The organism is Enterobacter cloacae complex sp. 397G4 (assembly GCF_050031515.1).
GTDB classification, from domain to species: Bacteria; Pseudomonadota; Gammaproteobacteria; order Enterobacterales; family Enterobacteriaceae; genus Enterobacter; species Enterobacter hormaechei_C.
In genome coordinates this window covers 1-459895 of the sequence record NZ_JBLGWE010000001.1, presented here as the reverse complement: position 1 = coordinate 459895, position 459895 = coordinate 1, and the positions used below count along the sequence as shown (strand labels likewise).

418 protein-coding genes, 12 tRNA genes, 6 rRNA genes, 5 pseudogenes, 1 riboswitch and 1 other annotated feature (1 of these 443 cut by a window edge) are annotated in these 459895 nt (G+C 55.2%); of the genes and pseudogenes, 202 read left to right on the top strand and 239 right to left on the bottom strand.

Going from position 1 to position 459895, the window contains the following annotated elements; translation table 11 throughout:
• A protein-coding gene (mscM, locus tag ACQG1Y_RS02205; protein ID WP_045344776.1) for a miniconductance mechanosensitive channel MscM crosses the window boundary here: on the top strand, positions 1 to 1748 show its 3' portion. It extends 1576 nt beyond the left edge of the window; the window shows 1748 of its 3324 coding nt (coding positions 1577-3324); its start codon lies off the left edge, out of view; the stop codon is at positions 1746 to 1748.
• A gap of 36 nt (positions 1749 to 1784) precedes the next feature.
• On the opposite strand, the gene yjeM is transcribed toward mscM, so the two are convergent.
• Together yjeM and epmA are read right to left on the bottom strand one after the other, a co-directional pair.
• Complete coding sequence (gene yjeM / locus ACQG1Y_RS02200) at positions 1785 to 3284, bottom strand: glutamate/gamma-aminobutyrate family transporter YjeM (RefSeq protein ID WP_015572460.1); 1500 nt, start codon at positions 3282 to 3284, stop codon at positions 1785 to 1787.
• 177 nt (positions 3285 to 3461) lie between these two features.
• Positions 3462 to 4439: an elongation factor P--(R)-beta-lysine ligase gene (gene epmA / locus ACQG1Y_RS02195; RefSeq protein WP_015572459.1), complete on the bottom strand. Its 978-nt coding sequence runs from the start codon at positions 4437 to 4439 to the stop codon at positions 3462 to 3464.
• A gap of 310 nt (positions 4440 to 4749) precedes the next feature.
• On the opposite strand from epmA, the gene frdA reads away from it, so the two are divergent.
• From frdA to frdD, 4 genes are read left to right on the top strand one after another with little or no spacing between them, the layout of a single operon-like run.
• Positions 4750 to 6540: a fumarate reductase (quinol) flavoprotein subunit gene (gene frdA, locus ACQG1Y_RS02190; protein ID WP_128772048.1), complete on the top strand. Its 1791-nt coding sequence runs from the start codon at positions 4750 to 4752 to the stop codon at positions 6538 to 6540.
• Positions 6533 to 7267: a fumarate reductase iron-sulfur protein gene (gene frdB, locus ACQG1Y_RS02185; RefSeq protein ID WP_006810403.1), complete on the top strand. Its 735-nt coding sequence runs from the start codon at positions 6533 to 6535 to the stop codon at positions 7265 to 7267. The genes frdA and frdB overlap by 8 nt, the downstream gene beginning before the upstream one ends.
• Positions 7268 to 7277: 10 nt before the next feature.
• Positions 7278 to 7673, top strand: a complete 396-nt coding sequence (gene frdC, locus ACQG1Y_RS02180; protein WP_017383964.1) for a fumarate reductase subunit FrdC — start codon at positions 7278 to 7280, stop codon at positions 7671 to 7673.
• 10 nt (positions 7674 to 7683) lie between these two features.
• A complete protein-coding gene (frdD, locus tag ACQG1Y_RS02175) occupies positions 7684 to 8043 on the top strand; it encodes a fumarate reductase subunit FrdD (RefSeq protein WP_000609653.1) in 360 nt (119 codons plus the stop codon).
• Between the two features lie 29 nt (positions 8044 to 8072).
• On the opposite strand, the gene ampR is transcribed toward frdD, so the two are convergent.
• The gene (gene ampR / locus ACQG1Y_RS02170) at positions 8073 to 8948 is read right to left on the bottom strand and encodes a LysR family transcriptional regulator AmpR (protein WP_128772049.1); all 876 of its coding nucleotides are present in this window, start codon (positions 8946 to 8948) and stop codon (positions 8073 to 8075) included.
• Positions 8949 to 9081: 133 nt separating this feature from the next.
• Here ampR and ACQG1Y_RS02165 point away from each other — a divergent pair, with 133 nt between their 5' ends.
• Together ACQG1Y_RS02165 and ACQG1Y_RS02160 are read left to right on the top strand one after the other, a co-directional pair.
• Positions 9082 to 10227 carry a cephalosporin-hydrolyzing class C beta-lactamase ACT-17 gene (locus tag ACQG1Y_RS02165; RefSeq protein WP_017694683.1) on the top strand — a complete coding sequence of 382 codons (1146 nt, stop codon included), beginning with the start codon at positions 9082 to 9084 and terminating at the stop codon, positions 10225 to 10227.
• A 158-nt stretch (positions 10228 to 10385) separates the two neighbouring features.
• A complete protein-coding gene (locus tag ACQG1Y_RS02160; RefSeq protein WP_077580151.1) occupies positions 10386 to 10916 on the top strand; it encodes a lipocalin family protein in 531 nt (176 codons plus the stop codon).
• Here the strand turns inward: ACQG1Y_RS02160 and sugE are convergent.
• On the bottom strand, positions 10913 to 11230 hold the full coding sequence (gene sugE, locus ACQG1Y_RS02155) for a quaternary ammonium compound efflux SMR transporter SugE (protein ID WP_015572453.1): 318 nt from the start codon (positions 11228 to 11230) through the stop codon (positions 10913 to 10915). The genes ACQG1Y_RS02160 and sugE overlap by 4 nt on opposite strands.
• A gap of 262 nt (positions 11231 to 11492) precedes the next feature.
• Here sugE and ACQG1Y_RS02150 point away from each other — a divergent pair, with 262 nt between their 5' ends.
• Positions 11493 to 12092 (top strand): helix-turn-helix transcriptional regulator, encoded by a 600-nt coding sequence (locus ACQG1Y_RS02150; RefSeq protein WP_015572452.1) that lies wholly within the window; start codon positions 11493 to 11495, stop codon positions 12090 to 12092.
• Positions 12093 to 12129: 37 nt separating this feature from the next.
• Here the strand turns inward: ACQG1Y_RS02150 and ecnB are convergent, their stop codons facing one another.
• The 3 genes from ecnB to efp form a co-directional block, all read right to left on the bottom strand.
• Positions 12130 to 12276 carry a lipoprotein toxin entericidin B gene (gene ecnB, locus ACQG1Y_RS02145; RefSeq protein ID WP_003855942.1) on the bottom strand — a complete coding sequence of 49 codons (147 nt, stop codon included), beginning with the start codon at positions 12274 to 12276 and terminating at the stop codon, positions 12130 to 12132.
• Positions 12277 to 12384: 108 nt separating this feature from the next.
• Positions 12385 to 12516 carry an entericidin A/B family lipoprotein gene (locus ACQG1Y_RS02140; RefSeq protein WP_015572451.1) on the bottom strand — a complete coding sequence of 44 codons (132 nt, stop codon included), beginning with the start codon at positions 12514 to 12516 and terminating at the stop codon, positions 12385 to 12387.
• Positions 12517 to 12573: 57 nt separating this feature from the next.
• On the bottom strand, positions 12574 to 13140 hold the full coding sequence (gene efp / locus ACQG1Y_RS02135; protein ID WP_003855940.1) for an elongation factor P: 567 nt from the start codon (positions 13138 to 13140) through the stop codon (positions 12574 to 12576).
• A gap of 40 nt (positions 13141 to 13180) precedes the next feature.
• On the opposite strand from efp, the gene epmB reads away from it, so the two are divergent.
• Positions 13181 to 14209 (top strand): EF-P beta-lysylation protein EpmB, encoded by a 1029-nt coding sequence (gene epmB / locus ACQG1Y_RS02130; protein WP_023295789.1) that lies wholly within the window; start codon positions 13181 to 13183, stop codon positions 14207 to 14209.
• Positions 14210 to 14274: 65 nt separating this feature from the next.
• Here the strand turns inward: epmB and ACQG1Y_RS02125 are convergent, their stop codons facing one another.
• Positions 14275 to 14628, bottom strand: a complete 354-nt coding sequence (locus tag ACQG1Y_RS02125) for a DUF4156 domain-containing protein (RefSeq protein ID WP_003855938.1) — start codon at positions 14626 to 14628, stop codon at positions 14275 to 14277.
• Positions 14629 to 14861: 233 nt separating this feature from the next.
• On the opposite strand from ACQG1Y_RS02125, the gene ACQG1Y_RS02120 reads away from it, so the two are divergent.
• From ACQG1Y_RS02120 to iadA, 3 genes are read left to right on the top strand one after another with little or no spacing between them, the layout of a single operon-like run.
• On the top strand, positions 14862 to 15509 hold the full coding sequence (locus ACQG1Y_RS02120) for a nucleoside recognition domain-containing protein (RefSeq protein WP_017694685.1): 648 nt from the start codon (positions 14862 to 14864) through the stop codon (positions 15507 to 15509).
• Positions 15506 to 15967 (top strand): YjiG family protein, encoded by a 462-nt coding sequence (locus tag ACQG1Y_RS02115; protein ID WP_015572448.1) that lies wholly within the window; start codon positions 15506 to 15508, stop codon positions 15965 to 15967. Before ACQG1Y_RS02120 ends, ACQG1Y_RS02115 begins: the two co-directional genes overlap by 4 nt.
• A 10-nt stretch (positions 15968 to 15977) precedes the next feature.
• A complete protein-coding gene (iadA, locus tag ACQG1Y_RS02110) occupies positions 15978 to 17141 on the top strand; it encodes a beta-aspartyl-peptidase (protein WP_368740778.1) in 1164 nt (387 codons plus the stop codon).
• A gap of 65 nt (positions 17142 to 17206) precedes the next feature.
• Here the strand turns inward: iadA and groL are convergent, their stop codons facing one another.
• Positions 17207 to 18853 carry a chaperonin GroEL gene (groL, locus tag ACQG1Y_RS02105; protein ID WP_015572446.1) on the bottom strand — a complete coding sequence of 549 codons (1647 nt, stop codon included), beginning with the start codon at positions 18851 to 18853 and terminating at the stop codon, positions 17207 to 17209.
• A gap of 39 nt (positions 18854 to 18892) precedes the next feature.
• On the bottom strand, positions 18893 to 19186 hold the full coding sequence (locus ACQG1Y_RS02100; protein WP_003855929.1) for a co-chaperone GroES: 294 nt from the start codon (positions 19184 to 19186) through the stop codon (positions 18893 to 18895).
• 178 nt (positions 19187 to 19364) lie between these two features.
• Between ACQG1Y_RS02100 and yjeH the strand changes: the two genes are divergently transcribed.
• Positions 19365 to 20612 carry an L-methionine/branched-chain amino acid transporter gene (gene yjeH, locus ACQG1Y_RS02095; protein ID WP_032104117.1) on the top strand — a complete coding sequence of 416 codons (1248 nt, stop codon included), beginning with the start codon at positions 19365 to 19367 and terminating at the stop codon, positions 20610 to 20612.
• A gap of 23 nt (positions 20613 to 20635) precedes the next feature.
• On the opposite strand, the gene ACQG1Y_RS02090 is transcribed toward yjeH, so the two are convergent.
• Complete coding sequence (locus tag ACQG1Y_RS02090) at positions 20636 to 21100, bottom strand: FxsA family protein (protein WP_003855925.1); 465 nt, start codon at positions 21098 to 21100, stop codon at positions 20636 to 20638.
• 335 nt (positions 21101 to 21435) lie between these two features.
• Between ACQG1Y_RS02090 and aspA the strand changes: the two genes are divergently transcribed.
• The 5 genes from aspA (at position 21436) to ACQG1Y_RS02065 (ending at position 27031) form a co-directional block, all read left to right on the top strand.
• Complete coding sequence (gene aspA, locus ACQG1Y_RS02085; protein ID WP_003855923.1) at positions 21436 to 22872, top strand: aspartate ammonia-lyase; 1437 nt, start codon at positions 21436 to 21438, stop codon at positions 22870 to 22872.
• Between the two features lie 116 nt (positions 22873 to 22988).
• Positions 22989 to 24290 (top strand): anaerobic C4-dicarboxylate transporter, encoded by a 1302-nt coding sequence (locus tag ACQG1Y_RS02080; RefSeq protein WP_003855921.1) that lies wholly within the window; start codon positions 22989 to 22991, stop codon positions 24288 to 24290.
• 113 nt (positions 24291 to 24403) lie between these two features.
• Positions 24404 to 24727, top strand: a complete 324-nt coding sequence (gene cutA / locus ACQG1Y_RS02075) for a divalent cation tolerance protein CutA (protein WP_003855908.1) — start codon at positions 24404 to 24406, stop codon at positions 24725 to 24727.
• Complete coding sequence (locus tag ACQG1Y_RS02070) at positions 24703 to 26406, top strand: protein-disulfide reductase DsbD (protein WP_426736621.1); 1704 nt, start codon at positions 24703 to 24705, stop codon at positions 26404 to 26406. The genes cutA and ACQG1Y_RS02070 overlap by 25 nt, the downstream gene beginning before the upstream one ends.
• A 49-nt stretch (positions 26407 to 26455) precedes the next feature.
• Positions 26456 to 27031, top strand: a complete 576-nt coding sequence (locus ACQG1Y_RS02065; protein WP_017383972.1) for a transcriptional regulator — start codon at positions 26456 to 26458, stop codon at positions 27029 to 27031.
• Here ACQG1Y_RS02065 and ACQG1Y_RS02060 read toward each other — a convergent pair.
• Both ACQG1Y_RS02060 and ACQG1Y_RS02055 read right to left on the bottom strand, forming a co-directional pair.
• The gene (locus ACQG1Y_RS02060) at positions 27028 to 27618 is read right to left on the bottom strand and encodes a LysE family translocator (protein WP_048220423.1); all 591 of its coding nucleotides are present in this window, start codon (positions 27616 to 27618) and stop codon (positions 27028 to 27030) included. The genes ACQG1Y_RS02065 and ACQG1Y_RS02060 overlap by 4 nt on opposite strands.
• Positions 27619 to 27655: 37 nt before the next feature.
• Positions 27656 to 28501: an AraC family transcriptional regulator gene (locus tag ACQG1Y_RS02055; RefSeq protein WP_368740776.1), complete on the bottom strand. Its 846-nt coding sequence runs from the start codon at positions 28499 to 28501 to the stop codon at positions 27656 to 27658.
• Positions 28502 to 28670: 169 nt separating this feature from the next.
• On the opposite strand from ACQG1Y_RS02055, the gene ACQG1Y_RS02050 reads away from it, so the two are divergent.
• Positions 28671 to 28746, top strand: a tRNA-Phe gene (locus tag ACQG1Y_RS02050).
• 657 nt (positions 28747 to 29403) lie between these two features.
• Positions 29404 to 30384 (top strand): annotated as a pseudogene (locus ACQG1Y_RS02045) (IS5-like element IS5 family transposase).
• Between the two features lie 305 nt (positions 30385 to 30689).
• Here ACQG1Y_RS02045 and ACQG1Y_RS02040 read toward each other — a convergent pair.
• Genes ACQG1Y_RS02040 through ACQG1Y_RS02030 form a run of 3 tightly spaced genes read right to left on the bottom strand, consistent with a single transcriptional unit; the run spans position 30690 to position 33344 of the window.
• Positions 30690 to 32063: an ArnT family glycosyltransferase gene (locus ACQG1Y_RS02040; protein WP_071993644.1), complete on the bottom strand. Its 1374-nt coding sequence runs from the start codon at positions 32061 to 32063 to the stop codon at positions 30690 to 30692.
• Positions 32064 to 32073: 10 nt separating this feature from the next.
• On the bottom strand, positions 32074 to 33021 hold the full coding sequence (locus tag ACQG1Y_RS02035; RefSeq protein ID WP_032626190.1) for a glycosyltransferase family 2 protein: 948 nt from the start codon (positions 33019 to 33021) through the stop codon (positions 32074 to 32076).
• Positions 33021 to 33344 (bottom strand): GtrA family protein, encoded by a 324-nt coding sequence (locus ACQG1Y_RS02030; RefSeq protein ID WP_230852482.1) that lies wholly within the window; start codon positions 33342 to 33344, stop codon positions 33021 to 33023. The genes ACQG1Y_RS02035 and ACQG1Y_RS02030 overlap by 1 nt, the downstream gene beginning before the upstream one ends.
• 192 nt (positions 33345 to 33536) lie before the next feature.
• Between ACQG1Y_RS02030 and ACQG1Y_RS02025 the strand changes: the two genes are divergently transcribed.
• Positions 33537 to 34234, top strand: a protein-coding gene (locus ACQG1Y_RS02025) for an IS1-like element IS1A family transposase (protein ID WP_103215986.1) whose coding sequence is annotated in 2 segments (ribosomal slippage) — positions 33537 to 33786 and positions 33786 to 34234 — 699 coding nt in all. Because the reading frame shifts where the segments join, the coding sequence is not laid out codon by codon here.
• Positions 34235 to 35071: 837 nt separating this feature from the next.
• Here the strand turns inward: ACQG1Y_RS02025 and ACQG1Y_RS02020 are convergent.
• Entirely contained in the window at positions 35072 to 36490 is a 1419-nt protein-coding gene (locus ACQG1Y_RS02020; RefSeq protein ID WP_039260992.1) for a hypothetical protein, read from the bottom strand.
• Positions 36491 to 37030: 540 nt separating this feature from the next.
• Here ACQG1Y_RS02020 and ACQG1Y_RS02015 point away from each other — a divergent pair.
• The gene (locus ACQG1Y_RS02015) at positions 37031 to 38215 is read left to right on the top strand and encodes a tyrosine-type recombinase/integrase (protein WP_017382944.1); all 1185 of its coding nucleotides are present in this window, start codon (positions 37031 to 37033) and stop codon (positions 38213 to 38215) included.
• Positions 38216 to 38269: 54 nt separating this feature from the next.
• Here ACQG1Y_RS02015 and ACQG1Y_RS02010 read toward each other — a convergent pair whose 3' ends face one another.
• The 3 genes from ACQG1Y_RS02010 to ACQG1Y_RS02000 all read right to left on the bottom strand — a co-directional run bounded on the left by ACQG1Y_RS02010 (position 38270) and on the right by ACQG1Y_RS02000 (position 41997).
• On the bottom strand, positions 38270 to 38626 hold the full coding sequence (locus tag ACQG1Y_RS02010; RefSeq protein WP_017382945.1) for an Arm DNA-binding domain-containing protein: 357 nt from the start codon (positions 38624 to 38626) through the stop codon (positions 38270 to 38272).
• 49 nt (positions 38627 to 38675) lie between these two features.
• Positions 38676 to 40589: a DUF927 domain-containing protein gene (locus ACQG1Y_RS02005; protein ID WP_426736616.1), complete on the bottom strand. Its 1914-nt coding sequence runs from the start codon at positions 40587 to 40589 to the stop codon at positions 38676 to 38678.
• An 85-nt stretch (positions 40590 to 40674) separates the two neighbouring features.
• Positions 40675 to 41997, bottom strand: coding sequence for a tyrosine-type recombinase/integrase (locus tag ACQG1Y_RS02000; protein ID WP_414234798.1), 1323 nt, complete (start codon positions 41995 to 41997; stop codon positions 40675 to 40677).
• Positions 41998 to 42516: 519 nt separating this feature from the next.
• Here ACQG1Y_RS02000 and ACQG1Y_RS01995 point away from each other — a divergent pair.
• The 15 genes from ACQG1Y_RS01995 to ACQG1Y_RS01925 all read left to right on the top strand — a co-directional run bounded on the left by ACQG1Y_RS01995 (position 42517) and on the right by ACQG1Y_RS01925 (position 56817).
• Positions 42517 to 42870, top strand: a complete 354-nt coding sequence (locus ACQG1Y_RS01995; RefSeq protein WP_414234799.1) for a hypothetical protein — start codon at positions 42517 to 42519, stop codon at positions 42868 to 42870.
• Complete coding sequence (locus ACQG1Y_RS01990; RefSeq protein ID WP_414234800.1) at positions 42863 to 43294, top strand: hypothetical protein; 432 nt, start codon at positions 42863 to 42865, stop codon at positions 43292 to 43294. The genes ACQG1Y_RS01995 and ACQG1Y_RS01990 overlap by 8 nt, the downstream gene beginning before the upstream one ends.
• Positions 43295 to 43341: 47 nt before the next feature.
• Positions 43342 to 43770: a DUF2787 family protein gene (locus ACQG1Y_RS01985; RefSeq protein ID WP_414234801.1), complete on the top strand. Its 429-nt coding sequence runs from the start codon at positions 43342 to 43344 to the stop codon at positions 43768 to 43770.
• Positions 43771 to 43827: 57 nt separating this feature from the next.
• Positions 43828 to 44292 carry a lecithin retinol acyltransferase family protein gene (locus ACQG1Y_RS01980; protein WP_000286078.1) on the top strand — a complete coding sequence of 155 codons (465 nt, stop codon included), beginning with the start codon at positions 43828 to 43830 and terminating at the stop codon, positions 44290 to 44292.
• Positions 44271 to 44510 (top strand): DeoR family transcriptional regulator, encoded by a 240-nt coding sequence (locus ACQG1Y_RS01975; protein WP_000113424.1) that lies wholly within the window; start codon positions 44271 to 44273, stop codon positions 44508 to 44510. The genes ACQG1Y_RS01980 and ACQG1Y_RS01975 overlap by 22 nt, the downstream gene beginning before the upstream one ends.
• 74 nt (positions 44511 to 44584) lie before the next feature.
• Complete coding sequence (locus tag ACQG1Y_RS01970) at positions 44585 to 44971, top strand: hypothetical protein (RefSeq protein ID WP_223349776.1); 387 nt, start codon at positions 44585 to 44587, stop codon at positions 44969 to 44971.
• Between the two features lie 143 nt (positions 44972 to 45114).
• On the top strand, positions 45115 to 45864 hold the full coding sequence (locus ACQG1Y_RS01965; protein ID WP_029403631.1) for a DUF3944 domain-containing protein: 750 nt from the start codon (positions 45115 to 45117) through the stop codon (positions 45862 to 45864).
• 102 nt (positions 45865 to 45966) lie between these two features.
• Positions 45967 to 46680: a helix-turn-helix transcriptional regulator gene (locus tag ACQG1Y_RS01960; RefSeq protein WP_023205801.1), complete on the top strand. Its 714-nt coding sequence runs from the start codon at positions 45967 to 45969 to the stop codon at positions 46678 to 46680.
• A gap of 58 nt (positions 46681 to 46738) precedes the next feature.
• On the top strand, positions 46739 to 47050 hold the full coding sequence (locus ACQG1Y_RS01955) for a hypothetical protein (RefSeq protein WP_023337782.1): 312 nt from the start codon (positions 46739 to 46741) through the stop codon (positions 47048 to 47050).
• A 70-nt stretch (positions 47051 to 47120) separates the two neighbouring features.
• The gene (locus ACQG1Y_RS01950) at positions 47121 to 48989 is read left to right on the top strand and encodes a DUF262 domain-containing protein (protein ID WP_426736611.1); all 1869 of its coding nucleotides are present in this window, start codon (positions 47121 to 47123) and stop codon (positions 48987 to 48989) included.
• Between the two features lie 189 nt (positions 48990 to 49178).
• Positions 49179 to 50735, top strand: coding sequence for a type I restriction-modification system subunit M (locus tag ACQG1Y_RS01945; RefSeq protein ID WP_426736609.1), 1557 nt, complete (start codon positions 49179 to 49181; stop codon positions 50733 to 50735).
• Positions 50732 to 51967, top strand: a complete 1236-nt coding sequence (locus tag ACQG1Y_RS01940) for a restriction endonuclease subunit S (protein ID WP_414234804.1) — start codon at positions 50732 to 50734, stop codon at positions 51965 to 51967. Before ACQG1Y_RS01945 ends, ACQG1Y_RS01940 begins: the two co-directional genes overlap by 4 nt.
• A 116-nt stretch (positions 51968 to 52083) precedes the next feature.
• Positions 52084 to 55200 carry an HsdR family type I site-specific deoxyribonuclease gene (locus tag ACQG1Y_RS01935; protein ID WP_414234805.1) on the top strand — a complete coding sequence of 1039 codons (3117 nt, stop codon included), beginning with the start codon at positions 52084 to 52086 and terminating at the stop codon, positions 55198 to 55200.
• A 221-nt stretch (positions 55201 to 55421) separates the two neighbouring features.
• Complete coding sequence (locus ACQG1Y_RS01930; RefSeq protein ID WP_414234806.1) at positions 55422 to 55760, top strand: 5-fold beta-flower protein; 339 nt, start codon at positions 55422 to 55424, stop codon at positions 55758 to 55760.
• Between the two features lie 439 nt (positions 55761 to 56199).
• Complete coding sequence (locus tag ACQG1Y_RS01925; protein WP_032104127.1) at positions 56200 to 56817, top strand: DUF2238 domain-containing protein; 618 nt, start codon at positions 56200 to 56202, stop codon at positions 56815 to 56817.
• A gap of 107 nt (positions 56818 to 56924) precedes the next feature.
• Here ACQG1Y_RS01925 and rrf (ACQG1Y_RS01920) read toward each other — a convergent pair.
• From rrf (ACQG1Y_RS01920) to ACQG1Y_RS01905, 4 genes are all read right to left on the bottom strand, one after another.
• Positions 56925 to 57040, bottom strand: a 5S ribosomal RNA gene (gene rrf / locus ACQG1Y_RS01920).
• 192 nt (positions 57041 to 57232) lie between these two features.
• Positions 57233 to 60137: ribosomal RNA gene (locus ACQG1Y_RS01915) — 23S ribosomal RNA — on the bottom strand.
• 192 nt (positions 60138 to 60329) lie between these two features.
• Positions 60330 to 60405, bottom strand: a tRNA-Glu gene (locus ACQG1Y_RS01910).
• Between the two features lie 84 nt (positions 60406 to 60489).
• Positions 60490 to 62031, bottom strand: a 16S ribosomal RNA gene (locus tag ACQG1Y_RS01905).
• Together the 16S, 23S and 5S rRNA genes with 1 tRNA gene alongside form the textbook arrangement of a ribosomal RNA operon.
• Positions 62032 to 62516: 485 nt before the next feature.
• Between ACQG1Y_RS01905 and ACQG1Y_RS01900 the strand changes: the two genes are divergently transcribed.
• A complete protein-coding gene (locus ACQG1Y_RS01900; RefSeq protein ID WP_045141418.1) occupies positions 62517 to 63470 on the top strand; it encodes a nickel/cobalt transporter in 954 nt (317 codons plus the stop codon).
• Between the two features lie 33 nt (positions 63471 to 63503).
• On the opposite strand, the gene proP is transcribed toward ACQG1Y_RS01900, so the two are convergent.
• Positions 63504 to 65006 carry a glycine betaine/L-proline transporter ProP gene (gene proP, locus ACQG1Y_RS01895; RefSeq protein ID WP_015570231.1) on the bottom strand — a complete coding sequence of 501 codons (1503 nt, stop codon included), beginning with the start codon at positions 65004 to 65006 and terminating at the stop codon, positions 63504 to 63506.
• A 646-nt stretch (positions 65007 to 65652) separates the two neighbouring features.
• Between proP and kdgT the strand changes: the two genes are divergently transcribed.
• The gene (gene kdgT, locus ACQG1Y_RS01890) at positions 65653 to 66645 is read left to right on the top strand and encodes a 2-keto-3-deoxygluconate transporter (RefSeq protein ID WP_126766347.1); all 993 of its coding nucleotides are present in this window, start codon (positions 65653 to 65655) and stop codon (positions 66643 to 66645) included.
• Between the two features lie 33 nt (positions 66646 to 66678).
• On the opposite strand, the gene ACQG1Y_RS01885 is transcribed toward kdgT, so the two are convergent.
• Both ACQG1Y_RS01885 and crfC read right to left on the bottom strand, forming a co-directional pair.
• The gene (locus tag ACQG1Y_RS01885; RefSeq protein ID WP_023295782.1) at positions 66679 to 67557 is read right to left on the bottom strand and encodes a diguanylate cyclase regulator RdcB family protein; all 879 of its coding nucleotides are present in this window, start codon (positions 67555 to 67557) and stop codon (positions 66679 to 66681) included.
• On the bottom strand, positions 67554 to 69908 hold the full coding sequence (gene crfC / locus ACQG1Y_RS01880) for a clamp-binding protein CrfC (RefSeq protein WP_414234815.1): 2355 nt from the start codon (positions 69906 to 69908) through the stop codon (positions 67554 to 67556). The genes ACQG1Y_RS01885 and crfC overlap by 4 nt, the downstream gene beginning before the upstream one ends.
• A 591-nt stretch (positions 69909 to 70499) precedes the next feature.
• Here crfC and ACQG1Y_RS01875 point away from each other — a divergent pair.
• The 16 genes from ACQG1Y_RS01875 to phnP all read left to right on the top strand — a co-directional run bounded on the left by ACQG1Y_RS01875 (position 70500) and on the right by phnP (position 82454).
• Positions 70500 to 70835, top strand: coding sequence for a zinc ribbon domain-containing protein YjdM (locus ACQG1Y_RS01875; RefSeq protein WP_003860206.1), 336 nt, complete (start codon positions 70500 to 70502; stop codon positions 70833 to 70835).
• 80 nt (positions 70836 to 70915) lie between these two features.
• On the top strand, positions 70916 to 71353 hold the full coding sequence (gene yjdN, locus ACQG1Y_RS01870; RefSeq protein WP_045327679.1) for a VOC family metalloprotein YjdN: 438 nt from the start codon (positions 70916 to 70918) through the stop codon (positions 71351 to 71353).
• Between the two features lie 136 nt (positions 71354 to 71489).
• Positions 71490 to 72278 carry a phosphonate ABC transporter ATP-binding protein gene (gene phnC, locus ACQG1Y_RS01865; RefSeq protein WP_368740775.1) on the top strand — a complete coding sequence of 263 codons (789 nt, stop codon included), beginning with the start codon at positions 71490 to 71492 and terminating at the stop codon, positions 72276 to 72278.
• A 23-nt stretch (positions 72279 to 72301) separates the two neighbouring features.
• A complete protein-coding gene (gene phnD, locus ACQG1Y_RS01860; protein ID WP_032104778.1) occupies positions 72302 to 73318 on the top strand; it encodes a phosphonate ABC transporter substrate-binding protein in 1017 nt (338 codons plus the stop codon).
• A gap of 158 nt (positions 73319 to 73476) precedes the next feature.
• Positions 73477 to 74256: a phosphonate ABC transporter, permease protein PhnE gene (phnE, locus tag ACQG1Y_RS01855; RefSeq protein WP_032620758.1), complete on the top strand. Its 780-nt coding sequence runs from the start codon at positions 73477 to 73479 to the stop codon at positions 74254 to 74256.
• 20 nt (positions 74257 to 74276) lie between these two features.
• On the top strand, positions 74277 to 75002 hold the full coding sequence (gene phnF, locus ACQG1Y_RS01850; protein WP_006810434.1) for a phosphonate metabolism transcriptional regulator PhnF: 726 nt from the start codon (positions 74277 to 74279) through the stop codon (positions 75000 to 75002).
• Positions 75003 to 75455 carry a phosphonate C-P lyase system protein PhnG gene (phnG, locus tag ACQG1Y_RS01845; protein WP_032668800.1) on the top strand — a complete coding sequence of 151 codons (453 nt, stop codon included), beginning with the start codon at positions 75003 to 75005 and terminating at the stop codon, positions 75453 to 75455.
• Complete coding sequence (gene phnH, locus ACQG1Y_RS01840; protein ID WP_003860219.1) at positions 75452 to 76036, top strand: phosphonate C-P lyase system protein PhnH; 585 nt, start codon at positions 75452 to 75454, stop codon at positions 76034 to 76036. The genes phnG and phnH overlap by 4 nt, the downstream gene beginning before the upstream one ends.
• Positions 76036 to 77100: a carbon-phosphorus lyase complex subunit PhnI gene (locus tag ACQG1Y_RS01835; RefSeq protein WP_032646905.1), complete on the top strand. Its 1065-nt coding sequence runs from the start codon at positions 76036 to 76038 to the stop codon at positions 77098 to 77100. The genes phnH and ACQG1Y_RS01835 overlap by 1 nt, the downstream gene beginning before the upstream one ends.
• On the top strand, positions 77093 to 77938 hold the full coding sequence (phnJ, locus tag ACQG1Y_RS01830) for an alpha-D-ribose 1-methylphosphonate 5-phosphate C-P-lyase PhnJ (protein WP_023302939.1): 846 nt from the start codon (positions 77093 to 77095) through the stop codon (positions 77936 to 77938). The genes ACQG1Y_RS01835 and phnJ overlap by 8 nt, the downstream gene beginning before the upstream one ends.
• Entirely contained in the window at positions 77935 to 78690 is a 756-nt protein-coding gene (gene phnK, locus ACQG1Y_RS01825) for a phosphonate C-P lyase system protein PhnK (RefSeq protein ID WP_368740774.1), read from the top strand. Before phnJ ends, phnK begins: the two co-directional genes overlap by 4 nt.
• Positions 78691 to 78897: 207 nt before the next feature.
• Entirely contained in the window at positions 78898 to 79578 is a 681-nt protein-coding gene (gene phnL, locus ACQG1Y_RS01820; RefSeq protein ID WP_040118264.1) for a phosphonate C-P lyase system protein PhnL, read from the top strand.
• The gene (gene phnM, locus ACQG1Y_RS01815; protein ID WP_047637881.1) at positions 79575 to 80711 is read left to right on the top strand and encodes an alpha-D-ribose 1-methylphosphonate 5-triphosphate diphosphatase; all 1137 of its coding nucleotides are present in this window, start codon (positions 79575 to 79577) and stop codon (positions 80709 to 80711) included. The genes phnL and phnM overlap by 4 nt, the downstream gene beginning before the upstream one ends.
• Positions 80708 to 81259: a ribose 1,5-bisphosphokinase gene (gene phnN / locus ACQG1Y_RS01810; RefSeq protein ID WP_032104477.1), complete on the top strand. Its 552-nt coding sequence runs from the start codon at positions 80708 to 80710 to the stop codon at positions 81257 to 81259. Before phnM ends, phnN begins: the two co-directional genes overlap by 4 nt.
• Complete coding sequence (gene phnO, locus ACQG1Y_RS01805) at positions 81252 to 81686, top strand: aminoalkylphosphonate N-acetyltransferase (protein ID WP_015570217.1); 435 nt, start codon at positions 81252 to 81254, stop codon at positions 81684 to 81686. Before phnN ends, phnO begins: the two co-directional genes overlap by 8 nt.
• A 9-nt stretch (positions 81687 to 81695) precedes the next feature.
• Positions 81696 to 82454 carry a phosphonate metabolism protein PhnP gene (gene phnP, locus ACQG1Y_RS01800; RefSeq protein ID WP_252065054.1) on the top strand — a complete coding sequence of 253 codons (759 nt, stop codon included), beginning with the start codon at positions 81696 to 81698 and terminating at the stop codon, positions 82452 to 82454.
• A 58-nt stretch (positions 82455 to 82512) separates the two neighbouring features.
• Here phnP and yjdP read toward each other — a convergent pair whose 3' ends face one another.
• Together yjdP and rpiB are read right to left on the bottom strand one after the other, a co-directional pair.
• On the bottom strand, positions 82513 to 82833 hold the full coding sequence (yjdP, locus tag ACQG1Y_RS01795) for a DDRRRQL repeat protein YjdP (protein ID WP_006810445.1): 321 nt from the start codon (positions 82831 to 82833) through the stop codon (positions 82513 to 82515).
• Between the two features lie 69 nt (positions 82834 to 82902).
• Positions 82903 to 83352 carry a bifunctional allose-6-phosphate isomerase/ribose-5-phosphate isomerase RpiB gene (gene rpiB, locus ACQG1Y_RS01790; RefSeq protein WP_023295775.1) on the bottom strand — a complete coding sequence of 150 codons (450 nt, stop codon included), beginning with the start codon at positions 83350 to 83352 and terminating at the stop codon, positions 82903 to 82905.
• Positions 83353 to 83703: 351 nt separating this feature from the next.
• Between rpiB and ACQG1Y_RS01785 the strand changes: the two genes are divergently transcribed.
• From ACQG1Y_RS01785 to alsK, 6 genes are all read left to right on the top strand, one after another.
• A complete protein-coding gene (locus ACQG1Y_RS01785) occupies positions 83704 to 84594 on the top strand; it encodes a MurR/RpiR family transcriptional regulator (protein WP_015570213.1) in 891 nt (296 codons plus the stop codon).
• A gap of 64 nt (positions 84595 to 84658) precedes the next feature.
• The gene (gene alsB / locus ACQG1Y_RS01780; protein WP_368740773.1) at positions 84659 to 85594 is read left to right on the top strand and encodes a D-allose transporter substrate-binding protein; all 936 of its coding nucleotides are present in this window, start codon (positions 84659 to 84661) and stop codon (positions 85592 to 85594) included.
• 76 nt (positions 85595 to 85670) lie between these two features.
• Positions 85671 to 87203, top strand: coding sequence for a D-allose ABC transporter ATP-binding protein AlsA (alsA, locus tag ACQG1Y_RS01775; RefSeq protein WP_040117097.1), 1533 nt, complete (start codon positions 85671 to 85673; stop codon positions 87201 to 87203).
• A complete protein-coding gene (alsC, locus tag ACQG1Y_RS01770) occupies positions 87182 to 88162 on the top strand; it encodes a D-allose ABC transporter permease (protein WP_017382644.1) in 981 nt (326 codons plus the stop codon). The genes alsA and alsC overlap by 22 nt, the downstream gene beginning before the upstream one ends.
• A 10-nt stretch (positions 88163 to 88172) precedes the next feature.
• A complete protein-coding gene (gene alsE / locus ACQG1Y_RS01765) occupies positions 88173 to 88868 on the top strand; it encodes a D-allulose 6-phosphate 3-epimerase (protein WP_015570210.1) in 696 nt (231 codons plus the stop codon).
• A complete protein-coding gene (gene alsK / locus ACQG1Y_RS01760) occupies positions 88852 to 89796 on the top strand; it encodes an allose kinase (RefSeq protein ID WP_026094412.1) in 945 nt (314 codons plus the stop codon). The genes alsE and alsK overlap by 17 nt, the downstream gene beginning before the upstream one ends.
• On the opposite strand, the gene ACQG1Y_RS01755 is transcribed toward alsK, so the two are convergent.
• Positions 89729 to 92026 carry an ATP-binding protein gene (locus ACQG1Y_RS01755; protein WP_058688827.1) on the bottom strand — a complete coding sequence of 766 codons (2298 nt, stop codon included), beginning with the start codon at positions 92024 to 92026 and terminating at the stop codon, positions 89729 to 89731. The genes alsK and ACQG1Y_RS01755 overlap by 68 nt on opposite strands.
• Positions 92027 to 92207: 181 nt before the next feature.
• On the opposite strand from ACQG1Y_RS01755, the gene ACQG1Y_RS01750 reads away from it, so the two are divergent.
• The 6 genes from ACQG1Y_RS01750 to ACQG1Y_RS01725 all read left to right on the top strand — a co-directional run bounded on the left by ACQG1Y_RS01750 (position 92208) and on the right by ACQG1Y_RS01725 (position 98388).
• Entirely contained in the window at positions 92208 to 93722 is a 1515-nt protein-coding gene (locus ACQG1Y_RS01750) for a sugar ABC transporter ATP-binding protein (RefSeq protein ID WP_023295773.1), read from the top strand.
• A 2-nt stretch (positions 93723 to 93724) separates the two neighbouring features.
• Positions 93725 to 94720, top strand: coding sequence for an ABC transporter permease subunit (locus tag ACQG1Y_RS01745; protein ID WP_003860239.1), 996 nt, complete (start codon positions 93725 to 93727; stop codon positions 94718 to 94720).
• A 28-nt stretch (positions 94721 to 94748) separates the two neighbouring features.
• A complete protein-coding gene (locus ACQG1Y_RS01740; protein WP_047354128.1) occupies positions 94749 to 95690 on the top strand; it encodes an ABC transporter substrate-binding protein in 942 nt (313 codons plus the stop codon).
• A gap of 121 nt (positions 95691 to 95811) precedes the next feature.
• Positions 95812 to 96498, top strand: a complete 687-nt coding sequence (locus ACQG1Y_RS01735; RefSeq protein WP_023302932.1) for a D-lyxose/D-mannose family sugar isomerase — start codon at positions 95812 to 95814, stop codon at positions 96496 to 96498.
• Between the two features lie 10 nt (positions 96499 to 96508).
• Complete coding sequence (locus ACQG1Y_RS01730) at positions 96509 to 97369, top strand: ketose 1,6-bisphosphate aldolase (protein WP_047740967.1); 861 nt, start codon at positions 96509 to 96511, stop codon at positions 97367 to 97369.
• Entirely contained in the window at positions 97369 to 98388 is a 1020-nt protein-coding gene (locus tag ACQG1Y_RS01725; protein WP_023295771.1) for a carbohydrate kinase family protein, read from the top strand. The genes ACQG1Y_RS01730 and ACQG1Y_RS01725 overlap by 1 nt, the downstream gene beginning before the upstream one ends.
• Here the strand turns inward: ACQG1Y_RS01725 and ACQG1Y_RS01720 are convergent.
• Positions 98370 to 99101, bottom strand: coding sequence for a response regulator (locus tag ACQG1Y_RS01720; protein WP_032104458.1), 732 nt, complete (start codon positions 99099 to 99101; stop codon positions 98370 to 98372). The genes ACQG1Y_RS01725 and ACQG1Y_RS01720 overlap by 19 nt on opposite strands.
• 256 nt (positions 99102 to 99357) lie before the next feature.
• Here ACQG1Y_RS01720 and fdhF point away from each other — a divergent pair, with 256 nt between their 5' ends.
• From fdhF to ACQG1Y_RS01705, 3 genes are all read left to right on the top strand, one after another.
• A complete protein-coding gene (fdhF, locus tag ACQG1Y_RS01715; RefSeq protein WP_080024796.1) occupies positions 99358 to 101505 on the top strand; it encodes a formate dehydrogenase subunit alpha in 2148 nt (715 codons plus the stop codon).
• A gap of 322 nt (positions 101506 to 101827) precedes the next feature.
• Positions 101828 to 101980: a Hok/Gef family protein gene (locus ACQG1Y_RS01710; protein ID WP_042719158.1), complete on the top strand. Its 153-nt coding sequence runs from the start codon at positions 101828 to 101830 to the stop codon at positions 101978 to 101980.
• Between the two features lie 121 nt (positions 101981 to 102101).
• Complete coding sequence (locus tag ACQG1Y_RS01705) at positions 102102 to 102776, top strand: tetratricopeptide repeat protein (protein WP_015570200.1); 675 nt, start codon at positions 102102 to 102104, stop codon at positions 102774 to 102776.
• Between the two features lie 80 nt (positions 102777 to 102856).
• On the opposite strand, the gene gltP is transcribed toward ACQG1Y_RS01705, so the two are convergent.
• The gene (gltP, locus tag ACQG1Y_RS01700; RefSeq protein ID WP_015570199.1) at positions 102857 to 104170 is read right to left on the bottom strand and encodes a glutamate/aspartate:proton symporter GltP; all 1314 of its coding nucleotides are present in this window, start codon (positions 104168 to 104170) and stop codon (positions 102857 to 102859) included.
• Between the two features lie 423 nt (positions 104171 to 104593).
• On the opposite strand from gltP, the gene acs reads away from it, so the two are divergent.
• The 3 genes from acs (at position 104594) to actP (ending at position 108641) form a co-directional block, all read left to right on the top strand.
• Positions 104594 to 106552, top strand: coding sequence for an acetate--CoA ligase (gene acs, locus ACQG1Y_RS01695; RefSeq protein WP_045907627.1), 1959 nt, complete (start codon positions 104594 to 104596; stop codon positions 106550 to 106552).
• A gap of 128 nt (positions 106553 to 106680) precedes the next feature.
• Positions 106681 to 106995 (top strand): DUF485 domain-containing protein, encoded by a 315-nt coding sequence (locus ACQG1Y_RS01690; RefSeq protein WP_017382635.1) that lies wholly within the window; start codon positions 106681 to 106683, stop codon positions 106993 to 106995.
• Complete coding sequence (gene actP / locus ACQG1Y_RS01685; RefSeq protein WP_017382634.1) at positions 106992 to 108641, top strand: cation/acetate symporter ActP; 1650 nt, start codon at positions 106992 to 106994, stop codon at positions 108639 to 108641. The genes ACQG1Y_RS01690 and actP overlap by 4 nt, the downstream gene beginning before the upstream one ends.
• Positions 108642 to 108674: 33 nt before the next feature.
• Here actP and ACQG1Y_RS01680 read toward each other — a convergent pair whose 3' ends face one another.
• Both ACQG1Y_RS01680 and ACQG1Y_RS01675 read right to left on the bottom strand, forming a co-directional pair.
• Complete coding sequence (locus ACQG1Y_RS01680; RefSeq protein ID WP_015570195.1) at positions 108675 to 109364, bottom strand: LrgB family protein; 690 nt, start codon at positions 109362 to 109364, stop codon at positions 108675 to 108677.
• Positions 109357 to 109767: a CidA/LrgA family protein gene (locus tag ACQG1Y_RS01675; RefSeq protein ID WP_032668810.1), complete on the bottom strand. Its 411-nt coding sequence runs from the start codon at positions 109765 to 109767 to the stop codon at positions 109357 to 109359. The genes ACQG1Y_RS01680 and ACQG1Y_RS01675 overlap by 8 nt, the downstream gene beginning before the upstream one ends.
• Before the next feature lie 102 nt (positions 109768 to 109869).
• Between ACQG1Y_RS01675 and ACQG1Y_RS01670 the strand changes: the two genes are divergently transcribed.
• A complete protein-coding gene (locus ACQG1Y_RS01670) occupies positions 109870 to 110757 on the top strand; it encodes a LysR family transcriptional regulator (protein WP_047734698.1) in 888 nt (295 codons plus the stop codon).
• Positions 110758 to 110832: 75 nt separating this feature from the next.
• Here ACQG1Y_RS01670 and ACQG1Y_RS01665 read toward each other — a convergent pair whose 3' ends face one another.
• The 4 genes from ACQG1Y_RS01665 to soxR form a co-directional block, all read right to left on the bottom strand.
• Positions 110833 to 112479: a Na+/H+ antiporter gene (locus tag ACQG1Y_RS01665; RefSeq protein ID WP_003860270.1), complete on the bottom strand. Its 1647-nt coding sequence runs from the start codon at positions 112477 to 112479 to the stop codon at positions 110833 to 110835.
• Positions 112480 to 112631: 152 nt separating this feature from the next.
• Positions 112632 to 113981: a guanine/hypoxanthine transporter GhxP gene (gene ghxP / locus ACQG1Y_RS01660; RefSeq protein ID WP_006810466.1), complete on the bottom strand. Its 1350-nt coding sequence runs from the start codon at positions 113979 to 113981 to the stop codon at positions 112632 to 112634.
• Between the two features lie 297 nt (positions 113982 to 114278).
• The gene (locus tag ACQG1Y_RS01655; protein ID WP_017694715.1) at positions 114279 to 114950 is read right to left on the bottom strand and encodes a glutathione S-transferase family protein; all 672 of its coding nucleotides are present in this window, start codon (positions 114948 to 114950) and stop codon (positions 114279 to 114281) included.
• 356 nt (positions 114951 to 115306) lie between these two features.
• On the bottom strand, positions 115307 to 115765 hold the full coding sequence (soxR, locus tag ACQG1Y_RS01650) for a redox-sensitive transcriptional activator SoxR (RefSeq protein ID WP_003860275.1): 459 nt from the start codon (positions 115763 to 115765) through the stop codon (positions 115307 to 115309).
• Positions 115766 to 115863: 98 nt separating this feature from the next.
• Between soxR and soxS the strand changes: the two genes are divergently transcribed.
• Positions 115864 to 116190 (top strand): superoxide response transcriptional regulator SoxS, encoded by a 327-nt coding sequence (gene soxS, locus ACQG1Y_RS01645; RefSeq protein WP_003860277.1) that lies wholly within the window; start codon positions 115864 to 115866, stop codon positions 116188 to 116190.
• A gap of 6 nt (positions 116191 to 116196) precedes the next feature.
• On the opposite strand, the gene ACQG1Y_RS01640 is transcribed toward soxS, so the two are convergent.
• Both ACQG1Y_RS01640 and ACQG1Y_RS01635 read right to left on the bottom strand, forming a co-directional pair.
• Positions 116197 to 117762: an EAL domain-containing protein gene (locus ACQG1Y_RS01640; RefSeq protein WP_015570189.1), complete on the bottom strand. Its 1566-nt coding sequence runs from the start codon at positions 117760 to 117762 to the stop codon at positions 116197 to 116199.
• 265 nt (positions 117763 to 118027) lie between these two features.
• Positions 118028 to 119428 carry a diguanylate cyclase gene (locus ACQG1Y_RS01635; RefSeq protein WP_368740772.1) on the bottom strand — a complete coding sequence of 467 codons (1401 nt, stop codon included), beginning with the start codon at positions 119426 to 119428 and terminating at the stop codon, positions 118028 to 118030.
• A gap of 443 nt (positions 119429 to 119871) precedes the next feature.
• On the opposite strand from ACQG1Y_RS01635, the gene ACQG1Y_RS01630 reads away from it, so the two are divergent.
• Positions 119872 to 120153: a YjcB family protein gene (locus ACQG1Y_RS01630; protein WP_003860282.1), complete on the top strand. Its 282-nt coding sequence runs from the start codon at positions 119872 to 119874 to the stop codon at positions 120151 to 120153.
• 61 nt (positions 120154 to 120214) lie between these two features.
• Here ACQG1Y_RS01630 and ssb1 read toward each other — a convergent pair whose 3' ends face one another.
• Positions 120215 to 120745, bottom strand: a complete 531-nt coding sequence (gene ssb1 / locus ACQG1Y_RS01625; protein WP_006177466.1) for a single-stranded DNA-binding protein SSB1 — start codon at positions 120743 to 120745, stop codon at positions 120215 to 120217.
• Between the two features lie 251 nt (positions 120746 to 120996).
• On the opposite strand from ssb1, the gene uvrA reads away from it, so the two are divergent.
• Entirely contained in the window at positions 120997 to 123819 is a 2823-nt protein-coding gene (gene uvrA, locus ACQG1Y_RS01620; protein WP_015570187.1) for an excinuclease ABC subunit UvrA, read from the top strand.
• A 3-nt stretch (positions 123820 to 123822) separates the two neighbouring features.
• Here uvrA and ACQG1Y_RS01615 read toward each other — a convergent pair whose 3' ends face one another.
• The 6 genes from ACQG1Y_RS01615 to dnaB all read right to left on the bottom strand — a co-directional run bounded on the left by ACQG1Y_RS01615 (position 123823) and on the right by dnaB (position 129501).
• On the bottom strand, positions 123823 to 124176 hold the full coding sequence (locus ACQG1Y_RS01615) for an MmcQ/YjbR family DNA-binding protein (protein ID WP_017382628.1): 354 nt from the start codon (positions 124174 to 124176) through the stop codon (positions 123823 to 123825).
• A 2-nt stretch (positions 124177 to 124178) separates the two neighbouring features.
• Complete coding sequence (locus tag ACQG1Y_RS01610; RefSeq protein WP_017382627.1) at positions 124179 to 124595, bottom strand: secondary thiamine-phosphate synthase enzyme YjbQ; 417 nt, start codon at positions 124593 to 124595, stop codon at positions 124179 to 124181.
• Between the two features lie 112 nt (positions 124596 to 124707).
• A complete protein-coding gene (gene aphA, locus ACQG1Y_RS01605) occupies positions 124708 to 125421 on the bottom strand; it encodes an acid phosphatase AphA (protein WP_368740771.1) in 714 nt (237 codons plus the stop codon).
• Between the two features lie 268 nt (positions 125422 to 125689).
• Complete coding sequence (gene tyrB / locus ACQG1Y_RS01600; RefSeq protein WP_017382625.1) at positions 125690 to 126883, bottom strand: aromatic amino acid transaminase; 1194 nt, start codon at positions 126881 to 126883, stop codon at positions 125690 to 125692.
• Between the two features lie 109 nt (positions 126884 to 126992).
• Positions 126993 to 128072, bottom strand: a complete 1080-nt coding sequence (gene alr / locus ACQG1Y_RS01595; RefSeq protein ID WP_063135424.1) for an alanine racemase — start codon at positions 128070 to 128072, stop codon at positions 126993 to 126995.
• Positions 128073 to 128088: 16 nt separating this feature from the next.
• Positions 128089 to 129501, bottom strand: a complete 1413-nt coding sequence (gene dnaB, locus ACQG1Y_RS01590) for a replicative DNA helicase (RefSeq protein WP_003860298.1) — start codon at positions 129499 to 129501, stop codon at positions 128089 to 128091.
• A gap of 60 nt (positions 129502 to 129561) precedes the next feature.
• On the opposite strand from dnaB, the gene ACQG1Y_RS01585 reads away from it, so the two are divergent.
• Complete coding sequence (locus ACQG1Y_RS01585; RefSeq protein WP_003860300.1) at positions 129562 to 130545, top strand: quinone oxidoreductase; 984 nt, start codon at positions 129562 to 129564, stop codon at positions 130543 to 130545.
• Between the two features lie 185 nt (positions 130546 to 130730).
• On the opposite strand, the gene pspG is transcribed toward ACQG1Y_RS01585, so the two are convergent.
• From pspG to ACQG1Y_RS01565, 4 genes are all read right to left on the bottom strand, one after another.
• Positions 130731 to 130973 (bottom strand): envelope stress response protein PspG, encoded by a 243-nt coding sequence (gene pspG / locus ACQG1Y_RS01580; RefSeq protein WP_017382623.1) that lies wholly within the window; start codon positions 130971 to 130973, stop codon positions 130731 to 130733.
• Positions 130974 to 131109: 136 nt separating this feature from the next.
• Positions 131110 to 132105, bottom strand: coding sequence for a tRNA dihydrouridine(20/20a) synthase DusA (gene dusA / locus ACQG1Y_RS01575; RefSeq protein ID WP_023295762.1), 996 nt, complete (start codon positions 132103 to 132105; stop codon positions 131110 to 131112).
• Positions 132106 to 132187: 82 nt separating this feature from the next.
• Positions 132188 to 133474, bottom strand: a complete 1287-nt coding sequence (traF, locus tag ACQG1Y_RS01570; RefSeq protein ID WP_176601513.1) for a conjugal transfer protein TraF — start codon at positions 133472 to 133474, stop codon at positions 132188 to 132190.
• Positions 133475 to 133666: 192 nt separating this feature from the next.
• Complete coding sequence (locus ACQG1Y_RS01565; RefSeq protein ID WP_017382621.1) at positions 133667 to 134155, bottom strand: cupin domain-containing protein; 489 nt, start codon at positions 134153 to 134155, stop codon at positions 133667 to 133669.
• 117 nt (positions 134156 to 134272) lie between these two features.
• On the opposite strand from ACQG1Y_RS01565, the gene zur reads away from it, so the two are divergent.
• Positions 134273 to 134785, top strand: coding sequence for a zinc uptake transcriptional repressor Zur (gene zur / locus ACQG1Y_RS01560; protein ID WP_006810484.1), 513 nt, complete (start codon positions 134273 to 134275; stop codon positions 134783 to 134785).
• Positions 134786 to 134832: 47 nt separating this feature from the next.
• Here the strand turns inward: zur and ACQG1Y_RS01555 are convergent.
• From ACQG1Y_RS01555 to ACQG1Y_RS01540, 4 genes and pseudogenes are all read right to left on the bottom strand, one after another.
• Positions 134833 to 135042 (bottom strand): annotated as a pseudogene (locus ACQG1Y_RS01555) (CsbD family protein).
• A gap of 119 nt (positions 135043 to 135161) precedes the next feature.
• A complete protein-coding gene (gene dinF / locus ACQG1Y_RS01550) occupies positions 135162 to 136499 on the bottom strand; it encodes an MATE family efflux transporter DinF (RefSeq protein WP_023302925.1) in 1338 nt (445 codons plus the stop codon).
• Positions 136500 to 136562: 63 nt separating this feature from the next.
• Positions 136563 to 137171: a transcriptional repressor LexA gene (gene lexA / locus ACQG1Y_RS01545; protein ID WP_003860318.1), complete on the bottom strand. Its 609-nt coding sequence runs from the start codon at positions 137169 to 137171 to the stop codon at positions 136563 to 136565.
• A gap of 108 nt (positions 137172 to 137279) precedes the next feature.
• A complete protein-coding gene (locus tag ACQG1Y_RS01540; protein WP_045327704.1) occupies positions 137280 to 137648 on the bottom strand; it encodes a diacylglycerol kinase in 369 nt (122 codons plus the stop codon).
• Positions 137649 to 137802: 154 nt separating this feature from the next.
• On the opposite strand from ACQG1Y_RS01540, the gene plsB reads away from it, so the two are divergent.
• Positions 137803 to 140223 (top strand): glycerol-3-phosphate 1-O-acyltransferase PlsB, encoded by a 2421-nt coding sequence (plsB, locus tag ACQG1Y_RS01535; RefSeq protein ID WP_003860322.1) that lies wholly within the window; start codon positions 137803 to 137805, stop codon positions 140221 to 140223.
• A 92-nt stretch (positions 140224 to 140315) separates the two neighbouring features.
• Here plsB and ubiA read toward each other — a convergent pair whose 3' ends face one another.
• The 5 genes from ubiA to malK all read right to left on the bottom strand — a co-directional run bounded on the left by ubiA (position 140316) and on the right by malK (position 145377).
• Positions 140316 to 141182, bottom strand: a complete 867-nt coding sequence (gene ubiA / locus ACQG1Y_RS01530) for a 4-hydroxybenzoate octaprenyltransferase (protein ID WP_015570176.1) — start codon at positions 141180 to 141182, stop codon at positions 140316 to 140318.
• Positions 141183 to 141194: 12 nt separating this feature from the next.
• Positions 141195 to 141692: a chorismate lyase gene (gene ubiC, locus ACQG1Y_RS01525; protein ID WP_045907634.1), complete on the bottom strand. Its 498-nt coding sequence runs from the start codon at positions 141690 to 141692 to the stop codon at positions 141195 to 141197.
• A 172-nt stretch (positions 141693 to 141864) separates the two neighbouring features.
• On the bottom strand, positions 141865 to 142803 hold the full coding sequence (gene malM, locus ACQG1Y_RS01520) for a maltose operon protein MalM (protein WP_414234812.1): 939 nt from the start codon (positions 142801 to 142803) through the stop codon (positions 141865 to 141867).
• Between the two features lie 114 nt (positions 142804 to 142917).
• Positions 142918 to 144225, bottom strand: coding sequence for a maltoporin (locus ACQG1Y_RS01515; RefSeq protein ID WP_026094413.1), 1308 nt, complete (start codon positions 144223 to 144225; stop codon positions 142918 to 142920).
• Positions 144226 to 144267: 42 nt separating this feature from the next.
• Entirely contained in the window at positions 144268 to 145377 is a 1110-nt protein-coding gene (gene malK, locus ACQG1Y_RS01510; protein WP_003860329.1) for a maltose/maltodextrin ABC transporter ATP-binding protein MalK, read from the bottom strand.
• Positions 145378 to 145748: 371 nt separating this feature from the next.
• Here malK and malE point away from each other — a divergent pair, with 371 nt between their 5' ends.
• The 3 genes from malE to malG all read left to right on the top strand — a co-directional run bounded on the left by malE (position 145749) and on the right by malG (position 149510).
• Positions 145749 to 146939: a maltose/maltodextrin ABC transporter substrate-binding protein MalE gene (malE, locus tag ACQG1Y_RS01505; RefSeq protein ID WP_017382618.1), complete on the top strand. Its 1191-nt coding sequence runs from the start codon at positions 145749 to 145751 to the stop codon at positions 146937 to 146939.
• Between the two features lie 121 nt (positions 146940 to 147060).
• Positions 147061 to 148605, top strand: coding sequence for a maltose ABC transporter permease MalF (malF, locus tag ACQG1Y_RS01500; protein ID WP_017694723.1), 1545 nt, complete (start codon positions 147061 to 147063; stop codon positions 148603 to 148605).
• 14 nt (positions 148606 to 148619) lie between these two features.
• Positions 148620 to 149510 carry a maltose ABC transporter permease MalG gene (malG, locus tag ACQG1Y_RS01495; protein WP_003860332.1) on the top strand — a complete coding sequence of 297 codons (891 nt, stop codon included), beginning with the start codon at positions 148620 to 148622 and terminating at the stop codon, positions 149508 to 149510.
• A gap of 97 nt (positions 149511 to 149607) precedes the next feature.
• Here malG and psiE read toward each other — a convergent pair whose 3' ends face one another.
• The 6 genes from psiE to pgi all read right to left on the bottom strand — a co-directional run bounded on the left by psiE (position 149608) and on the right by pgi (position 155987).
• Complete coding sequence (gene psiE, locus ACQG1Y_RS01490; protein ID WP_000202963.1) at positions 149608 to 150018, bottom strand: phosphate-starvation-inducible protein PsiE; 411 nt, start codon at positions 150016 to 150018, stop codon at positions 149608 to 149610.
• A gap of 178 nt (positions 150019 to 150196) precedes the next feature.
• On the bottom strand, positions 150197 to 152293 hold the full coding sequence (locus ACQG1Y_RS01485; RefSeq protein WP_032103673.1) for a YjbH domain-containing protein: 2097 nt from the start codon (positions 152291 to 152293) through the stop codon (positions 150197 to 150199).
• Positions 152293 to 153030 carry a capsule biosynthesis GfcC D2 domain-containing protein gene (locus ACQG1Y_RS01480; RefSeq protein WP_015570167.1) on the bottom strand — a complete coding sequence of 246 codons (738 nt, stop codon included), beginning with the start codon at positions 153028 to 153030 and terminating at the stop codon, positions 152293 to 152295. Before ACQG1Y_RS01480 ends, ACQG1Y_RS01485 begins: the two co-directional genes overlap by 1 nt.
• Positions 153027 to 153665 carry a YjbF family lipoprotein gene (locus ACQG1Y_RS01475; protein WP_368740770.1) on the bottom strand — a complete coding sequence of 213 codons (639 nt, stop codon included), beginning with the start codon at positions 153663 to 153665 and terminating at the stop codon, positions 153027 to 153029. Before ACQG1Y_RS01475 ends, ACQG1Y_RS01480 begins: the two co-directional genes overlap by 4 nt.
• A 63-nt stretch (positions 153666 to 153728) precedes the next feature.
• On the bottom strand, positions 153729 to 153971 hold the full coding sequence (yjbE, locus tag ACQG1Y_RS01470; RefSeq protein ID WP_003860341.1) for an exopolysaccharide production protein YjbE: 243 nt from the start codon (positions 153969 to 153971) through the stop codon (positions 153729 to 153731).
• Positions 153972 to 154337: 366 nt separating this feature from the next.
• Entirely contained in the window at positions 154338 to 155987 is a 1650-nt protein-coding gene (gene pgi, locus ACQG1Y_RS01465; protein WP_165731023.1) for a glucose-6-phosphate isomerase, read from the bottom strand.
• Positions 155988 to 156361: 374 nt separating this feature from the next.
• Between pgi and lysC the strand changes: the two genes are divergently transcribed.
• From lysC to ACQG1Y_RS01450, 3 genes are all read left to right on the top strand, one after another.
• A complete protein-coding gene (gene lysC / locus ACQG1Y_RS01460) occupies positions 156362 to 157711 on the top strand; it encodes a lysine-sensitive aspartokinase 3 (RefSeq protein WP_006810501.1) in 1350 nt (449 codons plus the stop codon).
• 93 nt (positions 157712 to 157804) lie between these two features.
• A complete protein-coding gene (panS, locus tag ACQG1Y_RS01455; RefSeq protein WP_015570166.1) occupies positions 157805 to 158749 on the top strand; it encodes a ketopantoate/pantoate/pantothenate transporter PanS in 945 nt (314 codons plus the stop codon).
• 50 nt (positions 158750 to 158799) lie between these two features.
• Positions 158800 to 159072, top strand: a complete 273-nt coding sequence (locus tag ACQG1Y_RS01450) for a DUF3811 domain-containing protein (protein ID WP_032668823.1) — start codon at positions 158800 to 158802, stop codon at positions 159070 to 159072.
• Here the strand turns inward: ACQG1Y_RS01450 and rluF are convergent, their stop codons facing one another.
• Positions 159073 to 159945, bottom strand: a complete 873-nt coding sequence (rluF, locus tag ACQG1Y_RS01445; protein ID WP_003860347.1) for a 23S rRNA pseudouridine(2604) synthase RluF — start codon at positions 159943 to 159945, stop codon at positions 159073 to 159075.
• A 197-nt stretch (positions 159946 to 160142) separates the two neighbouring features.
• Between rluF and ACQG1Y_RS01440 the strand changes: the two genes are divergently transcribed.
• Together ACQG1Y_RS01440 and ACQG1Y_RS01435 are read left to right on the top strand one after the other, a co-directional pair.
• Positions 160143 to 160445, top strand: a complete 303-nt coding sequence (locus ACQG1Y_RS01440; protein WP_023315213.1) for a type II toxin-antitoxin system RelE/ParE family toxin — start codon at positions 160143 to 160145, stop codon at positions 160443 to 160445.
• Between the two features lie 6 nt (positions 160446 to 160451).
• Positions 160452 to 160739 (top strand): addiction module antidote protein, encoded by a 288-nt coding sequence (locus ACQG1Y_RS01435; protein WP_032672198.1) that lies wholly within the window; start codon positions 160452 to 160454, stop codon positions 160737 to 160739.
• On the opposite strand, the gene ACQG1Y_RS01430 is transcribed toward ACQG1Y_RS01435, so the two are convergent.
• A complete protein-coding gene (locus tag ACQG1Y_RS01430) occupies positions 160736 to 162367 on the bottom strand; it encodes a Na/Pi cotransporter family protein (protein WP_003860350.1) in 1632 nt (543 codons plus the stop codon). The genes ACQG1Y_RS01435 and ACQG1Y_RS01430 overlap by 4 nt on opposite strands.
• A gap of 116 nt (positions 162368 to 162483) precedes the next feature.
• On the bottom strand, positions 162484 to 166167 hold the full coding sequence (gene metH / locus ACQG1Y_RS01425) for a methionine synthase (protein ID WP_368740769.1): 3684 nt from the start codon (positions 166165 to 166167) through the stop codon (positions 162484 to 162486).
• Positions 166168 to 166360: 193 nt separating this feature from the next.
• Here metH and iclR point away from each other — a divergent pair, with 193 nt between their 5' ends.
• Entirely contained in the window at positions 166361 to 167188 is an 828-nt protein-coding gene (gene iclR / locus ACQG1Y_RS01420) for a glyoxylate bypass operon transcriptional repressor IclR (protein WP_003860353.1), read from the top strand.
• Positions 167189 to 167211: 23 nt separating this feature from the next.
• Here the strand turns inward: iclR and aceK are convergent, their stop codons facing one another.
• The 7 genes from aceK to ACQG1Y_RS01385 all read right to left on the bottom strand — a co-directional run bounded on the left by aceK (position 167212) and on the right by ACQG1Y_RS01385 (position 178200).
• Complete coding sequence (gene aceK / locus ACQG1Y_RS01415; RefSeq protein ID WP_047056486.1) at positions 167212 to 168963, bottom strand: bifunctional isocitrate dehydrogenase kinase/phosphatase; 1752 nt, start codon at positions 168961 to 168963, stop codon at positions 167212 to 167214.
• A gap of 51 nt (positions 168964 to 169014) precedes the next feature.
• On the bottom strand, positions 169015 to 170319 hold the full coding sequence (gene aceA, locus ACQG1Y_RS01410) for an isocitrate lyase (protein ID WP_023295753.1): 1305 nt from the start codon (positions 170317 to 170319) through the stop codon (positions 169015 to 169017).
• 31 nt (positions 170320 to 170350) lie between these two features.
• Positions 170351 to 171952, bottom strand: coding sequence for a malate synthase A (aceB, locus tag ACQG1Y_RS01405; protein ID WP_032646862.1), 1602 nt, complete (start codon positions 171950 to 171952; stop codon positions 170351 to 170353).
• Between the two features lie 270 nt (positions 171953 to 172222).
• Complete coding sequence (gene metA / locus ACQG1Y_RS01400) at positions 172223 to 173152, bottom strand: homoserine O-acetyltransferase MetA (protein ID WP_017382604.1); 930 nt, start codon at positions 173150 to 173152, stop codon at positions 172223 to 172225.
• A 218-nt stretch (positions 173153 to 173370) separates the two neighbouring features.
• A 5S ribosomal RNA gene (gene rrf, locus ACQG1Y_RS01395) occupies positions 173371 to 173486 on the bottom strand.
• Positions 173487 to 173555: 69 nt separating this feature from the next.
• Positions 173556 to 176460: ribosomal RNA gene (locus tag ACQG1Y_RS01390) — 23S ribosomal RNA — on the bottom strand.
• A 198-nt stretch (positions 176461 to 176658) separates the two neighbouring features.
• Positions 176659 to 178200: ribosomal RNA gene (locus ACQG1Y_RS01385) — 16S ribosomal RNA — on the bottom strand.
• A gap of 563 nt (positions 178201 to 178763) precedes the next feature.
• Here ACQG1Y_RS01385 and purH point away from each other — a divergent pair.
• The gene (gene purH, locus ACQG1Y_RS01380) at positions 178764 to 180353 is read left to right on the top strand and encodes a bifunctional phosphoribosylaminoimidazolecarboxamide formyltransferase/IMP cyclohydrolase (RefSeq protein WP_023295751.1); all 1590 of its coding nucleotides are present in this window, start codon (positions 178764 to 178766) and stop codon (positions 180351 to 180353) included.
• A gap of 15 nt (positions 180354 to 180368) precedes the next feature.
• Entirely contained in the window at positions 180369 to 181661 is a 1293-nt protein-coding gene (purD, locus tag ACQG1Y_RS01375) for a phosphoribosylamine--glycine ligase (protein WP_015569963.1), read from the top strand.
• A 48-nt stretch (positions 181662 to 181709) separates the two neighbouring features.
• Here the strand turns inward: purD and ACQG1Y_RS01370 are convergent, their stop codons facing one another.
• The 6 genes from ACQG1Y_RS01370 to nudC all read right to left on the bottom strand — a co-directional run bounded on the left by ACQG1Y_RS01370 (position 181710) and on the right by nudC (position 186062).
• Positions 181710 to 182402 (bottom strand): DUF1481 domain-containing protein, encoded by a 693-nt coding sequence (locus ACQG1Y_RS01370; protein WP_017384076.1) that lies wholly within the window; start codon positions 182400 to 182402, stop codon positions 181710 to 181712.
• Between the two features lie 11 nt (positions 182403 to 182413).
• Positions 182414 to 182686, bottom strand: a complete 273-nt coding sequence (gene hupA / locus ACQG1Y_RS01365; protein WP_002445246.1) for a nucleoid-associated protein HU-alpha — start codon at positions 182684 to 182686, stop codon at positions 182414 to 182416.
• A 186-nt stretch (positions 182687 to 182872) separates the two neighbouring features.
• Positions 182873 to 183463: a YjaG family protein gene (locus ACQG1Y_RS01360; protein ID WP_003862310.1), complete on the bottom strand. Its 591-nt coding sequence runs from the start codon at positions 183461 to 183463 to the stop codon at positions 182873 to 182875.
• Positions 183464 to 183504: 41 nt separating this feature from the next.
• Positions 183505 to 184176, bottom strand: a complete 672-nt coding sequence (gene nfi / locus ACQG1Y_RS01355; RefSeq protein WP_003862312.1) for a deoxyribonuclease V — start codon at positions 184174 to 184176, stop codon at positions 183505 to 183507.
• Between the two features lie 9 nt (positions 184177 to 184185).
• A complete protein-coding gene (gene hemE, locus ACQG1Y_RS01350; protein ID WP_022650209.1) occupies positions 184186 to 185250 on the bottom strand; it encodes a uroporphyrinogen decarboxylase in 1065 nt (354 codons plus the stop codon).
• Positions 185251 to 185288: 38 nt separating this feature from the next.
• Complete coding sequence (gene nudC, locus ACQG1Y_RS01345) at positions 185289 to 186062, bottom strand: NAD(+) diphosphatase (protein WP_015569966.1); 774 nt, start codon at positions 186060 to 186062, stop codon at positions 185289 to 185291.
• A gap of 95 nt (positions 186063 to 186157) precedes the next feature.
• Between nudC and ACQG1Y_RS01340 the strand changes: the two genes are divergently transcribed.
• The 10 genes from ACQG1Y_RS01340 (at position 186158) to ACQG1Y_RS01295 (ending at position 194943) form a co-directional block, all read left to right on the top strand.
• Positions 186158 to 186655, top strand: coding sequence for an Rsd/AlgQ family anti-sigma factor (locus tag ACQG1Y_RS01340; RefSeq protein ID WP_017384077.1), 498 nt, complete (start codon positions 186158 to 186160; stop codon positions 186653 to 186655).
• Positions 186656 to 186709: 54 nt separating this feature from the next.
• A riboswitch (TPP riboswitch) is annotated at positions 186710 to 186819 on the top strand.
• Positions 186820 to 186898: 79 nt separating this feature from the next.
• Positions 186899 to 188794 carry a phosphomethylpyrimidine synthase ThiC gene (thiC, locus tag ACQG1Y_RS01335; protein WP_368740916.1) on the top strand — a complete coding sequence of 632 codons (1896 nt, stop codon included), beginning with the start codon at positions 186899 to 186901 and terminating at the stop codon, positions 188792 to 188794.
• Positions 188794 to 189435: a thiamine phosphate synthase gene (gene thiE / locus ACQG1Y_RS01330; protein ID WP_045348337.1), complete on the top strand. Its 642-nt coding sequence runs from the start codon at positions 188794 to 188796 to the stop codon at positions 189433 to 189435. Before thiC ends, thiE begins: the two co-directional genes overlap by 1 nt.
• A complete protein-coding gene (gene thiF / locus ACQG1Y_RS01325) occupies positions 189422 to 190177 on the top strand; it encodes a thiazole biosynthesis adenylyltransferase ThiF (RefSeq protein WP_023302918.1) in 756 nt (251 codons plus the stop codon). The genes thiE and thiF overlap by 14 nt, the downstream gene beginning before the upstream one ends.
• A complete protein-coding gene (gene thiS, locus ACQG1Y_RS01320; RefSeq protein ID WP_015569971.1) occupies positions 190161 to 190361 on the top strand; it encodes a sulfur carrier protein ThiS in 201 nt (66 codons plus the stop codon). The genes thiF and thiS overlap by 17 nt, the downstream gene beginning before the upstream one ends.
• A 1-nt stretch (position 190362) precedes the next feature.
• Positions 190363 to 191130: a thiazole synthase gene (thiG, locus tag ACQG1Y_RS01315; protein WP_023302917.1), complete on the top strand. Its 768-nt coding sequence runs from the start codon at positions 190363 to 190365 to the stop codon at positions 191128 to 191130.
• A complete protein-coding gene (gene thiH, locus ACQG1Y_RS01310; RefSeq protein ID WP_015569973.1) occupies positions 191130 to 192257 on the top strand; it encodes a 2-iminoacetate synthase ThiH in 1128 nt (375 codons plus the stop codon). Before thiG ends, thiH begins: the two co-directional genes overlap by 1 nt.
• Positions 192258 to 192595: 338 nt before the next feature.
• A complete protein-coding gene (locus tag ACQG1Y_RS01305) occupies positions 192596 to 194137 on the top strand; it encodes a sensor domain-containing diguanylate cyclase (protein WP_414234760.1) in 1542 nt (513 codons plus the stop codon).
• 180 nt (positions 194138 to 194317) lie between these two features.
• Positions 194318 to 194626 (top strand): PTS sugar transporter subunit IIB, encoded by a 309-nt coding sequence (locus ACQG1Y_RS01300; protein WP_010425948.1) that lies wholly within the window; start codon positions 194318 to 194320, stop codon positions 194624 to 194626.
• On the top strand, positions 194626 to 194943 hold the full coding sequence (locus ACQG1Y_RS01295; RefSeq protein WP_003862327.1) for a PTS lactose/cellobiose transporter subunit IIA: 318 nt from the start codon (positions 194626 to 194628) through the stop codon (positions 194941 to 194943). The genes ACQG1Y_RS01300 and ACQG1Y_RS01295 overlap by 1 nt, the downstream gene beginning before the upstream one ends.
• Before the next feature lie 115 nt (positions 194944 to 195058).
• On the opposite strand, the gene rpoC is transcribed toward ACQG1Y_RS01295, so the two are convergent.
• The 13 genes from rpoC to ACQG1Y_RS01230 form a co-directional block, all read right to left on the bottom strand.
• The gene (rpoC, locus tag ACQG1Y_RS01290) at positions 195059 to 199282 is read right to left on the bottom strand and encodes a DNA-directed RNA polymerase subunit beta' (RefSeq protein ID WP_017384083.1); all 4224 of its coding nucleotides are present in this window, start codon (positions 199280 to 199282) and stop codon (positions 195059 to 195061) included.
• Between the two features lie 76 nt (positions 199283 to 199358).
• Positions 199359 to 203387: a DNA-directed RNA polymerase subunit beta gene (gene rpoB, locus ACQG1Y_RS01285; protein ID WP_015569976.1), complete on the bottom strand. Its 4029-nt coding sequence runs from the start codon at positions 203385 to 203387 to the stop codon at positions 199359 to 199361.
• Positions 203388 to 203706: 319 nt separating this feature from the next.
• Complete coding sequence (gene rplL / locus ACQG1Y_RS01280; protein WP_002445276.1) at positions 203707 to 204072, bottom strand: 50S ribosomal protein L7/L12; 366 nt, start codon at positions 204070 to 204072, stop codon at positions 203707 to 203709.
• 66 nt (positions 204073 to 204138) lie between these two features.
• The gene (rplJ, locus tag ACQG1Y_RS01275; protein WP_003862338.1) at positions 204139 to 204636 is read right to left on the bottom strand and encodes a 50S ribosomal protein L10; all 498 of its coding nucleotides are present in this window, start codon (positions 204634 to 204636) and stop codon (positions 204139 to 204141) included.
• Positions 204637 to 204925: 289 nt separating this feature from the next.
• On the bottom strand, positions 204926 to 205630 hold the full coding sequence (rplA, locus tag ACQG1Y_RS01270; protein WP_006810530.1) for a 50S ribosomal protein L1: 705 nt from the start codon (positions 205628 to 205630) through the stop codon (positions 204926 to 204928).
• 3 nt (positions 205631 to 205633) lie between these two features.
• Complete coding sequence (rplK, locus tag ACQG1Y_RS01265) at positions 205634 to 206062, bottom strand: 50S ribosomal protein L11 (protein WP_003862340.1); 429 nt, start codon at positions 206060 to 206062, stop codon at positions 205634 to 205636.
• A 156-nt stretch (positions 206063 to 206218) separates the two neighbouring features.
• Complete coding sequence (nusG, locus tag ACQG1Y_RS01260) at positions 206219 to 206764, bottom strand: transcription termination/antitermination protein NusG (RefSeq protein ID WP_003862341.1); 546 nt, start codon at positions 206762 to 206764, stop codon at positions 206219 to 206221.
• Position 206765: 1 nt separating this feature from the next.
• Complete coding sequence (gene secE / locus ACQG1Y_RS01255; RefSeq protein WP_003862342.1) at positions 206766 to 207149, bottom strand: preprotein translocase subunit SecE; 384 nt, start codon at positions 207147 to 207149, stop codon at positions 206766 to 206768.
• A gap of 227 nt (positions 207150 to 207376) precedes the next feature.
• Positions 207377 to 208561: an elongation factor Tu gene (gene tuf / locus ACQG1Y_RS01250; protein WP_014885484.1), complete on the bottom strand. Its 1185-nt coding sequence runs from the start codon at positions 208559 to 208561 to the stop codon at positions 207377 to 207379.
• Between the two features lie 118 nt (positions 208562 to 208679).
• Positions 208680 to 208755: transfer RNA gene (locus tag ACQG1Y_RS01245), tRNA-Thr, on the bottom strand.
• A gap of 6 nt (positions 208756 to 208761) precedes the next feature.
• Positions 208762 to 208836, bottom strand: a tRNA-Gly gene (locus ACQG1Y_RS01240).
• A gap of 116 nt (positions 208837 to 208952) precedes the next feature.
• Positions 208953 to 209037 (bottom strand) — tRNA-Tyr (locus ACQG1Y_RS01235).
• 8 nt (positions 209038 to 209045) lie between these two features.
• Positions 209046 to 209121 (bottom strand) — tRNA-Thr (locus tag ACQG1Y_RS01230).
• A gap of 317 nt (positions 209122 to 209438) precedes the next feature.
• On the opposite strand from ACQG1Y_RS01230, the gene coaA reads away from it, so the two are divergent.
• The gene (coaA, locus tag ACQG1Y_RS01225; protein WP_015569977.1) at positions 209439 to 210389 is read left to right on the top strand and encodes a type I pantothenate kinase; all 951 of its coding nucleotides are present in this window, start codon (positions 209439 to 209441) and stop codon (positions 210387 to 210389) included.
• A gap of 42 nt (positions 210390 to 210431) precedes the next feature.
• On the opposite strand, the gene dppF is transcribed toward coaA, so the two are convergent.
• The 9 genes from dppF to ACQG1Y_RS01180 form a co-directional block, all read right to left on the bottom strand.
• Positions 210432 to 211445 (bottom strand): dipeptide ABC transporter ATP-binding subunit DppF, encoded by a 1014-nt coding sequence (gene dppF / locus ACQG1Y_RS01220; protein ID WP_017383568.1) that lies wholly within the window; start codon positions 211443 to 211445, stop codon positions 210432 to 210434.
• A complete protein-coding gene (gene dppD / locus ACQG1Y_RS01215; RefSeq protein WP_033486942.1) occupies positions 211442 to 212425 on the bottom strand; it encodes a dipeptide ABC transporter ATP-binding protein in 984 nt (327 codons plus the stop codon). The genes dppF and dppD overlap by 4 nt, the downstream gene beginning before the upstream one ends.
• Before the next feature lie 10 nt (positions 212426 to 212435).
• A complete protein-coding gene (dppC, locus tag ACQG1Y_RS01210) occupies positions 212436 to 213338 on the bottom strand; it encodes a dipeptide ABC transporter permease DppC (RefSeq protein WP_017383569.1) in 903 nt (300 codons plus the stop codon).
• A 9-nt stretch (positions 213339 to 213347) separates the two neighbouring features.
• Complete coding sequence (gene dppB / locus ACQG1Y_RS01205) at positions 213348 to 214367, bottom strand: dipeptide ABC transporter permease DppB (protein ID WP_006810536.1); 1020 nt, start codon at positions 214365 to 214367, stop codon at positions 213348 to 213350.
• Positions 214368 to 214528: 161 nt separating this feature from the next.
• Positions 214529 to 216136: a dipeptide ABC transporter periplasmic-binding protein DppA gene (gene dppA, locus ACQG1Y_RS01200; RefSeq protein WP_006177809.1), complete on the bottom strand. Its 1608-nt coding sequence runs from the start codon at positions 216134 to 216136 to the stop codon at positions 214529 to 214531.
• 621 nt (positions 216137 to 216757) lie between these two features.
• Positions 216758 to 216834, bottom strand: a tRNA-Pro gene (locus ACQG1Y_RS01195).
• A 91-nt stretch (positions 216835 to 216925) separates the two neighbouring features.
• Positions 216926 to 218620, bottom strand: a complete 1695-nt coding sequence (gene eptB / locus ACQG1Y_RS01190; protein WP_017383570.1) for a kdo(2)-lipid A phosphoethanolamine 7''-transferase — start codon at positions 218618 to 218620, stop codon at positions 216926 to 216928.
• Positions 218621 to 218859: 239 nt separating this feature from the next.
• A complete protein-coding gene (locus ACQG1Y_RS01185) occupies positions 218860 to 220062 on the bottom strand; it encodes an L-lactate MFS transporter (protein WP_015569982.1) in 1203 nt (400 codons plus the stop codon).
• A gap of 238 nt (positions 220063 to 220300) precedes the next feature.
• Positions 220301 to 220843, bottom strand: coding sequence for a hypothetical protein (locus tag ACQG1Y_RS01180; RefSeq protein WP_015569983.1), 543 nt, complete (start codon positions 220841 to 220843; stop codon positions 220301 to 220303).
• Between the two features lie 160 nt (positions 220844 to 221003).
• Here ACQG1Y_RS01180 and tag point away from each other — a divergent pair, with 160 nt between their 5' ends.
• Positions 221004 to 221585 carry a DNA-3-methyladenine glycosylase I gene (tag, locus tag ACQG1Y_RS01175; RefSeq protein ID WP_058688728.1) on the top strand — a complete coding sequence of 194 codons (582 nt, stop codon included), beginning with the start codon at positions 221004 to 221006 and terminating at the stop codon, positions 221583 to 221585.
• Entirely contained in the window at positions 221563 to 222003 is a 441-nt protein-coding gene (locus ACQG1Y_RS01170) for an N-acetyltransferase (RefSeq protein WP_032652174.1), read from the top strand. The genes tag and ACQG1Y_RS01170 overlap by 23 nt, the downstream gene beginning before the upstream one ends.
• Here the strand turns inward: ACQG1Y_RS01170 and ACQG1Y_RS01165 are convergent.
• On the bottom strand, positions 221972 to 224341 hold the full coding sequence (locus tag ACQG1Y_RS01165) for a molybdopterin guanine dinucleotide-containing S/N-oxide reductase (protein WP_044488942.1): 2370 nt from the start codon (positions 224339 to 224341) through the stop codon (positions 221972 to 221974). The two genes, ACQG1Y_RS01170 and ACQG1Y_RS01165, sit on opposite strands and share 32 nt — an antisense overlap.
• A gap of 122 nt (positions 224342 to 224463) precedes the next feature.
• On the opposite strand from ACQG1Y_RS01165, the gene ACQG1Y_RS01160 reads away from it, so the two are divergent.
• From ACQG1Y_RS01160 to ghrB, 6 genes are all read left to right on the top strand, one after another.
• The gene (locus tag ACQG1Y_RS01160; protein WP_015569987.1) at positions 224464 to 225126 is read left to right on the top strand and encodes an OmpA family lipoprotein; all 663 of its coding nucleotides are present in this window, start codon (positions 224464 to 224466) and stop codon (positions 225124 to 225126) included.
• 179 nt (positions 225127 to 225305) lie between these two features.
• Positions 225306 to 226322: a LacI family DNA-binding transcriptional regulator gene (locus ACQG1Y_RS01155; protein ID WP_015569988.1), complete on the top strand. Its 1017-nt coding sequence runs from the start codon at positions 225306 to 225308 to the stop codon at positions 226320 to 226322.
• 102 nt (positions 226323 to 226424) lie between these two features.
• Positions 226425 to 227174 carry a sugar phosphate isomerase/epimerase family protein gene (locus tag ACQG1Y_RS01150; protein ID WP_033486944.1) on the top strand — a complete coding sequence of 250 codons (750 nt, stop codon included), beginning with the start codon at positions 226425 to 226427 and terminating at the stop codon, positions 227172 to 227174.
• A gap of 3 nt (positions 227175 to 227177) precedes the next feature.
• Positions 227178 to 228116, top strand: coding sequence for a sugar kinase (locus ACQG1Y_RS01145; protein WP_032668836.1), 939 nt, complete (start codon positions 227178 to 227180; stop codon positions 228114 to 228116).
• Between the two features lie 117 nt (positions 228117 to 228233).
• On the top strand, positions 228234 to 229514 hold the full coding sequence (locus ACQG1Y_RS01140; protein WP_001089079.1) for an MFS transporter: 1281 nt from the start codon (positions 228234 to 228236) through the stop codon (positions 229512 to 229514).
• Positions 229515 to 229541: 27 nt separating this feature from the next.
• The gene (gene ghrB / locus ACQG1Y_RS01135) at positions 229542 to 230516 is read left to right on the top strand and encodes a glyoxylate/hydroxypyruvate reductase GhrB (protein ID WP_252064983.1); all 975 of its coding nucleotides are present in this window, start codon (positions 229542 to 229544) and stop codon (positions 230514 to 230516) included.
• Positions 230517 to 230574: 58 nt separating this feature from the next.
• On the opposite strand, the gene cspE is transcribed toward ghrB, so the two are convergent.
• Complete coding sequence (gene cspE, locus ACQG1Y_RS01130) at positions 230575 to 230787, bottom strand: transcription antiterminator/RNA stability regulator CspE (RefSeq protein ID WP_003860775.1); 213 nt, start codon at positions 230785 to 230787, stop codon at positions 230575 to 230577.
• 244 nt (positions 230788 to 231031) lie between these two features.
• Positions 231032 to 231742: a DUF3053 domain-containing protein gene (locus tag ACQG1Y_RS01125; RefSeq protein WP_017383576.1), complete on the bottom strand. Its 711-nt coding sequence runs from the start codon at positions 231740 to 231742 to the stop codon at positions 231032 to 231034.
• A gap of 330 nt (positions 231743 to 232072) precedes the next feature.
• Between ACQG1Y_RS01125 and ACQG1Y_RS01120 the strand changes: the two genes are divergently transcribed.
• Positions 232073 to 232360, top strand: coding sequence for an HTH-type transcriptional regulator (locus ACQG1Y_RS01120; protein ID WP_003860776.1), 288 nt, complete (start codon positions 232073 to 232075; stop codon positions 232358 to 232360).
• Positions 232361 to 232398: 38 nt separating this feature from the next.
• Here ACQG1Y_RS01120 and ACQG1Y_RS01115 read toward each other — a convergent pair whose 3' ends face one another.
• The 3 genes from ACQG1Y_RS01115 to ubiD all read right to left on the bottom strand — a co-directional run bounded on the left by ACQG1Y_RS01115 (position 232399) and on the right by ubiD (position 236472).
• Positions 232399 to 234018 carry an ABC-F family ATP-binding cassette domain-containing protein gene (locus tag ACQG1Y_RS01115; RefSeq protein WP_368740459.1) on the bottom strand — a complete coding sequence of 540 codons (1620 nt, stop codon included), beginning with the start codon at positions 234016 to 234018 and terminating at the stop codon, positions 232399 to 232401.
• Between the two features lie 216 nt (positions 234019 to 234234).
• Entirely contained in the window at positions 234235 to 234936 is a 702-nt protein-coding gene (fre, locus tag ACQG1Y_RS01110) for an NAD(P)H-flavin reductase (RefSeq protein ID WP_003860778.1), read from the bottom strand.
• A 39-nt stretch (positions 234937 to 234975) separates the two neighbouring features.
• Entirely contained in the window at positions 234976 to 236472 is a 1497-nt protein-coding gene (gene ubiD, locus ACQG1Y_RS01105; protein ID WP_023295742.1) for a 4-hydroxy-3-polyprenylbenzoate decarboxylase, read from the bottom strand.
• 169 nt (positions 236473 to 236641) lie between these two features.
• Here ubiD and rfaH point away from each other — a divergent pair, with 169 nt between their 5' ends.
• On the top strand, positions 236642 to 237133 hold the full coding sequence (rfaH, locus tag ACQG1Y_RS01100; protein WP_003860779.1) for a transcription/translation regulatory transformer protein RfaH: 492 nt from the start codon (positions 236642 to 236644) through the stop codon (positions 237131 to 237133).
• Here the strand turns inward: rfaH and tatD are convergent.
• From tatD to udp, 9 genes are all read right to left on the bottom strand, one after another.
• A complete protein-coding gene (gene tatD, locus ACQG1Y_RS01095; protein WP_017694739.1) occupies positions 237130 to 237912 on the bottom strand; it encodes a 3'-5' ssDNA/RNA exonuclease TatD in 783 nt (260 codons plus the stop codon). The genes rfaH and tatD overlap by 4 nt on opposite strands.
• A gap of 41 nt (positions 237913 to 237953) precedes the next feature.
• Positions 237954 to 238724, bottom strand: coding sequence for a Sec-independent protein translocase subunit TatC (tatC, locus tag ACQG1Y_RS01090; RefSeq protein ID WP_015569997.1), 771 nt, complete (start codon positions 238722 to 238724; stop codon positions 237954 to 237956).
• A gap of 2 nt (positions 238725 to 238726) precedes the next feature.
• Positions 238727 to 239269, bottom strand: a complete 543-nt coding sequence (gene tatB / locus ACQG1Y_RS01085; protein ID WP_003860783.1) for a Sec-independent protein translocase protein TatB — start codon at positions 239267 to 239269, stop codon at positions 238727 to 238729.
• A 3-nt stretch (positions 239270 to 239272) separates the two neighbouring features.
• Positions 239273 to 239527 carry a Sec-independent protein translocase subunit TatA gene (gene tatA / locus ACQG1Y_RS01080; protein WP_003860787.1) on the bottom strand — a complete coding sequence of 85 codons (255 nt, stop codon included), beginning with the start codon at positions 239525 to 239527 and terminating at the stop codon, positions 239273 to 239275.
• Positions 239528 to 239603: 76 nt separating this feature from the next.
• Entirely contained in the window at positions 239604 to 241244 is a 1641-nt protein-coding gene (gene ubiB, locus ACQG1Y_RS01075; RefSeq protein ID WP_017694740.1) for a ubiquinone biosynthesis regulatory protein kinase UbiB, read from the bottom strand.
• Positions 241241 to 241846, bottom strand: coding sequence for a ubiquinone biosynthesis protein UbiJ (ubiJ, locus tag ACQG1Y_RS01070; protein WP_023295740.1), 606 nt, complete (start codon positions 241844 to 241846; stop codon positions 241241 to 241243). Before ubiJ ends, ubiB begins: the two co-directional genes overlap by 4 nt.
• A gap of 13 nt (positions 241847 to 241859) precedes the next feature.
• A complete protein-coding gene (ubiE, locus tag ACQG1Y_RS01065) occupies positions 241860 to 242615 on the bottom strand; it encodes a bifunctional demethylmenaquinone methyltransferase/2-methoxy-6-polyprenyl-1,4-benzoquinol methylase UbiE (RefSeq protein WP_003860790.1) in 756 nt (251 codons plus the stop codon).
• Positions 242616 to 242681: 66 nt separating this feature from the next.
• The gene (gene rmuC, locus ACQG1Y_RS01060; protein ID WP_368740458.1) at positions 242682 to 244139 is read right to left on the bottom strand and encodes a DNA recombination protein RmuC; all 1458 of its coding nucleotides are present in this window, start codon (positions 244137 to 244139) and stop codon (positions 242682 to 242684) included.
• A 138-nt stretch (positions 244140 to 244277) separates the two neighbouring features.
• A complete protein-coding gene (gene udp, locus ACQG1Y_RS01055) occupies positions 244278 to 245039 on the bottom strand; it encodes a uridine phosphorylase (RefSeq protein ID WP_003860792.1) in 762 nt (253 codons plus the stop codon).
• 259 nt (positions 245040 to 245298) lie between these two features.
• On the opposite strand from udp, the gene ACQG1Y_RS01050 reads away from it, so the two are divergent.
• Positions 245299 to 246105 (top strand): dienelactone hydrolase family protein, encoded by an 807-nt coding sequence (locus ACQG1Y_RS01050; protein ID WP_003860793.1) that lies wholly within the window; start codon positions 245299 to 245301, stop codon positions 246103 to 246105.
• Between the two features lie 47 nt (positions 246106 to 246152).
• On the opposite strand, the gene metE is transcribed toward ACQG1Y_RS01050, so the two are convergent.
• Positions 246153 to 248414, bottom strand: a complete 2262-nt coding sequence (gene metE, locus ACQG1Y_RS01045; RefSeq protein ID WP_032672136.1) for a 5-methyltetrahydropteroyltriglutamate--homocysteine S-methyltransferase — start codon at positions 248412 to 248414, stop codon at positions 246153 to 246155.
• Between the two features lie 116 nt (positions 248415 to 248530).
• Between metE and metR the strand changes: the two genes are divergently transcribed.
• Complete coding sequence (metR, locus tag ACQG1Y_RS01040; protein ID WP_015570000.1) at positions 248531 to 249484, top strand: HTH-type transcriptional regulator MetR; 954 nt, start codon at positions 248531 to 248533, stop codon at positions 249482 to 249484.
• On the opposite strand, the gene ACQG1Y_RS01035 is transcribed toward metR, so the two are convergent.
• The 3 genes from ACQG1Y_RS01035 to pldB form a co-directional block, all read right to left on the bottom strand.
• Positions 249372 to 250271, bottom strand: coding sequence for a carboxylate/amino acid/amine transporter (locus ACQG1Y_RS01035; protein WP_023295736.1), 900 nt, complete (start codon positions 250269 to 250271; stop codon positions 249372 to 249374). The two genes, metR and ACQG1Y_RS01035, sit on opposite strands and share 113 nt — an antisense overlap.
• Before the next feature lie 82 nt (positions 250272 to 250353).
• Complete coding sequence (gene yigL / locus ACQG1Y_RS01030; protein WP_015570001.1) at positions 250354 to 251154, bottom strand: sugar/pyridoxal phosphate phosphatase YigL; 801 nt, start codon at positions 251152 to 251154, stop codon at positions 250354 to 250356.
• Between the two features lie 31 nt (positions 251155 to 251185).
• On the bottom strand, positions 251186 to 252178 hold the full coding sequence (pldB, locus tag ACQG1Y_RS01025; RefSeq protein WP_015570002.1) for a lysophospholipase L2: 993 nt from the start codon (positions 252176 to 252178) through the stop codon (positions 251186 to 251188).
• A gap of 111 nt (positions 252179 to 252289) precedes the next feature.
• On the opposite strand from pldB, the gene rhtB reads away from it, so the two are divergent.
• Complete coding sequence (rhtB, locus tag ACQG1Y_RS01020) at positions 252290 to 252910, top strand: homoserine/homoserine lactone efflux protein (RefSeq protein ID WP_006812363.1); 621 nt, start codon at positions 252290 to 252292, stop codon at positions 252908 to 252910.
• On the opposite strand, the gene rhtC is transcribed toward rhtB, so the two are convergent.
• The 3 genes from rhtC to pldA all read right to left on the bottom strand — a co-directional run bounded on the left by rhtC (position 252907) and on the right by pldA (position 256378).
• Positions 252907 to 253527 (bottom strand): threonine export protein RhtC, encoded by a 621-nt coding sequence (gene rhtC, locus ACQG1Y_RS01015; RefSeq protein ID WP_006179256.1) that lies wholly within the window; start codon positions 253525 to 253527, stop codon positions 252907 to 252909. The two genes, rhtB and rhtC, sit on opposite strands and share 4 nt — an antisense overlap.
• Positions 253528 to 253588: 61 nt before the next feature.
• Positions 253589 to 255418 carry an ATP-dependent DNA helicase RecQ gene (gene recQ, locus ACQG1Y_RS01010; RefSeq protein WP_032620661.1) on the bottom strand — a complete coding sequence of 610 codons (1830 nt, stop codon included), beginning with the start codon at positions 255416 to 255418 and terminating at the stop codon, positions 253589 to 253591.
• A 90-nt stretch (positions 255419 to 255508) separates the two neighbouring features.
• Positions 255509 to 256378: a phospholipase A gene (pldA, locus tag ACQG1Y_RS01005; RefSeq protein WP_003860803.1), complete on the bottom strand. Its 870-nt coding sequence runs from the start codon at positions 256376 to 256378 to the stop codon at positions 255509 to 255511.
• A 160-nt stretch (positions 256379 to 256538) separates the two neighbouring features.
• Here pldA and yigI point away from each other — a divergent pair, with 160 nt between their 5' ends.
• Together yigI and rarD are read left to right on the top strand one after the other, a co-directional pair.
• On the top strand, positions 256539 to 257006 hold the full coding sequence (gene yigI / locus ACQG1Y_RS01000) for an acyl-CoA thioesterase YigI (protein ID WP_006812366.1): 468 nt from the start codon (positions 256539 to 256541) through the stop codon (positions 257004 to 257006).
• 51 nt (positions 257007 to 257057) lie between these two features.
• On the top strand, positions 257058 to 257954 hold the full coding sequence (gene rarD / locus ACQG1Y_RS00995; protein WP_032672140.1) for an EamA family transporter RarD: 897 nt from the start codon (positions 257058 to 257060) through the stop codon (positions 257952 to 257954).
• A gap of 136 nt (positions 257955 to 258090) precedes the next feature.
• On the opposite strand, the gene corA is transcribed toward rarD, so the two are convergent.
• The 8 genes from corA to lptM form a co-directional block, all read right to left on the bottom strand.
• Complete coding sequence (gene corA / locus ACQG1Y_RS00990; RefSeq protein WP_003860807.1) at positions 258091 to 259041, bottom strand: magnesium/cobalt transporter CorA; 951 nt, start codon at positions 259039 to 259041, stop codon at positions 258091 to 258093.
• A gap of 150 nt (positions 259042 to 259191) precedes the next feature.
• Complete coding sequence (ysgD, locus tag ACQG1Y_RS00985; protein ID WP_212743980.1) at positions 259192 to 259248, bottom strand: YsgD/CorL family protein; 57 nt, start codon at positions 259246 to 259248, stop codon at positions 259192 to 259194.
• A gap of 149 nt (positions 259249 to 259397) precedes the next feature.
• Positions 259398 to 261560 carry a DNA helicase II gene (gene uvrD, locus ACQG1Y_RS00980; protein WP_017383586.1) on the bottom strand — a complete coding sequence of 721 codons (2163 nt, stop codon included), beginning with the start codon at positions 261558 to 261560 and terminating at the stop codon, positions 259398 to 259400.
• Positions 261561 to 261639: 79 nt separating this feature from the next.
• The gene (gene yigB / locus ACQG1Y_RS00975; protein ID WP_126765769.1) at positions 261640 to 262356 is read right to left on the bottom strand and encodes a 5-amino-6-(5-phospho-D-ribitylamino)uracil phosphatase YigB; all 717 of its coding nucleotides are present in this window, start codon (positions 262354 to 262356) and stop codon (positions 261640 to 261642) included.
• Positions 262356 to 263258, bottom strand: coding sequence for a tyrosine recombinase XerC (xerC, locus tag ACQG1Y_RS00970; RefSeq protein WP_017383588.1), 903 nt, complete (start codon positions 263256 to 263258; stop codon positions 262356 to 262358). The genes yigB and xerC overlap by 1 nt, the downstream gene beginning before the upstream one ends.
• Positions 263255 to 263962 carry a DUF484 domain-containing protein gene (locus ACQG1Y_RS00965; protein WP_045348417.1) on the bottom strand — a complete coding sequence of 236 codons (708 nt, stop codon included), beginning with the start codon at positions 263960 to 263962 and terminating at the stop codon, positions 263255 to 263257. The genes xerC and ACQG1Y_RS00965 overlap by 4 nt, the downstream gene beginning before the upstream one ends.
• Positions 263959 to 264783, bottom strand: a complete 825-nt coding sequence (dapF, locus tag ACQG1Y_RS00960) for a diaminopimelate epimerase (RefSeq protein ID WP_023295730.1) — start codon at positions 264781 to 264783, stop codon at positions 263959 to 263961. Before dapF ends, ACQG1Y_RS00965 begins: the two co-directional genes overlap by 4 nt.
• A 35-nt stretch (positions 264784 to 264818) precedes the next feature.
• Entirely contained in the window at positions 264819 to 265022 is a 204-nt protein-coding gene (gene lptM, locus ACQG1Y_RS00955; RefSeq protein WP_003860815.1) for an LPS translocon maturation chaperone LptM, read from the bottom strand.
• A gap of 135 nt (positions 265023 to 265157) precedes the next feature.
• Between lptM and cyaY the strand changes: the two genes are divergently transcribed.
• Positions 265158 to 265478: an iron donor protein CyaY gene (cyaY, locus tag ACQG1Y_RS00950; protein WP_003860816.1), complete on the top strand. Its 321-nt coding sequence runs from the start codon at positions 265158 to 265160 to the stop codon at positions 265476 to 265478.
• 278 nt (positions 265479 to 265756) lie between these two features.
• On the opposite strand, the gene cyaA is transcribed toward cyaY, so the two are convergent.
• The gene (cyaA, locus tag ACQG1Y_RS00945; RefSeq protein WP_017383591.1) at positions 265757 to 268300 is read right to left on the bottom strand and encodes a class I adenylate cyclase; all 2544 of its coding nucleotides are present in this window, start codon (positions 268298 to 268300) and stop codon (positions 265757 to 265759) included.
• A 350-nt stretch (positions 268301 to 268650) separates the two neighbouring features.
• Here cyaA and hemC point away from each other — a divergent pair, with 350 nt between their 5' ends.
• Genes hemC through hemY form a run of 4 tightly spaced genes read left to right on the top strand, consistent with a single transcriptional unit; the run spans position 268651 to position 272745 of the window.
• The gene (gene hemC / locus ACQG1Y_RS00940; protein ID WP_017383592.1) at positions 268651 to 269592 is read left to right on the top strand and encodes a hydroxymethylbilane synthase; all 942 of its coding nucleotides are present in this window, start codon (positions 268651 to 268653) and stop codon (positions 269590 to 269592) included.
• A complete protein-coding gene (gene hemD / locus ACQG1Y_RS00935) occupies positions 269589 to 270329 on the top strand; it encodes a uroporphyrinogen-III synthase (RefSeq protein WP_017383593.1) in 741 nt (246 codons plus the stop codon). The genes hemC and hemD overlap by 4 nt, the downstream gene beginning before the upstream one ends.
• A gap of 20 nt (positions 270330 to 270349) precedes the next feature.
• Positions 270350 to 271543: a uroporphyrinogen-III C-methyltransferase gene (hemX, locus tag ACQG1Y_RS00930; protein WP_015570012.1), complete on the top strand. Its 1194-nt coding sequence runs from the start codon at positions 270350 to 270352 to the stop codon at positions 271541 to 271543.
• 2 nt (positions 271544 to 271545) lie between these two features.
• Positions 271546 to 272745, top strand: a complete 1200-nt coding sequence (gene hemY / locus ACQG1Y_RS00925) for a protoheme IX biogenesis protein HemY (protein ID WP_062938372.1) — start codon at positions 271546 to 271548, stop codon at positions 272743 to 272745.
• 537 nt (positions 272746 to 273282) lie between these two features.
• Here hemY and ACQG1Y_RS00920 read toward each other — a convergent pair.
• The 17 genes from ACQG1Y_RS00920 to trxA all read right to left on the bottom strand — a co-directional run bounded on the left by ACQG1Y_RS00920 (position 273283) and on the right by trxA (position 288436).
• Positions 273283 to 273359, bottom strand: a tRNA-Pro gene (locus tag ACQG1Y_RS00920).
• Between the two features lie 44 nt (positions 273360 to 273403).
• Positions 273404 to 273490, bottom strand: a tRNA-Leu gene (locus ACQG1Y_RS00915).
• A 21-nt stretch (positions 273491 to 273511) separates the two neighbouring features.
• Positions 273512 to 273587: transfer RNA gene (locus ACQG1Y_RS00910), tRNA-His, on the bottom strand.
• 67 nt (positions 273588 to 273654) lie between these two features.
• A tRNA-Arg gene (locus ACQG1Y_RS00905) sits at positions 273655 to 273731 on the bottom strand.
• A 102-nt stretch (positions 273732 to 273833) separates the two neighbouring features.
• Positions 273834 to 275219 (bottom strand): bifunctional threonine/serine APC transporter ThrP, encoded by a 1386-nt coding sequence (gene thrP / locus ACQG1Y_RS00900; protein WP_017693946.1) that lies wholly within the window; start codon positions 275217 to 275219, stop codon positions 273834 to 273836.
• A gap of 197 nt (positions 275220 to 275416) precedes the next feature.
• Positions 275417 to 276157, bottom strand: a complete 741-nt coding sequence (wecG, locus tag ACQG1Y_RS00895) for a lipopolysaccharide N-acetylmannosaminouronosyltransferase (protein WP_045349549.1) — start codon at positions 276155 to 276157, stop codon at positions 275417 to 275419.
• 12 nt (positions 276158 to 276169) lie between these two features.
• The gene (wzyE, locus tag ACQG1Y_RS00890) at positions 276170 to 277522 is read right to left on the bottom strand and encodes an ECA oligosaccharide polymerase (protein WP_017693948.1); all 1353 of its coding nucleotides are present in this window, start codon (positions 277520 to 277522) and stop codon (positions 276170 to 276172) included.
• The gene (locus ACQG1Y_RS00885) at positions 277519 to 278598 is read right to left on the bottom strand and encodes a TDP-N-acetylfucosamine:lipid II N-acetylfucosaminyltransferase (RefSeq protein ID WP_017383596.1); all 1080 of its coding nucleotides are present in this window, start codon (positions 278596 to 278598) and stop codon (positions 277519 to 277521) included. The genes wzyE and ACQG1Y_RS00885 overlap by 4 nt, the downstream gene beginning before the upstream one ends.
• The gene (wzxE, locus tag ACQG1Y_RS00880) at positions 278595 to 279845 is read right to left on the bottom strand and encodes a lipid III flippase WzxE (protein WP_047726380.1); all 1251 of its coding nucleotides are present in this window, start codon (positions 279843 to 279845) and stop codon (positions 278595 to 278597) included. Before wzxE ends, ACQG1Y_RS00885 begins: the two co-directional genes overlap by 4 nt.
• Before the next feature lies 1 nt (position 279846).
• Positions 279847 to 280977, bottom strand: coding sequence for a dTDP-4-amino-4,6-dideoxygalactose transaminase (rffA, locus tag ACQG1Y_RS00875; protein WP_015570019.1), 1131 nt, complete (start codon positions 280975 to 280977; stop codon positions 279847 to 279849).
• Positions 280978 to 280981: 4 nt separating this feature from the next.
• Positions 280982 to 281659: a dTDP-4-amino-4,6-dideoxy-D-galactose acyltransferase gene (gene rffC / locus ACQG1Y_RS00870; protein WP_045348422.1), complete on the bottom strand. Its 678-nt coding sequence runs from the start codon at positions 281657 to 281659 to the stop codon at positions 280982 to 280984.
• Positions 281656 to 282918 (bottom strand): UDP-N-acetyl-D-mannosamine dehydrogenase, encoded by a 1263-nt coding sequence (wecC, locus tag ACQG1Y_RS00865; protein WP_047741065.1) that lies wholly within the window; start codon positions 282916 to 282918, stop codon positions 281656 to 281658. Before wecC ends, rffC begins: the two co-directional genes overlap by 4 nt.
• A complete protein-coding gene (gene wecB, locus ACQG1Y_RS00860; protein ID WP_006812390.1) occupies positions 282915 to 284045 on the bottom strand; it encodes a non-hydrolyzing UDP-N-acetylglucosamine 2-epimerase in 1131 nt (376 codons plus the stop codon). Before wecB ends, wecC begins: the two co-directional genes overlap by 4 nt.
• Positions 284046 to 284101: 56 nt before the next feature.
• A complete protein-coding gene (wzzE, locus tag ACQG1Y_RS00855; protein ID WP_017693953.1) occupies positions 284102 to 285148 on the bottom strand; it encodes an ECA polysaccharide chain length modulation protein in 1047 nt (348 codons plus the stop codon).
• 13 nt (positions 285149 to 285161) lie between these two features.
• Positions 285162 to 286283, bottom strand: coding sequence for a UDP-N-acetylglucosamine--undecaprenyl-phosphate N-acetylglucosaminephosphotransferase (gene wecA / locus ACQG1Y_RS00850; RefSeq protein ID WP_045324788.1), 1122 nt, complete (start codon positions 286281 to 286283; stop codon positions 285162 to 285164).
• Positions 286284 to 286505: 222 nt separating this feature from the next.
• Positions 286506 to 287765, bottom strand: a complete 1260-nt coding sequence (rho, locus tag ACQG1Y_RS00845) for a transcription termination factor Rho (protein ID WP_001054528.1) — start codon at positions 287763 to 287765, stop codon at positions 286506 to 286508.
• Between the two features lie 341 nt (positions 287766 to 288106).
• Positions 288107 to 288436, bottom strand: coding sequence for a thioredoxin TrxA (gene trxA, locus ACQG1Y_RS00840; protein ID WP_006812392.1), 330 nt, complete (start codon positions 288434 to 288436; stop codon positions 288107 to 288109).
• Positions 288437 to 288580: 144 nt separating this feature from the next.
• Here trxA and rhlB point away from each other — a divergent pair, with 144 nt between their 5' ends.
• Both rhlB and gppA read left to right on the top strand, forming a co-directional pair.
• The gene (rhlB, locus tag ACQG1Y_RS00835; protein WP_006812393.1) at positions 288581 to 289849 is read left to right on the top strand and encodes an ATP-dependent RNA helicase RhlB; all 1269 of its coding nucleotides are present in this window, start codon (positions 288581 to 288583) and stop codon (positions 289847 to 289849) included.
• A gap of 5 nt (positions 289850 to 289854) precedes the next feature.
• On the top strand, positions 289855 to 291339 hold the full coding sequence (gene gppA, locus ACQG1Y_RS00830; protein ID WP_017383602.1) for a guanosine-5'-triphosphate,3'-diphosphate diphosphatase: 1485 nt from the start codon (positions 289855 to 289857) through the stop codon (positions 291337 to 291339).
• A gap of 51 nt (positions 291340 to 291390) precedes the next feature.
• On the opposite strand, the gene rep is transcribed toward gppA, so the two are convergent.
• A complete protein-coding gene (gene rep / locus ACQG1Y_RS00825) occupies positions 291391 to 293415 on the bottom strand; it encodes a DNA helicase Rep (RefSeq protein ID WP_015570023.1) in 2025 nt (674 codons plus the stop codon).
• Between the two features lie 85 nt (positions 293416 to 293500).
• On the opposite strand from rep, the gene ppiC reads away from it, so the two are divergent.
• The gene (gene ppiC / locus ACQG1Y_RS00820; RefSeq protein ID WP_006812396.1) at positions 293501 to 293782 is read left to right on the top strand and encodes a peptidylprolyl isomerase PpiC; all 282 of its coding nucleotides are present in this window, start codon (positions 293501 to 293503) and stop codon (positions 293780 to 293782) included.
• A 54-nt stretch (positions 293783 to 293836) separates the two neighbouring features.
• Here ppiC and cysE read toward each other — a convergent pair whose 3' ends face one another.
• The 5 genes from cysE to ACQG1Y_RS00795 all read right to left on the bottom strand — a co-directional run bounded on the left by cysE (position 293837) and on the right by ACQG1Y_RS00795 (position 296946).
• The gene (cysE, locus tag ACQG1Y_RS00815) at positions 293837 to 294658 is read right to left on the bottom strand and encodes a serine O-acetyltransferase (RefSeq protein ID WP_022646641.1); all 822 of its coding nucleotides are present in this window, start codon (positions 294656 to 294658) and stop codon (positions 293837 to 293839) included.
• Positions 294659 to 294733: 75 nt separating this feature from the next.
• Positions 294734 to 295753, bottom strand: a complete 1020-nt coding sequence (gene gpsA, locus ACQG1Y_RS00810; RefSeq protein WP_006812398.1) for an NAD(P)H-dependent glycerol-3-phosphate dehydrogenase — start codon at positions 295751 to 295753, stop codon at positions 294734 to 294736.
• Positions 295753 to 296220 carry a protein-export chaperone SecB gene (secB, locus tag ACQG1Y_RS00805; RefSeq protein ID WP_014168079.1) on the bottom strand — a complete coding sequence of 156 codons (468 nt, stop codon included), beginning with the start codon at positions 296218 to 296220 and terminating at the stop codon, positions 295753 to 295755. The genes gpsA and secB overlap by 1 nt, the downstream gene beginning before the upstream one ends.
• A 31-nt stretch (positions 296221 to 296251) precedes the next feature.
• Complete coding sequence (grxC, locus tag ACQG1Y_RS00800; protein ID WP_003860837.1) at positions 296252 to 296503, bottom strand: glutaredoxin 3; 252 nt, start codon at positions 296501 to 296503, stop codon at positions 296252 to 296254.
• A gap of 11 nt (positions 296504 to 296514) precedes the next feature.
• Positions 296515 to 296946, bottom strand: coding sequence for a rhodanese-like domain-containing protein (locus ACQG1Y_RS00795; protein ID WP_017383604.1), 432 nt, complete (start codon positions 296944 to 296946; stop codon positions 296515 to 296517).
• A 248-nt stretch (positions 296947 to 297194) separates the two neighbouring features.
• Here ACQG1Y_RS00795 and gpmM point away from each other — a divergent pair, with 248 nt between their 5' ends.
• Genes gpmM through ACQG1Y_RS00780 form a run of 3 tightly spaced genes read left to right on the top strand, consistent with a single transcriptional unit; the run spans position 297195 to position 300968 of the window.
• Entirely contained in the window at positions 297195 to 298739 is a 1545-nt protein-coding gene (gene gpmM / locus ACQG1Y_RS00790; protein WP_032646785.1) for a 2,3-bisphosphoglycerate-independent phosphoglycerate mutase, read from the top strand.
• A 33-nt stretch (positions 298740 to 298772) separates the two neighbouring features.
• Complete coding sequence (envC, locus tag ACQG1Y_RS00785; protein ID WP_026094345.1) at positions 298773 to 300032, top strand: murein hydrolase activator EnvC; 1260 nt, start codon at positions 298773 to 298775, stop codon at positions 300030 to 300032.
• 3 nt (positions 300033 to 300035) lie between these two features.
• Complete coding sequence (locus tag ACQG1Y_RS00780; RefSeq protein ID WP_017693955.1) at positions 300036 to 300968, top strand: divergent polysaccharide deacetylase family protein; 933 nt, start codon at positions 300036 to 300038, stop codon at positions 300966 to 300968.
• Between the two features lie 11 nt (positions 300969 to 300979).
• On the opposite strand, the gene ACQG1Y_RS00775 is transcribed toward ACQG1Y_RS00780, so the two are convergent.
• Positions 300980 to 301780: a glycosyltransferase family 2 protein gene (locus ACQG1Y_RS00775; protein WP_047637970.1), complete on the bottom strand. Its 801-nt coding sequence runs from the start codon at positions 301778 to 301780 to the stop codon at positions 300980 to 300982.
• A 206-nt stretch (positions 301781 to 301986) separates the two neighbouring features.
• Between ACQG1Y_RS00775 and ACQG1Y_RS00770 the strand changes: the two genes are divergently transcribed.
• Entirely contained in the window at positions 301987 to 303192 is a 1206-nt protein-coding gene (locus tag ACQG1Y_RS00770) for a glycosyltransferase (RefSeq protein ID WP_368740457.1), read from the top strand.
• A gap of 15 nt (positions 303193 to 303207) precedes the next feature.
• A complete protein-coding gene (locus ACQG1Y_RS00765) occupies positions 303208 to 304122 on the top strand; it encodes a hypothetical protein (protein ID WP_015570028.1) in 915 nt (304 codons plus the stop codon).
• A gap of 26 nt (positions 304123 to 304148) precedes the next feature.
• Here the strand turns inward: ACQG1Y_RS00765 and tdh are convergent, their stop codons facing one another.
• The gene (gene tdh, locus ACQG1Y_RS00760; RefSeq protein WP_017383610.1) at positions 304149 to 305177 is read right to left on the bottom strand and encodes an L-threonine 3-dehydrogenase; all 1029 of its coding nucleotides are present in this window, start codon (positions 305175 to 305177) and stop codon (positions 304149 to 304151) included.
• 9 nt (positions 305178 to 305186) lie between these two features.
• Complete coding sequence (kbl, locus tag ACQG1Y_RS00755) at positions 305187 to 306383, bottom strand: glycine C-acetyltransferase (protein ID WP_219378366.1); 1197 nt, start codon at positions 306381 to 306383, stop codon at positions 305187 to 305189.
• Between the two features lie 213 nt (positions 306384 to 306596).
• Here kbl and rfaD point away from each other — a divergent pair, with 213 nt between their 5' ends.
• Genes rfaD through ACQG1Y_RS00725 form a run of 6 tightly spaced genes read left to right on the top strand, consistent with a single transcriptional unit; the run spans position 306597 to position 312782 of the window.
• On the top strand, positions 306597 to 307529 hold the full coding sequence (rfaD, locus tag ACQG1Y_RS00750; RefSeq protein WP_003860858.1) for an ADP-glyceromanno-heptose 6-epimerase: 933 nt from the start codon (positions 306597 to 306599) through the stop codon (positions 307527 to 307529).
• Between the two features lie 2 nt (positions 307530 to 307531).
• Positions 307532 to 308578: an ADP-heptose--LPS heptosyltransferase RfaF gene (gene rfaF, locus ACQG1Y_RS00745; RefSeq protein WP_015570031.1), complete on the top strand. Its 1047-nt coding sequence runs from the start codon at positions 307532 to 307534 to the stop codon at positions 308576 to 308578.
• 3 nt (positions 308579 to 308581) lie between these two features.
• Entirely contained in the window at positions 308582 to 309565 is a 984-nt protein-coding gene (gene rfaC, locus ACQG1Y_RS00740; protein ID WP_045142435.1) for a lipopolysaccharide heptosyltransferase RfaC, read from the top strand.
• A gap of 3 nt (positions 309566 to 309568) precedes the next feature.
• Entirely contained in the window at positions 309569 to 310678 is a 1110-nt protein-coding gene (locus ACQG1Y_RS00735; RefSeq protein ID WP_017693958.1) for a glycosyltransferase family 9 protein, read from the top strand.
• 5 nt (positions 310679 to 310683) lie between these two features.
• A complete protein-coding gene (locus ACQG1Y_RS00730) occupies positions 310684 to 311583 on the top strand; it encodes a glycosyltransferase family 2 protein (protein ID WP_047364928.1) in 900 nt (299 codons plus the stop codon).
• The gene (locus ACQG1Y_RS00725) at positions 311571 to 312782 is read left to right on the top strand and encodes an O-antigen ligase family protein (protein ID WP_426736554.1); all 1212 of its coding nucleotides are present in this window, start codon (positions 311571 to 311573) and stop codon (positions 312780 to 312782) included. The genes ACQG1Y_RS00730 and ACQG1Y_RS00725 overlap by 13 nt, the downstream gene beginning before the upstream one ends.
• Positions 312783 to 312808: 26 nt before the next feature.
• Here ACQG1Y_RS00725 and ACQG1Y_RS00720 read toward each other — a convergent pair whose 3' ends face one another.
• Positions 312809 to 313762 (bottom strand): polysaccharide deacetylase family protein, encoded by a 954-nt coding sequence (locus ACQG1Y_RS00720; protein WP_023302886.1) that lies wholly within the window; start codon positions 313760 to 313762, stop codon positions 312809 to 312811.
• Between the two features lie 150 nt (positions 313763 to 313912).
• Between ACQG1Y_RS00720 and rfaQ the strand changes: the two genes are divergently transcribed.
• The 7 genes from rfaQ (at position 313913) to coaD (ending at position 320805) form a co-directional block, all read left to right on the top strand.
• Positions 313913 to 314983 carry a putative lipopolysaccharide heptosyltransferase III gene (gene rfaQ, locus ACQG1Y_RS00715; protein ID WP_426736552.1) on the top strand — a complete coding sequence of 357 codons (1071 nt, stop codon included), beginning with the start codon at positions 313913 to 313915 and terminating at the stop codon, positions 314981 to 314983.
• On the top strand, positions 314980 to 316107 hold the full coding sequence (locus ACQG1Y_RS00710; RefSeq protein WP_063135313.1) for a glycosyltransferase family 4 protein: 1128 nt from the start codon (positions 314980 to 314982) through the stop codon (positions 316105 to 316107). The genes rfaQ and ACQG1Y_RS00710 overlap by 4 nt, the downstream gene beginning before the upstream one ends.
• Before the next feature lie 2 nt (positions 316108 to 316109).
• Complete coding sequence (locus tag ACQG1Y_RS00705; RefSeq protein WP_062933122.1) at positions 316110 to 317210, top strand: glycosyltransferase; 1101 nt, start codon at positions 316110 to 316112, stop codon at positions 317208 to 317210.
• 11 nt (positions 317211 to 317221) lie between these two features.
• Positions 317222 to 318211, top strand: coding sequence for a glycosyltransferase (locus ACQG1Y_RS00700; protein ID WP_368740456.1), 990 nt, complete (start codon positions 317222 to 317224; stop codon positions 318209 to 318211).
• A 66-nt stretch (positions 318212 to 318277) separates the two neighbouring features.
• Entirely contained in the window at positions 318278 to 319552 is a 1275-nt protein-coding gene (gene waaA, locus ACQG1Y_RS00695; protein ID WP_003860874.1) for a lipid IV(A) 3-deoxy-D-manno-octulosonic acid transferase, read from the top strand.
• Entirely contained in the window at positions 319552 to 320322 is a 771-nt protein-coding gene (locus tag ACQG1Y_RS00690; RefSeq protein ID WP_017693965.1) for a glycosyltransferase family 2 protein, read from the top strand. Before waaA ends, ACQG1Y_RS00690 begins: the two co-directional genes overlap by 1 nt.
• Before the next feature lie 3 nt (positions 320323 to 320325).
• Complete coding sequence (coaD, locus tag ACQG1Y_RS00685; protein ID WP_015570040.1) at positions 320326 to 320805, top strand: pantetheine-phosphate adenylyltransferase; 480 nt, start codon at positions 320326 to 320328, stop codon at positions 320803 to 320805.
• A 2-nt stretch (positions 320806 to 320807) separates the two neighbouring features.
• Here the strand turns inward: coaD and mutM are convergent, their stop codons facing one another.
• From mutM to radC, 4 genes are all read right to left on the bottom strand, one after another.
• A complete protein-coding gene (gene mutM / locus ACQG1Y_RS00680) occupies positions 320808 to 321617 on the bottom strand; it encodes a bifunctional DNA-formamidopyrimidine glycosylase/DNA-(apurinic or apyrimidinic site) lyase (RefSeq protein WP_003860879.1) in 810 nt (269 codons plus the stop codon).
• A 72-nt stretch (positions 321618 to 321689) separates the two neighbouring features.
• A complete protein-coding gene (gene rpmG, locus ACQG1Y_RS00675; RefSeq protein ID WP_003024094.1) occupies positions 321690 to 321857 on the bottom strand; it encodes a 50S ribosomal protein L33 in 168 nt (55 codons plus the stop codon).
• A gap of 22 nt (positions 321858 to 321879) precedes the next feature.
• A complete protein-coding gene (gene rpmB, locus ACQG1Y_RS00670; protein WP_002436699.1) occupies positions 321880 to 322116 on the bottom strand; it encodes a 50S ribosomal protein L28 in 237 nt (78 codons plus the stop codon).
• A 217-nt stretch (positions 322117 to 322333) separates the two neighbouring features.
• Entirely contained in the window at positions 322334 to 322999 is a 666-nt protein-coding gene (radC, locus tag ACQG1Y_RS00665; protein WP_006812419.1) for a RadC family protein, read from the bottom strand.
• A gap of 173 nt (positions 323000 to 323172) precedes the next feature.
• Between radC and coaBC the strand changes: the two genes are divergently transcribed.
• From coaBC to slmA, 3 genes are all read left to right on the top strand, one after another.
• Positions 323173 to 324384 carry a bifunctional phosphopantothenoylcysteine decarboxylase/phosphopantothenate--cysteine ligase CoaBC gene (gene coaBC / locus ACQG1Y_RS00660; RefSeq protein ID WP_168728665.1) on the top strand — a complete coding sequence of 404 codons (1212 nt, stop codon included), beginning with the start codon at positions 323173 to 323175 and terminating at the stop codon, positions 324382 to 324384.
• Positions 324362 to 324820, top strand: a complete 459-nt coding sequence (gene dut / locus ACQG1Y_RS00655) for a dUTP diphosphatase (RefSeq protein WP_015570042.1) — start codon at positions 324362 to 324364, stop codon at positions 324818 to 324820. Before coaBC ends, dut begins: the two co-directional genes overlap by 23 nt.
• A gap of 121 nt (positions 324821 to 324941) precedes the next feature.
• Positions 324942 to 325538 (top strand): nucleoid occlusion factor SlmA, encoded by a 597-nt coding sequence (slmA, locus tag ACQG1Y_RS00650; RefSeq protein ID WP_003860901.1) that lies wholly within the window; start codon positions 324942 to 324944, stop codon positions 325536 to 325538.
• Positions 325539 to 325620: 82 nt separating this feature from the next.
• Here the strand turns inward: slmA and pyrE are convergent, their stop codons facing one another.
• Positions 325621 to 326262, bottom strand: a complete 642-nt coding sequence (gene pyrE, locus ACQG1Y_RS00645; RefSeq protein WP_015570043.1) for an orotate phosphoribosyltransferase — start codon at positions 326260 to 326262, stop codon at positions 325621 to 325623.
• Between the two features lie 66 nt (positions 326263 to 326328).
• Positions 326329 to 327045 (bottom strand): ribonuclease PH, encoded by a 717-nt coding sequence (rph, locus tag ACQG1Y_RS00640; protein ID WP_015570044.1) that lies wholly within the window; start codon positions 327043 to 327045, stop codon positions 326329 to 326331.
• A 125-nt stretch (positions 327046 to 327170) separates the two neighbouring features.
• Between rph and ACQG1Y_RS00635 the strand changes: the two genes are divergently transcribed.
• On the top strand, positions 327171 to 328034 hold the full coding sequence (locus ACQG1Y_RS00635) for a YicC/YloC family endoribonuclease (RefSeq protein WP_003860907.1): 864 nt from the start codon (positions 327171 to 327173) through the stop codon (positions 328032 to 328034).
• 208 nt (positions 328035 to 328242) lie between these two features.
• The gene (locus ACQG1Y_RS00630; protein WP_015570045.1) at positions 328243 to 328860 is read left to right on the top strand and encodes a trimeric intracellular cation channel family protein; all 618 of its coding nucleotides are present in this window, start codon (positions 328243 to 328245) and stop codon (positions 328858 to 328860) included.
• A gap of 26 nt (positions 328861 to 328886) precedes the next feature.
• Here ACQG1Y_RS00630 and etk read toward each other — a convergent pair whose 3' ends face one another.
• The 8 genes from etk to ligB all read right to left on the bottom strand — a co-directional run bounded on the left by etk (position 328887) and on the right by ligB (position 338953).
• Positions 328887 to 331064: a tyrosine-protein kinase gene (gene etk, locus ACQG1Y_RS00625; protein WP_058688710.1), complete on the bottom strand. Its 2178-nt coding sequence runs from the start codon at positions 331062 to 331064 to the stop codon at positions 328887 to 328889.
• A 22-nt stretch (positions 331065 to 331086) separates the two neighbouring features.
• Complete coding sequence (locus tag ACQG1Y_RS00620; protein WP_015570047.1) at positions 331087 to 331530, bottom strand: protein-tyrosine-phosphatase; 444 nt, start codon at positions 331528 to 331530, stop codon at positions 331087 to 331089.
• On the bottom strand, positions 331518 to 332651 hold the full coding sequence (locus ACQG1Y_RS00615) for a polysaccharide export protein (protein ID WP_426736547.1): 1134 nt from the start codon (positions 332649 to 332651) through the stop codon (positions 331518 to 331520). Before ACQG1Y_RS00615 ends, ACQG1Y_RS00620 begins: the two co-directional genes overlap by 13 nt.
• A 43-nt stretch (positions 332652 to 332694) precedes the next feature.
• Positions 332695 to 334788: a YjbH domain-containing protein gene (locus ACQG1Y_RS00610; RefSeq protein WP_080338051.1), complete on the bottom strand. Its 2094-nt coding sequence runs from the start codon at positions 334786 to 334788 to the stop codon at positions 332695 to 332697.
• The gene (locus tag ACQG1Y_RS00605) at positions 334788 to 335525 is read right to left on the bottom strand and encodes a capsule biosynthesis GfcC family protein (RefSeq protein ID WP_368740455.1); all 738 of its coding nucleotides are present in this window, start codon (positions 335523 to 335525) and stop codon (positions 334788 to 334790) included. The genes ACQG1Y_RS00610 and ACQG1Y_RS00605 overlap by 1 nt, the downstream gene beginning before the upstream one ends.
• The gene (locus ACQG1Y_RS00600) at positions 335522 to 336166 is read right to left on the bottom strand and encodes a YjbF family lipoprotein (protein ID WP_047638000.1); all 645 of its coding nucleotides are present in this window, start codon (positions 336164 to 336166) and stop codon (positions 335522 to 335524) included. The genes ACQG1Y_RS00605 and ACQG1Y_RS00600 overlap by 4 nt, the downstream gene beginning before the upstream one ends.
• A 115-nt stretch (positions 336167 to 336281) precedes the next feature.
• Entirely contained in the window at positions 336282 to 336578 is a 297-nt protein-coding gene (locus tag ACQG1Y_RS00595; protein ID WP_017383628.1) for a hypothetical protein, read from the bottom strand.
• 704 nt (positions 336579 to 337282) lie between these two features.
• Positions 337283 to 338953 (bottom strand): NAD-dependent DNA ligase LigB, encoded by a 1671-nt coding sequence (ligB, locus tag ACQG1Y_RS00590; RefSeq protein ID WP_063135320.1) that lies wholly within the window; start codon positions 338951 to 338953, stop codon positions 337283 to 337285.
• Positions 338954 to 339203: 250 nt separating this feature from the next.
• Between ligB and gmk the strand changes: the two genes are divergently transcribed.
• The 5 genes from gmk to recG are packed head-to-tail and all read left to right on the top strand — an operon-like array spanning position 339204 to position 345070.
• Positions 339204 to 339827 carry a guanylate kinase gene (gene gmk, locus ACQG1Y_RS00585; RefSeq protein WP_006177710.1) on the top strand — a complete coding sequence of 208 codons (624 nt, stop codon included), beginning with the start codon at positions 339204 to 339206 and terminating at the stop codon, positions 339825 to 339827.
• Positions 339828 to 339881: 54 nt separating this feature from the next.
• Entirely contained in the window at positions 339882 to 340157 is a 276-nt protein-coding gene (rpoZ, locus tag ACQG1Y_RS00580) for a DNA-directed RNA polymerase subunit omega (protein ID WP_000135058.1), read from the top strand.
• Positions 340158 to 340176: 19 nt separating this feature from the next.
• A complete protein-coding gene (gene spoT / locus ACQG1Y_RS00575; RefSeq protein ID WP_003860921.1) occupies positions 340177 to 342291 on the top strand; it encodes a bifunctional GTP diphosphokinase/guanosine-3',5'-bis pyrophosphate 3'-pyrophosphohydrolase in 2115 nt (704 codons plus the stop codon).
• A gap of 4 nt (positions 342292 to 342295) precedes the next feature.
• Positions 342296 to 342985, top strand: a complete 690-nt coding sequence (gene trmH / locus ACQG1Y_RS00570) for a tRNA (guanosine(18)-2'-O)-methyltransferase TrmH (RefSeq protein WP_003860922.1) — start codon at positions 342296 to 342298, stop codon at positions 342983 to 342985.
• A gap of 3 nt (positions 342986 to 342988) precedes the next feature.
• On the top strand, positions 342989 to 345070 hold the full coding sequence (gene recG, locus ACQG1Y_RS00565; RefSeq protein WP_033486998.1) for an ATP-dependent DNA helicase RecG: 2082 nt from the start codon (positions 342989 to 342991) through the stop codon (positions 345068 to 345070).
• Positions 345071 to 345073: 3 nt separating this feature from the next.
• Here recG and gltS read toward each other — a convergent pair whose 3' ends face one another.
• A complete protein-coding gene (gene gltS / locus ACQG1Y_RS00560; protein WP_006812438.1) occupies positions 345074 to 346276 on the bottom strand; it encodes a sodium/glutamate symporter in 1203 nt (400 codons plus the stop codon).
• 225 nt (positions 346277 to 346501) lie between these two features.
• Between gltS and xanP the strand changes: the two genes are divergently transcribed.
• Together xanP and ACQG1Y_RS00550 are read left to right on the top strand one after the other, a co-directional pair.
• Entirely contained in the window at positions 346502 to 347893 is a 1392-nt protein-coding gene (gene xanP, locus ACQG1Y_RS00555) for a xanthine/proton symporter XanP (protein ID WP_015570053.1), read from the top strand.
• Positions 347894 to 348011: 118 nt separating this feature from the next.
• Positions 348012 to 349706: an AsmA family protein gene (locus tag ACQG1Y_RS00550; protein ID WP_063135322.1), complete on the top strand. Its 1695-nt coding sequence runs from the start codon at positions 348012 to 348014 to the stop codon at positions 349704 to 349706.
• 128 nt (positions 349707 to 349834) lie between these two features.
• Here ACQG1Y_RS00550 and yicI read toward each other — a convergent pair whose 3' ends face one another.
• Entirely contained in the window at positions 349835 to 352153 is a 2319-nt protein-coding gene (yicI, locus tag ACQG1Y_RS00545) for an alpha-xylosidase (RefSeq protein WP_032104029.1), read from the bottom strand.
• A gap of 12 nt (positions 352154 to 352165) precedes the next feature.
• A complete protein-coding gene (locus tag ACQG1Y_RS00540) occupies positions 352166 to 353557 on the bottom strand; it encodes a glycoside-pentoside-hexuronide family transporter (protein ID WP_368740454.1) in 1392 nt (463 codons plus the stop codon).
• A gap of 287 nt (positions 353558 to 353844) precedes the next feature.
• Here ACQG1Y_RS00540 and ACQG1Y_RS00535 point away from each other — a divergent pair.
• Positions 353845 to 353939 (top strand) — tRNA-Sec (locus ACQG1Y_RS00535).
• Between the two features lie 80 nt (positions 353940 to 354019).
• Entirely contained in the window at positions 354020 to 354646 is a 627-nt protein-coding gene (locus ACQG1Y_RS00530) for a DUF6680 family protein (RefSeq protein ID WP_050595187.1), read from the top strand.
• Between the two features lie 5 nt (positions 354647 to 354651).
• Here the strand turns inward: ACQG1Y_RS00530 and ACQG1Y_RS00525 are convergent, their stop codons facing one another.
• Positions 354652 to 354843 (bottom strand): toxin-antitoxin system HicB family antitoxin, encoded by a 192-nt coding sequence (locus ACQG1Y_RS00525; RefSeq protein WP_368740453.1) that lies wholly within the window; start codon positions 354841 to 354843, stop codon positions 354652 to 354654.
• A gap of 124 nt (positions 354844 to 354967) precedes the next feature.
• Here ACQG1Y_RS00525 and ACQG1Y_RS00520 point away from each other — a divergent pair, with 124 nt between their 5' ends.
• From ACQG1Y_RS00520 to ACQG1Y_RS00500, 5 genes are all read left to right on the top strand, one after another.
• Positions 354968 to 355309, top strand: coding sequence for a SymE family type I addiction module toxin (locus ACQG1Y_RS00520; protein WP_006812446.1), 342 nt, complete (start codon positions 354968 to 354970; stop codon positions 355307 to 355309).
• A gap of 58 nt (positions 355310 to 355367) precedes the next feature.
• Positions 355368 to 356396 carry a virulence RhuM family protein gene (locus tag ACQG1Y_RS00515; RefSeq protein WP_071963934.1) on the top strand — a complete coding sequence of 343 codons (1029 nt, stop codon included), beginning with the start codon at positions 355368 to 355370 and terminating at the stop codon, positions 356394 to 356396.
• A gap of 263 nt (positions 356397 to 356659) precedes the next feature.
• Positions 356660 to 357145: a type VI secretion system tube protein TssD gene (gene tssD / locus ACQG1Y_RS00510; RefSeq protein WP_032652094.1), complete on the top strand. Its 486-nt coding sequence runs from the start codon at positions 356660 to 356662 to the stop codon at positions 357143 to 357145.
• 9 nt (positions 357146 to 357154) lie between these two features.
• The gene (locus tag ACQG1Y_RS00505; protein ID WP_071963931.1) at positions 357155 to 357520 is read left to right on the top strand and encodes a tlde1 domain-containing protein; all 366 of its coding nucleotides are present in this window, start codon (positions 357155 to 357157) and stop codon (positions 357518 to 357520) included.
• On the top strand, positions 357517 to 358104 hold the full coding sequence (locus ACQG1Y_RS00500) for a hypothetical protein (protein ID WP_229224468.1): 588 nt from the start codon (positions 357517 to 357519) through the stop codon (positions 358102 to 358104). Before ACQG1Y_RS00505 ends, ACQG1Y_RS00500 begins: the two co-directional genes overlap by 4 nt.
• Before the next feature lie 32 nt (positions 358105 to 358136).
• Here the strand turns inward: ACQG1Y_RS00500 and ACQG1Y_RS00495 are convergent, their stop codons facing one another.
• The 4 genes from ACQG1Y_RS00495 to ACQG1Y_RS00480 all read right to left on the bottom strand — a co-directional run bounded on the left by ACQG1Y_RS00495 (position 358137) and on the right by ACQG1Y_RS00480 (position 361022).
• Positions 358137 to 358580, bottom strand: coding sequence for a GNAT family N-acetyltransferase (locus ACQG1Y_RS00495; protein ID WP_017383639.1), 444 nt, complete (start codon positions 358578 to 358580; stop codon positions 358137 to 358139).
• 48 nt (positions 358581 to 358628) lie between these two features.
• The gene (locus ACQG1Y_RS00490) at positions 358629 to 359399 is read right to left on the bottom strand and encodes a GlxA family transcriptional regulator (protein WP_223230145.1); all 771 of its coding nucleotides are present in this window, start codon (positions 359397 to 359399) and stop codon (positions 358629 to 358631) included.
• A gap of 353 nt (positions 359400 to 359752) precedes the next feature.
• Positions 359753 to 360232, bottom strand: a complete 480-nt coding sequence (locus tag ACQG1Y_RS00485) for a hypothetical protein (protein WP_017383641.1) — start codon at positions 360230 to 360232, stop codon at positions 359753 to 359755.
• Between the two features lies 1 nt (position 360233).
• A complete protein-coding gene (locus ACQG1Y_RS00480; protein WP_032668878.1) occupies positions 360234 to 361022 on the bottom strand; it encodes a winged helix-turn-helix domain-containing protein in 789 nt (262 codons plus the stop codon).
• A gap of 834 nt (positions 361023 to 361856) precedes the next feature.
• Here ACQG1Y_RS00480 and ACQG1Y_RS00475 point away from each other — a divergent pair.
• The 6 genes and pseudogenes from ACQG1Y_RS00475 to ACQG1Y_RS00450 all read left to right on the top strand — a co-directional run bounded on the left by ACQG1Y_RS00475 (position 361857) and on the right by ACQG1Y_RS00450 (position 367891).
• On the top strand, positions 361857 to 362459 hold the full coding sequence (locus ACQG1Y_RS00475) for a helix-turn-helix domain-containing protein (RefSeq protein ID WP_015570068.1): 603 nt from the start codon (positions 361857 to 361859) through the stop codon (positions 362457 to 362459).
• Positions 362460 to 362511: 52 nt separating this feature from the next.
• Positions 362512 to 363096 carry a fimbrial protein gene (locus ACQG1Y_RS00470; RefSeq protein WP_015570069.1) on the top strand — a complete coding sequence of 195 codons (585 nt, stop codon included), beginning with the start codon at positions 362512 to 362514 and terminating at the stop codon, positions 363094 to 363096.
• A gap of 53 nt (positions 363097 to 363149) precedes the next feature.
• Positions 363150 to 363827, top strand: coding sequence for a fimbrial biogenesis chaperone (locus ACQG1Y_RS00465; protein ID WP_032104018.1), 678 nt, complete (start codon positions 363150 to 363152; stop codon positions 363825 to 363827).
• A gap of 23 nt (positions 363828 to 363850) precedes the next feature.
• Positions 363851 to 366375 (top strand): annotated as a pseudogene (locus ACQG1Y_RS00460) (fimbria/pilus outer membrane usher protein).
• Entirely contained in the window at positions 366366 to 366884 is a 519-nt protein-coding gene (locus ACQG1Y_RS00455; RefSeq protein ID WP_047726340.1) for a fimbrial protein, read from the top strand. Before ACQG1Y_RS00460 ends, ACQG1Y_RS00455 begins: the two are co-directional and overlap by 10 nt.
• Positions 366884 to 367891 carry a fimbrial protein gene (locus tag ACQG1Y_RS00450; RefSeq protein WP_017383645.1) on the top strand — a complete coding sequence of 336 codons (1008 nt, stop codon included), beginning with the start codon at positions 366884 to 366886 and terminating at the stop codon, positions 367889 to 367891. Before ACQG1Y_RS00455 ends, ACQG1Y_RS00450 begins: the two co-directional genes overlap by 1 nt.
• A 1-nt stretch (position 367892) precedes the next feature.
• Here ACQG1Y_RS00450 and ACQG1Y_RS00445 read toward each other — a convergent pair whose 3' ends face one another.
• A complete protein-coding gene (locus ACQG1Y_RS00445) occupies positions 367893 to 368417 on the bottom strand; it encodes a lipocalin family protein (RefSeq protein WP_015570073.1) in 525 nt (174 codons plus the stop codon).
• A gap of 117 nt (positions 368418 to 368534) precedes the next feature.
• Between ACQG1Y_RS00445 and ACQG1Y_RS00440 the strand changes: the two genes are divergently transcribed.
• The 5 genes from ACQG1Y_RS00440 (at position 368535) to ACQG1Y_RS00420 (ending at position 373057) form a co-directional block, all read left to right on the top strand.
• Positions 368535 to 369260, top strand: coding sequence for a MerR family transcriptional regulator (locus ACQG1Y_RS00440; RefSeq protein ID WP_062939078.1), 726 nt, complete (start codon positions 368535 to 368537; stop codon positions 369258 to 369260).
• A 99-nt stretch (positions 369261 to 369359) separates the two neighbouring features.
• Positions 369360 to 369770 (top strand): hydroxyisourate hydrolase, encoded by a 411-nt coding sequence (gene uraH, locus ACQG1Y_RS00435; RefSeq protein ID WP_045141760.1) that lies wholly within the window; start codon positions 369360 to 369362, stop codon positions 369768 to 369770.
• A gap of 102 nt (positions 369771 to 369872) precedes the next feature.
• Positions 369873 to 370832 (top strand): YbgA family protein, encoded by a 960-nt coding sequence (locus ACQG1Y_RS00430; protein WP_032646730.1) that lies wholly within the window; start codon positions 369873 to 369875, stop codon positions 370830 to 370832.
• A 146-nt stretch (positions 370833 to 370978) separates the two neighbouring features.
• Positions 370979 to 372067: an AAA family ATPase gene (locus ACQG1Y_RS00425; RefSeq protein WP_033487005.1), complete on the top strand. Its 1089-nt coding sequence runs from the start codon at positions 370979 to 370981 to the stop codon at positions 372065 to 372067.
• Between the two features lie 186 nt (positions 372068 to 372253).
• Positions 372254 to 373057, top strand: a complete 804-nt coding sequence (locus tag ACQG1Y_RS00420) for a DUF4225 domain-containing protein (protein WP_368740450.1) — start codon at positions 372254 to 372256, stop codon at positions 373055 to 373057.
• On the opposite strand, the gene ACQG1Y_RS00415 is transcribed toward ACQG1Y_RS00420, so the two are convergent.
• The 15 genes from ACQG1Y_RS00415 to ACQG1Y_RS00345 all read right to left on the bottom strand — a co-directional run bounded on the left by ACQG1Y_RS00415 (position 373035) and on the right by ACQG1Y_RS00345 (position 387724).
• On the bottom strand, positions 373035 to 373364 hold the full coding sequence (locus tag ACQG1Y_RS00415) for a hypothetical protein (RefSeq protein WP_033487007.1): 330 nt from the start codon (positions 373362 to 373364) through the stop codon (positions 373035 to 373037). The two genes, ACQG1Y_RS00420 and ACQG1Y_RS00415, sit on opposite strands and share 23 nt — an antisense overlap.
• 122 nt (positions 373365 to 373486) lie before the next feature.
• Complete coding sequence (locus tag ACQG1Y_RS00410) at positions 373487 to 374473, bottom strand: GlxA family transcriptional regulator (protein ID WP_033487008.1); 987 nt, start codon at positions 374471 to 374473, stop codon at positions 373487 to 373489.
• A gap of 25 nt (positions 374474 to 374498) precedes the next feature.
• Positions 374499 to 375278 (bottom strand): MBL fold metallo-hydrolase, encoded by a 780-nt coding sequence (locus ACQG1Y_RS00405; RefSeq protein WP_058685445.1) that lies wholly within the window; start codon positions 375276 to 375278, stop codon positions 374499 to 374501.
• 89 nt (positions 375279 to 375367) lie between these two features.
• Positions 375368 to 376618 carry an HlyD family secretion protein gene (locus tag ACQG1Y_RS00400; protein WP_017693988.1) on the bottom strand — a complete coding sequence of 417 codons (1251 nt, stop codon included), beginning with the start codon at positions 376616 to 376618 and terminating at the stop codon, positions 375368 to 375370.
• Positions 376619 to 376624: 6 nt separating this feature from the next.
• A complete protein-coding gene (locus ACQG1Y_RS00395) occupies positions 376625 to 377374 on the bottom strand; it encodes a hypothetical protein (RefSeq protein WP_033487009.1) in 750 nt (249 codons plus the stop codon).
• Complete coding sequence (locus tag ACQG1Y_RS00390; protein WP_033487010.1) at positions 377371 to 379467, bottom strand: peptidase domain-containing ABC transporter; 2097 nt, start codon at positions 379465 to 379467, stop codon at positions 377371 to 377373. The genes ACQG1Y_RS00395 and ACQG1Y_RS00390 overlap by 4 nt, the downstream gene beginning before the upstream one ends.
• 67 nt (positions 379468 to 379534) lie before the next feature.
• Entirely contained in the window at positions 379535 to 379720 is a 186-nt protein-coding gene (locus ACQG1Y_RS00385; RefSeq protein WP_001196016.1) for a hypothetical protein, read from the bottom strand.
• Between the two features lie 23 nt (positions 379721 to 379743).
• The gene (locus tag ACQG1Y_RS00380; RefSeq protein ID WP_013094846.1) at positions 379744 to 379938 is read right to left on the bottom strand and encodes a hypothetical protein; all 195 of its coding nucleotides are present in this window, start codon (positions 379936 to 379938) and stop codon (positions 379744 to 379746) included.
• Between the two features lie 73 nt (positions 379939 to 380011).
• Complete coding sequence (locus ACQG1Y_RS00375) at positions 380012 to 380665, bottom strand: hypothetical protein (RefSeq protein WP_006812468.1); 654 nt, start codon at positions 380663 to 380665, stop codon at positions 380012 to 380014.
• 6 nt (positions 380666 to 380671) lie between these two features.
• Complete coding sequence (locus ACQG1Y_RS00370) at positions 380672 to 382270, bottom strand: receptor (protein ID WP_426736534.1); 1599 nt, start codon at positions 382268 to 382270, stop codon at positions 380672 to 380674.
• Positions 382248 to 384842, bottom strand: coding sequence for a CS1-pili formation C-terminal domain-containing protein (locus ACQG1Y_RS00365; protein ID WP_040117024.1), 2595 nt, complete (start codon positions 384840 to 384842; stop codon positions 382248 to 382250). Before ACQG1Y_RS00365 ends, ACQG1Y_RS00370 begins: the two co-directional genes overlap by 23 nt.
• Positions 384843 to 384848: 6 nt before the next feature.
• Positions 384849 to 385526: a pilus assembly protein gene (locus ACQG1Y_RS00360; RefSeq protein ID WP_015570085.1), complete on the bottom strand. Its 678-nt coding sequence runs from the start codon at positions 385524 to 385526 to the stop codon at positions 384849 to 384851.
• Between the two features lie 45 nt (positions 385527 to 385571).
• On the bottom strand, positions 385572 to 386195 hold the full coding sequence (locus ACQG1Y_RS00355) for a common pilus major fimbrillin subunit EcpA (RefSeq protein WP_003860995.1): 624 nt from the start codon (positions 386193 to 386195) through the stop codon (positions 385572 to 385574).
• 227 nt (positions 386196 to 386422) lie between these two features.
• Positions 386423 to 386893, bottom strand: coding sequence for a hypothetical protein (locus tag ACQG1Y_RS00350; RefSeq protein ID WP_017383656.1), 471 nt, complete (start codon positions 386891 to 386893; stop codon positions 386423 to 386425).
• 18 nt (positions 386894 to 386911) lie between these two features.
• Positions 386912 to 387724, bottom strand: a complete 813-nt coding sequence (locus tag ACQG1Y_RS00345; RefSeq protein WP_015570087.1) for a winged helix-turn-helix domain-containing protein — start codon at positions 387722 to 387724, stop codon at positions 386912 to 386914.
• A gap of 374 nt (positions 387725 to 388098) precedes the next feature.
• On the opposite strand from ACQG1Y_RS00345, the gene ACQG1Y_RS00340 reads away from it, so the two are divergent.
• The 4 genes and pseudogenes from ACQG1Y_RS00340 (at position 388099) to ACQG1Y_RS00325 (ending at position 393016) form a co-directional block, all read left to right on the top strand.
• Entirely contained in the window at positions 388099 to 388683 is a 585-nt protein-coding gene (locus tag ACQG1Y_RS00340; RefSeq protein ID WP_017383657.1) for a fimbrial protein, read from the top strand.
• A 52-nt stretch (positions 388684 to 388735) separates the two neighbouring features.
• Complete coding sequence (locus ACQG1Y_RS00335) at positions 388736 to 389428, top strand: fimbrial biogenesis chaperone (RefSeq protein ID WP_015570089.1); 693 nt, start codon at positions 388736 to 388738, stop codon at positions 389426 to 389428.
• A 15-nt stretch (positions 389429 to 389443) separates the two neighbouring features.
• A pseudogene (locus ACQG1Y_RS00330) lies at positions 389444 to 391936 on the top strand (fimbria/pilus outer membrane usher protein).
• A gap of 15 nt (positions 391937 to 391951) precedes the next feature.
• Positions 391952 to 393016, top strand: coding sequence for a fimbrial protein (locus ACQG1Y_RS00325; protein ID WP_032103777.1), 1065 nt, complete (start codon positions 391952 to 391954; stop codon positions 393014 to 393016).
• 6 nt (positions 393017 to 393022) lie between these two features.
• On the opposite strand, the gene ACQG1Y_RS00320 is transcribed toward ACQG1Y_RS00325, so the two are convergent.
• A complete protein-coding gene (locus ACQG1Y_RS00320; protein WP_015570092.1) occupies positions 393023 to 393658 on the bottom strand; it encodes a LuxR C-terminal-related transcriptional regulator in 636 nt (211 codons plus the stop codon).
• 569 nt (positions 393659 to 394227) lie between these two features.
• Between ACQG1Y_RS00320 and ACQG1Y_RS00315 the strand changes: the two genes are divergently transcribed.
• On the top strand, positions 394228 to 394848 hold the full coding sequence (locus ACQG1Y_RS00315; RefSeq protein WP_015570093.1) for a LuxR C-terminal-related transcriptional regulator: 621 nt from the start codon (positions 394228 to 394230) through the stop codon (positions 394846 to 394848).
• Positions 394849 to 394923: 75 nt separating this feature from the next.
• Positions 394924 to 395604, top strand: coding sequence for an EAL domain-containing protein (locus ACQG1Y_RS00310; protein ID WP_015570094.1), 681 nt, complete (start codon positions 394924 to 394926; stop codon positions 395602 to 395604).
• A 33-nt stretch (positions 395605 to 395637) separates the two neighbouring features.
• On the opposite strand, the gene nlpA is transcribed toward ACQG1Y_RS00310, so the two are convergent.
• Positions 395638 to 396438, bottom strand: coding sequence for a lipoprotein NlpA (nlpA, locus tag ACQG1Y_RS00305; RefSeq protein WP_020480549.1), 801 nt, complete (start codon positions 396436 to 396438; stop codon positions 395638 to 395640).
• A gap of 229 nt (positions 396439 to 396667) precedes the next feature.
• Positions 396668 to 398167, bottom strand: a complete 1500-nt coding sequence (locus ACQG1Y_RS00300) for an MDR family MFS transporter (protein WP_015570095.1) — start codon at positions 398165 to 398167, stop codon at positions 396668 to 396670.
• A gap of 78 nt (positions 398168 to 398245) precedes the next feature.
• Here ACQG1Y_RS00300 and ACQG1Y_RS00295 point away from each other — a divergent pair, with 78 nt between their 5' ends.
• Positions 398246 to 398893 carry a TetR/AcrR family transcriptional regulator gene (locus ACQG1Y_RS00295; RefSeq protein WP_017383663.1) on the top strand — a complete coding sequence of 216 codons (648 nt, stop codon included), beginning with the start codon at positions 398246 to 398248 and terminating at the stop codon, positions 398891 to 398893.
• Here the strand turns inward: ACQG1Y_RS00295 and ACQG1Y_RS00290 are convergent.
• On the bottom strand, positions 398890 to 399309 hold the full coding sequence (locus ACQG1Y_RS00290) for a GNAT family N-acetyltransferase (RefSeq protein ID WP_032646705.1): 420 nt from the start codon (positions 399307 to 399309) through the stop codon (positions 398890 to 398892). The genes ACQG1Y_RS00295 and ACQG1Y_RS00290 overlap by 4 nt on opposite strands.
• A 185-nt stretch (positions 399310 to 399494) precedes the next feature.
• Here ACQG1Y_RS00290 and ACQG1Y_RS00285 point away from each other — a divergent pair, with 185 nt between their 5' ends.
• The 6 genes from ACQG1Y_RS00285 (at position 399495) to ACQG1Y_RS00260 (ending at position 407393) form a co-directional block, all read left to right on the top strand.
• Positions 399495 to 400064 (top strand): TetR/AcrR family transcriptional regulator, encoded by a 570-nt coding sequence (locus tag ACQG1Y_RS00285; protein ID WP_032620543.1) that lies wholly within the window; start codon positions 399495 to 399497, stop codon positions 400062 to 400064.
• 147 nt (positions 400065 to 400211) lie between these two features.
• A complete protein-coding gene (locus ACQG1Y_RS00280; protein ID WP_017383665.1) occupies positions 400212 to 401333 on the top strand; it encodes an efflux RND transporter periplasmic adaptor subunit in 1122 nt (373 codons plus the stop codon).
• The gene (locus tag ACQG1Y_RS00275) at positions 401333 to 404443 is read left to right on the top strand and encodes an efflux RND transporter permease subunit (RefSeq protein ID WP_017383666.1); all 3111 of its coding nucleotides are present in this window, start codon (positions 401333 to 401335) and stop codon (positions 404441 to 404443) included. Before ACQG1Y_RS00280 ends, ACQG1Y_RS00275 begins: the two co-directional genes overlap by 1 nt.
• Positions 404443 to 405807: an efflux transporter outer membrane subunit gene (locus ACQG1Y_RS00270; protein WP_058688747.1), complete on the top strand. Its 1365-nt coding sequence runs from the start codon at positions 404443 to 404445 to the stop codon at positions 405805 to 405807. The genes ACQG1Y_RS00275 and ACQG1Y_RS00270 overlap by 1 nt, the downstream gene beginning before the upstream one ends.
• A gap of 49 nt (positions 405808 to 405856) precedes the next feature.
• Positions 405857 to 407014: a multidrug effflux MFS transporter gene (locus ACQG1Y_RS00265; RefSeq protein ID WP_058688748.1), complete on the top strand. Its 1158-nt coding sequence runs from the start codon at positions 405857 to 405859 to the stop codon at positions 407012 to 407014.
• A gap of 82 nt (positions 407015 to 407096) precedes the next feature.
• Positions 407097 to 407393, top strand: coding sequence for a YicS family protein (locus tag ACQG1Y_RS00260; protein WP_003861030.1), 297 nt, complete (start codon positions 407097 to 407099; stop codon positions 407391 to 407393).
• Between the two features lie 48 nt (positions 407394 to 407441).
• Here ACQG1Y_RS00260 and ACQG1Y_RS00255 read toward each other — a convergent pair whose 3' ends face one another.
• Positions 407442 to 408392 (bottom strand): LacI family DNA-binding transcriptional regulator, encoded by a 951-nt coding sequence (locus ACQG1Y_RS00255; protein ID WP_003861033.1) that lies wholly within the window; start codon positions 408390 to 408392, stop codon positions 407442 to 407444.
• 293 nt (positions 408393 to 408685) lie between these two features.
• Here ACQG1Y_RS00255 and ACQG1Y_RS00250 point away from each other — a divergent pair, with 293 nt between their 5' ends.
• From ACQG1Y_RS00250 to ACQG1Y_RS00225, 6 genes are all read left to right on the top strand, one after another.
• On the top strand, positions 408686 to 409000 hold the full coding sequence (locus ACQG1Y_RS00250) for a PTS sugar transporter subunit IIB (RefSeq protein ID WP_032668892.1): 315 nt from the start codon (positions 408686 to 408688) through the stop codon (positions 408998 to 409000).
• Between the two features lie 11 nt (positions 409001 to 409011).
• Complete coding sequence (locus ACQG1Y_RS00245) at positions 409012 to 410337, top strand: PTS sugar transporter subunit IIC (RefSeq protein WP_023302832.1); 1326 nt, start codon at positions 409012 to 409014, stop codon at positions 410335 to 410337.
• 17 nt (positions 410338 to 410354) lie between these two features.
• A complete protein-coding gene (locus tag ACQG1Y_RS00240) occupies positions 410355 to 411731 on the top strand; it encodes a glycoside hydrolase family 1 protein (protein ID WP_058688749.1) in 1377 nt (458 codons plus the stop codon).
• A gap of 5 nt (positions 411732 to 411736) precedes the next feature.
• Positions 411737 to 412039 carry a PTS lactose/cellobiose transporter subunit IIA gene (locus ACQG1Y_RS00235; protein WP_014168006.1) on the top strand — a complete coding sequence of 101 codons (303 nt, stop codon included), beginning with the start codon at positions 411737 to 411739 and terminating at the stop codon, positions 412037 to 412039.
• A gap of 136 nt (positions 412040 to 412175) precedes the next feature.
• Positions 412176 to 413555: a carbohydrate porin gene (locus tag ACQG1Y_RS00230; RefSeq protein ID WP_086524143.1), complete on the top strand. Its 1380-nt coding sequence runs from the start codon at positions 412176 to 412178 to the stop codon at positions 413553 to 413555.
• A 147-nt stretch (positions 413556 to 413702) separates the two neighbouring features.
• Positions 413703 to 414608: an EamA family transporter gene (locus ACQG1Y_RS00225; RefSeq protein ID WP_032103766.1), complete on the top strand. Its 906-nt coding sequence runs from the start codon at positions 413703 to 413705 to the stop codon at positions 414606 to 414608.
• A 48-nt stretch (positions 414609 to 414656) separates the two neighbouring features.
• On the opposite strand, the gene nepI is transcribed toward ACQG1Y_RS00225, so the two are convergent.
• From nepI to ACQG1Y_RS00210, 3 genes are all read right to left on the bottom strand, one after another.
• Entirely contained in the window at positions 414657 to 415847 is a 1191-nt protein-coding gene (gene nepI / locus ACQG1Y_RS00220) for a purine ribonucleoside efflux pump NepI (protein ID WP_015570108.1), read from the bottom strand.
• A gap of 128 nt (positions 415848 to 415975) precedes the next feature.
• Positions 415976 to 416494 carry an SRPBCC domain-containing protein gene (locus ACQG1Y_RS00215; protein WP_047741035.1) on the bottom strand — a complete coding sequence of 173 codons (519 nt, stop codon included), beginning with the start codon at positions 416492 to 416494 and terminating at the stop codon, positions 415976 to 415978.
• Positions 416495 to 416591: 97 nt separating this feature from the next.
• Positions 416592 to 417044 (bottom strand): DUF1198 domain-containing protein, encoded by a 453-nt coding sequence (locus ACQG1Y_RS00210; protein ID WP_414234757.1) that lies wholly within the window; start codon positions 417042 to 417044, stop codon positions 416592 to 416594.
• 99 nt (positions 417045 to 417143) lie between these two features.
• Between ACQG1Y_RS00210 and ACQG1Y_RS00205 the strand changes: the two genes are divergently transcribed.
• Positions 417144 to 418046, top strand: coding sequence for a LysR family transcriptional regulator (locus tag ACQG1Y_RS00205; protein WP_058688751.1), 903 nt, complete (start codon positions 417144 to 417146; stop codon positions 418044 to 418046).
• Here the strand turns inward: ACQG1Y_RS00205 and ACQG1Y_RS00200 are convergent.
• The 10 genes from ACQG1Y_RS00200 to ACQG1Y_RS00155 form a co-directional block, all read right to left on the bottom strand.
• Positions 418034 to 419038, bottom strand: coding sequence for an alpha/beta fold hydrolase (locus ACQG1Y_RS00200; RefSeq protein WP_045338707.1), 1005 nt, complete (start codon positions 419036 to 419038; stop codon positions 418034 to 418036). The two genes, ACQG1Y_RS00205 and ACQG1Y_RS00200, sit on opposite strands and share 13 nt — an antisense overlap.
• Before the next feature lie 169 nt (positions 419039 to 419207).
• Complete coding sequence (gene uhpT / locus ACQG1Y_RS00195; protein WP_032668898.1) at positions 419208 to 420599, bottom strand: hexose-6-phosphate:phosphate antiporter; 1392 nt, start codon at positions 420597 to 420599, stop codon at positions 419208 to 419210.
• 132 nt (positions 420600 to 420731) lie between these two features.
• Entirely contained in the window at positions 420732 to 422042 is a 1311-nt protein-coding gene (locus tag ACQG1Y_RS00190; RefSeq protein WP_058688752.1) for an MFS transporter, read from the bottom strand.
• Positions 422035 to 423540, bottom strand: a complete 1506-nt coding sequence (gene uhpB, locus ACQG1Y_RS00185) for a signal transduction histidine-protein kinase/phosphatase UhpB (RefSeq protein WP_426736523.1) — start codon at positions 423538 to 423540, stop codon at positions 422035 to 422037. Before uhpB ends, ACQG1Y_RS00190 begins: the two co-directional genes overlap by 8 nt.
• Positions 423537 to 424130, bottom strand: a complete 594-nt coding sequence (uhpA, locus tag ACQG1Y_RS00180) for a transcriptional regulator UhpA (protein WP_003861054.1) — start codon at positions 424128 to 424130, stop codon at positions 423537 to 423539. Before uhpA ends, uhpB begins: the two co-directional genes overlap by 4 nt.
• Positions 424131 to 424255: 125 nt before the next feature.
• On the bottom strand, positions 424256 to 424543 hold the full coding sequence (gene ilvN / locus ACQG1Y_RS00175) for an acetolactate synthase small subunit (RefSeq protein WP_015570113.1): 288 nt from the start codon (positions 424541 to 424543) through the stop codon (positions 424256 to 424258).
• A gap of 3 nt (positions 424544 to 424546) precedes the next feature.
• On the bottom strand, positions 424547 to 426235 hold the full coding sequence (ilvB, locus tag ACQG1Y_RS00170) for an acetolactate synthase large subunit (protein WP_015570114.1): 1689 nt from the start codon (positions 426233 to 426235) through the stop codon (positions 424547 to 424549).
• Between the two features lie 106 nt (positions 426236 to 426341).
• A complete protein-coding gene (gene ivbL, locus ACQG1Y_RS00165; protein ID WP_057979964.1) occupies positions 426342 to 426440 on the bottom strand; it encodes an ilvB operon leader peptide IvbL in 99 nt (32 codons plus the stop codon).
• A gap of 107 nt (positions 426441 to 426547) precedes the next feature.
• Complete coding sequence (locus tag ACQG1Y_RS00160; protein ID WP_045339525.1) at positions 426548 to 427027, bottom strand: Hcp family type VI secretion system effector; 480 nt, start codon at positions 427025 to 427027, stop codon at positions 426548 to 426550.
• Between the two features lie 195 nt (positions 427028 to 427222).
• Positions 427223 to 427936 carry a hypothetical protein gene (locus ACQG1Y_RS00155; RefSeq protein ID WP_058688754.1) on the bottom strand — a complete coding sequence of 238 codons (714 nt, stop codon included), beginning with the start codon at positions 427934 to 427936 and terminating at the stop codon, positions 427223 to 427225.
• A gap of 726 nt (positions 427937 to 428662) precedes the next feature.
• Here ACQG1Y_RS00155 and tisB point away from each other — a divergent pair.
• From tisB to emrD, 4 genes are all read left to right on the top strand, one after another.
• Complete coding sequence (gene tisB, locus ACQG1Y_RS00150; RefSeq protein WP_017383683.1) at positions 428663 to 428752, top strand: type I toxin-antitoxin system toxin TisB; 90 nt, start codon at positions 428663 to 428665, stop codon at positions 428750 to 428752.
• A gap of 64 nt (positions 428753 to 428816) precedes the next feature.
• On the top strand, positions 428817 to 429263 hold the full coding sequence (locus ACQG1Y_RS00145) for a GNAT family N-acetyltransferase (RefSeq protein ID WP_003861064.1): 447 nt from the start codon (positions 428817 to 428819) through the stop codon (positions 429261 to 429263).
• Positions 429264 to 429325: 62 nt separating this feature from the next.
• Positions 429326 to 430159 carry a DMT family transporter gene (locus tag ACQG1Y_RS00140; protein WP_015570117.1) on the top strand — a complete coding sequence of 278 codons (834 nt, stop codon included), beginning with the start codon at positions 429326 to 429328 and terminating at the stop codon, positions 430157 to 430159.
• A 175-nt stretch (positions 430160 to 430334) separates the two neighbouring features.
• Positions 430335 to 431519 (top strand): multidrug efflux MFS transporter EmrD, encoded by a 1185-nt coding sequence (gene emrD, locus ACQG1Y_RS00135; protein ID WP_015570118.1) that lies wholly within the window; start codon positions 430335 to 430337, stop codon positions 431517 to 431519.
• Here emrD and ACQG1Y_RS00130 read toward each other — a convergent pair.
• Both ACQG1Y_RS00130 and dsdC read right to left on the bottom strand, forming a co-directional pair.
• Positions 431425 to 432510 (bottom strand): annotated as a pseudogene (locus ACQG1Y_RS00130) (cellulase family glycosylhydrolase); the annotation flags it as partial. The gene emrD and the pseudogene ACQG1Y_RS00130 sit on opposite strands and share 95 nt — an antisense overlap.
• 84 nt (positions 432511 to 432594) lie before the next feature.
• Positions 432595 to 433521 carry a DNA-binding transcriptional regulator DsdC gene (gene dsdC, locus ACQG1Y_RS00125; RefSeq protein ID WP_023302824.1) on the bottom strand — a complete coding sequence of 309 codons (927 nt, stop codon included), beginning with the start codon at positions 433519 to 433521 and terminating at the stop codon, positions 432595 to 432597.
• Positions 433522 to 433725: 204 nt separating this feature from the next.
• Between dsdC and dsdX the strand changes: the two genes are divergently transcribed.
• Both dsdX and dsdA read left to right on the top strand, forming a co-directional pair.
• Positions 433726 to 435063, top strand: coding sequence for a D-serine transporter DsdX (gene dsdX / locus ACQG1Y_RS00120; RefSeq protein ID WP_058688755.1), 1338 nt, complete (start codon positions 433726 to 433728; stop codon positions 435061 to 435063).
• A 17-nt stretch (positions 435064 to 435080) separates the two neighbouring features.
• Positions 435081 to 436367, top strand: a complete 1287-nt coding sequence (dsdA, locus tag ACQG1Y_RS00115; protein WP_058688756.1) for a D-serine ammonia-lyase — start codon at positions 435081 to 435083, stop codon at positions 436365 to 436367.
• A gap of 82 nt (positions 436368 to 436449) precedes the next feature.
• Here the strand turns inward: dsdA and ACQG1Y_RS00110 are convergent, their stop codons facing one another.
• The 4 genes from ACQG1Y_RS00110 to ACQG1Y_RS00095 form a co-directional block, all read right to left on the bottom strand.
• Positions 436450 to 436797 (bottom strand): DUF202 domain-containing protein, encoded by a 348-nt coding sequence (locus ACQG1Y_RS00110; protein WP_058688757.1) that lies wholly within the window; start codon positions 436795 to 436797, stop codon positions 436450 to 436452.
• A complete protein-coding gene (locus tag ACQG1Y_RS00105; protein WP_003861080.1) occupies positions 436787 to 437134 on the bottom strand; it encodes a YidH family protein in 348 nt (115 codons plus the stop codon). The genes ACQG1Y_RS00110 and ACQG1Y_RS00105 overlap by 11 nt, the downstream gene beginning before the upstream one ends.
• A gap of 92 nt (positions 437135 to 437226) precedes the next feature.
• Positions 437227 to 438549 (bottom strand): 6-phospho-alpha-glucosidase, encoded by a 1323-nt coding sequence (locus ACQG1Y_RS00100; RefSeq protein ID WP_015570123.1) that lies wholly within the window; start codon positions 438547 to 438549, stop codon positions 437227 to 437229.
• A complete protein-coding gene (locus ACQG1Y_RS00095; protein WP_015570124.1) occupies positions 438546 to 440168 on the bottom strand; it encodes an alpha-glucoside-specific PTS transporter subunit IIBC in 1623 nt (540 codons plus the stop codon). Before ACQG1Y_RS00095 ends, ACQG1Y_RS00100 begins: the two co-directional genes overlap by 4 nt.
• A gap of 222 nt (positions 440169 to 440390) precedes the next feature.
• Here ACQG1Y_RS00095 and ACQG1Y_RS00090 point away from each other — a divergent pair, with 222 nt between their 5' ends.
• Positions 440391 to 441137, top strand: coding sequence for a GntR family transcriptional regulator (locus tag ACQG1Y_RS00090; RefSeq protein ID WP_017383690.1), 747 nt, complete (start codon positions 440391 to 440393; stop codon positions 441135 to 441137).
• Here the strand turns inward: ACQG1Y_RS00090 and ACQG1Y_RS00085 are convergent.
• From ACQG1Y_RS00085 to ibpA, 3 genes are all read right to left on the bottom strand, one after another.
• Positions 441105 to 442766: a putative transporter gene (locus ACQG1Y_RS00085; protein ID WP_032668919.1), complete on the bottom strand. Its 1662-nt coding sequence runs from the start codon at positions 442764 to 442766 to the stop codon at positions 441105 to 441107. The two genes, ACQG1Y_RS00090 and ACQG1Y_RS00085, sit on opposite strands and share 33 nt — an antisense overlap.
• A gap of 191 nt (positions 442767 to 442957) precedes the next feature.
• Positions 442958 to 443386 (bottom strand): small heat shock chaperone IbpB, encoded by a 429-nt coding sequence (gene ibpB / locus ACQG1Y_RS00080; protein ID WP_017383692.1) that lies wholly within the window; start codon positions 443384 to 443386, stop codon positions 442958 to 442960.
• 136 nt (positions 443387 to 443522) lie between these two features.
• Positions 443523 to 443933, bottom strand: coding sequence for a small heat shock chaperone IbpA (gene ibpA, locus ACQG1Y_RS00075; protein ID WP_006177605.1), 411 nt, complete (start codon positions 443931 to 443933; stop codon positions 443523 to 443525).
• Positions 443927 to 444001 (bottom strand) — a sequence feature (ROSE (Repression Of Heat Shock gene Expression) occurs in the 5'-region of heat shock genes and acts as an RNA thermometer to modulate expression.). (Overlaps the previous gene by 7 nt.)
• A 247-nt stretch (positions 444002 to 444248) precedes the next feature.
• Here ibpA and ACQG1Y_RS00070 point away from each other — a divergent pair.
• Positions 444249 to 444581 carry a YceK/YidQ family lipoprotein gene (locus tag ACQG1Y_RS00070; RefSeq protein WP_063138687.1) on the top strand — a complete coding sequence of 111 codons (333 nt, stop codon included), beginning with the start codon at positions 444249 to 444251 and terminating at the stop codon, positions 444579 to 444581.
• Here the strand turns inward: ACQG1Y_RS00070 and ACQG1Y_RS00065 are convergent.
• The 8 genes from ACQG1Y_RS00065 to ACQG1Y_RS00030 all read right to left on the bottom strand — a co-directional run bounded on the left by ACQG1Y_RS00065 (position 444578) and on the right by ACQG1Y_RS00030 (position 452803).
• On the bottom strand, positions 444578 to 445807 hold the full coding sequence (locus ACQG1Y_RS00065; protein ID WP_368740448.1) for a DUF3748 domain-containing protein: 1230 nt from the start codon (positions 445805 to 445807) through the stop codon (positions 444578 to 444580). The two genes, ACQG1Y_RS00070 and ACQG1Y_RS00065, sit on opposite strands and share 4 nt — an antisense overlap.
• Positions 445808 to 445858: 51 nt before the next feature.
• Positions 445859 to 447196, bottom strand: coding sequence for an MFS transporter (locus ACQG1Y_RS00060; RefSeq protein WP_015570129.1), 1338 nt, complete (start codon positions 447194 to 447196; stop codon positions 445859 to 445861).
• Positions 447197 to 447313: 117 nt separating this feature from the next.
• Entirely contained in the window at positions 447314 to 448462 is a 1149-nt protein-coding gene (gene dgoD / locus ACQG1Y_RS00055; protein WP_017694024.1) for a galactonate dehydratase, read from the bottom strand.
• A complete protein-coding gene (locus tag ACQG1Y_RS00050) occupies positions 448459 to 449076 on the bottom strand; it encodes a 2-dehydro-3-deoxy-6-phosphogalactonate aldolase (protein WP_023295663.1) in 618 nt (205 codons plus the stop codon). The genes dgoD and ACQG1Y_RS00050 overlap by 4 nt, the downstream gene beginning before the upstream one ends.
• The gene (locus ACQG1Y_RS00045; RefSeq protein ID WP_058688758.1) at positions 449060 to 449938 is read right to left on the bottom strand and encodes a 2-dehydro-3-deoxygalactonokinase; all 879 of its coding nucleotides are present in this window, start codon (positions 449936 to 449938) and stop codon (positions 449060 to 449062) included. Before ACQG1Y_RS00045 ends, ACQG1Y_RS00050 begins: the two co-directional genes overlap by 17 nt.
• On the bottom strand, positions 449935 to 450624 hold the full coding sequence (gene dgoR / locus ACQG1Y_RS00040) for a D-galactonate utilization transcriptional regulator DgoR (RefSeq protein ID WP_003861109.1): 690 nt from the start codon (positions 450622 to 450624) through the stop codon (positions 449935 to 449937). Before dgoR ends, ACQG1Y_RS00045 begins: the two co-directional genes overlap by 4 nt.
• 226 nt (positions 450625 to 450850) lie before the next feature.
• Positions 450851 to 451663: a sugar-phosphatase gene (yidA, locus tag ACQG1Y_RS00035; RefSeq protein WP_058688759.1), complete on the bottom strand. Its 813-nt coding sequence runs from the start codon at positions 451661 to 451663 to the stop codon at positions 450851 to 450853.
• 114 nt (positions 451664 to 451777) lie between these two features.
• Positions 451778 to 452803, bottom strand: coding sequence for an NAD(P)-dependent alcohol dehydrogenase (locus ACQG1Y_RS00030; protein WP_368740447.1), 1026 nt, complete (start codon positions 452801 to 452803; stop codon positions 451778 to 451780).
• 114 nt (positions 452804 to 452917) lie between these two features.
• Between ACQG1Y_RS00030 and ACQG1Y_RS00025 the strand changes: the two genes are divergently transcribed.
• Positions 452918 to 453853, top strand: coding sequence for a LysR family transcriptional regulator (locus ACQG1Y_RS00025; RefSeq protein ID WP_058688761.1), 936 nt, complete (start codon positions 452918 to 452920; stop codon positions 453851 to 453853).
• A 29-nt stretch (positions 453854 to 453882) separates the two neighbouring features.
• Here the strand turns inward: ACQG1Y_RS00025 and gyrB are convergent, their stop codons facing one another.
• The 4 genes from gyrB to dnaA form a co-directional block, all read right to left on the bottom strand.
• A complete protein-coding gene (gyrB, locus tag ACQG1Y_RS00020) occupies positions 453883 to 456294 on the bottom strand; it encodes a DNA topoisomerase (ATP-hydrolyzing) subunit B (RefSeq protein ID WP_006808766.1) in 2412 nt (803 codons plus the stop codon).
• Between the two features lie 28 nt (positions 456295 to 456322).
• On the bottom strand, positions 456323 to 457396 hold the full coding sequence (gene recF / locus ACQG1Y_RS00015; RefSeq protein WP_000060091.1) for a DNA replication/repair protein RecF: 1074 nt from the start codon (positions 457394 to 457396) through the stop codon (positions 456323 to 456325).
• Positions 457396 to 458496, bottom strand: coding sequence for a DNA polymerase III subunit beta (gene dnaN / locus ACQG1Y_RS00010; RefSeq protein WP_003861122.1), 1101 nt, complete (start codon positions 458494 to 458496; stop codon positions 457396 to 457398). Before dnaN ends, recF begins: the two co-directional genes overlap by 1 nt.
• Positions 458497 to 458500: 4 nt before the next feature.
• On the bottom strand, positions 458501 to 459895 hold a 1395-nt coding region (gene dnaA, locus ACQG1Y_RS00005), incomplete at its 5' end, for a chromosomal replication initiator protein DnaA (RefSeq protein ID WP_228332823.1).

Genomic DNA, 459895 nt, shown 5'->3' with positions numbered 1-459895 from the left:
TTCTGGTCGCGTCTCCGCTGCCGGTGCTGTGGATGACGCTCGGATACGGCCTGCGTGAAGCCTGGCCCTACCCGCTTGCCGTCGCGATTGGCGATGGCGTGACCGCCACCGTTCCGCTGCTGTGGGTGGTGATGATTTGCGCCACGTTTGCGCGGCCAAATGGTCTGTTCATCGCTCACTTTGGCTGGCCGCGTAATCGCGTTGCGCGGGCGATGCGTTACTACCTGATGAGTATCGGGCTGATTGTGCCGCTGATTATGGCGTTGATCATGTTCGATAATCTCAATGACCGTGAGTTCTCCGGCTCGCTGGGACGGTTGTGCTTTATGCTGATCTGCGGGGCGTTAGCGGTAGTGACGCTCAGCCTGAAACGCGCCGGGATCCCGCTCTATCTCGACAAGACCGGCAGCGGCGATAACATGTTTAACCGTCTGCTGTGGAACCTGCTGCTCAGCGCGCCGCTGGCGGCGATGCTGGCGGCAGCGGTCGGTTATCTCGCCACGGCGCAGGCGCTGCTCGCCCGACTGGAAACGTCGGTGGCTATCTGGTTCCTGCTGCTGGTGGTCTACCATGTTATTCGCCGCGGCATGCTGATTCAGCGTCGTCGTCTGGCGTTTGACCGTGCCAAACACCGTCGCGCAGAAATTCTGGCCCAGCGCGCGCGGGGTGAGGAAGAGCCGAACCACGTCAACAGCACCGAAGGGACCACAGACGCCGATGACGTCGAACTGGATCTGGATGCGATCAGTACCCAGTCCCTGCGGCTGGTACGCTCAATTCTGATGCTGGTTGCCCTGCTGTCGGTGATCTTCCTGTGGTCGGAAATCCACTCCGCGTTTGGCTTCCTGGAGAACATCTCTTTATGGGATGTGACGTCCACGGTGCAGGGGGTCGAAAGTCTGGAGCCCATCACCTTAGGGGCCGTGCTGATTGCGATTCTGGTGCTGATCATCACCACGCAGCTGATCCGTAACTTCCCTGCCCTGCTGGAGCTGGCGCTGTTGCAGCATCTGGATTTAACCCCCGGCACGGGCTATGCGATCACCACCATCACCAAGTATTTAATCATGCTGTTTGGTGGGCTGGTTGGCTTCTCGATGATTGGTATCGAATGGTCAAAACTGCAATGGCTCGTTGCCGCCCTGACCGTAGGCCTGGGTTTTGGTTTACAGGAGATTTTTGCCAACTTCGTTTCTGGTCTGATCATTCTGTTTGAAAAGCCGATTCGAATTGGCGATACGGTGACCATCCGCGATCTCACCGGCAGCGTCACCAGGATCAACACCCGCGCCACCACCATCAGCGACTGGGACCGTAAAGAGATCATCGTCCCGAACAAGGCGTTTATCACCGAGCAGTTTATCAACTGGTCGCTGTCCGACTCCGTCACGCGTGTGGTGCTGACCGTACCCGCTCCGTCGGATGCCAACAGCGAAGAGGTAACGCAGATCCTCTATACGGCTGCTGAACGCTGTTCGCTGGTAATCGACAACCCGCCGCCGGAAGTGTTCCTGGTTGATTTGCAGCAGGGGATCCAGATTTTCGAGCTGCGTATCTACGCCGCCGAGATGGGACACCGTATGCCGCTGCGCCATGAGATCCACCAGTTGATTCTGGCTGGCTTCCGCGAGCACGGTATTGATATGCCGTTCCCACCGTTCCAGATGCGTCTGGAAACGCTGGACGGACGTAAGACGGGAAGAACGTTGACGTCAGCGGCGCGTACGCGCCCGGCGGGAAGTTTGTAATCCTTTCCCCCTCCCCGTCGGGAGGGGGTCAATCCTTTACGCCACTTCTGCTACACAGGCCGTCGAGCGACGACGGTAATGCTCATAAATCCCCATTGCCAGCAGCGAGAAGAAGATCGGTCCGCCAACCATCCACAGCGTGCTGTTCCAGTCATTTGCCTCAACCACGGGCTGAATGACGGTAAAGATGTTGGCGAACGCGACGACCAGCACCACAACAGTGGTCGCCAGCAGCGTCGCCGCGCGGGTTTTGAAGATCACAAACGGCCGCTCCAGATCCCGCTTCGCCTTAAAGAACGGGAACGCCAGGGTCAGGAACAGATACGGAAGCGTCATCGATACGTTCGCCATCAGGGTCAGCTTGTTATAGAACGCCGACGCGGTATCACCGCCGAAGGACACCAGCAGAATGAACACGCACACCAGCAGGCACTGCATCCACATCGCGTTGGCAGGCATACCGGCAGCGTTCAGCTGCGTCATACGTGCGGGCCACAGCGCCTTTGGCGTCCCCTGAATAATCGCTTTCAGCGGCGAGTAGATCAGCGTGAAGAATGCGCCAGTATAGGCGAGGAACATCGACAAGCCAGTAATCCGCGCAAACCAGATCCCCAGGGTGGCCGACGTTTCCGGCGCGAGATCCATGGCGTTGCCCAGCGTCACCCCCAGGCTTTTCATCAGCACGTAGGTAATGTTGCCGAGGTTGGTGGTGTTATTACTTAACATCTGCTGCCAGTTGGTGCTGACGCCCCAGAGGAAAATCGCCAGTGAGTAGCCAATGGAAATGACGATGGCGGCAAAGATAATACCTTTGGCGAAGTTCTTTTCCGGATTTTCGGTTTTGTCGACCAGCCCGCCCACGGCTTCAATTCCACCGTAAGCAAAGATGGCAAACACCACAAAGGAGAGCATGGCCAGCCCGGACTGGTAACCCGGATTAGGCGATGAAACGAAGTTGACTTCCTGTGCGAAATGCCCGCCGTTCAGGCACAGAATGGCGATGCTGACCAGCAGCAGCACCAGGTTCAGGCACATCACGGAAATACCGCCAACGGCAGTGATACGGGCAATTTTGTTGATGCCTTTCGAGGCCACCAGGGTGACCACCACCATCCAGCACACTGCCAGAATACCGACCACCTGCGTGGAGCTCAGCCCCGCCAGAGACCAGACCTGCGTTTTATCCGCACCGAAGAGAAACGTTGAGAACGGCACCCAAACCTTGGCCGCCGTGCTGACCATCCAGACGACGTAGGATGAAAACCACATGAACGTACCGATAAATGCGTAACGCGGACCGACGCTGTTGTTCATCCACGAATAGATGCCGCCCTCTTCTTTCCGGTACGCCGAGCCCATCTCCGCCATCATCAGCGCAAACGGGATAAAGAAGAACAGAGCGGAAACGATATAAAACGGCGTCGCGCTGTAGCCCATCAGATAAAACGCGGACGGGCTATTGGCAAAGCCAAAGACTGACGTAAAAATCATCAGAATGAGCCCGGTAAGGGTCATTTTTTTGAGTGAGTGAGACATATAACCATCCGAAACGGAATTAAACTGCGCGGATGGTAGCAGATGACCAGACAAACAATGTGGCTATCCGAGTCAAATTAAGAAAAAGACCCGTATAGAGAGAAATGAGCAGTTTTTAATGTGGCAGAGTTAAATGATCGAGTAGGCCGGGTAAGCGCAGCGCCACCCGGCATTTTTTCAGGCGCGATCGACCGTAAAGGCAATCACATCGCCCAGGTGCTCGGCACCCAGCGCCAGCATGACCAGGCGATCCACACCCAGCGCCACGCCGGAGCAGTCCGGCAGACCGGCTTTAAGCGCTTCCAGCAGATGAGTATCAATCGGCTGCTGCGGCAGACCGCGCGCGTTGCGCTTGCGGTTATCCTGCTCGAAACGCTGCTGCTGTTCGCGCGCGTCGGTCAGCTCGTGGAAACCGTTCGCCAGCTCGATGCCTTTGAAATACACCTCAAAACGCTCCGCCACGCGGTGATCTTCGGTGCTGATCTGCGCCAGTGAGGCCTGGCTGGCCGGGAAGTGATAGACAAACGTCGGACGATCTTTGCCAATCTGCGGTTCAACACCAAAGGTGAACAGCAGTTGCAGCAGCGTGTCGCGATCCTCTTCGTTATCCGCCACGTTGCTCAGATCCAGTTTTGCCGCCACTTCACGCAGCTGTGTTTTATCAGCCGACAGTGGATCGATTTCCAGATGGCGCTGGAAGGCCTGCTGATAGGAGAGCGTTTCAGCTTCCGCGCAATCCAGCACCTGTTGCAGCAGATCGTCAACTTCGTTCATCAGACGATACATGTCGTAGTGCGGGCGGTACCACTCCAGCATGGTGAATTCCGGATTATGGTGTCGGCCCATCTCTTCATTACGGAAGCTACGGCACAGCTGATAGACCGGACCACACCCGGCCGCCAGCAGACGCTTCATATGGTATTCCGGGCTGGTCATCAGATACAGATTCATGCCCTGAGAGTGGCCTGGGCCAACAAAACGGGTTTCAAACGGGACCAGATGAATATCCGTGACCGTCGCCTGACTCATGCACGGCGTTTCCACCTCCAGGACGCCGCGGTCGGCAAAGAAACGGCGGATCTCCGCCATAATTGCTGCGCGCTTTAGCAGGTTTGGAATGGATGCGCTCGGCTGCCAGGTGGCCGTTTCGCTCATGAGTTATTTCTCCGTTTTCAGACAAGGGCACGAAGTCTACTCGTAAGCCGGGGCAGAGACAAATTTTGCACAGTAAAAGTCCTTTTTCATTGCACAGAGAAATACTGTGACGCCATTCATTAATCACGATGATAAATCACCGCACAGAACAGCAAAAAAATCGAACACGTCAAATTTCCCTCACTTCTACGCGGTTATACTGTTTTACCCATAAAGGAGCAGTGGAATCGCTTCCGCAATCGCCCGTTCGGGCAGGTGAACGTCCTTTAGTTCATCCCGTTGCGGGAAAACAAAAATCTGGAGGAATGTCGTGCAAACTTTTCAAGCCGATCTTGCCGTAATAGGCGCTGGCGGGGCTGGATTACGCGCTGCAATTGCTGCGGCACAAGCCAATCCGAACGCTAAAATCGCATTGATTTCAAAGGTCTATCCGATGCGCAGCCACACGGTAGCCGCAGAAGGAGGATCCGCCGCCGTCGCGCAGGATCATGACAGCTTCGAATACCATTTCCACGACACGGTTGCAGGGGGCGACTGGCTTTGCGAACAGGATGTCGTTGATTACTTCGTGCACCATTGCCCAACGGAAATGACCCAGCTGGAACAGTGGGGATGCCCGTGGAGCCGCCGTCCGGACGGGAGCGTCAACGTCCGCCGCTTCGGTGGCATGAAGATCGAACGCACCTGGTTTGCCGCCGATAAGACCGGCTTCCACATGCTGCACACCCTGTTCCAGACCTCCCTCCAGTTCCCACAAATCCAGCGCTTTGACGAACATTTCGTTCTCGACATTCTGGTCGACGACGGTCATGCGCGCGGACTGGTGGCGATGAACATGATGGAAGGCACGCTTGTCCAGATCCGCGCGAATGCGGTGGTGATGGCAACGGGCGGTGCGGGTCGCGTATACCGCTACAACACCAACGGCGGCATCGTCACCGGTGACGGTATGGGCATGGCGCTCAGCCACGGCGTCCCGCTGCGTGATATGGAGTTCGTCCAGTATCACCCAACCGGCCTGCCGGGCTCCGGCATACTGATGACGGAAGGCTGCCGCGGTGAAGGCGGTATTCTGGTCAACAAAAACGGCTATCGCTATTTGCAGGATTACGGCATGGGTCCGGAAACCCCGCTTGGCGAGCCGAAAAACAAATACATGGAACTCGGCCCACGCGACAAAGTTTCTCAGGCTTTCTGGCACGAGTGGCGCAAAGGCAACACCATCTCAACGCCGCGCGGCGACGTGGTGCATCTCGACCTGCGTCATCTCGGCAAGAAGAAACTGCTGGAGCGTCTGCCGTTTATCTGCGAGCTGGCGAAAGCCTATGTGGGCGTCGATCCGGTGAAAGAGCCGATCCCGGTGCGTCCAACCGCGCACTACACCATGGGCGGTATCGAAACCGACCAGCAGTGCGAAACCCGCATCGAAGGGCTGTTTGCGGTGGGCGAGTGTTCCTCCGTCGGTCTGCACGGCGCAAACCGTCTGGGCTCGAACTCGCTGGCTGAGCTGGTGGTCTTTGGTCGCATGGCGGGCGAACGTGCTATGGAGCGTGCCGCAACGACAGGTGAAGCTAACAGCGCGGCGCTGGATGCGCAGGTTGCAGACGTCGAAAAACGCCTGAAAGACCTGGTGAACCAGGAAGGTAACGAAAACTGGTCGAAGATCCGCGACGAAATGGGGCTGTCGATGGAAGAAGGCTGCGGGATCTACCGTACGCCAGAGCTGATGCAGAAAACCGTCGACAAGCTGGCCGAGTTGCAGGAGCGCTTCAAACGCGTGCGCATCACCGACACCTCCAGCGTCTTCAATACCGATCTGCTTTATACCATTGAACTGGGCCACGGCCTGAACGTCGCAGAATGTATGGCCCATTCCGCCCTGGCGCGTAAAGAGTCCCGCGGTGCGCACCAGCGCCTGGATGAGGGCTGCACCGAACGTGACGACGTCAATTTCCTTAAACACACTCTCGCCTGGCGCGATGCGGATGGCACTACGCAACTGGACTACAGCGACGTGAAAATCACCACGCTGCCACCGGCGAAACGCGTGTACGGTGCAGAAGCAGAAGCCGCCGATAAGAAGGAGAAGGCGAATGGCTGAGATGCAAAAACTGAAAATTGAAGTGGTGCGCTACAATCCGGAAGTGGACGCCGCGCCGCACAGCGCTTTCTATGAAGTCCCTTACGACGAGCAAACCTCCCTGCTGGATGCGCTCGGCTATATCAAAGATAACCTGGCCCCAGACCTGAGCTACCGCTGGTCCTGCCGCATGGCAATTTGCGGCTCCTGCGGCATGATGGTCAACAAGGTGCCAAAGCTGGCGTGTAAAACCTTCCTGCGTGATTACACCAAAGGTATCAAGGTTGAAGCGCTGGGCAACTTCCCGATTGAGCGCGATCTGGTGGTCGACATGACCCACTTTATCGAAAGCCTCGAAGCGATTAAGCCGTACATCATCGGCAACCCGCGCACGCCGGATCAGGGGCCAAACACCCAGACGCCCGCGCAGATGGCGAAATACCATCAGTTCTCCGGCTGCATCAACTGCGGCCTGTGCTACGCCGCCTGTCCGCAGTTTGGCCTGAACCCTGAGTTTATCGGCCCGGCCGCCATTACCCTGGCGCACCGTTATAACGAAGACAGCCGGGACCACGGCAAAAAAGAACGTATGGCCCAGTTGAACAGCCAGAACGGGGTCTGGACCTGCACGTTTGTCGGTTACTGCTCCGAAGTCTGTCCGAAGCATGTCGACCCGGCCGCCGCCATTCAGCAGGGAAAGGTGGAAAGCTCGAAAGACTTTCTTATCGCTACCCTGAAACCACGCTAAGGAGTGCATGATGACGACTAAACGCAAAGCCTACGTGCGACCAATGCCGTCCACCTGGTGGAAAAAACTGCCGTTTTATCGCTTCTATATGCTGCGTGAAGGCACGGCTGTTCCCGCGGTCTGGTTCAGCCTCGAACTGCTGTACGGGGTTTATGCCCTCAAGCACGGCCCGGAAGCCTGGGCCAGTTTTGTGGGCTTCCTGCAAAACCCAATCATCGTTGTGCTGAACCTGATTGTGCTCGCCGCCGCGCTGCTTCATACCAAAACCTGGTTTGAACTGGCGCCAAAAGCAGCGAACATCATTGTAAAAGGCGAAAAAATGGGGCCAGAGCCGGTCATTAAAGGGCTCTGGGCAGTGACGGCAGTTGTCTCTGTGGTCATTCTGTTTGTCGCACTGTTCTGGTAAGGAGACTACTGTGATCAATCCAAATCCAAAACGTTCAGACGAGCCGGTCTTCTGGGGGCTGTTTGGCGCAGGCGGCATGTGGAGCGCCATTATTGCCCCGGTCATTATCCTGCTGGTCGGGATAATGCTGCCGCTGGGGCTGTTCCCGGGCGATGCGCTGAGCTATGAGCGCGTACTGGCCTTTGCGAGCAGCTTTATTGGCCGCGTGTTCATCTTCCTGATGATCGTCCTGCCGCTGTGGTGTGGTCTGCACCGTATCCACCATGCGATGCACGATCTGAAAATCCATGTGCCAAGCGGTAAATGGGTCTTCTACGGTCTGGCGACCATTCTGACGGTCGTCACGTTGATTGCCGTGGTCACCATCTGACTGAACAGGCCCGCCATCCGGCGGGCTTTTTACTTTTTCATCTTCTCCACCAGCCACCGGGAAAATTCGCGCATGGCTGGCGTTTCTGCCCGGGACTGCAATCGGGTCAGCCAGTAGCTGCCAAGCTCAATCTGCGTCGCAAAGGGCTGCGCAATGCGCTCGCTGGCTAACAGATGGGTAAACATATCGACAGGCGCAATAGCAATACCCACCCCTGCCTGAGCGGCCTCCAGCATGGTCACGGACGAATCAAATACCATCACGCGGTGCGTTGGCGAAGGGGGATGCTCGCCGGCCGCCTGCATCCACGCGGTCCACTCGTCGCGTCGGTAGGAGCGCAGCAGCGTAAACCTGAGGATGTCGGCCGGACTGTGCAGACTGGCGGCGATATCAGGCGTACACAGCGGCGCGAGCGGCGCATGACAAAGAAATTCAGCCTCGGTACCGTGCCACGCCCCGCCACCGTAGCGGATCGTATAGTCAAGCCCTTCGGCAGCCGGATCAACGCGGTTGTTATGGGTGGAAAGCTGAAGATCGATGTGCGGATAGCCACGGCGAAAATCCTCCAGCTGCGAGAATAAGACCCCGGTGGCAAACGTACCCACCACGCCGATTTTCAGCTTCTCCTGCGCACGATGGTTAGCGAAGCGATCCAGCATTCCGGCTATACGATCGAACGAATCATTCAGCACCGGCAGTAAATTTTCGCCCTCGGTAGTCAACATCAGCCCGCGCGACACGCGAACGAACAGCTGACAGTTCAGGTGCTGCTCCAGCGTTTTCACATGCTGGCTAATAGCCGAATGCGTCACGTTCAGTTCAATGGCCGCATGCGTAAAGCTGAGATGTCTTGCGGCGGCCTCAAAAGCCCGAAGCGAATTGAGGGGGAGATAGCTTCGCGTCATGGTCGCTTCCGTTAGAAAAATTAACAGCTAATGCTAAATTTAACCGTTTGTCAGGCACAGTCAAATCCAACAGACTACGCCTGTCTGACGGGCCCGGACATCCCCCTTGACTCGCTATTACGGAAGATTACTGATGATGAAAAAATCCCTTTGCTGCGCCCTGCTGCTCGGCATCTCTTGCTCTGCTCTCGCCACGCCAGTGTCAGAAAAACAGCTGGCGGAGGTGGTAGCGAATACGGTTACCCCGCTGATGAAAGCCCAGTCTGTTCCAGGCATGGCGGTGGCCGTTATTTATCAGGGAAAACCGCACTATTACACGTTTGGCAAGGCCGATATCGCGGCGAATAAACCCGTTACGCCTCAGACCCTGTTCGAGCTGGGTTCTATAAGTAAAACCTTCACCGGCGTTTTAGGTGGGGATGCCATTGCTCGCGGTGAAATTTCGCTGGACGATCCGGTGACCAGATACTGGCCACAGCTGACGGGCAAGCAGTGGCAGGGTATTCGTATGCTGGATCTCGCCACCTACACCGCTGGCGGCCTGCCGCTACAGGTACCGGATGAGGTCACGGATAACGCCTCCCTGCTGCGCTTTTATCAAAACTGGCAGCCGCAGTGGAAGCCTGGCACAACGCGTCTTTACGCCAACGCCAGCATCGGTCTTTTTGGTGCGCTGGCGGTCAAACCTTCTGGCATGCCCTATGAGCAGGCCATGACGACGCGGGTCCTTAAGCCGCTCAAGCTGGACCATACCTGGATTAACGTGCCGAAAGCGGAAGAGGCGCATTACGCCTGGGGCTATCGTGACGGTAAAGCGGTGCGCGTTTCGCCGGGTATGCTGGATGCACAAGCCTATGGCGTGAAAACCAACGTGCAGGATATGGCGAACTGGGTCATGGCAAACATGGCGCCGGAGAACGTTGCTGATGCCTCACTTAAGCAGGGCATCGCGCTGGCACAGTCGCGCTACTGGCGTATCGGGTCAATGTATCAGGGTCTGGGCTGGGAGATGCTCAACTGGCCCGTGGAGGCCAACACGGTGGTCGAGGGCAGCGACAGTAAGGTAGCACTGGCGCCGTTGCCCGTGGCAGAAGTGAATCCACCGGCTCCCCCGGTCAAAGCGTCCTGGGTCCATAAAACGGGCTCTACTGGCGGGTTTGGCAGCTACGTGGCCTTTATTCCTGAAAAGCAGATCGGTATTGTGATGCTCGCGAATACAAGCTATCCGAACCCGGCACGCGTTGAGGCGGCATACCATATCCTCGAGGCGCTACAGTAAAACATTGCCGGGTGGCGCTGCGCTTACCCGGCCTACACAACGCGTGAACTTTGTAGGCCGGGTAAGGCGAAGCCGTCACCCGGCAAAACACCCTGCACAATCTCCCGCATTTTCCTTGCTGTCATCTACACTTAACAAAAAACAGTAAGGAAACTCCTATGCGCATTCTGCCTGTTATTGCCGCAGTAACAGCCGCGTTTTTAGTGGTTGCTTGCAGTTCCCCTACTCCTCCGCCTGGCGTCACGGTAGTCAGTAATTTCGACGCACAGCGCTTCCTCGGCACCTGGTATGAAATCGCCCGAATGGATCATCAGTTCGAACGGGGCTTAGAGAAAGTCACGGTCAGCTACAGCGCGATGGATGACGGTGGGATCCGGGTCATTAACCGCGGCTATAACCCGGATCGCCAGGTGTGGCAGCAGTCAGTTGGTCAGGCCTATTTCACCGGCGCGTCTAACCGCGCGGCCATGAAAATCTCTTTCATCGGCCCATTCTACGGCGGGTATAACGTCATTGCGCTGGACAGAGAGTACCGCCACGCGCTGGTGTGTGGGCCGGATCGCAACTATCTGTGGATCCTCTCTCGCACGCCAACGATCCCGGCGGAAATGAAACAGCAGATGCTGGACATAGCGACCCGGCAAGGGTTTGACGTGACGAAATTAATCTGGGTAAAACAGCTGCATTAGTGCGTACTGAGTTTTAACCCGATGATACCCGCGACGATTAACGCGAGGCTGGCGATGCGCGCCAGACTCGCAGACTCCCCCAGCAGCAGAATGCCGGTAATGGCAGCCCCTACCGCGCCAATTCCAGTCCAGACAGCGTAAGCCGTTCCGACTGGCAAGGTTCGCATCGCCCATGACAGCATGACGATACTGACAATCATTGCGGCGATAGTGATGACGCTGGGCGTCAGGCGGGTAAAACCGTGGGTATATTTCAGGCCAATTGCCCATACCACTTCGAGCAAACCGGCAATAACAAGAACGATCCAGGACATATCAGGCTCCTTAACTTAACGACAAGTTGGGGCCGTCCCCGATGAATGAAGCGCTTACGGGTCGTCCCGCAAGGCTGAGGTTGCGCCTTATATTTTGGTTAGCATGGAATTTTTTTTCAAACTTTTTCTGCTGAACACGTTAAGGCAAGAAATAGCCTCAGTAAGGCACGGAGTTCAGGCATTTATGACTCATCCGACTTCTCTATGATGATAGGCTTTCTGATGGCAGGAAGCCAAACCACTAGCCGACTGCGAAAATTATATGTTCAAAATTCTTTTGATTGACCGTTGTCACTTCACCCGCACGGGATTTGAAGCCTGGCTCAATCATTCAGACCTGTTTTCGGGTCATTTCGTCGTAACCGGGGTAAATAATCTTTTCCTCGCCAGAGAGCATATCCTGCAATGGAAACCTGCGCTGGTCATCGCTGATTTATCGGGCTTCCGGCAGGATTTACACCATTTTCAGCAGCTATCTTCCCTGCTTATTGCCAGCGAAACATTGCCTTTTATTATGCTGCAATCGGGGCAGGAGCAGGAGATGACAGATTATCTGGCGCAGTTCCCGATATGGTCTTCACTTTCCAAAAATACCGATCTGGAAAAACTGGCGGCGGTGATAAACGACGCGCTAACGACATGCGCAAGCGCGGAGCTTCCGGAAATGGCGGCACCGTTACTGACGCGTCAGGAAGAGAGAGTACTGACCCTGTGGATGGATGGTGCGAGCAACCAGAAAATTGCCAGCAATCTGCGCATTAACGGAAAAACGGTGTATACGTACAAACGCAATATCCGCATGAAGCTTCATATGGATACGCGTTACTCCCCGTTTTTATCGCTACAGGAAGTGGAGAATTGACGGTACGGTGAAGTTAGCTGCCGTACCGTCGCTTTCATTAGTTCTGAGCTTTAGTTGCTGCGCCAGAAATCGCGTTACCACCGTCGGAGATATCTTCCCCTACGCCACGGGTGGTGTTACATGCAGTCAGTACCGAAGAAAGCACCAGAACAGAAAAGATCGCTGCAATTGTTTTCTTAACCATAATATCTTCCTTTTATAGCCAAAGTTATTTTGTGTATAGCAACTTAAGAATAGACAAGATCTTGTCGTTTGACGGAAAAGGAAGAATTTTTAGGAAAATTAGACGGAATTAGCTGGCCGCATGGGAAATGATATGGCCGAGATCCTGAATATCTTCGCCCACGCCACGCGCGGTGTTGCAACCGGAGAGAATTGCGCTGGAGAACGCTAACAGAAGCAGAATTTTAACGGTACGTTTCATCTTCCCTGCCTGCAAAATCAGGCGCAGCGGGCGCTGCGCCTTTAATCATGACGTAAATTACTTCACGCGGGATACGTATTCGCCGGAGCGGGTATCCACTTTGATCACTTCACCGATCTGTACGAACAGTGGCACTTTAACCACCGCGCCGGTAGACAGGGTGGCAGGCTTGCCGCCAGTACCTGCGGTATCACCTTTCAGACCTGGATCGGTTTCAACGATTTCCAGCTCAACGAAGTTCGGAGGCGTAACCGCGATAGGCTGACCGTTCCACAGGGTAACGATGCACTCAGCCTGATCCAGCAGCCACTTGGCGTTGTCGCCAATCGCTTTCGCGTCCGCAGACAGCTGCTCGAAGGTTTCGTTGTTCATGAAGTGCCAGAACTCACCGTCGTTGTACAGGTAAGTCAGGTTCATATCGACAACATCAGCGCCTTCAGCGGAGTCAGTAGATTTGAAGGTTTTCTCAACACGGGTACCGGTCAGCAGGCGGCGCAGCTTAACGCGTGCGAATGCCTGGCCTTTACCTGGTTTAACGAATTCGCTGGCTTCAACCGCGTACGGTTCGCCGTCCATCATGATTTTAAGACCAGCACGAAAATCGTTGCTATAGTACGTTGCCATAAGGCCCTCTAAATTTGTTAACTGGTAGCTAAGCCACAAAATGGCGCATATTGTAACCCTAAACACCCCGTCCAGAGAAGATTGGTTATCGCAACTTGCCGATGTAATCACCAGTCCTGATGAATTGCTGCGTCTTTTAGACCTCGAACAGCACGAAGCGTTGCGTGCAGGTCGTGAGGCGAAGCGCCTTTTCGCCCTGCGCGTTCCCCGCGCGTTTGTTGCCCGAATGGAAAAGGGTAACCCTGATGATCCATTATTAAAACAAACCCTTACCTCTCAGGATGAGTTTATTACCGCCCCCGGATACAGCACCGATCCGCTGGAAGAGCAAAACAGTGTCGTACCGGGTTTGCTGCATAAATACCGTAATCGCGCCCTGCTGCTGGTTAAGGGTGGTTGCGCGGTAAATTGCCGCTATTGCTTCCGTCGCCACTTCCCGTACGCCGAAAATCAGGGCAATAAACGCAACTGGCAGGTGGCACTGGACTACATCGCGGCGCACCCGGAGCTGGATGAAATCATCTTTTCCGGCGGCGACCCGCTGATGGCAAAAGATCATGAGCTGGACTGGCTGCTGACTCAGCTTGAGACCATCCCGCACATTAAGCGTCTGCGCATTCACAGCCGTTTACCGATCGTCATCCCGGCGCGTATCACCGACGCCCTGGTCACGCGCCTGGAGCAGTCCCGTTTGCAGGTGCTGCTGGTGAACCATATCAACCACGCGAATGAAATTGACGCGGACTTTCGTGCGGCGATGGCGCGTATGCGAAAGGCAGGCGTGACGCTGCTCAACCAGAGCGTATTACTGCGCGGCGTGAACGACAGCGCCCGCGTGCTGGCCGATCTCAGCAATGCCTTATTTGATGCGGGCGTAATGCCCTATTACCTGCATGTTCTGGATCGCGTCCAGGGCGCGGCGCACTTCATGGTGACAGATGAAGAGGCCCGGAAGATTATGCGCGAGCTGTTAACGCTGGTTTCGGGTTATATGGTGCCGAAGCTGGCACGTGAGATTGGCGGAGAGCCGAGTAAGACGCCGCTGGATTTGCAGCTGCGGCAGCAGTAAAAAGGCAGGTGGCGCTACGCTTACCTGCCCTGGAGATAAAGCGGCAGCGCCATCAAAAAGTTATATCAGTTCGGGCACTTATAGACCTGGCCGTTCATCTGGCTGGCGGTTGGCACAAAGCTGGACAGCATCCCCTGCGTCGGGCTGCTCACCCCGTAAATGACGTTGCCGCCCATTGCCGCAGCCTGATTACGCAGGGCATTGGCCGCACCGCGCATAGAGCCGCCCTCTTCGCCGTGCTGCCCCGACATCCAGTTGCTTTGCTCGCCAGTGGCGGTGCCTAACAGCTGGCATTCGCTGCCCGGCTTATCTTCCACAAAGCGAACGCTCTGGCCCGCTGCCGTCAGCTCATTGCTGGTGCTACAACCCGCCAGCAGCAATGCTGCACCTACAATCCCTGCACAGACTTTTATGCGCATGTTATTCCTCGTTTTCAATAAGCTGGACAGTAGTTGTCCGCGTGTAAACCTTATACTAAAAAGATGACCAAAAGAAAAATGCTGAGCATTTCTGCGAGCCAGATTCCGCTGGCACTCCTCCGACATCTTAAATGAATTCTGATAATAACCTTTGGGATATCGTGTTTTAGCCCCCGATCGTTTTTAGTGATGCGACGTACAACTTTTGTACGCGACTCAAAAAAGGGGGTTTCATGAGTGCATCATCCTCAGGAGAGGAAAAAGTAACCTGGGTGGGCTATCTGGCGTTCGTGCTCACCATCGTATTTTTCTCAGGTTTTTTCGCCAAAAGTACCGAATGGTGGCGCGTGCTGGATTTCACCGTGCTGAACGGCAGCTTTGGACCGGTGAACGGCGCGCTGACGTTTCGCGGTGAGGGCGGCACAGGAGCGAAAGACGGTTTTTTATTTGCCCTTGAACTGGCCCCCTCGGTCATTTTATCGCTCGGGATCATTGCCGTTACCGAGGGGCTGGGCGGGCTGCGCGCCGCACAACAGCTCATGACGCCCATTCTGCGCCCGCTGCTCGGCGTGCCGGGCATCTGCTCTCTGGCGCTTATCGCCAACCTGCAAAATACCGATGCAGCCGCAGGGATGACCAAAGAGTTGACTGACGAAGGGGCGATTACTGACCATGAACGCGCCATTTTCGCCACCTTCCAGACCAGCGGTAGCGCCATTATTACCAACTATTTTTCTTCCGGTGCCGCACTCTTTACCTTTATTACCGTCCCGGTGATCACGCCGCTTGCCGTCATTCTGGTGTTCAAATTTGTTGGCGCGAACTTCCTGCGACTGTGGATCGCCCACATGGAAGTTCGCCGCGTTCAGGAGGAAAAATGATCGCCCAGCCGCGTAAAAATATCATGGACCTGTTTATTGATGGCGCCCGCCGCGGCTTTACCATCGCCACCACCAGCCTGCTGCCGAACGTGGTCATGGCGTTTGTCATCATTCAGGCGCTCAAGGTAACCGGCCTGCTGGATATTGTCGGCAGGGTATGCGAGCCCATCATGGCCCTGTGGGGGCTTCCGGGTGCGGCGGCAACGGTTCTTCTGGCCTCGGTAATGAGCATGGGCGGCGGTGTGGGGGTCTGCGCCAGTCTGGTCGCTGCCGGCACGCTCAACGGTCACGATGCCACCATCCTGCTGCCCGCCATCTATCTGATGGGTAATCCGGTGCAAAACACGGGCCGTTGCCTTGGCACCGCAGGCGTCAACCCGAAGTATTATCCGCACATCATCACTATCTGCGTCATTAACGCCCTGCTCTCAATGTGGGTGATGCAGCTACTCTTCTGAGGAGATAAAAATGGATTTTTCAGTGCTGGAACCGCACCTTTTCCGCAATGCGCAGCTTTACGCTCCCGAGGATCTTGGGCATAGCGATCTGCTGATTGCCGGAGGAAAAATCGTCGCAGTCGAAAAAGCGGGCCACGCCACAACGAGGCCAGACTGTCCTGAAAGCGATCTCGCCGGAGCGGTGGTTTGTCCGGGGTTTATCGATCAGCATGTACACCTGATTGGCGGCGGCGGTGAAGCCGGTCCCCACACCCGGACGCCAGAGGTGCGATTGTCTGCGCTGGTGGCGGCTGGCATCACCTCCGTTGTTGGCCTGCTGGGCACCGACGGCGTGACCCGCCATCCCGAGTCGCTGCTGGCGAAAACGCGGGCGCTTGAGCATGAAGGGATCAGCACGTGGATGCTGACAGGCGCGTATGGCCTGCCTTCTCCGACGATTACCGGCAGTATCGAAAAGGATGTGGCGCTGATTGATAAAATCATTGGCGTGAAATGCGCGATTTCCGACCATCGCTCTTCCGCGCCGGCAGATGACCAGCTCGCGAATATGGCCGCCCAGTCACGCGTCGGCGGGCTGCTGGGTGCCAAAGCGGGGATATCCGTGTTTCACCTCGGCAACAGCCCGAAACTGCTGGAGCCGCTGCTTAACATCCTGAATAACGCCGACGTGCCCCGCACGAAGCTGCTGCCAACTCACGTCAACCGCGCCCAGGCACTGTTCCACGCCGCACTGGACTATGCCCGCGAAGGGGGGTACATCGACATCACCACCAGCATCAGCGAGCCTGTTGATGCCGCCACCGCTATCGCGACGGCCCGTGAAGCACAGGTGCCGTTTAACCGGCTCACGCTCAGCTCGGATGGCAACGGCAGCCAGCCGAATTTTGACGCAAATGGTAATCTTGTTGGCATTGGCGTGGCGGGATTTGAATCCCTGCTTGAGACGCTACAGCAGCTGGTCGGCCGGTATCACCTGCCGCTGGAGGAGGCGCTTCTGCCGTTTACGCGTAACGTGGCGGAATTTCTCGGCCTGGAGCATAAAGGGCGGATCGCGCCCGGATGCGATGCCGACGTCCTGGTGCTGACCGATGATCTGAAGATCCGCGAGGTCTGGGCGAAAGGCCGCCAGATGGTAAGTGGAGGCGTTGTGTGCGTGAAAGGCACGTTTGAGTAGAAGACAATAAAAAACCCCGGGCATTGCTGCCCGGGGTTCGTTCTGAGAGGTTCAGAACAACATGATTACATCATGCCGCCCATGCCACCCATGCCGCCCATACCACCAGCAGCACCTAAGTCAGGCGCGTCGCCTTTAGGCAGGTCGGTCACCATGCACTCGGTCGTGATCATCAGACCAGCTACAGATGCCGCGTATTGCAGTGCAGAACGGGTCACTTTAGTTGGATCCAGGATACCGAAGTCGATCATGTTGCCGTATTCTTCAGTTGCCGCGTTGTAACCGTAGTTACCTTCACCCGCTTTCACGTTGTTCGCAACCACAGACGGCTCTTCACCGGCGTTGGACACGATCTGACGCAGAGGAGCTTCCATCGCGCGCAGCGCAACTTTGATACCCACGTTCTGGTCTTCGTTCTGAGCAGTCAGGCCAGCCAGTTTAGCGGCTACACGCACCAGCGCGACACCACCACCAGCAACCACGCCTTCTTCTACCGCAGCACGGGTCGCGTGCAGGGCGTCGTCAACGCGTGCTTTCTTCTCTTTCATTTCAACTTCGGTAGCCGCACCGACTTTGATTACCGCTACGCCGCCTGCCAGTTTCGCTACGCGCTCCTGGAGTTTTTCACGGTCGTAATCGGAAGTTGCTTCTTCGATCTGCTTACGGATCTGACCAACACGGCCCTGAATAGCAGCTTCTTCACCCACACCGTCGATGATGGTGGTGGTGTCTTTGTTGATCACAACGCGTTTCGCCTGGCCCAGGTCTTCCAGGGTCGCTTTTTCCAGCTCCATACCGATCTCTTCGGAGATCACGGTACCGCCAGTCAGGGTAGCGATATCCTGAAGCATCGCTTTACGACGATCGCCGAAGCCAGGTGCTTTAACCGCTGCCACTTTCACGATGCCACGCATGGTGTTAACCACCAGAGTCGCCAGCGCTTCGCCTTCAACGTCTTCAGCAATGATTACCAGCGGCTTGCCTGCTTTCGCAACGGCTTCCAGCACTGGCAGCATTTCGCGGATGTTGGAGATTTTCTTGTCAGCCAGCAGGATGAACGGGCTTTCCAGCTCAACAGCGCCAGTTTCTGGCTTGTTGATGAAGTATGGAGACAGGTAACCGCGGTCGAACTGCATACCTTCAACCACGTCCAGTTCGTCTTCCAGACCAGTACCGTCTTCAACGGTGATCACGCCTTCTTTACCGACTTTATCCATCGCTTCAGCGATCAGTTTACCTACGGTTTCGTCGGAGTTAGCGGAGATAGTACCAACCTGAGCAATGGCTTTAGAGTCAGAGCACGGTACGGACAGCGCTTTCAGTTCTTCAACAGCAGAGGCGACAGCTTTGTCGATACCACGTTTCAGATCCATTGGGTTCATGCCCGCAGCAACGGCTTTCAGGCCTTCGGTGATGATCGCCTGCGCCAGTACGGTCGCGGTGGTGGTACCGTCACCGGCAGCGTCGTTCGCTTTAGAGGCAACTTCTTTCACCATCTGTGCGCCCATGTTTTCGAACTTGTCTTCCAGCTCGATTTCACGTGCAACAGAAACACCATCTTTGGTGATGGTTGGCGCGCCGAAGGATTTGTCCAGCACTACGTTACGGCCTTTCGGGCCCAGAGTGACTTTCACTGCGTCTGCCAGTACGTTTACGCCGCGGAGCATTTTTACACGAGCGTCGTTACCGAATTTTACGTCTTTAGCTGCCATGTTCTTATTTCCTCAAATTCGTACAGTTTCGTGCGTTAATTACGCTTCAACAATTGCCAGAATGTCGCTCTCGGACATGATCAAAACTTCTTCATTGTCGATCTTCTCGGATTTCACGCCGTAGCCATCGTTGAAAATGACGATGTCACCAACTTTAACGTCCAGTGGCTGCACAGTTCCGTTTTCCAGGATGCGGCCCTTACCGACAGCGATGATTTCGCCACGCGTTGATTTTGCTGCTGCTGAACCGGTCAGAACGATGCCGCCAGCAGACTTGGTTTCAACTTCTTTACGTTTGACGATCACACGATCATGTAACGGACGAATACTCATTGATAGCTCTCCTTTGAGAAAGTCATTATCAGTTATGGATGACGCCGGTCCGCATGCGGTTTTCCGGCTAGTGCCCTGAGAGATGGGGATAGCTTTTTACCCCTTCAAGGGGTAATCGAAAAAAAATTTGCGAAAGTGTTACCATCCACTCTCTTTTGATGGTGGCGGGACGAGGTAAATGAGTGGACTCAGGCAGGAGTTGGGGCTGGCGCAGGGCATTGGCTTACTCTCAACGTCTTTATTAGGCACGGGGGTATTTGCGGTTCCCGCGCTGGCGGCATTGGTTGCCGGCAATAACAGTCTTTGGGCATGGCCGGTGCTGATCGTACTGGTGTTTCCGGTGGCGATTGTCTTTGCCATACTCGGGCGGCACTTCCCGAGCGCAGGCGGCGTAGCGCATTTTGTCGGCATGGCGTTTGGGCCGCGAATGGAGCGCGTCACCGGCTGGCTATTTTTGTCGGTGATACCCGTTGGCCTTCCGGCAGCCCTGCATATCGCAACCGGCTTCGGACAGGCGCTGTTTGGCTGGCACGATGAACAGTTGCTGCTGGCTGAACTCGGTACGCTGGCGATTGTCTGGTGGGTAGGCTCACGCGGGGCCAGTTCCAGCGCCAATCTGCAAACGCTGGTCGCCGTGTTAATTGTCGCGCTGATCGTCGCCATCTGGTTTGCGGGTGACATTACGGTGGCGGATATTCCTTTCCCCGCGATTAACGACATCGACCACGCACAGCTTTTCGCTGCACTATCCGTCATGTTCTGGTGTTTCGTCGGTCTGGAGGCGTTCGCTCATCTGGCATCCGAGTTTAAACAGCCCGAGCGTGATTTCCCCCGCGCCCTGATGATTGGCCTGCTGCTGGCGGGTACCGTGTACTGGGCCTGTACCGTACTGGTGCTGCACTTCAACGCGTTCGGTGAAGAGAAAGCCGCCGCTGCGTCGCTGCCGGGCATCGTGGTGCAGCTGTTTGGCGTTAAGGCCCTGTGGGTAGCCTGCGTGATTGGCTATCTCGCCTGCTTTGCCAGCCTCAACATCTATATTCAGAGCTTCGCCCGGCTGGTGTGGTCTCAGGCACTTTATAAACCGGATAGCCCCCTCTCACGCCTGTCAAAGCGTCAGCTTCCGGTGAATGCGCTGAATAGCGTACTGGGCTGCTGCGTGGTGAGTTCCCTGGCCATTTATCTCCTCGACATCAACCTTGACGCGCTGATTGTCTACGCCAACGGTATTTTCATCATGATCTACCTGCTGTGCATGCTGGCGGGCTGTCGGCTACTGAAAGGACGCTTTAAAGCGCTGGCGGCTGTCGGGTGTGTCCTGTGCCTGATGCTGCTGGCGATGGTGGGATGGAAGAGTGTGTACGCCATCGTCATGCTGGCGGGGCTGTGGGTGTTTTTACCGAAGCGGCAAAAGCCGCAGGCCCGGTGAGCGAGCGCCACCGGGCCACAAACTCACCGATCGTCTTTATGATCTAACCGGTCGCGCTGCTCATCCTTACGCTGATATTCCCCTTCAAAGGTATCCCCCGGGCCGGTGCTGAAACCACCGCCTGGCATACGGCTGAAACGCAGGTGCGGCAGCAGCTTCATGGTCAGATGCTTCTGCACCGGCGGCAACAGCAACAGCAGGCCGAGGAAGTCGGTGAAGAAACCAGGCAGGATCAGCAGCAGGCCAGCAATAATCAGCGACACGCTTTTGATCATCTCGGCTGCCGGGCTTTCGCCTGCGGCCATCTTCTGCTGCATTAACAGGAAATTTTTGAAACCCTGATTGCGCACCAGCGACATGCCGATGACGGAGGTGAAGATCACCAGAATCAGCGTCAGCAGGACGCCCAGCACATGGGCAACCTGAATGAAAATCGAAATCTCAATGTAAACATAAAGAAAGAAAGCAATAAATGGTATCCAGCGCACTGGCATCTCCTGTGTGGCAGGTGCCTTCCGGCCCCTGACTGAATGTGTTCGCGAAGCGCGTAGATAAGAAATGGTGACGATTAGCCAAAATTCAATCGGTTTGCACGGATATTTTTTCTGGAAATATTAAAGCGGTGACATATTTCACAGATTAATAATTATCATGAAATCGGGTCGATAATAAGTGATCCAGCTTACGGCAATTCGCTATCATCAGCATATGATCTCGAACATCTGGCCGATTGAGGGAATAATCGTCGGTCATAAAATATTCAAAACCACATATATACTGTGTGTTTAGTACAATCCATCGGCAGCTTGAAAAGAAGGTTCACATGTTAAACAACATTCGTATCGAAGAAGATTTGTTGGGTACCAGGGAAGTTCCAGCGGATGCCTACTATGGTGTTCACACTCTGAGAGCGATTGAAAACTTCTACATCAGCAACAGCAAAATCAGCGACATCCCTGAATTTGTGCGTGGCATGGTGATGGTAAAAAAAGCCGCGGCTCTGGCGAACAAAGAGCTGCAAACCATTCCTAAAAGCGCTGCAAATGCGATTATCGCCGCGTGCGATGAGGTGCTGAACAACGGTAAATGCATGGATCAGTTCCCGGTTGACGTCTATCAGGGCGGCGCGGGCACCTCCGTCAACATGAACACCAACGAAGTGCTGGCAAACATCGGCCTGGAGCTGATGGGTCATCAGAAAGGTGAATACCAGTACCTGAACCCGAACGATCACGTTAACAAATGTCAGTCCACCAACGACGCCTACCCAACCGGCTTCCGCATCGCGGTGTATGCCTCTGTCGTTAAACTGGTCGACGCGATTAATCAGCTGGGCGATGGCTTCCAGCGTAAAGCCGTAGAGTTCCAGGACATCCTGAAAATGGGCCGTACCCAGTTGCAGGACGCGGTGCCAATGACCCTCGGACAGGAATTCCACGCGTTTAACGTGCTGCTGAACGAAGAGACGAAAAACCTGCTGCGCACGTCCGAACTGCTGCTGGAAGTGAACCTGGGCGCAACCGCCATCGGTACACGCCTGAACACGCCAGATGGCTATCAGCAGCTGGCGGTACAGAAGCTGGCTGAAGTGTCCAACCTGCCGGTTGTGCCTGCGGAAGACCTGATTGAAGCTACCTCAGACTGCGGCGCCTACGTGATGGTGCACAGCGCCCTGAAACGTCTGGCGGTGAAACTGTCCAAAATCTGTAACGACCTGCGCCTGCTCTCCTCCGGTCCGCGCGCTGGCCTGAATGAAATCAACCTGCCAGAGTTGCAGGCGGGTTCATCCATCATGCCAGCTAAAGTGAACCCGGTGGTGCCAGAAGTGGTGAACCAGGTTTGCTTCAAGGTTATTGGTAACGATACGACCGTCACCATGGCCTCCGAAGCCGGTCAGCTCCAGCTGAACGTGATGGAGCCGGTGATTGGCCAGGCAATGTTTGAATCTATCCATATTCTGACCAACGCCTGCTACAACCTGCTGGAAAAATGCATCAACGGCATCACCGCGAATAAAGAAGTGTGTGAGGGCTACGTCTATAACTCCATCGGCATCGTCACCTACCTCAACCCGTTCATCGGCCACCACAACGGCGATATCGTCGGGAAGATTTGTGCCGAAACCGGTAAGAGCGTGCGTGAGGTGGTTCTCGAGCGAGGATTGTTGACCGAAGCCGAACTGGACGATATCTTCTCCGCCCAGAACCTGATGCACCCGGCATATAAAGCGAAACGATATACCGATGAAAGCGAACAGTAACCGTTCAGGCTAAGCTTCCGAAAGGCACGTCACTTGTGACGTGCCTTTTTTCTTTATGGGCGTTACCAAAACACAACAATTCAATATCAACTTGTTAATGAGCAAGGCAGGTCTTTATGTTTGGAGCAGAACTCGTCATCGTCCTGTTGGCGATTTATTTGGGCGCACGACTCGGGGGTATCGGCATCGGTTTTGCCGGCGGTCTCGGGGTGCTTGTACTTACCCTGATCTTTCAGATTAAACCCGGCGCAATCCCTTTTGACGTTATCGAAATCATCATGGCGGTTATTGCTGCTATCGCGGCTATGCAGGTCGCAGGCGGTATGGACTACCTGGTGAGCCTGGCGGAGCGAATGCTGCGTCGCCATCCGAAATACATCACCTTCCTTGCCCCACTGGTGACCTGGTTTATGACCATTCTCGCCGGTACCGGCCACACCGCTTTCTCCACGCTGCCGGTAATCACCGAAGTGGCGAAAGAGCAGGGTATTCGCCCGTCTCGCCCTCTTTCTATTGCCGTGGTCGCCTCCCAGATTGCGATTACCGCCTCGCCTATTTCCGCGGCGGTAGTCTTCTTCGCGGGTATCCTTGAGCCGATGGGCGTAAGCTACCTGACGCTGCTGGCAATCTGTATTCCGGTCACGCTGATTGCGGTAATGATCACTGCCGTACTGTGTAACTTCCTTGGCGCCGAGCTGAAAGACGATCCGGTTTACCAGGAGCGTCTGGCAAAAGGTGAAGTGAGCCTGCGCGGTAGTCAGGTCTTCGAGCTGAAGCCGCATGCAAAACGCTCCGTGCTGCTGTTCCTGATTGGTATCGTCGCCGTGATGTTCTACGCGACCGCCATCAGCGATACGGTAGGTCTGATCCAGAACCCGGTTCTGCCGCGTAACGAAGCCATTGTGGTATTTATGCTGACCATCGCGACGCTGATCAGCATCACCTGTAAAATCGACACCAGCGAAGTGCTGAACGCCAGCACCTTCAAATCCGGCATGAGCGCCTGCGTGTGCGTGCTGGGCGTGGCGTGGCTCGGTGATACCTTTGTGAAAGCGCACATTAGCGATATCCAGACCGTTGCAGGCGACCTGCTGCACAACTATCCGTGGCTGCTGGCGGTAGTGCTGTTCTTTGCCGCGACGCTGCTGTACTCCCAGGCTGCGACTACCAAAGCGCTGATGCCTGCGGCACTGATGCTGGGCGTAACGCCGCTGACGGCGATTGCCTCTTTTGCAGCAGTTTCCGCCCTGTTCGTTCTGCCCACCTACCCAACCCTGCTGGCCGCGGTTGAGATGGATGACACCGGCTCAACCCGTATTGGTAAATACGTGTTTAACCACGCGTTCCTCATCCCGGGCGTGGTGGCGATTACGCTCTGCGTGATCCTCGGCTTTATCATCGGCGGCATTGTGCTGTAAACGATTAGCCGTTGTAAAAATAGTTAAAAACGGGCCGCTCTGCGGCCCGTTTCATTAATGACCAACCGCCTTGCGTGATATAGTGAAGACTTTCGTGATGAGGAGGTCGACTTGTGAACACGCCTGATGCTGTTGTTGTACTGTGCACCGCCCCTGATGAAGCTTCTGCCCAGGATCTGGCCGCCAAAGTGCTGGCCGAAAAACTGGCTGCCTGTGTCACACTTCTTCCCGGTGCCACCTCCCTTTATTACTGGGAAGGTAAGCTGGAGCAAGAGTACGAAGTCCAGATGTTGCTCAAAACCAACCTGACAAACCAGCAGGCGCTCCTCGACTGCCTCAAGTCTCATCATCCATACCAAACCCCGGAGCTGCTGGTTCTGCCAGTGGTCCACGGCGATAACGATTATCTCTCATGGCTCAACGCTTCATTACGCTGATCCTGCTGCTGTGCAACACGTCAGCTTTTGCCGGATTGTTTGACGCACCCGGCCGTTCGAACTTTATTCCTGCCGACCAGGCGTTCGTTTTCGACTTTCAGCAAAACCAGCACGATCTCAGTCTCACCTGGCAGGTGAAAGAGGGTTACTACCTCTATCGCAAGCAGGTCAGCATCACGCCGGCAAAGGCGAACGTCGGCGCATTGCAGATGCCCGCTGGCGAGTGGCACGAGGACGAGTTCTACGGTAAGAGTGAAATTTATCGTCAGCGCTTAAGCGTGCCCGTCACGGTGAATCAGGCGGATAAAGGCGCTACCCTGACGGTGACGTATCAGGGCTGCGCCGATGCGGGATTCTGTTACCCACCTGAAACAAAGGTCGTTCCGCTTAGCGAAGTGAAAGCGGCGGCCTCCCCTCTCCCCTCAGGGGAGAGGGCCAGGGTGAGGGGTGAAGGCGAAACCGCTTCAGACCTTCCGTTCTCAGCGTTTTGGGCGTTATTGATTGGTATCGGCATCGCCTTTACGCCCTGCGTACTGCCCATGTACCCGCTTATCTCTGGCATCGTGCTGGGCGGTAAACAACGCCTTTCCACTGCCCGCGCGCTGTTGCTGGCCTTTATCTATGTGCAGGGCATGGCGTTAACCTATACGGCGCTCGGCCTCGTGGTCGCCGCTGCCGGGTTGCAGTTCCAGGCCGCCCTTCAGCACCCTTATGTGCTTATCGGTCTGTCAGCGGTGTTTATTCTGCTGGCGCTGTCGATGTTTGGCCTGTTCACCCTGCAACTGCCTTCTTCCCTGCAAACGCGTCTGACGCTAATGAGCAACCGTCAGCAGGGTGGCTCTGCGGGCGGCGTGTTCGCCATGGGTGCCATCGCCGGGCTGATTTGCTCCCCCTGCACCACTGCGCCGTTGAGCGCCATCCTGTTATACATTGCTCAGAGCGGCAACCTGTGGCTCGGCGGCGGCACGCTGTACCTCTACGCGCTCGGCATGGGCCTGCCGCTGATCCTGGTGACGGTGTTTGGCAATCGTCTGCTGCCGAAGAGCGGACCGTGGATGGAGACGGTGAAAACCGCGTTTGGTTTTGTCATTCTGGCGCTACCGATATTCCTGCTTGAGCGCATCACTGGTGATGTGTGGGGTACACGTCTGTGGGCGATGCTCGGCGTGGCCTTCTTCAGTTGGGCGTTTATCGTGAGTCTGGGGGCGAAGAAACCGTGGATGCGCCTGCTACAGATCCTTCTGCTGGCGGCCGCACTGGTGAGCGTCCGTCCACTACAGGACTGGGCGTTTGGCACCCCGGCAGGTCAAACGCAGGCTCATCTGAATTTTATACAGATTAAGAACGTGGATGACCTTAACCGCGCCCTGGCGCAGGCGAAAGGCAAACCGGTCATGCTCGATCTCTACGCCGACTGGTGCGTGGCCTGCAAAGAGTTTGAAAAATACACCTTCAGCGATCCGCAGGTACAACATGCGCTGAGCGATACCGTTCTGCTCCAGGCGAACGTTACCGCCAACAGCGCGCAGGATAAGGCTCTACTGAAGCAACTTAATGTGCTCGGGCTGCCTACCATCCTGTTCTTCAATGAACAGGGGGAAGAACAGCCGACGCAGCGTGTAACCGGGTTTATGGACGCGACGACATTCAACGCGCATTTGCGCAATCGCCAACCGTAAACAACACTTTAGACGGGACAAACCGTTGGGAATAGCGGAGGAGATAACCGTGCAACGCGAAGACGTACTGGGACAAGCCCTGCAATTGCTTGAGATTCAAGGGATCGCCAGCACCACGCTTGAGATGGTCGCCGACCGTATTGATTACCCTCTGGATGAACTTAAGCGCTTCTGGCCGGATAAAGAGGCGCTGCTGTATGATGCCCTGCGCTATCTCAGCCAGCAGGTGGATATCTGGCGCAGGCAGCTGATGCTGAATGAAGAGCTGACCACCGAGCAAAAGCTGCTGGCGCGCTATACCGCACTGACGGAGTGTGTAACCAACAACCGTTACCCAGGCTGTCTGTTTATCGCCGCCTGCACCTACTATCCGGATCCCGGACACCCCATCCATCAACTGGCAGATCAGCAAAAACGTGCCGCGCACGAGTTCACACACGAGCTGCTGACCACGCTTGAAGTGGATGATCCGGCAATGGTCGCGAAGCAGATGGAGCTGGTGCTGGAAGGTTGCCTGAGCCGCATGCTGGTGAACCGTAGCCAGGCGGATGTGGATACGGCGCACCGTCTGGCGGAAGATATTTTGCGGTTCGCGCAGTGTCGTATGGGTGGTGCTCTGACCTAAGCCAGCATTCCCGTCCAGGCGGAAATAAACAAGCACAGCGCCATCGCGCGCTGAAATCGCACCATCGCCACGGTGGTGCGGAAAATCCGGTTCACCGCCTTCCCCAGCCACGCCCAGCACAACAAACAAGCCACGGAGATCGCCAGAAACCCTAGCGCCATCAGCGCAACATCCCGAAATGCATGGTCGCTTGCCGGAGCAAACAGGCTGACAACTGCCAGCGCCATCATCCACGTTTTTGGGTTTACAACCTGTAATAACGCCGCCGCCCGCGCGGTAAACCGGACATGGCGTCTGGAGGAGAGATTCGCGGCCGGGGCGCTAAACAGCTGCCAGCTCATCCAGGAAAGCCACAGCACGCCCGCCCAGCTCATTACCTGACGTATCAGCGGATACTGGCGTAACACTTCTCCTGCCCCTGCGCCTGAAACCAGAACAATAGCGCTGGCGGCAATACACCCGCCCAGGATCGCAGGAAACGTATTTTTTACGCCAAAGTGCTGACTGTTAGCCAGTACCAGAATATTGGTTGGCCCCGGTGTAATCGAGGCGACAAATGCAAACAGCAGGAAGGGTAATAAATTCACAGGTGACTCCTTTTTTATTAGAGCCACGAATGTGCCGTTATTTTCTGGAAACGTCTGGAAGGTTTGTGCACAACCGACGGTAGTGTGCCGGAGAAATACGGTATGCCCGCTGGAACCAGCGACCAAGATGGCTTTGATCGGCAAAACCCACTGCCGTCGCAACATCAACAGGCAGTTCCCCACACGCCAGCATCTGTCGGGCCTTTGCCAGGCGCAGCTGGATAAGCCAGGCGTGCGGTGCCAGGTGAAATTCGCGCTTAAAACAGCGGGTGAGCGTAAAGCGATCCGTACCCGTCTCACGGGCAAGGTCTGACAGCCCCACGTTCTCGCCGATATGCGCATAGAGATAGTCGCGGGCACGATGCGCCACGGCGGAGCTTTGTAACTGCAACGGGAGTTTCTTACGCCAGTGGCAGTGGGCAGTGATCTGAGAGAGCAGGTTATCCATTGTGCTCTGTTGGACGATCTTCATTTCATCGTTATGCAACGAGACAAATGTATCACCGATAGCGCGCACCAACTGAGGCTCTCGCGTCAGCGTTTGGGCAAAGTGGAGGGTGTAGCTCCCGGGAGTAGAGTCGTACAGCCCTTGAAGCGTACGGGTGAGCCAGTGTTCATCCAGATAAAAGGTCAGATAAGTAAAGCCCCCCTCTATCGGCGCATCACCGTCATGGATCTCCCCGGGCTCAAGTAAAAAAGCATCGCCCGGCTGGCTACGGTGGCGTTCACGGCGACAGTGGAACTGCTGCGTGCCGGAAAGGGTTATTCCGACCAGATAGCTATCATGCCAGTGGGGATCAAAGGCATGTCCTTCGAAATGCGCCTTAATTGTCTCAATACCTGTTTCTGCATGCTGACGCAGCTCAAGCCAGTCGTTTGCCATACTGCCCTCCTCTTACCGTCAGCATTGTCACATCTTGCCTGAACTGTCTGGAAGATTTGTGCAATTCCAGGGCACAAACGGACAGATTGCCGCAAACTTAAGCAGTTGAACAGCTTTTCCCGAAATAATGTTGACGATCGCGCGCGATTGCGGTTTAATGCGCTCCGTTGCCCGGATAGCTCAGTCGGTAGAGCAGGGGATTGAAAATCCCCGTGTCCTTGGTTCGATTCCGAGTCCGGGCACCAATATTCATAAGGCCTCGCTGAAAAGCGGGGCTTTTTCCTTTCTTAGCTACGGTAGATTTCTGGTCGTTGCAACACGTTATTTTCTTGCTGGATTTTTCACCATTTTTGCAGATGTTCGTTACATTTAGACACCTCAACATCCTCTGATATACCTTTTTCTAACCACACAGCTACGGTCTTTCTACGGTCCTCTACGGTTCCTTTCTCTCAAATCATTCATAGTGAAGTAGAAAACACGGGGGAAACGGGGGAATTATCATTTCGCCTTAATCCGCTGGTCTTAACGTGATTTTGTCGCGGGGAATAAGATGGGAAAATCCCCAATAGCAAGCGGGGATACCTGGCGGCAACCCTCTCCACATGGGGATCTTCACCAGTCCGTCCACCTGGAACAAGCTCTTCTTGCCCTTTCACTTCTTACCGTTACTAGAATCCCCCGTCCTCCACGCCATCATAAAATGGTTTATCCGTAGTAATTAAACATATTGGACTACTAAACCTAAGTGTCGGACCTGAACTGTGAGTTCAACAAGCAAATTCAACGCTGCCCTTAATCAACGGAGGGCAGGTCAAAACCTCTAACTATTAGGGAAGGTGCGAACAAGTTCCTGATATGAGATCATCATATTCATCCGGAGCGCATCCCAGAGGGACATCATGAGTCATCAACTCACCTTCGCCGATAGTGAATTCAGCACTAAGCGCCGTCAGACCCGAAAAGAGATTTTCCTCTCCCGCATGGAGCAGATTCTGCCATGGCAGAATATGACCGCTGTCATCAAGCCGTTTTATCCCAAGGCGGGCAATGGCCGACGGCCCTATCCGCTGGAGACCATGCTGCGTATTCACTGCATGCAGCATTGGTACAACCTGAGCGACGGTGCCATGGAAGATGCCCTGTACGAAATCGCCTCCATGCGTCTGTTTGCCCGGTTATCCCTGGATAGCGCCTTGCCGGACCGCACCACCATCATGAATTTCCGCCACCTGCTGGAGCAGCATCAACTGGCCCGCCAATTGTTCAAGACCATCAATCGCTGGCTGGCCGAAGCAGGCGTCATGATGACTCAAGGCACCTTGGTCGATGCCACCATCATTGAGGCACCCAGCTCGACCAAGAACAAAGAGCAGCAACGCGATCCGGAGATGCATCAGACCAAGAAAGGCAATCAGTGGCACTTTGGCATGAAGGCCCACATTGGTGTCGATGCCAAGAGTGGCCTGACCCACAGCCTAGTCACCACCGCGGCCAACGAGCATGACCTCAATCAGCTGGGTAATCTGCTGCATGGAGAGGAGCAATTTGTCTCAGCCGATGCCGGCTACTAAGGGGCGCCACAGCGCGAGGAGCTGGCCGAGGTGGATGTGGACTGGCTGATCGCCGAGCGCCCCGGCAAGGTAAGAACCTTGAAACAGCATCCACGCAAGAACAAAACGGCCATCAACATCGAATACATGAAAGCCAGCATCCGGGCCAAGGTGGAGCACCCATTTCGCATCATCAAGCGACAGTTCGGCTTCGTGAAAGCCAGATACAAGGGGTTGCTGAAAAACGATAACCAACTGGCGATGTTATTCACGCTGGCCAACCTGTTTCGGGCGGACCAAATGATACGTCAGTGGGAGAGATCTCACTAAAAACTGGGGATAACGCCTTAAATGGCGAAGAAACGGTCTAAATAGGCTGATTCAAGGCATTTACGGGAGAAAAAATCGGCTCAAACATGAAGAAATGAAATGACTGAGTCAGCCGAGAAGAATTTCCCCGCTTATTCGCACCTTCCTTAACTCAATGTTAAAAACGCAACATCGGTTTCTTATTTTTTATCTAAATGGAATGGAGTGTTTAATTTATAATAAATTATATATTTATTACTGTGTGATTTTCGATGTTATTTGGTTGATATTCCGCTCACATGTTAACATGGAGCGGAATATTATGATTAATCTTTGCAAGTATGAATATTAAATTCATTCCCACGCGAAATTAACATGCATTTATCTTTGGGGCCGTCAAAAGTATCATTGCTTCGCTTGAGTAAATAATAACCACTATCATGCCCTGATATTTTTATCTGTTCTTGGCTAAATCCACCATAAACCATTAATGCAGCTCTTTCAGATTGTGATATATTTTGGGGGGTGTAAATCGCCCCTTTTCCATCTTTATTAATCATAGATAGTTGATAATACATATCAGGTAGACGGTAAGTAGATATTTCTCTATATATAGAGTTTAATTGGATGATTGAACCTGGAAGAATGACAAGCACCACAAGAACCCATGAATGTTTGGATTTTCCGATAAGTATAGCTGTTGCATAACACATTAACAAAGTATGTGGATAGCCATACCATGGAAGCCTCGTTTGTGCCAGAGTGAAGAATGCAAATAAGGTTAAGATCGAAATAAGAATAATATTTACATCATAACTGAATGTGCTTTTTACTCCATTAGATAAAATTGAAATTGCAAGTGATGATACAAATGCGATCAGCAATAAAAAGTGATTTTCATAAAGGATATCAAGATAATACCATTTGGAGGTTATGTGACCTTCTATTTGAACAGAAGAACGATGAAGTAAATCATAATCAATCATCTTTATGATAAAATCGAACTTATCATATTGATATCTTGCAATAAGCCAAAGAATAACTGGAATTGACACACAAATGATTGGAAAGATAAAAGATTTAAAGTTCAGATTTCTATCTTTAACCTGATAAAAGTATGCTGTAATAAAAGCAAAACCAATTGACAAAGCATGCCAGCTTTTAGTTAAAAATGCTAAAGATACTAAAAATGCGGCAAATGCTATATTTCTAGTTTTGCAATTAAAAGATAAAATAACTACTGATAATACAATGAATAGCAAATAAATCGCATCAGGATCAGCAGAGCGAAATGAGTGGAATGTTATTAGCTTAGAGCAAGATATAAACAACAGCATGAAACACAAGGATGCTATAAAATTATATCTTTTATTTAAAGAATATGCGCAAATGGCAAACAATAACATTCCTGATAAAATAGATGGAATTCTCATTGTAATAAGTGAAATGCCAAAAATTTTTGACGTAATTACTAGAGACCAAAAACTGACAGGAGGCTTGAGATTCCACATATCTACTGCAGCACCCCACTTGTTAACTATATAATTACCGCTTTGTAACATTTGCAAGGCGCTAACTATGTGTCTACTTTCATCCCAATCAGTAAATCTAGAGTTGTTAATATTATATGTTAATAATGATAAAAGAACCATGCCAAGCACAGCAAAGAAAAAAGGGAAAGGTCTGAATTTAGATGTCATTTTTTTAACCTTACTGATGTGTTGATTTTTCGATGAAAAACTTAGGTCTTTTCTTGCTTTCCATATAAATCTTGCCTACGTACTCACCAATAATGCCAAGGCAAAGCATCTGAACCCCACCAATAAAAAGAATTGCCAAGATCATCGACGCCCAGCCACTTACTGTATGCCCCAAGAAATACTGCATTAATGTATAGAAAACGCCGACTGTAGAAAATATTGATATTATAAAACCGAGTGCAGTGACAATTCTTAGTGGGGTCACGGAAAAAGATGTTATCCCCTCAAGAGCTAAGGCAAGCATCTTTCTTAGGGGATATTTTGACTCACCAGCAACTCGTTCGTGTCGTGAGTAGTAAACTTTGTCACTAGGATATCCAATAAGAGGTATAAGGCCTCGAATATATAGATTCTGCTCTTTGTACTGCAAAAGTGAATCAAGTGCTCTACGGCTTAGCAATCTGAAGTCAGCATGATTTTCTACCTGATTTACACCAAGTTTTGTCATCACTTTATAGAAAGTCTCAGCGGTGATTTTCTTAAATAAACTGTCTGAAGTTCTGTCATTCCTAACGCCATATACAATGTCACTGCCAGAATGATAGGTATCAACCATTTTCTCAATTACAGATGTATCATCTTGAAGATCTGCGTCGATACTTACTGTGATATCAGATTTAGTGCATGAGGAAAGGCCTGCCATTAATGCTGTCTGATGGCCTTTATTTCTAGATAGCTTAACGCCCTTGACATGATGGCTAGAAATAGATGCTTTTTCAATTAAAGCCCAAGTGTCATCTTTGCTTCCGTCATCAACGAAAACAATATCACTTGTTCTTGCAATTTTATTATTTTCTATCATTTCTTCTAAGCGCGAAGATAACTCAGATAGGCAAAGATTAAAAACCTCCTGCTCGTTATAGCAAGGCACGACTATTGAAAGAACTGGCGCATTCATTATTTCATTACCCAAAGTTTATTTATAAAAAAACCTGATGCGGTGTAAAAAAACATCCCTATCAACTGGATGATATATTTGTTTTCCATACCTATTCCTATGGCAAGCCTCATGGCTATTATGTTAATAAGATAACAGTATGCGCAGCAAAATATGAACTTTGTTAATCTTCGCAGCGTAGGTCGTGAGGAAAAGGTGAAATATGTATTGAGGGCGTAACTAACTAAGATACCCACAACATATCCAAACAAATTAGAAAGGTATAGGCCGCAACCAAGCGCCGTGAGAGTAATAATCACGAAGGCTGTAACGAGGGTATTCATGCCGCCTACCATGCAGTACCGTAATGCTTGGTTCTTGTAAATAGTTGATAAGTTCATATCCATCTGATACATCGCTTAAACTTCATGGTGATAAGAGCAATCTTAAATTGCGGGAGTTTAGCACCTTATGAGGGCTTGGTGATACTACCAACTTACTGATTTAGTGTATGATGGTGTTTTTGAGGTGCTCCAGTGGCTTCTGTTTCTATCAGCTGTCCCTCCTGTTCAGCTACTGACGGGGTGGTGCGTAACGGCAAAAGCACTGCCGGACATCAGCGCTATCTCTGCTCTCACTGCCGTAAAACATGGCAACTGCAGTTCACTTACACCGCTTCTCAACCCGGTACGCACCAGAAAATCATTGATATGGCCATGAATGGCGTTGGATGCCGGGCAACCGCCCGCATTATGGGCGTTGGCCTCAACACGATTTTACGTCACTTAAAAAACTCAGGCCGCAGTCGGTAACCTCGCGCATACAGCCGGGCAGTGACGTCATCGTCTGCGCGGAAATGGACGAACAGTGGGGCTATGTCGGGGCTAAATCGCGTCAGCGCTGGCTGTTTTACGCGTATGACAGGCTCCGGAAGACGGTTGTTGCGCACGTATTCGGTGAACGCACTATGGCGACGCTGGGGCGTCTTATGAGCCTGCTGTCACCTTTTGACGTGGTGATATGGATGACGGATGGCTGGCCGCTGTATGAATCCCGCCTGAAGGGAAAGCTGCACGTAATCAGCAAGCGATATACGCAGCGAATTGAGCGGCATAACCTGAATCTGAGGCAGCACCTGGCACGGCTGGGACGGAAGTCGCTGTCGTTCTCAAAATCGGTGGAGCTGCATGACAAAGTCATCGGGCATTATCTGAACATAAAACACTATCAATAAGTTGGAGTCATTACCCAAAGTAGGGTGATCTATGATAGATATCACATGGTAGGATTCTGGCAGGGTTAGATTGATTTCTTTATAAACGATTTAATCATAATACATTGGTGAGAATGTGTGTCTTTTGCAAGGCAATCCAGCCAAAAAGCCCTTTCTCAAAAGTTGAAAAAAGCAGTTCATAAGCAGTTTCAAAGGGATTGAAAATCCCCGTGTCCTTGGTTCGATTCCGAGTCCGGGCACCACTATTCATAAGGCCTCGCTGCAAAGCGGGGCTTTTTCCTTTCTTAGCTACGGTAGATTTCTGGTCGTTGCAACACGTTATTTGTTTGCTGGATTTCTCGCCATTTTCGCAGATGTTCGTTACTTTTACACACCTCAACACCCTCTGATGTGTCTCTTCCTTACCCCACTGCTACGGTCTTTCTACGGTCCTCTACGGTTCCTTTCTCTAAGATTATTCATAATGAAGCAGAGAATACGGGGGAAATGGGGGATTTCATAATTTACTTTATTTAACAACAAATTACCTTCCATTACCCCCGGGGGAAGACCGGGGAGACTCCTCTTCAGGCAAGGGGGAAGAACTCAGCGTTATCAACTCCCCTTGTCAGTCGGGTGTTTCCACCATCTACTCCACCTGTAATATTCCTGTTTTTCACCTTATGATTCTTCGCATCAGCAAAATCCCCCGCTTTCCACGTCATTAAAAAATGACTCAGCCCCATCGGAATTCCTTACCTGAACATAAACTTTGAACTGTAATACTTACATTAAACAATGTGTATTACCGATTTAAAATAGCCATAACCCAGCCCCTTTATAAGGGGCTAGATTTTGTTAGAAAATAATATTACTTATATCAGAAATAGCATTCAAAGATCCTCTATAGTCGCTCCCTGTTTTAGGAAGAATGTAAGAGTATCTGGAATCACCATTATATACTAACTTCCAATGCTTACCTTCCTCAGACAACTCAAACCCAAGTTCCTTAAGCTGCCTTGACGTTGCCTTATCCATACTCCTGTAGCCATTAAGTGCTCTTTTCAAATGAGTTTGACGCGAATTTGCTTCCATAGTTTGAGGGTTATTGGAAATTAAAGAAGATAATATATGATTACTTCGACTACCCTCTTTCGTATTCACAATAGCAACCTTCAGTGCTTCTATTATTACATCTTTGATCTCACCATTGAAAAAGTCAGTTTCTTCCCCTGCATTCATTACTATACTTCCTTGAGCTGAAGCTTGTGATTGAAGCATTCGAACACGATATTCTAAAGATAATATATTACTTTTGAGTTCTTCTATTGTTTCATCTTTTGCAACATTATCGGCCTCATACAAACCCATCAATTCACTTGTGTATTCACCTCTAATCTTAAGTGTATTAATAGAATCCTTAGTTCTTCTTTTTTGTATTTCACTCCATCCCCCCTCAGAGACGGGAGCCATTGTAGATGTGGCTTTTACGACATCATCAAATAATTCATCTTCAAACTCCTTCGCTGTTTTCTCACCCCGACGGTAAAAGGAGATATTTTGTCCTCGCGGCCAGTAAATTCCGACTGCACCTGCGTAAGCATTTTTAGAATTTGTCTCATTTTTTAGTTTTATTGAAAACATTTTCTCACGAGGTTCAATTAGAACATGAGCTATGCCACACACCTTTCTTGCTAATCGCTCAGGAATAATGTTATGAGGATGTTCATTGTAAAAATATTTCGAACTGACATAGATTATTGGCAGCCTGTTTTCAGTTTCTCCATTGATAACTTTTGCCGCCAACTTTAAATGCTCTTCAGAATTCGAAAGGTAATCAGGTTCTATTGATGTTTTGAAGGCATCATCCAAACCACCAGAAAATTTATCTATCAACCTAATTACTATCAAAGGTTTTTTAGGTTGAGGTGCTAAATACGCAGCCTCCTGACTAACCACACTTGATTCAACTTGGATCCATACCGTATTATTTATTAAGTTCTTATTTATAGATATATCAGTTACCCATTTGTGTGGTTCGGAAATTTTAGAATATCTGAAGCAACCTAACTGAACATCTTGGTTGCCATGAGTAATTACATCAATCCTTTCATTACTTGACTCTACATAAAAATCTTCACTAAGATAGTCACACGCCAATTGTGCAGGTATAAAGTTTGTGTGTGGTGATTCATGAATCCAAGAAAAGCACTCATTGAATACATCGTCAAATAAAACATCATTCGAAACATAGAAACCAGTGGAGAAAAACTTCATTGACATTGTCCTTTTGATATGAGGTTACCTTAAGAAGATAATGAAAATTAAATTTAAAATCAACCCACAAGCCCTCCCTTCCCCAAAAAAAACAACTATATCAACTGAGATAGGGGGGTCAGAACAAAGACGATGTATTCCACATGATCATGAAATAAACCTACAACACCAAAATTAAAAAATGTAGCCCTATAAAAAACAACACCTACTAAATTAATGATTAATCATTAATGCAGAAGCATGCTCTCAAAATAAGCACATACTCTCCAATAAGGTATTTCTGGATAATGTCGCCCATATATGTAATTAAAATCAACCAAAGCACATATTATTTTTTTGAATACATCCCCCACCGGTATTTTTTCCATTAAGACCAGAAACAGACCGTAACACCTATTTTTGCGGCATTTCTCGCCTTCAATCATCTCAAGTAACACCAGCATCCCCTTCGCCACGCCAGAAAATCAACTTAGCCATTTACAACGCCGTGCCGGGGATGGGTCAACCCTGACGTTCTTTACACCAGTCACAGGAGGTTATATGTCCACCCCCAAACGCTTCCGTTTTACTAATCAGCTCATTAAATCCCTGCCCCCTAACACATCCGATGCACGCAGTACCGATGCCGAATACAGCGACACCGAGATTTCCGGCCTCAAGTGTCTGGTCAGCAGAAGAGAAGGTCGTAAAAAGTTTTTGCTACGCTACCTTTATCATGGACGAAAACGCGCCATCGCCATTGGTCACTGGCCTGAAGTGGACGTCAATCTTGCTCGTCAGATTGCCATAGAACACAAACGTTCCCTTGCCACCGGCACTGACCCTAAGCAGGAGCGTGAAAACAAGAGAATGGAGCTGACGTTCGATGAACTCTTTAATCAGCATTATCTGCCATGGGCAAAATCCGCTAAACGCAGTTGGGGAAAGGATGTTCAGCGCTACCGCGATCATATCCGTCCCGCCATTGGTCAGAGGCTGCTGAGCGATATCACACCAGCGAGCATTCTGCGCCTTCAGCAGACGTTAAGTACTTCCCTGTCAGCGGCTACCTGTAACCGTGTCATCGTACTCATTAAAGCCGTCTTTACATGGGCCGGAAGGCAAAGCATGACCTCTGTTCATCCGGCAAGGGTGGTACAGCTACTCAGGGAGAACAACGCCCGACAGCGTTATTTTACCGAGGACGAAATTCGTCGTATTTTTCTCTCCGCCGATAACGATACCAGCCCTGTAGCTGCCCGCTATGTCAAACTGCTGTTACTGACCGGCCTTCGTCGTGATGAGCTGCGTCTGGCTAAGTGGGAGCATGTTGACCCGGTTAAACGCACCCTGTGGCTCCCTGAAACCAAGAATGGCTATGGACGGATTGTTCACCTTAACTCACTGGCGATGGACGTAATCAGAACGCTGCCAACGCAGCGGGGAAATCCGTGGTTGTTTATTGGTAAAAAACAGGGCATGCCGCTGAGTAACCCGGTTAAAGCCTTTCAGCGTATCGTGCGTCGGGCGGGAATTTTCGACAAGGAAGTGTGTATTCATACCTGCCGCCATTCGGTTGCCGCCCTCATCGTGTCCTACGGCGGAACACTGTATGACGTTCAGGCTCAACTGGGGCACCGCAGCAGTCAGTCTTCACAACGGTATGCGCATCTTCATCCTCAGCGCTTACAGAACACCAGTCAGTTACTGGCGGAAAGGATAACGGCTCAGCTACCGTCCTTGTGATAACAGAAAAGCAGAGGCAAGTGCCCCTGCTTTTTTTTACTGTTAAGCTATCAGTCAGAACGGGATATGCTCATAATCTTCATCCGGCCCCCGGTTATCATCAAATCTGTTATAGAGTTCACGTGCTCGTTTACGCGCGACGTTAACGGGCATACGTGGAAATGTGCCGAGGGGTTCATAATAGCAGGCCCCTTCAAGCGTATAACGAGCCAGGAATTTAATCTCACCGTTGGCAATGACGGCCCGGAGCGCAGGCTCGCTGCCATCGAAGATTTCACGAGAGATGCGGTGATACAGGCACTCCGCCAGTGTGTTAACCAGAGCGTAATCATTGAATGACGTGTTTTCTTCATTTTCGCTGCTGATAGCGTGAGGAAAGCCCTCATAGTACTCGTCTGATTCAGGAATCATACATCACCTTTTATTCGTTGTGGTTCAGTCAAAATGGTTATATTCAGGGTTAAAATTCGGTCATCACATTGCATTTCAGAAACGCTTTTTTGACCTGGTAGTAAGACTGCGCCATCGTCTTCAGCGCTCTTTTTTTATAGTGTCCCGCACTTTCGCCAGACAGATAACCGGTACGCTCTAACGGTCTGGCCACATCAACGGTCTTAAGCCCCTTTTCAGAGCAGAGCTTTTCAAACACCGATTCATAAATCAGGAAGTCGCCGGTTTTATGGTGAACGAATCCCCACATATCCCCCGGGCATCGGGCATGGTCCTCACGCAGGGTGATAAAGTGCCTGCTGCTTTTTGTCACCAGCGTCAGCTGAAGCTCCTCCAGCATGTTACGTACCGGGTTATACTGATTCTGGTTATTATCCAGCCAGCGTCGTGCAGCGGACATAACGGATTCAGCCACCGCATCGCTTTCGAAAGGTAAAAGGCCGTATTTCAGCGCCTTCTCTCCTGCCAGCCATACCAGCGCAAATCTTTTCAGTCCGCGCCGCTGAACGCGGGTAATATCACGCCCTTCATCCCTCAGGGCCTCTTCCAGTGCGTTACAGCAGGCATCTGTCTGTTCCTGGAGCCAGGATGAAAACTCTGCGTAGGTGCGAAGACCGCCAGCCGCATTTTTTTCAGATAACAGTTTGCCGATAAATGCAGGCCCGGCATGACCATAAGCCTCTGCCAGCCCCGTCTTCAGTGCATCTGCACGGGCACGTGTTTCTGATACCGGTTCATCCGGTTTTTGAGCATCTTCAGGCAGCAGTTCCATACTGATGGCCCTGTGCTCCTGCCCTCCCTGTAACATGGCTTTCTGTTCAGCCAGCTTTTCGGAGATTGACATCTCCCCGGTGGAGAGAATAAACATGCGCCATTTAAACGGCTCATCTGCCGTCAGGCCACGGTTCAGGCGCTCTTTTGCCGTACCTGACGTAATGTTGTAAAGCAGTGAGGAAAGTTGCTTATGATTACTCGCGCCCAGTTCATCGACGCAGGCGACCAGACCGGAATAGTCAGCGAGAAGGCGCTCCATCGCGTTCGGCGTGGTATTCCAGCGAATAATATTCACATGTCCCCCACTGCCCGGCTCGCTGCCATCTCCATGGATCGATGCGCCCAGCATCAGAAGAAGCGTTTTACCCGTCGTGGATACGCCGTGAAAATGAAACATCCCCACATCCATACCGGCAGGAACCAGAAGCATCGAAGCAAAGGACGCACTCAGCGCAAAGGTCTGCGCCCAGCCATGGACATTTTCTCGAATGAGGTTAATCCACTCCTCCAGAGCCCCGCCTTTGTGCAGTCCGGGACGCACGCGGAATCCCGGCAGCAGATAATCAAACCCGGTGAGAGAGGTCACAACAGGCTCATGACCATGTAAAAAGGCCATATCCTCCGAAACGAATCCCATTGCATCTGCCATCAGATAGACAGGCAGCGGTAAACTCCGGCAGCACTGAATAAAACGGTCAAAAAGAGCAAGCTGCTGTGGAGAGGGGCCAACACAAAATCCACGACCTGCCAGTCTGCCCATAACCTGAGCACCACTCTGAACAATATCCTCGAAGCTCACCTGGGCCTTCACATACTTACCCAGCCCGTTACCGGTCATCAGGCTGATCCCAAGACCGGACTCCTTATCTTTCCCACAAAACAGGGCGACAGGCACAACTGGCGTGGTGCAAACCTGCACAGGTTTCTGTCCACCGATGTAGAAAAGGCCATCAGCTGTATTCACATAATGCCGTGGCAGCCCATCACCAACACCGAGTGAAGCGATATCATCTTCACCGACTTCAGTGTTTTCAGCACGCCTGATAATTGCCTCCGACATTTTGGTGAAATTTTTATCGCGGTCAGCAAAAACGCGAATACGCTTAATCCCGGAAACCTTAGGAACATTAGTTGTCGCTTTTTTATTCATGTGTATTACCATCAAATTACGCCACCGTCAGAAAACGGGTGGCATCTGAACTCTGGTTAAAAGTCATGTCGTTGAATGCAGGTTGTTACCCCATCGCCCGGTTAACAACTGCGTGATAGCGTGCAGGTGAGGCGTGCAGGTAAAGTTCCGTTACTTTGATAGTGCTGTGACCCAGTAAGTCTTTAACGGTATGAATGTCGGCCCCGCTCTCAATGAGCTTTGTCGCAAAGGTGTGACGCATCTCATGGATGGTGAACGGAGGAATACCCGCAGCCTCACAAAGCCGTTTTTGCAGGCGACGCGGCTCAGAAACCGGATTGTCGGTCCCCTTGCCCGGAAATACCCAGCCTTCATCACCCAGATGCTGACGCTGTTCTGTCAGAAGAACGAAAGCCTTATCACATACCGGTACACGACGGAGCTTGCCATTTTTGGTATGCCGCAGGGTGATAACCTTCCGGCTCCAGTCCACATCCTCAAGGCGAAGATGACGGGTTTCCCCCAGACGCAGTCCCGTCAGGGCAAGGAACATGAGCAGAGCAAGGGCTTCATGATCGGGTTTACCATTACGCCAGCGCTCACAGACTTCCATCCAGCGCTGAAGCTGGGAGTCATCCATGGCGCGGCGATCTGACGTCACTTCAGGCAGCGCTTTGATATAAAGCGCCGGAGAGCGGCTGGTGTATCCCATGCGTATAGCCCAGGTAAATACCGCTTTAATGAGCGCTAGATGGCGGTTGCGGGTGGCAGACTTGAGATCGAGATTATGCAGATAGCTCAGAATATCTGCCTCCGTCATACCTGCCAGCTTTTTGTCACCGAGAAGAGGGCGCAGGTATTTCCGGATCTTAGAAAGATCGGTGTTAGCTGAACGCTTAACGCCCGTGCTGAGTACGCTTTTCTCATACTCATCCACAAGCTCATTAAACGTCATTTTACTTTGAGTAAGAAAACGCTCACCATAAGTCTCAACGGAAGCCTTAAGCTCCTGAATTATTTTAAAGGCATGCTCCCTCGCGTTATTAATGGAAAATGCAGGGTAACTTCCTACGGCAACGTAAACATTCTTTCCGCGAATACTTTTGCGGACAATAAACTTAATACGTCCGGATGAGTGGAATATAGCCTTAAGCCCGGTACATTTTGTATCGCTGGCTTCGATAGTCCGGCCAGTTTGTACTGCACGAGCTTTACACTCATCAAAATAAGCTTTAGTGAATGCCTCTCTTTGATTCTTTGGGCTGCGATATCGGGCCATCGATTCAACACAGCAATCATCAACGTCAACGTCAACGTCAACGCTGGTTTTGATGTTTTGCGCTGACTTAGAAAAGCGACCATCCACAGAATCAAACTCATTCTGTTTCATTGTCAGCGTTATTTGGTTTAAAGAACTATCGGGTTTCATAATGCATACATCTCGCTCAATGAATACAGATTAACAGTATTGAGTTAGATGCTGGCCAGCACATGAAGCGAATAATATTGGCAGAAATACTGAAGTGCAAATCACCGGCTCTGACATTTTCGTGAGAAAAACACGCGTTAAAGAGGCCTGTTTGCCCCCTTAATCTCCTGAAAGTGCCACTCCCCCACTTTCAGGCTTAAACGTCGTTTCTCCCCATAAATAATATCGATTATGGGGTGTTGATTATTTTTTAAACTATTTAAGGCGTTTTATGATTGAGAAAATAAGTAAGAAAATCAATAGCAATTGTGCACAAGCCTTCTCTCATGTTCAGTTAAAACAGCACATGCCAACTCCTTTACAAAACTCTTAAAATCTAAAAAAAAACGGGATTTAATGCCAGCCACCCACTAAATTTAAGGACATAATCCAGAGAAAGCAAACGACGTAAACAGAATGTAACTAAAGACCATTTAAAAACATATTATCAATATGAATCAATAATTTATGGAGATAATCATGTTTAAACTCACTACCCCCACCAGTCTTCCCCTTCTCAACCTGCCCGCCTCCGCGCTCGAAGCCCTTAGCAATGAAATCCTTGGACCTGTCGAGGATATCGACCTGTTTACCGCCTTCTGGAACGAAACGGGAACCCTGCTCTGGCATCTCAACCACGATGACACGCTCCCCGAAGACCCGCTGCTGGCAGTCGCTCTGGCTAACCCGGAATACGTCACCGCACTTGATGATGGCTGGTATCTCCTGCTCGGTATCGTCTGCGATAACGGTCAGGGTATCTATCTGGTGTTCCCGGGCACGACCATTATCACTGAGCTACAGAACCTGATTGGGGCGCTGAACCATGAGTAAGAAAAAAATCGCTACCGAAGCCGCTGTCACCGAAAGCTATACCGTGTTCTACAGCGGGGAAGCAGAGAAAATCAGTCCCCACAGTAAGGGGCTGCTGACGTATGAGCTGGGTCAGGAGGATGAAACCGGAAGCCTTGCCCTGCGCCTGACCGCCAATGGTGAAGGGGGCCTGTTCTCCCGCGAGTGGATAAGGCTTGATGCGATTCACGCCATTCTTGAACAGCAGCAGGACAGCTTTCCGTCCCGCGTGTTCCGCCCGTTGTTTGGTCAGGGCAGCACCAACAACGCCGGGTTTCTTGCCGCTGTACTCAGAAGCCCTGATATCTGTCTTATCGAAGCGGACAGCAGCAGACTCTTTATGCACCGCTGCTACGCCGACTGGCTGCATCGTATGACGCAGCTTACCGCGCTCAGTCAGGACTAACCCCCCGCTTTTTCTGTGTTCCATACCCCTTAAAAAGGAAATTCACTATGTCATCACCCGCTATATTGCAGGGCGGCTATGTGCTGCCGCTCTCCCGGTCGTTCACCCGACTGCTTCTGGATATCGTTGCGCAAAAACCGCCTCATCGTCACCCCATCACCGGATTAACCATTAACTTCCGTGACCCTGAATACTCGCCGGAAACGGGGGGCTGGCATCCGGTAGAAATACGCCTCATCCCTGCCGGAGAAGACTGGCAGCTCGATTACGTCACCGATTTTCACTATGCAGGACATCCGTGGCCTGAGCTTGAAAAAGATGTCGATGTGAGCTGGACGCATCGGTACACGTGGCTCTCCCGATGTGGCGATATCTCTCATGCCGACGCCCGTGAGTTCTGGTCGCTGTGGGAAAGTAACTTTATGGCTTACCACGATATGGGGGTTTTCACGGTCCGTACGTTGTGGGAAAGCTGAGTGTTCACTACGTTTCCCACGCATCCCCCTCTCCCCCGTAGTAAGGAACTGAATGTTATGTACCGGCTTCTGCTGCTGAACTTCGTGGATTCATTTATCGATAACTGCATTCTCTCCTGCGTCGATGAACCGGCTTACGGTGGTATCGTGCAGTGCGAACTGCTTTTTGGCCTTGCCGCACACAGCGGTATCTATGTAGGTAACGGCGATATTGTTCATCTTGATGGCGATGGAACCGTTATCAAAAGTAAGGCTAAAGGGTTTCTTGACCGGCTCGATGGCTGGAACTCCGCTATCTCGGTGTATACAGACTGTATGGATTTGACGCCTCAGGGTTGTGCGCGGGCCGCTGAACGGGCAAAGGCGGCAGTGGGTCAGCGCTATCCCTACAGCCTGCTCGACTTTAACTGCCACCGGTTTACTGCCCGCTGCGTTACCGGCAATTCATGCCCTGATATCTGGCTTGCCAGACACCTCGATTCTTTTCAGAAAGGGGACCGATGGCGCGTATGGCAACGATGAACGTTAATCGTCGCAGGCAACACGCTACCGGACAGGGAGAACGGCTCATCCGGCTGACCATGGTGCTGTTTTACGGTCAGACAATATCTGTTCGCTACATCATCCGGCAGTTTGACGTATCTCCCCGGACCGCAAGACGGGACCTCGCTCAACTGGCCTTTGTGCTCGAATCCGCTGGCCCTCACCGCTGGCGACTGGCTCCCTCGCTGAAACCCTGACTTTTTTCTCTGCCGGACATCTCCTGACCACCCCGTATGGCAGGCTGTCTCCGCTTTTCAATCCATAAGGGAACATGATGAAAATTTTAAAACTGTTAACCGCCACAATTCTGCTTTCCGCCTTCAGCCACAGCGCGTTCGCCGACGAGCAGGCTGACGCTCAGATGATAACCAACTCGACCTTCTGCGCGATGTACTCCACCCGCCTGACCCAGACCAGTGACAGCGGCCTTCAGGTAAAAGGCGTTAATCTCAATGCCCGCTTCAACGGACCGGTATTCAACCGGGTACTTCAGGTGATGAACAAAACCTATGGCAGAACCTGGCTCGAATCAAATGCCCGTAACGGCAGCATGACCGCCATGCAGCTTTCGCAGTCGGAGCTGCTCTATAACCCGGAATATGCCCGGCAGTGCGATGCCTTTGCGGATAAAGTGGAAAAGGAATGGCGCGGAAAGTAATCCCGACGCGTTATACCTCCATCCGGTGAACAGAAACCTGCTTTCGGGCAGGTTTTTTTTTACTTTTTTGTTTTTCAGGCGGACAAACCCTGTCCGGGGGCTTCCTTAAACTGTCAGGTCCAATATCTGCAATGAGGTGAAATATGGCTACCTACCGACACGACCCCGACCTTGAGTTTCTGCGCCACTGTCATCGTGACGATCTGGATTTACTGGTTTCAGTGCTTATCTACGATCCGAAAGACGGACTGGCACGCATCACGGAAACGCTGACCTATGATCCTCAGTATAAAAAACACAAGCCCAACCACCCGCGCTACTGGGATGCCATTGCCGCCGAGGTTCAGACGTTTGGGGCGAACAGCTTTGCCACGCTGCTCCGCTGGGGTAAAGGGGTGCTGTACCGGGAAATTCTTACCGATGCCTGCGATAAAATGAAGGTGAACTACAACAGCAAATCCAGTGTTGAAACCATTGAAATGAATCTGCTGATGAAGATTCTGGAGAAAAGTCTTGAGAAGATGACGCCCGACCAGCTAAAGACTGTGGCGGAAGAATTGCAGACAGGCTACAGCAATCCCACACCGGAGCTGCTGACCATGGCAATCCAGGCGGGGATAAAAACATCCGGATTTGCGGCCTATCAGATGGCGCTTGTTGTCACAAATGGCGTAGCAAAAGCCCTGTTAGGCAGAGGGCTGACCGTTGCAGGAAATGCCATGCTGACACGGACTATGGGCGCTTTTGCCGGTCCCGTGGGCTGGGTGCTCAGTTCTCTCTGGCTACTGATAGATTTAGCCGGTCCCGCATACCGGGTGACGCTACCATCCTGCATTTTTATTGCCTACATGCGCCAGAAGCATCTTTATTCACCTGAGAATACTGACGTTTAGCACTTACATTTAAGGTATTCAGACTTTAAAAAACTTCAGAGGGCGGACAAATCCTGTCCGCTACTGCTGGCATTATTTCCCGGCTAAATTCGGAAATGATGTATGACGCTGATAACACAAGAAAACGAACATGACAGACTGGCAACCCGCCTTTCCATCATCCTGAGCCGTTTGTTTCAGGGTGAAAAGCTGCATATCGGGACGCTGGCAGAAGAATTTGGGGTGACGACGCGCACGCTGCGGCGGGATTTTAACGTCCGCCTCACCTATCTTGATATTGAACAGAACAACGGCGTATATCAGCTCGCTTCGCATTACTTTCGTCGCCGCACGGAACGGGATATGAAGATACTGGCGAGGTTGCTGCATCTTGACCGTCTGTTACCCGCGATGGACGCCAAACTGCTGAGCCTTCTGCTTGACGGGGAGCACCCTTCACCCTACCGGATTATGCTCCCGGAGCCGCGCCAGAAACCCACGCTCTTTGGTGATTTCAGCAGACTGACGCTCGCCATACTCAACCAGACCCAGGTGCGTATCAGAACCGACGAAAACGTCAGCCATACCGTTCATCCCTATCGTCTGCTTTGCAGCCATGCGGAGTGGTTTCTTGCCGGATGTACGTCATCGGGCGTGTTCGTTATTTCCCTGTCCCGAATCAGGCTGGTTGAGGTATTACCGGATACAACGTTTGAGATCGATAACACACTCATTTCGCTGATTGAACAGTCTGACTTTATGGAAGCCTTACCCCACATGAACATTATTCATCAGATAATGCATTACGGGAGTAAACAGACGAATAATCGTAATTAAAATCACAACATATTATTAGTGATGATTAAATCACATTAACATGATAAGTGAGAAAGTTATGATTATCGATAAAGAATACGCACTTGTAGATGCAACAGCAAGACTTAACACTGACCTGAGGGATTATGAATATGAAATAAACAACGCCGCCATCATAACATTTGGCAATGACCTCATTGAGGTAATCGTATATCAGTTCAGCTTTGTCATCAGCATCAGGGCAGAGGGTGAAAAAATAAAGCACGGCCTACTTGTTAACTTCGGTAAAAATATAGCAAGACAGGTTTCATCACTTTGTGCATCCGCAATGCGAGTCTACCCGAATGAAAAACACAAACCGAGCCGTCAGCTTTTCCATTGCATAAATTAGTTTGTGCAAAGACTGTACTACCGACACGCAATAAATTAAAATAGGCCAGCTAATATAACATATGAGGTTTATGATGGCTGGCCAGTATGAAAAAGCAATAACGATAAAACAAGCGATAGATTCAATTAATTTACGCCACTATCTTCTGCCTGCAATTCAGAGGAAGTTCGTCTGGAGCAGCAGTCAGATATGTCTGCTGTTTGATTCCATCATGCGAGACTACCCGATAAACTCTTTCATGATGTGGGATATCCGTAGTGCCAGTATTAAAAACGATTACAAATTCTATGAATTCCTGAAAGAATACTGTCAGCGATTTAATGAAGAAAACCCCTGCGTAGCAACAAATGCTGGATTTCATGATTTCAAGGCGGTGATTGATGGTCAGCAGCGTCTCACATCATTATATATTGGATTGTGTGGAACGTATGCGTATAAACAGCCCCGGGTGTGGTGGCCTTCGGCACAGGATGATCGCATCCTGCCGCCAAGAAAGCTTTACGTCGATTTAACAGCGCCACTTAATTCAGACGATGAGCTCATGATGAAGTATAACTTCAGGTTCCTGACCGACAAGCAATACACTGATTCACTTACAGACAACAAACATCACTGGTTCTGCCTGCACGAAATATTCAAATACGAGCAGTATGATTCCCCTGATGATATTTTATTTAACGTTGTCGTACCAGAACTCGAAAAAAGAGGACTCATTTCCAGTGAATTTTCCAGAAAAACTCTGCTTAAACTTTATACCAAGATAAGAACTGAGAATCTTATCCACTACTTCAATGAGAGCAGTCAGGACATTGATCATGTGCTGGATGTTTTCATCCGCACGAACAGCGGGGGGACAAAACTTGAGTTCTCCGACTTACTGATGTCAATAGCGGTAGCACACTGGCAGGGCGATTTCAGAAGAGAACTGGATGAACTGACAAAAAATATTTATCAGAATAATGAAATGGGGTTTTATATCGAAAGAGACTGGTTCTTAAAAACCAGCCTGATGCTTATTGACTCTGACGTCCGGTTCAAAGTAAAAAACTTCACTTCAGAGGAGGTCGGTAAGATACAACAGCAATGGTCTGAAATAAAATCCTGTATCAAGGAGACTTTTATTCTCATCAGACGATTCGGCATCAATCCGCAGTCTTTGATATCTAAAAACGCAGTCATTCCTGTGGTCTACTGGCTTTACAAAAAGCAAACCAGTGGACATCCATTATATACAACGATTAATCTCCTGAATAAAAACCACAATGAACGCTCAGTAATTAGCCAGTGGTTTTACATGGTACTTCTGAAAGGGATCTTTGGAAGCCAGGCCGATGCGCTACTCACAAGCATCAGAGATGTAATGAAAAATAGTCTTTCAGATATTCATTTTCCTCTCGAGAAGATTATTGACAGGTACAAAGGCTCGAATAAGGACCTCAGATTTGACGACGAATACATCGAAAGCCTTCTCAATATCAGATATGGCGAAGGTCGTTGCCGTGCACTATTACATCTTCTGTACCCCGAAATGAATCCGACCGAGGTATTTCATATTGATCACCTTCACCCAAGAAATCATTTCTCAAAGAAATATCTTGAAAAATTAGATTATGTTGCGAATTCACCAAAGAACCTAGGCTTTTATGAAAACCCGGAACACTGGGACACCATACCTAATCTTCATTTACTGAATCACTCTCAGAATATAAGTAAACAGGATACTTCCCTGAAACAATGGTTATCTCAGTCATCAAACAACTATACGCCATCAATGCTGTTAGTTTCAGATGAAAATATTGAGTTCAGTCGCTTCCCGGAATTCTACAATGAACGAAGAAACGCCCTGAAGCAAAGACTGCTGAATCGGGTATTTCTTACATCAAAAATAGATTCATCACCATCCACAATGGATACGGATGAAGAAATTCTCACCGACTGAACGTTCAGCCCCGATAGTATTGGGGCTTCAGTATTTATCGTCAGCACAACGTTTCTACTGGCCTGACTGAAAGAGCGCTGCTTACACAATCGGGCAAACTGTAGTGGTCAACAAAGCCTGTCATCCATATGAAATTGCGATAAAATCGGGCCAATAACAGTACTTAAGAATCATACAACAGGATACAAGATGACAAGCCTTCAGCAGCGTGCCGAGCTACACCGTCAAATCTGGGCCATTGCCAATGATGTCAGAGGCTCCGTAGACGGATGGGATTTTAAACAGTATGTACTCGGTGCACTTTTCTATCGCTTCATCAGTGAGAATTTTTCCAGCTACATGGAAGCAGGGGATGAGAGCATACATTATGCAGCACTTGATGACAGCATCATTACCGATGACATCAAAGACGATGCCATCAGGACTAAAGGCTATTTCATCTACCCGAGCCAGCTGTTCTGCAACGTTGCCGCTAAAGCGAACACCAACGACAGGCTGAATGCTGATTTAAACAGTATCTTCGTCGCTATAGAAAGCTCTGCCTACGGCTATCCGTCCGAGGCCGACATCAAAGGCCTGTTCGCCGATTTCGATACGACCAGCAATCGACTGGGTAACACAGTTAAAGACAAAAACAGCCGTCTTGCCGCCGTTCTGAAAGGCGTTGAAGGGCTTAACCTGGGGAATTTTAACGAGCACCAGATTGACCTGTTTGGTGATGCCTACGAGTTCCTGATTTCTAACTATGCGGCAAATGCCGGTAAGTCTGGCGGGGAGTTCTTCACACCTCAGCACGTCTCTAAGCTGATTGCTCAGCTTGCGATGCACGGTCAGACTCACGTCAACAAAATCTATGACCCTGCTGCAGGCTCGGGCTCTCTGCTGCTGCAGGCTAAGAAACATTTTGATAACCACATAATTGAGGAAGGTTTTTTCGGTCAGGAGATTAACCATACGACGTTCAACCTGGCGCGTATGAACATGTTTCTGCACAACATCAACTACGACAAATTCGATATCAGGTTGGGCAATACCCTGACTGAACCACACTTTGGCGACGAAAAGCCGTTTGATGCGATTGTTTCGAACCCGCCATATTCGGTGAAATGGATTGGCAGTGACGATCCGACGCTGATTAACGATGAGCGTTTTGCTCCGGCAGGTGTGCTGGCACCAAAATCAAAAGCTGACTTTGCGTTTGTGCTTCATGCGCTTAACTACCTGTCCGCCAAAGGCCGCGCAGCAATAGTTTGCTTCCCCGGTATTTTTTACCGTGGCGGTGCAGAGCAGAAAATCCGACAGTACCTGGTCGATAATAACTATGTTGAAACGGTGATTTCTCTGGCACCTAATCTGTTCTTCGGCACCACCATTGCCGTAAACATTCTGGTGCTGTCTAAACATAAAACGGATACCAACGTTCAGTTTATTGACGCCAGCGGGTTGTTTAAGAAAGAAACCAATAACAATATCCTGACTGATGGTCATATTGAACAGATTATGCAGGTCTTTGCCAGCAAAGCAGACATTGACCATTTGGCGAAAACCGTACCTCAAGAAACAGTTGCTGCCAATAACTATAACCTTTCAGTCAGCAGCTACGTCGAAGCCTTGAATACCCGCGAAATAATTGATATTTCCGAACTAAATACTGAACTGAAAATCACCGTCGGCAAAATCGATCAGTTACGTAAGGACATCGACTCAATTGTGGCTGAGATTGAAGGTGACGAGGTACAGAAATGAGCGTTCTGAGCTATCTGGAAAAGTTACTTAATGGAGTTGATATTCAATGGAAGACGATTGGAGAAGTTACTCTACGAACGAGTAATATAAAATGGCGTGAGGCTACCCGCTCTTACCGATATGTGGATTTAACCTCTGTTGATATTGAAACAAAAAAAATCACTGAGACAACTGAAGTTACAGCGAACAATGCCCCGAGTAGGGCTCAAAAACTCATTGAGGAAAATGATGTTATTTTCGCAACAACTCGACCAACTCAACAACGGTTTTGCCTAATAGACGGTGAGTACTCAGACGAAGTAGCAAGCACCGGATTCTGTGTCTTAAGAGCGAAACAAGATGAGGTTCTACCAAAATGGATTTGGCATTGGATTTCAACAAGTTACTTTAAAAAATATGTTGAAGAAAATCAAAGCGGATCAGCATACCCAGCGATATCTGACGCGAAGGTAAAGGAGTGCTATATTCCAGTTCCCTGCCCGGAAAATCCTGAAAAGTCTCTGACCATCCAGTCTGAAATCGTCCGAATTCTGGATAAATTTACTGCTCTTACAGCTGAGCTTACAGCTGAGCTTACAGCTGAGCTTACCATGCGAAAAAAACAGTACAACTACTATCGTGACCAGTTGCTTTGTTTTGGCGAGGCCGAAGTTGAGTGGAAAACGCTAGCTGATGTAGCAATATTAAGACGCGGAAGAGTCATGTCCAAAGGGTATCTCGAACAGAATGCAGGAGACTACCCCGTTTATAGTTCCCAAACCGCAAGAAATGGGATGATTGGCTCAATAGATACTTACGACTTTGATGGTGAATTTATTAGTTGGACAACAGATGGTGCAAATGCTGGAACGGTTTTCTACCGTACAGGGAAATTCTCCATCACGAATGTTTGTGGACTAATCAAAATTCATGAAAATTATCCAATTAGCTATAAGTATCTTTACTATTGGCTTTCAATAGAAGCCCAAAAGCATGTCTATTCAGGTATGGGTAATCCTAAGCTAATGAGCCATCAGGTCGAGAAAATTACTGTGCCTATACCCTTCCCTGCATCACCAGAGAAATCAATGCTCGAACAACAGCGAATAGTCGGAATTCTGGACAAATTAGAGGCTATAACATTCTCATTGACTGAAGGCTTACCTCGTGAAATCGAGCTGCGCCAGAAACAGTACGAATACTATCGTGATTTACTGTTCAGCTTCCCGAAATCAGAAACAGCCAGCAACTGACAGACCATTGATACCGGTAGGGTATGTTTTCACCCACCCGGTATCAGGCTCTAGGAATACCGGAAGATGCTTCTGATACACTTTCGGGCTTTACCAGATGACGCACAGGATGCACCATGACACAACAGACACACACCATTGCTGAATCCAATAACTTTATCGTCCTTGATAAATACACCAAAGTTCTGGAGACCGGTGACAGCTACCAGAGCGAATCGGACCTTGAGCGGGAGCTGATTCAGGACCTTCTTAATCAGGGGTATGAGTTTATCTCCGTTAAGTCACCGACTGCGATGCTGGCGAATGTGCGGGACCAGCTTCAGCGCCTTAATGGTGTGGTGTTTAACGAAAGTGAATGGCGGCGCTTCGCAGAGCAGTATCTGGACAGCCCCAGTGACAGCAGCCTGGACAAAACCCGTAAAATCCATATCGACTATATCTGTGATTTTACGTTTGATGATGGTCGTCTGGAAAACATCTATCTGATAGATAAAAAGAACCTGCTGCGCAATAAGGTGCAGGTCATTCAGCAGTTTGAACAGACCGGCTCACACGCTAACCGTTATGATGTTACGATTCTGGTCAACGGCCTGCCACTGGTGCAAATCGAACTCAAAAAGCGTGGCGTGGCTATTCGTGAAGCCTTTAACCAGATACACCGTTACAGCAAGGAAAGCTTTAACAGCGATAACTCCCTGTTTAAATACCTGCAACTCTTTGTGATTTCCAACGGGACTGATACCCGGTACTTTGCCAGTACCACTAAGCGGGATAAAAACAGCTTTGATTTCACCATGAACTGGGCGAAATCGGATAACACTCTGATTAAGGACCTGAAGGACTTTACCGCCACCTTCTTCCAGAAGCATACCCTGCTGAATGTTCTGTTTAATTACAGCGTGTTTGACAGCAGCCAGACACTGCTCGTCATGCGCCCCTATCAGATTGCCGCCACTGAGCGAATCCTCTGGAAAATTAATAGCTCATTTAAAGCGAAGAACTGGTCAAAACCCGAAAGCGGCGGGTTTATCTGGCATACCACCGGGTCAGGAAAAACCCTGACCAGCTTTAAGGCCGCAAGACTGGCTACTGAGCTGGACTTTATCGATAAAGTCTTCTTCGTGGTCGACAGGAAAGACCTCGATTACCAGACCATGAAGGAGTATCAGCGCTTCTCTCCGGACAGTGTCAATGGTTCGGATAATACAGCAGGCCTTAGGAGAAACCTGGATAAGGACGATAACAAAATTATCGTCACAACCATTCAGAAACTCAATAACCTGATGAAAGCCGAAGCTGACCTGCCCGTCTATCAGCAGCAGGTGGTGTTTATCTTTGATGAGTGTCACCGCAGCCAGTTTGGTGAGGCCCAGAAAAACCTCAAAAAGAAATTCAGACGCTTTTATCAGTTTGGTTTTACCGGTACGCCTATTTTCCCGGAAAACGCACTGGGAGCAGAAACCACAACCAGCGTATTCGGGCGTGAGTTACATTCTTACGTAATTACTGATGCGATTCGTGATGAAAAAGTGCTGAAGTTTAAGGTGGACTATAACGATGTCCGCCCACAGTTTAAGTCTCTTGAAACGGAAACTGATGAGAAAAAACTCAGCACGGCTGAAAACCAACAGGCATTTTTGCACCCCCTGCGTATCCAGGAAATAACGCAATACATTCTCAATAACTTCCGTCAGAAAACACACCGAACCTTCCCGGGAGCTAAGGGCTTTAACGCCATGTTAGCAGTTAGCAGCGTGGACGCGGCAAAAGCTTATTACACGACGTTTAAAATGCTACAGGAAGAAGCGGAGAAGAAATCTGGCAGCTATAAACGCCTTCGGGTTGCAACCATCTTCTCCTTTGCTGCAAATGAAGAGCAAAGCGCCATTGGTGATATTACTGACGAAAGCTTTGATACCAGCGCGATGAACAGCAGCGCGAAGGAATTCCTGGATTCAGCCATTGATGACTATAACAACCACTTTAAAACCAATTTCAGTACCGACAGTAACGGTTTCCAGAACTACTACCGCGATTTAGCTCAACGAGTGAAAAATCAGGATATTGACCTTCTCATCGTGGTGGGAATGTTCTTAACCGGCTTTGATGCCCCGACGCTGAACACTCTGTTTGTTGACAAAAACCTGCGTTATCACGGTCTGATGCAGGCATTCTCACGCACCAACCGTATCTATGATGCAACCAAAACCTTCGGCAATATCGTGACCTTCAGGGACCTGGAGCGTCCGACTATTGATGCCATCACGCTTTTTGGCGACAAAAACACCAGGAATGTGGTGCTGGAAAAAAGCTACGAAGAGTACATGCAGGGCTTTACCGATGCGGCAACCGGCGAGGCTAAACGAGGTTTTATGGCTGTTGTTTCGGAGCTGGAGCAGCGCTTCCCTGACCCGGCCAGCATCGACAGTGAAAAAGAGAAAAAAGCCTTCGTCAAACTGTTTGGTGAATATCTGCGGGCAGAAAACATCCTGCAAAACTATGATGAATTTGCCACGCTGAAAGCCCTGCAGAAGGTTGATATTAGTGACCCGGAAGCGGTAGAAACCTTTAAAGCAGAGCACTATGTGGATGATGAAAAATTTGCTCAACTACAAACCATTCGTCTCCCGGCAGAACGTAAAGTTCAGGACTATCGCTCAGCATACAATGATATCCGGGACTGGCAGCGACGCGAAAAAGCAGCAAACGACAGGGATAAATCAACCACGGACTGGGATGACGTAGTGTTTGAAATTGACCTGCTTAAGTCGCAGGAGATTAACCTGGACTACATCCTTGGTCTGATTTTCGACCACAATCGTCAGAAAAAAGGTAAAGAAGCCCTGACTGAAGAGGTCAGACGCTTAATCCGGTCAAGTCTGGGCAACCGTGCCAAAGAAGGTCTGATTGTTGACTTTATTCAGCAAACTAACCTTGATGACATGCCGGACAAGGCCAGTATCATTGATGCATTCTTTACCTATGCTCAGCGTGAACAGCAGCGGGAAGCAGAAGCGTTGATTAAGGAAGAAAACCTCAATGCAGAGGCTGCAAGGCGCTACATCCGCACATCACTCAAACGGGAGTATGCTACCGAAAATGGGACGGAGCTAAATGAGACGCTACCAAAGCTCAGTCCACTGAATCCTCAGTACAAAACGAAAAAGCAGACTGTATTCCAGAAAATTGGGGCGTTTATCGAAAAATTTAAAGGGGTTGGAGGACACCTCTAGGTGCCAGATAAAAGAACAATGCGCTACCGCAATTTATAGGTAAAATTGTATCTTTTAACCTGCATCAGACCTGTTATATTCAATGAAGCACTGGTTAATGTTAATGCTAACTGATTGAATTTCAAACGTACATTCAGGCAATTAGCGTCCAGAACTTACAGAAACCAGTGCTTGATTTTGGATGGTAAAGTGCTGAATGGATGTATCACAGGAGAATACTTATGAGCGTAACTATAAAAGACGATCGACTCAGGACTATCGCGACCTTTGATGGCAAGACCTTGAAAGATGATCGACTGAGGACCATCGCGACGTTTGATGGTAAAGCCCTGAAAGACGACCGACTCCGTACCATCGCTACCTTTGACGGTAAAACCCTGAAAGACGACCGACTCCGCACCATCGCAACATTTGATGGGAAGACCTTGAAAGACGATCGACTCCGCACCATCGCAACATTTGATGGTAAAACACTTAAAGACGATCGACTCAGAACCATCGCGACAGTTAATGGGAATGTCAGTATTGTTGTTTTGGCGTTTGCTGTTCGGCTATTTTAGGGCTAAGAGCCTATCTCAACAGAGATTAATACTTTACCCAAAAGATATAATATCAGTATCTAAAAGCCTGCACCGTCTGATTTTTAGTCATTGAATCGCGAGAACGGGAGATAATTTCTCTTCTATGGGTATAGGCTCATAATGGTAGGATTCTGGTAGCTTCGAAACGCCGTATTTAAGCAATACTTAAGTCATGAAGAACCAAACTTAAACATTTTTCTCAAGGCAAACCAGTATAAAACTGTTAGTGCTGATAGAGCATTTGGTCTTTTTTGAAGGGATTGAAAATCCCCGTGTCCTTGGTTCGATTCCGAGTCCGGGCACCACTATTTAAAGAACCCAGCCTATGGCTGGGTTTTTGCTTTTCTGTATCCGCTACGCATTGAATTTTCCCTTCTGTCAGGTAATAGTGATTTTTTCCCCTGACAATGAAAATGATATGACCTTATCTGCTTTAAAAGTCGGGTCACTGCTCCTGCTGATGATCCTGTTTTATACCGGCCTGTTCACGAGCGATCGCGTCACCTGGCTGATGGAGGTGACGCCCGTCATTATCATCATCCCACTTCTGCTTGCCACGCACCGGCGATACCCCCTGACTCCCCTTCTCTATACCCTGGTTTTCTTCCACGCCATCATTCTGATGGTTGGTGGTATGTACACCTATGCAAAGGTTCCGGTTGGTTTTGAGGTTCAGGAGATGCTCGGGCTTAGCCGAAATCCGTATGACAAGCTCGGTCACTTCTTCCAGGGGCTGGTTCCCGCACTGGCAGCGCGAGAAATTCTGCTGCGCGGTGGGTATGTTCGTGGACATAAGATGACGGGATTTCTGGTGTGCTGTGTTGCTCTGGCCATTAGCGCCACCTATGAACTCATTGAGTGGTGGGCAGCTTTGGCAATGGGACAGGGTGCGGATGATTTTCTGGGGACGCAGGGCGATCCATGGGATACCCAGTCTGATATGTTTTGCGCGCTGCTTGGTGCGTTAACGACGGTGCTGATCCTTGGGCGTTTCCATCAGCGGCAATTGCTTCGTTTGAATGTTTGTCAGGGATAGTACGCTCTGAGTTGCCGGGTGGCGGCTTCGCCTTGCCCGGCCTGCCGTTTTTCAACAAACAAACGCAAAAAGGCCATCCTTCCGGATGGCCTCTTCACTTGTTTGATGCCTGGCAGTTCCCTACTCTCACATGGGGAGACCCCACACTACCATCGGCGCTACGGCGTTTCACTTCTGAGTTCGGCATGGGGTCAGGTGGGACCACCGCGCTACAGCCGCCAGGCAAATTCTTGTGCTCTGTCCTGTGTCTTTCGCACTGATACTGCGTTGGCTGCTCTCGTAAAGTCAGTCACATACCTCAGTATGCTCCTTCCTTTCCTTCGTTTGCCGCCTTGTCTCAGCGCAAAATCCTTCGGACTCTGAATCTAAGCTGAAAATCGTGTCTGTCTCTTCGCCAAAACACCTTCGGCGTTGTAAGGTTAAGCCTCACGGTTCATTAGTATCGGTTAGCTCAACGCATCGCTGCGCTTACACACCCGACCTATCAACGTCGTCGTCTTCAACGTTCCTTCAGGAGACTTAAAGTCTCAGGGAGAACTCATCTCGGGGCAAGTTTCGTGCTTAGATGCTTTCAGCACTTATCTCTTCCGCATTTAGCTACCGGGCAGTGCCATTGGCATGACAACCCGAACACCAGTGATGCGTCCACTCCGGTCCTCTCGTACTAGGAGCAGCCCCCCTCAATTCTCCAGCGCCCACGGCAGATAGGGACCGAACTGTCTCACGACGTTCTAAACCCAGCTCGCGTACCACTTTAAATGGCGAACAGCCATACCCTTGGGACCTACTTCAGCCCCAGGATGTGATGAGCCGACATCGAGGTGCCAAACACCGCCGTCGATATGAACTCTTGGGCGGTATCAGCCTGTTATCCCCGGAGTACCTTTTATCCGTTGAGCGATGGCCCTTCCATTCAGAACCACCGGATCACTATGACCTGCTTTCGCACCTGCTCGCGCCGTCACGCTCGCAGTCAAGCTGGCTTATGCCATTGCACTAACCTCCTGATGTCCGACCAGGATTAGCCAACCTTCGTGCTCCTCCGTTACTCTTTGGGAGGAGACCGCCCCAGTCAAACTACCCACCAGACACTGTCCGCAACCCGGATTACGGGTCTACGTTAGAACACCAGCCATTAAAGGGTGGTATTTCAAGGTTGGCTCCACGCAGACTGGCGTCCACGCTTCAAAGCCTCCCACCTATCCTACACATCAAGGACCAGTGTTCAGTGTCAAGCTATAGTAAAGGTTCACGGGGTCTTTCCGTCTTGCCGCGGGTACACTGCATCTTCACAGCGAGTTCAATTTCACTGAGTCTCGGGTGGAGACAGCCTGGCCATCATTACGCCATTCGTGCAGGTCGGAACTTACCCGACAAGGAATTTCGCTACCTTAGGACCGTTATAGTTACGGCCGCCGTTTACCGGGGCTTCGATCAAGAGCTTCGCGTTGCCGCTAACCCCATCAATTAACCTTCCGGCACCGGGCAGGCGTCACACCGTATACGTCCACTTTCGTGTTTGCACAGTGCTGTGTTTTTAATAAACAGTTGCAGCCAGCTGGTATCTTCGACTGATTTCAGCTCCACCCGCAGGGGCTTCACCTACACATCAGCGTGCCTTCTCCCGAAGTTACGGCACCATTTTGCCTAGTTCCTTCACCCGAGTTCTCTCAAGCGCCTTGGTATTCTCTACCTGACCACCTGTGTCGGTTTGGGGTACGATTTCGTGTTACCTGATGCTTAGAGGCTTTTCCTGGAAGCAGGGCATTTATCACTTCAGCACCGTAGTGCCTCGTCATCACACCTCAGCGTTAACAAGGTACCGGATTTACCTGGAACCTCCGCCTACATGCTTAAACCGGGACAACCGTCGCCCGGCTGACATAGCCTTCTCCGTCCCCCCTTCGCAGTAACACCAAGTACAGGAATATTAACCTGTTTCCCATCGACTACGCCTTTCGGCCTCGCCTTAGGGGTCGACTCACCCTGCCCCGATTAACGTTGGACAGGAACCCTTGGTCTTTCGGCGAGCGGGCTTTTCACCCGCTTTATCGTTACTTATGTCAGCATTCGCACTTCTGATACCTCCAGCATGCCTCACAGCACACCTTCAACGGCTTACAGAACGCTCCCCTACCCAACAACACATAGTGTCGCTGCCGCAGCTTCGGTGCATGGTTTAGCCCCGTTACATCTTCCGCGCAGGCCGACTCGACCAGTGAGCTATTACGCTTTCTTTAAATGATGGCTGCTTCTAAGCCAACATCCTGGCTGTCTGTGCCTTCCCACATCGTTTCCCACTTAACCATGACTTTGGGACCTTAGCTGGCGGTCTGGGTTGTTTCCCTCTTCACGACGGACGTTAGCACCCGCCGTGTGTCTCCCGTGATAACATTCTTCGGTATTCGTAGTTTGCATCGGGTTGGTAAGCCGGGATGGCCCCCTAGCCGAAACAGTGCTCTACCCCCGAAGATGAGTTCACGAGGCGCTACCTAAATAGCTTTCGGGGAGAACCAGCTATCTCCCGGTTTGATTGGCCTTTCACCCCCAGCCACAGGTCATCCGCTAATTTTTCAACATTAGTCGGTTCGGTCCTCCAGTTAGTGTTACCCAACCTTCAACCTGCCCATGGCTAGATCACCGGGTTTCGGGTCTATACCCTGCAACTTAACGCCCAGTTAAGACTCGGTTTCCCTTCGGCTCCCCTATACGGTTAACCTTGCTACAGAATATAAGTCGCTGACCCATTATACAAAAGGTACGCAGTCACCCCATAAAGAGGCTCCCACTGCTTGTACGTACACGGTTTCAGGTTCTTTTTCACTCCCCTCGCCGGGGTTCTTTTCGCCTTTCCCTCACGGTACTGGTTCACTATCGGTCAGTCAGGAGTATTTAGCCTTGGAGGATGGTCCCCCCATATTCAGACAGGATACCACGTGTCCCGCCCTACTCTTCGAGTTCACAGCAAGTGTGCTTTCGTGTACGGGACTATCACCCTGTACCGTCGGACTTTCCAGACCGTTCCACTAACACACAAGCTGATTCAGACTCCGGGCTGCTCCCCGTTCGCTCGCCGCTACTGGGGGAATCTCGGTTGATTTCTTTTCCTCGGGGTACTTAGATGTTTCAGTTCCCCCGGTTCGCCTCGTTAACCTATGTATTCAGTTAACGATAGTGCAACGGATTGCACTGGGTTTCCCCATTCGGACATCGCCGGGTCAAGGGTTCATATCACCTCGCCGGCGCTTTTCGCAGATTAGCACGTCCTTCATCGCCTCTGACTGCCAGGGCATCCACCGTGTACGCTTAGTCGCTTAACCTCACAACCCGAAGATGTTTCTTTCGATTCACCATCGACTTGCGAAAATTTGAGAGACTCGAACACACATGAGCTGTGTGTCGTTTCAATTTTCAGCTTGATCCAGATTTTTAAAGAGCAAATATCTCAAACATGACTCGCAAGTCAGTTTTGAGATATGACGGCAGGTGACTTTCACTCACGAACCAGCAAGTGGCGTCCCCTAGGGGATTCGAACCCCTGTTACCGCCGTGAAAGGGCGGTGTCCTGGGCCTCTAGACGAAGGGGACGTACAGTCTCAATCGCAAGACGCCTTGCTATTTACTTTTCATCAGACAATCTGTGTGAGCACTGCAAAGGCAGGTTCTTTAAGGTAAGGAGGTGATCCAACCGCAGGTTCCCCTACGGTTACCTTGTTACGACTTCACCCCAGTCATGAATCACAAAGTGGTAAGCGCCCTCCCGAAGGTTAAGCTACCTACTTCTTTTGCAACCCACTCCCATGGTGTGACGGGCGGTGTGTACAAGGCCCGGGAACGTATTCACCGTGGCATTCTGATCCACGATTACTAGCGATTCCGACTTCATGGAGTCGAGTTGCAGACTCCAATCCGGACTACGACGCACTTTATGAGGTCCGCTTGCTCTCGCGAGGTCGCTTCTCTTTGTATGCGCCATTGTAGCACGTGTGTAGCCCTACTCGTAAGGGCCATGATGACTTGACGTCATCCCCACCTTCCTCCAGTTTATCACTGGCAGTCTCCTTTGAGTTCCCGGCCGGACCGCTGGCAACAAAGGATAAGGGTTGCGCTCGTTGCGGGACTTAACCCAACATTTCACAACACGAGCTGACGACAGCCATGCAGCACCTGTCTCAGAGTTCCCGAAGGCACCAATCCATCTCTGGAAAGTTCTCTGGATGTCAAGAGTAGGTAAGGTTCTTCGCGTTGCATCGAATTAAACCACATGCTCCACCGCTTGTGCGGGCCCCCGTCAATTCATTTGAGTTTTAACCTTGCGGCCGTACTCCCCAGGCGGTCGACTTAACGCGTTAGCTCCGGAAGCCACGCCTCAAGGGCACAACCTCCAAGTCGACATCGTTTACGGCGTGGACTACCAGGGTATCTAATCCTGTTTGCTCCCCACGCTTTCGCACCTGAGCGTCAGTCTTTGTCCAGGGGGCCGCCTTCGCCACCGGTATTCCTCCAGATCTCTACGCATTTCACCGCTACACCTGGAATTCTACCCCCCTCTACAAGACTCTAGCCTGCCAGTTTCGAATGCAGTTCCCAGGTTGAGCCCGGGGATTTCACATCCGACTTGACAGACCGCCTGCGTGCGCTTTACGCCCAGTAATTCCGATTAACGCTTGCACCCTCCGTATTACCGCGGCTGCTGGCACGGAGTTAGCCGGTGCTTCTTCTGCGGGTAACGTCAATTGCTGAGGTTATTAACCTCAACACCTTCCTCCCCGCTGAAAGTACTTTACAACCCGAAGGCCTTCTTCATACACGCGGCATGGCTGCATCAGGCTTGCGCCCATTGTGCAATATTCCCCACTGCTGCCTCCCGTAGGAGTCTGGACCGTGTCTCAGTTCCAGTGTGGCTGGTCATCCTCTCAGACCAGCTAGGGATCGTCGCCTAGGTGAGCCGTTACCCCACCTACTAGCTAATCCCATCTGGGCACATCCGATGGCAAGAGGCCCGAAGGTCCCCCTCTTTGGTCTTGCGACGTTATGCGGTATTAGCTACCGTTTCCAGTAGTTATCCCCCTCCATCAGGCAGTTTCCCAGACATTACTCACCCGTCCGCCACTCGTCAGCGAAGCAGCAAGCTGCTTCCTGTTACCGTTCGACTTGCATGTGTTAGGCCTGCCGCCAGCGTTCAATCTGAGCCATGATCAAACTCTTCAATTTAAAAGTTTGATGCTCAATGAATTAAACTTCGTAATGAATTACGTGTTCACTCGTTGAGACTTGGTATTCATTTAGTGTCCGAGGACATTAAGAATCCATGTCACTTTGAGTGCCCACACAGATTGTCTGATAAATTGTTAAAGAGCAGTTGCGACGCGCTTCAGCGCTCTGTCGCGAGGTGGCGTATATTACGCTTTCCTCTTTCAGAGTCAACCCGTTATTTCAGGATTTTTTCTCTTCAACCGACCGGGTTATCTGTGAAGTGATTCACATCCGCCGTGTCGATGGAGGCGCATTATAGGGAGTTCCCGAGCGACCGCAACAGAAAAGTTGCAAAAAAATGACTGACTGCTGTATTCCCCAGCAAAACCCCGCCTTATACCTTTTTACGCACAGACTTATCCACAATCTATTGACGATCCCGGTGTGATCCAACGATTTGAACACTATACTAGCGGCAAATATTTCTCTCGCGGGCCAACCTCATGACGACACAACGACTTCAACGTGACTGGCGTATCCCAACCGCCGGGCTCGCCGTGCTGGTGTTACTTATGGCAGGTTTTGCACTGCATACGCACTGGAATGCTTTTATTCAGTGGTGCCTCGCCACCCAGATCACCCTGCACCGATATCTGGTGATGTATCTGCTGCAACTTAATAATGATCAGTACAGCGGTGGGCTATGGTTGTTAACCGGTGCGTTTCTTTATGGTGTACTCCATGCCGTTGGACCTGGGCACGGCAAATTTATCGTTACCACGTATCTCACCACCAATAAAGAGAGCCAGCTCGCGGCGCGCGTCGTACCGTTTATCGGTAGCATGATGCAGGGCGTCAGCGCGATCGTCTTTGTCTTTATCCTGGCGGTTGGATTGAACCTCGCGTCAGGAGATATCAGCACCAGCCGTTGGTACGTCGAGAAAATCAGCGCCGTGCTGATTGCCGTCTTCGGTGCGTTTATCATTTATCAGGCGCTCAGCAGCCTGCGTCCGCGCAAAATGGCGATTAGCGCCATCAAGCCGCTTCACCAGCATAATGAACGCTGTGGCTGCGGCCATCACGGCGTAGGGGTGGATCTGACTAAAAGCGACTGGAAAACCCGTCTGGGCGTGGTGCTGGCCATTGGCGCACGCCCGTGCAGCGGGGCAATTATGATCCTGATGTTCTCGAATGCGCTCGGTATTATTAGCTGGGGGATTGCTGCTGTGATGACAATGTCGCTGGGCACGGCGCTGTCGATTATGGGGCTGTCGCTGGCAGTACGTTACGCGCGTGAACGCACAGTAGCCTGGTTTGGCGGCGGCACGTCCCTGAACTGGGTAATGCCGATGGTCAAAATTGCCGGAGGGATTGTTCTGATGCTGTTCGCGACGATCCTGTTCCTGACGGTGATCCCCGTCAGCGCCGGCGGCGACTATATTGCCGCAGGATGCTAATAAAAGAAAACCCGCCAGCGGCGGGTTTTTTTATCACTCGTTAATTCGCGGATGCTGATCGACAAGGCGAGAGCGTTTTGTCTGGAGCGCCTCAATCTCTGCGTCAATATCTTCAATCTTCTGCTCTACATTATCGTAGTGCTCACGCAGGATCTCTTTCGCTTCCTGAATATCAGACGCCGCAGGCGTTGCCCCTTTCAACGGACGATTCGCCGTCTCCTTCATGGTAATACCGGTAATCAGGCCGATCACCGCAATGACCATCAGATAGTAAGCAGGCATCATCAGGTTCTGCGTGCTCTCCACCAGTGAAGCAGCAAGCGTCGGCGTCAGGCCCGCAATCAGAACGGAGATATTAAAGGCTGCCGCCAGCGCACTGTAGCGAATATGCGTCGGGAACATTGCCGGCAGCGTAGAAGCCATCACCCCGATGAAGCAGTTGAGGATCACCGCCAGCATCAGCAGACCGGCGAAAATCAGCCCCAGCACATTGCTGTTAATCAGAATAAAGGCCGGGATTGCCAGTGCGAACAGGGCGACGCTGCCGAGAATAATGAATGGCTTACGGCCAAAGCGGTCGCTCAGCAGACCCATAATCGGCTGCACAAACAGCATACCCACCATGATGGCGATAATAATCAGCACACCGTGGTCTTCCGAGTAGTGCAGGTTATGCGACAGGTAGCTCGGCATGTAGGTCAACAGCATGTAATAGGTCACGTTGGTGGAAATCACCAGACCAATACAGGTCAGCAGGCTGCGCCAGTGTTTGGTCGCAATCTCCTTGAACGACACTTTCGGGCCATCCTGTAACCCTTCACGGTCACCCTGCTCCAGCTTTTCAACGTGCTGCTGGAACGCAGGCGTCTCTTCCAGGGCGTGACGCAGATAAAGCCCAATGATGCCCAGCGGCAGCGCCAGGAAGAACGGAATACGCCAGCCCCAGTCAAGGAAGTTCTCTTCACCCACTACGGTTGAGATCAGAACCACAACCCCCGCGCCCATGACAAAACCGGCAATCGAACCAAAGTCCAGCCAGCTGCCCATAAAGCCACGTTTACGGTCCGGAGAATATTCAGCGACAAAAATCGATGCGCCGGTATATTCGCCACCAACGGAGAAGCCCTGCGCCATCTTACAGATCAACAGCAGAATCGGCGCCCATATACCAATAGTTGCATACGACGGAATAAGGCCGATACAGAATGTACTTATCGACATGATGACAATGGTAATAGCCAGGATCTTCTGGCGACCATATTTATCACCCAGCATGCCGAAGAAAAGGCCACCGAGAGGACGAATCAGGAAGGGAACGGAGAACGTACCCAGCGCAGCAATCATCTGCAAGCTGGGATCGGCACCAGGGAAGAACACTTTACCAAGTGCATAGGCCACAAAGCCGTAAACACCAAAATCGAACCACTCCATCGCATTACCGAGCGAGGCCGCTGTAATCGCTTTGCGCAGTTTCGCGTCATCAATAATGGTGACATCGCGCAGCGTGATGGGTTTTACTTTTTTCCTTCTAAGCATAGCTTTCCTCGTAGACTCAGCCCTGTCCGTTTCACAGCGCATTTTGCAAGCTGTGAACCAGAGACCCGCTCCATGCGAATCTCCTTATTCAAGCGTAGCAGGTTTACTTACATTGACGTTTTACCTCAATACAACCGAACCTGTTGACGCCTGTCTGGGCAGTTAAAGACCTTTTTACCCTACCAGCGTTTATATATGTGATCAACTTCACACATATTTTTCCTGTTCGTAAGCTGCCTTCAGCTTTTGTCAATTCATGATAAATAAGGTCATTCTAAACCCCCTTATCAAACAGATCTTAACGCCCGTTATTATTCCTCCCCAAACAAAATGCAAGCACATTTCTTCACAGCGAATTTACACAAAATTCAATTATTAACAGTGGGCAATCCTGTTTACATTCAATATGTGACGAAGATAACTAAAACAGCGTTTTATTTTCGTTGAATCACAATTCCAAAGATCGCATGATAAATCCGAACACGATATCCCAGCAGCTTTCAAATGAAGGAATGCTGAACACCTGAATTTCGCTCTACAGCATAAATAACGAATCGATTGGCCCCAAAAAAGGCAATCGTTTGAATTTGTTGATCTATTTTTTGAGCTTTCCGCCAGCCATGCGGACGAGATGTGAGGGTTAATGATGAAGATTAAAGCAACAATAGAACGCATCCCGGGCGGGATGATGCTGGTCCCGCTGGTACTTGGCGCGATATTAAATACGCTAGCCCCGAATACCGGTGCTTATTTTGGCGGTTTTACAAAAGGTATGATTACCGGAACGGTACCGATTCTGGCAGTCTGGTTCTTTTGCATCGGCGCATCAATTAACTTGCGTGCAACAGGTACGGTATTACGTAAATCAGGGACGCTGGTCATTACTAAAATTGCGGTCGCCTGGGTTGTTGCCATGATCTGTGCAATGTTCATTCCGGAGAATGGAATTCAGACCGGCTTCTTTGCCGGATTATCCGTTCTGGCCATAGTCTCAGCAATGGATATGACCAACGGCGGTCTCTATGCCAGCCTGATGAATCAATATGGCACCAAAGAAGAATCGGGCGCGTTCGTGCTGATGTCCCTGGAGTCGGGTCCGCTGATGACGATGTTGATTCTGGGGTCTGCCGGCCTTGCCTCCTTTGAACCACACCATTTTGTCGGGGCGATCCTGCCGTTCCTGATTGGTTTTGCGCTGGGCAACCTCGATCACGATCTGCGTGATTTCTTCAGCAAAGCCACCCCGGTACTGATCCCGTTCTTCGGCTTCGCGTTGGGCAATACCATCAACCTGAACGTGATTCTGGAAACCGGCCTGCTGGGCATTGTGCTGGGTGTTGCCGTCATCGTCATCACGGGTATTCCACTGATTATTGCAGACCGCGTCATCGGGGGCGGCAACGGAACCGCGGGCGTGGCCGCCTCTTCGGCCGCAGGCGCTGCGGTAGCCAACCCGGTGATTATCGCCCAGATTAACCCGGCCTTTGAACCCGTGGCCGCTTCCGCCACGGCTCTGGTTGCCGCCAGCGTGATTGTGACGGCAATTCTGGTCCCTGTCATCACGGCACTGTATGCCAGACGCTTTGGGCATGTGCATGAGTCCCAAACAGAACCTGAAGCGGTAGAAATGCACCACTAACCCTTTCGCCCCCTCCTTAAAAAGAGGGGGCAATCACGTACCAAATATCTCTTCCACCATGCCATCCACCAGCCGTTTTGCCGAACAGAGTCTCGGCATCCCCAGCGCGACCGTTTGCCAGCTCTGCGTCACTGACCAGCTCACCGGATGTTTATCCGCCTGACACCAGTCCCCCAGCCAGCCCAGCATATCTTTATAATCAATCAGACCGGGAGAAGCGGGCGTCGTCAGCCACTGATGGTAAAAATGCCGGGTGGTGGGAGAAGCATTAATTCCCTGTGCCAGATAGTTTGCGGCCATGCTGCGCAGATTATCTTTCAGCATGGCCGCCACATCGCTATTCGCCAGACGACAGGCATCGCCAAACGCCCCCCAGCGCAACTCTTCCAGCACGATAAAGCAGCGGCCAGCCAGCGACCAGCCGTCATACTGCCCGGCTCGCCAGCGGGTAAAAATTTGCTCGCTGTGCTCACCCGCCTGAACCGTTAGGCCGCGCTGCGCGAGCGCTTTCTCTTTATAGGCGGCACGCTGGTTGAAATGTGCGGAGAGCTCTTCGTACTGTTGCAACAATCCGGGCGGTTGAGGGAGGCGTGGATTCACCTGCTGGCGCAGGGCTACCAGCCTGTCGGACATACGGGTCAGCGCAAGGTGTCCGGGGTCGAGCATACCGGCCAGTTTCTCCGCCAGACCCAGCCGCAGCGCTGCATTTTCGTTGAGCATTCCCGCCATTGCCCACGGCCGCAGCCGGGTCTGCGTAATGATCTCCTGCGTCAAACGCTCACGAAATTGCAGTTGCTGTGGCCCCAGGAGGGAGTGACGTGCAGCATCCGCCCCCTGGACCAAATCGACCATAAATTTTGGATGAATACACTCCAGCGTCCGCCCGGGACCGTCCAGTAGCTGTGTTGTCATGGTTGCTCTGCCGCGAATAAGGTTTGAATATCATCGCGTAACAGTCGGGTATCTTCCTGAATCCACGCCGCAGTAGTCATACTTTGCTTCAACAACTGGCTAAGCGCCCGGGTTGAATGTTCATTCTGCTGCCGCACGGCAAGGCTATCACGCAAGCTTTCCTGTAACCCGGTCAGGCACAACGAAAACTCTGCAAAGAACGTTGCCATACCTGCCGTAACAGAGACATCGACCTGCGCGGCCAAAGCTTTACGTATTTGATCGCAAAACTGATCGATATGTTGCGTAAATTTGCCATGAAGCTGAACGATGTCGATGACATAGCGTGTGCGCGTCACGACATACTCTTCCCAGCCCCAGCCGGGATTATTGAGCCAGCGCGAGACGGTATTACGTACGCTGCCTGCCCCTGCTGGCTGACTGGCGGGAGGGGTGTCCTGCACAATGGCATCATTAAATAAGCCGCGCGTATTGAAATTAAGCTGGTTTGCCTGAAACGCCGGGAAGCTAATCCGCGCCCGAAATCCGGCATGACTGAGCTGCTCCTTAATTCGCGTCTCGATGGGTCGCATCGCCTCATTCAACGATCGGGCGAGCGTAGACTCCAGCTGATCGAAGCGTAACGCCAGCTCCCGGCCAATTCTGCTCTGCGCATTCAGCATAATCTGCTCGCATGACGATCGGATCTTGCTCAGGACAATCTGCGCCTGCCCTTCATCGTCAAGCACCAGCTGCTGGATCGCATCCGCGTCGTCTGCACGCAAACTGGATGGCTCGCGCCCTGCTAAATCAAGAATAGACGGGCGGCTAAAAATGTCGCCCAGCGCCTGGTGAAGTTCCCCTTTCTGGCGAAGCAGGAATGCATCCGTTGCGTTAAGCGCCTCTTCAACTTCATGCTGGACCTCATCGCTCACCACGCTCTGCCGCTGACGCAGCATCGTCATATCCTCTTCCAGGCGCGCAATATTCAGCTCCAGCTCATCAAAAGCGACCGTCAGTCCCTGATGGCGAAAATCCAGGTATTCTCTGGCATTTTGCGCATAGTTCAGCAGCTTATGCGATGCCGACCGCAAAGCGAACAGCGAGGCGTTGGCGTAAGCCGCGTAAATCAGTTTGCGGATGGGCTGTTCGAACAGCGAATCCTCCCACAGCAGATCCGCCGCATGGCGAATATGGTCAATATCGTCCAGGTCGGCCGTTCGCCAGCGGCGGCCCAGCGCGGCCTCGGCAAAATCCTGTACCCAACGCTGATCCTGATGATCGGGAAGGCGCCCATGAACGTTCATCTCATAGCGGGCGCGGTTTGCCAGATAGGCCCACATGGAAGAGACCGGATAAATTTGCCCCGGAGAAATATTCCCTTTCATCAGCGTGCCGGAAATCATCGCCCGCACCTGCTCTTCATCGTCGCTGTTACGATCTTTCTGATCGAATTTATTGACCAGGGCATAAAGCGGCACGGATTTCCCGGCGGCCGAAATTGCCTGACGAACCTCCGCATCAGAAATGGATTTAAGCTGGGTGTAGTCCATCACCGCCAGCACGGCGGAGGCGCGCGCCAGCTGCTCACTGAGCATTTTTTGCAGGTGCGGCTGACCGGCCTCGTTCGGCCCCGGCGTGTCGAGCAGCGTCAGTTGCCCCAGGTGCGCATCCAGACCGGCGAGGTGCACAAACTCCACCTCAATCACCGGAATATGTTCAATCGCGGCATATTCAGAGAACGGAAACTCCACGCCCAGCGCCTGAGACAGCCGCACCAGATCGTTCAGGCTTTTCAGACAATGAAAGATGGGCTCCGCGCCCAGGTGATGTTTTTCAAACGCCTCACCTCTTTCTATGCGCTCCAGCAGCGTATTCATGTCCTTGTCGATTTCCAGACGCCGCGCCAGCTTGCCGCGATCTTTATCGCACAGTTTTTTCTGCAACTGGGTAATCAGGGTATCGATGGGCGAAACGTGCAAAAAATGCAGCACCGGCTCCTTCTGGCCCGGCGTATGGCGGATCAGCGTGGGAAGTGCCGTCATCGGACGATTGCGGCTCGGCAGCACTTCCGTGCCCACAATCGCATTAATGGTGGTCGATTTTCCCGCTTTCATGGTACCCACAATCGCCAGCACCATTTCGAGGCGGGTTATTTTGCGTAATTCGTTATTCAGCATCGCCTGCTGAGCGTCGACACCCCGTGCGCTAAAATGTAACGGCAAAACGTTGTTATTAACGCCGCTCATCGCAGCGGCTGTGCTATCCAGCTTTGCAATCGGCATAGATTTTAATGAATCAAGATTGTTCAGAGCGAGATGTAACAATCGTTCAGCTTCCTGGCTTAATTCAAATATGGTCTGTGTGTGCATGACAAAAGCCTTCCCTTAACGCAAATTTATTACTTTTATTAAGCCACGATGTTTTAATTATACTTTTCAGGCTTATATGATCACGTATGGAAAACATGTTCATTTAATACAACTAACTGAAGATAATGAGAATTTAAAAACCACCCTCGTAATACGTGTAAAACATCCCCTGGCCAGAAAGCCAAAAGTGAATAGACAAAACGCATTTTCAGGAAACATCAGGATATATCATCGTTATTTACCCACCAAAAAAGAGAGGTATTCCCTGGCGCCAAAAGATGTATGGCGTCAGAAGAGGATAGATAAATAACGGCTTGTTCCTTCACCTTATCCGAAATGGCACAGCGTAGCAATTTGCTGTAATAAAATATTCGATACATTTAGCATGATTACGATCTCTGCCGTACAGGGCTTAAGCTTCCCTTAATTCACTGACAGTTCGTGTCATCGCTTGCGCATTTATGCGCTATTTTTATAAAACAATATCACCGACAAAAGTGGGGATTTGCGTTATACTCGCTGCCTTTTTCGGCACACTGCCGTCATTTAGCTGGCGTTTTCCAGCGTGTTAACACTTTTGAGGATACCAACATGCAACTTCCACACTGCCCGAAATGCAATTCTGAATACACCTATGAAGACAATGGCATGTTCGTTTGCCCGGAATGCGCCCATGAATGGAACGATGCGGAGCCTGCACAGGACAGCGATGCGCTGATCGTGAAAGACGCAAACGGCAACCTGCTGGCAGACGGCGACAGCGTTACCGTTGTGAAAGATCTGAAGGTAAAAGGCAGTTCCTCCATGCTGAAGATCGGCACTAAAGTCAAAAATATCCGTCTGGTTGAAGGCGATCATAATATCGACTGCAAAATTGACGGCTTCGGTCCGATGAAACTGAAATCTGAGTTCGTGAAAAAGAACTGATTGTCCCGCCCGGTGACGCTTCGCTTACCGGGCGTTCGGGAACTACACTTAACGGGCTTTTCTTACGTGAGGTAAAGATTATGCCGTTAAGTCCCTACATCTCTTTCGCCGGCAACTGTGCGGAGGCGACCGCCTTCTATCAGCAGGCCATCGGCGCAGAACTCCTCTACAAAATCACCTTCGGCGAAATGCCCAAAGACGAAAACAGCGAAGAAGGCTGTCCGTCAGGCATGAACTTCCCGGATACCGCCATCGCCCACTCTAATGTCCGCATTGCCGGCAGCGATATCATGATGAGCGATGGTCTGCCACCCGGTAGCAGCACGCAGTACGCCGGATTTACGCTGGTGCTCGACACGCAGGACGTGGATGAAGGCAAACGCTGGTTCGACAACCTCTCTGATGGCGGCAATGTCGAAATGGCCTGGCAGGAGACTTTCTGGGCGCACGGATTCGGGAAAGTCACCGATAAATACGGCGTGCCGTGGATGATTAACGTCGTTAAGCAGCAGCACTAATTTTCGGGCGGTGGGCAGTCTGCCTCCGCCTGTCATCAAACTCCCCTCAACTCTTCAAATTCCCGCAACCGAGACTTAACCCAAATGTCATATTGATGCGCCAGCATGAGGCCACATTTATCGTGAGGCCCGGCACATGCAAACTGTCATTCGCGTCGAGAAACTGAGCAAAACCTTCCATCACAACAAGGCGCTGCATGCCGTTGATCTGACCGTCCAGCAGGGCGAAATGGTGGCGCTGTTGGGACCGTCTGGTTCAGGTAAATCCACCCTTCTTCGTCATTTGAGCGGCCTGATTACCTGTGACAAAACGCCGGAAAGCCGCGTCGAACTGCTGGGGAACACCGTGCAACATGCGGGGCGTCTGGCGAGCAATATTCGCAAAAGCCGCGCTCAGACGGGCTATATCTTTCAGCAGTTCAACCTGGTGAACCGCCTGACCGTGCTCGAGAACGTGCTGATTGGCGCGCTCGGCAGCACCCCGTTCTGGCGCACCTGCCTGCGCTGGTTCTCCCCATCCCAGAAGCAAGAAGCCTTACAGGCGCTGACCCGCGTCGGCATGGCGCATTTCGCCCACCAGCGCGTCTCCACGCTCTCCGGCGGACAGCAGCAGCGCGTCGCCATCGCCCGCGCCCTGATGCAGAAAGCCAAAATCATTCTGGCCGATGAACCTATCGCCTCGCTGGACCCGGAATCGGCCCGCATCGTGATGGAAACCCTGCGCGACATCAACCAGAACGACGGCATCACCGTGGTGGTGACGCTGCATCAGGTGGATTACGCCCTGCGCTACTGCGAGCGCATCGTCGCCCTGCGTCAGGGCCATGTGTTCTTCGATGGCGCAAGCCACCAGTTTGATAACGAACGTTTCGATCATCTCTACCGCAGCGTAAACCGCGTCGAAGAGCGCGCGCAGGCTGCTTAACGTCCCCATAACGAGGAATGGACATGAACTACAAAGCCGTTGCCGCGCTGGCCTTCACCAGCATGTTCAGCATCAGCACCCTGCTAAGCCCTGCTTACGCTGAGGAACAGGAAAAAGCGCTGAACTTTGGCATCATTTCAACGGAATCACAGCAAAACCTGAAGCCGCAGTGGGAACCGTTCCTGAAAGATATGGAAACCAAACTGGGGATCAAAGTAAACGCCTTCTTCGCCCCGGACTACGCGGGCATCATTCAGGGAATGCGCTTCAACAAAGTCGACATCGCCTGGTATGGCAACCTCTCTGCTATGGAAGCGGTAGATCGCGCGAACGGCCAGGTCTTCGCCCAGACCGTTGCGGCAGACGGCTCCCCGGGCTACTGGAGCGTGCTGATCGTTAACAAAGACAGCCCGATCAACAATCTCAACGACATGCTCGCCAAACGCAAAGAGCTGACCTTTGGTAACGGCGACCCGAACTCCACTTCCGGCTTCCTCGTCCCTGGCTATTACGTCTTCGCGAAAAACAACGTCTCCGCCAGCGACTTTAAGCGCACGGTCAACGCCAGCCACGAAACCAACGCCCTGGCCGTGGCGAATAAGCAGGTTGACGTCGCCACCAACAACACTGAAAACCTCGACAAGCTGAAGACCTCCGCGCCGGACAAGCTGAAGGAAATCAAGGTTATCTGGAAATCGCCGCTGATCCCGGGCGACCCGATCGTGTGGCGCAAAAACCTCTCTGAGAATACCAAGGACAAGGTCTACGACTTCTTTATGAACTACGGCAAAACGCCGGAAGAGAAAGCGGTTCTGGCGCGTCTGGGCTGGGCGCCGTTCCGCGCGTCCAGCGATTTGCAGCTGGTGCCGATTCGCCAGCTGGCGCTGTTCAAGCAGATGCAGGGCGTGAAGGATAACAAGGGTCTGAAGGAAGAAGAGAAGACCAGCAAAGTGTCGGAAATTCAGGCGCAGCTGGACGATCTCGACCGCCTGACCGCCGCGCTCGGTGCCATGACCAGCGTGAATAAAGCGGTGCAGTAACTTACGTCCCCTCTCCCTTGAGGGAGAGGGTTAGGGTGAGGGGGAAATGCGCACGCTGATGCCCTCACCCCGGCCCTCTCCCACAGGGAGAGGGGGAACAGATCGTAGGCCGGATAAGCGTAGCGCCATCCGGCACACAAAGACCCGCGGAGTAAAACATGCAAACCATCACCCTCCCGCCGCCAAAGCGCAGCTGGTTCTCGCTCATAAGCTGGGCCGTTCTGCTGGCGGTGCTCGTTATCTCCTGGAAGGGCGCGGAGATGGATCCGCTGCTGCTCTTCAAAGATTCCGGCAACATGGCGACCTTCGCCGCCGACTTCTTCCCGCCGGACTTCAGCCAGTGGCAGGACTACCTCGGTGAAATGGCGATCACCCTGCAAATTGCCGTCTGGGGCACCGCCCTCGCCGTGATCCTCTCCATTCCGTTTGGCCTGATGAGCGCCGAAAACATCGTGCCGTGGTGGGTTTACCAGCCGATGCGTCGCCTGATGGACGCCTGTCGCGCCATCAACGAAATGGTCTTTGCGATGCTGTTCGTGGTCGCCGTCGGCCTGGGTCCGTTCGCGGGCGTGATGGCGCTGTTCATCCACACCACCGGCGTGCTCTCCAAGCTGCTCTCCGAAGCGGTTGAAGCCATCGAGCCCGGCCCGGTGGAAGGCATCCGCGCAACCGGAGCGAACAAAATCGAAGAGATCCTGTACGGCGTCCTGCCGCAGGTGATGCCGCTGCTCATCTCCTACTCCCTGTACCGCTTCGAGTCCAACGTTCGCTCCGCCACCGTGGTCGGCATGGTGGGCGCAGGCGGCATTGGCGTCACCCTGTGGGAAGCCATTCGTGGTTTCCAGTTCCAGCAAACCTGCGCCCTGATGGTGCTCATCATCGTCACCGTGAGCCTGCTGGATTTCCTCTCTCAACGTTTGCGTAAGCACTTCATCTGAGAAGCGAGGCTTTGATTTGTATGCACTTATCCAGACATCCGACCAGTTACCCCACCCGCTGGCAAGAGATTGCGGCAAAGCTCGAAGTGGAGCTGCGCACGCACTACCGCTGCGGAGACTACCTGCCCGCTGAGCAGCAGCTTGCCGACCGCTACGAAGTGAATCGCCACACCCTGCGTCGCGCCATCGATCAACTGGTGGAGCGCGGCTGGGTCCAGCGCCGTCAGGGCGTCGGCGTACTGGTGCTGATGCGTCCGTTCGACTACCCGCTCAATGCCCAGGCGCGTTTTAGCCAGAACCTGCTCGATCAGGGCAGCCACCCCACCAGCGAAAAGCTGCTGTCAGTCCTGCGCCCCGCCTCCCGCCACGTGGCGGACGCGCTGGGGATTCAGGAGGGCGACAACGTCGTTCACCTGCGCACGTTGCGCCGGGTGAACGGCGTGGCGGTCTGTCAGATCGACCACTACTTCGCGGACCTCACCCTCTGGCCCGTGCTGCAACATTTCGCCAGCGGTTCCCTGCATGATTTTCTTCAGGACGCGACGGGTATCGCGCTCAAACGCACCCAGACGCGCATCAGCGCCCGCCGCGCGCAGGCGAAAGAGAGCAAGGTGCTGGAGATCCCCAACATGGCCCCGCTGCTCTGCGTGCGCACCCTCAACCACCGTGACGGCGACGTCAACGCAACGGAATACTCCGTCAGCCTGACCCGCGCCGACATGATTGAATTTACCATGGAGCACTGAATGCACTTCGAAACCTCCACTCGTCAGCGCTGGATGCGCGTGCTGGCCCACAGCCAGCCTGATGCGCTGGCTGCCCGCATGAGCGCGCTCGGCCTGACGCCGGACTACGACACGATCCGCGCGCCGGAGATCGGCCTGGTGCAGATCCAGGCACGCATGGGCGGCACCGGCGAGCGCTTCTTCGCCGGCGATGCCACCCTCACCCGCGCGGTGATCCGCCTGAAAAGCGGCACGCTGGGCTACGGCTACGTACTTGGGCGCGACAAAACGCACGCCGAGCGCTGCGCAGCGATCGACGCGCTTTTACAGGAACAGCCGCATTTTCAGACGTTAATGGAAACCCTTATTGCCCCGCTGGAAGCCGACCGCGCCGCACGCCTTGCCGCGCGTCAGGCCGAAGTGAATACCAGCCGGGTCGACTTCTTTACGCTCGTTCGCGGAGACAACGCATGACGCTTCAACCTGCTTTTACCCTGGCCGTCCAGGATGCCCAACAGAGTTTCCGTCGCCTGCTGAAAGCCATGAGCGAGCCGGGCGTCATTGTCTCGCTGCACCAGCTCTCCCAGGGCTGGCTGCCGCTGAACCTCGCCTCGACCAGCGTGCTGCTGACCCTGGCGGACAACGACACCCCGGTATGGCTGTCAGGCGCATTGCTGAACGATATCGCCAGCCAGAACCTGCGCTTTCACACCAACGCGCCGCTGGTCGAGCAGCCCCAGCAGGCGGTCTTCGCCGTGGCCGACGAGCAAATCAGCCACGAACAGCTTAACGCCCTGAGCGAAGGCAGCGCCGTCGCACCAGAAACCAGCGCTACGCTGATTTTGCAGGTCTCCAGCCTGAGCGGTGGCCGCATGCTGCGCCTGACGGGTGCAGGGATTGCCGACGAGCGGATGGTCGCCCCCCAGCTGCCGGAGTGCATCATTCATGAGCTGACCGAGCGCCCGCATCCGTTCCCGCTCGGTATCGACCTGATCCTGACCTGCGGCGAGCGCCTGCTGGCGATCCCGAGAACCACTCACGTGGAGGTGTGCTGATGTACGTTGCCGTCAAAGGGGGCGAGAAGGCGATCGCCGCCGCCCATGCCTTGCAGGCGCACAGACGCCGGGGGGATGACGCCCTTCCCGAGCTGAGCGTCGCCCAGATTGAACAGCAGTTAAACCTGGCCGTCGACCGCGTGATGACCGAAGGCGGCATCGCGGACCGCGAACTGGCGGCGCTGGCGCTGAAACAGGCCAGCGGCGATAACGTGGAAGCCATCTTCCTGCTGCGCGCTTACCGCACTACGCTTGCGAAGCTGGCGGTTAGCGAGCCGGTGAATACGGCGGAAATGCGATTAGAGCGCCGTATTTCTGCGGTGTACAAAGATATTCCTGGCGGCCAGCTGCTTGGTCCGACCTACGACTACACCCATCGCCTGCTGGACTTCACTCTGCTGGCGAACGGTGAAACACCGCAGCTCAGCGTCTCTGACGCTGAACAAGACGCCTCCCCGCACGTCTTTAGCCTGCTGGCAAACCAGGGGCTGGCGAAGGCGGAAGAGGACACCGGCAGCACACCGGATGACATCACCCGCACGCCGCCGGTCTATCCCTGTTCGCGCTCGTCCCGCCTGCAACAGCTGATGCGCGGTGACGAAGGGTATCTGCTGGCGCTGGCCTACTCCACGCAGCGCGGCTACGGGCGCAACCACCCGTTCGCGGCAGAGATCCGCAGCGGTTATATCGACATTGAAATCGTGCCGGAAGAGCTGGGTTTTGCGGTGAACATCGGCGAACTGCTGATGACCGAGTGCGAAATGGTCAACGGTTTTGTCGCGCCAGAGAATGAAGATCCGCACTTTACGCGCGGCTACGGGCTGGTGTATGGCCTGAGCGAGCGCAAGGCGATGGCGATGGCGCTGGTTGACCGTGCGCTCCAGGCGCCGGACTACGGCGAGCATATTGCAGGCCCGGCACAGGACGAAGAGTTCGTGCTGGCCCACGCGGATAACGTTGAGGCCGCCGGCTTTGTCTCGCACCTCAAGCTGCCGCACTACGTCGATTTCCAGGCCGAACTGGAACTGCTGAAACGCCTGCAACGGGAGCGCGCCAATGTCTAACTTAAGCGGCTACAACTTTGCCTATCTGGACGAACAAACTAAACGCATGATCCGCCGCGCCATCCTGAAGGCAGTGGCGATCCCCGGCTACCAGGTGCCATTCGGCGGCCGCGAAATGCCAATGCCCTACGGCTGGGGCACCGGCGGTATTCAGATCACCGCCAGCGTGATCGGCGAAGCGGACGTGCTTAAGGTCATCGACCAGGGGGCAGACGACACCACCAACGCCGTGTCGATCCGCAACTTCTTTAAGCGCGTAACGGGCGTTAATACTACCGAAAAAACCGAAGACGCGACGCTGATCCAGACCCGTCACCGCATTCCGGAGACCCCGCTGACTGAAGATCAGATTTTGATTTTCCAGGTGCCGATCCCGGAGCCGCTGCGTTTTATTGAGCCGCGGGAAACCGAAACCCGCACCATGCACGCCCTGGAAGAGTACGGGATCATGCAGGTCAAACTGTATGAGGACATCGCCCGCTTCGGCCATATCGCCACCACCTACGCCTACCCGGTGAAGGTGAACGGCCGCTACGTGATGGACCCGTCGCCGATCCCGAAATTCGATAACCCGAAGATGGACATGATGCCCGCCCTGCAACTTTTTGGCGCCGGACGTGAAAAACGCATCTACGCCGTACCGCCGTACACCCGTGTGGAGAGCCTGGATTTTGACGATCACCCGTTTACGGTGCAGGAGTGGGACGAGCCGTGCGCCATCTGCGGTTCGAAGCATAGCTATCTGGATGAAGTGGTGCTGGACGACACGGGCAAACGGATGTTTGTCTGCTCCGACACCGATTACTGCCGCCAACAGAGCGAGGCGAACAGCCAATGAAACCGCTGCTTTCGGTTAATAACCTGACTCACCTTTATGCGCCGGGCAAAGGCTTTAGCGACGTGTCGTTTGAGCTGTGGCCGGGCGAAGTGCTGGGCATTGTCGGCGAGTCCGGCTCCGGTAAAACCACCCTGCTGAAGTCCATCTCCTCGCGCCTGACGCCGCAGAATGGCGACATTTTGTATGAGGGCGTGTCGCTGTATGGCATGAGTGAAGCCGATCGCCGCCGCCTGCTGCGCACCGAGTGGGGCGTGGTGCACCAGCACCCGATGGATGGCCTGCGCCGCCAGGTGTCGGCGGGGGGCAACATCGGCGAACGGCTGATGGCCACCGGCGCGCGCCACTACGGCAACATCCGCGCCACGGCGCAGCACTGGCTGGAAGAGGTTGAAATTCCCGCCTCGCGCATCGACGACCTGCCGACCACCTTCTCCGGCGGCATGCAGCAGCGTTTACAGATTGCCCGCAATCTCGTCACCCATCCGAAGCTGGTGTTTATGGATGAACCGACCGGCGGGCTGGACGTCTCTGTGCAGGCTCGCCTGCTCGACCTGCTGCGCGGCCTGGTGGTGGAGCTAAACCTGGCGGTGGTGATTGTCACCCACGATTTAGGCGTTGCGCGCCTGCTGGCGGACCGCTTGCTGGTGATGAAGCAGGGTCAGGTGGTGGAAAGTGGGTTAACCGACCGCGTGCTCGACGATCCCCATCATCCGTATACCCAGCTGCTGGTGTCGTCCGTATTGCAGAACTGAGGGCGCGGTTGCCGGGTGGCGCTGCGCTTACCCGGTCTACGAACACCGCACCTTGTAGGCCGGGTAAGGCGAAGCCGCCACCCGGCAAAACGAACACCGCACCCGTAGGCCGGGTAAGGCGAAACCGCCACCCGGCAAAACGAACACCGCACCCGTAGGCCGGGTAAGGCGAAGCCGCCACCCGGCAAAACGAATCGCGAGGCCAAAATGATCCACGTTGAAAATGTCAGTAAAACCTTTGTGCTCCACCAGCAAAACGGCGTCCGCCTGCCGGTACTGCAAAATGCCTCGTTAGAGGTCAGCAACGGCGAATGCGTGGTGCTGCATGGCCATTCCGGCAGCGGAAAATCCACCCTGCTGCGCTCCCTGTATGCCAACTACCTGCCGGACGAAGGCCATATTCATATTCGCCATAACAATGAATGGGTCGATCTGGTTCAGGCTCCCGCGCGCAAAGTGCTGGAAGTGCGCCGCTCGACGATCGGCTGGGTCAGCCAGTTCCTGCGAGTGATCCCGCGGATCTCCGCCCTGGACGTGGTCATGCAACCCCTGCTGGATCTCGGCGTGCCGCGCGAAACCTGCGCCGCTAAAGCCGCCAGCCTGCTGACGCGCCTCAACGTACCGGAGCGTCTGTGGCACCTCGCCCCGTCGACCTTTTCCGGCGGCGAGCAGCAGCGCGTCAACATCGCCCGCGGCTTTATCGTCGATTACCCGATTTTACTCCTGGATGAACCCACCGCCTCGCTCGACAGTAAGAACAGCGCAGCGGTGATGGAACTGATCGAACAGGCCAAAGCGCGCGGCGCGGCGATCGTCGGGATCTTCCACGACGCCGCCGTACGCCAACGCGTGGCGGACAGACTGCACCCGATGGGGACAAACGTATGATTATCAATAATGTCAGGCTGGTGCTGGAAAATGAGGTCGTGAACGGCTCGGTTGAGGTGCGGGACGGTGTCATCCGCGCCTTTGCCGAAACCCGGAGCCACACTCCTGAAGCGATGGACGGCGAAGGCGGCTGGCTGCTACCGGGGCTGATTGAGCTGCATACCGATAATCTCGATAAATTCTTCACCCCGCGCCCAAAGGTGGACTGGCCTGCTCATTCAGCGATGAGCAGCCACGACGCGCTGATGGTCGCCAGCGGCATCACCACCGTGCTGGACGCGGTGGCGATTGGCGACGTGCGCGACGGCGGCGATCGCCTGGAGAACCTGGAGAAGATGATCAACGCCGTGGAGGAGACGCAAAAGCGCGGCCTCAACCGCGCCGAGCACCGCCTGCACCTGCGCTGCGAGCTGCCGCACCACACCACCCTGCCGCTGTTTGAGAAGCTGGTGGGCCGCGAGCCGGTCTCGCTGGTTTCCCTGATGGATCACTCGCCGGGGCAGCGCCAGTTCGCCAACATTGAAAAGTATCGCGAATACTATCAGGGCAAATATTCGCTCAACGACGCGGAGATGGCGCGCTACGAAGAAGAGCAGCTCCAGCTTGCGGCCCAGTGGTCGCAGCCGAATCGCCTCTCCATTGCCGCGATGTGCCGGGACCGGAATATTGCCCTGGCCAGCCATGACGACGCCACGCACGATCACGTGCGCGAATCCCACCAGCTTGGCAGCGTGATAGCTGAATTTCCCACCACGTTTGAAGCGGCAGAGGCATCGCGTAAGCACGGCATGAACGTCCTGATGGGCGCGCCAAATATCGTGCGCGGCGGATCGCACTCCGGCAACGTGGCGGCAAGCAGGCTCGCCTCGCTCGGCCTGCTGGATATCCTCTCCTCTGACTATTACCCCGCCAGCCTGCTGGACGCGGCCTTCCGCGTCGCGGACGACGAGAACAACAGCTTCACGCTGCCACAGGCGATTCGCCTGGTGACGAAAAACCCGGCCAGCGCGCTTAATCTTCACGATCGCGGTGAAATTGCCGAGGGGAAACGGGCCGATCTGGTGCTCGCCCACCGTAAGGGCGAGCACATTCATATCGACCACGTCTGGCGTCAGGGAAAAAGGGTATTCTGATGGGAAGACTCATCTGGTTAATGGGCCCGTCCGGCTCTGGGAAGGACAGCCTGCTGTCGGCGTTACGGCAGCGGGAACATTCACAGCTGCTGGTCGCGCACCGCTATATCACGCGCGATGCCAACGCCGGAAGCGAGAACCATATCGCCCTGAGCGAGCAGGAGTTTTTTACCCGCGCCGGACAAAACCTGCTGGCGCTGAGCTGGCATGCCAACGGTTACTACTATGGCGTCGGTATTGAGATTGACCTCTGGCTGCATGCGGGGTTCGACGTGCTGGTTAACGGCTCGCGGGCGCATCTCCCGCAGGCTCGCGCCCGGTACGAAGCGGCGCTGCTCCCGGTCTGTTTGCAGGTTTCCCCGGACGTTCTGCGTAGCCGGCTGCAAAAGCGGGGGCGCGAAAACGCGCGCGAGATCGACCAGCGGCTGGAACGGGCGGCGCGCTACACCCCGTCGGGTTGCCATCTCCTCAATAACGACGGAAGTTTGCTACAGTCAGTCGAGACCTTGCTATCGCTTATTCGCCAGAAGGAGAAACAGCATGCCTGACTGCCAGCTTCGCCCCGCCACCGCCGACGATGCGCCGATCGTTTACGCGCTGATCTGCGAACTTAAGCAGGCCGAGTTCGATCATCAGGCGTTTCACGCCGGGTATCTGGCCAACTTGCAGGATCACAATATGCGTTACCAGCTGGCCGAGCTGGACGGGCAGATCATCGGTATGATCGGCCTGCATATGCAGTTTCACCTGCATCACGCCCGCTGGATCGGCGAGATCCAGGAGCTGGTGGTGATGCCGCAGGCGCGCGGATTAAAAGTGGGCAGCCAGCTGCTGGCCTGGGCAGAGGACGTCGCGCGACAGGCAGGCGCCGAGCTGACCGAGCTTTCCACCAGCGTGAAGCGCGTGGACGCGCACCGTTTTTATGTTCGTGAAGGATATACGCAAAGCCATTTCCGCTTCACCAAACCGCTGTAGAGGTGCGTTATGAGTCTGACGATCACGCTGACAGGAACCGGAGGGGCGCAGCTGGTGCCGGTGTTTGGCTGCGACTGCGCGGCGTGCCGACGGGCGCGTTTACAGGAAAATTATCGCCGTCGCCCCTGTAGCGCGGCGGTGAAATTCAACGATTCGGTCACCTTGCTGGACGCGGGTATTCCACACCTGATGGACGACTGGCCCGCGGGGAGTTTCAGGCAGTTTTTGCTTACCCATTATCATATGGATCACGTTCAGGGGCTGTTTCCTCTGCGCTGGGGCGTGGGGGCGACCATTCCGGTTTACGGTCCGCCGGACGACGCAGGCTGTGACGACCTGTTCAAACATCCGGGCCTTCTGGATTTCAGCCACACGGTGGAGCCGTTTGTGATGTTTGAACTTCAGGGCTTACGGGTCACGCCGCTGCCGCTCAACCATTCAAAACTCACGTTTGGCTATCTGCTGGAGTCCGCCCACAGCCGCGTGGCGTGGCTTTCAGATACCGCCGGGCTACCGGATAAAACGGTGACGTTTCTGCTAAACAATCAGCCGCAGGCGATGATTATCGACTGTAGCCATGAACCGCGCCCGGAAACGCCGCGCAACCATTGTGATTTGAATACGGTGATTGCGCTGAACGGGGTGATTGGCTGTCCGCAGGTGATCCTGACGCATATCAGCCATCAGTTTGACGTGTGGATGATGGATAACCCGCTGCCGGACGGCATTGAAGCGGGCTATGACGGGATGGTACTGGTACTGGATTAGGTTTTGCCGGGTGGCGGCTGCGCCTTACCCGGCCTACGCGTTGCGATACCGGGGTTTACTACCGATCGTAATCGTCCTCTAACCGGCGCTCATCCTCTTCTAAGCGACGACGATCGTCATCCAGCTGGCGCTGACGCTCGTCTAAACGCTGGCGTCGATCTTCTAACTGCCGACGACGATCGTCGTACTGTCGACTGTCGGTTTGACGGCTGCGATCGTAACGATCGTCGTCATCATCATTACGGCTGCTGCCGGGGTTATAGGCGTCGTTGATCGCCTGCTGAATATTGCCAATGGCATCATCAATCACATCGGCATGCGCCAGTTGGCTGGTTAAAGTCAGCAGACCCAATAACAGAGCGGTAGAGTAACGTTTCATAAGGCCAGACTCGCAGGTGAACTGGCCTTACGGTAATGAATGGCAGGGAACCGGGGTAGCGGAGGAATCTCAATTCCTGGCCTGTTCAATCGCCCCTATCGCATCGACTCGCGCCTGATGTCGTCCCCCTTCAAACGGTGCATTTAGCCAGGCATCGACGATCATTTTTGCGAGCTCCAGTCCGACCACGCGCGAACCAAATGCCAGCACATTCGTGTTGTTATGCTGCCTTGAAAGCTGAGCTGAATAAGGTTCGCTACAGACCACTGCGCGGATGCCCGGGAACTTATTGGCCGTAATGGAGATCCCTACCCCCGTTCCGCAGATCAGGATGCCGCCATCCACCTCCTTATCGATAATAGCCTGTGCAACCGCGCTGGCATAATACGGGTAGTCAGTACGCTCCGGGGAACAGGTGCCTTTATCCACCACGTCGATGCCACGCGCGCGCAGATGGGCCAGAATATCCTCTTTCAGCATAAAACCTACGTGATCGCAGCCAAATGCAATCTTTTTCATAATAAACCTCATCGTGGGTTAACTTTACGAACTCGATGGAGTTGTGATTTAAGACCGGTCAGTTGTGCAATAAAACCTCAAAACCATCGAGTTCTGCGCGTGTTCTACACCCATGACTTTGACATTTCAACTCTCTCATGACGATATATTTCTTACGGCATGCATTAAAATCCGTTAACGTGTCATAATTATATTATTGATTTTCAAGGGAATCCTAAAGCAACCGCCCATCAAAACTTCACAGACAATAAAACTTTATGAATTTTAAAACATTGTGAAGTTACCAGCATATTTTCATGCCAGAGTGTGGTGATATAGTGTCGTCTTCATTTTTAAGGACAAAAGAGAGCGATGAGTCAGTCAGAATTTAAAAAAGAGCTGCCTAACGGCATTGGCCTTGCACCGTACCTGCGCATGAAGCAGGAAGGCATGACCGACAACGAAAGCCGTATCGTCGACTGGCTGCTCCAGCCGGGTAACCTGAGCGGCGCGCCTGCGATTAAAGACGTTGCCGAAACGCTGATGGTGTCGGAAGCGATGATCGTGAAAGTGGCCAAACTGCTCGGCTTTAGCGGTTTCCGTAACCTGCGTGCGGCGCTGGTCGACTACTTCTCGCAATCCGAACAAGTATTACCTGCGGAACTCGCTTTTGATGAAGCACCACAGGATGTGGTTAACAAAGTGTTCAATATTACGCTGCGCACCATTATGGAAGGCCAGTCGATAGTGAACGTGGATGAAATTCACCGCGCGGCACGTTTCTTCGCCCAAGCCAACCAGCGCGATCTGTACGGTGTGGGTGGTTCTAACGCTATTTGTGCCGACATCCAGCATAAGTTTCTACGCATCGGCGTGCGCTGCCAGTCGTATCAGGACGCGCACATTATGATGATGTCGGCATCGCTGCTGAAGGAAGGGGATGTGGTACTGGTGGTCTCCCATTCCGGCCGCACCAGTGATGTGAAAGCAGCAGTTGAGTTAGCAAAAAAGAACGGCGCCAAAATTATCTGTATTACCCATAGCTACCATTCGCCGATTGCTAAACTTGCTGATTATATTATTTGTTCGCCAGCACCAGAGACCCCGTTATTAGGGCGCAACGCCTCCGCGCGTATATTACAGCTTACATTATTAGATGCGTTATTTGTTTCCGTTGCACAACAAAATATCGAACAGGCCACACTTAATATGCAAAAAACCGGCGCTATTGTGGATTTCTTCTCTCCTGGCGCACTGAAGTAAATTAAAAGGTTAATCCTGCTCAGGCGGGATTAACAACAACATACCCTACATTGAGAACACTGCTATGAATAAATATCTGAAATATTTCAGCGGCGCCGCTATGGGCTTAATGTTATCCACCAGCGCGTTTGCTGCTGCGGAATATGCGGTGGTATTAAAAACGCTCTCCAATCCATTCTGGGTGGATATGAAGAAAGGGATTAAAGATGAAGCCAAAACCCTGGGAGTAAGCGTTGATATTTTTGCCTCGCCGTCAGAAGGGGATTTTCAGTCCCAGCTACAGCTGTTCGAAGATCTGAGTAATAAAAAATACAAGGGTATCGCTTTTGCCCCACTCTCCTCCGTGAATCTGGTCATGCCCGTCGCGCGCGCCTGGCAGAAAGGTCTCTATCTGGTGAATCTCGATGAAAAAATCGATATGGATAACCTGAAAAAAGCAGGTGGCAATGTAGAGGGGTTTGTCACAACGGACAACGTGGCCGTCGGCGCAAAAGGGGCCGATTTTATTATCAATAAACTTGGTGCGGAGGGGGGCGAAGTCGCAATCATTGAGGGTAAAGCCGGTAACGCATCGGGCGAGGCGCGCCGCAATGGCGCAACAGAAGCCTTCAAAAAAGCAAACCAAATTAAGCTGGTTGCCAGCCAGCCCGCCGACTGGGATCGCATTAAAGCTCTGGATGTGGCAACCAACGTGCTGCAACGAAACCCGAATCTGAAAGCCTTCTACTGCGCGAACGATACCATGGCGATGGGCGTGGCACAGGCGGTGGCAAACGCCGGTAAAATCGGCAAAGTGCTGGTGGTCGGCACCGATGGTATCCCAGAGGCGCGTAAGATGGTCGAAGCCGGTCAGATGACGGCAACCGTCGCACAAAACCCGGCGGACATCGGGGCGACCGGCCTGAAATTAATGGTGGATGCCGCGAAAACCGGGAAAGTCATCCCGCTGGAAAAAACGCCTGAATTCAAGTTGGTGGATTCGATTCTGGTGACAAAATAACGCAGAACTGTGCGGCTTGATGCCCTCACTCCGGCCCTCTCCCACAGGGAGAGGGTGAACAGAGAAGGAAATAAACATGGTCACGCCATATATCTCGATGGCGGGGATCGGCAAATCCTTTGGTCCGGTTCACGCATTAAAATCGGTTGATTTAACTATATACCCTCATGAGATCCACGCGTTATTAGGGGAGAATGGTGCCGGTAAATCAACCTTAATGAAAGTATTGTCGGGAATTCATGAGCCGACCAAAGGCTCCATTATTATTAATGAAAAGAATTACGACAAATTGGATCATAAACTGGCAGCACAACTGGGCATCGGCATTATATATCAGGAACTCAGCGTTATTGATGAATTAACCGTGCTGGAAAATCTATATATAGGCCGTCACCTGACTAAAAAGGTTTGTGGCATCAGGATTATTGACTGGAAAGAGATGCGCATTCGCGGTGCGATGATGCTCTTACGCGTCGGATTAAAAGTCGATTTAGATGAAAAGGTAGCGAATTTATCCATCAGCCATAAACAGATGCTGGAAATCGCGAAAACCTTAATGCTCGATGCCAAAGTGATCATTATGGATGAACCCACATCTTCATTAACCAATAAAGAGGTGGATTATCTTTTCTTGATCATGAATCAGCTGCGTAAAGAAGGCACCGCCATTGTCTATATCTCGCATAAGCTCGCGGAAATCCGCCGCATCTGCGACCGCTACACGGTAATGAAAGACGGTTCCAGCGTATGCAGTGGCCTGGTGAGTGACGTTTCAAACGACGACATTGTGCGCCTGATGGTCGGCCGCGAACTGCAAAACCGCTTTAACGCCATGAAAGAGAGCACCGGCAACATCGAACGCGACACGGTGTTTGAGGTTAACAACGTCACCAGCCGGGACAAGAAAAAAGTGCGAGATATTTCGTTCAGCGTGAACCGCGGCGAAATACTGGGTTTTGCGGGTCTGGTCGGCTCGGGACGTACCGAACTGATGGACTGTCTCTTCGGCGTGGATAAACGCGCGAGCGGTGAAATTCGCCTCAACGGCAAAACCATCTCCCCGCGTTCGCCTCTGGATGCGTTGAAAAAAGGGATGGCTTACATCACCGAAAGCCGCCGCGAAAATGGCTTTTTCCCTAATTTCTCTATCGCCCAAAACATGGCCGTCAGCCAGAGCCTGAAAAACGGTGGCTATAAAGGGGCCATGGGGCTCTTTCGCGAGCATGAAGAACGCAAGACCGCCGAAGCACAGCGCCAGTTGCTGGCGTTGAAGTGCCAAAGCGTAGAGCAAAACATCACCGAACTCTCCGGCGGCAATCAGCAAAAGGTGCTGATTTCTAAATGGCTGTGTTGCAACCCGGACGTCATCATTTTTGATGAACCCACGCGAGGCATCGACGTCGGCGCAAAGGCCGAAATCTACAAGGTGATGCGCCAGCTGGCTGACGAAGGCAAGGTCATCCTGATGGTGTCATCTGAATTACCTGAAATTATCGCCGTCTGCGACCGCATCGCCGTGTTCTGCGAAGGGCGGCTGACGCAAATCCTGACCAATCGCGACGACATGAGCGAAGAGGAGATCATGGCATGGGCATTACCACAAGAGTGAAAGGCGATATGGCGGAGAAAAAGCCATTTAACTTCGCGCTGTTCTGGGACAAGTACGGTACCTTTTTTATCCTCGCGATTATAGTCGCCATCTTTGGCACGCTGTCATCGGAGTACTTCCTCACCACCAACAACATCACGCAGATTTTTGTCCAGAGCTCGGTAACGGTGCTGATCGGGATGGGCGAATTCTTTGCCATCCTTGTCGCGGGTATTGATCTGTCCGTCGGAGCCATTCTGGCACTCTCCGGCATGGTGACTGCCAAACTGATGCTGGCTGGTGTCGACCCGTTTTTTGCAGCACTGATTGGCGGCGTACTGGTCGGCGGCGCGCTGGGGGCGATCAATGGCTGTCTGGTCAACTGGACCGGGCTACATCCGTTCATTATCACTCTCGGTACTAACGCCATTTTTCGCGGCATCACGCTGGTGATTTCCGACGCTAACTCCGTCTATGGCTTCTCGTTCGACTTTGTAAACTTCTTCGCTGCCAGCGTCCTCGGGATACCCGTACCGGTCATCTTCTCGCTGATCGTCGCGGTGATCCTCTGGTTCCTCACCACCCGTATGCGGCTAGGGCGCAATATCTACGCCCTGGGCGGTAACAAAAACTCGGCGTTCTACTCCGGCATCGACGTGAAGTTTCATATTCTGGTGGTGTTCATTATTTCTGGCGTATGCGCCGGGCTGGCGGGCGTGGTGTCGACTGCGCGTCTGGGCGCAGCGGAGCCGCTGGCCGGGATGGGATTTGAAACATACGCCATCGCCAGCGCCATCATCGGCGGAACCAGCTTCTTCGGCGGTAAAGGCCGCATCTTCTCGGTCGTGATTGGTGGTCTCATCATCGGCACCATCAATAACGGACTCAATATCTTACAGGTACAAACCTACTACCAGCTGGTGGTAATGGGCGGGTTGATTATCGCCGCTGTTGCCCTCGACAGATTGATCAGTAAGTAAGGAAATCACTATGAAAATTTCACCCTCCCTGATGTGTATGGATCTGCTGAAATTCAAAGAACAGATCGAATTTATTGACCAGCACGCGGACTACTTCCATATCGACATCATGGACGGCCACTTTGTGCCTAATCTGACGCTGTCTCCGTTCTTTGTCGGCCAGGTGAAGAAGCTCGCCACCAAACCACTGGACTGTCACCTGATGGTGACTCGCCCGCAGGACTACATAAGCCAGCTGGCGCAGGCCGGAGCAGACTTCATCACACTGCACCCGGAGACCATCAACGGTCAGGCTTTCCGCCTGATTGAAGAGATCCGTCGTCACGGTATGAAGGTGGGACTCATCCTCAACCCGGAAACCCCGGTTGAGGCGATGAAATACTATATTCATAAGGCGGACAAAATCACCGTGATGACCGTCGATCCAGGCTTTGCCGGGCAGCCGTTCATTCCGGAAATGCTGGAGAAAATTGCCGAGCTGAAAGCCTGGCGCGAACGCGAAGGGCTGAGCTATGAGATTGAGATCGATGGCTCATGCAATCAGGCCACCTATAAAAAACTGATGGCCGCCGGCGCAGATGTCTTTATCGTCGGAACGTCTGGTCTGTTCAACCATGCAGAGAATATCGGGGATGCATGGCAGCTTATGGCCGGGCAGATCCTGTCGGCACGAAACGAGGTTGTTCCTCATGCAAAAACAGCCTGATGTCGTCGCCGGAGTGGATATGGGGGCCACTCATATCCGTTTTTGCCTGCAAACGGCCGACGGTGCGGTGTTGCATTGTGAAAAACAGCGCACCGCGGAGGTTATCCGCTCTGGTGTGGTGTGCGGCGTGACGGAAATGATCACGGCTCAGCTGCGTCATTTACAGGTTCACTGTCGCGGTCTGGTCATGGGCTTTCCGGCACTGGTCGGCAAAGACAAACGCACCATTATTTCGACGCCAAATCTGCCTTTGCAGGCGAATGAGCTCCGCGATCTGGCGGGAAAACTTGAAGATGCGCTAGGCTGCCCGGTCGAATTTTCCCGCGACGTTAACCTTCAGCTTTCGTTTGACGTGGTGCAACACAATCTCCAGCAGCAAGAGGTTCTGGCGGCCTACCTTGGCACCGGCATGGGATTTGCCATCTGGCTAAACGGTGCTCCATGGACGGGCGCGCACGGCGTAGCGGGCGAGCTCGGGCATATTCCACAGGGGGATATGACGCGGCACTGTGGTTGTGGCAACCCGGGATGTCTGGAAACGGTTTGTTCCGGTATCGCATTGAAACAGTGGTACGAACAGCAGCCCCGCGAGTATGCGATGGGAGATATCTTTTCAGCCGTACCCGATGACCCCTTCGTACAGCAACTCCTGAATCATGCAGCCCGCGCCATTGCCACCAGTGTAAATCTGTTCGATCCGGATGCGGTGATCCTCGGAGGCGGCGTAATGGATATGCCTGGCTTTCCGCGCGAAGCGCTGATTGTCGGGATAAAGCAGCATTTGCGCCGCCCGCTGCCGCATGAGTCCGTGAAATTTATCCCTGCCTCGTCGTCGTCTTTTAACGGCGCTCAGGGGGCCGCTACCCTGGCTCGCTGCCGGTTCCTGCCATCACCTTGCGCAGCGCCTGCGCCAGCTGTGCGCGGGTGAAAGGTTTTCGCAGTAACTGAACGTCCGGCAGCTGCGGGTTATGCGCCGGGCGCAAATCCTGCCCGCTGATCAGCAGCACCGGCAACTGCGGATAGTGGCTGCGTACATGGCCGATCACCTCCGCACCACTCAGGCCGCCCGGCAACATCAGGTCGCTGATAAACATGCCGATATCCGGTGATGCGTCCAGCATGTTCAGCGCCTGCTCGCCGTTTTCGGCTTCAAGCGTCAGGTAGCCAAGCTGGTGCAATTGCTCGCACAGGGTCTGCCGCACGCCCGCCTCATCTTCCAAGACCAGCACAAGCAGCTCACTTTCTGCCGGGGCCGTGGTCGCCAGCGCGGCATCATCGGAGAACGCGGGCAGCGTCGAGCGCGGCAGCTGGAGCCGCACGGTGGTTCCCTGCCCCGGCGCGCTTTCGATCTCAACGCGCCCCCCGGACTGACGCACAAAGCCGTACACCATCGACAGCCCTAACCCGCTGCCGCTGCCGGTCTGTTTGGTGGTGAAGAACGGTTCAAAGACCTGCGATTTCACCTCCTGCGACATCCCGCAGCCGTGGTCAATCACCTCCAGCGCGACCATATCCTGCCTGCGCCCGTCGCTGCGGGTCACACGCTGGTTCCAGGTGCGGATTTTGATCACACCATTTTGCCCCTCCATTGCATCACGGGCGTTCATCACCAGGTTGATAATGGCGTTTTCCAGCTGGCTGACGTCAATCCATGCGGGCCAGGCCGGGGTTTGCGCTTCAATATCCAGCGTCAGCGTGGCGGGAAGCGAGTGCCGCATCAGCTCGCTCAGGTTCTCCAGCAGCGGCTTCATCTCTACCGCATGGGGTTGCAGGGATTGCTTGCGCGAGAAGGCCAGCAGACGCTGGGTGAGCATGGCCCCGCGTTCCGCGGCTTTGAGCGCACGAGTGATGCGCGGCGCGTCCGGTGACGCTGAATCGGTCAGCTCCAGACTGCCGATAATCACCGCCAGCAGGTTATTAAAATCATGCGCCAGCCCGCCCGTCAGTTGCCCAACCGCCTTCATTTTCTGGCTGTGCAGCAGCGCCTCCTCCAGCCCCTGACGTTCGATGCGGTCAACCTCCATCTGCGAGGTCTTCTCCTTCAGCAGCCGCGTGGTGTGCTCCAGCGAAGCGGTATTGCGGGCAAAAACGTTAAACGCGCGCGCCAGTTCCCCCAGCTCATCACGCCGCTGTAGCGCGGGCACCGACACATCCTGCTCGCCGTGAGCGAGGCGCGACATTGCCCTTGAGATAGCCGTCAGGTTGGAGCCCAGATTGCGGTAAATATACCAGCAGGCGCAGCCGGTGATGATCAGCGCCAGCACCGCGAAGACGCTGATAAACACGCTGATGGAGCGCAGCTCCTGGTGGCTTTGGGCGGTACGCAGCCGGGAGGCCTGCGCCACCTGTTCAACGTACTGATTAATGTCGCGGTTTAATATCGCCACCAGCGCCTTGATGTGGAACATGTACCAGCTGATGGACAGATCGCTCTCTTCCAGCTGCTTCGACAGTGGCGCGAGCTTGCGCAGCTCATCATTAAAATCCGGGAGCACCAGGTTGACCACCGGTTGCAGGGCGCTCGCGGGTAACATCGCGGTTACTGCATCCAGCTGCTGCACCGTGGCGCGCGGTGAAGGGGTATCAATGGCGGCAACGATCAGCCTGTCCATCTCTGCAAGCTGCCGGGCGTCTGGCACATTGCTCGCGTAACGGCGGTTGATATCCTGCAAATGACGCAGGTAGCTTTGGCTTTGATACAGCGCGCTGAGCAGCGCGTTACGCTCCAGATGCCGTTTTTGCCCGCGCTCCAGCATTCCCGTCACGCTCTGCTGTAACTCATTGCTCCTGCGGATAATACGCGCCACCAGCGCCGGCTCCTGCTGCGCCAGCGGCGCATCGGCAAGCTGCTCCAGCGAGTGGCCCAGCGCCATCTGCGTCTGTTTCAGCCGTTCAGCTTCGCCTTTGTACTCCAGCGCACCGACCACCTGCGACAGCCGCACCGCCGCCGTCGCCACATTCGCGGTATCACGCGCGAGGTTCATGCTGCCAGTCATATCATCCAGCGTTTGCTGCTGCACCTGCTCCTGGATCTGGCTGGCATGACGAAAGCCGAGCACCGCCACGCCGCTTACCATCAGCGTTACCGCCACCACCAGCAGGTTAAATATCAGCAGGCGACCGCGGGCGCTGGTGAAGAACGGGGGGTGTGAAGACATGGGTTTGGGCTCCTCTGCGGTTTGGTGCCCTCACCCTGGCCCTCTCCCACAGGGAGAGGGAAAAGGAAAATGTGATGGCGATTAGCTATTCATAACTATGACAAATATGAACAGCTTCTGACATTTTGCATTTACGCACCTGTGATGAAGTGCAGATATCGACATTCACAGGAGATCCGCCATGAGCAGAACCCCGGTTTTAGAGATGCGCAATATTGCCAAGACGTTTGGCAATTTCCACGCGCTCAAGGGTGTGGATTTGACGGTTTTCCCCGGAGAGATCCACGCGCTGATGGGGGAAAACGGCGCCGGAAAAAGCACGCTGATGAAGATCCTCGCAGGCGCTTATACCGCCAGCAGCGGCGACATCCTCATCGACGGTACGCCGTTTCACATCAAAGGTCCGAAGGATGCGCTGGCCGCAGGCATTACCCTGATTTATCAGGAGATGCAGCTTGCTCCTAACCTGACCGTGGCGGAAAACATTTTTCTCGGCAGCGAGCTGTCGCGCGGCGGGCTGGTCCAGCGCAAAGAGATGGCAGCCCAGGCTCAGGCGGTCATTGACCGTCTGGGCGCGCAGTTCAGCGCCACCGACCTGGTCATGAAGCTGACCATCGCCGAGCAACAGCAGGTGGAGATCGCCCGCGCGCTGCACCGCAACAGCCGTATTCTGGTGATGGATGAACCCACCGCCGCCCTCTCCTCGCGCGAAACCCACCGTCTGTTCGAACTGATTTTGCGCCTGCGCGATGAAGGGATGGCGATTATCTACATCAGCCACCGCATGGCGGAAGTGTATGAGCTTTCCGATCGCGTCAGCGTCCTGCGCGACGGGCAGTACGTCGGCAGCCTGACGCGCGACAAGCTGAATGCCTCTGAGTTGGTGCGCATGATGGTGGGCCGTCCGCTCAGCGATCTGTTTAACAAAGAGCGCGATATTCCGCTCGGCAGCCCGCGTCTGAACGTGCACCACCTGACAGATGGCAAAAAAGTGCTGCCGTGCAGTTTGCAGGTTCGCTCCGGTGAAATCGTCGGGCTGGCGGGGCTGGTCGGGGCCGGTCGCTCCGAGCTGGCGCAGCTGATCTTCGGCGTGCGCAAAGCCACCGGCGGCATGATCGAGGTCGACGGCGAACCGGTGGTGATCCACTCCCCGCGCGCGGCCATTGAAAACGGCATCGGTTTTCTTACCGAGAACCGCAAGGAGCAGGGGCTATTTCTGGAGCTGGCGGCGCAGGAGAACATCACCATGGCGACGCTGGAGCGCGACGCCACCTTCGGCTGGCTGAACCGCAAAAAAGCGCAGTCTATTTCCGATGACGCCATCGCCCTGCTCAATATCCGCGTGCCGCATTCTCAGGTGCGCGCGGGCGGGCTCTCCGGCGGCAACCAGCAAAAGCTGCTGATCTCCCGCTGGGTGGCGATTGGCCCGCGCATTCTGATTCTGGACGAACCTACGCGCGGCGTGGACGTCGGCGCGAAAAGCGAGATCTACCGCATCATGAACCAGATGGCGCGCAAAGGGGTGGCGATTCTGATGATCTCCAGCGAGCTGCCGGAAGTGGTGGGCATGAGCGACCGGGTGTACGTGATGCGGGAAGGCAGCATCGCGGGTGAACTCCACGGACGCGACATCTCTCAGGAAAACATTATGACGCTGGCAACCGGCGTGAACGACACACATCATCAGGCGGTGTAATTATGACAACTCCAACCCATCCGCAGCAGGTAGCGAAATCCGCCTCCGCCAAAAAAATGCTGATGAGCGATCTGATGCAAACGATCGGCATTTTGCCAATTTTAATCCTGATTGTGGCGGTATTTGGCTTCATCGCCCCGAACTTTTTCACCGAGAGCAACCTGCTGAATATTACCCGGCAGGCGTCGATCAACATCGTGCTGGCGGCGGGGATGACCTTCATCATCCTGACCGGCGGGATTGACCTCTCTGTGGGCTCGATTCTGGGCACTACGGCGGTAGCGGCGATGGTGGTCTCGCTTATCCCGGAATTTGCGATGCTCTCCATTCCGGCGGCGCTGATGCTCGGTATGGTGCTGGGGCTGTTCAACGGCGCGCTGGTGGCCTTTGCCGGGCTGCCGCCGTTTATCGTCACCCTCGGCACCTATACGGCACTGCGCGGCGCGGCGTATCTGCTGGCGGACGGCACGACGGTCATTAACTCCAACATTAACTTCGAGTGGATCGGCAACAACTACCTCGGCCCGATTCCGTGGCTGGTGGTGATCGCCCTGGCGGTGATTGTGGTGTGCTGGTTTATTCTGCGTCGCACAACCCTCGGCGTTCACATCTATGCGGTCGGCGGCAATATGCAGGCGGCACGCTTAACCGGCATCAAGGTCTGGCTGGTGCTGCTGTTTGTCTACGGCATGAGCGGCCTGCTCTCGGGATTAGGCGGCGTGATGAGCGCCTCGCGCCTCTACAGCGCCAACGGCAACCTCGGCACGGGGTACGAGCTGGATGCGATTGCGGCGGTGATCCTCGGCGGAACCAGCTTCGTCGGCGGGATCGGCACGATCACCGGCACGCTGGTCGGTGCATTGATCATCGCCACCCTCAACAACGGCATGACGCTGATGGGCGTCTCCTACTTCTGGCAGCTGGTGATCAAAGGGGCGGTGATCATCATAGCGGTGCTGATCGACAAATACCGTACCCGACACCATCAAAGTGCATAACAACAATACCCTACGTGAGGAATACAGCATGAGATTGAAGCCCTTAGTGACCGCGCTCTGTGCTGGCGCGCTGCTGGCCGCAACCCCGTTTGCGCAGGCAAAAGATCTGAAGTCCATCGGCGTGACGGTGGGCGACCTGGCTAACCCGTTCTTCGTGCAGATCACCAAAGGTGCCGAGCTGGAAGCGCGCAAGCTGGCGGGAGATAACGTCAAGGTGACGCTGGTCTCCAGCGGGTACGATCTGGGCCAGCAGGTGTCGCAGATCGATAACTTCATTGCGGCGAAAGTGGACATGATCATCCTCAACGCCGCGGATTCCAAAGGGATCGGCCCGGCGGTAAAACGCGCCAAAGAGGCAGGGATCGTGGTCGTGGCGGTTGACGTGGCGGCGGAAGGGGCTGATGCGACCATCACCTCCGATAACACCCAGGCGGGGGAGATGGCCTGTAAGTACATAACCGACCGCCTGAAAGGTAAAGGCAACGTGGTGATCATCAACGGGCCGCCGGTTTCTGCGGTACAAAACCGCGTGGAAGGCTGCCAGACCGAGTTTAAGCGCCACCCGGATATCAAAGTGCTCTCGGATAATCAGAACGCCAAAGGCAGCCGCGAAGGCGGACTGGAGGTCATGACCTCCCTGCTGGCGGCCAATCCGAAGATCGACGGCGTATTCGCAATTAACGATCCGACGGCGATCGGCGCCGATCTGGCGGCGAAACAGGCTCAACGTAATGAGTTCTTTATCGTTGGCGTGGATGGCAGCCCGGACGGTGAAGAAGCTCTGAAGCGCGAAAACTCCCTGTTTGTGGCGACGCCGGCGCAGGATCCGCAGGTGATGGCGGCGAAGGCGGTGGAGATCGGCTATGACATTCTTCAGGGCAAACCTGCGCCGAAAGAGCCTGTGCTGATCCCGGTGACGATGATCGATAAAAAGAACGTCGGCACGTATAAGGGGTGGACGGTTAAGTAAACCCGGTGCGGCCTGATGCCCTCACCCTAACCCTCTCCCACGGGGAGAGGGAACTTACTCCCCCTCTCCCTTGAGGGAGAGGGCCGGGGTGAGGGGGTGGCATAAAACTCAAGGAGTCCCCATGAAACGCTCCGACATCAATGAAATCCTCGGCCACACGCGGCAGTTCTTCTCCATGCACGACGTGCATCTCCCGCCGTTTGCCAGCTTTCCGCCAACAAAATGGCAGCAGCTTGACCAGGCCGCCTGGCAGGAGGTGTTCGACCTCAGGCTCGGCTGGGACGTGACGGCGTTTGGCGGCAACCACTTTGCCGCAGAGGGGCTGACGCTGTTCACCCTGCGCAACGGCTCCCCCAACGGCGTGCCTTATGAGAAGTGCTATGCCGAAAAAATCATGCACGTCCGCGATGGCCAGGTGACGCCGATGCATTTCCACTGGCGCAAGCGGGAGGACATCATCAACCGCGGCGGCGGGAATCTGATTATTGAGTTATGGAATGCGGGGGCGCATGAGGAGACCGAAAACACCGACGTGATCGTCACGATAGACGGCTGTCGGCAGACGCACGCGCCCGGCAGCCAGCTGCGCCTCACGCCAGGGGAGAGCATCTGCCTGACGCCCGGCCTGTACCACAGTTTCTGGGGTGAACGCGGCTTTGGCGACGTGCTGGTGGGCGAAGTGTCGTCGGTCAATGACGATGAACACGACAACCACTTTTTACAGCCCATCGATCGCTACAACACCATCGAAGAAGACGAACCGGCGGTGCTGGTGCTGTGCAACGAGTACAACCTGTTTCGGATATAAGGAGTGAATGATGCCATTGATTTCTCTTGCCGACGGTCTGGCACACGCCAGAGAACACCGCTACGCCCTGGGCGCGTTCAACGTTCTCGACTCCCATTTTCTGCGCGCGCTGTTTGCCGCCGCGAAGCAGGAACGCTCGCCGTTTATCATCAACATCGCGGAAGTGCATTTTAAGTACGTGTCTCTGGAGTCGCTTGTCGAAGCGGTGAAGTTCGAAGCCGCCCGTCACGATATTCCCGTGGTGCTGAACCTCGACCACGGGCTGCATTTTGAGGCCGTCGTGCGCACCCTGCGCTTAGGGTTCAGCTCGGTGATGTTCGACGGCTCGACGCTGAGCTATGAAGAAAATATCCGCCAGACCCGGGAAGTGGTGAAGATGTGCCACGCGGTGGGCGTCTCGGTGGAGGCGGAGCTGGGCGCAGTCGGCGGAGATGAAGGCGGCGCGCTGTATGGGCATGCCGATGAAGCGTTCTTTACCGACCCGCAGCTGGCGCGCGAATTTGTCGATTTAACCGGTATCGACGCGCTGGCGGTCGCCATTGGCAACGCGCACGGGAAATACAAGGGCGAGCCGAAGCTTGATTTCACGCGTCTGGACGCCATTCGCCAGCAGACGGGGCTGCCGCTGGTTTTACACGGCGGCTCCGGGATTAGCGATGCCGACTTCCGCCGCGCTATCGAGCTCGGCATTCATAAAATCAATTTTTATACCGGCATGTCGCAGGCCGCGCTCGCCGCCGTTGAGCAGCGCATGGCGAACCGCCAGCCGCTGTACGATGAGTTTGCCGAACTGCTGCTGGGCATTGAAGAGGCCATTACCGATACGGTCGCGGAGCAGATGCGCATCTTCGGCAGCGCGGGGCAGGCATAATGGAACGCAAAGGGATTATCGCCGCAGGCAACATGCTGGTGGATCACGTCCACCAGATCGTACAGTGGCCGGAGCGCGGCTGGCTGGCGGAAATCACCCACAGTGAGCGCTCGACCGGCGGTGCGCCGCTCAACGTTCTGCTGACGCTGGCGAAAATGCACGTCGGCCTGCCGTTACAGGCGGTGGGGCTGATTGGGGAAGACAGCGACGGAGACTATATTCTGGCGATGCTCGACCAGTATCACGTCAATCGCCAGCGCGTGCAGCGTACAACGTTCGCCCCAACGTCGATGTCGCAGGTGATGACCGACCCCAGCGGACAGCGCACCTTTTTTCACTCGCCGGGCGCCAACCGCCTGCTGGATCTTCCCGCCTTCGATCGTTTAGACGGATCGCTGAAGATCTTCCATCTCGGCTATCTGCTGCTGCTCGACAGCCTGGACATGCCGGACGAGGAGTTTGGCACCCGCAGCGCGCGGTTACTGGCACAGATGCGCGATCAGGGGTATGAAACCTCGCTCGATCTGGTCTCCCGCAAGGGCGATCCGCGCTATCAGCCGCTGGTGCTCCCTGCCCTGCGTCATCTTGATTATCTGGTGATTAACGAGCTGGAAGCCGGTGAGTTTAGCGGGCTTGAGATCCGCGACGGTCATGGTGCGCTGAACATGGTCCATATCGCCGACGCTGCCGCACAGCTGCTGGCGGCAGGCGTGCGGCAGCGGGTGGTGATCCACTGTCCGGAAGGGGCATGGGGTGAAGCGCCGGGTGAAAAAGGGCAATGGGTTCCGTCGTGGAAGCTGACGCAGGACGAGATTATCGGCAGCGTCGGTGCGGGCGACGCGTTTTGCGCAGGCTTTTTATACGGTTGCCATGAATCGCTGTCGCTTACCGAGAGTATTTATCTGGCGCACGCCTGCGCGCGGGCCAGCCTGCTGGCGGCCAATGCGATTGACGGCGCGAAAACGCTGGCCGAGCTTCAGGCGTTTATTCAGGAGAACGGTCAGGCGGCTTTCTCATGATGGGAAACGTCCGTGGCAAAAACATAGCCCAGACCGCGAATGGTTTTGATCAGCAAAGGCTGGTGCGGATTGACCTCAATTTTTCGCCGTAGCCGCATGATCAACACGTCGATAGTGCGGTCAAAGACCTCGGCGCTTTCGCTGTGGGTCAGCTCCAGCAGCTGTTCACGACTCAGTACCCGGCGGGCGTTTTGCGTTAATGCCAGCAGCAGACCGTATTCGCCCTGGGTTAACGGCACGGTATTACGCTGCGGATCGCTCAGCTCGCAGCGGGTGGTGTCCAGCGTCCAGCCGTTAAAGGCAATACCTTCAACGCGCGGCGCGGCAGGCTCCGCGTCCAGCGCGCCGGTTCGACGCAGCACCGCCTTAACGCGGGCGACCACCACGCGCGGATTGAACGGTTTTCCGATGTAATCATCGGCGCCCATTTCCAGCCCGACGACCACATCTGATTCACTTCCCAGCCCCGTCAGCATCACCACCGGTAGCGATGGTCGCTGCTTTTGCAGTTGCAGCAAAACCTGTAATCCGTTGATATCCGGCAGCATCATGTCCAGCAGAACCAGCGCAATGCCAGGGTCCTGCTGGACACGGTTCACCGCGTCCTGACCGGTGTGACACGTCAGCACGGTAAAGACGTGCTCGCTGAGCACATCCTGTAGCAGTTCGCAGACTGCGACATCATCATCAACCACCAGAATCGCCGGTTTCATCGCATGCTTCCGTCAGGGAATTATGTTAAGTCTGAACCATTCTGCCGCTGGCTCCAGCCGAATTGTTTTTTACGTGACGGAAATTCAATCCATGTCACATCCCCTGCCCTTTCGACACGTCAATTTTGACGATTGGCTGTTTTTCGTCAGGGTTTTGCCCCGCAAAGGGTCGTAAAGTCAGGAAATACCCATAGTAAAAACATGGCATAGAAGCTGCATATTGGGCAGGTAAGAACTGTTTAACTGGAGCAAAGTGATGAAAAAAGTCGTCACGGTTTGCCCTTATTGTGCCTCAGGTTGCAAGATCCACCTGGTGGTCGATAACGGCAAAATCGTCCGGGCGGAAGCGGCGCAGGGTAAAACCAATCAGGGCACGCTGTGCCTGAAAGGGTACTACGGCTGGGATTTTATTAACGATACCCAAATCCTCACGCCGCGCCTGAAAACCCCTATGATCCGCCGCGAGCGCGGCGGCAAGCTGGAAGCCGTCTCCTGGAATGAAGCGCTGGATTACGTCGCCACGCGCCTCAGCGCCATCAAGGCCAAGTATGGCCCGGATGCGATTCAGACCACCGGCTCCTCACGCGGAACCGGGAATGAAACCAACTATGTGATGCAAAAATTCGCGCGCGCCGTTATTGGTACCAATAACGTCGACTGCTGCGCTCGCGTCTGACACGGCCCATCGGTTGCAGGTCTGCACCAGTCGGTCGGTAACGGCGCAATGAGTAATGCCATCAATGAGATAGATAACACCGATCTGGTGTTCATCTTCGGCTATAACCCGGCGGATTCTCACCCTATCGTCGCGAATCACGTCATTCGCGCCAAACAGAACGGGGCGAAAATTATCGTCTGCGATCCGCGCAAAATCGAAACCGCGCGCATTGCGGATATGCACATCGCACTGAAAAACGGCTCGAACATCGCGCTGTTGAATGCGATGGGGCACGTCATTATTGAGGAGAACCTCTACGACCAGGCGTTTGTCGCGAGCCGTACGGAAGGGTTTGAAGAGTATCGCAAGATTGTCGAAGGCTATACGCCGGAGTCAGTAGAGGCGATAACCGGCGTCAGCGCGCAGGAGATCCGCCAGGCGGCGCGGATGTACGCCGGAGCGAAAACCGCCGCCATTCTGTGGGGCATGGGCGTGACCCAGTTCTACCAGGGTGTGGAAACCGTGCGCTCGCTCACCAGCCTCGCCATGCTGACCGGCAATCTGGGTAAAGCGCATGTGGGCGTGAACCCGGTGCGTGGTCAGAATAACGTGCAGGGTGCGTGTGATATGGGCGCGCTGCCGGACACCTATCCGGGCTACCAGTACGTGAAGTTCCCGGAAAACCGCGAGAAGTTTGCGAAGGCCTGGGGCGTGGAAAGTCTGCCGGCACACACCGGATACCGCATCAGCGAGCTGCCGCACCGCGCGGCGCACGGTGAAGTACGTGCGGCCTACATCATGGGTGAAGATCCGCTCCAGACCGACGCCGAACTGTCCGCAGTGCGCAAAGGCTTTGAGGATCTGGAGCTGGTGATTGTCCAGGATATCTTTATGACCAAAACCGCGGCGGCGGCGGATGTGATTCTGCCGTCGACCTCCTGGGGCGAGCATGAAGGTGTCTATACGGCGGCAGACCGCGGCTTCCAGCGCTTCTTCAAGGCCGTCGAGCCGAAGTGGGATCTGAAAACGGACTGGCAGATCATCAGCGAAATCGCCACCCGCATGGGCTACCCGATGCACTACAACAACACCCAGGAGATCTGGGACGAGTTGCGGCATCTGTGTCCGGACTTTTATGGGGCAACCTATGAAAAAATGGGTGAGCTGGGCTACATCCAGTGGCCGTGCCGGGATGAGTCAGAATCCGATCAGGGGACGTCATACCTCTTTAAAGAGAAGTTCGACACCCCGAACGGGCTGGCGCAGTTCTTCACCTGCGACTGGGTCGCGCCGATCGATAAGCTCACCGACGAGTATCCGATGGTGCTCTCCACCGTGCGTGAAGTGGGCCACTACTCCTGCCGCTCCATGACCGGCAACTGCGCCGCGCTGGCGGCGCTGGCGGATGAACCGGGCTACGCGCAGATCAACACCGCCGATGCCGAACGGCTCGGTATTGAAGATGAAGCGCTGGTGTGGGTGAACTCGCGTAAGGGCCGCATCATTACCCGCGCGCAGGTCAGCGACCGTCCGAACAAAGGGGCAGTCTATATGACCTACCAGTGGTGGATTGGCGCCTGTAACGAGCTGGTGACGGAGAACTTAAGCCCGATAACCAAAACGCCGGAGTATAAATACTGCGCCGTAAACGTGGAGCCAATAGCGGATCAACACGCTGCGGAACAGTATGTGATCGACGAATATAACAAGCTGAAAGCCCGCCTGCGTGAAAGCGCAATGGGTTGATGCCGTTAATTAATCGATGAATAAAGGGAGTGAGATATTCACTCCCTTTTTATTTCCGCTTAACACATTAAAAATATCAATTGTTATTCTGGAAAGCGGCTCGCAGAAATAATGTAATTCGTGCGAAAAAGAATTACATCTTTGCATTTTAATTCAGAGGGATAAGATGTGCGGCGGGTGCTTAAGACTTTCTGTCTTGAGCATTGTTGAGGGACAGAAAGTAGGAAGCCCCGGGAAATTTTCATTTACCCGAGGCTACTCCCTCAACTACCAACAGGTTGAGAGTAGCCTCTTATTCTTTTTTACACAAGGAGTAAAAGGCATGACGCCATTAAAAACTGCGTTAGGCATCGTCTTTATTATTTGCCTGACGATAGTGATCTTTACCTTTATTACTCGCGGCAGGCTCTGCGAGTTTTCAATAAAGAGTGAACATCAGGAGGTGGCGGCGAAATTAGCCTGTAACGCAGGCTAACCTCTTCGGGCGGAACGCGTGTTCCGCCCGGCTTGTGGGATGCTGAGGTCTTAACGCACCCGTTTTTTTCTTCTGTCGCCGCGATTATACTGCGCGGCGTGTACCCAGATGATAAGAATCCATGAAAACCCTTTTTCTGATGTTGTTATTTTTAACCGCGTTTGCCCATGCCGATGAGATAGGCAGCCAGTATAAAAAGCAGGCTGAAGCGGGCGATGCGCGCGCGCAGTATTATCTTGCCGATACCTGGTTCAGTTCCGGCGACAGCGCGCAGGCGGCGCTGTGGGCGGAAAAAGCGGCAAAAGGCGGTGATGTCGACGCCATGGCGCTGCTGTCGCAAATCCACTTTTCGCAGGGTGACTATGCGCAGGCTAAAGCCCTGGCCCAGCAGGCAAACATTGCGGGCAGCAAACGCGGCGCGATCATGCTGGCGCGGGTGCTGGTGAACACGCAGGCGGGCAAAACCGACTACCCGCAGGCCATCGCACTGCTGCAATCGGCGACCGAAGACATCGATAGCGACTCGGCGGTAGACGCGCAACAGCTGCTGGGGCTGATCTATGCCAACGGCGTTGAAGTCCCTCAGGATGACGTGCAGGCCGCGTCGTGGTTCAAGCGGAGTTCGGCTCTGTCCCGGACGGGCTATGCGGAGTACTGGGCAGGAATGCTGTTCAGGCAGGGTGAGAAAGGCTTTATCACACCGAATAAACAGAAAGCGCTTTACTGGTTAAACCTGAGCTGTACCGAAGGGTTTGATACCGGGTGTGAAGAGTTTGATGCGTTGAGCGGGGAGTAACGTGCCGGGTGGCGGCTTCGCCTTACCCGGCCTACAAAACCCGTAGGCCCGGTAAGCGCAGCGCCACCGGGCTTAGAATGTTACTGGTCAGCCGTTTTATCAAAACGACCCAGCACCTCGCGTTCATACGCCAGCGCTTTTTTACGGTCGAACTTGTGTTCCCACTTGGAGATTACCAGCACCGCCAGCGCATTACCCACCACGTTCAGCGCAGTACGCGCCATGTCGAGGATACGGTCCACACCGGCAATAAACGCCAGGCCTTCCAGCGGAATACCGACGCTGCCCAGCGTCGCCAGCAGCACCACGAAGGAGACGCCCGGCACGCCTGCGATGCCTTTTGAAGTCACCATCAGCGTCAGAACCAGCACGATCTCCTGCCACAGCGACAGGTCAATGCCGTACAGCTGCGCGATAAAGATTGCCGCAATACTCTGATACAGCGTCGAACCATCCAGGTTAAAGGAGTAGCCCGTTGGCACCACGAAGCTGGTAATGGACGCCGGCGCACCGTAGGCCTCCATCTTCTCAATGATACGCGGCAGCACGCTCTCGGAGCTTGCCGTGGAGTAGGCCAGAATCAGCTCATCCTTCAGGATGCGGATCAGGATCCAGATGCTGAGCCCGCACAGGCGCGCCACAATGCCCAGCACTACCAGCGCGAAGAACAGAATCGCGAAGTGCACCAGAATCACCAGCTTCGCCAGCGGCCACAGGGAGGCAAAGCCGAAGTTCGCTACGGTCACCGCAATCAGCGCGAATACCCCGACCGGCGCATAGCGCATCACCATGTGGGTGACTTTGAACATGGTTTCGGAGACAGATCGGAACACGGTGACCAGCGGTTCACGGTGCGTCGCGGGCAGGGAAGAAAGCCCCAGACCAAAGAGTACCGAGAAGAAGATGATCGGCAGCATCTCGCCCTTCGCCATGGACGCGATAATGTTGGTCGGCACCAGCGAGAGAATAGTCCCCATCAGTCCATGCGAATGGCTCTGCACATCGGCGGTTGTGCTTTGGTATTTCGAAATATCCACCGTCGCCAGCTGTGACATATCGATCCCGGCACCAGGCTGGAACACATTCGCCAGGGTGATGCCAAGAACGATGGCAACCGTGGTGATCACTTCGAAATAGAGAATAGTTTTAACGCCGATGCGGCCTAACTGTTTCGCATCACCGACACCCGCGATACCGACCACCAGCGTCGAGATCACAATCGGCACAACAATCATCTTGATCAGATGAATAAAGATATCGCCCGCAGGGGAGAGAAGGTTCGCAATCAGCCACTCGCGGCTGTCGCTATGATAATGGAGGTAACTGCCCAGCAAGATGCCCAGCACAAGGGCCAGCAGGATCTGCCAGGCCAGGCTGACTTTCAAATTTTTCATAGAAACTGACTTCCTCAATGAAATCTCCGTACCATCAAAACTGCATGAATATGGAGACATACTGAAAGGGTATGAATTGTGTTGCGTTGGTTTATGGGATTTTTTAACGCGCCGTATGAGTATCATTTGCACGGCATGCTGCGCAAGCCTTAAAGAACAAGGCATTTCACTGCAAAAAGTGTCATTGACGGCAATTTATAGCAATTCGCATAAATAACCATTTGTTATACAAAATATTTTCACTTCAAAAAAGTGAATAATTCTTCAGGTGAATTATTTCCCTTCAAAGTTTCATTCGCTCAATTTTCATACTCTTCAGACATTGCGTGATCTGTCGCCCAAATACTAAACAAAGCTTGTAAAGCCCCTACTATTAACGTTTTTGCGACATATTATTAACATCTTACAAGGAGAAAAAAAGCCATGAGCCAAATACACAAACACGACATTCCCGCAAACATTGCGGACCGTTGCCTGATAAGCCCGGAGCAATACCAGGAGAAATACCAGCAGTCCGTTTCCAGCCCTGACGCGTTCTGGGGTGAGCAGGGCCACATCCTCGACTGGATCAAACCTTATCAGAAGGTAAAGAACACCTCTTTCGCGCCGGGCAACGTCTCCATTAAATGGTATGAAGACGGCACGCTGAACCTGGCGGCGAACTGCCTGGACCGCCATCTTGCTGAACGCGGCAACGAAACGGCCATCATCTGGGAAGGCGACGATGCCTCTCAGAGTAAACATATCACCTATAACGAACTTCATCGCGACGTGTGCCGCTTTGCCAACGTGCTGCTGGCCCAGGGCATTAAAAAAGGCGATGTGGTGGCGATCTATATGCCAATGGTGCCGGAAGCCGCCGTGGCTATGCTGGCCTGCGCGCGCATCGGTGCGATCCACTCCGTTATCTTCGGCGGTTTCTCGCCGGAGGCGGTTGCCGGGCGTATTGTCGACTCGAATTCGAAGCTGGTGATCACCGCTGACGAGGGCGTGCGCGCCGGGCGCGGTATTCCGCTGAAGAAAAACGTTGATGAAGCGCTGAAAAACCCGAACGTGAAATCCATCAGTAACGTCATTGTCTTCAAACGCACGGGCGGCAAAATCGACTGGCACGAGGGGCGCGACCTGTGGTGGAGCGATCTGATTGAAAACGCCAGCGACCAGCATCAGCCTGAAGAGATGAACGCGGAAGATCCGCTGTTTATCCTGTATACCTCCGGCTCCACCGGTAAGCCGAAAGGCGTGCTGCATACCACCGGCGGCTATCTGGTTTACGCGGCCACCACCTTTAAATACGTTTTCGACTACCATCCGGGCGACATCTACTGGTGTACCGCCGACGTGGGCTGGGTGACCGGTCATAGCTACCTGCTGTACGGCCCGCTGGCCTGCGGCGCAACGACGCTGATGTTTGAAGGCGTACCGAACTGGCCGACCCCGGCGCGTATGTGCCAGGTGGTTGATAAGCATCAGGTCAACATTCTCTACACCGCGCCAACGGCGATCCGCGCGCTGATGGCAGAAGGAGATAAAGCCATCGAAGGGACCGACCGCTCTTCCCTGCGTATCCTCGGCTCCGTGGGCGAGCCGATCAACCCCGAAGCCTGGGAGTGGTACTGGAAGAAGATCGGCAACGAGAAGTGCCCGGTGATGGATACCTGGTGGCAGACCGAAACCGGCGGCTTCATGATCACCCCGATGCCGGGTGCCACGCAGCTGAAAGCCGGTTCGGCCACCCGTCCGTTCTTCGGCGTGCAGCCTGCGCTGGTGGATAACGAAGGCAATCCGCAGGAAGGCGCTACCGAAGGCAACCTGGTGATCGTCGATTCCTGGCCTGGCCAGGCGCGTACCCTGTTCGGCGACCATGAGCGCTTCGAGCAGACCTACTTCTCGACCTTCAAAAACATGTACTTCAGCGGCGACGGCGCGCGCCGGGATGAAGACGGTTATTACTGGATCACCGGACGCGTGGACGACGTGCTGAACGTCTCCGGCCACCGTCTGGGCACGGCGGAGATTGAGTCTGCGCTGGTGTCGCATCCGAAAATTGCCGAAGCGGCGGTTGTCGGCATTCCTCACAACATCAAAGGCCAGGCGATCTACGCCTACGTCACCCTGAACCACGGCGAAGAGCCGTCGCCAGAGCTGTATACCGAGGTGCGCAACTGGGTGCGTAAAGAGATCGGCCCGCTTGCCACGCCGGACGTGCTGCACTGGACCGACTCGCTGCCGAAAACCCGTTCCGGCAAGATTATGCGCCGTATCCTGCGCAAAATCGCGGCGGGCGACACCAGTAACCTCGGTGATACCTCAACGCTGGCCGATCCTGGCGTGGTGGACAAACTGCTCGAAGAGAAGCAGGCCATCGCAATGCCTTCCTAGTGTTTTCTCCCTCTCCCCGTGGGAGAGGGCCGGGGTGAGGGCATCAGACCGCACCTTCCTCCTCTCACCCTCTCCCCACAGGGGAGAGGGGATAAAAACAAACCAACCTTACTTCTGGAGACTCTGTGATGAATAACGATATTTGTCAGCAGATAGAGAATAGTGCGCACTACAGGGAGCTCGTCGAAAAACGGCAACGGTTTGCCTTCATCCTTTCCATCATCATGCTGATTATCTACGTCGGCTTTATTCTGCTGATCGCCTTTGCGCCGCACTGGCTGGGCACCCCGCTGCATGAGGGTACCAGCGTCACGCGCGGTATTCCGATTGGGATTGGCGTGATCATCATTTCGTTTGTGCTCACGGGTGTGTACGTCTGGCGTGCGAACGGTGAATTCGATCGTCTTAACAGAGAAGTTCTGCGCGAGGTAAAAGCATCATGAAGCGAGTCCTGACGGCGCTAGCCGCCACACTTCCCTTTGCTGCCCATGCGGCAGATGCCCTTACCGGCGAGGTTCAGCGCCAGCCAACCAACTGGCAGGCGATTATCATGTTCCTGATTTTCGTGGTGCTGACGCTGTACATCACCTACTGGGCGTCGAAACGCGTACGCTCCCGTAACGATTACTACACCGCGGGCGGCAATATTACCGGCTTCCAGAACGGGCTGGCGATCGCGGGGGACTTTATGTCCGCCGCCTCGTTCCTCGGGATCTCCGCGCTGGTGTACACCTCCGGGTATGACGGCCTGATCTACTCCCTCGGGTTCCTGGTGGGCTGGCCAATCATTCTGTTCCTGATTGCCGAGCGCCTGCGCAACCTGGGACGCTATACCTTTGCTGACGTCGCCTCCTATCGCCTGAAGCAGGGGCCGATTCGTACCCTCTCCGCCTGCGGTTCGCTGGTGGTGGTGGCGCTCTATCTGATCGCCCAGATGGTGGGCGCGGGCAAACTGATCGAGCTGCTGTTCGGCCTGAACTACCACGTCGCGGTGGTGCTGGTAGGCGTGCTGATGGTGATGTACGTCCTGTTCGGCGGCATGCTGGCCACCACCTGGGTACAGATCATCAAAGCGGTACTGCTGCTGTTCGGCGCCAGCTTTATGGCCTTTATGGTGATGAAGCACGTCGGGTTCAGCTTCAATAATCTGTTTACCGAAGCGATGGCGGTCCACCCGAAAGGGGAAGCGATCATGAGCCCGGGCGGGCTGGTGAAAGATCCGATATCCGCGCTCTCGCTCGGTCTCGGCCTGATGTTCGGTACCGCTGGCCTGCCGCATATCCTGATGCGTTTCTTCACGGTGTCAGATGCGCGTGAAGCGCGTAAAAGCGTGTTCTACGCCACCGGGTTTATGGGCTACTTCTACATTCTGACCTTTATCATCGGCTTCGGCGCAATCATGCTGGTGGGGGCAAACCCGGCGTTTAAAGACGCGGCGGGCGCGCTTATCGGCGGTAACAACATGGCGGCGGTGCATCTGGCCGACGCGGTGGGCGGCAACCTGTTCCTCGGCTTTATCTCTGCCGTGGCCTTTGCCACCATCCTCGCGGTGGTTGCAGGGCTGACGCTGGCCGGCGCGTCGGCGGTTTCGCATGACCTCTACGCCAACGTCTTCCGCAAAGGCGCAAGCGAGCGCGATGAGCTGAAGGTCTCCAAAATCACCGTGTTGGTGCTGGGCGTCGTCGCCATCCTGCTGGGGATTTTGTTCGAGAAACAGAACATCGCCTTTATGGTCGGGCTGGCCTTCTCGATTGCGGCAAGCTGTAACTTCCCGATCATTCTGCTCTCCATGTACTGGTCAAAACTGACCACCCGTGGGGCGATGATCGGCGGCTGGCTGGGCCTGCTGACGGCGGTGATTCTGATGATCCTCGGCCCGACCATCTGGGTGCAGATCCTCGGTCACGAAAGCGCTATCTTCCCGTATGAATACCCGGCGCTGTTCTCCATTGCCGTGGCGTTTATCGGGATCTGGATCTTCTCTGCCACCGATAATTCACCGGAGGGTAACCTGGAGCGTGAAAAATTCCGCGCCCAGTTTATCCGCTCGCAAACCGGCCTGGGCGTTGAGCAGGGCCGCGCGCACTAAGCCTTTTCTCCCCGGTCGCTCTGGCCGGGGAGCTTAAAACATCACCCACGCCACCAGCGGCGCAATCAGCACCATCGTGACGCCCGAAAGCATCATCACCAGGCTCGCGACAACGCCCTCCTGCTGTCCCAGCTCATACGAACGTGCCGTCCCCGCCCCGTGCGACGCCGCGCCAAACCCCGCGCCTTTCGCCATCCCTTCGCGAATGGAAAGCCGCAGAAACAGCACATCCCCCACTGCCATGCCGAAGACGCCCGTCACCACCACAAACAGCGCCACCAGATCCGGCTGGCCGCCGAGCGGTTTGGCGGCTGCCAGCGCAAACGGCGTGGTCACCGAACGCACCGCCAGGCTGCGCTGGATTTCATCCGACAGGGTAAACAGCCGCGCCAGCCAGACCGAGCTGCACACCGCCACCACCGTCGCGGTGACGACGCCCGCGCTGAGTGACATCCAGTGGCGTCTGATAATGGCGAGGTTGTCATAAACGGGTACGGCGAAGGCGATGGTCGCCGGGCCGAGCAGCCACAGTAGCCAGTGGGATTCGCCAATGTAGTTCTGCCAGGAGATATGGCCGAAGACCAGCATCAGCACCAGCAGGATCGGCGTAAAGACCAGCGGCATCAGCGGCAGCGCGCGAAAGCGGCGATACAGGCGCTTGTTGGCAAAGTAGATGACGACTGTCGCAATCAGGCACAGCACGCTTATCTGAAAGTTAGTCATGCGTCTGCCTGCTGATTTCAAAGCGATACACTTTATCCACCACCCAGGCGGTGGCGCCCAGCACCATCAGCGTGCTCAGGGCGATAACCGCAAAGATGCGCCAGCCGTCGACCATCAGCAGCTGGGCATAGTTCACCACCGCCACCACGGCCGGCACAAAGAACAGCAGCATCTCCGCCAGCAGCCAGCGTGCGCCGGCCCGCACCCAGCTAAGGGGCAACGCGCGACAGAGGATCAGCGTCAGCAACAGCACCATCCCCACCAGGTTGGCGGGTAAAGGCAGATGCAGCCAGTCGACAAGATATTCCGCGAAAACAAACAGTCCCGCGTAAAGCAGTACCTGAACCGGTACCTGGAGTCGTTGAACAACGGCAGGCGTAACACGGCTTAACGCCACGGCCATGGGGGTTTTCCTCAGAAATGAGACGAGGCGCCAGTATAGTGAGCGTACGGTATCGACTGAAATGAATTAAAATCATCGAAGGTATAGTTTCGAGGAATAATCATGGACATAAGAACGCTGCGCTATTTTGTCGAGGTGGTTCGCCAGCAAAGTTTTACCCGCGCAGCGGAGAAGTTATTCGTAACCCAGCCAACCATCAGCAAGATGCTGAAAAACCTCGAAGATGAGCTGAACTGTACCCTGCTGATCCGCGACGGGCGCAAGCTGCTGCTGACCGATACCGGTCGCGTGGTGTTCGAGCGCGGGCTGGCAATTCTGGCGGAGTTCCGCCAGCTGGAGGCCGAGCTTGGGGACATCAACCATCTGACAAAAGGGCTGCTGCGGCTCGGTATTCCGCCGATGGTCGGCATGATGATGGCCGGCCCGATAAGCCTGTTTCGTCAGCGCTATCCCGGCGTTGAGCTGAAAATTGCTGAATTTGGCGGCCTGACCGTGCAGCAGGCGGTGATGAACGGTGAACTGGACGTGGCCATGACGGCCCTTCCCGTTGAGGAGGAGAGCGGACTGGCGACGCTGCCGCTCTTTAGCCACCCGCTGTGCGTGCTGGTTCCCCGCTCCGGTGAATGGCTGAAGATAGACTCGGTAAAGCCCGAGCTGCTCGGCGAGCACCCGCTGCTGATTTACAACGAAGATTTCGCCTTAAGCCGCCAGCTGATGGCGCTGTTTAACCAGCATAACGTGAAGCCGCGCATTGCGGTGCGCAGCGGCCAGTGGGATTTTCTGGCGGCGATGGTACAGGCGGGCGTGGGGATTGCCATTCTGCCGCAGCCGATCTGCGAGCGGCTGGATAAAAATACGCTGCGCTGGATCCCGCTGGAGAGCGACCTGCACTGGCAGCTGGGGATGATCTGGCGTGAAGGGGTCTATCTGTCGCACAGCGCGCAGGCGTGGTTGCAATGCTGTGAGGGGTTTTGGGTACCCTCACCCTAACCCTCTCCCACAGGGAGAGGGTACCGATCGAGCACGTAGGCCCGGTAAGCGCAGCGCCACCGGGCAATTACAGCGCTACTGATTCTCAATCAACAACGCTTCCAGCAGATCCAGATCGTGCAGCAGCTTTTGCAGCGTCTCGTTGCTGATCTGCCGCGTGGCGCGCAGGTGATACAGCTCGGCACGCTCGGAGCGCAGCGCCGCCAGGCGGAAACGGCGTTCGAGGTTCTCTTCCTGCAACGAACTTTCCACGTCGTTACGTCCGTCAGCACGGCGACGCAAATTACCGATCACGCGTGAACTGACTTCCTTCAGCAGCTGGTTATCAATGTTCTCTTCGGCATCGGCGGCCAGACGCTCCTCCATCTTCTCGATGGCGACAATCGCCACTTCCGCCGTCGCCGCACGGGCAATCCGCTCTTCTTTGTGCTGTTGCGAGGAGTCCCCCGCGTCAATATGTTGCAGCAGAATCGGCAGCATAATCACGCCGACAAACAGGGAGAAGAGGATCACCCCCGCCGCCAGGAACACCAGCTCGTAGCGCGCCGGGAAGACGTCACCCGTCGGCAGCAGCAGAGGAATGGAGAGCACACCAGCAAGGGTGATCGCCCCGCGCACGCCCGCGAAAGAGGCAATCAGCAGCTCGCGCGTGGTCCACGAGCCAAACTCCATCGGCTTTTTGGTCAGGAAGCGCACGCTGAATTTCTTCATCGTCCACAGCCAGCCGAAACGCACCAGCATCAGCGCAAGGTAGATGAGCACGATATCGGTAAACAGCATCCAGACTTCAACGTTTGGATCCGCTTCAGCCGCAATCAGCGAGGATTCCATAATGCCCGGCAGTTGCAGACCCAACAGCAGGAACACCATGCCGTTAAACACAAACTCGAGCATGGCCCAGGTACTATTCGCGCGCAGGCGCATCGCCAGCGGCGCGCGCCGCATAACGCCGGAGCGGGTGATGGTCATCCCCGCGGCTACCGCCGCCAGAATGCCCGACACGCCGATGTGTTCGGCAATCAGGTAAGAGGCGAACGGCAGCAGGAACAGCAGGACGATCTGCGTCGCCGGTTCATCACCACCCCAGCGGCTAAGGAAGCGCAGCGAGCGTCCGTACAGCCAGCTCACTACGAAGCCCGCGAGGATACCGCCAATCGCCACCTTGAAGAATTCCAGGGTCGCGCCGCCGACGGTAAAGACCATGGTGCCCATGGCAACCGCCACGGCAAACTTGAGGGCGACCAGGCCAGAAGCGTCGTTCATCAGCGCCTCGCCCTGCAAAATGCCCATGATTTTCTTTGGAATGCGCCCTTCGCCCACAATGCCGGACAGCGCCACGGCGTCGGTAGGCGACAGCACGGCGGCCAGCGCAAAGGCGGGTATGAGCGGGATCCCCGGTACGGCCCAGTAGATCAGAAAACCAATCCCGACCACGGTGACCACCACCAGCGCCAGCGCCAGGCCGAAGATCTCTCGCCCGTGCTCCAGAAATTCGCGCGTCGGCGTTTTCCAGCCATCGGCAAACAGTAGCGGCGGGATAAACAGCACGAGGAACAGTTCCGGATCGAACTCCACGTGCAGACCGAACGTCGGCCACGCCAGCAGCGCACCGATAGCTATTTGCATTAAAGGCAGGGGGACCTGGAAGGGCAGTACGCGTGTAACCACCCCGGATAATGAGACCACAAGGGTCATGATGAGTATTGTGAAGAAAATTTCCATGCGTTCCCTGTTTGCTGTGTTTCTTATATGCCAAACCTGAGGCGTCGTGCCTCTTATTCTATCCTCTCCAGAGTAACGTAAAAGGCAACAGGATGAGTCCTGAAAATAAAAACGGGCGGCCTGAGCCACCCGTTTTCGCATAAAAAGTCAATTCAGATGGCCCAGCCGCCCGCGTAGAACGCCACCAGCGCAACGGCGATGACCACGGTACCGATGTTCAGCTTACGCCACTCACCGGAGACCAGACGCCCAATCACCAGCGAGGCGAAGCCGATCATAATGCCGGTCACGATGTTACAGGTCAGCACGATGAATACCGCAGTGATCAGGCCGGACATAGCATCAACAAAATCCGCGAAGTCGATTTTCGCCACGTTGCTCAGCATCAGCAGGCCGACGTACATCAGCGCAGGTGCGGTCGCGTAAGCCGGCACCAGATAAGAGAGCGGAGAGAGGAACAGGATCAGCAGGAACAGCACGCCAACGGTGATGGCCGTCAGGCCGGTTTTACCGCCTGCCGCCGTACCCGCTGCGGACTCAATGTACACCGCCGCAGGCGCCGCACCTACCAGGCCAGAGAAAACGCTGCTCAGGGAGTCGGTGGTCAGCGCTTTGCCGCCGTCAATAATCTGTCCGTCTTTATCCAGCAGGTTAGCCTGACCGGCCACCGCGCGGATGGTGCCCGTGGCATCAAACACCGCGGTCATTACCAGCGCCAGCACGCTTGGCAGGATCACCGGGTTCAGCGCGCCCACAATATCCAGGCTGCCAATCAGGGAGTTACCTTTGTCATCGCTCAGCGACGGCATGGCGAAAATCCCGGAGAAATGAACGGTCGGGTCGAAGATCAGGCCGACGATGGACACGCCGATAATGGTCAGCAGAATGCCGCCCGGCACTTTCAGTTTTTCCAGGCCAATGATCACCGCCAGACCCACCAGCGACATGATCACCGGGAAGCTCGCGAAGTTACCCAGCGCAACCGGCAGGCCGTCCAGCGGGTTCTTGATGACCAGACCCACGCCGTTGGCAGCGATCAGCAGCAGGAACAGGCCAATACCGATGCCGGTGCCGTGCGCCACGCCCTGCGGCAGGTTGCGCAAAATCCAGCTACGAATACCGGTTGCTGAAATTACGGTGAACAGCACCCCCATCAGGAACACGGCGCCGAGCGCTACCGGGACGCTGATATGCTGGCCCAGCACCAGGCTGAAGGCGGTAAACGCGGTCAGGGAGATGGCGCACCCGATCGCCAGCGGCAGGTTCGCCCACAGGCCCATCACAATCGAACCCACACCCGCAACCAGGCAGGTGGCAACGAAGACCGCCGCTGGCGGGAAGCCCGCTTTGCCGAGCATGCCTGGCACCACGATGACGGAGTACACCATCGCCAGAAACGTGGTCAGACCGGCAACAACTTCCTGGCGCACGGTGCTGCCGCGAGCAGAGATTTTAAACATGGCGTCAAGTGAACCGCCGGTACGCGCAGATGGCGTAGACATAGAAAACATCCCCTGAAAATTTTTATTGAAAGTCCGTAAGCGTGGTGGAGACTCCACTGCCAGCGAAACGTCAAATCCTTGTGCTGCGTTTGCGACGAAAGGGGCGTCACAAAAAAAGCAAACGTTTAGCTCCGCGCTTACAAAACGGGTGGTCAAATGTAGGCAAACGATTATCTAGCCTAATACCCGCCCTTTTCAACTGAACTTTCTCGTTTTTCGCTAAAATTGCCTCATGACGATGAAGAATTAAGCAGAGGATGCGCAAACGTTATCGTCCATGCGCAATTTCGTTACATTTCATCCCTCGCCGGGGATTGTCAGCGGGCCGCCTTTCGCAAGCGTTGTCTGCCAGCCCGGACGTGCCTCCACTCTCTGTTTCCACGCCGCTATGTGGTCGAGATTGTCAATGCCGCCTCTCGCCAGCAGGGCGAAGAGGGGAAAACTCATCTGGATATCAGCCATGGTCAGCGTGTCGCCGGCAAACCAGCTGTTTTCGGCAAGATGATCGTTAATAAAGCGCGCATGCGTTTCCAGCTGGCGGTTGAGATACGCTTTTTGCACCCCCTGCCCCAGCGCCTTACCCAGCGTGCGCAGGCCAAACGGGACGGGTGGTTTGCCGAGGCTGTTAAACACCAGCTTCATTAACAGTAGCGGCATCAAAGACCCTTCGGCGTAATGCAGCCAGAAGCGATACTGCACTTTATGGGCGGGATCTAACGGTTTGAATCGTGACGCCGAATCGTACGTTTCCTGAAGATATTCCAGAATCGCGCCTGATTCGGCCAGCACCAGTCCGTTATCTTCCAGTACCGGGGATTTCCCCAGCGGATGCACTTTTTTGAGCGAATCCGGTGCAAGCATGGATTTCTCGCGCTGGTAGCGCACAATCTCATACGTCAGACCCAGCTCTTCCAGCGCCCAGAGGACGCGATGTGAACGAGACTGATTAAGGTGGTGGACCGTTAGCATGATGTTCTCCGGTGATTCATACTTTTTAACTATAGAAAACTGAACAACTTCACGAAAAAAATTTGGCTAAAATCTCACCGTCTCCGGTGGCAAAAACGGCGGCCGGGCATAGAATTAAAGTGTCAGTACAAACCGGAACCTCCTCCACAAGCTCGACACGAGGGGTACTGATGTCGGGGGAAACCCTCCCGTGAGCCAGCGGGATAGAGAGAAAGACAAAGACCGGAAAAAACTAAAGCGCCCTTAGTGGCGCTTTAGTTCTTTATGCTTGTTGCCGGGTGGCGGCTGCGCCTTACCCGACCTGCAAAACCGAGAGCGTAGGCCGGGTAAGCGAAGCGCCATCCGGCAAACACCTCTCAATCCTCCTCCAGCAACCGCGCCCCCGTTCCCTGCTCGCCCAGCCTGTCACCCGGGTTACGTAGCGGACAATCGCTGCGTGATAAACACCCGCAACCAATGCAGCCGTCCAGCTCATCGCGCAGGGCCACCAGCGTGTGAATACGACGATCCAGCTCTTCTCGCCACTGGGACGACAGCTGCTTCCACTCCTTCGCGCTCAGCGAGTGCCCTTCCGGCAATACGCCGAACGCGTCACCGATGGTGGCCAGAGGAATGCCGATACGTTGCGCAATTTTGATGATCGCCACGTAGCGGAGCACATCGCGGGTGTAGCGCCGCTGGTTTCCGGCGTTACGGATACTTTTTATTAACCCTTTGCTTTCATAGAAGTGGAGTGCCGACACCGCCACACCGCTTCGCTTAGCCACTTCACCGGGGGTTAACAGCGCTTTGATGCGCGGTAATCTCTTTTCCATAAAACCTCTTTACCTCAAGTTAACTTGAGGAATTATACTCCCCCGCAGAGAAAACGACGAATCAACCAGGACAGATGTCTCCACAGAGGGGTAACCTTATGTCGCATCAGCAAATTATTCAGACACTTATTGAATGGATTGATGAACATATCGACCAGCCGTTGAACATTGATGTGGTCGCTAAGAAGTCGGGCTATTCGAAATGGTATTTACAGAGAATGTTCCGCACCGTAATGCATCAAACGCTGGGTGATTACATTCGCCAGCGCAGGCTCCTGCTGGCGGCGCAGGCGTTACGCTCCACGCAGCGGCCCATTTTTGATATCGCAATGGATCTGGGCTATGTGTCGCAGCAGACCTTTTCCCGCGTCTTCCGCCGCGAGTTTGACCGTACACCGAGCGACTACCGTCATCAGCTCAATTAATGCGTGTTAACGCAAGGGTTGCTGCTGCCAGGCCATAAATGCCTGGGGCGGCATCGCTTTCGCGAAGTGCCATCCCTGACAATACTGCACGCCACGCTTCAGCAACCAGCTCACCTGCTCCCCCGTCTCGACCCCTTCCGCAATGGTTTTCAGCCGCAGGCTTTGCGCCATCTCAATGATGTGCTCGGCAATCAGGTGGCTGGTGCTGTTGGTGGTTAAGGTATCGATAAAGGATTTGTCGATTTTCAGGATATCGACGTTCAGCGAATAGAGGTTATGCAGGTTAGAGTAGCCGGTTCCGAAATCATCAATCGCCACTTCATACCCCGCCTGGCGAAACGCCTGAATGACCGGCGTGGTTTTCGGCACGTCAATAAACCCCCGCTCCGTCACCTCAATTTTGATTTGCTGCGCGCGAACCGAGTAAAAGCGGGCTTTGTCGGAGATCAGGGCGATAAGACGCGAAGAGTGAAAATCCGACGCCGACAGGTTAATCGAGACATACAGATCGGGATGAGCGGCAAGAAAATGGCCCAGATCGCTGAACACCTCCTCCACGACGTAATCCGTAATGCGCTCAATCATCCCCTCTTTTTCTGCCAGGGGAATAAATTCCGCCGGGCTCATAACCTGACCGTTGAATCCAGGCCAGCGCAACAACGCCTCTGCCCCCACGCACTGGTTATTTTTAATATCAATAATGGGCTGATAATGGACGCACAGCTGGCGTTTATTCAGCGCCCGGTGCAGAAGTCGGCCAGGCGAATTGAATTCACGGTGTGTACGCGACCACACCAGCAGAATAATAATGCTGCAAATTATCCCCAGCGGTAGCGTCAGGGTAGCCTGATGATAAAGCGTTTTATAAAAACGGGCGCTGGAGGTTGAAACGATGGCCGCAATCGGCCGCTGCCCGGATTTCACGATCGTATAAAAACGGTCACCTTTCTGAAAAGTCGTTTCCTGATGTCGAAGCATCGAATGCAATAAAGAAATATTGGCTTTCTGGCTTACAGAAAAGAATGCATTGCTGACGGTGTCATACACCCCCCACGACAGGGAACGATCGTCTGACATCACCTCACTGTACGAAAGCGGGTTGACCACTGCGACATAATTTCCGCGCTGCATATATATCATTTTATAACCATCAAAAAATGGCGTATCGCGAAAATAATAGATAGCAACGTCGGGTTTACGTGTGTAATTGGCAGCGGGAATGGTGTAAGGATGATCCGGCGTAAAAAGGGTCGAGCAGAGAAACGACTGGCCTTCAGCATAAATTAAATCGGCAACAAAAAGACGACCGCGGGAAACGTTCAACATATATTGACGATGCTCCGGCGTACACACTTTTCCCTGATATTTTTCCGCGTCTTCCCGGGCCAGATCAACCTGTTGAATAACCCGTTCAGTTTTGTTTAAAGCAAGTTCAGCAAACGTGCGCAACTGGGCGCTGATTTCCGACACGGCTCTAAGCTGGGCAAACCATAGCGCAAGCATCACCGGCAGCATAACTACCATGATAATCCCGACCACTTTGAGCATGTTGCGCAGCGCGCTACGATTCATTTCCCGCTCTGTATCCCTGCATGTTGTACGCCTGTAGCAATGAAGACCGGCTGCTTTGATAAACAGGTGATTACGTTGCATGAATCATGGGAAGTTAGCAACTGCCTTTTGGTATTAAAAATCCTAAAATTCGTGATGCCGATAATATTTTCCCGTAAGCCAAACTAAAAGTATTCATTTCGTTTCTGATAAGGAAAATAATTACCCGCGACAGGTGTGGAAAATTCGCTGGCTGAAATAGCCTGCTCTTTGTTCTTATGCTGATTTATAAATAATCAGACGCCAGGACCGTTTTTCCTCTTCCCGTACGCTTGGCGTCATATAATGCCTTATCGGCACGCATCAGTATGGCAGAAGTATCCCGTTGCCCCTGACAGACTTCAACCACCCCGGCGCTGAAAGAGAGTACCAGCGTTTTATCGCCCACACGCAGCGGTTTTGAGATCAGCGCGGCACGCAGCCGGGAAGAGAGCAACGTAGCGGCCATACCATCCGTGTGCGCCAGCAGAAGAACAAACTCTTCGCCCCCTACCCGTCCCAGCGCCGACCCGGCCGGGCTCACCTCGCGAATACGGTCGCAAAAGTGGATCAATGCCGCATCGCCAACCTGATGTCCCCACCGATCGTTGATCTGCTTGAAATAATCGAGATCGAACATCAGGAGACAGAAGTGGCTACTGACATCCTGCGGCGAACTGGCTGCCAGCGCTATTTTGAGACGCTGTAAGATTGTCGAGCGATTCAGACAGCCCGTCAGATCGTCCGTGGTGGCTTTGACGGTCAGCTGCTGTTCTGCTTTTTTACGTTCGGTGATATCCAGGCCAATGTTGAGAATGGAGTTATCCGGCAAAAGGATGTTTGACCAGAGAATGGTTAACTGCGTCCCGTCTTTACGCACCGGGTGCCATTCGTACATATCCTTAAGTGGTGCGAAACGAACCGACTCCTGCACGCGCTGCCGCTCCTCAGGATCCGGGTAAAACAGGGCCAGCGGATCGGGATGCTCGCCGATTTCAGTCATACTCCAGCCAAAGACTTTTTCGCATTCGGCATTCCACAATACACACCGGTTATGCCTGTCAAAGGCGTTCATTAATACCGGAGTACGCTCAAATAAGGTTTTATATTGCGTGACGACGCGCTGCATTTCCTGCGCCGTTTTTTCCCGCACGATGATGTCATCAAAATAATCTTTTAGCTTCTCAACCAATACCACCACGATATTTTTCAATATCGGCAACGAGGTCAGTTTTTCATTAAAAGCCAAAAAGAAATAACCACTGCACTGTCTGCCATGCGCTGAGAATTTACACAGCACGCCGCTTTGCAGCCGCGCATAGCCTGGGTGCTGAGGGGAAAATACCGCCCGGCCAATATGCTCTTTCCAGTAGATCACCCGCCAGGCGCGCTGATGCCGCTGCAACAGGGTGCTGGCAAGAAAATCCGCCACGTTAAAGGCGTGACACGTCACGTCGCCGGCACAAACCACGCGCGGCCCGTCTGCGGATTCGACACTGACCCATGAGAGATTTGCCCCCAGTGCGCTGTTGATAATTTCCAGCATTTCAACTGGCGAACACTGCGCGTTGAGTTGCGGCATCAGCTTCGCCAGGGCATGCAGCGCCTGCATGCTGTCGTTAATAATCTCGCGTCTTTTTTCTTTCATTATCTTTTCGCAGGTCATTAATCGAGAGAGCAACCGCAATAATTCATATCTGAATAAAAGAATAAGACCACGAAATCAAAGAGCATGCTGAGTGTAAAACAAAGAATACAAAATCCAAAAAAGTCAATTAATTCAATGCGATGAATTATTTTTGCGGGTACATTTATTGTTCCACACAAGCATAATCCATAGATATACTGCTGTAAACGCTATACAGCCGATGGCGTTTTGCAAAGGTTTTACTATCTGGATGAAATAAAAATAAAAATTCCGACCAGACGTCGCTCTGAGCGACGACGATATATTTTCCCCGGCAATAATCCCACTTTTACCTCACGCGGATACTGGCGAATAAAACAGCAAATGTGATATAGTTCACACATCTTATGTAACGAGAAACATTGTTTCATTCCAGTTCGTCTGTTTTGTCGAGGATGGGTTTTATGGCAACCATTACCACCAGCATGGTGCTCCTGCGCTGGCCGTTGTTGAGCGCGGTTTTGATGTTCCTGGCCAGCACGTTAAACATTCAGTTTCGAAAGTCCGACTACGCAGGTCTTGCTGTGATTAGCACCCTGTTAGGGTTGGGCGCCGCATGCTGGTTCGCGACAGGTTTGCTTGGCATTACGCTGGTAGACATTGCCGCCGTCTGGGAAAACATTAAAGTGGTGATGGTTGAAGCCATGAGCCACACTCCGCCAGACTGGCCGATGGTGATTACCTGATAGCCTGTTATAAAAAAACCCAGACATTGTCTGGGTTTTTTGTTTTTCACGCGTCTGGATATCAGAACGGGATATCGTCGTCGAAATCCATTGGCGGTTCGTTAGACGGTGCCGGAGCAGACTGCTGCTGCGGACGGGACTGCGCGCCGCCGCTGAACTGGTTGCCGCCCTGAGGCTGCTGAGGCTGACCCCAACCACCCTGCTGCTGATTCTGACCGCCACCTGCCGGTGCGCCACCGCCCTGACGGCCACCCAGCATTTGCATGGTGCCGCCCACGTTCACCACCACTTCCGTGGTGTACTTCTCAGCGCCGGATTGGTCGGTCCATTTGCGGGTACGCAGCTGGCCTTCGATATAGACCTGAGAACCTTTACGCAGATACTCACCGGCCACTTCGGCCAGTTTGCCAAACAGCACAACGCGGTGCCATTCGGTCTGCTCTTTCATTTCTCCGGTCGCTTTATCACGCCAGGATTCGGAAGTAGCCAGCGTAATGTTGGCAACTGCGCCACCACTCGGCATGTAGCGTACTTCCGGGTCCTGGCCCAGATTACCGACGAGAATCACCTTGTTTACGCCTCTGCTGGCCATGTTCGTGTCTCCTGAATACGTTTCTTAATAGTGTAAACGCGCGAGTGTACCATTTCCATGCTGCACTTTGATAGTTGCGTAGCACGTTCCAGAGTTCTCCCGCGAACTCGACATTGTTACACAGTGAATCAGAAAATGCATTCCAATACTGTATATTCAAACAGGTCATTTTGTGTCATAATTAGCCGTTTCTGACAGCCGTTTGTCCTTCAAACAAATCAGGCAATCCGTGTTCCAACCGGGAAAGGTGAATGGATAAGATCGAAGTTCGGGGCGCCCGCACCCATAATCTCAAGAATATCAACCTCATAATCCCTCGCGACAAACTCATCGTCGTGACCGGGCTTTCGGGGTCTGGCAAATCCTCACTGGCTTTCGACACTTTGTATGCCGAAGGACAGCGTCGTTACGTTGAATCGCTCTCGGCGTACGCGCGTCAGTTCCTGTCGCTGATGGAAAAACCGGATGTCGACCACATTGAAGGGTTGTCCCCTGCTATCTCCATTGAGCAGAAATCCACATCGCATAACCCGCGCTCCACGGTCGGTACCATTACCGAAATCCATGACTACCTGCGTCTGCTGTATGCGCGCGTGGGCGAGCCGCGCTGCCCGGATCACGATGTCCCGCTGGCGGCACAAACCGTGAGCCAGATGGTGGATAACGTGCTGTCGCAGCCGGAAGGCAAACGCCTGATGCTGCTGGCGCCGATCATTAAAGAGCGTAAGGGCGAGCACACCAAAACGCTGGAGAACCTGGCAAGCCAGGGCTATATCCGCGCCCGTATCGACGGTGAAGTGTGTGACCTGTCGGATCCGCCAAAGCTGGAGCTGCAAAAGAAACACACCATCGAAGTGGTGATTGACCGCTTTAAGGTACGTGAAGATCTGGCGACGCGTCTGGCGGAGTCCTTTGAAACGGCGCTGGAACTGTCGGGCGGCACGGCCGTGGTCTCCGATATGGACGACCCGAAAGCGGAAGAGCTGCTCTTCTCCGCCAACTTCGCCTGTCCGATTTGCGGCTACAGCATGCGCGAGCTGGAACCGCGCCTGTTCTCGTTCAACAACCCGGCGGGCGCGTGCCCGACCTGTGACGGCCTGGGCGTTCAGCAGTATTTCGACCCGGACCGTGTGATCCAAAACCCGGAACTGTCGCTGGCGGGTGGCGCTATTCGCGGCTGGGATAAGCGTAATTTTTACTACTTCCAGATGCTGAAATCGCTGGCTGAGCACTATAAGTTCGACGTTGAAGCCCCGTGGGCCAGCCTGAGCGCGAACGTACATAAAGTGATCCTGTTCGGTTCCGGCAAAGAGAATATTGAGTTCAAGTACATGAACGATCGCGGTGACACTTCCGTGCGTCGCCACCCGTTCGAAGGGGTGTTGCACAACATGGAGCGCCGCTACAAAGAGACCGAATCCAGCGCGGTGCGTGAGGAGCTGGCGAAGTTCATCAGCAACCGCTCCTGCGCCACCTGCGAGGGTACACGTCTGCGTCGCGAAGCGCGTCACGTGTTTGTCGAAAACACGGCGCTGCCGACCATCTCAGACATGAGCATCGGCCACGCGATGGACTTCTTCAACAACCTGAAGCTCTCCGGTCAGCGCGCAAAAATCGCTGAAAAAGTGCTGAAAGAGATCGGCGATCGCCTCAAGTTCCTCGTGAACGTCGGTCTGAACTACCTGACGCTTTCCCGCTCGGCTGAAACGCTGTCCGGCGGTGAAGCCCAGCGTATCCGTCTGGCGAGCCAGATTGGCGCGGGCTTAGTCGGCGTGATGTACGTGCTGGATGAGCCGTCTATCGGCCTGCACCAGCGCGACAACGAACGCCTGCTCGGCACGCTGGTTCACCTGCGTAACCTCGGCAACACGGTAATCGTGGTCGAGCACGACGAAGATGCGATCCGCGCCGCGGACCACGTCATCGACATCGGCCCGGGCGCAGGCGTACACGGCGGCCAGGTGGTCGCGGAAGGGACGCTGAAAGACATCATGGCGGTGCCCGAGTCGCTGACCGGCCAGTACATGAGCGGCAAGCGCAAAATTGAAGTGCCGAAACAGCGCGTGGCGGCGAACCCGGAAAAAGTGCTGAAGCTGACCGGCGCGCGCGGCAACAACCTGAAGGACGTGACCCTGACGCTGCCTGTCGGGCTGTTTACCTGCATCACCGGCGTGTCCGGTTCCGGTAAATCGACGCTGATCAACGATACGCTGTTCCCGATTGCGCAGACGGCGCTGAACGGCGCGACGCTGGCCGAGCCTGCGCCGTACCGCGACATTCAGGGGCTGGAGCATTTCGACAAGGTTATCGACATCGATCAGAGCCCGATTGGCCGTACGCCGCGTTCCAACCCGGCGACCTATACCGGCGTCTTTACGCCCGTACGTGAACTCTTTGCCGGCGTGCCGGAAGCGCGTTCACGCGGCTATACGCCAGGCCGTTTCAGCTTTAACGTGCGCGGCGGCCGCTGTGAAGCGTGCCAGGGCGACGGCGTAATCAAGGTTGAGATGCACTTCCTGCCGGATATCTACGTGCCGTGCGACCAGTGCAAAGGTAAGCGTTATAACCGCGAAACGCTGGAGATTAAGTACAAAGGCAAGACCATCCACGAAGTGCTGGATATGACCATCGAAGAGGCGCGCGAGTTCTTTGACGCCGTCCCTGCGCTGGCGCGTAAGCTGCAAACCCTCATGGATGTGGGTCTGACCTATATTCGTCTGGGGCAGTCAGCGACAACGCTGTCCGGCGGTGAAGCGCAGCGCGTGAAGCTGGCGCGTGAGCTGTCCAAACGCGGTACCGGTCAGACGCTGTATATTCTGGATGAGCCGACCACCGGCCTGCACTTTGCGGATATCCAGCAGCTGCTGGACGTGCTGCACCAGCTGCGCGATCAGGGCAACACCATCGTGGTGATTGAGCACAACCTGGACGTGATTAAAACCGCTGACTGGATTGTCGATCTCGGCCCGGAAGGCGGCAGCGGCGGCGGTGAAATCCTCGTCTCCGGTACGCCAGAGACCGTTGCAGAGTGCGAAGCCTCGCACACCGCGCGCTTCCTCAAACCGTTGCTGTAATCGTCACACGGAGAGCTGCTGTCGGATCGTTTCCGGCAGCAGTTCTACCGCCTGTAGATACGACGCATCCACCAGGTAGTAAATTTGCGAATCTGGCAGCGAGCCGTCGAGAAACACCGTACTCCAGTGCGCTTTATTCAGATGCTTACTTGGCCTGACATCATCGTGCTGCTGGCGCAGTAAGTCCGCCAGTTCCGGACTGGTTTTCAGTGATGCCGCAGGCCGCGCATCCACCTCTTTCACCATCGCGAACAGCACATCCCCCACTTTGATCTGCGTGGCTTTCCAGTCGCTGTGAACGCTTTGTTCCGCACCCGGCTTGCTCATGCAGTACTGAAGTATCTCCGAAATTGTCATCTTTATTCCCCTTGTAGCGTTGCGATAATTTTACGCGAACCACCGTGAATGCGATGTTCTCCCAGCCAGATCCCCTGCCACGTTCCCAGCTGTAGCCGTCCGTTGTGGACCGGCAGCATCAGCGAGACGCCCAGCAAAGAGGATTTGATGTGCGAAGGCATATCGTCCGCCCCCTCATAGTCATGCTCATAAGGCGCGTTGTCCGGGACGCTCTTCAGAAAATGGTGCTCCATGTCGGACCGGACGGTGGGATCGCAATTTTCATTGAGCGTGAGAGAAGCAGACGTGTGCTGAAGCAGCAGATGCAGCAAACCCGTTTTGACGCGCGACAGGTCGCGGATTTGCCCGATGACTTCGTCCGTCACAAGGTGAAATCCGCGTGGTTTTGCGCTTAAGGTCAGGGTCTGTTGATACCACATGTGCTGCTCCATTATGAAAGGTGAATCTTTCTAAGTGTGCAGCAAGAAAGCGAAAGGTAAAACCCGCGCAGCGAGATTTGCTTAAAAAAGCATTCACCCCGCCGTTAATACATCAGTATTCAGAGTTAACGATCACCTCTTCACCAAATTTTCCGGCCATCGGCAGCGGTCGGTAGGTGGAGTTCGAGGCGCGTAGCACCCTGATGCCTCTGGCTCCCACGTCTTGCGCCGCGGTGATGTCGTTATCTGAATCCCCGTAGAACACTTTGATATTTTTCTTTTCCAGCCACTGGGTTTTGGTGTTTTGCCCTTCCTGGCCCCCGGCAAAAATGACCGGGTTCATGCTGGCCGCCGGGATCAGGAAATCATCCTGTAGCGTTTTCGAGACGGTTTCGGTTTTGGTCTGGCTACGTCCGGTCACGAAGTAAATGCTGTCGCCGCGCTTTACGTGCATGGCGATCAGCGCGCGGGCAACCTCTTTCGGGATACTGAACTCATCCCAGCCGTTGTTCATCTTTTCCCAGAATTCCGGGTTTTTCAGATAGGTTTCGCTGTCCGGGGAGTACGTTTTTTTGCCGCGCCAGAAACCGGGGCTGGAGAAGAGAACGGTATCGTCAATATCGAAGCCCACGGCTATCGGCGGGCGACCCGTCAGGCTATTTTCGATTTGTGCCACTGAAACCCAGTGAATGGGGGCCTGTTCGGCAAGAATGGCGGCGGTAGTGCCGGTGTAAAGCGGCGTGGGTGCAGAAGCCCGTGCAACAACGGCGCTATTAAGCGAGAACAATAAGCAGGCGGCGCTGAGCGCCAGTGTGATCTTGCGCATATTTTCCCCTGAATATTCAGTTTGTTATCTTTTTATTTTGAGCGGATGGTCAAAAAACTATCCGACCATAACCCCAGCGGTAGGGGAAGGAAAGGAGTTTTTACTTATGGAGCTGAATAAAAAGAAGACGATCACAAAGCGCAGAAGAAACGTGTAGGTCCGGGAAGCGAAGCGCCACCGGGCAATGACTGGCACCGGCGCGAACAAAAAAGCCGGGTGGCGGCTACGCCTTGCCCGGCCTACATACAGTATGCAAGTAAGTGAATGCTTACATTACGGATGCAAACGCCTGCGCCACGCGCTGGACGTTGCTGGCATTCAGACCCGCCACGCACATACGGCCGCTGGCGATCAGGTAGACACCGAACTCTTCGCGCAGGCGATCGACCTGCGCTGCGCTCAGTCCGGTGTAGCTGAACATCCCGCGTTGCTTGAGAAGATAATCAAAGTTATGCCCAGGCACGGCCTCTTTCAGGACGTTAACCAGCTCCTGACGCATCGACAGGATGCGCTTACGCATCGCTTCCACTTCCGCAAGCCAGGACGCTTTCAGCGTTTCGTCACCGAGAACTGTCGCCACCACCTGCGCACCAAAGTTCGGCGGGCTGGAGTAGATCCGGCGGACCGTCGCTTTCAGCTGACCGAGTACGCGTCCCGCGGCTTCGGCGTCTTCACACACCACGGACAGGCCGCCAACGCGCTCGCCGTACAGGGAGAAGATTTTTGAGAACGAGTTGCTGACCAGAGCGGGAAGCCCCGCGCTGGCAATCGCGCGAATGGCGTAGGCGTCTTCCTCCATGCCCGCGCCAAAGCCCTGATAGGCGATGTCGAGGAACGGGATCAGGTTACGCGCCTTCAGTATCTCGATCACCGCATCCCACTGGGCATTGGTGAGGTCCGCACCGGTCGGGTTATGGCAGCACGGATGCAGCAATACGATACTGCGCTCCGGCAGGGTGTTCAGTTTTTCCAGCAGCGCATCAACGCGCACGCCGTTGGTTTCGCTGTCGAACCACGGATAGGTCGCCACCTTAAAGCCCGCGCCCTCGAAGATCGCAACGTGGTTTTCCCACGTCGGGTCGCTGACCCACACGCCGGAATCCGGGAAGTACTTTTTCAGGAAATCTGCGCCTACCTTCAGCGCACCCGAGCCACCCAGCGTCTGGATAGTCGCCACGCGCTTTTGCGCGAGCACCGCGTGGTCCGCACCAAACAGCAACGGCGCGATAGTGTTGCGGTAGGTGTTTAATCCTTCCATCGGCAGATAAAGCGAAGCACCGTGCGGGGTTGCGTTCAGACGCGCTTCAGCTTCGGCAACGGCTTTCAACTGAGGAATGATGCCGTCTTCGTTGTAGTAAAGACCAATGCTGAGGTTCACTTTGTCGCTGCGAGGATCTTCTTTGAAACGCTCCATCAAGGAGAGGATAGGGTCGCCGGCGTAGGCGTCTACTTTCTGAAACACGCGATGTTCTCCGGATTATTATGAGGCAGGGCATTCAACAATAAACCGGAAGCGGAAGAAGATCGAGGGGATGTTAACAGAAGCGGGATGCATCGCATCCCGCTCATGCTTAGTCGACGTATTTCATTGCGACCCTTGAAGTAAGGCGCGTGATAAGTTCGTAAGCACTCACTTTTGTTATTTCAGCAATACGCTCTACCGGCAGGCCTTCACCCCACATCACCGCATCGTCCCCCGCTTTATCCTGCGCGTCGGGCCCAAGATCAACACAAATCATGTCCATCGCCACGCGACCGACAATCTTGACTTCGCGTCCATTGACCAGCACCGGCGTCCCCGTTGGCGCGGCGCGGGGATAGCCGTCGCCGTAGCCCATCGCCACCACGCCAAGACGCGTGTCGTGCTCGCTGGTCCAGGTGCCGCCGTAACCCACCGGCTCTCCCGCTTTGTGCTCACGCACGGCAATCAGCTTTGAAACCAGCGACATAACCGGCTTAAAGCCAAAGTCCGGCCCCCAGGGTTTGTTCTCCAGCGGCGAAACGCCATAAAGAATGATGCCCGGACGCGCCCAGTCGAAGTGCGACTGCGGCCATAGCAGGATCCCGCCGGACGCCGCAATGGAGCGCATCCCCGGTTTGCCTTCGCAGAAGGTGTTGAAGATATCAAGCTGCTGTTCCGTTGCGCCGCATTCAGGCTCATCGGCGCGGGCAAAGTGGCTGACGATATTCACTGGCTGACGCACATTTTTGCACTGACTCAGACGCTGATAAAACGCCTCCGCGCTTTCCGGCCGCACGCCCAGACGGTGCATGCCCGTGTCGAGCTTCATCCAGACGGTGACCGGCTCGCTCAGTTCAGCCGTTTCCAGCGCGGCCAGCTGTTCTTCGTTATGCACCGCCGTGTGCAGGTGCTGATCGGCAATGGTCGCCAGGTCCGAGGCTTCAAAAAAGCCTTCCAGGAGCAGAATCGGTTGCGTAATTCCGCCTGCGCGCAGGCGGAGAGCTTCTTCGAGACGGGCGACGCCAAAAGCGTCGGCATCGGGGAGCGTTCGCGCGGTCTCAAGAAGACCGTGTCCGTAAGCGTTCGCTTTCACAACTGCAACGAGCTTACTGGCGGGCGCCAGTTCTCGCAGACGTTGCAGGTTGTGTCGCAGAGCGCGGCGGTTAATCACAACAGTTGCCGCTTGCATTTGAATTCCTTAGAAATTACTCATCATCATATTGAGGACCGGCATAGTTGTCGAAACGCGACCACTGGCCGTTAAAGGTCAGACGTACCGTACCGATGGGGCCGTTACGTTGCTTACCAATAATAATTTCGGCGATCCCTTTCAGATCGCTGTTCTCGTGATAAACCTCATCACGGTAGATGAACATGATTAAGTCGGCATCCTGCTCGATGGAGCCGGATTCACGCAGGTCGGAGTTGACCGGGCGCTTGTCTGCACGTTGTTCCAGAGAGCGGTTAAGCTGCGATAGCGCCACCACCGGCACGTGCAGCTCTTTGGCTAACGCCTTGAGCGAGCGGGAAATCTCGGCAATCTCCAGCGTACGATTGTCGGAAAGCGACGGAACGCGCATCAGCTGAAGGTAGTCGATCATGATGAGGCCGATACCACCGTGTTCACGGGCGATACGGCGCGCGCGGGAGCGCACTTCCGTCGGCGTCAGGCCGGAGGAGTCATCGATATAGATGTTCCGTTTTTCCAGCAAAATCCCCATGGTACCGGAGATCCGCGCCCAGTCCTCATCGTCCAGCTGACCGGTACGGATGCGGGTCTGATCCACACGCGACAGGGACGCCAGAGAACGCATCATGATCTGTTCAGAGGGCATCTCAAGACTGAAGATAAGCACCGGCTTATCCTGCAACATCGCCGCGTTTTCGACGAGGTTCATCGCAAATGTCGTTTTACCCATCGACGGACGCGCCGCGACGATAATCAAATCCGATGGCTGAAGACCTGCCGTTTTCTTGTTGAGATCGTCATAACCGGTGTTCACCCCCGTCACGCCATCGTGCGGCTGCTGGAAAAGCTGCTCAATACGCGCAACCGTGGCGTCGAGCACATCGGCGATATTTTTCGGGCCTTCGTCTTTGTTCGCACGGCTTTCGGCGATTTTAAAGACGCGGGATTCCGCCAGGTCGAGCAGATCTTCGCTGGTGCGCCCCTGGGGATCGAAACCGGCCTCGGCGATCTCATTCGCCACCGAGATCATCTCGCGGACAACGGCACGTTCACGAACGATATCAGCGTAAGCGCTGATGTTCGCGGCACTTGGCGTGTTTTTTGACAGTTCTGCCAGATAGGCAAATCCGCCGACGCTGTCGAGCTGTCCCAGACGCTCCAGCGATTCTGCGAGCGTAATCAGGTCGATAGGGCTGCCCGACTCCTGCAAACGCGCCATTTCCGTAAAGATATGGCGGTGCGGGCGGGTATAGAAGTCTTCCGCGACAACACGCTCGGCGACGTCGTCCCAGCGTTCGTTATCCAGCATTAAACCGCCCAACACCGACTGTTCCGCTTCAATCGAGTGCGGCGGGACTTTTAACCCGGCGACCTGATAATCACGCTCACGAGGTTCAGTCTGTTTGTTGAAGGGTTTGTTTCCTGCCATAGTGAATGGAGTTACCGAGATAAAGAGTGGGTCGAAAGATTACCACATTCTGGAGGAAGCATGGCAACACGTATTGAATTTCACAAGCATGGTGGCCCTGACGTACTCAAAGCGGTGGAATTTACCCCCGCTGCGCCTGGCGAGAACGAAATCCAGGTGGAAAACAAAGCGATCGGCATTAACTACATCGATACCTATATTCGCGGCGGCCTCTATCCGCCTCCGTCGATGCCGAGCGGACTGGGCACCGAGGCGGCCGGTATCGTCAGCAAAGTGGGCAGCGCGGTTAAGCACATTAAGGAAGGCGATCGCGTGGTGTACGCGCAGTCGGCGCTGGGCGCTTACAGCTCCATCCATAACGTTCCGGCCGAGAAAGCGGCGCTTCTGCCAAATGCGATCGGCTTCGAGCAGGCTGCCGCCTCATTCCTGAAAGGGCTGACGGTCTATTATCTGCTGCGCAAAACCTACGAAATTAAGCCTGACGAGCAGTTCCTGTTTCACGCAGCCGCAGGTGGCGTGGGGCTGATTGCCTGCCAGTGGGCGAAAGCCCTGGGCGCGAAGCTGATCGGCACCACAGGCAGCGCGCAAAAAGCGCAGCGCGCGCTGGACGCGGGCGCATGGCAGGTGATCAACTACCGGGAAGAGAGCATCGTTGAGCGGCTGAAAGAGATCACTGGCGGCAAAAAGGTCCGCGTGGTGTATGACTCGGTGGGGAAAGACACCTGGGAATCTTCGCTGGACTGCCTGCAACGTCGCGGGCTAATGGTGAGCTTCGGAAACGCCTCCGGGGCAGTCACCGGCGTCAACCTGGGCATTCTGAATCAGAAAGGGTCGCTATACGTCACTCGCCCTTCCCTGCAAGGTTACATCACCAACCGGGAAGAACTTGAGGAAGCCAGCAACGAGCTGTTCTCGCTGATCGCCAGTGGGGTAATTAAAGTGGATGTGGCAGAGGCGCAGAAATATCCGCTGACCGATGCGCAGCGCGCGCATGAGGTGCTGGAGAGCCGGGCAACGCAGGGATCAAGTCTGTTAATTCCCTGAGCCATAAAAAGAAATTGGGCTTCCCGTGGGAAGCCCTTTCTTTTTTTTAGTTCGGCTGTATGTAGGGTACAGCTCGATGAATTCTTTAGCGGCAGCCATAGTGACAGATTCGATAAGTAAATCCTATTCTGTTCTAAGGATTGCTGCCGGAAAAGTTGCAGGTATGTGACGTACCCCTCAATACCTTAGTAACGGAAGCGGTTATTACGCTGATAAGTGGGCAATTTTGGTGATTTAATCGCCCGTATCGCCCATACCACCGCAATCGCCAGAAGTAACCACGGCAAGAGTTTAATCGTCAGGGCAAATAAACCGCCAACAAACATCACCACCGTGGCCACGACGAGCGCGGCCAGGATACCGAGCAGCGATACGCCCGTGACCATCAGCATGATAAAGAAGCCAATCACAAAAAGTAGTTCCAGCATGGTGCTCTCCCACGAGTTCCCGAATGATGCTGCGATCGTTACAAGAAACATGCCAAAAATAAGTCTTTGTTCTGAAAGCAAAACACCCCGCAATGTCTTGCAGGGCGTGGCGTATTTGACCATCTTTTAGCGAAATTTAACGTTTATCCGCAACCAGACGCAGCGCGTGTTCCAGGACCTCAATATCCGCACCGGCCTTATGCGCGTTCTCGCTGAGATAACGACGCCACTGGCGCGCGCCAGGAATGCCCTGGAACAGGCCAAGCATATGGCGGGTAATGTGGCCCAGATACGTACCATGACTCAGCTCGCGCTCAATGTACGGATACATGGCGCGCACTACTGCCACGGGATCGGTGTCAGCACCGTCAACGCCAAAGATTTCCCGGTCAACCGTCGCCAGAATGCCCGGATTCTGATACGCCTCGCGTCCGACCATCACGCCATCCATATGTTCGAGATGCGCTTTGGCCTCGTCCAGCGACGTAATACCGCCGTTGATCGACATGGTCAGGTGCGGGAAGTCGCGTTTTAGCTGGTACACGCGCGGGTAGTCCAGCGGTGGGATCTCGCGGTTTTCTTTCGGGCTGAGGCCAGAGAGCCAGGCTTTACGGGCGTGGATGATAAACATCTCGCATTCACCCTTCCCTGATACGGTGTTGATGAAATCACACAGGAACTCGTAGCTGTCCTGGTCGTCTATGCCGATACGGGTTTTGACCGTGACCGGGATAGAGACGACGTCGCGCATCGCTTTGATACAGTCCGCCACCAGATGTGCATTACCCATCAGACACGCGCCGAACATACCGTTTTGCACACGGTCGGACGGGCAACCGACGTTGAGGTTAATCTCGTCATAGCCGCGTTCTTCAGCCAGCTTCGCGCACTGCGCCAGCGCAGCCGGATCGCTGCCACCCAGTTGCAGCGCAACCGGATGCTCCTCTTCGCTGTACGCCAGATAATCGCCCTTGCCGTGAATAATTGCGCCGGTAGTGACCATTTCGGTGTACAGCAGCGTATGGCGGGAGAGCTGGCGCAGGAAATAGCGGCAGTGTCTGTCCGTCCAGTCGAGCATTGGCGCAATGGAGAAACGGTGTGCAGGGAAAGCGGTCTGGAGTTCTGACGACATGGCGAAGTTTTAAGCATCTGGTGGAAAAGGGGCGCTACTATAGCACAAAGAAAAGCCGGAGGCGCAGCGCCTCCGGTGTACTTTAGAACGTCATGCTCAACTGTGCCCCTGCGCCCCAGGTCTCGTCTTCGCCATAAAGCCCCATCAGGTCAACGTGGACGGAGTTGAACGGCGCGAAACCGACACCGCCGGTAAAGACGTTGCTGTCGTTCCCTTTCATATCCGCACGATAACCGGCGCGTACTGCCAGCCAGCTCAGTGGCGTGACTTCGGCACCAACGCCAACGTACTGGGAGGTGTCTTCGCTTTTAAAGCCCTTGGTTTCGGTCAGATCGCCGTCTGCGGTCAGCGTGACCAGATCGTTGTGCCAGGCGGCCCCGGCAGTGACCAGCGGACGGATCTGATAAGTGTCTTTATAACTCACCACCTCTCCCGTACGCCCGTTGCGAATGCGGATATCTTTGGTATCGATATCGCGCGACATCAGGTTTTGTCCGCTCACGCCGACCGTCCAGTTTTCACCGAAATCAGCAGCAATACCGGCATCGACGTTGAAGCCTGTGTCGTCGGTACGGTAGCGGCTGTCGTTCCACTTATTACTGTCGTAATCGTAGATTGAAGTGGTGTAGTTATAGAGCCAGGTTTTTTGCAGCTTCGGCGTGACGCCAACGGAAACCGGAACGCCGCCAAGATCGAACTGACGGGCCACCGCAATACCGTAGTCGGACACAATCGCCGCCCGACCAGACGCCGTAGAGTTAAGGTTTTTGGTGATCTGATCGGTACCGTTTAGCGCGGCATCCAGCGCCACACCGGCAGCCACCGCATCGCTTCGTTGTATACCGCGCAGATAATCAATGTCCTGCTGATCGATTGAAGAGCTGACCCGGCCATGGGCATAGCCTTTTGCCATAAAGGCCACGGAAAGAACATCGTTAGGGATACTGACGGCAATCCCCGCCCCTGCGGTGGCGTGTGCGGTCTTGCCTTTCAGGTAGTCCAGTTCATCAGCGAGATCTTTCGCTGCGCCCTGGAACTGATTGATCGAACCTAATGGATTGGTGATAACTTCAATGGGGGTCAGACTATCAACCACATCCTTGTAATGATTGATTTTGTCGTTAATGGTATCAATCTCGTCCTGAAGATTGTCTTCATCGGTCACCTGCACGCCAACGGACGGCAAAATGACCGTCACATCATCCTCGGGCTTAGATTTTGCCAGTAACGCGGGGTTGATTAACGCCCCGCTGCCATAGCTCCCTGCCGCGACACCCGTTCCGCCCATTGCGTCGCTACGCGCTTCCGTCCAGGTATTGGCTGCTCCCGCCTGATTTGCCATAAAAAAGGAGACAGCGATGCTAACCATCGAAAATTTAAAATGTTTTTTCACAGTGTGCTCGTAAATAGTTTGTTATTAGTTAACCCTGTCTGTTATCACCCAAACAGGAACGAACTATTGCTGTGAATAAGTGCAAAAAGACCCGCTATTTCCTTAAGTTAAATTCCATCCCGGCCTGTTGTAATATGTGACGACCATCAATATTTATAGAAGAGGAAATTATTTTCGCCCAGGTTTTCCATCGTGCGGCCCAAAAAACTGAGGCGGATGGTCGACCCAGCGGTCTTCGCGCGTCGCGGCATACACCGGATTGAGCGGATAGTAGATGCGGTTATGTTTTTTATTGGCCTCACCCACCACCAGTAAGCGCACCTCTTCATCGGTATTGTTGATAAAGGTGTGACACACGCCCGTCCCGGCTGGAAATCCCACGCTGTCTCCGGGTTCGAGCTTCCATAAATAGCCATTGATCCAGGCCTCAGGGTAACCCTCCAGAACGTAAACAAACTCCTCTTCGTCGCTTTCCGCATGCGGATAAGACGTACGGCGTCCGGGTGGCAGCCGTTCATGGTGAATACCAATGCGGCCGAGACCCAGCCTGCGGGCCAGCGGCGCGCCAACAGAAAAACGTTCGTTACTGTCAGGATACGTTGCGTCATCAGCGCCTTCCACGTCCCGCCAGTGCCGAATACAGTCAGGTCTTTTCATTTTGCGATCTCCTGATTTGCGATGCGTCAGGTATAGCACAGCCTGGCGGATCTCGGTGTTTTTAGCAGAACATGATAAAGTGAATGTTTTCACCCCTTACCATATCCGAGGTGCCCGATGGACAAGTCCACAAAAGAGCTGTTAGCGCAAGCTGAAAAGCTGTGCGCGCAACGCAATGTGCGCCTGACCCCGCAGCGCCTTGAGGTACTGCGTCTGATGAGCCTTCAACAGGGCGCCATCAGCGCCTACGATCTGCTCGATCTGCTGCGTGAAAGCGAGCCGCAGGCAAAACCGCCGACCGTTTATCGGGCGCTGGATTTTCTGCTGGAGCAAGGGTTTGTGCATAAAGTGGAATCAACAAACAGCTATGTGCTGTGCCATCTTTTTGACCAGCCAACTCACACGTCCGCCATGTTTATCTGCGATCGCTGTGGTGTGGTGAAGGAAGAGTGTGCGGAAGGTGTGGAAGATATTATGCATACGCTGGCAGCCAGAATGGGCTTTGCGCTGCGCCATAACGTGATTGAAGCCCACGGCTTATGTTCTGCCTGCGTGGAGGTGGAGTCATGCCGCCATCAGGATGCCTGTCAGCACGATCACTCTATCCTGGTGAAGAAAAAGCCGCGTTAAAGCCAAAGAAAAAGGCGGCTCAGGGCCGCCCTTGGGGATAGTGCCGGTTACCAGCGGTAGTCGTTACGGGTTTCCCAGTCTTTGACTTCGTTTTCCGCCTGATCTTTTTCTTAACCGTAGCGCTCCTGGATTTTACCTACCAGCTGATCGCGCTTACCTTCAATGACGGTCATATCGTCATCTGTCAGCTTACCCCACTGTTCTTTCGCTTTACCTTTGAATTGCTTCCAGTTGCCGCCGATTTCGTCTTTATTCATAATCGTGTCCTCGTGTTAAGCGTCTATGAGTATCGTCCGCTTCGTTCTTTTCTGCTGGACGTGATTATTATTGTAGTTAAGGATTCGGCAGTTGTTTTTATATTCGGAATCTTTAACCGTTACGATATATCGTGCGGGGCTGGAAACCAGGTATTGTTTCGCCAGTGACGATGCCAGATAACGGCCAGCGAAAGGCCACGCAGTGAGAGAAACACCGCCAGCGCCAGCCACAGACCATGATTGCCGAGATACGGCAGGGTTAGCAGCGTCAGGCCGAACCCCGCCGCCGCGACGGCCATGCTGTTGCGCATCTCCGCCCCTCGCGTCGCACCAATAAACATGCCGTCCAGCAAATAGCACCACACGCCCACCACCGGTAATACTACCTGCCAGAGGATGTAGCGATCGGCCAGCTCACGTAGCGCGGGCAACGAGGTGAGTAACGCGACAATATGCCCACCAAAACAGGCGTATACCAGAGCAAAGACCAGCGCCACCAGGCCCGCCTGACGACAGGCAGCACGCCAGACTTCGCGTAACTGGCCGCTTTCACGCGCGCCATAGGCCTGCCCTGAATGCGCCTCCACGGCGTAAGCAAAACCATCCAGCGCGTAAGCGGTAAAGGTCAGTAATGTCATAAGCACTGCGTTGACGGCAACGATCTCAGGCCCAAGACGCGCACCAAAAACGGTTAATGCACCAAAGCAGAGTTGCAGCAGAAGCGAACGGAGCATGATGTCGCGATTAAGCGCCAGCAGCTTACGAATGTTGCCGCGCCAGGCCGATTTCAGCAGATCCAGGGTGATACCGCGCATCGCCAGCACGCGCCAGACCATCCCCAAACCGATCAGCAGCGTACCGTACTCGGCAATCGCCGTGGCCAGCGCCGCGCCCCGGACGTTCATGTGCAGCCCCATCACCAGCCAGAGATCGAGCACAATGTTAAGCAGGTTGCCCACCACCAGCAGGATCACCGGCGCGCGGGCGTACTGCACGCCCAGCAGCCAGCCCAGCAGGACCAGGTTTGCCAGTGAAGCGGGCGCGCTGAGCCAGCGAATTTCGAGGAACCGCCGGGCCTGTTCCAGTACGGCATCGCTGCCGCCTACAATATGGAGCGCAAGATCAATCAGCGGCGTACGCAACAGAACGATTAACGCGCCGGCACCGAATGCCAGAATGAGCGGCTGAACCAGCGCACGCGCCAGACGCAGAGGATCTTTTGCACCATACGCCTGGGCCGTCAGGCCTGTCGTACTCATGCGCAGAAAAAGCAGCAGCATAAAGAGGAAGCTGGTCGCCGTTGCGCCGATCGCGACGCCGCCAAGATAAATCGGCGAATCGAGATGCCCGATAACCGCCGTATCCACCAGCCCCAGCAGAGGAACGGTAATATTGGAAAAAATCATTGGTAGCGCAAGACGCCACAACGCCTTATCGGCAGAAGTTAGCAATGCCATGGAAATTACCGGAATCAGAAAACAGGCAAGGCTGTAGAGGAACTACAGCCTGACAGGAAGAGATTACAGCCATTCACCGTTGCGGATAACGCCGACCGCCAGTCCTTCAATAGAGAAGCTCTGCTCGCGGAGATCCACCACAATCGGGGAGAATTCATTGTTTTCAGGCAGAAGCTGCACGGTATTGCCTTGTTTCTTAAGGCGCTTAACCGTCACTTCATCATCAATGCGCGCCACCACGACTTGCCCGTTACGCACATCCTGCGTTTTGTGTACCGCCAGCAGATCGCCATCCAGAATACCGATATCTTTCATGGACATTCCGCTAACGCGCAGCAGGAAATCGGCGCTCGGCTTGAACATGCCTGGGTCAACCTGATAGTGACCTTCGATGTGCTGCTGCGCCAGCAGAGGTTCACCTGCGGCAACGCGGCCCACCAGTGGAATACCGCTCTCTTCTTCCACAAGCAGACGAATGCCGCGTGAGGCGCCGGAAACAATCTCAATCACGCCCTTACGCGCCAGCGCTTTAAGGTGCTCTTCGGCAGCATTAGGAGAACGGAAGCCCAGACGCTGCGCAATTTCTGCACGCGTGGGTGGCATACCCGTCTGGCCGATATGATCCCGAATGAGATCAAACACCTCTTGCTGCCTGGTCGTTAACGCTTTCATACCGCCCCCTGGGTGTATATACAGTTATGCTGTGAGTATATACAGTCAAAGGCGATTTTGGAACCAAAAACTGCACAAAAAACCAGGGACTTAATTATTCCTCGAGGCTCATCGGAAATGCGACCAAAGAAGCGTGACCCAGGTGATCGCCGCAGTGATAATCGCCAGCAGTACGGCAGCGGAACCCATGTCTTTCGCCCGGCCAGACAGTTCATGGAATTCCGACCCGATTCGGTCAACAACGGCCTCAATAGCGCTATTCAGAATTTCCACTATCATCACCAGAAGGACAGATCCGATGAGCAGTACGCGGGTGATAGCATCAACATCAAGGAAGCAGGCGATGACAACGGCAACGATTGCGGCAACCGCTTCCTGGCGGAAAGCGGCTTCATTACCCCATGCCGCGCGGAAACCTTTCCATGAATAACCGGCAGCTTTAATGATTCGAGTTAACCCAGTGGTATTATTGGCCATTAAAAGAACCTTTTATGATAAATAGCGTCTGTAACTAAAGCCGCAGCGCGTTTTGCTGCAACCTGAAGTATGACGGGTAACAACAGAAATTTTGCGCGCTTTCTGTTATCCTTGCGCCGCAATTGCATTATTAACCAGAGGCTTTACATCGTTTATGTCCGGCTGGCCACGAATTTACTACAAATTACTTAATTTACCATTAAGCGTCCTGGTAAAAAGTAAGTCTATCCCAGCAGAACCTGCGCTGGAATTAGGGCTCGATACGTCGCGCCCTATTATGTACGTTTTGCCTTATAACTCGAAGGCAGACCTGCTGACGCTTCGCGCTCAATGTCTGGCGCACGATTTACCTGACCCGCTTGAACCGCTGGAAGTCGACGGTACGCTGCTGCCGCGCTACGTGTTCATCCATGGCGGGCCGCGCGTGTTCACCTATTACACGCCGAAAGAAGAGTCCATTAAGCTGTTCCATGATTACCTCGATCTGCACCGCAGCAACCCCGATCTGGACGTGCAGATGGTGCCGGTGTCGGTGATGTTTGGCCGTCGTCCGGGGCGCGAAAAAGGGGAAGAGAACCCGCCGCTGCGTATGCTCAACGGCATTCAGAAGTTCTTCGCCGTCTCCTGGCTGGGACGCGACAGCTTTGTCCGCTTCTCACCTTCCGTTTCACTGCGCCGCATGGCGGATGAACACGGCACTGACAAAATCATTGCGCAAAAGCTGGCGCGCGTTGCGCGTATGCACTTTGCACGTCAGCGTCTGGCGGCCGTTGGACCACGTCTCCCGGCACGTCAGGATCTGTTCAACAAGCTGCTGGCTTCCAAAGCGATTGCCCGTGCCGTAGAAGACGAAGCGCGCAGCAAGAAAATTTCGCACGAGAAAGCGCAGCAGAACGCGATAGCGCTGATGGAAGAGATCGCCGCGAATTTCTCCTACGAGATGATTCGCCTCTCTGACCGTATCCTTGGCTTCACGTGGAACCGCCTCTATCAGGGGATTAACGTCCACAACGCCGAGCGCGTACGTCAGTTAGCGCACGACGGCCACGAGATTGTCTATGTGCCCTGCCACCGCAGCCACATGGACTACCTGTTGCTCTCTTACGTGCTCTATCACCAGGGTCTGGTGCCGCCGCATATTGCTGCCGGTATCAACCTGAACTTCTGGCCAGCAGGCCCGATTTTCCGCCGTCTGGGTGCGTTCTTTATTCGTCGTACCTTCAAGGGTAACAAGCTTTACTCCACCGTCTTCAGGGAGTATCTGGGCGAGCTGTTCAGCCGCGGTTATTCCGTGGAGTACTTTGTTGAAGGCGGTCGCTCGCGTACCGGTCGTCTGCTCGATCCGAAGACCGGCACGCTGTCGATGACCATTCAGGCCATGCTGCGTGGCGGTACGCGTCCTATCACGCTGGTGCCTATTTACATCGGTTATGAACACGTGATGGAAGTGGGCACCTACGCGAAAGAGCTGCGCGGTGCAACCAAAGAGAAAGAGAGTCTGCCGCAGATGCTGCGTGGGCTGAGTAAACTGCGCAACCTCGGCCAGGGCTACGTGAACTTTGGCGAGCCCCTGCCGCTGATGACATATCTGAACCATCATGTTCCGGAGTGGCGCGAGTCTATCGATCCTATCGAAGCGGTACGTCCGGCCTGGCTGACGCCAACGGTCAACGGCATTGCATCCGAGCTGATGGTACGCATCAACAATGCTGGTGCGGCAAACGCCATGAACCTGTGTTGTACTGCGCTTCTGGCCTCCCGCCAGCGTTCACTGACCCGCGAACAGCTGACCGAGCAGATTGACTGCTACCTGGATATCATGCGCAACGTGCCGTATTCCGTTGATTCGACCGTGCCGTCTGCCACCGCCAGCGAGCTGATCGATCACGCGTTGCAGATGAACAAGTTCGAAGTCGAGAAAGATACGATTGGTGACATCATCATTCTGCCGCGCGAGCAGGCCGTGCTGATGACCTACTACCGCAATAACATCACGCACATGCTGATGCTGCCGTCGCTGATGGCGGCCATTATTACCCAGCACCGCCGTATTTCGCGTCAGGAGCTGCTGCGCCATATTCAGGCCATCTACCCAATGCTGAAAGCAGAGCTGTTCCTGCGCTGGAGTAAGGATGAACTGGCGGCAGAGCTCGATAAAATGACGGCAGAGATGCATCGTCAGGGGCTGATTACCATCAGTGATGATGAACTGCATATCAATCCGTCACGTTCCCGTACCTTGCAGCTTCTGGCTTCCGGTGCGCGTGAGACGTTGCAGCGCTACGCCATTACCTTCTGGTTGCTGAGTGCAAATCCGTCCATCAACCGCGGTACGCTGGAAAAAGAGAGCCGGACGCTGGCCCAGCGCCTTTCCGTTCTGCATGGCATTAACGCCCCGGAATTCTTCGACAAAGCGGTATTCAGCTCCCTGGTGCTGACGCTGCGCGACGAAGGGTACATTAGCGATACGGGCGATGCCGAGCCGGAAGAGACGATGAAGGTTTACCAGATGCTGGCAGAGCTGATTACCGCGGATGTGCGTTTGACGATTGAGAGTTCGACGCAGGGCGAGTGATGCTAAAGCCGGGTGGCGCTAACGCTTACCCGGCCTACATGTTCCGCTAAATCGTAGGCCGGGTAAGGCGAAGCCGCCACCCGGCTTTTTTATCACCAGTAACTCATCGCCAGGCCCAGAAACAGCACCAGCCCGACGTAGTTATTATTCAGAAACGCTTTAAAGCAGGCTTCACGCTCGCGTTTCGCGATCAGCTTCTGCTGATACGCAAACAGTAGCCCCGCCACCAGTACGGACCAGTAAAACTCCCAGTTCAGGCCGTTCAGGCGACCAATCGCCACCATCAGCGCCAGCACCGCCACCTGCAATATGCCGATGATAAGTTTGTCGTGACGACCAAACAGGATCGCCGTCGATTTGATGCCAATCTTGAGATCGTCATCGCGATCGACCATCGCGTATTGGGTATCGTACGCAACGGCCCAGAGAATATTCGCCAGGAACATCAGCCAGCAGCTGAGCGGAACGGACTCGCTGACCGCGGCAAACGCCATGGGAATCGACCAGCCAAATGCCGCACCCAATACCACCTGCGGCAGATGGGTGTATCGCTTCATGAACGGGTAAACCCAGGCCAGCGCCAGAGCAGCAACGGACAGCAGAATGGTCATGGTGTTAAGGGTTAACACCAGCATAAAAGAGAGAAGCACCAGCACCACAAACAGAATGCGCGCCTCTTTCCCGGTCACCTGACCGCTCGGCAGAGGACGATTCGCGGTGCGCTTAACATGTCCATCAAATTTCCGGTCAGCATAGTCGTTAACCACACAGCCCGCAGCGCGCATCAGCCAGACGCCCGCCACAAACACCGCCAGGATCCACAGCGGCGGCACGCCCGGCGTGGCAACCCACAGCGCCCATAAGGTCGGCCACAGCAGCAGCAGCGCGCCAATGGGTTTATCAGTACGCATCAGGCGGTGATAGGCCAGCAGCTTATTCTGCGTCAGACTCCACTCCATTTTTTCTCCCTCTTAGTACAACGGCGATGCAGGCAAAAAGAGTTCCGTCAGTATTAACGGCTTGCCACTCAAACGAAGGCGGGAACGGCGCCCCCACAAATCGGCATCGCAACCAATTTCAATAAAATCACGGGTCAGTTCAGACGAGGTGAACAGATAGCGCCCCAGGGGCGTTTTGCCGAGGCGTTGCAATGCCAGCTCCGGCCCGGAAAGTGTAGACTCAGGAACCACCGTCCGCCCGGCAAGCCACGGCTCGCCATCTGCACACAGTAAAATTTCACGCAGCCAGTAGCGTTCTTCTTGCGGCAGCAGCGGCAGCTCGCTGGCAATCTCCGCAGGCGAGACAAACCCTTCCTGAATCATCGCCACCGTGACCGTTTTACCCTGTTGCTCAAAACGTTTTGTCATGGAATCTTCCAGCAGCAGCCAGTCCAGTTGCTCCGGGTCAAGCGCGGGTATTTGGTCGAAATAGCGTAGCGCACGCAGCTGCGTTAGCGCGGGGTGTGACATGCCAGACTCTCCGATACATAACGTAAAGGCATTGTATCGCAGATTGGCAAAATGAGGACGGACAAACCAAATTTAGCGATCACTATCGCAACAATGGCGCAACTTAGCCAAAAAAAGTGCGCCCGTGAAGGCGCACTAAACGACTAACAAAATCAGCACTGTGGGGAGACGGTTACCCCTTGCCTTTTACACTGCTGATAAAGGTGGAACGGGCAGTGGTTGAACCTAAACGCTCAGCTTCATCAAGCAGTTTCAGCGCTTTATCGACATCGCCGTTTTTAACCGCCTGCTTGATGGCGTTGTTAAAGTAAGTTTCAGTATCGTTAAGCACGGGCTCGGTTTTTTTCGCCGGGGCCGGGGCTGCGGCCGGTGCTGCGGCTGGCGCGGCGTACACAGGCGCGGCAGTATTACCCACCGTTACCGGACCCGGGCCAGATGAGCCAAACAGCGGGCCTACGAGTACGCTGGAGGCACTGTTGGTGGAGACTTTCAGCTTGATCAGACCATCGGTGGTATGACGGGCAAGCGGGTCCGGAATATCCGGGACTGAGTTCCCCGTGCCTTTCGCATAGGCTTTTGCCGGGTCAACAAGCTTCGTTGTCTGTTGCAGATCTTTTTCAGTCGTGAACACCAGGACATAAATCTTCTGCTGACCCAGGGCTGGCGTCAGGCGCATAACGCCTTCCAGCCGATCGGCACTCATGACGCCAGGCTCCTGATAGCTGAAATAGTCACTTGGGAAGAACGCGGATGGCGTCATGTTCTGATCGAGGATCAGCACGTTAGGCGCGAAGACGCTGGTCTGTTTATTGACTTCACTGGTCAACGTCAGGGTCAGCTCGCCGATATTCGCCGGCACGCTGAAAGCCGCGACCGGACCGCTGATACCCGGCACGTTCAGTGACTGGCCCCCCGCTGAAAGCTGGGTAGTTTGTGCTTTCGATTGATCAACTGGCGTCCACACCAGTTGCTGTAGTGCCGCAGCCGGAATAGCTGGCGCAGCGCTGGTATTTTGAGGAACAAAATTCACATCTGCAAAGGTGACCGCAGGCGCACAGGCCAACAGCCCCGCAGAGAGGCACAGCGCGACGAGACTTTTCTTCATTTTCATTGTTATTACCTCTGATAGCGTGAGCACTGCGGTGGCCAGGCAATAGCGCGCAGCACCCTAAGGAGAGAGGGGCTTGCGCCCCTCTTTTCAGGTCATTACGTCAGGCTTGACGAATTACCACCAGATTTCCATCTGGGCGCCGAAGGTCCACTCATCGTTGTCACCACGGCTGAAGGTTTTCGCGGAGGTGTCGCTATATGCTACGCCAGAGGTGTAGCCCGTATCGCCGTTGTTCGCGTAGCCCCATTTCTCATCCCACTTCGCGTAGGTTGCGAAGACGCGGATAGCCGGACGGGACCAGATGCTGTCGCCTGCCTGCCATTGCTGTGCCAGGGTGATTTTGTACTGGCTGTTTTTGTCGTCAGTTTTCTGAGATTTGACGTTGTCGTAGCCCACTTCCAGCAAGGTGCTCATGATCGGCGTCCATTTGAACATTGGACGAACACCCACGGTCCACCACTCGGTACCGTTGTTGTTGTCACGATCGATGTTCTGGTACATACCGACGTACATCAGGTCCCAACGGTCTGCCAGGGTGATTGCACCGTGATCCAGCACGCGCCACATAGAGCCGTCGTTATCGATGCTGCCGCCCTGTGGAATACCTTTACCGTTAGAGGTCATGGAATCCGTACCGTATTGCAGTACGAACTTGTTGAAGCCTTTCATCATGCTCTGGGTGTGTTCAGCGGTGAACAGCCAGCCATCTTTAGAGGCGCCAGGTTGCAGGTAGTAGTCGTCAGGAATGTTGGTATGACCGTAGTCAACGCCCAGCTCCAGCGTACCGCCCGGGTTGGTTTCCAGACCGGCTAAACGGACGTCGAAGACATCGTTTGGTACCACGTTGTCATAAATACGGTCGCCGTTCGCATCACGATCGGCGAAGGTTGCAGAACCGCCGGACTCAGAAGAACGGGTCGCTGCCAGAGAGAGTTTACCAAAGCCCAGATCGATGTTTTCAATACCGGCACCAGGACCAGAGATATCCCAGTAGTAGAAGTCGATCATGTGTACGTCATGACGCTGATAGAAGCGTTTACCGGCCCAGATGGTAGAGCCTGGCAGCCATTCAATCAGGTTTTTACCCTGCACGTTAGCTTCACGGAAGGCCGGGCTGGTGGATTCCCAGTCATTCTGTTGAGAAACGGAGTACGCTACGTTGGTGTCGAAATAGAAGCTCTTGTCGCCTTCTTTCCACACTTCCTGGCCCAGTTTCAGTTCGGCGTAGGTTTCACATTCGTTACCGAGACGGTATTTACTTTGTGCGCCTGTTGCCTGGAAACATTGTTGTTCACCGCCACTTCCGGTCCAGCCAATGCCGGAACGAGCATAACCTTTAAAGTCTACGGCGCCCGCCTGGGCAGACAGGATGCCTGCCGCAATGGCGACAGCCAGAGGGACTTTGCGCAGAGTAATCATTATTCTATCTCCTGAGATCATTGCTTTTCTTTGTAATTGGAATGCTTAAACGCCTGGCTCTTTGTGCAACCGACGACATGCAGTGCCATCCTCACGGAACAGATGGCAGCGCTCTGGCGGCAAACCGATAGCGAATGTGGCACCCTCTTCTACCAACACCACGTCATTCTGGCGGTAGACCAGGTTCTGACGGATGGCGGGGATCTGGATATGAATCTGTGTTTCGTGACCAAGCTGTTCGACGACCTGAACTTCACCTTCCAGCGTCACATCAGCGATGTGGCTCGGCAGTAAATGCTCAGGGCGGATACCGAGGGACATATTGGCCCCCACCTGTACGTTGGCGCTGTCGACCGGCAGCCAGACTTGCTGACGGTTTGGCAGCTCCACCTGTACCTGTTCGATTGCCGTCGCGGTCACTTTTACGGGCAGGAAGTTCATCTTTGGCGAGCCAATGAAGCCCGCAACAAAGCGGTCTGCCGGGTAGTGATACAGCTCCAGCGGTTTGCCCACCTGCGCCACGCGACCGGCGTCCAGCACCACGATTTTGTCGGCCAGCGTCATCGCTTCGACCTGATCGTGGGTGACGTAAATCATCGTGCGTCCAAGGCGTTTGTGCAGACGGGAGATTTCGATACGCATCTGGACGCGCAGGGCGGCATCCAGGTTAGAAAGCGGTTCATCGAGCAGGAACACGCGCGGCTCGGCCACCAGCGTACGGCCAATGGCCACACGCTGACGCTGACCACCGGAGAGCGCCTTCGGTTTACGCTCCAGCAGATGTGCCAGCTGGAGCACTTCCGCCACCTGGGTGACGCGCTGGTTAATGGTCTCTTTTTTCGCGCCGGCCAGCTTCAGGCCAAAGGACATGTTCTCGGCAACGGAAAGATGCGGATAAAGGGCATAAGACTGGAACACCATGCCCACGCCGCGTTCAGCTGGCGGGATGTCGTTCATTCGGGTATCACCAATAAATAAATCGCCACTGGTGATGGTTTCAAGACCGGCAATCATACGCAGCAGAGTCGATTTACCACAGCCTGATGGACCCACGAACACCACAAACTCACCTTCGTGGATGTCCAGATTGATGTCTTTTGACACCACTACGTCGCCCCAGGCTTTCGTTACATTACGCAGCTGTACGCTCGCCATGCCCTTCTCCCTTCGTTACAACCTGTCACCGACAGAAACATTCAAGATAAGTTCACTATGCGTGTTCCATTACTTTCGTGAATCCTCCACCCCCCGGCTTTTTTATGGGGGAGGAGGCGGGAGGATGAGAGAGCAGGCTCTGCGACCGCAGCGGAGGGGCTGAGGCGAAAATCGTGAAGCGGCCTGCAAAATTCAGTGGGTTTTTATGTGCGCCAGCACTCATAACTTAAATTTATGTTACAGGGATCACACAAACAGGGGGTGGGGCGTAGGGACTGGGAGGATGGAAAGAGGATGTCAAATAAGGAGACTGAGTCACGTTGAACCACCTTATGTATCCACGAGCACATCACCAATAAAGGATGGCAGATATGAAGATCAAGACTGGCGCACGCGTTTTCGCATTGTCCGCCCTCGCAGCAATGATGATTTCCGCACCGGCTCTCGCCAAAATTGAAGAAGGTAAGCTGGTTATCTGGATTAACGGCGACAAGGGCTATAACGGTCTGGCCGAAGTGGGCAAAAAATTCGAGAAAGACACCGGTATCAAAGTCACCGTAGAACACCCGGACAAACTGGAAGAGAAGTTCCCGCAGGTTGCGGCAACTGGCGATGGTCCGGACATTATCTTCTGGGCGCATGACCGTTTCGGGGGCTACGCGCAGTCTGGCCTGCTGGCAGAAGTTACGCCAGACAAAGCCTTCCAGGACAAACTGTTCCCGTTCACCTGGGACGCCGTTCGCTATAACGGCAAGCTGATCGCTTACCCAATCGCGGTTGAAGCGCTGTCTCTGATTTACAACAAAGACCTGGTGCCAAACCCGCCGAAGACCTGGGAAGAGATCCCTGCTCTGGATAAAGAGCTGAAGGCGAAAGGTAAATCCGCCCTGATGTTCAACCTGCAAGAGCCGTACTTCACCTGGCCGCTGATTGCTGCCGACGGCGGTTACGCGTTCAAGTTTGAAAACGGCAAATATGACGTGAAAGACGTGGGCGTGGACAACGCAGGTGCGAAAGCGGGTCTGACCTTCCTGGTTGACCTCATCAAGAACAAACACATGAATGCGGATACCGACTACTCCATCGCGGAAGCGGCGTTCAACAAAGGCGAAACCGCGATGACCATCAATGGTCCGTGGGCCTGGACCAACATCGACAAGAGCAAAATCAACTACGGCGTGACCCTGCTGCCAACCTTCAACGGCAAGCCGTCTAAACCGTTCGTGGGCGTGCTGAGCGCAGGCATCAACGCCGCCAGCCCGAACAAAGAGCTGGCGAAAGAGTTCCTCGAAAACTACCTGCTGACCGATCAGGGTCTGGATGAAGTGAACAAGGACAAGCCGCTGGGCGCCGTTGCGCTGAAATCCTTCCAGGATCAGCTGGCGAAAGATCCGCGTATTGCGGCCACCATGGATAACGCCCAGAAAGGCGAAATCATGCCGAACATCCCACAGATGGCTGCGTTCTGGTACGCCACCCGTACCGCGGTCATCAACGCTGCAAGCGGTCGCCAGACTGTCGATGCCGCACTGAAAGATGCTCAGGGCCGTATTACTAAGTAAGTCTGAAAAACGGCGGGTGGCGCGTGCGCTTACCCGCCCTACGACTACGGCACGATCCGTAGGTCAGGTAAGCGCAGCGCCACCTGACGATAAGTTTCCACCGTTGTAGAGGAAGAACCCCATGGATGTCATTAAAAAGAAACACTGGTGGCAAAGCGACGCACTGAAGTGGTCAGTGATAGGTCTGCTGTGTCTGCTGGTGGGTTACCTTGTTGTTTTAATGTACGTGCAAGGGGAATACCTGTTTGCCATCATGACGCTGATTTTAAGCTCGGTTGGCCTGTATATTTTCGCCAACCGTAAAGCGTACGCCTGGCGCTATGTCTACCCGGGCGTTGCCGGGATGGGGCTGTTTGTCCTCTTTCCGCTGATCTGCACCATCGCGATTGCCTTTACCAACTACAGCAGCACCAACCAGCTCGCGCAGGAGCGTGCCACCCAGGTGCTTCTGGATCGTTCTTACCAGGCGGGTAAAACCTTTAACTTCGGCCTGTATCCCACGGGTGACGAGTGGAAGTTAGCGCTCACTGACGGTGAGAGCGGCAAAACCTATCTTTCCGACGCGTTCAAATTTGGCGGCGAGCAGAAGCTGGCCTTAAAAGAGGCTGCGGCCCTGCCGGAAGGTGAACGTGCGAACCTGCGTATCATTACCCAGAATCGTCAGGCGCTGACCCAGCTCACCGCCGTGCTGCCAGACGAAAGCAAAGTGACCATGAGCTCGCTGCGCCAGTTCTCCGGCACGCAGCCGCTTTATACTCTGGCGGATGACGGCACGCTGACCAACAACCAGAGCGGCGTGAAGTACCGTCCGAACAACGATATCGGTTTCTATCAGTCGGTGAATGCCGACGGCAGCTGGGGCGACGACAAACTCAGCCCGGGCTATACCGTCACCATCGGCTGGGACAACTTCACCCGCGTATTTACCGACGAAGGCATCCAGAAACCCTTCTTCGCCATCTTCGTCTGGACGGTGGTATTCTCGGTGCTGACCGTGATCCTGACCGTGGCCGTGGGCATGGTGCTGGCCTGCCTCGTGCAGTGGGAGTCCCTGAAAGGCAAAGCGATTTACCGCGTGCTGCTGATTCTGCCCTACGCCGTGCCGTCGTTTATCTCGATTCTGATTTTCAAAGGGCTGTTTAACCAGAGCTTCGGTGAAATCAACATGATGCTGAGCGCGCTGTTCGGTATCAAACCGGCCTGGTTCAGCGACCCAACCACCGCCCGCTCGATGATTATCATCGTGAACACCTGGCTCGGTTATCCGTACATGATGATCCTGTGCATGGGGCTGCTGAAGGCTATCCCGGACGATCTGTACGAAGCCTCGGCGATGGACGGCGCGGGTCCGTTCCAGAACTTCTTCAAAATTACCCTGCCGCTGCTCATTAAGCCGCTGACGCCGCTGATGATCGCCAGCTTCGCCTTTAACTTTAACAACTTTGTGCTGATTCAGCTGTTGACCAACGGTGGCCCGGACCGTCTCGGCACCACCACGCCGGCAGGCTATACCGACCTGCTCGTGAGCTACACCTACCGCATCGCCTTCGAGGGCGGCGGCGGTCAGGACTTCGGCCTGGCGGCGGCGATTGCCACCCTGATCTTCCTGCTGGTGGGCGCCCTGGCGATTGTGAACCTGAAAGCCACACGTATGAAATTTGACTAAGGAGGGCACTGAACATGGCAATGGTACAACCCAAATCTCAGAAACTGCGCCTCCTCGCGACGCACTTAGGCCTGCTGATTTTCATCGCGGCGATCATGTTCCCGCTGCTGATGGTTATCGCCATCTCCCTGCGCTCGGGGAACTTCGCCACCGGGAGCCTGATCCCGGACGAAATCTCCTGGGAGCACTGGAAGCTCGCGCTGGGCTTCAGCGTGGAACATGCGGATGGCCGCGTCACGCCGCCGCCGTTCCCGGTGCTGCTGTGGCTATGGAACTCGGTGAAGGTGGCGACCATCACTGCGATCGGCATCGTGACGCTCTCCACCACCTGCGCTTACGCCTTCGCCCGTATGCGTTTCCCGGGCAAAGCGACGCTGCTGAAAGGGATGCTGATTTTCCAGATGTTCCCGGCCGTGCTGTCGCTGGTGGCGTTGTATGCCCTGTTTGACCGTCTTGGGCAGTATGTGCCGTTCATCGGCCTGAACACTCACGGCGGCGTGATCTTCGCTTATCTTGGCGGCATCGCCCTGCACGTGTGGACCATCAAAGGCTATTTCGAAACCATCGACGGTTCGCTGGAAGAAGCGGCGGCGCTGGATGGGGCGACACCGTGGCAGGCGTTCCGTCTGGTGCTGCTGCCGCTGTCGGTGCCGATTCTGGCGGTGGTGTTTATCCTGTCGTTTATCGCCGCCATCACCGAAGTCCCGGTCGCCTCACTGCTACTGCGCGATGTGAACAGCTACACCCTTGCCGTCGGTATGCAGCAGTACCTCAACCCGCAAAACTACCTGTGGGGCGACTTTGCCGCGGCGGCCGTCCTCTCTGCCATCCCGATTACCGTGGTGTTCCTGCTGGCCCAGCGCTGGCTGGTCAACGGCCTGACGGCGGGCGGTGTGAAAGGTTAAGTTTCATTTGTTATGCCACTGCAACCCTCAACTTTAGACGTATTGTATTGAACCAACTTGTGACTGTTATTCGGCGGCCTCCGGGCCGCCATTTTTTTTATTCGCGTTTCAGCCGCTTCGAGTTGCACAGCCAGAGGGTGATCACCAGCAGCAGGATCGCCGCCGAGTAGATCAGCACGTCGAGCGGGGATTTATGATCGACGATGATCAGCCGCACAATGGCGGTGATGCCAATGTAGACAAAATAGCGCAGCGGGAAGTGAAAGCCGGACTGAAAGTACTTCACAATCAGGGCGATAAATTCAAAGTAGAGAAAGTAGACCACCAGGCCTTCCACCAGCGCGTATTTGCTGGTTTGCTCAGGGGCGAACAGCACATCCGCCAGATGCACCGTCTCTTTACCCAGAAAAACGACCAGGATCAGGCCAAGGCTCAGCAGACCGAGGTTCAGCACGGTCTGGAGTATCGTTGAGATAAACTCAACGCGCGGACGCGTCAGGGATGTCATACAGCACCTCATTCTCCAGGGCGAGGTTCCTGTATAACGCAAAAATGTGACGGGGATCTATATTTTTTGTTTATGTTTTGTCCAGATGAACATTCTTGCCGGGCGGCACTGCGTTTGCCCGGCCTACAAAAACACTCTCGTAGACCCGGTAAGCGCAGCGCCACCGGGCAAATAAGCATCAGCGGAAGTTAATGTTCTTATCGCTGGTCATATCATACAGCTGGAATTTACGTCCAAGCTGCTGACCGCCGTCGCGCGTCAGCGGCGTCCAGCCCACTGCCGCACGGCTGCGGGTTGGGCCTGATGAGAACAGATCCAGCGGAATCGACACGTACACCCCTTTGGTGAAGTCCCCTTCCCCGTACTCGTCTGGCGAAACGTTGGTGATGGTGGCATAGCCGCCCACCACCACGCCGCTGTCGAAGTGTTTGGAGATATCCAGCGTACCGCCCTTATCACCCGCCAGATACTGGCCGACGCTGGCTTTCACCAGCACGTCCTGCGCGAACGACGGCGTCCAGTAGGCGGTCAGGTGGCCGGTTTTGACGCTGTAGTCGGTGAACTTCATCATGTCCTGCGCGCTGCGCCAGTCACGCTGTTTCACGTAGTTAGCATCAATCCCAAACGCCCAGTTGCTGTCGACAGGACGATAAAGCACTTCTGCCCCGGCGCCGCCGAACATGGTTTCCAGATAGCCACCGTAAACCTGGCCGTAGAAGCCGTTGCCGAAGTACTGGAAGTAGTTGGCCTGGAGGTTATTCACGTAGATATCGTTCTGCACATATTCGCGAACGCGGGTACGCACGCGCGGCAGTTTTGAATCGTTCGGCGGGTTGGTGTAGTTAAATTTGTCGTAGTTGTTAGCAATGTTGCCGAACAGACTACCGGTGGTCAACAGGTGGTCGGTCACCCACAGATCCGCCGTCGCCATCGCCCCCAGCTGATACATGTAGAAGTTTTCCGGCCCACCCACGGACTGGTTCAGCACCGGATCGATATGGAAATCGAAGCGGGATTTATCGATATACCAGCCCTGCTCGGTGCTCTCTGGCACCACCGGCTCAACGCGTTTTTGTACCAGCTCGGTTTCATGTCCCAGCGGTTCGCCTTCAAGATGACGCTTAAGGCTGGCAACATCGGTTTCGGTTGTGACCTGCGGCAGGTTGAGGCGGTTCTCCGTCACGCGGATCGTGCGGATCCCCTCCGGCAGATCGTTCATGACGATCCGGTTGGCGCGCTCGATCCCTTCGCGGGAGTCGCGGTATTTTACCTGCTCGCCGGTGACGTACAGCGTATCGCCTTTGGTCTGGATCTTTGGATCCGCCAGGCCCGCGTTATATTTCAGCAGCGTCAGCTGATTCGCTACCACGGAGTGCTGAATGATCGCATCCTGCGGCTCCGGCTGATATTTTGGCCGCGGGTTGTCATTGTAGTGCGGCCGCATGTCGTTAAAGTTAGTGCGCAGGGTAAAGCCAAACATTAGGGTATTACCGCGCTCATAGCTGAGGTTAACGTCGGCCCAGTCGGTGACGCGGTAAATGGCGCCGACGTTAAACTTGCTCTTTTGCTCAATTTTCCCGGCGAAGTCCTGCGAGTAGTCGTTTCCTTCGTACTCCAGCTTCAGACGTAACGGCTGCCACGGTGTTTGATACTCCACGCCGCCAAACAGCGAGGCCGGGCCGTGGAACATCTGGTCCCCGTTGATGGAGCCCGCTTTCTGGTAGCTGTTATCGCGGTAGCAGTATTTATCGCTGTAGGTACAGAACGGATTTTTGACGTTGCCGCTGGTGCCGAGATAGCCCCATCCCAGACCGAGTGAGAAATCAAACGGTCCCCAGGCTTTGCTGGCCACGATGTATTCCGCGTCAAACAGGCCGGTCCCGCCGATATCCTTCGCACCAACGGAGACCTGCGGCATCCAGTAGCTCTCTTCCCACAGGCGCAGCTTCACGTCGAAAGCTTTGTCTTTATAAGTCTGGTCGCCGGAGAAGGCATCCACGCTGCTGTACTGTTTTGTACGCACGTCGGTGTAGCGCAGCGTGGTCTCCAGCCAGGGGAACAGCTGCACGGACGCAGAGTAGTAACGGTACTGATCGTTATCGCGATAGTTAAGGCTGATTTCCCCCTCGCGGGCCATACGCGCGGTTGGGGTTTGCAGTAAGCCCACGCCGCCAAAATCGGACTGCGACGGGCCGATGGGTGCCGGATACGTTTCTGCATGACAGGCGGCACTCACGCACAGTGCAAGCATGCTGTAGAGATAGGTTTTTTTCATTATTCCGGTATCCGCTGTATCAGGGAGCGAAGGATATCGGCATTAAGCCCGTCATACGCTTTCGTCCAGAAATGGTCGGCAAAACCGACAAAAATGATGCTGCCTGGCATAGGTTCGATATGGCGTTTATTCCAGTAAGCCACCGGCGCTTTCTGCGTATGCCCGTCCGGATAGACCACCCAGGCATAGCTGTTATCCGCTCCGCTGAGCAGACTTTGCTCGTCGAGATAGCTCGCCACGTCCCGGCCCGGCGTAAACGGCTTTTTGCCAGGGCTGCTGAGAAGCCCCATCACGGTGACGGTGGAAGGTTGAGCCGGAAGCCACAGGGTATAGTCCCCTTCCAGCGACGGATTGCCGTTTTCCGCAACGCGCACCTCATCCGGATCCAGATTCACCTTCTGGCGCCCCGTCACCTTAACCGCCTGAAGCTGTTGACGCAGGCTAGTAATGGCCGCGGCATCGTCGGTATCTTCCTGTTGTGCCAGCCCGCTCAGTCGGGCGAGCAGCGCCTGATGTTTTTGTTCCGCTACGATCGTCGCCTGACGCTCGCTGATCACCGCCCCGGTCCACCAGCTTTTCGCCAGCCTCGGCTGCCCCACCAGATCGAGCAGATGCCCGGCATTGGTTAAGGTTTTAGGTTTTTCGCTGTCCGGGGTGTAGACCTGTACCGTTCCCGCAGACCACGCCAGCGGCGAGGTCAGGCTGGCGAGAAGCGCAATGTGGATGAACATTTTCATGATTTCGCCGCCTTGATCAGGGTGGCCTTCACCGGGAAGAAACCGGCACCGAGATACTGTAAGGACTGGCGGATTTGCCCCTCTTCGTCCACCCAGAAGCGGTTATGCCAGGTGGCCTGATCGGTTGTCACTTCTTCATCCAGCACGCGCACCTGCGTTTCGTCGCTGCCCACTTTGACACTGTCCGTACCGTCCCAGCGGAAGGTGGAGCGGGCCGTGGCGTAGCGCACCTGTTTATGCTCGATCCAGCCCATCGTGCGCGTCCAGCTTGCGCCATCGACGATCTGATTCGGCTTGATGAGCGGATCTTCAGCCAGGTTGTTCACCTCAAGCAGGTTGTCGCCGCCGAGCAACGTTTTCACGATGCGGGAATGCTGCGTCACGATGGTGGCCTGATCCTGCGTCACCCATTTCTGCTGCCCGTTTTCATCGAAAGCGAGCACCACAAACAGTTGCGGACCATCGTTTAGCTGCATGTACTGGCTGGCATACGGCATGTTCTGAAGTTCGTCATCGGTCAGACGCACGCCCGGCGTGCCGAACATGCTGTCCCACAGTGAGTGGCCCAGCCCTTTGGTGGTAGCTGAGCACGCCTGCAACAGCAGGCAAATCAGGATGATTGCAGGTCGCTTCACGACTCTTCTCCGAAGGGGCGAAATAACCACACCGAAGTGTGGTTATGATTAAAACACCCGTTATTACTGGGTGCTGGTCGTCGTAGTGGTCGTGGTTCCGGTATTGGAGCCATCACCGCCACCGGTTGCCGCCAGCGCGACACCCACGGCTGAACTTACGGCGCTGGTGCTGGCTGCGGTAGAACTCCCCGCAGACGCAGACGTCGCTGCCGACCCTGCTGCTTCCCCGACCTGGACCGGAGCTGCATAGACAGACGTCGCCGCAAGCGCAGATATGGCAAAAATGCCATACAGTACTTTCTTCATAACAATTTCCCTTCAATGAATGAATGGAGATTTGCCCGAAAAGAAATTCAGGCGGATTCGAGTATACACAACTAAAGCAGTGGGTTTACCGTGGGGGTAAATAGGGATGAGGTTTTCAGACTAATGGTTAAAAATGGAAGGAAAAAAGAATCAAGGAAATATATAATCACTATAAATCAACAATTTATAATATAAGAACATTAAAATATCACTCCGTATTTTCTTAAAATAAACCTCAGCAATTAACGGGGTTACCGTCTTTTTCGGATTAAACTCAGATTCAGAATTTGAGATAACTAACAGACATCAGGAATTATCCGATAAAAAAATGCCGGCATATCGCCGGCATTGTTCATGACATATTTATTACGCACGCCAGGCTTTATAACGGTTAATCAGACCATTGGTGGAGCTGTCGTGGCTGTCGATCGCTTTATCGTCACCCAGCTCTGGCAGAATGCGGTTTGCCAGCTGTTTGCCCAGCTCAACGCCCCACTGGTCAAAGGTGAAGATGTTCAGAATAGCGCCCTGAGTGAAGATTTTGTGCTCGTAGAGGGCAATCAGCGCACCCAGGCTGAACGGCGTGATTTCGCGCAGCAGAATGGAGTTAGTTGGACGGTTGCCTTCGAACACTTTAAACGGCACAACGTGCTCCAGCGTAGCCGGATCTTTACCCTGGTCAAGGTATTCCTGCTCAACCACCTCGCGGGATTTACCGAACGCCAGCGCTTCGGTCTGGGCGAAGAAGTTAGACAGCAGCTTCGGATGGTGGTCGGACAGTGGGTTGTGCGTAATCGCCGGGGCGATGAAATCGCACGGTACCATTTTGGTACCCTGGTGGATCAGCTGGTAGAACGCGTGCTGGCCGTTGGTGCCCGGCTCGCCCCAGATGATTGGGCCAGTCTGGTAATCCACCGCATTGCCGTTACGGTCAACGTACTTGCCGTTGGATTCCATGTTGCCCTGCTGGAAGTAGGCCGCAAAGCGGTGCATGTACTGGTCGTACGGCAGAATCGCTTCGGTTTCAGCGCCGAAGAAGTTGTTGTACCAGATCCCGATCAGCGCCAGCAGCACCGGCAGGTTTTTCTCAGGCGCGGTGGTGGAGAAGTGTTTGTCCATCGCGTGCGCACCGGAGAGCAGTTCAACGAAGTTGTCGAAGCCCACGGACAGGATGATGGACAGACCGATCGCAGACCACAGTGAGTAGCGGCCGCCCACCCAGTCCCAGAACTCAAACATGTTCGCGGTATCAATACCGAACTCACCCACCGCTTTACCGTTGGTGGACAGCGCCGCAAAGTGTTTCGCCACGTGCTTTTCGTCGCCCGCGGTTTTCAGGAACCAGTCGCGCGCGCTGTGGGCGTTGGTCATGGTTTCCTGAGTGGTGAAGGTTTTAGACGCCACCAGGAACAGCGTGGTTTCCGGGTTCACCTTTTTCAGCACTTCAGCGATGTGAGTCCCATCGACGTTGGACACGAAATGCATGTTGAGGTGGTTTTTGTACGGGCGCAGCGCCTCGGTCACCATGAACGGGCCGAGGTCAGAGCCGCCGATACCGATGTTTACGACGTCGGTGATCGCTTTGCCGGTGTAGCCTTTCCAGCTACCTGAGATGATCGCTTCAGAGAAGGTTTTCATCTTTTCCAGCACCGCGTTCACTTCCGGCATCACATCTTTGCCGTCTACGATAATTGGCGTATTGCTACGGTTACGCAGGGCCACGTGCAGGACGGCACGGTCTTCGGTGCGGTTGATTTTCTCACCGGAGAACATGGATTTGATGGCATCTGCCAGCTCAGTCTCTTTCGCCAGATCTTGCAGCTTCGCCAGCGTCTCTTCGGTGATACGGTTCTTGGAGAAATCCACCAGCATCAGGTCATCGAAGGTGGCGGAAAACTTGCTGAAACGATCGGCATCTTTCGCGAACAGATCCGCGATAGTGACGTCTTTCATTTCATCAAAATGTTTCTGTAGTGCCTGCCATGCAGCGGTCTGCGTTGGGTTGATGTTTTTCATAGCAATACTCTTCTGATTTGAGAATTGTGACTGCGGTCGATTGTAGCGCCTGCAAATAAAAATTGTGATGGTTTTTATGCCATTGCCCTGGTCTGCATCAAACGCAGGTGAAAAGACCCGAAAAGTATAGCTGCTGTCGCGCCCTTCCGGCGTGGCGAAATGTTGGTCAAAAAGGGGGAAAAAGGAGCATAAAATATGGGCCTGTTATAAGTCCTGTTTCTGAGGGGTACCCCCCCATGAAAAATCCGCATAATCCCAGCATTGACAGGACCTCCCCCGCATTTTATTTATAGGGCCGTATTTTGCGCCTGCACCTGTTCTCGCTTCATTCTTGTGCCAAGGTCGCTCTATTCATTCCCTGACACGAGGTTGTTATGACGAGTTTTGTGGTCGCCAAGTTTGGCGGCACCAGTGTGGCAGACTACGATGCCATGAACCGCAGCGCCGATGTGGTGCTGGCCGATCCGAATACCCGCCTGGTGGTGCTTTCCGCCTCAGCCGGCGTGACGAACCTGCTGGTTTCCCTGTCTGAAGGACTGGAAGCGACCGAGCGTTTCGTGAAGCTGGATGCACTGCGCAAAATTCAGTTCGACATTCTCGAGCGTCTGCAAAACCCGAACGTCATTCGTGAGGAAGTGGAACGCCTGCTGGAAAATATCACCACCCTGGCAGAAGCCGCGTCGCTGGCCACCTCCAGCGCACTGACCGATGAACTGGTCAGCCACGGCGAACTGATGTCCACACTGCTGTTCGTTGAGATCATGCGCGAGCGCAATATTCAGGCGCAGTGGTTCGACGTGCGTAAAGTGATGCGCACCAGCGACCGCTTTGGCCGCGCCGAGCCGGACGTGGAAGCCCTGGCTGAGCTGACTAACCAGCAGCTTGCCCCGCGTCTGGATGAAGGCATAGTGATCACCCAGGGCTTTATCGGCAGCGAAGCCAAAGGGCGCACAACCACGCTGGGCCGTGGCGGCAGCGACTACACCGCCGCCCTGCTGGGTGAAGCCCTGCACGCCACCCGCGTGGATATCTGGACGGACGTGCCGGGTATCTACACCACCGACCCGCGCGTGGTCTCTGCGGCAAAACGTATTGACGTGATCGCCTTTGAAGAAGCGGCTGAAATGGCGACTTTCGGCGCGAAAGTGCTGCACCCGGCCACGCTGCTGCCCGCCGTGCGCAGCGACATTCCGGTCTTCGTTGGCTCCAGTAAAGATCCAAAGGCGGGCGGGACGCTGGTCTGCAAGAAAACCGAGAACCCACCGCTGTTCCGCGCGCTGGCCCTGCGTCGTAAGCAGACGCTGGTTACCCTGCACAGCCATAATATGCTGCACTCCCGTGGATTTCTGGCGGAAGTGTTTGGCATCCTGGCGCGCCACAATATCTCCGTGGACCTGATCACCACGTCAGAAGTCAGCATCGCGCTGACGCTCGACACCACCGGCTCCACCTCTACCGGCGACACCCTGCTGACGCAGTCGTTGCTGATTGAGCTTTCCGAGTTGTGCCGCGTGGAGGTGGAAGAAGATCTGGCGCTGGTGGCCATCATCGGTAATAAGCTGTCGCGCGCGTGCGGCGTGGGCAAAGAGGTGTTCGGCGTGCTCGACCCGTTCAATATCCGCATGATTTGCTACGGCGCGTCCAGCTACAACCTCTGCTTCCTGGTCCCTGCCGATCAGGCCGAGCAGGTCGTGCAGAAACTTCATCAGAATTTGTTTGAATAAAATTCGTTAGCACGATAAACAATATCAATAAGCCGGGCACAGACCCGGCTTTTTTATAACAAAACAACACGACAATACTGCAAGGAATTCACTATGCTCTCCGCTATCACCCGGCTGTTCCCGTTATGGGCGCTGCTGCTCTCTGTACTCGCGTATTACACTCCTGCCACGTTCACGGGCATTGGTCCGTGGGTCACCACGCTGCTGATGCTGATTATGTTCGGCATGGGCGTGCATCTGAAAATTGACGATTTCAAACGCGTGCTGTCTCGCCCGGCACCGGTTGCCGCAGGGATTTTCCTGCACTACCTGGTGATGCCGCTCGCGGCCTGGTTGCTGGCGATGGCCTTTAAGATGCCGCCCGACCTTTCCGCCGGGATGGTGCTGGTGGGGAGCGTAGCCAGCGGTACGGCATCTAACGTCATGATCTATCTGGCGAAAGGCGACGTGGCGCTCTCCGTCACCATCTCGTCCGTTTCCACGCTGGTGGGCGTGATTGCCACGCCGCTGTTAACCCGCCTGTATGTGGACGCGCATATCCAGGTGGACGTGATGGGCATGCTGCTCAGCATCCTGCAAATCGTGGTGATCCCGATTGCGCTGGGGCTGGTGATCCACCATCTCTTCCCGCGGGTGGTGAAAGCGGTTGAGCCGTATCTGCCCGCGTTTTCGATGGTCTGCATTCTGGCCATTATCAGCGCCGTGGTAGCCGGTTCCGCATCGCACATTGCTTCGGTGGGCTTTGTGGTGATCGTCGCGGTTGTGCTGCATAACACTATTGGTCTGCTGGGCGGTTACTGGGGCGGAAAGCTGTTTGGCTTTGACGAATCCACCTGCCGCACGCTGGCGATCGAAGTGGGGATGCAGAACTCCGGCCTGGCAGCGGCGCTGGGTAAAATTTACTTCTCACCGCTGGCAGCGCTACCGGGGGCGCTGTTCTCTGTCTGGCACAACCTGTCCGGTTCGCTGTTAGCTGGATACTGGTCCGGTAAGCCGATTGATGACCAACCGAAAAAAGATGCGGTGAAACAGGGTTAATTGACCCGGCTTGCTTTACACTGAAGCCTCCCCATCAGGAGGCTTCAGCAATGGCTACACCACGTTTGACCCAGAAAGACATGACCGAAGCCGAGCAGCGCGAACTGAAAACGCTTCTCGACCGCGCCCGCATCACGCATGGCCGCACGCTGACGAACGCCGAAACCAATCAGGTTAAAAAAGAGTACATCGATAAACTGATGGCGCAACGTGATGCTGCGGCGAAAAAAGCCCGCAAGCTGAAAAAAGAGCAGGCTTATAAACCTGATGCAGAGGCAACCTTCTCTTGGTCCGCCAGCACATCAACCCGTGGAAGGCGCTAATCAGCGCCCTTTCTTTTTGCGCCCCGGCTGGGTAAAGCGTTTTCCGTTGCCCGGCTTGCCTCGCCCTTTCTCTTCCGCCTGCGGCGCCTTCACCACCGGACGCTTAATCGCCTGCGTTTTCGGTTTGGCTTTAGCTTTCGGCTTCGCTTCGGACGAGGAGTTCTCGATAAGTTTGAACAGCTCGATCAGCTCGTCATCCGTTAAGTCACGCCACTCGCCCAGCGGGATCCCGGACAGGCTGACGTTCATGATGCGCGTGCGTTCCAGCTTCGTCACTTCATAACCGAAGTACTCGCACATGCGGCGGATCTGGCGGTTCAGGCCCTGCACCAGCGTGATACGAAACGCAAACGGCGCCTCTTTTCTGACTTTACACTTCTTCGTCACGGTGCCCAGAATCGGCACGCCTGCGCCCATTCCCCGGATGAACTCGTCCGTGACCGGCTTGTTCACCGTAACAATGTACTCTTTCTCGTGGTCGTTACCGGCACGCAGAATTTTATTCACCAGATCGCCGTGATTAGTCAGGAAAATTAACCCCTGAGAGTCCTTATCCAGGCGACCAATCGGGAAAATACGGCTGCTGTGGTTCACGAAATCAACGATGTTGTCCCGTTCACCGTCTTCCGTGGTGCTGACAATCCCAACCGGTTTATTCAACGCGATAAACACCAGGTCTTCAGCATCACGCGGTTCGATGACCTGACCATTCACTTTCACCACATCGCCAGGCACTACCTGATCGCCAATGGTGGCGCGTTTGCCGTTAAGAAACACGTTACCCTGTTCAATGTAACGGTCAGCCTCGCGACGTGAGCAGATCCCGCTCTCGCTAATGTATTTGTTTAATCGGGTTGATTGAGTTGGCAGCATAGTTTCTCCTGTGAAGGGCGAAATATACCTTAGGTTTGGGCTGGAAAAAAAGATTAGCCGACGGTTACTGAGACGGTTTTTTTAGTTTGCGAGACGCTTTCAGGATTTAGCGTCAGGCTATTTATCCTTGAGCTAACTCCTTTTAGCTTTACTCTCCAGAGACAATTGCTTGTAGTTTATAAATCACAGGGAGTAATATGAAGGAGATCGTTCAGACAGAATCCTTCCGACGCTGGGAGCAAAATTTAAAGGACAGGCGGGCAAAGACGATTATCGCTTCCCGCCTCTTTAGGCTGGCAAATGGCTTAGCGGGCGACATTAGACCCGTGGGGGAAGGTATCAGTGAACTGAGGATCCACTTTGGCCCGGGCTACAGAGTCTATTTTAAGGACCAGGGCAATTGCATCATCGTGCTGTTATGTGGTGGTGACAAAAGCAGCCAGGCCAGAGACATACTTATGGCAAAAATGCTGAGCAATGTATCCCAATGGCAGGAGTGAATGAGCATGCATAAATTAACACCCTACGATCCAGCCAACGCACTGGTGGATGACGAGGAAATCGCTGTGTTTATGGCTGATGCATTAGAGACGGGTGACTCAGCGTACATTGCTGAAGCGCTGGGCGTCATCGCCCGAGCGAAAGGGATGTCGACCATTTCCCAGCAAACGGGCCTGTCACGAGAACAACTGTATCGATCATTCAGTGATAAGGGGAACCCAACGCTCAAAACCACGCTGGCGGTCATGAAAGCATTGGGCCTTGGGTTAACAATCAAACCCTCTGGGGATTAATACTCATCCCGCTCGTCGTCTTCATCCGGCTGCTCCATCACGCTATAGGCCACCGCACAGAACAACGAGTTGAGACGCTTCATATCCCCCAGCAGCCCCAGGTGCAGGGAGCTGGTCTCGATACTCTGCACGTTCTGCTGGTGCAGACGCTCAACGTGGGCGTGTGAGTAGCGGCGATTAAGGATGCGGAAACGATGCTTATTGCGGCGCAGGCGGCGCGCGCTCGGCACGTCGCTGGAGAAGAAGACCGACATCGCCAGCTTCAGGTTGCTGACCAGCTGTTCGTGCAGCGCTTCCAGCTCTTTCAGCCCTTCAACAGAAAACGCCCGGCGTGCGGCCAGGGATTTGTCTGCGATTTCACTGCCCATACGCTCGACAATATCCGAAGCCTGCTCCAGGTTAAGCGACATCTCGATGATTTCCGCCCAGCGGCGCGACTCCTCTTCCGCCAGCTCGTCCTGGGGGATCCGCGCCAGATAGAGCTTGATGGCGGTATACAGCACGTTGATATCGTCCGCCAGCCTGCGCAGCTCTTTTTCTTCGCGCGGCTCGCCGTGCATCACCTTTTGCAGCCCTTCCAGCATGGTTTCCATCGCGTCGCCCATGCGCAGCGTTTCGCGGGCGGCATTGGCGATTGCCAGCGCAGGAGTATCCAGCACCGAGGTGTCCAGATGCTTCGGTTTAAGGCGCGCGTCCAGCTCCGGTTCATCACGAATAAGCCGCTCGCAGAAGCGGGCCATCGGCGCGGCAAACGGCACCATCGCCAGACAGCGCACCAGGTTGTAGAAGACGTGGAAGTAGATCACCAGCTCCGCTTTCGGCAGAGAGAGATTATCCATCAGGTTCGCCAGCGGGTGCACAAACGGCAGAATGATCAGGCTACCCACCAGCTTAAACAGTAAACTCCCCAGCGCCACCCGGCGGGCGGCAGCGTTGGCGGCGCTGTTGTTGAGCATCGCCAGCAGGCCAGAGCCGAGGTTGGCACCGATCACCAGGCACAGCGCCACCGGGAAGGAAATTACCCCTGCGGCGGTTAAGGTCGCCGTCAGCAGGACCGCTGCCAGGCTGGAGTAGCTGACGATGGCGAATACCGCGCCGATCAGCGCATCCAGCATAATATCGCCGGTTAACGAGGCGAAGATGACCTGCACACCGTTGGCCTGGGTGATCGGCGTGACAGCCTGCACAATCAGCTCCAGTGCCAGCAGGATCAGCCCGAGGCCAATACCGACGCGGCCAAGCTGCCCGGCACGGCTTTGCTTACGGCCGAGGAAAAAAATGACGCCGATAAAAATCAGTAGTGGCGACAGCCAGGAGAGATCGAATGTCAGGATACGCGCCATCAGCGCGGTACCGACGTCGGCGCCAAGGACAATCACCAGCGCCGGGGCGAGCGCCACCAGATCCTGCGCCACGAACGAGGTGACGAGCATGGTGGTGGCGTTGCTGCTTTGCACCAGCGCCGTGACGCCAATACCCGCGCAGAAGGCGAGCGGCTTCTTCTCAACGCTGCCGCTGAGAACGGTACGTAAACGTGCGCCAAACACGCGCATCACACCGGTACGAACGATATGGGTGCCCCATACCAGCAGTGCGACTGCGGAGAGCAGGTGTAACAACGTCAACACGGTAGGCATTCCTCCTTATCGTTATTCGTTTTCCTGAGGTTCAGTATAAGGGTTTAAACGTAAGAAAGAGACAAGGCACCATAGCGGTGCCCTGTTTGTTGTAAGGAAAAGTGACGTTAGTCTGCGTCGTAGCCCAAATTCGGCGCCAGCCAGCGTTCCACCTCTGACACGCTCATGCCTTTACGCAGGGCGTAATCCTCAATCTGATCGCGCTGAAGCTGTGCCACGGCGAAGTACTTGCTGTCCGGGTGGCTGAAATACCAGCCGGAAACGGACGCGCCCGGCCACATGGCGAACGACTCGGTGAGCTTCATGCCAGTATGCGCTTCGACGTCCAGCAACTTCCAGATAGTGCCCTTTTCTGTGTGTTCCGGGCAGGCCGGATACCCCGGCGCCGGACGAATGCCCTGGTAGTTTTCGCGGATCAGCTCCTCGTTGCTGAGATTCTCATTCGCCGCGTAGCCCCAGTAAACCTTACGTACGCGCTCGTGGAGGTACTCTGCAAAGGCTTCCGCCAGACGGTCGGCGATCGCTTTCACCATGATTTTGTTGTAATCATCGTGCTGCGCGTCGTACGCATCCGCCAGCGCGTCTTCTTCCAGACCGCCGGTTACGGCGAACGCGCCGATATAGTCGGCTTTACCGGAGAGTTTCGGTGCGACGAAATCCGCCAGGCAGTAGTTGGCAAAGCCCACTTTCTCGGTTTGCTGGCGCAGGTGGTGGCTCACGGCCAGCACGTGGGTGCGGGTTTCATCGCGGTAGATTTCCACATCGTCGCCCACGCGGTTCGCCGGGAACAGCCCCACCACGCCGCGCGGGTTGAGGGCTTTCTCTGCGCTCAGCCTGTCGAGCATGTCGTTAGCATCTTTAAACAGGCGCTTCGCCTCTTCGCCCACCACCTCATCTTCAAGAATGCGCGGATATTTGCCCGCCAGCGACCAGGTCATGAAGAACGGCGTCCAGTCGATGTAGTTACGCAGCGTTTCGATGCTGGCCGTCACGTCCTGCACGCCCAGACGGTGTGCGACCGGCGGCGTATAGCTGGACCAGTCGAACGCCAGATCGTTATCGCGCGCCGCCTGAAGCGAAACCGGCGGCGTGCGCGGTTTCTTACGTCCATGCTGAATGCGGACGGTTTCATACTCTTTGCGGGTGCGGGCGACAAAGTCATCGCGCTGGGTGTCGGACAGCAGCGCGGAGACCACGCCCACGGTGCGCGAGGCGTTTTGAACATACACCGTCGGCCCACTGTAGTTCTGCTCGATTTTCACCGCCGTGTGGGCTTTCGAGGTGGTTGCCCCGCCAATCAGCAGCGGAATGGTAAAGCCCTGGCGCTCCATCTCTTTTGCCACGTTGACCATTTCGTCAAGCGAAGGCGTAATCAGCCCGGAAAGACCAATCAGATCCGCATTCACTTCGCGCGCGGTCCTGAGGATTTTATCCGCCGGGACCATCACGCCAAGATCGATAATTTCGTAGTTATTACACTGCAACACCACGCCAACGATGTTTTTGCCGATGTCGTGTACGTCGCCCTTCACGGTGGCGATGACCATTTTACCGTTACTGGAGCCCTTCTCTTTGCTGGCTTCGATAAAGGGTTCCAGATACGCCACCGCCTGCTTCATGACGCGGGCGGATTTCACCACCTGCGGCAGGAACATTTTGCCCTCGCCGAACAGATCGCCGACCACGTTCATACCGTCCATCAGCGGCCCTTCGATCACTTCAATCGGACGGGCGGCCTGCTGACGCGCTTCCTCGGTATCCTGCTCGATAAACTCGGTAATGCCTTTTACCAGCGAGTATTCCAGACGCTTATTCACATCCCAGGAGCGCCATTCGGCCTGTTGAACGTTGGCTGATTCGTCAGATTTACTGCCGCGGTATTTTTCCGCCAGATCCAGCATGCGTTCGGTGGCGTCGTCACGACGATTGAGGATCACGTCTTCTACGGCGTCGCGCAGCTCGGCTGGCAGATCGTCGTAAATTGCCAGCTGGCCGGCGTTGACGATCCCCATGTCCATCCCGTTGCGGATGGCGTAGTAGAGGAATACGGCGTGGATCGCCTCACGCACCGGGTCGTTGCCGCGGAACGAGAACGACACGTTTGACACGCCGCCGGAGATCAGCGCATGCGGTAGCTCGCGTTTAATGTCTTCACACGCGCCGATAAAGTCCTGGGCGTAGTTGTTGTGCTCTTCGATGCCGGTCGCGACGGCGAAGATGTTCGGGTCGAAGATAATGTCTTCCGGCGGGAAGCCCACCTCTTCGGTCAAAATTTTGTACGCGCGGCGGCAAATCTCAATCTTGCGCTCGCGGGTATCGGCCTGGCCCACTTCATCGAAGGCCATCACCACCACGGCGGCTCCGTAGCGACGGACCAGCTTCGCGTGGTGGATAAAGGTATCGACGCCCTCTTTCATCGAGATGGAGTTAACGATGCCTTTGCCCTGAATGCACTTCAGCCCTTTTTCGATGACTTCCCATTTGGAAGAGTCAATCATGATCGGCACGCGGGCGATATCCGGCTCACCGGCAATCAGGTTGAGGAAACGCACCATTGCCGCTTCGGCATCAAGCATCCCCTCGTCCATGTTGATATCGATGATCTGCGCGCCGCTTTCTACCTGCTGGCGGGCAACGTCCAGCGCTTCGCTGTACTTCTCTTCTTTGATCAGGCGCTTGAACTTCGCAGAACCGGTAACGTTAGTACGTTCACCCACGTTCACAAACAGGCTGTCGTCGCCGATGGTCAATGGCTCCAGGCCGGACAAACGACAGGCTACCGGAAGCTCGGGTAGCTTGCGCGGTGCAAGCTCGGCGACGGCGCGGCTCATGGCGGCGATATGCTCAGGCGTGGTGCCGCAGCAGCCGCCGACGATGTTGAGGAAACCAGATTCGGCCCATTCGCGGATTTGCGCCGCCATGGTGTCGGCATCCAGATCGTACTCACCAAACGCGTTCGGCAGACCGGCGTTCGGGTGGGCGGTGACGTAGCACTCTGCGATGCGCGAAAGCTCCTGCACGTACTGGCGCAGCTCGTCCGGCCCCAGCGCGCAGTTCAGGCCGAAGGAGAGCGCTTCGGCGTGGCGCAGGGAGTTATAAAACGCTTCGGTTGTCTGGCCGGACAGTGTACGGCCAGAAGCGTCAGTGATGGTGCCGGAAATCATGATCGGCAGGTCAACGCCCAGCGCCTCGAACTCCTCTTTCACCGCGTAAATTGCCGCTTTGGCGTTGAGGGTGTCGAATACGGTTTCAATCAGGATCAGATCGGAACCGCCTTCCACCAGCGCTTTAGTGGACTCACGATACGCGGCCACCAGCTGGTCAAAGGTGATGTTCCGAAACGCCGGGTCGTTGACGTCCGGAGAAATCGACGCGGTGCGGTTGGTTGGGCCCAGCACCCCGGCTACGTAGCGCGGCTTGTCCGGCGTACGGGCCGTCCATTCGTCGGCGCAGGCGCGCGCCAGCTTCGCCGCTTCAAAGTTGATCTCCGCCGACAGGGATTCCATCTGGTAATCCGCCATGGCGATGGTTGTCGAGTTGAAGGTGTTGGTTTCAACAATATCCGCACCCGCTTCGAAGTAAGCGTTGTGGATATCCCTGATAACAGACGGTTTGCTTAACACCAGCAGGTCATTGTTCCCTTTCAGGTCACAAGGCCAGTCGGCAAAGCGCTCGCCGCGGAAATCGTCTTCACTCAGACGATAGCCCTGGATCATGGTGCCCATGCCGCCGTCCAGCACCAGAATTCGTTCATTTAACTGCGCACGCAGTTGCTCTACTTTGCTGCTCACACTTGCTCCCGACAACGCTCAACAAGGCCAAAAGGCTGCGTTCCATACTGGCATAATCTCGCAGGGTCGAAAAGTCACACAGCGGTAACATGAGACATGTTCACTATCACTCCTCCGATCAGTCAGGAAAGCGGTTGCAAAACCACCAAATAAAACGAAAATGATTTCCACGATACAGAAAAAGGAGTTCGTCATGGTTACGACCGTTCCCGCCAAACGCGGCAGAAAACCTGCTGCAACCACCGCTGCACAACCTGGCGGACAGGTTCAATCCCTGACGCGCGGCCTGAAGCTGCTGGAATGGATAGCCGAATCGCATGGTAGCGTGGCCCTGACGGAGCTGGCGCAGCAGGCTGGCCTGCCGAACTCCACCACGCACCGTCTGCTGACCACCATGCAGCAGCTGGGCTTCGTGCGTCAGGTGGGCGAGCTGGGGCACTGGGCGGTGGGGGCGCATGCGTTTATTGTCGGCAGCAGCTTCCTGCAAAGCCGCAACCTGCTGGCGATTGTCCACCCGATTCTGCGCAAGCTGATGGAGGAGTCCGGCGAGACGGTAAACCTGGCCGTGCTGGATCAGAGCGATCACCAGGCGATTATCATCGACCAGGTGCAGTGTACGCAGCTGATGCGCATGTCCGCGCCGATTGGCGGCAAGTTGCCGATGCACGCCTCTGGCGCAGGGAAAGCGTTTCTCTCGCAGCTGAGCGAAGAGCAGGTAACGGGGCTGCTGCACCGTAAAGGACTGCACGCCTATACCCACGCCACGCTGGTGTCGCCGGTGCATCTGAAAGAAGATCTGGCTCTGACCCGCAAGCGCGGCTATTCGTTTGATGACGAAGAACATGCCCTCGGGCTGCGCTGCCTCGCGTCCTGCATTTTTGACGAGCACCGCGAGCCGTTTGCCGCCATCTCCATCTCCGGGCCGATTTCACGTATGACCGACGACCGCGTCACCGAGCTGGGCGCGATGGTGATTAAGGCCGCGAAAGAGGTGACGCTGGCATATGGTGGGATTCGTTAAACGTGCATTGCCGCCTGATGCCCTCACCCCGGCCCTCTCCCACAGGGAGAGGGAGAAAAGCGGATGCAAAACCGCTGCTTGCGGCGGTAAGCATAGACATCTTCCACGTGCCCATTTTTGATCCGCGTTTGCAGCCCGCGCCAGTAGCTGGCGCGGAACAGATCGGCATGCATCTCTTCGAATAGCGGCCCGATGCGCGGGTCGGCACAAAGCCAGTGGCGAAACTCCTCCGGAAACACATCGCCCGGCGATACGCTGTACCACGGCTCGCTGGACAGTTCATCTTCCGGGTAGCGCGGCGGCGGGATATCGCGGAAGTTCACCTCGGTCATGTAGCAAATTTCATCATAATCGTAGAACACCACCCGCCCGTGACGGGTGACGCCGAAGTTTTTAAACAGCATGTCGCCGGGGAAAATATTGGCGGCGGCGAGCTGGCGAATCGCATTGCCGTACTCTTCAATGGCGTCTCGTAAAGCCTGACCTTCGGACTGCTCCAGCCAGATATTTAGCGGCACCATCCGGCGTTCGATGTAGAGATGGCTAATCGCAATCTTATCGCCAAGATCGGTAATTTTCGTCGGCGCTTCCTGCATTAGCAGCGACATCAGCGACGGATCGATCTGCTGCTTATCCAGCACAAAGTTTTCAAACTCCTGGGTATCCGCCATTCGCCCGACGCGATCGTGCTCTTTAACCAGCTGATAGCAGGCGCGGACGTGAGCGGCGGTCATCTCTTTCTGCGGGGCAAATTTATCCTTAATCACCTTAAACACGCGGTCGAAGCCCGGCAGTGTGAAAACCAGCATCACCATGCCGCGGATCCCCGGCGCTTCGATAAACTGCTCATCAGCCGTGGTGACATAACGCAGGTATTCCCGATAACTTTCCGTTTTGGCATGCTTCTGACAGCCAATCGCCATATACAGCTCGGCGGTGGTTTTGCCCGGCAGGATCTCGCGCAGCCACTCCACCAGGGCGGCAGGCAGTGGGGCATAGACCATGAAATAGGAACGGGCGAAGCCAAATACGATGCTGGCCTCGGCGCCGGTGGTCAGGCAGGTATCGACAAACAGTTCGCCGTCGTCGGTACGGTGAATGGGTAGCAGAAACGGCACGATGGCTGTCGGCGTAACCAGTTTGCCCACCAGCCAGGCGGCCTTATTCCGGTAGAAAAGCTCGTTGGCAACCTGCAAATGGCTGCGGCTGAGCACCGCCTCGCCGAAGGTTTCACTGAGATATGCGTGGATATAGCCGATATCCCGGGGTTTATTCTCCCACGGCAGGCGCAGCGGCAAATCCGTTAAGACGCGGTGCAGGAGCTTTTCCCAGCCGCGATCGGGAAAGAAATCTTTCGCCAGCGGACGCGGAATGGTACGGAAGCGGCGCTCCGGCTGGGAGCTGAAGATAAATAACCGCTCAGGAGATAATGAGCGGTGGTCAAATAACCGGCAATAGACGGAGTTGAAAAAGCTCTCCGCAATCTCGAAGCGCGGGTAGTCGGGTAACAGATGGGTGTAATGCTCTTTCACGCGCAGTAAAAATTCCGCATCCGGGCTTTTACCGTCGGTGATACAGCGCAGTTGCTCCACCACCAGACCTACGTGGTGATCATAAAGATGGATACGCTGCTTCATGGCCTGCTGAACCGCATGCCAGTCGGCGTGCTCAAAACGCTGTTGCGCGCCTGAGGTGACTTCCAGAAAGCGGCCATACTGGGCATCGAAGCCCTGCAAAATAGTTTGGGCAATCAGTAATTCCAGACCACGCGACATATATTCCCCCTCACCCCAACCCTCTCCCCGAGGGGGGAGAGGGGGAAAAGATTAGAACTGTGCTTCTTCCGTCGAGCCCGTTAATGCCGTGACGGAGGAGGCCCCGCCCTGAATAATCGTGGTCACATTATCGAAGTAGCCGGTTCCCACTTCCTGCTGGTGCGAAACGAAGGTATATCCTTCTTTGCCCGCCGCAAATTCTGGCTGCTGCACCTTCTCAACATAGTGTTTCATGCCTTCGCCCTGCGCGTAGGCGTGCGCCAGGTCGAACATGTTGAACCACATGCTGTGGATACCCGCCAGGGTGATGAACTGGTACTTGTAGCCCATATCTGACAATTGCTGCTGGAAGCTGGCGATGGTCGTATCGTCCAGATTCTTTTGCCAGTTGAAGGACGGCGAACAGTTATAGGCCAGCAGCTTGCCCGGATACTTCGCATGAATCGCATCGGCAAAGCGCTTCGCCAGCGCCAGATCCGGCGTGGAGGTTTCACACCAGACCAGGTCGGCGTAAGGGGCATACGCCAGGCCGCGGCTGATCGCCTGTTCAATACCGGCATGTGTGCGATAGAACCCTTCGCTGGTACGTTCGCCGGTAATGAATTCGCTGTCATACGGATCGCAGTCAGAGGTGATCAGGTCCGCCGCGTCCGCATCGGTACGGGCAATCACCAGCGTCGGCACGCCGAGCACGTCAGCAGCCAGACGCGCGGCAACCAGCTTCTGGATCGCTTCCTGGGTTGGCACCAGCACTTTCCCGCCCATATGCCCGCACTTCTTCACCGACGCCAGCTGATCTTCAAAGTGAACGGCCGCTGCACCGGCCTCAATCATGGATTTCATCAGCTCAAAGGCGTTCAGCACGCCGCCGAAACCGGCTTCCGCATCGGCGACGATCGGCAGGAAATAGTCGATAAAACGCGGATCGTGGGGTTCGATACCCGCGGCCCACTGGATCTGATCCGCACGGCGGAAGGTATTGTTGATCCGATCCACCACTGACGGCACCGAGTTCGCCGGATAAAGAGATTGATCCGGATACATGCTGGAGGCAAGGTTAGCATCCGCCGCGACCTGCCAGCCGGAAAGATAGATAGCCTCAATGCCGGCCTTCGCCTGCTGCAATGCCTGACCGCCGGTCAGCGCGCCGAGGCTGTTGATATAGCCTTTTTTAGACCCCCCATGCAGCAGATCCCACATTTTCGCCGCGCCGTTCTGCGCCAGCGTACATTCCGGGTTAACCGAGCCGCGTAACTTCACCACTTCCTCTGCGCTGTACGGACGGCGAATGCCTTCCCAGCGCGGTTGGGTCCACTCTTTTTGTAACTCTTCGATCTGTTGGGTACGGGTTTTCATGTGCAGATGCTCCATATTGTTATGTGGTGAATTACGCCAGGAAGCGGTAGCCCGGCAGGGTCAGGAAGTCGATTAAGTCATCAGAGGTGGTGATTTGCTCCATCAGGCGTGCGGCATCGTCAAAACGCCCGCTGCTGAAGCGGTGCTCGCCCAGTTCGTCCTGGATGACCCGCATCTCTTCGGCCAGCATCTGACGGAACAGGGCTTTGGTTACCGGTTTGCCGTTGCTGAGCGTTTTTTGATGATGGATCCACTGCCAGATGGAGGTACGTGAAATTTCCGCCGTGGCGGCATCTTCCATCAGGCCGTAGATAGGCACGCAGCCGTTGCCTGAGATCCATGCCTCGATGTACTGCACGGCGACGCGAATGTTGGCGCGCATCCCCTCTTCCGTGCGTTCGCCCGCACACGGCGCCAGCAACTGTTCTTCTGCGATTGGCGCATCGTCTTCACGGGTGACAAACAGCTGGTTTTTGTTGTCGCCGAGTACGCGGTTAAAGACTTCCATCGCCGTATCGGCCAGACCAGGATGGGCAATCCACGTCCCGTCGTGGCCATTACGGGCTTCCAGCTCTTTATCGGCTTTCACCTTGTTGAGCACCTGATTGTTACGCTCTGCGTCTTTGCTCGGGATAAACGCCGCCATACCGCCCATCGCAAAGGCGCCGCGTTTGTGGCAGGTCTTAATCAGCAGGCGCGAGTAGGCGCTGAGGAACGGTTTATCCATGGTGACAACCTGACGATCCGGCAATACCCGGTCGGTATGGTTTTTCAGGGTTTTGATGTAGCTGAAGATGTAATCCCAACGGCCGCAGTTCAGGCCCACAATATGGTCACGCAGCGCATGGAGGATCTCATGCATCTGGAATACGGCAGGCAGGGTTTCAATCAGCAGCGTGGCCTTAATGGTGCCGCGCGGCAGGCCAAAGCGGTCTTCTGCGTAGCTGAAGACTTCACTCCACCACGCCGCTTCCTGCCAGGACTGGGTTTTCGGCAGATAGAAATAGGGGCCGCTGCCTTTCGCCAGCAGGTTTTTATAGTTGTGAAAGAAGTACAGCGCAAAGTCGAACAGGCTGCCCGGAATCGCTTCTCCGCGCCAGGTGACGTGTTTTTCTGGCAAATGCAGACCGCGTACGCGGCAGATCAGCACCGCCGGATTCGGTTTGAGCTGGTAAATTTTACCGGCTTCGTTGGTATAGCTGATGGTGCCGTTGACGGCGTCGCGCAGGTTGATCTGCCCGTCGATAACTTTCTGCCAGTCCGGCGCGAGGGAATCTTCGAAGTCCGCCATAAATACTTTGACGTTGGCATTCATGGCGTTGATCACCATTTTGCGCTCTACCGGACCGGTGATCTCTACGCGACGATCCTGTAAATCTTCAGGGATTCCGCGAATTTTCCATTCACCATGACGAATGGAAGCGGTTTCCGAAATAAACCCTGGCAACTTGCCGTTATCGATCTCCTGCTGTTGATGAATGCGCGCCGCCAGCAGTTTATTACGCTGTGGCGTAAAGCGAGTCACCAGTTCAGTCAGAAACTCTACCGCTTCTGCCGTCAAAACTTGCTGTTCTTGTTCACCATTCGGCTGGGTAAAGGTCAGTTCATCGACCGTTGTTGCCTGTTGAGTCATCGTTCTGCTCCTCATCAAAGATCCAAAATCACGCCCCCGACGCGAGCGAAAGATCGTTGTGTAGTTTTCGCTCAGCAGAATTAAGACTATCTATAATTTTTCCAAAATCAAAAACAATTTCCATTTTAATTTATATATAATCACAACTGCATGATTAATATGGAATTAAAGTTTTCTTCGATGTTGAGTTGGATTTCGGAAATAAAAAAGGCACCCGAAGGTGCCTGATCTGAATAGCTGAAACGCTTTAGGATCGTTTAATGCAGACGATTACTCCAGCGTCGGATTCATGTGGCGCAGATCGTACGGCGTAATCTGGTAGACGTAATAGTTGAGCCAGTTGGTAAACAGCAAATTTCCGTGGCTACGCCAGGTTGCCCGAGGCGTGTTTTGCGGATCATTTTTCGGGAAATAGTTGTACGGGACATCCGGATTCAGACCCGCTTCAACGTCACGAAAATACTCTGAGGCGAGGGTATGTGGATCGTACTCAGGATGGCCGGTAACGAACGCGATGCGTTTGTCTTTACTGGCGAACAGGTAGGCATCGCCGTCTTCCGTTTCGGCCAGGATTTCCAGGTCGGTGTAATCGCGGATCAGCTGTGCCGGAAAATCGGCGTAGCGAGAATGCGGGGCCAGGAAAGTGTCATCGAAACCACGCGTCAGCAGCGCATGCGGGTGAAGAATGTGGTGTTCGTATACGCCAGAAAGTTTGTCGCTGCGGGTTTGCTTGGGAATGCCATAGAGGATATTCAGTGCGGCCTGTACCGCCCAACAGACAAACAAGGTGGACGTGACGTGATCTTTTGCCCACTCCAGCACCTGCCTGATCTGTGGCCAGTAGGCAACGTCATTAAATTCCACCAGACCCAGCGGTGCGCCGGTGACGATCAGTCCATCGAAATTCTCATCGCGAATATCTTCAAAATTACAGTAGAAGTTATTCAGATGCTCAGCAGGCGTGTTGCGTGACTCACGCGCGTCAATGCGCAGCAGCTGGATATCAACCTGAAGCGGAGAGTTGGAGAGCAAACGCAGGAACTGGTTCTCCGTTTCGATCTTCTTTGGCATCAGATTAAGGATCAGCACCTTCAGCGGGCGAATTTCCTGACCAGAAGCACGCGAAGTTGTCATTACGAAGACATTCTCTTCACGCAAGAAATTGACGGCTGGTAGCTCGTCCTGCACCCGAATCGGCATAACCTTAAATCCTCACAGCATACGTATAAACGTTTAGACATCCAGACAGCTAACGATACCCAGAAACGGGGTTAATGTCGAGTCTGCAAGCGAAAGGTGAGAAAGTTTCAAGGAGGGAGAGCATGTAGGGCGGGTAAAGCTGGGCCACCACCCGACTTTTCAGAACGTACAAAGCAAAAAACCCCGCACCTTACGGTACGGGGTTCTTCTTAATTGATGCCTGGCAGTTCCCTACTCTCACATGGGGAGACCCCACACTACCATCGGCGCTACGGCGTTTCACTTCTGAGTTCGGCATGGGGTCAGGTGGGACCACCGCGCTAAAGCCGCCAGGCAAATTCTGTTAATCTGTATCAGGCTGAAAATCGTGTCTGTCTCTTCGCCAAAACACCTTCGGCGTTGTAAGGTTAAGCCTCACGGTTCATTAGTATCGGTTAGCTCAACGCATCGCTGCGCTTACACACCCGACCTATCAACGTCGTCGTCTTCAACGTTCCTTCAGGAGACTCAAGGTCTCAGGGAGAACTCATCTCGGGGCAAGTTTCGTGCTTAGATGCTTTCAGCACTTATCTCTTCCGCATTTAGCTACCGGGCAGTGCCATTGGCATGACAACCCGAACACCAGTGATGCGTCCACTCCGGTCCTCTCGTACTAGGAGCAGCCCCCCTCAATTCTCCAGCGCCCACGGCAGATAGGGACCGAACTGTCTCACGACGTTCTAAACCCAGCTCGCGTACCACTTTAAATGGCGAACAGCCATACCCTTGGGACCTACTTCAGCCCCAGGATGTGATGAGCCGACATCGAGGTGCCAAACACCGCCGTCGATATGAACTCTTGGGCGGTATCAGCCTGTTATCCCCGGAGTACCTTTTATCCGTTGAGCGATGGCCCTTCCATTCAGAACCACCGGATCACTATGACCTGCTTTCGCACCTGCTCGCGCCGTCACGCTCGCAGTCAAGCTGGCTTATGCCATTGCACTAACCTCCTGATGTCCGACCAGGATTAGCCAACCTTCGTGCTCCTCCGTTACTCTTTGGGAGGAGACCGCCCCAGTCAAACTACCCACCAGACACTGTCCGCAACCCGGATTACGGGTCTACGTTAGAACACCAGCCATTAAAGGGTGGTATTTCAAGGTTGGCTCCACGCAGACTGGCGTCCACGCTTCAAAGCCTCCCACCTATCCTACACATCAAGGACCAGTGTTCAGTGTCAAGCTATAGTAAAGGTTCACGGGGTCTTTCCGTCTTGCCGCGGGTACACTGCATCTTCACAGCGAGTTCAATTTCACTGAGTCTCGGGTGGAGACAGCCTGGCCATCATTACGCCATTCGTGCAGGTCGGAACTTACCCGACAAGGAATTTCGCTACCTTAGGACCGTTATAGTTACGGCCGCCGTTTACCGGGGCTTCGATCAAGAGCTTCGCGTTGCCGCTAACCCCATCAATTAACCTTCCGGCACCGGGCAGGCGTCACACCGTATACGTCCACTTTCGTGTTTGCACAGTGCTGTGTTTTTAATAAACAGTTGCAGCCAGCTGGTATCTTCGACTGATTTCAGCTCCACCCGCAGGGGCTTCACCTACACATCAGCGTGCCTTCTCCCGAAGTTACGGCACCATTTTGCCTAGTTCCTTCACCCGAGTTCTCTCAAGCGCCTTGGTATTCTCTACCTGACCACCTGTGTCGGTTTGGGGTACGATTTCGTGTTACCTGATGCTTAGAGGCTTTTCCTGGAAGCAGGGCATTTATCACTTCAGCACCGTAGTGCCTCGTCATCACACCTCAGCGTTAACAAGGTACCGGATTTACCTGGAACCTCCGCCTACATGCTTAAACCGGGACAACCGTCGCCCGGCTGACATAGCCTTCTCCGTCCCCCCTTCGCAGTAACACCAAGTACAGGAATATTAACCTGTTTCCCATCGACTACGCCTTTCGGCCTCGCCTTAGGGGTCGACTCACCCTGCCCCGATTAACGTTGGACAGGAACCCTTGGTCTTTCGGCGAGCGGGCTTTTCACCCGCTTTATCGTTACTTATGTCAGCATTCGCACTTCTGATACCTCCAGCATGCCTCACAGCACACCTTCAACGGCTTACAGAACGCTCCCCTACCCAACAACACATAGTGTCGCTGCCGCAGCTTCGGTGCATGGTTTAGCCCCGTTACATCTTCCGCGCAGGCCGACTCGACCAGTGAGCTATTACGCTTTCTTTAAATGATGGCTGCTTCTAAGCCAACATCCTGGCTGTCTGTGCCTTCCCACATCGTTTCCCACTTAACCATGACTTTGGGACCTTAGCTGGCGGTCTGGGTTGTTTCCCTCTTCACGACGGACGTTAGCACCCGCCGTGTGTCTCCCGTGATAACATTCTTCGGTATTCGTAGTTTGCATCGGGTTGGTAAGCCGGGATGGCCCCCTAGCCGAAACAGTGCTCTACCCCCGAAGATGAGTTCACGAGGCGCTACCTAAATAGCTTTCGGGGAGAACCAGCTATCTCCCGGTTTGATTGGCCTTTCACCCCCAGCCACAGGTCATCCGCTAATTTTTCAACATTAGTCGGTTCGGTCCTCCAGTTAGTGTTACCCAACCTTCAACCTGCCCATGGCTAGATCACCGGGTTTCGGGTCTATACCCTGCAACTTAACGCCCAGTTAAGACTCGGTTTCCCTTCGGCTCCCCTATACGGTTAACCTTGCTACAGAATATAAGTCGCTGACCCATTATACAAAAGGTACGCAGTCACCCCATAAAGAGGCTCCCACTGCTTGTACGTACACGGTTTCAGGTTCTTTTTCACTCCCCTCGCCGGGGTTCTTTTCGCCTTTCCCTCACGGTACTGGTTCACTATCGGTCAGTCAGGAGTATTTAGCCTTGGAGGATGGTCCCCCCATATTCAGACAGGATACCACGTGTCCCGCCCTACTCTTCGAGTTCACAGCAAGTGTGCTTTCGTGTACGGGACTATCACCCTGTACCGTCGGACTTTCCAGACCGTTCCACTAACACACAAGCTGATTCAGACTCCGGGCTGCTCCCCGTTCGCTCGCCGCTACTGGGGGAATCTCGGTTGATTTCTTTTCCTCGGGGTACTTAGATGTTTCAGTTCCCCCGGTTCGCCTCGTTAACCTATGTATTCAGTTAACGATAGTGCAACGGATTGCACTGGGTTTCCCCATTCGGACATCGCCGGGTCAAGGGTTCATATCACCTCGCCGGCGCTTTTCGCAGATTAGCACGTCCTTCATCGCCTCTGACTGCCAGGGCATCCACCGTGTACGCTTAGTCGCTTAACCTCACAACCCGAAGATGTTTCACTTCTGATTGCGAAAATTTGAGAGACTCGAACACACATGAGCTGTGTGTCGTTTCAATTTTCAGCTTGATCCAGATTTTTAAAGAGCAAAACTTCTTAATGCACTCAAAAGTACATTCAGAAGTTCATCATTCATCAGACAATCTGTGTGAGCACTGCAAAGGCAGGTTCTTTAAGGTAAGGAGGTGATCCAACCGCAGGTTCCCCTACGGTTACCTTGTTACGACTTCACCCCAGTCATGAATCACAAAGTGGTAAGCGCCCTCCCGAAGGTTAAGCTACCTACTTCTTTTGCAACCCACTCCCATGGTGTGACGGGCGGTGTGTACAAGGCCCGGGAACGTATTCACCGTGGCATTCTGATCCACGATTACTAGCGATTCCGACTTCATGGAGTCGAGTTGCAGACTCCAATCCGGACTACGACGCACTTTATGAGGTCCGCTTGCTCTCGCGAGGTCGCTTCTCTTTGTATGCGCCATTGTAGCACGTGTGTAGCCCTACTCGTAAGGGCCATGATGACTTGACGTCATCCCCACCTTCCTCCAGTTTATCACTGGCAGTCTCCTTTGAGTTCCCGGCCTAACCGCTGGCAACAAAGGATAAGGGTTGCGCTCGTTGCGGGACTTAACCCAACATTTCACAACACGAGCTGACGACAGCCATGCAGCACCTGTCTCAGAGTTCCCGAAGGCACCAATCCATCTCTGGAAAGTTCTCTGGATGTCAAGAGTAGGTAAGGTTCTTCGCGTTGCATCGAATTAAACCACATGCTCCACCGCTTGTGCGGGCCCCCGTCAATTCATTTGAGTTTTAACCTTGCGGCCGTACTCCCCAGGCGGTCGACTTAACGCGTTAGCTCCGGAAGCCACGCCTCAAGGGCACAACCTCCAAGTCGACATCGTTTACGGCGTGGACTACCAGGGTATCTAATCCTGTTTGCTCCCCACGCTTTCGCACCTGAGCGTCAGTCTTTGTCCAGGGGGCCGCCTTCGCCACCGGTATTCCTCCAGATCTCTACGCATTTCACCGCTACACCTGGAATTCTACCCCCCTCTACAAGACTCTAGCCTGCCAGTTTCGAATGCAGTTCCCAGGTTGAGCCCGGGGATTTCACATCCGACTTGACAGACCGCCTGCGTGCGCTTTACGCCCAGTAATTCCGATTAACGCTTGCACCCTCCGTATTACCGCGGCTGCTGGCACGGAGTTAGCCGGTGCTTCTTCTGCGGGTAACGTCAATTGCTGAGGTTATTAACCTCAACACCTTCCTCCCCGCTGAAAGTACTTTACAACCCGAAGGCCTTCTTCATACACGCGGCATGGCTGCATCAGGCTTGCGCCCATTGTGCAATATTCCCCACTGCTGCCTCCCGTAGGAGTCTGGACCGTGTCTCAGTTCCAGTGTGGCTGGTCATCCTCTCAGACCAGCTAGGGATCGTCGCCTAGGTGAGCCGTTACCCCACCTACTAGCTAATCCCATCTGGGCACATCCGATGGCAAGAGGCCCGAAGGTCCCCCTCTTTGGTCTTGCGACGTTATGCGGTATTAGCTACCGTTTCCAGTAGTTATCCCCCTCCATCAGGCAGTTTCCCAGACATTACTCACCCGTCCGCCACTCGTCAGCGAAGCAGCAAGCTGCTTCCTGTTACCGTTCGACTTGCATGTGTTAGGCCTGCCGCCAGCGTTCAATCTGAGCCATGATCAAACTCTTCAATTTAAAAGTTTGATGCTCAATGAATTAAACTTCGTAATGAATTACGTGTTCACTCGTTGAGACTTGGTATTCATTTAGTGTCCGAGGACATTAAGAATCCATGTCACTTTGAGTGCCCACACAGATTGTCTGATAAATTGTTAAAGAGCAGTTGCGACGCGCTTCAGCGCTCTGTCGCGAGGTGGCGTATATTACGCTTTCCTCTTTCAGAGTCAACCCGTTATTTCAGGATTTTTTCTCTTCAACCGACCGGGTTATCTGTGAAGTGATTCACATCCGCCGTGTCGATGGAGGCGCATTATAGGGAGTTCTCCGCAGGCCGCAACCGCTAAATGACAGAAAAATGACTGACTGCTGCATTCCACAGCAAAACCCCGCCTTATACCTTTTTACGCACAGACTTATCCACAATGATACGAAAAAGTAAAAATGTGCGAGCGTTGCGCAAACGTTTTCGTTAAAATGCTCGCGCTTCACAAGGATGCCTCGTCAGGTGTGTTAGATGAGTTTTTCACAGGAAAATTCATCTAACGCTCTCTGTAATCGTGAAATCCAGGGGATTTACCATGCAACAACGTCGTCCAGTCCGCCGCGCTCTGCTCAGTGTTTCTGATAAAGCCGGTATCGTCGAATTCGCTCAGGCACTTTCTGCACGTGGCGTAGAGCTGCTTTCTACAGGCGGTACCGCTCGCCTGTTAGCAGATAAAGGTCTGCCGGTAACCGAAGTGTCCGATTACACCGGTTTCCCGGAAATGATGGATGGACGCGTCAAAACCCTGCACCCGAAAGTGCACGGCGGTATTCTGGGCCGTCGCGGTCAGGACGACGGCATTATGGAGCAGCACAATATTGCCCCCATCGACATGGTGGTTGTTAACCTCTACCCGTTCGCCCAGACCGTTGCCCGCGAAGGCTGTTCTCTGGAAGACGCGGTTGAGAATATCGACATCGGCGGCCCGACCATGGTGCGCTCCGCAGCCAAGAACCATAAAGATGTGGCCATCGTGGTAAAGAGCAGTGACTACAACGCCATTATTAATGAGATGGATGCCAACGAAGGGTCCCTGACGCTTGAAACGCGTTTCGATCTCGCCATCAAAGCCTTCGAGCATACCGCCGCCTACGACAGCATGATCGCCAACTACTTCGGTAGCCTGGTACCTGCCTACCACGGTGAAAGCAAAGATCCATCTGGCCGCTTCCCGCGCACGCTGAACCTGAACTTCATTAAGAAGCAGGATATGCGTTACGGCGAGAACAGCCACCAGCAGGCTGCCTTCTATATAGAAGAAGAGGTAAAAGAAGCCTCTGTAGCGACTGCCCAGCAGGTACAGGGCAAAGCCCTCTCCTATAACAACATTGCCGATACCGACGCCGCGCTGGAATGCGTGAAAGAGTTCAGCGAGCCAGCCTGCGTTATCGTCAAGCACGCCAACCCATGCGGCGTTGCGGTAAGTGCGTCTATTCTGGAAGCTTACGATCGCGCCTACAAAACCGACCCGACCTCCGCGTTCGGCGGCATTATCGCCTTCAACCGCGAGCTGGATGCGGAAACCGCGCAGGCCATCATCTCCCGTCAGTTTGTCGAAGTGATCATCGCGCCATCAGCATCCGAAGAGGCGCTGAAAATCACCGCGGCGAAACAGAACGTGCGCGTACTGGTTTGCGGCCAGTGGGCAGAGCGCGTTCCAGGCCTGGACTTCAAGCGCGTGAACGGCGGGCTGCTGGTTCAGGACCGCGATCTGGGTATGGTGGGCGAAGCCGATCTGCGTGTCGTCACCAAACGTCAGCCAACCGAGCAGGAACTGCGTGACGCGCTGTTCTGCTGGAAAGTGGCGAAGTTTGTGAAATCCAACGCCATCGTCTACGCCAAAGAGAACATGACCATCGGAATAGGCGCAGGCCAGATGAGCCGCGTTTACTCTGCGAAAATCGCGGGTATTAAAGCAGGTGACGAAGGTCTGGAAGTCAAAGGTTCCGCCATGGCTTCTGACGCCTTCTTCCCGTTCCGTGACGGTATCGACGCGGCCGCTGCTGTGGGCATCACCTGTGTGATCCAGCCTGGCGGTTCAATCCGTGATGACGAAGTGATTGCCGCTGCCGACGAGCATGGCATCGCAATGATCTTCACCGACATGCGCCACTTCCGCCATTAATTCCCGGAGCAGAAAATGAAAGTATTAGTGATTGGTAACGGCGGGCGCGAGCACGCCCTGGCGTGGAAAGCAGCGCAGTCTCCGCAGGTTGAAACCGTCTTTGTGGCACCGGGTAACGCCGGGACCGCGCTGGAGCCCGCACTACAGAACGTCGCCATCGGCGTAACCGACATCCCGGCGCTGCTGAGCTTTGCCCAAAACGAGAATATCGATCTGACGATTGTTGGCCCGGAAGCACCGCTGGTGATCGGCGTTGTAGATGCCTTCCGCGCCGCGGGCCTGAAAATTTTCGGCCCAACGGAAGGGGCTGCGCAGCTGGAAGGCTCAAAAGCCTTCACCAAAGATTTTCTCGCGCGTCATAACATCCCGACGGCGGAATATCAGAACTTCACCGAGGTAGAGCCTGCTCTGGCTTACCTGCGTGAAAAAGGCGCGCCGATTGTGATCAAAGCCGACGGCCTGGCTGCCGGGAAAGGCGTTATCGTGGCGATGACCCTCGAAGAAGCGGAAGCCGCCGTGCAGGATATGCTGGCGGGTAACGCCTTTGGCGACGCGGGCCACCGCATCGTGATTGAAGAGTTCCTCGACGGCGAAGAAGCGAGTTTTATCGTGATGGTTGACGGCGAGCACGTTCTGCCGATGGCGACCAGCCAGGATCACAAGCGCGTAGGCAATGCCGACACGGGGCCAAACACCGGCGGGATGGGAGCTTACTCCCCTGCTCCGGTGGTCACTGACGAAGTACACCAGCGCACCATGGACCGCATCATCTGGCCAACCGTGAAGGGGATGGCTGCGGAAGGCAATACCTACACCGGTTTCCTTTACGCAGGCCTGATGATCGACAAGCAGGGTAACCCGAAGGTGATTGAATTCAACTGCCGCTTCGGCGATCCGGAAACCCAGCCGATCATGCTGCGCATGAAGTCCGATCTGGTTGATCTGTGTCTGGCGGCGTGCGAAGGCAAGCTGGACGAGAAAACTTCCGAGTGGGACGAGCGTGCCTCTTTAGGTGTGGTGATTGCTGCGGGTGGCTATCCGGGTAGCTACAACACCGGAGATGAGATCCACGGCCTGCCGCTGGAAGAGATTGACGGTGCGAAGGTGTTCCACGCCGGTACAAAGCTCTCTGACGACGACCGCGTGCTCACCAACGGCGGTCGCGTGCTGTGTGCGACCGCGCTGGGCCAGACCGTGGCAGAGGCGCAGAAGCGCGCCTATGCGCTGATGGCGGATATTCACTGGAATGGCAGCTTCAGCCGCCAGGATATCGGCTATCGTGCCATTGCGCGGGAGCAGGGAGAGTAATTTCACACCCTCACCCTAACCCTCTCCCACAGGGAGAGGGGATTTACGTCAGAAACTCTTCTCTGTCGGCTGCCAGGTGCAGAAATCTTCATTCGCCACCAGCAACAGCTGAGAGCCTTCCGGCGCTTCCAGCCATGCCACACTCACCTCCACAGATGAATGCCGCTGACGACGCTGAATGTGTTCGGTTGCCCAGGATTCAAGCTCAGGCTTCACCGTCTGCCCTTCGCAGGTGGTCACCGTGCCGTCGGCATGCCAGCGCCCCTGGCGCAGCACCACGCGGCCCTGACGCAGCGCATCGCTGGTCTGGCGGAGTTGTTCAGCACGGTAGCGGTAGAGAGCGACCTGATCGCTGGAAAGCTGCTGTTTCAGTCCACTGACCTCATGCTGCATAAAGCTCAGCTCGCCGTGGTCGTCGAAACGCACCTTCACGTGTTCGGGAGTCTTACTGTAGATATTCAGTTCAATGAGCGACAGCGCATCGCCCTGCCAGCGGTATTCTGCGGTCGAGGTGTTGCCGTTATGCCACGGGCTGAATGCGGTGAGCATATGGACTTCATCGCTGGAATCTTTGCGCCAGATCCTGACCGCACCCTGGTTGTCAGCATAGCCGCTGGCGGTAAACGGGGGGAGTGAGGAATCATGGCTACAGGCAGACAGCAACAGTACGCCTGCCAGCGCGAGTGTTCCACGCCAGAATGACAAAAGGGGCGTTGCCGCCCCTTCGTTAAAACTGTTCACTGCCACGCGTCTTACTTAACTGCGTCTTTCAGTGCTTTACCAGAAACAAATGCCGGCACGTTAGCTGCGGCGATTTTGATTTCTTTACCGGTCTGCGGGTTGCGGCCAGTACGCTCAGCGCGGTGGTTCACTTTGAAGGTACCGAAACCAACCAGTTGTACAGCATCGCCTTCTTTCAGAGACTCAGTAATAGCAGCCAGGGTAGATTCCAGAGCAGCTTTAGCCTGCACTTTAGACAGATCAGCCTTGTCCGCAATTACATCAATCAGTTGAGTCTTGTTCATAAGTTATCCTTTCAATGTGTTTATCGCTTGCTAAGCATCGAGTGCGACGAAAATGCCAAAAAAGCACTCTCCTGCATACACGCACCGATAGCCACTTTTTTTCGCCCCCCAAATGTAGACCAGACGGGGGGCGAAAGGGAAGAGTCGAGGAGTGACAAAACAGGCGTTAAATCACGTTTTGTTGTCTCATTGGTTAAAAATTATACCAATATTGCTCTCACCGGCCTCGCGAAGGTCCGCGCGAAGCCCTTTGATCAGCTCAATATCACGTTCTTCACACTCCGCCAGCAGACGGAAAATTTCCCACTGAATATCCCATTCCTGTTCAACCGCCGGGTTAGCACGCAGCTCCTCGTCGGTCATTTCACGGCCTTCCTGGGTCATTTCCAGCATCGCAACGGTGGTAATGGATGCCTTACTGACTTCAATGGCGTGTTCCAGGGTTTCACCGCTCAGACGGGAGTGGATCAGCTCGCTCAACGCCACACAGGCATCAATGGCCGGGTAGACGCCATACAGGTCGAAATCATCCGCAGCCGGAATAGCCTCTTCCAGCTTTTCGAGCTGAGAGTCAAAATTTACCTTCGCATCTTTGACCGTCAGCGTCTCCCAGATTAAATCCAGGATACGACGATAAATCTGGCCTTCGCCAAACGCCGTCTGCTTGCAGAACGCGGCATAGTTGGGATACATGCGCTCGCACAGGCAAGCCATAAACGTCACGTGCTGCCAGCTTTCCAGCTTCTCAAGGCGCAGATGAATCGGGTTTTGTAACATGATGATGTCTCGAATCGAAAATTAGCCGCAGTTTACCTGAATCACGGCTGAATTTCCTGCCAACGAATGAATGCCGGACGTGAAGAGGCCACGGCGTCAGCCCAGCGGGTTGGCTCAGGTAAACGGTAGCCCTTCATACAGCGTTGCACCCACGCCAGTGCGCTATCCATGCTGACCCGATGCCCGGTGGCGATAAACAACGGGTTGCAGCGCGCTTTACTGCGCCAGACCCACGCCAGCTGCTCGCCTTTATGGATAAGCGGCGCCAGTGCGCCCGGTTCGGCAGAGAGCGGCTCAAACGCGCCGCACAGGCGTTTTTTCGCTACGCCGATGGTCGGCACGTCCACCAGCAGACCAAAGTGGCTGGCGACGCCTAAGCGACGCGGATGGGAGATACCATGCCCATCAACAAACAGTAGATCGGGTTTTTGCGAGAGTTGCTCCCACGCGGCCAGCAGCGCGGGATATTCGCGGAAGGAGAGAAAGCCGGGGATATAGGGCATGGTGGTGGCGATACGCGCCACCTTGTACTCCACCAGCTCCAGCGAAGGGTATTTCAGCACCACCATCGCCGCTCGCGTCACTTCACCACCCTGCTCAAATCCGACGTCCGCCCCGCCAATGTACCGCGGAGGGTCCGTATCCAGACGATCCTCGCGGATCACTGATGAAGCCAGTTCGATTTGCTGAGCGCGTAGCGACGCGAGATCCATAACCACTCCTTACTTATGATACTGGGCAGAAAGCCGATGCACCGCCTCCACAAATACGCCAGCGTGTTCTGGCGGTACATCCTGATGAATACCGTGACCGAGGTTGAAGACGTGGCCTTCGCCCTGGCCGAAACCAGACAGTATAGTCGACACTTCTTCTTCGATACGGGCAGGCTGCGCATAGAGCATGGACGGATCCATGTTGCCCTGGAGCGCCACTTTGTCCCCCACGCGACGGCGCGCATCGGCAATATCGGTGGTCCAGTCGAGGCCCAGCGCGTCGCAGCCGGTGGCCGCCATCGCTTCCAGCCACTGACCGCCGCCTTTGGTAAACAGCGTCACCGGCACGCGACGGCCTTCGTTTTCACGCAGCAGGCCATCGACAATTTTGTGCATGTAGTACAGGGAGAACTGCTGATAATCACGTCCGGTCAGCACGCCGCCCCAGGTGTCGAAAATCATCACCGACTGCGCGCCCGCTTTAATCTGCGCGTTGAGATAGAGCGTGACGCTCTTCGCCAGCTTGTCGAGCAGGGCATGCAGGGCCAGCGGCTCGGCGTACATCATCTTTTTGATGACGGTAAAGGCTTTGCTGCTGCCGCCTTCCACCATGTAGGTGGCCAGCGTCCACGGACTACCGGAGAAGCCAATCAGCGGCACGTCGCCTTTCAGTTCGCGGCGAATGGTGCGCACGGCGTTCATCACATAGCCCAGCTCGCCTTCAGGATCGGGGATCGGCAGCTTATCAACGTCGGCTTTGCTTTTGATCGGAGAGGTAAAACGCGGGCCTTCTCCGGTTTCGAAATAGAGCCCAAGGCCCATCGCATCCGGAATGGTGAGAATGTCCGAAAAAAGAATGGCGGCATCGAGCGGGAAGCGGCGCAGCGGCTGGAGCGTCACTTCACAGGCCAGCTCGGCGTTTTTGCACAGCGACATAAAATCGCCTGCCTGCGCGCGCGTGGCTTTGTACTCTGGCAGATAGCGTCCCGCCTGGCGCATCATCCACACCGGGGTGACATCAACGGGCTGGCGCAGCAGCGCACGCAGATAACGATCGTTCTTCAGTTCGGTCATTTTGCAGTTCCTTATTGCGTCAGTCCGTCAGTGTAACACTACTCATACTCGGCCCGACACATTGCCACGGTATCTTCTATCAGGCGACGCGCCACCGTTCCCGGTGGGGGCAGCAGCGGTAAATCGTCGTAGCGATACCAGTTCGCCTCCAGCAGCTCTTTCTGATCGATAACAATCTCGCCGCTGTCGTATTCCGCCATAAACGCGGTCATCAGGGACATCGGGAACGGCCACGGCTGCGACGTCACATAGCGCAGGTTTTTCACCTTAATGCCGCTCTCCTCCATCACCTCGCGCGCCACCGCCTGTTCCAGCGTTTCGCCGACTTCCACGAACCCGGCGAGGACGGTGTGAATGCCGTTGCGATGGCGGGTATGCTGCGCCAGCAGGATGGAATCATCACGGCGGATGGCGACAATGATGCACGGTGCGATTTGCGGGTAGTAGCGTTCACGGCAGTGGCCGCAGAGCATTGCCCACTCGGTTTTGCTCGGGTGCATGGTGTGGCCGCAGTAGCCGCAGTATTTGTGCGAGCGGTAAAACTCCGCCAGCTGCACGCCGCGCCCCGCCAGCTGGAACAGGCCGACATCCCGATCCAACACCTGACGAACGGATCCCATATCCTGACGACGAGCCTGTTGGATCAACCATACCGGATCGCCCTGCCACTCGCCGATCCGCAGCGCCGGTTGGCCGACGAGATCGAAGATGTCTGCCGCACCGTAGGGTATCTCCCCACCGGGCAGCCATAATTTTTGTTCGTGACTGACGATCCACCAACCCAGATCTGATTTTTCAATAATACGATCCATATCTATTGCACTACCTTCGCTTCACTGACATGTTGTTAGCATTATGGTTACATTTTGGATAAGCAGATCCCATTCTAAACCTTATGGAGTCGACCATGTTAAACCAGCTGGAAAGCCTGACTGAGCGCGTTGGAGGAAGTAACACCCTGGTGGATCGCTGGCTACATGTGCGCAAGCATCTACTCGTGGCGTATTACAATCTGGTTGGTCTTAAGCCTGGCAAAGAATCCTTTATGCGGCTGAATGAAAAAGCGCTGGACGACTTCTGTCAGAGCCTGGTCGACTACCTCTCCGACGGCCATTTCAACCTTTATGAACGCATTATCCGCGAAATGGAAGGGACAACGCCGTATTTAGCGGCCAGCAAACTCTGTCCGCTGCTGGAAGCCAACACCCAGCAGATAATGGACTACTACGATTCCACGCTAGAGAACGCTATCGATCACGATAACTATCTTGAGTTTCAGCAGGCGCTTTCCGATCTTGGCGAAGCGCTGGAAGAGCGATTCACGCTGGAAGACAAGCTCATCGCCCTCGTGCTGGACAACAACCTGAATATCAGCACCAGCGATAACGTTGCGCGCCCTGCTTGAGTTCTTAATCGTTAACGAGTAATTTACAACCATTCGCCCCTCTCACGAGGGGGATTTTTCTTGTCGGAGTGCCCAGTGTGAAAGCACGGGCTGAGACCGTTAATTCGGGATCCGCGGAACCTGATCAGGTTAATACCTGCGAAGGGAACAAGAGTCACACTGCTGTTGTATCGCCCCTGAGGCGATCTTCTCTTGCTTCATCCGTCGTCTGACAAGCCATGTCCTTCACATCTGGAATGAGCTATGTCTACAACAAAACTGACCCGCCGCGAACAGCGCGAACACGCACAACGCTTCATCGACACCCTGGAAGGCACCGCTTTCCCGAACTCAACGCGCATCTACATCACCGGTTCACAGGCTGATATCCGCGTGCCGATGCGCGAAATCCAGCTCAGCCCGACGCTTATCGGCGGCAGCAAAGAAAACCCGCAGTTTGAAGACAACGAAGCCGTGCCGGTGTATGACACCTCCGGCCCGTACGGAGACCCTTCTGTTGCTATCAACGTACAGCAGGGTCTGGCAAAACTGCGCCAGCCGTGGATTGACGCCCGTAACGACTGCGAAGAACTGAGCGTGCGCAGCTCGGCGTATACCAACGCGCGCCTGGCCGACGACGGTCTGGACGAGCTGCGCTTTACCGGCCTGCTGACGCCGAAACGCGCTAAAGCGGGCAAATGCGTCACCCAGCTGCACTACGCGCGCCAGGGTATCGTCACGCCGGAGATGGAGTTCATCGCCATCCGCGAAAACATGGGCCGCGAGCGCATCCGCAGCGAAGTGCTGCGCCACCAGCATCCTGGTGAAGGGTTTGGCGCTCGCCTGCCGGAAAACATCACGCCGGAATTTGTGCGTGACGAAGTGGCCGCCGGGCGCGCCATTATCCCCGCCAACATCAACCACCCGGAATCCGAGCCGATGATTATCGGCCGCAACTTCCTGGTGAAGGTCAACGCCAACATCGGCAACTCAGCGGTGACGTCATCCATCGAAGAAGAGGTGGAAAAGCTGGTCTGGTCGACGCGCTGGGGCGCGGACACGGTGATGGACCTTTCCACTGGCCGCTATATTCATGAGACCCGCGAGTGGATCCTGCATAACAGCCCGGTGCCGATTGGCACCGTCCCGATTTATCAGGCGCTGGAGAAGGTCAACGGCATCGCCGAAAACCTCACCTGGGAAGCGTTCCGCGACACGCTGCTGGAGCAGGCCGAGCAGGGCGTGGACTACTTCACCATCCACGCGGGCGTGCTGCTGCGCTACGTGCCGATGACGGCGAAACGTCTGACCGGTATCGTCTCACGCGGCGGTTCGATTATGGCGAAATGGTGCCTTTCCCATCATCAGGAAAACTTCCTCTACGAACACTTCCGCGAAATCTGCGAAATTTGCGCCGCGTACGACGTCTCCCTGTCGCTGGGCGACGGCCTGCGTCCTGGCTCCATCCGCGATGCTAACGACGAGGCGCAGTTTGCCGAGCTGCACACGCTGGGCGAGCTGACCAAAATCGCCTGGGAGTACGACGTGCAGGTGATGATTGAAGGCCCGGGCCATGTGCCGATGCAGATGATCCGTCGCAACATGACCGAGGAGCTGGAGCACTGCCACGAAGCACCGTTCTACACCCTGGGGCCGCTGACCACCGATATTGCGCCGGGCTACGACCACTTCACGTCAGGCATTGGCGCGGCGATGATCGGCTGGTTCGGCTGCGCCATGCTCTGCTACGTGACGCCGAAAGAGCACCTCGGGCTGCCAAACAAAGAGGACGTGAAGCAGGGGCTGATCACCTACAAGATTGCCGCCCACGCGGCGGATCTGGCGAAAGGCCATCCGGGCGCGCAAATTCGCGACAACGCCATGTCCAAAGCGCGCTTTGAATTCCGCTGGGAAGACCAGTTTAACCTGGCCCTCGATCCGTTCACCGCCCGCGCCTATCACGACGAAACCCTGCCGCAGGAATCGGGCAAAGTTGCGCACTTCTGCTCCATGTGCGGACCTAAATTCTGCTCGATGAAGATCAGCCAGGAAGTACGCGATTACGCCGCCGCGCAGACCATTGAAGTCGGCATGGCGGACATGTCGGAAACCTTCCGCGCGAAAGGCGGCGAAATCTACCTCAAAAAAGAGGAGGCATAATGTACCAGCCTGATTTCCCCCCTGTCCCCTTCCGCTTAGGGCTTTACCCGGTGGTGGACAGCGTGGCGTGGATCGCCCGCCTGCTGGAAGCTGGCGTTCGCACCCTCCAGCTACGCATCAAGGATAAACGCGATGAAGAGGTGGAGGCCGACGTGATCGCCGCTATCGCGCTGGGACGTCGCTACCACGCCCGCCTGTTTATCAACGACTACTGGCGGCTGGCGGTTAAACACCAGGCGTACGGCGTGCATCTGGGACAGGAAGATCTGGAAACGACCGATCTCAACGCGATCCGTGACGCCGGTCTGCGGCTGGGCGTTTCTACCCACGATGATATGGAGATCAACGTGGCGCTGGCGGCCCGCCCCTCTTACATCGCGCTCGGGCACGTTTTCCCAACGCAAACCAAACAGATGCCGTCCGCTCCACAGGGTTTGACGCAGCTGGCGGCCCACGTTAAGCGCCTTGCCGATTACCCCACCGTCGCCATCGGCGGGATCAGTCTTGAACGTGCGCCCGCGGTGCTGGAGACCGGCGTCGGCAGTATCGCCGTCGTCAGCGCTATCACCCAGGCGGCAGACTGGCAGGCCGCCACCGCGCAGCTTTTACAACTGGCAGGAGCAGGCGATGAAAGATCGTGATTTTATGCGTTACAGCCGCCAGATCCTGCTGGAGGATATCGCCATCGAGGGGCAGCAAAAGCTGCTCGCCAGCCGGGTACTGATTGTCGGTCTGGGCGGATTAGGCACCCCCGCCGCGCTGTATCTGGCCGGCGCGGGCGTGGGCACGCTGGTGCTGGCCGATGACGACGAGGTACATCTCAGCAATCTGCAACGGCAAATTCTCTTTACGACAGAAGATATCAACCAGCCTAAAGCGCACGTTACGCGCCAGCGGCTGAACCAGCTTAACCCCGATATCGAACTGGTCGCACTCCAGACGCGGCTGAGCGGGGAAGATCTGCAACGCGAAGTGGCCCTTGCCGACGTGGTGCTGGACTGTACGGACAATATGGCGACACGTCAGGCCATCAACGCGGCCTGTGTTGCGCAGAACACGCCGCTGATCACCGCCAGCGCGGTCGGTTTCGGTGGGCAAATAATGGTGCTTACGCCGCCGTGGGCACAGGGCTGCTACCGCTGCCTGTGGCCGGACGAGGCTGAACCGGAGCGTAACTGCCGCACGGCAGGCATTCTGGGCCCGGTGGTGGGCGTGATGGGTACTCTTCAGGCGCTGGAGGCCATCAAGTTGCTCAGCGGCATGGAGACAGAACGCAACACGCTGCGGCTGTTCGATGCCCGCTCCAGCGGCTGGCGTCATCTGGCGTTGAACCGTGCCAGCCACTGCCCGGTATGCGGAGGCCGCAATGCGCATTCTGTTTAACGATGAGCCGATGACGTGCGACGACGATCTCACCGTTGCCGCCCTGCTCGACATGCTGCGCCAGCTGAAGCCGGGAACGGCGCTTGCGCTCAATCAACAGATCCTGCCGCGCGAGCGGTGGGAACATCAGCAGGTCAATGAGGGCGACCAGATCCTGCTGTTTCAGGTTATCGCAGGGGGCTGAGATGTTACGTATTGCCGACAAAGTCTTTGATTCACATCTGTTTACCGGAACCGGAAAATTCGCCTCCCCGCAACTGATGGTGGATGCCATTCGTGAAAGCGGCAGCCAGCTGGTGACGCTGGCGATGAAGCGCGTGGATTTGCGTCAGCACAACGATGCCATACTTGCGCCGTTACTGGAGGCAGGCGTGACGCTCTTACCGAATACCTCCGGTGCGAAAACGGCCGAGGAAGCAATTTTCGCTGCGCAACTGGCGCGGGAAGCGCTCGGCACCCGCTGGCTGAAGCTGGAAATTCATCCGGACGCCCGCTGGCTGTTGCCCGATCCGATCGAAACCCTGAAAGCGGCAGAGAAGCTGGTGCAGCAGGGGTTTACCGTTCTGCCCTACTGTGGTGCCGATCCTGTGCTGTGCAAGCGTCTGGAAGAGGTCGGCTGCGCGGCTGTAATGCCGCTAGGGGCGCCCATTGGCTCCAACCAGGGACTGGAGACCCGGGCGATGCTGGAGATCATCATCGAGCAGGCGACCGTGCCCGTGGTGGTGGATGCGGGCATCGGCGTACCCAGTCACGCCGCGCAGGCACTGGAGATGGGGGCCGATGCGGTGCTGGTCAATACCGCGATTGCGGTGGCCGACGACCCGGTGATGATGGCGCGTGCGTTCCGCCTTGCCGTCGAGTCCGGTCTGCTGGCTCGGCAGTCCGGCCCCGGCTCGCGCAGTGTTCAGGCGCAGGCCACCAGCCCGCTGACCGATTTTCTGGAGGCGCTCTGATGGCTACCTTTACCGATCGCTGGCGTCAGCTTAACTGGGACGATATTGCCTTACGCATCAACAGTAAAACCTCTGCGGACGTAGAGCGGGCATTAACAGCCAAACATTTGACGCGCGAAGATTTGATGGCCCTGCTTTCTCCGGCAGCCAGCGCGTACCTTGAACCGATGGCCCAGCGCGCGCAACGCCTCACCCGCCAGCGTTTTGGCAACACGGTGAGCTTTTACGTGCCGCTCTATCTTTCTAATCTGTGCGCCAATGACTGCACCTACTGTGGTTTCTCCATGAGCAACCGTATTAAGCGTAAAACGCTGGATGAGCATGAGATCGCCCGCGAGTGTGCGGCTATTCGTGAGATGGGTTTTGAACATCTCCTGCTGGTGACGGGTGAACATCAGGGCAAAGTGGGGATGGACTATTTTCGCCAGCATCTTCCGGCCATCCGCCGCGAATTTGCCTCGTTGCAAATGGAAGTGCAGCCTCTGTCGCAGGAGGAATATGCGGAGCTGAAAACCCTCGGGCTGGACGGCGTAATGGTTTATCAGGAAACCTACCATGAGGCGACCTATGCCCGGCATCACCTGAAAGGGAAGAAGCAGGATTTCATCTTCCGGCTGGAAACGCCGGACAGGCTGGGGCGCGCCGGTATCGATAAAATTGGGCTGGGCGCGCTTATCGGTCTGTCCGACAGCTGGCGGGTGGACTGCTATATGGTGGCGGAGCATCTGCTGTGGCTACAGCAGCAGTACTGGCAAAGCCGCTATTCCATCTCTTTCCCGCGACTGCGTCCCTGTACGGGAGGCGTTGAACCCGCCTCGCTGATGGATGAGCGCCAGCTGGTGCAAACCCTGTGTGCATTTCGCCTGTTCGCGCCGGAAGTGGAATTGTCGCTCTCCACGCGTGAATCCCCCGCGTTTCGCGACCGCGCGATCCCGCTGGCGATCAATAACGTCAGCGCCTTTTCCAAAACGCAGCCGGGCGGTTACGCGGACGATCACCCGGAACTGGAACAGTTTGCACCGCACGACGGCCGACGGCCCGAAGCGGTGGCGGAAGCCCTGACTGCACAGGGGCTACAGCCGGTGTGGAAAGACTGGGATAGCTGGCTGGGAAGAGCCTCGCATTAGCGCTGAAACTGTCTGCAAAAATGCGAAAAGGTTACGAGGCGGCTCGTAAGATCATAACCGGGCGATTGAGGCGATCTGCCCGGTTTTCTTATGCTTAACCACGTCAGCAACGGACGCTGACCAGGGTGAAAATGCTTCTTCCTCGTTTCGCCCTGCCCTCCGCCTCTTAAACAAAATTCAATTGATACAATAAATACGTCGTTTCTTATCTACGCTTAAGATAAATCATCTCGTCGGTAATCGCCTTCTGTATAATTTACTACCAGCAACCGGACAGCGACTATGCTGAGGGTATCGACAGACGCAACGCGTCTACCATCTGGATTGATGTACAACTCATGGCACTCCACAGTAAAAAGCTCTCTTTTACCCGGCCAATTATGGTCAGCTTCGCGGGGATCCTGTTCAGTTTCGCGCTGATCGCCATCCTGGTCATCCTTTCACAGAGAAAGGATTTTCTTGAGGATTATCATAAAATTAATGGTAATTTCACCCATAATCTGGCGGTGAACTATACCGAATCCATCCTGCGAGAAAATGACTATATTCTTGGTCGCGCTGCGATGTACTTCGCCCGTAACGACAGAGTAAATCAGACAATAAATATCGATCCGACACACGGTTTGCAGATGTTGATGCATTTGCAGAACCTGATGCCGACGGTGTCGTCTATCTCTCTGGCGGACACAGAAGGGCGCCATCTGCGCGCGCCGGAAGTGCTGCCAACGGAGAAAAGTAAGTCGTTCGACGCCAGAACCCGCCCATGGTTTGTCGGGCAAGCGGAAGCCAGCAACTTTCCTCACTACACCCGCCCCTATCTGGACTATTTCACCCAACATCCTACTGTCACCCTCTATAAGCCGGTCATTTCACCGGAAGGCCGTCTGAAGGGCACGCTCGCTTTCCATCTTGATTTAACGTCCATGGGGTATACCCTGCGCCAGATGGTGGCGCCTGTTCAGGGTGAGTTTTTTGTCGTGGAGCGTGACGGCGCCGTTGTGCTGCATCCGGACACGGGGGCGCTCTTTAAGCAGTACGTAAGCGAAGCGCTGATGGACAAAATGACCAGCGGCGAAGGCCATCTTTTCGACCCCAAAAGTAAAACCTGGTATTACTACTACTCTTTCACCAATCCGGACTGGTTTGTGATTTATCGGGTCTCCGATGCCACGCTTAACGTCATCACCCGGCATGAAACCACCGTCGTCGGCTGGGGATTTGCGCTGGCGGCAATCATCATCATTTTGTTCGGGCTTTACCTTCGTCATGCCTCGCGTTCTGTGCTGATGAACATTATCAACGCCATCAAAACCGGCGACGTCAACCAGGCACCACGCCTTGAGGCGATGCTCAGCCATACCATTCGAACCAATAAAGAACGCGAGCTGGCCTATGTCCGTCAGGCCACCCATGATGCGCTGACAGGTTGCAAAAATCGCCGTGCGTTCGATAACGATGTGGATGAGCTGCTGACCGCTCATCAACCCTTCGTTCTGGCGCTGATCGACATCGATAACTTCAAATCCATTAACGACACCTGGGGCCACCTGAGCGGGGATATTGTGCTGCGCAACGTGGCGCGGGAAGGTATTCAGATCATGCAGCCGCACCACGTTTCCGTTTACCGCTACGGTGGAGAAGAGTTCGGCGTGATATTCCCGGCCGAGCTGATGAACTCCGCGCACGCGCTACTGGAAGCCTGGCGCACCGCCGTTGAAAAGCGGACCTGGCGGGAAGAGAATCTGCGAGTGACCTTCAGCGCCGGGATGGGGGAGTGGCACTTCGAACCGCTGGAACAATTTATCGGTAGCGTAGATGAAGCGCTGTATATCGCTAAACAACAGGGTAAAAACCGCATCGTAAGCACGGCCAGCCGATAATACCCTTCCTCAAATTCTGCCCGATCTGACGGGCAGAATGCTCTCCGCTGTAAAATTGTAACCGGTTTCAGGAAAATGCCGATTTCTTTGTGATGCCTGACACACAATCGCGGTAAAGCGGTTGTTGAAGCGGTCTGCACGGGATAATTATCAATAAACACATGTAGATCGAGGCTGACTATGAAGAACATCGTTTTATGCTGTGCAGCGGGAATGTCAACCAGCATGCTGGTTCAACGTATGAAAGATGCCGCGCAGAAAAAAGGAGTCGAAGTAACCATTAAAGCCGTTCCGGTCGCGGAGTTTAAAGATAACATCGCGACGGCTGATATCGTATTACTGGGGCCACAGGTTAAATACGAACAGGCAAAACTCCAGGCGCAGGCCGATCCGCTCGGAAAAAAGGTTGCGGTCATCGACATGATGGATTACGGCATGATGAAAGGTGATGCCGTACTGGAAAAAGCGCTCAAACTTCTGGAGTCATAATGGAAGACTTAGAAACCACGATTATGGAACTGCTGGTCAACGCAGGCGCAGCGCGCAGCGCGGCCCTGACGGCGTTGCAGATGGCGCGAAAAGGCGACTTTGACGAAGCCGAGAAAGCGATGGAAGAATCGCGTGAATATGTGAAACATGCGCATACGATCCAGACGCAGCTTATCGGTCTTGATGAAGGGACCGGGAAACTTCCGGTTAACCTGATCACCGTTCACTCTCAGGATCACCTGATGAACGCGATGGTTATTCAGGATCTGGCGGGCGATATGATTGAGCTTTATCGACGTATCCCGTTAGTGAACTGAAGACATACAGATGTAAAAAAACCCGCCGAGGCGGGTTTTTTATTGTCGGGTGGCGCTACGCTTACCCGACCTGTGATTCATATGCCCGGTAATTTTACCTACCGGGCATCAACGATTACTCGTTGTCGGAACCGCCCAGACCTGCGTTCAGCAGTTCTGCAAGGCTCGCGGATGCATCTTCGGCAGTCACCTGCGGTGCAGCTGGCAGTTCGCCCGCTGCGCGACGGCGCATACGATCCTGGTGGTACGCATAACCGGTACCGGCCGGGATCAGACGACCCACGATAACGTTCTCTTTCAGACCGCGCAGTTCATCACGTTTACCTGCAACAGCCGCTTCGGTCAGGACACGAGTGGTTTCCTGGAACGATGCAGCAGAGATGAAGGACTCGGTTGCCAGAGACGCTTTGGTGATACCCAGCAGATCGCGTGCGAAGGTCGCACCGATTTTGCCGTTCGCTTCCAGATCGCGGTTAGCGATCTTAACGCGTGAGTATTCAACCTGCTCGCCTTCCAGGAAGTCGGAGCTGCCCGCGTTTTCGATGGTTGCTTTACGCAGCATCTGACGAACGATAACTTCAATGTGTTTATCGTTAATCTTAACGCCTTGCAGACGGTATACGTCCTGTACTTCGTTAACGATGTAACGGGTAACAGCATGCACACCACGCAGACGCAGGATGTCGTGCGGCGCTTCTGGACCATCGGAAACCACGTCACCACGTTCTACGCGTTCACCTTCGAACACGTTGAGCTGACGCCACTTAGGAATCATCTCTTCGTACGGCTCGCTGCCATCTACTGGCGTAATAACCAGGCGGCGCTTACCTTTGGTCTCTTTACCGAAGGAGATGATACCGCTGATTTCAGCCAGGATCGCAGGCTCTTTCGGACGACGTGCTTCGAACAGGTCCGCAACGCGTGGCAGACCACCGGTGATGTCCTTGGTACCGCCGGATTCCTGAGGAATACGCGCCAGGGTGTCACCAGAGCTGATCTGTACGCCATCTTCCAGCTGTACAATCGCTTTACCCGGCAGGAAGTACTGCGCAGGCATATCGGTACCAGGGATCAGAACGTCGTTACCCTGAGCATCAACGATTTTCAGTGCAGGACGCAGATCTTTACCGCCGGTAGTACGTTCAGCAGAATCCAGAACCACCAGAGAAGACAGACCGGTCAGCTCGTCGGTCTGACGAGTAATGGTCTGGCCGTCGATCATGTCAGTGAAGCGGATGAAACCACTTACTTCGGTGATAACCGGCATGGTGTGTGGATCCCAGTTTGCAACGGTTTCACCGCCAGCAACCTGCTCGCCATCACCTTTCGCCATAACCGCACCGTAAGGCACTTTATAGCTCTCTTTGGTACGACCGAATTCGTCGATCAGCTTCAGCTCGGTGTTACGGGAAGTGATAACCAGTTTACCGCTGGAGTTCACAACCGACTTCGCGTTGCTGAGCTTGATGCTACCTTTGTTTTTCACCTGGATGCTGGATTCAGCAGCCGCACGAGATGCCGCACCACCGATGTGGAACGTACGCATCGTCAGCTGTGTACCCGGCTCACCGATGGACTGTGCCGCGATAACGCCGATAGCCTCACCTTTGTTGATGATGTGGCCACGCGCCAGGTCACGACCGTAGCAGTGCGCACACACACCAAAGTCGGTGTCACAGGATACAACGGAACGCACTTTCACGGAGTCAACAGAGTTCGCTTCCAGCAGGTCACACCACTGTTCGTGCAGCAGGGTGTTGCGTGGAACCAGAATGTCTGCGGTGCCCGGCTTCAGAATGTCTTCCGCAGTCACACGACCCAGTACGCGATCGCGCAGCGGCTCTTTAACATCACCACCCTCGATAACCGGGGTCATGGTGATACCTTCGAGGGTGCCACAATCGTCTTCGGTGACGACCAGATCCTGCGCAACGTCAACCAGACGACGCGTCAGATAACCGGAGTTCGCCGTTTTCAGTGCGGTATCCGCCAGACCTTTACGCGCACCGTGCGTGGAGATGAAGTACTGGAGTACGTTCAGACCTTCACGGAAGTTCGCGGTGATTGGCGTTTCGATGATGGAGCCATCTGGCTTCGCCATCAGACCACGCATACCTGCCAGCTGACGAATCTGTGCCGCAGAACCACGCGCACCGGAGTCGGCCATCATGTAGATGCTGTTGAAGGAGACCTGCTGCTCTTCTACGCCGTCACGGTTAATCACGGTTTCGGTTTGCAGGTTATCCATCATCGCTTTAGATACACGATCGTTCGCCGCAGCCCAGATATCGATAACTTTGTTGTAACGTTCGCCTGCGGTTACCAGACCAGACTGGAACTGCTCCTGGATCTCAGCAACTTCAGCTTCCGCTTCAGAGATGATCTCGTGTTTCTTCTCTGGGATGACCATGTCATCGATACCAACAGATGCACCTGAACGCGCTGCATAAGCAAAGCCGGTGTACATTGTCTGGTCAGCGAAGATAACGGTCGGCTTCAGACCCAGAATGCGGTAACAGGTGTTCAGCATTTTGGAGATCGCTTTCTTGCCCAGCGCCTGGTTGACGATGGAGAAAGGCAGACCTTTCGGTACGATCATCCACAGAATGGCACGGCCAACGGTCGTGTCTTTCAGGCTGGTGTGCGCAACGAACTCGCCGTTTTCATCTTTTTCGTATTCGGTGATACGCACTTTAACGCGCGCATGCAGAGAGGCCAGGCCAGCGCGATAAATACGCTCAGCTTCTTTCGGGCCAGTCAGCACCATGCCTTCGCCTTTGGCGTTAACACAGTCACGGGTCATGTAGTACAGACCCAGTACAACGTCCTGAGAAGGAACGATGATAGGTTCACCGTTCGCTGGAGACAGGATGTTGTTGGTAGACATCATCAGCGCACGCGCTTCGAGCTGGGCTTCCAGCGTCAGCGGTACGTGAACAGCCATCTGGTCACCATCGAAGTCGGCGTTATAGGCCGCACAAACCAGCGGGTGCAGCTGGATCGCTTTACCTTCGATCAGGACTGGCTCAAAGGCCTGGATACCCAGACGGTGCAGAGTTGGTGCACGGTTCAGCAGTACCGGGTGTTCGCGGATCACTTCGTCCAGGATATCCCAAACGACAGCTTCTTCACGCTCAACCATTTTCTTCGCGGCTTTGATGGTGGTGGCGAGGCCACGCAGTTCCAGCTTGCCGTAGATGAACGGTTTGAACAGCTCCAGTGCCATTTTCTTCGGCAGACCGCACTGATGCAGACGCAGGTATGGACCTACGGTGATTACAGAACGACCGGAGTAGTCAACACGCTTACCGAGCAGGTTCTGACGGAAACGACCCTGCTTACCTTTGATCATGTCGGCCAAAGATTTCAGAGGACGTTTGTTAGAACCGGTGATCGCACGACCACGACGACCGTTATCCAACAGGGCATCGACTGCTTCCTGAAGCATACGTTTTTCGTTGCGTACGATGATGTCCGGCGCAGCCAGATCCAGCAGACGTTTCAGACGGTTGTTACGGTTGATCACGCGACGGTACAGATCGTTCAGATCCGACGTTGCGAAACGACCGCCATCCAGCGGAACCAGCGGACGCAGATCTGGCGGCAGAACCGGCAGAACGGTCAGGATCATCCACTCTGGTTTGTTACCAGACTGAACGAACGCTTCCAGCAGTTTGATACGCTTGGTCAGCTTTTTACGCTTGGTTTCGGAGTTGGTTTCGTTCAGCTCTTCGCGCAGAGTTTCACACTCTTGCTCCAGATCCATGCTCTTCAGCAGGGCCTGGATAGCTTCCGCACCCATCTTCGCGTCGAATTCGTCACCGAACTCTTCCAGCGCGTCCAGATACTGTTCTTCGGTCAGGATCTGGTTACGTTCCAGATTGGTCATCCCGCCTTCGATAACCACATAAGATTCGAAGTACAGAACACGTTCGATATCGCGCAGCGGCATATCCAGCAGCAGACCGATACGGGACGGCAGAGATTTCAGGAACCATATGTGAGCGGTCGGAGACGCCAGCTCGATGTGGCCCATACGCTCACGGCGTACTTTGGTCTGGGTCACTTCAACGCCGCACTTCTCACAGATCACACCACGGTGTTTCAGGCGCTTGTACTTACCGCACAGGCACTCGTAATCTTTTACTGGCCCGAAAATACGCGCACAGAAAAGGCCGTCACGCTCAGGTTTGAACGTACGGTAGTTAATGGTTTCCGGCTTTTTAACTTCACCGAAAGACCATGAACGGATCATGTCTGGCGAAGCCAGAGCAATTTTGATCGCATCAAACTCTTCGGTTTTAGTTTGCGCTTTCAGAAACTTTAATAAGTCTTTCACGGATTTGCTCCCGTCGGAGTTAGCACACTCTGCTGTCGGGCGTTAACCCGACAGCAGTGACCTGTTTGAGCGAGAATTACTCGTCTTCCAGTTCGATGTTGATACCCAGCGAACGAATCTCTTTCAACAGTACGTTGAAGGATTCTGGCATGCCCGGTTCCATCTGATGGTTGCCGTCTACGATGTTCTTATACATCTTAGTACGACCGTTCACGTCATCAGACTTAACGGTGAGCATTTCCTGCAAGGTGTATGCTGCGCCGTATGCTTCCAGCGCCCACACTTCCATCTCCCCGAAGCGCTGACCACCGAACTGAGCCTTACCACCCAGCGGCTGCTGAGTAACCAGGCTGTAAGAACCGGTAGAACGAGCGTGCATCTTGTCGTCGACCAGGTGGTTCAGTTTCAGCATGTACATGTAACCTACGGTTACCGGACGCTCGAACTGTTCACCGGTACGGCCGTCAAACAGCGTAATCTGACCAGACGTTGGCAGACCACCCAGTTGCAGCAGCTCTTTAATTTCAGCTTCTTTTGCACCGTCGAATACCGGCGTTGCAATTGGCATACCTTTGCGCAGGTTCTCTGCCAGACGCAGCACTTCTTCATCGCTGAAGGTGTTCAGGTCGACTTTCTGACGAACGTCGGTACCCAGATCGTAGGCACGCTGGATGAACTCGCGCAGTTTCGCGACTTCCTGCTGCTGTTTCAGCATGGCGTTGATCTTATCGCCGATACCTTTCGCAGCCATACCCAGGTGGGTTTCCAGAATCTGACCGATGTTCATACGAGACGGTACGCCCAGTGGGTTCAGTACGATATCTACCGGCGTACCGTTAGCATCGTGCGGCATATCTTCGATCGGGTTGATCTTAGAGATAACACCCTTGTTACCGTGACGACCTGCCATCTTATCACCAGGCTGGATCTGACGTTTAACAGCCAGATACACCTTAACAATCTTCAGCACGCCTGGTGCCAGATCGTCGCCCTGAGTGATTTTGCGGCGTTTCGCTTCGAGTTTTTTCTCGAACTCGTGTTTCAGTTCGTCATACTGCTCAGCCAGCTGTTCCAGCTGATTCTGTTTCTCTTCGTCGGTCAGGCCCAGTTCCAGCCAGCGATCGCGTGGCAGTTTGTCGAGCTTCTCAGCTTCAACGCCTCCGGCAACCAGCACCGCATAGATACGGCTGAACAGACCTGCTTCGAGGATTTGCAGTTCTTCAGACAGGTCTTTCTTAGCCTGTTTGAGCTGCATCTCTTCGATTTCCAGCGCACGCTTATCTTTCTCAACGCCGTCACGGGTGAAGACCTGAACATCGATAACCGTACCGGAAACACCGTTTGGTACGCGCAGAGAAGAGTCTTTAACGTCAGACGCTTTCTCACCGAAGATAGCACGCAGCAGTTTCTCTTCTGGCGTCAGCTGGGTTTCGCCTTTCGGCGTGACCTTACCAACCAGAATGTCACCGCCGGTCACTTCCGCGCCGATGTAAACAATACCGGATTCATCCAGTTTAGAGAGCGCAGCTTCACCCACGTTCGGGATGTCAGCGGTGATCTCTTCTGGCCCCAGCTTGGTGTCACGGGACACACATGCCAGTTCCTGAATGTGGATGGTGGTGAAACGATCTTCCTGAACCACACGCTCGGAGACGAGGATGGAGTCTTCGAAGTTGTAACCGTTCCACGGCATGAACGCTACGCGCATGTTCTGACCGAGCGCCAGTTCACCGAGGTCGGTGGACGGACCGTCTGCCAGCACGTCGCCGCGCTCAACTGGCTCACCCAGAGACACACATGGCATCTGGTTGATACAGGTGTTCTGGTTAGAACGGGTGTATTTGGTCAGGTTGTAGATGTCGATACCCGCTTCGCCCGGATACATCTCGTCTTCGTTAACTTTGATAACGATACGGGATGCGTCAACGTACTGAACGGTACCGCCACGCTTAGCAACTGCTGTAACACCAGAGTCAACGGCAACAGCACGTTCCATACCGGTACCAACCAGCGGCTTATCAGCACGCAGAGTTGGAACGGCCTGACGTTGCATGTTCGCACCCATCAATGCACGGTTGGCGTCATCGTGTTCCAGGAACGGGATCAGGGACGCACCGACGGATACCACCTGCTGGGTGGATACGTCCATGTAGTCAACCTGGTCGCGGCTGAACAAGCTGGATTCGCCTTTGCTACGGCAGGTAACCAGATCTTCTACAAAGTGGCCTTCGTCATCCAGGTTGGAGTTCGCCTGAGCGATAACGTAGTTGCCTTCTTCGATAGCAGACAGGTAATGAATTTCGTCAGTAACAACACCGTCGGTCACTTTACGATACGGGGTCTCGAGGAAACCGTATTCGTTCGTCTGTGCGTACACGGACAGGGAGTTGATCAGACCGATGTTTGGACCTTCAGGCGTTTCGATTGGACATACGCGACCGTAGTGAGTCGGGTGTACGTCTCGAACTTCAAAGCCTGCGCGTTCACGGGTCAGACCGCCTGGGCCGAGTGCGGAGATACGACGTTTGTGCGTGATCTCAGACAGCGGGTTGTTCTGGTCCATGAACTGAGACAGCTGGCTGGAACCGAAGAACTCTTTCACTGCCGCAGAAATCGGCTTCGCGTTAATCATATCCTGAGGCATCAGGGTATCCAGATCGCCCAGAGACAGACGCTCTTTCACCGCACGCTCTACACGTACCAGGCCAACGCGGAACTGGTTTTCCGCCATTTCGCCTACGGAACGGATACGACGGTTGCCGAGGTGGTCGATATCGTCCACTTCGCCTTTACCGTTACGGATATCGATGAGCTTCTTCATCACTTCAATGATGTCGTCTTTGCTCAGGATACCGGAACCTTCGATCTCGTCGCGCAGCAGAGAACGGTTGAACTTCATACGACCAACCGCGGACAGATCGTAGCGGTCTTCGGAGAAGAACAGGTTCTCGAACAGGCTTTCAGCCGCTTCGCGAGTTGGTGGCTCACCAGGACGCATCATGCGGTAGATTTCGACCAGCGCGCTCAGACGATCGTTGGTTGGGTCGACGCGTACAGTCTCAGAGATGTACGGACCGTGGTCCAGATCGTTGGTGAACAGCGTTTCGATACGTTTGTGGCCAGACTGGCTCAGCTTAGCCAGCAGATCCAGGCTCAGCTCCATGTTCGCCGGGCAGATCAGCTCGCCAGTTGATTCATCAACGTAATCTTTCGCGGCTACTTTTCCTGCAATGTATTCAACCGGAACTTCGATGTGTTTGATATCATCTTTTTCCAGCTGGCGGATGTGGCGCGCGGTGATACGGCGACCTTTTTCCACATACACTTTGCCGTCGGCTTCGATGTCGAACGACGCGGTCTCACCACGCAGACGTTCCGGCACCAACTCCATCTGCAACTTGTTGTCGCGGATTTCAAAGATCACTTTCTCAAAGAACAGGTCCAGGATCTGCTCAGTGGTATAGTTCAGTGCACGCAGAATGATGGTTGCAGGCAGCTTACGACGACGGTCGATACGGACAAACAGGTTGTCTTTTGGATCGAATTCGAAGTCCAGCCATGAACCACGGTAAGGAATGATGCGTGCGTTATACAGTACTTTACCGGAAGAGTGCGTTTTACCTTTATCGCTGTCGAAGAAGACGCCCGGGCTACGGTGCAGCTGGGAAACGATAACACGCTCAGTACCGTTGATAACGAAAGTACCGTTGTCCGTCATGAGTGGAATTTCACCCATGTAGACTTCTTGTTCTTTAATGTCTTTTACGGTGCCTTCCGGCGCTTCGCGCTCGTAGATCACCAGACGCAGTTTTACGCGCAGCGGTGCGGAATAGGTCACGCCACGGATCTGACATTCCTGAACGTCAAACACCGGTTCGCCAAGGCGGTAGCTGACGTACTGCAGCTCGGAATTACCGCTGTAGCTCTGAATCGGGAACACGGAACGGAAGGCTGCTTCCAGGCCGTACTGCCCTTCAGGATCTTGCTCGATAAACTTCTGGAACGAGTCAAGCTGGATAGAAAGGAGATATGGAATGTCCAGAACTTGTGGACGTTTACCAAAATCCTTACGAATACGTTTTTTCTCGGTATAGGAGTAAACCATAGGGTTCCTCAGCTCGCTGACAAGTCGACCCATCTGTCCGACGAAGGGACAGTTTGTGCAACACCATTTTGTGGACCGGAAAATTGAATACTTTCCGCAATACCTGTTGCTATCACGCTTAAACCATTTCATTGCGATTTACACAGAGCGAGCACCCTGTCGCAGTATATTAAGTCGTCGATAGAAACAAGCATTGTCAGGACAACCAGCAGTCAAACAGTGTGAAATGCTGCTGATGCCTTACAGCGCAAAAAGGCTGGTGACTAAAAAGTCACCAGCCATCAGCCTAATTACTTAGGCTGCAACCAGAAAAGTTGGCTTATTTAACTTCAACTTCAGCGCCAGCTTCTTCCAGAGATTTTTTCAGTGCTTCTGCGTCGTCTTTGCTCACGCCTTCTTTCAGCGCAGCTGGAGCAGATTCTACCAGGTCTTTAGCTTCTTTCAGACCCAGGCCAGTTGCGCCACGTACTGCTTTGATTACAGCAACTTTGTTCGCGCCAGCAGCTTTCAGAATTACGTCGAATTCAGTTTTTTCTTCAGCAGCTTCAGCCGGGCCCGCAGCTACAGCTACAGCAGCAGCAGCAGAAACACCGAATTTTTCTTCCATTGCAGAAACCAGCTCTACAACGTCCATTACGGACATAGCTGCTACTGCTTCAATGATTTGATCTTTAGTGATAGACATTTAAATTGTTCCTGAAAATCAGAATAAGTTTATACGTAAGCAAATGCTTTATAAAGATAACTGCGATTAAGCAGCTTCTTTCGCATCGCGTACAGCAGCCAGAGTGCGAACCAGTTTGCCAGCCGCAGCTTCTTTCATGGTTGCCATCAGGCGTGCAATTGCTTCTTCGTAGGTCGGCAGGGTTGCCAGGCGATCGATTTGCGATGCCGGGATCAACTCACCTTCAAAGGCTGCAGCTTTGACCTCAAATTTTGCATTCGCTTTCGCGAACTCTTTGAACAGACGAGCAGCAGCGCCCGGGTGTTCCATAGAGTATGCAATCAGGGTCGGACCAACAAACGTGTCTTTCAGGCACTCGAACTGAGTACCTTCAACTACGCGACGCAGCAGGGTGTTACGAACAACACGCATGTATACGCCAGCTTCACGACCTGCTTTACGCAGTTCAGTCATTTTGTCTACAGTAACGCCACGGGAATCCGCAACTACTGCAGACAGCGCGCCTTTGGCTACTTCGCTGACTTCAGCAACAATCGCTTGTTTGTCTTGAAGATTTAAAGCCATTAGCTTTGCTCCTGGATGTTTGCCGGAACTCATGTTCCGGAACTCACTTCACTCGACCCAACGGGAAGAGCGTCTTAATACGGTGAGCAGAAACAAGCCAGAGTATTTAAAATAATCTTAGCGTTCTGTCACCGTCTACGCAGGGGATTAAGTTTCTTGCGAAACACCTGCGGTCTTCGACGGAGGCCTGGATAGGCCAGGCTCCAACGAACAATTCTTTTAGCCGCTAACTTTTGTTAGCAAACGTGGGGGTAAGATTGTAGACAAAATCACCGCCCACGTAAAGGCATTAGTTTGCAGCAGCGCTCAGGCCAGCCTGGTCAACTGCAACACCTGCACCCATGGTGGTGGAGATGCTAACTTTCTTGATGTACACGCCTTTCGCCTGAGTTGGTTTTGCTTTTTTCAGCGCAACCAGCAGAGCTTCCAGGTTTTCTTTCAGTTTGTCAGCGTCAAAGTCCACTTTACCGATGGTGGTGTGGATGATGCCGTTTTTGTCGTTACGGTAACGAACCTGACCTGCTTTAGCGTTCTTAACCGCTTCAGCAACGTTAGGCGTTACAGTACCCACTTTCGGGTTTGGCATCAGGCCGCGTGGACCCAGAACCTGGCCCAGCTGGCCAACAACGCGCATTGCATCTGGAGAAGCAATAACAACGTCAAAGTTCATTTCGCCTTTCTTGATCTGATCAGCCAGATCTTCCATACCTACCAGTTCAGCGCCGGCAGCTTTAGCAGCTTCAGCGTTTGCACCCTGAGCAAATACAGCTACGCGTACGGAACGGCCAGTACCGTGTGGCAGTACAGTTGCGCCACGAACGTTCTGATCGGATTTACGAGCGTCGATGCCCAGGTTAACGGCAACGTCAACGCTTTCAACGAACTTAGCAGTTGCCAGTTCTTTCAGCAGAGCGATAGCTTCGTTGATGTCGTACTGTTTGGTCGCATCAACTTTGTCACGGATCACGGACATGCGCTTGGTCAGTTTAGCCATTTCTTAGTCCTCCACTACCAGGCCCATGGAACGTGCAGTACCTTCGATGGAGCGAGTCATCGCTTCAATGTCGGAACCAGTCATGTCGGCAGCTTTGGTCTGCGCGATTTCCTGCAACTGAGCGCGGGAAATTTTACCCACTTTGTCTTTGTTCGGCTTACCGGAACCAGACTTGATGCCCGCTGCTTTCTTCAGCAGAACTGCTGCTGGAGGGGTTTTGGTAACGAAAGTGAAAGAACGGTCAGCGTAAACAGTGATTACAACTGGGATTGGCAGACCTTTTTCCATGGATTCAGTTTTGGCGTTGAACGCTTTACAGAATTCCATGATGTTCACACCCTGCTGACCCAGAGCTGGACCAACTGGTGGACTTGGGTTCGCCATACCTGCTGCAACCTGCAGCTTGACGTAGGCTTGTACTTTCTTAGCCATTCTAAAATCCTCTGATTGGGTAATAACGCCTCGGAGAGGCTCCCCGTGAATAAAATTCGTTTTACGGGCCGGGGCCCATAAAAACAAAAGGCGCGAAATTGTATTCCAATCTCGCGCCCTGTGCAACGATTAAATCGTCGCTTTTTTGATCGCTGCTTAGGCTTTTTCTACCTGAGCAAAGTCCAGCTCTACCGGGGTCGCACGACCAAAGATAGAAACGGAAACTTTCAGGCGGGACTTCTCGTAGTCCACTTCTTCGACGACGCCATTGAAGTCAGCAAACGGACCGTCGTTAACACGAACCATCTCACCCGGTTCAAACAGCGTTTTCGGACGCGGTTTATCACCAACCTGCTGGAGGCGGTTCATAATCGCATCAACTTCTTTGTCGCTGATTGGCGCCGGACGGTCAGATGTGCCGCCGATAAAGCCCATCACGCGTGGTACGCTGCGCACCAGGTGCCAGCTCGCGTCGTTCATCACCATCTGAACCAGCACGTAACCCGGGAAGAATTTACGCTCGCTTTTGCGACGTTGGCCGCCACGGATCTCAACCACTTCTTCGGTCGGAACCATAACTTCGCCAAATAACTCTTCCATATTATGTAATTTGATATGCTCACGCAGCGACGTAGCTACGCGGCCTTCAAAACCGGAAAACGCCTGAACGACGTACCAGCGCTTTTTAGGGGCTTCAGACATCTCAGAACCTCAGGCCAGTGATAAAGGATACCAGGCGAACCAGAATACCATCCAGTCCCCACAGGATCAGTGACATTACAGCGGTTACCGCCGCTACAATCAGCGTGGTGTGCAATGTTTCCTGGCGAGTCGGCCAAATGACCTTGCGGACTTCGGTACGCGCTTCGCGGGCAAACGCAACGGTCGCTTTGCCTTTCGTCGTCAACAGCGCGACACCACCCGCCGCAGCAATCAGAATTACCACTGCAAGCGCGCGTAGCGGCAGCATCATGTCACGATAAAGATAGTTGCCGACAATCGCCACAATCAGCAGCACGGCTACAACTACCCATTTCATCGCTTCCAGGCCGCGCCCGCTCCCTTGAGCTTCGGTATTCGCACTCATAAACCAACCTGTCAGAAGTATTCTACAAACATTTTCACCCCGCGTGTGCGAGGCAAACCAATCGAAATGCTATTCGCTTTTCGTATTATACGCTCTCCGCAGAGCCTGTCTCAGCAATGATTATGACAAAATTAATCACTGATGAGCCAGGTTCTGATGTGAAAGCGTGCAAAAAGGGCATCAAATGATGCCCTTTTATTGCGCATTGCGTCAAATGTTATCAGCGATTAGCCGAGAACTTTAGCAACAACGCCCGCGCCAACGGTACGGCCGCCTTCACGGATTGCGAAACGCAGACCGTCGTCCATCGCGATTGGGTGGATCAGCGTCACAACCATCTTGATGTTATCGCCTGGCATTACCATCTCTACGCCTTCTGGCAGTTCGATGGTACCGGTCACGTCAGTTGTACGGAAGTAGAACTGTGGACGGTAGCCTTTGAAGAACGGAGTATGACGGCCGCCTTCGTCTTTGGACAGAATGTACACTTCAGATTCGAACTTGGTGTGTGGCTTGATTGAGCCTGGCTTCGCCAGAACCTGACCACGTTCGATTTCTTCACGTTTGATACCACGCAGCAGAACACCAACGTTCTCACCAGCACGGCCTTCGTCCAGCAGTTTGCGGAACATTTCAACGCCAGTACAGGTAGACTTCGCAGTCTCTTTGATACCAACGATTTCAACTTCTTCACCCACTTTGATGATACCGCGCTCTACACGACCGGTAACAACGGTACCACGACCGGAGATGGAGAATACGTCTTCGATTGGCAGCAGGAATGGCTTGTCAATCGCACGCTCTGGTTCTGGGATGTAAGAATCCAGGTAGCCAGCCAGTTCGATGATTTTCGCTTCCCACTCTGCGTCGCCTTCCAGCGCTTTCAGCGCGGAACCACGAACGATTGGAGTGTCGTCGCCTGGGAAATCGTACTGAGACAGCAGTTCACGAACTTCCATCTCTACCAGTTCCAGCAGCTCTTCGTCATCAACCATGTCGCATTTGTTCAGGAACACGATGATGTAAGGAACGCCAACCTGACGACCCAGCAGGATGTGCTCACGAGTCTGAGGCATAGGGCCGTCAGTCGCAGCAACAACCAGGATCGCGCCGTCCATCTGCGCAGCACCGGTGATCATGTTTTTAACATAGTCGGCGTGGCCTGGGCAGTCTACGTGTGCGTAGTGGCGAGTCGGGGTGTCATACTCAACGTGAGAGGTGTTGATGGTGATACCACGAGCTTTTTCTTCTGGTGCGTTATCGATCTGGTCGAAAGCACGAGCAGCACCGCCGTAGGTTTTAGCCAGTACGGTAGTGATTGCAGCGGTCAGCGTTGTTTTACCATGGTCAACGTGGCCGATAGTACCGACGTTAACGTGCGGTTTTGTACGTTCAAACTTTTCTTTAGACATCGATTGTCCCTCTAAGACACGGATAAATCGGTGATATCACCACATCAACCAGGCGAAAATGCCTGAACTGTTGAATACATTTACATTGAAACAGAGAGAAAGGGAGGGAGAAGTGAAGTGGTGCTGATACCCAGAGTCGAACTGGGGACCTCACCCTTACCAAGGGTGCGCTCTACCAACTGAGCCATATCAGCACGTATTGGAGCGGGCAGCGGGAATCGAACCCGCATCATCAGCTTGGAAGGCTGAGGTAATAGCCATTATACGATGCCCGCATCCTGAAACTCGGCTACCCAGTTCTTTCTGTAACAAAAAAAGAGATTTCTCTCTTTTCTGTTCGAGCTGGTCAATTTTTCCAACCAGCTCCGGCGGCGTTGTCGCTGCCAGAAAGTGGTGGTGGGGGAAGGATTCGAACCTTCGAAGTCTGTGACGGCAGATTTACAGTCTGCTCCCTTTGGCCGCTCGGGAACCCCACCGGACTTGATGGTGCCGACTACCGGAATCGAACTGGTGACCTACTGATTACAAGTCAGTTGCTCTACCTACTGAGCTAAGTCGGCATCAAGTAGCGCGCATTCTATGGAGACCTGCGCAGTCATGCAACTAAAAAATTGCATAAAACGTTCTTTCGCTCACATTTTATTCGAAACCAGGGCTAACCGCTGTAAATTCATCCGCTCACGGTTAAAAATTCAACATGAACGCCTGATTTCGGCACGCTATAGCCCCAGGTGATGCCTGCCCGGTTAAGCATCGCTTTCCCATATTTTTTCTTATTATTCCTCTCATCTGGTGTTAACCTCCTGCCCATTGTCCAAAATTAACTATGTGATGAGCCCGCACCCGCCGTTTCGTGATGGTTCACAGAAGCATGCTTATGAGCAAAAAAGAGCAAACGTTAATGACGCCCTATCTTCAGTTTAACCGTAGCCAGTGGGCAGCCCTGCGTGACTCCGTCCCTATGACACTGACGGAAGGTGAAATCGCACGGCTAAAAGGGATAAACGAAGATCTCTCCCTGGAAGAGGTGGCAGAAATCTATCTCCCCCTCTCTCGCTTGCTTAACTTCTATATCAGCTCCAATTTGCGTCGTCAGGCCGTACTGGAACAGTTCCTCGGCACGAACGGTCAACGTATTCCTTATATCATCAGTATTGCGGGCAGCGTGGCAGTGGGTAAAAGTACCACCGCGCGCGTGCTACAGGCGCTGCTGAGCCGCTGGCCGGAACACCGCAGCGTGGAGCTGATCACCACCGACGGCTTCCTGCATCCCAACGAGGTGTTGAAAGAACGCGGCCTGATGAAAAAGAAGGGCTTCCCGCTCTCTTATGATATGCACCGCCTGGTAAAGTTTGTTTCAGATCTAAAATCGGGCGTACCTCACGTTACCGCGCCGGTTTACTCGCATCTGATCTACGACCGCATCCCGGATGGCGACAAAACGGTTGTGCAGCCCGACATCCTGATTCTGGAAGGCTTAAACGTCCTGCAAAGCGGGATGGATTATCCTCACGATCCGCATCATGTGTTTGTCTCTGACTTTGTCGATTTCTCAATTTATGTCGATGCGCCGGAAGATTTGCTGCAACGCTGGTATATCAACCGCTTCCTGAAGTTCCGCGAAGGCGCGTTCACCGACCCGGATTCCTACTTCCACAACTACGCCCAGCTCTCTGAAGAAGAGGCTATCAGCGTGGCGACCGGGCTGTGGAATGAGATCAACTACGTCAACCTCAAAGAGAACATCCTGCCGACGCGCGAACGCGCAAGCCTGATCCTCACCAAGAGTGAGAAACACGCCGTCGACCAGATTCGTTTACGGAAATAGATCTCAGACGTAAAAAAACCGGCTTAGCGCCGGTTTTTTTATTTATGCCTGCGGCTTTTCTCCGTTTTCATCCTGATCGACCGCGAAGCAGGCCACCAGCTGTCCGCCATAATCCTTCAGCTGTGGCTGCAACTGCGTGCACGGGCCGAAGCGGCGACGGCAACGGGCGTTGAACGCACATCCCGGCGGTGGGTTAAGCGGGCTTGGCAACTCGCCGGTCAGCTTAATGCGCTCCCGGCGGTCATCCGGGTTCAGTCTCGGCGTTGCAGACAGCAGCGCCTGCGTATACGGATGACGCGGGTTAGTAAAGATCTGATCTTTCGTCCCCTTCTCCACGCAGCGTCCCAGATACATCACCATCACCTCATCGGCAATGTGCTCAACCACGGACAGGTCATGGGAGATGAAGACGTACGACAGTCCCAGATCCTGCTGTAAATCCATCATCAGGTTAAGCACCTGCGCGCGAACGGACACGTCAAGCGCTGAGACCGGCTCATCGGCAATCACCACGTCCGGGTCAAGCATCAGCCCACGGGCGATGGCAATACGCTGACGCTGACCGCCAGAGAACATATGCGGGTAACGATCGTAATGCTCGGTTTTAAGCCCCACCTTCGCCATCATCGCCAGCGCTTTTTCACGACGCTGCTCTTTGCTCAGATTGCTGTTAATCAGCAGCGGCTCTTCCAGAATTTGCCCGACTTTCTTCCGCGGATTCAGAGAGCCGTACGGGTTCTGGAATACGATCTGGATTTTCTGGCGGCGCAGCTTCTGCGCCTGCGGATCGTGCTTGAGCAGATCCTGACCCTGATAGTAAAGCTCGCCGCCGGTTGGCGTTTCGATCATCGTCAGCAGACGGCCCAGCGTGGATTTTCCACAGCCCGACTCCCCGACGACCGCCAGCGTTTTACCGCGTTCAAGGCTGAAGGAGACGCCGTCCAGCGCTTTTACCAGGCGCTCGGGGGCAAAAATCCCCTTCTTCACCGGGTAATGTTTTTTCAGGTCGATAGCCTGCAACAGCGGCTGTTGCGTGGTGGCCTCGTGCGTACTCATAGTGTTGGCCTCCCGGCATCATCGAGTGGATAGTGGCATTTTGACTGCCGACCATCGTCCAGCAGATTCAGCTCTGGCTCCTCGGCGCGGCATTTATCCGTCGCATACGGGCAGCGCGGATTCAGCAGGCAGCCCTGCGGACGGTCATATTTACCCGGAACCACACCCGGCAGTGACGCCAGACGCGCTTTGTCCTGGGCAAACTCCGGCAGCGCGCGCAGTAACGCCTGCGTATACGGGTGACGCGGAGCGCGGAAGATATCGTGCGAACTTCCGGTCTCCACCACCTGACCCGCGTACATCACGATGATTTTGTGTGCCGCTTCCGCCACCAGCGCCAGGTCGTGCGTAATCAGCACCAGCGCCATATTCTCTTTCTGCTGCAACTCCAGCAGCAGCTCGATGATTTGCGCCTGGATGGTTACGTCCAGCGCGGTAGTTGGTTCATCCGCAATCAGCAGTTTTGGTCGACAGGCAATCGCCATGGCGATCATCACGCGCTGGCTCATGCCGCCGGAAAGCTGATGCGGGTAAACGTCCAGACGCGATGCTGGGTCAGGTATCCCCACCAGGTTCAGCAGATCGATAGCACGCTGGCGACGGGTTTTCTTGTTGCCGCCCTGATGCACCTTAATGGCTTCCATAATCTGGAAACCGACGGTGTAGCATGGGTTCAGGCTGGTCATGGGGTCCTGGAAGATCATCGCCACTTCCGCGCCCACCAGCTGGCGGCGCTGTTTTTCGGAAATGCGCTTCAGATCCTGACCGTTGAACTCCAGATTTTCCGCCATCACGCGGCCGGGGTAGTCAATCAGCCCCATAATCGCCAGCGAACTCACTGACTTACCGGAGCCCGACTCTCCTACAATCCCGACCACTTCGCCCTGATTAACGCTGTAGCTGATGCGGTCCACGGCGCGAAACGGTGTGCCTTCGTCGCCAAAGTGCACGGATAATTTATCTACATTTAATAACGCCATCTCGTGCCTCTTACTGCTTCAGTTTGGGATCAAGTGCATCACGCAGACCGTCACCCATCAGGTTAAATGCCAGCACCGTCAGCAGAATCGCCAGACCCGGGAAGGTGACGACCCACCAGGCGCTTTGCGCGAACTGCAACACGTCGGAGAGCATGGTGCCCCACTCCGGTGTTGGCGGCTGCGCACCCATGCCAAGGAAGCCAAGAGCGGCCATATCAAGAATGGCGTTAGAGAAACCGAGCGACGCCTGAACAATCAGCGGCGCAAGGCAGTTTGGGAAGATATTGATAAACATCTGACGCATCGCACCGGCACCCGCCACGCGAGAGGCGGTAACGTAGTCGCGGTTCACTTCCACCAGCACCGCCGCACGGGTCAGACGCACGTAATGCGGTAGCGCAACAAACGTCAGCGCAAGCGCGGCGTTACCAATCGACGGACCAAAGATCGCCACCAGCACCAGCGCCAGCAGCAGGCTTGGCAATGCCAGCATAATGTCGACGACGCGCATGATGATGTTATCAACAATGCCGCCGAAGTAGCCTGCCACCAGGCCGAGTACGATCCCCATGATCAGCGACAGTACGACAACGAGGCAGCCAACCAGCAGCGACAGGCGTGCGCCGTACATCAGGCGCGACAGCACATCGCGGCCCACGTCGTCGGTGCCCAGCAGGTGCGTCAGGCTTCCGCCGTCCTGCCATGCAGGAGGTGCCAGCAGCGCATCGCGGAACTGATCAGCCGGGTTATACGGCGCAAGGAAGTTCGCAAACACCGCAATCAGGATCATGATGGAAACATACACCAGCCCGACGACCGCGCCTTTGTTGCGCTTGAAGTAGTGCCAGAACTCCTGCATCGGCGTCATTGGCACCGGTGCGGTGACCACTTTATTTTGAGTAACTTGTGACATGATGGCCCCTTACTTCTTATGACGAATACGCGGGTTCACCACGCCGTACAGCAAATCGACCAGCAGGTTGACGAGGATAATCATCGTCGCGACCAGCAGTACACCGCCCTGCACAACCGGATAGTCACGGCGTTGCAGCGCATCAATCAGCCAGCGTCCAAGACCCGGCCAGGAGAAGATGGTTTCGGTCAGGATCGCCCCCGCCAGCAGCGTACCGACCTGCAAACCGATAACGGTCACCACCGGCAGCATAGCGTTACGCAGGGCATGAATGATGATGACGCGCATACGGGTCAGGCCTTTAGCGCGGGCTGTACGAATATAATCCTCGCCCAGCACTTCCAGCATGGAGGAACGGGTCATACGCACGATCACCGCCAGAGGGATGGTGCCCAACACCATTGCAGGCAGGATCATGTGCGCAACCGCATCAATGAAGTTGCCCTCTTCGCCCCAGATCGCCGTATCAATCAGCATAAAGCCGGTTAACGGGTTGGTGTCGTCAAGGAAAACCATATCGCTGACGCGTCCGGAGACCGGCGTCAGGTTCCACTGCACCGAGACCAGCATGATCAGCATCATGCCCCACCAGAAGATAGGCATAGAGTAGCCGGTCAGTGCCAGGCCAACAGCGGTGTGGTCGAAAATAGAGCCACGCTTAACGGCAGCCAGTACGCCAACGGGGATCCCTACCGCGGTCGCGAAGATCATGGCGCAGATACCGAGTTCCAGCGTCGCTTTAAAGCGCGGTACGAACTCGTCCCACACCGGAAGACGGCTTTTCAGTGAAATCCCTAAATCGCCGTGCAACACGCCCCAGATATAGTGGAGATACTGCTGCCACATCGGCTTATCAAGGCCGAGTTCAGCCAGCAGTTGCGCATGACGTTCAGGGGAGATACCACGCTCACCTGCCATAATCATTACCGGGTCACCCGGGATCATATGGACGAAGGCAAAAGTGAGAAGGGTGATACCGATAAACGTCGGGATAACCAGTCCCAGACGTCGGAGGATGAACTGCAACATAACCCGGATTCTCTCTGATGACGCACGCCCAGTGGCGTGACGTCTGTATTGCTCACAAATGTAAATTCCCTCTCCCTGTGGGAGAGGGTTAGGATGAGGGGATGCATGCACGCCCCTCACCCCTGCCCTCTCCCACAGGGAGAGGGAGAACACCCTACTTATTATTCAACAGACACGTTTTCGAAGTGGTGTTTGCCCAGTGGATCAACCACGTAGCCCTTCACTTCTTTACGCACTGGCTCGTACACGGTGGAGTGAGCAACAATCAGCGCCGGAGCCTGATCGTGCATGACAACCTGAGCTTGCTTGTACAGTTCGATACGTTTGTTGTGATCGTCGGTCGCGCGCGCCGGCTGGATCAGATCTTCAAACGGCTTGTAGCACCAGCGAGAGTAGTTGGAACCGTCTTTCGCTGCCGCACAGCTGAACAGGGTCGCGAAGAAGTTGTCCGGATCCCCGTTGTCGCCGGTCCAGCCCATCATGACCGCCTGGTGTTCGCCCGCTTTAGCGCGCTTCAGGTACTCGCCCCACTCGTAGGTTACAATTTTGGCCTGTACGCCAATCTTCGCCCAGTCAGCCTGAACCATTTCCGCCATACGACGTGCGTTCGGGTTGTAAGGACGCTGTACCGGCATCGCCCACAGCTCGACGGTGAAGCCTTTGTCCTGGCCCGCTTCTTTCAGCAGCGCTTTCGCTTTCTCAGGATCGTAGGTGTAGTCCTTAATGTCGTCGTTATAACCCCACATGGTTGGTGGGATCAGGTTCTTGGCCGCAACGCCCGCGCCCTGGTAAACGGCTTTGATGATCGCTTCTTTGTTCACCGCGTAAGTCAGCGCCTGACGCACTTTCACGTCATCGAACGGTTTCTTCTCGGTGTTGAAGGAGAGATAACCCACGTTCAGGCCCGCCTGCTCCAGCAGGTTGATATTTTTGTCCTGCTTCATGCGCGCGATGTCAGCCGGGTTTGGATACGGCATCACCTGACATTCGTTTTTCTGCAATTTTGCGTAACGCACGGATGCGTCAGGCGTGATGGAGAAGACCAGACGGTCGATCTGCGGCTTGGTGCCCCAGTAGCCCGGGAAGGCTTTATACAGAATACGGGAATCTTTCTGGTACTGAAGCAGCTGGAACGGGCCGGTACCGATTGGGTTCAGGTCCACTTTTTCCGGCGTGCCGGCTTTCAGCATGTTGTCAGCGTACTCTTTAGAGAGAATCGAGGCGAAGTCCATCGCCAGGTCAGCCAGGAATGGCGCTTCCGGACGCGTCAGCACAAACTGAACGGTTTTATCGTCCACTTTTTTCACTTCAGCGATCAGGTCTGGCAGACCCATCCCTTCGAAGTATTCATAGCTGCCGCCAGACACTTTATGGTACGGGTTCTGGGCATTTTTCTGACGGTCGAAGGAGAACACAACGTCGTCGGCGTTAAAGTCGCGCGTAGGTTTAAATTCTTTGCTGTCCTGCCACTTCACGCCCTGGCGCAGGTGGAAGGTATAGGTTTTACCGTCTTCGCTGACATCCCACTTTTCAGCCAGGCCAGGAATTACTTCCGTGGTGCCGGTTTTAAATTCAACCAGACGGTTATAGATCGGTACAGAGCTTGCGTCGTAAGTCGTACCAGAGGTAAAGAGCTGTGGGTTAAAGCCTTCCGGAGAGCCTTCAGAACAGTAAACCAGGGTTTTTGCCTGTACGCTTGCTGCAACGGTCATGGCCACCAGGCTCAGACCAAGCTTCAGCATCCCTGACTTCTTCAAGGAAATACTCATTATTGTGCTCCAATGTGATGTTTTGCTTTGTTGTGTTACGCCGCCTGACCTTTATTTATTTTTTACCCGGTCCGGTCGGTGATGCCCGAAGGCGTTAAAAGGGATAGAGAATCCTTTCAGAAGAGCGTTTGAGTTGCAGCGCAGATCCTCCCTGAAATGCCCCTCGTGCCCTACAATCTGTCAACAGAATGTGAAAACGTCAATACAGGTGGCGGGGATTTACGTGGAGTGTGAGAAACCGCAAACAAAGATTAAAAAAACCCTGACCGTGAGTTTTCAGCAGAGAAATTTATGCTACTCGCCATGATGCAGCACAATTATCTTCATATTTCGCAACACTCAGTGATTAAGTTTTATTCAGAATGGGTAAATTTTCTTACAGAATGGTGATTATCTGAGCACTAAATACCGCGAACGTTAAAACGCACAGCGAAAAATGCTGAGGTTATCCATAAGCAACGCGAAAAAAGATCAAACTATATATAAAAAAATACAATGGATTATGTCACAAAACCGCAAGCAGGCAGGGGGAAGCAGGGCTAAGGGGTATTTTGAGGACTCGTGCGGGGTAACGCGTTAATGCAAAAAGGGCTAACCTTGCGGTTAGCCCTTTTTAGAATGTGGTCGGCGAGAGAGGATTCGAACCTCCGACCCACTGGTCCCAAACCAGTTGCGCTACCAAGCTGCGCTACTCGCCGAATGCGGAGCGCATCTTACTGCTGAGGTGCGCCCCCGTCAATCCCTTATTTTCAAAAAGCCATTCAACTGGCGATATTCTCGCCAGACCAGCTACTGCGCGGCTTTTGTGGTGTTATCAGGGAGTTTACACCAGTTGTTGTTTTCGTTAATCCCACCGTTCGGTGAGGTATAGCCGAGACAACCCATAATGGTGTCGTACAGCTCAACGTGACGGCGCGGTACCTTGATCTCTGCCTGCTGTTTCAGATGGGCAAACATTTTGGCTTTGTCCGGGTTTTCCAGGTACTTATCCGACATCCACATGATCATCGGCACGCGGAACTGCTCAGGCGGGGCCAGCTTACGCGGCGTACCGTGTAAATGCTCTTTCTCGTTGATGGACTCGCCGTGGTCGGCCGCGTAGATCACAATCGCTTTCTTATCACGAAGCTGGTCGATCACCCGACTGAGGAAGGTATCCACATACAGAATCGAGTTATCATAGGCATTGATCAGCTCCTGCTTGCTACAGTTCTTGTTAATGCCGACGCACTCAGGCGTCCATTTGGCGAAATCGCGCGTGTAACGCTGATAGTAGCTGTAATGTGAACCTTTGGTATGCAGAACAATAAGGTGCTTACCCTGCGGATGGTTTTTCAGCGACTGTTCCATCTCAGAGAGCAGCAGCATATCATCAACGTTCTTTCCGCGGTTACGCGGCTCGGCGCCAATCTGCTCGCGGTAGGCGATGTTATCCGCCATGGTGTTGGTGTAGAACCACATCTCACTTTGCATGGCGAACAGATCGGAGCTAAATCCAAGCTGCTTCAGAACAGCAAACACGTTTTGCTCTTTGAGAGTGCGCTGAGGATTATCACTCGCACCGCCCTCACGAACAAACATACAGCGCAACGAAAGCTTCGTGGCGGTATCGCAGGAGTAGCCGCGGTATGCCACCAGGTTCTTTTCCTGCGCCAGTTTCGGGGTGGTATCGCGGTCATAACCGAGAATACCCATATGATCCCAGCGCGTCGTTTCGCCGATAACGAAGACCACGTAAGTATCATCCAGTCCGTCAGCCGGAGCCTGGTAGGTGAACTTTTTGGTCGGGTTAATCAGCGATTTCACATCGCTGGATTCGTCCGCCTGAGCCCAGGCATAGAGACCTAGCGCCGACAGCCAGTTAGACGGCAGATACGAGTTAGCCACCACGCCGCCGTAGCTTGGCATATCTACGCCTGTCGCTTTTTCGATCCGCTTTTGCTGTTTTTCCATCAGGCGAATAGGCGCCCATACCAGCAGACCCGCCAGAAGAACGACGGCGACGTTGCGGATGCGTTGCCCACGGGTACGCAGCTGGCGTAACAGGGTATAGCGACAGGTATTACTCCAGATAAAGAAGAGCGGGATCAGGCAGGTCAAAATCGTCCACATGATGAACCCTTGCCCCACCACCTCTTTCGAGAGGTCGATGTCCGTGGTCATCACCGAGGCCACAATACCGTAGCCAATGACCACATTCATGAATGTCATGTAATAGCTTGCAGCGGCAGAGATAATCACCACCAGCGAGGCCAGAACCTGCCATGTACGTCTGCCAAAAAGCGAGAGCAGACGTAGCAGGAAGAAGGTTGCCAGAATTGAGCCAAACACTTCAATCGCGGCGAAAATCCCGTTTCTTACGGTGAGGTGTTCAAAATAACCTTCCACTCTTCTGAACAGCACCGCGCCATTCAGAAACAAACCGATATAGACAGCCAGCATCAGACACAATCTTTGCTGGGTAAGAGACCTGATATATTTCATGCAAACAACCCTGGGGGAAGGGGTATAAAGACCCGCCGAATCTCATTGAGAAAGCAGACAGAGTAAGTAGGTGCGAGATAAACCGTTATCAGAAACGTCTACAAGCGCGATAAGTAGACCACAGCGAGGAAGAAAAGTGGCAGCAGAGAATGTGAATCGATGAAAATTTTTACAAAATAACAAGTCCGGAAGTGATATGGCGATAAAAAAAGAGGCCCTGCGGCCCCTTTTTTATCGAATCATGCATGCGCTTCTTTATATACCTCGCGCTGCGGCTGACGAATCGTGGTGGACAGCGCCAGTGAAATAATCAGCAAGGCAAATATCACGCAGAATGTCACGTAGAAGCCACCAAACAGCGAGGCAATCAGCGATCCGCAAATACTGCCGATACCGAAGCCGAGATAAATCACACCGTAGTTTTTCGCCAGATTGTTCAGCCCGAAGAACTCGCTCACCAGCGACGGGAAGACGGTAATGGTGCCGCCAAAGTTAAAGGCTACGCAGGCTATCGCCGCAAAGAATGTCGCTTCGTTCAGCGGAGCGAACAGCAGCGCTGCCATCCCCACCAGGGATATCACCTGCCCCAGCGTAATCACGCGGATCCTGGCGATTTTGTCAGACAGGATACCCAGTACCAGACGACCCGAGAGGTTAGCGATGGAGATGACCGTTACCGCGTTCGCCGCCGTCGCCGCGTCCAGTTTCACCATTCCCTGCGCGATATCTTTCGCCACGCCGATGACATACAGACCGCTCATGCAGGCCGTCAGGAACATCACCGCCAGCATCCAGTACTGCGGTTTACGCATGGACTGTGCAAGGGTGAAATCATTCTCCACCACACCGTTAACGGTTTTCACTTCCTGCTGCGGCGCGTCTTTCATCAGCGTTGCGCCGAAGAGGATCATCACCAGCACAATCACGCCCCAGATCATAAAGGTTTTTTCAAGCCCCACCGAGGCCAGCAGATGCGCATCGATGAATTTGAAGCCAAGGCTGCCCAAGCCATATGAACCAATGGCAAACGCGGAGATAAGCCCTTTACGCTCCGGGAACCACTTCACGCAGTTAGACAGCGTCAGCAGGTAACCTGCGCCGTCCGCCAGCCCCACCAGCACCCCGGCGCTCAGCCACAGCATCATCAGGTTGTCGGAATATGCCGTCAGGAAGAAGCCCACGCCCAGCAAGATCCCGGAGGCCATGGTTACACGCTTCACGCCGAAGCGCTCCTGAAGTTTGCCCGCCACGGAAGAGGAAATTGCTAACCCAAGACTCAGCAAGCCGAAGGAGAACGCCACCTGGCTTATCGGCGCGCCGATCTTATCAGACAGGGCGCTGTTAAACAGGCTCCAGGTATAGACCGATCCCAGTGCGAACTGGGTAACGATGGTGCCGAATAGCGTCAGCCAACGCGTGCGGTTATAAGTTGATGTGTTCATGGCAGTGTCCTGCAAGATAAATTAAGGAAATTCGCTGAGGACACGATAAACAAAACCCCATAACGCCAGGGGTAAAACGGCATGAAATGCAGGAGAAACGGAATGAAATGCCTGGAAGCGGGAATGAATGACCTTGCCGGAGAAGAAAAAGGTCAAAGGTGAGCAATCACTATCGCTACAGTCCTCGCCGTTATTGTATTAAATATGTTACCGCAGCGTTTAAAAAAGTGACAACCCTTTAAAATTTGGCGCTCAATCCCAGCGTATATAAATATTCTTCTTCAGTTTGCTGGTTATAGCTGATCTTCGCCCAAGGGTGTAAATCACCATACTGCGTATCGACACGCCACCCCAATGAGTTCACGCTGGCATGCCATAGTGGATCGGTAAGCGACTGCGTGGTGGTTGTATCCTCAAACGCATTCACTGGTGCGGAGGGAGCGCCATCAGTGCGCCACGCCATTACGGGCCCGGTGGTGAAATGTCCCGCCACGGGAAAATTCCAGCCAACGCTCAGAACGGTTTCCGCATCCGAACCGGAGGGATCGTTCAGGGTAAACCCCGCAGCATTCTGCGTGCGGTTAATACGCTCCGCGAGAATATCTTCATAACGAGGTTGGTGATCGGCGTCCCATGTATAGCGTTCCATCGTATTACTTTGAGCATCTGAAACGATATATTCCTGTTGCCACGCAAAAGCGGTGTTACAAAAAAGCAGGCAGACTGAAACACCCACCAGGCCAGAAGCAGCATGGCGACCACTGATTTTTTTTATCATCATCAAAGCGACTCCAGAAAGAGCCGAGTTCGGCGATATATGTCATTGTTCGAAGAGGTATTAGGGCGTATAGCCCTGTATTAACTATTGTCTCTTTAGCAGACACGTCAAGCCGGGCAGATTGAAATTTTTGCGTTTACCGTATCAGGAAGGGAGATGACCTATGCAACGTTGCGGCTGGGTAAGCCAGGATCAGCTTTATATCGATTATCACGACAAGGAATGGGGCGTACCGGAAACCGACGGTAAAAAACTGTTTGAAATGATTTGCCTTGAAGGCCAGCAGGCCGGACTGTCGTGGATCACCGTTCTGAAAAAGCGTGAGAATTATCGCAAAGCCTTCCACCAGTTCGATCCGGCTGCGGTTGCCGCCATGAACGACGACGACGTGGAAAGGCTGGTTCTGGATACCGGTATCATCCGCCATCGCGGTAAAATTCAGGCCATTATTGGTAACGCGCGTGCTTATCTGGCGATGGAGCAAAACGGCGAACCCTTCTCAGCATTCGTCTGGTCGTTTGTGGATAACGAGCCGAAGGTGACGCAGGCCGCCACGCTTGCAGAGATCCCAACGTCGACCCCCGCCTCAGATGCCCTGTCGAAAGCGCTGAAAAAACGCGGCTTTAAGTTTGTGGGCACCACCATCTGTTACTCCTTTATGCAGGCCTGCGGGCTGGTCAATGACCACATTACGGGCTGCTTCTGCCATCCGGAGGGCCACCATGATCCGCAAATGGCAAAGTGAGGACACCGCTCCGCTTTTGAGTCTGTGGCTGGAGAGCACCACCGAGGCGCATCCGTTTATCGACGCAAGTTACTGGCAAGCGAATGAAGCGGTAGTGCGGGATGAATACCTTCCCGCCGCCGAGACCTGGGTCTGGGAAGAAAACGGTACCCTGTGCGGTTTTATCAGCGTCATGCAGTTCCAGTTCGTGGGGGCGTTGTTTGTCGCCCCGGCGTTCATCGGAAAGGGGATCGGGCGTGCGCTGCTGAACCACGTTCAGCAGCACTATCCGTATTTAACTCTGGAGGTGTATCAGAAAAACGTGCGGGCGGTGAATTTCTATCATGCTCAGGGTTTTCGCATCGAAGACAGCGCCTGGCAGGATGATACCCAACACCCGACGTGGATCATGAGCTGGCAGGCGGATCAAACGCCGTAAGGGTAAGCGCCGGCCCCTCATATTTCTCCACCCATGCCAGCGCCGTATTCCCCGCGCAGCCATTCCCCAGCTTCGAGCTGGGGAGATCTTTGGTCAGCACGTTTACGGCGCCGTTCTTACAAATACCGCCCTCGTCCAGCGCCAGATCCGGCCATGCGCCCTGATGAATGCAGAAAACGCCAGGGCGGATCCCGTCACTCACCACGGCGCCTGCCAGCACCTGCCCGCGCGCGTTCCAGACCCGAACGAGGTCGCCGTGGTTAATCCCCCGCGCCTTTGCGTCATCGCTGTTCAGCGCAATCGGCTCACGACCCGCCACCGCATACTGCTCGCGCAAAGCCGAATAGTTGAGCTGGCTGTGCAGACGATGGGCGGGATGGGCAGACAGCAGCTGAAGCTGCCCCGGCTGCGCATTGCCATGCCATTCGTCCGGCTCCAGCCACGCCGGATGTGGCGGACAGTCCGCGTAGCCAAAGCTGGCGATGCGTTCGCTGTAGATCACAATCTTCCCGCTTTCGGTTTTTAACGGATGATTCTCCGGATCGCGACGGAAGTCAGCAAAGCGCACAAACCGCGCATTCTGCTCGCTTTCCGGCATTTCGAAGAGTTGATTCGCCTCCCAGAACTCAGCGAATGGCGGCAGCGTCACGCCCTGCGCAGCCCCGCGCTGGCTGGCAATCTGGTAAAACGTTTCCAGCCATTGCAGATCGGTTTTGCCCTCGGTGAAACGCTCCCGACCGCCCGCTTCCCACATTTCACTCAGGTCGGCAAAGACATCAAAATCATCCCGCGCTTCATCCCGGGGAGCCACGACGCGCTTCATCGGCACCATATGCTGATTACTGTAATCCCCCGTCATGGTGAGATCGTTACGCTCGAACGAGGTCGTGGCGGGCAAAACGATATCGGCATGTTTCGCTGACGCGGTCCAGAAGCACTCCGAGATCACCACCAGCTCCGGTTTCTGCCAGGCGCGGATCAGGCGGTTAGTATCCTGGTGATGGGTGAAGTTGGCCCCACCCGCCCACCAGACAAACTTAATATCCGGGAAATGCCGATCCTGGCCGTTGTGCTGATAAAACCCGCCTGGGTTCTCCAGGGCTTCAACAATGCGTGCCACCGGAATTTTATCTACCGCGTCCACGCCACCCTGCACCGAGCCCTGCATGGAGGCCAGCACCGCGGCTTTTCGCGTCGGGTTGCCGCCGTTAGCAAAGTGATAGGAAAGCCCAAAACCGCCTCCGGGTGTGCCAATCTGCCCGAGCATCGCGGCGAGCGTCACCAGCATCCAGTGCTTCTGCTCGCCAAACTGCTGGCGCTGCATCCCCCAGCCGGACATGAGCATCGTGACACGGCTATGGAATAACGTCGCCAGTTCGCGGATTTTAACGGCATCAACGCCGCAAATCGCCGCAGCCCACTCTGCGGTTTTGGCGATACCGTCGGTTTGTCCCGTCAGGTAGTCGGCAAATTTATCGAAGCCCGTGGTGCAGCGCGCCAGAAATTCCGTATCGTGCCAGCCGTTCTCCACCAAGGTGTGGGCGATGCCCAGCATCATCGCCACGTCGGTGCCCATATGCGGCGCGATCCACTCGGCGCTGTCGCCGAAGAAATCCAGCGTTTCAGAACGCATCGGATCGATACAGATGATGCGCTTGCCGCTTTTGCGCAGCGCATCAAAGTAGGAAACGCCCTGCTCGTCGGACGCATTCCAGGCAATTTTCAGGGTATTGAGCGGGTTGGCGCTCCAGAGCACCACTACCTCCGCATGCTCCAGCACCAGCGGCCAGCTGGTCTGCTGCTGATAAACCTCATTCCCGCCCACGACATACGGCATGATTGCCTGCGCCGCGCCGGTCGAGTAATCGCCCAGATGGCCGGTGTATCCTCCGGCCAGGCTCATATAGCGTTGCAGCAGGGTTGCGGCCTTATGCAGCACGCCGTTCGAGCGCCAGCCATAGGAGCCGGCAAAAATGGACGACGGGCCATAGCTGTCGCGAATGCGTTTATGCTGGGTATGGATCAGCGCCAGCGCGTCGTCCCAGCTCACGCGTACGAACTCATCCTGCCCACGAATACCCTGCGGCTTATCCGGTGACGCCAGAAAGCCTTTACGCACCATCGGCCAGCGGACGCGGGTTTTACTGTGTACCTGATCGCGAACGACGGTCTGTAAAGAGTTGAGATGGCGCGAAGGCAAAGCCCCGCGAGACGACAGCACAGTGTCGCCATCGGTTTCGACCAGCATCGGCCCCCAGTGGGCGGCGGTCAGAATGGTTTTTGTTGAGGTGCTCAAAGCGTGCGCTCCTGGTTGCGTGCAGGTGTTTCGGCCTTTCATTGAGGCAGTTTATCGTTTGTGACAAATTTCAGAGTTATACACTGAATTTTCTCCGTATCCGGACGTCATAATCCACTGCCACGTCCATCGTGGCAAAGAATAAAAAGGATTAAGGAAATAAGATGAAAAAACGCGTACTCGTTATTGCCGCTCTGGTGAGCGGCGCACTGGCTGTTTCTGGCTGCACAACCAACCCTTACACCGGTGAACGCGAAGCGGGCAAATCCGGCATTGGCGCGGGTATTGGTTCCCTGGTGGGCGCTGGCGTTGGCGCACTCTCCTCCTCCAAGAAAGATCGCGGCAAAGGTGCGCTGATTGGCGCAGCGGCAGGCGCAGCCCTGGGCGGCGGCGTGGGTTATTACATGGACGTGCAGGAAGCAAAACTGCGTGACAAAATGAAAGGTACGGGCGTGAGCGTGACGCGCAGCGGTGACAACATCATCCTGAACATGCCAAACAACGTGACCTTTGACAGCAGCAGCGCGACGCTGAAACCCGCCGGCGCAAACACCCTGACCGGCGTGGCCGCGGTGCTGAAAGAGTACAATAAAACTGCCGTGAACGTGATTGGCTACACCGACAGCACCGGCAGCCAGGATCTGAACATGCGTCTGTCCCAGCAGCGCGCCGATTCCGTGGCCAGCTCGCTGATCGCCCAGGGCGTAGAAGCGAACCGCATCCGCACCAGCGGCATGGGTCCGGCTAACCCGATCGCCAGCAACAGCACGGCGGAAGGCAAAGCGCAGAACCGCCGCGTTGAGATTACGTTAAGCCCGGTGCAGTAGGTAAAAGCAAAACGGCAACCCCGTTGCCGTTTTTAGTGTTTGCGCCCTCTCCCATGGGAGAGGGTTGGGGTGAGGGCATCAGACCGCAACCTCCGGTAAGCGCAGCGCCACCCGGCAAATAGCTTGATTCGCCAGATTTTCCCGCTAAGGTATTCTCACTAAATTCAGGGAAATCAGCGATGATCAAACCAACCCGGGCCACCATCAGCGACGTGGCGAAAGCCGCCAAAACCGGTAAAACCAGCATTTCACGCTACCTCAACGGCGAGAAACACCTGCTTTCCGATGCGCTGCTGGCGCGAATCGAACAGGCCATTGCCGATCTCGACTACCGTCCCAGCCTGATGGCGCGCGGCCTCAAGCGGGGCCGCACCCGTCTGATTGGCCTCATCATCGCCGATATCACCAACCCCTACTCCGTAAACGTCCTCAGCGGCATCGAAGCGGCATGCCGTGAGAAAGGCTTTACCCCGCTGGTCTGTAACACCAATAACGAGGTTGATCAGGAGCTGCATTACCTCGATCTGCTGCGCAGCTATCAGGTGGAAGGGATTGTGGTGAATGCCGTCGGGATGCGAGAAGAGGGGCTAAATCGTCTGCAACAATCGTCTCTGCCAATGGTGCTTATTGACCGAAAAATCCCGGAATTTGCCTGCGATGTGGTCGGGCTGGATAACACCCAGGCGGCTACCACCGCCACCGAGCACCTGATTGAACAGGGCTTCGAAGCCATTTTATTCCTGAGCGAACCGCTGGGCATGGTTAACACCCGCCGCGACCGCCTGGCTGCATTTCGTGCCACGCTGGCGCGATATCCCGGCGTGATCGCCGAGAATGCCGAAATCCCCCTGCATGAAGCCGGGCAGCTGGATAATACCCTGCGCCAGTTCCATACCCGCCATCGGGGTATGCGCAAGGCGGTGATCTCCGCGAACGGGGCGCTGACGCTTCAGGTTGCCCGCTCGCTTAAACGCATTGGCCTGCACTGGGGCAGCGACATCGGCTTACTCGGCTTTGATGAACTGGAGTGGGCAGAACTTGCTGGCGTAGGCATCACCACCCTCAAACAACCCACCTGGCAGATCGGCTATGCCGCGGTTGAACAAGTGGTTCGCCGCATTGAAGGCACCCGCGACGCCGTACGCGAGCAGGTTTTTTCCGGCGAACTGATCGTTCGCGGCTCTACTGCCCGTTAATTTCCCCTTCGTGACAGCGATCATAAATTCAGCATCCCGATCTTTTCTTTGGAACCGGTTCCATCTAGCGTAATACTATCGATTACGCTCTGGAGTCAGGAAATGAGCAGGAAAATTATGGTGGTCACCGCCGCGTATGGTGCGGATCAGGTGCGACAGGCAGGCGGTCAACGGGCAATGCTTCCCGTTATTGCCGGCGCGGGAGCTGATGGCGTTGAAATCCGCCGCGAGCTCTTCAGCAACGACGAGTTAATGGCCCTGCCTGCGCTCGGCGAGTCCATTGAACTGCTGGGTTTACTGGCGTGCTACTCCGCCCCGGCCCCCCTGTTTATGCCCGATGGCACCCTCAACACGGATCTCCCGCGCTACCTTAGCGAAGCCAGCGCCCTGAACGCGCTGTGGCTTAAAGTCTCGCTGGGTCATTTCAGCGACAAACAGCCGCTTGAAGCCCTGCGCGCACTGCTGGATGAAAGCGGCATGACGCTGGTGGTGGAAAACGACCAGACCGACTGCGGGCAGCTCGCGCCGATGCAGCGCTTCAAAGCCGCCTGCCGGGTAATGGCGCTGCCGGTCACGCTGACGTTCGATATGGGCAACTGGCTGTGGGTTGGAGACTCTCCGGAAGAGGCTGCACGTCAGCTGGCTCCCGCCGTGAGCTATATTCATGTGAAGTCCGCAGTCCCGCATAAGGCGCAGTTCCGCGCCGTCGCGCCGGATCAGACCGATTCTCGCTGGCGGGATCTGCTTAATCAACTCCCTGCCGATGCGCCACGCGGTATCGAATTTCCGCTGGAAGGGACGGATCTCACCGCCGTCACCCGCCATTACGTCAACCTGCTGCGCGAGGAGTAAACCATGCACAAGACGCTGGATGTCATCACCATTGGCGAGGCCATGGCGATGTTTGTCGCCACCGAAACGGGCGAGCTGAGCGCAGTGGAGTACTTCATTAAACGCGTGGCAGGTGCCGAGCTGAATGTTGCTACCGGCCTTGCGCGGCTGGGGCTGAATGTCGGCTGGGTAAGCCGCGTGGGAAATGACAGCTTTGGCCATTTTGTTCTCGACTCACTGAAAAAAGAGGGCATTGATGCCGCAGGCGTGACCCTCGACGGACGCTTTGCGACGGGCTTTCAGCTGAAATCTAAAGTTGAAAATGGAACCGATCCCATCGTGGAGTATTTCCGCAAAGGCTCAGCGGCAAGCCATCTCTCCGTGGATGATTATCACGCCGCGTATTTCTCCTCCGCGCGCCACCTGCACCTGAGCGGCGTGGCGGCGGCGCTCTCGACCAGCTCGTACGATTTACTGGATCACGCGGCTTCGGCAATGAAAGCGCAGGGCAAAACGATCTCTTTCGATCCGAACCTGCGCCCGGTGCTGTGGAAAAGCGAAGCGGAGATGGCTGAGAAACTCAACCGACTGGCGTTTCAGGCGGACTGGGTTCTGCCGGGCATAAAAGAGGGAATGATCCTCACTGGCGAAAGCACGCCCGAAGGCATTGCTGATTTTTACCTCAACAGAGGGGTAAAAGCCGTGGTGCTGAAAACCGGTGCCGACGGCGCATGGTTCAAAACTGCCGACGGTGAGCAAGGCGCTGTCGCTGCGGTAAAAGTCGACAACGTGGTCGATACCGTGGGCGCGGGCGATGGGTTTGCCGTCGGGGTCATCAGCGCTCTGCTGGAGGGCAAACCGCTGTCGCAGGCCGTGGCGCGAGGCAACAAAATTGGTTCGCTGGCGATTCAGGTGCAGGGCGACAGCGAAGGATTACCAACACGAGCAGAGCTCGGCGTCTAAATTCCCTCTCCCTGTGGGAGAGGGCCAGGGTGAGGGCAGCAATCCGCACCAGATAATTAAGCCACCGTGTACCCTACAGACAACGGCGGCAACAACCTCAACAACAGAGGCAAGCCTATGAACAGTTCGACCAATGCAGTAAAACGCTGGTGGTACATCATGCCAATCGTGTTTATCACGTACAGCCTGGCGTACCTGGATCGTGCCAACTTCAGTTTCGCATCCGCCGCCGGGATCAACGAAGACCTCGGGATCACCAAAGGGGTCTCCTCCCTGCTGGGTGCCCTCTTCTTCCTGGGTTATTTCTTCTTCCAGATCCCCGGCGCGATTTACGCTGAACGCCGCAGCGTGCGAAAGCTCATTTTCATCTGCCTGATCTTATGGGGTGCCTGTGCGTCGCTTACTGGCGTGGTGAATAACATTCCTGCTCTGGCGGCTATTCGCTTTATTCTCGGCGTGGTTGAGGCGGCCGTCATGCCAGCAATGCTGATTTACATCAGCAACTGGTTCACAAAATCTGAGCGTTCACGTGCCAATACGTTCCTGATACTTGGTAACCCGGTCACCGTGTTGTGGATGTCGGTGGTTTCCGGCTACCTGATCCAGTCCTTCGGCTGGCGCGAGATGTTCATCATCGAAGGGGTTCCCGCGATTATCTGGGCCTTCTGCTGGTGGGTGCTGGTGAAAGATAAGCCAGCCCAGGCAAAATGGCTTTCTGAGGACGAAAAAGCCGCGCTCCAGGCGCAGCTGGATAAAGAGCAGCAGGGGCTGAAAGCGGTGCGTAACTACGGTGAAGCCTTCCGCTCCCGGAACGTTATTCTGCTGTGCGCACAGTATTTTACCTGGAGTATTGGCGTGTACGGCTTTGTGCTGTGGCTGCCGTCGATTATCCGCAGCGGCGGTGAAAACCTTGGCATGGTGGAAGTGGGCTGGCTGTCATCGGTGCCTTACCTGGCTGCGACCATCGCGATGATTATCGTCTCCTGGGCATCGGACAAGCTGCAAAACCGTAAGCTGTTCGTCTGGCCACTGCTGCTGATCGCTGCTTTTGCCTTTATTGGCTCCTGGGCCGTGGGCGCGAACCACTTCTGGGCTTCGTATACGCTGCTGGTGATTGCGGGTGCGGCCATGTATGCCCCGTATGGTCCGTTCTTTGCCATCATCCCGGAAATGCTGCCGCGTAACGTCGCTGGGGGCGCGATGGCGTTGATCAACAGTATGGGTGCGCTGGGTTCGTTCTTTGGCTCGTGGTTTGTGGGCTATCTGAACGGCGCCACCGGCAGCCCATCGGCCTCTTACATCTTTATGGGGGTGGCGCTTTTTGCCTCGGTATGGCTTACTCTGATTGTTAAGCCTGCTAATAATCAACAGCTACCCGTCGGCGCACGCCACGCCTGAATCCTTTTAAAATCAACGGAGATTAGCATGAAGCCGTCCGTCATTTTGTACAAAGCACTGCCTGAAGACCTGCAAAAACGCCTGGAAGAACACTTTACCGTTACCCGGGTCAAGAACCTCAGCCCGGAAACCGTGGCACAGCACGCCGACGCGTTTGCCAGCGCCGAGGGCCTGCTGGGATCGAGCGAAAAGGTGGATGCAGCGCTGCTGGAGAAAATGCCGAAGCTTCGTGCTACCTCAACCGTTTCGGTGGGATACGACAATTTCGACGTGGATGCGCTAAACGCGCGCAACATCCTGCTGATGCACACGCCGCATGCCCTGACGGAGACCGTCGCCGACACGCTGATGGCGCTGGTGCTCAGTACCGCGCGTCGCGTGGTGGAAGTGGCCGAGCGCGTGAAAGCGGGCGAATGGACGAAAAGCATTGGCCCGGACTGGTTCGGCGTGGACGTTCATGGCAAAACGCTGGGGATTGTTGGGATGGGCCGCATCGGTCTGGCACTGGCACAGCGCGCGCATTTCGGCTTCAGCATGCCCATCCTGTATAACGCACGCCGTCACCACACTGAAGCTGAAGAACGTTTCAATGCCCGCTACTGCGAGCTTGATACGCTGTTGCGGGAAGCCGACTTTGTCTGCCTGATCCTGCCGCTGACGGATGAAACGCGTCATCTCATCGGCAAAGCGGCGTTTGAAAAGATGAAGAAATCGGCCATTTTCATCAACGCGGGTCGTGGTCCGGTGGTCGATGAGAAGGCGCTGATTGAGGCACTGCAAAACGGTGGGATCCACGCCGCTGGTCTGGACGTGTTTGAACAGGAGCCGCTGCCGGTGGATTCTCCGCTACTGACCATGCCGAACGTCGTCGCCCTGCCCCACATCGGCTCTGCCACTCATGAAACACGCTACAATATGGCGGCGACCGCCGTGGATAACCTGATTGCCGCGCTCGGCGGTAAAGTGGATAAGAACTGCGTTAACCCGCAGATACAACAGTAGATACGAAAAAACCCGCCAGAAGGCGGGTTTTTGAATTTTGTGCTACTGGGCTGGAAGCTTACAGGCTTACAACGTTACCAGCTGCTGGGCCTTTAGCGCCGCTTTCGATGGTGAAGGAAACTTTCTGACCTTCATCCAGAGATTTGTAGCCATCGTTCTGGATAGCAGAGAAGTGTACGAACACGTCTTTAGAGCCATCGTCAGGAGTGATGAAGCCGAAACCTTTATCAGCGTTGAACCATTTTACCAGACCAGTCATTTTAGCAGACATAGAAATTACCTTATTAACAAATATATTGTGCCTTCCGGCTTGATGGATTGCGTTACAGATTTTTAAGCGATGAAGGAAGGGTCACTACGAAGGGTATCTATGGATAACAATCTGGACTGCTTTACTAAACTGCTTTAGGTCTGTGTAACAAACCGACGAACATAGTTATACCGATGTGGTAGATGAATGACAAGCGTTATTTTCATCAAGCATAAAAAAAACCCCGCCGAAGCGGGGGTTTTTCTTATTCCGTAGCAGCGACCGCTGCGCTCCAGGCCTGGCTAAAGGCCTGATGCTGGGACGCGAGCGGCCCGATCAGCGCGTTGTACTGGCTCGCCTGCTGGGAGGTCGGGAACTGGATACCGTTAGAGACGAAGCTCACCTGCGTACCTTGTTCACTGATAAAGTCACCCACCTGAACCAGCTGCTGAGTAAAGACCTGCGCCGCCGGGATCAGCGGTTGCAAGGCGTTTGACGGCTTGGTCACGACTTTCTCATACACCTGGTCATAGACCGGTTTGAGATCCTCGCCCTGCTTCAACGCGGAACGCGACGCATCAGCCTGCATTTTGGCATTTTGCAGCTGCTGGCTCAGTACCCCAAGCGCGCCATTTGACTGGCGCAGCGGTTCGCGCTGGGTCATATAATCCTGTGGAACGCGGATGGCATTCACGCTATCCACTACCGGGCGAATACCGGAATCCATCGCCTGGCTTACCTGCTGTGAATAGCCATACAGAATGGCGTAATCCGACACGAATGGACCAAACTGTTTTTTCTGATCCGCAGTCAGCGTTGGTAAACGCTCGCCGCTACGCATCACTGTATTCTGTAGAAAATCGATAAACGCTTTGCGCTGATCGCCTTCTTTATCGAAACACCCACTCAGGCTAACAACCATCAACAACGCCGCAATAGGCGCAAACCAGCGAGAGCAGGACTTTCCTGTCGCCATTTTATTACTCCTTTCACCCAAAAAGCGCACACCGGCACACGCGTGCCCAACGCTGACAAGGATAGTCCAGGTCAGCCTTGCAAGATAGAGTTTTCATGCAAAACGGGTATTACCGTTTTTGTACTGACTATTTACAAAAAAATACCTGTGCATCCCTACATATGACTAATCAGGTAATTAGCATAACTATCCATATAGCTGAAACGCGTAAAGCGATCGTTATCGCACAATTAATCACAGCCGTGACGATCCTGTGTCTGGTTTAGGGACTATTCTTAACAGGCTCTCTGATGTTCATGATCCCGATGTGTGATTTATGAGGAGTTCTCAATGGAATTAAAAGATCCTGAGTTTGAGCTGCTGAGCAGCCTGGAACAGATTATTTTTAAAGATGTACCGCCGACGGTTACCCTGAATCAAAAGTCCAATCCTTTTAGTGAATTTGAGCGTTTACGCAAAGGATCGGGCCTGAAAACAGATGAATTCGCAAGAGCGATGGGTGTCAGCGTAGCGATGGTGCTGGAGTGGGAGTCAAAACGTGAAAAACCTACCCCAGCCGAGCTAAAGCTGATGCGCCTGATCCAGGCAAACCCTGACCTTCGCAAGCAGTTAGCCTGATAAAGTTTGTTTGCCCCCGCCCTTGCGGGGGCTTGTGTTTACAGGCTTTCACATCGCCATCCCGTCTCTTCCCACACCAGTTCATGCGTCAACTTCAGCCCAGCCAGAAAGGCTTCATCATGCGACACCACCAACAGCGCGCCGGGGTAATCGGCTAAGGCCGCTTCTATAGCCTGAACAGAGGCCAGATCAAGATGGTTGGTTGGCTCATCCAGAAGCAACAGCTGCGTTGCCGCTTCACGCCACAATACGCAGGCCAGCGCGGCCTTCAGGCGCTCGCCGCCACTCAGTTCGGCCAGTGGTAGTGTCACTTTCTCTGCGCCCAGCTGAAGCTGCGCTAAACGGGTACGCAGCGCCCCTTCTTCGAGCGGCGTATTGCCCAGGCTAAGGTGTGTCATCACCGACTGCGACAGATCCAGCCGGGAAAGATGCTGATCGAGATACGCACACCTGACAGAGACCTTACAGGTTCCCGTGACAGGGGCTGTTTCGCCCAACATCACTTTCAACAGCGTGGATTTTCCACAGCCGTTCGGCCCGCGTAGCGCCACGCGCATCGGGCCATCCATTCCCCAGTTTATCGGGGAGACAGGCACGTGCGGAAGCACCAGTTCTTCCAGCACCAGCACCTGTTTTCCTTCCGGGATTTCACTGCCCGGCAGGGTAAACATCACCGCGTTATCCTCTTCAACCCGCTCGCGTGCCTGGTTGACCGCAGCGTTCAGAGCATAATTTTGATCGCTATGCTGTTTTTTCCAGGAACCAATACGCTCTTTCGCCGCCCCTTTGTATTTGACCCGTTCAAACGAGGCGATGTTAAGGCTGTCGACCGTGCGAAGCGTTTTGGCTGAACGCCGCAGGCTGTCGTCATGCTCTTTATGCATACGGGCGCGGGTACGCTTGCGTTCGGTGGCAGCATGCTCCAGCGCGGCGCGGGCAGCCAGCTGCTCAGCATCACGCTGGGTTCGATAGCCAGCATAATTCCCACCGTAGCTGCGCAGGCCCAATGCGCTCAGTTCAAGGATACGCGATACCTGGGCCAGCAACTCACGGTCGTGGGAGGCCACCAGCACCCCGCCCTGATACCGGGAAAGCTGCTCGTAGAACCACTTGCGGCCTTGCCTGTCGAGGTGGTTGGTCGGTTCGTCCAGCAGCAGGTAATCAGCATCTGCGGCGAATGCGCCGCACAGCAAGGCACGAATGCGCTCGCCGCCGCTCAGCTCTGCCGCGCGTTTATTCGGGTCAAAAGGGGGAAGTTTTGCAGCGATAAAAGCCTGGCTCAGCCGTTCAGCCAGATCCCAGTAACCGTCGAGCGTATCGAGATCGTCGGGTTCATAATGACCGCTGTCGATGCGCGTGCGCGCCGCAAAGATCGCGTCGTAACCAAGCAGTCCGGCAAGCGTCGTATCCGCAGAAATATCCTGCTGCTGCGCCACATAGACGTGTGTACCAAAGCGATCAATATGACCGCTGGCGGGTTCATCAACCCCTGCCAGCAGCCGCAGAAGACGTGTTTTACCGCTGCCGTTGCGGCCAACCAGCGCGCACACTGACGCATCCAGAGAAAGATTCAGCGGACCAAAAAGGATATCGCCCGTCGCAAACTGACAGGTGACCTGATGCAAAATAAAAGAGGGGGACTGCGCAAAATGAGCCATAAGCACTCCTGAATGAAGTCAAAACATCCCCTGCCGACGCGGTGCGTTGAGCAAGGATCGAAATTCATCAGTCGTGTTTGTTCATTTTTGGGGGGCGCTCCTGAGGGCGAAATTTAACGGGAACAAGAATAACGGCAATGCGCCGCCCATTTCAAGGTTAAATTTTCACCAGGCTAATGCCCGAGCGTAAAAAACCCGCCGAAGCGGGTCTCTCAATCAGATAAACGCAAACGCATCGCCAAACAGACGATCTTCCCGCGCGTCACGCTCGTTGCAGAACAGGTCGCGGGCAATTTTTGCCATTTCAAAGCGACCGGCAATATAGATATCGTGCCCGGCCAGCGTCCCATGATCCTGCAATACCGCAGTCAGCACCGTACCGCTGCGCCCGCGCCAGCCCTCTTCAGGCTGCTCGACAACCGGCTCGATGCGCAGGTTTGGATGATTTACGCTCAGCGCTTCCAGCTCAGACAGATCGTAAAGATGCTTCTCTTCACGGCCGCCCCAGTAGATGGTGATATCGCGATTCGGGTTGCGCGCCAGCGCGGTCAGCAGAATAGAGCGGACATAAGAGAAGCCCGTGCCACCGGCAATCAGGATCAGCGGACGGTCTTCGTCTTCACGCAGCCAGGCCTCGCCATGAGGAATATCGACCACGATTTCACGCTCTTTCAGGATGCGGTCCATCACGGCCATCGCGTACAGGTTAAGCTCAGACGCACCAATATGCAGCTCAATAAATTCCTTCTCTGCTGGCGTTGAGGCCATAGAGAAAGGACGCTTATCACGCTCGTCCATCACGACCATCAGGTACTGACCGGCACGGAATGAGAAGGCCGCTTCAGGAACCAAACGGACGCGATATACGGTGTCGGTAATAGCATCTACCGACGTCACTTTACAGCTTAAGGTTGTCATTCGCTCTCTCTGTCGGGAAGTCTATAGGGCTAAACGGTCTTATTCTGCCTTACCGTTATTCATTATGGCCAGCTCGTCCCAGATCGCGTCAATTCGCGCGGTCACGGCAGGATCTTTTTCGATCGGGCGACCCCATTCACGGTCGGTTTCGCCAGGCCATTTGTTCGTGGCATCCAGTCCCATTTTTGAGCCAAGTCCGGAAACCGGCGAGGCAAAGTCCAGGTAATCAATCGGCGTGTTTTCCACTAACACCGTATCACGCGCCGGATCCATACGCGTGGTGATGGCCCAGATGACGTCATTCCAGTCGCGGGCATTGACGTCATCATCGCAGACAATCACAAACTTGGTATACATAAACTGGCGCAGGAAAGACCATACGCCCATCATCACGCGCTTAGCGTGACCGGCATACTGCTTCTTCATCGTCACCACCGCCAGGCGATACGAACACCCTTCCGGCGGCAGATAAAAATCAACGATTTCCGGGAACTGCTTTTGCAGGATCGGCACAAACACTTCGTTCAGCGCCACGCCAAGCACCGCCGGTTCGTCGGGTGGACGGCCGGTATAGGTGGAGTGATAGATGGCATCTTCACGCTGGGTAATGTGCGTGACGGTGAACACCGGGAAGTTATCCACTTCGTTGTAATAGCCGGTGTGGTCGCCGTACGGCCCTTCGGGCGCCAGCTCGCCCTGTTCAATGTAACCTTCCAGCACAATCTCTGCGCTGGCCGGTACTTCCAGGTCATTGGAGATGCACTTCACCACTTCGGTTTTGGTGCCGCGCAGCAGCCCTGCAAAGGCATATTCAGACAGCGTATCAGGAACAGGCGTCACCGCGCCCAGAATGGTTGCCGGATCGGCACCCAGCGCGACGGAAACCGGGAAGCGTTCGCCCGGATGGGCCGCGCACCACTCCTGGAAATCCAGCGCCCCACCGCGATGGGACAACCAGCGCATGATGAGCTTGTTTTTGCCAATCAGCTGCTGGCGGTAAATGCCGAGGTTTTGACGCTCTTTATGCGGCCCACGCGTCACGGTGAGGCCCCAGGTGATCAGCGGTGCGGCATCGTCAGGCCAGCACTGCATGATGGGAATTTTGGTCAGATCCACCGCATCGCCTTCCAGCACTTTTTGCTGGCACGGCGCACCGCGCAGGCGTTTGGTGGGCATGTTCAGCACCTGCTTAAACTGCGGCAGCTTGTCGAACAGGTCGCGGAACCCTTTTGGCGGCTCCGGCTCTTTAAGAAAGGCCAGCAGTTTGCCCACTTCACGTAACGCCGTGACATCTTCCTGTCCCATCCCCAGCGCCACGCGGCGAGGTGTGCCAAACAGGTTGCACAGCACCGGCATGGCGTAGCCTTTTGGGTTTTCAAACAGCAACGCCGGGCCGCCCGCGCGCAAGGTGCGGTCAGCGATTTCTGTCATTTCCAGATACGGATCAACAGGAAGCGTAATGCGTTTGAGTTCGCCCTGCTTTTCCAGCAGCGCCAGGAAGTCGCGTAGATCGTGGTATTTCATGCAGTTAATCATGGCCTCTCTGTAAGCGCTTCATTATACGGCGTAAGACCGCGTGATGCTGTAATTTTGTTAAATTAGCGTGAACTTCCACGACTTACTCTCTTTTTCGCCATTATAATCACCTTAGCGATCCCGCCAGGGTTTTGGTATGCTTGCGCCCCGAACAATGGGAAGAGTGATTATGCAGGCCTGGTATTTACTGTATTGCAAACGCGGGCAACTTCAGCGCGCGCAGGAACATCTTGAACGTCAGTCTGTTAACTGCCTGACACCCGTGATCACGCTTGAAAAAATGCAGCGTGGAAGACGCACGACCGTCAGTGAGCCTCTGTTCCCGAACTATCTGTTCGTCGAGTTCGACCCCGAAGTGATCCACACCACGACGATCAGCGCCACGCGCGGCGTCAGCCATTTTGTGCGTTTTGGCGCCCATCCGGCAAGAGTACCGTCATCGGTTATTCATCAGCTTTCTGTCTACCAGCAGCCTGAAGATATTACCGATCCGGAAACCCCTTATGCCGGCGACAGCGTGGTGATCACCGAAGGCGCCTTTGAAGGGTTACAGGCCATCTTCGCTGAGCCGGACGGTGAAGCGCGCTCCATGCTGCTGCTCAACCTGCTGAACAAAGAGGTGTTGCAGAGCGTTAAAAACACCGATTTCCGCAAAGTTTAGAACTGCACGCCGAACAGACGACGCACGTTATCATCGGTTTGTGCTGCCAGCCACTGGGCATCTTCTCCGCGCCAGTGCGCCACTCGCTCAGCAATATGCCCCAGGTAGGCCGGTTCATTACGTCGTGATGGCGGTTTGGGCTGCATATCCCGGGGCAACAGATACGGCGCATCCGTTTCCAGCAGCAAACGATCGGCCGGGATAACGGGTAACAGCTCACGCAGTTCCAGCCCACGACGCTCATCGCAGACCCAGCCCGTGATACCCAAATACAGCCCGCGGTTCAGGCAATCCAGCGCTTCCTGACGGGAGCCCGTAAAGCAGTGCAACACCGCGCCCGGCAGTTTCTCCAGCCAGGGTTCCAGTAGCGCCATAAAACGTTCATGCGCATCGCGACAGTGCATAAACACCGGCATCTCCAGCTCTGCTGCCAGCGCGAGCTGGGCGGTAAATGCCTTCTCCTGCTCTTCAGGCGTCGAGAAGTTACGGTTGAAATCAAGCCCGCATTCGCCAATGGCAACCACTTCTGGCGTTTGTGCCAGACGATGAAGCGCCTCAGCGCTTTCATGCGTCCACTGGCTGCTGTCATGAGGATGCACGCCTGCGGTGGACCAGCAGTGTTGATAGCGTTGCGCCAGCTGCCGTGCCTGCTCACTCTCATGCAGATTCGTTCCCGTCAGTAGCAGCCCACCCACGCCGGCGGCAAAGGCGCGCGCCACCACCTCATCGTGGTCTTTCGCAAACTGGGCGCTGGTGAGGTTAAGCCCGATATCAAACATACGTATCCCCATATGACAACCGCCCTGACGGGCGGTTGGTTTTATTCTTTAGTAGTCTCTTCAGACGGCTCGTCTTCTTCGTCCCGGGTACGCCCCTTTCCGACGTAGAAACGAGCGAAGAACACGCCGACTTCAAACAGGCAGTACATGGGTATCGCCAGTAAGGTTTGCGAGAAGACGTCCGGTGGCGTTAACAGCATGCCTACGACAAATGCCCCCACCAGGATGTACGGGCGCTTCTTACGCAGATCGTCAGGCGTGGTCACCCCCACCCAGCAGAGCAGGACAATTGCTACGGGCACCTCGAAGGCGACACCAAAGGCCATAAACAGCGCCATCACGAAGCTGAGGTAGCTGGCGATGTCCGTCGACACCTGTACCCCTTCCGGTGCGGTATGCGTCAGGAAGCCGAAGGCCAGCGGGAAGACAACGAAGTAGGCGAACGCCATGCCGATATAAAACAGCAGCGAACTGGACACCAGCAGCGGAATAACCAGCTTGCGTTCATGCTTGTACAGCGCGGGCGCCACAAATGCCCAGACCTGATACAAAATGACCGGCGCAGAGGCAATCAACGACACCCAGAAGGTCAGTTTGATCGGGGTAAAGAACGGTGAAGCAACGTCTGTTGCAATCATCGTCGCGCCCAGAGGCATCTGTTTAATCAGCGGCGCGGAAACCACCTGATAGATATCGTTGGCAAAATAGACCAGACATAAAAAAATGAGGAAAACCGCAATAATGCAGTTTAACAGGCGCTTACGCAGCTCAATGAGGTGCGTAATAAGCGGTTGAGTATCATCTACTGCCATGTTTACGCTTTATCACTCGACGAGGGGGATGATTCGGAAACGGGCGCGGCGGGTTTTACCTCAGCCGTTTTGACCACGGGCTCTTCCGGCGGCACCTGCTTTTTCACTTCGGGCTCCTGCGGCGATTGCTCTGGCGAAGCAGCCTGATGCTCCGCGCTGGAAGGCGTTACACCCTCGCGCTGCTCTTCGCTACCCTTCACCACCGGATTGTGGATGGTGTTTGCTTCATCGCTCGCCTTCTCAGGATCGTTAATACTGTAAGAACGCTTCATGGATTCCGCCGCTTCGCGCAACTCATCCATTGATGCTTTCAGCTCCGGCGTCAGGTTGTCCATACTCGCCTTTTCAACCTTTTTCAGGCTGTCCTGAAATTCCTGAAGCTTCAGCTCCTGCGCCAGTTCGTTCTGCACGGTAGTTGCCAGCGAGCGAAGCGCCCGCACCCAGCCCACGACGGTTTTCACCGCAACGGGTAAACGCTGCGGCCCCAACACAATCAGACCAATCACAAAGACCAGCAGTAACTCACCAAAACCAATGTCGAACACGAATTACACCTGCTCTTTATCGTGACGTTTAGCCTCTTCCTTTTTGGCTTCGTCCTGCTTATCGGCGATGGATTTAGCGGTAAAATCAGCATCCTGACTGGTTTTTTCCTGCTTATTCTCATCATCGCTCATGGCTTTCTTGAAGCCTTTGATTGACGCGCCCAGGTCGGAACCAATCGATCCGAGTTTTTTCGTGCCAAACAGCAGCACAACGATGACGGCAATGATCACTAACTGCCAGATACTGATACCACCCATGCGTGTTCCCCAGTGATAGATGATTAATTAGTCAGATCGCATTATACGTATGCAATCTCTCGATAGCGACGCTAATTCAGCGCGTTTTTCGCCAGCCAGCAAGCCAGACAACCACACCGGCAGCCATAATCCAGGCTGGCATCATTTCCCAGTCCGGACGATTGATCAACAGCAACGTGCCGCTTATCAGCAGCGTCGCGCCAATTCCGAAGAGATAGCGGGACTGCCCCTGACGCACGCGACTGGATTGAAGCTCGTGCGCGATTTTATCCATGCTGTGCTGAAGGTTCTTGCTCTGACGCAAACTGTCGTAAACCAGTTCAGGAATTTCAGGCATTTTTTCAATCCAGAACGGGCCTTTCTCTTTAAGCGAGCGAACCAGGGCTGGAATACCGACCTGATCCTTAATCCAGGATTCGAGGAACGGTTTCGCGGTTTTCCACAAGTCTAACTGAGGATAGAGCTGGCGGCCTACGCCCTCAACGTAAAGTAATGTTTTCTGAAGTAAAACTAATTGTGGTTGCACTTCCATATTGAAACGGCGTGCGGTGTTGAACAGGTTGAGCAGGACGTGTCCGAAAGAGATCTCCGAGAGCGGCTTTTCAAAAATCGGCTCACAGACGGTGCGAATCGCAAATTCAAACTCTTCCACGTTGGTATCTGGCGGAACCCAGCCTGAATCCACGTGCAGCTCGGCCACCTTACGGTAGTCGCGATTGAAGAAAGCGATAAAGTTCTCAGCGAGGTAGCGCTTATCCTCTTTATTCAGCGAGCCGACAATACCGCAGTCGATGCCGATGTATTTCGGATCTTCCGGGTGCTCATAGCTGACGAAGATGTTGCCCGGATGCATGTCTGCATGGAAGAAGCTGTCGCGAAAAACCTGAGTAAAGAAGACCTGCACGCCACGCTCGGCCAGCAGCTTCATGTTGGTGCCCTGTTTTTCCAGCGCCGCCACGTCCGAGACCGGAATACCGTAGATACGTTCCATCACCATCATGTTCTGACTGCAATAGTCAGAATAGACTTCAGGAACATACAGCATCGGGCTGTCTTCAAAGTTTCGACGCAGCTGAATGGCGTTCGCCGATTCACGCAGCAGGTTAAGCTCGTCAATCAGCGTTTTTTCGTATTCCCGAACCACTTCCAGCGGACGCAGACGGCGACCATCCGGCAACAGACGCGGCACCCAGCGAGCCAGGCGATAAATCAGCTTCATGTCTGCTTTGATAACCGGCAGGATATCCGGACGAATCACTTTGATGACCACCTCTTTGCCATTTTCCTTCAGGCGCGCGGTGTGAACCTGCGCAATAGAGGCAGAGGCCAGGGGCTGAATATCGAAATCATCAAACCAGGTCTCGATGGGGATATTGCCCATCGCTTCTTCGATTTGTTTCTTCGCTCTCTCTCCGTCAAACGGAGCAACGCGGTCCTGCAATAGCGCGAGCTGATCGGCAATCTGCGGTGGGAAAAGGTCGCGACGTGTTGAGAGCATCTGCCCAAACTTGATCCAGACCGGGCCCAGCTCCTGTAACGCAAGACGCAGGCGTGCGCCCAGCTCCTGATCCTTATGGCGATTCGGCATCCAGAACAGCGTGCGACGCCAAAGCCGAAGCGGCAGGGTGATACGCATTCTGGGGATAAGCTCGTCGAGCCCGTAGCTCAAAAAGGTGCGAACGATAAAATAGAGGCGCCGAATTTCACCAGGCGTCATTTGCCCTCCAGTTTTTCCAGCCGTTTGGTTAACGCATCAACTGCGCGCTCAACTGCCGCGGTCTCTTCTGCAAACCAGGCGACTTCTAAAGGCCCCGGCGCCATACGCCACTCTTCGGTCAGCACCTCGGCAGCGTAGCGCTGTTGACGGAGCAGACCTTTACGCAGGAAAGCGGAACCCGTGCGCAGCGTTTTGCTTATACCTTCAGCCGCGATGTCGCCGATATAGGGCGCCATCAGTTCCGCCGGGTCGAATTCAGCCTGATCGCTGAGTGCAACGAAGTTCTGTACCACCTGAATATCGCCTTCGACCTCCAGCTCACCGCTGCGAATAAGCGCCGTCATCTGCTGACGGTCACGCAGTTTTGGCAATACGCTCATGTGCGTAATCACCGAGCAGTCAGCCTCGCCTTCCCACTCACCCAGAACGTCAAGCTGGCGTTCGCTGAAGACCAGCACAAGCGGCGTCGAGAACTCCTTTAAAACGATGCGCAGCACCTTTCCGTTAAGCCGCTGACGTGCGGTTTTCAACGCCGGAGCGCGATACAGAAAAGCATTCAGTACATTCTCGATGCCTGCGGTGACTAAGGGTTTAATGGGCACGGGAAACCTCCACTCAGAACTTGTAACCACGATGCAGCGCGACGACACCCGCCGTCATATTGAAGTATTCCACGTTTTCAAACTCCGCATCCTGCATCATCGCTTTCAGCGTGTCCTGATCCGGGTGCATTCGGATGGACTCGGCCAGGTAACGGTAACTTTCTGCATCGTTTGCCACCAGCTCGCCGATGCGCGGCAGAACGTGGAAGGAATAGGCATCGTAAGCTTTGCTCAGCGGGTCGATAATCGGTTTAGAAAACTCGAGTACCAGCAGTCGACCGCCCGGCTTAAGCACGCGGTACATGGAGCGCAGCGCTTTATCTTTATCGGTCACGTTACGCAGACCGAAAGAGATGGTGATGCAGTCGAACGTATTATCCGGGAACGGCAGCGCTTCGGCGTTGGCCTGAACATATTCAACGTTGCCTACCACGCCGATATTACGCAGCTTTTCGCGTCCCATTTTCAGCATTGAGTCGTTGATATCCGCCAGCACCACGCGGCCGGTTTCGCCAACCAGACGGGAGAACTTAGCGGTCAGATCCCCTGTGCCTCCGGCTAAATCCAGCACCGTTTGTCCACGGCGCACGCCGCTGCAATCAATAGTGAAGCGCTTCCACAAGCGATGAATGCCGAATGACATCAAATCATTCATCACATCGTACTTCGCCGCCACGGAATGAAATACGTGGGCCACCATGTCAGCTTTCTGCGCTTTGGCGACAGTCTGAAAGCCAAAGTGCGTTGTGTCTTGTGAATCGTCAACCATCTCAGAGCCTGCTAATCAGTCAAATGTTCGTGAAGTGTAACAGATTGGGCGCATTTGCCCTACGTTTCAACCACCGTGAAAGAAACGCGCCGGCTGCGCTTCGGGGGATAAACTCGCCGCTAAATCGTTGTCTTCATTGCGGCTATTTTGCTCACCGTCGCCTTCACGCAGACGAAACTCTTCGTCCTGAGCGGTAGCCTGCTCCACCAGTTCCGGATTAATCTTGCGTTTAACTTCCACCCCCATGCTGCGAAACGCCTCCGCCTGCGCCAGCAAATTGCCACGCCCGGTGGAGAGTTTTTTCATCGCCTGGCGGTAGTTATCCTGCGCGCGATCCAGGCTTTGCCCCACCGAGGACATATCGTCCACAAACAGCCGCATTTTGTCGTACAGCTTGCTGGCGCGATCGGCAATCTGCTGCGCGTTACGGCTTTGGTGCTCATAGCGCCACAGGTTGGCAATGGTACGTAACGCCACCAGTAGCGTGGTGGGGCTGACCAGCATAATGTTATTTTTCAGCGCTTCGGTGATCAGTTCGGGCTGTCTGTCGAGCGCCAGCAGGAACGCAGGCTCGACCGGAATGAACATCAGCACATAATCCAGCGATCGCAGCCCCGGCAGCTGCTGATAATCTTTTCTGCCCAACAGACGGATATGGTTACGCACGGAGGCGATGTGCTCCTGCAACGCTGTTTCGCGGGTGTAGTCATCCTCAGCGTTGAAGTAGCGCTCATAGGCCACCAGCGTCATTTTGGCGTCGATAACCACATCTTTGCCCTGTGGCAGACGAACAATGACATCCGGCTGCATCCGCGATCGCGCATCGTTCTCAATGCTGACCTGCGTTTCGTATTCGTATCCTTCGCGCAGGCCAGAGGCCTCCAGCACGCGCGTCATGACCACTTCGCCCCAGTTTCCCTGCGCTTTGTTATCACCTTTCAGTGCGCGCGTCAGGTTAACCGCCTCCTGCGCCATCTGCGCATTCAGCTGCTGGAGATTACGAATTTCATGCGCCAGCGTGTGGCGTTCGCGGGCTTCCTGACCAAAGCTGTCCTGTACCTGACGGCGAAAGCCGTCCAGCTGTTCACGCAGCGGCGTCAGCAGGCTGTTCAGGCTCTGGCGGTTCTGCTCATCCACGCGGCGATTGCTGTGCTCAAAAATGCGGTTCGCGAGGTTCTCAAACTGCTCGCTAAGACGCTGCTCGCTGTTGATCATCTGACGGATTTTGTCTTCGGCGTGCAGTTGGGTGGACTCAAGACGGGTGGTCACTTCACGGAGATCGGCCTCCAGCGAGGTATTGATATCACGCAGATTGCGCAGTTCGTTATTGAGCAGTTCGCATTCGTCGCGCCAGTGGTCACTCAGCGCAAGCTGTTGTTTCGTCGCGCTAAGTTCAGCGACGATCTCCTCGCGCTCTGCCAGCTGTTCGGCTTTCTGCTGCGCATGCTGGTAGCCGGAAATGAGCCAGCCAATTCCCACGCTCACCAGCGCAATCACTGCATAAATCAGGATTGAGATATCCACAATGCCCCCTGCATCAACGTATTACCGCACAAAATAGAATTGTGCTGTATGAACGTCCAGTTTGAAAGGGTTTTCCTGCGAGGCGTTACGCAAAAAGAAAAGGCCGAGCATGTCGGCCTTTCAGCACTGAAGAGAGAATTAGATCAGGCGGCGCGCCGCTTCAACCACGATTTTCACCGCATGGCTTTCAGTCTGCTTCATGGTTTCAGCGTTCGGGATCTCCTGCTGAGTACGGTTGACGATAACGCCCGCCACCATACCGGCACGCAGACCCTGGCTTGCGCACATGGTCAGCAGCGTCGCAGATTCCATTTCGTAGTTCATGACGCCCATCGACTGCCACTCTTCCATGGAGCCTTTGAAACGGCTCACCACGCGACCAGAGAAGGTGTCGTAACGCTCCTGGCCCGGGTAGAAGGTATCGGAAGAGGCAGTTACGCCCACGTGGGTGGTGGCGCCCACGGACTTCGCGGCTTCAACCAGCGCGGTGGTGCATTCGAAATCGGCCACTGCCGGGAATTCCATCGGTGCAAAGTGCAGGCTTGCCCCGTCCAGACGCACGGATGCGGTGGTAACCAGCACGTCGCCCACGTTGATGTGCGGCTGAATGGCGCCTGTGGTGCCGATGCGCAGGAAAGTACGAATGCCCAGCTGCGCCAGCTCTTCAACGGCGATAGAGGTAGACGGGCCACCAATACCGGTAGAGCACACGATCACCGCTTTACCGTCCAGCTCTGCGCGCCAGGTGGTGAATTCGCGATGCGCTGCCAGCTTAACCGGCTTATCCATCAGCGCGGCGATCTTTTCCACACGCTCAGGATCGCCAGGGACGATAGCAAGCGTAGCCCCTTGTAAATCGTTTTTAGTGAGGCCGAGATGAAAAACATCAGACTTAGACATAGGTGACTCCTCTGTGGGTCGGTTTGTCAGAAGAAGTAAAACGGTACTTTACAGAAGCAATGTGCATTATTTCGTGATACACCTCACCATGAATGAAAATGATTGCAGTTAATTTCCATAAAATAGTGATTCACATCACATTAACAAGTTATATCGCCGGGTGCTGCACAAAAGATAGACGCTATAAGGCACTGTGGATTGTTAACCTGGTGTCTATATTTATCTTTGCGCTAATCCATTCATTGGTACGGAGAATGCCATGACTGAAAAAACCGGTTTTGCACCTGCTGCGGCCCCGCATGCTTCAACCATCGTCTCAACCCCTGAAGAGGCCATTACCGCAGGCGAGACCTCCATTCCCTCCCAGGGGGAGAACATGCCAGCGTACCACGCGCGGCCAAAATCCGCCGATGGCCCGCTGCCCATCGTGATCGTGGTGCAGGAAATATTTGGCGTTCATGAACATATTCGCGACCTCTGCCGCCGTCTGGCGCTGGAAGGTTACCTGGCCGTTGCGCCGGAACTCTATTTCCGTCAGGGCGATCCGAATGATTACAGCGACATCCCGACGCTGTTCAGCAACCTGGTCAGCAAAGTGCCGGACGCGCAGGTGCTGGCCGATCTCGACCACGTTGCCAGCTGGGCGGCGCGCAACGGTGGCGACCCGCACCGTCTGATGGTGACCGGCTTCTGCTGGGGCGGACGCATTAGCTGGCTGTATGCCGCGCACAATCCGCAGCTGAAAGCCGCTGTGGCCTGGTACGGTAAACTGGTGGGTGAAAAGACCCTGAACTCGCCGAAACATCCTGTTGATATCGCCACCGATTTAAATGCCCCGGTGCTAGGGCTGTATGGCGGCCAGGATACCGGCATTCCGCTTGATACCGTCGAGACCATGCGCCACGCGCTGCGGGCGGCAAACGCGAAGGCCGAAATCGTGGTGTACCCGGATGCGGGACACGCGTTTAATGCCGATTATCGTCCGAGCTATCACGCAGAATCGGCGAAAGATGGCTGGCAGAGAATGCTGGCGTGGTTCAGCCAGTACGGCGGGAAGAAAGCGTAATACAAAAAGCCCGGTGGCGGCTGCGCCAACCGGGCAATCCAGCCCCACTACGCCTGACGCAAATTCTGCGCCGCCTGCACCATGTTCGCCAGCGCCGCGCGGGTTTCAGGCCAGCCGCGAGTTTTCAGGCCGCAGTCCGGGTTTACCCACAGGCGTTCCGCCGGAATGCGCTGGGCGGCTTTTTGCAGCAGCGATTCAATCCACTCCACGCTCGGCACGTTAGGGGAGTGAATGTCATACACGCCCGGCCCGATTTCGTTCGGGTAGTCGAACTCTTCGAACGACTCCAGCAACTCCATGTCTGAACGCGAGGTCTCGATGGTGATCACATCGGCGTCGAGCGCGGCAATGGAGTCCATGATGTCGTTAAATTCGCAGTAACACATGTGGGTGTGGATCTGCGTGTCGTCCTTCGCGACGGCCGCGTTGAGGCGGAACGCCTCCACGCCCCACGTCAGATAAGCATCCCAGTCGCTGCGACGCAGCGGCAAGCCTTCACGCAGCGCCGGTTCGTCGATCTGAATGATGCCAATCCCCGCCGCTTCCAGATCCGCCACTTCATCACGCAGCGCCAGGGCGATCTGTTTGGCGATGGTTTCCCGGGATACATCTTCACGCGGGAACGACCAGCAGAGAATGGTCACCGGCCCCGTCAGCATGCCTTTTACCGGTTTGTCGGTCAGAGACTGGGCATACTTCGCCCACTCCACGGTGATCGCTTCCGGGCGGCTGACGTCACCGATCACCACCGGCGGCTTCACGCAGCGGGAGCCGTAGCTTTGCACCCAGCCGTTCTGGGTAAAGACAAAGCCGTCCAGGTGTTCACCGAAGTATTCCACCATATCGTTACGCTCGGCCTCGCCGTGCACCAGCACGTCCAGACCCAGACGTTCCTGCTCGACGATCGCCTGTTTGATGTGCTCCGCAATGCCGGTGCGGTAGTGATTCGCATCCAGATTGCCCTTTTTGAAGTCCAGGCGCAGGCCGCGGATCTCGGTAGTCTGCGGGAAGGAGCCGATGGTTGTGGTCGGCCACGCGGGCAGGTTAAAGCGCGCACGCTGGGCTTCGGCGCGCACTTCATACGGGCTCTGGCGCTGGCTGTCCCGGGCAGTGATGGCCGCCAGACGTTTTTCCACCGCCGGGTTATGCACGCGCGTCGAGTGACGGCGCGCCTGGATCGGGGCGCTCCAGTCGGTAATCGCTGCCGTGTCGCCGCTGTTCAACGCGTCGCGCAGCAGAGCCAGCTCCTCACACTTTTGCAGGGCAAAGGCAAACCAGCTTTTCACCTCAGGGTCGAGTCGGGTCTCCACGCTCAGGTCGATCGGGCTGTGCAGCAGGGAACAGGAAGAGGCTACCCACAATTCACGTTTACCGACAATGTCCTTGATTTGTGCATATTTCCCGGTGAGATCGGCACGCCAGACGTTACGACCATTCACCAGACCGGCAGAGAGCAGCCACTCCGCAGGCAGACGCTTGTGCAACTCTGCCACATCGTCTTTGCCGTGAACGAGATCAACGTGCAGACCCTGAACCGGCAGCGCGGTAATGGTGTCGAGGTTCGGCGTTACGCCCTCGAAATAGGTGGTCAGCAGCAGCTTCACCTGGCCCGTGAGCGCGTCATACGCCGGTTTGAAGGCATCCAGCCACGCCTGCGGCAGCTCAAGCACCAGCGCCGGTTCATCGATTTGCACCCACTGAATACCGCGCTTACCCAGCTCAATCAGCACCTGCTTATAAACCGGCAGAATATCGTTCAGCAGGCTGAGGCGGTCGAACTGCTCACCTTTCACTTTGCCCAGCCACAGGTAGGTGACCGGCCCCAGCAGCACGGGTTTCACCTGGTGACCCAGCGCCAGCGCTTCGTCCACTTCATCCAGAAGCTGGGTCCAGGTCAGTTTGAACTGCTGGTCCTTAACGAACTCCGGCACCATATAGTGATAGTTAGTGTTAAACCACTTGGTCATTTCCGCCGCTGCCGCTGGCTCACCCGTTGGCGCGCGGCCACGGCCGATGCGGAACAGGGTATCGATATCCACCGATCCATCGTTGTTCTGATGACGAGCCGGCACGTTGCCAAGCAGCAGGCTGGTGGTCAGAACATGGTCGTACCAGGCGAAATCGCCCACCGGCAGCAGGTCTACGCCCGCCTGTTTTTGCTGATCCCAGTGACGCGCGCGCAGCTCGCGCCCCACCGCCAGCAGTTCTTCGCGGGTGGCGTTACCCGCCCAGTAGCTTTCTTGCGCTTTTTTCAGCTCGCGACGCAGACCAACGCGAGGGAAACCGAGAGTGTGAGTGCGGATTGTCATGGCATACCCCTTGTAGAAATTCGTTATTTAGACGTCCAGATGTTTACACTTCTATAATTGGCAGGTACTGTATATTCCTCAAGCGCAAAATGTTCATGGCGAAGTGAAGGACTTTCATGATCGAGATAAAACACCTGAAAACGCTACAAGCGTTGCGGAACTGCGGTTCTCTTGCGGCGGCAGCGGCCACGCTGCACCAGACTCAGTCTGCCCTTTCTCACCAGTTCAGCGATCTGGAACAACGCCTCGGCTTTCGTCTTTTTGTGCGTAAGAGCCAGCCTTTGCGCTTTACGCCGCAGGGCGAAATTTTGCTTCAGCTGGCGAACCAGGTGTTGCCGCAGATTGCCAGCGCGTTGCAGTCCTGCAACGAGCCGCAGCAGACCACCCTGCGCATCGCCATTGAGTGTCACAGCTGTATTCAGTGGCTGACCCCCGCGCTTGAGAACTTCCGCCAGAAGTGGCCGCAGGTGGAGATGGACTTCAAATCCGGCGTCACGTTTGATCCGCAGCCGTCGCTTCAGCAGGGTGAGCTGGATCTGGTGATGACCTCAGATATTCTGCCGCGCAGCGGTCTGCACTATTCGCCAATGTTTGATTTTGAGGTGCGTCTGGTGCTGGCCCCGGACCATCCGCTGGCCGCTAAAACGCGTATCACGCCGGAAGATCTGGCAACGGAGACGCTGCTGATTTACCCGGTACAGCGCAGTCGTCTGGATATCTGGCGCCATTTCCTGCAACCCGCGGGCATCAGCCCACAGCTGAAAAGCGTGGATAACACGCTGCTGTTAATTCAGATGGTGGCGGCCAGAATGGGGATTGCGGCGCTGCCGCACTGGGTGGTCGAGACGGTTGAACGCCAGGGTCTGGTGGTCACCAAAACTCTGGGTGAAGGACTGTGGAGCCGGCTGTACGCCGCCGTGCGTGACGGCGAGCAGCGTCAGCCGATTACGGAAGCGTTTATTCGCTCAGCGCGGAACCACGCGTGCGACCATCTTCCGTTTGTGCGGAGCGCGGAGCGACCCAGCGGCGATGTACCCACAGCGAAGCCAGGATCACCGTTCCCCCAATAAGGAAACTCGGCCAGTGCGGCTGCTCCTGCCAGATGGCGAGGTTCACCAGTAGCCCCGCCGGCACGTGCACATTGTTCATGATCCCCAGCGTCCCGGCGTCTACCTGCGTAGCGCCGTAGTTCCACATAAAATAGCCCAGCCCCGACGCCACCACGCCCAGCCAGACCAGAACGCTCCACTGCACGGAGGTGGTCGGCAGCTTTTGCGGATTGCCGAGCAGAAACCACGCCGCTACCGCGACAATCGCCGCGCCCATATAGAACCACGCAAACGCGTTATGCTGCGGCATCGGGCGGGTCTCCATCAGACGTTTGTAACCCACCATCCCGATGGCAAAGCTGATATTAGCGAGCTGGACGAACATCAGCCCAGTCCAGAAGTGATCGCTTACCTTGTCATAGCGAATAATCGCCGCGCCAATGACTGCCAGCGCAGCGCTCAGCAAATATCCCCAGCGCAAACGGCGCCTGCTGAGCAAGTCATAAATCAGCGTGATGTAGAGCGGCGTCAGCACGGTGAAGAGCAGAAATTCCGAGACGGACAGGTAAACGTAGGCCCGGAAGCTGAACAGGTACATGATGCCGAGCTGCATCGCGCCTACCAGCATGTACAGCAGTATCGTTTTTAGCGACTGCCCGCGGGTACGCAGGAACGGCAGGAACACCAGCGCCGCCAGCCCCACGCGCATCAGTACCGAGAAGTAGCTGTCGACCGATCCGGCAAGGTATTCGCCAATCAGACTAAAGGAGAAGGCCCACAGGATAGTGGTGATAATGAGTAGCGCCACAATGCTTGTCTCTCAGAAAGAAGGAGAGGCATTGTAGCGAACTCTTTAGTTGACATCTGAACAATAAACAATCAATTGAAGATTATTCAAGGAACAGTTTGCGCAGATACTTAGGCACGGCGTTATCGCCGTTGGTGCCGATCACTTCCAGCTCCGGGTGCAGATCTTTCAGGCGCTGGTGCGCGTTCTGCATGATGCAGCCTTTACCCGCCATGGAGAGCATCTCGGCATCGTTCATGCCATCGCCAAAGGCGATACAGTCTTTCAGATCAAAGCCCAGCCGTTTCGCTACCGCTTCCAGCGCGTGACCTTTGGACACCCCGCCCGCCATCACTTCCAGACAGGTCAGCGTGGAGAAGCTCACGTTCACGCGGTCGCCCCAGCGGGCGTTGATCGCCTGCTCCAGCGGCAGTAACTCCTCATGATTTACACAGGTGAAGAATACCTTGCTGATCCCTTCCGGCTCCAGCAGACCCGGCTCGTACAGTGAGTACTGGAATACGGCTTCCTTGAAGAAGCGCATCTCTTCCGGGCGATGGCGGTTCATAAACCACTCGTCGTCGCGGTAAACGTTAGTCACGATATCCGGGTTGTTATGCACAATGCCGAACAAATCGGTGGCGATGTCACGATCGAGATTATGGGTAAAAATCAGGTTGCCGTCCGTGTCATGTACGCGCGCACCGTTAGAGGTGATCATGTACGACTTGATCTCCAGGTTATCGCGGATCTGTCCCACGTCCACGTGGTGGCGACCGGTGGCGAACACAAAGTTCACGCCACGGGCAGTCAGGAGTTTTAGGGTCTCTTTCGCATAAGGCGACAGGGTGTGGTCGGGGGAAAGCAGCGTGCCATCTAAATCAGATGCAACAACCTGGTACATAGGGATTTCAACCTCTGGTGGAAAACAATAATCAGTTATGCCTGTTGAAAAATTCAACAATGGCGTTGAGCGCGACTGAGCGCATAGCGTCCTTTTCAAAAAGGATCTCATGGTACGCACCGTTGATGACCAGCGGTTTACCCCCTTCACAGGGATGGCCCGCAGCGGCGCGAAGTTCACAATAGCGGTCATGCATGCGGTTATCCACCACACGCTCTTCTTCCGCCTGGATCAGGAGCGTCGGCGTGTCATCATCGCCTACGCCCGCCAGCACCTGCTCACCGGCATGAATACCTTCCCGCACCCAGTGCCAGGTGGGGCCGCCGACCCGCAGACGCGGTTCATCGGCATAAAAACGCAGGTTGCGGCGATAACGCTGCCGGCTGTGGGTTAACACGTTGATGGCAAATGGCAATGCCCGCCAGCGTCCTGTTCCGATGGCATAGCCTTCTCGAATGCGCTGATGGCCCTCAGCCCAGTCGAGAAGATGGCGCACCATCCAGTCAGGAAAACGTATCACAATGCCGTACATCGGCGCGGTCAGCGCAATGGCGTCACACTGGTGCTTATGGCGCTGCAAAAACAACGTCGAGATCGCCCCCCCCATGGAGTGGGCAAGAATATAACGCTTGCGCCACGGTCCGGGCTGCACTTCCTGCTGCCAGAACGCGGCCAGATCGTCGACGTAATCGCTGAAGTTATCCACGTGGCCGCGATGGGTATCCGGCAACATCCTGCCAGAAAGCCCCTGCCCGCGATGGTCGATAATTAACACATCAAAGCCCAGATGGAACAGGTCATACGCCAGCTCGGCATATTTGATATAGCTTTCGATGCGCCCGGGGCAGACCACAATCACCCGGTCATTTTTTTCATCACGGAAACGAACGAAGCGTACCGGGATTTCCCCGACGCCCATAAACTCATCTTCCTCACGCTGGCGCCAGAAATCGGTCAGCGGCCCCATGGAGAAAGCAGCAAATGCGTTTTCTCGTGTTTCCCAGTCCTTTTTCTGCTGAAACATTGGGTTTCCACCCCCCGTAATTCAGGGAATATCGTTTTTTTCGTCACCGGTCACAAAATGACTCAACAATAGCGTATTGTGGCATAAAAACAGACGATCCGGGAGTTTCAAATGACCTTCGAATGGTGGTTCGCCTACCTGCTGACATCCATCATCCTCAGCCTTTCACCTGGCTCGGGCGCAATCAACACCATGACCACCTCCATTAATCACGGCTATCGCGGCGCGGCGGCGTCAATCGCCGGTTTACAGACCGGGCTTGGCATTCATATTGTGCTGGTGGGGATTGGTCTGGGCACGCTGTTCTCCCGTTCGGTGCTGGCCTTCGAGGTGCTGAAATGGGCTGGCGCAGCGTATCTTATCTGGCTGGGTATTCAGCAGTGGCGCGCCGCAGGCTCGATTGATCTGCATACGCTCTCCCGGACGCAAACACGCGGCCACCTGTTTAAACGCGCGGTGTTCGTTAACCTGACCAACCCGAAAAGCATCGTGTTCCTCGCCGCCCTGTTCCCGCAGTTTATCGTGCCGCATCAGCCACAGGTGATGCAGTACGTGGTGCTGGGCGCGACCACCATTATTGTCGATATCATTGTGATGATTGGTTACGCGACGCTGGCGCAGCGAATTGCGGCGTGGATCAAAGGGCCTAAACAGATGAAGGCCCTGAACAAAGTCTTTGGTTCGCTGTTTATGCTGGTTGGCGCGCTGCTTGCGTCAGCGCGTCATGCTTAGCGAGAAATGATGAGATGAATGCCGAAGCCGGCGAACAGCGCGCCGGCAAAGCCGTCGATCCACTTCGCGATGCGCTGGTAGCCGCGACGCATCGCCGGTAAGGCAAACAGGCTTGCCACAACGGTAAACCAGGCGAACGTCTCAACAACGATCAGCAGAAAGATCCCCCAGCGCGCGCCCGCGCCGACGTTATCCCCTACAAACAGCGAGAACACAGAGCCGAAGTAGATAATCGCTTTCGGGTTCGCCAGGTTGGTCAGTAGCCCTTTCACAAAGCTACGGCCGCCCGTTGCCAGCTCAACCTTTGGCTCTTCCGGCTTTTTCTCTTCTTTCTTCAGCGCCCCGCGCAGCATCTGGTAGCCCATCCAGCACAGGTACAGACCGCCGCCGACCATGATGATGTTATGCAGCCACGCCATTTTCGCCAGGATCAGGTTCAGACCGAGCAGCGCAACCGCCGCCCAGACCATGACGCCCATGGTAATACCGAGCACACCCATCATTGCCTCTTTGCGGGAGCGGCTGACGGCCGTTTGTGACACGAAGAAAAAGTCAGGGCCAGGGCTCATCAGCGCAACGATGTGCACTAACGCCACGGTGAGAAATAGCATTAACATAATTAGCTCGCGGGGAAATAATGTAGTGAGTCACCATCCTGGCACTTTTTCGCCCGGCTGACTACTCCTCGTCATCACCGTCGGCGTGAGAGCGGATGAGCGCCATAAACTCTTTCCCGAAGCGCTCCAGCTTACGCGTGCCAACGCCGTTGACGCTGAGCATCTCGCTGGCGCTGAGCGGCATTTGCTCGGCCATCTCGATAAGCGTCGCGTCGTTGAACACCACGTATGGCGGGATGTTCTCTTCATCCGCAATGGCTTTACGCAGCTTACGCAGCTTGGCGAACAGCTTGCGATCGTAGTTACCGCCGTAGGATTTCTGCATCACGCGCGGCTTCAGGGCGACAACGCGCGGAACGGCGAGCTTCAGTTCAACCTCGCCACGCAGGACCGGTCGCGCCGCTTCGGTCAGCTGAAGCGCAGAGTGCTGGGCAATGTTCTGCGTGGCAAAGCCGAGATGAATCAGCTGGCGGATGATACTCACCCAGTGCTCGTGGCTCTGGTCTTTACCGATGCCATAAACCGGCAGCTTGTCGTGACCCATATCGCGGATACGCTGGTTGTTAGCCCCGCGCAGCACTTCAACGACGTAGCCCATCCCAAAGCGCTGGTTCACGCGTCCGATAGTCGATAGCGCTTTGCGCGCGTCCATCAGGCCATCGTACTGCTTCGGCGGGTCGAGGCAGATATCGCAGTTGCCGCACGGTGCCTGACGCCCTTCACCAAAGTAGTTGAGCAGCACCAGACGGCGGCAGGTTTGCGCTTCGGCGAAGGCCCCCATCGCGTTAAGCTTGTGCCGTTCGATATCCTGCAACTGCCCCTGCGGTTTCTCCTCGAGACAGCGGCGCAGCCACGCCATATCCGCCGGATCGTAAAACAGCATCGCTTCCGCAGGCAGGCCGTCACGCCCGGCGCGGCCGGTTTCCTGATAGTAGGATTCGATATTGCGCGGAATGTCGAAATGCACCACAAAGCGCACGTTGGGCTTGTTGATCCCCATCCCGAACGCCACCGTTGCGACCACGATTTGCAGGTCGTCGCGCTGGAATTTCTCCTGCACGTCGGCGCGGATATGGTTCTCCAGCCCGGCGTGATAGGCCGCGGCGCTAAAGCCACGGTTTTGCAGACGCGCGGCGGTGTCTTCCACCTTCGCCCGGCTGTTGCAGTAGATGATGCCGGACTTACCGCGCTGCTCCTGCACGTAGCGTAAGAGCTGATCCAGCGGCTTGAACTTCTCCATCAGCATATAGCGGATGTTGGGGCGGTCGAAGCTGCTGACCTGAATATACGGGTCGTTCAGCCCCAGCAGGCGAACGATGTCCTGACGCGTGGTGTCGTCCGCCGTGGCGGTAAGCGCCATAAACGGCAGCTCGGGGAAGCGCTGACGAAGCTGGCCAAGAGCGGCGTATTCCGGGCGGAAATCGTGCCCCCACTGGGAGATACAGTGCGCTTCATCCACCGCCAGCAGCACAGGATTCCAGTGCGCCAGATGATCGAGGAAGTTGTCCAGCATCAGGCGTTCTGGCGCGATATACAGCAGGCGGATCTGCCCGGTGCGGCACCCGGTCATTACCTCTTGCTGTTGCTCGCGGGTCTGCGTCGAGTTCAGGCAGGCCGCCGCCACGCCGTTGGCAAGCAGCTGGTCGACCTGGTCTTTCATCAGGGAAATAAGGGGCGATACCACGACCGTCAGGCCATTAAGCACCAGCGCGGGCACCTGATAGCAGAGCGATTTTCCGCCGCCGGTTGGCATGACCACCAGGCAATCGCGGCCTTCCAGCACGGTTTCAATGATGGTTTCCTGGCCAGGGCGGAACTGCTGGTAGCCAAAGGTTTCCTGCAAAACCTGTTTAGCCAGCGATTCCTGATTCAATACTTCCGCCTGCGCCACGTTAACCCCATATGCCAGAAATGAAACAGGCGCTATTTTCAGCGCCTGAGAGAGAAACTTCAACGTTTAACGCAAAAACATTCGAGCAGCTTAGAAAATATCGTTCAGCATGACGCCCACACCGACGCGGGTCTGATTGAAATTGTAGTCGATCAGCGATTCGCCATACCCGCTATACACCTGAGTATAAAGACGAACGTGTTTCGTTACCGGGTAGCTCAGGCCCAGCTCTGCACCGCCGTAGCCGGTATTCCAGTTGTACTGGCCTTTGGCGCTCAGCACCGCGTCACCCAGCTGATAGCCCACTTTAAGCTGATAGTAGCCCATATATTTGGTGATATCCGGGTTGTCATCGGTGCTGCCCACCACGTACCACGGCTTCACTTCCACCATGAAATTGCCGTTCTGCGCCATCAGACGCGTATAGATGCGGTTCCAGCTGCGTGAGGTTGGGTCGGAACGACCGTTGGAATCGTGGTTATAGCCCACCTCCACGTCTCGCAGCGTCCAGCCTGCAAACTCATAATCGGTGGCGAAACCGAGGAACAGCTGCGGTTCATAGTTGGTTTCGCGGAACGGTGAAGATTCCCCGCTGTTGGAGAGCTGCCACCATGACTTCTGCGTGTAAGACGCGCCAAGCACCGAGTTCGGCCCCAGGATGCCGCGCCAGAACGGGAAGGCGAGGCTGAGCTGGAACTTCACCTCATCTTTACGCGCATTATCAGACCAGTTATAGGAGCTTATAGCCTCTTTGTTGAGATCGCTGGTCTGGGTGTAGATCACGTAGTTTGTGTCATAAGGGTACAGCGTGAACGGATTGTCATGCTCCTGAAGCATATTGGCGATGATGCTGCCCTTAACGGCAGGTTTATCATGCACCTCTTTGATCGTCGCTTCCTGCGCATATGCTGTGAGGGGCAGCGCAACCGCCGCCAGTAACCAACCCAGATACGTCCGCATCGGTGGTGTTCTCCTGAAATGGTGACATTTAATGAATAGTTTTGTCCGGGCATTCTACAGACTTCTGCGATAACTTCCGCTTCCTCGTTTCTTAAAGTGGCATTCCTTTATCCAGAAGCATAAAATCAACATTTTGTTAACAACAAGGATGCCACGTCAGATGTCAGCCACACTCACCGCCGAAGAAACCTTAAAGCTCGTGGGCGAGATTTTTGTGTACCACATGCCGTTCAACCGTGCACTGGGTCTTGAGCTGGAGCGATACGAAAAAGACTTCGCTCAGCTGAGTTTCAATAATCAGCCAATGATGGTCGGTAACTGGGCGCAAAGCATTTTGCACGGCGGGGTCATTGCCTCCGCGCTGGACGTGGCGGCCGGTCTGGTGTGCGTGGGTAGCACGCTGACGCGCCATGACACCATCAACGAAGATGAGTTACGCCAGCGCCTGTCGCGCATGGGCACCATCGATTTACGCGTCGACTACCTGCGTCCGGGACGCGGAAACCGCTTCACCTGCACCAGCAGCCTGCTGCGCGCCGGGAATAAAGTTGCCGTCGCCCGCGTTGAGCTGCATAACGAGGAGCAGGTTTATATCGCCAGCGCAACCGCCACTTATATGGTGGGTTGAGACGGCAAATTCGGGTAAAATTACTTCACTTTTTTGTAACGGATTTTCCCGATGGATGCTAAACAGACGCGGCAGGGCGTTTTACTCGCCCTTGCCGCTTATTTTATTTGGGGTATCGCACCGGCGTACTTCAAACTTATCGCCTATGTCCCGGCGGACGAGATCCTCACTCACCGCGTCATCTGGTCCTTTTTCTTCATGATTGCGCTGATGAGTATCAGCCGTCAGTGGTCAGGCGTCAAAACGCTGCTGAAAACCCCGAAGAAGGTCTTCCTGCTCGCCCTCTCTGCGGTGCTGATTGGCGGAAACTGGCTGCTGTTTATCTGGGCGGTGAATAACCATCACATGCTCGAAGCCAGCCTGGGCTACTTTATTAACCCGCTGGTCAATATTTTGCTGGGGATGATTTTCCTTGGTGAGCGCTTTCGCCGGATGCAGTGGGTGGCGGTGATTCTGGCCTTCTGCGGCGTGCTGGTACAGCTGTGGACCTTCGGCTCACTGCCGGTTATCGCCCTGGGGCTGGCGTTCAGCTTTGCCTTCTACGGCCTGGTGCGTAAAAAAATTGCCGTGGAAGCGCAGACGGGAATGCTATTTGAAACCCTGTGGCTGCTGCCTGTCGCCGCGATCTACCTGTTCGGTATTGCCGACAGCGCCACCAGCCACATGGGCAGCAACCCATGGTGGCTGAACCTGATGCTGATGGCCGCAGGCGTGGTCACAACGATCCCCCTGCTGTGCTTTACCGGCGCGGCAACGCGTCTGCGCCTCTCCACGCTGGGCTTCTTCCAGTACATTGGCCCCACGCTGATGTTCCTGCTGGCGGTGGTGTTTTACGGCGAGGTGCCGGGTGCGGATAAGATGGTGACGTTCGCCTTTATCTGGGTGGCGCTGGCCATCTTTGTTGCGGATGCGATTTATACCCAGCGCAGGGTGCGCAAAGGGCTGTGATGTTGCCCTCACCCTAACCCTCTCCCACAGGGAGAGGGGGCCGTCTGTGCAGGCATTATTTTGTGGGGAACCCTCTCCCACAGGGAGAGGGAATTCGATCGTAGGGCGGGTAAGCGCAGCGCCACCCGCCAGATTTTTACAGCCAGTTCTTCCGCTTAAAGTACAGATACGGCGCCAGCCCGGCGAGGATCATAAAGATAATCGCCCCCGGGTAGCCAAAGCTCCACTTCAGTTCCGGCATAAACTCGAAGTTCATCCCGTAGCTGGACGCCACCAGCGTCGGCGGCAGGAACACCACGGACACCACCGAGAAGATCTTGATGATGCGGTTCTGCTCGATGTTGATAAAGCCCATCGCCGCCTGCATCAGGAAGTTGACCTTCTGGAACAGGGATTCGTTGTGCGGCAGCAGGGATTCGATATCGCGTAAGATCTCACGCGCCTGCTCCAGCTGACCGCCCGGCAGACGCGCCTTGCGCACCAGGAAGTTCAGCGCGCGCTGGGTATCCATCAGACACAAACGCACCTTCCAGCCGATATCTTCCAGCTCAGCCAGCGTGGACAACGCTTCGTCGTACTCATCGCCCTGATGGCCTTCCATGATCACGCGGCTCAGCTTTTCCAGGTCGCTGTAGATGTTTTCGATTTCATCCGCCAGCTGTTCGATTTTGGTTTCGAACAGATCCAGCAGCAGCTCATAAGCGTTGCCGTCCATCATCGCCTGGCTGCGGGCACGCATACGGTAGAGACGAAACGCAGGCAGTTCGCGCTCGCGCAGGGTGAACAGGCGGCCATCGCGGATGGTAAACGCCACGGTGGAGTTCCCCGCGTGGTCTTCGGCATCCTCGAAAAAGAAGAAGGAGTGAATGTGCAGGCCGTCTTCGTCTTCAAAAAAACGGGCGGATGCTTCGATGTCTTCCAGTTCCGGGCGTGTCGCCAGGCTTTGCCCCAGTTCAGATTGTACGCGAAGGCGCTCATCGTCGTCCGGCTCGACCAGATCCACCCATACGGCATCAATGAGGGGCTGTGACTCTTCGGCTTCAAGCCGAGTCAGTCGGTTATTTTCGAGTTGAAATGCGCTCAACATGACCGGGACTCCCAATGCAAAAAATATCGGACAGTTCGGTGGGCACACAGAAACAAATTGGGTTTCAGACCATTAAACAGCCTGACTCAGCGCGACGGGAATGGTGCAGTCGCTGACAACCACTAAGGCCATCAGCAAGAGGAGATAGCCTTAGGAGTTGTTCCTGGATGACAGGGAATTGAGCCAGTATCTACTGGGTGTGTCCAAGGCGAATGTCCTCTTAGCGTAATCGTGCGCGCATGTTACGCCAGCAATAACTGTGGCGTCAACACGCAACGGAACGCTGAAGGGCATTAATTGACCTTCAACGTATAAGGCTAGCAGATTATTACAAAATAGTGATATTTTTCTGAAAGTTACACACTTTCCAGCTTGGCATAGGCTGCCACCAGCCATTTGATCCCCTGCCCCTGGAACGCTACCTGCAAACGGCTGTGCTCGCCGCTGCCTTCCAGGTTGACGATGGTGCCTTCGCCAAACTTCGAGTGGCGCACGCGCTGGCCCAGCTTGTAACCGGTGTCGGTTTCAGAGATCGGCGAGCCCATACGCTGATGGCTGACCGGACGGCTGATGCTGGCGCGCAGGCGCACCTCTTCCACACACTCTTCCGGCAGTTCGCCGATAAAGCGCGACGGACGGTGATACACCTCTTTCCCGTACAGGCGGCGAGTTTCCGCGTAGGTCAGGGTCAGTTTCTGCATCGCACGGGTCACGCCCACGTAGGCCAGACGACGCTCCTCTTCCAGACGCCCGCCTTCATCCAGCGACATCTGGCTCGGGAACATCCCCTCTTCCATCCCGACGATGAACACCTGCGGGAACTCCAGACCTTTTGCGGAGTGCAGGGTCATCAGCTGAACCGCATCCTGCCAGGTATCGGCCTGCCCTTCACCCGCCTCCAGCGCGGCGTGAGAGAGGAATGCCTGCAACGGCATCAGGTCTTCGTCTTCTTCGTTGTAGCTGAACTGGCGCGTTGCCGTCACCAGTTCCTCTAAGTTCTCAATACGGGTCTGGCCCTTCTCGCCTTTTTCCTGCTCGTACATGGTGCGCAAGCCGGAATCTTTGATCACCCGGTCGGTCTGGACGTGCAGCGGCATGTCGGCCGTTTCCTGCGCCAGCGCGTCGATTAACTCCAGGAAGCGCTGCAATGCGCTGGCGGCGCGCCCGGCAAGGGCTTTTTCCTGTAACAGCTCGCGGCACGCCTGCCACAACGTGAGCTGACGATCGCGCGAGGCCTGACGCACCACGTCCAGCGTACGATCGCCGATGCCGCGCGTCGGCGTGTTCACCACGCGCTCAAACGCCGCATCGTCGTTACGGTTGGCAATCAGACGCAAATACGAGAGCGCATCTTTGATCTCCTGACGTTCGAAGAAGCGCATACCGCCATAAATGCGGTACGGCATGCTCACCTGCAACAACGCCTCTTCCAGCACGCGCGACTGGGCGTTGCTGCGATAGAGAATGGCACACTGCTCCAGCGCGCCGCCGTTCTCCTGCCAGGTTTTAATGCGGTTCACCACGAAGCGGGCTTCGTCGAGCTCGTTGAAGGCGCAGTAAATCGAAATCGGTTCGCCGTCGACGCCATCGGTCCACAGCTTTTTACCCAGGCGCCCGTTGTTGTTCTCAATCAGGGCGTTGGCCGCGCTCAGAATGTTGCTGGTAGAACGGTAGTTCTGCTCCAGACGGATGGTTTGCGCGCCGGGAAAATCGTTGAGGAAGCGCTGGATGTTCTCCACCTGCGCGCCGCGCCAGCCGTAGATAGACTGATCGTCATCGCCTACGATCATCACCTTGCCGGTATCCCCGGCCAGCAGGCGGATCCAGGCGTACTGGATGTTGTTGGTATCCTGGAATTCGTCCACCAGGATGTTGGTAAAGCGTTCACGGTAGTGTTGCAGGATATGCGGTTTGTTCAGCCACAGCTCGTGGGCGCGCAGCAGCAGCTCGGCGAAATCCACCAGACCGGCGCGGTCGCACGCTTCCTGATAGGCCTTGTAGACGTTCTGCCAGGTCTGCTCGACCGGGTTACCGAAGCTCTGGATATGATGCGGACGCAGCCCTTCGTCTTTCTGACCGTTGATGTACCACATCGCCTGACGCGGCGGCCACTGCTTCTCATCGAGGTTCATCGCCTTGATCAGGCGTTTCAGCAAGCGCAGCTGATCTTCGCTGTCGAGGATCTGGAAATCCTGCGGCAGGTTAGCGTCCATATGGTGCGCGCGCAGCAGACGGTGCGCCAGGCCGTGGAAGGTGCCAACCCACATGCCGCCCTGGCTGGTGCCCATCAGCTGCGCGATACGGTGGCGCATCTCCGCCGCCGCCTTGTTGGTGAACGTCACGGCCATAATCGAGTACGGCGAGCAGTTCTCCACGCTCTGTAGCCAGGCGATACGGTGAACCAGCACGCGCGTCTTACCACTGCCCGCTCCAGCCAGTACCAGCAGGTTTGTACGCGAGGCGGCAACCGCGTCACGCTGTTTATCATTAAGGCTGTCGAGCAGGTAAGAAACGTCCATTGGCACCGTCACGTCATGTCGGGCAGGCAAATGTTTCCATTCGCCAAAACCCTGTTAATTTATACAGAACAATTGATGATTATATCAGCGTCGTGAGGGATGCCAACCGTGAAATTTCCACGTGCGGCAGAAGACGGCTATCCGGGGTAGTCATCAGATCGGCATTTTCCGGCTTGATCCAGCAGGCCTGCATGCCGCAGCGGATCGCCCCGGCGACGTCCGTGGTCAGGTCGTCGCCCACGTGCAGGATCTCACCGAGCGGCAAATCCAGTTTTTCCGCTGCCAGATGATACATATCGTTGAACGGCTTCGAGCGTCCGTGCGGGCCCGCGCGCAGCACGAACTGAAAATAGTTCCCCAGACCAAACAGTTCAGGCTGAGCATTGCCGTTGGTGATGGCCACCAGCGGCCACTTTTCGGCGAGCTTCGCCAGCGTGTCGTGGGTCTCCTGCGGCACGTCGATCCGACTGCGCCATTTGGCGAAGTTTTCCATGGCCGCTTCGGCCCCCGTGGCCGCATCCTGCGCGCTCAGGCCGGCGTTGAGCATCGCCTGCTCAACCGCACGGCGGCGCCATTCGGTCACGTCGTGGTAAATCTCCGGTTCGGTTTCCCGCAGGGACTGACGCAGCTGCTGGAAGTCTTTGTTCTGCATCGCTTTCAGCGCAGGATGGTAGTTCTGCACAAACGCCAGCGACTCCTGCTCGGTACGCAGGATCACCGGGCGGTTATCGTAAAGAGTGTCATCAAGGTCAAACGTCAGGGCTGATATCAGACCGAGTGGGCGGTAAAAACGCATTATTTCCCCCGTTTGGCGCGTGGATGCGCCGCGTCATACACCGAGGCAAGGTGTTGGAAGTCTAAGTGGGTATAGATTTGGGTGGTCGACAGATTCGCGTGACCAAGCAGCTCCTGTACGCCGCGCAGGTCGCCGCTTGATTCCAGCATGTGCGTCGCAAAGGAGTGGCGCAGCTTGTGGGGGTGAACGTGGCTGTTCAGCCCCTGCTTAATGCCCCACTCCGCAAAGCGCTTCTGCACGTTACGCGCCGAGATCCGCTTGCCGAGTTTCGACAGGAACAGCGCATCTTCGTCGGCGCCAAACAGCCCGCGAAGGTCCAGCCAGTGCTCAATCCAGGAGACCGCATTGCGGCCGATCGGCAGGCGGCGCTCTTTGCTGCCCTTGCCCATTACCCACACCTCGCCGGACTCCAGATCGAGGTGCTTTAAGTCGAGGTTCACCAGCTCAGAGAGACGCAGGCCCGCACCGTACATCACCTCCAGCATCGCGCGGTCGCGCACGGCCAGCGGATCGTTAAGATCGATATCCAGCAGGCGGTTTACGTCGTCGACGTCGATATTTTTCGGCAGATGACGCGGGGCTTTCGGCGTGGCGATCCCTTTTGCCGGGTTGGCTTTCAGACCGCCCTGACTGACCAGCCAGTCGAAGAAACTGCGCAGGGCAGAGAGCCGGAGCGCCAGGCTCGCCGGGCTGAGATTTTTTTTACGGCTACGCACGACGAACCCGCGTACCGTGGCGGCGTCACATTGTTGCCAGCTTTTCAGGCCGATTTCATCGGCAAGCTGCATGATGGCATCAAGCTGACGCTGATAGTTGAGCAGCGTAATAGGGCTGAGCTGGCGTTCTACGCCCAGATAGCGCAGAAAGCGGTTGACGTCAGTGGCGAGCAGTCCGTCCGTCATACGCGCTCAATCCAGCGCTCCAGCAGCTCAGGCAGCATCAGGGCGATCTCCTGCAACAGTTGCGTGCCCTGCCCCTGTTCATAATGATGCGCGTCGCGGCTGGTAAATAACATCACGCCCAGGTCACCATCGCGCCCCATCAGCGACATCGCCACCGAGCCGATAGCTTTGGCTTCCGGCAGCACCACCAGCAGTTCTGGCCCGTTAAGCGGCCCCAGATAGTGGTGCTCATGGCCCAGACGCTGAATGCGCAGCGGCTCAAACGCCTGACGGCTCAGCGCCAGATGGGTAAACCCGGACGGCGCGCCAATGCGCCAGCGGTCAGGGAAGAGACGGATCGTCGCGCCTGCCAGCCCCAGATCGCGCGCCCAGCGGTGGAAGCGGTTGAGGAACTCTTCTAGACTGTGCGCGGAAGCCAGACGCGCCTGAAGGTGCAGTAGACGGTAGAACAGGCTTTCGTTATTGCTGGCCTGCTCCATCAGCAGCGTCATGTTCTCTTCGAGCTGATTGATGTGGTTGCGCGAGCGCGCCATGTGCCATTCAACCAGCGACACGGTCTCGCGAACCGGATGCGGCACGCGCATCCGTTCGACGACGCGTGCATTGCGGATAAAAAACTCAGGATTGTGCAGCAGGTAATCCACAACAGCGCTGTCGTCCAGCTCTGATACAGGTTCCCGCAGTTCTTCCCCTGGTTGCTTCATAGATGGATAAACCCGTCATAAACATGTGTCGCCGGGCCAGTCATGTACAGTGGATGACCCGCTCCTTTCCAGGCGATATCAAGACGTCCGCCCGGTAATTCCACGCGAACCTCTTCTGCCAGTAACCCCTGTGAGATACCGACGGCCACCGCCGCACAGGCACCGCTTCCGCAGGCCTGGGTTTCGCCCGCGCCGCGCTCGTAAACCCGCAGGCGAATGTGTTCACGCTTCACCACCTGCATGAAACCGATGTTCGCCCGCTCCGGGAAGCGCTCATGGCTTTCCAGCACCGGGCCGAGCGTTTCAACCGCCGCGGTTTGCACATCATCCACCTGAATCACGCAGTGCGGGTTACCCATTGAGACGACGCCGCACAATACTGTCTGCTCGGCGGCACGCATAATATAGGTCTTTTCCGCTTTGTTGGCGCGAAACGGCACGGCAGAGGGGTCGAAGTTCGGCTCGCCCATGTTCACGCGCACCAGTTCGTCGTCGGTGACGCTGAGCACCATCCGGCCGTTGGCGGTGCTGACGCGGATATCGCGCTTGTTGGTCAGCCCTTTCAGCCGAACAAAGCGGGCAAAACAGCGCGCGCCGTTGCCGCACTGGGAAACTTCGCTGCCGTCGGCGTTAAAAATGCGGTAGTGAAAGTCCAGGTCAGGATCGTAAGGCGGCTCCACCACCAGCAGCTGGTCAAACCCCACGCCCATGTGTCGATCCGCCAGGCGACGGATCAATTCCGGGGAGAAAAAGACATTCTGCGTTACCGCGTCGACGACCATAAAGTCGTTGCCAAGGCCATGCATTTTAGAGAACTGCATCATTTGCTCCATTGCGCGGGTACAGAACGTAATTGTCAGAGATTGACCTGAGTCGGGCCGCCGTTATTGCCGCGATCGTTGGTATCCGGCGTAGATGACTCGATACCACTTTGCACCGGTTTTGTCGGCGGTGGTGCGTTTTTATCCTCTGGCGGGAAGTACAGTGGTCCCTTCAGTCCACAGCCGGTCAGGCTAAACAGAGTGACAAGAACGACAAGCGTTCGGAAGACGTTTTTCATGTAGAGGTTGCCCGTAAGTTCAAATCTGTTTCTATCATCGCAGGAGAAGACACAAAAGCAAGAGTTTGCCGCTTTCCTGCAACGGGAATTATTTAGCGTTATACTGCCGCCATCACGAAAAACAGGAATAAAACCATGAACGACAGTGAATTTCATCGCCTTGCCGATACCCTGTGGATGACCATCGAAGAGCGTATCGACGACTGGGACGGCGACAGCGATATCGATTGTGAAATCAACGGCGGGATCCTGACCTTAAGCTTCGAAAACGGCAGCAAGATTATTATTAACCGTCAGGAGCCGCTTCACCAGGTGTGGCTGGCGGCGAAACAGGGCGGCTATCACTTTGATCTGAAAGGTGACGAGTGGGTCTGCGATCGCAGCGGCGAAACGTTCTGGGATCTGCTGGAGCAGGCGGCGACGGCGCAGGCGGGCGAGGACGTGAGTTTCAGGTAGTTGCGTTGCCCGGTGGCGGCTACGCCTTACCGGGCCTACAACGGCTCGAACCGTAGACCGGGTAAGCGTCAGCGCCACCCGGCAACAGCGACTCGGACCGTAGGCCGGGTAAGCGTTAGCGCCACCCGGCAACAGCGGCTCAAACCGTAGACCGGGTAAGCGTTAGCGCCACCCGGCAACGGCGGCTCAAACCGTAGGCCGGGTAAGCGATAGCGCCACCCGGCAACAGCGGCTCAAACGTAGGCCGGGTAAGCGATAGCGCCACCCGGCGAAAAGCCTCAGGAAAAGTACTGCTGCAACAGCGGCGCAGTTTCCTGGTTAGCGGGCGCCGCAGGGGTAATCGCCTGCGTACGGAACGGGATCACCTGCGCTCGCCCATCCACATTCACAATCTGGTAGAACTGCGGCAGGTTGAAGTTGATAAAGCTTGAGCCGTAGGTAAAGCGATCGTGCGAGGACGAATAGAAGCGGCTGACGTCGCGCACCAGCTCCTCTTTGCTGCCTTCACAGTGGTGATACACCTCGGCACGGTTGGTTTCATCCAGAATGTAGATGTTAAACCCGGCGTTATCGCCCGACTCTTCGAAGAAGAACTGAATAATCCCTTCACTCGCAAAGCCATCCACCACCTGCGGCAGCTTAACGTGGTTGGTTTCCACCTGAACCGACAGGCCATGCAGTTTGTTGTGTGAAATCGCGCCGTAGAATTCAATGGCGTTCTCCAGCTTCTGCACCGACACGTTCAGGCGCTCAAAGAACAGCCCCCAGGTCTGGCCGGAGACGCGCAGCGCTTTAAAGCGCCCGGTTTCCTGTCGGGTGCTGGAGAGACGCAGTTCGATGCACTCAGACACCAGCTGCTGAACGCGGGTACGAATCAGGCCGCGCAGGTGCTGACTGTAGCAGAACACCTCCACGCTGTCCGGCGGCGCGGCGTCCTGGTGCATCTTGCCGAGGATCGTTTTCAGCGCCTCGATCATCGCCTGCTCGCCGTTAAAGTGCAGGGTACGCACTTCGTTCCACGAGTTGCGGTACAGCAGATCCACGCTGCCCACCAGGCAGTTTTGCTGCTCGCCAAAGCTAAAGACGTCCAGCTTGCGGAAGTCAAAGTGAACGACCTGATTGCGGAAGGCCGCCGTCGGGTCGTATTCCAGGTTGACGATGATCGCCAGATGGCGAATCTCACACGGGCTGTAGAGCGCTTTTGGCGTCGGCGCAGGCAGACGCAGCGGGAAGTGGTGCGAGACATCCGCCACCATCTCCTGCAACTTGGCTAAATCGACCACCTCGTTGCCTTTGATAAACAACCGGGTGCGTGAGGTGAGAAGGCCGTTAAACCAGGCCCAGGCCACCAGCTTGTTCAGGTAGCGGTTATACTCCAGCGGCTGATGGCTGATGATCGAATCCATGCTTGGCGCACGGTTGTACAGATACCACCCGGTGCGGTTCGCGCGGCCCGGCGGTACGTAGATAAAGGTCAGATTCGGTTCAGACAGGTCAGGCGAAATCTGTGGGTTAACCAGCGTTACCTTGCCCGGCAACGCTTCAAACGCGGCGTACAGTTTGCGGGTCAGCACCCCGATATCCTGTGGGCTGGCAGAAACGCTAAGGTTGTTACGGCGGGCAAAGCGGATCAGGTTGCGGTAGCTCTGCATCATCGCATCAAGCAGTTCGTTGTGCGCCTCACGCACCTGATCGATCTTCCAGTTGGCGCGGTTGTCGAGCATGGCGAGACGCTCTTCGTCCCATCCCCACTCTTTGACTAACTGGCTGACGACTTCACGACGCCAGCCCACGCAGGCGCGTTCGCGGCTCAGTTTTTCACAGACTTTGAGATAGAAACATCGACGCACCAGGTCAAGACGCGTGGCGTCCTCAATGGCTGTCAGGTATTCGGTGACGCGCTCCAGCATCATGCAGTAGGCATCAAGCCCGTAGGAGACGATCTCCCCGTCGTGCAGACGCTGTTTAATATCTTTCGCCAGCAGGCGCGGCGTGGGGTATTCCCAGGAGTAGGCTTCCAGCAGCAGGGTTTTCAGCACCGCTTTGTACGGTGAATCAATGCTCTTATAAAGCTGCCAGAGGCTTGCGCCAAAGTACTCTTCGGCGGACAGGGAGCTCAGGCCGCCCAGATCCAGCCACTCGTTTGGCGTCAGAACGCCCTGCGAGTAAAGCGACATGACGTAGTCGTCATAATTCTCTTCTTCATCGCACGGCACCATATTCCACAGAATACGTTTCCCGGCCAGGCGAACGGCAGTACGGTAAAACTCATCCAGCAACAGGATGTGCTGAGTCGAGCCGCAGTCTTCACCACCCAGACTGCCGCTTTCGTTATGGCGGAAACGATTTTCATCAATCAGGAAGAAGCTCACTTCCACGCCGAGCGACGCCGCCCAGCTCTCCAGCAGGCTGCATTTACGCTGCAACAGCTGGCGCTCTTCATTGTCGAGCCAGGACTGATGGCAGACCCAGATATCCAGGTCAGAAGAGCAACTTTGCCCAACCGATGACGTGCTGCCCATGGAGTAAACCCCGGTAATCGGCAGCTCGCCTTTCGGCGAATCCTGCGGCGGCATACCACGGTAGAGTTCAAGTTCAGTCAGGTAATGCTGTTGGGTTTCATCAGGCGTGAAGAGGCAAATGCCCTGGGGAACGTTACCATCAAGGTAACCCGGCATCAGCGGATGGTGATAGTGCAACAATGTTGGCAGTAGACTGTATACCTGCTGGAAAGCAGGGCCCATGGCAGCAAGCGCGCGATCCACACGCAATTGATTGATGGCATCCAGTCTCTGTTTCAGAGTCTCAATATAGAGGTACAAGACGTATCGCCTGATGTTTCCGGGTGTCGCACGCCAGTCAGAACACAAAAAGCAGCGGACCCGCAGTATTTCAAAAAATAACCGTTACCCTTTTTTCGCCTTTTGCTTTTCTGGTGGTACAGACGAAAAAATGGTCTAAAACGTGATCAATTTAACACCTTGCCGGTTGACCGTAAAGAAAGATGCGCTACATACAAGTGTAGCACCGTTCTTGACGTGTAAATTCCTGAATACGGCGATGGCTGACGAGTACGCCGCCCTGTCCCTCTCACTCTTCATCAACCGTAAAACTGCCATCCGAGTGTCAACAATGTTAGGATGGTTAGCGATTGATAATGACGGTAACAAGCATGTTAGACAATGTTTTGAGAATTGCCACACGCCAAAGTCCTCTTGCACTCTGGCAGGCACATTATGTTAAGCAGCGCCTTGAAGCCTGCCACACCGGATTACGCGTTGAGCTGGTGCCAATGGTCACGCGTGGCGATGTCATTCTGGATACGCCGCTGGCCAAAGTGGGCGGAAAGGGTCTGTTTGTCAAAGAGCTGGAGCTGGCATTGCTTGAGAACCGCGCCGATATCGCCGTGCATTCGATGAAGGATGTGCCCGTTGAGTTCCCGGAAGGGCTGGGGCTGGTGACCATCTGCGAGCGCGAGGATCCGCGCGATGCGTTTGTCTCTAATCGCTATGACTCGCTCGATGCGTTGCCGGCAGGCAGCGTGGTCGGCACGTCAAGTTTACGCCGCCAGTGTCAGCTGGCTGAACGTCGCCCGGATCTGGTGATCCGTTCGCTGCGCGGGAACGTCGGCACACGCCTTGGCAAGCTGGATAACGGCGACTACGATGCCATTATTCTTGCGGTTGCGGGCCTGAAACGCCTGGGGCTGGAAGAACGCATTCGCGTCGCGTTGCCGCCGGAGCTGTCGCTGCCCGCCGTCGGCCAGGGTGCCGTCGGCATTGAGTGTCGTCTGGTTGATGCGCGCACTCAGGCACTGCTCGCGCCGCTGAATCATGACGATACCGCCGTTCGCGTAAAAGCCGAGCGCGCGATGAATACTCGCCTCGAAGGAGGCTGTCAGGTGCCAATTGGCAGCTATGCTGAATTAACTGACGGTGAGCTGTGGTTGCGTGCGCTGGTTGGCGCGCCGGACGGCTCACAGATGGTTCGCGGTGAACGTCGCGGCAAGCCGCAAGATGCCGAGGCGCTTGGCGTATCGCTGGCGGAAGAGCTGCTGAATAACGGCGCGCGTGAAATTCTGGCTGAGGTCTATAACGGAGAGCCCCCTGCATGAGCATACTTGTCACCCGCCCTTCTCCCGCAGGAGAGCAGTTAGTGAGCCGTCTGCGCGCACTGGGGCAGGTGGCCTGGAGTTTTCCGCTGATTGAATTCTCCCCCGGTCGCGAGCTGCCTGAGCTCGCTGACCAGATGCGTCTCTTACAGGAAGGCGATCTGCTCTTTGCGCTGTCGCAGCATGCCGTGGAGTTTGCCCATGCGCAGCTGCAACAGCATGCCGTTAGCTGGCCTCACGCCCCCCGCTATTTCGCCATCGGGCGCACCACGGCGCTGGCCTTACATACCGCGAGCGGAATCGATGTTCGTTACCCGTTAGATCGGGAAATCAGCGAAGTCTTGCTACAATTACCTGAATTACAAACCATTGCCGGAAAGCGCGCGCTCATTTTGCGCGGCAACGGTGGCCGCGAACTGCTGGGCGAAACGCTGCGCGAACGCGGCGCAGACGTGACGTTTGTGGAGTGCTATCAGCGCTGTGCGAAACACTATGATGGCGCGGAAGAAGCAATGCGCTGGCACGCCCGCGGTATTAATACGCTGGTGGTCACCAGCGGTGAAATGTTACAACAGCTTTGGTCGCTGATTCCGCTTTGGTATCGCGAAAACTGGTTACTCCGCTGTCGGCTTCTGGTCGTCAGTGAGCGTCTGGCGAACCACGCCCGGGAACTGGGCTGGCAGGATATTCGGATCGCTGAAAACGCCGACAACGATGCGCTGCTGCGCGCATTACAATAACTCTCAAATGGGAAGCCATAATGACGGAACACGAAAAATCCTCCGCCGTGGTTGAAGAGACCAGGGAGACTGTGGACACCACGTCACAGCCAGAGACGACAGACACAACCGTTGAGAAGAAAAACGGCAGCAACAAAACCAGCCTAACGCTGAGCGTGATTGCCATCGCGATTGCGCTGGCCGCAGGCGTGGGACTCTACGGACTGGTGAAGAAACAAGGCACCAACCAGACGGCCACCAGCGACGCGCTGGTTAACCAAATCACTGCCCTACAGAAAGCGCAGGAGACGCAAAAAGCTGAGCTGGAAGGCGTGATCAAACAGCAGGCTGCCGCCCTCGCCGACGCGAACAGCAAACGTGAAGAGTTGACCAAACAGCTGAGCGAAGTGCAGGAAAAAGTCGCCACAATTTCGGGAACCGATGCCAAAACCTGGCTACTTTCACAGGCCGATTTTCTGGTGAAACTGGCCGGGCGCAAGCTCTGGAGCGATCAGGATGTCACCACCGCCGCCGCGCTGCTGAAAAGCGCCGACGCAAGCCTGGCGGACATGAACGATCCGAGCCTCATCAACGCTCGCCGCGCTATTACGGAAGATATCGCCAGCCTGTCCGCGGTTTCTCAGGTCGATTACGATGGTATCATCCTTAAGGTAAATCAGCTCTCCAACCAGATTGATAACCTTCAGCTGGCCGATAACAACGACGATGACTCCCCGATGGATTCTGACGGCACCGAGCTGTCCAGCTCCCTGAGCGAATGGCGTATCAACCTGCAAAAGAGCTGGCAGAACTTTATGGACAGCTTTATTACCATTCGCCGCCGCGATGAAACTGCCGTGCCGCTGCTGGCGCCGAACCAGGACGTCTATCTGCGCGAAAACATTCGTTCCCGCCTGCTGGTGGCTGCCCAGGCCGTACCGCGTCACCAGGAAGAGACCTACAAACAGGCGCTGGATAACGTTTCAACCTGGGTACGTGCTTACTACGATACCAATGACGCAACCACGACCGCGTTCCTTGAGGATATCGACAAGCTGAGCCAGCAAAACATCACCATGAACGTGCCGGACAAGCTGGAAAGCCAGCCGATTCTGGAGAAGCTCATGCAGACGCGCGTGCGTAACCTGCTGGCCCAGCCGGGCGTTCCGGCAGAGCGTCCGGCTGAAGCACCTGCCGCCGCGCCAGCGCCTGAAAGCGCGCCGCAAGGAGAGTAATGATGCTAAAAGTCTTCTTACTCTTCATCCTGCTGATCGCCGGGATTGTACTGGGGCCGATGCTCGCGGGTCACCAGGGTTATGTATTGATCCAGACCGATAACTACAATATCGAAACCAGCGTAACAGGGCTGGTAATTATTCTGATCCTGGGTGTGGTCGTTCTGCTGGCAGTGGAGTGGCTCCTGCGTCGTATTTTCCGTACCGGCGTACATACGCGCGGCTGGTTCGTTGGCCGTAAGCGCCGTCGCGCCCGCAAGCAGACCGAGCAAGCGTTGCTGAAGCTGGCCGAAGGCGACTATCAGCAGGTTGAGAAGCTGATGTCGAAAAATGCCGACCATGCAGAACAGCCGGTTGTTAACTATCTGCTGGCCGCTGAGGCGGCGCAACAGCGAGGCGATGAGGCCCGCGCCAATCAGCATCTTGAACGCGCGTCTGAGCTCTCTACTAAAGATCCGATTCCGGTTGAGATCACCCGCGTTCGTCTGCAACTGGCGCGCAATGAAAACCATGCCGCTCGTCACGGCGTTGACCGTCTGCTGGAAATTACCCCTCGTCACCCGGAAGTGCTGCGTCTGGCTGAGCAGGCATATATTCGGACCGGTGCCTGGGGCTCGCTGCTGGACATTATCCCTTCCATGGCGAAAGCCGACGTGGGCGATGATGAACATCGTGATGAACTTCAGCGTCTGGCCTGGATTGGCCTGATGGATCAGGCGCGCGCCGATCTCGGCAGCGACGGCCTGAAAACCTGGTGGAAAAACCAGAGCCGTAAAACGCGCCAGCAGGTTCCTCTTCAGGTGGCGATGGCAGAACATCTGATTGAGTGTGACGACCATGACACCGCGCAGGAGATCCTCCTCGACGGTCTCAAGCGACAGTATGATGACCGCCTGGTGATGGTCATCCCGCGTCTGAAAACCAACAATCCGGAACAAATTGAAAAAGCACTGCGCCAGCAGATCAAAACCGTGGGCGATCGTCCGCTGCTGTGGAGTACGCTGGGCCAGTCTCTGATGAAACACGGCGAGTGGCAGGAGGCGAGTCTCGCCTTCCGCGCCGCGCTGAAGAAACGTCCGGACGCATTTGATTACGCCTGGCTTGCTGATTCGCTGGACAAGCAGCATAAGCCGGAAGAGGCCGCAGCTATGCGCCGTGATGGGCTGTTATTGACGTTGCAAAATAACGGAACGCAGCAGTAATTAACAGGAGGCCAGATGGCCTCCTTTTTTACGCCCATAAAAAAACGCCTGCTATAAAAGCAGGCGTTAAAACAGGTCTGTAAGACAACATATTTGGTGCTTCACTCAACGTTGTGTCCATGGTGTCTGATGAGGCCGAAGCGACATCTGTCAGTGGACGATAAGCACCGTAAACGGCTCTGCGTCATTCCTGAGTTTATGAGGCCTTAAGGCGAACATAAGAGATGGAATGAGCATCTACACGCATATTATTGCATGTAATGTGCCAGGTTTACACGCAGAACTTTTACATCGCGCAACATTTTAAGATAAAAGGAAATTATGCTGTTAAGAACCGCCTGAAGCCATACAACATCGCGCTGAAGGCGGCGATATGTCGTCACCAGGAGACAGGTTAAGAGGTAAAATAATAAATTCTTTAATATTAACGGGTTATATGTCGCTGAATCGCGACAAGGATATAGAGTGTTGTCGGGGAAAGGCTACAGGATAAAAAACGCAGAAAACAAAAAACCCCGCCGAAGCGGGGTTCAAAATTGGTCGGCGAGAGAGGATTCGAACCTCCGACCCACTGGTCCCAAACCAGTTGCGCTACCAAGCTGCGCTACTCGCCGATGTACTGCTTTTTTGAATTTTTAGTTCAACTCATTAAAAGTCGTGGTGCGAGGGGGGGGACTTGAACCCCCACGTCCGTAAGAACACTAACACCTGAAGCTAGCGCGTCTACCAATTCCGCCACCTTCGCAATTCACAACTCTTTCAATAATGGGGTGGCTAATGGGATTCGAACCCACGACAACTGGAATCACAATCCAGGGCTCTACCAACTGAGCTATAGCCACCACTGTATTCTTTCACGCGGTTCTGACTACTTCTCAGACCACCGCAGCTCTAGCGCCGGGACTAAAATGGCGCGCCCGACAGGATTCGAACCTGAGACCTCTGCCTCCGGAGGGCAGCGCTCTATCCAGCTGAGCTACGGGCGCTTAGCGCCGTTGCGGGGCTGGATATTACGTACCTCCGTCCCCGCTGTCTAGTGCTTTTTTGAAAAAAATGCGCGTTTGGTTATGGTTTGCACATTTTGCCGCTTATTCCTCCACTTTATGGGCGGAGCCACGGCGGCCCAGGCCAAAAAGTTTATATGCAGCTGTGACGGCAGCCAGGAAGATCATCCCGACAAACAGCGACATGCGGGTATCTTCATTAAAGTACATTCCAATTAATACGCAAATCAGGAACGCCATCGTCAAATAGTTCGCATACGGGAACAGAATGGAGCGGAACGGATGGCTGGCGATCGCTTTTTTGTGCGCCTGTCGGAAACGCAGCTGGCTAATCAAAATGACAAACCACGGTACCATTCCCGGCAGCACGCTGGCGCTATAGACATAAACAAACACGCGCTGCGGATTCGGGATGATGTAGTTCAGGCAAGAGCCAATCAGCAGAATCACAATCGACACCGCTACGCCCGCCACCGGTACACCCACGCGGGAGACTTTACCCATCACCGCCGGCAGCTGTTTGTTTTGCGAGAGCGCGTAAAGCATACGCCCGCAGCTGTACATCCCGCTGTTACAGCCGGAGAGCGCCGCCGTCAGCACCACAAAGTTGATAATGGCGGCCGCCGCCGTGATGCCAATCTTAGCGAAGGTTAAGACAAACGGGCTGCCGGTGGTGCCGATCTCGTTCCATGGGAAAATGGTCACGATAACGAAGATCGCGCCCACATAGAAAATCAGGATACGCCATAGCACCTTGCCTACCGCGCTACGCAGCGTGACCTGCGGGTTTTTCGCCTCACCTGCGGTAATGCCGATCAGCTCAACGCCCTGATAAGAGGCGACAACGATACAGAGCGCGGTCAGGAAGCCTTTCCAGCCGCCGGCAAAGAAGCCGCCGTGTCCGGTCAGGTTACCGAAACCAATCGCGTGCCCGCCGTTACCGAAACCAAAGAAGATGACACCCAGACCCACAACAATCATCACGATAATGGTGGTGACTTTGATCATCGCAAACCAGAACTCGATTTCACCGTAAAGGCGAACGGCGGCAAGGTTCGCCAGCGCCACAAGCCCTACGGCGATGAGCGCGGGTATCCACTGGGCCATCTCCGGGAACCAGAACTGCACGTAGACCCCGATGGCGGTAATCTCCGAAATCCCGACGGCCATCCACATAAACCAGTACGACCAGGCCGTGAGATAGCCAAAGAACGGGCTCATATAACGGTGGGCGTAAACGGCGAAAGAGCCCGTTACCGGCTCCAGAAACAACATTTCGCCCATTGAGCGCATGATGAAGAAGACGAACAGCCCGGCAATAATATACGCTAGCAGGACGGAAGGCCCCGCCCATTTCAGCGTGCTTGCCGAGCCCATAAACAGGCCAACGCCGATAGTCCCGCCCAGCGCGATCAATTCAATATGTCGAGCTTCCAGCCCACGCTGAAGCTCCGGTTTTTTCTCTGCCATAAATCCTCGGTTGTGTTTGCTGTTTCCCGACTTATTGCCGGGTATTGTTTTGAGGGGTACTGAAATACGGAGCGAATGGTTTCTTAAATTCTGGCAAATGGCAAACAATGCATTAAAAAAATGAATGCATTGCACAGAAATCCAGCAGTTTTACAGGGGGGATTGCAGCGCGAACAGCAGATCGCGCTGCATATTGATTACATTTTCCCGGTGTAGTGCCAGGCGAGGTAGCGCAGCAGACGAATCTGTCGTTTGATACGCGTCGGTTGAGAGAGCAGGCGGTAGAGCCACTCCAGCCCCAGGTTTTGCCAGACTTTGGGCGCACGCTTAACGTGGCCAGTAAAGACGTCGTAGGTGCCGCCAACGCCCATATAGAGCGCATCCGGGCTGACCAGACGGCAATCGCGCATCAGAATTTCCTGCCGCGGCGACCCCATGGCGACAGTGACAATTTTCGCCCCGCTGTCGCGCACGCGCTCATATAACGCCTGGCGATCTTCCGGCCTGAAATAGCCATCCTGGCTGCCCACGATGTTAACATTCCACTGGCTACGCAGCTTTTGTTCGGTCTGCGCCAGCACATCTGGTTTGCCGCCAATCAAAAATACCGGCGTGCCTTCAGCGCCTGCGCGTTCCATAAGCCGCTCCCAAAGGTCAGCACCCGCCACGCGAGACACATTAGCGTCAGGAAACTTTTTACGAATTGAACGCACCACGCTAATACCGTCGGCGTATTTAAACTCCGCGGCTTCAATCAGGCTTTTCACTTCCGCATTATCTTCAACCGCCAGCATCTTTTCTGCGTTGATGGCCACCAGCGTGCCCGATTTCATCTGCCCGTCCGCGAACAGGAAATCCAGCGCGTGTTGCATGTCACGCCAGCCAATAAGCTGTAGCCCACGCAGCGCATAACGCGGGGCTGAAGTTGTATCCGTCATGATAATCCCTACTCAGACTTGCGACAGCGTTGTGCTGCCCTGTGGCTCACGTCTGTGCACAAGCCCTGCACTGTCAAACAACCAGTACAGCAGTTTTGCCAGCAGCAGACAGAGACCGAAAACGACCATAAAAAACACCACGCGTGAGACGAACGAATCCAGCCCCTCGCGCGCCAGAACGATCATATTGAAAATGGCACCGAAACAGAAACTGTGCAAAACAGCGGCTTTGTAGCGGTTGGTCTCTTCATTACCCAGCGTATATAGCCAGTCGAACCATTTTATTATCAGCCCGACCGCGATCGCGCCCGGCAGGATAAACCACGTTCCGCCCATCACTACCAGCGAGCCAATCAGGGTTGGGGAAATCGCCAGGCCCGAATGGTTGTTCAGCACTTCCCAGGTAAAGTAGTTCGCCGTGTTCAGGACAATACCGGGACGGTCAGGCCACAGCCACGTCGGTATAAAGACATAGAAATCGCGAACAATCGGCGCCAGCCCCTGGAATTCGATTTTGTCGTAGTTTTGCAGCAGTAAAGCCAGGTTTTCCCACGGAGAGAAGGTATCGCGCGTCAGATACAGGAAGGTATAAAACGCTTCGTCGCCGGCCACGTTCAGTCCGTAGCGCTTCAGCGCCAGCCAGAACATCCCCACAATGCCAAAGACGCCTGCCGCCGCCAGCATCCACAGCGAGATCCAGCCGCGAATAATGCCTATAAACAGGAAAATCGCGAAGGCGATAATGATGTTGGCGCGGGTGCCGCCGACGATCATGTAGGTCAGAATGCCAAATGCGACGGTGCTGACCAGGAAGAACAGCCAGGCTTTACTGTCCTGACGCAGGAAAAAGACCACCAGCATCGCCGGAATGAAGAAATAGAAGAAACGCTTGAGCGCGACGCCGGAGACTTCGGCGGAGAAAATCTGGCTATAGGACTGCAACTTAAACAGTAAAAAGCCGTTATGCATGAAGAAAATCGCCACGCTGACGAGGGCGATGGTCATCAGCATAACCCACGTCAGATGGGTTTCTACCCGGTTCATTGTAAACAGCGGACGACGGGGTGTGGTGTCTTTCGCCGCGCGCAGGCGCGTTTTATAGGTGACGTAATACACCGCGTAGAAGCAGGTCGCAGAGAGCAGCGCCTGCAACAAAATTTCCGGCGGAGCGACGCCAACATCAAAGCGGAACACGAGGATGCTGGTCAGCGGGAAGCCAAAGAAAAAGGTCAGCAAAAACAGCAGCGAGAAGAATACGTTGAAGTTAAAACGTACGCGCCGGAATTCAAACCAGGTAAGCGTGGCGATAAACAGCGTGCTCAGCAGCCAGACCACCAGCAAGCCGCTAAATTGCAACTGGCTCATGCGTTGTCTCCTGAAGCAATACGCAGCGCGCGGTGCCACGGCGTGAGATAGTTCGGGCTGAAAAAGTCGATGCTATTTTTATCCACCAGCGTGAGCTGACGCTGCGCTTCCCGTACCACCTCGACATTAAGCGTGTCAGAGGTAAACAGCACCGGAATATGCTGTTCGGCCATGTCCTGCCAGAACGGGTTTTCGCGGTTGAGCACGCACGGTACGCCCGCCTGAATCAGCAGACACAGCGTACCAATCCCCTGCTGACGGGCAAAGATGAAATAGCCCAGATCGCATTTTCGCAGCAGCGCGAGATAGTCATCAAATTCCAGCTTATCGCTGAGAATGTGCAGATTTTCCGCGCTAAACAGCGCAAGCCCCTGCTGGCGAACTTCATCGATGTAGGCGTCGTTATTGGCGGGATAGCCCATCGGCACCACCACGTTCACCGTATCGCCAAACTGCTGATGCACCGCCCGCAGCGCCGCGACATGCTCGTTACTGCGATCGCCGGAATTTCCCACCAGGATAGTCAGTTTGCCTTCACGAACCGCGTCATTCGCCATGGTATTCAGTGCCGGATCCATACGGGTCGGAAAATAGAGCAGTTCCCCGCGAACCTTCGGGTGCTGTTTAGCAAAATAGTTGAGGTCGCCACGGGTAGCAAAAACGCAGCCCACGCGCGCCTGCGCCAGACGACGCAGCGGATAGAAAAGACGGAACTTCCAGCCGTGGGAGACTTCGTAGAGATCCGCTCCCCAGATATGCCAGCTGAACTGGGAAGGTTTTATCCCGCCGCTTAACAGCGCCAGCCACAGCCCGGTATTGAATTGTCCGTGGAAGAAGAAACGCTGGCTTCGGTCCGCTTTGGCTTTCGCGACAACGGCTTTGGTCAGGGCCGCTTTGTCTGGCCAGAAGGTGATGTGCAATGCCGGACACGCCGCGCTCAGGCCGTTATCGCGTCCAACGACCATAAACTCGCGCGCATCGGGCGTGCCGGATGCCAGTTCATCGTTGAAGAACCGCAGAACGGTCTGGTTATGATGCGGGATATCCGATCCCAGTATGTGTATCAGTGCAGTCATGCGCGTTTACGCCAAAGTAAAAATACGCCGCAACAGGCAGCGAAATAAACGATATAAGTTGCCATATAGGCCTGAGCCGCCCCCAGCGCACCGTGGGTGGGGATCAGCCAGTGAGAAAATGCCGTCAGCAGCGTAAACTGGCCGATCTCTGCCAGGATATACAACCGCAGCGAAGCCTTCGCAATCACCAGATAGCCGAAAACGTATGCCCCCACTTTCAGCACATCGCCGACCAGTTGCCAGGCAAACAGATCGCGCATGGCGGTAAACTTCGCCGAAAACAGCAGCCAGATGGCGAAATCACGCAGTAACCAGACGGTAAAGCTGGCGATCGCAACCGCCGGCAATACAAAACGCAGGGAGCGAAAAATCTCGCGGGTAATATCCTGCCTGGAAGTCAGGCGCGATAAGGTTGGCAGTAAATAGACGCTAAAGGAAGCCGTAATAAATTGGAGGTAAGCATCTGAAATGCTGCTCACGCCCTGCCAGATCCCCACTTCATCCCAGCTGTAATGCGCTGCCAGCAGGTTTCGCATCATCACGTAGGCAACGGGAAGCGTTACCGAAGTGATGAGCGCCATCAGGGTAAACTTACCGAGCTGCCCCGCCAGCATCTTGTCCCACTGCGGTTTCAGGTAACTCAGCGGGACATTGCCTCTGCGCATCAGCATAAACGCTGCCGGAATGACAACGAGCGCAGGCACCAGCGCCAGCCCCAGCAGCGCGCCTTCATAGCCGCCCAGCCGATAGCAAAAGTAGTAGGCGATAACGCCGATGATGCTGCCGAGGATCAGCGCCAGCGCATTCCCGGCGGCATCACGGAAGCCTTTCATCAGCGCCAGCAGCAGGTTTGCCCAGGCGATCCCCATCTGAACGAGCGCCACCAGGCGCACCAGCCCCTGATAGTGCGTGTGTCCGAACAGTCCCTGGCTGATGGGTGCCGCCGCCAGCAAAAAGACGACGGCCAGCAACGTAGAAAAGCCCAGCACCATAGCAGAGGAGGTGCCCACCACCGTGCGGAGCTTTTCGGCATCGTCATGATGCTGCGCGACGTATTTGGTGACGCCATTGAATATCCCGGCTCCCGCCAGCACGCCAAGCACCGTGACCAGCTGGCGGAAGTTCCCTGCCAGCCCAACGCCTGACGGACCAAATGAGACGGCCAGCAGCTTGACGACCAGTAACCCGGCGCCAATTTTTACAAGCGTGGACGCTGCCGTCCACACCGACGCTTTTGCCAGAGACATATCAGGCGAAATAACTCAGAAGCGAATTGATCACCGTACGCTGGTTCACCGGCGCGAGGTTGTAGAACAGGGGCAGGCGGAGCAGACGTTCGCTCTCTTTGGTGGTGTAGCGGTCTTCACCGGCAAACATCCCGAAGGCTTCGCCAGCCGGGCTGGAGTGCAGCGGAATATAGTGGAATACCGCCATAATTTCCGCCTCTTTCAGCCAGGCAATCAGCTTGCTGCGATCGTCGTTATCGCGCAGCTTGATGTAGAACATGTGAGCGTTGTGGATGCAGTCTGCCGGAATAGTCGGCAGTTCAATACGTCCGGCTTTTGCCAGCGGCTCCAGCGCGTCGTAGTAGGTTTGCCACAGGGAGAGGCGTTGCAGATTGATTCGCTCTGCCGCTTCCAGCTGCGCCCAGAGATACGCGGCCTGCAAATCCGCCATCAGGTAGCTTGAGCCGATATCGCGCCAGGTGTACTTATCCACCTGACCGCGGAAGAACTGGCTGCGGTTGGTCCCTTTTTCACGGATCACTTCCGCACGCTCCACCAGGGCACGATCGTTAATCAGCGTCGCGCCGCCTTCTCCGCCTGCGGTGTAGTTTTTGGTTTCGTGGAAGCTAAAGCAGCCGATATGACCAATGGTGCCCAGCGCGCGCCCTTTGTAGGTGGACATCACGCCCTGCGCGGCGTCTTCCACCACAAACAGGTTGTGCTTTTTAGCGATGGCCATGATGGTGTCCATCTCACAGGCCACGCCCGCGTAATGCACCGGCACAATCGCCCGCGTTTTATCGGTGACAGCCGCTTCAATCAGCGTTTCGTCGATGTTCATAGTATCCGGACGGATATCCACAAACACGATTTTCGCCCCGCGCAGGACAAACGCGTTCGCCGTGGAGACGAAGGTGTAGCTCGGCATGATCACTTCATCGCCGGGCTGGATATCCAGCAACAGCGCCGCCATCTCAAGCGATGCGGTACAGGACGGCGTCAGCAGTACCTTGGCACTGTGAAAACGTTGCTCCATCCACTGCTGGCAGCGGCGGGTAAAACCGCCATCGCCACAGAGCTTGCCGCTGCCCATAGCAGACTGCATGTAATCAAGTTCAGTGCCCACAACGGGAGGCGCGTTAAATGGAATCATCTTGTCACCTGTATAACCAGTAGGCGGTGGCGTCGATGCTGGCACCACTCGCAATATAACGTTTAAGCGCAGCGGTGTTGCCCATCTGGGTTGCGACCCGCAGCGTCGATACCTGTTGTTGCTCCGCCCAGTGCAGCGCCGCCTGCATGAGTTTCTCGCCCATGCCGCGCCCGGCTAACAATCCGATGCGCGCCTCGTGCTCGTTGAGCCTGCGAAGCGAAACAAAACCCTGAATCTGCCCCCCGGCAGTACGGAACACCAGACAGACGTGGTCAAACGTGCCTTTGACCGCATTCTCTATCCACTGGGCATAAAAGCGGCCGCTGTCATCGGGCGCATACCAGGGCGCCCGGAAACGGCTCTGAGCGAAGACCAGCGCCGCCATCTTACGCAGCGCGGGGATATCCTGCTCCGTTGCAATTTCCGCGCCCGGTGAGGCGTGGAGAGCCACGGTAACAGAGAGATCAACCTCACCCTCGACCAGCCGGAATCCGTGCTGCTGGAGGGCGTCCAGCAGATCGGCGCGGTCCGCCGGGATCTTAGCCTGTACGCGCTGCCAGGCGCTGAAGTCTGCTTCCTGCAACGCAGGGGCATTGTCGCGCAGACGCACTATCGCTGAGGGACGCGCAAAGAATGCGCTTTCCCACTCAAGGGACTCCAGCACGCCGTTGAGGATACTCAACGCCACACGCCTTTGGTATCAACAACATACTGCTGACGTACGGCATCACCGGAAACCGCTTTGAACGCATTGTGATCCACCAGCAGCACCAGCACATCCGCCGTCGCCAGCGCGTCATCCAGGGCGGTAAGGGTGCAGTGACCGGCAAGTTTTGCCGGCAGCGCATGAATATTCGGCTCAACCACCAGCGTTTCACCGCTGTGCCAGGCAGCGATCATTTCGGCAATTTCCATCGCCGGGCTTTCGCGCAGATCGTCAATATTCGGTTTGAATGCCAGACCAAAGCAGGCAATTTTCAGCTCACTGGCGCGTTTGCCGCTGTCGGCCAGGCAATCCGCGACCGTGGCTTTGACCTGGTTGATGACCCAGTGCGGTTTGTGGTCGTTTACTACGCGTGCGGTGCGAATCAGGCGTGCCTGTTCCGGGTTCTGCGCCACGATAAACCACGGATCGACCGCGATGCAGTGCCCACCCACGCCCGGCCCCGGCTGAAGGATGTTCACGCGGGGGTGACGGTTGGCAAGGCGAATAAGTTCCCAGACGTTAATCCCCTGATCGGCGCAAATCAACGACAGTTCATTCGCAAACGCGATGTTAACGTCGCGGAAGCTGTTTTCGGTCAGTTTGCACATCTCGGCGGTGCGGGAGTTAGTCACCACACATTCGCCTTCAAGGAAGATCTTATACAGCTCGCTGGCGCGCGCGGAGCAGACTGGCGTCATGCCGCCAATCACGCGGTCATTTTTGATCAGTTCCACCATCACCTGGCCTGGCAGTACGCGCTCAGGGCAGTAGGCGATATTGATATCGGCCTGGTCGCCCGCCTGCTGCGGGAAGCTGAGATCAGGACGCGCCTCGGCCAGCCACTGTGCCATCTGCTCGGTTGCCCCAACGGGTGAAGTGGACTCAAGGATAACCAGCGCCCCTTTCTTCAGCACAGGCGCAATGGATTTTGCCGCCGCCTCGACGTAAACCATGTCAGGCTCATGATCGCCTTTAAAGGGCGTAGGAACCGCAATCAGGTACGCATCGGCTTCTACCGGCGTGGTGCTGGCGCGCAGGAAGCCACCGTCCACCGCCTTTTTCACCACACGATCGAGATCGGGCTCCACGATATGAATTTCGCCACGGTTGATGGTTTCCACCGCGTGCGCGTTGATATCTACGCCAACGACCTGCTTTTGACGAGAGGCAAAGGCCGCCGCAGTAGGCAGCCCGATATAGCCAAGACCAACAACAGAGATGGTAGAAAAACTCATAGCGTTACCCGATTGTGTTTAAGTGCGTGCAAAATACGACCACAAGCCTGCCCGTCACCGTACGGATTGTGGGCCCGGCTCATCGCCTGATACTCTTCATCGTCATGCAGTAAGCGCGTGACCTCTTCGACAATACGACGCGGATCCGTTCCAACCAGACGCACGGTACCGGCAGTAACCGCTTCCGGGCGTTCGGTGGTTTCACGCATCACCAGTACCGGCTTACCGAGGGAGGGCGCCTCTTCCTGAATGCCGCCAGAATCGGTCAGGATCAGCCAGGCGTGGTTCATCAGCCAGACAAATGGCAAATAGTCCTGCGGCTCGATCAGGAGCACGTTTTCCACGTGGCCCAGGATACGGTTGACCGGTTCGCTGACGTTCGGGTTGAGGTGCACCGGATAGACAATCTGCACATCCTCGTTCTGCGCGGCGATTTCAGCGAGCGCGTGGCAAATTTGCTCAAAGCCACGGCCAAAGCTTTCGCGGCGGTGGCCCGTCACCAGAATCGTTTTCTTGCCGTTGTTCAGGAACGGATAGCGCGCAGCAAGTTCTGCCTGAAGCTCGCTGTTAGCCAGCACGCGGTCACGCACCCAAATCAGCGCATCAATGACCGTATTGCCGGTGACGAAGATCTTGCTGTCGCTGATATTTTCGCGCAGCAGGTTCTGACGTGAGTTCTCGGTTGGCGCAAAATGGTACATCGCCAGGTGACCGGTGAGCGTACGGTTGGCCTCTTCCGGCCACGGGGAATAGAGATTGCCGGTACGCAGACCCGCTTCAATATGACCAACGGGGATACGCTGATAGAACGCGGCCAGGCTGGTCGCCACGGTGGTGGTGGTGTCGCCGTGCACCAGCACCACATCCGGCTTGAACGACTCCAGAATAGGCTTTAATTCTTGCAGAATACGGCAGGTGATTTCCGTCAGTCCCTGTCCCGGTTTCATTATATTGAGATCGTAATCCGGGACGATAGAAAAGAGGGTTAAGACCTGATCGAGCATCTCACGGTGCTGGGCAGTCACGCACACTTTCGCTTCAATATCAGGATCTCTGGCCAGCGCATGAACCAGAGGCGCCATCTTGATGGCCTCCGGCCTGGTGCCAAATACGGTTAGTACTTTCACATCGATTCTCTTCGATTAGACGATGAAGGCCGCAGCCTTCATCGTAGACGGCGTTCTTAGTTTGTGCGGCGACGCAATAACGCTACGCCAGCGCCAGTCAGTGCGCCCACAATCCCCCACATGATCATCAGGAATGCGCGACGCGGACTATCGCGTTTTACAGGCTCTTCAGGCGTTCTTAAATAACGATAGGTCTGAAAACGCGGGTCCAGCGTTGGACCGACGTTGAGCGTATTGAGCATGGCGCGGTTTTGGTCGTAATCAAGGTCAAAGTCAGGACCAACGGCCTGGATATTTTCCAGACGAGCCTGAAGCATTGGGCGACCAAGAAGGAACATTTCTGAATCCGGGAGTTCGTCAGCCGGAACATCCGTTTCGCTACGGGAAATATTGTGCTGTTCCGCAATCTTCAGCGCCTGCTCAATATTATGTACGCGACGGGCGAAGATGGCCTTAGCGACCTCTTCCTGGCGTTTGACCTGCGCTTTCATCTGAATAGTACGCGCAGCCCAGGCGCCTTTCAGCTCGTCATTCAGATGACTGGCCGCGCGCTGGCTGGCAAAAGCAACGTACTGACGCAACAGGTTATTGGCGTCCGGCGCCGTTTCCGCAATCAGCTTCACGCTGTCGCTAACGTTACGGAGCACATCGCCAGGCATAAACTGAATGTTATTAATCAGGTCATCCAGCAGCGCGGCATCCGCTTTGCTGTTACCGACCATGCGCTGCTTGTAGTAGTCCGTCTGGGACCAGAAATCGCGACGTGTATCCCACGACGCCAGCTGCATCACAAACTCTTTGTAGGATTCATCCATCACCGAAGCCTGATCCGGGGTCGCCAGATTGGCCTTGATATCAAGATTACGCAGGAATTGCTGCTGGGAGTAGTAGCCTCCAAGCATATTCACCGTTGGTCGGTCTGTGATCGCCGTGGCGCTCCACTCTTGTTTTGCAAAGAAGGTGTAGGCAAGCGCTAACAGCGCGAACCCCAGGGCAATCCCCACAATCCACAGTTTGCCCTGCCATAACACGCGAAACAAACCACGAATATCCAGCTCGTTCTCAGTGCCCACTGATTTCGCTCCCGCCAACGGTTGAGTCATCATAGTCCCGGTTTTACTTAGTTAATGTTGTGTTTTTGCCACTGTTCCGACGCATCCTGCGTTTTAAACGTTTAATAAAACGCGCGACTTTCCATGCACGCTTGATGCAGTAACCGTACATGAAAAATGCTAGCAAGAATAATACCAACATTACCCATTCAGGAATGAAATGTGCGTATTCCGCGGCAACGCCAATCGCAGCCAGAATAGCAGCCGCAAGCGTAATCAACACAAATGCCTGACGAGACGTGAAGCCGGCGCGCATAATCAGGTGATGAATATGTTGCCTATCGGCAGAAAACGGGCTCATCCCTTTACGCAGACGGCGGTACATAATAGCGACCATGTCCATCAGCGGGATGGCGATAATCCAGAGAGCCGTTACCGGGCTGATAGGGTGAGTTTTACCCTGCGTAGTTTCCAACAAGATCCAGATAATAGTGAAACCAATCAATGTGCTACCCGCGTCGCCCATAAAGACTTTATAGCGACGGCCCAGCGCCCCAAGATTTAACAGGATGTAGGGTAGAATGGCCGCAATCATGGCGAAACACCACATTGCCAGGCTGTATTGACTATCAAACCATAGGATAATGCCAATAGCAGCAAATGAGACACAAGATAATCCGCCCAATAAACCATCTATCCCATCGACCATATTAAAGGCATTGATTGAAACCCATACGGCAAAGAGTGTGAGGAAGTAACCAAATGGTCCGAGCACCATCTCCCAGGAACCAAAAATGTAACCAAGGCTGCTCAAGTGAAGTTTTGCTGCCACCATCATGGCAATACCAACAGCAGCCTGTACGAGAGCTCGAATTTTTACACTGATATCGTAACGATCATCCAGTGCCCCCACAATAACCAGAACCGCCGCGCAGCTGAGGTATAACCTTGCATGAGGGATATAGTAATCAGCGATAGCAAAAGTGAAACAGACACCTGCAAAAACGGAGATACCACCCACCAAGGGGATCATACCCTGATGCCGTTTACGAAAATTGGGTTTATCCACTAACCCCAGATACTTTGCCACCTTGCGCGCGAAAAAAAGAAAGCAAGTAGTAAACAAAAAAATACTGGTTAGTTCAGCAAACGTATCGAATAGGTTCACAATGGATGTTCTCAACATATGTTAGTCAAAGAAGTATAACCATGATGGCATCAAGCCAGAAGGCATAAAGCATACCTCTTGCGACCCATTTGTTTATTATTCAAGCTATTAATATTTTTACTGTGCGAATTATCTCATTCTCGCACCGACCGGTCAAAATTGGGAGTGTATGGTAATAGCGTATAGTCCATAAATAAAAAACGCCACGTAAAAACGTGGCGTTTACTGGGATTATTTGCGTTACGAGCGTTTCATCATGTCGAAGAAATCGTCGTTCGTTTTGGTCATCGCCAGTTTGTTAATGAGGAATTCCATTGCGTCGATTTCGCCCATTGGATGGATGATTTTGCGCAGGATCCACATTTTCTGAAGCTCTTCCTGAGTGGTAAGCAGCTCTTCTTTACGGGTACCGGAACGGTTGTAGTCGATCGCCGGGAAGACGCGTTTTTCTGCGATTTTACGAGAAAGGTGCAGTTCCATGTTGCCTGTACCTTTGAACTCTTCGTAGATAACCTCGTCCATTTTGGAGCCGGTATCGATCAGCGCCGTCGCGATAATGGTCAGGCTACCGCCCTCTTCCACGTTACGCGCCGCACCGAAGAAACGCTTCGGACGATGCAGGGCGTTAGCATCCACACCACCGGTCAGTACTTTACCGGAAGCCGGCACCACGGTGTTGTAGGCACGCGCCAGACGGGTAATGGAGTCGAGCAGGATGATCACGTCTTTCTTGTGCTCAACCAGGCGTTTCGCCTTCTCGATGACCATTTCCGCAACCTGAACGTGGCGAGAAGCAGGCTCGTCGAAGGTAGACGCAACCACTTCCCCTTTCACCAGACGCTGCATCTCGGTTACTTCTTCCGGACGTTCGTCAATCAGCAGCACCATCAGCACACAGTCTGGATGGTTGTAAGCAATGCTCTGCGCGATGTTTTGCAGCAGCATGGTTTTACCGGCTTTTGGCGGCGCCACAATCAGACCACGCTGGCCACGACCAATTGGCGATGCCAGATCCAGCACACGAGCGGTTAAGTCTTCAGTAGACCCGTTACCACGCTCCATGCGCAGACGAGAGTTAGCGTGCAGCGGCGTTAAGTTCTCGAACAGGATCTTATTGCGGGAGTTTTCCGGTTTGTCGTAGTTAACTTCGTTAACCTTCAACAGCGCAAAGTAGCGTTCACCCTCTTTTGGAGGACGAATCTTACCTGAAATGGTGTCACCAGTGCGGAGGTTGAAACGGCGGATTTGGCTAGGGGATACGTAGATGTCGTCAGGGCCGGCGAGGTAGGAGCTGTCTGCGGAGCGGAGGAAACCAAATCCGTCTTGCAGTATCTCCAGCACACCGTCGCCAAAGATATCTTCGCCACTCTTAGCGTGCTGCTTCAGGATGGCGAAAATGATGTCCTGCTTGCGCATACGAGCCTGGTTTTCCAGTCCCATATTTTCGCCGAGAGTGATCAGCTCAGAAACCGGCGTATTCTTTAATTCGGTAAGATTCATAATGGTGTGGGTTCTTAAACTCGGGGTGATTCTCGAACTTAATGTTGTGAATGGTATGGCAGGGTCATCCATGCCTGTTTAGCGGCCATCACCTCATGTCTGTTCGCTGTCTGGTCACAGGGAAAGAACGCAGAACTGAAACGACAAGACGGATTGAGTGACAAGCCCGGAATCTAGCAACTTCACGCACTGTTTAAGTTAACAACGGGAAGTATCGGGTAAAACAAGATTCAAACAACAAGATATGTTTAAAACGTAGTCATAGCTAACTTAGCACGACTAAAGCCGGGCGTCCAGAGCTCGCCGTTAATTAGGCGTTCTGGACGCTCGGCTGAGAAACCTTACGCCAGGTTAGCGTCCAGGAACTCTTTCAGTTGACCTTTGGACAGTGCGCCCACTTTGGTCGCCGCCACGTCACCGTTCTTGAACAGCAGCAGGGTCGGGATGCCACGGATACCGTATTTTGGCGCGGTGCCCGGGTTCTGGTCGATGTTCAGCTTGGCAACGGTCAGTTTGCCCTGATATTCGTCAGCGATTTCATCCAGAATCGGAGCGATCATTTTGCAAGGACCACACCATTCAGCCCAGAAATCAACGAGGATCAGCCCGTCAGCTTTAAGTACGTCCGTGTCAAAACTGTCGTCAGTCAGGTGAATAATTTTATCGCTCATATATAACTCCACAGGAATAAGCCTGGTACGTTGGTTTTGTCTCCACCAACGACGTGTTGATGTCGCATTAACCAACTAAAGGTTGACTTTATTTCACCGGATACGCTTTCGTAAAGCAATAGTAAGCTGATATTCTACCACACTATGAGCAAAACACATTTAACAGAACAGAAGTTTTCCGACTTCGCCCTGCACCCAAAGGTGATCGAAGCCCTTGAAACTAAAGGGTTTCATAACTGCACGCCCATTCAGGCTCTCGCCCTGCCGCTGACGCTGGCCGGTCGCGACGTTGCAGGGCAGGCGCAAACCGGTACTGGCAAAACGATGGCGTTTTTAACGTCAACGTTTCATTATTTACTTTCTCACCCGGCGATTGCAGACCGCAAAGTTAACCAGCCGCGCGCGCTAATTATGGCCCCGACGCGAGAACTGGCGGTACAGATCCACGCAGACGCTGAGCCCCTGGCGCAAGCCACCGGCCTGAAACTTGGCCTGGCCTATGGCGGCGACGGCTACGATAAACAGCTGAAAGTGCTGGAAAGCGGCGTCGATATCCTGATTGGGACCACCGGCCGTCTTATCGACTACGCCAAACAGAACCATATCAACCTCGGCGCAATCCAGGTCGTGGTGCTGGATGAAGCAGACCGCATGTACGATCTGGGCTTCATTAAAGACATCCGCTGGCTGTTCCGCCGTATGCCTGCGGCAAACCAGCGTCTGAACATGCTGTTCTCCGCTACCCTGTCATACCGCGTACGTGAACTCGCATTCGAGCAGATGAACAATGCGGAATATGTGGAAGTAGAACCGGAGCAGAAAACCGGGCACCGCATTAAAGAAGAGCTCTTCTATCCTTCTAATGAAGAGAAAATGCGCCTGCTGCAAACCCTGATCGAAGAAGAGTGGCCGGATCGCGCAATTATCTTCGCGAACACCAAACACCGCTGTGAAGATATCTGGGGTCACCTGGCGGCAGATGGGCACCGTGTGGGCCTGCTGACCGGCGACGTGGCGCAGAAAAAACGCCTGCGCATTCTCGACGAATTTACTCGTGGCGACCTTGATATTCTGGTCGCGACCGACGTGGCGGCCCGTGGCCTGCACATTCCAGCCGTGACGCACGTCTTTAACTATGACCTGCCAGATGACTGTGAAGACTATGTACACCGTATCGGTCGTACCGGTCGTGCCGGCGCAAGCGGTCACTCCATCAGCCTTGCGTGTGAAGAGTATGCGCTGAATCTTCCGGCCATTGAGACCTACATCGGTCACTCTATTCCACAGAGCAAATACAATCCGGACGCGCTGTTGAGCGAACTGCCGCCACCTAAGCGCCTTACCCGTCCACGCTCCGGCAATGGTCCGCGTCGTTCCGGCGGTGCACCGCGTAATCGTCGTCGTTCAGGTTAAAAAATATGCTCAGCTCCACCTCGCTTTATGCGGCAATTGATCTCGGTTCGAATAGTTTTCATATGCTGGTTGTGCGCGAGGTGGCGGGAAGCATACAAACGCTGACGCGCATTAAGCGCAAGGTCCGCCTCGCGGCGGGCCTGAGCAGCGACAATCACCTCTCCCCGGAAGCCATGGAACGTGGCTGGCAGTGTCTGCGTCTGTTTGCAGAACGTTTGCAGGATATCCCGCTCAGTCAAATTCGCGTTGTTGCCACGGCGACCCTTCGTCTGGCGGTTAACGCTGGCGATTTCATTGCCAGAGCACAGGAAATTCTGGGCTGTCCGGTGCAGGTCATCAGCGGTGAAGAAGAAGCGCGTCTGATTTATCAGGGTGTGGCGCACACGACCGGCGGCGACGATCGCCGTCTGGTGGTCGATATCGGTGGCGCCAGTACCGAACTGGTCACGGGCACAGGCGCGCAGGCGACGTCACTGTTCAGCCTGTCGATGGGCTGTGTGACCTGGCTGGAACGCTACTTTACCGATCGAAACCTTGCCAAAGAGAATTTTGACGAGGCGGAAAACGCGGCGCGTGCGGTCCTGCGCCCGGTCATGGACGAACTGCGCTATCACGGCTGGAAAGTGTGTGTCGGCGCGTCCGGAACCGTTCAGGCGTTGCAGGAAATCATGATGGCACAGGGAATGGACGAGCGGATCACGCTTGCCAAACTCCAGCAGCTTAAACAGCGCGCCATCCAGTGTGGTCGTCTGGAAGAGCTTGAAATAGAAGGGCTGACGCTCGAACGCGCGCTGGTTTTCCCCAGTGGGCTCGCCATTCTGATCGCCATTTTTACTGAACTGAATATCCAGTGTATGACCCTGGCAGGCGGTGCGCTGCGCGAAGGTCTGGTCTACGGAATGCTGCACCAGTCGGTCGATCAGGACATCCGTAGCCGTACGCTGCGTAACGTTCAGCGCCGCTTTATTGTTGATATCGACCAGGCACACAGAGTGAGTCAACTGGCGTCACTGTTTGCCGATCAGGTGAAAAAAAGCTGGGATATTGAACCGTTAAGCCGCGATCTGCTGCTAAGCGCCTGTGCGCTACATGAAATTGGTCTCAGCGTGGAGTACAAGCAGGCACCGCTGCACGCGGCCTGGCTGGTGCGTAATCTCGATTTGCCGGGCTATACGCCCGCCCAGAAGAAGCTGCTGGCCACCCTGCTGCTAAATCAGACTAACGCCGTCGATCTCTCTTCCCTTCACCAGCAGAACGCTGTACCGCCGCGCGTGGCGGAGCATCTGTGTCGTCTGCTTCGCCTGGCGATCCTGTTTGCCAGCCGGCGTCGTGATGATTTGCTGCCAGCCATTACGCTGGCGGCAGACGATGAGAAACTGACGCTGACGCTACCGGAAAACTGGCTTGAGGATCATCCGCTTGGGGCGGAACTGATTGAGCAGGAGTACCAGTGGCAGAGCTATGTGCACTGGGCGCTTGATGTGAAGTGACCCTTTGAATCGTGCCGGGTGGCGGCTTCGCCTTACCCGGCCTGCAAATAGTTATCCCTTCTCTTTGGCTTTTGCCAGCATCGCGCGAATGTTTGCCACGTTTGCCTGCCCTTTGTGCATACGCTCTTCAGCGGTAATGACTTTACGCTCCTGCTCCCAGATAAGATCGTCCTGAGGCAACTCCAGCAGAAAACGGCTCGGCTCCGGGCGCACCAGCTCACCATACTGACGGCGCTCTTTGCACAGCGTAAACGTCAGCTCCTTCTGCGCACGAGTGATCCCCACGTAGGCCAGACGGCGCTCTTCGTCGACGTTATCTTCATCAATGCTGCTCTGGTGCGGCAATAAGCCCTCTTCCATTCCCACCAGATAGACATAGGGGAACTCCAGCCCTTTCGAGGCATGTAACGTCATTAGCTGAACCTGATCGGCCTCTTCTTCGCTTTCGCCGCGCTCCATCATATCGCGCAGCGTAAAGCGGGTGACCACCTGCGTCAGGGTCATGGGCTCGTCAATCTCAGATCCTTCAAGCATTTCGGTCATCCAGCTGAAGAGCTGGTTAACGTTTTTCATCCGCATCTCGGCTGCTTTCGGGCTGGCAGAGGTTTCATACAACCAGGATTCGTAATCAATGCCATGGATCAGATCGCGTACTGCCGCCACAGGCTCGCGCTCTGCCAGACGCTGTACCTCACCCAGCCAGTGGGTAAAGCGGGTTAAGGCGTCATAGCCGCGCCCGGTCAGGGTCTGGCTCAGCCCCATATCGAAGCTGGCGGTGAACAGGCTTTTGTTGCGGGTCATCGCCCATTCACCCAGTTTTTGCAGCGTCGCAGAGCCAATCTCGCGTTTCGGCGTATTCACGATGCGCAGGAAAGCGCTGTCGTCATCCGGGTTGGTCAGCACGCGCAGATAGGCCAGCAGATCCTTGATTTCGGGACGCGAAAAGAACGACGTACCGCCGGAGATTTTGTAGGGGATGCGGTTCTGCATCAGCATCTTTTCAAAGACGCGCGACTGGTGGTTTCCGCGATAGAGGATCGCGTAATCCTTGTATTCAGTTTTGTTGACGAAGTGATGGGCAATCAGCTCGCCCGTTACGCGCTCCGCTTCGTGCTCTTCGTTGTTGGCGCTGAGCACTTTCAGCTCGGTGCCGTAACCCAGTTCGGAGAACAGGCGCTTCTCAAAGACGTGCGGGTTATTGGCAATCAGGATGTTCGCCGCCTTCAGGATACGCCCGGAAGAACGGTAGTTCTGCTCCAGTTTAATCACCTGCAACGCCGGGAAGTCTTTGCTCAGTAGCACCAGGTTTTGCGGACGCGCGCCACGCCATGAGTAAATCGACTGATCGTCGTCGCCTACCACGGTGAAACGCGCGCGTTGCCCTACCAGCAATTTCACCAGCTCGTACTGGCTGGTGTTGGTGTCCTGGTATTCATCCACCAGCAGGTAACGGATTTTGTTCTGCCAGCGCTCGCGCACCTCTTCATTCCGCTGAAGCAGCAGCGTCGGCAGCAGGATCAGATCGTCGAAATCCAGGACGTTACAGGCTTTCATATGCGCGTCGTACAGACCGTAGCAGTGGGCAAAGATGCGGTCGCGCTCGCCTTTGGCGCTTGCCGCTGCCTGGGCCGGCGTCATCAGATCGTTTTTCCAGTTCGAGATCGTCGAGATCAGCTGTTGCAACAGAACTTTGTCATCTTCTATCAGCCCTTCCGTCAGCTCTTTAAGCAGCGCCACCTGGTCGGTGTCATCGAAGAGAGAAAAGTTGGACTTCATGCCCAGCGCCGCGTATTCGCGCTTGATAATATCCAGACCCAGCGTGTGGAAGGTGGAGATCATCAGCCCGCGCGCCTCTTTACGGCCCAGCGTCTGGCCGACGCGCTCTTTCATCTCACGCGCCGCTTTGTTGGTAAAGGTGACCGCCGCGATATGGCGCGCCTGGTATCCACAACCCCGAATTAAGTGGGCGATTTTGTTGGTGATCACGCGTGTTTTACCGGATCCCGCTCCCGCCAGCACCAGGCAGGGTCCGGTGACGAATTCGACAGCTTGTTGTTGTCCGGGGTTTAAACGCATAAATGATCACTCAATGAAAGTCGGGAGAGGAGGAAAAACGCGTGGTAGTATACCGACCGTAAACTAGTCGACTCAAGGCACGATCATGGCAAAAACAGCAGCAGCACTGCATATCCTTGTTAAAGAAGAGAAACTGGCACAGGATCTGCTCGAACAGATTAAAAACGGCGCCGACTTCGGCAAACTGGCGAAGAAACACTCGATTTGCCCGTCAGGCAAACGCGGTGGTGACTTAGGCGAGTTCCGCCAGGGCCAGATGGTCCCGGCGTTTGATAAAGTGGTCTTCTCCTGCCCGGTGCTGGAGCCAACTGGCCCACTGCACACACAATTCGGCTATCACATTATCAAAGTGTTATACCGCAACTAATCAAAAGCCCGGTGCATTGACTCACCGGGCTTTTTTATCTGGCTGTACCCGCGTTTAAATGCCGTCGCCGTATTCGAAGGTGTGGTGAATACCGTTGAAGTGCTGATCCATATCCATCGACGGCTTATCGCTGTCTGGCTTACCGACGATGCGCGCCGGGACGCCAGCGGCGGTGGTGTGCGGCGGTACAGGCTGGAGCACAACCGACCCCGCGCCAATCTTCGCGCCGCGTCCGACTTCAATATTGCCGAGGATTTTAGCGCCCGCGCCAATCATCACCCCTTCACGGATTTTCGGATGGCGATCGCCGCTGGTTTTACCGGTACCGCCCAGCGTAACGGATTGCAGGATCGACACGTCATCTTCGATCACCGCCGTTTCACCAACAACAATGCCGGTGGCGTGATCGAGCATGATCCCGCGGCCAATTTTCGCCGCCGGGTGAATATCGACCTGGAAGGTCACGGACACCTGGTTTTGCAGGAAGATGGCCAGCGCGCGGCGTCCCTCATTCCATAACCAGTGGCCGATGCGGTACGCCTGTAAGGCGTGGAAGCCTTTGAGATACAGCAGCGGCGTGGAGTATTTATCCACCGCCGGGTCTCGCGTGCGCACAGCCTGGATGTCGCAGGCGGCAGAAGCAATCATCTCCGGATCTGCGGCGTAGGCCTCTTCCACCACCTCGCGAATCGCAATAGCAGGCATGATAGGGGAAGCCAGTTTATTGGCGAGCATATAGCTCAGGGCGCTGCCGAGATTTTCGTGCTTAAGTAGCGTCGCGTGATAGAAACTGGCCAGCATGGGCTCACAGTCGGCCAACGCTCGGGCTTCGGCTTTAATATTATTCCAGACGATATCCAGTTCTTCACACGGCATTGCTTGCTCCAGACGATAGTTAATGACCAGCCAGTTCTGCGCTGGCTGGGTCATTCAGGTGACGATACTTCCCGGCTAATTGCTGCTGCGCTCGTCCTTGCGCGCACGACCTAATAAGGTCAATGCTGCCTCGCGCGCATTTTTTCCGCAATACAATACCTGATAAATTTCCTCGGTTATTGGCATTTCGACACCGAAACGGTGCGCCAGTTCGCGAACTTCTTTGGTATTGCGATAGCCTTCAACCACCTGACCAATCTTCTCCTGCGCGCTTTTTACATCGCTGCCCTGTCCGAGCATCATGCCAAAGCGGCGGTTACGCGACTGGTTATCGGTGCAGGTCAGCACCAGGTCGCCCAGCCCTGCCATTCCCATAAAGGTGGCCGGGTCGGCACCCAGCGCTTCGCCCAGGCGGGACATTTCGGTCAGGCCACGGGTGATCAGCGCAGTACGCGCATTCGCGCCGAAACCGATGCCGTCAGACATCCCGGCCCCGATGGCAATGACGTTCTTCACCGCGCCGCCCAGCTGCACGCCGATAAAATCGGGGTTGCTGTACACGCGGAAGCTTTTGCCGCAGTGCAGCAGTTGCTGAAGATCGTCGGAAAATGCCTGGTCGGTGGACGCCAGCGAAATCGCCGTCGGCAAGCCCGCAGCCAGCTCTTTGGCAAACGTCGGCCCGGAGATCACCGCCAGCGGGATCGCTGTTCCCAGCGCCTCGCGGGCAACGTCCTGCAACAGACGTCCGGTTTCCGCTTCCAGCCCCTTCGTCGCCCACACAATACGCGCATCCGCACGCATCAGCGGCTTAATCTGACGCAGGACTTCGCCAAACACATGGCTTGGCACCACAATCAAAATATTGCGGCTGGCCGCCAGCGCGGTCGCGAGGTCGCTTTCCAGATACAGGGAGTCAGGGAACGGAACGTCCGGGAGAAACGCCACATTGCAGCGGTCGTGTTGCAACGTCGCGATATGTTTTGGATCGTGGCCCCACAGGACCACGTCGTGACCATTTCTTGCCAGGGTGATGGCAAGAGCGGTGCCGTAAGAGCCGGCACCGATCACAGTCATTGACGCATTAACAGTGCTCATCAGGCATCCTGATGTTGTTCGGTACCTTCGCCAGCCTGCTGCTGTAGATAGTTCATGAACAGCGCATCAAAGTTTACTGGCGCAAGGTTCAGTTGCGGGAATGTACCGCGAGAAACCAGGCTGGTGATGCATTCACGGGCATACGGGAACAGGATGTTCGGGCAGTATGCACCCAGGCAATGCGCCATCTGGTTGCCTTCGATGCCGCCGATGGAGAAGATACCGCCCTGCTGAACTTCGCACAGGAATGCGGTTTCTTCGCCCAGAGAGGCGGTCACGGTGACACGCAGTACGACTTCATACACATCATCCGCCAGCTGGGTGGATGCGGTATCCAGATCAAGTTTAACCTCTGGCTGCCAGTCTTTCTGGAAAACGTGCGGCGCATTTGGCGCTTCGAAAGAGACATCCTTGGTGTAGATGCGCTGGATCTGGAAAGTCATCTCGGTGTTGTTTTGTTCTGACATGGAAAAACCCTTTTTAATTGTCCTAAAGTCTCTAGCTCAGCAGCGGATCGAGTCCGCCACGAGCGTCGAGCGCATACAAGTCATCACAGCCGCCAATGTGCTGCGCATCAATAAAAATCTGTGGAACCGTTGTGCGACCACTGCGTTGGATCATCTCTTCGCGTTTAATCGCGTCACCATCGATCGGCAGTTCCTTGAACGTTACGCCTTTGCTGGACAGCAGCGCTTTCGCTCGGTGGCAGAACGGGCACGTTGCTTTGGTGTAGATCTCAATATTGGCCATCACTTAACTCCTTATTTACCGCGCACTAAAGGAAGATTCTCCCCGCTCCAGCCGGAGATGCCTTCTTTCAGCACCGTTACGTTTTCAAAGCCTGCTTTATGCAGTGCGCTGGCAGATTCCTGCGCCTGCATGCCAGTGCCGTCAACAACAATAATCGGCTGGGCTTTATGCTTCTCCAGCTCACCAATGTTGTTCGCTTTAATTTCCGCTGGCAGCAGGTTGATAGCACCTGCGATGTGGCCCTTGCGGAAATCGTCGCGCTGACGCAGATCGACAACCACGGCGTCCTCTTTGTTGATCAGACGTGTCGCTTCACCGCGGGTGATCACCTTAATTTTAGACGTCAGTCCCTTAAATGTGGTGAACAGTACAGCGACCAGCAGGCCAATCCACGCGATGCTCAGAACCGGGTGGCGGCTAACGAATTGCATAATTTCTTGCATGGGGGGTAACAACTCCCGACTAAGTGATTAAAAAAACCAGGACAGGAGTATACCTGTGCGCTGTGGCAAATACAGCCAGCGACATAAAGCTAATCTATTTTCTGCGGCATGCCACGTAAAAAAAGCCTCAAAATGGCTTGAGAACAGCATTGCCCCCGCGCTTTCTTTGATCTTCTGCGGCTATTTTATCGATTCAGCTGTAGTAAAATTACGCAAATTTTTTGTCTCTTGAGCATGAGGTTGTCGCAATGTCGGTTTCTAAAAAACCTATGGTACTGGTGATTCTGGATGGCTATGGCTACCGTGAAGATCAACAGGATAACGCCATTTTCAACGCCAAAACCCCGGTTATGGATGCGCTATGGGCAAAACGTCCCCACACCCTGATTGATGCGTCTGGCCTGGAAGTGGGTCTGCCGGATCGTCAGATGGGCAACTCTGAAGTGGGTCACGTTAACCTGGGTGCGGGCCGTATCGTTTATCAGGACCTGACGCGCCTGGACGTTGAAATCAAAGAACGTACATTCTTTGCCAACCCAACGCTCACCGGAGCGGTTGATAAAGCCGTTGCCGCAGGCAAGGCCGTTCACATTATGGGTCTGCTCTCTGCGGGCGGCGTTCACAGCCACGAAGATCACATCATGGCGATGGTAGAACTGGCCGCCGAGCGCGGTGCGGAAAAAATCTATCTGCACGCCTTCCTGGATGGTCGCGATACGCCGCCACGCAGCGCAAAAGGTTCTCTTGAAGCGTTTGAAGATAAATTTGCCGCACTGGGCAAAGGCCGCGTGGCGTCCATCGTTGGCCGTTACTATGCCATGGACCGTGACAACCGCTGGGACCGCGTTGAGCAAGCCTATGATCTGCTGACCCTGGCAAAAGGCGAGTTCCAGTTCCCGACCGCCGTTGAAGGCCTGGAAGCGGCTTACGCGCGTGATGAAAACGACGAATTTGTGAAGGCAACCGTGATCCGCGCTGAAGGCCAGGCCGATGCCGCCATGGAAGATGGCGATGCGCTGATCTTCATGAACTTCCGTGCTGACCGCGCGCGCGAAATCACCCGCGCCTTCGTCAACAGCGATTTCGACGGTTTCGCCCGTAAGAAAGTGGCGAAGATCGATTTCATCCAGTTGACCGAGTATGCAGCGGATATCAAAGCCCCATGCGCGTATCCACCCGCTTCCCTGGAAAATACCTTCGGCGAGTGGATGGCGAAAAACGATAAAACGCAGCTGCGCATCTCCGAAACTGAGAAGTATGCGCACGTGACCTTCTTCTTTAACGGTGGCGTAGAAGAGCCGTTTAAAGGCGAAGACCGCATCCTGATTAACTCGCCGAAAGTCGCCACTTACGATCTCCAGCCAGAAATGAGCTCTGCGGAGCTGACCGAAAAACTGGTGGCCGCGATCGAAAGCGGTAAATACGACACCATCATCTGTAACTATCCGAATGGCGACATGGTGGGCCACACCGGCGTGATGGAAGCAGCCGTTAAAGCGGTTGAAGCGCTGGACCACTGCGTTGAGCAGGTCGCGAAAGCGGTTGAATCCGTGGGCGGCCAGCTGCTGATCACTGCTGACCACGGTAACGCAGAACAGATGCGTGATCCGGCAACCGGTCAGGCGCATACCGCCCATACCAACCTGCCTGTTCCACTGATTTATGTAGGTGATAAATCAGTGAAAGCTGTGGAAGGCGGCAAGCTTTCCGACATCGCGCCAACCATGTTGTCGCTGATGGGTATGGAAATCCCTGAAGAGATGACTGGCAAGCCGCTGTTCATCGTGGAATAATCGCTCCCCATGAGGGGAAAGGCGATTTTTTCAATCACATGGGTCGTGAAGCCGCTTCGGTTATCAGTCAGACCTCTGCTTTGCGCCAGCGCACTCAGCGCTGGCGTATTGCTGTGCGCCGCATCCGCCCACGCGGATGACCGCGATCAGCTTAAATCCATTCAGGCCGATATCGCCGCCAAAGAGCGTGCGGTACGTCAGCAGCAACAGCAGCGCGCCACCCTGCTCGCCCAGCTTAAAAAGCAGGAAGAGGCCATTTCCGCCGCCGCGCGTAAGCTGCGTGAAACACAAAACACCCTTGCCCAGCTCAATAAGCAAATCGATGAAATGAACGCGTCGATTGCGAAACTGGAGCGTCAGCGCGATGCCCAGGAGCGCAACCTTGCTGCACAGCTTGATGCTGCTTTCCGTCAGGGTGAGCACACAGGCCTTCAGCTGATCCTCAGCGGTGAAGAGAGCCAGCGTGGTCAGCGTTTACAGGCCTATTTCGGCTATCTAAACCAGGCGCGTCAGGAGACCATTGCGCAGCTGAAACAGACGCGCGAAGAAGTCACCACGCAAAAAGCCGAGCTGGAAGAGAAGCAGAGCCAGCAGCAAACGCTGCTCTACGATCAGCAGGCGCAGCAGGAGAAGCTTGAGCAGGCGCGCAATGAGCGTAAGAAGACGCTCGCCGGGCTGGAGTCCTCTATCCAGGCAGGACAAAGCCAGCTGAGCGAAATGCGCGCCAACGAATCCAGACTGCGTAACAGCATTGCCCGGGCAGAAGCCGCGGCCAAAGCGCGCGCCGAAAAAGAAGCGCGCGAAGCGCAGGCGGTGCGTAATAAGCAGCAGGAAGCCTCCCGGAAAGGCACTACCTATAAACCGACTGAAAATGAACGTTCCCTGATGTCGCGTACCGGCGGCCTCGGCTCCCCGCGTGGTCAGGCTTACTGGCCCGTTCGCGGTACGATCCTGCATCGCTATGGCGAACAGTTGCAGGGTGAGCTACGTTGGAAGGGGATCGTTATCGGTGCGTCTGAAGGTAGCGAAGTGAAAGCCATCGCCGATGGCCGCGTGATCCTGGCCGACTGGCTACAGGGTTATGGGCTCGTGGTGGTGGTTGAACACGGTAAAGGCGATATGAGTCTTTACGGCTACAACCAGAGCGCGCTGGTCAGCGTTGGCACCCAGGTGCGCGCGGGTCAACCCATTGCCCTTGTGGGCAGCAGTGGCGGTCAGGGCCGCCCGTCACTCTATTTCGAAATTCGTCGTCAGGGTCAGGCGGTCAATCCACAGCCGTGGTTGGGAAGATAGGTTTTGCTTCAATTTCGTCGAATTGTTGTTTCCGTAGTCAGCGCACTGGCGCTGGCTGCACCGGTTTATGCAGGCAAACTCGCGATTGTGATTGATGACTTCGGTTATCGACCACACTATGAAAATCAGGTGCTGGCGATGCCGCCAGCCATCTCTGTCGCCGTCCTGCCTAATGCGCCTCACGCGCATGAAATGGCGACCAAAGCGCACAATGGCGGCCATCAGGTCCTCATCCATCTGCCGATGGCCCCCCTCAGCAAGCAGCCGCTGGAAAAAGATACCCTGCGCCCGGACATGAGCAGCGACGAGATCGATCGCATCATCCGCGATGCGTACAATAAAGTGCCGTATGCCGTGGGTCTGAATAACCATATGGGCAGCGCGATGACCTCCAGCCTGTACGGTATGCTGAAAGTGATGCAGGCGCTGGAGCGTTACAATCTCTATTTCCTTGACAGCATGACCATCGGCAACAGCCAGGCGATGCGTGCCGCTCAGGGGACAGGTGTAAAAGTCATCAAGCGCAAAGTATTCCTGGACGACTCCCAGAACGAAGCGGATATCCGCGTGCAGTTTAACCGCGCGGTACAGCTGGCGCGCCGTAACGGTTCGGCGATTGCCATTGGGCATCCGCATCCGTCTACCGTTCGCGTTTTGCAGCAAATGTTGCCGGGCTTACCCGCCGATATTACGCTGGTGCGTCCGAGCGATCTGCTCAATGAACCTCAGGTGGATACTTCTCGTCCGGGTAGCGCGCAACCACCCGCAACGCAGCCGCGTAATCCATTCCGCGGCGTGAAGAACTGCACGCTGAAACAGCCGCCTGAACCGGTCTATGCAACCCGCTTCTTCTCGGTGATTGGCGAAAGCATCAGCAGCAGTACACTGGTTAAATACGTCCAGCAACAGTGGCAGGGTTGGGGAAAAAAAGCCTGATCGGCTAACGCCTATTCTGCCAGATAAGAGTCCGACTGCTCTTTTGCAACGGACTCTCTCTTTTCCCGATCCTGATACCAGGCCTTGAAATACTTCAAAAAACTGTACGCCGTGGCATAAAACCCTGTCACCACACCTACTTTGCCCTGACGCCACGCACCGCTAAACAGATACCATTTGAAAAATGCGCCAATAGCGCTGATCGCGCCGCGACCAAGAGAGGGACGTATCGTCTGATATTGAACCAGGCGAGTGGTATATCCGTTTAATTTATTAAAAAGTTCATGCAGCGAATGAAACGTATCATGTCTGACATAACCTGGAATACGTTCAGAACGGAGAAAACCTTCAACCTGATCGTCTACTGGCCGGTTATTAAATCGCGACTGCGTACGGTTAAAAAGACGCACAGGATAATCCGGTGATGAGACGGGATAAATCGTTCGGACATTTTCTCCCAAAACAAACCAGTGACGACATATCCGCCACGCCATATCCGGTTCGGGTTCATCGCCCATTTTTAATTTTAAAATAGCATCAACGGTTTCTTGATCGAGTATTTCGTCGCTGTCCATGCACAGCACCCAGTCGTTGTGCGCATGGGATACGGCATGGTTCATCTGCTCGCCGTGCCAGCTATATTTTTTGAATATGGGCGACAATCCATAACTCTGGCAAATATATATCGTCGAGTCTGTACTTCCGGAATCCACTATAACGAATTCATCTGCTATTTTTAAAAGAGGAGGAATAACATCGTGCAACGTTCTTTCGGAGTTAAACGTTAATAAGCAGACCGTTATTTTAAACATATTTTCACTCTCTCAATAACAACATAAAATTTTTGCACTCATACTATCGAATTGAGAAGAGGCGATTAAAGTCTTAAATCGCACTTTTAAAATAAGCGTGTTTAAAACCTTTGCTTATAAAAAGGCAAATGAATACAAAAAATCTATTTTATTTCAGTAAATTCTTTATAATGCGGTCAGATGAAGGGTAGCATACGGATTCAGACATGCCGCAAAAACGTAAAATCCTCCTCCTGGACACGGGCAAAGAATGGGGGGGAGGTACCAACAGTATGCTTGAGCTTCTGAAGCGAATCAACCGCGACAAATTCGACATTACCTGTTGTTTTTACAGGGATTATAGTCGTGCTGAAGGTCAAACGATTGGCCAGGTGCTCAATAGCATTGGGATCCCGCTACTCGTTATCCCTCAACGTAAGCAACCGGCATGGGCAAAACTACTTAAAGAAGCGGGACGTGGTCTGCTGTTTTTTTCGCGTTCAGCGCGCAAAGCATTTACGCGGCATATCGATACCCTGTGGCGCATTCGCCCCAACGTCAGCAAGATCGAGACCATTTTCAGGGAAGGTGGATTCGATACGCTGTATATGAACAACCAGCCAGGCTCTAACGAAGAAGGGTATCTGGCGGGCGCAAACCTGCATGCGCGGATAATCCAGCACTGCCGGATTGAACCGGTGCTGACCCCGCCGCTGGTGAAGCTGGTCAATGCCCATGCCACAAAAATCATCGCCGTCTCGCACGGCGTTGAACGCGTGTTGCTTCAGCATGGCGTCCGGCCAGCGCTGTGTACCACGGTCAACAATGCTATCGACATCCACCAGCCTTTGCCCGACCGACGCGCGATGCGCCAGCGCCTGAACATTGATGACGACACGTTTGTGTTCGGCAGCATTGGCTCGCTAATCCCTCGCAAAGCCAACCACCATACGCTGGAGGCGCTGGCACAGTTCAGCCAGAGGCACCCGCAGGCAAAATGGAAGATGGTGCTGGTCGGTGAAGGGGCGGAGCGCGGCGCACTGGCGGCACAGGCTGACGCGCTGGGTATTGCTGAGCACGTCATTTTTACCGGTTTCCAGAACACGCCTTTTGACTATCTCGCCACCTTTGACGCATTTATTCTGGCCTCGCAGAGCGAAGGCCTGCCGCGCGTCGTGCTGGAGGCAATGCTGCTGAATATTCCCGTGATTGGTTCAAAGGTGACCGGCACGGCAGAATTGATCGATCATGAGTCGACCGGCCTGCTGTTTCCCTGGAGCGACGTGTCGCAACTTGCTCAACATCTGGATAATATCTGGCAGGATCCTGCTCTGCGCGCCCGGCTCGCCGCTGCCGCACACCAGAATGTCTGCAACATGTATGCCATTGAAAGCTATGTTAACGGTGTCGAGGCCGTTCTTGGCGCGCAATAACCAAACGAGAAGAACATGTTTAAATTCCTGAATGCTCGCTACCGCCACATTACCGGGCGTCATAACATTCCTTACGCTTCCCTTCCGGTCACGCGCGATCTCGTTGCGGTGGATTCCATTGTGATCCCGTGTACGGGCGCGGATTTCGTCGAAGAGGCGTTATTGTCAGCGACCTTTGCAGAGCGTTATGCCACCGACGTCAGCGAGATTGTTATCGTCAGCGATCAGCCTGAATCCGCTTTCGGCGAGCTGCCGCCAAAAACCCGCGTTGTTACCCTCACGCTTCCAAAACGTGAAGAAGGTTACCGCTATAAGCAGATCTACCTCAGTCGTCTGGTAAAGCTTAACGCTCCGTTGCAGGCGCGCGGTGAAGGTGTGCTGATGATCGACTCCGATCTCAACCTGCTTAAAATGCCAGAGATCAACATGGCGGATATGCACATCTACTCCAGCTTCCGTCAGGGCAAAATGATTGCCAAGCTGGACGGCGCGCCAGCGGAGAAAGTGCCGGCATATTACAAAGAAACGGTGCGTCCGTATCTGGTCGATCACGTTAACGGCGCGTTTCTTGCCGCCACCAAAAAGACCTGGCGCCGTATCTGCCCGCTGTGGCTGACGCTGTTCCAGGATACCTGGGAGCTGATGGACGATACGCAGCCGCCGACCGATCAGCTGCCGCTCGCTGCGCTGCTGGACATGCTGGATGTAAAAACGGTTAACCTCGGTGACTGGATGAACTGGCCGGTCTCCAAGAAGATCGGCGGTCAGGAAGCCGTTGTGCCGAAAGAGGTGATTGGCGCGCACGGTGGTTTCCCGCTTTCCGAATGGCAGAAGTATCTGGAATCGCCGGATAACAAACTGCTGTTCAAAGGCCAGGATTACACCCGCAAGGTGCGTTACCTGACGGACGAAGAGAAAAAGAATCAGTAAAAAAGGGGCCGCTGGCCCCTTTTTAATTACTTATCCCAGCTCAGGATCACTTTCCCTGACTGGCCGGACCGCATTGCGTCAAAGCCCTGCTGGAACTCATCGATGGAGAAACGGTGAGTGATAATCGGGGACAGATCCAGACCGGACTGGATCAGCGCGGCCATCTTGTACCAGGTTTCGAACATCTCACGGCCATAGATGCCCTTAATGAACAGCCCCTTGAAGATGACTTTGTTCCAGTCAATGGACATATCTGACGGCGGAATACCCAGCATCGCGATACGGCCACCGTGGTTCATGGTGTCGAGCATGGTGCGGAACGCCGGTGGCGCGCCGGACATCTCCAGACCCACGTCAAAGCCTTCGGTCATGCCCAGCTCTTCCATCACATCGGTCAGGCTCTCTTTCGAGACATCCACCGCGCGGGTGACGCCCATTTTGCGCGCCAGCGACAGGCGGTATTCGTTCACGTCGGTGATCACCACGTTGCGCGCACCCACATGCTTCGCCACGGCTGCCGCCATAATGCCGATGGGGCCCGCGCCGGAAACCAGCACGTCTTCACCCACCAGGTCGAAGGAGAGCGCCGTGTGTACCGCGTTGCCGAACGGGTCGAAGATGGAGGCCAGATCGTCAGAGATATTGTCCGGGATTTTGAACGCGTTAAACGCCGGGATCACCAGGTATTCCGCGAAGCAGCCCGGACGGTTCACGCCCACGCCGACGGTGTTGCGGCACAGGTGGGTACGCCCACCGCGACAGTTACGGCAGTGACCGCAGGTAATGTGGCCTTCACCGGAGACGCGATCGCCAATGTTGAAGCCTTTTACTTCCTGGCCGATACCCACCACTTCGCCGACATATTCGTGACCGACAACCATCGGTACCGGAATGGTTTTCTGTGACCACTGGTCCCAGTTGTAGATGTGAACGTCAGTACCGCAGATGGCGGTTTTACGAATTTTGATCAGCAGATCGTTATGACCGACTTCCGGCTCCGGCACGTCGGTCATCCAAATCCCTTCTTCCGCTTTCAGTTTGGATAACGCTTTCATCATACGTCCTCAGGCAATGACGCCCAGCTGTTTGCCGATGCGGGTAAAGGCTTCCACCGCACGTTCAATTTGTTCAGGCGAGTGCGCCGCAGACATCTGGGTGCGGATACGCGCCTGCCCTTTTGGTACCACCGGGAAGAAGAACCCGGTCACGTAAATCCCTTCTTTCTGAAGCTCACGAGCAAATTTCTGCGCGACAACCGCGTCGCCCAGCATCACCGGAATGATCGCGTGATCGGCACCGGCCAGGGTGAATCCTGCGGCACTCATTTTTTCACGGAACAGGCGGGCGTTAGCCCACAGGCGGTCGCGCAGCTCAGCCCCGGATTCCACCATCTCCAGCACTTTAATGGAGGCAGCCACAATCGCCGGCGCCAGGGAGTTGGAGAACAGATACGGGCGGGAGCGCTGGCGCAGCCACTCGACCACCTCTTTACGCGCGGCGGTGTAGCCGCCAGACGCGCCGCCGAGCGCTTTGCCCAGCGTACCGGTGATGATATCCACGCGGCCCATTACGTCGCAGTATTCGTGGGAGCCACGACCGTTTTCGCCGACAAAACCGACCGCGTGAGAGTCATCCACCATCACCAGCGCGTCGTATTTATCCGCCAGATCGCACACGCCCTTCAGGTTGGCGATCACACCGTCCATGGAGAACACGCCGTCGGTGGCGATCAGGACGTGGCGAGCCCCCGCTTCACGGGCCTCTTTCAGGCGCGCTTCCAGCTCCACCATGTCGTTGTTGGCGTAGCGGAAACGCTTCGCTTTGCACAGGCGTACGCCGTCGATGATGGAGGCGTGGTTCAGGGCGTCGGAGATAATCGCGTCTTCTGAGCCGAGCAGGGTCTCAAACAGACCGCCGTTGGCGTCGAAGCAGGAGGAGTACAGAATCGCGTCTTCCATTCCGAGGAAGTTCGCCAGCTTTTGCTCAAGCTGCTTGTGGCTGTCCTGCGTACCGCAGATAAAGCGAACGGAGGCCATACCGAAACCGTGGGTATCCATGCCGTTTTTCGCCGCGGCAATTAGCTCAGGGTGATTCGCAAGACCTAAGTAGTTGTTCGCGCAAAAGTTGATCACATGGCTGCCGTCGGCAACGGTGATGTCCGCCTGCTGGGCAGACGTGATAATACGCTCTTCTTTGAACAACCCTTCCGCACGTGCGGTGTCGAGGTCGCTGTTTAACTGTTTGTAAAAATCACCACGCATTGCAATTCTCCAGACTCGGCAAATTTTGGCACATATTACCCAAACCAATAGTTCATGACGAGATGACGCAGTATCTCTTCTCGTTTTTGCAGCATAAATCACGCGTACCCCTGCTGCATATCGGTGAATGGCTGAAGCCTGAGCGTTGTGATGATATGATAAAGAGATTAGCGTTCGGGATATTCCCCGACTCATACTTCAAAGGTTACAGTTATGATCATCGTTACTGGCGGCGCGGGCTTTATCGGCAGCAATATTGTTAAGGCCCTCAATGACAAAGGCATCACCGACATTCTGGTGGTGGACAACCTGAAAGACGGCACCAAGTTCGTGAACCTGGTGGATCTGAACATCGCTGACTACATGGATAAAGAAGACTTCCTTATCCAGATTATGGCGGGTGAAGAGTTCGGCGAGATCGAAGCCATCTTCCACGAAGGTGCTTGCTCCTCCACCACCGAGTGGGACGGCAAGTACATGATGGATAACAACTATCAGTACTCCAAAGAGCTCCTGCACTACTGCCTGGAGCGTGAAATTCCGTTCCTGTACGCCTCTTCCGCGGCAACTTACGGTGGGCGCACTTCAGATTTCATCGAATCCCGCGAATATGAGCAGCCGCTGAACGTTTACGGTTACTCCAAGTTCCTGTTTGATGAGTACGTACGTCAGATCCTGCCAGAAGCGAACTCGCAGATTGTCGGCTTCCGCTACTTCAACGTCTACGGGCCCCGCGAAGGCCACAAAGGCAGCATGGCGAGCGTGGCGTTCCACCTGAACACCCAATTAAATAACGGCGAAAGCCCGAAACTGTTCGAAGGCAGCGACGGCTTCAAGCGTGACTTCGTCTACGTGGGCGATGTGGCGGCAGTAAACCTGTGGTTCCTGGAAAATGGCGTGTCCGGCATTTTCAACCTGGGCACTGGCCGCGCGGAATCCTTCCAGGCGGTGGCAGACGCGACGCTGGCGTACCATAAGAAAGGCAGCATCGAGTACATTCCGTTCCCGGATAAGCTGAAAGGCCGCTACCAGGCATTCACCCAGGCGGACCTGACTAACCTGCGCGCCGCAGGCTACGACAAGCCGTTCAAGACCGTTGCCGAAGGCGTAACGGAATATATGGCCTGGCTGAACCGCGACGCATAAGCATGAAAATTCTGGTGATCGGCCCGTCATGGGTGGGCGACATGATGATGTCGCAAAGTCTCTATCGCACGCTCAAGGCGCGTTATCCCCAGGCGATAATCGACGTGATGGCACCCGCATGGTGCCGTCCGCTGTTATCGCGTATGCCGGAAGTGAACGAGGCGATCCCGATGCCGCTCGGACACGGGGCGCTGGAAATCGGTGAACGCCGCAAACTCGGCCACAGCCTGCGCGAGAAACGCTATGACCGCGCGTACGTGCTGCCTAACTCCTTCAAATCCGCCCTTGTGCCCTTCTTTGCGGGCATCCCGCACCGTACCGGCTGGCGCGGTGAAATGCGCTACGGCCTGCTGAACGACGCCCGGGTGCTGGATAAAGAGGCCTGGCCGCTGATGGTGGAGCGCTACGTGGCGCTGGCCTACGACAAAGGCGTGATGCGCAGCGCGAAAGATCTGCCGCAGCCGCTGCTGTGGCCGCAGCTCCAGGTAAGCGATGGGGAGAAATCCCACACCTGCAACGCATTTGGCATTTCGTCCGAACGCCCGATGATTGGGTTCTGCCCTGGCGCAGAATTCGGTCCGGCAAAACGCTGGCCGCACTATCACTATGCAGAGCTGGCGAAACAGCTTATCGATGAAGGCTATCAGATTGTGCTGTTTGGCTCGGCGAAAGATCATGAGGCGGGCAATGAAATTCTCGCCACGCTGAGCACCGAGCAACAGGCATGGTGCCGCAACCTGGCCGGGGAAACGCAGCTCGAGCAGGCGGTTATCCTGATTGCCGCCTGTAAGGCCGTGGTCAGTAACGACTCTGGCCTGATGCACGTCGCCGCCGCGCTGGACCGCCCGCTGGTCGCGCTGTATGGCCCAAGCAGCCCGGACTTTACGCCGCCACTGTCGCATAAGGCGCGCGTGATCCGTTTGATCACCGGCTACCACAAGGTGCGCAAAGGCGATGCCGCAGAAGGTTACCATCAGAGCCTGATCGACATTACCCCGCAGCGTGTTCTCGAAGAACTCAACGCACTGCTGTTGAGCGAAGAAGGATAACGGATGCGGGTATTGATCGTTAAAACCTCCTCAATGGGTGATGTTCTGCATACGCTGCCGTCGCTGACGGACGCCATGCGGGCCATTCCCGGCATCCGTTTTGACTGGGTGGTGGAAGAAGGCTTCGCGCAGATCCCCACCTGGCATGAAGCGGTTGATCGCGTGATCCCGGTGGCCATTCGCCGCTGGCGCAAAGCATGGTTCTCCGCACAGATTAAAGCCGAACGCAAAGCCTTCCGCGAAGCGGTGCAGGCCCGGCGTTACGACGCGATCGTCGACGCCCAGGGGCTGGTGAAAAGCGCCGCGCTGGTCACGCGTCTGGCGCACGGCGTAAAGCACGGCATGGACTGGCAAACCGCCCGCGAACCGCTGGCGAGCCTGTTCTATAATCGTCGCCACCATATTGCGAAGCAGCAGCACGCCGTGGAACGTACCCGCGAGCTGTTCGCTAAGAGTCTCGGCTATGCAAAACCCGACCTCCAGGGTGACTACGCCATCGCACAGCATTTTCTGCGCGAAACGGACAAGGATATCGCGCCCTATCTGGTTTTCCTGCATGCCACAACGCGCGACGATAAGCACTGGCCGGAAACGCACTGGAGAAGGCTGATTGAACTAATGCAACCTAGCGGTATCCATATTAAACTCCCGTGGGGCGCTGAACATGAGCGGCAGCGAGCGGAACGTCTGGCAGCAGGTTTTTCCCACGTCGAGGTGTTACCCAAACTCACGCTGGCGCAGGTTGCCGCACAGCTGGCGGGCGCTAACGCCGTCGTTTCTGTGGATACAGGGTTAAGCCATTTAACCGCCGCACTGGATCGTCCTAATATCACGATTTTCGGCCCGACCGATCCGGGGTTGATCGGGGGTTACGGTAAAAACCAGCATCAGATGGTTAGCCCTACGCAACAAACGAAGGATATTAGCGCAGATGCTATTTTTTCATTTTTACAGGGCAGCCATCGGCTTTCCAACAGGGATATTTAACCCATGAGTTATGTATTTCTGCTGATTTTACTCTTTCCGGTGAAACTCATCCGGAAGCTGTTTCGAAAGGACACGGGCAAGAACCTTGTCATTCAGACAGCCAAAATCGGTGACTTTATTAATGCGACGCCTCTTCTGGCATATCTGCAAAAAAGCGATGTGTTGATCAGTCGCAGCGTTGGCGCGCTGGCGAAGCATGATGAGACTATTGAGCAGATCTATTTTATTGAGCAGCATAAGCGCAACCTGTGGCGTAAACTGTGCTTCGCGTGCAGGATCATGAACCGCTACGACAACGTCTACCTGCTACAGCCCAATAGCGTGAACCTCTTTTTTGCCGCCGTCTGCAATGCCAAAAACAAACAATTTTTAAGCATTTACACGCGCAGGTGGTATCACGGGATTTTCTATCTCGCAGCCGACGGCACCGTTGAGCATGGCAAAAAAACGCTTTCGGTGACGAACTACCTGAAACTGGCCGACCGCTCGCTCACGTGGCAAGACTCTCCCAAGCACGCCACAAAGCCACTCTTCAAGCCGACGACCTGGCCGGCCATTCTTGATAAACCTGGCGTTATCCGCATCGGCATCAGTATTGCGGCGGGCAATAAAGCCAAAACCGTCCCTCCGGTTATCTGGAAGCGGATTGTTGATCAACTCGCTGATTTACCCTGCGAGTTTTATGTCTTCGGCGCGCCAAACGAACAGTCGTGGATGGACGATATCACCCGTCTTTACGGTGACATCCCCAATTTTATCAATCTTATTGGCAAAATTTCGCTGGAAGAGCTTCCCTGGGCCATTTCTAAGATGGACTGCTATATCGCGTCTGACTCGGGGAATGTCTACATCGCAGACGCCGTCGGCGTGCCGGTGGTCCTGCTGTTTGGACCGTGTTGTCACTATGAACAGCGTCCGCTTGGCAATGTGATGCTGATCGGGAATGACGATAACATTTGTTCTTATGTGTTTGAAACGCGCTATTACTTCCCGCAAGAGCGGGAAGCGCTATTCTCTGTCACTGACTCCGCGTTACACGATCTTCAGCAGTTTATCCGTACATTACCAAAAGCCCGCTCACTGGCTAGCGCTACCGACGCTCAAGGAAACTAATTTTTATGGCTTTTTTAAGCGTCATTATTGCTGCGCATAACGCTGAAGCTACGCTGCACGCCACGCTTTCAAGCCTGCTGTCAGCAACCGATCAGGATACTGAAGTCATTATTTTCAATGACAGTTCTGAGGATGCCACGCAGGCAATAATTGAAGAGTGGTCGCCGAAATTTCCTCAGATCATAACGCGCACCGTGAACTTTCGTAACGTTGGCCGGGTAAGAAACAGCGCTGTCGCACTGGCATCGGGTGAGTATATTACGATGCTCGACAGTGACGATTGCTTAAAGCCTGGCAGCCTCAGGGACGCAATGGCCTACCTGAAAGCGCAACGTCCGGATATGTTACTGACACGTTTGCTTGAGATTCGCGATCCCCGGAGAATGACTTCAGACTGGCAGGGATTTAATCCTGTGCCATTGTCACAACATGAAGCAATTGCTCGTTTCTTACGTCATAAAGACTTTCAGGCACATCTCATTGGCCAGTTTATTCATCGTAGTCTTTACGAGAAAAATCCCATACCTCCGATGTTATGTTATGAGGATTTCGCTGTCTTCCCGGGAATGTTGATGCAATCGAGCAAAATAGCCTATCAACGCCAGGGGCATTATTATTACATCAAGCGTCGCGACAGTTTGTCGAGCAGTCTGGACGCCAGCAAAATTTCAACGCTTGTCGAATGCACGTTACAGATGGAAAGAACATTTCCGTCACGCTACAAACATCTCGTCAATTGCCACTGGTTTGATATTTACAGCAACCATCGGTCCTGTCTGACAGACCAACAATTGCAGCTCGTGAAACAACGCGTAAAGACCATGTATACATTGTCTTTTTTCCTGTCCACCGATGTTCGTTTTAGCTACAAAAAAAGGGTTATTGAGGCGTTATGGAAAAAATAAAACCACGGCTATATCAACTGACGATCGCTTTAAGCCTCATCTCCTTGATACTGGCTTTAGTCAGTTCTGGGAAGCAAAGAGAATTTTTCTATATCGCTATTTACGTCAGTATTATTGGTCTGGCTTTCGAATATAAAAAAATCACTCTGCGACCTTTTACTATAGCACTGCCCATTCTGCTGATTGGGTTACTTAACCTCGGCTGGTACTTACTCTATGAGTATCATAACGAGGGCCTCAACCTTTACAGCGACTACCTCGATGCCAGCAAAAAGTTAATTTTAGCGAGCGTCCTGATTTTCTATATCGACCGCTTTAAGTTTTATATCGATAAGGATACCTTCAGGAAATTCTTCTTCTTCGCAACGGCCCTGGGGTTTGTGCTCGCCACAGGGTATGGCTTGTGGCAGGCCTCGCAAGGTATGACTCGCGTTGAGATGGCAATTAACCGTGCCACCGTTTCAGCCTATGTTTATTCTGTCCTGTCACTGGCTTTCGTATACTGTCTTTACCTTCAACAGAACGTGAAGCTGTATGTTGTTGCGGGCTTCACTATATTAATCTCTTACTTCGTCATACTGTTGACGGGGACCCGCGCTGCGATGGGTTTATATCTGCTTCTGGCGGTTGTGCTCACGCTGTATCATTTCAGAAAGATTCATCTCAAATCCACTCTCATCTTTTTATGTATTGTGGCCGGGATTGTCATCGTGAGCTACAAGCCGTTAATTTCCCCGAAAATAACGCAAACCCAAATTGAATTTGAGAATTATCAGAAAGGCTATGACCGCACGTCACTTGGCGCACGTTTTTCGATGTGGGCTGTCGGGATCGCGAATGGTCTTGCACATCCGTTGGGGCAATCACTTGAAGACCGTGAAACGTGGACACGGCAGTATATAAAAGACGGCCATCCTCACCTTGGCAGTGCACTCGAATACATCAAAGTCCACCTGCATAATGAATTTATTGAGAAATACTCTTTGCAGGGGATCCCCGGCGTGGCGGTAATGCTCTTTTTCTTCGTTTCGATGATTGTGTATGCCCTACGAAACAGAAACGCGCTGCTGCTGACGTCGATGCTTCTTTTGCTCTTATATGGACTGACAGATGTCATACTGCTCAGTTCAGAAGCCTTAATCTTCTTTATGATTTTGTTTGCGCTAAGTACACCTTTCTCACAAACAAAACAGCAATAACAAATATGCCCGCCTGGCGGGCATAACTATTTTTTGTACTGGTAAAACTCCGCCAGCGTCATCCCCACGGTCTTATCTGATAACCAGGTAAAGAGCTGCTCCAGATCCTGATACAGCCCCTCAATCGCGGCCTCGTCTTTAAAAGTAGGGCTCCCGCCAGGCATAAATTCCGACGAATGCAGCATGAATTCCACGTAGTCATTCCCCTGAGCCAGGCACTGCTGCGCAACCTTAATCATCTCCGCCGCATTTCCTCCGGACGGACGTAACCAGTTAACTGACGGAGAACGGTATTTACCGCGCAGACGATCATAACCCTGCTTCAGGGAATTCAGCCATGCCGGGTGTTTATACTGGATGCTCATCGGCACTTCGAGGAGAGGGCTGTTTCCCGGCCGGGAAATGTCGTCTACGTCCAAAAAGTAGGCACGATCGGGAAAATGCTGGTAATTCGTTCCGCCATTACCCTGCGGGGCACCTTTCGCGTTGCGCCAGTTCACGCGCGGCGTAACGGAACAATCTACCTGATACCCCAGCTCAATCAGCAACTGGGCGTAACGGCTGTCGAATGCCCAGCGCCCGGCGCGATGGCTGAGCATTTTTGTCTGGAAAGTCTCTTCCAGTAAGCGGGTCATGAAGAGCACTTTCTCACGCATGACCTCGTCTGAAAACTCAATCAGATAAGGCTGCCAGCGCCAGTCATCCCCGGTCAGATCGTGCTCCGGAGGGCTATTCCAGGCATGGAGATGCATTCCCACCTCACCCTGGCCGCGGGCTATGACCTCTTTCGCGAACTCAATGAATACCGGTTCGACTGCCATCTCGTAGTTGGTCAGCCAGACGGGCTTAAAGCCGAAGCGTTCACAAAGCGCCTGAAACCGCGCCAGGTAGCGCGCGTTTTCCGTTTTGATCACCCGGTGGTTCTGCCAGAGATTATCCCCTTCGGTATCGATCGTGATGATAAACGCTGGTTTTTTCATAATGAGCCCGCAAGACAAAATAGTTAGCGCTATGTTACGCACGCCCGAAAGCAGGAGTAAACCCTTCCAGGGAAATTCCTGACATTATGGAGAAAGAGTGCAAGTCGTTACCAGGTCTATTAGAATTGCCAATAGTACAACGCCGATAAGATGATGATGAATAACTTACCTGACACGCCTGATTTGCGCATTTTACTGATCAAACTTCGCCATCATGGTGACATGTTACTCACCACCCCCGTCATCAATTCATTACGCCAGAAATGGCCTGACGCCCAAATCGACGTGCTTCTCTATGAAGAGACGCGAGACATGCTCGCCGCGCATCCGGCAATCAGGACGATCTATGGTATCGATCGTAAATGGAAGCAGCTGGGGACGCTGAAGCACCTGCAAAAAGAGTGGCAGTTGCTTCGTGCTTTACGTGCTCAGCATTATCATCTGGTGATCAATCTTGCCGATCAGTGGCGCAGCGCGATTGTTACCCGCTTCACCGGTGCACCGGTTCGGCTCGGGTTCGCTTTTAACAAGCGCAATAGTGCCTTCTGGCGTTTTTGTCACAGTGAACTGGTCTCGGTCGCCAGCCATCAGTCGCTGCACACCGTTGAACAAAATCTCTCCATACTGTCAGCGCTGCCGGTAATGGCCAACCCTACCGTGACCATGGCTTACAGCGCGGATGACTGGCGCCATACTCACCAAAAGCTGTCGCAAAAGGGCGTGGGAGACCGCTACATCGTTATTCAACCCACTTCACGCTGGTTCTTTAAGTGCTGGGATGAAGGCAAAATGGCGCAAACTATCGCCGCGTTGCAACAGGACGGCCACACTATCGTCCTCACGGCGGGACCGGATAAGAAAGAGCTGGCGATGATTGACCGCATTCTTGCCGCCTCCCCGCAGACGGGTGTTGTATCGCTGGCAGGGCAGTTAACCCTGCGCCAGCTGGCCTCGCTAATCGATCACGCGATCCTGTTCATTGGCGTTGACTCCGTACCCATGCACATGGCCGCCGCCCTTCAGACGCCCTGCGTGGCGCTGTTTGGCCCGTCAAAATTGACGTTCTGGTCGCCATGGCAGGTTAACGGAGAGGTCATCTGGGCAGGTAACTACGGCCCGCTTCCCAACCCTGACGCCATTGATACAAAAACGACGGAACGTTATCTCGACGCCATCCCCGTTGATGCTGTCGTCTCCGCCGCAAGGAGATACCTGCAATGAAGCTTCATCGTCTGGCCATTGTGCGCCAAAAATATCGTCCGGATGGGGGAGCAGAACGTTTTGTCTCCAGGGCACTTACCGCGCTGAGCAATCAAAATCTTGAGCTCAACGTCATCACCCGCGAGTGGCAGGGCGAAAAGCAGGACGACTGGCATATTCATATTTGCGATCCCCGGAAGTGGGGCCGCATCAGCCGTGAGCGCGGCTTTGCACACGCCGCACGCGCGCTGTGGCAGCAACAGCAGTTTGATATTGTCCAGAGCCACGAACGTATTCCGGGCTGCGATATTTACCGCGCCGGGGATGGTGTACATCGACGCTGGCTGCTACAGCGTACGCGTATTCTTCCCGCCTGGCGCGCGAAGCTGCTTATGCACGATCGCTATCACCGCTACGTGATGCACGCAGAACGTGAAATGTACCAGGCTCCCGAGTTGAAAGCCGTTATCTGTAATGCGGAGATGATCAAGCGCGAAATCGTCGAAGGCTTTGATATTGACGCAAAAAAGATACATGTGATTTATAATTCAATAGATTCCAGCCGCTTCGTTCCGGCAGAAGAGAGGCAACGCGCTGTACTGCGTCAGCAATTTGGCTTACCCGCTGATGCCGTCATTTTCTGCTTCGTGGGTTCAGGGTTTGAACGCAAGGGGCTGGCAAGCGCTATTCGGGCTATAGCAGGAACCTCGGCGTGGCTGGTTGTGGTCGGTCAGGATAAAGCGGAAAGCCGTTATCGCGACCTCGCCCGTTCATTAGGCTGTGAGGGGCAAATCCGTTTCCTGGGGATGCAAAAAGAGACGCTGCCATTTTATCAGCTTTCTGATGGTTTACTGCTGCCGACGCTGTATGATCCTTTCCCTAACGTCATACTTGAAGCAATGGCCTGTGGATTGCCCGTCATTACGTCAGAGAGTTGCGGTGGTTCAGAATTTATTGATCAAGGCCAGAACGGGTTTTACTGTGATGCACTTGATATCCACACATTGAAGGAGGCCGTCATGTCCATCCCTTCCCTGGAAAAAAATAACAATATGGGGCTTGCGGCGCGTGAACGCGTCAGAGAAGCAACCCCTGAAAAACTATCAAGTCAGCTTATTTCGCTTTATCAAAAATTACTGGATTAATAATGCGCATCCTAATGATTATTGATGGTTTACCCGGTGGAGGAGCCGAAAAAACGGTTCTCACCCTCTCCAGCGGACTGACAGAACTGGGGCATCAGGTCACCCTTTTCTCCTTACGGAAGGTGTGCGACTACGCCATTCCGGAAGGTATCGATTTTCAGGTTGTGCAGGATACCTGTAAAAAACCCTGGCGGAAGCTGACCGAGATCCCGCGTCGCGCCCGTTTGCTGGATCGCGCCATCGAGCAGGCAGAACGCAGCGGTAAATTTGATGTCGTCTTCTCACATCTGCATAAAACCGACCGTATCGTAGCGCACAGCCGCGTGCTGGATCGGGATAAGGTCTGGTTCTGCATACACGGGATGTTCTCCTTTTCCTATTTGCGCCATCGCAGCGGGCTTTCTCGCTGGTTTAAGCATTATAAAATTCGTCATACCTATGAAAACCGCAACGTGGTGGCGGTATCCGGCGCCGTGCTGCACGATCTGTCTGAGGTACTCGCGATCCCCCTGCGGCGCAAAGCGGTTATCCATAACCCCTTTGATATCCCTGAAATTCAGCGTCTGGCGGAAGCGCCCTTTGAGATGCAGGGGCAGGATTACATTATCCACGTTGGCCGTTTTCATGAACACAAACGTCACGACCGGCTGCTGCGGGCGTTCGCGCTGAGCAAGATCGACGCATCGCTGGTGTTGATGGGTAAAGGTTCTGACGCGAAAATAAACCAGCTCAAACAGCTTGCCGCTAAGCTGGGAATTGAAAACAAGATCGTCTTCCGCCCATTCGAAACTAACCCCTACCCGTGGATCAAAGGGGCACGCCTTTTAGTGTTAAGTTCCGACTGCGAAGGTTTTGGTAATGTACTGGTAGAGTCCATTATCTGTCAGACCCCACCGGTGAGTACAAACTGCCCTGGCGGCCCTGCTGAGATCCTTACTGGCCCCCTGGCGCGTGGTCTGACAGCGTTAACCGACGAATCACTGGCGAAAACACTGGCAGAACTGTATGCCTCTCCGCCGGTTGTTGATCGCGAAACGATCGCATCGTTCGGTATCAACGCCATTTGCCAGCAATACATTGCTTTGGTCGACAACCAAAAATAATCAGGTTTCATATGCAAAATTCAGCGCCTTTATTAAGCGTGGTGGTTGCCGTTTATAACGGTGAAGCTTTTCTCGATCAGTTCTTTACCTGCCTTGTAGATCAACACATCGACAGTATGGAAGTCATCATCGTGAATGACGGCTCCACTGACCGCTCGATGCAGATTGTCGAAAAATGGCGCGAAAAGCTGCCACAGATGCAGGTTATTGAACAACCTAATCAGGGCGTGTCCATCGCGCGTAATACTGGCCTGGCCGTTGCGACCGGGCAGTATCTCTCTTTCCCGGATATTGATGATGTCTTCAAACCCGGCATGTACCAGCGTCTGCTGGATATGGCCGTCACGCAGAATCTGGATGTCGCCACCTGCAATGGCAACTACGTCTGGGAAAATAACAAAAAACCGTCTCGCCCTATCTTCCCTGAAGATAAGCTCGCCTCAACGGGCGTCATGAATGGCGCGGCATGGTTAAAAAAGGCGCTGGATTCACGTAAGTTCCTGCATGTGACCTGGCTGAATATCTATCGTCACGATTTTATTCGTCAGCACGGCTTCCATTTCGAGCCAGGCCTGCGCCATCAGGATATCCCGTGGACGACTGAGGTGCTGCTTGCCGCGGAACGCGTTCAATACACCAGCGAACGCTTTTACGACTACTACATTCACTCCGCCTCGGTATCGCACACCCCGGATAATGACGACACGCTGATTCGCTCTGCGCGCCATTACATGAAGATCCTGAAGATGCTTGATGCCATTAACCAGCGCTACCCGGATAAAGTGAAAAATATCCCGGCCTGTCACTGGCAAATCGCTAAAGAGGGTCTGGGAATTATTCATACCTTCGACAACATGAAGGATGAGGCGAAGAAATCAATGATAATCAAAGAGTTCTTCGACACCGGGATCTGGAAGCTCATCTGGAAAAGTGCCAAAAGCCCGCGTTTGCGCTGGCGCCTGGGCCGGCGCTACTTCCGTTTAAAACGGTATCTGGCATAAGAGATAGCTTTAGCACGCTTAAATGCTTAGAATTTCCCGGCCGAAACTAAAAAAACGGATAATCGCTTGGAATTGTTGTATACCGCCCTGCTCTACATCATTCAGCCACTGGTGTGGCTGCGACTGTTGCTTCGTAGCCGTAAAGCGCCTGCGTACCGTAAACGCTGGGCCGAACGTTATGGCTACTGCCGCAATAAAGTGGCGCCGGACGGTATTCTGCTGCATTCCGTGTCAGTCGGGGAAACGCTGGCCGCCATTCCACTGGTGCGTGCCCTGCGCCACCGTTATCCGTCACTGCCCATCACCGTCACCACGATGACGCCAACCGGCTCAGAGCGCGTGATGTCTGCCTTCGGTAAAGACGTGCATCACGTCTACCTGCCGTACGATCTCCCCTGCGCCATGAACCGTTTCCTGAATACCGTGCGCCCTAAACTGGTGATCGTCATGGAAACCGAACTGTGGCCGAATATGATTTCCGCCCTGCATGCCCGTAAAATTCCTTTGGTTATCGCCAACGCGCGTCTGTCGGAACGCTCGGCGAAAGGGTACGGCAAGCTGGGTAAATTTATGCGTCGCCTCCTCAGCAAAATCACGCTGATCGCCGCGCAGAACGAAGAAGATGCCGCGCGCTTTATCGCCCTCGGCCTGAAGCGCAACCAGCTTGCGGTCACGGGTAGCCTGAAGTTCGATATTTCCGTCACCCCTGAACTCGCCGCCCGTGCGGTAACACTGCGTCGTCAGTGGGCGCCGCGTCGCCAGGTCTGGATTGCCACCAGCACCCATGATGGCGAAGAAGCCATTATTCTTCAGGCTCACCGCCAGCTGCTGGAAAAATTCCCTGATTTACTGCTGATTCTGGTTCCTCGCCATCCTGAGCGTTTTAAAGATGCCCGCGAGATGGTGCAAAAAGGCGGTTTCAGCTTCACCCTGCGCAGCAGCGGCGAAATCCCCTCTGGCAGCACGCAGGTGGTGATTGGCGATACGATGGGCGAACTGATGCTGCTGTACGGGATCGCCGATCTTGCATTCGTTGGCGGAAGCCTGGTGGAGCGCGGTGGTCATAACCCGCTGGAGCCAGCAGCCCACGCCATCCCCGTACTGATGGGGCCACACACGTTTAACTTCAAAGATATCTGCGCGAAATTGCAGCAAGCCGATGGCTTAATCACCGTGACCGACGCGGATTCGGTGGTCAAAGAGGTCTCTACCCTTCTGACTGACGAAGATTACCGCCTGTGGTACGGTCGTCACGCCGTTGAAGTCCTGCATCAGAACCAGGGGGCGCTGACCCGTCTGCTGCAACTTCTGCAACCTTACCTGCCGCAGCGGAGCCACTAATGTCAACGCGTCTGTCGGTCGTGATGATCGCCAAAAACGCCGCCGACCTGCTTCCGGATTGCCTGGCCTCTGTTGCCTGGGCTGACGAAATCGTCATTCTCGACTCCGGAAGTACGGACAACACGGCGGACGTTGCCCGTGCAGCCGGAGCAAAAGTCTTTACCGACACCGACTGGCAGGGCTACGGTATTCAGCGCCAGCGTGCGCAGGGTTACGCCACGGGCGATTACGTGTTGATGATCGATACCGATGAGCGCGTCACCCCGGAACTCCGACAGGCCATTCAAACGGTGCTTGCCGCGCCACAGCCCGGCGCGGTCTACAGTATCGCGCGTCGTAACTATTTCCTGGGCCGCTTTATGCGCCACAGCGGCTGGTACCCCGACCGCGTGATGCGCCTCTATGCGCGCGAGCGTTATCAGTACAACGACAACCTGGTCCATGAATCTCTGGCCTGCGATGGCGCTCAGGTCATCCCCCTGACGGGCGATCTGCTTCATCTGACCTGCCGCGATTTCGCCAGCTTCCAGCGTAAACAACTGAACTATGCCACCGCCTGGGCACAGGAGCGGCATACGCGCGGCAAGAAGGCCACGCTGACCGGCATCTTCACCCACACGCTGGGCGCGTTTCTGAAAACGCTGCTGCTGCGTGGCGGCGTGCTGGACGGCAAACAGGGCTGGTTACTGGCCGTAGTGAATGCCCAGTATACTTTCAACAAATACACCGAGCTGTGGGCGCTGAACCGCGGCTACTCAGAGAAAACGTGAGCCATGAGCACAAAAGCGATTTATCCGGGTACCTTCGATCCGATCACTAACGGTCATCTTGATATCATCACCCGTGCGGCGTGTATGTTCGACAAGGTGATTCTGGCCATTGCCGCCAGCCCGAGCAAAAAGCCGATGTTCGACCTGAACGAACGCGTGCAGCTTGCCACCGATGCGATTTCGCATCTGTCGAATGTTGAGGTCGTCGGATTCAGCGACTTGATGGCAAACTTTGCCCGTGACCGGCAGGCCAATATCCTGATCCGCGGTCTTCGCGCGGTAGCAGACTTCGAATATGAGATGCAGCTGGCACACATGAACCGCCATCTGATGCCGGAGCTGGAGAGCGTATTCCTGATGCCCTCCAAAGAGTGGTCCTTCATCTCTTCCTCACTGGTGAAAGAGGTGGCGCGCCATCACGGGGACGTTACCCACTTCCTGCCGGTTAACGTCCACCAGGCGTTGATGGAAAAGCTAAAGTAACCCTACTTCTGGCACTGACGGCAGTAAAACGTGGCGCGCTGAGCGTGCTTCGTGGCAATAATCGGCGTCCCGCAGGCTCTGCACGGCTCACCCTTACGGCCATAAACCTGCAACTCCTGCGCAAAATAGCCCGGCTTCCCGTCGCTTTGCAGGAAATCCTTCAGCGTCGTCCCGCCCTGCTCAATTGAGCGCAGCAGTACCGCTTTAATTACTCTGACCAGCAGCTCGCACTCCTGCGCCGACAGCGAGGAGGCCAGCCGATCGGGATGGATCCCGGCGGCAAACAACGATTCGCTGGCATAGATATTTCCCACGCCCACCACCAGCTTGTTATCCATCAGCCAGGGTTTAATCGGGGTTTTCTTTTTCGCGCACTTCTCTTTGAGATAATCCGCGTTAAACGCCTCTGACAGCGGCTCAGGTCCGAGATGCGCCAGCACGTTGTGTCCTTCCAGCTCTTTGGTCCACAGCCATGCGCCAAAGCGACGCGGGTCGGTGTAACGCAGCACTTTGCCGTTACTCATCACCAGATCAACGTGGTCGTGCTTTTCCGCAGGCAACTCTTCGGTGAGGATGCGCAGGCTTCCCGACATGCCCAGATGGATAATGATCCAGCCGTCAGGCAGCTCCAGCAGCAGGTATTTCGCGCGGCGCTGCACGCTCAGGACGGGTTTGTCGCTTAACGCGTGGATCTCATCGGACACCGGCCAGCGCAGACGCCCGTTGCGAACGACAGCATGAAGAATAGTCGCGCCAACCAGATGGGGCTCAATGCCGCGGCGGCTGGTCTCTACCTCTGGTAATTCAGGCATGGTTCCTCCGTTGAGATGCAGAATGCAAAAAACCCCGCAGTTGCGGGGTTTTTCAATACAAGGAGACTAAAATTATTTGATTTTAGCTTCTTTGTACAGTACGTGCTGGCGTACAACTGGATCGAATTTTTTCAGTTCCAGTTTTTCCGGCTTAGTACGTTTGTTCTTCGTGGTGGTGTAGAAGTGACCTGTACCAGCAGAAGAAACCAGCTTGATTTTCTCGCGAATACCTTTAGCCATGATTTATTTCCTCTTTAAGTACTTAGTACTTTTCGCCACGGGCACGCAGTTCGGACAGAACTGTATCGATGCCTTTCTTATCGATTACACGCATACCTTTAGCAGATACGCGCAGGGTGACAAAACGCTTCTCGCTCTCAACCCAGAAACGGTGAGAGTGCAGGTTCGGCAGGAAACGGCGTTTAGTCGCGTTCAGTGCGTGGGAACGGTTGTTACCGGTCACCGGACGCTTGCCAGTAACTTGGCAGACTCGGGACATGTCTATTCTCCAAAAATCAAATTAGCTCGAGCTTCGTATGGGGTATCGGCGCCTCGTCAGGCTTTACAGCCCGGTCATCGCATAGTTCTATTGAACTCTCGATTGCCAGGCCCAAATGCCAAACCCGAGATTCTCAAAGGTGGCGTAGTATACGCTGACTCGGCGGTGTGCTCAAGTCCCGAACAGACAAAGATCCCGATGGATCGCGAGAAAAGGCCTAAATCCAGCCACGTTCGGCAAAAGAAATGTACTCTCCGCGGCCAATTATCAGATGGTCCAGCACACGAATGTCCATGAATTGACAGCATTTGATAATACGTTCGGTAATTGCTTTGTCAGCTCTGCTTGGTTCTGCACAGCCAGAGGGGTGATTATGCGCGAGGATCACGCCGGCCGCATTCACTTTTATCGCTTCCCGCACAATTTCACGCGGATGCACCTCAACGTGGCTCAATGTTCCCGAAAAAAGGCGGGTATGTTTCAGTACCCGGTTTTTGTTATCGAGAAAGATCACCATAAAGATCTCCCGCTCCAGATCGGAGAGCTGGCTTTGCAGAAATTCGCGGGTCATGTCGGGGGTGAGGATCGGGTCTTCTTCCTCCATACGCACGTTGTAAAATCGCCGGGCCAGCTCGGCAATGCCCCGTAACTGGGCATATTTCGCCACGCCAATGCCCTCAACGTGCGTAAACGCCTCCAGCTCAGCGGTCAGCAATCCATACAGTGAACCGAAATGGTCTATCAGTTCTTTCGCCAGCGTAAATACCGTTTTCCCCGGCGTGCCTGTGCGTAAAAAGAGCGCCAGCAGTTCGTCGTCCTTTAACAACGTGACGCCATGACGCAGCATTTTTTCACGCGGTAGCAGCAGTTCAGTCTCTTCCATGCCCGGCCTCCTTCTGTTTGCCATTATGCTGCCACAGGCAAATTCGGGGTTCGACGCTGGCATTTCGTTCTTGCGTAACGCCTCGCAAAGTGAATTAAGGACATCATCACCCCGTTTTAGGGATTGTGATAAAATGCCCGCTCTCTGGTGAAACCCAACAGGAAAGAATCATGATGAGCCTGGCCGGTAAAAAAATCGTTCTTGGCGTCAGCGGCGGTATTGCTGCCTATAAAACGCCAGACCTGGTGCGCCGTTTGCGCGAGCGCGGGGCCGACGTACGGGTCGCGATCACCGAAGGCGGCAAAGCCTTTATCACCCCGCTGAGCCTGCAAGCCGTCTCGGGATACCCGGTATCCGACAGCCTGCTCGACCCGGCGGCCGAAGCCGCAATGGGCCACATTGAGCTGGGAAAATGGGCCGATCTGGTTATCCTTGCCCCCGCCACGGCAGATTTAATTGCCCGCGTGGCAGCCGGTATGGCGAACGATCTGGTAACGACCATTTGCCTCGCCACGCCTGCGCCCGTCGCGGTTGTGCCCGCAATGAACCAGCAGATGTACCGCAACGCCGCTACCCAGCATAATCTGGACACGCTGGCCTCGCGCGGCCTGCTGATTTGGGGACCGGACAGTGGCAGCCAGGCCTGCGGCGACGTTGGGCCAGGGCGTATGCTCGACCCATTGACGATTGTTGATATGGCCGCCGCCCATTTCTCGCCTGTCAACGATCTGCAACATCTCAACATCATGATTACCGCGGGCCCCACGCGCGAGCCGCTGGATCCGGTGCGTTACATCACCAACCACAGCTCAGGCAAAATGGGCTTTGCGATTGCTGCCGCGGCAGCCAAACGCGGCGCGAACGTCACGCTGGTGAGCGGCCCGGTGTCGCTTACCACCCCTGCGTTTGTGCAGCGTATTGATGTAACGACCGCGCTGGAAATGGAAGCCGCCGTACAGGCACATGCTCAACAGCAGCATATTTTTATCGGCTGTGCGGCCGTCGCTGATTACCGCGCCGAAACCATTGCCGACGCCAAAATTAAAAAGCAAGGTGATGAATTAACAATAAAAATGGTGAAGAACCCGGATATCGTTGCCGGTGTCGCCGCATTGAAAACTCATCGACCTTACGTTGTTGGGTTTGCCGCAGAAACGAATAATGTGGAAGAATATGCCCGGCAAAAACGTACCCGCAAAAACCTCGATTTGATTTGCGCGAACGACGTATCGCTGTCCACGCAAGGATTTAACAGCGACAGCAACGCATTGCACCTTTTCTGGCAGGATGGAGATAAAGTCTTACCGCTTGAGCGCAAAGAACTCCTGGGCCAACACTTACTGGACGAGATCGTTACCCGTTATGATGAAAAAAATCGACGTTAAGATTCTGGACCCGCGCGTTGGCGAGCAATTTCCGCTGCCAACGTATGCCACCTCCGGCTCTGCCGGTCTTGACCTGCGCGCCTGTCTTGATGACGCCGTAGAACTGGCGCCAGGTGCAACGACCCTGATCCCGACCGGGCTGGCGATTCACATTGCTGACCCGTCACTGGCAGCGGTGATCCTGCCGCGCTCTGGCCTGGGCCATAAGCATGGCGTCGTGCTGGGTAACCTGGTCGGCCTGATCGACTCTGACTATCAGGGTCAGCTGATGGTATCCGTCTGGAACCGTGGCCAGGACAGCTTCACCATTGAGCCGGGCGAGCGTATCGCGCAGATGGTGTTTGTACCGGTGGTGCAGGCAGAATTTAACCTGGTGGCAGACTTCGACGCTACCGACCGTGGCGAAGGCGGCTTCGGCCATTCCGGGCGCAAATAACTGCCCGACAAACACGCATCTCACAGCGCCATAATGCAATAACAAACCGCAAACGTCAGTTTGCGGGTCGCTGTGTGGTTGCCAGCCTGACAAGTGCTTATTTTCAGGGGTATTTTGTAACATGGCAGAAAAACAAACCGCGAAAAGGAATCGTCGCGAAGAAATACTTCAATCTCTGGCTCTGATGCTTGAATCCAGCGACGGCAGTCAACGCATCACCACCGCAAAACTGGCGGCCTCTGTGGGCGTGTCAGAGGCGGCGCTGTATCGTCATTTCCCGAGCAAAACCCGGATGTTTGACAGCCTGATCGAGTTTATCGAAGACAGCCTGATCACGCGCATCAACCTGATTCTGAAGGATGAAAAAGACACCAGCACGCGTCTGCGTCTGATTGTGCTGCTGATTCTGGGCTTTGGTGAACGTAACCCGGGTCTGACCCGTATTCTGACCGGCCACGCGCTGATGTTTGAACAGGATCGTCTGCAAGGCCGTATAAACCAGCTTTTTGAGCGTATCGAAGCCCAGCTTCGTCAGGTTCTGCGCGAGAAGAAAATGCGGGAGGGCGAGGGATATAATACGGATGAAACCCTGCTGGCAAGCCAGATCCTGGCATTTTGCGAAGGGATGCTCTCCCGGTTTGTGCGCAGCGAGTTTAAATATCGACCAACGGACGATTTTGACGCCCGCTGGCCGTTAGTGGCTGCTCAGTTACAGTAACGCCATCGCCGGATGGCGGCTTTGCCTTATCCGGCCTACGAACGGGTAGGCCCGGTAAGCGTAGCGCCACCGGGCAATTGAATTATACGCCAAACTCTTCGCGGTATTGACGCACCGCCGCCAGATGATCAGCCATCTCAGGCTTCTCTTCCAGATACGCAATCAGGTCTTTCAGCGTGATAATCGACGTGACCTTGCAGCCATAATCGCGCTCCACCTCCTGAATAGCAGAGATGTCGCCGCGCCCGCGCTCCTGACGATCGAGCGAAATCAGCACACCCGCAAGCGTTGCGCCGTTAGCCTGGATAATCTCCATCGATTCACGGATCGCGGTACCTGCGGTGATCACGTCATCCACCAGCATCACACGCCCCTGCAACGCACTGCCTACCAGATTGCCGCCTTCACCGTGGGTTTTGGCCTCTTTACGGTTAAAGCAGTACGGTACGTCGCGGTCATGGTGCTCCGCCAGCGCTACCGCCGTGGTGGTTGCGATTGGAATGCCTTTGTACGCGGGGCCAAACAGCAGGTCGAAATCAATCCCGGAATCCACCAGCGCTTCGGCATAGAAGCGGCCTAACAGTGCCAGGTCGCGCCCGGTATTAAACAGTCCGGCGTTGAAGAAATACGGGCTTTTACGCCCGGATTTCAGCGTGAACTCGCCAAACTTAAGTACCTGCTTGTTAAGCGCAAACTCAATAAACTGGCGCTGATACGATTTCATGGATTTGCTCCTTTGTCTTTTCAGTCTTACAGGCAAAAAAAAGGCGACTCATTGGTCGCCTTAAAATCAATTTTCTAACGCCGCTTTCTGCGTCGCTACAATAGATTCGATTCCCCCTCGGGCCAACGCCAGCAAGGTGAGCAGTTCTTCGTGGGTGAATGGCTCGCCTTCTGCCGTACCCTGCACTTCAATGATGCGACCATCTTCGGTCATCACCACGTTCATGTCGGTTTCTGCGGCAGAATCTTCAACATATTCCAGATCGCAAAGCGCCTCGCCGTTAACGATACCAACGGAGACAGCAGCAACCATCCCTTTCATTGGGTTGGTTTTCAGCTTACCGGCGGCAACCAGCTTGTTCAGGGCATCTGCCAGCGCCACACAGGCACCGGTAATAGAGGCCGTACGCGTGCCACCATCGGCCTGGATCACGTCGCAGTCCAGCGTGATGGTGAACTCACCCAGCGTTTTCAGGTCAACCGCGGCGCGGAGCGCACGCGCGATCAGGCGCTGGATCTCCATAGTACGGCCGCCCTGCTTACCTTTTGCCGCTTCACGGGCATTACGGGTATGGGTTGCGCGCGGCAACATACCGTATTCGGCGGTGATCCACCCCTGGCCCTGACCTTTCAGGAAGCGAGGCACGCCCTCTTCAATGGACGCGGTGCAAAGCACCTTGGTGTCACCAAACTCAACCAGCACGGAGCCTTCAGCGTGTTTTGTATAGTTACGGGTCAGGGTGACGGGACGCACCTGGTTGGCGCTACGACCTGCTGGACGCATGATGGATTCTCCGGCTTGAAACGAATGTGGCTGCGCATTATACGGATAAAGGACGCTTATTCCTATCCTGAGAAGCCCCTGAAAGCTATAATCCCCCCATCTCTCCTTTAAAAACGGGAATGTCTATGATCCGCAGTATGACCGCCTACGCCCGGCGTGAAATCAAGGGTAGCTGGGGTAGCGCTACCTGGGAAATGCGCTCGGTAAACCAGCGCTATCTGGAAACGTATTTCCGTATGCCGGAACAGTTCCGCAGCCTGGAGCCTGTGGTGCGTGAGCGTATCCGTACGCGTCTGACCCGCGGGAAAGTGGAATGTAATTTGCGTTTTGAGCCCGATGCCAGTGCACAGGGCGAACTGATCCTGAACGAAAAGCTGGCAAAACAGCTGGTTAATGCGGCGAACTGGGTCAAAATGCAGAGCGATGAAGGCGAGATCAACCCGGTTGATATTCTGCGCTGGCCTGGCGTGATGGCCGCCGGAGAGCAGGATCTGGACGCGATTACCGCTGAAATCCTGGCTGCACTCGACGGCACGCTGGACGACTTTATCGTTGCCCGCGAAACCGAAGGCCAGGCGCTGAAAGCGATGATTGAGCAACGCCTTGAAGGCGTGAGCGCCGAAGTCGCTAAAGTGCGCGCTCATATGCCAGAAGTGCTGCAATGGCAGCGTGAGCGTCTTGTCGCCAAACTGGAAGAGGCGGAAGTTCAGCTGGAAAACAACCGTCTGGAACAAGAGCTGGTGCTGATGGCGCAGCGTGTGGACGTGGCTGAAGAGCTGGATCGTCTGGAAGCGCACGTTAAAGAGACCTACAACATTCTGAAGAAGAAAGAAGCGGTAGGCCGCCGTCTCGACTTTATGATGCAGGAGTTCAACCGCGAGTCGAACACGCTGGCGTCTAAGTCTATCAATGCAGAGGTAACCAATTCAGCGATTGAGCTGAAGGTCCTGATTGAGCAGATGCGCGAGCAGATCCAGAATATCGAGTAATTCCTTTCAGGGTGGTGTTGCCTCGCACACCACCCATTACTTTTTCTAATCCTTATTTAGCCTTACTTTCTTTTCCTCCCGCCTTATCACAAGCCCGCCAGGCATGCGTTGATAAATTTCTGTAGGGCAAACCCCCTCGCCTTAGAAAATCTCAATCGTGATCTTCCGCACAAATCGCTAATCTCCTCCTCTTCATTCCGGAGGGTTTATGCTGCTTCACATTCTCTATCTTATTGGCATTACCGCAGAAGCCATGACCGGCGCGCTCGCTGCCGGACGTCGCCGTATGGACACCTTCGGCGTGATTATTATTGCCACGGCCACCGCGCTCGGCGGCGGGTCCGTGCGCGATATCCTGCTTGGCCATTATCCGCTCGGCTGGGTAAAAAACCCTGAGTACGTCATTATCGTGGCAACGGCAGCCGTGCTAACCACGATTGTGGCCCCGGTGATGCCTCATCTGCGCCGCGTGTTCCTGGTGCTGGATGCGCTTGGGTTGATTGTTTTTTCCATCATTGGCGCACAAATCGCTCTCGATATGGGTGAAGGCCCGGTTATCGCCACCATTGCTGCCGTGATCACGGGCGTGTTTGGCGGGGTGCTGCGGGATATGTTCTGCAAGCGTATCCCGCTGGTTTTCCAGAAGGAACTGTATGCCGGCATCTCCTTTGCCGCGGCAGTGCTTTATGTCGCCTTGCAGCACTATGTCACCAGCCACGATGTGGTTGTTATCTCCACCCTGCTGTTTGGCTTCACCGCGCGTATGCTGGCATTGCGCCTTAAGCTGGGCCTGCCCGTTTTTCATTACAAACACAATGCGCATTAATGTCAGAACGGGCAGGCGCCGGATAATCAATTACTCGAATAGTTGTAACCGTAGTGATGATAGCCGTAGCCGTAAGCGTTGCTTGCCCGCTTAACGACGCCGTTGAGAATCACCCCTTTGGTATTGACGCCACTCTGCTCCAGACGCTGTACACAGACCAGCATCTCCTTCACGCTGTTTATCCCGAAGCGGGCGACCAGCAGCGTGGTGCCTGCGCGACGACCGACAACAGCCGCGTCGGTGACCGCCAGGATCGGTGGCGTATCGATAATCACCAGATCGTAGCGTTCATTCGCCCAGTCCAGCAGCTGCTGGAAACGCGTATGCATCAGAAGCTCCGCCGGATTAGGGGGGATCTGCCCGCGCACGATGGTATCGAACCCGCCTTTATCGAAGGTCTGAACGCCCTGGGTATACTCCGCCTTACCGGACAACATCTCCGATAAGCCGCAGGTATTGTCGAGCTTAAACAGATCATGGGCATACCCGCGACGCATATCCGCATCAATATAGAGCACTTTCTGTCCCGCCTGCGCCACGACGGCCGCCAGGGTACTGCTGACAAAGGTTTTACCGCTGTCAGGCGTGGCGCCAGAGATCATCAGTATATTGTTCGCTGACTCCATCATCGCAAAATGCAGACTGGTGCGCAGGCCGCGAATCGCCTCCACGGAGAGATCGACCGGGTTATCCGCCGCCAGGAAGGGGATATGTTTGGTCTTATGGCGCAGCCCTGGGGACATAAAGTCTTTTTTGCGCAAACGCATCTTTTTAGCCAGCCATTCCGACAGCGGTACGGTGGCATAGACGTTAATCCCGTGCTCCTCCAGCTGCTCCGGCGTTTCAATGCCCATACGCAGCATACTGCGCGCCAGGATCCAGCCCACAGAGACGAACAGACCCAGGAGAACCCCCAGAACGACGACCAGCGCTTTTTTCGGCTTGACTGGCTGCGGCCGGGTCACGGCCGGATCGATAATGCGGACGTTACCAATTGCGCTCGACCGGGCGATGCTCAGCTCCTGTTCGCGGTTAAGCAGCTGCTGGTAGATAACGCGTCCCGACTCCACATCACGGCTCAGGCGCAACACCTCCTGCTGGGTTGACGGCATGGACGATACCCGTTTATTCAGGCGGTTTTTTTCCTGCTCCAGCGTCTGGCGTTTCTCAATCAGCGCCCGGTAGGTGGGGTGATCTTTTTTGTAGAGCTGCGAAATTTCCGCTTCCCGGAAGGTCAGTTCATTGAGCTGATTGTCCGCATTTACAATCTGCTCCAGCACCGCTTTTGCCTCCAGGTTCAGGTCAACGGAGTCATTTTGCTGGCGATAGCGGTTGAGCTTCTCCTCGGCCTGGTCCAGCTCGCTGCGCACCTGCGGAAGCTGCTGCTTCAAAAATTGCAGGCTTTTCGCATCCTGCGCCGCCTGGCGAGCCACGTTCTGTTGTAAATAGTTATCGGCGATGCAGTTAAGCACGCGCGCCATCTCATCGGGATCTTCCCCCGTGATGGTCAGGCCAAGCATCCCACTGTCCTTGCTGCGCTCGCTCACGGAAAAACGCAGCTGTAGCGCGTCAATGGCCTCCAGCTCGCTCAGCTGTGTAATCGTAAATTGCGTACCCGGCTTCGCCTGGATAGCGGCAATGGTAATGGCGATATTCGCCGCGCTCAGTGGCTGTCCCACGACGCCCTGTAACGTCACGTTATCGCCTTCCAGCTGATAGTGGCCGTTCTCGCCGACGGTCAGCGTCAGCTTTTGCGCCCGACCCGCGACAGGGGGAAGATTGAGCATACGGATATCGACGATGCCAGGCTGTTGGCCGGTGAGCCGCGCCCAGCCGCGTCCGACAAGGGGAAAATGGTTTTCACTTACCTGCGTGCGCAGGTTCAGGTCATCAATCGTTTTACCGAGGATCATGCGCGACTGGAGAAGCTGAAGCTCCGGCGCCGACTCAGGCGAGGAGTCAGGGATGAACTCGCTAAGGTTACTGAGTAGCGCGTTGCCCTGCTTCTGTTCCACCTGTATCAGCGCATCGGCCTGATAAACTGGTGTGGCAAAGAGCGCATAAAGCAGTGCCGCCAGCGTGAACAGCGCGGTAAGGATGAGAATAAATTTTCGGTGGTCGAGCAACTCACCCAACAGGCGCACAAGATCGATCTCGTTATTCGCGGCAGACGCATCATGGGCGTGAAGGTTATTTGTTGACATAAAACGTAACTATCCCGTGTGATTAACTGAGCCGTTTCGCCCATTCCAGACTGGCCTGCTCCAGCAGCCCATAAACATATTCAAATGCGTCCCGGTTTTTACGGTAGGGGTCCGGGATCTCTTTTCTGCCCGTCCAGTGACCAAAGAGCATCATTTTGCCGCGCGCCTCCGGTGCGATAGCCGTGACCTGCTCGATATGTTCCAGCTCCATCGCCAGAATCAGATCGTAGTCGCGCACCATGGCGGGGGTGAGCCTGCGCGCCACGTGGCCCTCTAGCAGGGTGCCGCGTTCGGCGGCGATCTCTGTCGCCTGTGAATCGGCGGTGCGCCCTTCCAGGCCACACGTTCCCGCTGAATCGACCCGGGCGGCGGGAAGCAGCCGGCGTAGCAGCCGTTCCCCAATGGGAGAGCGGCAGATATTGCCGGTACAGATCACCAGGATGGCGTTAAACGTTAGTTTGGCCATGTTCTGATATATCTCCCTGTTTCAGTCAGGTCATGTACGCCGGTAATGGTCGGCACAAGCTGAGAGATCACGCGGTTCCAGCGCACCAGCGGCGCGGTGGTGACATAGACGATGTCGTAAGGCTCAAGCTGAAATTCGGTGCTCAACACCATCGCGGTGGCATCCCGGGCGTTAAGCTGGTAGACGTTGGCGATTTTGCCGTTCTGCTTGCCCTGCAACGGACGAATCACAAAGATCCCCGTGGCGTCGGCCATATCCTGATTTACGCCCTGCGCATTACCCAGCGCTTCCGCCAGCGTCATGCCGCTACGGTCCATCTTCAGGGTGCTCTGTTTACCCACCTCGCCCATGACAAACACTTTCAGGTCGTCATAACGGGGAATGAAGAGAATATCGCCCGGATAGAGGAGTTTGTTCTGGGTGAGATCGCCGCGCTGCATCAGCGCGTAGAGGGAAATGTGCGTGTCCTGGCCGTTATGGGTCAGCACCACGTGGCGCCAGTCCGCCTCCGACGTCAGGCCGCCTGCCGCATTGATCGCATCCATTATGGTCAGCGGAATGTTGGTGATGGGCTGCTGGCCCGACTTGGCCACTTCGCCCGTCACGTAGGCTTTTTGCGAGCGGAACGCCGCGACGCTGACATCCACCTGCGGGCTCTCAATCACCGAGTCCAGCCGGGCGGCGATCTCATCGCGCACCTGGGCCAGCGTTTTGCCGACGACGCGGATTTTGCCGATATAGGGGTAGAAGATCGTGCCATCGGCATTCACCCAGTTGCCCGTATCGCTGGCGCTACGGTACTGACCTGCGGGGGTGGTCAGCTCCGGGTGGTCCCATACGGTAACCATCAGCACGTCGCCGACGCCGATGCGATATTGGTAGTTCTGAAGCTGGCGATCCAGTTCAGGATTCGCGCAGGAGTCGACTTTGCCAGGCAGCAACTGCTCCACCAGCCCCGGCGTGAGCGGATAGACGTTGACCATCTTATTCAGATCGTAATTGCTGTCAGGCAGATCGATAATATCTTTGCCCTGGGTGCTAAGTCCCTGGCCCGGTACGATAGTACAACCGCTTAACGCCATCATAGCCAACGCAAGCACGGAAAATTTAACGTTTTTCATTCAGGAAAATCATCTGGTTAAGTAATGCCTGTTTCATCCGGTACTACTGCCCTACCGGGGTTTCGCGTTCTGACGTCATGTCATAGAGCTGATATTTACGGCCTAACATCTGGCCGCCATCACGCGTGAGAGGCGTCCACGAGACCACCGCCCGGTTGCGATTTGGGCCGATCGTCATCAGATCAAGCGGGATCGAGATGTAGAAGCCTTTGCTAAAGCCACCTTCGCCATAATCCTCTTTCGAGACGTTGGTCAGCGCCGCCCAGACGCCTACCGTCACGCCGCTGTCGAATCGCTTCGCGACGTCGAGGGTGGCGCCTTTATCCTTCGCCAGGTACTGCCCGACGCTCAGCTTCATCAGCACGCTGTTGAGCTTCGCCGGGTTCCAGTAGGCGGTGATAAATCCGGTTGGCGCGCTGTAGTCGGTGAAGCGCATCATGTCGTCCCAGTCGCGCTGCTTGACGTAATTCGCATCCACGCCCAGCGCCCAGTCGCTATCAAGCGGGCGCCAGAGCGCCTCTGCTCCTACGCCGCCGTACATGGTTTCGAGGTAGCCGCCATAAATCTGGGCATAGAAGCCGTGCCCCAGCGCATCGACATAGTTGGCCTGTAAGTTGTTGATGTAGAAGTCATTGCTGACATAATCGCGAATATGGGTTCTGACGCGCGGCAGGCTGGAGTCAGCGGGAAGCAGCGAGGATTTGAACTTGTCGTAGTTGTTATAGAGGTTGGCGAACACGCCGCCGTCGAGCAGCAGACGATCGGTCAGCCAGTAGCTGGCGCTGGCCATCACCCCCACCTGGAACATATAGAAATCTTCCGGACCGCCCAGCGACTGCGCCAGCGTCGGTTTGAAGCTGTAGCTGAAGCGATCGGCGCGAATACGGTAGCCGCGCCCGAACGCTGTAGTATCCACAGGCTCGACGCGCTGCTGTCTGAGCGCCTCCTCCTGGCCGAGCGGCTCTCCCGCCAGCTGTTTGCGCAGGCTGGTGACAGCGGTTTGCGTCGTGACCAGCGGCAGATGGTCACGCCGCTGGGTGATAGCGATCGTGTCGACCCCGTCGGGCAGGTTATTGATCAGAATACGGTTGGCGCGATCCACCGCTTCGCGCGGATCGCGATAGCGATACTGTTCGCCGGTCATGTATAAGGTATTGCCGTGCTGAAGGATCTCCGGCGCATCGAAGCCTGCGTTGTACTTAAGCGCGGTGAGCTGGTTTGCCGCCGAGGTATAGTCCAGCGTCTCGCCTGCCGGTGCCGGTTGCCAGGCCGGTTTCGGGTTATCACGCAGCGCGGGGCGCAGATCGTTAAAATTGGTCCGCAGGGTGAAGCCAAACATCAGCGTATTGCCGCGCTCGTAGCTGAGGTTGAGATCGGCCCAGTCGGCAACGCGATAGACTGCCCCCACGTTGATATGGCTCGACTGCTTAATGGAGCCGGCAAAATCATCGGCATAATTGTTGCCGTCATACTCGAGCTTCAGGCGCAGGGGCTGCCAGGGCGTCTGATACTGGAGGCCGCCAAACAGCGACGCCGGACCACGAAACATATCGCTAAAGCTGATATCCCCGGCATCATGTGATTCGCCGCGGGTGCAATACTTATTGTTGTCGTGGCACAGCGGGTTACCCACGTTGTCGCTATTACCGGGATATCCCCAGGCTATTCCAAAGGTAAAATCGACCGGTCCGGCCATTTTACTGGCAACCAGATATTCACCGTCGAACAGGCCGGTGCCCGCAATATCGCGCTTGCCGAGCGCCACCTGCGGCAGGCTATAGTCCTCTTCCCACAGACGAACCTTAAAATCGAACGACTTATCCTTGTAGCTTTGATCGCCGCTGAAATCCTCGTCGCTGCTGTATTTGCGGGTGCGGACGTCGGTATAACGAATCGTCCCTTCCAGCCACGGAAAGAGCACGACCGAAGAGGAGTAAAAACGATACTGGTCGTTATCGCGGTAGTTGACGCTGAATTCCCCTTCCCGACCAAAGCGCGCGTCGGGCATTTGCATCAGGCCGGTGCCGCCAAAGTCGGACTGTGAAGGTCCGGTCGGATCGGGCCAGGTACGCAGTTCCGCGTGGCAGGCAGAAGAGATCGCCAGAGCAAGGCCGCTCAGTAAAAAAAGTTTGTTCATCAGTCAGGTATCCGCCGCGTCAGGAGCGCAACGATTTGCTCATTCAGACCGGTAAAATCGTCCGGCACCGCCCGGGGATCAAACCCCACCCACAGAACAGCGCCCGGCTCTGCTTCAATATGGCGTGCGTTCCAGTACGCCACCGGCGCAACAACCCTACTGCCGTCAGGATCGATAACGGTCACGTTATTCCTGTCGGCGCCAGCCAGCCGCTGCTGCCCCTGTAAGTAATCCCTGATGCTTGCGCCCGGTCGCCAGGCCAGTTTCCCCGGTGTGGCGACCGCCCCCATCAGCGTGACGGTGCGGGGCGCAGGCGAGAGCCACAGATCGTAACGGCCCTCAAGGGAACGATCGCCGCGGGCGTCGGTACGCACGGCGTCTGGATCGAGGCTGACAAACTGCCGCCCGACGATCCGCAGGGAGCGGATCTGTGTAGCGACAGTGCGAATGGTCGCGATCTGCTCGTCATAGGCACGATTCTGCCAGGCTGAAAGCGACGCCAGCACCTGCTGTTGCGTCTGTTGCGCTCGCCGCGTGGCGGAAGGGGTTGCGATGACAGCGCCCTGCCACCAGACGTTGTTCAGCTGCGGCTGGGTGACCAGCCGGGAGAGCGTATCGGCCTGTCCAGCAGACCACGTTTTGCCCGGCTGATGCACGGTAACGACACTTGCGCATAAGGCGGGCAGGCTGAAGAGAGATAGCCCTACGCCAGGTAACCATTTTCTGAGTCTGTTCATGGGGCGGGCTTCAACATCGTCATGGCGAGAGGGAATACGCCCGCGCCGAGCATCTGTTCGCTCTGGCGTACCTGGCCGGTGGCGGAATCAATCCAGAAGGTGTTATGCCAGCGACGATCGAGGCCGTCGGCCTGCACCGTCTCCTGCCAGACCTGACAACGTAGCGTGTTTCCGGCAAGGGTCAGGTTTTCCGTCCCGCTCAGGAAGAAGCGCGAGGTCAGGTGTGCGGAGCGATACCGCCCCTCTTCCTGCCAGCGCACATCACGCGACCACTGGCTGCCGTCGCGGAGCTGCGGCGTGTGGCGCAGCGGATCGTACTCAAGGTTGGTTACCTCAAGCAGGTTATAAGGGAGCTTGAGCGTGTGGATAAGGCGACCGTTATGCGTGACGATCATCGCATTATCCTGCGATAACCACTTACTGTTTCCCTGTTCGATGTATCCGAGAACCACCAGGATCCTCGGGCCATTATCCAGACGCAGGAACATGGTTGAGTATGGGAGCGCCTGAATCTGCCCGTCCGTTACCGTCACATCCTGGCGCCCGTCCAGGCTGGCGTTAAAGGTCTCAATAATGCTCTGCTGGCTCGGCGTACATCCCTGGATCAGCAGAGTCATGATGAGCAGAATAAACAGTCTCACCAGAAATCCTTGATTAAATAACATTGAAATCAATTAAATACCCGGCTTTGATATCGCCACCGGGTCAAGTCGTTGCGCTGTTCAGCGCAAGGCTATATCGCCTTGCGCACCAGCCTTAGCGGGTAACTGTCGTCGTGGAAGTACCATTGCCTGAGTCATCGCCACTGTCGCTTGCCGCGACAACGGCTAACGTCGCTACGCCGGCAATCGCAGCGGTGGTGACAACAGCGGTTGTCCCAATCGCGCCTGCCGCCAGTCCCCCCGTAGTGCCAGCGGTAGTTCCCACCGTTGCTCCGGTTGTTGTACCGGTTGTTGCTGCGCTGGTACTACCTGCTTCGGTGGTAGCGCCTATAGCAGGCAGGGCAGTCGCCAGCGTGAGTGCCGTCAGCACTGTACAAAGCGTCCTTTTCATTTTTGGTCCTCCTTCAAATGAAGGAAAATATGAGCACCTGGAAACCAGGTCCCGGTTAACGGGCATAAAGCCCGGGGCTGAATTCCGGCCCGACAGGGACGGAAAATCATCCATGTAAAAGCCCTGGGCTCTGAACACCAGCGCATATAAACCGCCAGGATATATTTCGGTACCCTTAATTGCTTCAATTGGAGTTCAGATAGTTAACTCCCTCACGGGGTGCAAAAAGAAAGGAAAACGCAGAAGTGATGCGAAATGCACCCCAGCGGTAACTACCTTAAAAATTTTGGATAAGATAATTCTTATAATAATTTGACGCAATGATTTCCGGCAGAATAAATATGACTAATTGTTAACCAGAAAACACTCAACATATTATTAATAAAATAGTTAAACAGCTGAAATTAAAAGCAAAAATACGAACAATACTCAGGCTGCATTGCCTATAACTCCTTCATTCCCGGCTATTGCCCTCGATTAATAGTGATTGAGATCAATTAAGCCGTTCTCTCAAAGAAAATAAAAACGCAAGCAGAGCAAATTCTGAAATTGGGTTCAGGGATAATATTTCCTCAAAATATATTTACCATGAATAATTCATTTATATTCATAATTATTGCGTATATAAACCGCGTCTCATAAATACGCTATTCACGGCAGCGGAAGTGTGCCCCCTCGCCAGTCTGTTCAGGAGCGCACGCAGATTAAAATCCACCGATGTGCTCTGCGGCCAGCCATTTTGCCAGGGCATCAATCTGAGGCTGATGCAGCCAGTTTACGATCTGGCGGGCCTTCTCCTGCCCGACACCCGGCAGCATCCGCCACTCCGCTTCGCTTCGCTGAATCAGCGCCTGCCAGGTGCGATCCCCTGCCGCCTTGAGCGTCGACCGGGCCAGCGGTATTCCCATCGCGGTGATCCAGCGGATAAAAGGTCGCTCCCGCGCCAGGTTAAACTGATGCCACAGCGCAGCGCCATGCGATGCCGATATCCCCGCCGTCGCGGTGAGCTGCGCCTGCGTGAGCTGTAGCCAGGAGAAGAGGTGCTTAAACCGATGCGCCTGATAGAGGGTCCGCCATCCTGATTCGCCCATTCCTTCGATATCTAACGCCTGCCTGGAACTTAGCCACGTCAGCCGGGCAAAAAATTGCTCCATGCACTCCGGGGAGGCATAGAAACAGGTTAAGCCGTTATAGCGCGATGAGGGCGGCTGCGGTTTACGGCGATCCACATTGCGCCACACCACGTTATCCAGCCGGGGAATACCTTGTCCCGCCAGGCTTACCAGCACCTGATCGCCGGGGGCAATATCCAGCCTCTGCCAGCGGTTAACCGACCCTAAGCTGACGCGCTGTACGCGTTTATCGTCGAGCATCAGCGGCTCAAGCTGCGCAATCGCGGTGATCCGCCCGGTACGGCCAACGGTAAAGTGAATCGCTTTGACTTCCGTCACCTGGGCCACAGGAAGGTATTTCCATGCGACGACCCAACTCCCTTCCCCCGGCAGCCATCGCTCGCCCGGCGGCTCTGCCGAGGCGCGAACCACAATGCCATCCGTGGCGAAAGGCAACGAAGCCTTAAACCAGGCCGTCCGCTGCGCTTCCACGTCAGCCGCGTTTTTAACCGGCAGGGTATAGCGGGCCGTCAGGGTAAAACCTGCCTCCGCCAGCGCGGAAAGGCGTGCTTTCATCGCTTTTGGGCCGTCCGGCCAGGCCCAGATAAAAATGCCTGTCTGCTTCAGCGCTGCGCGATCGGTCGCGCGCATCATCGCTCCCGCTACCTTCGCACGCGCGTTCATCCCTCCCATCCGCTGCTGGATATGCCCCTCGCGCAGCAGAAAAAGTTCACCCTGCAACACGCTGTTGGCAAGCGGCCCGGCCAGCGTTTGCGGAATAGCGGGGATCGTTCGCGCCTGTGCCGTCCACTCTTCCCCCTGTAAGCCGTCGCCCCGGCTAATCGCCTGCACCAGCTTGCCGTTTTTGTAGACCAGGGTGACCGCAACACCATCCACCTTTGGCTGTACCCAGAGATCCTGCTTCGTCGCCATCCAGCGGCTAAGCGCCTGCTTACTTTCTACCTTATGCACGCCGGTATGGGCGAAGGGATGTTTCACCGTCCCACTGGCAGCTGGAAGATCGTCGTGCAGCGGTTCATCGTGAAAACAGCGCTGCCACTGTTTTAAGCGGGCGTTAAGCCTGTCGTAAACGTCGTCGCTCACCTCGCTGCTGCCCTGCTTCCAGTAATCATCATTCCAGCGGGTCAGCTGCGCCTTCAGGGCCGCGATCTCCTGCCCGGCTTTAGCCGGTGACCAGACCGGGCAGATAGCCATCGCCCCGCTGCTTAAGAAGATCATCAGTATGCTTATCCATTTCACCATTATTACCCCTCCCTGTTTTGCGAAGGGTATACCCTGCCCGGGAGCCGCAGACCAGCTGCAAAATTGCATTTTACGAGCGCGCTTCAGCGCATTGTTTTTATTGCAGCAAAAAGAAGGTAAAAGCTGAAAACGGCACGCAAAATTTAATCATCCAGGGGAAAAAGTGTGACAAAGGCTACGTCACACAGCGGCGACGTGTATAATAAGCCCGTATGTAGGACTTCTTCGTTAACACATACAAAAGACTCTCATGGCTCAAGGCACGCTTTATATTGTTTCTGCCCCTAGTGGCGCGGGTAAATCCAGCCTTATTCAGGCACTGTTAAAAACCCAACCGTTGTACGATACGCAGGTTTCTGTTTCTCACACCACGCGAGCACCGCGTCCGGGTGAAGTGCACGGTGAACACTATTTCTTTGTGAATCACGACGAATTCAGAGCGATGATTGGCAGAGACGCGTTTCTTGAACATGCAGAAGTTTTCGGTAACTACTACGGTACTTCGCGTGAAACCATTGAGCAGGTTCTGGCGACCGGCGTTAACGTGTTCCTGGATATCGACTGGCAGGGCGCGCAGCAAATTCGTAAGAAAATGCCTGATTCGCGCAGTATCTTTATTTTACCGCCATCGAAAGATGAACTGGATCGCCGCCTGCGTGGTCGCGGCCAGGACAGCGAAGAAGTTATCGCGAAGCGTATGGCGCAGGCAGTTGCAGAAATGAGCCATTACGCGGAATATGATTACCTTATTGTGAATGATGATTTTGATGCCGCGCTGAGCGATCTCAAAACTATCCTTCGCGCAGAACGTCTGCGTATGAGCCGCCAGAAGCAGCGACATGACGCATTAATCACCAAACTGTTGGCAGACTGAACCCACTTTCAGTATCATGCCCAGTCATTTCTTCACCTGTGGAGCATTTTAAGTATGGCACGCGTAACTGTTCAGGACGCTGTAGAGAAAATTGGTAACCGTTTTGACCTGGTGCTGGTCGCCGCGCGTCGCGCTCGTCAGATGCAGGTAGGCGGTAAAGATCCGCTGGTACCGGAAGAAAACGATAAAACCACCGTTATTGCACTTCGCGAAATCGAAGAAGGTCTGATCAACAACCAGATCCTCGACGTGCGTGAGCGCCAGGAGCAGCAAGAGCAGGAAGCCGCTGAATTACAAGCTGTTACCGCTATTGCTGAAGGTCGTCGTTAATTAAACCTGCGGGTCGCCCTTGTATCTGTTTGAAAGCCTGAATCAACTGATTCAAACCTACCTGCCTGAAGACCAGATTAAGCGTCTTCAGCAGGCGTATCTCGTTGCACGTGACGCTCACGAGGGCCAGACACGTTCAAGCGGTGAACCCTATATCACGCACCCGGTAGCGGTGGCCTGTATTCTGGCCGAGATGAAACTCGACTACGAAACGCTGATGGCCGCCCTGCTGCATGACGTGATTGAAGATACCCCTGCCACCTACCAGGACATGGAACAGCTGTTTGGCAAAAGCGTTGCCGAGCTGGTGGAAGGGGTCTCTAAGCTTGATAAGCTGAAATTCCGCGACAAGAAAGAGGCGCAGGCCGAAAACTTCCGCAAGATGATCATGGCGATGGTGCAGGATATCCGCGTCATTCTCATCAAACTGGCTGACCGTACCCACAATATGCGCACGCTGGGCTCACTTCGCCCGGATAAACGTCGCCGCATCGCCCGTGAAACCCTCGAAATTTACAGTCCGCTGGCGCACCGTTTAGGTATTCATCACATTAAAACCGAGCTGGAAGAGCTGGGTTTTGAGGCGTTGTACCCGAACCGCTATCGCGTGATTAAAGAGGTGGTGAAAGCCGCTCGCGGTAACCGTAAAGAGATGATTCAAAAGATCCTCTCTGAAATCGAAGGGCGTTTGCAGGAAGCGGGCATTCCGTGCCGCGTGAGCGGTCGCGAAAAGCATTTGTACTCTATCTACTGCAAAATGGTGCTCAAAGAGCAGCGTTTTCACTCGATCATGGATATCTACGCGTTCCGCGTCATCGTCCACGATTCAGACACCTGTTATCGCGTGCTGGGGCAGATGCACAGCCTGTACAAGCCGCGTCCGGGGCGCGTCAAAGATTACATCGCCATTCCAAAAGCGAACGGATACCAGTCTTTGCACACCTCCATGATTGGCCCGCACGGTGTCCCTGTTGAGGTGCAGATTCGTACCGAAGATATGGATCAGATGGCGGAGATGGGTGTCGCGGCGCACTGGGCTTATAAAGAGCACGGCGGCGAAAGCAGTACCACCGCGCAAATCCGCGCCCAGCGCTGGATGCAGAGCCTGCTGGAGCTGCAACAGAGCGCAGGTAGCTCGTTTGAATTTATCGAGAGCGTTAAATCCGATCTCTTCCCGGATGAGATTTACGTTTTCACGCCGGAAGGGCGCATTGTCGAACTGCCTGCGGGCGCGACACCTGTCGACTTCGCTTACGCCGTGCATACCGATATCGGCCATGCCTGCGTAGGTGCCCGCGTTGACAGGCAGCCTTATCCGCTGTCGCAGCCGCTTTTCAGCGGACAGACGGTGGAGATCATTACCGCGCCGGGGGCACGTCCTAACGCCGCCTGGCTGAACTTTGTCGTGAGCTCAAAAGCGCGCGCAAAAATCCGCCAGCTGCTGAAAAACCTCAAGCGCGACGACTCCGTTAGCCTGGGGCGTCGTCTGCTCAATCACGCGCTGGGTGGCAGCCGCAAACTGGCAGAGATCCCACCAGAAAACATTCAGCATGAGCTGGAGCGTATGAAGCTCGCCTCGCTGGATGACCTGCTGGCAGAGATTGGTCTCGGCAACGCCATGAGCGTGGTCGTGGCGAAGAATCTGCAACAAGGCGAAACGACAGCCGTTCCTGCCACCACGCAAAATCATGGTCACCTGCCGATCAAAGGCGCTGACGGGGTGCTCATCACCTTCGCCAAATGCTGCCGTCCTATCCCGGGCGACCCGATTATTGCGCACGTCAGCCCAGGTAAAGGGCTGGTGATCCACCATGAATCCTGCCGTAACATCCGTGGCTATCAGAAAGAGCCAGAGAAGTTCATGGCGGTCGAGTGGGATAAAGAGACGGCGCAGGAATTTATCACTGAAATCAAGGTGGATATGTTCAACCACCAGGGTGCCCTGGCGAACCTGACGGCAGCGATCAACACCGCCTCATCCAACATTCAAAGCCTGAATACGGAAGAAAAAGATGGCCGCGTTTATAGCGCCTTTATTCGCCTGACCGCCCGTGACCGCGTGCATCTGGCCAATATTATGCGCAAGATCCGCGTGATGCCGGACGTCATTAAAGTCACCCGTAACCGAAACTAGCATTATGAATTCAAAACGTTACGAGCGAATCTGCGAAATGCTCGCCAGGCGTCAGCCTGATCTGACGGTCTGCATGGAGCAGGTCCATAAACCTCATAACGTCTCTGCTATCGTCCGCACCGCAGATGCCGTCGGCGTGCATGAAGTCCACGCCGTCTGGCCTGGCGCACGTATGCGTACCATGGCCTCCACCGCCGCAGGCAGCAACAGCTGGGTATCCGTGAAAACTCACCAGACTATTGGTGAAGCGGTCTCGCACCTGAAAGGGCGTGGCATGCAGGTTCTGGCAACCAACCTCTCTGCTAAAGCCGTGGATTTCCGTGAGATCGACTACACCCGTCCGACCTGCATTTTAATGGGCCAGGAGAAAACGGGGATCACGCAGGAAGCACTGGATTTGGCCGATCGGGACATCATCATTCCAATGATCGGCATGGTCCAGTCACTCAACGTGTCGGTCGCCTCAGCGCTGATCCTGTATGAAGCGCAGCGCCAGCGTCAGAATGCCGGAATGTACGAGCGCAGCAACAGCATGCTGCCTGAAGAGGAGCAGCAGCGCCTGCTGTTTGAAGGTGGCTATCCGGTGCTGGCTCGCGTTGCGAAGCAGAAGAAATTGCCTTACCCCCACGTCAACGCGCAGGGCGAAATTGAAGCCGATGCCGAGTGGTGGTCCACCATGCAGTACGCGGGGTAAATCATGAAAGGCCGCCTGCTGGACGCCATACCGCTCAACAGCCTGACGGGCGTGGGCGCGGCACAAAGCAGTAAACTGGCGAAGATAGGCCTGCACACCGTGCAGGATCTCCTGCTCCACCTCCCCCTGCGCTACGAAGACCGTACTCAGCTTTATAAGATTGGCGATCTGCTGCCCGCTATTTACGCCACCGTTGAAGGGGAAGTGCTGAACTGCAACATCACCTTTGGCGGACGCAGGATGATGACCTGCCAGATCAGCGACGGCACCGGCATTCTCACCATGCGCTTTTTCAACTTCAATGCGGCAATGAAAAACAGCCTTGCCACTGGACGACGCGTACTTGCGTACGGTGAAGCCAAACGGGGCAAATACGGCGCGGAGATGATCCACCCGGAATACCGCGTGCAGGGCGATCTCAGCTCACCTGAGCTACAGGAGACGCTCACGCCGGTCTATCCAACCACTGAAGGCATTAAGCAGGCTACGCTGCGCAAGCTCACCGACCAGGCGCTGGAGCTGCTTGATACCTGCGCCATTAACGAGCTGCTGCCGCCGGAGCTGGCGCAGGGCATGATGAGCCTGCCGGAGGCGTTGCGCACCCTGCACCGTCCACCGCCAACGCTTCAGCTTGTTGATTTAGAGAGCGGGAAACACCCCGCCCAACGGCGTCTTATCCTTGAGGAATTACTGGCTCACAACCTGAGCATGCTGGCCCTGCGCGCAGGTGCGCAGCGTTTCCACGCGCAGCCATTAAGCCAGCGTGATGAGCTCAAAGATAAGCTGCTGGCCTCACTGCCGTTTAAACCCACCGGCGCCCAGGCGCGGGTGACTGCCGAGATCGAACGCGATATGGCGCTGGATGTGCCAATGATGCGCCTGGTGCAGGGCGACGTGGGTTCCGGTAAAACGCTGGTCGCCGCGCTGGCCGCTTTGCGCGCCATCGCCCACGGTAAGCAGGTGGCGCTGATGGCGCCGACGGAACTGCTGGCCGAGCAGCACGCCAACAATTTCCGGAACTGGTTTGCCCCGCTGGGAATTGAAGTGGGCTGGCTGGCCGGGAAGCAGAAGGGCAAAGCGCGCCTTGCGCAGCAGGAAGCCATTGCCAGCGGGCAGGTGCAGATGATTGTCGGCACGCACGCCATTTTCCAGGAACAGGTGCAGTTTAACGGCCTGGCGCTGGTGATTATCGACGAACAGCACCGCTTTGGTGTTCATCAGCGTCTGGCGCTGTGGGAGAAAGGTCTGCAACAGGGCTTCCACCCACATCAGCTGATCATGACCGCCACGCCGATTCCGCGCACCCTGGCGATGACGGCCTATGCCGATCTGGATACCTCCACCATCGACGAACTCCCCCCGGGCCGTACGCCGGTGACGACGGTCGCCATTCCGGACACGCGCCGCAACGACATCATTGACCGCGTGCGCAACGCCTGCACCCACGAAGGACGTCAGGCTTACTGGGTCTGTACCCTGATTGAAGAGTCTGAGCTGCTGGAAGCGCAGGCTGCCGAAGCCACGTGGGAAGAGTTAAAGCTCGCCCTGCCGGAGCTGAACGTCGGTCTGGTTCACGGGCGCATGAAGCCTGCCGAGAAGCAGGCGGTGATGCAGTCGTTCAAACAGGGCGAGCTGCATTTGCTGATCGCGACCACGGTCATCGAAGTGGGCGTGGACGTGCCGAACTCCAGCCTGATGATTATTGAGAACCCGGAGCGCCTGGGCCTGGCGCAGCTCCACCAGCTACGAGGCCGCGTGGGCCGTGGTGCGATCGCCTCTCACTGCGTGCTGCTCTACAAAGCCCCTCTGTCGAAAACCGCGCAGATGCGTTTGCAGGTATTACGCGACAGCAATGACGGCTTCGTCATTGCGCAAAAAGATCTGGAGATCCGCGGCCCGGGCGAATTGCTGGGCACGCGTCAGACGGGTAACGCCGAGTTTAAAGTGGCGGATTTATTGCGCGATCAGGCCATGATCCCCGAAGTACAACGCCTTGCGCGTCATATTCATGAACGCTACCCCGAACAGGCGGCAGCGTTAATTGAACGCTGGATGCCGGAAACCGAGCGGTATTCCAACGCCTGACGGTCAGCCAAACATCGGCAGCATCAGGTAGAGCTTAATGACCAGCGCGTTGACGATATCAATGAAGAATGCGCCCACCATCGGCACCACCAGAAACGCCATGTGCGACGGGCCGAACCGTTCGGTGATCGCCTGCATATTAGCGATGGCCGTTGGCGTCGCTCCCAGACCAAATCCACAGTGACCCGCAGCCAGTACCGCCGCATCATAGTTTTTGCCCATCATGCGCCAGGTAACAAAGATGGCATACAGCGCCATGAACACGGCCTGCACCGCCAGGATCGCCACCATCGGCAGCGCCAGCGAGGCCAGTTCCCACAGCTTGAGGCTCATCAGCGCCATCGCCAGGAACAGCGACAGGCTGACGTTCCCCAGCACGGACACTGCGCGCTCAAAGACGCGGTAGAAGCCCATCTGCGCCAGACCGTTGCTCAGGATCACCCCGATAAACAGCACGCAGACAAAGGTTGGCAGTTCGAAAGCCGTTCCCGCCAGCCATTGCGCAACGATTTTGCCCACGGTAAGGCAGATGGCAATCATGGCGATGGTTTCAATCATCACCAGCGAGGTGATGCTGCGGCCAACGTCCGGTTTTTCAAATGCCGTCGGCACCATTTCATCGTCTGGCCTGCCTTCCGGCGTGGTGGAGTGTTTCACCAGATAGCGCGCCACCGGGCCGCCAATCAGCCCGCCAAGCACCAGGCCAAAGGTCGCGCAGGCCATTGCCACTTCCGTTGCGTTTTCAAAGCCATAGCGTTCGATGAACAGCTTGCTCCACGCCGCGCCCGTTCCGTGGCCACCTGACAGGGTAATCGACCCCGCCAGCAGACCCATCAGCGGATCCAGCCCCAGCAATGACGCCATACCGATGCCGATGGCGTTTTGCATCAGCAGCAGGCCCACCACAACAATCAGAAACACGCCCAGCACCTTGCCGCCCGAACGCAGGCTTGCGAGGTTAGCGTTCAGGCCGATAGTGGCAAAGAAGGCCAGCATCAACGGATCTTTCAGGGACATATCAAAATCGATTTCCCAGCCCATGCTTTTTTTCAGCACCAGCAGGGCCAGCGCCACCAGCAATCCACCGGCGACAGGTTCAGGAATGGTGTACTTTTTCAGAAAGGAAACACTGTGTACCAGCTTGCGACCAAGCAGAAGAACCAGCGTTGCGGCAACAAGGGTCGACAACGTATCGAGATGAATCATAAAAGGCTCCTGTTATGCGCGTGTTCCATACACACGCGGCGTTATCCTGGGCCGGGTGATGCTCGTCATGAGCCGCCGGCGCGAAAAGTGTAATTTTTTTTTCCTGTTCGTTGTAGAAAACCTGCTCACACCGGCAGATTTTCTCTCTTTTTTTTGCTGGCAATCGTTTGCTTTTACCAGGTGGTCAGCTAAAATGCCCGCTTTTCCACCGTGGGATTGCCGCCGATGTCTGTTAACACTCTGGAGTCTGCTGATGCGCAACCGATTGCGCAGAAGCAAAACAGCGAACTGATTTACCGCCTTGAAGATCGTCCCCCGCTGCCTCAAACCCTGTTTGCCGCCTGCCAGCACCTGCTGGCGATGTTCGTTGCGGTCATCACGCCGGCTCTGCTGATTTGCCAGGCGCTGGGGTTACCGGCGCAGGATACGCAACACATCATCAGTATGTCTCTGTTCGCTTCCGGCGTGGCCTCCATCATTCAAATTAAAGCCTGGGGTCCGGTGGGCTCGGGTTTGCTGTCGATTCAGGGCACCAGCTTTAACTTTGTGGCGCCGCTGATCATGGGCGGTACGGCACTGAAAACCGGCGGCGCAGATGTCCCGACGATGATGGCGGCGCTTTTCGGCACCCTGATGCTGGCAAGCTGCACAGAGATGATCATTTCCCGCGTTCTGCACCTGGCGCGCCGGGTGATCACCCCGCTGGTCTCCGGCGTGGTGGTGATGATTATCGGCCTGTCACTGATCCAGGTGGGTCTGACCTCCATCGGGGGCGGCTACGCGGCAATGAGCGACCATACCTTCGGCGCGCCGAAAAACCTGCTGCTGGCAGGCGTCGTGCTGGCGATCATTATTCTGCTTAACCGCCAGCGTAACCCGTACCTGCGCGTGGCATCGCTGGTGATCGCCATGGCGGCCGGTTACCTGCTGGCGTGGGCGCTGGGCATGCTGCCGGAAAACACCACCCCAACCAACAGCGCGTTGATTACCGTGCCAACGCCGCTCTACTACGGCCTGGGCATTGACTGGAGTCTGCTCCTGCCGCTGATGCTGGTCTTTATGATCACTTCGCTGGAAACCATTGGCGATATCACCGCCACCTCCGACGTGTCCGAGCAGCCGGTCTCCGGCCCACTGTACATGAAACGTCTGAAAGGCGGCGTGCTGGCGAACGGACTGAACTCGTTTGTCTCGGCGGTGTTCAACACCTTCCCGAACTCCTGCTTTGGCCAGAACAACGGCGTGATCCAGCTGACCGGCGTGGCCAGCCGCTACGTGGGCTTCGTGGTAGCGCTGATGCTGGTGGTCCTCGGCCTGTTCCCGGCGGTGAGCGGGTTTGTGCAGCACATCCCTGAGCCGGTGCTGGGCGGCGCGACGCTGGTCATGTTCGGTACCATCGCGGCCTCTGGCGTGCGTATCGTCTCCCGCGAGCCGCTGAACCGCCGCGCAATCATGATTATTGCGCTGTCTCTCGCCGTAGGGCTTGGCGTCTCCCAGCAGCCGATGATTTTGCAGTTTGCCCCGGACTGGGTGAAAAACCTGCTCTCTTCCGGCATCGCCGCGGGCGGTATTACCGCTATTGTGCTGAATCTCATTTTCCCGCCTGAAAAGAACTGATCCCCACACGGCAGGCTGTCAATGCCTGCCGTGACATCTCTTTACACCATTCCCGCCTTGAGCATTGCGCATAAATCGTGCATAACACCCTTATGTGCGTTTCGCGGGAAGGAAGACCATGAAATTTATTGGAAAGCTGCTTATCTATCTTCTGGTAGCCCTGCTCATTGTAGTGCTCGCCTTTTATTTTCTGCTCCAGACCCGCTGGGGCGCATCGCAGGTCAGCAGCTGGATCACGGTGAATACCGATTACGAGCTCAACTTTGACCTGATGGATCACCGCTTTTCATCCCCTTCTCACATCCTTCTGGAAAACGTTACCTTCGGACGAGATGGCAAACCGGCCACGCTGGTCGCTAAAAAAGTGGATATTGGCTTAAGCAGCCGCCAGATCACCGACCCGCTGCATATGGATGCCATCACCCTGTTCGATGGCACGCTGAATTTATCGCCGCAGACGGCGCCGCTGCCGTTCCAGGCCGACCGTCTGCAACTGAATAACATGGCCTTTAACAGCCCGAATACGGAGTGGGATCTCAGTGCGCAAAAGGTGACCGGCGGCGTCAGCCCGTGGCAGCCCGAGGCGGGGAACGTACTCGGGAAAAATGCGCAAATCCAGATGAGCGCCGGGTCGCTCACGCTCAACGGCATACCGGCCAACAACGTGCTGATTCAGGGACAACTCAACGGCAAAGAGGTGGTGCTTAATACCATCGGTGCCGATATGTCGCGCGGCTCGCTGACGGGCTCGGCTCTGCGTAATGCCGACGGTGGCTGGGTTATCAACACCCTGCGTCTGAATGAGATCCGCCTGCAAAGCGACAAATCGCTGCTGGATTTCTTCGCCCCTCTCTCCACCCTGCCTTCGTTACAGATTGGGCGGCTGGAAGTGACCGATGCCCGTCTACAGGGGCCAGACTGGGCGGTAACCGACCTCGATCTCAGCCTGCGTAACCTCACCCTGAGTAAAGGGGACTGGCAAAGCCAGGAGGGACGGTTATCCATGAACGCCAGCGAATTTATTTACGGCTCGCTGCATCTGTTTGACCCTATCCTGAATGCGGAATTCTCCCCGCAGGGCATTGCGCTGCGTCAGTTCACCTCCCGCTGGGAAGGGGGCATGGTGCGTACCTCCGGCAACTGGCTGCGCGAGGGTCAGGCGCTGGTGCTGGACGACGTTGCCATTGCCGGGCTGGAATATACGCTTCCGGAAAACTGGAAAACGCTGTGGATGGACCCGCTCCCGGCATGGCTGAACAGCGTAACGCTGAAAAAATTCGGCCTGAGCCGCAACCTGGTGATCGACATCGATCCGGCGTTCCCGTGGCAGATCACCTCCCTCGACGGTTATGGCGCTAATCTGCGGCTGGCGCAGGATCACAAGTGGGGCGTGTGGGGCGGTAACGCAACCCTCAACGGGGCGGCAGCAACCTTTAACCGCGTCGACGTGCGTCGCCCGTCGCTGGCGCTGAATGCCAACGCCGCAACGGTAAATATTACCGATCTGAGCGCCTTTACCGAGAAAGGGATCCTGGAAGCGACCGCCACCGTGTCACAGCTGCCACAGCGACAAACCACCGTGAGCCTGAACGGGCGCGGTGTACCACTCAACGTTTTGCAGCAGTGGGGCTGGCCAGCGCTGCCGATTGCGGGCGACGGCAATATTCAGCTCACCGCCAGCGGAAGCGTGCAGGCCAATGCGCCGCTGAAGCCGACGGTGAATGGGAAGCTGAGCGCAGTGAATATGGATAAACGGCAGGTGCAACAGACGATGACCGGCGGGATGGTGTCTACGGTGGCTCCGGCACAGTAAAAAGCCGGGTGGCGGCTTCGCCTTACCCGGCCTACGAGGTTTTGGTTCCTTCTACCGTGGGTGAGGGCATCAGACCGCATAATTACCGTAGGCCCGGTAAGCGAAGCGCCACCGGGCATTTTTCCAGCTCAGAGGTGAACCACCACCTCATCCCCCTCGGCTTTCACCACCACACCCCATTCGCTGCCCGCATGTGAACCGCCTTTTACGCCGCCGACCTTCTGCACGTTGCGCAAGCACACCGACCAGTTTTGCGCATCTCCCGCGCCGGTAAAGGTCACGACGTCGCCCTGACGTGACGCCTTCAGCGCAAACACTACAGAACCGTCCGCCGCAGGCACTTCACTCACCGCCGTTGCGCCATCGCTCAGGTTAAAGAGCTGGAAGGCCGTCCCCTCGTGCCACGCATAGTCCGGCTTCTGGTTATTATTGCCGAGCGCCAGCAGTGTGTTGTCGCGCACATAGACCGGCAGGCTCTGGAAATCGTGCTGCTGCTTATGCCAGCGGCTACCCTCGATTTCATCGTTGTGCCACAGGTGCGTCCAGCGCCCTTCCGGCAGGTAGAACTGCACGTCGCCCGCCTCGGAGAACACCGGCGCCACCATCATTGAATCCCCCAACATGTACTGGCGGTCGAGGTAATCGCACGCCGGATCGTCCGGGAACTCCAGCATCATCGCCCGCAGCATCGGCGTGCCGAACTCGCGGGCCAGCGCCGCCTGACGATACAGGTACGGCATCAGCTGGCATTTCAGCTGCGTGAAGTGGCGCACCACATCGCAGGACTCGTCATCGTACGCCCACGGCACGCGGTAGGATTTGCTGCCGTGCAGGCGGCTGTGGCTGGAGAACAGCCCGAACGCGCACCAGCGTTTGTAGACGTGCGCCGGAGCGGTGTTTTCGAACCCGCCGATATCGTGGCTCCAGAACCCGAAGCCGGACAGGCCAATCGACAGCCCGCCGCGCAGGCTTTCGGCCATCGACTCATAGTTGGCGTAGCAGTCGCCACCCCAGTGTACCGGGAACTGTTGCGCACCCACGGAGGCAGAACGGGCAAACAGCACCGCCTCTTCTTCTCCCACCGTCTCTTTCAGCACGTTCCACACCAGTTCGTTGTAGATGTAGGCGTAATGGTTATGCATCTTCTGCGGATCGGAACCGTCAAACCACTGGACCTCCGTCGGGATACGCTCGCCGAAGTCGGTCTTGAAGCAGTCGACGCCGATCTCCACCAGGCCTTTCAGTTTGTCCGCATACCACCTGCACGCGTCCGGGTTGGTGAAGTCGTAGATCGCCAGCCCCGGCTGCCATTTGTCCCACTGCCACAGGGAGCCGTCCGGGCGCTTGAGCAGGTAGCCCTTCTCTTTCAACTCCCGGAAGATCGGCGATTTCTGGCCGATGTACGGGTTGATCCACACGCAGACCTTCAGCCCTTTCTCTTTCAGGCGGCGGATCATGCCTTCCGGATCGGGGAAGGTCACCGGGTCCCACTCGAAGTCGCACCACTGGAAGGCCTTCATCCAGAAGCAGTCGAAGTGGAACACGTGCAGCGGCAGGTCGCGCTCGGCCATGCCGTCGATAAAGCTGTTAACCGTCGCTTCGTCGTAGTTGGTGGTGAACGAGGTGGTCAGCCACAGGCCGAACGACCACGCAGGCGGCAGCGCCGGACTGCCGGTGAAGCGGGTATAGCGGTTCAGCACTTCTTTCGGCGTCGGGCCGTCGATCACGAAGTACTCCAGATACTCCCCTTCCACGCTGAACTGCACTTTGGAGACTTTTTCGGAGCCGACTTCAAACGAGACGTTCTCCGGGTGATTCACCAGCACGCCGTAGCCGCGGTTGGTCAGGTAGAACGGGATGTTTTTGTAGGACTGCTCGGTGCTGGTGCCCCCGTCGCGGTTCCAGGTTTCGACCGTCTGGCCGTTGCGCACCAGCGCGGTAAAGCGCTCGCCCAGGCCGTAGACCGTTTCCCCCACGCCCAGATCCAGACGTTCAAACACATAGTTGCGATCGGTATTGCTGTCCTGCACGTAGCCGTTGTTTTTCAGCTGGCTGCCGGTAATGCGCTGGCCGTTGCGCAGGAAATCCAGCGCCCAGAACTCGCCTTTGGCGACGCGCACGCTGACGCTGCCGCTTTTCAGCTCGGCAAATTCGGCGTTGTTTTCAATCTCAACTTTTACATCCTTCAGAACGTTCAGCGGATAGTGCGGGCCGTTGTTCAGCGCACCCTGGAAGTGCTCAATGCGCACCCCGACAATCCCTTCCTGCGGGGCAAACAGGCGCACCGTGAACATCAACGTGTCGAGCTGCCAGGTGCGTTCGCGCACGTCACGCGGCGCCACATACACCACCAGGTCATTGCCCTGCTGCTCCACGTCGAACACCTGCACCGGATAGGTCACATTCAGGCCCGGTTGAATAAGCCAGTTTCCATCACTGATTTTCATGCTTACGTCCTCTTAGTTCTGCAATTCTTTGCTGACCGGCAGGTTTTCAAACTCCTGCTGATTGCGGCGCGCGCCCTGCGCCAGCTCGCGCAGAATTTTGGTCAGGAAGGGGGTTTTCAGCGTGTAGTAGCGCCTGGCGATAATGGCGCTCAGCACGTAACAGATCGCCGGTGCCAGGGTAAACAGGCCGATGATGATGCTGATGGTCGCGCTGTTCTGGGTTTTGGCTGCCGCGTCGTAGCCGCCGCCTGCCAGCATCCAGCCGATCATCGCCCCGCCCAGCGCCAGGCCGAGCTTCAGCACGAACAGCGTGCCCGCAAAGCTGATGCCGGTCAGTCGTTTGCCGTTGGTCCATTCGCCGTAGTCGACGGTATCGGACATCATTACCCACTGAATCGGCGTCACCAGTTGGTGCAGCACGCCGATAACGAAGATGAAGCCGAACATCAGGACGGTGGCATGCATCGGCACGAAGAACATCGCCACGCTAACCACCGCCAGCGCGGCGTTGGTCCACCAGAAGATGCTGACCTTGCACTTCCAGTCGGTGAGCGGTTTCGCCAGCGCGGAGCCAATAAGATTGCCGACGCAGTAGGTGGTGAGGAAGGCGACGAACACCTCCGGCGAGCCCATGATCCAGGTGCAGTAGTACATCATCGCGCCCCCGCGCACGCAGACGGCGAGAATGTTGAGGATGGTGAGCACGCCGACGATGCGCCACTGGTCGTTGTGCCAGATGTCGCGCAGGTCTTCCCGCATGGAGGTGGTGCTCGGCGGCACCTGGATGCGCTCTTTGGTGGTGAAGAAGCAGAACGCCAGCATCAGGAACGCGACCACCGACAGCACGGCGATCCCGCCCTGAAAGCCGAATGCTTTGTCATCACCGCCAATCAGGTTCACCAGTGGCATCATCAGCACCGTAGAGAGCATACCGCCCGCCGTCGCCAGCACAAAGCGCCAGGACTGGAGGGAGATACGCTGCGTCGGGTCGTTGGTGATCACGCCGCCCAGCGCGCAGTACGGGATGTTGACCACGGTATAGAGCAGGGTCAGCAGGGTGTAGGTAACGGCGGCGTAAACCATTTTACCGTTGAGGCTGAGGTCCGGCGTGGTATACGCCAGCACGCAGACGATGCCGAACGGAATGGCGCCGAACAAAATCCACGGACGGAACTTGCCCCAGCGGCTGCGGGTGCGGTCGGCAATCAGGCCCATGCACGGGTCGGAGATCGCATCCAGCGCGCGGGCCAGCAGGAACATGGTGCCGACAAACCCGGCGGGAATACCAAAAATATCGGTGTAGAAAAACATCATATAAAGCATGACGTTATCAAAAATGATATGGCTGGCGGCGTCTCCCATGCCGTAGCCAATCTTCTCTTTTACTGACAGGACTTCGCTCATATTTTTATCCTTCACGCTGTAGGGGGCGCTGAGACCGGTTACCGTTTTTTAAACCATTGTTTCAGGGGCGGGTATTGCGTTTTCTGGTTAAGAGATTACGTTTCTTGTTTTTTGTGATCGGGATAAAAGTTGATGAGCACGAAATGCTAACCTGAGGATTTTCTTAAGAATTAGCTGAAACAGGGGGGTTAAGGTCAAAAGAGAGGTGAAAAAAGTGGTGTGGGGTATGTGGTAAATGTCTGAAAGTAGCTATAATGCGCCCCGCCTCCATGTAGCAATGCAGGCGCGGAAGATCGTCATCTCCGGTGAGGTGGCTGGACTTCAAATCCAGTTGGGGGCGCCAGCGTTCCCGGGCAGGTTCGACTCCTGTGATCTTCCGCCAAAATTCATATAATTAATTTTTTCAAATATCCATTCTTAAAGCATATAATATCTTTATAACTATCACTAAGGAAGTGTTATATGAATATATTATTTGGCATGGAAACAAAAGATATAATTATGACAGCAGCAGTTATTGTTGGCCCTGTTCTTGCTGTTCAAATACAAAAAACATTAGAGCAATTCAGAGAAAGAAAACAAAGCCGCTTATCGATATTCAGAACTTTAATGTCTACTAGAGCTCAAAGATTGCATAGAGAACATGTGCAAGCATTAAATATGATCGATCTAGAGTTTTATGGAAGAAAACTCCCAATAATAAGAATCAGATACCAAACCAAGAAAGAACAAACTGTTACTCATGCCTGGAAAAGTTATAATAGCCATCTAAATAAAATCAATGACTACCCAGATATTAATATTTGGATATCCAAATCCGATGATCTTTTTACTGACTTGCTCTACGCTCTTTCGCAAGCAATGAATTACGATTTTGATAAAGTACAATTACAAAGAGACTGCTATAGGCCAATTGCTCATGGCGATTTAGAAACAACACAAGCAAATATCTTAAAAGGGTTAGAAAAAGTTTTCTCTGGCGATACAGCCTTACCGATGTTCATCACTAATGCTCCCATGAATAATTCAAATCAGAATGATGAAGTCATGCCTGAAACAACAACTGATTTCGATACAGAAACACGCTGACATATTCATGCTTTCGGTGAAATACCCTTAGCTCGTAACGCCTCTCTCGCCAACTCCTTTAACCAGCTAGCGAGGCTCACCCCTTCCTCAGCCGCTACCGCATCCAACTGTTCCTTCAATGCCGGATCAATACGCATCTTAAACTGCGGAGACTGCCCGCCGCCTTTTGGTTTTTTTTCGCGCGATATGATTAACATGAGGCCACCTATCCATCTACTCTGATACATATAGGAGGCCACCTAAACCCCCTGTATTTCAACGCCCCGATGTGCGGGAACACAACCGGAGCGTCTAACCTCACCAACTATCAAGGAGTTGATTATGGCTGATTCGCATTCTACCCCAGACACCGACCAATCCGGAACCGAGCGTTCGTTAATTGTGGGATACCGCCCGAATGTTTACGACAAATCCACGCCGAAAATCATCCTTTCCGGTAAGTGGTTGCGCGCAGCGGGGTTTGATACCGGACAGCAGGTCACGGTAAAGGTCATGAAAGGATGCATCGTTCTGGTGGCGTATAACGAGCAGGAGCAGCGTTTGCAGGACGATTATAAACGGACGAAAGCAAAGCTTATTGAGATAGAGGACGCGCTTGCAGCGATCCAAATTCCACATGCTGGAAAGCGCCTCGCAAAATCAAATACAAACCACCTGGCTTAGCGCCTATTTCTGGCATACTACGAGCTTGCAGGCATCAACCTTATGAAGCGGAGGCAGCATGACATATGAGGAATTAATAAATTCTCCAGCCGGTGAGTTTGTCATGTTTGCCAGCAAGGATGGAAAAGTTCGCATTGAATGCCGCTTCGAAAGCGATACGTTGTGGCTCTCACAGGCCACGATCTGTGAGTTATACGGCAAAGCCAAAGCTACGATCAGCGGGCATATCAAGAATATTTTTGATGAGGGTGAACTGGTCGAAAATTCAGTTGTTCGGTTTTACCGAACAACTGCCAGCGATGGTAAAGTATATAACGTTCAATACTTTAGCCTGCCCGTCATTCTCGCCATCGGCTATCGCGTCCGATCCACGCGAGGTACGCAGTTCCGCCAGTGGGCCACCCAAACGCTCCAGGAATACCTGGTTAAAGGCTTCGTTATGGACGACGAGCGCCTGAAAAATCCGCCTGTGGGATCTTCCGCCGTCCCTGACTATTTCGATGAAATGCTGGAACGCATTCGCGATATACGTGCCAGCGAACGCCGGGTCTATCTTCGCGTGAGGGAGATTTTCGCATTAGCTGCTGACTATCAGCCGTCGCTCAAAGAAACCACGCAATTCTTTCAGACCATCCAGAATAAACTGCATTTTGCCTGCACTGGGCACACCGCTGCTGAGTTGATTCACCAACGTGCGGACGCCACTCAACCGCATATGGGGCTGACCAGCTATAAATGCGAAGAAGTCCGTAAAAGCGATGTCACCACCGCAAAAAATTATCTGTCTCAGGATGAGGTGAGCGAGCTTAATCGCGTCGTTAATATGTGGCTCGATTTTGCCGAAGATCAGGCCAAACGCCGCAAGCAGGTATTTTTACGAGACTGGCAAACCAAGCTCGATCAGTTTCTGCAATTTAATGACCGGGACGTTTTAGAAGGAGCAGGCAAAATCAGCAAGAAAACGGCTGATGAAAAGGCGTGCTCAGAATACCTCGAGTTTGAAAAAAAGCAGCGCCTGCTGAAAGAAGCCGAAGGTAAGAAAGATATCGCCGGCTTATTAAAATGGGATAAGCAGGCTAAGCGCTAATCCCGGCATAGGTTCATTATTTAATGATATTCATCATTTCAATATTTGATGCTTTTTTTAGTGACTATTATTCTTGCGATGGAAGAATAGTCATAAATCAACCTTATAAATTTTTAAACGTCAATTGATACCATCCATATCTCGCAACTACAACTTTCTATTAAACCAACCAAAATTCTTTAACATTCCTGTTTTGAAATGAAAGTCACAATTTAAATCCATAATGAAGAGTAGTTTCCCTCAGTCTATAAAAGGAGATTGAGATGGCTATACCTGTTTACTTATGGCTCGAGGATGATTCAGGCCGGAGGATTAATGGTTCTGTCGATATAAAATATCGCGAAGGTTCAATAGAAGTGATTGAATTTATGCATTCTATAGAACAACCTATAGATAAATTCTCCGGTAAAATCACTGCAAAACGCATTTGTAGTACCTATGCATTCATGAAAGAGATTGATTCATCATCCTCTTATCTATACAAAGCCTTATGCACTGGGCAAACACTTAAAAAAGCAGAGTTCATATTTTACAGAATCAACTATAACGGACTTGAAGAGGCTTACTTTAAGACAACTTTAGAAAATGCAAGAGTAGTTCAAATTGAACCACTCATGTTTGACATTAAACTACCGCGAAACGAACGCTATACACATTGTGAATATGTAGATCTAACATATGAAAAAATAACATGGCATTACATAGATGGAAACATCATTCATTCTGATACCTGGAAGGAACGCGCTTAAGGAGAAAGTATGTCCTGGGAATATGATGTAAAAGAGCACAAATTTTATCTTGATGGTGTTTATCAGTTCGATGCAGATTATGCAGGAGCAAGTGGTTACAAAAACGATCCATCTCATGAATGTGTAAAAAACAGTGGGCCTCTACCTCGAGGGAAATACACAATTGGTTCCCCTCATAATTCAGCCCACACCGGGAAATATACTCTCAGCCTCACGCCCTACTCGACAAATGAGATGTGTGGTAGAGACTCATTTAAAATACATGGTAAAAGCAGTTTGCACCCTGACGACTCTTCAGAGGGCTGCATCATTGCTCCTCTGAGTGCGAGAAGAAGCATCTGGAAAAGCAACGATACGGTGTTGATTGTCAAATGAAGCGTTTAATTTGTTCATTGCCATTACTCGTTGCAGTCAGTTCGCATGTCTCAGCATCTGAAATGACCGGCTTCGCAATACAGTATTACGATGAAGACGGCTCGCTGACGGAAATTTCAACCATAGTGCCCCTTTCCCCGACCATCACGATCGGCAAGAAAACGGTTCAGATGGAAGTTACTCATCTGTCTCAGATTTTCAGTACATACGTGGAGAAAGACAGCTCCGCGCACTGGATCTGCCTTCATGACGACGATGGCACCAATTATTGGTTCATTTCAGATAACGAAATGGGTGCAGGGCTGTTAACTGCGCTAGCCATATCCAGGGATGGCATCCATAAAGAATGTGTGAATACAACGGAACGAGTCAGTGTCTCAGTCTCTGGCGTTCCATTGTTAAATGCCACTCACGGGGATTTAGTTGAATTGTTCGGCAAAAAAGCAATCGGCAACAGAAAAAAGATCCTGCTTTATCAGGAGACACCTGTACAGGATGGATTTGTTCAGAACAATACCGTCTCTTATTACTTCGATGGCGAAAAAGTGCGTGGTGTAATCATCGGGCAAATAACCAGTAACTAGCTTGCAGGCTCCCTCTTTTACAGAAGAGGGCGTTAAGCCTGTCCACTCAACCGCATATGCAACAGCGGAAACGGATTCCCCTGCCCGTCCAGCTCCGAGCGCCCGACCTGCTCAAACCCCATATGACGATAAAACGCCACCCCCTGCGGATTCTGCTCGTTCACATCCACTTCATTTACGCCGAATTCTGCAATGGCATATTGCAGCAGCATTTTCCCGATACCCTTCCCCCGGCTCGCATCATCCACAAACAGCATTTCAATGCGATTTTTATCCACGCCCAAAAAGCCGTGAATAATACCCACGTCATCCCGGGCAATCACAACCCTGAGATTAGGCAAATATGCGTTGAGCAATAACGGACGCAGCGCCGCGATATCGCTTTCCTGCAAAAAGCGGTGCGTGGCGCGAACGGACGACTCCCAGACTGCGACGAGGCGTTCAAATTGTGAGGGGTGTGCGGCTTCTATTTTCATGATGATATTCCGGTTGAGTAAAGTTTCAGGGCAGCAATGTAATAATATTCAGCTCTGCGACGTGCGCCACACGCCAGGCGTACAACCATACTCCGTCTGAAAATGACGAATAAAGTGCGCGCAGTCGCTGAACCCCATCCGCTGCGCAATATCCGTCACGCTTTGCTGTGAGTTCTTCAGCAGCCAGCAAGCATAGCGCAGTCTGGCACTGCGGATAAATTCGCGGGCCGTTTTGCCGAATTCTGCGTGGAACAGACGGTTGAGCTGGCGTTCACTCAATGCCACTTCTCGCGCAAGCCCGGCGGTGGTGAGCGGCCGGGTCAGGAACTGTTCTATCAGCATGACGGCGCGGCGCAACCGCGAGTCAGGGATAAGCGCAAAATTCGCCGGACGCGGGGTGGCAATTTCATGCGGAACGAGCGACAAACGCTGACAGGTGGTGCTGGCGATATCATCCCCGGCATGGGCGCGGATAAGCTCAGTTGCCAGCGTCAGGGTGGAAATACCGCCCGGGCAGGTCAGCACATCGCCATCGTCGATGAAATCATACCCTTGCTCAGCATAAACCAGCGGGAAAGCCTGCCGAAATGCATCAAGGTGGAAAGGATGGATGGACGCTCGTCGTTCATTCAGCAATCCTTCCTGTGCGAGCACAAAACTGCCGGTGCCAATGCCAATGAGCGGAACCCCGGCATGGTGGGCATGTGCCAGATATGCTTTATCCCCCTGATACCCTAAGTCCAGATACTGCAATTCACCGCCGATAACAGCAAGATAGTTAAAACTGTCCGGCGGCGCATGGGGGGAATCCGGTCTCATGATAATCCCCGCATTGCTGATAATCGGGATATCAGGAAATTCACTTATCAGGCTGATTTTAAATGCTAATTTATCCTGAGCTTTCGCTGCATAACGCAGCGCCTCCAGCAACCCGGAGACGGCCAGGAGTGAATAACGGGGCCATAATATCAACCCAATATGCAGACACTTTTCCGGTACTGATTTCCCCCCATCGGAGGAGTCAAATACACTTTTCATTTACTTGCCAAATTTAAAATTAATTACATTATCGCAACATGATCTGTCGCACTTTTTATTTCTAAGGTAATCCTGATATTTTAAATCAAGCATAAATGAGACGGGAGGAAAATATAATGTTTTTCTCGTTTATATCATTCTTTTTTTGAACCACGACACACATATGTCGGTAATGTTCCTAAGGTAAAGATATAGTTACCATTATGTTGTTCATTGATCCGCATATAAATACTCTTGCCCGGATAGACAAAGAATTGCGGTTCATATTTTTCCAGCCAGCTGTCTTCGACATTATCGTCCGGGAACGTCATATTTTTTTCTGACGTCAGCAAATAGAGATGATCTTGTCTCTCCACCCGAAAGGAAATTTTCCTGTCAATGGTTTTACCCGGATCGCTCTTTGCCCGGCCATTCATGCTCAGGGTGCCGAGTTTCCCGTCGAAGGTGTAATTCAGCCAGACCGTCAGCGTCTCATCCGGATGGTGCTGTACCAGATTAGCCTGGCATGAAAAAGGCTGAACGTAAGTTCGGTGCCACAGGTAATAGCCCGTCAGCACGCCTGCGGTGACGAGGCCCGTCACGATGATATACAGCATCTGCCGAAAACGAGTCATGCTAGCTATCCTTCAGGAAATAATCAGATATACAGCGGTTCGGCTCTTTCATTGGCCGGTCGCAGCGAATAACCGACGCACGAGGAAGCAGAGCGTACCAGCTGATGTAAACCCAGGGATATTGCGCGCATTCAGCCTTGAATTGTTCCACATAGGTCAGCGCGGAAGCGCGTTCAGCGTGAGTCTGAATGTCGTTCGCAAGATAAACGCGACAGGCTCCGACGGATGCCGCAAAACGGTAATCCTCAACAAAACGGTTTTCTGTGGCGTTCATATATCCCGTCACGCCTGCCCCGGCCAGGACGATCAATAGACCCATGACAACAGCCAGCCAGCGCGTGGGCTTCCTGGCAACGGGTGTTGCTGGCTCGGAGGGTGCAGAGACCTCCTCGATCGCTGGCGCCTCCCCACATTGTTCCTCTGCGGGTTGAGGCGCGACGGGTGAAGACTCTCTGACGGTTATTTGCGTGTCGCTTGCCAGCGTCAACCCAATCCGCGGAATGGTAACGATAGGGTCAGTTTCAAAACCAATCTTTTTGAGCCCTTTGCGCAGGATGGAGATGTTCTGGTAATAGGTATTGGAGGAGACAAGCATGCCGCGGCTTTGCCAGACAATATCAAGGAACTCTTGCTGAGTGACAATCGACCCCGCTCTGTCGATTAATAACAACAGGCATCGGCCTGCTGGCGAATTTAACACAACCACACGGTCAGGATTGTTGATATCACGTAACGTGCTGGCCGCAGGATGAAATTCGACGATATTATTTATAATGTAATGCTTATGCATAGGGGCAGTATGAATTCTCCGGTTAACAGATGTTGAACCTGGGTCACCGCATGTATGGGATGACATTCACGTCGGGATTAATGTGACTGATTAACGTCATGCTGTATATCTTCGCCATTGGCGAAAAATCTTAATTTATATTTCATCCCTTAAGCTTCACTGAACCTGCATAAGAACTCAACCCTTGTAGAATGCGGCTTGCAGAGCCGCTTCATCCACGATCATCCTCATTATGATGTTTTGTGAAGTGAATTTCCGCTCCACAGAAGTATCTGACTACCGGCAGCATCTCATTTATCAGGGCCTCATCTTTTGGCGCACTCCTCGCCTCTTGACATTGACAAATATCTACATAAAAAAACATTGTACGCCACGGACATGCGTGTCTAAAATATTCAGCACCCTTAAGCCTTAAGTTTTCTCAACCTGATCAGTATCAATAACTTACATGGTTTTTGTATGCTTTTAAGCCACCTTTCTATCAGTTTTTATCGATGATAACATTCGTAAATTGTTATTCCCCGTCAGCAACTTCACACCCGCACTGACACCAGACGACAAACTCCTTACAAAACATTTATCAAAGCTAAATTTTCATTAAAAATAGCGGCTATCATAATTTACAGAAAGCGAAGCGGAATAAGACCAATCAGAGGGAAGCGTCGTAACCGGTCTCGATCTTAGTAATTAATACAATTTTAGATTAATTCAGATTACCTCTTTATTGGCCGACGTATAGTAGGCCTACAGTATGCAATACGTCATTGCTTCGAGAATACTGGCGATAACCTTATAAATAATTCGCCTGATTACTATTATAAATCGAGGAATAACATGACGAACAATAGCCAAATAACACAGCATATAACTGTTGCACTGATGGGCGGCGATCATTATGCAAGAAACGGCATTAAAACGTTATTAAGCAGCATCCGCGACGACCTTCACATCATTATCATCGAAGGAGGTTATCAGGAACTGGATAAGGCGCTGTCGTCGATTCGTATCGATATCTTATTTATATCCGGCGCAGAGAAATACCATACAGGGTATGACTCACTGAAATATTTAAAAAAAATCAAAGTCACGCAGCCTGAAGTGATTATCTGCCTGTACTCAACCTCTGCCCATTCCCTGTTATGGGTCCGGGAAGATATTGATGCCTATATCTCGCTACAGAACACGGTTTATCAGTGGCGGATAAAGCTAGCAAAAATGGTCGATAGCCATTATCGACCCCAAAAGCAGCCAGCGGCGTTATCGCTGACGCCTGGAGAAAGGAGGGTATTAAAGGAACTCAGGAACGGACTGGATATACGTTACATCGCAGAACTGGAGAAACTTTCTTATCGCCGCGTGAGCGCCTTAAAAAGCTCAGCGATAAGGAAACTCGGGCTCAGGAATAAGACAGATTTGCTGGTCTTTTTAACCAGTTAGACCTGCCGCTTTCAGAGCAAATCTCGTAATAAAAAAATCAAGGAACTATGAAATGAAAGCACGCCTTACTTGCCATTCTCTGCTGGCATTAAGCATTGCCGCCCTGCTGCCAGCGGGCTCAGCACTGGCCGCCACCACCAGCGGCGGCACGGTTAACTTCAGCGGTAAAGTGGTGACCTCCGCCTGTGCCATCAGCGCCGGTAGCGCCAATATCGACGTCGACATGGGTGAAGTGCGTACCGCCACGCTGGCTGCCGCAGGCAGTGAAGCCAGTACCGCAAAAGCCTTCTCCATCACCCTGGAAGATTGCGAAATCGCCGATACCTCCGCGTCCACGGAAGATAACCCTATTGCCGCAACGACCGTGGCTATCACCTTCACCGGTACACCGGACAGTACCGATGTGAATAGCCTGGCCGCGGGAGTAAACGGCGGCGCGGGCTCGGCGCAGCATGTCGCTATCCGTCTTTATGACGAACAGGGCAACGTCGTCAGGCTGGGTGAGCCGGCAGCAGCGATCCCCCTGCGTGCGGGGGCGAACATCCTGAACTTCAGCGCGAAATATTACTCCCCACTGGGCAACGCCACGGCGGGTGATGCCAGCGCGGTCGCCACCTACACCGTGACCTATTCGTAATCTTCAGGCCCGGTCTGCTGGCCGGGTCTGACTCAGCTTTCAGGAGACGCACTATGCGCGTAAACACATGGATTTGTCTGGCTGGCACGTTATGTTCATCCGCCGTGTACGCAGGCGGCGTGGGGTTAGGCGCAACGCGGCTGATTTACACCGGCGCGGCTACGCAGACGATGATGCAGGTAAGAAATACCCACCCTGATGCCACGTTTCTGATCCAGTCCTGGATGGAAGACGAGAAAGGGAGCCGTACCAACGACTTCGTCATCACGCCGCCGCTGTACGTCATGAAGCCCGCCAGCGAAAGCGCGGTGAAAATCATGTTCAGCGGCGACGCCCTGCCAGCCGATCGCGAGACGCTGTACTGGATGACGGTCAAAGCTATCCCACAGCAGGTTAAAAACGGTTCCGGCAATTCGCTGCAATTCGCCTCTGCCAACCGCATCAAGGTCTTTTATCGCCCGGAGCGGCTCAGGGAAGGTGCAGGGGAGGCATGGAAAAACCTTGCCGGCGCCTACCGCGCGGGCAAGGTCACGCTGACCAACCCAACGCCGTATTACCTCACCACCATTAACGTGAAAATTGATGGCAGGCCGGTGTCGCCCGTCATGGTACCGCCGAAATCCAGCGTGACGCTGGCAGACACCTTCAGCCATGCGAGCAGCTTAAGCTACCAGACGATTAACGATTATGGCGCCTGGACGCCCGTTACCCGCACGTCATTGTCCCAATAATAAAAACAGTAAGGCGTGACCACATGAAAATTAAAATCCTGTGCGCCACGGCGATCGCCCTGGTGATTCGGCAAGCCGTGGCTGCCGAAAGCGAGCTGCAATTTAATCCTGCGTTTCTCAACGGCGAGCGCGCCAACAGCGCCGATCTCGCCTGGGTCAACGCCGGGAGCGCGTTGCCGCCGGGCGAGTACAATCTTAACGTGTATATCAACACCCAGTTCGCGTTCACAGGTAACGTCACGTTTCGCGTCGCTGAAAACACCGCCGGTGAAGCCCTGCCGTGCCTTACGCCTGCGCAATTCGCCGCACTTGGCATCGACAGCCGTCAGGCTAAAGGGGGTGAGCTGCCGCCTGCGCAGCGCTGCATTTTTTTAACCCAGTCATTCGCCGATACCCGGTTTGATTTTGACCAGAGGACGCTTACCCTCAACTTCACCGTACCGCAAAGCGCGATGCGCGCTCTGCCGCGCGGGTACGTCAGCCCGGAGAGCTGGGAGTCCGGCATCCCTGCCGCGTGGCTGAACTATGTGGTCAATGGCGCGAATAATGACTACCGGGGCGAGACGCGCACGCGGGAACAACAGCTGTTTGTGAGCCTCAACAGCGGCGCCAACCTGGGCGCATGGCGGCTGCGTGATTTCACCACGTGGACCAAAGAGAGTAACGAGCTCACCCACGTCCAGACCTGGCTACAGCGGGATATCCGCGCCCTGCTTGCCCAGGTTTATGCCGGTGAAACGTTCACCTCATCGCAGGTGTTTGACGCCGTTGGCCTGCGTGGGGTTGCCCTGAAGACCGATGACAATATGTTGCCCGCCAGCCTGAGCGGTTACGCGCCCGAAGTGCGTGGCATCGCGCGCGGCAATGCCACGGTGACGGTTCGCCAGAACGGTAACGTCATCTATCAAACCTCCGTTCCGCCGGGAGCGTTTGTGCTGAAAGATCTCTATCCGACCTCTTCCGGCGGCGATCTCGCGGTCACCATTCAGGAGAGCGACGGTAGCCAGACGCAATACACCCTGCCCTTTGCCAGCGTGCCGAATCTGGTGCGTAACGGTCAGGTCAAATATGCTCTGGGTGCGGGGAAATACCGCCCTGCGGGCAATCAGATCTCGCCCTCCTTCGCGCAGGGCGAGCTGTTCCTGGGCTGGCGATACGGCCTCACGTTTTATGGCGGGGCGCAGTTTTCCGATCGCTACAACGGCCTGGCCTTCGGTATCGGGCAGAATCTCGGCCGCTTTGGCGCCTACTCCCTCGACCTCACCCATGCCCGCAGCCAGCTGGCTGATAACCAGCACTACACCGGTGATTCGGTGCGCCTGCGGTACAGCAAGCTGCTGAACGATATCGGTACGCGAGTCAATTTCTTCTCGCTGCGTTACTCAACGGCAGGGTTTTATACCCTCAGCGATACCACTTACAAAGGCATGGCGGGCGGAGCGCCAAAACAGACCGTGGAAGACGATGGCACCGTCACCACTCACTACGACACGGTTTACAACCTGCATATGTCGCGTAAGGCAAAAAATCAGCTGCTGTTGTCGCAGCCGATGGGCGAATACGGCGCGCTGTCGCTGTCCTGGGATCAACAAACCTACTGGAATACGTCAAAAACCACGCAAAGTTTGCAGTTCGCGTGGAACGCGACGTTTCGTAACCTGTCGCTTGGCATCAGCGCCCAGCGTAGCTCTGGCCTGTACGACAACAAGAAAGACAATATCCTCGCGTTGTCCCTGTCGGTGCCGCTGGGTAACCCGGCGCTGTCGACCCGTCTCCGTTTTACCGCTACCCATGCGGATCCCGCTGGCACCACCGCCAGTACCGGTGTCAGTGGTATCTGCCGGGGCAGGAGAATCTTTTCTATAGCGTCAACCAGCGCTACAGCGCGCAGCAGCACTACGGCGGCGATGCCGCGCTGCAATACGAGGGCGCGTGGGGAGACTATAACCTGGGCTACAGCTACGCCGGTGACTCCCGCAACCTCAGTTACGGGATGAGCGGCGGTGCGGTGCTGCATGAGGATGGTCTGACGCTGAGCCAGCCGCTCGGGAACACCAATATTCTGGTGAAAGCCCCGGGCGCCAGCCATGTCGCCGTGCTCAACCACAAGGGCATCAAAACCGACAGCCGGGGCTATGCGGTGATCCCGTACGCCACGCCGTATCGCGTTAATCAGGTTGCGCTGGATGTCACCACCGTGGGCAATGACGTGGAACTTGAGAACGCCATCGCCAATAAAATCCCCACCGACGGGGCACTGGTTCGCGCCACCCTCACCACGCGTCAGGGGGCAAAAGCGATGTTTATCGTACGTCACGCTAAAGACGTGCTCCCCTTCGGTACGCTGGTCTCGTCAGAGGATGACAAAGCCAGCGGTATCGTCGGCGACGGCGGCAGCGTGTATCTGACCGGCCTGTCAGCGCAGGGAACCTTGCATGCCGTATGGGGGCGCAACAGCGCCCAGCGCTGCACGATCCGCTATGCGTTGAACCCGCAGAATTATCACGCCCGCACCGGGCTTTATTCCCAGGAGGTCATATGTCAGTAACCATCCGGTTCCTCCCCCTGATCCTGCTGATGTTCATCACCGTTCCCGCGCGCGGCTATGACGTGCTGGTTTCCGTGACCGGCAACGTGATCGGCAATACCTGCATTGTCTCGGAAGATTCGAAGGAGCAAAACGTGCCGCTGGGCACCCTCGGCGTGAAGCAATTTAGCGAGGCGGGCGCGGTCAGCAATATCAAAACGCCCTTCACGCTCACCCTTGAAGCATGCGGCCCCACCTTTGCTGGTGTGAAAGTCCGCTTCAGCGGTACGCCGGATGACGAAAACCCGCAGCTTCTGAAAGTCGCTGACGGCGGCGCGACCGGCGTGGCGGTGCAGATTCTGGATAAAGACAGCGTACTTATCCCGCTGGACACCCAAACCGCTGCTTACGGCGCGGCGGGGGATGACAGCGTAAAAATGACCTTCTATGCGCGACTGGCCGCCACGGGTGCGCCGGTCAATGCCGGAGACGTTTCGGCAGTGGCAACCTGGACGACGGAGTATCAATAATGCGTTTACTGTTTTTAGCCCTGTTTTTCATGTCCTCTCAGGCACTTGCCCTCTCCTGGACATCGGATATCACCCTTTCGCCAACGCCTATGTCGTGGTCCGGCCCGGCAGACTCCATCGTGCCTGGAAAGACGATCGGCTCTGAATGGAGCGCCTCTGCGAGCGTCTCGGAAGTGTTCTGGTGCGGCCTGGTATTTACCTGCTCCAAAGGGACGCTGGAGCCGAGCAGCAGTATAACCGCCACCGGCATCACGGTTATTCTTGATGGCGCAAATTACATGGTATTTGAAACGGGCGTGCCCGGCATCGGCTTCATTCTTGGGCTTAAAGATTATAACGGCACCACCTATGTCCCGATGCAGACGGGCATTACGCAGAGCTATCCGGCCGATGGGACTAACGGTTACGCCACCGCACTGGGCTGGTCGGCAAAAGTGACGTTTATCAAGACCGGCGTTCCGCTGAAATCCGGCGTATACCAGACCCCGACCATTAACGCGGCGATCCTGACGGCCTATAACAACGAAGTGAAAACCGCGCAGGTGATCATCAACCCCACCACCATCACGGTGACGGCAAGCGGCTGCACGGTAGGCACGAAAAGCGCCAACGTCGACCTGGGCACCATTGATATTCACACGCTGCCCAGCGTAGGCAGCACCTCGCCGTCGGGGGAGTTTAACGTCAGCCTGACCTGCGATGAGAACGTGGCGGTTAACGCAGTGATGACCGATCAGACCACACCGTCAAATACCTCGTCGGTCGTGACGCTGACCGGGGACTCCACGGCCTCCGGCATTGGCGTACAGTTTTTCTATAACGGTACCGGGCCGCTGATGATGGGGCCGGACAGCTCGTCCGCAGGTACGACGGGACAGTTTTTCATCCAGACCACCAGCTCGGCACAAACGCTGTCCCTGCCGTTCCAGGCGCAGTACATCCGAACCGGTGAACTGGTCCCCGGCTCGGCCAACGCCCTGGCAAGCATCACCTTTTCGTATCAGTAGGTTAGTGCTTCACCCACACCAGCTGATCGACCCGGAAGCCCAGCTCGCGTGCGGTGTTCAGGTAGTCCTGTTTTACCGCATCCGGAATGGTCGGGGTGCGCGATAAAATCCACAGATAGTCGCGGTTCGGGCCGCTGACCAGCGCGTACTGGTACTTATCATCCAGCTTGATCACGTTATAGCCGCCGTAGAACGGGCCGAAGAACGATACCTTCAGCGCAGCCGTGGTCGGTTCGCCGGTAAAGTACGCCTTTCCTTCGCTCTCATTCCATTTTTTCTTCACCGGATCGTAGCCGCGGTTCAGTACGCTGATACCGCCATCGCTGCGCTTGCCGTACGTCGCGGTGACCTGTTCCAGACCGCGCTCGAAGCGATTTTCCAGTCGGGCGACTTCATACCATTTGCCGAGATAGCGGCTGGCATCAAAGCCGGTAATGGGCTGCACGCCTTTCGGCGGCGTGGGAGATTTACAGGCAACCAGCGTCAGCGCAATGGCGACACCGGTAACGACAGGCCATAGCCTCATGAGAACTCCTTTCATTTACGCGGTTGGACGTTAAGTGTAGCGCACCCGTGCGGCGCTTCATCCCGTCGGGGAATATTCGTAGTATATTGAGACAACTCCTTCTCTTCGGATGCAGACATGGCTTACTCCATCGGCGAATTCGCCAGACTCAGCGGCATCACCGCCACCACGCTGCGGGCGTGGCAGCGACGCTATGGCTTGCTCAAACCCGAGCGTACGGACGGCGGTCACCGCCTGTACAGCGATGAGGACGTTCAGCAGGCGCTGAAAATCCTCGACTGGGTAAAAAAAGGCGTACCCATCGGTCAGGTAAAATCACTGCTGGAACGCCCTGCGCCGCGCCGCGCCAATAACTGGAAAACCCTGCAACAGGCCATGCTGCAAAAGTTGCAGGAGGGGAAAATTGAGTCCCTGCGTCAGATGATTTACGACGCCGGACGCGAATACCCAAGGCCAGAGCTGGTCACTAACGTGCTGCGTCCGTTGCGCAGCCAGATATCGGCCAACGTCGCCGCCGCCATGACGCTGCGTGAGATCCTCGACGGCATCCTCATCGCCTATACCTCGTTTTGCCTTGAGGGCGATAAAAAAGCGCCGGGCGATAACATCCTCATCAGCGGCTGGCATCTGAACGACCCCTGTGAGATCTGGCTTGAAGCTCTGACGCGCACCGGCCAGGGCCACCGCATCGACATACTGCCGGTTCCCCCTGCCGCGCTGGCCCCGGAAATTTTCCCGGACCGCAAATGGCTGCTGGTCACCAGCGGTAAACTTACCGCCGTGCGGAAAAAGCAGGTTGCGCAGTGGCAGCAGCAGGTTTCCCTTGAGGTGATTATCCTCTGATTATTTTCTGCTGAGGCAATCTTCACGAAAAGTTGAATATTTTTTCGCACAGCGAGTGCTAACGTTTTCCTGTCACCGACAACTCAACAGGAAAACACGATGAAAAAGACACTCCCTCTGATGATGCTGGCTACAATGGCTTTCGCGCCTGCCGCGTTCAGCGCCCCGGCAGGCACCCTGAGCGTTCACGTTCTGGACCAGCAAACCGGTATGCCGCCAGCGGATGTGGCCGTCACGCTGGAGAAGCAGGAGCAGGACAAGTGGACCCCGATTGCCAGCGCTAAAACCGACCACGACGGGCGCATCAAATCGCTCTATCCGCAGGATCAGGATATGGCGCCTGGCGTGTATAAAGTGACCTTCAAAACCGCCGATTACTTCCACGGTAAAAAGCTGGACTCCTTCTTCCCGGAAGTGCCGGTGCTGTTCACCGTCACCCGCACCAATGAAAAACTGCACATCCCGCTTCTGCTCAGCCAGTACGGTTACTCAACCTACAAGGGCAGCTGATTGCTCTTGATTTTAAAGACGATTTAAAAATAATCCCGCCAATACTTGGACAAATACGCATTGTTGTGTAACTTTTAGGTATGAGATCGGGAGGTGCACACCATGACAACAAAACCTGTGCTGGGTATTAGCGGATGTTTGACCGGTTCCGCCGTTCGCTTTGACGGCGGGCATAAGCGTATGGGCTTTGTGATGGATGAGCTGGCGCAGTGGGTCGCTTTCCGTCCGGTATGCCCTGAAATGGCTATCGGCCTGCCCACGCCTCGTCCGGCGCTGCGTCTGGTGATGACCACCGGCGGCGAGACAGAAATGCGGTTCAGCAAAGCGCCGCACGATGACGTCACGCAGAAGATGGCCGCATTTACGGCAGATTATCTGCCGAAAATCGGCGATCTGGCGGGTTTTATCGTCTGTGCAAAATCCCCCAGCTGCGGCATGGAGCGCGTGCGGCTGTACGACGAAAACGGCAACCGGGGCCGCAAGGAGGGTGTCGGGCTGTTCACCGCCGCCCTCCTTGAAACTTTCCCCTGGCTGCCCGTCGAAGAAGACGGTCGCCTGCACGATCCGGTACTACGGGAAAACTTTGTTGAGCGCGTTTTTGCCCTCCACGAACTGAACGTAATGCGTAAAAATGGCCTGACGCGTCGTGCCCTGCTGGACTTTCACAGCCGCTATAAGCTTCAGCTTCTGGCGCACCATCAGGCAGGCTACCGTGAAATTGGTCCGTTCGTGGCATCACTGCACGAGTGGGACGATCTGGACGCGTTTTTCGTGGCCTATCGCGACAAGCTGATGACCATCCTGAAAAAACCCGCTTCGCGGAAGAATCACACTAACGTGCTGATGCACATTCAGGGCTATTTCCGTAACCAGCTGAACAGCCGCCAGCGCGGAGAACTGCGGGATGTGATCCTGCATTACCGGGACGGGCTGCTGCCGATCCTCGCGCCGCTGACGCTGCTTAAGCATTATCTGGCTGAATACCCTGACCGGTATCTGATGACGCAAAACTACTTTGATCCCTATCCTGATGATTTGGGTCTGCGTCTGGCCGTTACCTGATAAGAAAGAAGCGAAGGCCCTGTTGACCCACAGAGGCCCAAAGCAGTACCCCGTTTAGACGACACCCTCACTGTCGTCTTTTTTTTGCGCTCAGCGTAAAATACTGTAATTCTGTACAGGTTAAGCGTGCACAGCGGAGTACCCCGATGATCAAAAATTTGCATATTCAGAACTACCGCTCAATTCGCGATATGTCGCTTGAGCTGGAACAGCTCAATATCGTGTTCGGCCCCAACGGCACCGGAAAATCTAATATTTATAAAGCGATTTACCTGATGCACAGCGCGGCGCAGGGGCAATTCTCCCAGGCGCTGGCGAACGAGGGGGGAATTTTGAAAGTGTTCTGGGCGGGCAAAACCCGCAGCGACCAGCTACGACGCATGAACCTGGCGGTGGAAACGGAAACCTATGAATATGAGCTTCAGGTCGGGTTCGTGGAAAAGCTGCCCTACCCCTCACAGTTTCAGCTCGATCCGGTGATCAAAGAGGAATCTATCTGGCTCGGCGGACAGCACCGTCGCCCGTCGTCACAGCTGATGAAGCGTAAGAACCAGGCCGTATTCCTGAACAACGTGCATCACGAAAAAGTGACCCACAGCGGTACGCTGTATGAGAACGAGTCGGTGTTCGGTCAGCTCGGTGAACCGCACCTCTACCCCGAAGTGTCGCAGATGCGCGAGTCCCTGCGTAACTGGCGATTTTATCACGAGTTTTCCGTCTCATCCGGCTCGGCGATCCGTGCCCCGCAGGTGGGCTTTCGTTCCCCGGTGCTGGCCAGCGACGGCGCGAACCTGGCCGCCGCGTTTCAGACCATTGTCGAAATTGGCGACGAGCTGCTGCTGATGCGCATTCTCGACCAGGCCTTCCCCGGCTGCGTGTTTTACAGCGACAACACCGGCGGGCGCTTCCGCATGATGATGCAGCGCGAGGGGCTGAGCAGACCGCTGGAACCGGCAGAGTTCTCCGACGGCACGCTGCGTTTTTTGTGCCTGGCGGTGGCGCTGTTAAGCCCGCGCCCTCCCGCATTCATCGCCCTCAACGAACCGGAAAACAGCCTGCATCCGCAGATGCTGCCCGCTCTGGCAAGCCTCATTGCCGAGGCCAGCCGCTACTCGCAGATCTGGCTCACCAGCCACTCGCCGGAGCTGGCGCAGTTGATTGAGAAGCACCGATCGTTTTCGCTGTATCAGCTGTCGATGGCGGAGGGGGAGACGAGGATGGAGAGGCTGGGGTAAGTCTATGTTTCTTACATCCATTTTAGCCAATCACCATCTCATGGTCGCCATCAACGACGAAGATGATTTCCGTCGGTATATACCTTTGGCGAATTCTGCGCTCGCGACAGATTATCCAATTTATTATTGCCAGTTTCTGATGCCAGGATAATCTGTAAACGTTGGTTATCAGATGAGAAAATTAAAATGGATATTGCACTTTTCCCTGGTCAGAACGTCCGTGCATGGGCTGAAACAATGATAAATCTTGAAGCCCGCAAGCTAATCAATACTGCGAATATTGTCGGAGGGCAACATCTCAGCGACGGACTCGCACGGATTAAATTTATGGATGATATTCGGCAGTTTGTGATGCAACAATTTAGTGCTACCCGGGCGGCCAGAAGTGATGAGGAGTGCATGAAATGCCTGAAAAACATTCGGGCTGAGAACGAAAGTCTTCTTGAGCAAAGCAGAATGCTTCGCTCCCGTACAGCTCAGCTTTTTGCTCAGATTGAACTGGTTAGAGAAAATAACAAAGTCGTCGGTTACGTTATCTCATCGATTAAGGTTGTGCTTTCAGGGTTACAGATTGTTGCAGGTGTTGGTGCAATGATGACAATGAATCTAGTGGGTGCGCTTGCAGGAGCGATTCTGGTTATTGATGGTGCAAATGCCATTTCAAAAGAAATTAACAGAACGCTTCAACATCAACCAAACTCCGAAGGTATGCTGGCAGATGGCGTCATGGATATCGCTCAGTTTATGGGATTTAAACGTGAATCAGCACTGGGAGTATTCAACAGCGTAAGCCTGGCAGCAAGCGTCTATACGGTATTTGGCGCCATCCGGAAACCCGAATCATGGCGTCTGTTTCGCTATCTCCCGCTGGATTTCTACCGCAAGGTCGACGGAATGAATCGCGCAGCGCTCACTATGAAAATTGTCGGCTGGGGTGTCTCTGCAAAAGTCTCGTTTGATTTAATTTCTAATGCGTCTGGACAGAACTAATATATTTCTTTCTGAAGCGCCAGGCTTTGTAGGTAATGATCGGGGGTTGAAAAAACCAGGCAATAATCAATACGATGACAAGAGAAATGCCTCCGGAAACAATATTATAATGTTCAGCGAAAAAAAGAAGCGCCAGGAAAATCAGGGCCACAGCCGCAGTAATACACAGAACCATGATAAATCGCTTACCTAACTCAAGCACCACCTCGAGCAGGGATGAACCATAACGGCTAATGTTTCGGTTCAGGTACGCTAATTCTTTTACGGTGAAACCTGATTCAAGTAACTGCGTTTCAATATTGCTCATGCCACTACCTTTTCTTCTGGAAAGTAACGTGGATTATCTTAACCGGAAGAGAAGTGCTTGTAACCCGTCTGATGCATACCCATTGCCGCCAGCTTTAAAGGCAAAGAAGCCGCCCACGTCTTTTATTCCATCGCGCCAGCATTATTTTTCGCTGCAAACGGCTTAATGCGAAACGTCTTGCGCCACTCCGCCGGGCTGACGCCAAAGCGCGCCTTAAACTGCTGCCGATACGTCACCGCTGATAAAAACCCCACCTGCCCGGCGACGTTTTCGATTGGCAGGTTGCCGGACTCCAGCAGGATCTGGCTGCGCCGCAGGCGCTCGGCGGTAAGCCAGTCGGCAACGCTCATGCCCGTCGCCTTGATAAAATGGCGGGTCAGCGTGCGCCGGCTCATCGACACCACTTCCGCAAGAGAGTCCAGGTTATGCGGTTCGGAAATATGCTGCTGAAGGTAGTCAATCAGACAGTTAATCCGCCCATCACGGGTATCTTTCGGCACAGGTTGCGCAATAAACTGCGCCTGCCCGCCCTCTCGGTGCGGCGGGACGATCATCCGGCGGGCAATCTGATTGGCGACGACGCTGCCAAAGCGCTGGCGGATGATATACAAACAGCAGTCGAGCGCGGCGGCGGTACCCGCCGAGGTAATCATATTGCCGTCATCCACGTAGAGGGCGTTGATATCCAGTCGGACGTCCGGAAATAGCGACTGGAACTGGCGTTCAAACTCCCAGTGAGTGGCGGCCCGTTTGCCGCTGAGTATGCCCGCATAGCCCAGCACAAACGATCCCAGACACAGCCCAACAATTTCCGCCCCGTTGTCTCTGGCCTGAACCAGGCTGTCGAGCAGCGTCTGAGGCGGGCGCTCCAGAACGTGCTGCCAGTAGGGTACAACCACAATTTCAGCCGATGCGATCGCGGAAAAATCCTGCGTCGCATGCAGGGCAAAACCGTCTTTCGAGTTCAGGAATCCCGGTTTTTCAGCGCAGATCGTGACGTTAAAGCGCTTTTCCCCGGATACCGTGTCGCCAAACAGGATGCAGGGGACGGAGTAGTGGAACGGGCTAAACCCGTCCACCGCGACAATGGCAACGTTAATAAGCGGCATCTGTCTCTCCTGTCCCCTTTAACAGTCAGAATATAACGGTTTCGCCGTCCTGGGGAATGCTCACCGCGTCACCTGCCTCGTTGGCATCAACATACTCGCGCAGCGCGCGGCGGGTCAGCAGGCAGTGGTTGAGAGCTTCCATATGGGTCGCGACAAGCTGCGCCTGTGGCAGCTGGAAGTGGACGTTCAGCACATCTTGCTCGCCCATGATAATTGGCCCGAAGCCAATCACATGCGCATAACCGGCATTAAGCACCACCACATCCGGCTGGTGTTTTTGCAGGTCGGCGGCCACCTCTTCACGCCAGATCGTATCCCCGGCGATATAGAGCGTCTTCTCATCCGGGTGGCTGAAGACCACGCCGCAGGCTTCGCCTAGCCGTTCTGCCAGTTCCGGCACCGCGTAGGCGCGGTCAGTACCGTGCTGGCCGCCGTGGGTTTTCACTATCCGGATATCGCCGTACGTTGTTTCCCCGGTCATGATCGTCAGGTTGGTAAATCCCTGGCTGCGCAGCAGCGCGGCATCGCTATCATTTTGCACGTAGATCGGCTTGCCTTTGGCGATCAGCTCAACGGCGTACTGATCCCAGTGATCGGCATGGGTATGGGTGACGATCACCGCGTCAGCATCCAGAAGCGTTTGAACGTCAACGGGAAGATCGACCATCGGGTTGCGAATATCAGCCCGCGCCGTGCCGGGAAAACCCGGATAAGTGCCTTTTGGCGCCAGCATTGGGTCGATTAAAAAGCGTTTTCCCGCGTAAGTGATCAGCTGGGTGGCATTGCGAATTTGCGTAATGTTCATGGGCTATCCTCCGGTTGGTATGAGAAGGAGAATAGCCCCAGGGTGCCGTTAAGAATGTGGGCTAAAGGGCGATGATCGATGAAATCGGGTCAATCGATAAACCGCTTGCGCACCCTTTCCAGCGGCGCAATCAGCAGATTGATAAGCGGCTTACGATCGATAACGATATCGGCGTTCACCGTCATTCCGCCCATCAGCATGCGCTTTTTCTTGTCCGGGTCGGTAAACCAGGAGGGGACGCGCACTTTAGCCAGGTAGTAGTTCTGCCCTTCCTGGAGCGGGATCAGCGCCGAATGGGCATCAATGTTTACCTCATAGAAATCGGACAACGTCGCCTCCACGGAACCGTATTTGTCCACGGGCCACGAGTCGAAGCGCAGCTTGACCTTATCGCCTTTCGCCACGCGCCCCACCCCCGTTGCCGGAACATACAGGTACCCCTCCATCGTCGCCGCGGTATTTTTACGGATCACCACCACCACCTCGCTATTTTGCGTAATGGCCCGGCCAGGCGGGAAGTTAATCGCCACCACGTAACCATCGGAAGGGGCCAGCATCGCCATGGTGGAACTTCCCCGGCTGGACAGGTTGCGGTCAATTTCGCTGATGCGGTTTTTCACATACAGCTGCTCTTCGCTCAGAGAGTCAATTTGCGACTGGGTGCTGTCGGTCAGGCTGGTTTTTCGTGCCTCAAGCTCAAGAATAGTGCTCTCCTCCAGCGTCAGGTTGAGCTGCGCATTGAGCACATCGTTGTGGCTTTTATCGAGATCCACTTTGGAGACATAGCCCTTCCCGGAGACGGATTTCCACGCCTCGTAGGTGTCGGTGCTGTTTTTTAACAACGCGCGCAGCTTCTTCACCTTATCGCGGGAAACGGCGATCTGCTTGTCAGTGAGAGCCAGCTGCTGCGCCAGATTTTTGCGATACGACGCAATCGAGTCCTCAATGGCCTGGATGCGCTGCTCGCTGCGCTTCTTCTCCGCTTCCATCTGCTGGCGGTCAAACTGCACCACCGAGCCCTGCTTGCCGCCATAGTCCTGCGACACGGTGAACAGCGGATCGTTTTCCTTCACGTACTGACCTGGCCGTACGGCAAAATCCACAAGCGTACCGGACTCCCGGGCGCGGACTTCCACATCGCCCTGCGCCGGGATCAGCACCCCGCGTGCCAGCGTGGTTTCCGAAAAGTTAAAGACAATCGCAAAGACCAGCAGGCAGAGAAAAAAGGTGATGAACAAGGTCAGCACGGCTTTCAGCCGTGGCGCGTTGATGTGATAGCTTTTTGAGAAATGATGCGGGATCAGCGCCCGCCGCTGTCGGCTTCGGTTTTTTAATTTCACGATATGTCATCCATGATAAATCACTGAAAGATCGTCCCATGCACTCCAGAGCGTGGGGGTTTTGCGCAGCGCGTTCAGCGTGTCGGCGGCGGCCTGACGGTAATCCTCTGGCGCATACGCCTGACTCTCCAGCCCAAACTCCGCCGCGTGCAGCGAACAGATCGGCAGCAGCGTTCGGACGCTGTAGCCATAGCGCGATAAAAACCGCGTTGAGACGTCCGTTAACCACGCCTTTTGATCCCCAGCCTGGGTGGAGAACAGCGGCGCATCCGGCAGGCGTTCGTCCATCAGCAGCACCGTCACCAGGCGGTGAGGGGCGAAAAACGAGCTGGCGCGTCGGCCTTCGTGCGCGGCCATCAGCTTATGCAGCGCAGGATGACGGGTAATAAACTGAAAGCGCACATCGGCTGGCGCGGTGGCGAGCAGCGCATCCACGATCAGACCAAAGCCCGCCCAGCGCATTCCCAGAAGCAGGGTGCGAGATGAACTGTAAAACGCCTGCTCCTGCGTCCACTGCGCCACGTACGCGTGCAGATCGAAGCGGACGTTGCGCGCCCAAAGCGCGGGCGGGAAGATCTGCTCCACGAAGTTAAACCCGCTCAGCTCATGGGCGTTCTGATGCAGAAAATCAGCCGGGACATCGGCCTCCGGGCAGCGCATAAACTGGCTGTAGTTTTGCGTGATCCGGTTTGCCAGCAGCGTGCGTCCGGCCTGGCGCGCGCAGAGTCGCGCATAGAGACGCGGCAGAAACATCATTGCTCATTCTCCCGCAGGGTGCCGTTTTCCATGGTATAGAGACGCCCCTGGCAGCCCACCACGTCCGGCGAGTGGGTAACAAACACCAGGCCAATTCCCAGGCTACGCAGGTTCGCCAGCACTTTCTGCGCGGTCGTTTTATCCAGGTTCGCCGTCACTTCGTCGCACAGCAGAAGCTTAGGCTGGCTGTACAGGGCGCGCGCCAGAACCAGACGCTGCATCTCCCCGGCAGAGAAAAAGGTATTCCCCGGCAGCATCTCCGTTTCGTAGCCGTGCGGCAGCCGGGCGACGACGTGGTCCACCTCCGCCAGCCGACACGCGGCAATGACCTGCTCTTTATCCGGTGCGCTGTCAAAGCAGGCGATGTTGTCCAGAATCGAGCCGGTGAAGAGAATATCGTCTGCATGGACGATGCGGATGTGCTGACGCAGCGAGGAAAGATCGCACTCCTCAATGGGGATCTTATTGATCCGCAGCGTGCCAGACGATGACAGCAACATGCCGGAGATCAGACGCAGCAGCGTGGTTTTTCCCGACCCGCTCTGGCCCACAATCACCGCTTCTTCGCCCTGCTTCAGGGTCATATTGATATGCTGTAGCGTGGCCTCCCGGCCAGGATAGGCAAATGAGACATCCTCAAATTGCAGACAGACCGGCGAGGTGACAATCCGCTTCCCAAACTGGCTGGTTTCAGAGGGGGCAAACAGCAGGTCGCCCACGCGATCCAGCGGCCCCTTGAGGGCATTTTTGTCCAGCAGCTTCTGCGCCACCTGCACCATGGCATCGGAAAAATAGCGCTTATAGCTGATATAGGCGTAAAGCATCCCGATGCTCATCTGCCCTTCCAGGATCAACCACGCGCCAAAGCAGACCACCAGCAGCTGCTCGGCATTGATCACCAGCAGTGAAGCCACGTCAAAGCGGGCCAGCAGCCGCTCTTTACGCATCAGCCCGGCGATGTGTTCGCGCTGGGATTTATCCATCACCGCATCCCGGGCCTGCTCCATATTGTTCGCTTTGAGCGTAATGATCCCTTTCTGCGTCTCCACCAGCAGGGATTCATACTGGGCGGTGCGCTCGATGGAGTCATCCACCGCGCGTTGATAGGGGCCGATCAGCGAAAAGCGGATCAGGAAAAACACGCCCATCAGCAGCATCGTCAGCAGCGCAATTTTGACGTTATACAGCAGCATAAACAGCAGGCTGGTGACGGCGATCAGGCTGGAAAAGAGAATTTGCACGTAACCATTGCTGATGAACTCCGCGCAGGCGTGGAGCGATTTCTCAATAGCCAGCACGATGCCCGGCGGGCGCGAGCGGAACCAGCTGGTCTGGGTGCGCAGCATGTAGTGGCGCACGGACTGGCTTAAATCGTCATAGGCAATGTTACGCATCAGGATCTCAAGCAGCTGCTTGAGGAATTTACCGATGACTTCAAAGATAAAGACAATAGCGAAGATCGCGGTGAGCAGGATCACCAGATCGCTGTCGCTGCGGGAAATGGCCTCATCCATAATCAGCTGCACGTAGGTGGGGCTTGCCAGCATGGTGATGAGGGTAAAAATACAGAGCACAAACAGCAGCAGCTGGCGCTGGAACAGGCTCGGGGATTTATTGGCTAACCGGCCAAGCGTGAGCTTTTCATCCGGGGATTTCTTTTTGAAGCACGGCGTGGGCTTAAGCTCAAGAACATAGCCGGAAAAGAGTTTTTCCGCCTCTTTCAGACGGTAACGACGCACGCCGCTGGCGGGGTCGTGAACGGTCACGCTGCGGCTGTCGATCTTCACGATGACCACGAAATGGTTGCCGCGCCAGAAGGCGATGAGCGGCAGCTCAGACGTTTCTATTTCAGTGATTTCGCCTTTAAGCACCCGGCCAGACATATTTTTATCGCTGGCAAGGGTCATCAATTCCGCCATTGAGGTTCCCGCATCGGCGGAAACGGAAATCTCCCGGCGCAGCTGGCTGACGGAGACATGGTGGTCGTAGTGCCCCAACACCATCGCCAGGCAGGCCAGTCCACATTCGGTAAATTCATGCTGGCGAATAACAGGGGTCTTACCCTGTTTTTTATACTGAAAGAGCGAAAACATAATGATCCGTGGCTGAAATAAAAAAATGGCCCGGCAATGCGGGCCATGCGTACAACGTGCTTCTCGCTTAGGCGCTGAAGAAACCGCCGATGAAGCCGCCCACCAGGCCGAACACGCCGCCGATGGTGCCGCCCAGCGCGCCTAACATCTGGCTGCCCGCGTTATAGCCCGCGCTTGCGCCCTGAATAGCGGCAGCAAACGGATCCCAACCACCGATGATGGCCTGTGCTTTTTTGAAATCGATAACTTGCATGAGTCTTTTCCTGTTAACGTGAATTAGTTGTAGCTACCAACCAGCGCACCCAGGAAGCCCATTGCGCCACCCAGAATTCCGCCAACCACACCGCCAACCATGCCCATGATGCTTGCGCCGGTGTCGTAACCCAGCTGTGCACCTTTAACCAGACCAGCGAACGGGTTTAACGCGCCACCGATAATGTCTTTCGCTTCTACGAATGAAATCGCTTTCATTTTTATCTCCTGTAGTGATGGATCTTTAGCATGATGCTAAAGGCTAATTTCCTTTTATGAAGGAAAGCGGTTGCTACGGGCAGGTGGTAAGCGGAATGATTTTATTGCCATAAATAATCATCCGCCTTGCAGCCTGCCCGGCATTATCTATTTCCAGCCGTTGCCCCGGCGGAATATATTTTGAATTGTTGTATTGCGTACTGCACCCGACCGAGGAAACATATTTAAAATAGGTATTCCCGGTATTACTCACCACCCCGTTGCTAAACGCATAATCAAAATGTCGTGTCCATGGACGGACAATCAAAATAGCCTCAAGCGAGACCACCACATCCGACTGGATGCGCTGGCCTTTGCGCGTGATAACCTTTGCCTGGAGCGGCGTCTCGGTGAATTTTACGCGATAGTATCGCTCTTTGTTGTCATGCGGGCCGGTATAATAAAATTTAAAACCCGCGCGTTCACCGCTCCCCAGCGTTAATTGCTTAGGCGAATACATGACTTCGCCATCTTTTATTTCGGTTTCTTTTCCCTTCTCTTTAGGAACGTCTACCTGAATAAGCGAAACGGTATAATTCTGACGTTCGCTGGTATCGTTTTTTATCGGCTGAAAAACAACTTCTCTTTCGGGAAGAAAATCAATATTCAGACTTTCGATAATTAAAGCATTTGCCCCTGTGGAAATGAAGCAATTTATTGCAAAAATAGCCAGGAATTTTCCAGTCATGGTTGATTAATTCAAGGATGCGCTAACATCTATTCTTCCCTGCGCGGTCACTTCGCCAAACCAGCTATTTCCGTCATAGGTGGTTTTCGATACCGGATTATCCATAACGAACTGGAGGATCAGCGGTGTTTTCCAGAGCCACATATCGGTCACGCCGGAACTCATTTTGTCCCACTCTTCCGCATGGGTGGCCGGTGCCGGGATCGACAGTACTTCGCCTTTACAGTTGTGCGCCATAAGCGTCTGGCTTTTCCCCACCAGCACGTTGCCCGGAATGGGAACCGTGAAGCCGTTGCCGCTAAAGGCGCAGTAGTCCACCCCATTCAGGCTTTGGGTAGGCCCGGTGACTTTTACCGTGACCGCAATCGCCGCATCTTTTTGCGCCCCGCTGTAGGTGATGGTGTAGGGGATTTCAATGGGCGCTTCGCCGATAATACCTTTCCCGGACCCGCCCAGACCGTCAGGATCGAGGGTGTAATCCGGGTTGTCTGGCACAATCTCCAGCCCGGGCTCGATAGGGTTAATCACCAGGCCGCCCCCCGGCTGGAAGCAGAAATCCGCCGCCAGCGAGCTGTTGCCGGGCGTCAGACACAGGCTGACGATATTGCCAATGTTGCTGCCGTCCCCCGCCTGCGCCACGCTCAGAATTAACGCTTTCGGCAAAAAGATTTTAAGGGACGCTTTGCCGCCGTTTTTCTGCGGCGCTGCAAGGAAGGTGTTCGCCAGGACACGCGTATCGCTCAGGATACCGCCGGAGATACTGTACCAGGTGTTTTCATCGAAGGTCAGCTCGGCGGCAAGCCCGGTGCCGCCGCTCATGTGCGATTGCAGCACGCTGTTGACGCGGGAAGAGGTGAGCGCCAGCCCCCCGTTGTAACCGGAGATATCCTCCCCAACAAACGTGTATTCGAGCAGGTCGCACAGGACGCCAGAGACCGTGTTGCGGGTGTATTTGGTGCAGGTGGCCCCCGTTGATCCATCGACAATCGTCACCTCACCGCTGATCGGATCAATCCCCAGGTTAAGCGCCCTGGCGTTGGTCATGGTCAGCGTGCCCACCTTGTGAAGCGTATTGGTGGTGGTCACTTTGTTGATAGAGCTGATTTGCGGCGTGGAGGTGATGGTCACTTCATCCCCTGGCGCGGCGTTGAGCAGATAGTTAAAGAACGGATCGCCCAGTACCCAGCGCCCGTATGACGTGCCGGGCTCCATCACCGGCGGCTTAACCACCATCGATGTGTCGGTATAGCTGGTCGTCGGGGTGTACCCCGTGTTGCCGCAGGACGAGGAACACGCCGTCCCTTTGAAGAACGGAGAGGCGCTGGAACCGGTCACCGAAAAGTCGATGGTCAGCGCGCTGCCTGCCGGACCGCTGTAGCTGTTGTCCGGGATGTAAGTGGCGATACCGTTATTCGTTTTCGCACTCAGGGTCGGCCACTCGCGCGAACCGTGTAAAAACGCGGTCGACGTGCTGTTCAGACTAAACAGCCCCGCGCTGTTTCCCGTACCGTTATTGTCCGGGTTATTAATGGCTAAATAGGGCAGCTCCTGCGCCTGGGCCGCCGCGCTCATCAGCAGTAAATTAAGAGCGAATATCTTTTTCATCGTCACGTTCCTGCGTTCCTTTTGCTTCCTGCCAGACAAAATCGCCTTTGTCGCAGGAGATGTCCCCGAGCCACAGCGCACCGCGGTTAGACTCGATGTCCAGGCGCACTTCGCAGACGCTGTCGTCCGGCGTGGCGATACTCAGGACAGGGTTGTTCTTATCAACGTCGATCACGAAGCGTCCGTCGTTTTCCGTCCGGGTCAGCCCGACGTGGTTTTTGATCTGCATGGCGCCAACCGGGGCCCCGTTTGCATCCACAAGACGACCAAACAGGGTGACGATTTTCTTCACCTGCGGCTTCATCACCACGGTATTACCCGGATAAACCGTGATATGGCGACGCGCATTCGCGCCAATCTCATAGCTTTCCGTACCGGTTTCACTGTTCATCACTTCCAGGTCATAAGCCTGGTATGCCGGCAGCGACAGCCAGGTCTTATCCCCTTTGATGCGTTCTGCCCGGCCGTTAAGCTTCAGGGTCAGCGCTTCATCAGATTTGAGACCGGTACTGACAATCACCCCTGCGCTTTCGGTGCCTTTCCCGGCGGCGATGGCCTCTTTGGACCAGCCCACGCTGCCGTCACTGGTCAGCGTGGAGTTCCAGCCTTTACTCATGCCGCTCTGGACGCTGAGGATGTTGCTGTTCCACGGCGTGTCGAAGTTCACGCTGCCGCCGCCGCTTACGCTGCGATCCTGGCGGCTGTTAAAGGCTTTCGAGACGTTGGCGGTAGCCGATTTCAGGTAATCGCCCTCAAACTGGCGGCTGGCGCTGACGTTCAACGCCGTGCCGGTATCGCGATTGTGGGAAACGCCAACCGACACGGTATTGCCGAGCGGTATGGCGAAATCGAGCATTACGTAACGATCTTTCTCTTCGTAATACCCGTCGTATTTGTTGCGCGACATCCCCACCCGCAGGCGCGCCGTACCGTAGCGACCGGCGTATAACCCCTGGGAGTAGTCCAGCTGATAGCGTTTATAGCGATAGAGGTCGTCTTCCTGACGCATCAGGCTCAGGTTGCCTGCCGAGGGCAGGCCGAATGACGGCAGGCTAAAGGAAGCGCCCCAGGTGTTGCCCTTGCTCTCATAGATATCCAGGAACTTGCCGCTGGAGAGCTGTTCATGGGAGTACCACACCGAGCCGATCTGCCACGGCAGGCTGAGATTCGCCCCATAGTTGGCGCGATACGTTCCGTCGGAGGCGGCCATGGTCTGGGTATTCACCGAGAAATAGCCCGTCAGGTTCAGGGAGGCCCACAGCTCGCTGACGATGTGTTCCCGCATCATGTAGGTAGAGGCGTTCCAGTCGACCATCCCGCTGCGCTTGCTGAACGAGGCTCCCACCAGCGACATGGTGTCTTTATGTTTGGTGTCGTAATCGTAGTAGTAGGTGTTATCCTGCTCGTTTTTGCGTTTCGCGTATTTTTTATAATTGACGACGGATTTATCGCGGCTATACATCCCTCCCCACATCTGCCAGCGCAGCGTTTCCGACACGTTGCTGGAGAACGGTTTATTTACGGTGTACATGCTGCGCGACACGGTGCGGCTTCCGCTCACCACTTCAACTTCGACGCTGTAGATCCCGTAGGGCAGGCTGCTGGTGTCAATTTCATGGTTGCCGACGTCAAAGCGCTGAATGCCGATAAGCTGCCCGTCACGACGAATACGGGCCTCGCCCGCCGTGGGAAAATAGACCACCACCGGCGTCAGAGAGAGCGTGTTATCGCGCTTGCGGGAGTTGGCCTGGTTGCCCATGGAAACGCCGTAGACTTCACCGCCGGAAATCCCGCTGACGCTCGCCAGAGACTGCATCGCCCAGCCGTTCAGCATGCCCGCGGCGTAGCGCATCCCCTGATAGTCGCGCTCCCACATAACCGCGTTCATCTGGGTATCGCTGCTGTTCTCGTTGACGTAGCCAGAGCCGTCGATCAGGACATGATCGACGCCCATTGAGATCCAGTTTCTCGCGTTCAGATAGCCCGACGACCAGCTGTCACCGTAGCCGCTCTCGGTGTGATACGCTCCGAGGTTGTAGGAGAACGTGCCGCTCAGGTCGTCAGACTCCGGCGCATCAATGTCCACCTCACGCGGGCGAATATTCACCCCGTAGTCGCTCTGCGACAGATTCAGCAACAGGCGCATTTTTTTCTGATCCAGTTCGAACGCCGAACCCGCGCTAACCGGAATACGCATCTGGTCATCAAACTGCTTATCGTTAATGCTTTGCAGTAACGCCCGCATCTCTTTTGACAGACGAATGCCGTTATCAGACTCCTGGACCTGAACATCCCTCAGCCCCAGCTTCAGATCTTTTGCAAAGAGCGTCACGTCACCGATACGAACATATTCGCTCGCCGTGCCTTCGTGGTTCCCTTGTTGTGCTGAGTGTGGACGCGTATTCACCAGATAGACGGGAATTTTGATCCCCTGCTCCAGCAGTGCATAAAGCGAGTCGGGAAAACGGTAATTAGCGATAACCACGGAGCTTGAGGCTGCATGCGCAAGCGCGGGCAGCGTGCCGGATGCGCAAGCCATCATCACCGGCAACACTAATTTATTTTTCACCATGCATCCTTACTTAACAGGAATGAACTGTTTCAGGTCCCATATTCCGAGATGAAAATGGTTATCCGTAACGTTGATATCCTCGATAGCGCGCGAGGTCTCTGGCATCAGGTAGAAGTTTTTGCTACACGGCGTGCCGGGGGATTCCGGATTCGGCTTCAGGCAGGTCCCGGTCGCATTGACGCGAAACGAGGTGTTCCCTTTATTGGTTATTTTTCCCGCCACATAGACGAAATCAATCTTCTTATCCCGGGGCTGAACCACCAGAATGGTGCTCACCACCGCACGCGTCATCCCGGTGCCGTTTTTTGGCGAACCGCTGTCCACCTCTTCGCTTACCCCTTCATCCGTGAAGGTAATGCGGTAGTAACGCTCTTTGTTATCGGCGTTCCCGTGATAGTAAAATTTGACGATATTGCTGGTACCGGCGGGCATTACCATGCGCGTGGGCGTCAGCAACAGTTCGTCCACTTTCTCCGGATTAATGACGATCCCTTCATCCATTGGGCTGCTGATCCGCTGTGCGCGAACAGAAACAATACGCACGCTGTCTGCTTCGTTTTTTATTTCCTTGGCGGTGGAGTCAGCATCCGCAGAAATAATGGTGGTGACTTTTCCCACATTAATGGCCAGCGCGGAGGAAGAGATAAATAATAAAAATAAGAAGGTGGATTTGAGGTTAAACATGCTATTTCCCTAAACAGGGGCTTGCGCCCCTGGATCGATCAGGCCTTAGCCCCAGGTTGCGCGGAACGCAACAGACACGGTCCCTTCCCACAGGCTGTTGGTCAGGTCTTTGAACTCTTTCGCAGTACCCGCGTTGTCCTGAGCGGAGTCAACGTAGAAGACGAATTTGTCCTGGCCGGTAATTTCGGTATCTGCCGCCGCGCCTGCGCTGGTGGTCAGGTTCCACAGGCCAGAAGAGACGCCGGTGTTAGAAGAAGAATCAACCAGCGTGGTCCATGCGGTCGATTTCGCCCCCACGGTGCCACCGATAGAGCCCAGGTCGTTACCGCCCCAACGCGCACCCACTTTCAGCTTGGTCGCTTCACCACCCACGCTGAACAGCGTGTTGTTTGAATCGTCGAGGATAGCTTCGAGTTTGAAGCTGGTCGCCGTAGAGTGATCGCCACGGATAGCCACATCAAACAGACCGGTATCGGTGTTGAAAGATTTGGTATTGGCGCTGTAAACGAAGTTCAAAGCACGCGTTGGCGTAACAACCAGATCGGATTCGCTGTCTTTGGTCGCGGTTGCCTGCCAGGTGGCAGAAGCCGTGGTTTCAGCTGCATTAACTGCGCTCAGGGCAGAAACAGACAGCAGGGAGCCCAGAACGATAGCGTTCAGTTTGTTCATTTATTTAGTCCTTCAAAAAAGAATCCACGTGTATAAAAAGGGGAGCCCCTTTTTCGAGGCGGAGTATAGACAGCCGCAAAATAACGAGGCAATACAGAAAAATTCACTCGACGGAGAGTAACAATAAAAATATAAATAAATTTCTCGTATCTTATTGTTACGTATTGAGTAAATTACTCAATTTCCCGAGCAATAGATAAATATCGATTTTTCAATAAAGAGAAATATCAGGACGTCGGGACAGCCACACACATCATTACAGGCAACACCAGCCCCTTAATTAACCACGCATGTTTTTTTACGCTGGTAATATAGAAGAAGTTGATATTATCAAGTAACATTTCGTTTACAACGCCATCCGGCGCCGCATCATCTTCAGATTTATTCAGCTTTTTATCCTTAATATAAAAGATATTGCTGCCGTCGACTTTTTCCACGCTGAGCGTGTAATTTCTGTCAATCAGGTAGCTTTTGCCCTCTTTCTTGAGTACGCCTTTATGAATAACCGTCACAACATCTTTGTTGTTAAACAGGAAAAGCGTGGTTAGCGACATATCGGTTGACTCACCCGTGGAATAGGTTTTCCAGGAAATGGTATCTGACTGGCAGCCAAACCCCTCATCCTGCGTTCTGGTAAAATAGACCCATAACAACGCGATGACAGACAGCGCCAGTACGATACTGAACAGTACACTCATTTTAGTCCTTGACATATTTTAACTCCCGGTCAGGCTTCTGTAAGAAATGCAGTTCTTATAATCGTCGATACTGTCCTGCTGATAACAGATGGCCAGGAAATAATTTTCTATCTGCGACTTTTTAAACCTGGAATAGTAAGCATCTGCAACCTGATGTTGACAGTCGATATGTTGACTGGCGATGACCTCTTTTACGTGATTAAAGTAGTGCTGTCGCGGCTGATACATATTCTTATCGATCAGGTATATCGTACACCTGTCCACTTTACCGAGCAGATGCATATCAGAATCTTTCAGGCTCTCGGCATAGGAATCCCGCTGGTGCAACAGTAAAACAGCGGTGCCGGTAACAATAATCAGTAATAACGTGCAGAGAGAAATAAAGAGTCTGTGCAGCGATATTATTTGTTTAGGCGGATCGGCATCTTTCTTATGCGCTAGCGTATCGAATGCTTCAGAGGCAGATTCTTCGCTAAGCGTTGAAATAACCGGCGGCCTGACCGTGTGGTGTTCAATATGCGCAGCAAGGCTAAATCCCTTGCCACGTATCGTTTTTATCAGTAAAGGGTCGCAGCCTAATGTACGAAATGCTTTTCTGATTTCACTTATGGCAACATTTAGACTCACCGAAGAACCAGAGAAACCATGATCCTCCCAGACCTTCTTTATCAGGTCGTCTCTGTCGAGTGTTTTACCATTATTGATGATAAGTTCATAAAGCAGACGACCCGCCTGGTTAGATAACTTAATGGATGACTCTTCCTCTCCATTAATCATGATCATACCGGTGTCGACTTCATAAAGCATTGTAAGATCAATGAGATACTTCATATTATTATTACGCCATTGTTAAATTTTTGTGCATTTGCCAGGCAATAATAAGTCTAAAGTTTGTGTGGTCAAGTCGCGTGATATTAATTGAGAGATGAATTCATAAAGCTTCATTAATTAACGATTATTAAAGCATTAATAAAAATCTTCGAACTAACGCATTTAGGTTAAAACATTAAAAAAAACATACTGACAAGATTATAATCTTAAACTTTAGAAGTTGTTGGAATAATGTTTTGTTATGTACTTTTTTAGTGCAACATAATATCGTCAAAGCATTCTCCCGAGTCGCCATGCGTCTAGCCGGTACATCAGGGACATGTGTAGCCGATTAACATTCATTTTAAATAACACAAATCTTCATGGAGTTTATCATGTTCAAATCGATCATGACCGTATCACTGCTGGCCGCCGCTATTGCCTCTACCAGCGCAGTGGCCGCAGACAATTCGGCGGGTGGTATCATTAACTTTACCGGCGCTATTACCGATACAACCTGTACCATTAACGGCGGTAAAAGCGCGGACTTTACCGTTGCGCTTTCCCCTATTTCGGTAAAAGATGCGGGCACCACGGTTGGCCTGATCACCCGAAATAAAAAATCTATTGCGCTGACATTCTCTGGTTGCTCACCAGCAGCCGGAACGACCGGTACCCCGCTGAAAGTTTATTTCTCCAGCGCGGATAATATTTCCACTGACGGTAAATACCTGCTGAATAACAGCGTGAACGAAAGCGATGCCAGCGTGGCACGTAATGTCGGCTTTGCGTTAGTGGAGCCAGGTTCGTCTACGCCTATTACCCTGAACCAGCCTTACACGACAAATATTATGGGTACAGCGACCGCGCCAGATTCCGAAACGCTGACGCTGGACGTTTATTACTATAAAACAAACGCCGCTGCCGCCACCGTGGGCGAGTTAAGCTCCAACGTAACGTATACCATTTCCTACCTGTAATAGTGATTATTCAGGCTCTGTTTTCGCAGAGCCTGTATTTAAGGTTGCAATCATGCGCAAGGCAATTTTGCTGGCAGGCTTACTGCTAAGCACGGGTCACTCATGGGCCAATATTGTCATTAATGGCACCCGTGTCCTTTATCCTGAAAATAACAAAGAGGTGATCGTCCAGTTAATGAATACGGGCGATGCGCCGGCTCTGGTACAATCCTGGATAGATGACGGTGATATTAATTCCACGCCGGAAACAGCCAATGTGCCGTTTCTGTTGTCGCCGCCGGTGATAAAGGTTAACGAACATAATGGTCAACAGCTTCGTATTAAAAAGCTGCCGTCCAGCTTGCCTGCGGATCGCGAATCCGTCTTTTTCCTGAATGTCCTCGACATTCCGCCCAGACCTGAAAATCTGCAAAACCAGAATACCGTTCAGCTGGCGATTAAATCCCGTATCAAACTTTTTTATCGGCCCGCTGCGCTGAAAGGCACGCTGGATGACGCGGTGGCGAAACTGACGCTCGCCGCCGACGGCGATCGCTTTCGCATTACAAATAACAGTCCGTTCCATATTACGGTCGCCAATATTTCGCTGGGTAAAACGAAATTGCTCCAGGAGTCCCCGATGGTTTCCCCGTTTGGGCAGCTGACGGTCGCCGCCAAAAATACGGTTAAGCGCGGACAGACCTTCCAGCTGATGTATGTGGACGATCTTGGCGCGTATAAAACCCGGACTTTCACCAGTCAGTGATCGGAAAGACTCACCATGAAAATGAAACAAAACAGACTCTGTCTGCTGGCAGTCTGCACGCTTCTGCTTTCGCATAAATCAGGGGCCGTCTCGTTTGATCCCTCCCTGCTTGCTGGCGCATCCGGTGAGTCCGATCTGTCTCGCTTTTCCGAAAACAACGCCATGCCTGCCGGCAGTCAGGAGATGGATATCTACGTAAACGGCAGCTGGAAGGGACGTTATACCGTCATCTACGGCGAGCAGCGTGACGACATCCGCCTTGCCTGGAAAGATGCCCGGTCGCTGGGCATCAACACCACGTCCGTGCCTGCGCCCGCCATTGCGCACGGGCAGGTCCAGCTGCGCGATCTGGTTCAGGGCGGTGAAGTCAAAACCGATACCAGCACCCTGAGTCTGGCGCTTACCGTTCCGCAGGCGGCCGTGCAGCGTACTGAAGAAGGTTACATTGCCCCCCAGTTCTGGGACGAGGGGATCCCGGCGCTGATGCTCTCGTGGAACACGACCTGGTACAACACCCGCGCGAAAGGCACTGCGAAAGACACAAATGATGATTTTTATGCCGGGCTGGATTCCGGCGCCAACCTGTTCGGCTGGCAGTTTCGCGACAGCAGCGCCTGGCGGAAAACCGCCAGCGGAGAGAGTAGCTGGCAGAATAATACCCGCTACCTGCGCCGTCCCCTGGCCTCGCTGAAATCCAACCTGACGCTGGGTGACTTTTATATTCCTGGCGATCTGTTTGATTCCCTGCGCGTGCGCGGCGTGTAGCTGGCGTCGGATATGAAGATGCGCCCAAATTCACAGCAGGGTTTTTCACCGGTGGTTCACGGCGTGGCAAGGACGAACGCCCTGGTGAAAGTTATCCAGAATGGCAACGTGATCTATCAGGAGAACGTGCCGCCGGGCCAGTTTACCCTCGACAGCATTCAGCCTACCGGGTCCGCGGGCGATTTGCTGGTGGTGGTGCGTGAAGCGGACGGTTCACAGCAGTCCTTCACGGTGCCGTTTTCCGCCGTGCCCGGGATGCTAAAAGAAGGGGTGAGCCAGTACAGCGTAGTGGCGGGTAAAGTGCATCAGAACACGCTCGATGCCGAACCCGCATTCATGCAGGCCACGCTGCGCTACGGGTTTAATAACCTCATCACCGGGTATACCGGGACGATTATTAGCGATAACTACCAGGCCGGGCTTGTCGGTACCGGGTGGAACCTTCCTTTTGGCGCGGTTTCGTTTGATGTCACCCACGCCAAAACCACCCTACAGGATCGCACCAGCAGCGGTCAGAGTTATCGCGTGTCGTACAGCAAATTTATCGATACCACCGCCACCAACTTCACCCTGGCGGCCTATCGCTATTCCACTAAAGGCTATTACAGCTTCAGCGACGCGCTCTATTCGCGCGAAGGGTATCAGCGCCTGAGAGCGCAGTACGACGACTATGAAGATCGGTTTGGCGTTGCGCCCGACATGTCGCTAAGCACCTGGGACGCCCTGCGCGCGGCGCAGCCCAAGAATACCTTTACGCTTAACCTTAATCAGCGCCTGCTCAATAACTGGGGCACGGTGTTTGTCTCCGGCACACAGCGCGATTACTGGAACTCACAGCAAACCACGCGCGAATATCAGATGGGCTATTCCAACGCCATCGGTCGCGCCAGCTATACCCTGTCGGCCAGCCGGGTACGGAACAGGGACAGTGAAGAAGAGACGCGCCTTTACCTCTCCCTCAGCCTGCCGTTCTCGCTGTTTGATAATAATGCGTGGATCACCTCCAGCCTGACGGCCAGCGATTCGCATTACGAACAGAGCAATATCAGCATGAGCGGGAACGCGCTGGCGTCGAACCGCCTGAGCTATACCCTCTCCGGCAGTAATGCGCGTGGGGGTAAAAATGCGGCAAGCGTTAACGCCGCGTACCGTTCGAACTTCGCGACACTCGGTGGCTCTTACAGCGAATCCTCCGACTACCGCCAGACCGGGCTCAGCGGGCGCGGAAGCCTGGTGGCCTACCCGTGGCACGTTCTCGCCTCAAACGAAACCGGCACAACCATGACTATCGTCGATGCGCCAAAGGCGGAGGGACTGATGGTGAACGGCGATGAAAGCATTATGACGAACCGCGATGGCGTGGCGCTGGTGCCTTACGCCACCCCGTATCGCAAAAACGCCATTACGTTAACCGAAACGGAAAACAGCGCTGGCGCGGAGGTGATCGGCAATATGGCTAACGTGGCTCCTTACGACGGGGCGGTGAGTTATATCCGCTTCGAAACCGATAAGCGCCAGTCATGGGTACTTCATGCGACGCGCACCGACGGTAAACCGCTGCCGTTTGGCACCGAAGTGCTGGATGAACACGGTGGATCTGTCGGGTATGTCGGCCAGGCCAGCGTACTGTATATCCGTGCTGAACAGCCGCCACGCGCGCTCAACGTGCATCTCCGCAGCGGAAAGTGCGAAATCTCCTCCCCGGCCTGGGGGCTGAACAGCCCCTCATCGGTTTGCCATTAATTACGGATTATCAAAATGTTACGATCATTCATGTTCCTGCTCCTCACCAGCATTAGCGGGATGAGCTATGCCACCTGCTCCGGCAGCAGCATCGTTTATGGCACACCGATTACCATTGATTTATCGGATAAGCTGAGCCCGGCCACGCCCACATGGACCGGCAGCTTCAGCACCCAGTACAGCGGCTCGTTCAACTGTACGACGGGTAACAGTGAATTTTCTTACACGCCGATCCTCTCGACCGACAGCAAATACGCGACCATCCTCGGGTTCAGCAATAACAAGTATATGGTGCGGGCGGAGATCACCGATCCCCCGGCCAATAAAACCCTGTCTGCCAGCGGTAGCCATACGGCGTCTGAGCTGAACACACCGTTTACGGTTCGCTTCACCCTCGTTAACCAGAGCGGTACCACCCTGACGGGGGATACGGCGAACATGAGCGACGTTCTGTTCGTCAGCGACATGAGCGGGTTATCCATCTGGGAAATCATCACCTGGCCAATCAATCAGGTCATCAAGATAGCGCAGTGGTTATTCAGCGGGTTCAAGTGGCCTTACGACAACCGAGATATGTTTGGTCAACCGATGATCATCAAATACGCGCCGAAACTGACTACCTGTTCCTTTGATAATGCGGGGCTGACCGTGGCGCTGCCGACGCTCGGCATTCCCCAGCTCAGTGCATCCTCACAGCCGGGGCTGACGCCTTTTTCACTGAACATGAGCTGTCAGAACGTCGGGGTTAATGGCAATTCCGATCGGGCAATTGAGATGTTTCTGTCCAGCACGCAGCTGCTCTCAACCGACAGCTCGGTGCTGATCGACAGCAGCAGTAGCGCGGCGCAGGGCGTGGGGCTCCGCCTGATAAAACGTGACGCCCCGCAAACGCCGGTGACCTTCTCTACCTCAACCACCAGCCGTGGCAACGCCACGATGATTTTCAGCGTGGCGGCTGGCGCGGCGCTGGACGAACATTTCACCCTTCCGATGGCGGCGTACTATTACGTGTGGGCGCCCGCCCAGGTGAGCCAGGGTAAGATCAATACATCGGCTACGCTGAATATTATCTATCCCTGATGTGAACTATTCCTCCATCTTTCCAACCGCTTGCACATACTTAATCAGTTCGCTGTGGTTGGAAAGATTCAGCTTTTTCATTGCATTGTGTTTCTGTGTCGCAATGGTACTGACCGAACGGTTTCGATGACGGGCAATCTCCGTCGTTGAAAATCCTTCCACGATAAGATGAAGCACCTCCCACTCTCTGGCCGAGAGGATGGAACGCGCCCGGGAGCCGGACCGCATTACCCGCCTGAGCCACGAAGAGATCGACGGTTTTTGCCCGTCCGCCATGAGCAACGCGGGTAATTCCTTTTTCAGTTCAGTCAATTCATCCTGCTGACTGATGGTTAATTCAAATTTCATCTCCAGAACTTTTTTTAACAGCCCGTAAGGCAGCTCGGGCACCAACAGAACACGCCTGACGTGATGGGTTTTACATAAAGATGTAAAACGGCTGCTGACCTCCGCACTCCACTCTTTATGATTAAGCAGATAATTAAATTCAGTGAAGAAAACATCCACGTTATTATCCGCCACCGCCGCCAGCGCCTGTTCTGTGGAATCGACCTGAGTAATGTTCAGTACGTAATCGGGTAAAAGATCCTGGAGCGCCCGGAATATTATCTCTTTAAATATATTTATTTTGTAAAACACCATTACCCTTACGATACGTTCAGTATTATTCATGTCTTTTCTAAATTCTCGTGACCGGAGGAAAATGATAATAGTTTATGTACTCACCACTCACAACCTCTTCGCGCCAGGATTTTATCCTTCTCAGGCTTAAAAATCTGAACAAGGACATTAAATTCATAGAAAAAATTCTATTTTATTCTGCACGCCGTTTCCCCTCGCAGATAAAGCCCTGTCGATAATCCTGCCACGATCACAATTTTTCTTACAGGAACAGCAGTAAATCACTGAAAAAGCGGTGGATTAACCCCATTAATCAACCTTCTGATGCTTATTATCCGCTCATTTACAGAATAAAAATCTGGCATGAATATTATTAGAAGATTAAAACAATTGCATATACCATTAAAACCATTTTTCAATTTTATCTTCCGCTAATAATTGGCTTCAGCTTTACTCGACGGTTTGTATTGGCTTACATTGATGCCATCGCATCGCGTTATTTAAAAAGTGCTCGCTATTCTTTTAATAAGAGAGTGCGAACCGCCATTTTCTCTTATATGGACTGTTTACTCAGCGAAAGGAGAATGCCAATGCAAAATAAAAAAACAATTCACGTTGCCGTTGTTGACAGCTGCGAATTCACGATGATTGGCCTGCAATCGCTTGGAAAGCGTGAGCCTGATGAAAAACACGACGTTATTTTCCATGGATTTACCCATATCGAAGAACTTGCTATGAGTGAACAACTCTTTGATATCATCATTTATGATCCGTTGAATACGCGTCATTTCCGGGTGACGACGAATGACGACATTCTCTGTATTAAACAGAAACAAGTTACGGCGAAGATCTATATCTATTCGTTATCCGCTGGCTATTTGAAATTCAAACATGTTGATGGAGTCATCAGCAAAAGAGTCTCCCTGGGGGATATCAAAGCGCTGTGGCAAATACTGATGAGCCAGACGCCGCAAGAGTCTGGCCGTTACAACGTAGGCATGACGACCCGCTTACGCACCCCGGCGAGGTTGTCCAGCGAGGAGGCCAGCGTATTGCGCGGCTATTCCTGTAATCTCAAAACCAAGCAAATCGCCCGTCAGCTGGGGTGTAACGTCAGGCTGGTTTACTTTTATAAGAACAACGCCATGAACAAGCTTAAGGCCGTGCGTGGCCCCTCGTTTTACCAGAGCATTCGCTGGATCCTGAATTAAGAATTTGACCGTGTGTCGTTTGCCTTTTGTTCCCGTGTCCGCGGGAACCTTTTTTCATTTCCTGAAGGCTGTTCCATGTATACCGTTCTTCCCTCTCCCCTGTTGCAACGTATCTCAGGGCTGCGATTCCAGCCTCTTGTCGATCTTCATTCGGGCCAGGTGTTCGCGCATGAAGTTCTCGTGGAGATCCATAACGTCAATCTTGAGGTGCTGTTTGCCTCGCTGCCCTCGCGCAGCGCGCTGCAAATCTTCTTCTGGCAGGCCAACACCCTGTTACAGATACCCGCCCGGGACGCTTACTGGCTAAACCTTCCGGCAGAACACCTTCTCAACGAACGCGCTATCCGGTTGTTGCTGGCGTTACGCCATCAGCAGCGGTTAACGATTGAAATTCAGGATCCCCTCACCATCACACGGCTGAGCGAGGATGAGCAACGTCGCCTTCATGCCACGCTTGTTCGGTTAAAAGAGGCGGGATGGCAAATCTGGCTGGACGATTTAACCCGGGAGTTGGCGGAGGCGTTCGCGCGGCTTGCGCTGCCGCTGGATGGGGTGAAAATTGACCGCTCAGCGCTGCGCGAGCGCGCGCCGCTTGCCCCGTTTGTACAGGAGGTCAGGGCAGGTATCGCGCAATCAATTCTTATAGAAGGCATCGAAAACTCGCGGGATCTGGCGCGCGCCCGCGCGTCCGGCGCACAGTCTGGTCAGGGTTTTCTGTGGCCCGAAAGCCGAACCGATGCCCGCGTAACGCTTTGACGGCCAGCGGAGCGCTGGCCTTTTTACCGGGGCTTACCAGCCCGGCACCGCGCCACCGTTAAAAATGGTCTCCGCCGCTTTCGCCACTTCCGGCGACTGATAGGACTGGATAAATTCCTTCACGTTTTCGGCGTCTTTGTTCTCTTCACGCGTGACCACAATATTCACGTAGGGTGAGTTTTTGTCTTCGATAAAGACGCTGTCGTGTACCGGAGAAAGCCCCGTTTGCTGGAGATAGGTGGTACTGATGATGGCCACATCCACTTTCGGATCGTCCAGCACGCGCGGCAGCTGCGCCCCTTCCAGCTCCATAATCTGTAAGTTTTTCGGGTTCGCGGTAATATCCAGCGCCGTTGGCAGCAGCCCAACATCCGGTTTAAGGGTAATCAGCTTCTCTTTTTGCAGCAGCAACAGCGCGCGGCCAAGGTTGGTGGGATCGTTTGGAATCGCAATGGTTGCGCCGTCCTTCAGCTCAGAGACCGATTTAATCTTTCGGGAGTAACCCGCCATCGGGAAGACGAAGGTATTGGCCACGGCGACCAGCTTGTAATTGTGCGCCTTGTTATCTTCTGCGAGGAACGGGCGATGCTGGAAGACGTTGGCATCCAGTTCGCCCTGGTTGGTGGCATCGTTGGGTAGCAGCGAGCCGCTAAAGCCCACCAGCTCAACATCCAGACCGTATTTCTCCTTTGCCACCTTTTTGGCGACTTCCGCCACGTCCTGCTCAGCGCCATTGATCACGCCGACTTTAATGTGTCTGGCATCATTGCCGCCCTGATCACAGCCCGCGAGCAGCAGGCCAGTCAGGAGAAGCGCACCCAATCGAAGTTTCACGAGACAGTTCCTTTTGATAGACGTTTTGAAGACTATATCGACAACGAGACGGCAGGCTAAAAAACGAAAAGGAATCAGTAAGACGGTTAAGTTATATGCGGCCTGTTGCCGGGTGGCGCTGCGCTTACCCGGCCTACGTAACGGGCGAAGTGTAGGCCCGGTAAGCGTAGCGCCACCGGGCGATGGGCATCAGGCTACGGTAGTCCAGGCGCAAGCAGAACCGCTTCCCTCACGCCTGCCGACGCAGCGGCGCTTCGCGCAAAAACCACGACAGCACAAACGCCAGCACCATAATCCCCGCCGCCAGCATGAATACCGCATGGATCGCCGAGCCGAACGCATCCAGATAGTCCAGACGCAGGGCATCAGGCAGATGGTGTATGGCAACGGGATTAAGTTCGCGCGGCAGTTCCGCCCCTTCCGGCAGCCTGTCGATCAGGCCTGATTGCAGAATATGGGTGAACACCGCGCCAAACAGCGCAACGCCAATCGCCCCGCCAATGGAACGGAACAGCGTCACCCCAGACGTCGCGACGCCGTATTGATCGGCTGACACGCTGTTCTGCACCGCCAGCACCAGCACCTGCATCACCAGTCCCAGCCCCATGCCCAGCACGCCGGTAAACAGGTACAGCTGCCAGGTTGGGGAGGTGATTGAAATGCGCGTCAGTAACACCATCCCCACCACGCCGAGCAGCGTGCCGAGGATCGGGAACAGACGATATTTCCCGGTACGGCTGATGATGCGCCCGCTGATAATGGAGGTGAGCAATAGCCCCCCCATCAGGGGGATCAGCTGCAAACCGGCCTGCGTCGGCGTGGCGTCTTTTACCACCTGTAAATAGAGCGGCAGGAAAGTGACGGAGCCAAACAGCGACATGCCGATAATAAAACCGATCAGGCTACAGAGCAGGAAGCTGCGGTCGCGGAAGAGCGACAGCGGGATAATCGGCTCCCACGCCAGCCGCTCTTCGTAGATAAACCCGGCGATCCCCGTCAGGCCGAAGGCCAGAATGCACCACAGCTGCGGGTCGCTCCATTGGCGGATCGTCCCGCCCTCGGTGGTAAACAGAATGATGCACAGCAACGCCATGCTGAGGTAAATCGCCCCCAGGTAGTCAATCTCATGCTTGCTGCGCCGCGCGCTGCCGTGGAAAACCGCGCCAATCACCAGCAGGGCAAACAGCCCCAGCGGCAGGTTGATGTAGAAAATCCAGCGCCAGGATGCGTGCTGAACGATAAACCCGCCGATCAGCGGCCCTATCACCGTCGCCAGGCCAAACACGCCGCCAAACAACCCCTGATAGCGACCCCGATCGGCAGGCGGGATCACGTCCGCCACGGCAGCCATGCTGATCACCATCAGACCGCCGCCCCCCAGCCCTTGCAGGGCGCGCATCAGCACCAGCTGGGTCATGTTCTGCGCCAGACCGCACAGCGCGGACCCTACAAGAAACAGCACAATCGCGATTTGCAGAACGATTTTTCGGCCAAACAGATCGCCGAATTTGCCGTACAGCGGCACCACGATGGTCGAACTGAGGATATAGGCCGTTACCACCCACGAGAGCTTATCCAGCCCGCCCAGCTCACCGACGATGGTCGGCAGCGCGGTGGAGACAATGGTCTGATCCAGCGCCGAGAGCAGCATCACCAGCAGGAGTGCGCTGAACAGCAGCTTAATCGACGGCGCCTTTTTCGCAGGTTGAGTCATTACGTCGGACTCCATAAGACATCACTTGAAATTAATTAATCGTATAATTAATATTTGTGGAAGTGATGAATAAGATCAAGAGATACGGTGACCATGCCAGCACAAAAGGACAATTCTGAACCCCGCCGCCCCGGTCGGCCACGCGGCGGCAAGCGCGTTACCGCCAGCCGTGAACAGCTGCTGGATATCGCCCTGAACCTCTTTTCCCGCCAGGGGATCGCCAATACGTCGTTGAACGCCATCGCCCGCGAAGCAGGCGTGACGCCCGCCATGCTGCACTACTACTTCAACTCCAGAGAACAGTTGCTGGATGCGATGATTGAGGAGCGCTTCCTGCCGTTACGCGAGCGGATCGGGGCGATTTTCGCCGACAACCGGGATTCGCCGGTGGATGCCCTGACGGAAATGGTCAGGGTGCTGGCCGAACTGGCGGAAAAGTATCGCTGGTTTGCCCCGCTGTGGATGCAGGAGGTGATTGGCGAGATGCCGGTACTGCGCACCCATTTGCAGGCACGCTTTGGCGATGAGAAATATCACACCACGCTGGCAACCATCAAAGGCTGGCAGCAGGAAGGAAAGCTGAATCCGGCGCTGGCCCCCGAACTGCTGTTCACAACGCTGCTGAGCCTGGTGCTGGTGCCGTTCTCCCGCATGCGCAATGACGAGAGGCTAAGCGCCCTCTCACCGGAGATCGTGGTGCGCCACGTGTTAGCCGTGATTGGCACCGGGATCGGCGGTTAAAGATGTTTGGTCAGATAGTGTCTCTGCATTCCCTGATAAGGGTAATCCTGCAAGGACATCTGCACCTGATAACCCTGCTTTTCATAGAACGGGCGCGCCTGGAAGCTGACCGTATCCACCAGCGCGTGACGACAGCCTTTGCGACGGGCCTCCTCTTCAGCCGTTTTGATAAGCTGGCTTCCCACGCCCGTTCCCCGCACGCTGTCGCTGACCCACAGATAGTCGATGTTCAGCCAGTCGCCTTTCCGTACGCCGATTAACCCGCCCAGCATGACGCCATTGTCGTCTCGCATATATACGCCAATATCGCCGCCAAACGACGGCAAATCTAAAAACTGCGCGTTATAGGCTCTTAGCCCCGTTAATAATTCTTCTTTTTCTTCGGCTGTGACATTATCTGTAATGCTCAGATGCATAATTCTCTCCTTATTTTCAGCGCAATCTGAATATCTCACAGCTTAACCTTCATAAAAACTCCTTATTTTCTCCATTGTTTATACCTGGAAATATTCATTCAATATGTAAATAAAAAAAGCCTTTCCAATAGTCTCCGAAAACGTATAATGAGAACGATCATTCTCACTTTTTACGGTAGCCGACAATGAGTACAAAGCTGGAAGAACGACAAAAACTGCGCCAGGACGAAATCATTACCGCCGCGCGCCGCTGCTTTCGCGCCAGTGGATTTCACGCTGCCAGCATGTCGCAGATCGCCAGCGAAGCCAGGCTCAGCGTCGGACAAATCTATCGCTATTTCAGTAACAAAGACGCGATTATTGAAGAGATGATCCGGCGCATTATCGACTCACGTATTGAAGAGATGCAGGGCAAAACCCTGGTTGAAGGGATGCCGCAGGCGCTTGCCTGGCGCCAGACGCTTAACGAAGACGATGACGCGCTGATGCTCGAAATGTCCGCAGAGGCCACGCGCAATCCGCTGGTGGCAAACATGCTGATCGAAGCCGAAGCCCGCATGTTCGCCAACGCCTGCGCGCATCTGAAAAAGCAGTTCCCTCACCTGAGCGATGAGCATATTCGCTGCTGCGTGGAGATTACCGCCGTGATGATCGAAGGCACGATTTACCGTCGACTCACGCCTTTAAAAGTACCATCAGAACAATTAGAGCCTATATACCAGAATATTTTAAATATGATTTTCTCTGCGAAGTAATCGCATGTGAATAATTAGCGGAAATAAGTAATTTCCCTTTTTTCATTTCTGGCTCAGCCAGAGATGCGGGATCGCTGTGCTTTTAATTAGCCCTCCTCCCTGTTAAGCGATTAACAGGGCAGGCTTCGTTCACCCTGGAAAAAGATTATGAAAACCATAACAACCTCCATCGCGGCATTACTCCTCCTGACAGGGTGCGATAATGCGCAAACATCTGCTCCTCAACGTCCTCTTCCGGAAGTGGGGATTGTCACCCTCATGAGCCAGCCGGTGTCCGTCGTCAGCGAGCTGACCGGCCGCACCGCCGCCGCAATGAGCGCCGAAGTGCGCCCCCAGGTAGGTGGCATTATCCAGAAGCGCCTGTTCACCGAAGGCGATACGGTCAAGGCCGGGCAGGCGCTGTATCAGATCGATCCTTCCAGCTACCGCGCCGCGTATGATGAAGCCGCCGCCGCACTGAAACAGGCGCAGGCGCTGGTGCAGGCCGACTGCCAGAAAGCCCGGCGTTATGCGCAGCTGGTGAAGGACGACGGCGTATCACGTCAGGATGCGGAAGACGCGAAGTCCACCTGCGCGCAGGACAAGGCCAGCGTCGAGTCAAAGAAAGCCGCGCTGGAAAGCGCCCGCATTAACCTCAACTGGACCACCGTCACCGCGCCGATTGCCGGACGTATCGGCATCTCCTCTGTGACCCCCGGCGCGCTGGTGACCGCCCAGCAGGATACCGCGCTGGCCACCATTCGCGGGCTGGACAGTATGTACGTCGATTTAACCCGTTCCAGCGCCGATCTGCTGCGTTTACGCAAGCAAACCCTCGCCAGCAACAGCGATACGCTGAACGTGTCGTTGATTCTCGAAGACGGCAGCAGCTACAGCGAAAAAGGCCGCCTGGCGCTGACCGAAGTGGCGGTGGATGAGTCTACCGGCTCAGTCACCCTGCGCGCCGTCTTCCCGAACCCGCAGCATCAGCTTCTGCCGGGCATGTTCGTCCGCGCCAGAGTGGATGAAGGCATCATGAATGACGCGATCCTCGCCCCGCAGCAGGGCATCACCCGCGACGCCAAAGGCACCGCCACCGCGCTGGTGGTGAACGCCAGCAACAAGGTCGAACAGCGTCAGCTGGAGACGGGCGACACCTACGGCGACAAATGGCTGGTGCTGAGCGGTTTGAAGGCGGGCGATAAGCTGATTGTGGAAGGCACCGATAAAGTCACCGCCGGGCAGGAAGTGAAAGCTGAAGAGATGAAAACCAACGGAGGAAACGCCTGATGTTTTCCCGTTTCTTCGTGCGTCGCCCGGTCTTTGCCTGGGTTATCGCCATTCTCATCATGCTCGCCGGAATGCTGGCGATCCGCACGCTGCCCGTTGCGCAGTACCCGGACGTGGCTCCGCCGTCGATCAAAATCTCCGCCACCTATACCGGTGCCTCCGCACAGACGCTGGAAAACAGCGTGACGCAGGTGATCGAGCAGCAGCTCACCGGGCTGGATAACCTGCTCTACTTCACCTCCACCAGCAGCTCGGACGGGTCGGTGAGTATTAACGTCACGTTTGAACAGGGAACCGATCCGGACACCGCTCAGGTACAGGTGCAGAACAAAGTCCAGCAGGCGGAATCGCGCCTGCCGACCGAGGTGCAGCAGTCCGGGATCACCGTCGAAAAATCCCAGAGCAACTTCCTGCTGATCATGGGCGTATATGACAAAACCGACACCGCCAGCAGCTCGGATATCGCCGACTGGCTGGTGAGTAATATGCAGGATCCGCTGGCGCGCGTGGATGGCGTCGGTAGCCTACAGGTGTTCGGTGCAGAATACGCGATGCGCATCTGGCTCGACCCGGCGAAGCTGGCGTCGTACTCGCTGATGCCCTCCGACGTGCAGAGCGCGATTGAAGCGCAGAACGTGCAGGTTTCCGCCGGTAAAATCGGCGCGCTGCCCTCGTCGAACGCCCAACAGCTGACCGCCACCGTCCGCGCTCAGTCGCGTCTGCAAACGGTCGATGAGTTCAAAAAGATCATCGTCAAGAGCCAGTCCAACGGTGCGGTGGTGCGCATCAGCGATGTCGCGCGCGTGGAGATGGGCAGCGAAGATTACACCGCCACCGCGAAGCTGAACGGCCACCCGGCGGCGGGTATGGCGGTGATGCTCTCACCGGGCGCCAACGCGCTTAACACCGCCACGGCGGTAAAAGACAAGATTGCCGAGTTCAAAAAGTCGATGCCGGAAGGCTACGACGTGGCCTACCCGAAAGACAGCACCGAGTTCATCAAGATCTCCGTTGAGGACGTGATTCAGACGCTGTTCGAAGCCATTATCCTCGTGGTGGTGGTGATGTACCTGTTCCTGCAAAACATCCGCGCGACGCTGATCCCGGCGCTGGCGGTGCCGGTGGTGCTGCTGGGCACCTTCGGCGTGCTGGCGCTGTTCGGTTACTCCATCAACACCCTGACGCTGTTTGCGATGGTGCTGGCTATAGGGCTTTTGGTGGATGACGCCATCGTGGTGGTGGAAAACGTCGAGCGTATTATGCGCGACGAAGGGCTGCCCGCCCGGGAAGCGACCGAAAAATCGATGGGCGAAATTTCCGGCGCGCTGATCGCCATTGCGCTGGTGCTCTCTGCGGTATTCCTGCCGATGGCCTTTTTCGGCGGCTCCACCGGGGTGATTTACCGTCAGTTCTCGGTCACCATTATTTCGGCGATGTTCCTCTCCGTGGTGGTGGCGCTGACCCTGACGCCCGCGCTGTGCGGCTCGATCCTGAATCACACCGCTCCGCACAAAAAGGGCTTCTTCGGCGCGTTTAACCGCTTCTACAGTAAGACCGAGCACGGCTATCAGAACAAGGTGCTGCGCGCCCTGCGCCGTTCCGGTGGCATGCTGGTGATCTACGCCCTGCTCTGCGGCGCGATGGGGTTCGCCATGCTAAAACTGCCGGGCAGCTTCCTGCCAACCGAAGACCAGGGTGAAATCATGGTGCAGTACACCCTGCCCGCCGGCGCAACCGCGGTGCGTACCGCCGAGGTAAGCCGCCAGGTACGCGAGTGGTTCCTCACCAAAGAGAAAGCCAATACCGACGTGATCTTCACCATTGAAGGCTTCAGCTTCAGCGGCAGCGGCCAGAACGCCGGGATGGCGTTCGTCTCCCTGAAAAACTGGTCAGAGCGCAAAGGCGATGAGAATACCGCCCAGGCCATTGCCCTGCGCGCCACGCAGGAGCTGAGCACCATTCGGGATGCCACAATTTTCGCCATGACGCCCCCGGCGGTGGATGGTTTAGGCCAGAGCAACGGCTTTACCTTTGAGCTGATGGCCAGCGGCGGCACCGACCGCGACGCGCTGCTGAAACTGCGTAACCAGCTGATTGGCGAAGCCAACCAGGACAACTCGCTGCACGCCGTGCGCGCCAACGATCTGCCGCAGATGCCGCAGCTTCAGGTGGATATTGATAACAACAAAGCCGTGTCGCTGGGGCTCTCCCTGAGCGATGTTACCGACACCCTCTCCAGCGCCTGGGGCGGCACCTACGTGAACGACTTCATTGACCGTGGCCGCGTGAAAAAGGTCTACATCCAGGGCGACAGCGACTATCGCGCGGTGCCATCGGATCTTAACAAATGGTATGTGCGCGGCAGCGACAGCACCATGACCCCGTTCTCCGCCTTCGCCACCACCCGCTGGGAGTATGGCCCGGAAAGCCTGGTGCGCTACAACGGCTCGGCGGCGTATGAGATTCAGGGCGAAAACGCCAGCGGTGCCAGCTCCGGTACGGCGATGAGCAAAATGGAGCAGCTGGCGAATAACCTGCCGTCCGGCAGCACCTGGGCATGGAGCGGTTTGTCGTTGCAGGAAAAACTGGCGAGCGGTCAGGCAATGAGCCTCTATGCCCTCTCGATCCTGGTGGTGTTCCTGTGCCTGGCGGCGCTGTATGAGAGCTGGTCGGTGCCGATTTCGGTCATCATGGTGATCCCGCTAGGGGTGCTGGGTGCGGCGGTTGCCGCCTCCCTGCGCGGCCTGAACAACGACGTCTATTTCCAGGTGGCGCTGCTGACCACCATCGGTCTGTCGTCGAAGAACGCCATTCTGATTGTCGAGTTTGCCGAAGCCAAAGTGGCCGAAGGCTACTCCCTGACGCGCGCCGCCCTGCGGGCCGCCCAGACGCGTCTGCGTCCGATCATCATGACCTCGCTGGCGTTTATCGCAGGCGTGACGCCGCTGGCGATTGCCACCGGCGCCGGGGCCAACAGCCGCGTGGCGATCGGTACCGGTATTATCGGCGGGACGCTGGCCGCGACGCTGCTGGCCATCTTCTTTGTTCCTTTATTCTTTGTACTGGTGAAACGTCTGTTCTCCGGTAAGCACGCAAACCGGAGGTCATAATGTTTCGTGTAACCGTATTAACGTTAGCGCTGCTGAGCGCGGGCTGTGTGTCATTAGATCCCACGTATCAGCGCCCGGACGCCCCCGTCCCGGCGACGTTGCCGGGCGCCCATGGCGAAGCCAACGCCGTGGTGAGCCAGTGGCAGCAGGTGATGAATGATGCGCGGTTGAAAAGCGTGGTGACGATGGCGCTCAACAGCAACCGCGACGTGCAAAAAGCGATTGCGGATATCGACGCCGCCCGTGCCCAGTATGGCGAAACGCGCTCGTCCCTGTTCCCGACGGTGGACGCGGAACTGAGCCACACCCGCAGCCGCACGCTGGCGAGCGGCGTCGCGACAAGTGACGAAGCCAACGGCGCGGTCTCCAGCTTCGAACTGGATCTGTTTGGCCGCAACCAGAGCCTGTCGCGTGCCGCGCGTGAAACCTGGCTTGCCAGCGAATTCACCGCGCAGAACACGCGCCTGACGATGGTCAGCGAGCTGACCACGGCCTGGGTGACGCTGGCGGCGGATAACAGCAATCTGGCGCTGGCGAAGTCCACCCTGGAGAGCGCCGCAAACTCGCTCAAGATTGTGAAGCGCCAGCAGGAAGTGGGCGTGGCAGCGGCAACGGACGTCAGTGAAGCGATGGCGGTTTACCAGCAGGCGCGCGCCAGCGTGGCGAGCTACCAGACGCTGGTGATGCAGGACAAAAACGCTCTCAACCTGCTGGCGGGCGATACGGTGCCCGATAACCTGCTACCCGGCACGCTGGAGAGCCTGAGCGACAACGCCATCACGCTGATCCCGGCGGGCGTCAGCTCCAGCGCGCTGCTGCGTCGTCCGGACATTCAGGAGGCGGAACATAACCTGCTGAGCGCCAACGCCAACATCGGCGCGGCGCGCGCCAACTTCTTCCCGACCATCTCGCTCACCGCCAGCGCGGGCGTCGGCAGCGATTCGCTGTCGTCCCTGTTCAGCCACGGGATGAAGGTCTGGTCGTTTGCACCTTCCATCACCCTGCCGCTGTTCAGCGGCGGCAACAATATGGCGCAGCTGCGCTATGCGGAAGCCGAGAAAAAAGGGTTAATTGCGACCTATGAGAAAACCATCCAGAGCGCGTTCAAGGACGTGGCCGACGCGCTGGCCCGGCGCGAAACGTTGAGTGAACAGCTTGATGCCCAGCGTGAATACGTGGCGGCGGAGCAAAAAACGCTGGATGTGGCGACGCGCAGTTACAAGGCTGGCGCGGGCGATTATCTGACGGTGCTCACCGCGCAGCGGTCGCTGTGGTCGGCGCAGGAATCACTGATTGCCTTGCAGCAAACCGACCTGGAAAACCGCATCACGCTGTGGCAGTCGCTGGGCGGCGGGATTCAGTAACATCACTGCCGGGCGGCGCAACGTTGCCCGGCCATCAGAGTAAATACCTATGGCAAAACTCTCTTTTTCTTTCGCGGCCATCCTTGGCCTGCTGACGGCTATCGGGCCGCTGTGTTCCGATTTTTATCTTCCGGCGCTGCCGGAGATCGCCACCCAGCTCAACACCTCCACAACGCTGACGCAGCTTTCTCTTACCTCGGCGCTGATTGGCCTGGGGCTGGGACAACTTTTTTTCGGCCCGCTAAGCGATCGCATCGGACGTAAAACGCCGCTGCTGTTCTCACTTTTGCTGTTTGTACTGGCTTCAGTGCTTTGTGCCAGCACGCAGAATATTTACGCCCTGATCGGCTGGCGATTTGTGCAGGGCGTTGCCGGGGCGGGCGGCTCCGTACTTGCCCGCTCCATCGCCCGTGATAACTATAATGGCACGATGCTAACGCAGTTTTTTGCCCTACTGATGACGGTCAACGGCATCGCGCCCGTGGTGTCCCCGGTACTCGGTGGCTATATCGCGTCGCATTTCGACTGGCGGATGCTGTTCTGGGTAATGGCAGGGGCGGGTCTGGCGCTGCTGATCGCCAGCCAGCTTTTTATCCGCGAGTCCCTCACAGAGAAACAGGGCGGGGGATCGCTGACGCAAACCGCCAGGACGGTACTTAAAAATCGTCGCTTTATGCGCTACTGCCTGATCCAGGCCTTCATGCTGGCGGGGCTGTTCGCCTATATCGGGGCATCCTCCTTTGTGATGCAAAACGAGTATGGCCTGAGCGCCATGCAGTTCAGCCTGCTGTTCGGTGTGAACGGTATCGGCCTGATCGTCTCAGCGCTGATTTTCTCCCGTCTGGCACGCCGACACCCGGCGGAAGGGTTAATGCAAATAGGTCTGGTGTTGGCCATAACCTGCGCGGGGCTGACGTTGCTCTTTGCGTGGATGCAGCTTTCCGTTCCGGCACTGATTGCACTCTTTTTCACCGTCGCATTTAACAGCGGGATCAGCACCATTGCGGGTTCAGAAGCGATGAGCGCAGTCGACGCGAAGGAGTCCGGCACAGCGTCAGCCATTCTGGGCATGCTGATGTTTTTATTCGGCGGGATCGCAGCGCCTCTCGCCGGTATCGGCGGAGAAACGATGCTGAAAATGAGTCTCGCGGTGTTAGTAAGCTATGGCATTGCACTGGCGATCGGATCTCGCACGCAGAATGCGTAAATTCATACTTTTGGCTTGAATCGCGTTGATGAATGTAACGATATATTTCAGGGGAAGCATGTGACTTTCAAAGGAGGTTTCGATGAAATCTGCACACCTGGTTTGCCTGCTCGTTTGCCTGATTTTCGCTGCGTTTGTTCACGCGCAGGAGAAGAGCGCTCCGGAGAAAGAGGCCCAGATAAAACAGCAGGTCCTGAAAGATGTGAAGAAAACCTGTACCCCGCAGAAAAAGCAGAGCGATAAGGCCTGGCAGGCGATGATTTTGTCGTCTGAGGCCAATCAGCTGCTGATCAAAAACGCCATCACCGCCGTGAAGCGTGACAACCTGGACGCCTACTGGGATGCAGTAAGTCAGGTGGATTGTATGGAAGATTACTGAGGGTTGAGCGCCGGGTGGCGCTACGCTTACCCGGCCTACATCACACGTTTAACGCTTCCGCACATCCGGAATAATCAAATCCCCGCGCAGAACGTAGGACCCGAGCATCTGCGTTTTCTCTGTCAGCCAGCTCACGATGCGCGCCGCCATGGCGTCCATGGAATACTCAATGGCCGGGATCACCGGAATACCCGGCAGATGCAGCGAACCGCCGAGGCTGAAAACCATGATGTCTTCCGGTACCGATTTATTAAACGCCTGTAACTGCGGGATCACCCGCTGGGCTTCCTGCTCATCCGCCACCAGCAGCGCGTTGAAGTTCAGCGTGGACGCGTTGTTGAGTAATTCCTGAAGCGCAACGGACGATGAAGTCGCGTCCATAAACACGAGGTTGCGATTAAAGGGCAGGAAGTTTTTCTCCAGCGCGTGTTTGTAGCCCAGCAGCACCTGATCGGCAAAGCCGCTGCCGTGCGGGTGGATCAGCGCTATCTGGCGACGCCCCTGGCTGGTGAGATAGTTACAGGCCGTTTCAGCCGCGAACGCGTGATCGAACTGAATGCTGTTGGCGTTATCGGCTTCCATACAGTCGACCAGAATCACGTTGTCCATGTCCACGTCCAGCGGGAAACGCGCGCCAATCACCAGAATGTCATCACATAAGCCGCAGGAGAGTTCTTCAAGGGCGTTCATCACTTCTGTTTTTGTGTGTGCGAAACGCAGCAGCAGATGTTTTTGATGCTGGCTGAGGTGTTTTTCCAGCGCGTACAGGTAACCGGTGGTCTGGTTAATGTTTTCCTGCGCGCAAATCACTCCAATGCAGCCCGTCGACTGGCTGAGCAGCGACTGGGCGATCACGTTGGGACGATAGTTCAGCTCATCCACCGCTTTCAGAACAGCCTGGCGGCTGGCTTCTTTAACGCCACGCGACCCGCTCAACACCCGTGATACCGTGGCTTTGGACACCCCGGCCAGACGCGATACATCGTTAATTGTAGACATCTCTCTCCCCTGTCAGACGCAACTGGCGTCTGTAATTTCCATCACCGCTACGGCTCACATTATAGCCAGAACGGAGTATATCCGTTTCCGTTTTCCATGGAAACCGATTTTCCGTTTCCACTCAATTTGATGCCAAAACAGCCAAATTATGTGACCCACATCCGGTTAATTAGCCTCATAAGTATTGGATCTTGATGGTTATCACACTTCTGTCTTTTATAAATGGAAACCGGTTTCCGTATCATGTCCAATCATCCTCGCAATAACTTTTTACATTTTGAGGATGGTTGTCGATGTTCAAGATTATGCTGTGCTGCTCTGCCGGGATGTCCACCAGCCTGCTGGTCAGCAAAATGATCGATGTTGCAAAAGAACGGGGCTTGCCCGTGAAGATAGATGCGTATGGCGTATCCGAATTTGATACGCAGTTTCCGTACTATCAGGTGGTGCTTCTCGGACCGCAAGTGAAATACATGTTAAAGACGCTCTCAGACAAGGCAGCGACGCAAGGCATTCCGGTGCAGCCCATCGACATGATGGATTACGGCATGCAGCGTGGCGATAAAGTACTGGACTATGCTCTGTCGCTCATCGAAGCGGCACACTAAAAGGTGTTCACATGAGTTCGTTATATCAATCCATGGTCGCGGTGATTGAGCAGTCAATTACGCCGCTGGCCGCGAAGCTCGGTCAGCAAAAGTATGTGATTGCCATCCGCGACGGCTTTACCGCTGCGCTGCCGTTTATGATCATCGGCTCGTTTATGCTGGTGTTTATCTTCCCGCCGTTTTCGGCGGATACCACCAACAGCTTCGCCCGCGGCTGGCTGGATTTCTCCGAGACCTACCGCGAACAGCTGATGCTGCCGTTTAACCTCAGCATGGGCGTGATGACCTTCTTCATCTCGGTGGGGATTGGGGCGAGCCTGGGGCGTCAGTTTAACCTCGATCCGGTGATGTCAGGCCTGCTGGCCTTTATGGCCTTCCTGCTGGTCGCCGCGCCCTATGCCGATGGCAAAATTTCGACCCAGTATCTCTCCGGTCAGGGGATCTTCACTGCGCTTATCACCGCGATCTACTCCACTCGCGTCTATGCGTGGCTGAAACAGAACAACGTCACCATCCGCCTGCCGAAGGAAGTGCCGACCGGCGTGGCGCGTTCGTTTGAGATCCTGATCCCGGTGATGGTGGTGATCGGAACGCTGCACCCGCTGAACCTGTTCATTGAAGCGCAGACCGGGATGATCATCCCGCAGGCGATTATGCACCTGCTGGAGCCGCTGGTGTCGGCGTCTGACTCGCTGCCCGCCATTCTGCTCTCCGTGCTGCTGTGCCAGATCTTCTGGTTCGCTGGTATCCACGGGTCGCTGATTGTCACCGGCATCATGAACCCGTTCTGGATGGCGAACCTCTCTGCAAACCAGGCGGCGCTGGCGGCGGGCGCGGCGCTGCCGCACGTTTATCTGCAAGGTTTCTGGGATCACTACCTGCTGATTGGCGGCGTAGGCTCCACCCTGCCGCTGGCGTTCCTGCTGCTGCGTAGCCGCGTTACCCACCTGCGCACCATCGGCAAAATGGGCGTGGTGCCAAGCTTCTTTAACATCAACGAACCGATTTTGTTCGGCGCACCGATCATCATGAACCCGATGCTGTTTATCCCGTTCGTGTTTGTTCCGCTGGTCAACGCCTGCCTGGCGTACGGCGCAACCAAACTCGGCTGGCTGGCTCAGGTGGTTTCGTTAACCCCGTGGACCACCCCCGCGCCGATTGGTGCGTCGTGGGCGGCGAACTGGGCGCTCAGCCCGGTGGTGATGTGCCTGGTCTGTATGGTGATGTCCGCGCTGATGTACCTGCCGTTCCTGCGTGCCTATGAGCGTACGCTCATCAAAAACGAAGAGCAGAAAGCTCAGGCGACCGTCGGTAACGCTGAAGCCGCCAGCAATTAAGTCAAAGAGGAAGAGTCATGAAATACGCATTTCCCGATAACTTCTGGTGGGGCAGCGCAAGCTCCGCTCTCCAGACGGAAGGGACACGAGAGGGTGAAACCACGTGGGATTACTGGTTTGCCCGCGAGCCGAACCGTTTTCACAACGGCGTGGGGCCGCAGCACACCTCCACGTTTTATCAGCACTGGAAAACGGACATTCAGCTGTTAAAGCAGCTGAACCACAACAGCTTTCGTACCTCGATTAGCTGGGCGCGCCTGATCCCTGACGGTATCGGTGAAGTGAACCCGGACGCGGTCGATTTTTACAATCAGGTCATTGATGAGCTAAACGAGCAGGGCATCACGCCGTTTATCACCCTGTTCCATTTCGACATGCCGATGGCGATGCAGGAGATTGGCGGCTGGGAAAACCGTGACGTGGTGGACGCGTACGCCCGCTATGCGCAGATTTGCTTCGAGCTGTTCGGCGACCGCGTGCTGCACTGGTTTACCTTCAACGAGCCGATTGTTCCGGTGGAAGGCGGTTATCTGTACGACTTCCACTACCCGAACGTGGTGGATTTTCGTCGGGCAGCCACCGTGGCGTATCACGCCGTGCTGGCCCATGCGAAGGCCGTTCAGGCTTACCGCGCCGGACACTACGCGGGTGAGATCGGCATCGTGCTCAACCTGACGCCGTCGTACCCGCGCTCCCGGAACCCGGCGGACGTGAAGGCGGCGCACATAGCGGACCTGATGTTTAACCGCAGCTTCCTCGACCCGGTGCTGCGCGGGGAGTATCCGGCGGACCTGGTGGCATTGCTGAAATCTTACGATCAGCTGCCCGCCTGCAAGCCGGAAGACGGTTTCCTGATTGCGGAAGGGAAAATCGACCTGCTCGGCGTTAACTACTATCAGCCGCGTCGCGTGAAGTGTCGCGACAGCGCGGTGAACCCGCAGGCGCCGTTTATGCCGGAGTGGTTCTTTGATAATTACGAGATGCCGGGCCGTAAGATGAACCCGTACCGCGGCTGGGAAATCTACGCGCCGGGTATTTACGATATTCTGGTTAACCTGCGCGATAATTACGGTAACCCTCGCTGCTTTATTTCGGAAAACGGCATGGGCGTCGAAAACGAGCAGCGCTTTATTGAAAATGGCCAGATTAACGATCAATACCGCATCGATTTTATTTCTGAGCATTTATCGTGGCTGCACAAAGGTATTAGCGAAGGCTGCAATTGCCTTGGCTATCATATGTGGACGTTTATTGATAACTGGTCGTGGTGTAATGCGTATAAAAACCGCTACGGTTTTATTCAGCTCGATGTAGAGACGCAGCAGCGCACCATTAAAAAAAGCGGAGAGTGGTTTGCCGCCACCGCCTTAAATAATAGTTTTGATAAAGAGTAATGATGATGATCGCACTAGAAGAAGCCGTAATGGAAATTATCGTCAACGCCGGCCAGTCCCGCAGCTTGTGCTTTGAAGCCCTGCACGCGGCGCGTCAGGGCAACCTTGATGAGGCCAAAAGCCTGCTGCGCGAAGCCGACGGCTACGCGCGCCAGGCGCACAAGATGCAGACCAAACTGATCGAGCAGGATGCGGGCGAAGCCCGCCAGCCGATGACCTTAATTATGGTGCACGCCCAGGATCATTTAATGAATTCCTTATTAGCGCGCGAGTTATCCGAAGAAATTATTCATTTATATCAGAGATAGTCTATGGCGAAATAATTACTGTAATACCTCTGTACCCTAAATAGAGATCCACTTGTTCTGATGATAGCGACATACTCTGTCAGATCGGAGCGGGATGGTTATTGTCTGAATAAAATTAAACTATATTGAGATAACCATGAATACGATTAAAAAACTTCCATTAACCATGGCGGTTATCGCCGCGCTTTGCCCAATTTCCGTTCTCGCTCAGGAATTCACTCAGGAGCAAATCGACGCCATTGTGGCAAAAGCGGTGGATAAAGCCCTGGCCGAGCGTCAGGCCAAAATGGACGCGGCGGTCGCGAAAAAAGCGGACGTGGTGACCGAGCCGCAGAGCGCGGCGCAATCTCCGGATATGGCGATCCCGTTCGGGGTTAAATTTACCGGCTACGCCCGCTACGGCGCGCACTTCCAGGCTGCCGATCAGAAATACGTGGCGGTGGACGGCTCCTACAACGGCGCGTCCGCCATTGGTCGTCTGGGTAACGAAGGCAACGGCGGCGAGTTCCAGCTCTCTAAAGCCTTCAAGGGCGAAAACGGCGCCATCTGGGACATCAACGTGATGATCGACCACTGGGGCGACGAAGTTAACCTCAAGAAAGCCTACGCCGGCGTGACCAACATTATGGCCTCCAACCCGAACGCCTACTTCTGGGCGGGTCGCGACTTCCACCAGCGTCCGCAGCAGGGCATCAACGATTACTTCTGGATGAACCACGACGGTCAGGGCGCCGGGGTGAAGAACTTCGACATCGGCGGCGTGCAGTTTGACGTGGCCGCCGTGGCAGCGGTGGAATCCTGTAGCCCGGAAGTGATGGAGGACGAAGCGAACCCGTCGCGCATCACCTGTACCGGCGGGTCCGGCACGGGCGACAAAGGCAACTACGCCGCGACGTCTAAAATCCACGGTGTGAAGCTCGGTCCGCTGGATCTGGAGCTGTACGCCAACTACGGCTTTGACTCGAAAGCGGTGGAGAGCGACGAACGTCTGAACGCCTGGCAGGGCGGCGTGGTGCTGAGCCACACCAACGACAGCGGCGTGAACAAGGTGATTGCCCGCTACTCCGATAACGCGGACAACAGCGTGTTCAACAAAACCGAGGATCTGACCACGGTCTACGCCAGCTTCGAAGGGCTGTACAAATTCACCCAGGCGACGCAGGTGGAGTACCTCCTCGCCTTCCATGACTACGACAACAGCCGCGATAAGACCGACAACCGCAAGAACTACAACGCCATCGTGCGCCCGATGCACTGGTGGAACGACGTTCACTCCACCTGGCTGGAAGCGGGCTGGCAGCACGTGGATTACGACAACGGCGGCGACAACAAGGGCTGGAAGCTGACCCTGTCGCAGAACATGTCTATCGCCATGGGGCCGGAGTTCCGTCCGATGCTGCGCTTCTACGTGACCGGCGGCAAGGTGGATAACGAACGTACCGCGCGCGTGAACAACACCAAAGATGAAACGCTGGACGACTTCAACGTCGGCGCGATGTGGGAGGCGTGGTTCTAAGGTCAACAACATGCCGGGTGGCGCTACGCTTACCCGGCCTACGGTTTTCCCCCTCTCCCCGTGGGAGAGGGCCGGGGTGAGGGCATCAGGCCGCACACAACCATGCTATGCTGTTGGCCAATTAACGACAACATAACAGGGGAGAACATGGGTTCCACACGCAAAGGGATGCTCAACGTCCTGATCGCCGCCGTTTTATGGGGCAGTTCCGGGGTTTGCGCGCAGTACATCATGGAGAAAAGCCACATCTCTTCGCCTTACCTGACCATGGTTCGTCTGCTGTTTACCGGCGTGATCCTGCTGACGCTCTCCTTCGTTCACGGCGACAAGATTTTCTCGGTCATCAAAAACCGCAAAGACGCCCTCAGCCTGCTGTTTTTCTCGCTGGCTGGCGCGCTTACCGTGCAGCTCACCTTCCTGCTGACAATTGAAAAATCCAACGCCGCGACGGCCACCGTGCTCCAGTTTCTGTCGCCGACCATTATCGTGGCATGGTTTGCGCTGGCGCGGAAAACGCGTCCCGGCATATTTGTCTTATCCGCGATTTTCACGTCGCTTGTGGGTACCTTCCTGCTGGTAACCCACGGCGACCCGACGTCGCTCTCCATCTCGCCGGCCGCGCTGTTCTTCGGTATCGCCTCGGCGTTTGCCGCGGCGTTTTATACGACGTACCCGTCGACGCTTATCGCCCGCTACGGCACGCTGCCGATTGTCGGCTGGAGTATGTTGATTGCGGGACTAATGCTGACGCCGTTCTACGCCGGACGCGGCACCACCTTCGTGATCGACGGCGGCCTGCTGCTGGCGTTTTTCTACCTGGTGGTGATAGGTACCGCGCTGACGTTCAGCCTGTATCTGAAAGGCGCACAGATGATCGGCGGGCCGAAGGCGAGCATTCTGAGCTGCGCCGAGCCGCTGAGCAGCGCGCTGCTGTCGGTGGTGTTGCTGGGGGTGGCATTCACCCTGCCGGACTGGCTGGGGACGCTGCTGATTGTGTCGTCGGTGGTGTTGATTTCGATGGATTCGAGAAGACGGGTTCAGACATCGGCGTAGCCTGATGCCCTCACCCCAACCCTCTCCCACGGGAGAGGGAGAAAAGCACTACTTCGCCTTAACCTTCCCCGCCACCAGCAGCGCGGTCAGCAGCATCAGCGTGCCGGAAATTACCAGCGGCGAGGTCAGCCCCAGGTGGTCGAGCGCTACGCCGCCCACCGCCGCGCCGCAGGTATTCGCCAGCTGGATCACCGCCACCTGAATCGACCCGGCTTTTTCCGCCTGATCGGCAAGCGAGCGGGTGATCCACGTCGACCAGCCCACCGGCACCAGCGCAAAGGCAAAGCCCCAGATAATCGCGATCGCCGAAGCCACCCACTTATCGCTGCCCCACAACACCAGCACCGCGGCGCTGATCGCCAGCACCAGCGGGGCACCCGCCAGCGCCACCTTCAGGGAGCGCTTCAGGAACTGGGACGACAGCGAGGTGCCGACAAAACTGGCGATCCCGAAGCTCAGGAGCACCAGCGTCAGGCCGTCCACGTCAAAGCCCGCCATGGTCATATACACCGGGCGGATATAGGTGAAGAAAGCAAACTGCCCGGCAAAGGCCATGAAGATGGCGGTCATCCCCGCCAGCACGCCGGGGCGCTTCAGCAGCGCGAACATGTTCTGTTTGTGGTGCGCCGCTTCCCCCGGAAGGGACGGCAGCGCCTTCCACACCCAGATAATGCACAGCACGCCCATCACCGCCGCCGCGTTAAAGACGTTGCGCCAGCCGATAATTCCACCGAGGAAACTGCCCAGCGGCGCGGCGATCACCAGCGCGATCGAGACCGCACCGAAGATAACGGACAAGGCTTTTGGCACCGTACGCGCGGGCACCAGGCGCATGGTCAGCGAGGCGGACATCGCCCAGAAGCCGCCTAATCCCAGCCCCAGACAGGCACGGCCGAGCAGCAGCAGGGTGAAGCTTTCAGCGAAAGAGACCAGCAGGCAGGAGAGCGTCAGCAGCACGCTGAACAGAATGACCACCTTGCGGCGGTCGATGGTGCCGATCGCCTGGGTGATAAACAGGCTGGCGAACATCGCCACAAACGCGGTGACGGTCACGGACTGCCCCGCCACGCCCTCGGAAATGCCCAGATCCTGCGCCATCGGCGTCAGCAGGCTGACCGGCAGGAACTCGACGGTGATCAGGCAGGCGACGCAAAATGCCACGGAGAAAACCGCCGACCAGTTGGGGCGTGAAACCTCTTTGGCCTGCGGTGTAGTCGTGGGCTGGGTATGTTCTGTCATGGCATCACCTGAAGATAAAAACGTGCGGAAAAGTCGCGCAGTTTATCATCAAAAGTGTGACGAATTTAACGTTTCGACAACTTTTGTCGTTTTTTAATGCCGGGCGGCGCTTTGCTTACCGGGCAAAATTACCCGCGAGCCTTAAGAGCGGCATTCGCCAACCCGACAATCCACTCCTGATGCCCGTTAATCATTGGGTTCGGCACCGTGCGCGCTAATTCCTGCGCCGGCACGCCTTTCTGCGACTCCTGAGTCAGAATGCGCACGCGGTTTCCCGGCAGGTCTTCAAACAGCCAGGCGTGGATCACGTCCAGACGCGAATTCGCATCCCCTTCTACCCAGCCGTGCCACGCGATACGCGCGGCTTCGCCGTCCACGGGCGGAACATACTCCGTCACCTGCGCTTCAACCGGGAAGCCGAAGGTGGTGAAGCGAAAGCGGGCGTTGGCGCTCAGCGCCGGGCCGCTGCCGTCGTGAAAACGGATATCTTCGGCGTTGCTGTAGTAGTTCGGCCACAGGGTGGTGTCGTTAAGCTGCGCCCAAATCTCTTTTGCGCTCAGCCCGGCGACGATGATTTCGTTGGATGCAAAGTTATCGGTGGTGCCGGGCAGGTAGTCGTTCGGCCAGATAATGGCGGATTGTTTCATGGTTCACCTCATCGGTTAGTTGATAAGGTGATGGTGCGCCTGCGGGTGATATAAATCTAATGACGATGCTTTATACTCTTCATCACGTTTCGTGATATCAGTGCAGGTAAAACACGCCCTCTTCCGGCAGGAAAAGCTGGTTGTAGCGCAGCTGGAAGGCGTTAAGCTCCTGCGGGTCAGGCTCTATCTCGCGCATAAAGCCGAGCGCGAGGCGGATTTGCGCGTCGGTGATCGGCGCGGCCAGACGGGCTTTACGCAGCATGCGGTGCCAGGTATGCAGATTCTCTTCGCTGGCGTCGACGATGCAGACCTGCCAGATCAGCAGCACCTGAGCGGCATTTAGCAGATGCGCCTCGTCGGGGCGTTCAAGATAGCGGATAAACTCATTGCCCGGCGTTTTACCGAACTGGTAAATCATCGACTCGACCGGCATCGGGGTGATCCCCAGCCGCTCGCTTAAACGTTTGATGGCGCGGCGGGAGTCTGAGGTCAGGACACGAAATCCAACCACAAACACCACGGCAAGCGTTGCCAGCATTATCCAGACCATGCGTTCTCCTTAGACTAGCCGCCCATCATAGCGGGAAACGCAGTGCGTCAACAGCGGGCAGCGCCATAATAGTAAACGGAAAAGAGGTGGAAAAACGTCATGAAAGCGGATCTGCGCACGCTGGATCTTAACCTGCTGAAAACGCTGGATGCCCTGCTGGACGAACGCAGCGTCACCCGCGCGGCGGCGCGTCTTGCCCTGACCCAGCCAGCGGTAAGCGGCATGCTTAACCGCCTGCGGGATTACTTTGAAGACCCGCTGTTTATCCGCGCGCCGCACGGCATCGTGCCTACCACCCGGGCGGAAGCGATGGCGGCTCCCGTCAAACGCATTCTGGCAGATATCGACGAGCTGCTTCAGCCGATCGCCTTTGATCCGCTCACCGCAACGTTCACCTTCACGCTTGCCGCGACCGACTACGCCCTGCGCGCGGTCGTCGTGCCGTTTATCGCTGCGCTTAAGGTACAGGCGCCGGGTATTCGCGTGCGCGTGGTGCCTGTGGAATCTGACCGTCTGGTCAGCCAGCTCGAACAAGGCTCTGTCGACGTGGCGCTGATCACCCCGCACACCACGCCTGACGAGCTTCACAGCCGGGCGCTTTATGATGAACGGTACGTTTGCATGATGCGTGCTGACCATCCGGATGCCGGACAGCCCATGACGTTAGACCGGTTTTGCGCCCTGGAGCATGTGCTGGTCTCTTACGAGGGCGACGGTTTTCGCGGCGTAACGGATGGCGCGCTGGAGAAGACTGGCCGAACGCGGCATGTTGGCTTATCGGTGAGTAACTTTTTAGTCCTGCCGGACGTGCTGGCCCTCAGCGATATGATTGCCGTTGTGCCATCACGCATAGCGGAAAAGCAGACGGGGATATTCGTCTGCGAGACGCCGGTTCCCGTGCCCGGCTTTACCAAAAGCATGGCCTGGCACGGCAGAACGCACCGCAACCCCGCGCAGGCGTGGCTGCGCGGGCTGTTGCTGGAGACCAGTCAGCGCGCCTGAAGCCCTTTCAGCAGCGCCTCGTGGAAGCGAGCAGGATCCTGCATCTGCGGCGCGTGGCCCATGTCGTTAAATTCAACCAGCGTCGCATGCGGAATACGCTTCGCCGTCTCTTTACCCAGCACCGCGTAATTGCCGAGCGTCTTGCGGATCTCCGGTGGGGCGAGATCCTTCCCGATGGCGGTGTTGTCCTTCGTGCCGATCATCAATAATACCGGCATCTTCAGCTCGCTAAGTTCATAGACGACCGGCTGGGTATAAATCATGTCGTAGAGCAGCGCCGAGTTCCACGCCACGCGCGCTTTGCCCGGCCCGTTGTTTAACCCGGCAAGCATGGTGACCCAGCGCTCGTACTCCGGCTTCCACTCCCCGGCGTAGTAGGTGTTTTTCTCGTACTGACGAACACCGTCGGCACTGACCTTCAGCTCACGCTGGTACCACTGGTCGACCGTAATATGCGGCACGCCGCGCGCTTTCCAGTCTTCAAGCCCTATTGGGTTCACCATCACCAGCTGCTCCACCTGCTGCGGCCACATCAGCGCGTAGCGGGTCGCCAGCATGCCGCCGGTCGAGTGGCCGACGACCGTCACGCGATCAACGCCGAGCGTTTTCAGCAGCGCGTGGGTATTATCAGCCAGCTGCTGGAAGGTGTACTGATAATGCTCCGGCTTAGTGGATTTGCAGAAGCCGATCTGGTCGGGTGCAATCACGCGATACCCGCTGGCTGAAAGCGCGCGGATCGTTCCGTCCCAGGTACCGGCGCAGAAGTTTTTGCCGTGCATCAGCACCACGGTGCGGCCGTTGGGTTTTTCCGGTTTCACGTCCAGGTAAGCCATATCCAGAGGCTGGTTCTGCGAGGTAAAGGTAAAGTGTTTGACCGGCCAGCCGTAGTCAAAACCTTCCAGCTTCTCGCCGTAGGTGGGGGCATTCGCGGCCATTGCGGGGGAGGCCAGCGCCATCAACAGCGCCAGGCAGGACAATCGTCGGGTCAACATGCAAGCTCTCCGTTAGCAAAAAGGGCTAAGGCTGCACGAAAGGCGGCAGCAAAAAAACTGTAGAGCATGGAGAGGGGCGGGTGTGTAAAGCGGGGTAAAGGTAAAAGGCAGGCCGTGAAAAATAAAAAAGCCCGGCATCACACACCGGGCAAAGAAGTTACCTGCACACTCAGGCTACTTTTAATTTCTGCGCACGATTCTCGCGGCGGATCTTACGCTCTTCCAGCACCGCAACCATCGCCATCAGGACGATACAGCCAATCGCTGCCGCATCCAGCGCGGCGAAGGTGCCCGCCCAGCCGGTGAGGCCGAAAATTGGCGTGCCGTCGGCGATCATGCCCAGACCGAGCTTGGCGAAGCTGTCGCCGATCAGGTAAGCGAAGGTGCCCTTAATCCCATCGGCTGCGCCGATCGCTTTTTTCGGCACAAAGCCAACCGCCGCCACGCCGATCAGCAGCTGCGGACCGAACACCAGGAAGCCGAGCGCAAACAGCGACGCCAGGTAAACGTACTGGTTGCTGGCGTGCTGGTAAACGCCGAGCGTGGCGATAATCAGCGCCAGCGCGACGCAGGCCACCAGCGCGCGACGACCGTTGGCGAGGTCCGAGAGCCAGCCCCACAGCAGGGTACCGACCAGCGCGCCTACTTCGAACAGGGTGAAGCCCTGAATCGCCACCTCTTTCGAGAGCTTCAGCTCCTGGAAGGCATACACGGTGGACCACTGGTCGATACCGATACGCACCACGTACAGGAAGATGTTCGAGAAGCAGAGCAGCCAGATCACTTTGTTTTTCAGCACGTACTCAACAAAGATCTGCCATTTGGACATCTCGTTTTCTTCGGTCTCTTTGTCCTCCTCGCTGATCTCCTCCCCGAACAGCTCTTCAGCTTTGCCGAGGCCGTACGATTCCGGTGAGTCGCTGCCGAAGCGCAGGCCGATGAAGCCGACAATCAGGGCGATAATCGACGGGAAGATAAACATGCCGATCACGTGACCGTCGAACAGGTAGTTCGCGCCGAACAGCGCCACGCCTGCCGCACCCGCTCCGCCGAGGTTGTGTGAGATGTTCCACATGCCGAGGTAGGAACCCCGCTTGCGGCGCGGGGTCCATTTGGTGATGGTGGAGTAGCTGCACGACCCGCCGGTACTCTGGAAGAATCCGCTCAGGGCGTAGAAGGCGATCATCAGGAACAGGCTGACGGAGCCCGCGCCCATGCTGGCGCTGAAGCCGAGCATACAGATAGCGGAGAGGATCAGCATAAACGGCAGGAACTGCTTGGTGTTTTTGCCGTCCGCGTAGTAGGACACAACCGTTTTCCCCACGCCGTAGGTGATGGAAAAGCCCAGGCCAATCATCCCCAGCTGCGTCATGCTCAGCCCGTAGGTGGAGATCATGTCGTTCTGCGCGATGTTAAAGTTTTTGCGGATCAGGTACATGGTCAGGTAGCCGATGAAGACCACCAGATAGGACTGCATGAACGGTTTGAACCACATCTTGCGCCGCACGTCGAGCGGCAGATCCAGGGTCGGCTTGCGCACCTGATTTAAGAAGGCCAGCATGACTGAGTTACTCCTGAGCTGATTTTTGCAGCATTGTAAAAACCAGCCAGGAGAGATGCCTGAGACAGCGTCCAGGTGAAACCGGGAAAATTTCTTAGTTTTGCGCGTCTCGGCAGCAAAAGGTGAGGCGCGTCACGCTTCGCGCGGTGCCTGCGCGTGCAAAAACGGCAGCAGCAGCAGGGCGGAGATGCCCGCCGCGATGGCGATCACCGCGAAGAACCCGCTCCAGTGCCAGATGTCGATCACCCGCGCCAGCGGCCAGCCGGAGAGCGATGCGCCGAGGTAGGCAAACAGCCCGACAAAGCCCGTCGCCGCGCCTGCCGCCTCTTTGTGGGAACACTCCGCCGCCGCCATGCCGATCAGCATTTGCGGGCCAAAGACGAAGAAGCCGATGGTGAAGAAGCACGCCGCCTGCATCACGTAGCTGGCGAACGGCATCAACCACAGCGACCCGACGGAGAGCAAAATCCCGGCGGCAAAAATCAGGTTCATCGGACCGCGGTTGCCGTTGAACAGCTTGTCCGAGCCCCAGCCCGCCACCAGCGCGCCGATAAACCCGCCCAGTTCAAACATGGTCACCGCCGAGTTGGCGGTCACCAGGTCCACGCCGAGCGTTTCGGACATGTACAGGTTGCCCCAGTCGTTGATGGCCGCGCGCACCACGTAGACCAGCACGTAGCAGAGCGACAGCAGCCAGATGTACGGGTTTTTCAGCACGTATTTGGTGAGGATCTCCTGGCGGGACATCCCGGCCCCTTCCTGCTGCTGGGCGATCTCCATCTCGTCGTGCCGCCAGTCGCCCACCGGTGGAAGGCCGACGGTTTGCGGCCTGTCGCGCAGGCGCCAGCAGAGGAACAGCCCGGCGACAATCGCGAGGCCACCGGCAATCATCATCCCCGCGCGCCAGCCGTAGTGCAGCGCCGCCGCGCCGACCACCATCGGGATCAGCGCCCCGCCGACGTTATGCGCGGTATTCCAGATTGCCCACCAGCCGCCGCGCTCGTTGCGTGAGTACCAGGCGGTGAGCAGGCGGGCGCAGACCGGCGCGCCCCAGCCCTGGAAAAAGGCGTTCAGCGCCCACAGCAGGGCGAAGGCCCACAGCGAGGTGGAGAAGCCAAACAGGATGTTCACCACCCCGGTGGCGATCAGCCCGACGCCCATAAAATAACGCGCGTTGGAGCGGTCGCTGACGATGCCGGAGAAGAACTTCGACAGCCCGTAGGTGATGTAAAACAGCGTCGCCAGCAGGCCGATATCGGTGCGCGTCATCACGCCGCTGGCGAGGATTTCCGGTGCGGCGGCGTTGAAGCTTTTGCGGGTGAAATAGAACAGCGCGTAGCCGAGCCAGATGGTAATCAGGATATGGCGACGCCAGTAGCGGTAGCGGGCATCGATTTCCGCTTTGTTGCTTAGCGGGGCGGCGCTGGCGGGGGTTTTAAACATGGTGTGTCCTTAACGGCAAACTGACGCTGACGCGCGTCCCGTGGGTGCAGGAGATCGTCAGCGTGCCGCCCAGCGCCTTCACTCGCTCGCGCATCCCCGCCAGGCCAAAGCCCTGCTGCCCGGAGCCCGGCGGCAGGCCGCAGCCGTCGTCTTCAATCACCAGCATCAGGCGCTCGTCCTGCTGCCAGCCCTGGATCGTTACCGCGCTGGCGCTGGCGTGTTTGACGATGTTGTTCAGCCCTTCCTGGCAGACGCGGAACAGCGTCACACGCTGGCCTTCACTCAGCGCAGGTTCGTTAATGCGCCAGTCGAGATGGCTGACAATCCCGCGGCTCCCCAGCTCCATCTCGCGCATCAGAGAGCGTATCGCCTGCTCGAGCGAGAGATCGTCAAGCTGGCGCGGGCGCAGCCGCCCTAACAGGCGACGAACGGAATCATAGACGCCCAGCGAAAGCTGTTCGATATGCGCCCCGCCCTGCTTCACGCCCGCATTTTCTGCCGCCAGGCGCTGGACAATGCCCGCCTGGGTGCGGATGGCGGTGATGGTCTGGCCGATGTCATCGTGCAGCTCGCGAGCAACCTCCTGGCGCACGCTCTCTTCCGTCTCCAGCAGACGCTCCGCCAGACGGCGGTTGCGCGCCAGCTCGGCTTGCAGAGACTGGTTCAGCTCGCGCAGGCGCTGTATGCCCGCGCCGAGCAGCAGCCCGGTCAGGCTCTGGGCCAGCAGCGAGAGCAGCAGATCTACCGGGTGATCGTGCCAGGTCTGGCTGGCAATCAGCGCGATGGCGTTCATCAGCGTGGCGATCAATGCGCCCTGCCAGCCGTAATGCCAGGCAAGGGCGATGATCGGCAGCGCCAGACAAAACGGCGTGAAGCGTGATAATTCAGCGGGCAGACCAAGCTGCAACCACAGGCTCACCACAAACAGCAGCAGATACCAGATCAGGTGCCGGGCGCGCCAGTTCACCGGCTGGGAGACCAGCACCGGGCCGAGCGGCTGCCAGACGGTGCTGGTAAGGTAATGCCAGAAAACCAGGCAGGTCGGGGCCAGCGTCAGGCCGCCGGTGAGGGTCAGCAGCAGGGCGTTGAGCCCCTCCTTTTCACCCACCCACGGCAGGGACTGCAACAGCGCGGCGGCAATCAGCGCCGCACCCTGACGCAGCAGCGTGCGCCAGTCGCGCTGGTGACGGTAGCGGGAAATCAGGGCGACCGGGATAAGCGTGAGCAGGCTTCCGGTCATCAATAAAGGCAGGTGCGCGAGGGCCACTTCCTGCGCCAGCCAGATCAGCATCAGCCACTCTGCGCCCAGCAGCACCGGCCAGTAGCCGCGCGGGCATTGCAGCATTAGCCCCAGCCGCAGGCCAAAGGGGAACAGCAGCACCGCCAGCTCCGGGCGCTCGACAAGATGCAGGCTGATACTCCACAGACAGAACCACGCGGCGGAGAAGATGAAAAAGCTGGCAACAACGGCGATCAGCCGCGAAAACAGGGAGTTCATTGCCAGCTGTCAAACATACGGCGCGCCAGCTCGACATCGTTACTGACGTTGAGTTTTTCCATCAGGTTGGCGCGATGAACGTGAACGGTCTTTGGCGACAGCCCCAGCTCTACGGCAATCTCTTTCACCGACATGCCCTGGGCAAGTTTCTCTGCCACCTGGCGCTCGCGTCTGGTGAGCGGATCCTGCCGTCCCGCCGCCAGCTTGATGGCAATATCCGGCGTCAGGTAGCAGCCGCCGGTGGAGACGGTACGCACGGCGGCAATCAGCTCGTCCGGGCTACAGCGTTTAGAGAGAAACCCGCGCGCCCCCGCGTTGAGCGCCTGCTCGACCAGCGCCGGGCTGTCGTGGACCGAGAGCATAATCGTCGCCATCCCTTTCGGCAGCTGGCTTAACAGCTCCAGCCCGGAGAGGTCCGGCATTGAGATATCGCAGATACAGACCTGCACCCCGCGTCCCGGCAGGCCCGCCAGCGCCTCGCGTCCTGAGCCAAACTCGGCCACGACCTGAAAATCCGGTTCGAGGTTTAAAAGCTGGGCAAAGCCGGAGCGAACGATAAGGTGGTCGTCGATAAGGGCGATGGTGGTCATGGTTTGATCCTGATGCGTGAACGCGCCGGATGGCGGCGCAAACGCCTTATCCGGCCTACGTGTAACGTCCTTGCAGGCCGGATAAGCGCAGCGCCATCCGGCAAAAGCCTCTTACCTTAAGTGATTTACTCAAAAAACACCGCAATTTTGTTAAACATGGTGGGATCGGACTGGTTGCGTGCCACTTTGGTGACGTCCTCCAGCTTGTCGATCTGCGCCATCATCTGCTCCAGACGCTGGTCGTCGTTCACCAGTAGCCAGATGCGGCTGTGCTCGCTGCCCTGAATCGGCAGGCACAGAATGCCTTCCACGTTAAACGCCCGACGGGCAAAGAGCCCACAGACGTGGGTCATGACGCCTGGGTGGTTGCGGACGGTGAGTTCCAGAATGACGTTATCACATTGTTTCTGCATGGCTTATTCCCCCACCATCTCAGTATTTGCCGCACCCGGCGGCACCATCGGATACACTTTTTGTTCAGGGTCGATACGCACGTGGATCAGCGCCGGGCCAGGGCGAGAAATCGCATCCTGCAACGCCGCGTGGGCATCTTCTTCGGCGTTCAGATCGCAGGTGTGCAGGCCAAAACCAGCGGCAATCTGCATAAAGTTGATCATCCCCGGATAGGTCGCCGCAAACACGCCCTGCTTGTAGAACAGGCTCTGCTGCTGGTGCACCAGACCCAGCGCCTCGTTGTTCATCAGAATGATTTTGACGTCTAACTGGTTTTCGGCCGCCGTCGCCATCTCCTGAATATTCATCATCAGGCTGCCGTCACCGGAGAAGCAGATCACCTTGCGGTCCGGGTTGGCGAGCGCCGCGCCAACCGCTGCTGGCAGGCCGAAGCCCATGGTGCCAAGGCCGCCGGAGGTCAGCCACTGGCGCGGACGGTTCAGCGGATATGCCTGGGCGGTCCACATCTGATGCTGGCCGACGTCGGTGGTGATAATCGCGCTGTCATCCACGCAGGCGGCAACGGCGTTGATAAGACCATAGTGGCTCAGCGGGTCGCCCTCGGTTGGGATAGCGCCCGGGAACTCCCGTTGCAGATCGGCTACCAGCTGGCGCCAGTCGGCGCGGTCGGTTGCCTCCGTCTGCGGGATCAGCTGCGCCAGCACCTCGGCCACGTCGCCCTGGATCGCCACGTGCGGCTGCTTGATTTTACCCAGCTCGGCGCGGTCGATATCCACGTGAATGATTTTGGCGTTCGGGCAGAACTGCTCGGTTTTGCCAATCGCCCGGTCATCAAAACGCGCCCCCATAACTATCAGCAAATCCGCCTCTTGCAGGATGTAGTTGGTGCTGCGCGCGCCGTGCATGCCCAGCATGCCGAGAGAGAGCGGGTGCGCTTTTGGCAGCATACCCAGCGCCATCAGGGTCATGGTGGTGGGCAAATTAGCTTTTTCAGCGAACTGGCGGATTTCATCCGCGGCGTTGATCGTCCCGCCGCCCAGATAGAGCACCGGGCGTTTGGCGGCGTTGATCATCGCCGCCGCATCGCGCACGCTCTCAGCGCTGAATTCTGGCGCGGGGGCACGGTCACCCGGCTCCGGCAGAACGTCGATCTCAATTTCTGCGGTCTGGACATCCTTAGGAATGTCTATCCACACCGGGCCCGGGCGGCCAGACTGCGCAATGCGGAACGCATCGCTGATAACCTGAGGCAGCTCGCTGATATCGCGAACTAAATAGTTATGTTTGGTGATGGGGATAGAGATGCCGTAGGTGTCGACTTCCTGGAACGCATCGGTGCCGATCATCGAGGACGGCACCTGGCCGGTAATGCAGATCAGCGGAATGGAGTCGAGACGCGCGTCGGCGATGGCGGTCACCAGGTTAGTGGCGCCCGGCCCGCTACAGGCCATACAGACCGCCGGTTTACCCTGGGTACGCGCCATGCCCTGGGCGATAAAGCCTGCGCCCTGCTCGTGGCGCGCCAGCACGTGGCGGATCTGTGTGCTTTGGCTTAACGCATCATACAGCGGCAGTACGGTCCCACCCGGGATGCCCGCAACGGTGGTGATGCCCTGTCGTTCCAGTAAATGAACAATCAGCTGCGCGCCTGTAAAACGCGTCTTGGTGGATGTTGTGCCCGAACTTGCCATGCTCCAGTCCTTTTCTTCTGAGCCAGCCTTCCGGGGAGGGTCCTAAACGAAAAACCCCGCCCGGTTTGCGCCGGCGGGGTTTTGGATTCGTGTGTTGATCCAGTCCCTACGGCGCATTGCCGACGACCACCACCACACGCACGACGACCACTGCGGCAGGTTGCGCAGTTTTTAGTAGGGTCGAAGTGAAGATGGATGAAGTCATTGGGGACCTGTGTTTGGAATCATTGATTGAATTTATACAAACACAGGTTTTCGGATGTGACAATGGAAATATTTTCATCTGCGCAAAAATGCGTCAGGGATCACGTTTCAGTACGTTGCTCGCTCATTCCAGGTGTCACTATAGATGACATTGCCGTCGCAATGCTTCCAGGTGATTTTCTCGTAGCGTATGAGAACCGTTTCAAGGTGGGTTCCGGTGTTTGCGCCGGGATACAGGTCTGGTGTGATTGAGGTTATTTTCACATTCTCCAGGAAGATATTAAAATACTCCTGTTCAAAACCCGCCTCATTAATCTGATACATCTTAATAGTGGCTGACTTGAGCGTTCTTCCCGTACTCAATGCGCGAAAGAGAAGCGGGGTTACACGATCAAATTCTTTTTGAAACATGATGGGCATGTGTATACGCGTACCCGTCAATTTCCCGGTATTCCCGTCGACCGGGACGTTGACATTATGAGTGAACGTTTTAAGTTCAATTGCACCTTCACGCCCTGACACAAGGCAAGGGCCAACCATGGGAGAACCATTTTCATCTTTTAAAAACAAATAAGCTGGGTTTGACATAAAAATCCTTTTAATAACATTTAATCGTATTTATCAAAGTGGCCAAAAATCATCGGGTGAACAATAATAAACACAACGATAGCAATGAATGTTAGTAAGACCCAGTGGTCAGGTACCAACCACAGGAACAAAGAGGCGCACGCAAAAATATAAACAGGGAATAAAATATCCGTAAATAGAATTGATAACAGACTTTTAAACATGCTCCTTGCCCTTTAAGTCTTTATAAATTGCATCGAAATACTTATAGAATCCCAACTGCACCTTCTTAATGAGTTCAGACAGGAAAGGCTCAAAAAAGTAGTAAAGCATCTCCAGTTGTGCGGCATAGAGGGTGGCGTAATACTTAGGGTCCAATGTTTTCAGGCGACGAGCAGCAAGAGCGCACTTCTGTTCCGTTCCAATCAATTGAAGCGCCATGACAACGTTAGGTACGCGGCGTGCAAGCCGTTCGACGACGATTTCAGACAGCAGGCCAGATTCGGAAAGGGATTTGGCCAGACCCCATGCTATCGCTAAACGCGCGGCCTTGCTGGTCGGTATGTTATTAACAAGCCCGGTTACTTTTGAATCCGTCTTACGAACGCGATTGTGTTCATTTCCATTTTCAGAATCGGAAATAACACTTTCAAAATAAAGATATAGCATGTGGGCTATTACATCGCGATAACGGTAAAGCGAGAGAATTGAGAGGTACATTCTCTTTTCTTCTGAGAGAAGCTCGTCACACACATCGTGATAGCTGGGGATTAAGCATGATGAGTACCAACTTACACGCTCAATTCCTGAGTAAATATCAGAGCCGATCCCCTGTAATGCTTTCCACGTCCCTGCAACGCCCTGCTGCCCATAAATAGCCAACTGCCTGTCGCTTTGGAACTTCATCTTTAAATAATCAGATGCCTGCATAATGTATCCATACTATACGTGTGGTTATAGATAGTACAATGAAAAATCGAATGATTCAAATTAAGGAGGGTTAACCCCGCAAATATTTAAGAAAAATATAAATTAGTTCATTATTATTTACTGCAATTATAGTCGATACCATTTTTTCACTTTCAGAAGAGTATTGATGTCTGGAATGAGTTTATGTATTGAGAGACGTAAACTTGTATAAGTGGCCTAGAACCAGAACCACTGCTTATTAGAACTTATTAAATTAATCATTGAATCATACTGCATGCCAGCCGCACCCATTGCCAATAAGTCAACAAGCACCTTTTCTGGGCTGCCCTGAAAACAAAAAACCCCGCCTAAGCGAGGTTTTTATCAGGGTTTTGCGGTTGGTTGCCGCAGAACACACTGTGTTACGTCAACGCGAAAAGTATACGCGATCGAAGACGAACGCGCAATTCCGGCACGGATTTTGACGTTTTTGAGTATGGATCGCCTTCCAAATTTTGTCCATAAAATACTGTTCATACATACAGTATTTATCTATACTGAGGGTGTTCGCAGTGAGCGAGGGGGCCGCAGTTTACCGGCGCAACAAAGTCCTGGCTGAAACGGGTGGTGCCGTCAGTGCCTTAACCCCTGAAGTGAGCACACTGTGTTACGTCAATCCAGGTGCTGGCCACAGGCGGCGGAAAGGTACGCCAGCATCGTGCTCCTTTTAACCAAAAGGAGACGCGTATGAGCGTCGTGGATATGGTCATACTTGTCCTCAAACTCATTGTTGCTGTATTGCAACTGCTTGATGCTGTCCTGAAATACGTTCGGTGATTCAGGTTCAAGTCGCACCTGAGAGGGGCGGGCAACCGCCCCTCTTTAATAACGAGGGAATGCTATGTCGCGTCTGTTAATTGAGCCCGTCACGCCCGATGAACCCGGGTATATCGCCCTGAAGGCGGAGAGTATCGCGTTGAATTTCAATATGCTGCGCAGGCTGGAAGAGAACTGGCAGCGGGGTGAAAACCGCTTTAACGCGCCGGGTGAAAAACTGCTGGGGGCGTTTCTTAACGGCAGGCTGGTGGGCGTGTGCGGCCTTAATCGCGATCCGTTCAGCCAGCAGCCGCGCGCCGGACGTATTCGTCATCTCTACGTCAGCGAAAAGTGCCGTGGGCAGGGCATAGGCAAACAGCTTTTGACCGTGGTGATGGCGGATGCCAGCATCTGGTTTGATTTTCTTAATACCCATGCGCCGGAAACCGCGTACGGATTTTACCATCGGGCGGGCTTCAGGCTGGTGTCAGACGAACCCCGGGTGACGCACCGCCTTTTTTGCGCAGTGTAAGCGGCTGGCAGCATCGACGGGTGAATGTTACAGTTGGATGACATTTCACCAACCGATACGCCATGACCATCACCGTTTTCTGCATTTTACTGTTCGCCGCACTGCTGCATGCCAGCTGGAACGCCATCGTTAAAGCCGGAACGGATAAACTCTACTCGGCGATCGGAGTCAGCGGTTCAGCCGCGCTTATTGCCCTGATTTTACTGCCCTTCTCTCCTCAGCCAACTGCCGCAAGCTGGCCATATTTGTTCGTCTCCTGTGCGTTACAGGTGGTGTACACCGTGCTGGTAGCGAAGACCTATCAGGTCTCCGACATGAGCCAGACCTACCCCCTTATGCGCGGGACGGCCCCCCTGCTGGTGGCGCTGATCAGCGTATTGGTGCTCGGGGATCATCTCTCCTGGCTTGCCTGGTCCGGCATTGGGGTCATTTGTCTGTCGATTCTGGCCATGGCGATGAACGGCCGCATGCAGTCACGCAAGGGGATCTGGCTGGCGCTGCTGAACGCCTGTTTTATCGCCGGGTATACCCTGGTGGACGGCACCGGTGTGCGACTCTCGGACACTGCGCTGGGCTATACGCTCTGGACCTTCTTTATGAACGGTTTCTGCCTGCTGAGCTGGGCAATGGTGGCACGGCGTCGCGAAGCGTCCAGCTACCTGCGCCTGCACTGGAAAAAAGGGCTGCTCGGCGGCGTCGGGACGATGGGATCTTACGGTCTGGCACTCTGGGCGATGACCCAGGCACCGCTGGCTGTGGTCGCGGCACTGCGTGAAACCTCTATTCTCTTCGGCGCATTAATCGCATTTGTGCTTTTAAAAGAGAAGGTTGCCGGCCTGCGCATCGCGGCGGCACTGGGTATTGCTGCCGGTGCGGTCCTGCTGCGCCTGGCGTAATTCGCTGGCAACATTAGTTGCCGATCTTGTTTACAAATCCTGCCTTCACGCCTTCTGTCATTCATCACAGTAATGCTTAAATTGTCATCTCTCTGTGGTAGATTCCTCGCGCATTTATGGGAATGCGTAGTCACTTATTCTTTATTTATCTCTTTTGGCAAAAGTATTCAGCGACATGAAAAAGCAACGGAACGTGAACTTATTGTTGATGCTGGTGTTACTGGTGGCCGTCGGGCAGATGGCACAAACCATCTACATTCCGGCGATTGCCGATATGGCAAAAGATCTGAGCGTCCGCGAAGGTGCAGTCCAGAGCGTGATGGCAGCCTATCTGCTGACCTATGGCGTTTCACAGCTGGTTTATGGTCCCCTGTCCGATCGCGTCGGGCGTCGTCCGGTTATTCTGGTGGGCATGAGCATTTTCATGGTAGCGACGGTGATTGCCATTACCACTCACAGCCTGACCGTCCTGATTGCCGCCAGCGCCCTTCAGGGCGTGGGCACCGGCGTTGGCGGGGTTATGGCGCGTACCCTGCCGCGTGATATGTACCAGGGCACACAGCTTCGTCACGCCAACAGTCTGTTAAATATGGGTATTCTGGTCAGCCCGCTGCTGGCCCCGCTGATTGGGGGTCTGCTGGACACCGTCTGGTCCTGGCGCGCCTGTTACGCCTTCCTGCTGGTGCTGTGCATTATTGTCACCTTCAGCATGGCGCGCTGGATGCCGGAAACCCGCCCAAAAGACGCGCCGCGCACGAAGCTCATCGCCAGCTACAAAACGCTGTTCGGTAATGGGTCCTTTACCTGTTATCTGTTGATGCTAATCGGCGGCCTGGCGGGCATTGCGGTGTTTGAAGCGTGTTCCGGCGTGCTGCTGGGCGCAGGCCTTGGCCTGAGCAGCATGGTGGTGAGTATTCTGTTTATTCTGCCGATCCCGGCGGCGTTCTTCGGCGCATGGTTCGCCGGACGTCCGAACAAGCGTTTCTCCACGCTGATGTGGCAGTCGGTGATCAGCTGTCTGCTGGCCGGGCTGATGATGTGGATCCCGGGGCTGTTTGACGTGATGTCGGTCTGGACGTTGCTCATCCCGGCGGCGCTGTTCTTCTTCGGCGCGGGCATGCTGTTTCCCCTCGCCACCAGCGGCGCGATGGAGCCGTTCCCGTTCCTCGCAGGCACGGCAGGCGCGCTGGTGGGCGGTTTGCAGAACATCGGTTCCGGCGCGCTGGCCTGGCTTTCGGCTATGATGCCGCAGACCGGGCAGGCGAGTTTAGGCTTGCTGATGACCCTGATGGGGCTGCTGATTTTGCTGTGCTGGCTGCCGCTGGCGTCGCGTGTCTCGCATCACGAACAGCCGGTTTAACCGCATGATGGCCCGGCTTCTCGCCGGGCTTTTCACAGACGGGCGCAATCATCGCCTGCAATAGCCGCTCTGGGGCAGGCCGCCACGCCCCCTCTTCCCCGTCATAAAACTGAACATCGGCGTTTATTGCATACGGGATGTTGGCCTGTTGCAGCTCGCACGCCATAAACGTGGCAAACGCCATCTGCGAGGCGGTTGGCGTCAGGCTTTTCGATTCGCCCACCCCCCAGCCGCCAACCCAGCTCACATGCCCGGTTTTTTGTTGCCAGTGCAGCGCGGCGTTGATTCGGTTACGGATAGCCGCTTTCTCAGCCGCAGTTCCGGACGTCCACGGGTATTTACCGTTCGTTTTCAGCGGGCCCCAGGGGAAAATATGCCACTCCGCCAGCAGGTAATTCTGGCTGTGCGCGGGCAGCTTCAGGCTGGATAAATCCTCCGGCGCGGCGCGCAGACGAGGGGCGATAAAAATCATGCGGCTGGCATCAATGGCGTGAATGTCTTTGATCGCTTTCTCATACACCCGGTTGAGCGAAGCAACGTTGTGGTTGAGCTTGTCCGCCGGTTCGTAGATCAGGTCAAAGCCCAGCAACGGCGAGCGCTGACCAAAATAGTGCGCCACGGCAATCCACCAGTTAATCACCTCTTTTTCGGTATCCGCTTTCGGGTCGTTTTTATATTCATCGGCCTGATAAGCGATGATGGGGATGACGCCGTATTGCTCGCAGGCCTCCACCAGCTTACGCAGGTGAATCAGCCGCGCTTCCGTCGGTTCGCCCGCCACCCGAATACGGACATGGTGTATGCCTTTCGCCTGAAAATCACGGACCACCAGCGGGTCGAACTCGCGGATACCGCGCTCGGTGCGTGCCCAGTCGACATCCATTCCGACGCCCAGCATCTGCGCGTAACGGGCAGCCGTCAGCGGCGGCTCAGCGGCAATCGCCCAGCCGGAAGAGAGTAAGATCGCAGTGGCAATAAAAGGCTTTAACACGGTTTACCCTGGATAAATCAAAAGCATTACCTGTATTTAGCACGCTTTTTCACATTTGGTGTAGAGCGAAAGCGTAATAATTCTTCAACCCGCCAGCTCTCTTAGCCAGCCGATAAAGGCGTCAATTTTCGGCCACTGACGGCCGGGAAGCGTTGAGACGTAATAATGCTGATGGCACTTGAGAGTTTTCCCATCAAAGGGTGCGATCAACTCCCCCCGTTCGAGACGTTTTTGCACCAGCCGCTTTCTCCCCATCGCCACCCCCACATTATTCATGGCCGCGATAATGGCTAAATCAGAGCGATCGAAGCCAATACCCGATGATAACGGCATATTCGCCGCGTAATGCTGCGCCCAGCTCAGCCACTCATCCGTACCGGAATCATTGCTCCAGGCCTGACGGTCGTGCAGCAGCGTGCAGTGGCTGAGGTTATGGGGGTTTTTCAGCAGTTCATGCTCCCGGGCATACGCCGGCGAGCAGACGGGCAAAATCTCTTCATCCATCAAAAAGTGATGAGAAAGGTGGTTTGGCGGCGTATCGTCGAAATAGAGCGCCAGATCGATGCCGGTTCGCTGCATGTTGACGTAATCATTACCAGTCAGAATAGTAAGTGAAATCGACGGGTAGCGGCGGGTAAAATCCCCCAGCATCGGCACCAGCCAGCACTGGGCGATCGACGGCCGGGAGTACACCGTTAGCGTACCTGACAGCGCCTGGTTTTTAATATCCAGGATCTCCTGATTCAGGGTGTCGAGGGACGATTTCAGCGTCCAGTAAACGCGCTTGCCTTCCTGCGTCAGCTCCACTTTACGGTGTGAGCGGACAAACAGCTGAATGCCCAGCTCCTCTTCCAGCAGATTTATGCGGTGGCTCACCGCGCTGGGGCTGAGCGACAGCTCCGCCGCCGCCAGCGCGAAGGACTCATGCCGGGCGGCCACTTCAAAGGTGTACATTTTCGACAGTTGCCAGCCGTTTAACAGCCGGTTTCTGCCTTCATTCGCATCGGTCATCACAATTCCCACACGTAATTTCTGCGTTCAGCATACCGCTCAAGAATGAATTTATGTGAACCTAATACGAGTTAAGTGCGCTTTTTAGAACACAGTCACTCAGTTGATCCAATCTGGCTCATCTGAACGCCAATTTATATCGTTTGTCAGCCCACGCCGTTTTTTCGTCCAATACCCCCAGATGACATAAGGGTGAGGTGAGATATGGGATCTCAGGTCTGGGTTGTGGCAACGCTGCTTGTCAGCATCGTATTGATTGTTTTAACCATCGTAAATCTGAAGTTTCACCCGTTCCTCGCGCTGCTGCTGGCAAGCTTTTTCGTCGGCGCGATGATGGGGATGAGCCCGCTGGATATGGTGAACGCCATTGAGAGCGGGATTGGCGGTACGCTGGGCTTCCTGGCGGCGGTTATCGGTCTTGGCACTATTCTCGGCAAAATGATGGAAGTCTCCGGCGCGGCAGAGCGCATCGGGATTACGTTGCAGCGCTGCCGCTGGTTGTCGGCGGACGTGATTATGGTCCTGGTCGGCCTGATCTGCGGCATTACGCTGTTTGTGGAAGTGGGCGTGGTACTGCTGATCCCGCTGGCGTTTTCCATCGCCAAAAAGACCAACACGTCGCTGCTCAAGCTGGCCATTCCGCTCTGTACCGCACTAATGGCAGTGCACTGCGTGGTGCCTCCGCATCCGGCCGCGCTGTTTGTCACCAATAAATTAGGGGCGGACGTCGGGACAGTGATTGTCTACGGTCTGATGGTGGGCCTGATGGCGTCTCTGGTTGGCGGCCCGCTGTTCCTGAAGCTGCTCGGCGATCGTCTGCCCTATAAGCCGGTTCCGGCGGAATTTTCAGACCTGAAGGTGCGGGAAGAACACACGCTGCCGTCGCTGGGCGCCACGCTGTTCACCGTGCTGCTGCCGATTGCCCTGATGCTGGTGAAAACCATTGCCGAGCTGAACATGGCAAAAGAAGGCACGCTTTATACCCTGCTGGAGTTTATCGGCAACCCTATCACCGCGATGTTTATCGCCGTGTTTGTCGCCTACTACCTGCTGGGGATCCGCCAGCACATGGGCATGGGCGCAATGCTGACCCATACGGAGCACGGCTTTGGCTCTATCGCCAACATTTTGCTGATTATCGGCGCGGGCGGCGCGTTCAACGCCATCCTTAAAACCAGCGGTCTGGCGGAGACGCTGGCGCATATTCTCTCGAACCTGCATATGCACCCTATCCTTCTCGCCTGGCTGGTGGCACTGGTGCTGCACGCCGCCGTGGGTTCGGCAACGGTAGCGATGATGGGTGCCACGGCGATAGTGGCGCCGATGCTGCCGCTCTACCCGAACGTAAGCCCGGAGATCATCACCATTGCCATCGGGTCCGGCGCTATTGGCTGCACGATCGTGACCGATTCTCTCTTCTGGCTGGTGAAGCAGTATTGCGGCGCGACCCTGAACGAGACCTTCAAATACTATACGACGGCGACGTTTATCGCCTCGGTGCTTGCACTTGGCGGCACATTCCTGCTTTCCTTCATTATCTGAGCGCGAAGAGACGTACTATGGAAAACGCAACTATCACTACTTTAACCGCACAGTTTCCTCTGGTTGAGGATCTGATTGCCCTGAAAGAAACCACCTGGCTTAACCCGCGCACCACGACGCTGGCGGAAGGATTGCTGTATGTCGGGCTGACCAAAGCCGACGTGGACGACGCGCACGCGCGCCTGAAACGCTTCGCGCCGTATCTGGCGAAAGCGTTCCCGGAAACGGCGGCAACGGGCGGGATTATCGAATCCGACCTGGTCGCGATCCCGGCGATGCAGGCGCGGCTGGAGAAAGAGTCCGGTAAGGCCATTCCAGGCACGCTGCTGCTAAAAAAAGACAGCCATCTGCCGATCTCCGGCTCGATCAAAGCGCGCGGCGGCATCTATGAGGTGCTGACCCACGCGGAGAAACTGGCGCTGGACGCCGGACTGCTGAGCGTCGAAGACGACTACAGCATCCTGCTGGAGCCGCGCTTTAAGGATTTCTTCAGCCAGTACAGCATCGCGGTGGGCTCAACCGGCAACCTGGGGATGTCCATCGGCATTATGAGCGCCCGCATTGGCTTTAAGGTGACGGTGCATATGTCCGCCGACGCCCGCGAGTGGAAGAAAGCCAAACTGCGCAGCCACGGCGTGATCGTCGTGGAATATGAGCAGGATTACGGCGTGGCGGTGGAGCAGGGACGCAAAGCGGCGGAAAGCGATCCGAACTGTTTCTTCATTGACGATGAAAACTCCCGTACGCTGTTCCTGGGCTATGCGGTTGCTGGCGAGCGCCTGAAGGCGCAGTTTGCCGAGCAGGGCCGCGTGGTGGATGCCGATCATCCCCTGTACGTCTACCTGCCGTGCGGCGTCGGTGGTGGCCCCGGCGGCGTGGCATTTGGCCTGAAGCTGGCCTTTGGCGATAACGTCCACTGCTTCTTCGCGGAGCCAACGCACTCCCCGTGCATGCTGCTGGGCGTTTACACCGGGCTGCACGAAGAGATTGCGGTGCAGGATCTGGGCATTGATAACGTGACGGCGGCGGACGGTCTGGCGGTAGGACGTGCCTCCGGCTTCGTGGGCCGCGCGATGGAGCGCCTGCTCGACGGATTCTATACCCTCTCCGATCAAAGCATGTACGACATGCTCGGCTGGCTGGCGCAGGAGGAAGGGATTCGCCTGGAGCCGTCGGCGCTGGCGGGGATGGCCGGGCCGCTGCGCGTCGATGCCGATGAGAACGTTACCCACCTGGTGTGGGCGACCGGCGGCGGCATGGTGCCGGAGGATGAGATGGCGAAGTATTTAGCTAAAGGGAAGTAATTATGCCGGGTGGCGGCTACGCCTTACCCGGCCTACAGTTCGCGGCAGTTGTAGGCCCGGTAAGGCGCAGCCGCCACCGGGCTTATAAGCTCATAATTTGCTGAATGTGAATAACTGCAAAGAGTAAAGACAGAGATAGCACAGCCAACGCAATCAGGAACTTATCCCGCACCGCTTTCGGCTGCGCAAAGTCGTTCTGCGCCACGTCCATCAGGTTACGGCTGCGGGTGTGGCGCCATAAAATGACGGCTACCAGCGCCAGCACAACAATGGAGATCCAGAATGGCGCCCCCGTGCGGTGCCAGTTGTGCTTAATGGCAAGAGCGATCAGCGCGCCATACCCCAGCAGCGTGCGCAGCCAGGCCAGCGAGGTTCGCTCCGGCTGAAGCCCGGGGTCCGCTTCCCGCCGTGCTTTGCGGCTATCCGGCATACAACACCAGTAACATCACTACGCCCGCAACCATCAGCAAAATCGTACTAATGATGAGCAAGCCGCGCGTGTAGGGGAGATCCTGCTTCAGACGCATCGCCTTTTCATTTCTAAGCCAGCGCAGATAGCCATAAATCGCCAGCACACCGGCAATCAGGCACAGCAGCAGGGCCAGCACTTCGCGAATCAACGGGGTGGCAAAATCGGGGGCGAGCTGATCAAGACCGACACCTGCGGCCAGAAAGCCCAGGGCGGTGCGGATCCACGCTAAGAACGTGCGTTCGTTAGCCAGTGAGAAGCGGTAGTCCGGTGCTTCACCGAGGCGGGAAATGTTCATGAAGGTTCCTTGTCGTGCTGCATGCAGGCTTCAGCATAGCGTAATTCAGCCAGGACAAGGAGACCGGCACCTGGCGATGCCGGTCAGGAAAATTAATGCAGTTCCGGCCAGTACTCTTTGTTGGCTTCAATCAGATCGTCCAGAATCGCCTTCGCCACCGACGCGCTCGGTACGGTTTTCGACAGGGTAATCGCCTGCCATAGTTTCTGATACGAGCGCTGCTCCCAGGCGTCCACCACCAGTTTTTCCACCGCCACCTGCTGGCTCATGAGCCCTTTCTGAAAGTGCGGAATATCACCCACGGTCAGCGGCTCCGGTCCGTTGTGGCCGACCAGACAAGGGATTTCTACCATCGCGTCGGCGTCAAAATTATGGATAGCCCCATTGTTAGGCACAATCAGCAGCATGCGTTCCTGGGTATTAAAGGCGATCGCGGTCGCCAGATCGACGATGTACGACGCATGTTCGTCGATTTCCAGTTCACCGGCAGAAGAATGACCGGCTTCGATAATCGCCCGGCATGAACTGAATACATGCTTCTCACGGTGATCCATCACTTCATTGGCGCGGGTACGCTCAGGGTTGGAATGGGCGACCACATAGTCCGGGAACAGGTAATACTTCAGGTAGGTGTTCGGCATGGTGTCCGGATCCAGCGCCTGTACGTCTTTAGCCTTGGCGAAAGTATCATTCCAGCTCGCTTCAGTATGCGCATCTTCCGAAGGCGGAACATAACCGTTTTTCGCCACGTATTCGCGCAGTTTCGGCATCAGATCGTTGCCGTTCAGATCTTCAATCGACGTCCACCAGCCGAAGTGGTTCAGACCGTAGTAGCGCACGCGCATCTCTTTGCGGTCTTTCAGACCGACGATTTGCGCCATACGTCCTTCAATGCCGATCGGCATGTCGCAGATGTTGAGAATTTTCGCGTTCGGACGCAGGCGGCGCGTGGCTTCCGCGACAATCGCCGCCGGGTTGGAGTAGTTCAGCATCCACGCGTTCGGGGAGTACTGCTCCATGTAATCCACCAACTCCAGCACGCCGCCGATGGAGCGCATGCCGTAGGAGATGCCGCCCGGCCCGCACGTTTCCTGGCCCAGCACGCCGTGGCGCAGCGGGATTTTTTCATCTTTTTCACGCATGGGGTATTTGCCCACGCGAATATGCGCCATCACGAAATCCACATCGGTAAAGGCCGCTTCAGGATCGGTGGTGTAACTAAATTCAATCTCCGGCGCCTGCTCCTTAAGGATGATTTTGCACGCCTCGGCGATGATCTCCTGACGTGCTCCGTCATTGTCATAGAACTTCAGCGCACGCAGCGGGAAACGGTCACGGTTGGCTAACAGCATCAGGACGATACCAGGCGTGAATGTACTGCCGCCGCCTGCAATAACAACTGAGAATTTTTTCATGATATAGCCTCTGTCAGAGTGGTTTGTTCGTTTGTTAAAGGGGTTTTCATCAGCGATTCCAGCTGGTCGCGCACCTGAGGAACGTGCAGACCGACAATCACCTGTATGCCGTTGCCGCGCCGCACCACACCGTGTGCGCCCAGGGCTTTGAAGACGTCGTCGCTTTGGGTTTTCGTCATATCCACCAGGGCGATACGCAAGCGGGTGGCGCAGTTATTGATACTTTCGATGTTTGCTGCGCCGCCGAGCGCCTGTAAGAACCCAGCAGCCTGCCCGACCTGCTGGCTTGCTGCCGCCGGGGCGGTGGTTTGCCCGCGCGCGGCCTTATAGTCGGCTTTGTTGTAGAGTTTGATTTCGCTCTCTTCCCGGCCCGGCGTTTTGAGATTCAGACGTTCGATAAGCGTCCTGAAAACCACGAAATAGAGAGCGGTGAAGCAGAGGCCGATGCCAATCTGGGTGAATACCGTCGAGGCGTGGTTATGGAACATCGGGATCCAGTTTTGCGGCAGGAACTGGTCCAGCAGACCGCCCCCCATGTTCCCCACCACCCCGAAGGTATACATCACCGTCGCCATCGTTGCGGCCAGCACGGCGTGGATGGCAAACAGCAACGGCGAGATAAACAGGAAGGTGAACTCCAGCGGTTCGGTAATGCCCACCAGCACGGCGGTAAGCGTGGCCGGGATCAGCAGACCTGCCACTTTGACGCGGTTCTCCGGCGACGCGGTATACCAGATAGCCAGCGCAATACCGACTGAGCCAAACACCTTAGAGTTGCCGTGCAGCGCGAATCCGCCCTCCGGAAACAGCGTTTTCAGCGGCACAGTGCTCTGGCTGAATTCCTGAAGGTGCTGTGCCCAGTAGACCTGAATGCCGCCTTCTACCGCAGCCGGGCCGAAGATAAACGGGCCGTAGACAAAGTGGTGCAATCCGGTTGGGATCAGAATGCGTTCCAGGAAGGTATAAACCCATACGCCCAGCGCGCCAGCGGTACGTAGAAAGGCCTGCAACGACTCAATGCCCATCTGCACTTTCGGCCATCCCAGCAGCGTCAGCCAGGCGCAGGGGATCATGACGAAGAACGCGAGGATAACGACAAACGAGGTGCCCTGGAAAATCCCCAGAAAGACCGGCAACGGCTTGTCGAAAAATCGATTGTGGATGGCGGTGACGAGCCCGGAAATGATAATCGCCCCGATGATGCTGGTATCAAGCGTTTTGATTCCGGCAATCATCGCCAGCCCGCTGCCGGCAGTGGGTTCAGCAGAGAAGTCGACGCCAAAGAAGTGACCCCAGGTCATCCCCATCGCATTGATAAAGTAGTTCCAGGTCAGGAAGCTAATCAGCACCGCCAGACAGGCGCGGCCCTGCGCCTGCTTTGCCAGGCCAATCGGTAAGCCGACAGCAAAAATCAGCGGCATATTTCGGAACACCGCCCAGCCGCCCTCTTCGATGATGTGAACAATTTGCGCGAACAGATTATCCGGCGCGGTTAAGGCCTCACCGACAAACAGCGGATTGCGAAGCATGATGGCGATCCCAACCACGATCCCGGCAAAGGGAAACAGCAAAACCGGGGTGAACATGGCGCCGCCAAAACGTTGTATTTGACTGAGCATTTTTAAATCCTCATGAAACAACCTGTAGGGGATAGAGGCCTTTATGGTTTTTTACTGGCCTGAGGTGAGCATAAGAACTTACTGATGCGGCAACATGGTATGCCGCTGCGATTCGTGATCGCATTCATGGTTTTAATTTGACCAATCAGGTCTACTTTTTAAACTAAACATAGACAAGTTAAGACGTAATCCACGCCATGATGTGCGCAGAGAGGTCTACTGGTGATCTACAAATCAATTGCCGATCGGCTGCGGCTGCGGCTGAATTCCTCGGACTACAACATTGGTAGTCCGTTACCCGGAGAAAAAGCGCTGGCAAAGGAGTTTGGCGTAGCCCGGATGACCATCCGCAAGGCGCTGGATCTGCTGGTAAGCTGGGGGCTGGTTGAACGTCGACACGGCAGCGGGACGTTCGTGGCGCGCAAAGACGTTCATCATGAAACGACTAACCTGACCGGGCTGGTGGAGGTGCTGCGCCAGCAGGGGAAAGAAGTGCAGAGCAAGGTGTTGCAGTTTGAAGTGATGCCCGCGCCGCCCGCTATCGCCAGCCAGCTGCGGATTCAGGTTGATGAGCGGATCTATTTTTCAAGGCGGGTGCGTTACGTGGACGGAAAACCGCTGATGCTGGAGGACAGCTTTATGCCGGTGAAGCTGTTCCGCAATCTTTCCCTGGCGCATCTCGAAGGGTCTAAGTTTGATTACATCGAGAAGGAATGCGGGATCACCATCAGCGGCAACTACGAGAGCCTGACGCCGGTGCTGGCAGATAAACAGCTGGCCGGTTATATGAATGTGCCGGAACAGACGCCGCTGCTGCGCATCACCTCCCTTTCCTACAGCGACAGCGGCGAGTTCCTCAATTATTCCGTGATGTTCCGGAACACCAGCGATTACCAGGTGGACTACCATTTGCGGCGCATCCACCCGGAAGACTTGTTAGCCCATCCCCCAGAACAGCACCGCCAGTAGCTGCGGGGTGATGATGCGCAGAAACATCACCAGCGGATAAACCGTGGCGTAGGACAACGCCGCCGCGCCGCTGGTGGCGTGCAGGTTGTTGGCGAACGCCAGCGCGGGCGGATCGGTCATGGAACCGGCCAGCATGCCGCACAGCGTGAGATAGTTCATTTTAGCGAAGATACGTGCCAGTAATCCGACCGTTATCAGTGGGATAGCGGTAATAAATATGCCGTATCCTACCCAGCTCATCCCTTCGCCGTTGACCAGAGTATCGACAAAATCGCCGCCGGATTTCAGCCCCACCACTGCCAGAAACAGCACGATGCCTAACTCCCGCAGCGCCAGGTTAGCACTCGGCGGCATAAACCAGTAGAGCTTACCGATGGAGCCGATACGCCCGAGGATCAGCGCCATAATGAGCGGCCCGCCTGCCAGACCCAGCTTCAGTGCTACCGGGAAGCCGGGCACGTACAGGGGGATGGAGCCAAGCATGACGCCAAGCCCGACGCCGATAAAGACCGGCAGCATCTGCACCTGCTGGAGTTTTTGCTGGGCGTTGCCCACCATGTCCGCTACGGCATCAATGGATGAGGGACGCCCGACGAGGTTGAGAATATCACCGAATTGCAGACTGGCATCCTGGCTGGCCACCAGCTCGACACCGGCGCGGTTAAGCCGGGAGATCACCACGTCATAACGCTCTTTAACCTGCAAATCGCGTATTTTCTTGCCCAGGACTTTCTCATTGGTCACTACCACCCGCTCCACGCGCATGTCCGTTCCACGGGTTGAGAGTGAGGTATCCACCTCCTGACCGATCACCAGCCGGGCATTGTTTAAATCCGCCGGTTGCCCTACCAGATGCAGGAGATCGCCGTGCTGAATAAGGGTATCCGGTGAAGGCACCATCAGCGTGTCATCACGTTTCAGGCGGGAACAGATAATGGTCGCGCTGTTCAGAATGGGAACATCCTGAATCGCCATATTGTTCAGATTAGGGTTTTCGACGCGAATGTTGATGGTTTTAATGAGCGCATGGCCGTTGGTCAGCGTGCTTTCATGCTCTTTTGCCTCCTGCTCGACGTTAACGCGGAACAGCACGCGCACCAGCCACATCGAGAGCAAAATACCGCAAATGCCAAACGGATAGGCCATGGCGTAGCTCATCCCCATCTGATCGACGACATCAGCAGGGATACCCAGATCGCGCAGAATTTGCTGGCCCGCCCCGAGCGCGGGCGTATTCGTGACGGCGCCGGAGAAGATGCCCAGCACAACGGGCAGCGGAATCGCGAAGAGTTTATGCAGAATGGCGGTAACCAGCCCACCCATCACGACGATGCCGAAGGCAAAGAGATTAAGGCGTAAACCGGAGACGCGCAGGGAAGCGAAGAAGCCCGGCCCCACCTGAATACCGATGGTATACACAAAGAGGATCAGGCCGAACTCCTGGATGAAATGCAGCATATCGGCGCTGAGCACCCACCCAAGCTGGTCGGCAAAATGGCCGACAAAAATCCCGCCGAACAGCACTCCGCCGATGCCAAATCCGACGCCGCGGATTTTGATATTCCCCAGCCATAGCCCCACTACCGCGACAAGGGCCAACACGCTAACGGTTAACGCGATATCACTCATGATCCACATCCTGTGTATAACCATAGTTATGCTAAGGATTCTCTCAGAGCTGACGGCGGTTGTATGGGCGATGGCGCACAAAAAAGCCCTGCCGGGGCAGGGCTTCATGGCATCTGTGAGCGAGTCGGGTGGCGGCTGCGCCTTACCCGACCTACAGGATCGGCAGGTTTGCCTCGCGGCAAAAATGTGTATTAGCTGTTCAACGCCGGGCGTTCGCTAATGGCGATGCGCTGAGGCGCAATGGCTTCCGGCACGTTACGGGTGAGGTCAATGTTCAGCAGCCCGTTAGTGAACGTCGCGCCAGAAACGTCCATATGGTCTGCCAGGGTAAAGCTCAGGCTAAACGGCTGAGTGACAAGCCCCTGATGCAGCCATTTGGTCTCGGTGTCTGGTTTTTCCGGTGACCCTTTCACGGTCAGGCGCGTACCCTCAAGCTGGATGTCGAGATCTTCCTGGCGGAACCCGGCCAGCGCAAGCGTGATGCGGTAGTGGTTATCATCGCTTTTTTCGATGTTGTACGGCGGAAAGGTCTGCTGTTCGGTTGCGCTTTGCAGCGCGTTAGCCAGTTTGTCAAAACCTATCCACTGACGCAGCAGGGGGGATAAATCGTAGTTACGCATACTAAATCTCCTTCTGAGAAGCGAGTTCGGCACAGTTTAATTTTGTGCACAGTTGTACCTGCAAACCCTTGCGGATTCGCATATGCTCCCGTTACGGCAAGCAAGTTCGGGTGGGCCGCTCACGCGACCCGCGTAATTAGTTGATTTCGATACGACGCGGTTTTTTCTCTTCCGGAATCACACGTTCCAGTTCGATAAACAGCAGGCCGTTCACCAGGTTCGCGCCCTTGACGTGGATGTTCTCAGCCAGCTGGAACTTGCGCTCAAAGTTGCGCTCTGCGATGCCCTGGTAGAGGTAGGTTCGTTCTTTCTGCTCGGCCGTATGGGAGCCTTTCACCACCAGCAGATTGTCCTGCGCGGTGATCTCCAGTTCGCTCTCTGCGAAACCGGCAACAGCAATCGCAATGCGATAGTGGTTTTCGTCAACCAGTTCAACGTTGTAAGGAGGATAGCCGTTGCTCTGGCTCTGGTTGTTTTCTAAGTGGTTGAACAGACGATCGAAACCAATGGCAGAACGGTATAGCGGAGAGAGATCGAAATTACGCATGGATAAATGCTCCTGAAATCAGCGAGAAAATGTAGCCTTCCACCATGGACAGGCTTCTGCTTCCCCGAACACCCATCAGGCGTGTCCGTTATCGGGTTACATTCTTAAAATGGGTCTGGATACGGCCTTTTCAAGACTGTTGATGTGAGATTTTTTTGCACTTTGCTGGTTGTCGCATAGACTCAGGGGCACAGCACAAAGGGTTAAATTGCGATGACGACCACAGTGCGGGAGTTTTGAGCTATCCATTTTGGACGCGCCTCGCTATAACCCTGAGTTGCAGGTCAATGCCGTGCTACTAAAGATGACTGAGTGATGATGAGAAATGTTCTGATTAAGCTGGCGTCGTTCAGCGGGGTTGTTTTACTTTGCGGGTGTTCGAGCGTGATGTCGCACACCGGCGGTAAAGAAGGAACATATCCGGGGACGCGCGCCAGTGCCGCAATGATCTCTGATGATGAGACAAACTGGGGTACCAAATCTCTGGCGATTATTGATATGCCGTTTACGGCGGTTGCCGATACGCTTCTGCTGCCGTGGGATATGTTCCGCACCGACAGCTCAGTGCGTTCGCGCGTTGAGAAAAGCGAGCAGGAAAAGCTGGCGACCAATTCCGTCATCCCGCCCGCAGAGATGCCTCCACGCTAATTCTGTGCGGTTTCCGTTAGCCACAGCTGGCGGAAACCGTCCTTCTCTTCCATCCATGCAATAAATCGTCCGTCCGGGGAAAACACCACAGCGTCAGCAGACGGCGGATTGCCGTGATCGGACGTCAAAAACGTCACCTCTCCGGTCTGCGCATCGCAGCAGGCAATACGGCCTGCAAGCACAAATCCCAGCCCGTTGCCGGAAGGATGCCAGTTAAAGGCCGACTGAATATCACGCTCAGTGTGGGTTAGCTGACGCGGCTCGCCGCCCTCAGGGGAGATAAGCCACAGCTGCACAACGCCGTTATCGTCCCGCATTAAAAACGCAATCTGCGTCCCCTGCGGATTGCTGCGCACCCAGTGGCGCGGTACGTTCACCAGCCCCGGATACGCCTTCTGATGGGTGAAGGTTAAGCGACGTTGCGTTACGCCCGCAGGCGGCGCGGGCATTGTATCAGGCGTTCCCTGCAACGGCGCATCGCCCGCCCGTTTCCAGCCCTGCTCGTCTTTGGGGAGATCGACAATAAACAGTTCGGGCACTTTCTCGCCTTTCGCAGACACCGTATCGCCGATAAACGCCAGCCTGTCGTTGCCCACCCAGCCCTCTTCATAGGCGCGGTTTACCTCATCGCTGCCCGGTTTCGGGTTCGGCGTTGTACGGCTTACCAGTACGCTCCAGAAGGTGCCGGCATATTCCCGCGGATGGTTCCCCTGTGGGTTTACTGGGCCAAAAGGCGCCGCCACCCCGACGTTACGCAAATCCAGCTGCGGATCGCGCGCGTGCAGCACATGGTCGTTGTAGGTAAAGCTGACGAACTGCCCGTTCGGGCTAAAAACGTGGACGTGGCTGCCACCACGCAGCGCGCCTGCGGTGTAAGGCGCGGTGATATCCATCGCATCAAGATTGCTCACCTGACCATTGTGCGCAATCACCCCCTGACGATGGTGAAAATCATACTGCCAGTCTGCATCCGGGTTTTTCGGGCCGTGGATAAAAACATATTTTTCCTGCGCCGGATGAATGGTTACCACGCCGACATGCGCGCCGTCAGTCGCACGGTAGATCACCTCAACCTCGCCCGTACTGACATTGACCCGCTCAATGGTTTCACCGGTAAACGACGCGCCGGACGGGCGGACATCATAGACAAGCCACTGGCTGTCTGGCGTCCAGGTGTTGATGTTGGTGAGCTGGTGGTTGCGGGAAGCGAAGGTGATTTGTTTCATGAAAATACCCTGATGCGCGGTTATCGCATCAGGGTAAAACATCCGAAGGGATTAGCCTACTCGTTTAACGTCGCCGACCAGCAGGATGTAGGAGAGCGCCCCGATCAGCGCCACGGCAGAGATATACACCAGAGCCGGACCAAAGCCGTAGTCCTGCGCCAGGTAACCGATGACCAGCGGTACGGTGATCCCGCCCAGGCCGCCAACGAAGTTAAACACGCCACCAGTCAGGCCGATCAGACGCATCGGCGCCAGGGACGACACCAGCGACCAGGTGATGGAGGCAAAACCGTTTCCGAAGAACGCTACCGCCATCAGGGTCATGATCCACACAGGATCGTTGGTGTAGTTCGCTCCCATGATGCAGGTAGAGATCAGCAGTCCGCAGATAATCGGCGTTTTACGCGCAACGCCCAGCGAGAAGCCTTTTTTCACCAGCTTATCCGCCAGCCAGCCCGAGAGCAGGACGCCGAAAAACGCCGCAAGGAAGGGTACGGTGGTCATAAAGCCTGCCTTCAGCGCGGTAATACCTTTTTCCTGGGTCAGATAGTTCGGGAACCAGGTGAGGAAGAACCACAGCGTGGAGGTCACCGCGAACTGTCCCAGATACACGCCCACCAGCTTACGGTGGAAGACCAGCTTCCAGTCCGCTCTGGTCAGCGGCTGGCGCGCCTCTTTTTTCACGGGCGCATCGCCATCCACCAGGCCACCGCCGTCGCGGATGTAGTCCAGTTCGGCTTTGGTGATGCTTTTGGTCAGGCGCGGCGGCTGATAAACCTTAAACCAGATGAGCGACCAGATAATGCCGATCCCGCCGGTGACGATAAACACCCAGTGCCAGCTCAGCAGCTCCTGGATCCAGATTAACAGCGGCGTCAGAAACGCCAGACCAACAAACTGCCCGGAGGTGTAAAAACCAACAGCGGAAGCGCGTTCGTGTTCCGGGAACCAGCTGGTCACCATGCGGTTGTTGGTCGGAAACGCCGGCGCTTCAAACACCCCGGTGATGGCGCGCAGGCCAATCAGCGACATCAGCCCGGTCGCGAAGCCCTGGAACAGGGTCGCCACGGACCAGCCAAAAATAGCGATAAAGTAGGTCAGACGTGAACCCACGCGGTCAAGGAACCAGCCACCGGGGATCTGACAGAGCGTATATAGCCAGGCAAACGCCGAGAAGACGTAGCCCATTTCCGCTTTGGTGATGCCAAACTCTTCCTGAATATGAGCCGATGCCACGGCAAGGTTGGCGCGGTCGACATAACAGATGACCACGGTAATAAAGATCATGATCAGCGTCAGGTAACGACGACGCCCGGTTTTTGCAGCAGTAACTGGAATATCCATCGCAATCTGTCTCCAGATTTTGGGCATAGCGAAGCCGCTCACCATGCCCTGTAATTTACAGAGGGTTATATTTTTTCTATGTACGTTTTTTTTGCCCGGTGGCGCTTCGCTTGCCGGGCCTACGAGAGAGTAGGCCGGATAAGCGTAGCGCCATCCGGCGATTTACCACTCGGCTACGGAACCGTCTTCAAGACGCCACAGTGGGTTACGCCAGTCCGGCGCACTTTTACTCAGCTCAATGACTTTGGCTTCGTCGATCTCCACGCCAAGGCCCGGCTTCGTTAACGGTTTAAAGAAACCACCTTCCATGCTGAAGTCTTCTTTGTTTTTCACAAAGTCGAGCAGCTCCGCGCCCTTGTTATAGTGAATGCCCATGCTTTGTTCCTGGAACACCGCATTGCGGGAGACGAAGTCGACGTGCAGGCAGGCCGCCAGCGCAATCGGCCCAAGCGGACAGTGCGGCGCCAGCGCCACATCGTAGGCTTCTGCCATTCCGGCAATTTTGTAGCATTCGGTGATGCCGCCCGCGTGGGAGAGGTCCGGTTGCAGGATCGCAATGCCGCCCGCCTCCAGCACGCGTTTAAACTCGAAGCGCGAGAACATGCGTTCCCCAGCCGCGATGGGAATGTGCGTCTGTTCAGCCAGTTTCGGATAGTATTCCGCCTGCTCGGCCAGCACCGGCTCTTCGATAAACAGCGGGCGATACGGCTCCAGCTCTTTAATCAGCACTTTGGCCATTGGCGCGCTGACGCGGCCGTGGAAATCCAGACCAAACTCAATCTCGTTGCCGAAGGCTTCACGGATTTGCGCCACGGTATTCACCGCCCGGTCTACCGCGCGCGAGTTGTCGATAACGCCCATTTCTTCGCAGCCGTTGAGTTTGAAGGTGTCAAAACCGATGTTGCGCAGTTGCCGGATACCGTCGATCACTTCCGCAGGGCGGTCACCGCCCACCCAGCTGTAGGCTTTGATTTTGTCGCGCACTAGGCCGCCCATTAATTGCCAGACCGGGGCATTGAGCACTTTGCCTTTGATATCCCACAGCGCCTGATCAATACCGGCGATGGCGCTCATCAGAATCGGCCCCCCGCGGTAGAAGCCCGCGCGGTACATCACCTGCCACAGGTCGTTGATGCGCGCCGGATCCTGGCCAATCAGGTATTCGCCCAGCTCGTGCACCGCGGCTTCAACGGTGCGCGCACGGCCTTCAATCACCGGCTCGCCCCAGCCAACCACGCCTTCGTCGGTTTCGATTTTCAGGAACATCCAACGCGGGGGTAAACGGTACGTGGTGAGTTTGGTTATTTTCATTGCACTGCCTCTCGATACGCTTTCACAAATGCTGCCGCCTGCTGTGCGGTACGCTCAACGGGCTGACCGGCACGATAGAGATCGCTGCCCAGCCCCGCGCCCACACAGCCCGCGCTCATCCACTGGCCCAGGTTTTCCGGCGTGACGCCGCCCACGGCAAAGACCGGCACGCTGGCGGGTAAGACCGCTTTCAGCGCTTTGATGTAATCCGGACCAAAGGCCGACGACGGGAAAATTTTGAGAGACTGTGCGCCTGCATCGAGGGCGGCAAAGGCTTCTGTGGCCGTGGCGCAACCCGGGCAGACGGTCATGCCGTAATCCACCGCCCGGCGGATCACCTCGGGGTTGATATTCGGTGTGACGATAAGCTTGCAGCCCATCTTCGCCAGTTCATCCACCTGCTCCGGCTGTAATACGGTGCCAGCGCCAATCAGCGCCTTATCACCAAACGCCTTCACGATTGCCGGAATGCTTTTTTCCCACTCCGGGGAGTTGAGCGGGATTTCCACTGCGTCGAACCCGGCGTCGATCACCGCGCCAACGTGCGCTAAGGCCTCACCGGGCGTGATACCGCGCAAAATCGCGATCAGGGGAAGTTCAGTTTGCCACTGCATGAGCGATGCTCCTTATGCCTGCCTGAAATGCCGTGTCGCCTTCCACCGCAGCAACATCCCGTCCGATAGCGTGGAACGCCTGGCGGTAACGAGACGTCAGCGATGAACCCGCGACGAGCGTGATGGCCTGCTGCCCGGCGAACGCGTCGCTCAGAGTGGCGACTTCTGCGCCAATCAGCAGGCCGGACAGAAATTCGCTGACCTGTTCGCGCGGAAGATTTCCCAGCACGTGCGAGGCGCGAACCTCAAAAAGTTGCGGCAAAACGGCAGGGGATGCGATCCCGCGCTCAAGCCCGGCGGCAAACGCTTCCGGCGAAGGGATCTGCTCCGGCAAACCGGCCCCCACCAGCGAATGCTTAAGCAGTAAGTGGTGCAGTTCGCCGGTCATCACGGTGCGGAAATCATGAATTTGCTCAGCATCCGCCTGGACCCATTTGCAGTGCGTCCCGGGCATGACGTAGACAGAAGAAGGAGAAAGGGTGCGCGCCCCGAGCAGCTGCGTCTCTTCGCCGCGCATCACATTATGATTATCGTCGCGAGAGACGCATAAACCGGGAATAATCCAGATATTGTCGCCAACGGACGTTAACTGCTCGCCAACGGCGGTGAAATGCACCGGAACTGACAGGTAAGGCGCGACCTTCCAGCCTACGTTACTGCCGACCATTCCGGCCATCACCACTGGCGTAGTACCGTCGCGCCAGTTTTGTGTCACCTCTGCTAACACCGCTGCGGGGGATTTACCGTTCAGGCGCGTCACACCTGCTTCTGATTGCCTGCTTTCCAGGCACTGCTCACCCTGATAGAGCCAGGCGCGCAGATTGGTCGATCCCCAGTCAATTGCGATGTAGCGTGATGTCATGTGATTTCCTTCAGCCTTCGTGTCGAGCTGGCGATCATGGTCAGCGCCGCCTGCTCTGCCGCATCGCCGTCCTGATGCCGTATCGCATCGAACAGCGCTTTATGTTCCTGGAGCGTTTTCGGCATGTTGGCCTCATCGCCCATCCAGGTACGTTCAAATACTGCTCGCTGTAGCGAGCTGATCGCCACGCTAAGCTGCTGTAAAACCGGGTTATGCACCGACTGCAATACCGCTTCGTGGTAGCGAATGTCCGCTTCGTTGAACGCCTCCCGATTCTGGTTATTGGCGATCATGTCGTTTAAAGCCGACTCAATCTGTGCCAGGTCACCTGACGTTGCGCGCTCTGCCGCCCAGCGGGCGATGGCCGGTTCCACCAGATTTCGGACTTCGCTCATCGCGCCGATGAGCCGTGGGTCGTAGTCGTTTTCCAGCACCCATTGCAGAACGTCTGTATCGAGGTAGTTCCACTGGTTACGCGGCGCCACAAACGCGCCGCGATAGCGCTTCATTTCAATCAGCCGCTTCGCCATCAGCGAGCGGAACACTTCCCGGATGATGTTGCGCGAGGTTTCAAACTCCTCGCACAGTTCCGCCTCTGCTGGCAGCGGCGAACCGGGAACGTATTTGCCACCCACAATCTGAGTGCCCAGCGTGATGACAATGCGATCGGTTTTATTGAGTGTCATGGAGAGTCCTTGTGCTCTGTAAGTCCATCACTACTTTACCGCGACCGCTGAATTTCGCCTCACTTTTGCAGTACAAACGTGAGGCCTTTCGCCTTTGCCGTGGTGATAATGTAGTACAATCATTTAATGTTGTACTACAATCCAGATCACAAAAAGAACAATTCGATAAATTCAGGGCCAAAAAAAGCCCCGGTTAATAACCGGGGCTAATCTTTCAAAACACTTGTTACGACAGAACGAATTTCTCGATCGCCCAGGCAACGCCGTCTTCCAGGTTAGATTTGGTCACGAAGTTCGCCACTTCTTTTACCGACGGGATCGCGTTATCCATCGCCACGCCCATGCCCGCATATTCGATCATCGCAATATCGTTTTCCTGGTCGCCCAGCGCCATGATCTCCTCAGGCTTGATGCCCAGCGCATCGGCAAGCGATTTGACGCCCGTGCCTTTATTGACGCGTTTATCAAGGATTTCGAGGAAGTAAGGCGCACTTTTCAGCACGGTGTATTTCTCTTTTACCTCAGCCGGAATGCGTGAGATGGCTTTGTCGAGAACCGCAGGTTCATCAATCATCATCACTTTCAGAAACTGCGTCGCCGGGTCCATTTTCTCCGCTTCGCAGAACACCAGTGGAATGGTTGCAACGTAGGACTCGTGCACCGTGTAGTAGCTGATATCGCGGTTGGCGGTGTAAAGCGTATTGCGATCGAGCGCGTGGAAGTGGGAGCCGACGTCGCGGGACAGTTTTTCGAGGAAACGGTAGTCATCGTAGTTCAGCGCGGTTTGCGCAACCGTGCTGCCATCTGCCGCTTTCTGCACCAGCGCACCGTTGTAGGTGATGCAGTAGTCGCCCGGCTGATTCATGTGCAGCTCTTTCAGGTAGCTGTGCACGCCCGCATACGGACGACCGGTGGTCAGGACCACGTTCACACCTTTTTCGCGTGCGGCGGCGATCGCGTTTTTAACGGCAGGAGAGATAGTGTGGTCTGGCAGCAGCAGCGTGCCGTCCATATCGATTGCAATGAGTTTGATAGCCATGAGATCCCCGGGATAAATGAGTGCTGCCTCATGCTAACGCGATTAAGCCCACAAAAATAGAGCTACATTGCGCAGCAGAAAACCCCTTTTACGCAAATCCCGGGGAGCGCTGACTCACTCGCGCGTGAGGACGATTTTGCCAAATGCCCCGCGATCGAGGTGTTCAAACGCCTGTTCGAGCTGGTTAAAACGGTAGCGATGTTCGATCACAGGTTTCAGTCCGGTCACGTCCACGGCGCGGACGAAATCTTCCAGCGCCCGGCGGTGTCCAACCCCAATCCCCTGAATGACGGGAGATTTCAGCAACAGCTCGCTTGCAGGCAGAGAAATTTCTGTCCCGGCCAGCACGCCAATGACCGATATCCGCCCATGAACGGCAACGGCGCGCAGGGAATGTCTCAGGTTTTCCCCACCCACCGTTTCGATAATATGGTCGATGCCGCGATCCTGCGTCAGTGCCAGCGTATTCTCAGCCCAGTCGCCTTTCAGTCGGTTGATGCCCTGGCTGGCCCCCAGTTTTTTGGCCTGCGCCAGTTTTTCATTGCTTCCCGAAGTGACAAACACCTCTGCGCCGTGCGCTTTTGCGATTTGCAAAGCAAAGAGCGCCACGCCCCCCGTGCCCTGTACCAGCACCGATTGCCCGGCGCGTAAATGACCGCGCTCCACCAGCGCGAACCATGCGGTAAGCCCCGCGCAAGGAAGCGTGCTGGCCTCAGCGTCATCCAGGCTTTCCGGGGAGGCCACCAGCGCGTCTTCCTTCACAATCACATACTCGGCCAGCATGCCCTGGAAGTATCCGCCGGACGTTTTATAGGGCAAATTGCGCGCGTCTGCCTGCGGCTTGCCGTCGATCCATTCCGGGAAGAAGGTTGAGATGACGCGTGCGCCGGGCTTAAAACGCGTAACGCCTTCGCCGATGCTGTCCACCACGCCTGCCATGTCAGATGCTGGGGTAAACGGGAAGGAAAGCGGAATCGGCATCGTGCCTTCAACAACCATTTTATCGCGATAGTTAAGCGCAACGGCATTCACCCTTACGCGAACCTCCCCCGGGCCTGGCTGTGGAACAGGCTCCTGAACGAGCCTGAGGCTTTCACGACCAAGGGCATCCATTGACCAGCGTTGCATTGTTTCAGTCATTTTTTTTCTCCTGTCATCAGATGATTTTCAGTTCTGACAGTCTACCGTTGACTCAGCGTCGCCAGTGGCGATAAGTTTTCCCTTCATTGATGACCAAATTGACACAATCCGTCCATGACCGATACGCTGAAAGATATTCCCGTTTTCGTTGCCTCCGTTGAGGCAGGAAGTTTTGCCCAGGCCGCCGTCCGTCTGCATTTGTCGCGCTCGGCGGTAGGAAAAAGCATTGCTCGTCTTGAAGAGAGGCTGGGGGTTCGTCTGTTTCATCGGACCACCCGCAGTCAGAGGCTGACCGATAACGGCGCGCTTTTTTATGAACGCTGCCTGCGCGCGCTGGAGGAGATCCGTGGCGCTGAATCGCAGCTTGAAACCGGAAAACATCAGGTCAACGGTCGGCTGCGTGTTGCCGTGCCGGTGCTGTTTGGTCGCCAGTGTATCGCCCCGCTGCTAATAGAGCTGGCGCAGGAGCATCCCGGGCTTGAGCTTGAAATGTCCTTCAGCGACCGCGTCGTGGATCTCGTGGAAGAAGGGTTTGATATGGCGGTGCGCAATGGCGCTCTGGCTGACAGCAGCGTGCTGGTCGCCAGAAAGCTTGGAGAACACCGCATGGTGCTGTGCGCCGCGCCGGATTATCTGTTTAAGAATGGCCAGCCGCAAACCGTTGATGATTTACGCCAGCATACGGCCATTAACTACACGCGTGCGGGCAGAGTCCTACCCTGGCAGCTGATGGATTACGATGGCACGTCGCGCACGTTTATTCCCCGCTCATCGCTCAATATGGATGATTTACAGGCGATCTGCGACGCGGCGCTGGCCGGCCACGGCCTTGCGTGGCTACCCTGCTGGATGGTCATTAAAGAAATTCAGCAGGGAGATCTTGTCCCGCTCTTAAAGCAGGCCCCGGATGTACGCTTCGACGTTCATGCCGTCTGGCAGCAGACGCCACACCTGCCGCTAAGGGTAAGAATTGCCATAGATATGCTGGTCAAACGTTTACCGGCAGTGATGTCGCTGGAGCTTCCTGCGCCCATAAAAAAGCCGCGCTAAAGCGCGGCTTTTATCGCAGTGTCACGATATTAGATATCGATATTCGCCGCCTTCAGGGCGTTCTCTTCGATGAAGGCGCGACGTGGTTCAACCGCATCGCCCATCAGGGTCGTGAACAGCTGATCCGCTGCGATTGCGTCTTTAACGGTGACGCGCAACATGCGACGGCTTTCCGGATCCATGGTGGTTTCCCACAGCTGATCCGGGTTCATTTCGCCCAGGCCTTTATAACGCTGAATAGAGAGACCACGACGGGACTCTTTTACCAGCCACTCCAGCGCCTGTTCGAAGCTGGCTACCGGCTGACGACGTTCGCCACGTTCGATAAACGCATCGTCTTCGATCAGACCGCGCAGCTTCTCGCCGAGGGTGCAGATACGGCGGTATTCCGGACCGGTCACAAATTCGTGCTCCAGCGGGTAGTCGGTATCGACGCCGTGGGTACGCACGCGGACGATCGGCTCGAACTGCTGCTCAGCGTTCTGCTGGACGTCGAACTTCCACTGGCTGCCATGCTGCTCTTTCTCGTTCAGCTCGCTCACCAGGGTGTTCACCCAGCGGGTGACGGTCTGCTCGTTGCTCAGATCGGCTTCGGTCAGGGTCGGCTGGTAAATCAGCTCTTTCAGCAGCGCTTTCGGATAGCGACGCTCCATACGGCCAATCATTTTCTGCGTGGCGTTGAACTCGGAGACCAGACGCTCCAGCGGCTCACCGGCCAGCGCTGGCGCGCTGGAATTTGCGTGCAGGGTCGCACCATCAAGGGCGATCGCGATTTGGTACTGATCCATCGCGTCGTCATCTTTAATGTACTGTTCCTGCTTGCCTTTCTTCACTTTGTACAGTGGCGGCTGGGCAATGTAGACGTGGCCGCGCTCAACGATTTCCGGCATCTGACGATAGAAGAAGGTCAACAGCAGCGTACGAATGTGCGAGCCGTCGACGTCCGCATCGGTCATGATGATGATGCTGTGATAGCGCAGTTTGTCCGGGTTGTACTCGTCGCGACCAATGCCGCAGCCGAGCGCGGTGATGAGCGTCGCCACTTCCTGAGAAGAGAGCATCTTGTCGAAGCGCGCTTTCTCAACGTTAAGGATTTTACCCTTCAGCGGCAGAATCGCCTGGTTCTTGCGGTTACGGCCCTGCTTCGCAGAACCGCCCGCGGAGTCCCCTTCCACAAGGTACAGTTCAGACAGCGCCGGGTCGCGTTCCTGACAGTCAGCCAGTTTGCCCGGCAGGCCTGCCAGGTCCAGCGCGCCTTTACGACGGGTCATTTCACGCGCTTTACGCGCCGCTTCACGGGCACGCGCCGCATCGATAATTTTACCCACCACGATTTTCGCGTCGGACGGGTTTTCCAGCAGGTATTCGCTCAGCAGTTCGTTCATCTGCTGTTCAACCGCCGATTTCACCTCAGAAGAGACCAGCTTGTCTTTGGTCTGTGAGGAGAACTTCGGATCCGGCACCTTCACGGAGACCACGGCAATCAGGCCTTCACGTGCATCGTCACCGGTGGCGCTGACTTTCGCTTTTTTGCTGTAGCCTTCTTTGTCCATGTAGGCGTTCAGGGTTCGGGTCATCGCCGCGCGGAAGCCCGCCAGGTGCGTACCGCCATCGCGTTGTGGAATGTTGTTGGTGAAGCAGTAGATGTTTTCCTGGAAACCGTCGTTCCACTGCAAGGCCACTTCCACGCCGATACCGTCTTTTTCAGTAGAGAAGTAGAAGATATTCGGGTGAATTGGCGTTTTGTTCTTGTTCAGATACTCAACGAACGCCTTGATACCACCTTCGTAATGGAAGTGGTCTTCTTTGTTGTCGCGTTTGTCGCGCAGACGAATCGACACGCCGGAGTTCAGGAACGACAGTTCACGCAGGCGTTTCGCCAGAATGTCGTACTCGAATTCGGTGACGTTGGTGAAGGTTTCGAGGCTCGGCCAGAAACGCACCATGGTACCGGTTTTATCGGTATCACCCGTGACGGCCAGCGGAGCGTCAGGCACGCCGTGCTGATAGATCTGACGGTGAATTTTGCCTTCGCGCTGGATAACCAGCTCCAGCTTTTGCGACAGGGCATTTACTACGGATACGCCTACGCCGTGCAGACCGCCGGAAACTTTATAGGAGTTATCATCGAACTTACCGCCTGCGTGCAGAACGGTCATGATGACTTCCGCAGCAGATACGCCCTCTTCCGGGTGAATACCGGTTGGGATACCACGACCGTCATCGGTAACGGACACGGAGTTGTCCGCATGGATCGTGACCACGATGTCTTTACAGTGACCCGCGAGCGCTTCGTCGATAGCGTTATCTACCACCTCGAATACCATGTGGTGCAGACCGGTGCCGTCATCCGTGTCGCCGATATACATACCCGGGCGCTTACGCACCGCATCCAGCCCTTTCAGGACTTTGATACTGGAGGAGTCATAAGAATTCGACATCAACGTTTCTCGCTCATTTCAACTTGGGTTAATCCGTTATTTTACCCTTTTCCACGGTAAACATCTTCGAATTTTCGTCCGACATGTCTATAACGTGTTCAGCGCTAATGGCGCTGACGAAAACCTGCGACTGCGTGGCTTTTAAGCGGCTGGCAAGCAGCCCGCGCCGCGCGTCGTCAAGTTCCGAGGCAAAATCATCTATCAGGTACAGGCAGCGTCGCCCGCTCTCTCGAGTGAGGAACTCCCCCTGCGCCAGGCGCAGCGCGCACATCAGGAGCTTCAGCTGCCCGCGCGACAGCGTGTCTTCCACCGGCGCACCGTCGGCACGAATGCGGAAATCCGCCTTGTGCGGGCCGTGCGCGGTGTAGGTCAACATGCGATCGCGCTCGAAGCTTCTCTCTAACACCTCGGCATAATCCGTCTCTTTTTCCCAGCCACGCTGGAAAGAGAAGGTGAGAGAGAACTCGGGTAAAAACTGTTTGCAGGTGTCGGCCATGTCTTCGGCGATACCTGCGCTGTATTCGGCACGCCAGCGGCTGATTTGTTCCGCAAGAGGGATGAGTTCCATGTCCCACGGACGCAGCTGAGCGTAGCGCGTGACCTGGCGCAATGCGGCGTTACGCTGTTTAAGCAGACGCTTCAGGTTGCTCCAGGCGTTAAAGAAACCGGCTTCATTGTGAAAGCATCCCCAGTCGAGGAACGCTCTTCTGTATTTGGGGCCGCCGTTGAGTAAAGTAAACCCCTCGGGCGTAATCAGCTGCATCGGCATCAGCAGCGCCAGCTCCGCCACTTTGTGGCCATCGGTGCCGTCGATGCGCACCTTGCTGTCGCCCTGCTTGTCTTTGGTCAGGCCGATGGCGGTTTCCCGCTCTGCGCCCTGCAAACGCCCGTGCAGAACAAAAGATTCCTGCTCGTGGCGAATCACGCGACCAATCTGCAAACTGCGAAACGCCCGGCCGTGGCCGAGCGTATAGATGGCTTCCAGCACGCTGGTTTTGCCGCTGCCGTTCGCGCCAACCAGGAAGTTAAAGCCAGGGGATAAAGCGAGATCCGCGCTTTCGATATTGCGAAAGTCGCGGATCAACAGACGGGTGAGCGACATTACAGTCTCATTGGCATGACAACATAAGCAGCCGACTGCGATGCGGCATCTTCAATCTGTACGCTCGAAACGGAGTCAGTCAGCAGGATGCGAACGTTCTCGCATTTCAGTGCATTCAGCACATCCAGCACATAGCTGACGTTGAAGCCGATTTCCATCTCAGCCCCGGCGTAGGTGACGTCCAGAATCTCTTCTGCCTCTTCCTGCTCCGGGTTGTTGGCGGTGATTTTGATCTGGTTTTCACTCACGTACAGACGTACGCCGCGGAATTTCTCGTTGGAGAGAATAGCGGCACGCGCGAACGCCTGCTTGAGGATGTCGCAACCCGCCTCCAGCGTTTTATCCGGGTTCTTCGGCAATACGCGGCGATAATCCGGGAAACGACCGTCTACCAGCTTCGATGTGAAGACAAAATCGCCCACGTGGGCACGAATATTGTTGCTGCCGATCTGCACGCGCAGCGGCGTGTCGCCGCCGTCGAGCATACGCATCAGTTCAATTACGCCTTTACGCGGTACGATCACCGAATGGTTTGGCAGTGAATCGCCAATCGGCATGGAACAAACCGCCAGACGGTGACCGTCGGTCGCCACGGTACGCAGCTCTTCACCTTCGGTTTCGAACAGCATGCCGTTTAAGTAGTAACGAACGTCCTGATGCGCCATGGAGAACTGCGTGGCTTCAATCAGACGCTTCATCGTCGCCTGCGGCAGGGTAAATTCAACTTCGCTCTGCCAGTCATCCAGGTTCGGGAAGTCCGCAGCGGGCAGCGTGGAGAGGGAGAAACGGCTGCGGCCAGAGCGCACCAGCATGCGGTCGCCCTCCAGCTGCACGGCGATTTCAGCGCCTTCCGGCAGCCCACGGCAAATATCAAAGAATTTACGTGCCGGAACCGTGGTCGCGCCCGCGTCGTGCGGCTGAGTCAGCGTAACGCGCGCGATCATTTCCATTTCCAGATCTGTGCCGGTCAGCGACAGCGTACCGTCCGCGACCTGAAGCAGCAGGTTTCCAAGAATAGGCAGCGTAGGGCGGCCGCCTAATGGGCCACTCACCTGTTGCAGCGGTTTTAATAAATGTTCACGTTCAACGGTAAATTTCATAGCGTCACGATGATAATGTTCTGATTAAATTGGAAAAATCTTCTTTTATGTCGTGGCTTTCTTCGCGTAACTGCTCGATCTTGCGACAGGCGTGCAGCACGGTCGTATGGTCACGGCCACCAAACGCATCACCGATTTCCGGCAGGCTGTGGTTGGTTAGCTCTTTTGCCAGCGCCATCGCCATCTGACGCGGACGCGCCACCGAGCGGGAACGACGTTTAGACAGTAAATCTGCCACTTTGATCTTGTAGTACTCAGCCACCGTCTTCTGAATATTGTCGATAGTGACCAGTTTTTCCTGCAAAGCCAATAAATCGCGCAGCGCTTCACGCACAAAATCGATGGTGATCGCCCGACCGGTGAAGTTGGCGTTGGCGATAACGCGGTTCAGCGCCCCTTCCAGCTCACGCACGTTGGAACGCAGGCGCTTGGCAATGAAGAACGCCACTTCACCCGGCAGGCGAATGTCGTTCTCGTCGGCTTTTTTCATCAGGATCGCGACGCGGGTTTCCAGCTCCGGCGGCTCGATCGCCACGGTCAGGCCCCAGCCGAAGCGGGATTTGAGACGATCTTCAACGCCGTTGATCTCTTTTGGATAACGATCCGAGGTCAGAATGATCTGCTGATTGCCTTCCAGCAGGGCGTTAAAGGTATGGAAAAACTCTTCCTGCGATCGTTCTTTATTGGCAAAGAACTGAATGTCATCGATCAGCAGCGCATCAACGGAACGGTAGTAGCGTTTAAACTCTTCGATCGCATTGTTTTGCAGGGCTTTTACCATGTCCTGAACGAAGCGTTCGGAGTGCATATACACCACTTTGGCATTGGGCTTACGCGCCATAATGCCGTTGCCCACCGCATGCAGCAGGTGCGTTTTACCGAGACCCGTGCCGCCATACAGGAACAGCGGGTTGTAAGCGCCACCGGGGTTATCGGCAACCTGACGAGCCGCCGCACGTGCCAGCTGGTTCGACTTACCTTCAACGAAGTTATCGAACGTGTGTTTCACGTTAACGTTAGAGCGGTAGGTAGGCTCAGCGGGGGCCGGAACGTTATCCCAGCCCTGACGAACCGGTGCAACGCGAGGCGCTGGAGCGGGCGCCGCCTGTGCAGGGGCTGCCACATTGACAACTTCACGAACGGTTTGGGTGACCGGCTTTGTGCCCACTTCAAAACGCAGCTGTGGGGCATCTGACCCGCAGAAATCGTTCAGCAGTCCATTGATGTTATTAAGGTATTTATCCCTTACCCAATCGAGCACGAAACGGTTTGGCGCATACAAAGCCAGCGTGTTATCGCTCAGTTCCGCCTGCAACGGGCGGATCCACATACTGAATTCTGTGGCTGGTAACTCATCCTGCAATCGGGCAAGACACTGCTGCCAAAGCGAAAGTGACAC

What these genes read in the sequence shown, in the direction of transcription:
- rplJ (WP_003862338.1), bottom strand. Translation starts at nt 204,636, where the DNA reads ATGGCTTTAAATCTTCAAGACAAACAAGCGATTGTTGCTGAAGTCAGC.
- ACQG1Y_RS02160 (WP_077580151.1), top strand. Translation starts at nt 10,386, where the DNA reads ATGCGCATTCTGCCTGTTATTGCCGCAGTAACAGCCGCGTTTTTAGTG.
- ACQG1Y_RS02120 (WP_017694685.1), top strand. Translation starts at nt 14,862, where the DNA reads ATGAGTGCATCATCCTCAGGAGAGGAAAAAGTAACCTGGGTGGGCTAT.
- phnJ (WP_023302939.1), top strand. Translation starts at nt 77,093, where the DNA reads ATGTCTAACTTAAGCGGCTACAACTTTGCCTATCTGGACGAACAAACT.
- malE (WP_017382618.1), top strand. Translation starts at nt 145,749, where the DNA reads ATGAAGATCAAGACTGGCGCACGCGTTTTCGCATTGTCCGCCCTCGCA.
- ACQG1Y_RS00105 (WP_003861080.1), bottom strand. Translation starts at nt 437,134, where the DNA reads ATGAACATTTCCCGCCTCGGTGAAGCACCGGACTACCGCTTCTCACTG.
- ACQG1Y_RS00285 (WP_032620543.1), top strand. Translation starts at nt 399,495, where the DNA reads ATGAGTACAAAGCTGGAAGAACGACAAAAACTGCGCCAGGACGAAATC.
- ACQG1Y_RS00030 (WP_368740447.1), bottom strand. Translation starts at nt 452,803, where the DNA reads ATGACTGAAACAATGCAACGCTGGTCAATGGATGCCCTTGGTCGTGAA.
- ACQG1Y_RS00385 (WP_001196016.1), bottom strand. Translation starts at nt 379,720, where the DNA reads ATGCAAGTTATCGATTTCAAAAAAGCACAGGCCATCATCGGTGGTTGG.
- coaD (WP_015570040.1), top strand. Translation starts at nt 320,326, where the DNA reads ATGAGCACAAAAGCGATTTATCCGGGTACCTTCGATCCGATCACTAAC.
- tdh (WP_017383610.1), bottom strand. Translation starts at nt 305,177, where the DNA reads ATGAAAGCGTTATCCAAACTGAAAGCGGAAGAAGGGATTTGGATGACC.
- ilvB (WP_015570114.1), bottom strand. Translation starts at nt 426,235, where the DNA reads ATGGCAAGTTCGGGCACAACATCCACCAAGACGCGTTTTACAGGCGCG.
- ACQG1Y_RS00320 (WP_015570092.1), bottom strand. Translation starts at nt 393,658, where the DNA reads ATGGTGTTTTACAAAATAAATATATTTAAAGAGATAATATTCCGGGCG.
- rho (WP_001054528.1), bottom strand. Translation starts at nt 287,765, where the DNA reads ATGAATCTTACCGAATTAAAGAATACGCCGGTTTCTGAGCTGATCACT.
- ACQG1Y_RS01705 (WP_015570200.1), top strand. Translation starts at nt 102,102, where the DNA reads ATGAAAACCCTTTTTCTGATGTTGTTATTTTTAACCGCGTTTGCCCAT.
- alsC (WP_017382644.1), top strand. Translation starts at nt 87,182, where the DNA reads ATGGGCATTACCACAAGAGTGAAAGGCGATATGGCGGAGAAAAAGCCA.
- dppC (WP_017383569.1), bottom strand. Translation starts at nt 213,338, where the DNA reads ATGTCACAAGTTACTCAAAATAAAGTGGTCACCGCACCGGTGCCAATG.
- plsB (WP_003860322.1), top strand. Translation starts at nt 137,803, where the DNA reads ATGTCCGGCTGGCCACGAATTTACTACAAATTACTTAATTTACCATTA.
- emrD (WP_015570118.1), top strand. Translation starts at nt 430,335, where the DNA reads ATGAAAAAGCAACGGAACGTGAACTTATTGTTGATGCTGGTGTTACTG.
- ACQG1Y_RS01305 (WP_414234760.1), top strand. Translation starts at nt 192,596, where the DNA reads ATGGCACTCCACAGTAAAAAGCTCTCTTTTACCCGGCCAATTATGGTC.
- groL (WP_015572446.1), bottom strand. Translation starts at nt 18,853, where the DNA reads ATGGCAGCTAAAGACGTAAAATTCGGTAACGACGCTCGTGTAAAAATG.
- ACQG1Y_RS00270 (WP_058688747.1), top strand. Translation starts at nt 404,443, where the DNA reads ATGTTTCGTGTAACCGTATTAACGTTAGCGCTGCTGAGCGCGGGCTGT.
- ACQG1Y_RS00245 (WP_023302832.1), top strand. Translation starts at nt 409,012, where the DNA reads ATGAGTTCGTTATATCAATCCATGGTCGCGGTGATTGAGCAGTCAATT.
- ACQG1Y_RS00265 (WP_058688748.1), top strand. Translation starts at nt 405,857, where the DNA reads ATGGCAAAACTCTCTTTTTCTTTCGCGGCCATCCTTGGCCTGCTGACG.
- ACQG1Y_RS00230 (WP_086524143.1), top strand. Translation starts at nt 412,176, where the DNA reads ATGAATACGATTAAAAAACTTCCATTAACCATGGCGGTTATCGCCGCG.
- ACQG1Y_RS00515 (WP_071963934.1), top strand. Translation starts at nt 355,368, where the DNA reads ATGACATATGAGGAATTAATAAATTCTCCAGCCGGTGAGTTTGTCATG.
- dapF (WP_023295730.1), bottom strand. Translation starts at nt 264,783, where the DNA reads ATGCAGTTCTCTAAAATGCATGGCCTTGGCAACGACTTTATGGTCGTC.
- ACQG1Y_RS01690 (WP_017382635.1), top strand. Translation starts at nt 106,681, where the DNA reads ATGAATAACGATATTTGTCAGCAGATAGAGAATAGTGCGCACTACAGG.
- metR (WP_015570000.1), top strand. Translation starts at nt 248,531, where the DNA reads ATGATCGAGATAAAACACCTGAAAACGCTACAAGCGTTGCGGAACTGC.
- pspG (WP_017382623.1), bottom strand. Translation starts at nt 130,973, where the DNA reads ATGCTGGAACTACTTTTTGTGATTGGCTTCTTTATCATGCTGATGGTC.
- ACQG1Y_RS01730 (WP_047740967.1), top strand. Translation starts at nt 96,509, where the DNA reads ATGCCATTGATTTCTCTTGCCGACGGTCTGGCACACGCCAGAGAACAC.
- ACQG1Y_RS01980 (WP_000286078.1), top strand. Translation starts at nt 43,828, where the DNA reads ATGTACCGGCTTCTGCTGCTGAACTTCGTGGATTCATTTATCGATAAC.
- hemX (WP_015570012.1), top strand. Translation starts at nt 270,350, where the DNA reads ATGACGGAACACGAAAAATCCTCCGCCGTGGTTGAAGAGACCAGGGAG.
- ACQG1Y_RS01965 (WP_029403631.1), top strand. Translation starts at nt 45,115, where the DNA reads ATGGCTACCTACCGACACGACCCCGACCTTGAGTTTCTGCGCCACTGT.
- dppB (WP_006810536.1), bottom strand. Translation starts at nt 214,367, where the DNA reads ATGTTGCAGTTCATCCTCCGACGTCTGGGACTGGTTATCCCGACGTTT.
- ACQG1Y_RS00255 (WP_003861033.1), bottom strand. Translation starts at nt 408,392, where the DNA reads ATGTCTACAATTAACGATGTATCGCGTCTGGCCGGGGTGTCCAAAGCC.
- ACQG1Y_RS00635 (WP_003860907.1), top strand. Translation starts at nt 327,171, where the DNA reads ATGATCCGCAGTATGACCGCCTACGCCCGGCGTGAAATCAAGGGTAGC.
- dinF (WP_023302925.1), bottom strand. Translation starts at nt 136,499, where the DNA reads ATGGCATTGCTAACTTCTGCCGATAAGGCGTTGTGGCGTCTTGCGCTA.
- tatD (WP_017694739.1), bottom strand. Translation starts at nt 237,912, where the DNA reads ATGTTTGATATCGGGCTTAACCTCACCAGCGCCCAGTTTGCGAAAGAC.
- ACQG1Y_RS01295 (WP_003862327.1), top strand. Translation starts at nt 194,626, where the DNA reads ATGGAAGACTTAGAAACCACGATTATGGAACTGCTGGTCAACGCAGGC.
- pldA (WP_003860803.1), bottom strand. Translation starts at nt 256,378, where the DNA reads ATGCGGACGTATCTGGGTTGGTTACTGGCGGCGGTTGCGCTGCCCCTC.
- ubiD (WP_023295742.1), bottom strand. Translation starts at nt 236,472, where the DNA reads ATGATTAACTGCATGAAATACCACGATCTACGCGACTTCCTGGCGCTG.
- ACQG1Y_RS01675 (WP_032668810.1), bottom strand. Translation starts at nt 109,767, where the DNA reads ATGGCCGTGGCGTTAAGCCGTGTTACGCCTGCCGTTGTTCAACGACTC.
- yjeH (WP_032104117.1), top strand. Translation starts at nt 19,365, where the DNA reads ATGAGTGGACTCAGGCAGGAGTTGGGGCTGGCGCAGGGCATTGGCTTA.
- rfaQ (WP_426736552.1), top strand. Translation starts at nt 313,913, where the DNA reads ATGATGATGAATAACTTACCTGACACGCCTGATTTGCGCATTTTACTG.
- metE (WP_032672136.1), bottom strand. Translation starts at nt 248,414, where the DNA reads ATGACAATCCGCACTCACACTCTCGGTTTCCCTCGCGTTGGTCTGCGT.
- ACQG1Y_RS00415 (WP_033487007.1), bottom strand. Translation starts at nt 373,364, where the DNA reads ATGAGCAATATTGAAACGCAGTTACTTGAATCAGGTTTCACCGTAAAA.
- yicI (WP_032104029.1), bottom strand. Translation starts at nt 352,153, where the DNA reads ATGAAAATCAGTGATGGAAACTGGCTTATTCAACCGGGCCTGAATGTG.
- kbl (WP_219378366.1), bottom strand. Translation starts at nt 306,383, where the DNA reads ATGCGTGGTGATTTTTACAAACAGTTAAACAGCGACCTCGACACCGCA.
- xanP (WP_015570053.1), top strand. Translation starts at nt 346,502, where the DNA reads ATGTCTGTTAACACTCTGGAGTCTGCTGATGCGCAACCGATTGCGCAG.
- ACQG1Y_RS02040 (WP_071993644.1), bottom strand. Translation starts at nt 32,063, where the DNA reads ATGACATCTAAATTCAGACCTTTCCCTTTTTTCTTTGCTGTGCTTGGC.
- ACQG1Y_RS00705 (WP_062933122.1), top strand. Translation starts at nt 316,110, where the DNA reads ATGCGCATCCTAATGATTATTGATGGTTTACCCGGTGGAGGAGCCGAA.
- ACQG1Y_RS01360 (WP_003862310.1), bottom strand. Translation starts at nt 183,463, where the DNA reads ATGTTACAAAACCCGATTCATCTGCGCCTTGAGAAGCTGGAAAGCTGG.
- ACQG1Y_RS01160 (WP_015569987.1), top strand. Translation starts at nt 224,464, where the DNA reads ATGAAAAAACGCGTACTCGTTATTGCCGCTCTGGTGAGCGGCGCACTG.
- yigL (WP_015570001.1), bottom strand. Translation starts at nt 251,154, where the DNA reads ATGTACCAGGTTGTTGCATCTGATTTAGATGGCACGCTGCTTTCCCCC.
- phnP (WP_252065054.1), top strand. Translation starts at nt 81,696, where the DNA reads ATGAGTCTGACGATCACGCTGACAGGAACCGGAGGGGCGCAGCTGGTG.
- ACQG1Y_RS01745 (WP_003860239.1), top strand. Translation starts at nt 93,725, where the DNA reads ATGACAACTCCAACCCATCCGCAGCAGGTAGCGAAATCCGCCTCCGCC.
- dnaB (WP_003860298.1), bottom strand. Translation starts at nt 129,501, where the DNA reads ATGGCAGGAAACAAACCCTTCAACAAACAGACTGAACCTCGTGAGCGT.
- ACQG1Y_RS01680 (WP_015570195.1), bottom strand. Translation starts at nt 109,364, where the DNA reads ATGACTAACTTTCAGATAAGCGTGCTGTGCCTGATTGCGACAGTCGTC.
- ACQG1Y_RS00335 (WP_015570089.1), top strand. Translation starts at nt 388,736, where the DNA reads ATGCGCAAGGCAATTTTGCTGGCAGGCTTACTGCTAAGCACGGGTCAC.
- phnK (WP_368740774.1), top strand. Translation starts at nt 77,935, where the DNA reads ATGAAACCGCTGCTTTCGGTTAATAACCTGACTCACCTTTATGCGCCG.
- yjbE (WP_003860341.1), bottom strand. Translation starts at nt 153,971, where the DNA reads ATGAAGAAAGTACTGTATGGCATTTTTGCCATATCTGCGCTTGCGGCG.
- ACQG1Y_RS00355 (WP_003860995.1), bottom strand. Translation starts at nt 386,195, where the DNA reads ATGAACAAACTGAACGCTATCGTTCTGGGCTCCCTGCTGTCTGTTTCT.
- ACQG1Y_RS00530 (WP_050595187.1), top strand. Translation starts at nt 354,020, where the DNA reads ATGAATATATTATTTGGCATGGAAACAAAAGATATAATTATGACAGCA.
- ACQG1Y_RS01150 (WP_033486944.1), top strand. Translation starts at nt 226,425, where the DNA reads ATGAGCAGGAAAATTATGGTGGTCACCGCCGCGTATGGTGCGGATCAG.
- ACQG1Y_RS01480 (WP_015570167.1), bottom strand. Translation starts at nt 153,030, where the DNA reads ATGAAAATGTTCATCCACATTGCGCTTCTCGCCAGCCTGACCTCGCCG.
- alsK (WP_026094412.1), top strand. Translation starts at nt 88,852, where the DNA reads ATGCAAAAACAGCCTGATGTCGTCGCCGGAGTGGATATGGGGGCCACT.
- uvrA (WP_015570187.1), top strand. Translation starts at nt 120,997, where the DNA reads ATGGATAAGATCGAAGTTCGGGGCGCCCGCACCCATAATCTCAAGAAT.
- ACQG1Y_RS00430 (WP_032646730.1), top strand. Translation starts at nt 369,873, where the DNA reads ATGACAACAAAACCTGTGCTGGGTATTAGCGGATGTTTGACCGGTTCC.
- ACQG1Y_RS01440 (WP_023315213.1), top strand. Translation starts at nt 160,143, where the DNA reads ATGAAGGAGATCGTTCAGACAGAATCCTTCCGACGCTGGGAGCAAAAT.
- ACQG1Y_RS00240 (WP_058688749.1), top strand. Translation starts at nt 410,355, where the DNA reads ATGAAATACGCATTTCCCGATAACTTCTGGTGGGGCAGCGCAAGCTCC.
- ACQG1Y_RS00140 (WP_015570117.1), top strand. Translation starts at nt 429,326, where the DNA reads ATGACCATCACCGTTTTCTGCATTTTACTGTTCGCCGCACTGCTGCAT.
- ACQG1Y_RS00620 (WP_015570047.1), bottom strand. Translation starts at nt 331,530, where the DNA reads ATGGCCAAACTAACGTTTAACGCCATCCTGGTGATCTGTACCGGCAAT.
- tatA (WP_003860787.1), bottom strand. Translation starts at nt 239,527, where the DNA reads ATGGGTGGTATCAGTATCTGGCAGTTAGTGATCATTGCCGTCATCGTT.
- ACQG1Y_RS00380 (WP_013094846.1), bottom strand. Translation starts at nt 379,938, where the DNA reads ATGAAAGCGATTTCATTCGTAGAAGCGAAAGACATTATCGGTGGCGCG.
- zur (WP_006810484.1), top strand. Translation starts at nt 134,273, where the DNA reads ATGGACAAGTCCACAAAAGAGCTGTTAGCGCAAGCTGAAAAGCTGTGC.
- ubiE (WP_003860790.1), bottom strand. Translation starts at nt 242,615, where the DNA reads ATGGTTGACGATTCACAAGACACAACGCACTTTGGCTTTCAGACTGTC.
- ACQG1Y_RS01140 (WP_001089079.1), top strand. Translation starts at nt 228,234, where the DNA reads ATGAACAGTTCGACCAATGCAGTAAAACGCTGGTGGTACATCATGCCA.
- rplL (WP_002445276.1), bottom strand. Translation starts at nt 204,072, where the DNA reads ATGTCTATCACTAAAGATCAAATCATTGAAGCAGTAGCAGCTATGTCC.
- malF (WP_017694723.1), top strand. Translation starts at nt 147,061, where the DNA reads ATGGATGTCATTAAAAAGAAACACTGGTGGCAAAGCGACGCACTGAAG.
- ACQG1Y_RS00720 (WP_023302886.1), bottom strand. Translation starts at nt 313,762, where the DNA reads ATGAAAAAACCAGCGTTTATCATCACGATCGATACCGAAGGGGATAAT.
- ACQG1Y_RS02035 (WP_032626190.1), bottom strand. Translation starts at nt 33,021, where the DNA reads ATGAATGCGCCAGTTCTTTCAATAGTCGTGCCTTGCTATAACGAGCAG.
- ACQG1Y_RS02010 (WP_017382945.1), bottom strand. Translation starts at nt 38,626, where the DNA reads ATGATTCCTGAATCAGACGAGTACTATGAGGGCTTTCCTCACGCTATC.
- thrP (WP_017693946.1), bottom strand. Translation starts at nt 275,219, where the DNA reads ATGGCAGAGAAAAAACCGGAGCTTCAGCGTGGGCTGGAAGCTCGACAT.
- alsE (WP_015570210.1), top strand. Translation starts at nt 88,173, where the DNA reads ATGAAAATTTCACCCTCCCTGATGTGTATGGATCTGCTGAAATTCAAA.
- ACQG1Y_RS00770 (WP_368740457.1), top strand. Translation starts at nt 301,987, where the DNA reads ATGCCGCAAAAACGTAAAATCCTCCTCCTGGACACGGGCAAAGAATGG.
- ACQG1Y_RS00410 (WP_033487008.1), bottom strand. Translation starts at nt 374,473, where the DNA reads ATGCCGCTTATTAACGTTGCCATTGTCGCGGTGGACGGGTTTAGCCCG.
- phnG (WP_032668800.1), top strand. Translation starts at nt 75,003, where the DNA reads ATGCACTTCGAAACCTCCACTCGTCAGCGCTGGATGCGCGTGCTGGCC.
- uraH (WP_045141760.1), top strand. Translation starts at nt 369,360, where the DNA reads ATGAAAAAGACACTCCCTCTGATGATGCTGGCTACAATGGCTTTCGCG.
- ACQG1Y_RS01180 (WP_015569983.1), bottom strand. Translation starts at nt 220,843, where the DNA reads ATGATGATAAAAAAAATCAGTGGTCGCCATGCTGCTTCTGGCCTGGTG.
- lptM (WP_003860815.1), bottom strand. Translation starts at nt 265,022, where the DNA reads ATGAAAAACGTCTTCCGAACGCTTGTCGTTCTTGTCACTCTGTTTAGC.
- ACQG1Y_RS01125 (WP_017383576.1), bottom strand. Translation starts at nt 231,742, where the DNA reads ATGGCGACAGGAAAGTCCTGCTCTCGCTGGTTTGCGCCTATTGCGGCG.
- ACQG1Y_RS01945 (WP_426736609.1), top strand. Translation starts at nt 49,179, where the DNA reads ATGACAAGCCTTCAGCAGCGTGCCGAGCTACACCGTCAAATCTGGGCC.
- ACQG1Y_RS00540 (WP_368740454.1), bottom strand. Translation starts at nt 353,557, where the DNA reads ATGAGCGAAGTCCTGTCAGTAAAAGAGAAGATTGGCTACGGCATGGGA.
- thiS (WP_015569971.1), top strand. Translation starts at nt 190,161, where the DNA reads ATGCGCATTCTGTTTAACGATGAGCCGATGACGTGCGACGACGATCTC.
- ACQG1Y_RS00480 (WP_032668878.1), bottom strand. Translation starts at nt 361,022, where the DNA reads ATGCATAAGCATTACATTATAAATAATATCGTCGAATTTCATCCTGCG.
- ACQG1Y_RS01735 (WP_023302932.1), top strand. Translation starts at nt 95,812, where the DNA reads ATGAAACGCTCCGACATCAATGAAATCCTCGGCCACACGCGGCAGTTC.
- phnM (WP_047637881.1), top strand. Translation starts at nt 79,575, where the DNA reads ATGATTATCAATAATGTCAGGCTGGTGCTGGAAAATGAGGTCGTGAAC.
- ACQG1Y_RS00215 (WP_047741035.1), bottom strand. Translation starts at nt 416,494, where the DNA reads ATGAAACAATCCGCCATTATCTGGCCGAACGACTACCTGCCCGGCACC.
- soxR (WP_003860275.1), bottom strand. Translation starts at nt 115,765, where the DNA reads ATGGAAAAGAGATTACCGCGCATCAAAGCGCTGTTAACCCCCGGTGAA.
- ACQG1Y_RS01155 (WP_015569988.1), top strand. Translation starts at nt 225,306, where the DNA reads ATGATCAAACCAACCCGGGCCACCATCAGCGACGTGGCGAAAGCCGCC.
- ACQG1Y_RS01985 (WP_414234801.1), top strand. Translation starts at nt 43,342, where the DNA reads ATGTCATCACCCGCTATATTGCAGGGCGGCTATGTGCTGCCGCTCTCC.
- ivbL (WP_057979964.1), bottom strand. Translation starts at nt 426,440, where the DNA reads ATGACTTCATCCATCTTCACTTCGACCCTACTAAAAACTGCGCAACCT.
- ACQG1Y_RS00735 (WP_017693958.1), top strand. Translation starts at nt 309,569, where the DNA reads ATGAGTTATGTATTTCTGCTGATTTTACTCTTTCCGGTGAAACTCATC.
- ACQG1Y_RS01785 (WP_015570213.1), top strand. Translation starts at nt 83,704, where the DNA reads ATGAGTCAGTCAGAATTTAAAAAAGAGCTGCCTAACGGCATTGGCCTT.
- ACQG1Y_RS00505 (WP_071963931.1), top strand. Translation starts at nt 357,155, where the DNA reads ATGTCCTGGGAATATGATGTAAAAGAGCACAAATTTTATCTTGATGGT.
- ACQG1Y_RS02030 (WP_230852482.1), bottom strand. Translation starts at nt 33,344, where the DNA reads ATGAATACCCTCGTTACAGCCTTCGTGATTATTACTCTCACGGCGCTT.
- ACQG1Y_RS01640 (WP_015570189.1), bottom strand. Translation starts at nt 117,762, where the DNA reads ATGAATCGTAGCGCGCTGCGCAACATGCTCAAAGTGGTCGGGATTATC.
- ACQG1Y_RS00605 (WP_368740455.1), bottom strand. Translation starts at nt 335,525, where the DNA reads ATGAACAGACTCAGAAAATGGTTACCTGGCGTAGGGCTATCTCTCTTC.
- ACQG1Y_RS00775 (WP_047637970.1), bottom strand. Translation starts at nt 301,780, where the DNA reads ATGTTTAAAATAACGGTCTGCTTATTAACGTTTAACTCCGAAAGAACG.
- ACQG1Y_RS00495 (WP_017383639.1), bottom strand. Translation starts at nt 358,580, where the DNA reads ATGAAAATAGAAGCCGCACACCCCTCACAATTTGAACGCCTCGTCGCA.
- ACQG1Y_RS00765 (WP_015570028.1), top strand. Translation starts at nt 303,208, where the DNA reads ATGTTTAAATTCCTGAATGCTCGCTACCGCCACATTACCGGGCGTCAT.
- aceB (WP_032646862.1), bottom strand. Translation starts at nt 171,952, where the DNA reads ATGACTCAACAGGCAACAACGGTCGATGAACTGACCTTTACCCAGCCG.
- ACQG1Y_RS00450 (WP_017383645.1), top strand. Translation starts at nt 366,884, where the DNA reads ATGCGTTTACTGTTTTTAGCCCTGTTTTTCATGTCCTCTCAGGCACTT.
- trxA (WP_006812392.1), bottom strand. Translation starts at nt 288,436, where the DNA reads ATGAGCGATAAAATTATTCACCTGACTGACGACAGTTTTGACACGGAC.
- acs (WP_045907627.1), top strand. Translation starts at nt 104,594, where the DNA reads ATGAGCCAAATACACAAACACGACATTCCCGCAAACATTGCGGACCGT.
- ACQG1Y_RS01585 (WP_003860300.1), top strand. Translation starts at nt 129,562, where the DNA reads ATGGCAACACGTATTGAATTTCACAAGCATGGTGGCCCTGACGTACTC.
- ACQG1Y_RS01970 (WP_223349776.1), top strand. Translation starts at nt 44,585, where the DNA reads ATGATGAAAATTTTAAAACTGTTAACCGCCACAATTCTGCTTTCCGCC.
- ACQG1Y_RS00690 (WP_017693965.1), top strand. Translation starts at nt 319,552, where the DNA reads ATGTCAACGCGTCTGTCGGTCGTGATGATCGCCAAAAACGCCGCCGAC.
- ibpB (WP_017383692.1), bottom strand. Translation starts at nt 443,386, where the DNA reads ATGCGTAACTACGATTTATCCCCCCTGCTGCGTCAGTGGATAGGTTTT.
- psiE (WP_000202963.1), bottom strand. Translation starts at nt 150,018, where the DNA reads ATGACATCCCTGACGCGTCCGCGCGTTGAGTTTATCTCAACGATACTC.
- cspE (WP_003860775.1), bottom strand. Translation starts at nt 230,787, where the DNA reads ATGTCTGCTAAAATGACTGGTCTGGTAAAATGGTTCAACGCTGATAAA.
- ACQG1Y_RS01050 (WP_003860793.1), top strand. Translation starts at nt 245,299, where the DNA reads ATGACTGAAAAAACCGGTTTTGCACCTGCTGCGGCCCCGCATGCTTCA.
- ACQG1Y_RS02020 (WP_039260992.1), bottom strand. Translation starts at nt 36,490, where the DNA reads ATGAAGTTTTTCTCCACTGGTTTCTATGTTTCGAATGATGTTTTATTT.
- ACQG1Y_RS01630 (WP_003860282.1), top strand. Translation starts at nt 119,872, where the DNA reads ATGGCAACCATTACCACCAGCATGGTGCTCCTGCGCTGGCCGTTGTTG.
- aphA (WP_368740771.1), bottom strand. Translation starts at nt 125,421, where the DNA reads ATGCGCAAGATCACACTGGCGCTCAGCGCCGCCTGCTTATTGTTCTCG.
- ubiB (WP_017694740.1), bottom strand. Translation starts at nt 241,244, where the DNA reads ATGACGCCTGGTGAAATTCGGCGCCTCTATTTTATCGTTCGCACCTTT.
- ACQG1Y_RS00965 (WP_045348417.1), bottom strand. Translation starts at nt 263,962, where the DNA reads ATGAAGCAACCAGGGGAAGAACTGCGGGAACCTGTATCAGAGCTGGAC.
- ACQG1Y_RS01450 (WP_032668823.1), top strand. Translation starts at nt 158,800, where the DNA reads ATGGCTACACCACGTTTGACCCAGAAAGACATGACCGAAGCCGAGCAG.
- rhtB (WP_006812363.1), top strand. Translation starts at nt 252,290, where the DNA reads ATGACCTTCGAATGGTGGTTCGCCTACCTGCTGACATCCATCATCCTC.
- yigB (WP_126765769.1), bottom strand. Translation starts at nt 262,356, where the DNA reads ATGCGTTTTTACCGCCCACTCGGTCTGATATCAGCCCTGACGTTTGAC.
- rpoB (WP_015569976.1), bottom strand. Translation starts at nt 203,387, where the DNA reads ATGGTTTACTCCTATACCGAGAAAAAACGTATTCGTAAGGATTTTGGT.
- tuf (WP_014885484.1), bottom strand. Translation starts at nt 208,561, where the DNA reads ATGTCTAAAGAAAAGTTTGAACGTACAAAACCGCACGTTAACGTCGGT.
- crfC (WP_414234815.1), bottom strand. Translation starts at nt 69,908, where the DNA reads ATGCACACACAGACCATATTTGAATTAAGCCAGGAAGCTGAACGATTG.
- hemE (WP_022650209.1), bottom strand. Translation starts at nt 185,250, where the DNA reads ATGACCGAACTGAAGAACGATCGTTATCTGCGTGCGCTGCTGCGCCAG.
- hemY (WP_062938372.1), top strand. Translation starts at nt 271,546, where the DNA reads ATGCTAAAAGTCTTCTTACTCTTCATCCTGCTGATCGCCGGGATTGTA.
- rffA (WP_015570019.1), bottom strand. Translation starts at nt 280,977, where the DNA reads ATGATTCCATTTAACGCGCCTCCCGTTGTGGGCACTGAACTTGATTAC.
- thiH (WP_015569973.1), top strand. Translation starts at nt 191,130, where the DNA reads ATGGCTACCTTTACCGATCGCTGGCGTCAGCTTAACTGGGACGATATT.
- udp (WP_003860792.1), bottom strand. Translation starts at nt 245,039, where the DNA reads ATGTCTAAGTCTGATGTTTTTCATCTCGGCCTCACTAAAAACGATTTA.
- efp (WP_003855940.1), bottom strand. Translation starts at nt 13,140, where the DNA reads ATGGCAACGTACTATAGCAACGATTTTCGTGCTGGTCTTAAAATCATG.
- ACQG1Y_RS00795 (WP_017383604.1), bottom strand. Translation starts at nt 296,946, where the DNA reads ATGCAAGAAATTATGCAATTCGTTAGCCGCCACCCGGTTCTGAGCATC.
- dgoD (WP_017694024.1), bottom strand. Translation starts at nt 448,462, where the DNA reads ATGAAAATAACCAAACTCACCACGTACCGTTTACCCCCGCGTTGGATG.
- ubiC (WP_045907634.1), bottom strand. Translation starts at nt 141,692, where the DNA reads ATGTCACACCCCGCGCTAACGCAGCTGCGTGCGCTACGCTATTTCGAC.
- corA (WP_003860807.1), bottom strand. Translation starts at nt 259,041, where the DNA reads ATGTTGAGCGCATTTCAACTCGAAAATAACCGACTGACTCGGCTTGAA.
- ACQG1Y_RS00370 (WP_426736534.1), bottom strand. Translation starts at nt 382,270, where the DNA reads ATGAAAAAGATATTCGCTCTTAATTTACTGCTGATGAGCGCGGCGGCC.
- yjdN (WP_045327679.1), top strand. Translation starts at nt 70,916, where the DNA reads ATGCCGTTAAGTCCCTACATCTCTTTCGCCGGCAACTGTGCGGAGGCG.
- ACQG1Y_RS01935 (WP_414234805.1), top strand. Translation starts at nt 52,084, where the DNA reads ATGACACAACAGACACACACCATTGCTGAATCCAATAACTTTATCGTC.
- gyrB (WP_006808766.1), bottom strand. Translation starts at nt 456,294, where the DNA reads ATGTCGAATTCTTATGACTCCTCCAGTATCAAAGTCCTGAAAGGGCTG.
- ACQG1Y_RS00725 (WP_426736554.1), top strand. Translation starts at nt 311,571, where the DNA reads ATGGAAAAAATAAAACCACGGCTATATCAACTGACGATCGCTTTAAGC.
- rfaF (WP_015570031.1), top strand. Translation starts at nt 307,532, where the DNA reads ATGAAAATTCTGGTGATCGGCCCGTCATGGGTGGGCGACATGATGATG.
- dsdX (WP_058688755.1), top strand. Translation starts at nt 433,726, where the DNA reads ATGGGATCTCAGGTCTGGGTTGTGGCAACGCTGCTTGTCAGCATCGTA.
- ACQG1Y_RS00100 (WP_015570123.1), bottom strand. Translation starts at nt 438,549, where the DNA reads ATGAAAAAATTCTCAGTTGTTATTGCAGGCGGCGGCAGTACATTCACG.
- rhtC (WP_006179256.1), bottom strand. Translation starts at nt 253,527, where the DNA reads ATGTTAATGCTATTTCTCACCGTGGCGTTAGTGCACATCGTTGCGCTG.
- ACQG1Y_RS00275 (WP_017383666.1), top strand. Translation starts at nt 401,333, where the DNA reads ATGTTTTCCCGTTTCTTCGTGCGTCGCCCGGTCTTTGCCTGGGTTATC.
- wzxE (WP_047726380.1), bottom strand. Translation starts at nt 279,845, where the DNA reads ATGTCTCTGGCAAAAGCGTCGGTGTGGACGGCAGCGTCCACGCTTGTA.
- ACQG1Y_RS00445 (WP_015570073.1), bottom strand. Translation starts at nt 368,417, where the DNA reads ATGAGGCTATGGCCTGTCGTTACCGGTGTCGCCATTGCGCTGACGCTG.
- tisB (WP_017383683.1), top strand. Translation starts at nt 428,663, where the DNA reads ATGAGCGTCGTGGATATGGTCATACTTGTCCTCAAACTCATTGTTGCT.
- rpoZ (WP_000135058.1), top strand. Translation starts at nt 339,882, where the DNA reads ATGGCACGCGTAACTGTTCAGGACGCTGTAGAGAAAATTGGTAACCGT.
- ACQG1Y_RS00225 (WP_032103766.1), top strand. Translation starts at nt 413,703, where the DNA reads ATGGGTTCCACACGCAAAGGGATGCTCAACGTCCTGATCGCCGCCGTT.
- aspA (WP_003855923.1), top strand. Translation starts at nt 21,436, where the DNA reads ATGTTAAACAACATTCGTATCGAAGAAGATTTGTTGGGTACCAGGGAA.
- ACQG1Y_RS01875 (WP_003860206.1), top strand. Translation starts at nt 70,500, where the DNA reads ATGCAACTTCCACACTGCCCGAAATGCAATTCTGAATACACCTATGAA.
- ACQG1Y_RS00340 (WP_017383657.1), top strand. Translation starts at nt 388,099, where the DNA reads ATGTTCAAATCGATCATGACCGTATCACTGCTGGCCGCCGCTATTGCC.
- nusG (WP_003862341.1), bottom strand. Translation starts at nt 206,764, where the DNA reads ATGTCTGAAGCCCCTAAAAAGCGCTGGTACGTCGTTCAGGCGTTTTCC.
- ACQG1Y_RS00205 (WP_058688751.1), top strand. Translation starts at nt 417,144, where the DNA reads ATGAAAGCGGATCTGCGCACGCTGGATCTTAACCTGCTGAAAACGCTG.
- ACQG1Y_RS00610 (WP_080338051.1), bottom strand. Translation starts at nt 334,788, where the DNA reads ATGAACAAACTTTTTTTACTGAGCGGCCTTGCTCTGGCGATCTCTTCT.
- uhpA (WP_003861054.1), bottom strand. Translation starts at nt 424,130, where the DNA reads ATGACCACCATCGCCCTTATCGACGACCACCTTATCGTTCGCTCCGGC.
- dgoR (WP_003861109.1), bottom strand. Translation starts at nt 450,624, where the DNA reads ATGACACTCAATAAAACCGATCGCATTGTCATCACGCTGGGCACTCAG.
- dusA (WP_023295762.1), bottom strand. Translation starts at nt 132,105, where the DNA reads ATGTCGTCAGAACTCCAGACCGCTTTCCCTGCACACCGTTTCTCCATT.
- pldB (WP_015570002.1), bottom strand. Translation starts at nt 252,178, where the DNA reads ATGTTTCAGCAGAAAAAGGACTGGGAAACACGAGAAAACGCATTTGCT.
- ACQG1Y_RS00260 (WP_003861030.1), top strand. Translation starts at nt 407,097, where the DNA reads ATGAAATCTGCACACCTGGTTTGCCTGCTCGTTTGCCTGATTTTCGCT.
- ACQG1Y_RS01740 (WP_047354128.1), top strand. Translation starts at nt 94,749, where the DNA reads ATGAGATTGAAGCCCTTAGTGACCGCGCTCTGTGCTGGCGCGCTGCTG.
- ACQG1Y_RS01950 (WP_426736611.1), top strand. Translation starts at nt 47,121, where the DNA reads ATGATGGCTGGCCAGTATGAAAAAGCAATAACGATAAAACAAGCGATA.
- ACQG1Y_RS01755 (WP_058688827.1), bottom strand. Translation starts at nt 92,026, where the DNA reads ATGTCTTCACACCCCCCGTTCTTCACCAGCGCCCGCGGTCGCCTGCTG.
- dnaN (WP_003861122.1), bottom strand. Translation starts at nt 458,496, where the DNA reads ATGAAATTTACCGTTGAACGTGAACATTTATTAAAACCGCTGCAACAG.
- ACQG1Y_RS00300 (WP_015570095.1), bottom strand. Translation starts at nt 398,167, where the DNA reads ATGGAGTCCGACGTAATGACTCAACCTGCGAAAAAGGCGCCGTCGATT.
- gppA (WP_017383602.1), top strand. Translation starts at nt 289,855, where the DNA reads ATGCTCAGCTCCACCTCGCTTTATGCGGCAATTGATCTCGGTTCGAAT.
- ilvN (WP_015570113.1), bottom strand. Translation starts at nt 424,543, where the DNA reads ATGCAGAAACAATGTGATAACGTCATTCTGGAACTCACCGTCCGCAAC.
- alr (WP_063135424.1), bottom strand. Translation starts at nt 128,072, where the DNA reads ATGCAAGCGGCAACTGTTGTGATTAACCGCCGCGCTCTGCGACACAAC.
- coaA (WP_015569977.1), top strand. Translation starts at nt 209,439, where the DNA reads ATGAGCAAAAAAGAGCAAACGTTAATGACGCCCTATCTTCAGTTTAAC.
- wecC (WP_047741065.1), bottom strand. Translation starts at nt 282,918, where the DNA reads ATGAGTTTTTCTACCATCTCTGTTGTTGGTCTTGGCTATATCGGGCTG.
- ACQG1Y_RS02005 (WP_426736616.1), bottom strand. Translation starts at nt 40,589, where the DNA reads ATGAATAAAAAAGCGACAACTAATGTTCCTAAGGTTTCCGGGATTAAG.
- ACQG1Y_RS01655 (WP_017694715.1), bottom strand. Translation starts at nt 114,950, where the DNA reads ATGCTAACGGTCCACCACCTTAATCAGTCTCGTTCACATCGCGTCCTC.
- ghrB (WP_252064983.1), top strand. Translation starts at nt 229,542, where the DNA reads ATGAAGCCGTCCGTCATTTTGTACAAAGCACTGCCTGAAGACCTGCAA.
- nudC (WP_015569966.1), bottom strand. Translation starts at nt 186,062, where the DNA reads ATGGATCGTATTATTGAAAAATCAGATCTGGGTTGGTGGATCGTCAGT.
- ACQG1Y_RS00095 (WP_015570124.1), bottom strand. Translation starts at nt 440,168, where the DNA reads ATGCTCAGTCAAATACAACGTTTTGGCGGCGCCATGTTCACCCCGGTT.
- eptB (WP_017383570.1), bottom strand. Translation starts at nt 218,620, where the DNA reads ATGAAATATATCAGGTCTCTTACCCAGCAAAGATTGTGTCTGATGCTG.
- ACQG1Y_RS00050 (WP_023295663.1), bottom strand. Translation starts at nt 449,076, where the DNA reads ATGCAGTGGCAAACTGAACTTCCCCTGATCGCGATTTTGCGCGGTATC.
- ACQG1Y_RS01120 (WP_003860776.1), top strand. Translation starts at nt 232,073, where the DNA reads ATGGAATTAAAAGATCCTGAGTTTGAGCTGCTGAGCAGCCTGGAACAG.
- ACQG1Y_RS00485 (WP_017383641.1), bottom strand. Translation starts at nt 360,232, where the DNA reads ATGACTCGTTTTCGGCAGATGCTGTATATCATCGTGACGGGCCTCGTC.
- gltP (WP_015570199.1), bottom strand. Translation starts at nt 104,170, where the DNA reads ATGAAAAATTTGAAAGTCAGCCTGGCCTGGCAGATCCTGCTGGCCCTT.
- ACQG1Y_RS00155 (WP_058688754.1), bottom strand. Translation starts at nt 427,936, where the DNA reads ATGCAGGCATCTGATTATTTAAAGATGAAGTTCCAAAGCGACAGGCAG.
- ACQG1Y_RS00520 (WP_006812446.1), top strand. Translation starts at nt 354,968, where the DNA reads ATGGCTGATTCGCATTCTACCCCAGACACCGACCAATCCGGAACCGAG.
- dsdA (WP_058688756.1), top strand. Translation starts at nt 435,081, where the DNA reads ATGGAAAACGCAACTATCACTACTTTAACCGCACAGTTTCCTCTGGTT.
- epmA (WP_015572459.1), bottom strand. Translation starts at nt 4,439, where the DNA reads ATGAGCGAAACGGCCACCTGGCAGCCGAGCGCATCCATTCCAAACCTG.
- alsB (WP_368740773.1), top strand. Translation starts at nt 84,659, where the DNA reads ATGAATAAATATCTGAAATATTTCAGCGGCGCCGCTATGGGCTTAATG.
- frdC (WP_017383964.1), top strand. Translation starts at nt 7,278, where the DNA reads ATGACGACTAAACGCAAAGCCTACGTGCGACCAATGCCGTCCACCTGG.
- ACQG1Y_RS00525 (WP_368740453.1), bottom strand. Translation starts at nt 354,843, where the DNA reads ATGTTAATCATATCGCGCGAAAAAAAACCAAAAGGCGGCGGGCAGTCT.
- uhpB (WP_426736523.1), bottom strand. Translation starts at nt 423,540, where the DNA reads ATGAACTCCCTGTTTTCGCGGCTGATCGCCGTTGTTGCCAGCTTTTTC.
- tag (WP_058688728.1), top strand. Translation starts at nt 221,004, where the DNA reads ATGCAACGTTGCGGCTGGGTAAGCCAGGATCAGCTTTATATCGATTAT.
- ACQG1Y_RS00350 (WP_017383656.1), bottom strand. Translation starts at nt 386,893, where the DNA reads ATGAGTGTACTGTTCAGTATCGTACTGGCGCTGTCTGTCATCGCGTTG.
- ACQG1Y_RS00045 (WP_058688758.1), bottom strand. Translation starts at nt 449,938, where the DNA reads ATGACATCACGCTACATCGCAATTGACTGGGGATCGACCAATCTGCGC.
- pyrE (WP_015570043.1), bottom strand. Translation starts at nt 326,262, where the DNA reads ATGAAATCGTATCAGCGCCAGTTTATTGAGTTTGCGCTTAACAAGCAG.
- gpsA (WP_006812398.1), bottom strand. Translation starts at nt 295,753, where the DNA reads ATGAGCACTGTTAATGCGTCAATGACTGTGATCGGTGCCGGCTCTTAC.
- ACQG1Y_RS00025 (WP_058688761.1), top strand. Translation starts at nt 452,918, where the DNA reads ATGACCGATACGCTGAAAGATATTCCCGTTTTCGTTGCCTCCGTTGAG.
- dppA (WP_006177809.1), bottom strand. Translation starts at nt 216,136, where the DNA reads ATGAGTATTTCCTTGAAGAAGTCAGGGATGCTGAAGCTTGGTCTGAGC.
- ACQG1Y_RS00110 (WP_058688757.1), bottom strand. Translation starts at nt 436,797, where the DNA reads ATGCCGGATAGCCGCAAAGCACGGCGGGAAGCGGACCCCGGGCTTCAG.
- ACQG1Y_RS00440 (WP_062939078.1), top strand. Translation starts at nt 368,535, where the DNA reads ATGGCTTACTCCATCGGCGAATTCGCCAGACTCAGCGGCATCACCGCC.
- ACQG1Y_RS00490 (WP_223230145.1), bottom strand. Translation starts at nt 359,399, where the DNA reads ATGAGACCGGATTCCCCCCATGCGCCGCCGGACAGTTTTAACTATCTT.
- ACQG1Y_RS00710 (WP_063135313.1), top strand. Translation starts at nt 314,980, where the DNA reads ATGAAGCTTCATCGTCTGGCCATTGTGCGCCAAAAATATCGTCCGGAT.
- ACQG1Y_RS00210 (WP_414234757.1), bottom strand. Translation starts at nt 417,044, where the DNA reads ATGGTCTGGATAATGCTGGCAACGCTTGCCGTGGTGTTTGTGGTTGGA.
- ACQG1Y_RS02015 (WP_017382944.1), top strand. Translation starts at nt 37,031, where the DNA reads ATGTCCACCCCCAAACGCTTCCGTTTTACTAATCAGCTCATTAAATCC.
- phnC (WP_368740775.1), top strand. Translation starts at nt 71,490, where the DNA reads ATGCAAACTGTCATTCGCGTCGAGAAACTGAGCAAAACCTTCCATCAC.
- ACQG1Y_RS01710 (WP_042719158.1), top strand. Translation starts at nt 101,828, where the DNA reads ATGACGCCATTAAAAACTGCGTTAGGCATCGTCTTTATTATTTGCCTG.
- yigI (WP_006812366.1), top strand. Translation starts at nt 256,539, where the DNA reads ATGTCAGCCACACTCACCGCCGAAGAAACCTTAAAGCTCGTGGGCGAG.
- slmA (WP_003860901.1), top strand. Translation starts at nt 324,942, where the DNA reads ATGGCAGAAAAACAAACCGCGAAAAGGAATCGTCGCGAAGAAATACTT.
- ACQG1Y_RS00375 (WP_006812468.1), bottom strand. Translation starts at nt 380,665, where the DNA reads ATGACTGGAAAATTCCTGGCTATTTTTGCAATAAATTGCTTCATTTCC.
- ACQG1Y_RS00420 (WP_368740450.1), top strand. Translation starts at nt 372,254, where the DNA reads ATGGATATTGCACTTTTCCCTGGTCAGAACGTCCGTGCATGGGCTGAA.
- ACQG1Y_RS01165 (WP_044488942.1), bottom strand. Translation starts at nt 224,341, where the DNA reads ATGAAAGGCCGAAACACCTGCACGCAACCAGGAGCGCACGCTTTGAGC.
- kdgT (WP_126766347.1), top strand. Translation starts at nt 65,653, where the DNA reads ATGAAGATTAAAGCAACAATAGAACGCATCCCGGGCGGGATGATGCTG.
- phnH (WP_003860219.1), top strand. Translation starts at nt 75,452, where the DNA reads ATGACGCTTCAACCTGCTTTTACCCTGGCCGTCCAGGATGCCCAACAG.
- ACQG1Y_RS00395 (WP_033487009.1), bottom strand. Translation starts at nt 377,374, where the DNA reads ATGATGTTTCTGCCGCGTCTCTATGCGCGACTCTGCGCGCGCCAGGCC.
- grxC (WP_003860837.1), bottom strand. Translation starts at nt 296,503, where the DNA reads ATGGCCAATATTGAGATCTACACCAAAGCAACGTGCCCGTTCTGCCAC.
- ACQG1Y_RS02000 (WP_414234798.1), bottom strand. Translation starts at nt 41,997, where the DNA reads ATGAAACCCGATAGTTCTTTAAACCAAATAACGCTGACAATGAAACAG.
- panS (WP_015570166.1), top strand. Translation starts at nt 157,805, where the DNA reads ATGCTCTCCGCTATCACCCGGCTGTTCCCGTTATGGGCGCTGCTGCTC.
- rph (WP_015570044.1), bottom strand. Translation starts at nt 327,045, where the DNA reads ATGCGTCCAGCAGGTCGTAGCGCCAACCAGGTGCGTCCCGTCACCCTG.
- hemD (WP_017383593.1), top strand. Translation starts at nt 269,589, where the DNA reads ATGAGCATACTTGTCACCCGCCCTTCTCCCGCAGGAGAGCAGTTAGTG.
- purH (WP_023295751.1), top strand. Translation starts at nt 178,764, where the DNA reads ATGCAACAACGTCGTCCAGTCCGCCGCGCTCTGCTCAGTGTTTCTGAT.
- ACQG1Y_RS01670 (WP_047734698.1), top strand. Translation starts at nt 109,870, where the DNA reads ATGGACATAAGAACGCTGCGCTATTTTGTCGAGGTGGTTCGCCAGCAA.
- ACQG1Y_RS00065 (WP_368740448.1), bottom strand. Translation starts at nt 445,807, where the DNA reads ATGAAACAAATCACCTTCGCTTCCCGCAACCACCAGCTCACCAACATC.
- ibpA (WP_006177605.1), bottom strand. Translation starts at nt 443,933, where the DNA reads ATGCGTAATTTCGATCTCTCTCCGCTATACCGTTCTGCCATTGGTTTC.
- epmB (WP_023295789.1), top strand. Translation starts at nt 13,181, where the DNA reads ATGGCGCATATTGTAACCCTAAACACCCCGTCCAGAGAAGATTGGTTA.
- cysE (WP_022646641.1), bottom strand. Translation starts at nt 294,658, where the DNA reads ATGCCGTGTGAAGAACTGGATATCGTCTGGAATAATATTAAAGCCGAA.
- purD (WP_015569963.1), top strand. Translation starts at nt 180,369, where the DNA reads ATGAAAGTATTAGTGATTGGTAACGGCGGGCGCGAGCACGCCCTGGCG.
- secB (WP_014168079.1), bottom strand. Translation starts at nt 296,220, where the DNA reads ATGTCAGAACAAAACAACACCGAGATGACTTTCCAGATCCAGCGCATC.
- ACQG1Y_RS01435 (WP_032672198.1), top strand. Translation starts at nt 160,452, where the DNA reads ATGCATAAATTAACACCCTACGATCCAGCCAACGCACTGGTGGATGAC.
- ACQG1Y_RS00145 (WP_003861064.1), top strand. Translation starts at nt 428,817, where the DNA reads ATGTCGCGTCTGTTAATTGAGCCCGTCACGCCCGATGAACCCGGGTAT.
- ACQG1Y_RS02165 (WP_017694683.1), top strand. Translation starts at nt 9,082, where the DNA reads ATGATGAAAAAATCCCTTTGCTGCGCCCTGCTGCTCGGCATCTCTTGC.
- ACQG1Y_RS01750 (WP_023295773.1), top strand. Translation starts at nt 92,208, where the DNA reads ATGAGCAGAACCCCGGTTTTAGAGATGCGCAATATTGCCAAGACGTTT.
- ACQG1Y_RS01540 (WP_045327704.1), bottom strand. Translation starts at nt 137,648, where the DNA reads ATGGCCAATAATACCACTGGGTTAACTCGAATCATTAAAGCTGCCGGT.
- rplA (WP_006810530.1), bottom strand. Translation starts at nt 205,630, where the DNA reads ATGGCTAAACTGACCAAGCGCATGTCCGTGATCCGTGACAAAGTTGAT.
- rfaC (WP_045142435.1), top strand. Translation starts at nt 308,582, where the DNA reads ATGCGGGTATTGATCGTTAAAACCTCCTCAATGGGTGATGTTCTGCAT.
- lysC (WP_006810501.1), top strand. Translation starts at nt 156,362, where the DNA reads ATGACGAGTTTTGTGGTCGCCAAGTTTGGCGGCACCAGTGTGGCAGAC.
- actP (WP_017382634.1), top strand. Translation starts at nt 106,992, where the DNA reads ATGAAGCGAGTCCTGACGGCGCTAGCCGCCACACTTCCCTTTGCTGCC.
- ACQG1Y_RS02150 (WP_015572452.1), top strand. Translation starts at nt 11,493, where the DNA reads ATGTTCAAAATTCTTTTGATTGACCGTTGTCACTTCACCCGCACGGGA.
- ACQG1Y_RS00235 (WP_014168006.1), top strand. Translation starts at nt 411,737, where the DNA reads ATGATCGCACTAGAAGAAGCCGTAATGGAAATTATCGTCAACGCCGGC.
- hemC (WP_017383592.1), top strand. Translation starts at nt 268,651, where the DNA reads ATGTTAGACAATGTTTTGAGAATTGCCACACGCCAAAGTCCTCTTGCA.
- ACQG1Y_RS01930 (WP_414234806.1), top strand. Translation starts at nt 55,422, where the DNA reads ATGAGCGTAACTATAAAAGACGATCGACTCAGGACTATCGCGACCTTT.
- ppiC (WP_006812396.1), top strand. Translation starts at nt 293,501, where the DNA reads ATGGCAAAAACAGCAGCAGCACTGCATATCCTTGTTAAAGAAGAGAAA.
- soxS (WP_003860277.1), top strand. Translation starts at nt 115,864, where the DNA reads ATGTCGCATCAGCAAATTATTCAGACACTTATTGAATGGATTGATGAA.
- rfaH (WP_003860779.1), top strand. Translation starts at nt 236,642, where the DNA reads ATGCAGGCCTGGTATTTACTGTATTGCAAACGCGGGCAACTTCAGCGC.
- phnE (WP_032620758.1), top strand. Translation starts at nt 73,477, where the DNA reads ATGCAAACCATCACCCTCCCGCCGCCAAAGCGCAGCTGGTTCTCGCTC.
- ACQG1Y_RS00325 (WP_032103777.1), top strand. Translation starts at nt 391,952, where the DNA reads ATGTTACGATCATTCATGTTCCTGCTCCTCACCAGCATTAGCGGGATG.
- sugE (WP_015572453.1), bottom strand. Translation starts at nt 11,230, where the DNA reads ATGTCCTGGATCGTTCTTGTTATTGCCGGTTTGCTCGAAGTGGTATGG.
- frdB (WP_006810403.1), top strand. Translation starts at nt 6,533, where the DNA reads ATGGCTGAGATGCAAAAACTGAAAATTGAAGTGGTGCGCTACAATCCG.
- mutM (WP_003860879.1), bottom strand. Translation starts at nt 321,617, where the DNA reads ATGCCTGAATTACCAGAGGTAGAGACCAGCCGCCGCGGCATTGAGCCC.
- metA (WP_017382604.1), bottom strand. Translation starts at nt 173,152, where the DNA reads ATGCCGATTCGGGTGCAGGACGAGCTACCAGCCGTCAATTTCTTGCGT.
- rplK (WP_003862340.1), bottom strand. Translation starts at nt 206,062, where the DNA reads ATGGCTAAGAAAGTACAAGCCTACGTCAAGCTGCAGGTTGCAGCAGGT.
- ACQG1Y_RS01925 (WP_032104127.1), top strand. Translation starts at nt 56,200, where the DNA reads ATGACCTTATCTGCTTTAAAAGTCGGGTCACTGCTCCTGCTGATGATC.
- ACQG1Y_RS00345 (WP_015570087.1), bottom strand. Translation starts at nt 387,724, where the DNA reads ATGAAGTATCTCATTGATCTTACAATGCTTTATGAAGTCGACACCGGT.
- rhlB (WP_006812393.1), top strand. Translation starts at nt 288,581, where the DNA reads ATGAGCAAAACACATTTAACAGAACAGAAGTTTTCCGACTTCGCCCTG.
- ACQG1Y_RS00250 (WP_032668892.1), top strand. Translation starts at nt 408,686, where the DNA reads ATGTTCAAGATTATGCTGTGCTGCTCTGCCGGGATGTCCACCAGCCTG.
- ubiA (WP_015570176.1), bottom strand. Translation starts at nt 141,182, where the DNA reads ATGGAGTGGAGTCTGACGCAGAATAAGCTGCTGGCCTATCACCGCCTG.
- wecA (WP_045324788.1), bottom strand. Translation starts at nt 286,283, where the DNA reads ATGTTGAGAACATCCATTGTGAACCTATTCGATACGTTTGCTGAACTA.
- ACQG1Y_RS00630 (WP_015570045.1), top strand. Translation starts at nt 328,243, where the DNA reads ATGCTGCTTCACATTCTCTATCTTATTGGCATTACCGCAGAAGCCATG.
- dppD (WP_033486942.1), bottom strand. Translation starts at nt 212,425, where the DNA reads ATGGCGTTATTAAATGTAGATAAATTATCCGTGCACTTTGGCGACGAA.
- pgi (WP_165731023.1), bottom strand. Translation starts at nt 155,987, where the DNA reads ATGAAAAACATCAACCCAACGCAGACCGCTGCATGGCAGGCACTACAG.
- ACQG1Y_RS00060 (WP_015570129.1), bottom strand. Translation starts at nt 447,196, where the DNA reads ATGGTGAGCGGCTTCGCTATGCCCAAAATCTGGAGACAGATTGCGATG.
- rpmG (WP_003024094.1), bottom strand. Translation starts at nt 321,857, where the DNA reads ATGGCTAAAGGTATTCGCGAGAAAATCAAGCTGGTTTCTTCTGCTGGT.
- secE (WP_003862342.1), bottom strand. Translation starts at nt 207,149, where the DNA reads ATGAGTGCGAATACCGAAGCTCAAGGGAGCGGGCGCGGCCTGGAAGCG.
- ACQG1Y_RS01300 (WP_010425948.1), top strand. Translation starts at nt 194,318, where the DNA reads ATGAAGAACATCGTTTTATGCTGTGCAGCGGGAATGTCAACCAGCATG.
- ACQG1Y_RS00405 (WP_058685445.1), bottom strand. Translation starts at nt 375,278, where the DNA reads ATGAACATTACGCAAATTCGCAATGCCACCCAGCTGATCACTTACGCG.
- aceK (WP_047056486.1), bottom strand. Translation starts at nt 168,963, where the DNA reads ATGTCGCGTGGTCTGGAATTACTGATTGCCCAAACTATTTTGCAGGGC.
- uhpT (WP_032668898.1), bottom strand. Translation starts at nt 420,599, where the DNA reads ATGCTGGCCTTCTTAAATCAGGTGCGCAAGCCGACCCTGGATCTGCCG.
- thiG (WP_023302917.1), top strand. Translation starts at nt 190,363, where the DNA reads ATGTTACGTATTGCCGACAAAGTCTTTGATTCACATCTGTTTACCGGA.
- ACQG1Y_RS00455 (WP_047726340.1), top strand. Translation starts at nt 366,366, where the DNA reads ATGTCAGTAACCATCCGGTTCCTCCCCCTGATCCTGCTGATGTTCATC.
- ACQG1Y_RS01955 (WP_023337782.1), top strand. Translation starts at nt 46,739, where the DNA reads ATGATTATCGATAAAGAATACGCACTTGTAGATGCAACAGCAAGACTT.
- ACQG1Y_RS01995 (WP_414234799.1), top strand. Translation starts at nt 42,517, where the DNA reads ATGTTTAAACTCACTACCCCCACCAGTCTTCCCCTTCTCAACCTGCCC.
- ACQG1Y_RS00475 (WP_015570068.1), top strand. Translation starts at nt 361,857, where the DNA reads ATGACGAACAATAGCCAAATAACACAGCATATAACTGTTGCACTGATG.
- yjdP (WP_006810445.1), bottom strand. Translation starts at nt 82,833, where the DNA reads ATGAAACGTTACTCTACCGCTCTGTTATTGGGTCTGCTGACTTTAACC.
- ACQG1Y_RS00200 (WP_045338707.1), bottom strand. Translation starts at nt 419,038, where the DNA reads ATGTTGACCCGACGATTGTCCTGCCTGGCGCTGTTGATGGCGCTGGCC.
- ACQG1Y_RS01960 (WP_023205801.1), top strand. Translation starts at nt 45,967, where the DNA reads ATGACGCTGATAACACAAGAAAACGAACATGACAGACTGGCAACCCGC.
- ACQG1Y_RS01635 (WP_368740772.1), bottom strand. Translation starts at nt 119,428, where the DNA reads ATGAAAGAAAAAAGACGCGAGATTATTAACGACAGCATGCAGGCGCTG.
- ACQG1Y_RS00730 (WP_047364928.1), top strand. Translation starts at nt 310,684, where the DNA reads ATGGCTTTTTTAAGCGTCATTATTGCTGCGCATAACGCTGAAGCTACG.
- radC (WP_006812419.1), bottom strand. Translation starts at nt 322,999, where the DNA reads ATGGAAGAGACTGAACTGCTGCTACCGCGTGAAAAAATGCTGCGTCAT.
- ACQG1Y_RS00160 (WP_045339525.1), bottom strand. Translation starts at nt 427,027, where the DNA reads ATGTCAAACCCAGCTTATTTGTTTTTAAAAGATGAAAATGGTTCTCCC.
- ACQG1Y_RS02125 (WP_003855938.1), bottom strand. Translation starts at nt 14,628, where the DNA reads ATGCGCATAAAAGTCTGTGCAGGGATTGTAGGTGCAGCATTGCTGCTG.
- malK (WP_003860329.1), bottom strand. Translation starts at nt 145,377, where the DNA reads ATGGCGAGCGTACAGCTGCGTAATGTAACGAAAGCCTGGGGCGACGTA.
- ACQG1Y_RS01900 (WP_045141418.1), top strand. Translation starts at nt 62,517, where the DNA reads ATGACGACACAACGACTTCAACGTGACTGGCGTATCCCAACCGCCGGG.
- ampR (WP_128772049.1), bottom strand. Translation starts at nt 8,948, where the DNA reads ATGACGCGAAGCTATCTCCCCCTCAATTCGCTTCGGGCTTTTGAGGCC.
- alsA (WP_040117097.1), top strand. Translation starts at nt 85,671, where the DNA reads ATGGTCACGCCATATATCTCGATGGCGGGGATCGGCAAATCCTTTGGT.
- ACQG1Y_RS00425 (WP_033487005.1), top strand. Translation starts at nt 370,979, where the DNA reads ATGATCAAAAATTTGCATATTCAGAACTACCGCTCAATTCGCGATATG.
- wzyE (WP_017693948.1), bottom strand. Translation starts at nt 277,522, where the DNA reads ATGAGCCAGTTGCAATTTAGCGGCTTGCTGGTGGTCTGGCTGCTGAGC.
- ACQG1Y_RS01990 (WP_414234800.1), top strand. Translation starts at nt 42,863, where the DNA reads ATGAGTAAGAAAAAAATCGCTACCGAAGCCGCTGTCACCGAAAGCTAT.
- ACQG1Y_RS00290 (WP_032646705.1), bottom strand. Translation starts at nt 399,309, where the DNA reads ATGCATCTGAGCATTACAGATAATGTCACAGCCGAAGAAAAAGAAGAA.
- ACQG1Y_RS01145 (WP_032668836.1), top strand. Translation starts at nt 227,178, where the DNA reads ATGCACAAGACGCTGGATGTCATCACCATTGGCGAGGCCATGGCGATG.
- gltS (WP_006812438.1), bottom strand. Translation starts at nt 346,276, where the DNA reads ATGATTCATCTCGATACGTTGTCGACCCTTGTTGCCGCAACGCTGGTT.
- ACQG1Y_RS01340 (WP_017384077.1), top strand. Translation starts at nt 186,158, where the DNA reads ATGTTAAACCAGCTGGAAAGCCTGACTGAGCGCGTTGGAGGAAGTAAC.
- dppF (WP_017383568.1), bottom strand. Translation starts at nt 211,445, where the DNA reads ATGAGTACGCACGAGGCCACCACGCAACAGCCGCTGTTGCAGGCTATC.
- ssb1 (WP_006177466.1), bottom strand. Translation starts at nt 120,745, where the DNA reads ATGGCCAGCAGAGGCGTAAACAAGGTGATTCTCGTCGGTAATCTGGGC.
- ligB (WP_063135320.1), bottom strand. Translation starts at nt 338,953, where the DNA reads ATGGTGAAATGGATAAGCATACTGATGATCTTCTTAAGCAGCGGGGCG.
- nfi (WP_003862312.1), bottom strand. Translation starts at nt 184,176, where the DNA reads ATGGATCTCGCGTCGCTACGCGCTCAGCAAATCGAACTGGCTTCATCA.
- ecnB (WP_003855942.1), bottom strand. Translation starts at nt 12,276, where the DNA reads ATGGTTAAGAAAACAATTGCAGCGATCTTTTCTGTTCTGGTGCTTTCT.
- proP (WP_015570231.1), bottom strand. Translation starts at nt 65,006, where the DNA reads ATGCTTAGAAGGAAAAAAGTAAAACCCATCACGCTGCGCGATGTCACC.
- ACQG1Y_RS01975 (WP_000113424.1), top strand. Translation starts at nt 44,271, where the DNA reads ATGGCGCGTATGGCAACGATGAACGTTAATCGTCGCAGGCAACACGCT.
- ACQG1Y_RS00885 (WP_017383596.1), bottom strand. Translation starts at nt 278,598, where the DNA reads ATGACTGCACTGATACACATACTGGGATCGGATATCCCGCATCATAAC.
- ACQG1Y_RS00315 (WP_015570093.1), top strand. Translation starts at nt 394,228, where the DNA reads ATGCAAAATAAAAAAACAATTCACGTTGCCGTTGTTGACAGCTGCGAA.
- rluF (WP_003860347.1), bottom strand. Translation starts at nt 159,945, where the DNA reads ATGCTGCCAACTCAATCAACCCGATTAAACAAATACATTAGCGAGAGC.
- ACQG1Y_RS00390 (WP_033487010.1), bottom strand. Translation starts at nt 379,467, where the DNA reads ATGTTTTCGCTCTTTCAGTATAAAAAACAGGGTAAGACCCCTGTTATT.
- ACQG1Y_RS00365 (WP_040117024.1), bottom strand. Translation starts at nt 384,842, where the DNA reads ATGGTGAAAAATAAATTAGTGTTGCCGGTGATGATGGCTTGCGCATCC.
- xerC (WP_017383588.1), bottom strand. Translation starts at nt 263,258, where the DNA reads ATGACGGACGGACTGCTCGCCACTGACGTCAACCGCTTTCTGCGCTAT.
- dut (WP_015570042.1), top strand. Translation starts at nt 324,362, where the DNA reads ATGATGAAAAAAATCGACGTTAAGATTCTGGACCCGCGCGTTGGCGAG.
- rarD (WP_032672140.1), top strand. Translation starts at nt 257,058, where the DNA reads ATGGATGCTAAACAGACGCGGCAGGGCGTTTTACTCGCCCTTGCCGCT.
- dsdC (WP_023302824.1), bottom strand. Translation starts at nt 433,521, where the DNA reads ATGACCGATGCGAATGAAGGCAGAAACCGGCTGTTAAACGGCTGGCAA.
- traF (WP_176601513.1), bottom strand. Translation starts at nt 133,474, where the DNA reads ATGGTTAGCATCGCTGTCTCCTTTTTTATGGCAAATCAGGCGGGAGCA.
- yidA (WP_058688759.1), bottom strand. Translation starts at nt 451,663, where the DNA reads ATGGCTATCAAACTCATTGCAATCGATATGGACGGCACGCTGCTGCTG.
- gmk (WP_006177710.1), top strand. Translation starts at nt 339,204, where the DNA reads ATGGCTCAAGGCACGCTTTATATTGTTTCTGCCCCTAGTGGCGCGGGT.
- ACQG1Y_RS00595 (WP_017383628.1), bottom strand. Translation starts at nt 336,578, where the DNA reads ATGAAAAGGACGCTTTGTACAGTGCTGACGGCACTCACGCTGGCGACT.
- tatC (WP_015569997.1), bottom strand. Translation starts at nt 238,724, where the DNA reads ATGGCAGTAGATGATACTCAACCGCTTATTACGCACCTCATTGAGCTG.
- ghxP (WP_006810466.1), bottom strand. Translation starts at nt 113,981, where the DNA reads ATGTCTACGCCATCTGCGCGTACCGGCGGTTCACTTGACGCCATGTTT.
- phnD (WP_032104778.1), top strand. Translation starts at nt 72,302, where the DNA reads ATGAACTACAAAGCCGTTGCCGCGCTGGCCTTCACCAGCATGTTCAGC.
- iclR (WP_003860353.1), top strand. Translation starts at nt 166,361, where the DNA reads ATGGTTACGACCGTTCCCGCCAAACGCGGCAGAAAACCTGCTGCAACC.
- ACQG1Y_RS01565 (WP_017382621.1), bottom strand. Translation starts at nt 134,155, where the DNA reads ATGAAAAGACCTGACTGTATTCGGCACTGGCGGGACGTGGAAGGCGCT.
- rpmB (WP_002436699.1), bottom strand. Translation starts at nt 322,116, where the DNA reads ATGTCCCGAGTCTGCCAAGTTACTGGCAAGCGTCCGGTGACCGGTAAC.
- thiC (WP_368740916.1), top strand. Translation starts at nt 186,899, where the DNA reads ATGTCTACAACAAAACTGACCCGCCGCGAACAGCGCGAACACGCACAA.
- phnF (WP_006810434.1), top strand. Translation starts at nt 74,277, where the DNA reads ATGCACTTATCCAGACATCCGACCAGTTACCCCACCCGCTGGCAAGAG.
- trmH (WP_003860922.1), top strand. Translation starts at nt 342,296, where the DNA reads ATGAATTCAAAACGTTACGAGCGAATCTGCGAAATGCTCGCCAGGCGT.
- ACQG1Y_RS00500 (WP_229224468.1), top strand. Translation starts at nt 357,517, where the DNA reads ATGAAGCGTTTAATTTGTTCATTGCCATTACTCGTTGCAGTCAGTTCG.
- nepI (WP_015570108.1), bottom strand. Translation starts at nt 415,847, where the DNA reads ATGACAGAACATACCCAGCCCACGACTACACCGCAGGCCAAAGAGGTT.
- ACQG1Y_RS01610 (WP_017382627.1), bottom strand. Translation starts at nt 124,595, where the DNA reads ATGTGGTATCAACAGACCCTGACCTTAAGCGCAAAACCACGCGGATTT.
- ACQG1Y_RS00470 (WP_015570069.1), top strand. Translation starts at nt 362,512, where the DNA reads ATGAAAGCACGCCTTACTTGCCATTCTCTGCTGGCATTAAGCATTGCC.
- ACQG1Y_RS01835 (WP_032646905.1), top strand. Translation starts at nt 76,036, where the DNA reads ATGTACGTTGCCGTCAAAGGGGGCGAGAAGGCGATCGCCGCCGCCCAT.
- rep (WP_015570023.1), bottom strand. Translation starts at nt 293,415, where the DNA reads ATGCGTTTAAACCCCGGACAACAACAAGCTGTCGAATTCGTCACCGGA.
- wzzE (WP_017693953.1), bottom strand. Translation starts at nt 285,148, where the DNA reads ATGACTCAACCGTTGGCGGGAGCGAAATCAGTGGGCACTGAGAACGAG.
- ACQG1Y_RS00085 (WP_032668919.1), bottom strand. Translation starts at nt 442,766, where the DNA reads ATGAGTGATATCGCGTTAACCGTTAGCGTGTTGGCCCTTGTCGCGGTA.
- malM (WP_414234812.1), bottom strand. Translation starts at nt 142,803, where the DNA reads ATGAAAATGAAGAAAAGTCTCGTCGCGCTGTGCCTCTCTGCGGGGCTG.
- ACQG1Y_RS02140 (WP_015572451.1), bottom strand. Translation starts at nt 12,516, where the DNA reads ATGAAACGTACCGTTAAAATTCTGCTTCTGTTAGCGTTCTCCAGCGCA.
- recF (WP_000060091.1), bottom strand. Translation starts at nt 457,396, where the DNA reads ATGTCGCTCACCCGTCTGTTGATCCGCGACTTTCGCAATATCGAAAGC.
- ACQG1Y_RS00615 (WP_426736547.1), bottom strand. Translation starts at nt 332,651, where the DNA reads ATGAAAAACGTTAAATTTTCCGTGCTTGCGTTGGCTATGATGGCGTTA.
- ACQG1Y_RS00465 (WP_032104018.1), top strand. Translation starts at nt 363,150, where the DNA reads ATGCGCGTAAACACATGGATTTGTCTGGCTGGCACGTTATGTTCATCC.
- ACQG1Y_RS00070 (WP_063138687.1), top strand. Translation starts at nt 444,249, where the DNA reads ATGATGAGAAATGTTCTGATTAAGCTGGCGTCGTTCAGCGGGGTTGTT.
- lexA (WP_003860318.1), bottom strand. Translation starts at nt 137,171, where the DNA reads ATGAAAGCGTTAACGACCAGGCAGCAAGAGGTGTTTGATCTCATTCGG.
- coaBC (WP_168728665.1), top strand. Translation starts at nt 323,173, where the DNA reads ATGAGCCTGGCCGGTAAAAAAATCGTTCTTGGCGTCAGCGGCGGTATT.
- ACQG1Y_RS01615 (WP_017382628.1), bottom strand. Translation starts at nt 124,176, where the DNA reads ATGACAATTTCGGAGATACTTCAGTACTGCATGAGCAAGCCGGGTGCG.
- ACQG1Y_RS00280 (WP_017383665.1), top strand. Translation starts at nt 400,212, where the DNA reads ATGAAAACCATAACAACCTCCATCGCGGCATTACTCCTCCTGACAGGG.
- etk (WP_058688710.1), bottom strand. Translation starts at nt 331,064, where the DNA reads ATGTCAACAAATAACCTTCACGCCCATGATGCGTCTGCCGCGAATAAC.
- ACQG1Y_RS02115 (WP_015572448.1), top strand. Translation starts at nt 15,506, where the DNA reads ATGATCGCCCAGCCGCGTAAAAATATCATGGACCTGTTTATTGATGGC.
- wecG (WP_045349549.1), bottom strand. Translation starts at nt 276,157, where the DNA reads ATGACGGATACAACTTCAGCCCCGCGTTATGCGCTGCGTGGGCTACAG.
- ACQG1Y_RS00310 (WP_015570094.1), top strand. Translation starts at nt 394,924, where the DNA reads ATGTATACCGTTCTTCCCTCTCCCCTGTTGCAACGTATCTCAGGGCTG.
- ACQG1Y_RS00295 (WP_017383663.1), top strand. Translation starts at nt 398,246, where the DNA reads ATGCCAGCACAAAAGGACAATTCTGAACCCCGCCGCCCCGGTCGGCCA.
- fre (WP_003860778.1), bottom strand. Translation starts at nt 234,936, where the DNA reads ATGACAACCTTAAGCTGTAAAGTGACGTCGGTAGATGCTATTACCGAC.
- ACQG1Y_RS00190 (WP_058688752.1), bottom strand. Translation starts at nt 422,042, where the DNA reads ATGTTTAAAACCCCCGCCAGCGCCGCCCCGCTAAGCAACAAAGCGGAA.
- uvrD (WP_017383586.1), bottom strand. Translation starts at nt 261,560, where the DNA reads ATGGACGTTTCTTACCTGCTCGACAGCCTTAATGATAAACAGCGTGAC.
- ACQG1Y_RS00700 (WP_368740456.1), top strand. Translation starts at nt 317,222, where the DNA reads ATGCAAAATTCAGCGCCTTTATTAAGCGTGGTGGTTGCCGTTTATAAC.
- ACQG1Y_RS01485 (WP_032103673.1), bottom strand. Translation starts at nt 152,293, where the DNA reads ATGAAAAAAACCTATCTCTACAGCATGCTTGCACTGTGCGTGAGTGCC.
- recG (WP_033486998.1), top strand. Translation starts at nt 342,989, where the DNA reads ATGAAAGGCCGCCTGCTGGACGCCATACCGCTCAACAGCCTGACGGGC.
- tssD (WP_032652094.1), top strand. Translation starts at nt 356,660, where the DNA reads ATGGCTATACCTGTTTACTTATGGCTCGAGGATGATTCAGGCCGGAGG.
- ACQG1Y_RS01885 (WP_023295782.1), bottom strand. Translation starts at nt 67,557, where the DNA reads ATGACAACACAGCTACTGGACGGTCCCGGGCGGACGCTGGAGTGTATT.
- malG (WP_003860332.1), top strand. Translation starts at nt 148,620, where the DNA reads ATGGCAATGGTACAACCCAAATCTCAGAAACTGCGCCTCCTCGCGACG.
- cyaY (WP_003860816.1), top strand. Translation starts at nt 265,158, where the DNA reads ATGAACGACAGTGAATTTCATCGCCTTGCCGATACCCTGTGGATGACC.
- phnL (WP_040118264.1), top strand. Translation starts at nt 78,898, where the DNA reads ATGATCCACGTTGAAAATGTCAGTAAAACCTTTGTGCTCCACCAGCAA.
- yjeM (WP_015572460.1), bottom strand. Translation starts at nt 3,284, where the DNA reads ATGTCTCACTCACTCAAAAAAATGACCCTTACCGGGCTCATTCTGATG.
- thiF (WP_023302918.1), top strand. Translation starts at nt 189,422, where the DNA reads ATGAAAGATCGTGATTTTATGCGTTACAGCCGCCAGATCCTGCTGGAG.
- ACQG1Y_RS01115 (WP_368740459.1), bottom strand. Translation starts at nt 234,018, where the DNA reads ATGGCTCATTTTGCGCAGTCCCCCTCTTTTATTTTGCATCAGGTCACC.
- ACQG1Y_RS01170 (WP_032652174.1), top strand. Translation starts at nt 221,563, where the DNA reads ATGATCCGCAAATGGCAAAGTGAGGACACCGCTCCGCTTTTGAGTCTG.
- ACQG1Y_RS01725 (WP_023295771.1), top strand. Translation starts at nt 97,369, where the DNA reads ATGGAACGCAAAGGGATTATCGCCGCAGGCAACATGCTGGTGGATCAC.
- ACQG1Y_RS02070 (WP_426736621.1), top strand. Translation starts at nt 24,703, where the DNA reads ATGGCTCAACGCTTCATTACGCTGATCCTGCTGCTGTGCAACACGTCA.
- ACQG1Y_RS01665 (WP_003860270.1), bottom strand. Translation starts at nt 112,479, where the DNA reads ATGGAAATTTTCTTCACAATACTCATCATGACCCTTGTGGTCTCATTA.
- ACQG1Y_RS01720 (WP_032104458.1), bottom strand. Translation starts at nt 99,101, where the DNA reads ATGAAACCGGCGATTCTGGTGGTTGATGATGATGTCGCAGTCTGCGAA.
- ACQG1Y_RS00550 (WP_063135322.1), top strand. Translation starts at nt 348,012, where the DNA reads ATGAAATTTATTGGAAAGCTGCTTATCTATCTTCTGGTAGCCCTGCTC.
- gpmM (WP_032646785.1), top strand. Translation starts at nt 297,195, where the DNA reads ATGTCGGTTTCTAAAAAACCTATGGTACTGGTGATTCTGGATGGCTAT.
- ACQG1Y_RS00360 (WP_015570085.1), bottom strand. Translation starts at nt 385,526, where the DNA reads ATGTTTAACCTCAAATCCACCTTCTTATTTTTATTATTTATCTCTTCC.
- iadA (WP_368740778.1), top strand. Translation starts at nt 15,978, where the DNA reads ATGGATTTTTCAGTGCTGGAACCGCACCTTTTCCGCAATGCGCAGCTT.
- ACQG1Y_RS02100 (WP_003855929.1), bottom strand. Translation starts at nt 19,186, where the DNA reads ATGAGTATTCGTCCGTTACATGATCGTGTGATCGTCAAACGTAAAGAA.
- rpiB (WP_023295775.1), bottom strand. Translation starts at nt 83,352, where the DNA reads ATGAAAAAGATTGCATTTGGCTGCGATCACGTAGGTTTTATGCTGAAA.
- hupA (WP_002445246.1), bottom strand. Translation starts at nt 182,686, where the DNA reads ATGAACAAGACTCAACTGATTGATGTAATTGCGGACAAGGCTGATCTG.
- ACQG1Y_RS02055 (WP_368740776.1), bottom strand. Translation starts at nt 28,501, where the DNA reads ATGGCAAACGACTGGCTTGAGCTGCGTCAGCATGCAGAAACAGGTATT.
- thiE (WP_045348337.1), top strand. Translation starts at nt 188,794, where the DNA reads ATGTACCAGCCTGATTTCCCCCCTGTCCCCTTCCGCTTAGGGCTTTAC.
- phnO (WP_015570217.1), top strand. Translation starts at nt 81,252, where the DNA reads ATGCCTGACTGCCAGCTTCGCCCCGCCACCGCCGACGATGCGCCGATC.
- ACQG1Y_RS01940 (WP_414234804.1), top strand. Translation starts at nt 50,732, where the DNA reads ATGAGCGTTCTGAGCTATCTGGAAAAGTTACTTAATGGAGTTGATATT.
- ACQG1Y_RS01185 (WP_015569982.1), bottom strand. Translation starts at nt 220,062, where the DNA reads ATGAACACATCAACTTATAACCGCACGCGTTGGCTGACGCTATTCGGC.
- rfaD (WP_003860858.1), top strand. Translation starts at nt 306,597, where the DNA reads ATGATCATCGTTACTGGCGGCGCGGGCTTTATCGGCAGCAATATTGTT.
- aceA (WP_023295753.1), bottom strand. Translation starts at nt 170,319, where the DNA reads ATGAAAACCCGTACCCAACAGATCGAAGAGTTACAAAAAGAGTGGACC.
- ACQG1Y_RS02080 (WP_003855921.1), top strand. Translation starts at nt 22,989, where the DNA reads ATGTTTGGAGCAGAACTCGTCATCGTCCTGTTGGCGATTTATTTGGGC.